A 405530-nucleotide genomic window follows, 5' to 3' on the forward strand; every position below is an offset into this window, starting at 1 on the left:
GGAAAAGCGGCCTCGTATTTCCAATAATCTACATATATTACACTTAAATCTACTCCGTTTAAGTTTATATTAAAATTATGGACAGGATTAATGGTTTGACTACTCAAATCACTCATTACGGCATTATCATTTATCACAAGGCCATTATAATTTGATGCGGTTGAACCATCTGTTGCGTTCTGCAAGGTTAGTATATTAGGATGGAATGATTTTGCAACGCCATTTTCAGTATACGAGATCGTTATACTATCACTTTTTGAAGTGACCATACTTTTACCGTCTTTGCCTATAATTTCCATATTTATTGGCAACGGTAAAGTTGTTTTGCTAATTATACATGATAGCAGAGCAAGCATGATAGTTATTTTTTTCATAAATACTAAATTATGGGTGAATATTATAAGTCATAGCTGCATTATATTGAAAAACTTCTGTTATATCACCGTTTTGAACTGTCCAATCGTTTATATTATACCAGCCGTCTACATCGGAAGGTTCGCCGGCTTCATTCCATCCCCAATTCATGTGTAATGTAACGAATGACTCACCGTATTCAGGGCCTGTAGGGCCATACATACAATAAGTAAATGATGATTCATTATATCCGTCACAAACCCATTCATGCCCATCATCACCCCAGTTCCAATATAAGAAGGGGTGATTATCTGTTGACGCGGACAGCAGTACGGGTTGACCGGCATTTAAGTTAACTTGAACTTTATTTTCATCATAACTACCTTCTGAAGATGAACTATAATGAAAAGTATTTTTTAATGCTGTTGTACATGAAATTGGCGGATCTAGAAATCCATCTACAGGATTTGATCCATTATCATTATATTGCATATCTACCGAATACCCTATATCAAGCATTAATTGTGCTACATCTTGATTACCAGGATAATTTATAGGTTCAAAATTAGAAACTATAGGCATGATATTCCAATTATAGTTAGATGGATATTTCCAGTAATACATTACCTGTGCCATAGCGGTAGCTACACATCCTGTGGGGGTATGCCCTGCAGAATACTGTCCAATCGGGCAAAGGTAATTGTATGGCTCTCCTTGTGCCCAGGCGGTTTGCAATAAAGGGCCTACAATATAATCAGAATTAGTTGGCTGGCAGGTAACAGCAGGTACATTATCCACGCTTTTACTATTAGTTGTGCTTGATGTTTTAACTTTTAGTTCGCTCCAATATTCCGCCACAGCTGGTGGTACCTTTAGCTTGGTATTATTACGTACTAACTGCATATTTTTATGATTTACAACAAGCCAGTTAGCTAACCCAACAGGTAATTTGCCTGTATGCGGAAATAACCATCATTTGAATAAGCTAAAACAGGTTCCACCCGTTTGTCTGCGGGCATCACCAAATAACCACCTCCAACATAGTTGAAAATATAATAAGAGGGGTTTATATTATCAGGTACGGCAAGGCTATCTAATACTTGTTTTTGAGAAAGGTCTGATATACTATTAACAGATTTTTTGGCGATAATATCACTTACCAAATGGCTATGATTAATTTGCCTGGCTGCAGTGCCTGCAGTTGTAAATGTCACCAGGTTACTATCTTGTTGCATCTGATTATTAACTATGAGTTTAACATTTGACTCTTTTTTACAAGAAAATGTAATTAGTGTTACAGAAAATAGAATGATTAATAAAATCGTTTTTTTTTAATTGGGTTAGAATTCATTAGTTGTTAAGGGTTAGGCTTAAACAAATATAGAATATTTATTAAGCAAACAAATATTCTATTTAATAAACTATATTAGAGATGGCAGTATTGGGCTGTTAATTGTAACTATTTTACCGTATTTTTGCACAAAATATAAGGTGCAGCATGATAACGGTATCCAATCTCTCTTTACGCTACGGCAAACGAACATTATTTGAAGAAGTTAACCTGAAATTTACCCAGGGGAACTGCTATGGTATTATCGGTGCTAATGGTGCAGGAAAATCAACGTTCTTAAAAATTCTTTCAGGCGATATTGATCCTACAAGCGGATCGGTAAGCTTTACCCCTGGTGAGCGCATGGCGGTGTTAAGTCAAAATCACTATGCTTTTGACGAGTTTCCGGTAATTGAAACCGTGATGATGGGCTACAAAGAGATGTATGCCATAATGAAGGAAAAAGATGCTATCTACCTAAAAGAAGATTTTACTGATGCTGATGGCGAACGTGCAGGCGAACTGGAAAACCTTTTTGCCGAAATGGATGGCTGGAATGCGGAAAATAACGCCGCAACCATGTTAAGCAACTTAGGCATTAAAGAAGATTTCCATTACAAACTGGTTAAGGAGTTGGATAATACGCAAAAAGTACGTGTATTATTAGCCCAGGCCCTTTTTGGTAAACCCGACATATTGCTACTGGATGAGCCTACCAACGATTTGGACATCCACACCGTTAGCTGGCTGGAAGATTTTCTATCTACCTACGAAGCGATTGTACTGGTAGTATCGCATGATAGGCACTTCTTAGATACTGTTTGTACCCACGTGGTAGATATTGATTTTGCCAAGATGACCATCTACACTGGTAATTACTCTTTCTGGTACGAATCAAGTCAATTGGCATTGAAACAACGTTCTGATCAAAATAAAAAGACAGAAGACCGTGTAAAAGAACTTCAGGAATTCATCAGGAGGTTCAGCGCGAATGCATCTAAATCTAAGCAAGCTACAAGTCGTAAAAAGGCTTTGGATAAGATCAATATTGAAGAGATTCAACCATCAAACCGTAAATATCCGGGAATCATCTTCAATAATCTTGGGCGTGAAGCAGGTGATCAGATTTTACAGGTTGAAAATTTAAGCAAAACATTAAATGGCGAAGTTTTATTCGCTAATATTAATTTCACGGTAAATAAAGGTGACAAAATTGCCATGCTGTCTCAAAACAGTTTAGCAACCACCGCTTTATACGATATTTTAACAGGCCGTGATACGGATTACAAAGGCACTTTTAAATGGGGTGTAACCATCAACATGGCTGATATCCCTATGGATAATACTGAATATTTCGCGGGAAAAAATGACAACTTGATAGATTGGTTGCGTGAGTACTCACCGGGCGAAAAAGATGATCAGTTTATCCGTGGATTTTTAGGCCGTATGTTATTTTCAGGCGAAGAAGTTTTGAAGAAAAGCAATGTACTTTCGGGTGGTGAAAAAATGCGCTGTATGTTTAGCCGCATGATGCTGCAACAAGCCAACCTATTGATTTTTGACGAGCCAACCAATCACCTCGATTTGGAATCAATTACCGCGCTTAATAACGGCATGAAGGATTTTAGAGGAACAATTATGTTCACCTCACGAGATCATGAATTAATAGAAACCGTGGCAAACCGCATTATTGAACTAACTCCGGCTGGTTATATTGATAAACTAATGGATTATGATGAATACATCAACAGCGATGTTGTACAAAAGCAAAAAGATGAGCTGTATGCTTTAGCATAAGCTTTTATTATGAATTATAATTTATGAATGAGTTTACTAAAAACCCTGGCCTGCAAGCCGGGGTTTTTAATTATTTATAAACTATCGTCATTACGAGGTACGAAGCAATCTCTATGCTATACAGAGAGATTTGCAAGATCGAACATCCTATGTAGAGATTGCTTCGTACCTCGCAGCAATGACGTTTTGTTTTGTGTTTATTCCTGTAAAAAATATCCCAACAAAAAAGGCGCTCAATTGAGCGCCTTTTTTGTTGGGATACAGGCTTGGGTTTAGTATATGCTAAACTCAACACGACGGTTGATTTGACGGCCTTTATCAGTTTTATTTGTAGCAATAGGATTTGCTTTACCATAACCTTCAGCTGTTATTTTTGAAGGATCAACACCTTGTTGTGCAAGGTAAGTTTTAACAGCTTCTGCACGGTCTTTTGATAATTTCAAGTTAGCAGCAACTGAACCTACGTTATCGGTATAACCAGCTAATTTCAAGTTAAAGCCTTTGTTAACTAAAAGTTGTGCTAATTTGTTTAAGCTTTCGTCAGAGTGATCGCGGATAGTTGATTTGCCAAAATCAAATTCAAGGTTTTTAACAGCTTCGTTAACCACTTCCTTGTCTTGTTGGGTTACGTAAACCTTAACATCTGGTTTTTTAACCGGTAGTGGGCATCCTGAGCCATCAACTGCTACACCTGCTGGTGTGTTAGGGCATTTGTCGAATACATCAGGTACACCATCGCCGTCAGAGTCAACAGTTAATTTAGCAAGATTAGCATTTGTAGTATTCAAATCACCTCTTAATCTTTCATTAGCTGCTCTTTCACGATCTAATTGAATTTGTAACCTTTGGTCACTCATTAAGTATTCATCGCGCATTGAATTAACGGGGTTATAGGTAGCCATTTGTGGTTTATGCTTGTTACCTAAAGCAAATTCCAAACCTACGTGGCCATATGAAAATCTGTCGTTATTATTACCTACAACAGTTCCATCAAAATCATCAGCATTAACAAAGTTAACCTGGTAACCTAAATCAATATTTACACCTGTGGCAACATTAATTTTAAAACCTGCACCTACAGGCAGATAAAAATCATGCTCTTTATTACCAGTAAATGTACCGTCGCTATTAGTAACAGTAGCAGTGTAGCCCATTTCGCCACCACCAACACTTACATAAGGTTGTATAAAGCTTTTCTTATTGGCCCAATCAATATTAGCAATATTGAAAGTCGCCATCAAATCAACTGCATAACGTAGCTTAGTACTAAAAGCACTATAAGTACCATTTTGCTGATCTGCTTGTGTTACAGCGCCACTAACCTTGCCTCCAAGGTAATCAGCCTGGATACCAAAATCAGGCAATATTTGGTCTTTAATGTAACCACTGTAACCAAATTCCTGGTGCGGTGATCTGTAATCTTGCTGACTTGGAGCAAAAATGGTGTATGGCGTTAACACGCCACCTTCAACACCAATTGACCATGTACGAAGGCCGCCATGTGAAAATGGTTGCACATAATTTTTATCAGTCATTGTGGTATCAGGAGTTTGTGCGAAAAGTTTACCTCCTACCATAATTCCTGTCAAGAGTAATGAGGCTTTTTTAAATTTTGATTTCATATCAATTGTTTTTAAGTGAGTTTCTTCCTTTTTATTTGCAGGAATCAACTCTTGCTTAAAGGCAATTGTAATGCCAGTGAATATTTTTATATAAATACCACACCCAACCAACTATTAAAACATAAGCTAATCGTTTGATTGATACAGCTTTTTTAGTTAAAAAGCTCGATTAATAACTGTTAAATAATGTTAAAATTGCGAGTATTACAAAGCAATATATTGATCCCAAAAGTGTACACTTTTGTATTCAAATTGCTAATTTCATCAGAATTTCATACTTAAATTACGATTCCGCTAACATTACCTCCAGTATTATATTATTAATTAATAATATAATAACTAAACTAATTGTATAGAAAATAAACGATAACCCCAGCAAGAAAAGTATTATACTGCCGGATGCACTAATACGGAATATTTGATCTCCGCTCCTGCCTTCTCCAATGTAGCAGCCACAGAGCAATATTTAGTAACAGAAAGATCAACTGCTTTTTGGGCTTTATCAGGGTCGATATCGCCATAAATATGAAACTCAATATTAATATCCTGCCATAATGATGGCTCTTTTCCAGCCTCACGATCGCCGTTTACAATCATTTTGTAATCCTTAACATCCTGGCGTTGCTTTTTTAATATGCCGATCACATCAATTGCAGAGCATCCCGCCAAACCCATCAATAGCATTTGCATTGGGCGTACGCCAAAATCCAGACCGCCACTTTGTGGATTGCTGTCCATTTTTACAATATGTCCGTTTTCATCTTTGGCTTCAAAGCCATAATCACCACTAACACGCGAAAGCTCTATTTTAGGCATAACAATATTTTATAATAATATACTAATGTAGGCATTACTACAGGTTTAACAATTTTATCAATTGATTTATGATATTATGCTGAGAAAACAATGTCTCAAACAACAAAAGCCCCTATTACTAAAGGCTTTTGTTAAATTCTATAATAAATAATGATTTATTCAATCGTTACTCACCAGTTCACTCAATATTAGTTTCCTAATTCCGACATGAATTTTATGCGCATCAGCTGTACTTCTTCGCGTGTATAATCATCGCTTCCCAGTTCAACCAAGGCATCATCTATTGAATCAATTTCTGCCGAGCGGAAATAATCAAATACCTCCTCCTGCTTATCCTCATCAATAACCTCATCAATATAATAGTTCAGGTTAAGCTTAGTCCCCGAATTTACAATGGTTTCCACCTCTTTCAATATCTCCTCATAGCTTAACCCTTTAGAAGCCGCGATGTCTTCCAAGTTCAAATGCCTGTCGATATTTTGGATGATGTATACTTTAAGTGCCGATTTATTAGCAGCACTTTTAATAACCATATCTACCGGGCGGTCAATGTCATTATCCTCCACATATTTCTTGATCAAATCAACAAACGGTGCACCAAATTTCATTGCCTTACCAGCTCCAACTCCCGAAATATGTTTCATCTCCTCGATATTGATCGGGTAATGCGTACACATTTCTTCTAAAGATGGATCCTGAAATACCACAAATGGTGGCAAACCTTTTTGTTTAGCGATCTTCTTACGCAGATCCTTAAGCATTTGCAGCAACTGGGCATCCAGGGCACCTCCGCCTCCTTTAGGGCCATCTTCTGAATCATCATCATCAACAGCCTCAATAGGGCTGTTTAATGTAAAGCGGATGGTGTATGGATTATCTAAAAACGAGTTGCCTGTGCGTGTTAAACGCAGCAAACCGTATTGATCAATATCCTTAGACAAAAAATTATTCAACAATGCCTGGCGCAAAAGGGAGTTCCAAAGATTTTCGCCTTGTTCCTTACCTGCACCAAAGGCATCCAATAAATGATGCTCGTAATTATGGATCTGCGCATTGTCCTGCCCCATCAAAATACTGATGATGTGGTGGTCATCAAACTTCTCGCCTATTTGCTTAATCAGGCTTAATGCGCGGTGCAAATGTTCTTCGCCGTCAAAATAAGTTTTTGGCGCGCAGCAGTTATCGCACATGCTATTGCAGCCTGCCTCGTTAAAGTTCTCGCCAAAATAATGCAACAACTGTTTGCGGCGGCATACTGATGCTTCAGCATAGTCAATAACTTCCTTCAATATCTGTGTACCTATCTCGCGTTCGGCAACAGGCTTATCCTTCATGAATTTTTGAAGCTTGTCAATATCTTTCTGTGAATAGAAAGCTACGCAAACACCTTCGCCACCATCTCTGCCAGCGCGGCCGGTTTCCTGATAATAACCTTCCATGCTTTTAGGCACATCATGATGTATCACGTAACGAACATCAGGTTTATCAATCCCCATCCCGAAGGCTATGGTTGCTACAATAACATCCACATCCTCCATCAAAAATTTATCCTGCGTATCTGCTCTTACCTTTGGATCAAGGCCTGCATGGTATGGCAGTGCTTTAATACCGTTTAAATTAAGTACTTCAGCAACCTCTTCCACCTTTTTACGGCTCAAGCAGTATATAATGCCCGATTTACCCTGATTTTGCTTAACAAACTTGCATATCTCTTTTATCACATTGCGTTTTGCACGCACTTCGTAAAAAAGGTTTGAACGGTTAAATGAAGATTTAAAGATAGTGGCATTGTTCATTTGCAGGTTTTTTTGAATATCCTGCTGAACTTTAGGAGTAGCGGTAGCGGTTAAAGCGATGATTGGGATATTATCGCCAATATTGCTGATAACTTGTCTTATCTTCCGGTATTCAGGGCGAAAATCGTGTCCCCACTCTGATATACAGTGCGCCTCATCAACCGCCACAAATGACACCTGATTTAAGCGTAAAAAATCAATATTTTCTTGTTTTGTTAATGATTCAGGCGCTACATATAACAATTTCGTTACGCCGCTTAAAACGTCATCCTTAACCCTTGCTATATCTGCCTTGGTTAATGATGAATTTAAAAAATGTGCAATGCTGTCCGATCCGCCAAAGGCACGAAGCTGGTCGACCTGGTTTTTCATCAATGCAATAAGTGGCGAGATCACAATCGCTGTTCCTTCGCTCATCAAAGCAGGCAGTTGATAACACATGGATTTGCCACCACCGGTAGGCATTATCACAAATGTATCATTACCCGCAAGTATGTTAGTTATAATCGCTTCCTGCTCCCCCTTAAAATTATCAAATCCAAAAAAGTTTTGGAGATTATCAAAAAGCGACTTCTTAGTCTCTATCATTTATTTACGTACTTCTATTGTGTGTTTTCCTTGAATAGGATTAAAAATAATAATATTTTATCAATAAACGATGAGATTCAACTAAAATTTTATATTGAAATGATTAATCTTTAAAAACAATTTGGCACCCTTAACCATTTTAAAATACGGCTATCAAGGCTTTTAATTTATTTAATTTCAATTAATATTATTTTTACAGAATATTGTACATTTTTGCGGCCTTGTATGCAATTAAAATTTTTCCCTACAAATGAATAAAAATTATTATGCCATCATCATGGCAGGAGGTATCGGGAGTCGTTTTTGGCCCATCAGCAGAACATCGCATCCAAAACAGTTTATTGATATACTGGGTACCGGCAAAACATTGATACAAAACACTTACGAGCGTTTTTTAAAGGTTTGCCCTAAAGAAAATATTTATGTTGTTACCAACGAAAATTATACCAGCCTTGTAAAAAAACAACTGCCCGATATGGGCGATGACCAGATTTTGACCGAGCCTGTAATGCGCAACACCGCGCCGTGCGTGGCTTATGGTTGCTTTAAAATTGAAAGCTTAAACCCCGATGCCGCTATTGTTGTAGCACCCTCAGATCATTTAATATTGGATGAGAATGCTTTTATCAGCGCTATTGAGAAGTCATTACAAACAGCCTCGGCTCATGATTGCCTGATAACGTTGGGCATTAAGCCATCTCGCCCTGATACGGGTTACGGTTATATCCAATATACGGATAATGCACTTAAAAACGACTTCTTCAAAGTAAAAACATTTACTGAGAAACCTACATTGGAAATTGCCAAAACCTTTTTACAAAGCGGCGATTTTTTATGGAACGCGGGTATATTTATCTGGTCGGGAAAAGCTATTGTTAAGGCTTTTGGCCAGTACCTGCCCGACATGAACGAGATTTTCGCAGATGCAAGAGCGGTTTATAACACTGCAGACGAAAAGAAACACATCCACAACGCTTACCAGCAATGCACCAACATATCAATTGATTATGGCATTATGGAAAAGGCTGATAACGTGTATGTACTACCATCAGAATTTGGATGGAGCGACCTGGGTACCTGGGCATCCATATACGACCTTGCCGACAAGGATTATGTAGGTAACGCCGTTATCCCGTCAGAAAAAGTGATCATGTACGATTCATCAAACTGTATGGTAAACGTACCCGGCGAAAAGCTGGTGATATTACAAGGATTGCATGATTTTATTGTAGTTGAATCAAACAACTCGCTACTTATCTGCCCCCGCGACCAGGAGCAAAACATTAAGCAGGTTGTTGCTGATGTGAAGCAGAAATTCGGAACGAAGTATATTTAAGGCTTAGATATTTCCCTTGTCATTCTGAGCGCAGCGAAGAATCTATCCGCGAGTTTACACCGTACAGATTCTTCGCTCCGATCAGAATGACATTTTTGTTAAAGTCAGCACATAAGGGCTTTTTTCACCTCTTTATCGCGCAGCGAAAGGTCGACCAGCGCAGCGTAGTCGGGTGAGTAGACTATGCGGTTTTACATTAGCGTGTTGACTCACCCGGTCATCGCTAAGCCGCTTGACCTTACCCTCTCTTCCGCAAGCGGTAAAGAGGGATTTGAGGAAATCTTTTTTCCCTTTCTAAAGAGAACCTAATCTCCAATCAACCAATCACTAATTAACCGTGGAGCGTTGTCTTATCGCCTCATAAACAATCACCGCTGTCGATACAGAAACATTTAACGATTCAATCTCCCCAAACATTGGGATCTTAGCCAAATGATCGGCAATCCTGATAATATCATTACGGATACCATCTTCTTCCGAACCCATTATAATAGCCGTTGGCGCGGTATAGTCAGGCGCATAAATATTCTCTTTAGTTTTTTCGGTACAACAAACCAGTTGCAAACCTGATTCCTGTAAAAACTTCACCGTTTGCATAAAATTATCGTGGCGACATACCGGTATCTTGTATAAAGCCCCTGCCGATGTTTTAATCGCATCAGGATTTATTTGCGCCGAACCTTTAGCAGGGATAACAATAGCATGCACACCCGCGCATTCTGCGGTACGGGCAATGGCACCCATGTTCCGTACATCGGTAATGGCATCTAGCACCAAAATCAAAGGCACCTCACCTTTTTCAAAAATCTGGGGGATAATATCCTCCACTTTTTGATAGATGATTGGCGAAATATAAGCAACAACGCCTTGATGATTTTTCATCGTCAGGCGGTTCAGTTTTTCAACCGGCACCAGTTGTGCTGTTATGTTGTACTCAACTGTTAATGCCCTCAATTCGTTAAGTAGCTCGCCGCCAATGCCTCTCTGGATATACAAAGATTCAATCTCTTTACCGGCACGTATGGCCTCAACCACCGCCCTTATACCAAAAACCATTTGATTGCTTTCGCGAACTTCCCTGCTATTATAAGCCATTATATATTTTTAAATAAGTCTGCAAAAATAGCCATATTAATTAACTTTGCACTGCGCAGGATGATGCTGTTTACATTTATCTATTTTTAGATAAATAAGCAAAACTATTTTATTAACACTATGCATAATTTACTGTATATTAGTTACTTAATAGGCTTAATAAATAATTATTAACATTCGACTGTTAATTAAATGTTTTGATTTTTTTGGTAACGGGGGCATTTAGCCCATCAAAATAAAAAGATTTAAACTATTGGTACATCCGCGTTTTTTTAGCATATTTTTGTTCTCCCATGATAACTGATAACGATAACCAAAATAAACAATTCGAACGCCGTACCCGGGTAACCAGCCCAACACCTTATGCTGGTTTGGGTAAATTACCGCCGCAGGCAACCGACCTTGAAGAAGCCGTATTGGGCGCTTTAATGTTGGAAAAAGATGCCCTTTCGTCTGTTATCGATATATTAAAAGGTGAGGTTTTTTATGATGCAAGGCACCAGAAAATATTTAAAGCCATCCACCTGTTATTTGAGAAATCATCACCTGTAGATATACTTACCGTAACAGCCCAGTTACGCCAGTTAGGCGAGCTGGAAATGATAGGCGGCGCTTATTACATTACCGAGCTAACTAATCGTGTGGCTTCGGCAGCAAACATCGAGTTCCACTCACGTATCATTATCCAAAAGTTCATCCAGCGCGAGCTGATCCGTATATCGACCGAAGTAATCAACAGTGCTTACGAGGATACCTCGGATGTATTGGATTTACTGGATAAAGCGGAAAAAAACCTCTTCGAGATCGCTCAGAATAACCTTCGTCGTGATTCGCGCAAGATGGATGATTTGATACACGAGTCGTTAAAAGAAATTGAAGCATTAAAAGATAAAAAAGACGGCTTAACAGGTGTGGCATCAGGATTTACGGATCTTGACCGCATGACCTCGGGCTGGCAAAAATCAGATTTAGTGATCATCGCTGCCCGCCCTGCAATGGGTAAAACAGCCTTCGTACTAACATGCGCCCGTAATGCCGCTGTTGAGTTTAACAAACCGGTTGTAGTATTTTCACTCGAAATGTCGTCTGTTCAATTGGTTAATCGTCTAATATCCGGTGAAACCGAAATTGAACAGGAAAAGATCCGTAAAGGAACTTTAGAAGAATGGGAATGGGCACAGATCCACTCCAAGATTGGCAGGCTTGAGCAAGCACCGCTGATTATTGATGATACCCCCGCACTAAATATATTTGAATTCAGGGCCAAATGCCGCCGTTTAAAATCACAACACGATATCCAGCTAATCATCATTGACTACTTGCAGTTGATGCAGGGTAAAGCCGATGGTAAAGGCGGAGGTAACCGTGAACAGGAGATCGGTAGTATATCCCGTGCACTGAAATCGGTTGCTAAGGAGTTAAACGTACCAGTGATCGCGCTATCGCAATTAAGTCGTGCAGTTGAAACCAGGCCAGGTGGCGCTAAAAGGCCAATGCTATCGGATTTGCGTGAGTCTGGTTCTATTGAACAGGATGCGGATATGGTGCTATTCTTATACCGCCCTGAATACTATGGTTTAACTGAAGACGAGGACGGTAACCCAACAAATGGTGTGGGTGAAGTTATTATAGCCAAGCACCGTAACGGTGAAACCGGTGTTGTGCGACTGAAATTTGTTGGTAAGTTTGTTAAGTTCACCGACCTTGACCAGGGAGGTGATGGCTTTGCACCACCAAATGCATTCGCTGGATTAAATCCTTCACAGGATTTTGAAAAACCAAGCAACTTCATCATACGCCCATCAAGAATGGATGATATGGATGATGAGCAATCGCCGTTTTAATGTAAGATTAGAAGCTGTCTAAAAATTATAAACTATCGTCATTGCTGTAAGCGAAGCGTGGCAATGACGCTTTGTTTATGTTAAAACACCAACCCCAATACTATCCCAATAATAATTACAACAGGTGTTTTTATTTTGGTGAAGTATAGCAGCAATGCCGTACCTATCATTAAAACATAGGCCAACCAATCGGTACCAAAAGGTTTAGCCAGCAGGATAAACGCTGTCGCCATAAACCCTACTGCTACAGCATTAATACCACTTAATGAGTTTTTTATGCGGGTTATCTTTTTCAGATCTTCCCAAAACGGAACAATAAAAAGTATCAATATCAAACCGGGTGTATTAATACCGATTACGGCTACAATGCTGCCAATGATTTGTCCGCCGATGCCATAGCCCTTATTGCCCATGGTAACCCCACCTAAAAACGAAGTAAAGGAAAACGTTGGCCCCGGCAACATCTGCTGTAAAGCATAACCTGATAAAAACTCGGAACTTCCCAGGTAGTGCTTCAATTCTACAAACTCTGTATACATCAACGGCACTAGCACTTGCCCCCCACCAAAGATTAATATCCCGTTTCGATAAAAATTCTCAAACAAACGTATCGGCAAGCTAAATGGCGAGGTTTGATTTATAATTGCCCCAAGCACAGCGAAAAACAACAATATACCAATAAAATAAGCCACTTTGTTAGGGTTAACATTGGCAAACAACTTTACCCGAAGTTCATTTTCCTGATGATGTGTTTCTTTGGCAGATGAAATAATACCGCCCATCAATATTAACAATGGGAAAGCATACGGATTTTGCAGTAACAACGTAACAATCAATGATCCTATAGCCAGCATCGTGCTCACCTTCGATGTTAAAAACTTATTGGCAAAAGTGTAGGTAGCATATGCCACAATCCCCACCGCAATTGGCTGAACGTAATGCAGGATATTGGTAAACTTAGCCTGCCCTGCAAACATCTTATAACTGATGGCAGCCATACACATAATAACTGCCGATGGTAATATCCAGATTAAAAAAGTAAGCAAAGCCAAACGCAGCCCTCCTACCTTCCAGGCGACACCCACCAGGGTTTGGGTTGATGATGGCCCCGGTAGCAATTGCGATAGCGCCACAAGCTCCATTAACTCCTCCTCGCTGATGTAATTACGCTTCTCTACAAACTCGCGCAGCAAAATAGCTACGTGTGCCTGCGGGCCGCCAAAAGAGGTAAAAGTATAAACAGTAGCATCGCGGATAAAAAGTAGCTGGCGTTTTTTCAAAGCTTGTCAGTAGATTAATTCATCATCATCATCATCATACAAGCCGGTCAGTTCGTTATAAACCGCCTGCAATTCCGAAAAAGCATGATTATCCCGTTTCTCACGGGCTATCTTCATACCTTTTTCATAAGTAGCTATCGCATCTGGTTTGCGGTTTAGCGCCTCGTACAATTTCCCTAAATGATAATAGGTACCCACATAGGTCGGATGGTTATTCACCAAATCCTCGTAATACTCCAGTGCCTTCGTGCTATCATTTAGCCTAAGGTATTCTGTTGCCAGTGCATATTTTAAAAACTCATCTTCCGGTTCGTTTTTTATAAACTCCAATAGCTTTTCTAATCTGCTTACCTGCATTTTAAACTCTCTCTATTTTAATTAAATTTGCACAAAAGTAAATTTAGTAATAACAACAAGCAATTGAATAATGCTATCAGGCCAAATTTGTATATTGCGGAAGTAATTTTGCTGCTACAATATAAGTTTTTAAAGCTCATATTGTTATAAACAAATAAGCCAAAGTGCGGTTTTAATCCGTAGTTGATGTAGTTTTAGGCAATACTAAAGTATTTGAGTATAAACTCCATAAAAATCTGGATCTGTTGTGATGGGTAATAACATGAAAAAAATAAAACTGGATATTGTAGGTTTATCATATAGTCAAACCCAGTCTGGTGCGTATGCTTTAGTTTTGGGCGAAGTTAGCGGCAGGCGCAGGTTACCCATCATCATTGGCAGTTTCGAGGCCCAGGCCATCGCTATCGAAATTGAAAAAATGACCCCTAGCCGCCCCCTAACCCACGATTTGTTCAAGAGCTTTGCTGATGCTTACCACATTGTCGTTCAGGAAATTATTATTTACAACCTGGTTGATGGTATATTTTACTCAAAACTAATCTGCTCCGACGGTAAAAAATCCATTGAAATTGATGCCCGTACATCTGATGCTATTGCAGTTGCCGTAAGGTTCGATTGCCCGATTTATACTTATGAATTCATCCTTTCAACCGCGGGTATCGTAATTGAAGGTAACGATTTTGTTTACCTTGAAAATATTAATGAAACCACTGAAGAAAAAACGGTAACCGCCTCATCTGGCGCTTCCCCTGCCGGATTTACCTCATTAAGCACCGACGAGTTAAAAACCAAACTACAGGAAGCCCTGGCCGAAGAAGCCTACGAAAAAGCAGCCAAAATAAGGGATGAACTTAACAAGCGCAAAGCATCCTAAACATCACCGTTTATTTTCTTATTAATTCCGCTTTTTATTTAATTTGCTTCTATCAATAGCTAATTCCGGCTATATGCTAAAGGTCTTTTTGATTTCGCATTAATTTCACTACTTTCAGCATTAAATTAACTGAATACTATTTATTAAAACCAGGTACTGTATGAATATTAAGTTTCGCTTAATACTGATGAATTTTATGCAATATTTTATATGGGGTGCCTGGCTACTCACAATAGGCGCTTACTGGTTTCAAAATAAAGGATGGTCTGGCGCGCAATTCGGCGCTATTTTTTCAACCATGGGTATTTCGGCCATATTTATGCCTGCCCTCACAGGTATCATAGCCGACAGGTTTATCAATGCAGAAAAGCTATATGGCACATTACATATTCTAGGTGCGGCAACCTTGTTTGCAATACCATTGGTAACCAACCCTACCACATTTTTTTGGGTGATATTGCTGAACATGATATTCTATATGCCAACACTGTCACTATCTATTACAGTCGCCTATTCAGCATTAAAAAGCGAGAATAAAGATGTGGTAAAAGATTACCCGCCAATACGCATTTGGGGCACCATAGGCTTTATTGCTGCGTTGTGGGTAGTAAGCCTTTCCCATAGCGAAACTACTGTTAATCAATTCTACATCGCGTCAACAGTTGCTTTGGCATTGGGCATATACTCATTCACACTACCTAAATGCCCACCGCTTCTATCCAAAATAACTAACAAATCGTTTGTTAATTCATTAGGCCTAAATGCGTTTTCGCTTTTCAAGACACCCAAATTCGCTATCTTTTTTGCTTTCTCGCTTCTTTTAGGCGCGGCTTTACAGCTTACTAATGCTTATGGCGATACTTACATTCACGATTTTAATAGTGTACCCGCATATAAAGATCTGATCGCGGTAAAATATCCTGCTATTATCATGTCTATATCCCAGGTATCCGAAACACTATTCATCCTGGCTATTCCTTTCTTTCTGCGTAAATTTGGGATTAAGTATGTAATGCTGTTCAGCATGTTAGCCTGGGTATTGCGCTTTGGCTTATTTGCCTATGGCAACCCGGCCGGTGGATTATGGATGATCATACTATCATGTATAGTGTATGGTATGGCCTTTGACTTTTTCAATATCTCGGGTTCGTTATTTGTTGAAACACAAACCACACCCGAGATACGGGGCAGCGCGCAAGGTTTATTTATGATGATGGTTAACGGGTTTGGTGCCTTGTTTGGCAGTTTTACCAGCGGCATCCTGATCGATAAGTTTTTCACCCTTCCCGATCACACCAAAAACTGGCATGGCATATGGCTTTGTTTTGCCAGCTATGCCTTGGTTATCGCTATCATTTTTCCTTTTGTATTCAGATATAAACACAATTTGGCTGTTGGACATGCCATCCAAAACGTTTAATTTGCATAATAATCTATTGCCTGTCATTCAATGAAAAAACACTACCGTAAAGAAAACGATTGCCTTAATTGCGGGACTATATTAGAAGGGAAATTTTGCCATAAATGCGGGCAGGAAAACCTGCAGATGAAGGAAAGCTTTGGCCACATGATGAACCATGCCATAAGCGATTATTTTCATTTCGACGATCAATTTTTTCATACCATAAAACCACTCTTTTTTAAACCAGGGTTTCTTTCAAACGAATACATGGCGGGGCGCCGCATACGATACCTGCACCCGGTTAAAATGTACATTTTTATAAGTTTGGTATACTTTGTACTATTATTTCAAACTGGTAATAAAACTAAGCAGGACACACCCGACAATAAAAAAAGCGCAAAAAAACAGTTGGAGAACAGCAGCAAGGAATTGGATAGCCTTAGCAAGGCGTCATATATGCCTGCTTATGCAAAAGCCGATTTAGTAGTTGCTAAAAAGAAGACTGATGACGCTTTAGCCAATGGCGATACCAGTGATGAAGACAGTGAGTTGATAGCTAATAAAGAAAAAGGGTACCGGATACCCGGAACAACACATGATACTACTTATACTCAATATTTAGCTGATCAGCAAAAGCTCGCCCCAAATAAACGGAATGGCTTTATAATGCGACTTATTAATAAAAAGGCTTTGAGTTACAGACAAAATTATGGTTCACGGGCGAAAGAGGTGTTTTTTGAGCAATTTCAGCATAATATACCCAAAATGATGTTTTTAATGCTGCCACTGTGTGCATTAATATTCCAGATAAGCTTTTGGCGAAATAAAAAATATTACGTTGAACATTTAATTTACACCTTCCATTTACATTGTTTCTTATTTCTTTTTCTGACGATTATAATGTTGTTAGAAATAATTATACCAACAGGCTGGCATATAAATAGTTGGATAGGCCTTATAGCTACAGGATGTATAATTTGGTATTTATATAAATCGTTAAGAGTATTTTATAAGCGCAGTGCGTTTCGTACCATTACTAAATTACTTGGCGCAACATTCATGTATCTTTTCGTATTTATATTCTGCCTGGTAGTGGTATTTGCAGTAACAGCTATAACTTTATAATAAAACTAGTTAGCAAAAAGCGTTAAGTTCAATGGTTGGCTTACCCGTGCCCAAACGATATTATTACTAGCTTCAACTCCCCAGTAAAATACGTCTAAATCCTGTTTATAATTGAATTATTGGGATGCATGCAATATAAGATTTGCACCTTACCCATTACTAATCAAAAGAATAAGAAGAAAATAAGCTATAAGAGATGGTTAAGCTAAACATATTCATGCTGGTGTGTTCATTTGTAGGGGGGCCATAACTTAACTTATTAATACCCGCTTCGTATCTAACATCTATCGCCACGTTATGCAAATCAACCCCTCCGCCTAGCTGCCACGCGTAATTCTGGTCTTCATAATTTATTCGGCCACCAAATCCAAATTGCTGATCATTCTGTAGCCTGAATATTAAAACAGGGCCCGTATAAAATCTGATTCCTAAATTTTCATTACCAACCTTGCCACCAAATAAAAGCGGAACATTAAATGTGGTAAAGTAAGATTTATTTATGCCTCCGTCTTCGTCCTGTTTATTGTTAAGGGTAACGGTTGTCTTTTCCAGGTACATTTCGGGCTGAAAATTAAATCCCAAACCACCAAACCTGGCGTAAACTCCAGCCAAATATCCGGGGTCACCGGTAGTTTTATAATCGGTTGTTGATGGAAATGATGATAATGTACCTCCGGCTTTAAGTCCGAAATCAAAAGTTGGCAAATATTGCGCGGATACCCATCCGCAACTAAACAAACAAATACATAAAGTAAATAATACTTTCTTCATATCAAGCATAAAAATGGGCAGGTTGGCTTATTTTACAAAACCAACCTAAATACCACATATAGAATGGTGACTAAAAGTATAAAAATTAATCAATATTAAAAGGATAATTTGCCCTGGTAGTAATCCAATATCTTGCTGTAAATAAAATAATCGTACCTGGCGCTAATTAAATTCAAGTTGGCAGCATCCACGTTGTTTTTAGATGTAATATAATCTACCGACGTTAACACGCCGTTTTCAAACCTGATCTTAGATATACGGAAACTTTCTGAATAGGCTTTTGATTCGTCTTTCAACGCCTGGTATCTATTGTAAGCGGCGGTCATGTTATAATAGGCTTGCTCAACATTTTGCCTCAGGGTTATTTTTGTATTTTCTTCAACATACTCATAGTTCAGCAAATTAATTTTTGCTAGCGCGATGTTGTTCTTTTTGATGTGATTAGTAAAAATTGGAATATTAAGCCCCAGTTGAATATAAGTACCATAATTATTTTGAAACTGGTCTGAATAACTATTCGAGTTTGAGTTACTGTAATTAGTACCAACCCCTCCGCCCAAAGATAACTGCGGATACAAAAGACCTTTATAATATTTAACGGCCTTTTCGGCGCTTTGGCGCATCAATGTGGCTGCTTTTACAACCGCCAGTTGCTGTAACGCTGTTTGGTAAACCTCATCGGGGGTAATATCCTTTGCGCCTTGCAACTCCTCAGCATTTAAGTGTTGTAATTGCACATCCTTATTATAAGGAATATTCATCAGTTGAAACAAGCTCAACATTGCCGAGTTCAATGAATTTTGCGCAATTACCAAGTTAACTTTACTTGCCTGTAATGATCCACGAAGATCATAAACATCAGATTCAGCCTTGTTTGCGCCCTCCTTCTCCAATATTTCCGAACGGTCCGAACCTTCTTTCGCTACCGCCAGTTGGCTTTTGCTTTGCTCCAATATTTCTTCCTGATCGAGTACCTGCAAATAATTGGTTATTACATTTACGGTAACCAAGTCTTTTGCTGCCTGGTAATTCATTTGGCCCGATTGGTAAGCTAACGAGGCTTGTTTAACAGCATTTTGATAAGCCAAACCGTTAAATAACACTACGCTGCTCTGCAAATTATAGTTATCAGAGGTTACCGATTGATTAATATAGGTATTGGTAACCGGGTTAATTGTACGCCCTGTAGTAAGCTCGCGACTCACACCACCCGAAACTGTTGGGAACAAGTTATCTTTTGCCTGAACAAAGGAAATCCGGTTTGTTTCAGCTGTTATATAACTTTGTTTAACCTGTAAGTTATGCTTAATAGCAGTATCAAGGCACTGTTGTAATGTAAACACATTACCTGCTTGCTGAGCATTTGCGTTAAACGCTGCAACAAATAAAAAACCAATAAGGGTATATTTATGAAAAGACATTTTTGAGATATATTATAACAATCAAAGTTGTTTTGATGATTCGATGCGGCCGTCTAACAAATTGATAATACGGCTACCGTACTCGGCATTTTTTTCGGAATGGGTTACCTGGATGATGGTAACACCATCCTCTTTATTCAATTTCTTAAATAACTGCATTATTTCCTCGCCCTGTTTGGAGTTTAGGTTGCCTGTAGGTTCATCAGCCAATAAGAGTTTAGGGCCTGCAATTAATGCACGGGCTATGCCAACCAATTGTTGCTGCCCGCCTGATAATTGTGCCGGGAATAAATCCTTCTTCCCCACTATCTGAAAACGATCCAGCATATCGGCAACCATAGCTTTGCGTTCGGTGCTTTTAAAATCCTGGTAAATAAGCGGGGTTTCGATGTTTTCATAAACGGTAAGTTCATCAATCAAGTGATAAGCTTGAAAAACGAAGCCGATATATTTTTTATATAATGCCGAGCGCTGTTTATCTTTAAGCTGATGAACAGTTTCGCCCACGAAATAATGATAGCCGCTTGATGGCTCATCAAGCATGCCAATAATATTTAGCAAGGTTGATTTACCCGAGCCCGACGGCCCCATTATAGAGATAAACTCGCCGGCCTCAACCTCAAGGCTGATGTCATTGATCACAAAATTGCGGGTGCCCCCCACCTGGTAAAACTTTGAAATATGTTGAAGTGATAACATTTTATAATTATTAATTTGATGATATAAGTATGAATAACATACCAATATTTTAATTTACTGATAATCAATACAATAAATCAAAATCACAAATACAAAACTGTTCGCTAATGCAACAGGATGCGTTCGGTTATGATACAGTTTACAATGTTAACTATTCGCTTCTTAGACTTTTAACCGGATTTGCAATTGCCGCTTTTACAGTTTGAAAACTCGATACAAAAACCGCGGTGATAATCATCCCAGCCCCGCTTAGCACAAATATCCACCAGCTTATGGTGGTGCGGTCGGCGAAGCTTTGCATCCATTTATTCATGGCCCACCAGGCGATTGGGGTTATTACCAGAAAAGCTATCAGGATAAGCGAAACTACCTCTGTCGACAGTAATGTTACTATCTGCGCCACCGAAGCGCCAAGCACCTTGCGCACGCCAATCTCCTTAGTACGTTGATTGGTAGTATATATAGCAAGCCCTAACAAACCAAGGCAACTAATAAATATAGATAAACCTGTGGCCCAGGCCAGCAATGTAGCAGTATGCTGTTCACTCGCATAAAATTTAGCTATGCTGTCATCAAAAAATCTATAATCGAAATCATCATCCGGGTAAATTTGTTTCCAGTAAGTACCCATACTTGCAATAGCTGTTTTCCATTCATTCCCACCTGCTATTTCGGGTTTTAATGCAATATGTATCCTGGCGTAATTGTATGTCTGATTGCCTTTTAGAATTGCTAATGGGGTAATACTTTCATGTAAAGACATTTGATTAAAATCTCCTACAACACCAATCACTTGCATAGTTTTGTCACCATTAAACTTTTCTATTTGCTTACCAACCGCCTCAAGCGGATATTGGGGATTTATTAAACGGGCATAAGTTTCATTAATTAAAAAACCACTCGTACTATCAGATGCTCTTAAATTTCGACCTGCAAGTAATTTAATATGGTAAACATTGATATAATTTTCATCACCATACTTTTCATCTAATTCAATTTTTACCTCTTTTTTACCATCCATGTAAGTACTTTCTGTTGAATTATTGCCATCTTCAGATGGGGGCGGCCCGCCTAAACCAGCTAATGATACTTGTGGTATTGAACGTATGTAATCAATTAGTAATCTATTTTTTTTAATGGTAAGGTTTTTCCAAGGAGCGCTTATAATTAATATAGCATCTTTTTTAAAACCCATATCCTTATGCATAACATAATATATCTGCTTGCTCACCAATATAGTAGCCATTATAAAAAACTGCGCTATAATAAATTGTGTAATGGTTAAAGATTTACGTAGGTAAGCATTATGGCTTTTACTGCTATTGGGCACCGATTGATTTTTGAGCACCATAATTGGCTTATAACCCGACAGTAATATAGCAGGGTAAAAACCCGACAGCAAGCTTACCATAACCGTTAATATAACTAAAAACAGGATAAGATTAGGCTGACCAAGTAAGTTGGCATTAATTCCAGGCGCAATAAAATCAGCAAATAGTTTTAAAATTAACGGGGTTAGGGCAATTGATATAATTACAGCTGCAAGTGTTATAAAAAACGTTTCGCTTAAAAACTGCAGTATAAGTTGTTTTCTGCTGCTGCCCATCGTTTTGCGGATGCCAATTTCTTTTGCGCGTTGGGTTGCTTGTGCGGTGGTTAAATTCACAAAGTTTATGCAGCCCAATAAAAGCAAAAATGAAGCTATTGTCAATAAGCCATATAATGTGGTTTTACTGGCAATCCTGTCATCAAAAAAGTTATAGTAATTCTCGTTAAAGTGCATATCACTTAGGGGCTGTAAGTGATAGGAATGCGATACACCAGCCCGTTCTTTGTAATTCTTATTAAATATTCCGTTTATCTGCTTTTCTATATGTGCTGTTTTTGTTTTGGGTGATAGCTTCACAAAAAGTTGTGATTCGGAGTTTGTAGCGCCCCATTTTGTGAGCTGCAACTGATCAGCAATTGTTTTATTAGTTTGGTTGGTGCTATATGATATAAAATCATGAAAATTAAAATCGGTGTTCTCTTTAATAGTTTGAACAATACCTGTAACTGTAGTTTTTAAAGTATCATAGGTCACTATTTTGCCAATCATTTGATCGTAAGATAATGTTGGAAAGTATTTTTTAGCCTGATCCGATGTTATCACTACCTGGTTAGGGGCATCCAAAGCATGCTGAGCTGAGCCTGCAAGCCATTTATATTCAAATATTTTAAAGTAGTTCCCATCGGCTAATATTATATTCTCCTGATTTTTAAACCGTACCGGTACGGCTGTATTTCCGGGAATAAATACATCCGGCTGTCCCAGTGTAAAAAATGGAGCGACAACCTCTATACCCGTTACCTGATTTTTTACTGCGCCACCCATTGGGCCGCAAACACCACTGTTAAAACCCGCATTGCCTGAATAGGTATAGTTGGTTACAATCCGGTATATTCTATCGCCATCTTTATGGAACTTATCAAAAGTAAAATCGAAGTGAACTATCAAGTAAATTACCACCGCCGCACTGATGCCTATTGAGAGGCCAACGACATTTATAAACGTGAACAACTTTTGCCGCCCAAAGCCTCGCATCGCGATTTTAAAATAGTTTCTAAACATTGTGATAAGGTTAAGATTAAATATTATTCCGAACGTAAAGTTTTTATTGGATTTGCAATTGCCGCCTTAATAGCTTGAAAACTGATGGTAATAAATGCAATTACAATTGCCAGTAACCCGGCAACTAAAAACATCCACCATTCAATAGTTATTCGATAGGCAAAATCCTGTAGCCATTTACTCATGGCATACCACGCTATGGGCGTAGCTATTATAATGGCAATAAGTACCAGTTTAACAAAATCGTATGACAACATGATGGTTACATTGCTAACACCCGCTCCTAATACTTTACGTATGCCAATTTCGCGGGTACGTACCTGTGCTGTATAGGCAGCCAGTCCTAACAAACCAAGGCAAGAAATACCTATGGCTATTGCAGCAAAATAATTAAACAGGGAACTTTCCTGCTGTTCTCCTTTATACAGATCATTAAATTTCTCATCTAAAAAAGTGTAACTAAAAGGGAATTCACCATTGTACTGTTTAAACAGCTTTTGTGCTGCCGCGATGGCTTTGGGCGCATCTTTGCCGGTTGTTCTTATATAAATATTGCCTAAATACGATGGATAATAGTAGAACACCGCCGGACTTATTTTCTCTTTCATAGACGCGAAATGAAAATCTTTCACCACGCCAATAATAGTCCCCTTCATGTGCCATGCCTGGAAACGCTTTCCTACAGGATCTTTTAAACCTATTTGTTTAACAGCCGCCTCATTTAATATTAAATGGCTGGTATCGTTTACAGCTCCGGTAAAGCCTTTGCCAGCGGCCATTTTCATCTTAAAAAACGACAGAAAGTCCTTATCTATGGTCATCAGATGTACAATAAAAGTTTGTCCGGGCAATTTACCGTCCCAATCGGTTTCACCAGAGATACCATTCATCTGGATGATGTTCTGATTTGAGCGCGTTATATCCAATACTCCCGGCTGTTTTAACAGTTCTGCTCGTACAGCATCATAATGATTTCCCATATCTCGCATCGGAAAAGAAAAAGTATTACTTCTATCGTACCCCAATTGTCTCGAACGGATATAGTTTAGCTGGCTTGTAATAACTATAGTGCCCACTATAAGCATTATTGAAAACACAAATTGGGTAACCACTAATATCTTCCTGAACATCACATCACCAATATTGGATGATATTTTACCTTTAAGCGCCTTTAGGGGCTCAAATGATGATAATAGTATTGCCGGATAGATGCTGGAAGCCAGTAACGTGCCCGATATGGTTAAAACAATAACCATCCACACATGATAGTCTGTTATATCAAAAATTAATTGCTTGCCTGATAATTGATTAAACACCGGCATTAAAAAATGTATCAGCACTAAAGCCAAAATCGCTGAAAGCAAAAACAACAATGCTGTTTCAACTATAAACTGCATAAACAGCTGGCTTTTTGCTGCGCCGATAATCTTACGCATACTGATCTCTTTAGAGCGAAGCATTGAACGGGCTGTTGAGAGGTTTACATAGTTGATACAAGCTATAATTAATATCAGTATAGCCACAATCAGGAAAACCCTTACCATTGTAATGCCCCTATCAGTAAGATCAGCATTGTATAAATGCATTTTTGTTATGGGCAATAGCAAATAAGCCACATCAGTGTCGGCAGAGTGGTGCTTTATATGAATATTAAACAATTTTGCCGATAGTGCTTTTAACGACGTGCCTGGTTTAAGTTTTAAATAAGTAAAGCAATCATACTCATCAAAATTATCGCTCAGATCTATTCTTTGCGCAAGCATGTGTTTAATATTAAAACTCATCGGCATCATCATATCATATTGCATGCTGGAGTTCTCCGGAAAATCAGTAACAACACCGCTTACGGTAAAGTTTTGCTTATTATCTGCTATAATTACTTTACCAATCGGGTTATCATTACCAAAATACTTTTGCGCTGTGCTTTTTGTTATAACTACCGAATTATCATCATTAAATGGTTTATTAGGATTGCCAGATACAATCGGGAAACTAAAAACAGAAAAAAATGACGGATCGGCATATGCTACGCGATCATTTGCAAAAACCTTGTCGTGGTATCTATAGGACGCAAAATCACCATTATAGCCAATGCGTACCACATCCTCCACTTCGGGCAATTGCTGTTTAGCTAAAACACCTATCGGGTAAACAGTGCTTTGCCATATTTGCCTGCTCGCCCCGGTTCCTCCCCAAAGCTCAAGGCGATAAATATTTTTGGCATCTTTATGAAAACTATCAAAGCTAAATTCATCCTGTACCCAAAACAATATTAATATGCCAATGGCCAAACCAGCGGTTAAGCCAACAATATTTATAATTGAATAAAACTTGTTCTTTATCAAGTTCCTCCAGGCTGTTTTAATGTAGTTCCTTATCATGGCTGATGAGTTTTTAGTAATTTATTACTATTCGCTTCGTAAACTTTTTACAGGGTTTGTTAATGCTGATTTTATGCCTTGATAGCTCACTGTAATAAGTGTAATTAATAAACCACCAATTGCAGTTATGGCAAATATCCACCACGACAATGTAGCCTGGTAATAATAATGCCTTATCCAGCCATGCATAAAATAATAGGATGTTGGGATTGCAATTAGTATAGAGATACTTACCAATACAACAAACTCCCGCGACATTAATTGCCATAAACTAAACACCGACGCACCCAGTACCTTTCGTATACCGATTTCTTTGGTACGCTGTTCTGCCATAAATGAAGCCATGCCAAACAAACCCAAACAGCTAATAAATATGGCTAACACAGTAAAGAAACCAGCTAATTTTCCTGTACGCTCTTCATCATCAAATTTTTTGGCGTATTCGCTATCAGTAAATTTGTAATCGAATGGACTATCAGGATCATATTGTTGAAAAACCGCGCTTATTTTGGCGATAGCATCATGAGTACTCATGTTAGGGTTGATCCTGACAGATACTATATTACCGGGATAATCAATAATAGAAAATATAGTAGGTGTAACCCGTTCATAAGGTGAACTCATTACCAGATCCTTAACTACACCTATAATTTTATAATCTCTTCCATCCTTTTTCACCGTTTCCCCAACAGGATGAGTGAAATTCATAAACCTTGCCGCGGATTCATTCAAGATTATCCCCGATGAATCTGTTAAAAATTCTTTTGAGAAATCGCGACCATCAATTATTTTCCAATTTACTGTTTTACCAAAATCAAAGCTTACGGGTATTATCCCAAAATCATCCTGCAATCCGGGTGGTTTATTGCGCCATGATAAGCCACTTTCGCGTTGCCATACACCCGTTAGCGGGCTGTTTGACTCAGCAATATTTATTATCGCACCTGATTTTAACAGATCATATTTTATTGCATCAAAGTGTTTATGAATAACCTCTGTTCTTAATTGGGCTTGAATTAGTCCCTCTCTGCCATAACCAACAGGCCTGTTCTTGGTAAATTCAACTTGCCGAAAAATGATAACAGTACCGATAATTAAGGTAATAGAAACCGTAAACTGAAGCACCACCAGCACTTTACGTGGTAACGTTGCATAAGGGCCGGCATTAAAAGCACCCTTTAACACTTTTACCGGTTTAAATGAGGAAAGGTATAATGCGGGATAACTACCTGCCATTATACCCGTTAGCAAACTAAAAGCTATAGCTATTATCCAAAATACAGGGGTACCCCACAAAATAACAAGTTGTTTATCAGCTATTTGATTAAACCATGGTAATGCAAGCTGTACAAGCATTAATGAAATAACAAACGCAAGGCTCGACATCAATAACGATTCAGTATAAAACTGGCCAATCAATTGTTTACGGTCTGACCCCAATGTTTTTCTGACACCTACCTCTTTAGCCCTCTTCTCTGATCTAGCGGTACTAAGGTTCATGAAATTAATACAGGCTAGTATCAGCACAAACAAACCAATAATACCAAACATCCAAACAAATTCTATCTTACCACCAACATTTACACCATTGCTATATGCAGAATATAAATGCCATCTGCTCATTGGATTTAGAAAAACAACAGGCTTAAATTCATTACCCACCTTATCCCCTTGCGCCAGGAGGGCTCTTTGTTTGATATATTTTATATCAGCAGATACTTTGTTTACATCAACGCCGGGATTTAATTGCGCGAATAATTGCCAACTATTATTACCCCATCGCGTTGCTGCAATTTTCAGATAAGGGTAAGTGGTCATAAACAAATCCCACGGTGCTATATATGCCATATCATTAAATGAAGTATTTTTTGGCATATCCTCATATACACCTGTAACTTTAACATTCAATGTATTGTCTATTTTCATTAGGTGATTCATAGGATCAGCATTACCAAAAATCGCTTTAGCCAATGATGCGGAAAGCATAATTGATGAGGGATCGGTTAATCCGGAACGGCTACCCTTTATCATTTTTAAGGTTAATAAATCCGGGGCCTGGGCTTGCATAAAGTTACCTAACTGATTCAGTTTCTTATCTCCGTGAGAAATAACATGTTGATCTGTATAAGTTGATAAAACCAGGTATTTGAAATTTTGACTATAATCCTGACGAAGTTTAGCACCCAATGGAATTGGAATATCCACTTGTGTTATTGTATTATGATTGATTGTTTGATGCTGCATTACCTGTACAATACGATCATAATTATGAAAGTATTTATCATATGATAGCTCATCATATATCCATAATGAAATCAACATAACTACCGCCATGCCTAACGATAGGCCAACCACATTAATAAAGGTATGTACCTTGTTTTTCACAAGGTTACGCCAAGCTATTTTCAGATAATTTTTTATCATGATATTATTTGTTATTCGCTTCTTAAACTAGTCACCGGGTTTGCAATTGCTGCTTTGATAGATTGAAAACTGATGGTAATAAAAGCGATAAATAATGCTGCAACACCTGCTATTGCAAACACCCACCACCCTATGCCTATTCTGTAGGCAAAATCCTGCAACCATTTTTGCATCAAATACCAGGCAATTGGTGAGGCAATAAGTATAGAAATACACACTAATTTTATAAAATCAAGCGATAACATGCCTGCAATGGTTGCTATGCTTGCGCCTAATACCTTTCGGATACCTATTTCCTTAGTACGTTGCTCGGCAGCGTAGGCGGCTAAGCCGAACAACCCTAAACAGGCTATAACAATAGCTAAAGTGGTAAATGCTATAAATATCGTCCCGATGCGCTGCTCGGAACGGTACATGGCATCAAAATCCTGATCCATGAAGGTGTATTGGAAGTGCACAGGTGTAAAATCTTTCCATTTAGCCTCTATCTGCGAAAGTAGCGCAGGGATGTTGGCGGTATTTACTTTGATGCTTAAACTACTATTGTCGGCATTAAGCTGCATCACTACCGGCGAAATATTATCGCGCAGTGAACTAAAATTAAAATCCTTAACCATACCAATAATGGTGTAGGGCTTATAAGTTGGATTAGGCCCACCTGATGACCGGAAAATGATCTTATTTACCGGATCAGTAAAACCCAGGAATTTCGCTGCGGCTTCATTGATCACAATCGCGTTGGAGTCTGATGGCATTTGAGCGGAGAAATCACGGCCCGATTTTATTTTCATCGCCAGCGTGCTGATATAATCTTCATCAACACTCCATATTTGCGGAAATAGTGATCTTTTAGGATCGACGGCAGCTTCTTTATAAAATATACCTGTACTCCTATTTGATGTAGTAGGCAAATAACCACTTAGTGTAGCATTGGTAACGCCGGGTAATTGTTTTATTTCTTGTTTAAATGTTTTAGCATGGTCGCCTAATTCAAAGGCATGTTCAATAATAAGTACCTGGTTACGGTTATAACCCAGGTCCCGGTTTTGAATGTAGTGAAGCTGGTTATAGATGACCAGCGTGCCGATGATCAGAAAAATAGAGATTGAAAACTGGAACACCACTAAAAAGCTACGTAAGGCGCCACCTTTAAAGCCTGCTGATATTTTACCTTTTAGTACCTGCATAGGGTTAAATGCCGATAAAAAGAAGGCCGGGTACAAACCCGCTAAAAAACCGATCAACAAAATTGCGATTAATGCCGATGGTGCCAGCCAAATCAATGTGTGACTGTTAACAACGATATTTTTACCTGCAAAGTGATTGAATGCCGGCAATACCAACATAGCGGCAGCCAAAGCAATAATTACAGCTATGAAAGTAACCATAGTTGATTCGGCTAAAAATTGAAACATGAGGTGTTTACGTGCCGAGCCTAATACTTTACGTACCCCTACCTCGCGTGCACGATTAGCCGACCTTGCAGTAGATAAATTCATGAAGTTTACACAGGCAATCAACAATATAAATATCGCGATAGCCGAAAAAATGTATACATACTCAATGTTCCCGTTTATTCCAAGTTCTCCTGTTACCGTTAGGTTGGAGTGCAGGTGTATATCTGTTAACGGCATCATATTCAACCTGAAAAAGCTGCCATTCTTTTCAAAGGTATCATAGCTCATGTTGAGCTCCTGCTGCATTTGGCCACCACTATATTTCCTTAAAAACTGTGGGAATTGTGCTTCCAGTTTTTTATAATCAGCGCCTTTGCGCATCAACACATAAGTATTATAATCGCTCCGCAACCATTCAGTCGAGCGACTATCGGGATAGGATGACATCGACAACAGAAAATCTGCATGAAAGTGCGACTGCTCAGGTATATTTTTAATTACAGCAGTAACCTTAATAGGTTTCTGCAAATTACCATCTATTATTAAATTTTCGCCAACCACATTCAACCTGCCGAAATACTTTTTGGCCATTGCTTCGGTAATAACCACCGTATTAGGTTCGATTAATGCTGTTTTTTTATCGCCATAAATTACGGGCAATGTGAATACATCAAAAACTGAAGGATCGGCAAATAAGACGTTGTCTTCTATAATACTTTCAGTGCCCTTGGTTACATGCATGCCGCTAATCCTTTTTAAACGGACAGCATTCTCCACATCCGGGAAATCATTCTTTAAGGTTTGCGCAAGTGGCGCCATGCAAACGGCGTATTGTACTTTGTTATCGCCCAGCTTGAGGTCTTCGTTTACACGGTAAATTCGGCTGGCATTTACGTTGTATTTATCATAGCTCAGTTCATCAACCACATAAAAAACTATAAGCAAACAGGTTGCAAGCCCTAAAGCAAGCCCCAGCACATTAATTGTTGTAAACCCTTTGTTTTTTTGAAGGGAACGAAAAGCCGTTTTTATATAATTCCTTATCATGGTGATGGTTGTGATTGATGTTAAACTAATTATTCGCTTCGTAAACTTTTAACGGGATTAGCTAGTGCTGCTTTTATAGCTTGGTAACTAACAGTAGCCATTGCTATAACAATGGTAATTATGCTTGCTGAAGTCATTATCCACCAGCTCAAGTCTATTCGAAACTCATAATTCTGAAGCCACTTATTTAATACCCATATAGATACCGGGACAGCAAATACTATAGCGATAAGCACGAGCTTTAAAAAATCCTTAGAAAGCAGCCCTGCCAAATTGCTTACAGTAGCGCCCAAAACTTTACGTACGCCAATTTCCTTTGTACGTTGTTCGGCAGCATAAGCAGCAAGCCCAAACAAACCGAGGCAGGATATTATGATCGCCAGGCCGCCAAACAGGTTAGCCAGCATCGCCAAAACTTTTTCATTCTCAAATTTCAATTCAAACTCACTATCAACAAAACTTATGGTTGACGGGTATGCCGGGTTAATAGCTTTTAAACTTTTATTTATCTGATCGATGTTGCTGCTTATACTATGTGCCTGATTTAATCGCATCGTTAATACAGAACCGCCATAACCATCACAAAAAGTAACCATAGGTGGTATTTTACTATATGGTGAGCCCCATACAAAATCTTTATAAACACCAACCACAGTTACCTGTTGATCACCATATTTAATTATTGAACCTACAGGCTGTTTCAATTTCATAATTTTGGCAGCCGTTTCATTGAGCATTACCGTAGGGGTTTTACTGTTGGTATCAATCGGATAATCGGGTGAAAATTCTCGTCCCGCTAATAATTTAACACCTGTGGTGTGCGTAAAATCATACCCTGCATAAAATATGTCAACCAATATTTGTTGTTTAGGATCTTTCCCCGGCCAACTAATGCCCCAGGTATTGCTACCATTTTCCGTTATACTTTGCGATGTACCAGTGGCGCCGGTTATTGCGCCATCTCTTTTTAACTCGTTTATCAAAACTTCGGCTTTTTTACCTAATTCACCCTCTATAGGTATTTCAACCAGATTGTTTTTATCATACCCGTTGCCCATGCCTTGTATAAAACGTATTTGTCGGTATACACAAATGGTGGCCGTTATTAAAAAAACAGCAAATGCAAATTGTACCACTACCAACACTTTACGTATAGGAAGTGCACTACCCCCGCCTTTAAACATCCCTTTTAACACCTTTATAGGCTGGAAAGATGATAGATAAAAGGCCGGGTAACTCCCCGAAAGTAGGCCGGTAACAAGAGCTATGGATAGTATTAATACCCAGGTAGACCAATCTCCAATAGGTAATGACAATTTGATTTTGAGTAATGTATTAAAAAACGGTAGGCATAAGACCAATATAATCACCGCCACTATAGTTGATACGAAAGATAATATTAGCGACTCGGTAATAAACTGCCATATTAACGACGCCCTGTTTGAGCCGATAGCTTTTCGTATGCCAACCTCCTTTGCTCTCTCTTCCGAACGGGCGGTAGAAAGGTTCATGAAATTAACGCATGCAATCAACAAAATGCATAATGCAAGTGCTTCGAATAAATGGATCTGACTGATGCTGCCGCCAACAGATTTGCCATTTTCAAATTTTTGATATAAATGCGTTTTTGAAAACGGGAATAGAAAAAACTGGTTAGTATTGCCGGTATTATGACGCGCAACAATAGATTTTAAAATTGAATTAGCCCTGTTTAATGATCCGGCATCTTTTAACTGAACATAGGTTTGGCAAAAATTATTTCTCCAATTTTGACCTTTGGCCCAGGCATTATCGTTCTCAAATTGCACATATGGCATCACAAAATCAAACTGGTATGATTCATTGGCGGGTATATTATCAATAACGCCGGTAACTATCATCGGCAGGTTATTATTGCGAGTCACCATTTTGTTCATAGGATCAGCATTACCAAAAAGCGTTTTTGCGAAGTCCGCAGTAATTACTATCGAGTTAGGTTGTGTTAAAGAAGTAAGCGGGTTACCCTTAATAAAATGATATGAAAACATTGAGAAGAAAGCAGAGTCCGCATACAGGCCTACCTTTTTAAAACTGTTATTTTTGTAGCTGATAAGGCTTCCCCCACCATAATTATCAACACGAACAGACTGCACAACACCTGGCACCTCAGCTTTTATAGCTGCTGCTGCCGCGCCCGGTGTCGACGCAAAGGTATATATCTGACCATCGCCGTGCTGATTATTTTCTACCACATAAATATTATCAAGATTTTTAAACTGATGATCGAAACTTAAATGGTACGATACATACAATAACAGCAGCAGGCAGCTTGCTATACCCAACGTTAGCCCTCCTCCATTGATAAATGAAAAAGCCTTATGCTTTTTTATATTTCGCCACGCTATTTTAAAATAGTTCTGTATCATGATGATTTAATGCTATAATTAATATTTTATTCGCTTCGTAAACTTTTAACCGGATTTGCTAACGCTGCAGAAACTGCTTTGTAGCCAACCGTTAACCATGCTATAACTATTGAAACCGCTATAGCCAATAAAAATATCCCTGGGCCTAATGTTATCCTATAAGTAATATCCATCAACCATTTATTCATAAAATACCAACCCAACGGTGCCGATATAGCAAATGATAAAAGGATAAGTACCGTGAACTCTTTAGAAAACAAATAAACAATACTGCTTACTGATGCGCCTAGTGTTTTTCGTATACCCACTTCGCGGGTACGCTGTAATGCCATAAACGATATTAGGCCATACAAGCCCAGGCAGGAGATAAATATGGCTATACCGGCGAAGATCTTACAAAGATCAGACTGCTGCTCTTCGCTTTTGTAATAGGCGGCGATCTTGGTATCCAAAAACTGGTATTCATACAAATTATTAGGGAATGTATTATTCCATAAATGTTCGATGGATGCCAGTGATTCCTTAATATTTGTTGGTTGTATTTTTATGTTGATAACCTGATAAGTGGATTTATACGCAGCCATTATAACAGGTGGTATATCGTGCTTCAATGATCTGACATTAAAATCTTTCACAACGCCTACAATACGGGCATTCTTAGTTTTATCGTTAAACAATTCCAGGTTCTTCCCAATAGCATCGTTAGGATTAGTAATGCCTAATTTTTTCAATAAAGCTTCATTTACTACATACTCGTGTACAGTATCAGTTTTAGCATAAATATGGCCCGCAACTAATTGTAATTTATACAGACTGAAATAATCTACATCGGCCCATTTTAAATCGGCATTAAAATCTGTTTGTTTAGATGAGTTGTTGTACTTGAAATCGGTAGACCATCCCATATTATCTGATGGACTTGCGGAGCTAAAACTCACTTTATTGATACCTGGTTGCTGCAAAAGCTGATCGCGCAGGGTGTTTATTCGGGTTAAACTTACGCTATCATTCTGGAAAGGAACGGTAACAACAGCATCTTTAGCAAAACCAAGTGGTTTATTCCTAAAATAATCTACCTGTTTAATAATTACCAAAGTACCAATTACCAATACCTGCGCAATACAAAACTGCAATATCACTAAGCCTCTGCGTAATGATACACCGCTTGATTTAGTTGAAACAAACTTATTTTTGAGCGCCGCGATAGGATTGAAACCGGATAATATCATTGCAGGATACAAGCCCGCCAAAAGCGTAACACCTGCTATTACTAAAACAAGGAATAATATTACTGGTGGTGCTAAAATAAAATCATTACTTAAGTGTATATCTAATAAATGGTTTAAATATGGCAGCACGGCTTCCGCTATTAAAATGGACAACAATACTGCAAAAACGGTAACTATTAGCGTTTCGCTGATAAACTGTATAACTAATTGCTCGCGGTTGCTACCTAAAACCTTACGTATCCCAACTTCTTTTGAGCGGTTTACCGCCTGTGCTGTAGCCAGGTTAATAAAGTTTACACACGCAATGATCAAAAGAAACAAACCAACTAAGCTGATGGAACGAATAAGGCTTTTACTAAAAGCATCTGTTCTAAAAAGTTGAACCTCGCTATCGTAATGCATATTGCCCAAAGCCTGTAATTGCATACCGTCCTTAGCATAATCAGCGGGTTTGTGCTTTTTAACAAAAGCAGTAAGCTGATTATTAAATTGGGCGATATTTTGACCTTCGGGTAATACAATAAAACAATTATTAGAACCATAAATACTCACCCAATCTTTAAAATTATCATAATAATCGCTCCCCTTGGCTCGTATGGAGGAATAAGACATAACTACCTTAAGCGGAAAATCAGTATTGGCAGGCATGTTTTTTAATATGCCGGTTACTTTGTAACCTTTCTTATCTCCTAACTTAATAACCTTGCCCATCGCATTATGCCAATCGCCAAAAAACTTATCGGCTTCATTCTGGGTTAAGGCAACAGTGTAAGGATCTGATAAAGCTGTTTTTTTATCACCCGCAAGCCATCCAAAATTAAATATGTCGAAGAATTGAGGCTCCACATAAAAAGTATCATCCTCTTTAAAAATTTTAGCTGTTTGTCCTTGGCTATTATCCCCTATGGTAAAATGAGCGCCAAATTCCAGCATTATAGCGGCAACCTGTTTAACTTGTGGAAAATCTAACCTTATACTTTCGGCTGTTGGCAGGGGAACACCACTACCAAGATTAATACCTTGAGGGGTATGTATAGCCGATATTATACGATATATCTGACCTTTATTTTTATGAAAGTTATCGAAACTGGTTTCAAAATTGACAATCAAAAATATAAGCAGGCACGCTGCTATGCCTATAGCCAAACCAACAATGTTAATTAACGCATAGCTTTTGTTACGTAACAAACTTCGCCAGGCGGTTTTTATGCTATTCTTTATCATAATGATTTAATGCTATAATTAATACTTATTCGCTTCGTAAACTTTTAACAGGATTTAATACCGCTGCTTTTATTGATTGAAAGCTAATGGTTACAAATGCTATAATTAGCGCTATAGTGCCGGTTATAACAAATACCCACCATTGTATTTGTATACGATATTCAAAACCTTGCAACCATTTATCCATTGCATACCAGGCAATTGGCGATGCGATACAGATTGAAATTAACACCAGTTTCAAAAAGTCTTTACTTATCAGGAACAAAATGTTGTTTACACTTGCCCCAAGCACTTTGCGTATGCCTATTTCTTTTGTGCGTTGCGTAATGATTAAAATAACTATGGCGAACAAGCCCATGCAAGAGATCACGATGGATATAATAGCCCCTGTAACGAATATTTTTGAGAGATCAGTCTCCTTATTGTATTGTCGCTCTGTATTTTCATCCAGGAAAGATGCCCCAACTTCGGTATGTGGATTTGTATCCTTCCATACTTTATTAATAAGTGCCATACTAGATGCCAGGTTGCCCGATTTCACTCTTACCAATATGTAATTAATGGGCCAGCCGGTGCGGATAACCATTGTTAAGGGAGCTATTTCATGATGCAACGATTTAAAATTGAAATCTTTTACGATACCTGCGACTTGCAGTTTAGCTCCATCTGTAGGCAATAAATCTCCGATTGGATTTTTCTCACCTAACTCTTCAGCCATTTTTTGATTGATAAGCACCATTGTGGAGTCAGCACCGAATGAACGGGAAAGATCGCGCCCATTGACAACTTGCAGCCCGAGTGTTTTTACATAATCATAATCAACCCTTAGCCAATTTGTGCTTACCGTTCTGCCTTTATAATTAAATGACATTATTGAGGTAGAGGAACTATTATCAAGCCCTTTACCCAAATTCATATCAGTGCCGGTAACACTTACTACTTGTGGATATGACGACAACTTCGACCTCATTTGCGTAAGTGCTTTTTCAGGATCGATATTACTGCCGATTGGGATACTTACAACCTCACTTTTGTTGTAACCAAGTGGCTTTGTACGCATATAATTAAGCTGTTGCCAGGTAATAGCAGTACAGATAATAAGCAAGCTTGATAACGCGAACTGCACCACCATTAAACTGTTGCGCAAACTACTCGACTGCCCGGCACCCACTTTGCCTTTAACGGTTTGAGCTGTTTTACCAACAGACATAAGCCATGCAGGATAGCCACCTGCTAACAGGCTTATTAAAACAAAACCTCCTAAAATGTAGCTTATAATTGCCGGAGAGGCTAAAATATTTAAGGAAACCTGCTGATTAAACGCTAATTTATATTGCGGCAAAAAGATACAGGCTGCTATTACACCTAATATTAACGATATGCCACAAATAACAAACGACTCACTGCAAAACTGAACGATTAACTGCGTTTTTGTTGCGCCGATCACTTTACGAACACCAATTTCTTTTGCCCGTGTAAAGGCACGCCCTAATGAAAGATTAATAAAATTAGTGCAGGCTATAAACATGATAAACAAGCTTATCAATAACACCAGATAAGGATAAAATTTACTTATCGCCCTTGATTGCGAACTGATAGCACTAAAGTGAATATCAGTCAATGGAATTAGATGCAGACTTAAAACCTGACCGTTATTATCCGGCTTGGCACCATCATGTATTAATTGTTTAATAGAAGCATCGTAATGTTTTTGAACAAATGTTTTTAGCTTTTGCTCAAATACTGCCTGCTTTTCGCCTGTCGGCAATTGCAAAAAAACATTATGCGACTGGCTGTTCCATTCATTTATATTTTGATCATAGCCGGGGAATTGCTCAAACCTGCAAAGCAACCCAAAATCGAAACTTGAGTTTTTGGGGGCATCGGCAGCAACAGCGGTTACATTCATGCTCTTCCAGCCGTTATCCACCTTTAACTCTATAAGTTTACCTATCGGGTTTTGATTGCCGAATATATTTTTGGCAACAGTTGCCGATAAAACAATATCATTTTTATCTGCTAAAGGATTTATAGTACTTCCGTTTACAATCGGGAACGTAAACATTTTAAAAAAGTCGGCATCAACACATCTAACATCATCGTTAAATATCTTATCGCCATAGCGTAATGCGCTACCGCCGAAATCACCATAACGAGTAATATGTACAACATCAGGAAACTCTGCTTTCAATGCCGGGGTCATGGGGATTGGCATTGTGGAGCCCTCATCAACACTGTTCGCGTGGTGCTGTTCTATGTATAGCTGGTATACATCATTTTTATTTTGGTGGAAAGTATCAAATGATAACTCAAAAAACGCGGTTAAGGTAAGTAACAGCGCTGCCCCGAAAGCAACAGCCATACCTGTGATATTGATAAATGTGAAAGTTTTATGTTTCCACATATTTCTTAGCGCGATTTTGAAGTAATTCTTGATCATAAGACTTTTCTTGTTTTCATTAATTTTCTCCACCATGCCCCTCCTTTTACAGAGGGGCGACGGAGACATTTATTAACTATATAAACTAAAAACCAATTAGTACTTTTTATATCATGATGTTTTCCATCACTGTCTGGCCATCCAGCAAGCGGATAATGCGGTGGCTGTAACGGGCATCATGCTCAGAGTGTGTTACCATGATAATGGTTGTACCTTGCTCATTCAGGTCGGTTAATAGTTCCATTACATCATTACCGTTGCTGCTATCCAGGTTACCGGTGGGCTCATCCGCAAGGATTAGTTTAGGTTTGTTTACCACTGCACGGGCAATAGCCACACGCTGTTGCTGACCACCTGATAGTTGCTGCGGATAGTGATTACGACGATGCATTATCTGCATTTTGTCCAACACTTCCTCTACCCTCTTTACACGTTCCGCTGATGGTACGCCCGTATAGATCAACGGCAACTCTACATTTTCAAACACAGTAAGCTCATCAATCAGGTTAAAACTTTGGAAAACGAAGCCGATGTTGTGCTTACGCAGATCGGCACGTTTACGCTCGGTAAAGTGCGCTACTTCAATGTCGTTAAAAACATAGCTGCCTTCATCCGGGTCATCCAGCATGCCTAAAATGTTAAGCAAGGTTGATTTGCCGCAACCCGATGGGCCCATAATGGCTACAAATTCGCCTGTATCCACATGCATGGATAGTTTGTTTAATGCAATGGTTTCTACCTCTTCGGTACGGTAAAATTTTTCAAGATTGGTAATTTTTATCATTTCCGTATTTTTTATATACCCAATGGGCGTGTGTTTTCTATATTTTCTTAATTCGTTTATTATTTACTTAATACCAGTTCCTGCATATCACCATAAGTATCATAGCTTGATGTTACTACTTTATCGCCGGGTTGTAAACCGTTGGTCACTTCGTAATAGTCAGGGTTTTGCCTGTTTAATTGTATATCAACCTTATAAGCGGTTTTACCGTCAGCACTTAGCTTGAATATCCAGTTTCCACCTGTAGTTTGATAGAAACCACCTTTAGGCACTAATATCGCCTGTGTTTCATCGCTCAAAGCAAGCCTTATCTGTAGCGTTTGGCCTCTCCTGATACCCGTAGGCACTGCCCCTATAAACTCCATATCCACCTGGAACTGGCCGTTGGTAACCTGTGTAAACACCTTCTTTATTTTCAGCTTATAAGTTTTATCAGCAAATGAAAAGTCCCCCATTAAACCATTATATACACGTGATATATAATGCTCATCAATATTCACCCTCACCTTGTATCCTGACATGACGTCAATTTCACCCAAACGTACCCCTTTGTCTATATTTTGCCCAACTTCAGCATCCATAGAGGTAAGTTGTCCGTCAACCGGCGCTTTTACGATCAGGTCACCAACTTTTTGTTTCATCAGGTCGAGCGTATTTTTCATATTGGTATATGATTCCTGCGACTGTTGGGACTGTGTTTTTACAGATACCGAATCCTGCTTTAATATCTGCGCGTTTAGCTTTCTTTTGCTTACCGCGTAATCATAAGCATTTAACGCGATCTGATATTCCTGAAAGCCGATAGCTTTTTGCGCATATAATTTTTTATCAAGCGTATACAAGCGGGTAGCTTCTTTTAAGGTATTATCAGCATCTTCCAGGTTTTGCAATTTGCCGATAGTATTTTGCTGCGCCTGGTCGCGTGATATTTGCATTTGTGTTAACACGTTAAATACCTGCGTTTGCTGGTTGGCAAGGCTTAACTCCAGGTCTAAATCAGATAACTTCATGATCGGGTCGCCTTTTTTCATATCTGTACCATCCTCTACATAAAGCTTTTCAACTCTACCGCCTTCAACGGCATCTAAATAAATAGTTGTTATTGGGAGCACCACACCGTTAACCGGGATAAACTCCTGGAAAGGGCCTTTAGTAACCTCGCTAATAGTGATGCGTTCAGGATCAACTGTTAATTTGCTTTTACCCGAACCAAAAACAATACATAAAGTGATTAATACAACAAGCGCCGTAATACCGGTTATAAGCATAATGCGCTTACTATTCCACTTCTTTTTTTCTATAATTCTATCCACGGTTATAATATATTTAACTATTGCTAATACAATCACATGCCACAAATTAAGACACTGTATTACAGCACCTTATAAGCTAAATATCAAAACAGACCGTACGCTATTGTTACAGCAAGTGTTCGGTTATGATACAGTGTAATTTAAGCAAAATATGTAAAAAAGCTGTTTTACAGGTATTTGGATTTGGTGCAGGCTTTTTGCTTGTTTGGCATAAGGTGATAAGCCCCTATATTTATAGCAATAGTTAACGGTACTTATTATTTGCATTTAAAAAAATGAAAAGCTAATTTGAGCATAAACTATTCATAAGAATACACAACCTAATATCTGCGAAGCAAACAAAAGAAAATGATTTTAAAAAAAGCTACCATATTAATTGTTGATGACGATACAGATGTGTTAACCGCTGTTAAACTGCTGCTCAAAACTGAAGCACAGGAAATCATCACTGAAAAAAATCCGGAAAACCTGAATTCGCTTTTACAGCGTAACCAGATTGATTTGGTTTTGCTGGATATGAATTTCAACAGCGCCATTAACACAGGTAATGAGGGTTTATATTGGCTTAAAAAGATTAAAGAATGGAAGCCAAATATTTGCGTAATTATGATCACCGCCTATGGCGATATTGACCTGGCGGTACGTTCATTAAAAGAAGGTGCGAATGATTTTGTGGTTAAGCCATGGCATAATGAAAAGCTGATTGAAACTATCAAAGATCTTCTTGACAAAAAAGAAGGATCAACTCCCAAAAAAGCGACGGGTAAAAGTTCAACAGGCGACACATCTATATTGGGTGAATCGGAACCAATGCAGGATATTTTTCACAAAGTAAATAAGATAGCCCCTACCGATGCGAATATTTTATTATTGGGCGAAAATGGTACTGGCAAGGACTTGATGGCAAAAGCGATACATGAGCGATCATTACGAGCTGATAAACCATTTGTTAAGGTTGATGTTGGCGCTTTAACGGATACCTTGTTTGAAAGTGAGCTGTTCGGCCACAAAAAAGGTGCTTTTACGGATGCACGTGAAGACAGGACCGGCCGTTTTGAAGATGCCCAGGGCGGAACTTTATTTTTGGATGAAATTGGTAATATTACCTTACAGCAACAAGCAAAACTGCTCACCGTACTACAAAACAGGCAGGTAACCCGTTTAGGGACTAACAAGGCTGTTGATATCGACATCCGGCTGATATGCGCCACTAACCTTCCATTAAGCGAACTGGCTAATGAAAACCGTTTCCGCAAGGATTTAATATATCGTATTAATACAGTGGAGATAAATATGCCGCCCTTACGTCGCAGAAGCGAGGATATTGTGATTTTGGCTAAGCACTTTGCCAAATTATATGCTACCAAATACCTGAAACCAGCAATGGATTTTGAGCCTGCAGCTTTGCAGAAGCTTAGAATGTATAACTACCCCGGCAATGTGCGCGAATTGCAATATACTATTGAACGTGCTGTAATTATGGCCGATGACCACATTATGCGTGCCGATGACCTGATATTTTCGATATTAGAAAGTCCTTCAGATAATTCTACCATCGATATGGATAACGTTCCTTTAAGTACGATGGAAAAGAATGCTATTTTAAAGGTGATTGAGAAACATAGCGGCAATATTACCCGTGCCGCCAAAGAACTTGGCTTAACGCGTACAGCGCTATACCGTAGATTAAGCAAATATGATATTTAAACGCTACGAATGGCGGCTGTTGCTGCGGGTACTTTTCTTGTTTGTTACCTTAATGGCTACATCGTTTATAGTTGTTAACGGTTCTACATGGTATTTGTACCTGGCTATAACTGTTCCCCTACTTGTTTACGAGGTATTGGATTTGATTCAATTTCAGAAAAAAGCCCAGGATGAAGTTAACCAATTTGTTGAATCTATACAGTACCGCGATTTTTCGCGCCATTTTGATGTGCGGAGAGCCCCTGCAGAACTGAAACCACTTCGTGAAGGATTTAATGATATTAACTCCACATTTAAAAATATCAGCCGTGAGCGGGAAACGCAATATCAATACCTGCAAAAGATATTGGAGCTGGTAGATACCGGCATCCTATCTTACGAAATAGAAACCGGGGAAACGGGTTGGATAAACGAAGCTTTTAAAAAACTGCTTGGCGTACCCTACCTAAAAAGCATTAATTCACTCGAAAAAAGGGAACCAGAACTATACCGTGAAATATCGACAATTAAACCCGGCGACAGCAAACTAGTCAGCATGACCCGTAACCAGCAATTGGTTAAAATACTCATCACCGCCAGCGTTTTGCGTAGCGATGGCAAAGTATCAAAACTGATAGCCTTTCAAAACGTAAGCGAGGCTTTGGACGAGACAGAATCAAAGGCCTGGCAAAAGCTATTGAATGTAATGACGCATGAGATTATGAACTCGGTAGCGCCGATCTCATCATTGGCCGATACTCTAAAGAACCGTTTACAAAGCCCGGAGATTGCTAATAGCCCGGTGAGTGCACATTTAGAGGATCTGGAATTAGGTATTGATACCATTAAACGCCGGAGCGAGGGTTTGCTTAAGTTTACAGAGAGCTATCGCAGCCTGAATAAAATCACCAAGCTTGATTTGACCAAAATATTGGTGCGCAACATGTTTGAAGATTTGAACAGCCTGATGCGCCCTACACTGGAGAAAAAGAAGATCGAATTAGAAATAATCCTACGCGACCCTACCCTCGCCATTGAAGCGGATATTAACCTGATTGAGCAAGTGCTGATAAACTTAGTAGTAAATGCTATTGAAGCAGTAAAAGATCGCGAAGCACCAAACATCATTCTTTCGGCAGAGATTCAGAATAATAAGACATTGGTTAAAGTAACCGATAACGGCCTAGGCATGCCACCGGAATTATTGGATAAGATATTTATCCCCTTCTTCAGTACCCGTAAAACAGGCAGTGGCATCGGCTTAAGCTTGTGTAAGCAGATCATGCTGTTGCACAAAGGAAATATACAGGTGCAAAGTTCTGAAGGCGTAGGGTCATCTTTTGTGATGCAGTTTCCAAATTAGGTTGCAAATCCATTTCTTTGTTTGATGTCAGGTAAAAACATATTCGCTATCTCTGGCAGTCTGAGATCAGGCTCATCCAATCATAATATTTTACGCTTTTTGGGCGGGTTAATGCCTGCTGAGATTAATTATAGTATTTATGAAGATTTAGCGCAAATACCGCCCTTTGACCCGGGACTGGATAACGAACACCCGCCACAACCTGTAGTTGATTTCCGCCATAAAATAAACAATGCCAATGTTGTAATTATCTGTACTCCTGAGTATGCTTTTGGTGTACCCGGTCAGCTAAAAAACGCATTAGATTGGACAGTATCAAACAGTACGTTGGTTGATAAACAGGTGGCGCTAATTACCGCTTCATCTGTAGGCGACAGCGCGCACGCGTCTTTATTAAAAACACTGGGAGCTTTATCTGCCGATGTGATTGCTGATCTGTTAGTGCCTTTTATCAGAGCCAAGATTGATAGCGATGGCAATATTATTGACAAAGATTTGAAGGTTGGTTTAGGTATAATAAGGGATACCATATTAAAATAATACAGGCAACAGCATATATCTGCGATTGCCTGTAAATCAACTTTAATAATTACCTCCTCGTATTCAGCATGGCAAAGGCATCGGCAGGCGATTTTAGGTAAGCCTCATGAAATTGCGCGGTAAAACCAACATGAATTTCAAAGGTATCAGCTTCAAAAGCCTGTAGAAATTCTTCGGCAACCTGTTGTGGCGGGATACCATTACTACCGCCAATTTCAGCAGAAAAATCGGTATCAACCAAAGGTGGCATCAACTCAAATACTTTAACATTTGATGCTTTTTCTAAACCATATCTCAGCGCCTGTGTATAAGAATGCAAGGCGGCCTTACTTGCCGAATAGGTAGGTACATCATGCGATGGTGCTATTGCCAAAACGGATGTAACGTTTACAATAACAGCCTCAGGCTGTGCTTTAAGCGCAGGCAATAATTTATCAATTAAACGAATAATGGATAAGTAGTTGGTATCTATCTCCGCACCGGCATTTTCAAAGGCTGGGGCATTATCCAACTCGTACATAAAAGCCTGGCCGGCATTGTTTATCACAACGTTCAAGTCAGGATGATTTTGTTGCAGATAAGCAACCAGTTTATTTACATCATCTGCTTTGGTAACGTCAGTAGCAAAATAGCTTACGTTCGTTAACTTGGCGGCAGCTTCTTTTAGCTTGGCTTCCGTCCTGCCGGTAATGATTACATGGTTGTTTTTTTCGCTTAATAATTTCGCGATAGCGAAACCAATACCCGATCCTCCGCCGGTTATTAGTATAGTTTTATTGGTGATATTCATTTTTATGTTGTTGTTAATATAACAGCACAATATTAAAATATAAAATATACCGATTGGTATATTTTATGTCAAATTTTTTAAATTTTCATTTCGCTTATTATTGATTCCACCGTAATCATTATCTTATCCAAGCAAGCCTGACTATTAGTTACTTTACTGATCATTATACCACCTTCAACCAAAGCTATTATAGATAAGGCAATGCGTGAATGATCCAACCCTTGTTTAAATTCACCTGCATCTACACCGCTTTGTATTAAGTCCTGCACACCTTTTTTCCATTTTAAAATGGCTTTAGCTGCGCGATCCTTTAATAAGTTATTGGTATCATCAGCCTCAACAGCGGTATTTAATATAGGACAGCCCCCTACTGGGAAACTACCACGGGTAAACTGGTCATATACCTGGGCATAAACCATTAATTTATCATGATAGGTTTTAGCGGATTGGATACGTTGCTGGATTAAGCCGCTAACCTTAGCGTAATTATGATCAAACACGGCAAGGGCCACATCTTCCTTATTACCAAAATTGCCATATATACTGCCTTTGGTTAAACCTGTGGCTTCTGTAAGATCGGACATGGATGTACCTGCATATCCTTTAGTATTAAATATGCCGGCAGTTGTTTCAATAATGAACTGGCGTGTGCGGTCGGCCTTTGACAGTTTATTTTCCATATACAAATATACCAATTGGTATTATAACATCAAGCATATAAATAGTTTATAAAACAAATACAAAGCCTCTTAATAAATTAAGAGGCTTTACGCTTATCTTTTTTTATGCTCCGGCTTATGAGTACTATTTCTGTTTGATGTTACATCAGAGCGTTGCCCACCCGAATTGCTAATACCCTGTTCTTTCAATCTTTCGTTTTGATTAGTAAACGCACGATCAGATGTCGGTTTACCCTGCTCATTTCTGTTGTTTTTTGAATCCTGTGCTTTCATAATAAATACATTTTAAGTGTATGCCAACTATAGCGCAACAATTGTACCGTAACATAAAAAAGGCCTCAGCAAAATGCTAAGGCCTCTCCTATTCTATTATAAACTTATTAATTACTGAGCCGGTGTATTCGGATCTTTACCAATCAATGTCATAAACTGGTCTAACTTAGGGGTAATAATAATTTCTGTACGCCTGTTTAATGATCTACCACCCGGAGTGCTGTTATCAGCAATTGGATTATATTCACCACGGCCACCGGCGGTTAATCGTTTAGGATCAACACCGTAGGTGTTTTGTAAGGCCTGTACTACTGATGATGCACGTAAATCACTTAAATCCCAATTATTACGAATGTTAGGTTGTGAAATAGGTACATTATCTGTATTACCTTCAACCAGCACATCATAGGTAGAATAATCATTGATAATCTTGGCTATTTTACTCAAAGTTTCGCCCGCCTGAGGTAAAATGTCATAGCTACCTGATTTATAAAGCATATTATCAGCCAATGAAATATAAACTACACCTTTAAGTACTTTTATATCTACATCTCTAGTTTCATCCGGCGTTAAGGAGCGGGTTAAGTTATTGGTAAGTACCATATTAAGCGAGTCGCTCTTATTTTTTAAATTAACTAAATGCTGAATGTATCTGCTTGATGCACTTATCTGATCAGCCAATTTTGCAATATTCACATTGCCCTGGTTGTTGCCTGCCAAACATTGGCTCAATGCGCTCTGCAAAGCGGCAGCATTTGCTTTTGCAGCCTCAATTTGCTCTTCTAAACTAGTAACCCGGGTTCTGGAACCTGAGAGTTCCTGTTGAGTAACCTGGTAGCTTTGCATCAGATTACGATTAGTATCCTGTAACCTGTTGTAGTTGGTTTGTAGTTCAGTATACTTTTTGTTGCTGACACACCCCTGGGTTAACGCTGCTACAACAAAAAGCAGTAACGGTAACATTATTTTAATTTTCATAATTGTAGTTATTAACGACTAACCATAAACCATTTATGATCAACACTGCTACAACAACTCAAAAATTGTAATGTTTATTATATTTATATAACCTATAATAACTGTTAAAATTCCCTTCAAATAATATATTTGCCTAAATTTTATATAAAACTAATGAGCGACTTAAACAACACCGTAAAACATAATAGTTATTTTGAAGGCACAGTACAAAGCCTTGGCTTGGATACCGATAAAGGAAATGCAACAGTAGGTGTAATGAAAAAAGGAACCTATCAATTCTCAACATCTACTGTTGAAACTATGATCGTGGTTTCGGGTATAATGAATATTAAACTGGCTGATGGCGAATGGACCAAATACGCTGAACAGGAAAAATTTGAGGTAGCTGCTAATTCAAAATTTGATATTGTATGCGATACAGATGTTGCTTACATCTGCTATTACGCCTAAGTATTAACTAAAATCAACATGGAAGATGTGTAATTCATTATCCATTGAATAACATATCTTCCATTTATAACGGCTGCAAATATTTTTAACAATAGCTAAACCCAAACCTGTACCTTCTGATTTATTACTTTTCTGGAAACGCTCAAAAATGGTATCGGTATTCATTATTTGAGGCGGGCCGTTGTTTTTAATTGCAAGCTGATCTTCGGTCAATGTAATAATTAGTTTACCGCCGAATACATTATGCCTTATCGCGTTACTAAGTAAGTTATTCAGTAATATATCAATCAGGTACTTACTTGCTGTAATTTCTTTAGGTGAAAGATTTACCTCCAATTCGATTTTTTTATTGGTAATGAGCTCGTTAAATTGCTTTATTTTATCCTCAACCAAGGTATTTAAGTTAAAGGTATCAATATCGTCAATTAAATTATTTTCAATTTTAACCAGTAATAACAATGATTGATTAAGCCTTGCTAATTTATTAGTAGCCGCGTAAATATCATTAATCTGCCCATACTGTTCCGGCTTTAACGTTTCATCCTGAATAAGCATATCCAGCTTTGAGGTAATTACAGCCAAAGGTGTTTGCATCTCGTGCGATGCATTATCAGTATATTGTTTAAGGTTTTGGAAATCACTTTTTACGTTTGATGACATGGTAAGCACCGCCGTATTTAACTCATTAAACTCATCAACTTTAGTGTCAATGAGTTCAAGGTTCTTATCATCTGAGATGTTAAATGATTTTATTTCAATCAGGGTTTTATAGAATGGTTTCCACAAACCGTTTAAAATAAAACGATTGGTTAAAAACAGTATAAATACCAGTACAACCATTAAGCCTATAGTAATTAAGCTGATGAATTGTATAAGGTACTCAGTCGCCTCTCTGGATTCAGTAATTACAACTTCATAATGCTGATTACCTAATGAAACAAGCCCCGATACCGCCCGGCCTGGTTGGCTCTCATCTTCTTTAGGATTAACATAAGTAGTATCAAAATACCTAACCGGCAACTCTATTTTATTGGTTTTTATAAATACAGTTATATCCTCATCAAAATCCAGTTGTTTGGGTAGATGATGATTGGTATTAATATAGGCTGTTACTTCTTCAATTTCCTCACCCAGATCATTATCAAGTTGCGTTCTGGCAATGTAATTTATCGTAAAAAAATAAATTATGCTACCTATAATCAACACAGTTACCGCGATGATTATACTGGCCCTAGTATACTGTTCAGAAAGCTTCATTCTGCTAAAAATTTGTACCCTATACCATAAACTGATTTTAGGTAATCTTTACAATCGGCATCTAAAAGCTTTTTTCTCAAATTTTTAACATGCGTATAAATAAAATCGAAGTTATTGTGCATGTCCATTTCATCTCCCCACAAATGTTCAGCAATGGCGTTTTTAGCAATTACTTTCCCTTTGTTCGCAATAAAATATAATAACATATCATATTCTTTGCGGGTCAAAACAATTGGTGATCCCTTTATAGATACCACCCTGCCCGGCAAATCAATGTTTATTTCGTTAAAAACCAGCATGTTGTTACCATTGGTGGTTTTTCGTCTGTAAACAGATGTTACCCTCGCTTTAAGTTCAGACAGGTGAAACGGTTTAGTCAGATAATCATCGGCGCCAATATTCAGGCCTCTGATTTTATCATCCAAAGAGTTACGTGCTGAGATAATCAATACGGCTTCGTCTTTCTTGTTCTTTTTCAGAAAATCCAACACCGCGAAACCATCCCCATCAGGTAAGCCTATATCTAACAGAACACAATCATAATCATAGTTAGATAGCTTATATATGGCGTCAGCCAGCGTGGCACAGCTTTCACAAACATTACCATCATTAAAATATGACATGATATTTTCACGAAGCCCCTGCTCGTCCTCTATTACAAGTAGTTTCAATTGTTTTTTTAAACAAATATAGCATTCGAAATCAGTAGAAATTCTGAAGTTTTTATTGGTTTCGATGGATTGATATTAATGCCCGGCAGCTTTTTTGTGCGTGATTAAGCTATGATCAATGTTTTTCCAGCAATAGTATCCAAAATAGGCTATGTATAGGTAGCATACTAAAGGTATTATCATTGCTTTTTGTATCCCTATCATATCAGCAAGGGCGCCCTGCAAAACCGGCACCAAGGCACCGCCAAGTATAGCCATTACCAATAATGATGAACCCTGGCTGGTATACTTGCCCAAACCTGATATAGAAAGCGTATAGATATTGGAATACATAATTGAGTTAAATATACCTACACCTATAATTGCCCACATGGCAATGTGCCCCATAAAGAAGATAGCGGCAGCAACAAGTATAATATTTATAATAGCGAAGATAAATAGCGTACGCGCCGCTGCTGATTTGCCCAATAAAAACCCGATAAGGTTAAGAAGCATAAAGATCAGGTAGGGATAAATATCGGCAAAGGTTAAATTAACGATGCTTAATATCAACGCAAAAACCAACACTGATGTAGCTACCATATAAAAACCTTTTTTCAGCGGCGGCAATCCTTGGCTTAAGGATATAGCGCCAATAAACCTACCAATCATAGCCCCTCCCCAATAAAGCGCCAGGAAGTTTTTACTGATTGATTCGGACAAGCCAGCAATATTATTTTGTTTTAGAAAGATAATGATGAAACTACCAATAGCTACTTCAGCTCCCACATAAAAAAATATTCCGAATATACCCCGTTTAAGCTGTGGAAACTTTAATGCACCTAAACCTTTTTCTGCTGTATCATCATTTGTAAAAACGGGTAGTTTTACTTTATAAATAATTAGCCCAAGCAATAAAAACAGCACCGCGAATATGAGGTAAGGGATTTTGGTTGAGTTTGCAGAGATGTGGCCTTTATCGGCAAAAAACTCCAGGATCATATATCCGCCCAAAACCGGGGCTATAGTGGTACCAAATGAGTTAAACCCTTGTGTTAAATTTAAGCGGCTTGATGCTGTTTCTTCGGAACCTAATAAGGAAACGTAAGCGTTAGCAGCAATTTGTAACAATGTAAAGCCTAAACCAAGCGTAAATAATGCCACAAGGAACACGCCATATACCGAAAGACTGGCCGCAGGGTAAAACAAGCCACAACCAATTGCCGAAATTAGCAAGCCTAACAAAATACCGTTTTTATACCCGATCTTATTTATCGGGTCGCCTTTAAAATAGGAGATTAAGAAGTAGATAACTGAACCAATGAAATATGCACCGAAGAAACAAAATTGCACCAGCATTGATTGGGTATAACTTAACTTAAACAGCGACCGAAGATGCGGGATCAGGATGTCGTTCATGCTGGTTATAAATCCCCACATAAAAAACAATGAGGTAAGGGTAATTAGAGGGATAAGATTGTTCTTTTGCTTTTCCATTTTTTATAATTGGCGGACTAAATTGCTATTTTTCTTACTTAAAACAATATTATTCTAAAATTATTTACGGTGCATATTGTAATTAGTACACTATAGTTACAATATGGCATTTAATACTTGCTTATTTTCGCATTGATTATCTACTCAACATCCGATTACTATGAGATATATTTATAAGGCTACCGTTTTATTGCTTTTTATATTTTGCGATATTAACTCGTATGCACAGGTAACGGAGCTTATAAACGAACTGCATCATCCCGACAATAAAAAAATTATGGTAGCCGCGCACCGTGGCGATTGGCGTAATGCACCCGAAAATTCACTCCAGGCATATAAACTGGCTATAGAAATGGGTGTTGATGTAATTGAAGTCGACCTGAATAAAACCAGTGATGGCGTAGTTGTGATTATGCATGATGGAACTATTGACAGGACAACCGACGGCACGGGAAAACCAAGTGACTATACCCTTAAAGAACTTAAAAGATTTCACCTTAAAAATGGTTTAGGTATAACTACAACGCATACCATACCAACATTGGAGGAAGTAATGAAGCTGGCAAAAGGCAAAGTACTCGTGAATCTGGATAAGAGTTATCCCTATTATAATGAAGCTTATAAGGTATTAAAAGAAACCGGTACGGTGAATCAAGCTATATTTAAGACTGACGAACATTATCAAACTGTAAGAAACAAGTATCATAAACTATTAGATAGCATCACTTTTATGCCGGTAATCTGGCTTAATGAGTCTGTAGCCAAACAAACTATTATTGATTATCAACAAGCAATAAAACCTGTAGCCTTTGAACTTATTTTTGATCAGGATACTTCAAAAATCCTTGCTGAAAATAGTTTCATAAAAGCACGTGGCGCAAAAATTTGGATAAATGCCATGTGGGCCAGCCTGAATGGTGGCCATACCGATGATATGGCCGTAGAGCAAAAAGACACAAAGGATAGCTGGGACTGGCTAATTGCTCACGGAGCAACTATTATTCAAACCGACAGGCCAAAAGAACTTTTAAATTATCTGCGTAAAAGATCATTACACAAATAGTTTAAGGCCGGAGGATCATCTAAGGCTTAATACCACGGGGGCAGTCTTTTTAAATCCTGGCTATATATCTGGGTAATATCCCTATCGGTGTATACAGTAATTCTCAATATGCAGTTTATATTAGTTTCGAGGCTGTCCGAAGTTAATTCGTGATCAAACCTGGGGTTCGTACCTGAAAGGAATCTCACCTCTTTAGTGTTATCAATAAAACTGAACATTATATTTACTATCCCCACAAAACGTCGATCAGTCCCGGCGATATAACGTAAATAAACCGGTGTTGGATCATATACATATTTGTATGTGTTGGCAGGATCAGGCATATCACGACCAAATTCTTTTTTCACAAATTCAATATCATGCGCCTTGATCTGTTCTATTGAGTCAAACTGTCTGAATGTTAAATATAAGTCTGAATCATAAAGTGGGTAAACAGATTTCCCCTCATCTTCTTCATCGTCGGTATACAGCCGCCGATATAGAATATAATGTGCACCCGCCTGTCTTTCATGATCGTAATTAAAAGTAATCTCAACAAACAGATGGTCGGTTTTTGTATAGACTTTCAGTGTTCTGTCCATAATTGTAATAAGGTTAAATAGAATAAATTATTCCTAAGATAATGGTTTATTTTATTTATTGCATCTGCCGGATGAATGAAACCGATAATATTTCCTTAAACCAAAAATACTTATCAGACCACATTAAAAGTAAAAACTATGACAAAAGAAATGGGAGAAAATATTTCTAAATATTTTCTCCCATTAAAAGCATTAATTCGTTTTGTATCAGCGGTTCATTTTTTTTCCATCAAGATCAGGAAGGAATGCAGTTAGTATACCAATTAAAGGTAAGAAAGCGCATATTTTAAAAACCAGGGTAATGCTGGTCATATCAGCTAGTTTACCCAAAACAGCAGACCCCAGCCCGCCCATACCAAAGGCAAGCCCAAAAAACAAACCGGATATCAGCCCGAGCTTCCCGGGTACTAATTCCGTGGCATAAACCAGGATTGCGGAGAATGCCGATGAAATAATCAAGCCAATTGTAACAGACAAAACACCCGTCCAGAATAAAGAGGCATAAGGCAATAATAAAGTGAATGGCGCCACCCCTAATATAGATATCCAGATGACATACTTACGGCCAAAACGATCGCCCAGTGGGCCACCGATAAGTGTACCCAGAGCCACTGCACCTAAAAATGCGAATAAGTAGACCTGTGATTGCTGAATAGAAACATGAAATTTATCGATCAAAAAGAAAGTATAATAGCTTGTAATACTGGCCAGATAAAAGTATTTGGAGAAAATAAGTACCATAAGAATACTCAGTGAAAGAATTACTTTTTTGCGGGAAAGATTATGATAAAACTCCTCTTTTGCCACTTTTTTATTCATTGCCGTACTGTTTAAATGCCCTTGGTACCACTGGGCTATCCGGAACAATACAGCTATTCCGATGAGTGCGATCAAGCAAAACCAAATGACATTAGATTGCCCGTAAGGAATAACGATTAACGCGGCGAGTAAAGGCCCAATGGCACTTCCCGCATTTCCGCCTAATTGGAAGATCGATTGTGCCAATCCTTTTTTACCACCGGATGCTAAATACGCCACCCTGGAAGATTCCGGGTGGAATATGGACGAACCTATCCCAATCAACCCCACAGATAACAAGATGTAAAAAAAACTTGATGCCTGTGAAGCCGCAAGCAATCCAATCAATGTAAAACCCATCCCTATAGCCAGCGAATAAGGGCGGGGTTTACGGTCGGTATAAAATCCGACAAACGGTTGTAAAATAGAAGCAGTGATTTGATAAGTAAACGTGATAAAGCCAATTTGAGTAAAACTTAAATGGTAGCGGTCCTTAATCAAAGGGTAGATAGATGGAATCACCGATTGCAGCATATCATTAATCAAATGCGCAAAGCTGATAGTGAAAAGAATTGAAAATACAGTGCGCTGCGCAAGCTGTTTGGATTCAGTGGTAAAAGTAGCAGATTTAGTTTCCATAATAGGTAAAATAAATAATAAACATCATAACATCAGATGAATTTGTTAATAAAAAAATTATTGATAAACACGGCCGATAATTTTGGCGGCAGTATTCCAAGCCTGCCTGGAATCACAAGCGACAATATCAGCCAGTAATCGCTCGTGTGAATCCTGGGTTTCTATAAAAATTTGCGTGTCAGGGTAAATACTGAGGAACCATTTTCGCAGGTGGATTGCCGTTGCTTTATACAAATCGAACAATATCTCACTTTTAGCAGCTTCCGCTATCGCGATATGGAATTGTATATCGGCCTCGATACAAGCTTCTATTAAATTGTCAATACCTGCTTGCTTCCGGGCAGCAAGATGCTTTTTGAGAACAACAATATCCATTTCCGAACGATTAATAGCAGCTTTCTCCGCTATTTTCATTTCTAATAGCTGCCGAACTTCATCCAATTCCTGAAAATTGGCACGATTAATCCGACGATCCAACGACTCACCAATACTCTCCGTTTGCTCAACAAATGTCCCTGCGCCCTGCTGAATACGTAACAAGCCCGACTGCACCAGTCGTTTAGTAGCTTCTCTGATAGTAGAACGCCCTACCCCAAAGTTTTTCATTAACTCCGGCTCAGTGGGCATTTTTTCACCAAGCTGGTAATAGCCGGAGGATATTTGTTCCTTCAGCTTATCCGCGATTACCTCCGCAAGTGATTGTTTTACTATTAAATTATTCATAATGATTATAACATCAGATGAATTCAAAAGTAGTATTTTTAATATTAAAAAAGAATTTATTTTAAATCATTTTCAGGTTCACACAATGTTTGAGGGTAATAATTCATATTTTTATTATAAATAGACATTCTGGTTAATAATAATTTCCTGGTTAATTTTTTGATAGTGGACAAACTTTTGAATGAGATAAGATCATGTGTGGTTTGTGCTAACTATTTGCCTAATCCGCCAAAGCCTGTAGTACGGGCCAGTCTCACGTCTAAAATTGTTATAATAGGTCAAGCACCGGGACAAAAAGTTCAGAATAGCGGGATCCCGTGGGATGATCAGAGTGGAAACGAATTGAGAAGGTGGCTTGGTGTTAATAAGGAACAGTTTTACAACGAGCGGTTATTTGCCTTGATCCCGATGGGTTTTTGTTACCCGGGCAAAGGCAAATCCGGAGATTTGCCACCACGTCCGGAATGTGCCCCGCTGTGGCATCTACAATTATTAAGCAATATGCCCGAAGTTAAATTAATCATACTTATTGGGCAGTACGCACAAAACTATTATCTAAAAGATTTAAAAAAGGCTACACTCACAGAAACGGTAAAAAATTTCAATGATTATTTACCAACCTACTTACCGCTTGTACACCCATCTCCGCGTAATAAAATATGGCAAAAAAGGAATCCCTGGTTTGAGTTAACAACGGTGCCTTTATTACAGCAAATAATAAATGAGATTATTGCAATGCCTTAAATTTAATGGGCATAAGTTCTACATACCCATGGCCTTAATTTTATAGTATGATTTGTAGGCGACAAGCCGTTTCAGCAAGTCGCTATTATCCTTTACTATTTTGGCCGCTTCTACCTCACCAGCGGGCATAATGATATACCCATAAGGTCCCTTCTTATCTCCCAAAACAGTATTATCCGGATTAGATACAAATGGGCCATTGTCTAAGTCACCACCAATATCGGTATTATTCATATAAGGAGCATAAAACATATAATGAGGCATGCTCATGGTCATTATCTTATTATTTGTCGGGTCGCCAGGATATCCACGCATAACAGGTTCCAGCATATAAGATATTCCGGGTCTTGATGGAGCCGTGTATATGCCTTTCCTGATTCGGCCTATCACTATATTTTTGATCTGCCTGGCTGTAAATTTTCCAGACGCGCGCATGGCTGCCACATCCTGATAAACAGGAAAAATTGCTTTGGCCCCGGCGGGATCGAAGCTAATGGGCATTGTATAGTCGTTCCTGAATTCTCCCCACTCCCATTCCATCCTTGAAATAAAACAAATAAACCCATTCGTTCCCTTTTTATTCATATAATAGCCTTTTGTCGGATCCAATAAATAAACAGTAGCCCCCTTACGCAGATGGGGAGGCAATGCGCTTAATGCATAGTCTCTCTCCAGGCTTACTGGTATTTTCTCAAGTTTCGAATCCGCCATTTTTTGACCAAAACCTTTGATGGGTAACAATAAACACTGGGAAGTCATCAATAAGACGACAAGGAGAAAGAATAATTTCCGATTTTTATTTGGGAGGTTGATTGAATTATTCATGATTATAGAATTACGATAACAGGCTGTTATACAGTAAAGTTATCATATTATAACCAAGAAAAAAAGACAATTTAAGGGATTGTTTGCGGCAGTTAGATAACAATATCAATGCGGTGTGGTACGCTGATCAACATTCAGCCTTGGGTGGATATTATAATCGCATCAATATAAACAAAAAACGTTCATCATTTTATGAGAGGCGTTTCGGGTAAATGATGGGGCTTAACACCTTCATATTTTACCGGTTTTAAGTACGAATTAAAGGCCTTTTTAGCTGGGTTTGGCATTGAAATAACTTTAAAAGTGTGTCCCGATTGTGTCCCGAAGTTATGCTTTATGATGGTTTTTAGATTCTATTTCATTTAACCTGAGCATCAGTTGCTGGTTCTCTTGCAATAACCTGTAGAGGGTTTTTTCCATGGAAGAAATTTTAGCGCTTTGCATCATTTGAATATCCTGAAGGCTGTTAATATCAACCAGCATGGATTTCTTTTCTGTGGCATTAACCGTTATTTTCCCTACACCATCAAAAAACCAACTATAATTCATGTTGTATTTTTTGTGCAAGTACCTTGGAACTTCATTTGGGATGTAATGCGTGCCGTTTTCATATTTACTTACCATAGCTATACTAATATTAAGTTCCTCGGCAAGGTCGGGCTGTGTTTTATCCAGACTTTTACGAAAAAACTTCAGGCGCTGGCCATGCTCATTATCATTTATCTTTCCCGGTACTCTGCTTGATTTCCATGGAGGGTTGCCTTGTGGTTTTGTTAATGCCATTTTATTCGTCATCATCTATTTTTAACTTTAGGCACTTCCATTGATCATCACCCATAATTTTTAACTTTATTCTATATTTACTACGAAGAAGTGCGCCGTAAGAATTTTCCGCATCTACATAAGAATTAACAACATAAGTGCTGTCTTTTATCCATTTAACATATCCACTATTGTAATCAGGAAATTGTGCAGATGCCGGAATTCTCAAATTTTGGTTTCGACTTATATTAATGTTTCGATTTTACTAAAAGGTAATACAGTTCGCACGCTCCATAATTCTTTGATAATATTCCGCGGGATCTCTTCTTCGTCATAAAATGTGTTGTGCGATACAATTTTTAGCATGTCGGGTGCTGCCCCCTGCTTGATATATTTTATAATTTGAGCCTGTTCGGTTTCTATAGCATAGATATAGCCCATAGGAAACCATTCGTTTAAATCCATGCGCTTAATTCCGATCCAGTCCCGGTCGTTAATTCGATCGGCCATGCTATCACCTTTGGCCCGGATAATAGCATCGCAACCGTTAACCTCTGGTATAGCCAAGTACCCCACCGGGAAATGATTATCCCGATTCTCAATTAAGCTTGTCATTATACCGGCTGAAAATTCCACATCGTAGATAGGTACCTGGTTAATTTTCACTTCTATCATTTTGTATTCAACATCCGGTTCATTCAAAATATTTTTCGATTTAAACATATTTCCTTCACCAGTTTCAAGCCACCCCTTATTAAGGTTTAACTTTAATTCCAATAGTTGAACTATACCATCAACAGCATTTCGCCCGCGTTCTATATCGGATATAGATCCTTGCTTTCGACCCAAAAGTTCTGCAAATTCAATTTGAGACATTTTCAAATGCTCTCTTAAAATTTTAATTCGTTGATTTTCAATAGGAAGTGATTTTAACATACTTTTTATAGTTTAACTATTGTTAATATAGTTTTACTATATTATATTTGTCGTAACAAGTTTGATATATCAAACATAATTAATCAGAATGGCAATCACAACTATAATTAAGTTAAAACCAGAGGTAATAGAGGCGGTTAAAAAAGGCCTTGATGTAAAGAATAGGCTTCAATTTGAATTGAAGATTAGCTATCTCACATTACAACGCTGGTTGAATACAAATGATGATAAGCTAACCCGTGCGCAGGTTTTACAGATCATCAGCGAAGAGCTTAGTATATCTAAAGAAGAACTTTTAACTGAGTAATGTAATGTCGATGCATATAGCCTACATATCAAGCTCTAACAATGCAGAGAAGCCAAAACGCTTAACCGCACAGCAAAAGCTACATATGAAAGCGATACAATATTGCCCGAAGCAACGGCTTTATGAGCAGAGAAAGGTTGATAAGATGTTCGCGCCGGAAATGGCAGAACTGGAAGCATTAGAGAAAAAGTATTTAAACAAATAATATAAATCCTTAACAATGATCATGCACACATTAAAACACATTTTAACAGGGATGGACGGTTTTCAGTTAGCCCTTACAGTTGCCGAACTGGTAGCTACGATTGTAATTGCTTCAATCGTCATCAAAAGAATGGTTTTGAATATAAGGTACTTTATTGGACTGGGCGCAAAACGCTTATTTAAAAAATAAGCTATGGAACGCAACCGCTTTAAATCTGAAATTTCAGCAGAACAAGCTGCTGAGAATAGGGCTAACCTGATGGATGCATTGGCATCATTTGGGGTACTGATCGGTTTTATAGCTTTTGTAATAAAGCTGCTTTGTTAAAATAAATACGCTAAGGGAAAGCAAAATTATCTCAAAACACCTAATTAATTATATATCAATGACCAATAATAAAGTATTGTACCCTGTTCATTTGAGCAGCGATGGATTTTTTAATTCTTCGTCCGGCTTACTCATCAGCTTACATGATCCGGAACCTCATATGTTCACTTTACCTGATATAGCAACCGGATTATCTAATATAGCACGATTTGGAGGGCAAACGTCAAACTTCCATTCTGTTGCATTGCATACTCTTTTGGTTTGGCATTTGGCACCTATACCTCTTAAGCCTGTTGCGCTTTTACACGATACCCCCGAAGCATATCTTGGAGATGTGATAAAGCCACTTAAAGTGATCCTTGCGCCTTTGTATGGCCCAATTGAAGAGAAATTCGGCAGGATCATCTTTAACAAATACGGAGTTGATTATAACCTGCTTGAACTAATTAAACCATATGACATGAATGCGCTTGCTATTGAACACTCGCATCATCATAAAAAGGCAAGCAAATTTTTAAAACTATTTCAGGAGATAAGGAATGAGCGTGGAGGTGCACCAATAAGAGAGATGCTGTTGACTTTACTTAAAGAAGAGTTTGGCCAATATGACTAATTATTTCGCCCCCAATATTAAGGCTCTACGCAAGCGGAAGGAATTGACCCAAGAAAAAGTTGCTGATGATCTTATGATTAAACGAGGCACATGGGGCTCATATGAGGAAGGCCGGGGTGAGCCGCATTATAATCGGCTAATAGCAATTGCCAGATATTTTGAGGTAACAACTGATGACCTGCTAACCCAAGAAATGCAATGAAAGGACTGATCCACCATTTAAAGGAAGATGTGCTTTGAAACAACAATAACAAAAGAATCAGGTGAGAGTAAAACCTGGTTTAAATTTAATTAAGATACAGCAGGGATAGGAGCATGATGACATGCGATAGCTTGAACTATCATCCGGGAGCAATGGCAAACCGGGAAGTGAAAAGTTAGCTAAAAGAAGGTGGTTCGATTCCGCTCTATTCTACAACCGGCCGATCTGGCTGGTAATTGTGATAAGGTTTAGGTTGACCCCGGTGGCACGCGATGTAAAGCCGGGTTTATTTAACAATTAAAACGCAAATGACAAACTTATTCGGAGAACAGGAACTAAGCAAAGTACTGCCGCTTAAAAACCGGTCGGGAAGTTTTAATATAAATCCATGTATCGCAGTATTTGGTGCGGGGCCGGATAATACCAGGTGCAAAGCTTGTAAGCATTTGGCATCAAAAGGTAACGGGGCAAAGAACTTTTTCAAATGCGATCTGCGAACCATCACCAACGGGCCTGCAACTGACCATAAAGCAAATTGGCCTACGTGCAGCAAGTTTGACAAGATTGCTACTGACGGTGGCTTGGAAGTGAATAACGATCACCTGAGCCAGATAAGACAACTGCTTTTAGATGGCAAGCGCCTTACTGTGCAAAGTGTATTAAAAATTGTAGGCACACAGGAATTAAGAACCTACATCCCTATCCTACGCAAACATCACAGTTTGGATATCGATACTGTTTGGGTGGTTAAAAATGAGAAACGGTTTAAAGAATATTTCATAAGACCCGTATAACGAAAAAGCTAATAAAATGAAATTTATTGTACAAAAGTCCGTGTTATTAGATGTCCTTACTATTACGGGTAAATGCATCAGTAAAAGCATGCTACCGATTATGGAATGCTACTTATTTAAAATTGACAATAATAAGCTGGTGATCATCGGCGGCAACCTGGAAGTTTACCTGGAGAAGCAGATCGATATTAAAAGCGAGATAAAAAAGGACATCGCGCTTCCATCTGCCCGTTTGTATGGTTTGATTAAGGATTTGACCGAACAACCTATCATGTTCACCATTGATACCAATACGATAAAGATTGAAGCATCATGCGGTAATTATACGATTCCTTTTTATGATGCTGTTGATTACCAATTGCAAACTAATAAGGAAGAGATCAAATTTGATATGCTTAGTGAGGATCTGTTAGCCGGAGTTGGTAAAACAACATTTGCTTGCATCGCTGATCATACTCGCCCAGCGATGACGAGAGTATCCGTATCGTTTTATAAAAACCAGGTAACCTACACCGGTACAAATGCCCATATTTTAGCGATTTATAGCTATGACGTGGATATTAAAAGCGAAAAAAGCTTTATAGTTCCTGTTAAAGTTCTTTCGATACTGCTTGGTTTGATCCCAAATACAAGGATTACTATAAAGCTGGATAATAAGAGTATTGTATTTGAGGTAAATCATTCTACGGTGCTTAAAAGCCGCCTGATTGATGAAAAATACCCGGATTATATTGCTGTGATCCAAAAGGATAATGATAAGGTGCTGAATGTGGGCCGCTATGAGTTATTGGGATCATTACAGCGAGTGGCGCAGTTTTGTGATGATAGCTTTAACACGGTTAAACTGAATATATCTGATAATAAGATAGCCATATCTGCCGAGAACTCAATTGGTGAATTTGCCAATGAAACCTTAAATATGCAATACACCGGTGAAGAGACATCCGCTAAGTTTAATGGCAAAATGCTGATCAGCTGTTTAAAGAACCTGACGGCTGAAATGATCAGTTTTTCCTTTAAATCTCCTCAACGTGCTTTTTTGGTCCGCAGTGATGAAGCTAGTGAGCAAGTTACTACCAATTTAATGTTGTTGATGCCTTTAGGTAAATAATTACATGGGCCCTTACAATACGATATGTGCGGATAATGAAAAGCTTTATGGCGAACTGGAAAGCCTAACATTGAAAATAAAGGCTTATAAGCAATCTGATTTAGAGACTGACGCAACAGAACTCAAAAATAAAAAAGAATGCGTTGGAGGCCTGATTAACATCAACCTGGACAACTTACAAGAGATATGGGACGCCAAGTCGCATATTTACCGCAATGCAACTTTAAAAAGGCATAGGAACAAGCCCAGTAAATTGGAGAGAAAGATTATTGACAGCTACTATCGCGATCCTGACCAAACACTGGACCGAATAGGAATAAAGTTTAACGTAAAAACGCCGACTGTGAGCAGCGTGATAACAAAACTGCTGAATAAGCAATTTATTGGCTATTAATAAACACAAATACATCTAATTAATTATACCAAATGCCGAGAAAGAGATATTTAAAACCTAGCTTTTTTAAGAATGAGGATCTGGCAGAATTGTCGCCACTGATCCGGTTATTCTTTCAAGGTTTATGGTGCTGGGCCGATCGGGAAGGGCGCCTGGAAGACCGCCCAAAGCGTTTAAAATCTGAGTTAATGCCTTACGATAATTTAAACATAGAGACTGCTTTAAATAAGTTAGTGAGCAAAAATTTTGTAGTTCGTTACAAAACACAAATAAATGGTGAACAGGTTGCAGCGATACAGATAATTAACTTCAAAAAGCATCAAGACGTACATGTTAATGAACAACAAAGTACCATACCGGCACCTGTTTTGCACAGTACAAGCACGGTGCAAGAACCGTGTGAAAACGGTGGTAGTACGCCTTTAAACTTAGAACTTAGAACTTCTACTTTAGACTTAGAAGATATTGATGTTAATACGCGTACCGCGAAAATTGAGGAAGCCGACCGGGACAAAACCGGAAATATAGCCTTCCCTGAACACACCCATCTTTCAGAAAAAGAAAAAAGTTCCGCGCAAAAAGAAAAGAAACCTGTTCCGAGCCTTGAAGAAGCGATAGTGCAGGTCAGTAAAGCGGCTAATTGGTGGAATGTGATCCGATTTCACCTATCCGCAGAACTGATTTCGAGAAACCCTGATACGAAGTGGGATAATATGCCGGAGGAGGATAAAAAGCCGCTATACGATCAGCGTGAAAAGCTTTTTGAGAAGTTTTATGCCACAAAAAAGGATAATTATTTGATCAGGATGCCACCATGGAAAGAAATAGCGCAAAACTTTTATTACTGGGTACCATCAGAATTAAATCGTGAAAAATTACAACAATTAAACAACCATGTCATCAGCAAAACCAAACATACCGGCTCCAACATTGCCAAGCCTAACGCTGCCAACGGTAGAATCGAAAGAAATAGCAGCGTTGAAAATCTCGCTCAAAAATCCGAAGACTTTTTACACAAATATTTCGACGAAGAGCATAACTGAAGCATTTGTAAGCAAAAGTTTAAACCTACGCAGCATGACCAGGGCGCTTGGTAATGACCTGGTGGGGCGTGCATTGGTCAACATCATGATATCAGACGTAACGCAGTTTGTGAACGTTGGCAAAACCATGAGTGATGCACAGGTTATTGAAACCGTAGGGTTGATTATGAAGCATTACAGCCACCTGAAGCCGGAAGATTTTAAATTATGCTTTGACGGGATTAAAACAGGCAAATATGGCCAACTGTACGATAGGTTTGATGGCCAAATCATCCTTCATTGCCTGAATGTGTATGATCAGGAACGTGATTTTGTAGCTGCCGAGATCAACTCAAACCAAAATGAAGCGTTTAAAATGTATAGCATGCAGCCATTATTGCCTGAGCGTATAGATGCTGATGATACGCGCTATGATGAATTGTTTAAAACCAATATAGCCATACTACGTGCCAGGTTAGCAAAACATAAAGAAGAGCGGGAAAAAGCCAAAGCCGCGCAAAAGAAGCCAATTGATAACCCAATTGCTACCATACACCAAAATTGGTTGCAACAGTTTAGCGATCTACACATGATACAGCAATTACCTGGTAAAGCACGCATGATAAGAAAATATGGATTGATGAAAAATCCATTTGCTAATAAACTGCCTAAAATGATTCCGCGCATACTGGATATAAATGCTTACCTGGAGCATAAGCAATGGCAGTATATACTTGCCCAGCTGTGTAAGAATGAACGAATGAATGAATACTTAACTAAATACCCAAAAAAATCATGTTGATACCAGAACTCTTAATCACAAAGGGTGTATGGTTTGGTTGCTAATGGCCCGCTTTTTCCATCAGGCCATTACGCGCATTTGGATTTATCGATAAATTTATTTTCGTTTTTGGATAGTTTGTATATAATATATTTTATATTTGATCAAAGTATATTTTTCCCTCCGTGTTATTTAGGTTTATAGTTAGTTGAGAGTCCCGCAGGTGCCAGCTTAGCGGGCTTTCTTTTTTTCGATTATTTTTCATTTTAAAGAATTTAATTTGCGTTTTTGGATAGTTTGCATATATAATTTTTATATTTGTTTTCATGTTTCTTTACCCGGAGTATATTATCGCAGATTATTTACGCAGCAAGACTGATTTGGTAGAGCTAAAAGAACTGCTATTGATGTGATTATTGCCAATTAGCTTGATTTGTTGGCTAATACCGTTTGTGGTGTTGGTAGGGTATTGAAAAGTATGAGCTGGATGACGGACAGGTGAAGATCCGCACGAATGCAACAACAATAGCATCTGCACTCATTGTATATATAAATGAATTGAATAAATAAACATATAATGCAAGTATCAGCGAAAATATTAAATAAGAGCCTTAATTGGAGCGCCTTGCTTAAGGTGAGGGTTGGCACGGTGGTTACTGGCCCGGATGGTAATACCTATATTAACACTTCGGGTGTTAATAGTGTGGTTACCATTACTACTAACTGGCAGTTTATTGCCGGTGTTGCGGGATTGCCACCTATTAATTTGACGGCTTCGGCAATATTGGGTGCTGATCCTAATTTTTATGTAAGTTTAAGTGCCTATTCGGTACCTGCTTTCCCTAAAAGTATTAGTGCCTATGTGGATAGTGCCGGAACTGGCGCTTACGTATTGGTGTCGCCATTGCAATATGATCCGGTGAATATGATATTGAGCGGGTTGGATAGTCCGACTGATTTTCCTAATCAGCAGATTATGATTGTAGTATCTTAAGAAGTAGCAAGGTAGTTAGTATCAAGTCAGAGCGATAAACACACCCCTACCCCTCTTTGTATAGGGGATTTTGATTTACTTAATTTAATTTTGATGGATATAGGTTTAGTTAATTCCTTGTATGAGGCCGGGGCTTTGTCGGCGATGTACCGGGCGGGGCTTGTTGGCATGAAGGTGTTTACTTATAGGGAAATTTATTTGTGGGTGCATGAACAAGTTGATACCAGGGGGATTACATTGAGTGAGGCTGTGATTGAGGCTAAAGAGAAATTTGATAAAAACGATCGCACCATATGGCGGGCTCTGAGTTCCTTTACTGTCAAATCCTTGACAGTATATGCATAATTTTTTGCGTTTTTAGATAGTTTGTATAATTAATATTTTAAGTTTGTTTACATGTATTATCCTTTATCGGGAGGCGTTTATGGAGTCAGGAATCAAGATAAAAAATAGCCCCTTAATTGAGGTAAAAACATAAATTATGAAGTATAAAGTATTGCCTACTGCCTTATTGTTAAAGAACAACGTTAAGGCTAAATCAGGAACTATTGTTACTGCTGACCAGTTAACGGATACCCCGGCGAATCTGATTGAAAATGGATTTATTGCTGAAGTACAAGAAACTACTGCTGATGATAACCAGAGTACTGAGCAGCAAGCTGCTGATGCACAAAAGGCGGTTGATGTAGCGACTGAAGAATTGAATACTGCACAGCGTACTTTAGAGGCTTTTAAAACGGCTAATCCTACGGCTACCGAGGTTGAATTACAGCCATTGGTTGAGGTGGTTGCAGCTGCTACCACTACTTTGACTGAAGCACAAACAGCTTTGGCAGCAATTTTACCGGCTAAAAAAGTTCCGGCTAAAAAATAATATCGGTAAGGGCACTTTTACAGGAAGCGCTATCTACGGCTTAATACCAAATAGCTAGTATTTAGTGAGCTACACTGAGTGTAGAACATACTCTTACCCCCCTCTCTGGAGCGGGGATTGGGATTGAAAATTAAAGATGGCGGCAGTAATAACAGAAATAATACCAGCATCAGGGTTTGAACAGGTGAGAGATGCGATTGGAGCGCTACTTGCAATAGAGCTTACCAATCAGCAAACTTTGCAACAGTTTACAGATCCGGTAAATGTTTACCAGGAGCGGTTAACGCCCTTTGATCCTACAACGGAAGTGGTAATTGTGAATGTGAATTTTGGGCGCGCTGAATATAGCCAATGGACGCAACAGGATAGACTGGGTAAAACGAATTTTTACATCCATGTATATTCAACAGCAGTATCGACCGAGGATATTCCAACGGGTAGTTTAGACTCAGGTAAACGGTTACATCACTTTTTGGCGATGTGTGCCTATATACTGAGCAGCCCTAAAACGAAAGATTTGGGTTTTGCGCCTGGTATAATTGGAGGCAGTTATGTTGAGAAGATAAATACGAATCACTTTGCGGGAAAACCAATTGTAAATTACGAGCGGCATGGTGTACTCACTTTTACGGTAAGAATACAGGAGAGCCAGCAATTGTTCCCGACCAGCAGTTTGTTTGGCATTGACACCAACGTTACGTTGGATGAAACGGATAAAGGGTATGTATATACGTTGAATACACCTCAATAGTTTAGAGGAGCGAAGAGCGGAAATAATTTAATAAAGATACCAGATTTCCATATGTCTACGGGTTAGACTGAGTGAAATTAATACGCAAGAAAGCGGGGTGGTACCCAGGGGTATTATTACTCCAATTAGGCTTAGTATGGCGATCGAGCCGGGAGCGATGGCCGAAGGCTAGTTCCCTTCGCGCCAGCCTCGCGGAGAAAAGTATAATTAAGATTCAAGAATCAAGATTCGAGGAATGAAGGAGGGAGAAGGAAGAAGGAAATTCAAAATTCAAAATTCAAGAATCTTGATTCTCGAATCAGGACTAGGTGTAGAACACACACCCAACCCTTCTCTAGAGAGGGGATTTAAAAAAAAATAAAAAATTAACATAAAAATATGAGTAGTATATCGACAGCCATTGGATTACAAAGGATGAGCCGCGTAAGCGGTTACCAGTTGAATAAAGGCTCTTTCAGCAATGAAACGCCTAATCTGCCGCAAATAGTGGCAATGTTTGGGGAGGCAAATGTTGCCAACCAGGGTAGTATTACTACGCAGGCATTGCAAATCACTTCGGCAGCGCAAGCGGGTCAAGTTTATGGCTATGGTAGCCCTATCCACCAGATGTCGCGGATACTATTCCCGATTAGCGGGAGCGGGATTGACGGTATACCTGTTTTTGTAATGCCGCAGCTAAGTGCCGAAGGTGCTTCGCAAACGGTAATTGAATGGACGATAACCGGTACAGCAACGGCTAATGCTACGCATACCTTTGTTATCAATGGCCGTTATAACCTGGATTACCAGACTTACAGTTTCGCGGTTGCCATTGGTGATACGCCGACGGCGATAGCTACGAAAGCAGCTAACGCTATAAATGCAGTATTGGGCGCGCCTGTCGCGGTTACTACCGCTGCCGGTGTTCTAACCTTTACCACTGTTTGGGCAGGTGCTACATCCGCCAATATTAATATTTCGGTTGACAATGGTGGTAGTGCTGCCGGTGTTACTTACGCCCAGACACTGAATACCGCAGGTGCGGGAGCAGTGGATCTGACTGCCACTTTAGCACAATTTGAAAGCACCTGGTATACGACTGTTTTAAACCCGTACGGTGATAACGGAACTTTAGCCGAGTTGGAAGAATTTAACGGTGTGCCAGATAATTTAAACCCTACCGGACAATATTCGGGTGATGTGTTTACGCCTTTTATGGCATTTTTTGGCAGTACAGTATCAGATGTTGCCAACTTCACTGCTATTACGAATGCTTCGGCAAGGATTAGCCAGGTAACGAATGTGTTATGCCCTGCACCAGGATCGGCAGGTATGAACTGGGAAGCAGCGGCCAATGTGGTTACTTTGTTTTGCCCTATAATGCAGAATACACCGCAGCTTGATGTTAACGCGCAGAGTTACCCGGATATGCCGGTGCCATCTACCAATACTATCGGTGATATGGCATCGTATAACAACCGCGATTTATTGGTACAGGCTGGCTGTTCTACAGTAACACTGGTTAACGGTGCTTACCAAATACAAGACCTGGTTACCACTTATCACCCGGCAGGCGAAGTTCCGTTGCAATTTAACTATTGCCGTAACCTAAACCTGGACTGGAATATTAAAGATGGCTACAGCATTTTACAGGCAATTTATGTGAACGATAAAGTGATTGTGGCTGATAACCAGGTTACAACCGCTGCGAATGCGATTAAGCCATCACAGTGGAAAGCTGTAGTTTATGATTACTTCGATAACCAAGCGCAGGCAGCATTGATCAATGACCCTGCATTTAGCAAGTCCTCATTAAATGTACAGGTGTCAAGTACCAATCCAAACAGGTTTGAAACCGCATTTAGCTATAAGCGTACAGGTATTGCAAGGATTGAGAGCACTACTGCAACAGCTGGGTTTTAATAAGAGCCAAGAATTAAGTATCAAGAATTTAAGATAAAAACGACATTAAAATTTAAAAACATGGGTTATATAGGCGGTGATTTTACAGAGGTGACTTGCATGCACCCACTTGGCAGCTTTCGTTATGCGCCAAAATCAAATGAGGCTTTTACGCCTGATAAAGGTGGTTTGCGTTCCAATGATGAAGCTAATAGCGTGACTGGCGGCGGGGTGAGTATTGTTATAATAAACAATAAGCGCTGGAGCATTGAAGGATCAATAGCGGTAGATTTTGTATCGGATAACGAGATGGGGTCTTTGAACGCTATGGCGGGAGATCCACACGATGGTGTATGGACGTTTAGCCATGTCTCAGGCGCCATATGGAAAGGAACCGGCAGACCGGTTGGTGAAATTACCCCAGACACCAATACAGCTTCAGTAAAACTGAAAGTATCCGGCGGTGGGGTACTGGAACTAATATCTTAATTAAAAAATCTAATAATTTATGAAAATAACAAGTGAAGTTAAGGTAGCCGAAGAGGTAGCCATTGAAGAGTTAAAAGTATTTGCTGAGTATCACCTGGAGAAGACCATTAACGATGAAAAACTTAACGAGGATTATCCGGATGTTTTAGAAGCGATAAAATTAGGCTTGTTAACTTTTAATGATGAACAGGTACCTACCTATACTTTAAAAAAATCTATTATGACCGATAACGGAAGTTTGGCCTTAGATAAAATTACGTTTGTGACCAGGATCCGCTCGAGTGAGAAAGAAAAACTTGCAAAGGGTATTGATTTAAAGAATGACAGCTTTAAATTGATTAATAAGCTTAAAGCCCATTTAACAGGGCAGCCCGTTGCTATGCTTGATAAGTTTCCGAGCAAATTTGATGAACGTGTCATCGATCAACTGAGTTCGGTTTTTATGTAGACTGGTTACAGGATTATGACGGCGTAATTAAAACACTTTGCCGATCATACCCGTGGGCCAGTCCGACCTATGTAGATCTCATGTATTGCGACAGCAAAGATCATTTTGGCCTGATATACTGGTACAATGATGTTTTGGAGCAACATGAAGAACAAAAAAACAATTATACCTAAAAAATAAATGGCTGCCACTTTAACTATTCCTCCCATATTTACCGCGTTCGACAAGTTTTCGGGCGTGCTAGATAAAATGGGTGACAGCCTGGATAAGTTTCAGAGTAAAATTCTGCCCATAGTTACCGCGTTCGACAATTTTTCGGGCGTGCTAGATAAAATGGGTAACAGCCTGGATAAGGTTCAGAGTAAAACTCAGAAATATTATGCTGACCTAAGCAAATCGGCAGGGAATGTAGGTCCGAATACGAAGCATATCGGGGCATCGGCATTAAGTGCCGGTAATACGATTGCAGAACCATTGATTCACGCTGCTAAAGCGGCAGGGAATGTACGTCCGAATGCGAAGCAGACCGGGGCATCGGCATTAAGTGCCGGTAATACGATTGCAGAACCATTGATTTATGCTGCAAAAGCGGCTGAAGACTTTGGGCTTCAGATGACTAAGGTTAGTACTATTACGGCTGCATTGAAGACTATTGGGGGGCCTGTATCGGAAGCTTATACTGAGATTACCGATTCTATTAACGCCTTGCTTAAACCAAGCAAGGATATGCAAAAGGTATTTCAACAGTTGAGTAGTAAGGATGGGAACGACCTGATCAAGAAACTTGTCGGGATGGTGCCAGCATTTGAAGGTGTAAGTAAAGCCACTACTAAATTAGGTTTAAGCGGCGCCAAGGCTTGGGGAGGAAAACAAGGATCTTCGGGCGCATCGGCTTTGACTGGCACAGCTAATAAAAAGTTCAAGCACTCACCTGTGCTGCAAGCTAATAATGGTGGTGGGCAAGCCATGTTGGGTACATCTAATTCGCAATTTAAATTATCGGGTAATAATGTCCAGGCTTTTGCTACAACGGTCGGTAATATATTGCCGCCGGTATTGTCAAAACTGAGTGGGGATTTAACGTCAATAGTTAATAAAATGCTCGATTGGACGAACGCAAATCCTCAACTAAGCTCATTTATTTCGAAAACAGCAACGTATGTTGGTAATTTTTCGAATATAATATCTACATTAACAGGTGTTGTGGACACTGTTAAAGATGCCATTCAGTTATGGGATGAAGCAATGGGGGCGTTGAATCTTATTATGGATGCGAACCCCGTTGGACTGATTATCATTGGTATAGTAGCCTTAATTGGTTTAGTATACGAAGTTACCAAACACTGGCATCAGTGGGGTGCAGCAGTGAGTGTACTTATGGGTCCATTGGGGCTGGTGATTTCGCTGGTTATGACTTTTATAAAATATTGGGACAAGATCAAGAATGCTTTTGCATCAGATGGAATTGTGGCCGGTATAAAAATGATTGGTGTTGCCATTGCCGACTCCGTACTTTATCCGCTGGAGCAGATGTTGCGCATCTTATCAAAAATACCAGGTTTAGGATTTTTAAACGGCGCAGCAAATGGCATATTAAAATTCAGGCAAAATATTGGCGCTGATGTTTCGGACGATCCGGCGACAAAAAAGCCTGCTCTGCCCCCCCCCCCACAGGTAAACCCAAAAGCAAATAGCGGAACTCACACAACCCAAGCGGGAACATTGGAGGTTATCATTAAAGACCCGGGAGGCCATGTTAAGGATATTAAGCAGAAAAATCTTAAACATAATAACGCTAAAGTAACGCATACTACCGGGCAACATTAATGCTTAAGAATAATATAAAAAACGATATAAAGAACGCTTTGGAGCGTGCAGATTTTGCCACTAATGGCAGCAATATAGAAATGGTTTACCAGATATACATGGGCAGTACGGAGAAGAAAAGCATTGGTGTGCTGATTGTGGAACTGGGTGGCGTATTGAAGAAATAACCCCCTCTAAATCGCCCCCGGTTGGGGAGACTTTAAAAAGAATATGGTAGGAAATGATCTTTCGATTTATGAGACTGGTAACGGTGGGGATCTTGCGGTTTTAAGCAATGACCTGGCGCTGGGCGATGTGCTTTTGCAAACGGCCTATGTTTCGATGTTCGGTGGTAATGTGGAAGCTGATACCCTGGGTAATGAGCCTACAGATGAGATCAGGTTGGATTGGTGGGGTAATAGCTTGCTTTTTCCGAATGGATCTCCCCAACAATTTAACAGTCAGACCGAAAGGGCTCTTAAAAATAACCCGCTGACCAGTAATGGCCGTGTGGCTATACAACTGGCTGCGCAGAATGACCTTGCGAACCTGAGCAATTTTGCAACTGTAAGCGTAACGGTAAACATTTTGAGCACGAACAGCGTGCAAATAGTGGTGCAGCTTACACAAAATGGTAGTATGCAATCGCAAACGTTGGCTGTACTTTGGGATAACCTGAAGCAGACGGCGATTATACAGGAAGTGATTTAGAATAGTACTTAGTAGCTATTATCAAGTAGCTATACATGTGCAGAATATACCCCTACTTCTGTGGAGAAGGGATTTGAAGATTTGGAGATAAAAAATAATGGCAAAACCAATACCAACGCTCGTAGAACTATATAGCCGGATATCGGCAGACCTGATTAATAAGTTGGGTTTGGTGTTGCCGGCCGGGCAATTAAAAACTGTTTTGGATGCGGTGGCCTCTAACCTTGCCGGGGAGTTAAAATTGCTTTACTTATACCAGGTTGATATACAGAATGAGCTTTTCCCCGATACAGCAACCCCTGCTTCGCAGGGAGGGCAATTGAACCGTTGGGGGCAATTATTTTTAAAGCGTCAGCCCTACCCTGCTACTGACGGTTATTATACCGCATCTGTTACAGGATCGGCAGGTGCAACATTACCCGCACAGTTGACTTTTAAATCAAACGCGGACAGTAATGCACCCGGTTTTTTGTATATATTGGATACAGGGTATACGCTTACCGGCAGTGGTGATATGATCACACTTAGGGCCTTAAATGCTGGTGAAGATTATTTACTGAATGTAAATGATAATCTTACAGCTACACAGCCTCTTTTAAATGCGAGTCAGCAGGTTACTATAACAGCAGTTACTACGCAGCCTACTGAGGCGGAAAGCATTCCGCTATATCAACAGCAAATTATCGCAGCAATAAGATTACAGGCACAGGGAGGCGCAGATACAGATTACCGGTTATGGTCGGCGGATGCGGCGGGTGTACAGCAAGTTTATCCGCAGGTAAAAAACGGTGATGCCGGAGTGGTGCAGGTTTTTGTGGAAGCGACGCCAGTAGACAGTACCGATGGCAATGGTACGCCTAGCGCGGCTTTACTGGCAGCTGTAGAGGCTGTGCTAATGTTTTCGCCGGATACTACTTTGGATACAAACTATCGTGGCAGACGACCTACTCAGGCTATTTTGGAGATTGACCCGGTAATTACCATCCCGGTTGATTTACAGATCACAGGCTTGCAAACTAGCAATGCCACGGTGCAGGGAACGATACAAACCAACCTGATAGCTTTTTTACAAACGGTGAGACCTTATATCCCCGCGTGTGATCTATCAACCGATCGTAATGATACATTGACGAACGTTAAGGCGCAGAGTGTGGTAAGTGATACAATTGGTAATGCTAATACATTTAACGCCTTCCAGCTATTAGTTGATGGTGTGGTGACTAACAGTTACCAATTTGCGGAGGGTAATATTCCTTATTTAAGAAATGTAACATATAATTAATGTACCAGGTAACAGACGATAGTACGGTTCATGGGTTGAATACCCCACATGGGTATAATACGCCGCATAAGTTTCCGTCGGTAACGAGTACTGAAGGTGATCTGCTGAAGTTAAACCTACAGCTTTACCCGACAGGGCGCGTATGGTATCTACCTGAGAATAGTAATTTCAGGGCATTGCATCAGGCTGTTAACCTATCGTTTTTACGGGCCATTAATGATTGCTATGGAATTGTTGACAGTACGCTGCCAGACAACGCCAATTTTGATGAGAGTGATTGTATTGTGGGCGAATATCGTTATGGTATTGTGCCCTCGGATGGGGAAAGTATAGCTATGCGGATGACTGCTATTGCGCAGGCCATGGCTTTCCCTGAAAATATTTTATACCGGCAGGGTCCTTTGTACCTGCAGGCGCAATTACAGGCTGCCGGGTTTAATGTGCAAGTAGTAGAGAATATCTTTTATAACACTGATGGCACCCATTATTATAAAACGCCTGCTGATATTTTAGGCGAGCAGCCAGACGCTACCGAGCATGGCGGCACAACGCAACATGGCGGTGGTACACAACACGGTGGTGGAAATTACCAGGTGATAGCTAATAGTGATCAACCGGAGAATTTTGATGTCGGCGGTAATTTATGGGCCACATTTTTTATTATGGGTACTACGGGCGGCAACGCATTGGTACCGGCAGCTAGGGAGCAACAGTTCAGGCAATTGGTGCTTAAACTAAAACCGGCGCATTTGGTGGCTTATATTTTTGTGCAGTATGCGTGATTTAGTAGTAAATATTTAGTAGCAAGACAGAATGAAAAGAAGATTTGTGACTAATTGTTTGGGCATTGGATTGAATATGTTCTTCCCGGAGTATGTTACGCGCTGGGTGAACCCGATGGAATTGGTGAATAAGAATTTGAGTTTAAAGAAAAAATAAGATATGGCCACGAATAAGCTTAACGCGCCGAATATTGATAGTTCCGATTTGATTAATTTTCCTGACGGAAGAATTAAAGATAATGATGGCACCGGTGATGGCACCGGTGTAAACCGGCTGATCTATAGTGATCTTCATGAGTTTTTCGCTTACCTGATGCGGGCAGCAGCTTTGCAGTATAATGGCTTGCCAGAGTCCGTTGGTAATGGTTACCAGCTAATACAGGCGCTGATGAACTTCGCGGTAAAGAATGATTATATCGCAGCCTTAAATGCCACAACTGTAATTATTGGCGGTGTTAATACCAATGTACTAAGCGTCGGGTTAAAGTTATCTACCTTAAATGTAAATGAGTCGGTGGTTTGTTTGGCTGCGGCTGATTTTAATAATGCCATTACACTGATCGCCGGTTCAGAGTCGGGAGTTTATCAAACTATTACTGTTCCGAGTAATTATAAAGCGGGTGATTATCTGCAATTGATTGTTACCAATAGTGGTATTACGCTGATCCGACTGGCGAATGCACTTAATCTGCAAGAAATATGCACCGAACTTGGATTTTTACAAGCGGCTACAGGGGCTGAGGAATTGGCTGGTACTATCGACACGGTTGGTACAACGCCTTATACCAACCAACTTGCGTTTACCAACAGGTTAAACGGTAGTGAAAGTGGGACCTATCTTGCAACGCCAACCAATAATGGCTTAATGTCGGCAGCTGATAAAACCACACTGAACAGTTTAAATAACCCGGTTAAAAATGTGGGTTGGTTTAGTGGCGTGGATGTGAATGGGGGTAATCCGGGATTATACTACCCTGTTCATGGCGATATAGCCTCGGCAGTATTGTTTAATAAAGGAACAAATTCTGATAGCATTATTATAGTAACATTTAATAATCCAATGCCCGGTAGTTACTTTGTAAGAAGTATGATCGAATCGCAAACAAATGTAAGTACGGATGATGGAATAAGATGCCCGGTGTTTGTACCTTTAGGTCCGACATCGTTTAAATGGATAATCTCTGAAGTTGCTCCCGGAACTCAGAGTTTGAAGATTCATATTGAGGTGGTAGCGATTTCATAATTATAGCGTATCAAGTAGCAGGACATGGTGTAGAAACACACCCCTACCCCTCTCGAGAGGGGATTTTGAAAAAGAGAATTTGAATAAAGATAAATAGATGAGAACCGTAAAGCAATTACCTGCGGGTACACCAATAGAGACCGATTTCACTAAGTTCCCGGACAGTACGGTTGTTAACGAAACTGATCTGCCGAATAGTGGCACCCCTGTTGTTAGGGAGATTTACGGCGATATATTGACCAATATTTATAAGCTGTTACGCATTACCGGCATTACCGCCAATGGTAATGAGGATAATGAGCTGAACGGTTATCAGCTGGTAACTGCGCTGCAAAATTTACCAAATGCGTTAAATGATATCGAGCAGCAGCTTAACTTGATAGGCACGCAGTTTACCGTTGGGCTTAATCTTTCAATATTGCCTGCCAATTATTTTTTGTTGTGCAGATCTGTAGAAAATTATGTTGCCGGGACTGTATATACTTTTGCCGGAAGTGATAATAATCCTTATGCTTTTACAGCGGTTACAGCGTTTAGCAGCGGAGATGAGGTATTACTGATCATTAATCCATCGGGTGTGCGTGCCTATAGTTTGAGCACCATCGGCGCCGAGACGGATGCAACAGAAACTTTTACACCATTCGGTACTCCGCTTGCTTTTAATGACAGCGCCAAAGTTTATTACCAGAGTGAAGGAACGTTGTTCAGCGACCTGCCGGAATCTTACGATCTGCAATCGCCTATACGTGTACTGGAAAGCAACGGGACCACTATCGTTTATGAAATGATGATCATCGGTGGTTTTGTGCTTTGCCTGGCATTTAACCCGACCGCAGTAAGTTATAAGATATATAAATATGCGTTAAACAATTTAACAACACCAATACTCATGACCTTATCCGGATCGGCATTTGCTGTCGGGACGGATTATCAGCCATTTATTTACACCGATGGCGTAAAGCTTTACATCAGCAATAATACCGGTAATAATACCGATGATTATGCCTTTGATATTTACACCATCAATTTAAGCGCCGGAACGCTGACTTATTCAGGAACAGTATCACTGGATACAGGATTTGTGAAGACCACTAATGCGGTGATCAATAACAATAACCTTTATAATTATGTAAATGGAGTTTTGAATAAGTATAGCCTGGCAAACGGAGCATTGACATATGTAAATACCTTTACCGCTTTTGTTGGAGTGCTGTTTAAATTAGATGGCAATATTTATTACAGCAATGGTGAGGTAGGGAAATTGTGGACGTTGAATTAGGCTTCGAATACTTCAAATTGACAAAAAAATGAGAAAACAACTTTCTCTTTTGGATAGTTTGTATTTATTATTTTATCTTTAAAAAATATAAGTGATAAGCCTTAATATCAACACTGACGCTATGGTTGTTTACAGCTGGAACAATTAAGCAGATCGGCATTGCCGGGTGCAGTGAGGCAAACGCTTAACAGCGCAGCTCTTGATGTTAAGTAGAAAACTGCTAACAAAAGCTTTATCCGCAGAAGTCCTGATTTTTTTTTAAAACTTTTAGCGGGGTAAACTAAGCAAGCTCAAAAACAGTTTATGAGAGCGCTGAAATAGATTCAAGAATAAAAATTAATCATAATAATAAATGACCTGGTTAGACCGCATACAAAACACTGTTTTTACTATCATCACCGGTGATGGTAAAAGCTATACACCGTTGTGGAAAGGCGGGGAAACATCTAAGGAGTTTAACGAGGCTACTTACGAGTTCAATGGTTTGGATGGTGGCCTAGTGGCACGCAGGCGCGTAAAGGCGAGGCAATTCCCTTTAACATTTTGGTTCACCGGCGCTGATAATATTGATCAGACGGACGCTTTTGATACTTCGGCCAATGATCAGCGTGCATGGACGGTAAGACATCCTTATTATGGCGATATTACGGGTCACCCTATCAGCATAAAAAGGAATGATAACAACTATAATGCCACAGAGGTTACTGTTGAGTTCAGGGAAACGATATCGGGCAATCCTCCTGCGCAGCAGATATCCATTGTGGATGAAGTTGCCGGAAACTATACGGCCTTAAGTTCAACATCTGCCGCCAATTACGCAGCAAAGGTAAATTTAAAACCGGCTGATGTTAATCAGGTAACTAGTCTTTCGCAAAAAATAGATGCGCAGGTATCGGCCGCGATGGATGCTGTTAATTACAATGTTTATGTGTTGGCTAAGAATGCGATGTTTGATGATATTACCAACCTGATATTAGATCCGGTTGACGCTATCTCGGCTATGTATGCTTTTTTATCGATACCGTCGCAACTGGTAGCTGATGTAAGTATCCGGCTTGAATTATTGAATGCTATTTATGGGAGTATAAAAGGGTTACTGGATATTTATTCAGCTAATAACAAAGCATTTTTTGAATCAGTAGGTGCAGCTTGTATTGGTTCTGTTTGTAATACGCTGGTTAACCCGGCAGCGGGTGATTATTTAACCCGTGGGGATATTGCAACGATTAGTGACTCGTTAACGAGTTTGTATAATGATTACCTGGCTACGCTTGACAATGCTTATGTAAATATTACCGATCCGATTAATAGTTTTTCGGCAAGCCAGGAAACGCAGACGGGCGTACAGGAACTGGTGATAGAGACTATAGCGAACTTAAATGCTTTGGCATTTACCGCTAAGCAGCAGCGCATCATTTATACCGATATTAACACTAATCTTATACTGCTTACCCATAAATATATGGGCTTAGATCCTGACGATGTTAATCTGGAGCAATTCAGACAATTAAATAATATCAGGAATAATTTATTATTCAATATTCCGAAAGGAACGCAGATTACCTATTTGGTATAGGTGCTAGGATCGGTTTATCTGCATGCTCATTAACACACCCCTCCCCTCCTCTAGAGAGGGGATTTTAAGATTTGGAGATAAAAGATGAAAGTAAAGGTTAACGGTTCATACTTCCTATATTTTAATGAATTTGCCATGACGTCGCACTTAGATGCGGTGGCATCTTCATTTACGATGCACGGATATTTTGACCCGACTAATCCTGCGCATAAGGTTTTATACAAACCACTCACCTACCCCATGGTGCAGTTTTACCATGATGATGATACGTTGTTTTTTACTGGCAAACTGGTTAACATGGATTTTACTTCGGACAGTGCGCCGCAGTTAGTTACCTTATCAGGTTATAGCTTAGGTGGTGTTTTAGAGGATTGTACTGTTCCATATGAAGCGTATCCCTTGCAAAGTGATAATCGTAGTTTAAGAGAAATTGCACAGCGCCTACTTAGTTTTTTCAACCTTAATTTAATAGTTTATGATAACGTTGCTGCGGTTTGTGACAAGGTCTATAAAAAAAGTGTAGCATCGCCTTCGGGCAGCGTAAAGGAGTATTTATCTAAACTTGCTGCACAACGAAACGTGATCATTTCGCATGATGTGAATGGCAACATTATCATGTTCAGGCCCGATGCCAAAGCCAAACCCAAAGGATGGTTTGACAACAGTAATATCACTGGTAGATCTACTTTAAAAGTAAATGGCCAGCAAATGCATAGTAGTGTTGGAAGCATTCGGCAACCCGGCAAAAAAGATGTTACAAAACCATCAAATGTTAATGCATTCGATGTTATTGATGATAATCTTGTAAAAGCTTATAGGCCTTATGTACATATTTTAACATCGGGTAATGAAACAGATACCGATGATGGTGCCAAGAACGCATTTGCTGCAGAGCTTAAAAATATACAGGTTGAATTTATGCTTGAGCATTGGGAAGATATTAACCCAGGTGATATTATCATGTTCAGCAATCCGGATCTGTATATAACGAAGAAAGCCAGAATGATGGTCATTAATACGACCAAGAGCGAAAGCAGTACTGCAAGAACGATGGCAATAACGGCTGTATTACCGGAAACTTTTACTGGAGACCAGCCCATAGATATATTTCAATGATCAGTTTTAGCATTATCAAGAACACTTTAATAGACGCTGGATTACGTATAGTTACTATACTGGAATTTGGCATGAAAAGCGCAAATGAATGTGCTCCTTTCGGAGATGACAGTTGCCCGTTACCTAATATGTCGGCCATATATGCCGACACATCAAATATTGACGACCCGATAATATTAGGTTATATGAATAACCAGCAGGAGGCGCAGCCAGGTGAAAAACGTTTATACAGCCTAATGTCTGATGGAACGCTTAGTTTTTACGCGTGGCTTAGAGCTGACGGCACGATGAGTTTAGGTGGTGAAGGAAACAACCTGGTTAGGTTTACACCACTACAATCCGGCATAAATGCAAAAGATCAGTTGATACAAACTGAATTGGAAAAGATAGCTACCGCAATTGGGAGCCTTGGAGCCGTTTATGTGCCGGGTACGATTGAAACGAATATTTCAGCAAGTGAAATAACAGAAATAAAATGTATATGAAAGATAGTATCAAGATCGGGTTCCTAATTTGCCTGTTTCTTTTAATTGGCGACGTTGCACATGCTCAGGGTACATGGCTGGGGGTTACTGGTGCTGCGCAGTATAATTCAACAACTAATGCTTATCGGTGGAATTTTGGAGCGAATGGCTTGTTTTCGCCTTATGATTTATTTTTAAAGAAGGTTGATAGCTTAAGTTATGTGCCTTTTTCTTATATACACCATCAAACCAATCAACGAATATTATTAGGAGATACTGTATCATATTCAGCCGAATTATATATGCGGCCTGATAGTAGTAGTTCTGGTTCCGGAGCACCCGCTACACAGCTGAGCGCAAGCGATATACTGGGAGAGGGTTTTGGTGCATTTGAAATACAGGGAGGCTCAGGGGGTTTTACTGATATTGCATTTCAAGATGGAACATATGCTCAACAAATAACCCTACCAGCAGGGGTAGCCCCTATTCAAGTTTTTAACAACAACAATAGAGGAATGGCTTACCAAAGTAATGTTGACTTTGGCAGTGCAACTGTGGGCACTATAATAGATAAAGGTTATGTTGATAGCTTGGTCACTACAAGTGTTTCTATTGCATACGGTAACGGCATACAAGAAGTAGATGGAGTTGTTGGTTTAGGGGGGTATGGATTGACAAGTACGATAGCTACCGGATTAAATGGTAATAGTTTCACTTTTGATGATAGATATAATAACTTCACTATAGGGAATAACCAATTTCAATTAACTTCCGGCAATGGTACTATAAGTAATTCAATAACCAGTAACCTAGGTGGCATACTAATATCAGGTAACGGGGGGGGATTCATATCATTGCCAAGTAGTGGAAGCGGGGCTATGATTCAATTTACAGATAGAAATGGAATTGGTGCTCAAAATACATCTGATTATTCGGCAAATTGGAGTACGGCAAGCACTCCAAATGCGCTTGCTTCCGTTAAATATGTAAATGCCCAAATTGCTGCAAGTAGTGGAGGAGGGAGTGGTAATTATGTACCTTATAGTTATATACATACTAATACGCACAATAAATCAATCCTCATAGGAGATACTACCAATGCTAATACAGCATTGATATATGCTCAACCCGATTCATCGGTTAATGGCAATCCAATCATTATGTTGAGCGCGACTAATGAGTCAAATATAGGAGCAAGTGATGTGGAAGTAGCTGGAGGTACTAATGGCTATACGAATATCGAATTTAATGATGGGACAGATCAAGAAATAAATCTTGGTGGTGGGATTAATCCTATATTAATTACAAATAATAATAACAGAGGGGCTGCGTATTTAGGTAATGTTGATTTTGGAAGCGCAATAGGTGGGACGCTTGTAGACAAAACATATGTGGATAGCTTAGTAACCGCAAGTTCAAACGGCGGAGGGGTAGGTTCTTATTTGCCTTTAACATTAACAATACCTACAGATGTAAATGTTGGTTCTTATGGTTTAGGTTTCAGTTCCATAGTGGGTACTCATATAATGGAAACAGGTTATCAAACCACTCCACAAACCTATCCAAGTATAGGACATCCAGTTGATTTTAGTGTGATTAACGTATTACAAGATTCATCGGCGAACGTATTCAACGTAATATATCCCGGAGGCATTTCTACACAAGTAGAAAATTTAGGAAGCGGCTTAGCACCAAACAGGAAAACAATCACCCAAATTATAGATACAACAGGTTACTATTACAAAGACTTTAAAGAAGATTTAGAGATTACTAACACCTTCAATATAGGAAATGCAACCATACCTGTAATTGGTCATGGAAGTAGCCCAATAGAAGGAACTACTTTAACTTCTTTTGATAATGGGAACGGAACTGTCGCTTTTTATGTGACTCCTGAATTGGGAGTTGTGTCGACCTACACTCCAGTATCGCCCAATACAGATACAGTGCAGATGAATATATCTAATAGTGGATTTAATGTATTTTTAACAAATGGTACTTCAAATCCAATTGGCACTCAATTTAATGTAAGCGATGATAATGATGGTGGTGTTGGCGGTTTAGTATATAGTAGTAGTGTCACCACATTACAAGCTAATAATAGTGGATTAGAATTCAATAACGCTAAAGATGACTTTAGAATAGGTTCGGGTATAAGCTCAAGTCAATTGTATTATCAAGGAAATGATAAATTTGAAATACTTGATAATCAATTAGAATGGTTAGGGTCAGCAGGTGCATCCATAAATGCGATTGGTACAGAATTAAGTTATCTCACTGATAAAGGAAGCTCGTTTGTATCAGGTGATGATACTGGATTAGGTTTATATTATGATGGAGTGGGTGGTTCCACCTTTCAATCTGATTCAGATAAATTATATTATAGCAATAATAATATAAAATTAGCTTTAGGAGGTCTTGGGGCCAATTCAGGTAAATTTATATTCGCAGGTGATGATCAATTTTTAATTGGAGATGATCAACTTAGTTGGCAAGGTTCTGCAGGTGCATCCATAAATGCGAATGGAACCTCTTTCAGTATTTCATCTGATACAGGCACTTTACTACAAATAGATGATACTGGGGTGTATGATGGCAGTAATAATTACTACACAAAACTTATGACTACTGTACCAACTTCATCTAATTCACCGGGAACTTCTCATGAGATTGCGGTTGATGCTACTTACATATATTGGTATACAGGTACTCAATGGCTGAGAGCAATTGGTAGTACATTCTAAAAATCAAATTAATTAATCATATATCAAACAACAATAAAAAAAGCAATTTTAATCATTGGCTTATTGGCCATCACAACATTTTCTTTTGCTCAAACTAAAAAAACGCAATCGTCAACACTGCAACCCAAGTTAACTGACACTGCAAAATCAACAATTCAGCAGGCGCATATCTTGATATAAGGCTCAATAATAGGCCGATGCAAAAGCAGTTTTGGAGGCGCTAACAGCCGGGGATGATTGGAACGAATATATCAGCAAGTGAAATAACAGAAATAAAATGTATATGAAAGATAGTATCAGGTATTTAGTAGCAAGTGGCAAGATCGCATTACTAGTTGGCATGTTGCTGTTATTTGGTGGTGCAGTGCATGCTCAGGGTACATGGCTTGGAGTTACCGGTGCTGCGCAGTATAATTCAACAACTAATGCCTATCGGTGGAATTTTGGAGCGAATGGCTTGTTTTCACCTTATGATTTGTTTTTAAAGAAAACGGATAGCTTAAGCACCGTACCCGGTGACTATGTAAAGCATAACTTTTTAAGCGCACAAAATTATTTAGATTCTGCAAATAATGGTCTAACTAGAAACGGGGCAATCATTGGGTTAGGTGGATTATTGACATCTGATGTTGCCATTAATAACAATCATCATAATTTATTGCTTGGCAACAATACGCTCTCAAGTATTGGTTTAGGGGATAGTTATATTGGTTTAACTTCACAAGATGGTTCGTCGGATGCCACGCAATTAGCTATTAGTCCTATTTATGCTCAGCTTACAGTCGGAACCAACGGACTTGGGGCTTCTGAGCTCACTATGTACAACAATAGCTTACAGTTAACAAGGAGTCTATTAACTGGTAGAGATCCTGCCGAAACACTTGTTTTAGGAGGTGGTACTCCTAATAATCAATATAACGACAATATAGTTATTGTAGATCAAATACACAATGTGGGCATATTAGAAGATGCTGATTATTCTACAAATATATTACTTGATTCACTTGCTTTAACTACAACTAAGGCAGTAAAATCATTATTAAGCGGTTATGCACCTGCAACTGGTGGAACCAATTATATTCAAAATGGCACTAGCATAAATACACCACAAACGGCTCAATTTACTATTACAGGCGAGGGTTTTTTTACTAATCCTTCTAATACCGATTACGGAGTTGCTATCGCTGGTAAAAACTCGAGCACAAGTCAGGCTGAAATTGATATTTATAACGATAATATAGTATCAGCATATATTAGAAATAAAACATTTGGCTTTGCTGACTTTTCGAATATAACACCCGGTATATATGGCTGGACTATGGGATATAACACGGCTACGGGTTCAACAGATATTAATGGCCGCACTCATTTTAAAGATAGTGTAACTACTAATCAAGTCCCGATTAATCCATACGATGTAGTAAATAAAGCTTATGCTGATGCAAATTATGTTGCGAACAATTCATTGGGTCTACAAAGTGTTATGGCTGTTGGAGACACCTCGAACATACCGATGTACTTAAAAAGCCCAGGTGGTACATCAACTCAACCAATCTCGTTATTTGCTGTAAATACGTTCGGTGATTCTATAACAGCAGGAACGGGGGCTAGTATTCCCGCGAACGATTATATTTCATTATTATCCGAATTTACAGGATGGTCATTTAAAAACAATGCGGTTGGTTATAGCATGGTGCCCGACCAAGCTCCTTATGTTTTTGCTACTAATATATATAGTAATAGTATTTCTACGTTGATGCTTGGCACAAATGACCAGTATCATTATGGAATAGATTCAACTCGACTAGCAGTTTATAAAACAGGGCATGAAGCATTACTTGCTTATCTCGCTATTCCAGCCTCTCAAAAGATTTTAGGGGGTAGTCCCTCAGTTACATATACAGGATCATGGGCACCCGCAAGTTGGATAGGGATGTATACTCAGGCAAACGGGGCTACAGCAACATTTACTGTAACCGGTACATCTGTATTGATAGGAACAAAGCAAGGAGCAGCCTATACAGGTACATATAGTATTACAATTGATGGTACTAATGAAGGTACATTTAGTTCTGTATGTCCATCACTTAACACTATTTTAGGTAATACTTTTGGGCCTAAACTTCAAATTTTCTCAGGGTTATCTGATGGTGCACATACAGTTGTATTAACTAAACTGGATGCAAATCCATACTTGTTTTTTGACTGGGCTGCAGGTGTTGGAGGAAGTGGAGTAGCTGGTAGTAGTGTAGTTTATGTGAGTAATATTTACCACATGAGTGCAGCTGCTTATGCTTCATTAGGAGGCAGTTCTGCAAATACAGATAGTTATAATGCAGCAATTGCATCTAACGTATCTACCCTATCAGCATTAGGCTTACATGTAATTCTAGCAGATTGTAGTACTCCAATGAATACTGCAACTGATTTAGCGCCTGAGGGATTACATCCAAATGATGCAGGTCACCAGGTAATAGCCACAGCATTTGAAGCTGTTATTAACACTTCGCTGGGGGGATTATTTGTACATAATGATAATCTAAATTCTTCATCTACTTATAATAATGGGTTACTAACTACCATTAAGAACACAAATTCAGGACCCGCGGCAGCTGTTGGGTTACAATTAGGCAATGACGCTAATCAAAGTGGATTCTTGCTTAGAACAAGTACCGGTTATACAAGTGGGTTAACTCCAAATACTTTTTATTTAATTAACTCAAATGATATAGCTTTCTCATTAAATGGCTCAGAGGCAATGCGTTTATCTGCATCTTCAGGTAATGCGACGATTGATAATAGTCTGAATGTTAATGGAACTTTTACTTCTCCTAATATATCAGGAATATTTAATACATCTAATAGTATTTATAATAATTCAGCTTTTATAGGCGTTTCAAAACCGCAAAACTTTACTGGTCGAGGTGTTTTTGTACTTGGTGCTGAAAATGGAGGTACTAACGGAGTAACAGCAGGAGCGCTTACTTCAAGTCAAGGAACTTTTATTACGGGTAGTGGGACTGCTATTACCCTAAGTTCAGGTTCTTTTGATGCTATAATTGGTGATTTAAATCTACCTAGTTATAATGGCAACTATACTGTATCTATAGGTTGGCATAATGGGTCAGGCCCAACACCAACAACATCAGGGGATTATAATACATTAATAGGCCCACAAATTTATACTCCTGCTACTGTAACGAACTCAACAGGGTTAGGTAATGGCGCTTTAATAACAGCTAGTAACCAAATGGTTTTTGGCAATACAAGTGTAACAGCTAATATTTTTAACGGAAGCATTACGACAACCGGTGCCGGTGTTTTTGGTTCACTTGGCTTAACTTCTACCCAAACTTCAGTAGCAGGAAGTACAAGTGGTACTGCAAAATTCAGCGAACCATTTGCAGGCACATCTTATAAAAAGGTGGTGATTTATTTATCTGCATTATCAGGTACAGCATCCTACACTTTTCCAACTGCTTTTGCCAATACTCCGGCAATAGTAACTACTAACAGCGTTGCATCAAGCGCGGTCACATCTCTATCAACAACTGCTATAACGGTAACAGGTGCTCCAACAACAGGCACAATATTATTAGAAGGCTATTAATAATTAACTAATCATATATCAAAAACAACAATGAAAAAAGCAATTTTAATCATCGGGCTAATGGCCATTACAACAATTTCATTTGCTCAAACTAAAAAAACGCAATTATCACCAACGCAAACCAAACTAACCGATACAGCAAAATCAGCTATTCAGCAAGTTCCATATCTTGATATAAGGCTCAATAATGAGGCTGATGCAAAAGCAGTTTTGGAGGCGCTAACCGCCGGTTATAAATCAATGGTTGAGAGCGAAAATATTAGTGCTAAAGATTTCACACATGCTCAGCAGGCATATACTTATCTGTCAACCATAATATATAAAAAATGGCCGGATCTGATTCCAGAGCAAACAAAACAACAATAGGCGGCACAAGCACATGGTATTAAACTGGATGTATTTATGTGCCGGGGATGATTGAAACTAATATATCAGTAAGTGAAATAACAGAAATAAAATGTATATGAAAGATAGTATCAAGTATTTAGTAGCAAGTAGCAAGATCGGGTTCCTAATTTGCCTGTTCCTTTTAATTGGCGAGGTGGCCCATGCGCAGGAAACCTGGCTTGGGGTTACTGGTATTGCGCAGTATAATTCAACAACTAATGCTTATCGGTGGAATTTTGGAACGAATGGCTTGTTTTCGCCCTATGATCTGTTTTTAAATAAGGCCGATAGCTTAACTACTGTTACAAGTGATTATGTAACACAAGGCCTTTTTAGAAATTTCTTGAACGGAAACGGGTTTATAGCGAATAACTCTAACATAAATACACCTCAAACTGCTAATTTTAATATTACTGGCGAGGGCTTATTCCTGGCTGGAAACGGTACAGGTGTGTCTGTTAAATCAGGCATAGGCGGAGGCAATTTGGCAGAGGTGGATATTTATAACTCGTCTGGTACAGTATCCTCGTATTATAGAAACGCATCATTGGGTTTTGCAGATTTTACCGAACATACGCCTGGAGTATTCGGATGGCAGATGACTTATAACACGACTACTGGCGCAACCGATTTTACAGGACGAACCCATTTTAAAGATAGTGTAACTACAAATCAGTTGCCTGTTAATCCTTATGATGTTGTAAATAAAGCTTACATAGATAGTTTATTTAACTCTAGTGGGCCATCTAGTACCTTAATTACAAGAGAAGCCCCAAGCGGGGTTCAGAACGGTATTAATGAGGTATTCACCTTAGTTAATATACCAATAATTGGTAGTGAGTCCGTATTTCTTAATGGGGTATTACAAGATGAAGGTGTAGGCGAAGATTACACAATTAGTGGAAGTACAATAACTTTCTTGAGCACTATTCAACCTACAGATAAAATAAGAGTTAATTATTCAATTATTTATTAAATAAGCTTATGAGCACCACACAACTTAATTTCAGCCAAATTCCGTCGAATGTAATTGATATTTTATATAGTAATTTAGTAGCTGCAATCAGTGCATCTACTTTAATTAAAGGTGAATATTATAGAATTACAGATTATCAGACTGTACATAACTTACCTAATGTTAGTCCAATTGTAGTTAATACAGGTCCAATTGAAGCTATAATAGTATTTGCACTGAATAATAATACTATATCTTGTGAAGCTAGATCTGAATCATTTCCTAGTGATATAATTTCTTATACTATAAATAATAGTTCTATCCCAGGTGCAACTAAAGGAGTTATTTATAGAAGAATTGATGCATACTATAATGTAGATGTACCTAATGACTTTAGAAATGTACATTATAGGAGATGGAAATTTAATCCACCAGCATTTAACTCAGCTTCAGCATATAATCAATTAGATCCAACTTTAGGCACTGATGGAGCTGTATACTACTGTTTAAAACCAGGTGGATTCACTGCAGGTACAGCTACTAATCCTACATCTACTGATGATAATTGGGTACAAGTATATCCAAATAATAATCACTATACTGCATATGAGAATACACCTAATCCAGGTGGTTTAGCTTTCATTTCTAACAATAGGAATGTCTCACCTAACATTAGTTACTGTCCTTTAACTAGTACTACAGATTTCTTAGATAGTACTTTATTTCAAAGTTATAATACTAATGGAGTAAGTTATACTAATATTAAATTTAAAGATTCAGGTAACCATACTCAAACTGCTCAGTTACTTGATCTTGTAGTATATGCTGACTCAGGTGCAGTAGGATTGTTTGACTGTGAATTTGGGTGGTTTAATAGCTCAGACTCAAATTATTCTATGGGTACTATAGTCTTAGCTTCAGGTGCATATATTAATCACATGAATTTACGTGATGGAATATATTACTCTGTTATTCAAGTAGCTCAAAATGGATTTATAGCTTTATTTGATAGTAATCAACAAATGTATGGTGTAAATATTAATACAAGTCTGATGCAGCAAGTAACTGGAAGTTTTCAATACTGTACTATAAGGAGTACATTTTCTCATTACTTCTCACAAAATTCAACATGTTTCTGTGTATTTCCTAACTATGTTAAAGAAATTTATGCACTAGGAGGGTTAGGTAATTTAATATTCAATACATCATCTGCTTTTTATAATAATTCATTTCTTCAGAATTTTGGTCAAGAATGGTATAGTGACGGTGCTTATGCTGGATCAGCTAGACAAGTCAATGTCACAGCCCCAATTATATATAAGACTGTATTAGGTAACTTCGCTGATCAGTATGGAGTATGGGCACCTTTATCACAGATGGTGGCTCAAATGAGTGGTAGACATATTTCTTATGCATATGAACCACCTGCAAGTAAAACTGTAATTGATATTACTACGGGTACTCCTACTGTAGTTACTTGGCAAGTTAATTTAGTAGGTATAAATCTAACTGATATGGGCGGTACAGGTACATCTGCATTTCCGTACCCTACTACTCTAGAGTATATGACTTACTTCACTGCTCATGGAAATGATTTTCAAGTGCAGCAGAAAGATTTAATATCAGGTGTATGGACTCCTAATAATAATCCAACATATACTATTGATTCAGTTGACGAAAATAATAATATAACTCAATGCACATTCCACCCTAATACTGCAACGGGGGTTACTGAAACTAGATTTATAATAGTATAGTTTATCAAATAAATAAAAAACAATAATATGAAAAATTGCAAAACCACGCTTTTCGGGATTGGCTCGGCATTCGTCCTGGTATTAGTAACATTTTTAGTAAAACGCTCTGTTGACCCTGAAACAATGGCTATTGCTATTGGCTTGGTTGGTGTTGGTTGGTCGGCTAAAGATGCACCGATAGTAATTCAGAGCCTAGCAGATACAGCGTCTGAAATACCATTGCTTAAAACATCCGCCGGACAGCAGATTGTGGGATTAGGAGATTCAGTAATTGATTTGACATCAGCCTCACATCCTACAAATATATTGTTAAGTGATATTAAAACAGGTATTGACACCTTAAATCAAAACATAAGTGCAGCACCAGCAGCGCCATCTGTTGTAACTATTACCGATACAAATGATGCACCGGCTGCCACTGAAGAAGTTGCTCCGGTTATAGCTGAGCCTACTAATCTTGAAAAAGCACAAATAGCATTACAGGCCGCTCAGGACTTGGTAAGCTCATTGACAATTGCTCCTCCTAAAGCATCCATTGCTGCATAATGGCTGACTTCGGCATCGCATTTAGAATAACTATCCTCGGGAATGAGGGTGGTTATAATCCCGGTATCGGCGAAAAGGAAACTTATCGAGGCATTGACCGTGGCGCTAACCCCGGATGGGCGGGCTGGAAAATTGTGGACGTGTACAAAAGGGATAACCCCGGCACATCAGAGGCTAAGCTGAATGTTTTGCTTTCGCAGAATAACGCGCTGCAACTTAATATTCAACAATTTTATAAAGAAGGATATTGGGATGTAGTAAATCTGGATAAAGCTATTGATCAGCAATTGGCCAACAACTTGTTTGATTGTTCGGTGAACCAGGGTGAAGGAATGGCGCGCAAGTTTATGCAGCTGGCTTGTAACCAGGTAATGACCTATACGCATTCGACTTTAAAGATGCTGGTTGTGGATAGGGTGATTGGCCCGGCTACGTTAGCGGCTTTTAACAGCTTGCCACCGGCAGATCTGATGCAGGAAATTAACGTTGAGCGCTTAAATAGCTATAAGCTTGATGCTGGCTGGAACGAATGGAACCACGTTTGGGAGAAACGATTATTGAATTACGTATAAAGCATACTTGAATGACTCAGATTGAGAATGAGCAGATTAAACAATTAACAAACCAGGTTGAAAATTTGAATTCATCGGTAGAACAGATAAAAACTGCTTTGTTGGGCAATGAATATAATAAGGATGGTGGGCTTGTTGACCGACAAAAAGTTATTGAAATTAAATTGGCTGAGCATGAGGGCTGGATTCAAAAATTTAAATGGATAGGCACTATAGGAATTGGCGCTGCTGCCTTAATTGAATTTATATATCAATTTACCAATATCTTCTCTGCTATTTTTCCGCATCTAAAAAAGTAAGTAATAAATTATTACACATTAAAAACAAAAATCATGAGTCTTTTTTCTTGTTTAAGTAAAGCTGAAAGTAATGTGCAAACTGCACTTGCGAAAGAGTGGGCAGCGGTACCGGCCACTGATCAGAATGTAATATTAGAAATATTACAAATGGCGAATGTTTTAAAAGCCAATAACACGCTTAATGGTGATGCTATTGTAGCTGCTATTACCAAATTATTGGGGCAATCTTTTGTTACCGGTTTCTTAGGTGTGGTAGACAAGGTAGCTGCAAACATTGGTATAGAAGTACCTGCTGCCAGTACCCCAGTACAAACCTTGCAATTGATCGCATCGTCATTAACACCTAAGAGCGGCACCAGTTGGGAGGATGAGGTGTTAAGTATCGCGGTTTATTCATTAACTAATTTAGTACCGGGTGGAGCAATAGTGCGTGCAATTGCAATTCCGTTGGTACAATGGGTTTTTGATAACGTGTTTAATGGGAGCGCTGCTGCCACAGCTTCATTAGCAGTAGCCGCATAAATATAATGCCCGGAGGAAAATAACCCGGTTTGATAGTTGGGAACAAAGTACGCTGACGTTTTCACAAACCAATCAAAATGAAAACAAGGAATTATATTTATATACTATTAGTATGGCTGTTGTTATGCTTAAATGCGGCATATTGTAATGCCCAGAAAACAACCAATGTTGAGGCGGGCACAAAGGCCCGGTTGCAGGATAGTGTGTATAATTCGGCTTATGTGAAGAAGCTTTATGCGCAATACCCTACGGTTAAAAGTGTTTTTTGCAGTGGATGCAGGTTATGGGTAAATCCTTATTTAACATCAATCGCGGATACCGTAAAAGGTTACCCGGTTTGTGAGCATGCAACTTTTACAGCTGCTGATGTGTCGGCTCAAGAAGCAGCCAATATCCCAAGAAGTGGCGTGTATGCGAATTGGAATATAACGCCCGGTGAACCCAACTATGATGAACTATACAGCTACATCAATAGGCTGATTAATAAACCAATGTCGCTTTTTGAAATAGTTTACGGCCATTGTGCCGCAGCATGGATACTGATGGCACATGATAAAAACGGCGCCATATTAAGCAATACAGAAATTTACTGCGAATTTGGTGAATATCAGAGGCAGAATATTGGAACTATGATTTCCAGTGAAGATACTACAAGATTACTTTTAGGCGCCACGCTGAACAAAGTAAAGCATCCCGTATTGGCTGATTCAGTTGAAATATGGGCGGGTTGTGTAAGCTCTGACACCTCGAAAGTTTATAGTTTTAAGGGCTGATCGATCACCATTCCTGACGCTGTTTGAAAAATTATCAAGTTTAACGGTGAGACGGTTTCTTACTGGATGCCGAATAAGGTTACGGAGGATGTAGCATTATTACCCCACAGACACATCAATTATGAGGATTTGGTTAAGAGAATTGGATTTGATCCGGAGCAGGTATTGAAATAGTTTTTTATTAGGGTGAGTTAAAATGAATGCCGGAAGATGCGAGATCGACCGGCATTCATTTTTAGATAACCTTTTACAGTCAAATGCCGTTATAATTATACCTTATCACTTTTTTATATTGAAGTGCAAAAAACATTGTACTTCTGCGAGTTGCCTGATCCGAAATTCTGAAAAAAATTAGCAACACAAAAGGTATCTGTACGCCCAAAATGGCGTAGCTGTGCTTTTGTGTAGCGTGTCCCCTCGGAACGCTTGATCAGGCAAAAGTTAATACTACGTCATTTTTTTTTTGCCTATCCTTGAAAAATTCACAATTACGCGTAAGCTTCAGCTCACGTATATTATCTTCACCTCTCACCGGTTCTGACGAAAGCTATAGTTATTTGCTTAAAATTTGGGATAAAGCATTAATTAATATTCAGGAACAGGTTTATTTGCTTTGCATAAATAACAGTAACGAGGTGATAGGCTGGCGTTGTATAAATACCGGGACTGGTAATGAGACATTATTTGATATCAAATTTGCGTTAAGCTGTTCGCTAAATTGCCTTGCGTCAAAAATAATTATCGCGCACAACCATCCTTCAGGCATATTAAAGCCATCGGGAGGGGATTTAAACATAACTGATCGACTAAGTAAAGCAGCTGAATTGATGGATATAAAGCTACTGGATCATATTATAGTTAACCGTAATAATTATTATTCGTTTAAGGATCATGGGTTGATGAGAGCTTAGAATGTAAGATCCTCCGGGCCGTATACATTCAGGAGCGTAATATCATAATCGCGCTGGTATTGTTTGGTTGATTTTGGGTCGGTATGCCTGGCTTTATGACTGATATCGTAACCATCGATGCCCTTCATTAATAAATGCACGATTCTGGTGTGTTTAAGGCCGTATATTGTAAAATCATCCGATAGCCCAAGTTCGGTGCGTATAGGGCGCCATCGATCAGCAAATAGATCCTTATGGCATTTAAATTCTGAAGGCTCTCCGCCCTTTCCAAAAATGTAAAAGTTGTTAGGTATGGTGTCAAAATTTATAATATCCAGTACTGCTTCAAACTCCGGTTCATAATCCCGGTAAGCCTCGGTGCCGGTTTTATCAAGGTCTGCGGAGAAATGAATGCGTTTTAATGTCCGGTCGATATCACCAACTTTTAATTTCATCAATTCTGTTTTACTCCGTATCATCGTCCAATAAGTGAATTCCATTACGTGGTAAACCAGGAACTCTTCTTTCTCAATTAATTTTGCTTTTACAAGCTCTAATGTCTCCCGATCATACCACCGGTGTTTATGCTTTTGCGTTTTTACCTTTTGAAGCTTACCCCGGATAGGGTTAACAGTAACATATTCTTCCAGCTCCAACCAGTTAAAGAGATTGGTGAGGGTATCCATCTCATTATTAAATGTAGTGGGCTCCCACCCTTTCGCCTTTTTAGCAGCCATGAGTGCCGAAGAGATATCCATGCGGGTTAACTGGCTTACCGGCGTACTGATGGTCTCTAAGTCTTCAAAATACTTTTTAAACCAGCTGGCGGTTACCCGGTAGGTAGATACAGAATTACGATTTCTGGTGCGCTCCATACGGCTTTCAACCCAAAGGTCACAAGCCTTATTGATTGGAGTGAGTTTGCGGCGTTCGGCTTCGGTGAGGGTTGCTTTGGCTGTAATTACAGCCGCTTTTTCTTTTATTATAGTTTCTACAGTTTCCTTACGTTCTGTTATCGCGTTTAACTTAGACAGCGCAAGCTCAAAAGGATTATAATTTAATTTTTCTAATCTATATTTCCACACCTGGCGACATTCTTCCGCGTAAATTTCACGTTCTTCCCCCTGATAACGATTAATATTATCTTTCTTTTTTATTCGTATGCGCCTCCGCGAGTATTTATGCCAAAGCACTTCAGGCACATCATGGTTCCAATAAATGAAATATTCTTTAGGATTTTGACGGTTTATCTGCGGATCACTTGGTGGTTGCATACGTCTGATTAACTTTAAAAGTGTGTCCCGATTGTGTCCCGATTGCAAAAAAACGGGCATTTCTGCCCGTTTTTGCATGTGGGGTAAATGATGGGGCTCGAACCCACGACCCTCGGTACCACAAACCGATGCTCTAACCAACTGAGCTACATCTACCGTTTTTCAGAGATGCAAAAGTATGAATCTTGCGGATAATTGCAAAGCTTTTTTAATATTACATTTAGCTTACGTGTTAAAATACTGATTTAGTTAGATTTGAGATTATGGCGGAGCAATTGATTGAGTTGAATGTAACGGGTATGCACTGTAATAACTGTGCTATATCCATACATAATTTACTGGCGAAAAAGGGCCTTCAAAATATACTGGTAGACTTTGCAGGTGAGGAAGTTAAGTTCTCTACCGAAAACGAAGCTACCGTTCCTGATATTATTAAAGGCATTGAACAATTAGGTTTTAAAGTGGTGGATGATCCCGCTTTGCACATGCCTAAGTTTTATGAAAAAATAGAAAATAAATTTATTTTTTGTCTTGTTTTCACTGCGCCCCTGCTCCTACACATGGTATTGCCATGGCATTTTTTGCAGATTCCTTTGCTTCAATTGTTTTTATGCCTGCCGGTTTTTATAGTTGGATGCCTGCATTTTGGTAAAAGTGCCTGGGGATCGGTTAAAAATGGCGTACCTAACATGGATGTGCTGATTTTTGTGGGGTCAACAGCCGCGTTTATTTACAGTTTGGTTGGTACCATTGAGCATTTAGGCGAACAATATGAGTTTTACGAAACCTGCGCTACTATTATAACTTTAGTGTTATTAGGTAACGTTTTTGAAAAACGCTCGGTTACACAAACTACATCAGCAGTAAAAGATTTGGTAAAAATTCAGCAAGTTACCGCTAATAGGGTAATTAAGGATGGTATAGAAGTGATCAGCGCTAAAGAAGTTGTTTCGGGCGATATATTGCTGGTTAACCAGGGCGATAAAATCCCCGTTGACGGCGATGTATTAAGTGGCGAAGCATCTGTTGATGAGTCGATGCTTACGGGCGAGAGTATACCTGTTGAAAAAGCTAAATACGATAAGGTTATCGGTGGTACCATCATTCAGCATGGTAATATCAAAATAATGGCCACTAAGGTTGGATCGAACACAGTACTGTCGCAAATCATCGACCTGATGAAAAAAGCACAGGCCGCAAAACCTCCGGTACAAAGGCTGGGTGATAAAGTGGCATCGATATTTGTGCCTGCGGTGATATTTATCTCACTTATCACTTTCACCATAACCTATTTCTCGGTGCATACAAGCATGCAAACCGCTTTGATGAACGCCATTGCCGTTTTAGTAATATCATGTCCCTGTGCTATGGGTTTAGCCACTCCTACCGCCGTTATGGTTGGTTTAGGCAGGGCAGCCAAAAATGGTATATTGATTAAGGGCGGAGATACCATTGAGGCCGTAGCCAATACCAAATTTGTGGTGTTTGATAAAACAGGAACGCTAACTACCGGTAAGTTCCGCATTAATGATATAAAGGTTGAAAGTGATGTTGATTTGGAAACCGTGCGCGGAATCATCATGGCTATTGAGGAACGCTCTAATCACCCAATCGCGAAATCCTTAGTTGCCGAACTTAAAACACTGCCTCAGCAAAAGCTAATACTCCTTAAAGCGGCAGAAGAAAAAGGCTTAGGCATGCGTGCCGAGGATGTGCAAGGCAATAATTACTTTTTGGGAACAGCAAAGGCCACTACCGATGGCGAGTTTAACTTAGTGCTATATAAAAACCAGGTTCTTTTAGCTCAGATAGCTATCGACGATGAAATAAAACCTGATGCTGCGACTTTGATAGCCCAACTTAAAACTTCAGGTATTGTTCCGGTACTGTTAAGTGGCGATAAGAAAAACCGCTGTTTAAAAGTGGCCAACGCTATCGGCATAAAAGAAGTACATGCGGAAAAACTGCCTGACGAAAAACTTTCTGTTATCGACATCTACAAGCAAAAGGGTAAAACCATTATGATAGGCGATGGCATTAATGATGCCCCTGCCCTAACCCAGGCTGATGTTGGTGTATCAATGAATGATGCCAGTCAGGTTGCTATACAATCGGCAAGGGTAATACTCTTAAATACCGATTTGCATTCTGTGGTTAAGTTTTTACAGATCAGCAAACACACTATGCTTACCATTAAGCAAAACCTATTTTGGGCCTTCGCTTATAACATTATTGCTATTCCTGTTGCCGCTTTGGGTTTCCTGAACCCGATGGTTGGCGCATTTGCGATGGCATTTTCGGATGTTGTAGTGATAGGGAATTCATTGAGACTGAAGGCGAAACGGCTTAGTTGATAGTTAATGGATCATAGTTGATAGAGTTTTTCTATTTTTGAAGGATGGCTATGAACTATCAACCATAGGCCATGAACTCAAAATATGATCGAAATTTTTACAGACGGAGCATCAAGTGGTAACCCGGGACCGGGTGGATATGGGGTAATTTTACGCTCGGGCAAGTATTATAAAGAACTTGCTGAAGGTTTCCGTAAAACCACCAACAACCGCATGGAGCTGCTGGCTGTAATAAAAGGATTAGAAGCCATCAAATTGCCCAATCAGGATGTCATAATTTTTTCCGACTCCAAATATGTAATCGATTCCATCGAAAAAAGATGGGTATATGGCTGGGTGCAAAAAGGTTTTAAGGATAAAAAGAACAAAGACCTTTGGCTGCGTTACCTGGAAGTAAGCAAATTACACAACATCAAATTCACTTGGGTACGCGGGCATAACGGCCACCCGGAGAATGAGCGTTGCGATGAACTAGCGGTCGCTGCCGGAAAGCAAAAGCCTTTACTAATTGACTCTGTTTTTGAAATGGAGAATGCTAAGGCGGGGTTGTTGTAAATTTTAAAGCACCTTGTCATTCTGAGTGCAACGAAGAATCTTCTTCGATAAACATGGCGGCTTTGCACATTCCAGAAGATTCTTCACTTCGTTCAGAATGACAGTTAGGACGAACCTACTTTGCTAATTCAATCACCTGCAAATCCTGTATTTTATCACCATCGATACTAAAACGCATTAGGGTGCGCACTTTTTGCCAACCTTGTTTACCTGCCGCGCCGGGGTTTAGATGCAGGCAGCTGATCTTTTTATCATAGATCACTTTTAGAATATGCGAGTGCCCGGTGATAAATAACTGCGGCGGATTAGTATAAATTTCTGGCTTAACTGCAGGATTGTACCTATCTGGATAGCCGCCAATGTGCGTCATCCACACATCTACCTGTTCGCATTTAAAGCGGAAGTTTAACGGATAGATTTGCCTGATGTCCTGACCATCTATATTGCCGTATACACCTTTTAGTGGTTTGAATGCAGCGAGTTGATCCGCCAGTTCGATGTTACCGAAATCGCCGGCATGCCATATTTCGTCGACGTTTTCAAAATGTTTGAATACGGCATCGTCGAGGTAGCTGTGGGTATCGGAGATGAGGCCTATTTTGGTCATACTAGAAGATAGTGAAAAAATCCTTTAATGCAGCAATATACATTTCGCTATACACTTTTGGTTCTTTATAAATCACAAACTTTGAATCATTTAGTTTGATATTATTTGTTCCCAATACTAATATTTCACGGTGTGGAATATCTTCTTCAAAAGAATGAATTGTGATTTTCCGCTGCAAAAACAGTCCATCAGATGCAGCTAATTCTTTCACTAATTCTGCTGTCGATATTGGCAATATCAACCAACACAAGCCACTTTCGGTTAGATGTTTAGTTATACCTGTTATCAAACCTTCAAAAAAATCTTTATCTGTATGTTTAGCTACCTTTTTATTGGCTTTTGGCGATTCAAGCGAGTTAATATGGAACGGCGGGTTAGATACAATTAAATCATATTTCCTTTCAGGATGTTCCTCAAAATATTTTTCAAAATCCTGATGAAATAACTTTAACCGATCAGCAAATGGCGAGTTTTTAAAATTCTTAGTCGCTGTTAGCGAGGCGGACTCATCAATTTCAACCGCATCTATTTTAGATGATGAAAATCTTTGGGCAAGCATTAGTGCAATTACTCCTGTGCCGGTGCCTATGTCTAATATATTTTGAGGACTTTTAGCTTCAGCCAATGCACCAAGCAATACGCCATCGGTATTAATCTTCATGGCGCAGCCTGTTTGGTCGACTGCGAATTGTTTGAATTGGAAAATGCCAGCCATAATTATAGCTCAACAAATTCAATCGGCAATCCATCCGGGTCAGCAAAGAAAGTATAGCGCTTGTCTGTAAATTCGTCTATACGGATAGGTTCGACAGCTATTCCATATTCTTTAATATGGAATACGGCTTCTTCAATATCATCAACCTCAAAAGCTAAATGTCGCAGACCAGCTGCTTCGGGCCTTGACGGCCTTGCGGGTGGGTCGGGGAATGAAAAAAGCTCGATCTGGTATTGTCCTGCAATTTCCAGATCGAGCTTGTATGAATCTCTTTGTTCGCGGTAAACTTCGCGGACTATTTTTAAACCGAGTATTTCTGTATAAAAATGTTTCGACTTATGGTAGTCGGTACAAATTATAGCGATGTGGTGTACCCGGTTTAGTTTTAGCATTATTCGCCTAAAATTTCGTGTAATACGTTATCGTAAACCATTTTCAGGTCGGTAATATGGCCGAATGGTTCTTCATCTATATTCAGGAAACCAGCGTTAACCGTACCTAGCAAGCTAAATTCAACTTCGCTAGTGGCCATCATTTCAATAAAGCGTTCCTGATCGTCAGGCGCGATACTTACTACTACCCTGCCCTGTGCTTCGCCGAATAAAAATGCATCCTTACGGATAGCGCTATCGGTCTCCACATCAAAACCTAATTTGTTTGGCAATGCAGATTCAACCAAAGCAACATATAAACCACCATCAGCCACATCATGTGCCGATTGGATTACTTTATGTTTGATGAGTTGTTTAATCACCTGGTGCATAGCATATTCCTTATCCAGATCAAAATATGGTGCCGGGGCAGCCAATATTTTATGCCATGAAGCTAAGTATTGTGATGAAGCGATATCGTTAACAGATTCACCGATCAGGTAAACTAAATCACCCGGTTGTTTAAAATCCGAGGTCATTAAATTCGATATATCATCCATTACCCCTAACATACCAATAGTTGGTGTAGGGAAAACAGAACCGCCATCGGCAGATTGGTTGTAGAAACTCACGTTACCACCAGTAACCGGAGTTTCAAATTTGAGACAAGCAGCGCTCATGCCTTGTATGGCACTTACAAATTGCCAGTAAACTTCAGGATTGTATGGGTTACCAAAGTTCAAGCAGTTAGTTATCGCAACGGGCTCACCACCGGCGCAGGTAATGTTACGTGCGGCTTCGGCTACCGCTATTTCGCAACCTTTCTTAGGATCGGCGTAAACGTAGCGGGAGTTACAATCAGTCGTAATAACGATTGCTTTATCAGTACCCATAACTGCTACCACAGCAGCATCGCTTGGGCGATTGGTGGTCATGGTTGACACACCTACCATTGAATCATACTGATCAGTTACCCAACGTTTTGAAGCAATGTTTGGATGTGATATTAAATGCTCGGCAACCGCTACTAAATCAGCAGGCTCCTTTACATCTTCTATTTTAAATTCCTGGTTCTTTTTAAAGTAAGCAGGTTCTTTGTATTCACGCTCATAAACCGGTGCACCTCCACCTAAAACTAAATCGTCAGCAGGTACATCAGCCACTAATTGGCCTTTAACATAATATTGCAGGCGTTGGGTGTCGGTAACCTCGCCAATAATGGCGCAGTTTAAATCCCATTTATCAAAAACAGCTTCTACTTCTGCTTCGCGGCCTTTGTGTACCACGATCAACATACGTTCCTGTGATTCAGAAAGCAGGATCTCGAAAGGTTTCATGTTTTCCTGGCGGGTTGGTACCTTATCTAAATCGATACGCATACCATGCTCGCCTTTGGCCGACATTTCGGAGTTTGAGCAGATGATACCAGCAGCGCCCATATCCTGCATACCTACAACCGCGCCTGTTTTAATTACTTCAAGTGTTGCTTCCAGCAATAGTTTTTCCTGGAATGGATCACCTACCTGTACAGCAGGCAGATCATTTACCGAATCTTCGGTTATATCTTTAGATGCGAAAGCCGCACCATGTATACCATCTTTACCGGTTGCTGAACCTACAATGTAAACCGGGTTACCCACACCATATGATGTTGCAGAAACAGTTTCGCCTGCTTTAACTATACCTGCCGAAAAAGCGTTTACTAAAGGATTAACATTATAGCACTCGTCAAAAAACAACTCGCCGCCTACAGTTGGGATACCAAAAGCATTGCCGTAATGACTGATACCTTTAACTACGCCTTTAACCAACCATTTGGTACGGTCCAATGCAAGATCGCCAAAACGCAATGAGTTTAATTGCGCAATTGGCCTTGCGCCCATGGTAAATATATCGCGGTTTATACCGCCTACACCTGTTGCTGCACCTTGATAAGGTTCTAACGCTGATGGGTGGTTATGTGATTCTATTTTAAAAGCACAGCCAATGCCATCGCCTAAATCAACAAGTCCGGCATTTTCTTCGCCTGCTTTAGCCAGCATACGTGGGCCGTCTTTAGGTAAGGTTTTTAGCCAGGTGATTGAGTTTTTATATGAGCAATGCTCGCTCCACATTACCGAGAAGATGGAAAGTTCGGTAAAATTGGGAACTCGGCCCATTATTTCAATTATACGATCGTATTCTTCGGGTAACAGGCCTAAATCTTTGGCGGTTTCAACGGTGGTTAATTCCAGGTGCTCCAATGTATTTTTATTTATTTGAAAGGATGCGCAAAGGTAGGGAAAAAGGCGGAAAAGGGAAAGAAAAGGTGAGGTAAAAGGTAAAAGGCGAAAGGTGAAAGGTTATTAAAAAATAAATAAGATAAAAAAGGTGAAAGAACCTGGTAAAACCTTTCGTCTTTTACCTTTATCCTTTCACCTTATATAATTGTCCCGGTGCTATTATTCGTCTGTTAGTTGGAAATTGATGGGGATAGTATATTGCACCCTTACCGGATGACCATTTTGAATGCCCGGTTTCCAGGCAGGTGCCAGTTTTAAAACGCGCAGGGCTTCTTCATCTAATCCGTAGCCAACCCCTCTTTCAACTTTAAAATTTGATAGCCTCCCATCTGCTTCGATGATAAAACTCACCCAAACTTTACCTTGAATATGTTGATCGATGGCCATATCGGGGTAACGCAGGTTTTTACTTAGAAATTTCGACCATGCAGATGCTCCACCGTATGGAACAGGCATCACCTCAAGAGATTTAAAATCTGTTACCGTTGCGTTTTCTACCCCAGGGACCGCAGGGCCTGTAGCAGGTCCGGCATTGGTTGCAGGTGCATTTGCAGAGCCTTTCATATCGATAGGGCCAATTGCACCGCTTTCCAGATCCTTATTTTTTGGAGGATCTATTGCCTTATGGTCTTCAACCACAACTAGCGGCGCCGATTGATGCATAGTGGTTGGCGTTGATATTACAGGCGCCACTGATGCTTTAATATGATTTAAAGGTTTGGGCGGAATAACTACCGGCGGTTTAATATATGTTGAAAGATGCACAGGCGTGTTTTTAAAAACTTCAACGGCTTTGGTTACCGCTGGCTTAATTAAAAACCCCAAAATTAACACGGCAGAAATAACACTTATAAAAGCAATTAGCATCGCCTTTACCATTGTCCGCCCGTTGTGTTGCCTTAATTCATAGGCGCCGTATTGTTTGTTACGGTTGTCGAATACAAGTTCGAGCCACTCAGACTTGTACAAATCAAATTTTGAGATAAGCATGGTTTGTGAAATTAAATTTTAAATAAAACGCTTTTTACCTACTACATATTTTACCATATGCATTAAATCCATCCTGGTTTAACACTTTTTAACATAGGATGATTTTATTAAGTTAATTCCATAAAAAAAGCCACATATTTTTTATGCAGCTTTGTTAAAAGTATGTTAAACTACTTATTACCAATCTTTTGTTGTAATAACTTTTTTCTTATCGCTCTTAATTGGCGCTGCCGAAACCATCAGCATATACTGTTTTAACTTGTCGCCAAATTGCTTGCTATAATTACTTATTTGAATAGAGTAATTATTTAATTGCCCTTTCTCTAATTTAGCTGCGCCGTTTTCTAAAGGAATATCAATACCCGGCTGCGGTACCGAATTACCATAACGATCGACATAATAAGGTGTAAAAACAAAATCTGTTAACCAGTACCTATACTTTTGATCCTTATATTCAATATTAAAGAAATATCTCACTTCGCCATCAATATGTTTGGCAGCGCTAATTCCGGTAAGCATCAATAATTTCCCTGTACCGGTAATGCTTTCAGTGGCTTCACTTTTATTTACCTTATTCTTGGGGTAATTTATCTTTAAAAAATATGCTGTTCTATTTTGAAAAGTATCCGCCGTTAATCCAGGCTGCTGTACAACCTGGTAATAAATATATTTATTGTGCTCATCAATTGATAACAGATCCTTTTGGGCCATTGCTGATTTAACTGCCAGCAAGCATAACAAAGCAATAAATAGTTTTTTCATGTCATAAAGATAAAAAGCCGCTCCGAATATCCGGGCGGCTTTTTCATTAAAAATATAACGAGGTCACGTTAAAATGCGTAAACAGCAGCTAATACAAATTGTGAAGCCGAGGTTGTAGGTGCTAAACTGCTATTGGTAAATGCAGAATATTCTTGTTTGTTAACTTTATCAAGCCTTACTTCAGGAATGAAAGTTAACGGACCAGCTTTAATGTTAGCAGTTAAGGTAGATCCGATTACTGAACCACCCGGAAGCGGGCCTGCAAGAACATAGGTTGATCCAGCATCTACGGTTTTAGCTTTGAAATATTCTTCTCTCAAACCAAGTGTTACTACTTTTGATACAGCTAGCTGCGGATATAATGCTACACCGCTGAAACCACCACCATAATGAGACGGAGAGAACGTAGCAGCATTTAAGCCTAATTTAAATGCAGTAGTTATTTGGTAAGCTGTGGTTAAATCAAGTTCAGTACCTGAGGTTGGGCCAGTTGCAACGTTTAAGTAAGCAGTCCAGTTTTTAACCGGTGTGATGGTTAACTGGACGCCAAATGTAGATACATCATGTTCTGATGTGTAAGCATTCCACTCATCATTAAATATACCTGCCATTAAGCTTACTTTATCGCTAAATGCATAAGTTAGTTTAAAGCCTGCATTTTGGAACGGGCCGTTAGTGAACAGGTAAGAAGTTGAATAGTTAAAGTTTCCTGTTGGAGAAATTACCTCATAACCAATAAATGTTGACATATAACCTGCTGTTGCACTCAATTTAGAGGTAAGGTTGTATGATACATATAAGTTTTGGATATGATAACCTGAAGTTGGGACAGACTGGTCGTTACGCGGGCCAAATGATAATTCGCCTACAAATGATGCATTGCCAACGGTTTTCTTTAAGCCCAAATCAATCATACCTATTGATATAGAGTTATTATCAGATGCAAAGCTGGTTGGAATATTATTACCATGGCCTGATAAATCATCTTTATAATAAGTATCAACAGATCCGTAAAGCACTAAAGGCGCATCGGCAGTGGTTTTAACCGTGTCCTGGGCTTTTGAGGCATAACTAAAGGCAGAAGCAGCAAGTAATAAAAGTAAAAATTTCTTTTTCATTTTTGGGGATAGTTAATAGGGTTAATATAAGTTGAAGGTTGATTTTTTGAATAGATAGTACATGGTTGTAGTTGATGGTGTTTTGCTGTACCAAACAAATGCCATAATTTTAAAATCCTTATCAAATAGCTCATTTTTAATCATTTATAATAAACAGGTTGAAATTTATAAAACAATAAGAAGCCTATCTTACCAAAATGGCAAGGTGTATGATAATTTTTTTAATAAGCTAAGAGGGCTGTAAGAACCCTGCGCGATTAACGCGCAGGGTATATAATAATGTGTTATGCAGATACAGTGGATTTTTCGAACAATCCGTTTATGCTGATCTCATCATCTTGTGCTGGGTAAACTTCCACACCGTGATCAAATATATCAAGGCCGCTTAATTCACCATGTTCTTCAACACGTAGTTTCCAAGGATGTGGTAATTTATTAATAACGTACATCATAACATAAGTTATAACAAACACCGCGATTGCTATTGTAAATGTACCTATAGCCTGCGCTTTAAGGACACTTGCATCGCCACCGTAAAACAAACCTTTTACAAGGTTAGGAGCAGTAGTATCAGCACCTGTTGGGCCGGTAACACCGTATTCGCCGGTTGCAAATAAACCTAGAGATAATGTACCCCAGATACCAGCTAAGCCGTGAACCGAAACTGCACCAACTGGATCGTCAATACGTAACCACTCTAACAAATACATACCGCCAAACACTACGAAACCTGCAATACCACCTAATAATAAGGCACCAAGCGGGCTAACCCAATAACAAGGGCAAGTGATAGCAACAAGGCCTGCTAAAGTGCCGTTCAAGGTGAAACCCAAATCGAATTTACCTTTAGTAGTACCCCACCATAAGCCAGCAAACATGGCAGTCATACCGCCACCGCAAGCTGCAAGTGTAGTATTAGTAGCAATACGGCCTATACCTTGAGCATCCATTGCTGAAAGTGAGCTTCCAGGGTTGAAACCGTACCAGCCAAACCACAGTATAAATGTACCTACAGCAGCCATAAGCATATTGTGCCCTGCTGGCATACCGCCTTTTTCTTTATCATCTCGTGCGAATATCCTGCCCAAGCGTGGGCCTAAGACTATAGCTCCTGCCAGCGAAGCAACCCCGCCAATAGTGTGTACTACGGTAGAACCTGCAAAATCGCGGAAACCTTGACCTAAAGCAGCGTAGAAATGTCCGGCTGAGCCCATTAAAGCTAACCATCCATCAGGACCCCAAGCCCAGTGACCGATAATTGGGTAGATAAAGCCTGTGATACCAATAGAGTAAAGAATATCTCCACGGAAACTGGTACGGCCAATCATCGCGCCTGAAACAATTGTTGAGCAAGTATCAGCAAAAGCATACTGGAATATCCAATGCGCAATTACAGGGATACCTGTACCTGAATAGGTTGCAGGGGTATTTTGTAAAAAGAACCATGATCCGTCAGCTTTCAATGAAGGATCTCCATGCCAGCCGATGAAGCCATTGCCCCAACCAAACATAAACGCGTAGCCAATAGCGTAAAATAAAATACCGCAAAGACAGGTGTCGAACATACACTCCATCAAAACGTTAACAGTTTCGCGTTTGCGGGCAAAACCAGCCTCAAGCATAACGAAACCAGCCTGCATACCAAATACAAGGAATGCTGCTACTAATGTCCATGCTGTGTTGATTGAATTCATCATTGATGTTTCCAGATCGGTAGGTTTTGGAGGTGCAGCGGCTGCGGCATGTGCTGTAGTACCAAGCAAGCCGGGCAATGTTACCATTGCAACCAAAACTGCCAGTAATCCCAACATTTTCCCTGTAAAAATGGTCGCACCCAGCGCCCATTTCTCCCGCGTCAGCTGCCTGAGCGAGCTGAGTAAGTTGTGCTTTGTAGAATTTACTTTCATCGTTTGTTTGTTTAATTTAGTTTGATTTGATTGTTTTTAGTTTAATTATATAAAAATGTAAGTGGGTTGCATTTTTTCATAAATATCAGAGTCTATTTTTGCGTTAATTTTATCAAAAGTATTAGTTAAACCATTCTTTCTTTAAAACTTTCATAAAACTATGCATGAAATTTAACAAAAACAAATTTTAACAGCAAAAAAATTGTTAAAATTTAAATATTTATCAATATTTTAAAAAACATGGTAATTTAAAGGTCGATTTTAAAAAGTTTTTATCTGTTAACAAAAAGTAATTATAAAATTAACAATCAAAATTCACTTAAAGTCAGCTTTTTTGGTAAACAGTGTCGTTTTTTTAATAAATTTATTAATTATCAGTGCATTTTAAGACAAAACAAGGACCACAAAACTTAAAATAGCATAAAAAACTGTTATAAATTTATAAAAAATTGAAAAATTGTATTTTTATCGAAAAAAAACGACGCTATTTAATTTAGATTAAAACACTCTATAAAATTTAAATGATAATTCTATTTTTGATGTAAACCGAATAATTTAAAAACCCTTACATGTCTAACATCCGATTTCAAGCGCTCAGGACCGTACAGAGCAGGACGATACCTGAAGTAAAAATACCTTTTCAAAAAATCTCAGATTTTTTTGGTGCCAATGTTTTCGATAAAAAGAAAATGAAGGAGTATCTTTCAACGGATGCTTACCAGGGAATTATCAATTCAATAGAAAAAGGCGAGCCCATCCCCCGGGATATGGCTGAGCAAGTAGCATCGGCTATGAAATCATGGGCATTAGGCAAGGGTGCTACACATTATACACACTGGTTTCAACCGCTTACCGGCACTACGGCCGAGAAGCATGACGCTTTTTTTGAACCATCAGAAGATGGTACCGGGATTGAAAAGTTTTCGGGCGATGCTTTGGCGCAACAAGAGCCGGATGCATCCAGCTTTCCAAGCGGAGGCATACGCAATACTTTTGAAGCACGTGGCTATACTGCCTGGGACCCATCGTCCCCGGCATTTATAATGGCGCGTACCTTATGTATACCAACTGTGTTTGTATCCTATACAGGTGAAGCGCTTGATTATAAGGTACCATTGCTAAAGGCATTAAGTGTTTTAGATAAAGCGGCTATTGATGTTTGCCATTATTTTGATAAAAGCATCGAAAAAGTAAATGCATCATTAGGTATTGAGCAGGAGTATTTTTTGGTTGATATAGCCTTATATAATGCACGCCCCGATCTGCATTTAACCGGCCGTACATTATTCGGGCATATGTCGGCTAAAAATCAGCAGTTGGAGGATCATTATTTTGGATCGATACCTGAGCGGGTGTATGCCTTTATGCAGGATATGGAAACCGAAGCCTTATTATTAGGTATCCCGCTTAAAACACGCCATAACGAGGTTGCGCCATCGCAGTTTGAATGCGCGCCTATATATGAGGAGATAAATTTAGCTATTGACCACAACCAACTATTAATGGATTTGATGGACAGGGTAGCTAAACGCCATAACTTTAAAGTACTACTACACGAGAAACCATATGCGGGCATCAACGGCTCGGGCAAGCATAATAACTGGTCGTTGATTACCAATACCGGTAAAAACTTGTTATCGCCGGGTAAAACGCCTAAAAACAACCTGATGTTCCTTACTTTCTTTGTAAACACCATCAGGGCTGTATATGAGCACGCGGATTTGCTAAGGGCATCCATCGCATCGGTTAATAATGACCATCGTTTAGGGGCGAGCGAAGCGCCACCAGCTATCATGTCGATATTTTTAGGCAGCCAACTGAGCGAAGTATTGGACGAGATAGAAACATCAAGGATCAGCAAAATAATTAAGGACGATGCTTTATTATGGCAGGGCATCCCTAAAATACCACAGATATTAAAGGATAATACTGATAGGAACCGTACATCGCCATTCGCATTTACGGGGAATAAGTTTGAGTTCCGCGCGGTGGGTTCATCGGCTAATTCGGCAGCACCTATGACCACGCTTAACCTTATCGTGGCCGATCAGCTTAAAAAGTTTAAGGTTGACGTTGATAAACTACTAAAGAAAGGCGAGAAAAAAGATGTGGCGATATTAACTATCATCAAACGCTACATTAAAGAATCAAAGAAGATTCGCTTTGAGGGCAATGGTTATAGCGACGATTGGGAAAAGCTTGCTGAAGAGAGAGGTTTATCAAACTTCAAAACTACGCCTAAAGCGCTTGATGTAATGATCTCGGAAAAATCAGAGATATTATTTAAAGAAACTGGTTTATTCACTTCCCGCGAAGCGCATGCCCGCCATGAAATTTTATTGGAAAGCTTCTACAAAAAATTACAGATAGAGGCCCGTGTGATGGGTGAGCTTGCCAACAATGTTATTTTACCGGCCGCCCTATCCTACCAAACCAAATTGATTGAAAATGTTAAGGGATTAAAAGAACTTGGCTTATCGGCAGAGTTATACAAAACCCAGCTGGATATTATCACCAGAATATCGGAACATATTAACGCTATCCGCACTGATGTAGACGCCATGGTGCAGGAACGTAAAAAAGCCAATAACATTGAGAATTTACGTAATAAGGCTATTGCTTATGATGAAAAGGTAAAAACCTATTTCGCGCCGATACGCTACCATGTAGATAAGCTGGAACAATTTGTTGATGACTCGGTATGGCCGCTGCCTAAGTTTAGGGAGTTGCTGTTTATATAAGTTGTCTGAACCGGGATTAAACGGATTTTTTGGATTCTCAGGATATTGATCTTCGATTTTCAGACAGTCCAGGGTTTCTTTCAGAAAACCCTGCGGAAACTATAATAAAGAAGCTGTCTAAAAAGAATGTCATTGCGAGGAACGAAGCAATCGCGAGCTATGCATATTCGCTTTGTCTATATGCGATTGCTTCGTTCCTCGCAATGACATATGTAATATCCTGCAAATCCAAAAAATCCGTTTAATCCTGGTTCAGACTAATTCAGACTATATCTTAGCGAAAAGATCTGTTTCCTTATGTTGCTTGATGATCAGATCACGGTATTTGGAAAGTAATGCTGATTTAGATATAAAACCTAAAAACACACCATCTTTAACTACCGGAAGCTGCCAGGCATCCAGTGCATCAAATACTTCCATAATACTGCTTACAGGCTGGTAATAATCAATTATAGTGGGCGGTGGGGTCATGATCTCTTCAATCGTCGCGGAAGACTCCCTTTGGTTAAACAATTGTTTCCGAACCTGATCCATCAAGATCACACCATCCATTTCCCCTTCATCATCCAAAACAGCAAAAATATTCGCATCGGTATTTGACAGGATATGATAAAAATCGCTGATTAACATCGATTTGTTTAACACGTTAGAGCTTTTATTAATAATGCTATCTAACCTAATGGCATCAAGCATATTAAAATCATGGTCGGGGTACAGTTTTTGTTCGTGGATCAACTCCTTCCAGTACATGTTGTATGGATTATATATGCGGGATATAACATAGGATATTGCCGAAACAATCATTAACGGAATAAACAATACATAACCGCCTGTTATTTCGGCAATAAGGAATATAGCCGTTAACGGTGCATGCATTACACCGCTTAAAGCGCCTGCCATGCCTACCGCTATAAAATTACTTACACTTAAATGCACTAAACCTGTTTGATTTACTGCAAAGGCTACAAATAATCCTAAAAAAGCCCCTGTAAACATTGTTGGGGCAAATGTACCACCATTCCCCCCGGAGCCGATTGTAATGCCTGCTGCCACAATTTTCATAAATACCAACCCTGCTATAAACAACAACATTACCAGTGGGTAATCTAACCACTTAGTAAATAATGTTTCATTTTTTAAGGCATCAATATTACCATTTAATATGCCTTGTAAGTGGCTATAGCCCTCGCCAAATAAAGCCGGGAATATCATAATGATAACCCCTAATATTAAACCGCCGAATAACGCTCTTTGATAGCGGTTATATTTTTTAAATATGCCATGCTCCAATATACCGGCCACCTTAGATATATATACCGAAATCCACCCGCTGAATAAACCAAGTATTACATAAAACGGTATCGCATTTAAAACCCAGCCACCTGTTACCAGATGAAAAAGCTGGCCTGAGTACAACAATTTGGATACCACCACACCTGTTGCCGAAGCTATTAATAAAGGAATAAACGTGGGGATAGTTATCTCGCCAATCAATATCTCTAATGAAAACAATACACCTGCAATGGGGCTGTTAAATACCGCGGCAATACCTGCCGAAGCGCCCGCAGCTATTAAAACTGTTTTTTCGTATGGGCTGAGATTGAAAAATTTGCCTGTATTTGAACCCAATGCCGCGCCCATTACTACAATTGGCGCTTCCAGACCTGACGAGCCTCCGAAACCAACCGTTAATGAGCTTGTAGCCAGGTGTGCATAGACATTATTAATCTTAATATTTGAGCGGTTGCGTTTTATGTTGATGATAACACGGCCAATACCTTTTTCAATATGATCGCGGTTGATGACATGCTGGTAAAAAACAGTAAGCAAGATACCTAGCGCCGGTAAAAATGCATAAGCTAAATGATAATACAAATGAGCGGCAATATCCTTGCTCAGCTCTTCCATTAAACCTACAACATACTTTAATAAAATAGCGGCTAAACCGCCTAAAAGCCCAACTACAACACTACAATAAATAAGAAAATTACGCTGTATGTTCCTTTTTAAACGCCACTTATTTATTTTGTTGGCGACTCTTTTTGCTAACCTAATGTACCCCGGATACTGCAAAGTAGTTGATTTGAGTTTGATAAAAGTTAATAAGCACTATATTTGCCCATGATTTCTTCGCAAAGATATGATCTCCGAGGCGTATCTGCATCAAAAGATGATGTACATAATGCAATTAAAAATATCGATAAGGGTATTTTTCCGAAAGCCTTTTGCAAAATAGTGCCTGATATATTAACCAACGACGACGCGTATTGCAATATTATGCATGCCGATGGCGCGGGTACAAAATCGTCACTGGCCTATACTTATTGGAAAGAGACAGGTGATATATCTGTATGGCGCGGCATAGCGCAGGATGCTATCATCATGAACCTTGACGACCTGCTTTGTGTGGGTGCTATTGATAATATTTTACTGTCATCAACCATCGGCAGAAACAAAAACCTTATTCCGGGTGATGTTATCGCAGCTATCATCAATGGCACAGAAGAGATTTTGGCTGAGTTGAGAGATGCGGGCATAGGTATTTACTCAACCGGTGGCGAAACGGCTGATGTGGGCGATTTGGTTCGCACTATTATTGTAGATTCCACCGTTACCTGCCGCATGAAACGTGATGAGGTAATATCAAACCATAATATTAAACCCGGGGATGTGATTGTTGGCCTTACCTCATACGGGCAGGCTACGTACGAAAAAGAATATAATGGCGGGATGGGCTCAAACGGCCTTACCTCGGCAAGGCATGATGTTTTTAATAAATCAATAGCTGAAAAATATCCGGAAAGCTATGACGCGGCTGTACCATTTGATCTGGTATTCTCGGGCAGTAAAAAATTAACCGATATGGTTGATATTGGCAACGGCCAATCTATAACCGCGGGTAAACTGGTATTATCTCCCACCCGTACCTACGCCCCTATCATCAAAAAAATGCTGGATGGTTATCGCAGCCAGATACATGGCATGGTGCATTGCAGTGGCGGCGCGCAAACCAAAGTATTACACTTTATTGATGACTTGCATATCATCAAAAACAACCTATTCCCGGTGCCTCCTTTGTTTAAACTGATACAGGAAGAGTCAAAAACCAACTGGCAGGAAATGTATAAGGTATTTAATATGGGCCACCGCATGGAATTATATGTGCCGCAGGAAATTGCACAAGACCTGATTGACATATCAAAAAGTTTTGGTGTAGATGCCCAGATCATTGGTCGTGTTGAGGCTGCTGATAAAAAACAGGTAACTATCCAATCGGAATTTGGGGAATTTATTTATAACTAACACCACATTTTATTATAAAACAGAAAAGCCCCGAAATTCGGGGCTTTTCTGTTTTATAAGGTTTGAGTAATGATAATTATTGTAATCCAGTCCACTTAGTACCATCCCATTGGAAAGTATAAGTAGTATTTACGTCAGATCCACCAACATAAGAAAGGAACACAACCTGATAATTAGTACCCACTACAGGTGCCGTGTAATCAGCTTTCAGAACTAATATAAATGCAGCATCAAGTTCTGCGGGTGTCCACGCTGATTCAAAATCTCCATATGATTTAAGATTAGCCAATATTGTGCTTGACGCAACATTTGAACTGGTGATAATAGCAATATCAGCCGTGGTTAAAGTGTGCGTAACAATAGGCTGTGGTTTCCATGTACCGTTTGATTTAACATATGTTCCTGTTGCTATTGTAGAATATGGTGCAACAAAGCTGGTACCATTCCATTGCAATGGTTGTACTCTTTGATAGTCTGCAGTTGCGCTTACATAATAGTTATAGCTAACATACACAATGTCATTTTTCTTGATCGTATCGGTTATACTTACATCAGCATTAACTAATGCAGCCATAGTTTGCGGTATATTGGTAAATGCTGAAGTAAACTGATCATATTTACCTACGCCTAAAGCTGTGTATTGCGCAGGTTGTACGGTATATATTGCACGCCATGCGCCATCAGTGTATAAGAATGTATATGGAACCGCGGGTGTAGCACCTGTTGGATAAATAGTCCAGCTTATAATTCTAACTGTATTGTTAGCTACGTTAGGGAATTTATAAGGCAACCAGGTAAGCATTTGCGCTACACTAAAGTCGGTATATTTGTTACCCGGTAATAACAGGTAATCTGCTGCTGTAAGTGCATAATAAGCATCCTTACCTGTATCAGTACCGGCCGTAGTTACTTTATAAATACTATCAGCGGCTTTAAAGTAAAGTGAAGTTTGATTATAAGTAACATTTGCTATTGAACCATTTGCTGCAGTCAAATATTCCGCGCTTAATATCTGCGGGATATAAGTATTCGCATCAGCAACATCATCAAATGAGAAAGCTGTTTTCGGGTAACCAGAAGTTAACTTCTGATAATCTGAAGTTTGCAATGTTATATTCAAAGTTTGCTTCGTACTTGGCGGTACCGAGTTTTGCAGTACCGGCTCTTTTTGACACGCGGATAAACCTAACGCCACGATAGCAAGTAAATAATATATTTTTTTCATATTTAATATTTTTTCTTGTTAAAACCTAACTTTTAATGTTGTAGTAAACGTTCTCTGATTTAACCAATAAGCGGTAATTTGATTCAAAACACCCTGGGCAGATGCATCTGTAACATCTGTCATTATCTTCGAATTCAACAGATTATTAACATTGCCTATCAGTTCTGCATTAAACCCGGCCATTTTGAATTTGTATACGGCATTCATACTCCATATCGCGTAGTTTGGAAGAACGTACGGATGATCGTTTGCCTGGGTATAATCCTGGAAAGGAACATAAGAGGTATAATCGGTGTAATAAGCTACACGTGCACCTATTTTTAATGCAGGTACAACCCAAACCTCAGCGAATGCAGTGAAAGTGTTTTGAGGCTGATCACCTATTTTTTGATTTTTAAGTTGAACTGAATGTATTGTATCAATTACTGCACCTTGACTGTTTTGAACATTTACCTGGCCTGAATTTGAAGTATAGTGGTAATCGCCTATTGTAGCTGTAGCACCAACTAAAACTTGTTGAACAGGTTTGTAGTTAAGCTCAACTTCAACACCCTGATGTAATTCGTTTACGCCTGATATATTGGTAGTATATAACTGATCAGTTGTTGCATCAGAGAAGGTTGAAGCAAATGCCCTATCCCTGTAGTTTTCTCTGAACAAGTTAACTTTTGCGCTGAATTGTGAAACTTTAAAGTTATAACCCAATTCGTAGCCTAACAATTTTTCGTCGATAGCTGAAGAGTTAATTTTATTGGTGTAATCAACAAACACGTTACCAAAATATGGTGGCTTAGTTAAGTAACCAACGTTTGCGAACACGTTCATTTCTGAGTTAATGTTGTAGTTTGCGCCGGCTTTTACCTGGAAAGTAGTAAAGTTTACCCAACGGCTTTTTTGATTAGGGTCGCTGTTCAAATAATCAAAAGGGTCTCTCCTTGAATCAGCATTTTCTGAACCTGATGCAGTAACGAATGCGCTAAAGTCATTTTTAGAATATTCAGCCTGTGCAAAGGCACCGCCCGATTCAACATAATCAATGTTATGATAATCAACAAGGCCATTAATACCTACTACACCGGCAGGGTCATTAATATTTCCACCTGTTTTACCTAAAGCCGGGTTACCTGTGTAAGGGAAAGCTACATAGCTACCACCTAACAAATCGGTTACCTGAGTGTAGTGATCGCCATGGTAATATCTAAAGTCTAAACCAGCTTGAAGGTCGATATATTTACCCAATAAGGTTTTGTAAGTACTTCTTAAACCATACCATTGTGTTTTATCATGCGCGTCATCAACATAAGTTAATGATGCTCCGGTTGGGTTAGCTGCGTTATATGCTTCGACAGCGCTGTAATTTATAGGCGTATAAATGTTACCTGAACGTGGTAATGAATTCGCACTATAATAAGCAGATGAGACACCATCGATACCGCCGCCGCCGCCATCACCTAATAAAGCGTACAATACAGTTGACAGGCTTGACTTGCTGTTTATAGACCATTCATGATTTATTGATAAAATCGGTTCAGAATAAAAATTGTTATAAGGGTTATATTCTTTGCCATCTTTAAAACCATACCAGGTATTCCAATTTACACCCTGTGGTGCAGCTGCATAATATGGTGAAGTTGGAGCATTTGAGTTATAAAATACTTGCTGCTCTGGCCTTTGACCGTGCGTTTGATTTGCACCGATCAATGTAAATGAAATGGTTTGTTTTGCGCTGAGTATTTTTGAAAGGTTAAAGAAATAATCATAACCTAAAAAGTTTGAACCCTGAAATGGATATGCGCCCTGTGTTCTGCTACCGGCAAATGTTGCAGCCCAACCGTTTGCATCTAATCCGGTTGAAATTAATATAGCCGTTTTATTATAGCCATCGCTTCCAATGCCTTCAGAAACAAACCCCCCTGCCTCTTGATCAGTAGTACGTGTTGTTACGTTAACTGTACCACCAAATGAAGGAACAATAATTTTTGAAGCTCCTAAACCACGTTGTACTTGTATTGAACGGGCAACATCGGTAATACCAGCAAAGTCTGACCAGTAAAGTGCACCTGTTTCCGGGTCGTTAATAGGGATACCATTAACTGTGTAAGCAACGTTACCATTTCCTGAGCGACTTGAGAAACCACGGATATTAACACGGCCATCGCCGTAACCACCATCACCTTGTGTAGTAAATACTCCCGGTACACTTGTTAACAGATCTGGAATTCCACCATTACTGATGTGCTCATCAATAAACTCCTGGCTAATTGTGGTAACAGCAACCGGAGTTTTTCTGTCGATAGCAACGTCAGCGGTGATTGTCACCTCTTTTATTGATGATGAATTAGGACTTAATAAGATAGTGCCTAAATTTTTGTCTGCATCACCAACGTGGAATGTTTGTGGCACATAACCAACAAAAGTAATTACTATTGTTTGGCCACCAGCCGGGGCTTTAAGTTTGAATGAGCCATCTAATGAGGCTGTAGTTGCGGTAGTAGTTCCTTTTACAACAATAGTGGCACCTACCAAAGGTTCACGTGTTATTGTATCAATTACTTTACCTGTAATGTGGACTTGAGCATTTGCAACTTGTGCCAATGCCGCGCACATTGTAAAAACGGAAATGAATAATGAAAGTAAATACTTCCTCATACTTTGCTTTGTTTTTATGAATTAATGATTCAGTTGATTAGCGGCAAAGATAATTGGCAGAACCTTAGCCAATATTAACTCAATATTAACAAACGTTGAATATTTATTAACATTAACAGTTTTTATTAAGTAAATTTTCAATCGAAAGTGCCTTTAAATGAAAGAATCGCACATTTGGTAGAAATTCTGAGTTTTCACTAACTAACATTGTAACAAAATTGTTACAAAACAATAAATTCCAATTAACTGTAATTGAACAGGTTAAACAAAATGAAAATATATCAAAAAAGCCGACTTAAGCCGGCTTTTTATATTACGAGTTAACAGTAGCTTAATTAAAAATATACCTTAAACCTAGTTGTGCTTGATAACGTGATAGTTGAGAAACATCGTTTACAAATGATGTTGTTACAGGCGTTTTGGTTGTTGTATTCAATAAAGGGAATGAATAAGTAGGTGCCCCGGCTGAGTTAAGACCTACGTAGTGAAGTATAGTGGTATTACCTGTTGATACCCCATTAAATGAATCCTGGTACAATCCCCAGTTTTTGTTTAATAAGTTACCTACGTTAATAATATCCAATGATACCTCAAGCGTGTTTTTAGTTTTACCTGCTCTAACATAAAAATCCTGAACAACCTTAAAATCGAACCTTTTGTAGTATGGTAATATTACGCCGTTTCTTTGAGCAAATTGCCCTCTGTGGCTTTTCAGATATTTATCCTGATTAATAAATGCATTTAACTGGCTCCATTGTGTCTGCGCAGTACCTGGGTTAGTTGATGGGTCAGGTACTAAAATAATGTCATTTTGAGTTTTGGGGATGTACATTAAATCATTTGTAGCACCATCATTATTAGGGTCGCCACTGGTGATGTATGATACCGCGCCATTATTAGCCATTTCAAATAATAAGCCTACAGATGTAGCACCATGGCCAAAATAGTCCTTTTTGTACATTAACGAACCTATTACACGGTTAGGCTGAACATATGTACTGTTTGAAAGGTTATCGCCATTCGGATTGCCTGCTACATCGCGCGAACTCCATATAGTACTTGCTGTTGAACCGCCGTCATTAACATCCAGTGAACCACTATGGGTATAGGCAACGTTAAAGTAGAAACCGCCAACAAATGTTTTTTGTAACTGACCGGTAACGAAGTAAGAATCGCCTTTATTAGTATTTGTCAGATAATACAAACCTGTGATTGATGGATTTGCCGCTGTAGCCGCAGATGCCGCAGGAGTTGTATTTTTTGATGTATAGCGAATTTGACCACCTGAGTTAGGTAAAGTAGCATATCCGTTAGACAGCACTAAGTTTTCTGTGTAGATAGCATTAATATCTTTGGTGTAAGCACCTTCAATTGTTGCAACAACACCCCAGCCTAATTTTTGGTCGATAGCTAAGTTAGACCTGAATACTTTAGGGTATTTTAGGTTTGGATCTGTAATATCCAGCTCATAAGAAGTATTTGCCGCTGCAGCACCTATAGGGTGATTTGCATTAACATTTGGGTTAAATACTAATTGGTTATTTTGAGCCGCTGTATTACCAGCCGCGCCTTTCACTACAGTATATGAGCCAAATAACACACCATTATTTGATGCCTGGTTTGATATCCAAACAAAAGGAACTGTACCTGAGAATAAACCAGTACCACCGCGAACCTGAGTTGAACCATCGCCATTTACATCCCAGTTAAAGCCAACTCGTGGCGATAATTGAACACGGTTTTTTGGCAATACTGATGGATTAACTTGTATACCTTGCTGGAAAGTAAGGCCGGTAACATTATTATTTTGCGGTAGTGATGTTGGGAAAGCATCATAATCTGCCCTGATACCGTAGGTTAACCTGATGTTATCTGTTATATGATATTTATCCTGTGCGTATACGCTATATATACCTGCGCTAATTTTAGCATAAGGTAAAGAACCACCAGCTGCAGAATAACGAACTGTATATGCTGCTGCAGGTAAACCATGCAAGAAATCATAAGCCGAGTTATAAGTATATAAACCATTATAATCGGGCGCGAAACCATTTTTGTAGCTCTGTATCTGGTCGCTGGTACCAAAAGTAAACTCGTGTTTACCTGCGTATAAAGTCAAGTCATCAGAAAACTGGCCGATGTTGGTGTATAATAAGTTACCGACAGTATAAAGCTCAGAACCAAAGCTTGTTTCAACAGCGGTTGATTTAACAACATCAGTAGCTGTACCTTGTGATGTACTGTTGCCAATATCAACAAATGGAATACTTTCGCCACCTAATGCTGCACGATAGTCTCTTAAAGCAGAGTAACCAATAGTAGCCCTGTTTGATAAGCTGCTGCTGATACGGCTATCCAACTCAATAATACCTATGTTAAAGTTATTATTTATGCGATACCCTGAACCATAAAAAGGTAAACTGTTTACACCTGCGTCGCGGGTAGTACCATAACCAACAGCTGTAGTGCCGTTTGAGTTAGTTATGCCGGAGTTGCTTGGTGGATGATCTCCGTAAGACTTCAGATAAAAGTATTTAGCACTTAAAGTGTTATTTTTATCAATATTCCAGTCGATTTTTACAGTTACCTTATTGCTATAGGTATCAAAACTATAACCCTGGTAAGGGCCTGCATTGTAACCGTAATGCTGGGCAAGATAGTTTTTAATCGAATCAAGGGTTGATGCTTTAGCTTGTGATACAGAACCACCGGCTCCTGAACCTGTAGCTACATAAGGTGTGGCTGGTTGGCTTATCCGTTCTTCTTCGCCGGAAACAAAATAAAACAATTTGTTTTTAATGATAGCCCCACCGAAGCTTGCACCTATCTGGTGATAGTTAAAAGGTGTTTTGGTAACGTTTGTATTACCTGCACTATAACCTGTTAGGCCTGTACTACGCAAATAATCATAAACAGTTGCTTTAAACTCGTTAGTACCTGATTTTACAACGGTATTAACACCAGCGCCTGTAAAGTTACCTTGACGAACGTCATAGGGCGCAATATCAACCTGAATCTGATCAATGGCATCTAATGAAATAGGTTGCGAGTTAGTTTGGCCACCAAGCGTACTTGCTAAACCAAAAGAGTTATTAAACAGCGCGCCATCAACAGTAATATTGTTAAACGTTGAACTACGGCCGCCAAAGTTTAATCCGTTTGCCGAGGGAGCAAGTTTTGTAAAATCGCTTAATGACCGGTTTAAGGTAGGTAAACCATCAATTTGTGAACGGCTTATTGTTTCGCGGGCACCGGTGCGCGATGAGTTGATCACTTTTCCACCAGTGCCTGAAATTTTTACTTCAGATAATGTGGTGCTGCTTTCGGCCAATTTAGCATCAATGTGTTGATCCTGACCAATTGATAAAGTAATATTTTCCTCTACAAAATCGGTGTAGCCTACAAATGATACTTTAAAAGTGTAAGGGCCGCCTACTCTTAAGTTAGGCAAGTTAAACCGGCCGTCGGCACGGCTTCCGGTAGAGTATACCGTTCCGGTTGGGATGTGTGTAACAGTAATTGTGGCTCCGGGTATCGGGCCTTTGCTATCGCTCACGATACCGTTGATTGATGCGGTTGTTACACCTTGCGCGCTGGCATTTTTCGAAGCGAAAAATGATACACACGTGACTAGTAGAAATAGAAGTAAATGCTTCCTCATACTTTGTTGTTTTGTGTTAATGATAAGTCAGTTAATTGCAACAAAAATAATACATCCCGGTATCAATAATGTTACATTAATATTAATACTGATTAAATATTTATTAACAATAAACACAAAACCAACATGATATGTTAAAAAATAGGTCAAATACCTATCAAACTAGTATTTATCTGTATTTTTAATATTTGCAAGTCAACCTCATTCATAGCGTCATTTTAATCTGAAAATCCTATTATTTAGTACGGCGGAGTAGCATTTTAGCATATCGGGCTATTTACTTAGCTTTGCGCTAATTATATACATCATAAATAAAAGCATGAACTACGATTTAATTGTTATAGGGTCGGGCCCGGGTGGTTACGTAGCTGCCATTCGCGCTTCCCAATTGGGTTTAAAAACAGCAATAATTGAAAAGGAATCCCTTGGCGGAATATGCCTTAACTGGGGTTGTATACCTACCAAAGCGTTATTAAAAAGCGCCCAGGTATTTGAATACCTAAACCATGCTGCCGATTACGGTATTACTGTAAATGGCGGTGAAGTTAATTTTGAATCTATCATAAAAAGAAGCCGCGGCGTTGCCGATGGCATGAGCAAAGGCGTTCAGTTTTTAATGAAGAAAAACAAAATTGACGTAATAAACGGCTTCGGTAAAATAAAAAGCAAAGGCGTTGTTGAAGTTAAAAGCAGCAATGGTACTACGCAAGAAGTTACCGGAACTAACATTATAATAGCCACAGGCGGCCGCTCACGTGAGTTGCCAAATATCAAACAAGATGGCGAAAAAGTAATAGGCTATCGCCAGGCGATGATATTACCTAAGCAACCAAAAAGCATGATTGTTGTGGGTTCAGGCGCTATTGGTATTGAATTCGCTTATTTTTATAACTCTATCGGTACATCAGTTACTGTAGTGGAGTATTTAGATAATATTGTGCCTTTAGAAGATGAAGAAGTTTCAAAACAACTGGGTCGTTTACTAAAGAAAACAGGCATCAATATATTAACAGGTTCAAATGTTGAGTCTGTTGACACCTCAGGCGTGGGCTGTAAAGTAACTGTAAAAACTGCAACCGGTACCGAAGTTTTGGAAGCTGATGTTGTTTTATCAGCAGTTGGCATATCAACCAACCTTGAAGGCATCGGACTTGAAGAAGTTGGCGTTAAAACCGACAAAGGAAAAGTATTAGTTGATGACTATTATAAAACCAACGTTGATGGCATTTTTGCCATTGGCGATATTGTAAAAGGACAGGCATTGGCTCACGTAGCATCAGCAGAAGGTATTATTTGTGTTGAAAAAATTGCCGGTCATCATCCTGAACCGTTGAACTATAACAACATCCCGGGTTGTACTTATTGTGCCCCTGAGATCGCATCTGTTGGTTATACCGAAAAAGCAGCCAAAGAAGCAGGCTATGAGTTGAAGATTGGTAAATTCCCATTCTCTGCATCGGGCAAGGCATCTGCCGCAGGCGCAAAAGATGGTTTTATTAAACTGATATTTGATGCTAAATACGGTGAAATCTTAGGCGCTCACATGTTGGGTCATAATGTTACCGAGCTAATTGCTGAAATAGTTACCGCACGTAAGCTGGAAGCAACCGGCCACGAGCTCATCAAATCTGTACATCCTCACCCAACAATGAGCGAGGCTGTTATGGAAGCTGCTGCCGAAGCATACGGCGAGTGTATACACTTGTAAAGTTTTAAGTTGAAAGTATAAAGTTAAAAGCTTTCAATTACTGATAATTTAAAGATCAATGATTAGAATCATTGATCTTTTTTGTTTTAGGAAAATCTTCAATGTTTTTTTCTGACTTTTGACTTTCAACTTTGTACTTTTAACTTACTATGAACCTGCATACCATTGATACCGGCTTTTTTAAATTAGATGGCGGCGCCATGTTTGGTGTAGTACCAAAAACCATCTGGAACAGAACCAACCCGGCTGATGAAAACAATCTTTGTACCTGGGCCATGCGTTGCCTATTGGTTGAGGATGGCGATCGTTTGATATTGATTGATACCGGTATTGGTAACAAGCAGGATGAAAAGTTTTTTAGTCACTACTATTTACATGGTGATGCAACTATTGATAAATCATTAGCGGCAAAAGGTTTCCATAGGGATGATATTACAGATGTATTTTTAACGCATCTGCATTTTGACCATGTGGGCGGCGCGGTTAAAAGAGAGGGTGATAAATTAAAACCTGCTTTTAAAAACGCATTTTACTGGAGCAATAAGGATCATTGGGATTGGGCCGTAAACCCGAACGAACGCGAAAAAGCATCGTTTTTAAAGGAAAATATATTGCCCATACAGGATAGCGGGCAACTGCGATTTATTGACAGTAAAGACGGTGTGCAATTCTCTGAAAACTTCCGGGTGAAATTCGCGCATGGCCATACAGAAGCGATGATGCTGCCACTACTCAATTACAAAGGACATGAAATTTTGTATATGGCTGATCTGCTGCCATCTGTGGGACATTTGCCTATGCCTTATGTAATGGCGTATGATATGTTCCCGCTGAAAACACTTACCGAAAAGAAGATTATTTTAACCGAAGCCTTGGAAAAACAATATATTTTGTATCTTGAACACGACGCTATTAACGAATGTTGTACGTTACAACAAACAGAAAAAGGCATCAGAATTAAAGAAACGTTTAACCTAAATATTGTATAAAAACAGGGAGCCTTATTACTACAAAAACCGTGCAATAAATTGCGTCAAATCAAATATAGACCCTCTTTTTTGAAAACTTTTTTTAGTTAAATTTTTTATAACAATTTTATAGCTTTACACGTTAATTTTTAGAAAATCCACTTAGAATCGAGGTTTTAAATAGATGAGACAACTCAAAATAACCCAATCCATAACCAACCGTGAATCTCAATCACTTGATAAATACCTTCACGAAATTGGAAAAGTTGACCTAATAACAGCCGAAGAAGAAGTAATATTAGCACAAAAAATACGGGAAGGCGACCAGGCTGCCCTGGAGCGTTTAACCAAAACTAACTTACGTTTTGTTGTATCTGTAGCAAAACAATACCAAAACCAGGGCCTAACCCTTGGCGACCTGATAAACGAAGGTAACTTAGGTTTGATCAAAGCCGCTAAACGTTTTGATGAAACCAAAGGATTCAAATTCATTTCCTACGCCGTTTGGTGGATCCGCCAGTCAATTTTGCAGGCCATTGCCGAGCAATCACGCATTGTACGTTTACCTTTGAACCAGGTAGGTTCATTAAGTAAAATAAGCAAAGCGTTCTCTAAGTTAGAGCAGGAATTTGAGCGTGAGCCATCGCCGGAAGAACTGGCTGATATATTAGAGACCACTGTCGACAAAATATCTGATACTTTAAGTAACTCGGGCCGCCATGTATCAATGGATGCGCCATTTGTTACCGGTGAAGAAAATACATTGTTAGATGTATTGGAAAACCATGAGCCGAATACTGATTCAAACTTAATTAATGAATCATTATCCGAAGAAATTAAACGTTCCCTATCCACACTTACTGAACGTGAACGCGAGATTGTGGTACTATTTTTTGGATTAGGTGCCAGTTCGCCATTGTCATTAGAAGAGATTGGCGAGAAATTTAACCTTACCCGTGAGCGTGTAAGGCAGATAAAGGACAAGGCGCTGCAACGCCTTCGCCATACTTCGAGAAGTAAGATTTTGAAATCGTATTTGGGGTAATCACCCTATCATAACAAGAAAAGCCTTGCTAAACGCGAGGCTTTTCTTGTTACACCTTTTGTCATTCTGAACGCAGTGAAGAATCTATCCGGCGTAAACTACCTCACAGATTCTTCACTGCGTTCAGAATGACAAAGTGGGAATATTACAAGCTTTTTAACACATCAACCGTATACTCAATTTGCTCAGGGTGTATATCCAAATGCAATACAAAGCGTATCCGGTGCCTATCAGTACTCATGGCTCTGATGCCTTTAGCAGCAAGCTTTTCTAATATTACAGCAGCAGGTTCAACGGTATCGAATAGAATAAGATTAGTTTCGGCAGGTAAAACGCCGCTTACCCATGGGCAATTGCTTAGGGTTTCGCTAAGTATCTGCGCATGTGCATGGTCTATTTTTAAACGATCTACATGATTATCCAGCGCGTAGATTCCCGCAGCGGCTAAAAAGCCAGCCTGACGCATGCCTCCGCCAAAAACCTTGCGGATACGGCGGGCATATTTGATGGTTTCCTTATCCGCCAAAAAAACAGAACCTATCGGAGCGCCTAGGCCTTTTGATAAACAAACTGATATACCATTAAAATATTTACCATAATCAACAGCTCTATCATCGGTATGGGCAAGGGCGTTGAAGATCCTCGCGCCATCTAAATGTAGCTTTAGGCTTTTATTTCGGCATAAATCGGCAATGGGTTTAATTTGAGCTAACGTATAACAACTGCCGCCGCCTTTATTTACGGTATTTTCTAAGGCGACCAAGCTGGTATGTGGATGATGGATATTATCGGCGTTAATTTCTGGCTCGATCATTTCGGCGGTGATGATACCGCGATAGCCATTTAATAAACGAGTTGATACTGCTGAATTGAACGCTATTCCCCCACCCTCGTAACGATAAATATGGGCGGTTTGATCGGCGATTAATTCATCTAAAGGTTGGGTGAAACATTTTATAGCGATCTGGTTGGTCATAGTTCCGGAGGGACAGAATATCCCGGCCCCCATGCCAAACATTGCCGCTGATTTTTCTTCGAGATGGTTTACCGTTTCATCTTCGCCAAAAACGTCGTCGCCAACTTTGGCATTCATCATGGCATCCAGCATGCCGGGGGTTGGTTTGGTAACCGTATCGCTGCGCAGATCGACAGTTAATTGCATAATTATTTTGATGTGGTTGGTTAAAAATTCAAAACTAATTGTTTTTGATAAACCGATGAAACACCGGCTTGTAAAGATGTTGAAACAAGTTAGCAATGAACATATAAAAAGTTATTTTTGTGGTAAGTAATTTTGCGATGAATACTACGTTTACCTACTATTATGTTTAAAATAACCACAATCTGCTTATCAATCTTTTGCCTTCTTTTCGTTTTTGAAAAATCACAGGCACAAACCTGGCAGTCGGGCTGCTATTACGATGTTAAAAACAACAAGTCGATAGGTTTGATTAAAATGAAAATGTCGGGTGCTCACCCCATCCCCGACGAAGCTTTTATTGAATATAAGCCTAATGATAAGGCAAATTCTATTAAAATCAGCGCAAGCGAACTAAGCTCATTTGTAATGGGCCGTGATAGCTTTATAGTTGCCGTAGCACCAAGAATGGGCGTATGGAGTAAATACGAACTGGATTTTGTAAAAGTTGTGGTTGATGCCGACCCGAAACTTTATATGTTCAGGGGTAAAGTAAACGGTGGTGGCGGCGTACAGCCTGATGTTGGTATAGGAGTTGGCGGCGGTTTTGGTACCGGCGGTGGCGGTTTCGGCATGGGTTTAGGAGGCGGTATCAGTATACCATTAGGCGGATCAACGGTAACTGGTTATTATTACGGTGCTAATACAGCGGTGATGAAGCAATTAACACCTGCTAATTTTATAGATGTAATGAGTGAAATTTTGGGTGATGAACCGGAAATTGTTGATCAGCTGCATCAGAACAAATATAATCTGCGCAATATTGATAAGCTGATAAACAATTATTACAAAGCGCAGGCTGCTCACGGAGTCCAATAATTCTTTAGAATCAAGATATAAGAGCCAAGAATCAAGATGTGAAACCGGCTTGATTTTTGGCTCTTTTTTATTTTATGTCATTGCGAGGAACGAAGCAATCGCGAACTATACAAGGCCGCTTTTCTCCGTGCGATTGCTTCGTTCCTCGCAATGACATGGTGGTTTAGATGGCGCCTAAGATCGCTCAAAACTTTGGTTTCTGTAGGCTTTTCGTGTGGGATGCTGAAACAAGTTCAGCATGACAATTTGTTAGTTTTAAATTATAAACCTTGGGCTATTACAAACCCACAGGCCCAGGCCCATTGGAAGTTGTAACCGCCGAGCCAGCCGGTTACGTCTACACATTCGCCGCCGTAATATAGGCCAGGTACTTTTTTAACTTCAAGGGTTTTGGATGATAGTTCATCGGTTGATACGCCGCCGCGCATTACTTCGGCTTTATCGTAGCCCTTATCCCCTGCCGGTTTTACTTTAAATTCGTGTATTAACGCGCTGATGTTTTCAATATCAGTTTTGGTTAATGATGCCAGATTCTTTTCAACCGGAAGTTTATCGCTTAAAGCTTCAGCAAATTTGCGGGTGTAGAGGCTGGCCAGATAAGCGAGCAGCATTTTCTTGCCATTTGCTTCTTTTTCCTGTTGAATCAGCTCAGCAATATTTTCGTTAGGCAGCAGATCGATATAAATAGATTCTCCCGGTCGCCAATAGGATGAAATTTGCAGGATAGCCGGGCCGCTTAATCCCCAATGAGTAAACAGAATATTTTCTTCAAAGCTGATCCTATCGTTCCAAACACGACAAAAGATACTATTGCCTGATAGCTGCTCGTACCATGGTTGATCTTTCCCGGTGATGGTTAACGGCACTAAGGCTGGCGCTGTTTCGGTAAGATTCAAGTCAAATTTGCGTGCCATGCGCAGGCCAAAATCGGTCGCTCCTATTTTTTGAATAGGTAATCCGCCGGAGGCGATAACTACTTTTGGCGTTTGCAGTTGATATTCTTTTTCGCCGATTTCATAGGTAACAATGAAACCATCGCTTGATTTATCAATATTTTTTACAGAGACATCGCACTTTATTTCCTGTCCAAGATCTCGGCATAAGCCGGTAAAAACTTCTACAACATCCTTCGCTTTATTGGTTGTGGGAAATAGCTGACCTAAGGTTTTCTCCTGGCCTTCAATGCCATAACTCTCAAAAAAGCTGATGGTATCGTCAACCGTCCACTGCGCGAAGGCCGATTTGCAGAAATGCTCGTTTACCGAGATAAATTGCTGTGCGGAGGAATATAGGTTTGTATAATTACAACGGCCGCCGCCGCTGATCAGTATTTTAGCGCCTACACGATCGTTCTTTTCGAGGATCAACGTTCGTTTGCCTAAAAAACCTGCTTGTACTGCGGTCATTAAGCCGCATGCGCCGCCGCCAATAATTATAGCGTCGAAATCTGTTTGTTTTATTAAATTTGTTGCCATGGGCGATGTTGCGCAAATATCAGAATTTGGGAAGATACTTATCTTTTTAATTACAGGAATAATAGTGGTATGCTTAATATTCTTTGTAAACCGTGTTTTCGCGCCTAATCATCCCAATTTTGAGAAGCAAACTTCTTATGAATGCGGTGAAGAACCTGTTGGTAGCGCTTGGTTACCTTTTAACTCCCGCTTTTATGTAATTGCATTAGTATTTCTACTTTTTGAGGTGGAGATGGTGTTTGTTTTTCCGTGGGCGACAGTGTTTGGGAGTCACGAGATTAATAAAATTGAACCACGCTGGGGAATATTATCCTTAGTGGAAATGTTCATTTTTTTGGGGATACTGATATTGGGATTAGTATATGTTTGGTGCAAAGGTGATTTGGATTGGATTAAACCAGCCGTAATTAAACCTACAACCGATGTACAAATACCAATATCGCTTTATGATAAATTGAATTTGGAGCAGAGTTCTCATACTGTACGAAAATTCAGCATGGAGCAACCTGTTTTAGCTATTGAGACCGCGAATGCTACACCAGCAATGCCGCAACCGATCAGGAAGCCGATGTTTAAACCAACTTTTAAAAAGCCCGAAAATGAGTAATGATATAACCAGTGAAAGTGGCGGTGTAGTAATCACCAAAATGGACGACCTGTTAAACTGGGCTCGTTTATCATCGTTATGGCCTTTAAGCTTTGGTATAGCCTGCTGCGCTATTGAGATGATGGGCTCATTTGCATCTACTTATGATTTGGACCGCTTTGGCGTTTTCCCGCGCCCGTCGGCACGCCATGCGGATGTGATTATCATTGCCGGCACGGTTACCTTTAAAATGGCCGAGCGCATTAAACGTTTATACGAGCAAATGCCCGAGCCTAAATATGTGATCTCGATGGGGTCCTGCTCTAATTGTGGCGGCCCTTACTGGCAATATGGCTATCATGTGGTTAAGGGTGTTGATCGGGTTATTCCTGTCGATGTTTATGTGCAGGGGTGTCCGCCACGCCCGGAATCGTTGATTGGAGCTATTTTGGAATTGCAGAAGAAGATTGAGGGGGAGAGTTTGGCGGGGAATCGGGCTGCTAAGGTGGAAGCTGTATAACTTGTATTGTTGCTTTTTCGCGCTTCGGTGACTCACCCCGACTTTGCTTCGCTTGTCGACCCTCTCTCCGCCTGCGGCGCATAGAGGGTGAGCTGCATTTTTATTCTTGCTCTTTACTTGCGCTCGTTTGCAACGAGTGCTTAATATCATTTTGCGATTACATAGTAAGATTTATATTTTAGCTAAAAATACTAAGTCCAACATCTTATCAATACCGTGTAAGAAATTCTGAAGAGATATATTTTGTGATGTTATAAATGCAAAACTATGTTATGCACTCATTACAAACGAGCGCAAGTTGTACCGAAGAGAATAAAATCTAAAATAAAAAATCATGAGAACAATTAATCCCTGGATCAACTTTAACGGCAATGCCGAGGAAGCATTCACTTTTTACAAATCAGTTTTTGGCGGAGAGTTTACAAAGATTGTTCGTTTCAAAGAGCTATCAAGCGAAGAATTCCCGATCGCGGAAAATGACGCAAACAAGATCATGTATATTGGTTTGCCTATTGGCAAACACAATGTATTGATAGCTAATGATGTTCCCGAGTTTATGGGCAAAGTAAACGAGAACGAAAACAGGTCAAAAATAGCTGTCAGTGTGGGAAGTCGTGAAGAAGCTGACAAAATATTTAACGGACTATCAGCAGGTGGAAATGTTGAAGGACCAATTGGCGATAGTCCCTGGGGTACATATGGTGCAATATTCAGGGATAAATATGGTATTGAATGGATAGTGGAGTTTGACCCCGATTATAAGGGATAATCCGAAGTTTGATATTTCGGCAGCAATATTTCAAAGAACTTATTTGGCTCTTTTCGCAAGAGCGGCCAACCGGTATATACAAATTTCGGGAAATGGGTTGGGATAAGTGCTGACAGTGTTTTGTCAGTTAGGTTGTCTGAACCTGAATTTATGGAATTTAAGAATGCGCAGAATAATTATGCACCATTCGATAAATTAGTTAATTCAATAAATTCGGGTTCAGACAATGACAAACTACACGCGATAGAAGTGGATACCCGCCTCAAGCGCAATGCCTGCAGGCGTATGAACGGATAGCGCGGCCCGCTTCTATCAGCGGGAACGCCCAAATCTTGTTCAAGACTTTTGCGCGCTCCGTTTACTCACCCCGACTACGCTACGCTGGTCGACCCTCTCTTTCGCTGCGCGACAAAGAGGGGAAAAGATAATTTTTTTGCCCTCTTTACCGCAAAGCGGAAGAGAGGGCAGGTTAAGCTGCCTAGCGAAAACCGGGTGAGTTAACACGCTATACTTTGTCCGCTTTGTAAACAGGTGAAACACCCCCTATTTTCTTTACATTTCGACAACTAATATGATCACCTTTTTGCTTTCAAAATCCAGTTCGAAAATCGTATCTTTGCGGAAATGATAGCTATAAATAACCTTACGTTTGAGATTGGTGCAAGAGCCTTATATGATGAAGCTAACTGGCATATTAAACCCGGAGAAAAGATAGGCCTTATTGGCGCTAACGGAACGGGTAAAACCACGTTGCTTAAAATTATTGTGGGCGATTACAAACCTACATCGGGTACCATATCTATGGCGAAAGACCTGACCATGGGTTATTTGAATCAGGATTTGCTATCCTACTCATCCGACAAAAACATTTTGCATGTGGCTATGGAGGCTTTTGAGCGCCAGAACCAGTTGCACGATGAGATTGAGATTTTGCTGCAAAAACTGGAAACAGATTATAGCGATGAACTGCTGAATAAGTTGAGTGACAAACAGCATGAGTTTGAATTACTGGATGGCTACAACATTGAATACAAAGCACACGAAATTTTAGCGGGTTTAGGTTTTAACGAAGCTGATACGCACCGCAAACTGAGCACCTTTTCGGGTGGATGGCGGATGCGTGTGATGCTGGCTAAGATACTTTTACAGGCACCGGATATTTTATTACTGGATGAGCCTACGAACCACCTTGACTTACCTTCTATCCAATGGTTAGAGGATTATTTGAAAGCTTTTGAAGGCGCGGTGATCATTGTATCGCACGATAGGTGGTTTTTGGATAAGGTGATCAACCGTACGGTTGAATCGCGCAAGGGGAAACTGACCGTTTACGCAGGCAACTATTCTTTTTACATAGATGAAAAAGCACAGCGTGAGGATATACAACGTGGTGAGTTTAAAAACCAGCAATCAAAAATAAAACAGGAAGAGCGTTTAATTGAGCGTTTCCGTGCTAAGGCATCTAAAGCTAAAATGGCGCAATCGCGTATTAAGGCCCTGGATAAATTAGAGCGTGTGGATGCGGTGGATGATGATAACCCATCGGTAAATTTCAGCTTCCGTTTTTCGAAGCAATCGGGCAGAAACCTGGTTACTTTGGAGAATGTTACCAAAAAATATCCTGCTATTGATATTTTGGATAAGGCTGATGCCATTATTGAGAAAGGCGATAAGATTGCTTTGATTGGTGCCAACGGTAAAGGTAAATCTACCCTGTTACGGATTGTTGCAAATGCCGATAATGAATTTGAAGGTAAAAAAGAGATAGGCCATAACGTAACCCAAACTTTCTTCGCGCAGCACCAGTTGGAATCACTGCATTTGGAGAGTCAGATTTTGCAGGAATTACAGGCTTTCGCGCCTAAGCATACTGAAACTGAATTGCGTTCGATATTAGGTTCGTTCCTGTTTACCGGGGATGATGTATTTAAGAAGATCAAAGTACTTTCGGGTGGTGAGAAATCACGTGTAGCTTTGGCTAAGGCTTTAACCGCGGATGCTAACTTTTTAGTACTGGATGAGCCTACCAACCACTTGGATATTGCGTCGGTTAATATATTGATACAGGCTTTGCAGCAGTTTGAGGGTACATTTATTGTGGTTTCTCACGATAGGTATTTCCTGGATAATGTGGCTAATAAGATCTGGTATATTGAAAACCAGAAAGTAAAAGTATACCCGGGCACATATGCGGAATACGAAGAGTGGAACGCTAAACGTAAGCTTGAGCAAAAAGGCTTACCTGTTGCAGCCGCACCGAAAGTTGAGAAGAAAGAAGAAAACCAGCCTGCCGGCAGGCATGGAAAACCTGAGCCTGTTAAACAGCCTCAATCTGACAATAAATTTCAGCAGCTAAAAAAGCTTAACCAGGATCTGGCTAAGATGGAAGAGCAAATGACAGAGCTTGAAAAACAAGTTAAGCAATTTGAAACCCAATTGGCTGATGAGAAACTGTACAGCGATGCCAATAAATCAAGGGAAGTTACACGCAACTACGATATTAAAAAATTAGAATTAAGCGCTGTACAACAACGTTGGGAGGCTTTGGCTGAACAGATAATGGAATTGGAAGCGTAATATACACTCTCCGCATGTCATTGCGAGGAACGAAGCAATCGCGAACTTTGCAGGGTGGCTCTTCTCCGTGCGATTGCTTCGTTCCTCGCAATGACATAGTTTTATAGCCGAAAAGTCAGGGATCACGTCGTTCCTCCTCGCAATAACAATTAATTTTGAAATACTTCGTTATGGTATCTGCAGTAAAAAGCCTATAATTACTTTTTATGAACAAATACCGTAACCTGCTTTTTTTATTATTCATTTCTATTAAAGGCCTTTCCCAAACAGCACCTTATGACAACAACGTTTATAATCCTGCTATAAAAACCGTTGAGTTTTATAATACCAAAAAGGAACCCTCCTTCCCTATTATCAACTTGAATAGTGGTGAGCAGGTGCAACTCGCCTTTGATGACCTGCGTGGCGGTGTGCGCAATTACTATTATTCTATTGAGCATTGTGATGGCGATTGGAACTCATCCAACCTATCACCTACCCAATATTTGCAGAATTTCACTGAAGATAAGATCATAGATTATACTTATTCATCGGCTACGTTTCAGAAGTATACGCATTATACCATTAAATTTCCGAATGAGTATATCAAACCTAAAATATCGGGCAACTATGTTTTGAGGGTTTATGAGGATGACGATCCAACCAAAACCATTCTTACCCGCAGGTTTTATGTATTGAACAACAAGGTTACAGTAAGCGGCGAGGTTGTGGCATCGAGTGACATGGATAACAGGGTCCATAATCAGAAAATCAACTTTCAGATTGATTATGGGACACTTAAAGTACAGAACCCGAATACCGACATCCGTGCCTGGGTAATGCAAAATCAGCGTAACGAAACAGGCTCATTTACTACCCAACCACAATATATTCGCGGCTCGCAATTAATTTACGGCGATTTGAGCACCAATGAGTTTCCAGGCGGGAATGAGTTTAGGCATTTTGATACAAGGAGTTTGAAGTTGAACTCCGACAGGGTTTCGCGTATTTACAGGGATACCGCAAATTCGGTTGTATTGTTAACTGATGTGAGTCGCAACATGCCTAACTATACTTTTTTGTATGATAATGATGGGCAGTTCTACCCGCTAAATCAGGACGGGACAGACCCAACTATTGATGCTGATTACGCGCATATGTTTTTTAGTTTGACTGCCGGAAAGACCGGAGCCGATGGTTCAGTTTATATAGTGGGCAAGTTTAACGACTACAAACTGGATGAGCACAGCAAGCTTGATTATGACGATAAAGGCAAATTCTATACCCACCTGTTTCTAAAACAGGGAGTTTATGACTACCAATATGTTTGGGTTGACAATGCCACTAAAAAGCCTGATTATACTTTTTTAGAAGGCAGCTATTTTGATACGGAGAACAAGTATCAGCTATTAGTTTATTACCATCCACCCGCAGCGCAATGGGAAGAATTGGTGGGGTATGTGGTTTTGAGTTCGGTGCAGAAATAAGAACCAGGATTAAACGGATTTTATGGATTTATATGATGCGATAAACATCTTGAAAATCCATAAAATCCGTTTAATCCTGGTTCATCACTTATTTACTGCTTATCATTCAAATTAGGCAGATCACAAACACCTTTTAAATAACGTTGTAAATAGTTAAAGTTTACTTCTGATATCAGAATGTAACTCTGCATATTGTATGCCGCGCCGTGTGCTCCCGGTGGGTATATGCGCAGGTCAACGTCTTTGCCGGCATTGGTGAGGGCGGTTAATAACTGCATGGTGTTAGCCGGGTGCACGTTATCATCGCTCATGGAGTGGACCAGCAGGAAATGATCTTTTAATCCTGTAGCATGCGTTATGTCTGAACTGTTTTTGTAGCCCTCCTGGTTGTTATCCGAAGTACCCATGTAACGTTCGGTATAGATATCATCATATAAACGCCAGTCGGTCACCGGTGAATTGGCCATACCTACGGTAAAGATGCCTGGGTGGGTTAATAATGTGTAGGTGGTAATGTAACCACCGTAACTACCGCCCATAATAGCTCTTTTTGTGCTATCAATAAATGGCATGGTACCCATATAATGCGCTGTTTCGGCGAAATCCTCACTTTCAAACTTGCCCAGTTGTTTGTAAACACCTTTCAGGAAAGCACTGCCGTAGTTGGCACTGCCCCTGTTGTTTACGTTTACTACAACGTAGCCATTTTGAGCCAGCCATTGTGCCCATGCACCATCGTTAAACTTGTTGAATACCTCATGCGATTCCGGGCCTCCGTAAACATCCATTACCATTGGATATTTTTTATTTGGATCGAAGTTGAATGGTTTTATCATGTAGCCATCCAGTTCAACACCATCGCGGGTTTTGAAGTGGAAGTTTTCCTGCGGCGAATAAGCATGAGTTGTTATGAAGTCGCTTACCGCTTTATTGTCTTCCAGTGTTTTAAGTACTTTGCCTTTATCATCACATAAATCAACGTGGGTTGGTACGTTTACGCTGCTGTATTTATCAATGTAGTATTTGGTATTAGGCGACATGTTGATGTCGTGATATCCCGGCTGCATGGATAGCCTAGTTTTCTTGCTGCCATCATATTTAATCGAGTAGAATTGCTGCTCTATCGGAGAAGTTTCTGCAGAGAGGTAATAAATGGTTTTTGAATCAGGGTTGATACCGATAACTTTTAGCATATCCCAGTCACCTTTGGTTACCTGGTTTAGCAATTTACCATCATAGCTGTAGCGGTAAATATGGTAATAGCCTGAACGATCTGACACCCAGAAGAAGTCTTTTGACTTTTCAGGGAAGTACAGCATATCGTTAATATTGGTGTAGAAGTTTGAGATTGCAACCCAAGTGGAGTTTTTCTCTTCTAAAACTACATGATGCTCGCCTGTTTTTACATTGAAGAAGTATAGCTTCATATCATTTTGCGCGCGGTTTAAGGTAACCATAGCTAAAACATCGGGGTTACTTGTCCAATAGATACGCGGGATATAGAAATCACCGGTTTCATCAGGGCTTAGCCATACCTTTTTGCCAGAGTTTACATCAATCACACCAATCTTTACCGAAGGGTTTGGATCGCCAACCAGTGGTATAGAGATGTGGATGTTATTCGGATGCTGACCTTCGTAGTTGGTCATCTGAAAATCGGGTACTTTGCTTTCATCAAATTGCCAGAAAGCCATGTACTTGTTATCAGGCGACCAGTTCCAGGCTTGTGACACTTCCAGTTCCTCTTCGTATACCCAATCGCCGTGACCGTTGAAGATGCCGTTTTCGCTGGTTGAATCGCTGGTCAGTTGTTTTTCCTGGCCTGTAGCGAAGTTGTATACGTACATATTGCCACCCCGCTCAATGCCTACCATTGAACCATCCGGAGATAGTTCGGCTGAACGGGCATCTTTAGCGGCAACTTTTAATTGTTTGTTTTGAATATCGTAGATGTAATAATCAGACACACCTGAACGGCGGTAGATCTTGCGGAAATTGGTTTGGAAAACCAGGTGTTTAAAATCGTGCGTCCAGTCGAATTTTTCGTATTCGAAAGCTTTGTCGGTGCCGGGATATTTCAGATCGGCGTTGTTGAAGATTGCGCTTTCCTTTAAGGTAGCGGGGTTCATTGAGCTAATGCCGTCCTTGCTTGCGAAGGAATACTGATCGCCGCCATTGATCCAGTCGACATTTTGAGGGCCTGATTTACCGCGAAGCATTCTGCCCGCCATTAAAGCATCGGTTAGGTTGGTGTATTGGGTTTTGGTTTGCGCGTTGGTATTTTGGGGTAATACACAGCCACACAGACAAAGGCACGCCAACATGCCTTGTAAGGATTTATTTTTCATGAATGAGGGAAATTAAAACTTGCTAAAACTAAACGTTTTTGGGGATGATTACAAGTGTAGCGAAAATGTTATGTTGGGAGTTTACTTTTACGCGCTCCGTTTACTCACCCGACTACGCTACACTGGTCGACCTCTATCGCTGCGCGACAAAGAGGTGAACTCACACAAGCTTATTTCCCTTTTTACCCCGCAGCGGAAGAGAGGGAAGGTTGAGCGGCTGAGCGATAACCGAGTGAGTTGTCTGCATGCGTAAACTACTTTACAGATTCTTCACTACGAATGACAAGAATGGTTTATTAAGGTAGAACCGCATTAATAAAGTCAAAAAGCGTTATTAATTTTATTTACTAGTATTGCCTACAAGCGCCGTTACATATAAAACGTAATGGTGCGGAGGTAACCGCCAATCGCCCTGGCTACTTGCCCTGTAAAAGCTTTTTGTTGAACCTACTACTTTTACGTTATAGTTAATCGGTTTATTAACGGGTTGGTTAGGAATAAATTCAATGGCTACAACAAAGTCACCTTTCATGTAAATGTTGTACTGTTTTAAGTCAAACGTTAACCATCCTTTTGTAATTGCATGTGTTTGTGTTATATTCTTATCGTAACTTCTTGTTGTAGGGTGCTTACCATCATAATTGTAGAAATTGATCCTGAATGTTCCGCTATCCGCTCGCGCAGCACTTATATAGAGATTAACCGAAGTGACCTTTGAAAGTGTTGTATCCAGACGGATCAATTGAGCTATCTCAAAAATATCTTTTTGGTTTGTACTCCCGTCAGTAAACTGAACTAATGCATGGTAATTTGACTCGCCAAATTTCTTCTCGACCAACAGAGGTGATTTGATTATTACTTCAGCCAATTGTTCTGTTTTTTGTTTAAGCTTAATGTTTACATTATTACCTAAATCCTGTATTGCCGATTTATAATCGTTATAGCCTACCATTGAAAATGTTAGCGTATCCGCCTTATCTTCAGCAGGAATGGTAAGGTTAAAACTACCATCACGTAGCGATATGGTCCCAAGGTTTTCATGTCGAATCCCAATGTTTACATAAGACAACTTTTCATTACTTACCGAATCACGAACAATTCCATGTATTGACACCTGACCATGAACTAAGGTAAAAGTTGTAGTGAATAATATTATTTGAATCAGGATTTCCCCCCTTAGTTTCATACTGTTTGCTTAGATTGGTTATACCAACAAACATAGCCAGAATAACTTAATATACTAATTAACAAGCCGTTAAAGAATGTTAAAACTTTAAGATGCTACTGTTAATGGTAATTCCATAACAAACTATGTTAAAACGGGTAAGGATTTTGTCATTACGAGGAATTAAGCAATTGCACGTAGAAAAGTGACCTTGCAAATTCGCGATTGCTTCGTTTCTCACAATGACATGGTTGCAATGGCCTTTGCCCTTATGCTTCGAGTGCCTCAGCAGGACAACACGCATATTCATAAATATTACCGTCATTGCAAGGAACGAAGCAATCTCTACATAGGTAAGTTGGCTTTGCAAGTTTCTCTGCACAGTATAGAGATTGCTTCGTTCCTCGCAATGACGTGCATTTTTAAGAGTTACCGGTTTTGCGTTAGTGATAGTAGCGGGTACCGGCCTTGTGGCTAAGGATCAATGTCATTAAGTTAAGCCCCACCTAAATCCTCCCCGGTAGGGAGGACTTAAAAAAACAAACGCGGGCGAAGCTAAAGTCTCCCCTTCCGGGGGAGATTTAGAGGGGGCTATATGCTTGGCGCCCCCTTAACTTAATGACATTGGGCTAAGGATTCGCGCAGTATATGGATAGCGTGGCCCGCTTCTACCAACGGCAACGCCCAAAGCATATTTAAGACTTTTGCGCGCTCCGTGGACTCACCCGGCTATGCTTCGCTCGCCGACCTCTCTTCGCCTGCGGCGGAAAGAGGTAAAAAAGAAACAGAGTATCCTTCCCACACCCTCTTTACCGCGCAGCGGAAGAGAGGGCAGGTTGAGCGGCTGAGCGAAAACCGGGTGAGTTGTATGCAAGCGTAAACTAATTTACAGATTCTTCGCTGCGCTCAGAATGACAGGGTGGTGAGTAATGCATTAGGGGAAATAACGAATTGGTTGTATATTTACAGCTAAAATCACTGACCCGATGCAAGGAAAAAAACCGAAGGAATCATACACTATAATGAATGAGCTGGTATTGCCCAATGATACGAATACGCTGAATAACCTGATGGGTGGGCGTTTGTTGCATTGGATGGATATCGCGTCGGCTATTTCGGCGCAGAAACATTGTAATAGGATTGTGGTTACTGCATCTGTGGATAATGTATCGTTTAAAGCCCCGATAAAATTGGGTGATGTAATTAGCATTGAGGCAAAGGTTAGCCGGGCATTTACTACTTCGGTTGAGGTACGAATGGATGTTTGGGCAGAGAATATACCCAGCGGAACGCGTGTAAAAAGCAATGAGGCTTATTATACTTTTGTGGCACTGGATAGTGACGGCAATACGGTAAAAGTACCTGAATTGATACCGGAAACGCCTGAAGAAATTTTGTTGTTTGAAGGCGCGCTTCGCCGCAGGCAATTACGTTTGATACTGGGCGGTAAGATGAGCCCGGATGATGCTACCGAATTGAAGGCTTTATTTTTCGCGGCGCAACAATAACAGCCTATGGCCAGTCTGAAGAAACTCCCCTCGCCTATTACCATACTTTTTATAGTGATTATTATAGCTGCGACGGCTACGTGGCTGCTGCCTGCAGGCGAATATGATACGCTGAGTTATAATAGCGGAGCGTTTACAATAAACACCGTTAAGGGTGATAAAACCGTTCCGGTTACGCAGCATACTTTAGATAGCCTTAAGATTTTAATATCGCTTGATAAATTTAAAAGCGGCGATATATTTAAACCGGTAGCCATACCGGGCACTTATCATCAGCTTAAAAGCAATAGACAAGGATTTTTGGAGGTGATACAAGCGCCTGTAAAGGGCTTGTATGATAGCAGCGACATTATATTCTTCCTGCTGTTTATCGGCGGGTTTATAGCCATATTTCAGCGGACGGGCGCTATGGAGGAAGGTGTTGCATGGCTGTCGCACAAAATGCGGGGACAGGAAGCCTGGCTGATCATTATCATTACCTTCTTTTTTGCTTTTTGTGGCGCTGCCGAGGGCATGGCAGAGGAAGGATTGGCTTTCTACCCTATTTTAGTGCCTTTATATTTAGTGGCTGGTTATGACTTGTTGGTGCCTGTAGCGGTAATTTTCGCGGGGACCAATATTGGGAATATGGCATCGTTCAGCAATCCGTTTTCTACGGTAATTGCTTCCAACGCGGCGGGAATTAACTGGACGGACGGCATTTACGAGCGTTTGTTATTCTTTGCGATTACTACCGCTATCACCATTTGGTACATAGTGCGTTATGCACAAAAGACTAAAAAGCACCCGGAAACATCATTGGTGTACCGGTTTGATGGCGCGGTAAAATCGAACTTTCCGGCTTTTGATACCGAGGATGGCAAGAAAATAAAACTGGAGCCGAGGAACGCTTTACAAATCATAATATTCCTGGGGACTATCGGCATCATGATCGGCGGGTTTATTGAGGGTTGGTCGATGGTTGGGGCTACGGCTTTATTTATTGTAGCTTCGGTACTGATCGCGGTGATTGCCCGGATGAAGGAAAAGGTGTTTATGGATACCTTTATTGAGGGGGTGAAATCGCTGGTATCGGTAACGTTAATTGTGGGCGTTGCGCGCGGGGTAACCATTGTGTTGAATGACGGGCACATTAGCGGTACGTTGTTGTTTTACTCAGCCATGATGGTGGGTAAAATGCACGCGGTATGGTTTATTTTAATGATGATGGTAATGTACATGGTGTTTACGCTATTCATCTCCTCGTCATCGGGCATGGCAGTATTGACTATGCCGATATTCGGATCGCTTGCTGTAATTGTGGGCGTGCCGGGTAAGGAGATTGTAAATGCTTACCTGTTTGGCATGGGGATAATGGGTTTAGTTACCCCTACCGGGATTATGCTGCCATCGTTGAATATTGCCAATGTAAGCGTAAAGGCCTGGCTAAAGTTTGTTTATCCGTTGATGGTGATATTGTTGCTTGTTTCGGCGGTATTTTTGGTAGTTGGGGTTTTGTAAGTGGCGATGCAATCGCAAGACCATGTTAAGGACTCGTGCAAACGAGCGCAATTGGCGGTTGGGCACTGTTTCAAACTAGTACAGATTTAGCACAATTTCAATTAAATTTCATGTAAAAACTGCTATTTTATGATGATTTTTTTGGTGTGAAAATGATGTTTTTTAGTCGAATTCAACCATTTTTCAAGCCAAAAAGCCCTGTTCTTTAACATAAAACAGGGCTTTTTTGTGCTTTTCTGATTGTAATATCCGCATTTTCAGTAGTAAAACGGGCTTTTTCGGGCTTTTTTTGTACCAACTGTACCAGATGTTTCACTTGTACCGTGGTACACTCAGACTGTCTCTTCTTTTAGTATGCTTAGCACATTATTGTTATCAATACCACCAAAAAAGGATATGCCATGGGCGCCGTTCTTCAATGCTAGCTGTATACCCTGACGGATCTCATCATCGTTTTTAAAGTTTGGCAAATATAGGCCTGCATACAGCGGGAACTTGCCTGCAAGGAAATGTGTGCCTTCTTTTACCGCATCACCTATCCAGCTTACCTGCTCGTTGTAGAAGCCGTGGTAGATCATAGGGCAAATGCCATCAAGGTTCCAGTTTGTCCAGTCCTGCCTTACGTTGCGGCGGGCAACTTCGGGGGTTGGGAATACAGCGGCGGTTATTACTTTATTCTTTTTGTGGGCGATGTCGGCCAGACTATTCACCACCCGGGTTATATTACCATAGCGAAATAAACGCCATGAAAGGCTTGCATCAGGGTATTGCAAGGTGGTAACATCAATACCATACTGATCCTTAAAGTGCGCCTGACAAACTTCGCAGTAGCAAAAATCATAGGCTGGTAGCTCCTTGGTTTGGTCGAGGTTGTAATGGCTCCACAGGTTTACGGGCAGTATTACATCACAATAGCGTACGTAATCCAGATGGACACCATCTATGTAGTCTTTGTTGATAATATCGGTTACCTGCTGCTCCAAATACTGCTGTACTTCGGGGCGAGATGGGCATAGCCAGCGGTAGTAATCCACATAAGGCGGATGGTCAACACAGGACTCGCCGTTACGGTTTTTACTGTACCATTCCGGGTGTATTTTAAGCAATTCGGCGCGGTTAAAGGTCCACATCCAGCGGTGGGCTTCCAGTCCGTTAGCTTTAGCCGTACGGAAGTGGATTTCGCTATCATTTTCAAAAAGTATAGCGCTAATGCCTGCGGCTTTATAGCCTGCATAGCGGGTATTTAACTCGTCCTGGGTGTCCTTTAGGTTCGGGTTAATCCAAACCCAGTTTTTCAGCTTGTGCTTTTTAGGGGCAGCTAAACTTACTTCGGCTTTGCCTTTTAATGATAAGCCGGTAGCGGCACCCGCCAATAATCCTGCTTTTATGAATTCCCGTTTATTCATTTTCTTTACTTATTTGATTGATCGCGCTTTGCTGATTGATAGTCCAGACCAGGTTACTTTCCTTGTCACTTATCAGCCCCATAAACTGGTGTTTGGTAGCTTCTAATTTCAATAAATTCGCTTTACCGTTTACTACTATTCTATTTTTAATCCCAAGTTGCTTTAACAATAAAGCATACCTGTGATGCTTTCTGAAATATAGATATTCGCGGTAATATATCAACCACAAATATCGTTTCTGCAGCTCAGAATAAGGCATCGTAAAAGCATTATTACCTGTAATACTTTTGCTAAACTGCAAATATCCCCAACGCTCCGGGAAATGCATATCAATTACCCCTTGCGCCGACCATACCCAATTATGCTCCGGCTTTAGCTCACCTGAAGCATTTGTTTGCTTTACATATTTGCCGTCATGCACATCGGTATCCCACTCCACACGCGAAAAATTGATACGCCACAAATCACCATCAGCCGGTATGTTTATATTGTTGCCCATGCTGATTGCTTTGAAAGGAATAGCGATCTCAACTGTCCAGCCTTTATCTGTATCCGCAGGATTATTTACGGTGCCTTGTACCTTTACCGCAGTTCGCAGGCCTTCCGCATTATAGTTTATCATGGCATCCCCCCTATCGCGGTATGGGTGATCAAGAAATAGATCAAAAATAGTATTCAGCGCATTCACCTCGAACTCGTAATATTGATGAATAGTGTTATTGGGGTTAATAAACACCTCAAAATCATTATCATGAAAAACAACAGCATCGTGCTTGGTTTCGTATGCCCAAACATTCGGCTCCTCTAGTTTCGCTGCAATGTAAATGCAACTATCGCCCCAAAGCATTTTTACCTGGGTGCGAAGAGCCGGATGTGGCTTTTTATCGCCCTCAATATCCTGAAATTCATCCGTCCACGCTGCCTGATTCCAGGTTGAATCATTGATATCACCATCAATTACAGGTGGTGTTTTTGTGTAGTGAATAATGTAATTACGGGGAGTAGTAAATAGATTTTCAAGCCCCTTAAAGGGCGATTGCGCATTAGCGTAGAATGCCAGAAATGAAAAAAATATGGTTACGAGTATTTTCCGATGGATGTTTGATCTCATGCTGTCTCTTAATGATCAGCTTCCCAACGCTACAATACGGTCAAATTCTTCGCGTTTTAAGCCCATTACCGATAATCTGCCCTGACGCACCAATCCAACATCCTTCAATTGCTCGTCGGCTTTTATGGTTTCGAGCGTTACCGGATTTTTGATGGTTTCAAACGGAACAAGGTCAACTACTACCCAGTTTTTATCGTCGGTTGTTGGGTCCTGGTAAAACTCTTTTACAACTTTGGCTATGCCTACTACCTCTTTGCCTTCGTTACTGTGGTAATATAATACCAGGTCACCCTCCTTCATCTCACGTAAATTATTGCGGGCCTGATAGTTGCGAACGCCATCCCAAAAGGTGCGGCCGTCCTCATTAAATTTTTCCCAGCTATATTTATGCGGTTCACTTTTTACAAGCCAATAATTCATCTGCGGTATAATGTTTATACCGTAAAGATGTTAAAAAGTACTGTAATTGTAAAGTTGAATAAGAGTGGAGGGCAGTAATAAGATGAACCTATTACTTATTGTGACCTTTTAATGTATTTTTTATACAAATGCTCAACGTAGCCTACGCTCACATAATCCAAAAATTTCCAGCTTTCCTGAAAATACGTACGCTGAATGTATTTAAGAATACTGAAAAGTATTACCAAGAAGATAAGCAATAGCCCCAGCGAGAATAAAATTATGCAAAAAATGATAAAAACGTTCATGGGTAATAAAATCTCATTTAAAGTAATAATGCTTATTACGAAATAATAAACCGTTTTGTTACCTTCAACTTAATCATTTTATTCCTTATAAGAATAAAATCATTATATTTCGAATTAAAAAATAGATAAAGAGTGCGTGCTACGATCAGTGCAATATTTTAAACATTAGTTCTTTAAGCAATGCGCCATCTTCGGCGTTGGAATCAACACCTTTGCTTTTCAAATCATATTCGCGCAGATAACTTATAATGTTCATGGTTTTGCCATAATCATAACTGCGGGCAGCCTGCTCATAGTCTTTTACAAAATAAGGGTTTACGCCAATTTCACTGGCAAGGTTCGATCTGTCTTTCACATAATGGCATGCCAGTACTTTACTAAAAAAATTATTCAGGTTGCCTAGCACCAAAACTATTGGGTTTGCTTTGGGGTTAGCCTCAAAATAATTGATGATCTGATTTACCTTGAAGGCATTTTTTTGACAAAGAGCGGTTTGTAACTCAAATACATTGTACTCCTTACTGATACCAATATTATTTTGGATGTGTTCTAAGGTAATTTCTTGTCCGGCTGATATATTCAGCATCAGCTTTTCCAACTCGTTGGCTATCTTGGAAAGATCGTTACCCAGATATTCGGACAGCATTGCCGAAGCCTGTTGATTGATGCGATACCCTTTACCGGTAATGTAACTTTCTATCCAACCGGGTACTTTGTTGTCATATAAGGTAGCTGATTCAAATATCAACCCATTCTTCTCAATGGCTTTGTAAGTCTTTTTGCGTTTATCAAACTTGCCATATTTGTAGCAAAAAACAAGAATGGTACTTGGTAGTGGGTTTTCAAGGTAAGCCAATAGCGGGTTGATGCTCTTTTTGTCCTCATCATCCTTCCCCCACTTCATATCCTGCGCCTCTTTTACCAACACAACCTGGTAATCAGCCATCATTGGGTAACGCTTTGAGGCATTAAGCACCGACATCAAATCGGTATCCTTACCATAAAACACTGTCTGATTAAATCCTTTTTCAGCATCAGGCAATAACTGATGCTCTACATAATTACTAACCTGGTCAATATAAAAAGGCTCTTCGCCATGCAGCAAGTACAGGGGTTTAAATTTGCGGTTTTTAAGATCTTTTAATATATCGGCAGCAGTCATTTCAATTCAAAAATCAAAAGTAAAAATTCAGAATCCAAAAGCATCATGCCAATCAACAATATATTATCACAATATAAATCCGCTTTGAATTTTTACTTTTGATTTTTGACTAACAATATGGAACAACTGCAGCCGCTTAACTTACCACCCTATCCATTTAAAATAAGCGATAGCAATGGGCAGTTAACTTTGTTTGATGAGATCAGGAAAAAACACCTGGTTATAACCCCTGAAGAGTGGGTACGGCAGCATTTTGTTCAATATTTGATCAATCAAAAAAAATATCCAAAAACACTAATCAAACTTGAGGGCGGTGTAAAACTTAATGGCATGGCCCGCCGAACAGATATTGTTGTATTTAACCCAACCGGCGAAAAAATTTTAATGGTAGAATGTAAAGCTCCATCTGTTGTCATAAATCAAAAGGTATTTGATCAGGTTGCCCGGTATAATATCACGCATAAGATAGGCTTGCTTGCGGTTACCAATGGCTTACAACATTACTATTGCACAGTTGATTTTAACAATCAGAATTACAAGTTCATTGAGGATCTGCCTGAATATAATATCTCGGCGAATAGTTAAATCTGAACAGTCAGCGTATGTATCTTTTCCAGCAATTCTTCCGGTTTAAATGGCTTGGATACATAATCATTCATACCTGAATTAAATACGCGTTCCCTGATGTCAAATAGTGCCGAAGCCGTTAGAGCGATGATAGGAACGTTTGCTTTTTTGGGGTCGGGTAGCTTTCTTATCTCAATAGCTGCGTCAAAACCATTCATAATAGGCATTTGCAGGTCCATTAAAATAATATCGAAGTTACCGTATTGAACGAGCTGAACTGCACGTTCTCCATTTTCAGCAATTGTTGGGGTGATATTCCATTTGGATAGCAGTTTTTTCATCAGCATCACGTTAACCACATTATCTTCTGCAATAAGCATCCTGATGTGGTTTAAGGTATCATTTGCCTGGAGCGGCAACTTATTATCAACCCTTGGAACATGTTGTTCTGTCGATACCGGGAACTCCATATTAAATGAGAACTCCGATCCATGCCCTACAACACTGTTAACGTTCATTTTTAAACCTTGCAACTCCAGCAGACGCTTAATAATTGCCAGACCTAAGCCGGTACCACCATACTGGCGGGTTGTGGTTATTGACTCCTGGGCAAAAGGCTCAAATATGGTATCTATATTATGCTGATCAATACCTATACCGGTATCCTTAACCGCAAAGTTTACGGTAATGGTATTATGCCTATCTTCAATTACGCTGCAGCTTACGCCAATATTTCCTTCTTTGGTAAATTTTATAGCGTTGCTGACGAGGTTAAAGATAATTTGTGTAATACGGGTCGGGTCACCAAATAAAACCTTAGTATTCAGGCTGTCATCAATATCAAGATTAAACAGTAAACCTTTTTCTGCTGCTTTAATTTTTTGACCGCCACAGATAGCCTGCATCAACTCGGTTAAATTAAAGCCTATATTTTCAAAAATCACCTTTCCTGATTCGATCTTATTAAAATCGAGCACATCATTTACAATAGCCAGCAGATTTGAGCCCGAGAATTTCAATATCTCCAGGTTTTCCCTTTGATCATGACGCGGGTTGCTCATCAGTAACAGGTTACTCATGCCTATAACCGCATTTAACGGGGTACGAATCTCATGCGACATGGTGGAAAGAAACTCTGATTTCGCCTGTGATGATTTTTCTGCTTTATCAATTGCTGAACCCAATTTCTCATTTAACACGGCCTGATCTTCGGATGTTTTTTTCAGTTCCTGTATGTTAAGGTAAAACGCTGTGTAAAAATGGCTGTGTATGTATATGAGTAATATAAAGTTAGCAAATACCGCTATAATTATTGTCGATTGATCTATTTGCTCTGGCTTAAATTGAATAAAATAGGCATGATTATATTGTACAACCAGGAAAATCAATACAGGTATCAGGTTCAGTATGGAATAAAAAATACCATAAGTTTGGCCCAGCATATAAAAACTGAATATGACGACTAGAATAACCATTTGGATGGTTACAATATTTACATTTTGGAACGTATAAAATACATCGAGTAAATTTACAGCTGTAGCCAATATAAGTAAGCCATGCGATATAACGCGCCAATTGCCATTATAGGTTAAAAACTTAAAAGATATTACCGTACACACCAGCATCGCGACAGCAGTGTAGGTAATTAGTGGCTGGTGCTGGTAATAAACATTGCTTAATAACGAAGCAAGGGCAATAAATACAATGCCTAAACCATAATATAATAAACGAATACGTGCCTGATCTAGAAATGATTGATCATCTGATAATATTTTATCAAGTGATAGGTTAAAAAAGCCAGCACTTTTGCTCATGCAATTATTGGGTATCTATAAATTAAAACTCAGGTTGTGAAGTTTATAACACCTACAACTACAGCCAATAGATTTGTTATAAACTTCACAACCTGATGCGATACCCTTTGCAATTAGCAAGCCAAAGCCGTCAGATTCTCCTCAATTATCTTCAACTTTGCTTCAGCGTCAGCCTTTTTCTTTAACTCGTTATCAATAATATCAGGTTTGGCGTTGCTCATAAAACGCTCATTACTAAGCTTGGTATTAACCGAACGTAAAAAACCGTCGAGATATTCTTTTTCTTTTTTCAGTCTTTCGCGCTCAACAGCAGGATCAATGGTTTCATCCATTGGTATGAAAAACTCATCTGTACCCACCATAAAGCTAATTGCACCACTAATTTTATCCTCAACAGTAGTAAGCTCAGTTACATTACCCAACTTTGAAATAATGGAACCATAAGTAGTATAATTGATACTACCACTTGGTTTTACAGCAAGCTGCAATGTTTCCTTTGGTGATATTTGTTTGCTGTTACGTACATTCCTTATTTGGGTAACCACTTGCTTAATGCTTTCAGTAGCAGCAAGCAAGTGAGTATTTATTTCCCCATTTTTCGGTAATTGCGCAACAATACAGCAATCCCTCTCGCTACGTTCGCCAAATAATTCGTCGTGCCATAATTCCTCAGTTATAAAAGGCATAAACGGATGAAGTATTCTGAGTATATTCTCAAAGAACGAAACGGTTACGATATAAGTTTCTTTATCTATAGGTTGCTGATAGACAGGCTTAATCATTTCCAGGTACCAGGCGCAATAGTCATCCCATACCAGTTTATAGGTGGCCATTAACGCTTCTGATAAACGGTATTGCTTAAAGTTGTCTTCAATCTCTGTTAAAGCCTGGTTAAAGCGACTATCAAACCATTCAATAGCTATTTTATTAGGATTAGATAGGTTTTCGTCGATCTCCCACCCTTTTATCAATTTAAAGGCATTCCAAATTTTGTTGGCGAAGTTTCTGCCCTGTTCACAATAACTTTCATCAAACATCAAATCATTCCCGGCAGGAGAGCATAGCAACATACCCACCCTAACACCATCAGCACCAAATTTTTCAATCAGCTCAATCGGATCGGGAGAATTACCTAACGATTTAGACATTTTACGGCCCAGCTTATCGCGAACAATACCCGTTAAATAAACATTCTGAAACGGCAATTTACCACGGAACTCATGCCCCGCCATAATCATCCTCGCCACCCAAAAAAACAGAATTTCAGGAGCGGTAACCAAATCATTTGTTGGGTAGTAATAATTGATGTCGGCATTCTCAGGATCTTTAAATCCGTCGAAAACTGATATAGGCCATAACCATGATGAGAACCAGGTATCTAAAACATCTTCATCCTGTATTAAATCAGCAGCTGTAAGATTTCCATTATCAGGAGATAACTTTTTGGCTTCTTCTAATGCTTCCTCATTTGTTTTGGCTATAACGTATTGCCCATTTGGTAAATACCAAGCAGGTATCTGCTGTCCCCACCATAACTGGCGACTAATACACCAATCCTTCACATTCTCCATCCAGTGGCGGTAGGTATTGGTGAATTTTTCGGGTATCAATTTAATATCACCATCCAATACATAATCCAACGCAGGCTTAGCCAACTGATCCATCTTGCAGAACCATTGCATAGACAGTTTCGGCTCGATAACCGCATCGGTACGTTCAGAGAAACCTATTTGTGACTTATAATCCTCAACTTTTTCTAATGAACCAGCCTCTTCCAAAAGCGGGGCGATTTTCTTACGTGCCACAAAACGATCTACACCAATTAAAATCTGTGCCTTTTCATTTAGCGTACCGTCATCATTCAAAATATCAATAACCGGTAAGTTATGTTTTATGCCGAGTTCGTAATCATTTAAATCATGGGCAGGTGTTACTTTCAAACAACCTGTACCAAAATCCATGGTTACGTATTCATCCAGAATAATTGGTATCTCCCTATTAATTAATGGGATGATTGCTTTTTTACCATGCAGATGAAAATAACGCTCATCATTTGGATTGATACAGATAGCCGCATCAGCCATTATGGTTTCAGGGCGTGTTGTAGCTACGGTTAAGTAACTTGATTCACCTGAAATCTGATATTTAATATAATATAACTTCTGATTAACCTCCTTACGAATAACTTCCTCATCAGATACCGCGGTTTTCCCTTGCGGATCCCAGTTTACCATTCTTACACCACGGTATATAGAGCCTTTTTTATATAGATGGATAAACGTTTCAATTACCGCGTCGGATAATTCCTCATCCATGGTAAAACGTGTACGATCCCAATCGCAGGATGCACCCAGTTTTTTAAGCTGATCTAAAATGATACCGCCGTATTTTTCTTTCCATTCCCAGGCGTAGCTTAAAAATTCTTCGCGGCTAAGGTCTTTTTTAGCGATGCCGCGCTCTTTAAGCATGGCAACAACCTTTGCTTCGGTAGCAATACTAGCGTGGTCGGTTCCCGGTACCCAGCAAGCATTTTTTCCTTGCATACGCGCACGGCGGATCAGCACATCCTGTATAGTATTATTCAACATATGGCCCATGTGCAAAACGCCGGTAACATTTGGCGGCGGCATCACTATGGTATAAGGCTCACGCTCATCAGGCACCGACCTGAAAAAGTTATGCTGTAACCAATAGCTGTACCATTTATCTTCTGCTTCTTTAGGCTGATATGTTTTAGAAATACTCATAGTTTGCAAAAATAATCAATTAGTTTATAGTTCATGGTTCATGATTGATAGTAATTAAAATTTATACACAGAATTAGCCGATCATACCAAATCACTAAATATTTCAGCTTATCAAAAGGTTCTTACCATATTTTATTACCTTTAATCTTTAATTTGATCTCATTATGGAATTTAAGTACTCGAATTTGGTACTTGCTGGAGTTTTATGCATTTCGGTAAGTGCTTTTGCAGTAGATGGTGGCAAAAAATCTAAAGCCCATCATCCTGCCCCTCCCGCACATCCCCAAAAATTTATTGATTCGGCTAATATGGACTTGTCCATTAAACCCGGTGATGATTTTTATGATTATGCCGATGGCAACTGGATAAAAAACAATCCTATACCGGCCAAAGAAACCCGCTGGGGCAGCTTTAACACCCTGATACAGGACAACACAACCAAATTATTAAACTTATTAAAAGAAGTTAGCGCTACATCTGCGCAGCAGCCAAAAGGCAGTTTAAAGCAACGCGTGGGCGATTTATATGCCAGCGGAATGGACAGCGTAGCTATTGAAAAACTAGGGTACACCCCCATCCAGCCGGATTTAAGACGTATTGATAGAATCACATCCACACAAGGTGTTATTAATGAAATAGTTTACCAACGCGTACATGCATTAGGTAGCCCATTATTCAGGTTTAGTGTTGGAGGTGATGACAAACACCCTAACGTAAATATTGTAGGGCTTGATCAGGGTGGCACCAGCTTGCCCGACCGTGATTACTATTTAAAAAGCGATCCGCGTACTTTAAAAATTCAGGCAGCTTATAAAAACTACCTGATAAGCTTATTCACACTGACCGGGACCAGTGCTGATGAAGCTGCAAAAAATGCCGCGATTGTTTTTGACATTGAAAAAGCATTGGCAAAAGCACAATTAAGCCGTGTTGCGCTGCGCGATCCAAACGTTACTTACAACAAATTTTCGGTTGTAGCATTCAGCAAAACCACCCCGCATTTAAACTGGGTACAATTGCTCCCTGAGATGAAAGCGCCAGGCCAGGATACCATATTGGTAAGCGAACCCGCGTTTTTCAAAACTGCTGATAGTTTAGTAGCTGCTAGGCCTGCGAGCGACTGGAAAGTTTACTTAAAATGGAATATCCTTAAAGGTTCAGCAGGATCATTAAGCTCTCCGTTTGTTGCTGCCAGCTTTAAATTTAGTCAGACTTTAAGCGGCCAAAAAGTTCAGGCACCACGCACCGAGCGCATGTCGGGTATGGTTGATGGCAGCCTTGGCGAATTGTTAGGCCAACTTTACGTAGAAAAATACTTTACGCCTGCGGCTAAGCAATATATGGTTAACCTGGTTAACAACTTAAAAAGCACTTTGGGTGATCGCATTCAACGCCTTGATTGGATGAGTGCCGAAACTAAAGCCCATGCGCTTAAAAAATTAGCCGCTTTCACTGTAAAAATCGGGTATCCTGATAAATGGGAAACTTATGATGGCGTTATTATAAACCGCGGTGATTATGTAAGCAATTTAAGGAGCATTGGTGTATGGCGTTATAATTACATGGTAAGCCAATTAGGCAAGCCTGTTGATAAAACCCGTTGGGGTATGACACCACCAACTGTTAATGCATATTACAACCCGTCAAATAACGAGATCGTTTTCCCGGCGGGTATATTACAGTTTCCTTTCTTTGATTTTGATGCTGATGATGCCGTAAATTATGGCGGTATTGGCGCTGTAATAGGCCACGAAATGACACACGGTTTTGATGATGAAGGTCGCCAGTATGATAGTGATGGCACTTTACGCGATTGGTGGACAAAAACTGATGCCGACAGGTTTAAAGTACGTACCGACAAAGTTGTTGCACAATTCAACGCCTTCACAGTGTTAGATACCATCCATGTAAATGGTAATTTAACTTTAGGTGAAAACCTTGCCGATTTAGGCGGTGTAAACATTGCTTACGAAGCATTTAAAAAGACCAAGGAAGGCCAATCAAATGACACTAAGATTGATGGCTTTACTCCTGATCAGCGTTTCTTCTTGTCATGGGCCCAAGTATGGAGAGGCTCACAAAGACCCGAAGCTGCTGCTCAGCGTATATTAACAGATCCGCACTCACCTGAGAAATACCGTTGTAATGCACCTATAAGCAATGTAGATGCATGGTATGCTGCATTTGATGTGCAACCGGGCGACAAAAATTACAAAGCTCCTGCAGACAGGATAAAAGTTTGGTAAGCCAATAGTTTTACCACATTAGTAAAAATAACAAAGCCCGGTAAAATCGGGCTTTGTTATTCAGTTTTATATCGATAAACTGAAACTCCCTATGTTTTTGATTACAAACTACTGACCCGTATTACTTACACCATCTAAAAGCAAACATATATCTTTGCGCCGAATATGATTATCCATCAATTTTACGATAAAGGCCTGGCGCATGCCTCCTATGCGATCATCAGGACAGGGAGAATGATTGTGATCGATCCATCACGCGATCCTCAACCATACTATGACTTTGCCACGCTGCACGAAGCCGATATTGTAGGTGTGATAGAAACCCATCCCCATGCTGATTTTGTAAGCTCGCATCTGGAAATACATCAAACTACGGGCGCTACAATCTATGTAAGCAAACTTACCGGCGCAGCATATCCGCATGAAGGTTTTGATGACGGTGATGTAATTGAACTGGATGACATTAAACTAAAGGCCATCAATACCCCCGGCCATTCACCCGATTCTATCTGTATTCTGTTACAAAATGAATACGGACACGATGCCGCTATTTTTACAGGCGATACTTTATTTGTTGGCGATGTTGGCCGCCCCGATTTACGCGAGGATATAGGTAATATCACCGCAAAAAAAGAAGAATTGGCCAAACAAATGTATCACTCTACAAGAGATAAATTGATGCGCCTGCCGAAGAATGTTGTGGTATACCCTGCACATGGCCCCGGCTCACTATGCGGTAAGAATATGAGTGCCGATTTGCAAAGCACTATCGGTCGCGAATTACGCGAAAACTATGCGTTGCAATTGATGAGTGAGTTGCAGTTCATTAAAACACTAACCACTGATCAGCCCTTTGTACCTAAATATTTCGGCCACGATGTGGAGTTAAATAAGTCTGGCGCAACGCAGCTTAAAAACAGTATTAGCGCAATAGATAAATCGGCATCAATATCGGACAAAAATACACTCATCATTGACACCCGCCCGAAAGCTGATTTCAGAAAAGGGCACATCAAAAGCGCTATCAATTTGCAAAATGGCGAAAAGTTTGAAACTTGGTTAGGTTCAATTATCGGCCCCGACGAGAAATTCTATCTGATTGCTAACACCGATAGTGATTTGGACATCATGATAAAGAAAGCCGCCAAAATTGGTTACGAAAGCAATATAAAAGCCGCTTTGTTAACACCAGATAATATAACTGAAAAATCACATGATCTTGACCTTGCAGATTTTCAAACCAACCCGAAAGACTACACCATTGTGGATGTACGCAACTGGGGAGAGGTTAATGATGGAACGTTGTTTATCAATCCCGTAGTTATCCCACTACCTGAACTACGTGAACGCATCAACGAGATTCCAACTAATAAACCCATCGTAGTACATTGCGCTGCTGGTTATCGCTCGGCTGCTGCATCAAGTATTATTGCCGCTCAGATAAAATCTGTCCCGGTTTATGATTTGGGCGAAGCGATTTTGGATATAACTAAAATCAACGCTTAACATGCTCGAAATTGTAAAAACATCCGATGGTTCAAACACCATTTTCAATAGTGAAGTAGGCGAAAATTATCACTCGCACCACGGCGCTTTACAAGAGAGCAAACACGTATTTGTAAAATCAGGCTTACAGTATTTTTTAGAAAATAAAAATGAAGTCTCCCCTACCGGGGGAGATTTAGAGGGGGCTAGCGTTTCAATTTTAGAAATAGGTTTTGGCACCGGCTTAAACTTTTTACTAAGCGCTGATTACTGCTCCGTTGAAAACATACAGCTTGATTATACCGGCATTGAGGCGTATTCGCTAACCGACGAAATGATAAGCCAGACTGGTTATGATGAATATGTTACCACAGACCTATGGCAGGAATTCATTAAACATTATCCCTCTGCACTTCAAAATCCAATCAAGCTTAATAAAAGTTGCCAGCTACAAATTGCAAACGTCAAACTGATGGACTTTCAATCAGATCAAAAATTTGATGTGATTTATTTTGATGCCTTTGCTGCCTCCTACCAACCCGAAATGTGGAATGAGGCCGCTATTACCCATACCCTCCAATTTTTAAAACCCGGCGGTGTATTTGTCACCTATGCCATTACTGGAAACCTGAAACGTATTGTTAAAAGTTTAGGTTTAAAAGTTGAGAAAGCACCGGGAGCGCCCGGGAAAAGAGAAATGCTAAGGGCTTATTAATGTGTTAATGTGCAGAGATGCGAATCATCACTCAATAATTCTTAGACGCTTTGTAAAAATGATTCAATATATAAAAAAATCGTCATTGCGAGGAACGAAGCAATCTCTGCATAGGCAAGGCGATTAGAAAGGTATTGAATCCGCAGAGCAGCTCTGTAAAGTATAGAGATTGCTTCGTTCCTCGCAATGACAATAGCTTTTTTCCAGACAGCTTCTTAGGTAAATATTATGTAAAATCTGCACATTTGCATATCCGCACATTTGCACATTAACAACACTATGCCACTAACTCCTCCCATTACATCCACCACTCCCGCAGGCGCTTTTGAAAGATTACTTACAATAATGGATGATCTGCGTTTAAATTGCCCTTGGGATAAAAAACAAACGCTGGAAAGCCTTCGCCATTTAACTATTGAGGAGGTTTATGAGCTATCGGATGCGATACTTAGTGGTGATATGCCTGAAATCAAAAAAGAACTGGGCGATGTAATGTTACATTTAGTATTCTATGCGAGGATCGGCTCAGAAACAAACGATTTCAATATTACCGATGTACTGAACGGCATATGCGATAAACTGGTTAACCGTCACCCTCATATTTATGCTGATGTGGATGTACAGGATGAAAACGATGTAAAGCGTAACTGGGAGCAGATCAAATTAAAAGAAGGTAATAAATCAGTATTGGGTGGCGTACCTGCATCTTTACCGGCATTGGTAAAAGCATCCCGTATACAGGAAAAAGCCCGTGGCATTGGTTTCGACTGGGAAGAAAAAAGCCAGGTTTGGGCAAAGGTTGAAGAAGAGCTGCAAGAATTTAAAGATGAATTTAATGTAGAGGACGAAACCACCATAGACCACGAACGTGCCGAAAGTGAATTTGGAGATCTGCTGTTTTCACTGATCAACTATGCCCGTTTCATCAATATTAATCCGGAAGATGCTTTGGAAAAAACCAACCGTAAGTTCATTAAACGTTTTCAATACTTAGAAACCAAAGCCGAAGAGAACGGCCAGCAACTCCAAAACATGAGCCTTGCCGAAATGGATGTGTATTGGAACGAAGCAAAAAAACTATAACTATTTAAACCGGATTGCTTTCACAGGCGATATTTTGCTCACCAGCATCGATGGGATCACCAATACAACAAGGCAAACTATTAATATGCCTAAATTAAGTTCAATAGCATCTAACCAGTTAAATTGGATAGGAACAAAAGGCATATAATACGATGCAGGGTCGAGTTTAAAAGTGTGCGTCAGGTTTTGAAAAAGCCCTAATCCAAAACCAAACAAATTCCCCAATACCATCCCTACTCCCACCAGATATAGAGCATTTATCAAAAATATTTGTTGAATACTCCAGTTAGTCGCCCCCATCGCCTTCAACATGCCGATCATGGAGGTACGCTCTAATATCATAATCAACAAAGCCGATATCATATTAATTACAGCAACAATTAACATCAGGGCCAGCATTACTACGGTATTGGTATCCAACAAGCTAAGCCATTCAAATATGGTTGGGTAAGTTTGTTCAACCGTGTAAGCCTTAAGCTTGGTTGGCAAAACATCGTTTATACTATTTTCAGAATACTTAAGCAAATCAAAATCCGTTACCCTTATTTCATAACCACCAATTTGGGTTGGCAACCAATCATTAAGGCGCTGAATTAATGACAACGAACCAACAACATAAGTTTTATCTACCTCATCAACCCCTGAGCTAAAAATACCTACAATTTTAAACGGGCGTTTGCGTAAAGGTTGTTGGATGAAATACATCAGCATATTATCGCCAACTTTTAATTTAAGGCGATCTGCTGTTTGTTGGGAGATCATAATCTCTTTTTGCGCCGCAACGGAATCAGAAAAATCCATCACCCTGCCGAAAATCAATATCTTCTTAAAAAAGGTCCAGTCATAATTTTTGTCAACGCCTTTTAAAACAACACCCTCAATTTCGTTATTAGCCTTTATAATACCCGGCTTGGTGGCAAAGGGCATTACCTTAGTGATTGTTTTTTTATTAAGGGCTTCTTTTACAAATTTAGGATCTGCTAAAAATGGAGAATTTTCGTAGGAGTTATTGAGGTCGTATTTTACTACCTGCATATCACCTGCAAAACCGCGCATCTTCTCACGGATTTCCTGTTTAAAGCCACGCACTACAGCTAATGATAATATCATGATGCCCAAACCGAGCATAATGCCTACAATAGCTATCCGCACGATGAGTTTTGAAAAAGTGCGTGTAGACTTAAATGTTATTCGACTGGCTATGAAAGATGCGAAACTCAATGCAGGGATGTTTTTGTACCTTCGCAAATATGCGCTTTTGCGGTTAAAAATGCAGTATGATTATGATAAGGATAAACACTTTTAGATTAATAACCCTTATTGCCTGTTTTAGTAGTGCGATAACTTTTGGGCAAGGCAGCTTACACCACCAATTTACAAAAAAAATCATCTCGGGTGCTGATCAAACCAACCTTTACCTCAATTACCTTAAAGGAAAAAACATTGGGATGGTGGTTAACCAAACCTCGGTAATAGGCGATAAACTTACACCCAGCGTTGACAGCTTATTAAAACTAGGCATCAATATAAAAAAGATATTTGGCCCCGAGCATGGTTTCAGAGGTAATGCCAGTAATGGCGCAACGGTTAATGATAGTACCGATCCCAAAACAAGCTTACCTGTAATCTCATTATACGGCAAGCATTATAAGCCAACACCTGCTGACTTAAACGGCATTAACCTGATGATATTTGACATACAGGATGTAGGCGCACGGTTTTACACCTATCTGTCAACCCTGCAATATGTAATGGAGGCTTGTGCCGAAAACAATATCGAATTATTGATTTTAGACCGACCAAACCCCAATGGCTTTTATGTAGATGGGCCGGTGCTAGATACCACTTACAGATCATTCGTCGGAATGGATGCCGTACCCATTGTTTACGGCATGACAATAGCTGAATACGCCCAAATGATTAACGGTGAAGGCTGGCTTAAAAACCACGTGCAGTGCAAACTGAAAATTATTAAGATTGCTAATTATAACCATAATTCGGCTTACAAATTGCCGGTTAACCCCTCACCAAACTTAAATACTGCACAATCGGTTTTATTGTATCCAAGTTTGTGTTTGTTTGAGGGAACTACTTTAAGTTTGGGCAGAGGCACCTATACGCCATTTGAAGTAGTTGGGCATCCTTTACTAAAAGGAAAATATGCTTACAATTTCACGCCGGTAAGCATTCCGGGAATGAGCGAAGATCCACCGCAAAAAAACCAGGTTTGTTATGGAATCGACCTAAAAAACTATGATACCGGCATTATACGCAGCAGCGGGAAATTAAATTTAACATGGCTGCTGGAATTATATAACGCCTTCCCGGATAAAACCCACTTTTATAACGCGTACTTTGTAAAACTTGCAGGAACAGATCAATTACGTAAGCAAATTGAAGCGGGCAAAACCGAACGCGAGATCCGCGAAAGTTGGGAACCGGCTTTAAGCAAATTTAAAATTATGCGCCGCAAATATTTATTGTACAACTAAGCATTTTTTTTGCTAAATTGTTGGCTATAACTGAACCTGTACTTCAATCAACAAAAAACACAATATTACACAACTAAAAAAGGAAGATATATAGCATGAGAATTGTATTTATGGGTACGCCCCAGTTTGCTGTAACATCGCTTGATGAATTATTAATGGCAGGTTGTGATATTGTTGGCGTAGTTACCGCGCCTGATAAACCAGCGGGCCGCGGTCAAAAACTAACCCAATCTGCAGTCAAGGAATATGCTGTTGCCAAGAGAATAAAGGTTCTACAACCTGAAAAGTTAAGAGACCAATCTTTTTTAGATGAATTAAAAGCTCTTGGAGCCGACTTATTCGTAGTAGTAGCTTTCCGTATGTTACCTGGCATAGTTTGGACTATGCCTATCCGTGGCACTATAAATTTACATGCTTCATTATTGCCTAAGTATCGTGGCGCAGCACCTATTAACTGGGTACTGATCAACGGTGAAAAAGAAACTGGTGTAACCACCTTTTTCCTGAAACAGGATATTGATACCGGAAATTTATTATTCACCGAGAAAATAACCTTAACCGGTACCGAAACTGCCGGCGAACTACATAACCGCTTAATGAATAAAGGCGCAGGTTTATTAGTTAAGACCGTAAAAGCTGTTGAAAGCCGCCGTTACAGCGAGCTGCCTCAGCATGAACTTGTTGATGGCATAGAGTTAAAGCATGCCCCCAAAATATTCAAAGAAGATTGCCTTATCGACTGGAATAATACTACAGAAACGGTATTTAACCTAATACGTGGCTTAAGCCCCATCCCTACGGCCTTTACCAAACTGAATGATAAAACATTCAAAATATATTATGGCCAGCAGGAAGTTACCGAAACTACTGAACAACCCGGAGTATTTTCAACCGATAATAAAACTTACCTGAAATTTGCTTGCACAGACGGTTATATCAGTGTTACCGATGTTCAATTAGAGGGTAAAAAACGAATGAGCATCGAAGAATTTCTACGTGGAGTGAAATTATAATCCCCTCTTCTTCTGTCATTTCGAACGTAGAGAGAAATCTTCTAGATCCTGCACGACGAACTTTGCATTTTGAAGAAGATTTCTCTCTACGTTCGAAATGACAATCCATCAAAAAACATCATCAAACAAAAGTCAAATAATCCTCAGGCATAACATTTTCTGTTTTATGTCGTTATTTTTACGCACTAATTAATTTACAGGCATGGTATTTTACACCGACAGGATAGAGCGATTAAAAGCAGGAATAGAACCACTTCGCAAACAACTTATAGAGCACCCACTATATAAACATATTAATTCCCTGCAAGACCTAAGTGTTTTTATGGAATATCATGTTTTCGCGGTGTGGGATTTTATGTCGTTGTTAAAATCGTTGCAACAAAAACTTACCTGCACTACCCTGCCATGGATGCCGGTTGGCAATGCCAATACCCGCTACCTGATAAATGAAATTGTAACCGGCGAAGAAAGTGATATTGATGAGCACGGTAACCGCACCAGTCACTTCGAGCTTTATTTAAAAGCGATGGAGCAGGCCGGCAGCCCGGCAAATGCCATTAACGATCTGTTCGACGAATTGAATTACGGCAAACTGATTGACGAAGCATTGATTATTGCTAATATCCCAAAACCTGCACGTAATTTTGTACAACATACTTTTGATGTAATAGACGCGGGTAAAGACCATGTAACCGCCGCGGTATTTACTTTTGGCCGTGAGGATCTGATCCCCGGCATGTTTATTAGCATAGTAAAAGAGCTTAATCAGCAATTACCTGGCAAAGTGGAAACACTACTATATTACTTGGAAAGACATATTGAAGTTGATGGCGATCATCACTCGCACCTGGCTTACCAAATGACTGCCGAACTTTGCGGCGATGATGACCAAAAATGGCAGGAAGCATTTATTGCCGTTGTTGAAGCCCTTACCTCGCGAATAGCACTTTGGGATGGTATTTTGGCAGCTATAAAAGCATCAGTAGTTTTGGAGATAAACTAATATTTCCCCCCACACATATTATTTAATTATAAAATCCTGTCATGCTGAGGAACGAAGCATCTGTACATGCATAAACTACTTTACAGATCCTTCGCTATCGCTCATAATGACAATTGGAAAAAGTTTATTACAACTTATTCAATTCGTCCATCAGCATTTTACTGAGCCTGTTAAAATAGCGTTTAACGCCATAGCCCATCACGCATTGAATACCACGGGTGGCATTGGTCAGGAAAACCTCATCAGCTTCGTATAATATATCCGGGTTTATTTGGGCTTCGGTTACGCCTATATTGTTTTCTTTAGCAATATTGATAATCACCTGACGCATTATGCCTTCTACACAGCCCTCGCTAAGTGCAGGTGTATATAAATGGTTATTATACCACACAAAAACATTTGAGCTACCAGCCTCACACAAAAAGCCATTCTGATTTAACAGGAAAACTTCATCAAGCTTATTTTGCTCTTTGAAAATCCCAGCCATTACATAAATAAGCGAATTGCAGGTTTTTATATTGGATAGATAATTAGTCGCCTTCGGCAGATCAGTAAAAATATCCATGATTAAACCCTTGCTGTTCAAAAAATAACGTGGCTCATCTACCGATTGCATTTCTATGCAATAGCCCATTTTGTTTAACGATGGTGTATATAAGCCCTCAGCATCGCGGTAAACCGTTAAGCGAATACGACCATGCTTTATTTTATTCCGGAGGGCAAGTTCTTCAACCTTATCCTTCAAAAACCAGGCATCCATTTGCGAGTAGCCATCAATTTTCAGCGCCTTCATGCCGCGCTGTAAACGGTCGGCATGTAGGTCGGCAAATTTGAGCTGGCCTTTCATCAGGCGCATACTTTCAAATAACCCATCACCATACCTAAAGGCCCTGTTAGCCGTGGTTAATAATTGTGTACTTGCAGGTACTATTTCGCCGTTAAAGTTTATGAAAGCCGATGTCATGGTGTTATCAACACAAAATTACCCTTTTTGATCTACGGTTGCAGCAATATATTTTCGCCATTTTTCTAAAACGGTTTCAAAATCCTGCGGCAGAGCGGATTCGAAATAAATATATTTTTTTTGAGTAGGATGTATAAAGCCTAGCGTTTGCGCATGCAAAGCCTGGCGCGGCATTATCTCGAAGCAATTATCAACAAACTGCTTGTATTTACTAAAAACAGTACCTTTTAATATTTTATCGCCACCATAAGTAGCGTCACTAAATAAAGGATGACCAATATGTTTCATATGAGCCCTGATTTGGTGTGTACGGCCTGTCTCCAATTGGCATTCTATCAGCGTAACATAATTCATACGCTCTAACACTCTATAATGGGTAACGCTCCATTTTCCTTTTTCAGGATCATCATAAATAGCCATTACACGCCTGTCATTCGCACTGCGACCAATATAACCCGTAACTGTTCCGTCCTGCTCCAGATCGCCCCAAACTAATGCTAAATATTTACGGGTTATGGTATGTTCAAAAAACTGACGAGCAAGCCAGGTCATAGCACGCTCGTTTTTACTAATTAATAATAATCCTGAAGTATCTTTATCAATTCGGTGAACCAATCCTGGTCTGCCATCATTACCTGGCAAAGTTGGCAATTGCTGAAAATGGTAAACTAAACCATTAACCAATGTACCCGTATAGTTATTATAACCGGGGTGCACTACCATACCGGCTGGCTTGTTTACAATAAGCACATCATCATCTTCATAAACAATATTCAGCGCGATGTTTTCAGGATAAACCTCAGTATCTCGCGGTGGATGTGGCAACACAACCGATATTACATCCAGCGGTTTAACCTTATAACTCGGTTTAATTGGCTTATCGTTTACCAGCACATTACCTAAATCTATAGCATTTTGTATGCGGTTACGGGATGCATTCTCAACCCGGTGCATCAAAAATTTATCAATACGCAACAGCGACTGCCCTTTATCAACAACTACACGTAAATGCTCATAAAGGTCTTGTTCGTCCTGCTCGTTTATTTCAACATCATCTGTCATTGCCGCAAAAGTACTCGTTTTAGGGTTTATTAATAAATGCTATTTTTACGCAACTGCTTTGTGAAAAACATACACTACAATAATCAGCTCAATGGTTGTGTTTGATTGAGCACCTAATCTGTTTTTTGATGAATATCGATCTCGAAATTTATAGCCCTGTTCATCAAATAAAAAACAAATTATTTAATGAACAGGGCTTATCTATTTTTATAAAACGGGATGACCTGATACATCCACTAATCTCAGGCAATAAGTGGCGTAAATTAAAATACATCTTAAAAAAAGCATCCGCAGAAAACAAAACCCATTTGGTAACATTTGGTGGAGCATATTCCAACCATTTATTGGCAACAGCGGCAGCAGCGGCTAAGTTTGGTCTTAAATCAACTGGGATTGTGCGTGGCGAAGATGTCACAAACGATACCCTATTTTTATGCAACCTGCATGGCATGAAATTGATATTTGTTGATAGAGAAAGCTATCGGCATAAAGAAGAATTATTCAACAAGTATTTTGGCGGCAATACCGATGCTTTTTTCATTGATGAAGGCGGCGCATCAGCCGAAGGAGCCCATGGTTGCGCTGAACTGGTAGATGAACTGACAGAAACCTACAATCATATTTTTTGCGCTTGCGGAACCGGTACAACAGCCGCGGGAATTATTAACGGCATTCAAAATCATAAACTCAGCACCGAATTTAATGCTATACCTGTATTTAAGAATGGTGATTTCATGAAAGGTGAAATAAATCAATACCTTATAAATCCGGCAACTTACAACCTATATACCGATTATCACTTTGGCGGATATGCTAAAACCAATGCTGAACTACTTAGTTTTATAAAAACCTTCGTAGCTGATACCGGAATTTTAATAGAACCTGTTTATACTGGTAAAATGCTATATGCGATTTATGATATGGCAGCTAAAGGCCACTTTAAATCCGGCAGCAAAATTTTGGCAATACATACCGGCGGATTAATCGGGCTATTAGGAATGAAAGATAAATTTCAATTATAGCATTTTACCATTTCAGGCAGAATTTCTATCATCAGCACATCCAAAATCTGCACATCTACACACCATATTCACCCGACCAAAATTATTTTCAGTCCAAAAACTAGGTTTAGTTAATTTAAAGTTACTTTTTGGTTGATCGGTTCAAAAAGTGCTTAAATTGTTATTTTTGGGCACTTTTTAGTAAATTTGATAAAACCGATTTACTATGTATAACCTGCTTGTATCCCCAGAAAATGTTCAGGCTGCTTTAAATAAGCATGTGCTGGCTGATGGCTTCGACTTAACTTTTGATATGGAAAAAAGTAAGGGCGTTTATATTTACGATGCGAAATATAACCGCACCCTGCTCGATTTTTTTACCTGCTTTGCATCGGTGCCTTTAGGATATAATCACCCTAAGATGGTGAACGACGAAGAATTCAAAAAGAACCTGATGTTGGCAGCTATGACCAACCCATCAAACTCAGATATATATACTACGCAATATGCACAGTTTGTTGATATGTTCGACAAGGTAGGTATTCCTGATTACTTGCCGCATGCATTCTTCATCTCAGGCGGCTCATTAGCCATTGAGAACGCTTTAAAAGTTGCGATGGACTGGAAGGTTCAGAAGAACTTCGCAAAGGGCTACACCAAGGAAAAAGGCTTCCAGGTGATTCACTTTGAGCATGCTTTTCATGGTCGCTCAGGTTACACCCTTAGCCTTACTAATACACAGCCAGTTAAAACCAAGTGGTTCGCCAAATTTGACTGGCCGCGGGTATCAACGCCTTACATGAATTTCCCTTATTCAGATAGCAATCATGAGGATTTGTTGAGGCGTGAGGAGTTATCCATCGCCCAAATAAAAAAAGCGTTTGAAGACAATAAAGATGACATATGCGCTATTATTATAGAACCGGTACAATCTGAAGGAGGTGATAACCACCTACGCAAAGAATTCATGGAAAAATTGAGGCAATTAGCTGATGAAAACGAAGCTTTGCTGATATACGATGAAGTACAAACCGGAGTTGGTTTAACCGGCAAATTCTGGTGTCATGAGCATTTCGGCGAAAATGCACGTCCTGATATAATTGCCTTTGGTAAAAAGATGCAAGTATGCGGCATATTAGCCAGCAGGCGTGTTGATGAAATAGAAAATAACGTATTTAAAATATCATCGCGCATTAATTCAACCTGGGGCGGTAGCTTGGTTGATATGGTACGGTCATCCAAAATAATGGAAATTATTGCAGAGGATAATCTATGCGATAATGCCGCAAAAATGGGTGATTATTTACAGGATCAGCTTGCAGATATTGCTGAAAAACATACTATTATCACCAACATCCGGGGCAAAGGGTTATTAACCGCTTTTGATTTTCCAAATAAGGCTATGCGCGATAAGTTTATTGATGCCGGGCTAGAACACAACGTAATGTTTTTAGGTTGTGGTGAAAAAAGTATCCGATTTAGGCCCGCACTTATTATTGAGAAAAAACATATTGATGAGGGGTTGGAAATACTTCAAAAAATAGTCCCCAATTTATAATATTGTAATAATATTGCTACAAGCACCTGTTTTTGACCCAAATAGGTGCTTTTTTATTTTTAAAAATACTATAATCGTTCGCAAACGTTAATCAGGGTATTAAAAGGCTTATCATTGATTTCTTACAGGGGTAATTATAAGCCATAAATAATAGCAACGGCAATTATTATGAGCAAACACATTGAAAAGTTAAAAAAGCAACTTACAGAAATCGCTGAAGTTGTTAACGCGTTTAAATCCGAAGCGGTACAATTAAAAATTGTTGACAGGTTATTAGATGTACTTGTTGATTTTGACAAAGCTGATACAGAAGGTGCCGACTTTTTAATCAAGAAAATCCACAAAAAAGCAGACGACACGGAGAATTATCCTTTTTCTCAAAACCGCAAAAAACCAGGCGCTACAAAAGTATTAAATCAACTTTTAGGCGGCGATTTTTTCCATACCGCACGATCCATATCTTCTATAGCCGAATTTTGTAAAGAGAATTTCGACTCGGACTTTAAGACCTCCGAATTATCAGGAATTTTATTGAAACTGGCTAATGAGCATAAACTCAGAAGAGAAAGAAGCAAGGATAATAATCGTTTTGAATACGTGGCCGTATAACCAGTACCAAGTTATCTTAGCGCAAACAAATTATCAACGCCTAACAACTTTCTTGAGGTAAAGCCTTCGCCATACTTGGCCTGAATGCTTTTACCAAACTCCATTGCACGGCTTTCAACTATTTTTATAAAATCGGGGGATGAAATATAGGTCTGTGGCTCATCTTCATTCCAATCCGGATTAAAGAATTGTGAGCCGTAAGCCAATACACTTTTAATCTTTTTATCCCAATATTCAGTAACGTCAATTATAATGTCGGGTTCAATATAGCGGTCTTGTATAAAATGCAGCACCATTTTTGGGCGCCATGCTTCCTGGGGTTTTCCGTCAAACCTTGTTTCTATCCTGCGTAAACCTGATAAAAATGCTGACGTTTCAACTAATTCATTGGCCCGGCCATGATCGGGGTGCCGGTCATGATAAGCATTGGTTATAATAATATCCGGTTGATGCTTACGGATAGCTTCAATTACTTTTAATTGATATTCAGGTGTATTCGTAAATAAACCATCAGGAATCCCTATGTTTTCCCTAACGGTTAATCCTAATATCTCAGCAGCTTTGGCAGCTTCCTGCTCGCGAATTTCCGCAGTCCCCCTTGTGCCCAGTTCACCTTTGGTTAAATCAGCAATACCAACTTTATGGCCCAGTGCAATATGTTTTAAAATAGTTCCGGCGCATCCTAATTCAGCATCATCAGGATGTACAGGCAGTACTAATATATCTAATTTCATGTTATTTGGTAACGGCTAATAAGCGTTGAATTTTCTTTTTAACCTTTGATGTATTTGGCTTGGTAAACGGATAGAAAAAATCCTGCACTACGCCATCCTTATCAATTAAAAACTTATGAAAGTTCCATCTTGGTACCGAACTGAATTTACCATTCTCTTTTTTATCGCTCAAAAACTTATACAGTGGATGAGCATATGGCCCCCTAACCCTTATCTTATCAAAAACAGGGAAATTTGAACCATAATTTTCGCAGAAGGTAGCTATAGCAGCGCCATCCAAAGGTTCCTGGCCGCCAAAATCATTGGATGGAAGGCCTAGTATTTCAAAATCCGCAGCCTTAAATTCATTCTTTAAGGCTGCCAAATCTTTCAGTTGTGGAGTAAATCCACATTGAGAGGCTGTATTAACTATTAAAAGTACTTTACCTTTATATTTCGATAGGTTTATCTCTTCGCCATCAATATTCTTGATATCGAACTGGTAGATGCTTTTATTATCCATTATTAATTTTTAGATGAATCATATCCTTGTTTTATCAGGATATTTTCAATGTCCCTATCCTCGTCGGCGTCATAGGTTTCTTTAAGATTATGGCCAAACACCCGTGCAACTGATTGAAGCATAAATGCATCAAGGCCACCCTTTAATTGTTTAACCAAATCGTAGCTGGTGCTACCGGTTTCGCGGTCAATCAGTTTTATCAACACCTCTCCCTGACTTATTGTCAGGTTTTCAACTTCTTTCTTGAAAAGATCTTTTATCTGGTTATTGCAAGCAGCAACTAATTCCTTCTGTTTATGTTTATCAGCAGTAAGTGCAAGGTCGCGTTGCAATTGACGGTATCTTGCACCGGCAAAGTGTGCATAAGGTATAACTTTGCGCACATTATACTCTAGCATGTTATAGGCAGCACGGTCGGCTTCGCTCTTAAAAATACGTGTATCTACTATTCTTATTTCACCATACATTATCCATGGCACGGGTTTGCCATCAAGCATAGTGACATAGGTTTTAATGGTATCATTTTTGTCCATCTTCATAGGCGCTGGCTTTGGTGCTTGAGCTACGGTAGAGCCAACCACACAACAAAACACCAACAAGAAACCAATAAATTTCATATTTTTACCTATACAAAAATAATGCAATTTATTTTGTATTTTGAAATATGGCCTGATTTATAATTTTTGTTACAATTTTTATACTTATTTTTTGTTAAAACTGCAGGATGAAAGACTTGGTGATAGATTTAGAAGCTGAAAAGAACGAGATATTAAAACGATACCGAGCTTTGCTGCGTGCCTGTAAATCAACCCTTGAAAAAGGTGATAAACGCATGATACGCAAGGCTTTCGATATGGCATTGGAGAGTCATTCTGATATGCGCCGCAAATCCGGCGAACCTTATATATACCACCCTATCGCGGTAGCTCAAATTGCCGCCGAGGAGATAGGCTTAGGTACTACATCCATCGTGTGTGCTTTGCTGCATGATGTGGTTGAGGATACTGATGTTACACTTGATGATATTGAAAGAGAATTTGGTAAGAAAGTAGCCAAAATAATTGATGGCTTAACTAAAATATCAGGCGTATTTGATACCAATAGCTCGTTACAGGCAGAAAACTTCCGTAAGATGTTGCTTACCCTGGCCGATGATGTTAGGGTTATACTGATAAAGCTTGCTGACCGCCTGCATAACATGCGTACCATGGAGTTTATGCCGCGCGATAAGCAGCTTAAATTATCATCAGAAACAGTTTACTTATATGCTCCTCTAGCCCACCGCCTGGGATTATATGCTATAAAGTCTGAGTTGGAAGATCTGTCCATGAAATACATGGAGCGCGAAACCTACCAATTCATTAAAAATAAGCTGAACGAGAAAAAGGCCGAACGTGAAAAGTTCATTCGTGATTTTAGCGAACCGGTGAAAAAGGTCGTTGAGGGACAAGGGTTGGTTGCTGATGTTTTTGGCAGGCCGAAATCTATCCATTCCATTTGGAATAAGATGAAGAAAAAGGCCATTCCTTTTGAAGAAGTATATGACCTTTTCGCCATCAGGATAATACTGGATAGCACACCCGAAAATGAAAAATCTGATTGCTGGAAAGCCTATTCCATAGTTACTGATCTATACAGGCCTAACCCTGACAGGTTACGCGACTGGATATCATCACCAAAGGCAAACGGCTATGAATCATTACATACTACAGTAATGGGGCCGCGCGGGCAATGGGTTGAAGTACAGATCCGTACCAAACGCATGAATGAAATTGCCGAAAAGGGTTTCGCCGCGCACTGGAAATACAAAGAATCTTCAACCGATAGCGGTTTAGATCTGTGGGTACAAAAGGTTAGGGATTTGCTTAAAAACCCTGAATCAAATGCACTCGACTTTTTGGATGATTTCAAGATGAACTTGTTCTCTGACGAGATATTCATTTTTACGCCAAAAGGCGCGCTTATACAACTGCCACTAAATGCAACAGCATTAGATTTTGCTTTCGAGATACATACCGATGTGGGTGCCAGCTGTATTGGCGCCAAAGTGAATCATAAATTGGTACCGCTTAGCTATAAATTGCAAAATGGCGATCAGGTTGAGATCATCACCTCCAGCAAGCAGGTACCTAAAGAAGATTGGCTGAATTTTGTGGTTACAGCAAAGGCTAAGGCCAAAATAAAATCATCCCTAAAAGAAGAAAAACGCCGCATTGCAGAAACCGGTAAGGAGATATTAGAGCGGAAATTAAAGTCATTAAAAATAACTTACAACTCCGAAAACATACATAAGCTTAGCTATTATTTCAAGCTGCCGTCAACACTCGATCTATTTTTCGAAGTAGCCAAAGGCACTATCGACATGAAGGACCTGAAGGAGTATCAGGCATCTGAAAAAGTAATAGAAAACAAGCCACAGGATAAGATAGAAGCAGAACAGGTACAAAGCCTGGTAAGAACGCTGAAAGCAAAAGATGCAGATATGCTTTTGATTGGCGAGGATATGCAGAAGATTGACTACAAACTGGCCAACTGCTGTAATCCTATCCCCGGTGATGATGTTTTTGGTTTTGTTACTGTTAGCGATGGTATAAAAATACACCGTACCAACTGCCCTAATGCTGCTAAACTGATGGCAAATTATGGTTATCGTGTGGTAAAAGCGAAATGGACTAATCAGCAGGAACTTGCATTTTTGACCGGCTTGCGTATTACGGGTATTGATGAGGTTGGTTTAATAAACCAGTTAACTACCGTAATATCACACGATTTTAAAGTGAACATACGCTCTATTACTGTTGATAGTGATAACGGTATTTTTGAAGGGACAGTAATGATTTATGTTAACGATACACATCATCTTGATAACCTGACCAAACGTTTAAAAATGATAAAAGGCATCAGTACCGTTACCCGGTTTGATTCAATAGAAAAAGCATCTTAAAAATTAGTTGAATAAGTGAGTAGTTAGTAAGTTGATTTGGTTTTTGTTAAGTCAAAAAAATATAAGCAACCTATTCACTTAATCAACTTAATCAACAAATTAACTACCTTTACAAGTTAATAATCCAATAATGTCGCAAGTAGAAACCATTGCATTGGTTAAGAAAATTTTTGAGGCTTACCTCGAAAATAAAAACCTCAGGAAAACCCCTGAGCGTTTTGCCATACTCGAAGAAATTTATTCCAGAAGTGATCATTTTGATGTGGAGTCGTTGTACATCCACATGAAAAATAAAAAATACCGTGTAAGCCGTGCCACGGTATACAATACTTTAGAGCTATTAGTATCGTGCGATTTGGTTACCAAACACCAGTTTGGTAAAAATATGGCACAGTTCGAAAAGTCGTACGGTTACAAACAACATGACCATATCATCTGCCTTGATTGTGGAAAAGTAGTAGAATTTTGTGATCCGCGCATCCAACAAATACAAAGTATGATGGGTGATCTGCTTAAATTCGAGATAAAACACCACTCTTTAAACCTTTATGGTAATTGTGAAAAACTTAAGGCGGGGTTTTGTGATAGAAAAATATAACTTTGCCACCTTTCATTAACAATCGAATAGATATTTAAATGGCTGTTGACGTATTATTAGGCCTCCAATGGGGCGATGAAGGTAAAGGAAAAATTGTCGACGTACTTAGCGCCGGTTACGATATGATCGCACGATTTCAGGGCGGGCCAAATGCTGGTCACACTTTGGAATTTGATGGCAAAAAATATGTACTGAATACAATCCCTTCAGGTATATTTTTTAATAACACGCTTAACCTTATAGGCAACGGTGTGGTTATTGATCCTATCACCCTTAAAAAAGAAATAGAAAAATTAAAAGATGCCGGGTATGATCTTTTAGCTAAGAAAAACCTGGTGATAGCCAAAAAGGCACATCTTATTTTACCTACCCACCAATTGCTTGATGCTGCATCTGAGAAAAAGATGGGCGAAGGTAAAATCGGATCGACTTTAAAAGGTATCGGCCCAACTTATATGGATAAAACCGGACGTAATGGTTTACGTATTGGTGATATTACACTACCTGATTTTAAAGAACGTTACCAGAAACTGGTTGATAAGCATGTATCTATGCTAAAATCACTTTATGGTGATGTTGCTGATTTCTCTGAGCGTGAAGCATTGTTTTTTGAAGCGGTTGATCTGCTTAAACAATTCCCACTAGTTGATTCTGAGCATTTGGTTAATGAGTATGTAAAACAAGGCAAAAAGGTATTGGCAGAAGGCGCGCAAGGCACTATGCTTGATATTGACTTTGGCTCATACCCATTTGTTACTTCATCAAACACTACTACTGCTGGTGCTTGTACCGGTTTAGGTATAGCGCCTAATAAAATCGGTGAAGTTATCGGCATATTTAAGGCTTATTGCACACGTGTTGGTGGCGGCCCATTCCCTACTGAATTAAACAACGAAACAGGCGAAGAATTACGCCGTATAGGCCATGAATTTGGCGCTGTAAGCGGAAGGCCTCGCCGTACCGGCTGGATCGATCTACCGGCTTTAAAATACGCCATAATGCTTAATGGCGTTACTCAATTGGTAATGACCAAAGCTGATGTTTTAAGCGGTTTTGACAAGATTTATGCTTGCACTCATTATAACTATTTAGGCGAAACAATAGATTACATGCCGTATGATATTTGCGCTGTTGAACCTACGCCTGTTTTAAAAGAAATTGATGGCTGGAACGAGGATTTGACAGGAATTACTGAATTATCAGAAATCCCTGAAAGGCTTAAATCATACATCAGCTTTTTAGAAAAAGAACTGGAAGTACCGGTAAAATATTTATCTGTAGGACCAGATAGGGTACAAACATTAGAATTGTACTAAAAAAAAAATAAATGTAGAGACGCAATATTTGCGTCTCTACTTATATAAAGTGATCACACAAATAAAAGACCCGCAAATCTTCAAACAAAAGGCCCTGCAATGGGCATCTACTTTTGATGCGGTTTGTTACCTCGATTCAAATAACTTTCCTGACCAATATTCCAAATTTGACGCGCTAATTGCAATCGGAGTAAAAAGCTCGATTACAGCTAATGCGGGAAACGCTTTTGAACAACTGGCAAAATTTCGCACCGAAAATGAAGGTTGGATTACCGGTTTTTTCGGCTACGATCTAAAAAATGAAGTAGAAAATTTAACATCATCAAATCCTGATGCTCTTGATTTTCCTGATCTTTATTTCTTTGCGTCTAAACATCTTATACTACTCAAAGGAAATCAAATCGAGATTATATCAGATGATGAGCAGTTTATTTTAGATAACATACAAAATCATCAGCCCCATCAAACCACAAAATCATCATCCATAAACATACAATACAGGTTTAGTAAAGCCGAATATTTGGATGCTGCCAATAAAATAAAAGAGCATATTAGTCGCGGCGATATATATGTAACCAATTTTTGTCAGGAGTTTTTTGCGGAGAATGCAGTGATTGATCCATTGGAAGTTTTTTCAAAGTTGAATACCATCTCCCCCAACCCTTTCGCCGGATTTTTTAAATGGGGAAGCAATTATATCTTGTCAGCTTCACCCGAACGCTTTTTGGCTAAACGTGATGAAAAACTCATCTCCCAACCCATAAAAGGGACAGCCAAACGAGGAAAAACTGCCGAAGAGGATGAGGCCATCAAACAACAACTACGCAGCCATACCAAGGAACTACAAGAAAACGTAATGATTGTTGACCTGGTACGCAACGACCTTACCCGCTCCGCGAAACAAGGCACCGTAAAAGCTGAAGAACTCTTTGAGATCCGTAGTTTCAACCAATTACATCAAATGGTCTCAACTGTTGTTTGTGAGATCGAGAATGATCTTACACCTATTGATGCTATCAGAAACACCTTTCCGATGGGCAGCATGACAGGCGCGCCTAAAATGAGCGCTATGCGTTTGATGGAAGAGTTTGAACGCAGCAAGCGCGGTGCTTATTCGGGTGCGATGGGCTATTTTAGTCCTGATGGCGATTTTGATTTTAATGTGGTGATACGCACCATTCTATATAACGCGACGAAGAAATACCTATCTTTCCAGGTTGGCAGTGCCATCACCTACCATGCCGATGCCGAACAAGAGTATGAAGAATGCTTACTTAAAGCAAAAGCTATTTTGCAAGTGCTGGGTCAGCAAATAATTTAGCGCCCATCCACACACTTATCGGTGACCCTTTTCCAAAAAAAGCAAGTTATTTTAGGCAGATTTCTTTTTGAAGAAGTTAACCTTGGATTCAGTTCCTTTTAAAAGGCGCTCAATATTCTTTTGGTGAGTAACCAATATGAGTAAACACATGCACATTCCGTAAATTATCACAGCTCGTATATACATTGGGAACACGAACGTAACACATATGGGGTATGCAAAACCTGCCATAATAGAGCCTAACGATACATATCGTGTAATTAACAAAACCGTAATAAATATACCTACGCAAAACAATGCTGCGGGTAGGTTAATTGCCAATATCATACCGAACAAAGTTGCTATACCTTTCCCTCCTCTAAAACCTGCAAATATTGGGAACAAATGGCCCATAACCGCGGCTATACCAAGTGCTAAAGCATAGTTCATATATTCAGGTGAGTTATAAGCACCTGTTGTTGAAACGCCAATAAAATAAGCTATGTTAGTGGCAGTCCACCCCTTTAAAATATCAATAAGCATAACAGGTATACCTGCTTTTTTGCCTAAAACCCTAAAAGTATTGGTTGCGCCTGCGTTTCCGCTGCCATATTCACGTACGTCTACATCAAAAAATGCCTGCCCTATCCAAACCGCAGTTGGGATAGATCCGCACAAGTAGGCCAGTATGAGCGCTGAAATCGAATAGATTGATATCATCTCTGTACAATATTACTAAATTGTAATCATACTTAAATAGTAAATGCTAATAAATAGTAAAATGAATTTCTTAATTAGAAATCACCAATCACTTTACTGCCTTTAAACTCAAATCAAGGCTTTTAACAGAATGTGTTAAGGCTCCTACTGATATGTAATCAACACCACAGGCCGCATACTCACGTATATTATCAATTGTAATACCTCCGGAAGCCTCTGTAATAAATCTTCCTTCGATCATATCAACGGCGCTCCTAAGGTCACTAAAATTAAAATTGTCCAGTAATATACGGTCAACACCACCAGTATGCACAACCTCTGTTAACTCTTCAATATTGCGCACTTCAATTTCAATAGCTAACTTTTTATGATTAGCTGCCAGGTAATTATGCGCGCCCTCAATTGCTTCACTTATACCGCCTGCATAGTCAACATGATTATCTTTTATCAATATCATATCATACAACCCAAAACGATGATTTACGCCTCCGCCAATACGTACTGCCCATTTTTCAAGATATCGCAGGCCTGGTGTAGTTTTGCGGGTATCTAAAACCTTAGTGTTATAACCTTTCAAAACATCAACAATCTCGTTAGTTTTAGTAGCTATACCACTCATATGCTGCATGCAGTTCAGCACCAGGCGCTCTGCTTTTAGTATGCTTTGGGCATCGCCCTCTACTTCAAAGGCAATATCGCCGTATTTTATATCGGCACCATCTTTTAAATAAGCGGTCATTTTTAAGCCTTCATCCACAACACGAAATATTTCAGCAGCAAGTTCAACCCCTGCTAAAACACCATTGTCTTTTACTAAAAGTTTTGCTTTGCCTATTGTACCGGCAGTGATGGTTGCCAACGAAGTGTGATCGCCATCACCAACATCTTCTTTTAAGGCACTTATTATAAACTGGTCAACGTATTCCTTATCCAAAATATTTACTTTTTAAGAAGCTCAAAAGTAAAAACAATTAGATTATTATTTAGTTTTTTCGACTTCAATCCTCATTTCAACAATTTTCATTTCTGCATCGTGCTTACTCAAAGTTAATGAGATGCGGTACAGGCCTTTATCGGTATTCAAAAAAACAACTCCGAACAAATAATTAGGATTTGAATCTATTTTATGAAAAAGCCGTACACTTTTAGGCTTGTTGTCTGCAAAAAATTTATCCAGCACAGGTATTGCCGTGGTTTTATCCAAACTGTTATCACCACCTAAAACAGTAACTTCTACATTATCTGAAAACTGTTTCGATAGTTCCTGTGTATTGCCTTGTCGTAGCATATGCATAATATTATCAATAGGATCAGCCTTAACCACAAGCGGCAATAAAAACAGCAATATAATTGCATGCGCGTAAATAATTTTCATGGTGATCAACAGGTTGGTTTCTAATAAGACCTCAATTTAAGAAAAAAAGTTGCATGATTGAATTATTATTGATGTTTATACCGCGTTGATTTTATATTTGCATTGTGGAAAAACAGAAAAAAGTTGCATTAATAATTTTAGACGGCTGGGGTTACGGCCGTAACGATCAGTCGAACGCTATATTAGCTGCTCACACTCCTTTCTTTGATTCTTTATTGGGGAAGTATCCTCACTCCAAACTAGAGGCATCAGGTATGGCTGTTGGTCTGCCCGACGGACAAATGGGAAATTCAGAAGTAGGCCATATGAATTTAGGTGCCGGCCGCACTGTTTACCAGGAGCTTGGTCGTATACACAAGGCAGTTTTAGATAATGAGCTGCCTACAAACCCGGTATTGAAAAATGCTTTTGAATACGCGAAGCAAAATAACCGCGATGTACATTTCATAGGCTTAGTATCTGATGGTGGCGTACACTCGCACATTAAACATGTAAAGGGTTTGTGCGATGCTGCTGGAGTATATGATCTGCAAAAAGTATTCATCCATGCATTTTTGGATGGACGTGATACTGATCCAAAATCTGGTATAAACTTTATGACTGAGTTGGAGGAGCATATCGCAAATACTCCGGTTAAAATAGCATCTGCAATCGGGCGCTATTATGCCATGGACCGTGACAACCGCTGGGAACGCGTAAAATTAGCTTACGATGTGATGGTTAACGGCGAAGGTGAAGCAACACAAGATATTAACCAGGCAATAAAAGAATCGTACCTGAAAGGTGTAACCGATGAGTTTATTAAACCTATTGTTAATGTTGGTGCTAATGGAAAACCATTAGCCGTTATAAAAGATGGCGATGTAGTGATCTGCTTTAACTTCAGGACTGACCGCGGGCGCGAAATAACATTGGCGTTAACACAAAAGTCTTTCCCGGAATATAATTTGCATCCGCTTAACCTGCATTATATCACCATGACTACCTATGATGATACATTTAAAAATGTACAGGTAGTATTTACAAAAGATGATTTAACAAAAACCCTTGGCGAAGTATTACAGGATGCTGGCAAAAACCAGATCCGTATTGCTGAAACTGAGAAATATCCACACGTAACGTTCTTTTTCTCGGGTGGCCGTGAAAAGGAATTTATAAATGAAAAACGTTTATTGGTGCCATCTCCAAAAGTAGCTACATATGATTTACAGCCTGAGATGAGTGCCGAAGGTATTCGTGATGCTATTATTCCTGAATTGGAAAGCGGCTGGCCTGATTTTATAGTATTAAACTTTGCCAATACCGACATGGTTGGCCATACTGGCGTGTTCAGTGCTGTAATAAAAGCTGCTGAAACTGCCGATGCTTGTACAAAAGCAGTAGTGGAAACTGGTTTGGCTAATGGTTACTCGTTTATAATTTTGGCAGACCACGGCAATGCTGATTATATGGTAAATGATGACGGCTCACCAAATACCGCGCATACAACCAACTTAGTACCTTGTATTATTATTGATAAGGATGTTAAACAGGTAAAAGATGGTAAACTCGGCGATATTGCCCCAACTGTACTTCAACTATTAGGTGTTACCATACCTGAAGAAATGAGCGGTAATGTATTGGTATAAATCCCAACTACTTATAACTGCTGGTTTCGGCTTATTCTTAATGTCAGGTTTGCAATCATGTAAACCTGACATTAAAGAAAACCGTACCAGCATGAAATACTTTGATATAAAAAGTTTTTTTAAAAGCGATTCGGCAAGACTCACCCAACTCAATCAGCCTATTTTAAAAACAGTTAAGCATAACGGCGTAAGTGAAAGCAAAACTGTACATATTGCAAACTGGGGTACTGAGTTAAGTTTATTTAGCGGGGCTGATATTAACAAACCCGCATGGAAGGATAGTTATAAAGTAACGGTTGATAGCAACCTCATCGTTTACCAGGCATTAACGCCCGATTTAAAAATGCGGGAAATCCGGATAAAATTAGTTGCAGGGAAGGTGAAATACATGATAATTTTGGACTCAACCAAAAACATTCTCTATAGCTCTCTTGAAAAATTATCATATTTCCCCGATTCGCTATACCTCATCCAAAAGACACAAACGGTCAAATTATTAGGAACAAATAAGTATGATATAAGCGGATATTTTAATCACCGATGATTATCAACACTGGCCAGTTTTTCTTTTGAGGCGTCCATTAATGTTGAAATATCTGTTCTGGAAGGATCGTTGTTTAAAACCTTTTCAAAATCGGCAATTGAGGCTTTTAAAGAGTTAATCCCCCTTGTTTTGTCATAAAAGCGGGAATTTGGTTGTAATTTAAAGCAACCATAATCGTGGTAAGCAATACCCCTGTTTTGGTAAAATTTAATATCGTTCGGATCAGGATTTATATCTATGGCTTTGGTAAAGTCATAAATAGCACCCAATAAATATTTTTCTTTATCTGACGGTGAAAGCGAATTATCTTTCCCTAAGTAACTTTTTGCTCTGGCCCGGTAATAATAGGCAGAAGCATCGGTTGGTTTAATAGAAATTACCCGGTTATATGCTATGATAGATTTTTTGTAGTTGTCGCTGTGATAATAAGAGTAACCCAGCATCCACAAAGCATTGGCATCTGTTGAATCAACACTGCATGCTTTTTCCAACTGCGATATGGCCGATTTAAAATCACCGTCCATAAAAGCCTGCTGCCCTAATTTAACATAAGCGTTTTGCGCGTAAGCTACATCAAGCGTTGAGAATATTAATAACGATACAATGACCGATAACTTCATCCGGAGTCTAATCTGTAACAAAATAATATAACATTAACTGAATTTGCAAGTAATTATTATTCAGGTATGTAGTTTAATTCAAAAAATAATAACAATCAATAATCACTATAGCTTTTAGCATGACTTTTTTTCACCTTTGTTAAGTATTATAAAGTTATTTGCAATTCATTCAAATCAATTTATAATAACCAAACAATCAACATATTACATCTTTACAATAAATAACAACGTATATTAAATTATCTTGGCATAGGTCTTGAATCATATGATATAGTTGTTAATCAACGTTATTTTATAACGCATTTATTAATCCTGCACATTTCAGGGTGACAAGATGACGTTTTATTTTTATATAAAAAACCATTTTGATGAGTTTTGATCCATACGATTTTAAGAGCGCTTTACCGATAATAAACGATGATTCTGAATTTTTTCCGCTGATGTCATCTGAAGATGAAGCGGAAATGAATAATGAGCAGGTGCCTGATGTATTGCCTATATTGCCTTTACGCAATACTGTTTTGTTCCCGGGTGTAGTTATTCCAATAACTGTAGGTCGTGATAAATCCATAAAATTAATACGCGATGCCAATAAGGGCGATCGTATGATAGGTGTTGTATCCCAACAAGATGTAGGCATTGAAGACCCTACATTTGATCAGCTTAACCGCGTAGGTACCGTTGCATTGATTATAAAAATGCTTCAAATGCCCGATGGCAATACTACCGTCATCATCCAAGGTAAAAAACGTTTTATTTTAAACGAAGAAGTACAAAGTGAGCCTTATATTAAGGCTACTATTAATCCGTTTAAAGAGACTAAAATAAAAGAGGATAAAGAATTCAAAGCCATGATCTCGTCAATAAAAGATATGGCAATGAATATCATCCAGCTTTCACCAAATATCCCGAGCGAAGCCGGTATAGCTATCCGCAACATTGAAAGCACTTCATTTTTGATCAATTTTATATCATCAAACATGAATGCCGAAATGACTGCCAAACAGCATTTGTTGGAAGTAGCCAATTTGCGCGAGCGTGCTAACCTTGTTTTAGAACACCTGACACTTGATTTGCAAATGCTGGAACTAAAAAACCAGATACAAACCAAAGTGCGTGTTGACCTGGACAAACAACAGCGGGATTATTTCCTGAATCAGCAATTAAAAACCATACAGGAAGAACTTGGCGGCAATTCACCCGATTTAGAAGTTGATGATCTGCGTCAGCGTGGTTCCAAAAAGAAATGGGCGAAAGATATTGGCGATCACTTTAATAAAGAGCTTGACAAACTGGCCCGTATTAATCCGGCTGCGGCTGATTACTCAGTACAAATAAATTATTTGGAGCTACTCCTAGATTTGCCATGGAACGAGTTTACTAAAGATAACTTCGACCTTAAACGAGCCCAAAAGGTATTAGATAAGGATCATTTTGGTTTAGATAAAGTAAAACAACGTATTATAGAATACCTGGCTGTGCTTAAATTAAAACGCGACATGAAAGCCCCTATTCTATGCCTTGTTGGCCCTCCGGGGGTTGGTAAAACATCTTTGGGCAAATCAATAGCTAAAGCTTTGGGGCGTAAATATGTAAGGATGGCATTAGGCGGCATACGTGATGAAGCCGAAATACGTGGCCACCGTAAAACGTACATCGGCGCTATGCCGGGCCGCATCATTACATCAATCAAAAAAGCAGGTGCAGCAAACCCCGTGTTTATACTGGATGAGATAGATAAAGTTGGCAATGATTTTAGGGGCGATCCCTCATCAGCGCTATTAGAGGTGCTTGACCCTGAACAAAACAGCACGTTTTATGATCATTATGTTGAGATGGATTTTGATCTGTCGAACGTAATGTTTATCGCCACAGCAAATTCATTAAGCAGCATACAGCCTGCATTATTGGATCGTATGGAGATCATCGAGGTAAGTGGTTACACTATTGAGGAAAAAATTGAAATAGCAAAACAGCATTTAGTACCCAAACAACGTGAGGCTCATGGCCTAAAAACAAAAGACATTACCCTAAAAGGTGATGTGTTGGAGAAAATTGTGGAAGATTATACCCGCGAATCCGGCGTACGTGCTTTAGAGAAAAAGATTGGCTCTGTTGTGCGTGGCATAGCTAAAAACATTGCTATGGAAGAAGAATATAATTCCACAGTAAGCAAAAAAGACGTTGAAAAAATATTAGGTGCACCTATCTACGATAAAGACCTTTATGAAGGTAACAATGTTGCCGGTGTGGTTACAGGTTTAGCCTGGACGTCAGTAGGTGGCGATATTTTGTTTATTGAAGCCAGCTTAAGCCCCGGTAAAGGACATCTGTCGCTAACAGGCAGCTTGGGCGATGTAATGAAAGAATCTGCTACTATAGCCATGGCTTACCTGCGTGCTCACGCATCATATTTTGACATTAACCCTAAATTGTTTGAGCAATGGGATGTGCATATACACGTACCTGCGGGCGCTACACCAAAAGATGGACCTTCGGCAGGTGTTACCATGTTAACGGCGCTTACATCAGCATTTACGCAACGTAAAATAAAGCCTCACTTAGCCATGACCGGCGAAATAACCCTTCGCGGTCGTGTTTTACCGGTAGGTGGTATTAAAGAAAAAATACTGGCGGCAAAACGCGCGAATATTAAAGAAATAATACTCTGCAAATCAAACCAAAAGGATATACAGGAAATCAGGGAAGACTATATTAAAGATCTTAAATTTAATTACGTTACTGATATGCGCGAAGTTATCAACCTTGCGCTTTTAAATGAAAAGGTTGATGACGCACTTGATCTAACCATAAAAGAGGATAAAAAACCAATATTGAATTAATTATTGGTTATCCGCATTTTAATTAAATGTTTCGCATTAATAACAAAAGTTAAGTCTAATGTTGTTAACACGAAACATTTTTTTGTTGGTTAACGTTTCATAGGATAATTAACATAGTTAATACTTGCTACCTATTTTATGAAAGGCCTTATTACGTTAAAAATTATTTTAACATTACTCATACTTACAACCTATAGCTATAGACTGAGTGCCCAAAATAGCGATGGCCAAAATGATACGATCAAAAGAGTAATAATTGTAGTTAGGCCCGGTTATAATGATCAATCTTCTACTTATACCAATCCTTCAAACAGCTCTACATCAAATAATAATTCAGGCGGTAATACATCTAATAGCCCAGCGTCAAATAACCAATCACCATCTTCCAATTCAAACCCGGCAACAGCGTCATCATATACACCATTAGCGCCTACAACGGCCGAAAGGTCAGGCACACCGGATTATATGAATCCAGTAGTGAAAAAACGTGTTACTACACAAATAATTCCGGTCACTCCTGTTACTGTAAAAAAACCAACAGCAACAACTGGTTCAGAAGCTACTGATACTACTTTATCAGTAACAAACATTAAAATAAAACGAGATACCGTTTTTATTACGAAAATAGATACCGTGCTCATAGCTACCCAAAAACATACCAGCAATAGAATTTTATTTCTTGAATTAGGCGGGCCTGGACTTGCTATATCATTAAATTACGATCAACGCCTTTCGGAAGGAAAAGAAGGATGGGGTTATCGTGTAGGTATGGGTTATTTTGGTGATGGCGGTAATACCGTATTTACCATACCATTACAAGTAAACTATTTGATTGGCTCAAACGGCAAGTATTTTGAATTAGGCGGCGGTACTACCTTTTTAAATACTACGGGCGATAACACCGGTAAAACATTCATATTCGACAGGATCACCGGGTTTATAGGCACCGCGACTATCGGCGTTCGCTACGAACCGGAAAAAAGCCTAAATTTTCGCCTGGGCTTCGTCCCAATATTCTCTAATGATGAAATAATATACGCTGGAGGCTTCAGCGTGGGGTATACTTTTTAATATTAATTGTCAAATTAATATTAAAATCAGTTTCTGTTCAGTGGTTTTGTTAATTTCGCCAACTAACTCCGCCGGATGAAACTTAAGTTACTCATTTTAATAGCTTTTCTATTTATTAGTACTCAATTATTTGCGCAAACTCACAGCAACGAAATTGGCGTAGAAACCGATAACGATTCTTACTTATTGCGAGGATCAGACAGGTATTACACCGATGGCATTTTCGTCTATTTCAGGCATGCTTTAGCGGTAGATAGCAGTTCCATGCTACAAAATAAAGTACTCGGGTTTGAGGCAGGGCAAAAAATATTCAACCCCCAATCCGGATCAATTGTATTAACTCCCGGCGGCCCGCCTGATCCCTCGGCTATTGATCGCCCGTTTGCTACTTATTTATATGTAGGTTCAACTTTAAACTTTCTTTATAGTGATGAAAGCAATCTAAAGTTAAGCGCCCAAATCGGCATGATTGGCCCAGATGCTTACGGAAAACAGGTGCAAACCTGGGTACATAAAACTTTTGGCTTCTACCCGCCATCAGGCTGGCAGTATCAAATAGATAATAACGCGGTTTTAAATCTATCAGCCGAGTACAACAGGCTGTTGGCAAGAACAACAGGATTTGATGTTTCCCTAACCAGCTACGGAAATTTAGGCAACGGTTTTAGCGGCGCGGGTTTAGGGCCATTATTCAGGTTCGGAAATTTCAACCAGTTGTTCAATTCTGTTAGCACACAAAGCAGTGCAATTAAAAAGAATAAAAAAGCGCCTTTGCATCAACACGAATTATTCTTCTACTATAAACCACAGATAAATTATGTGGCTTATGATGCGACAATACAAGGCGGTTTATTTACCACCAAAAGCCCTAACAGCATGGAAGTAACATCCGACAAAGAACCATTTGTTTTAAGCAATCAATTAGGAGTGGCTTTTACCACAACCCGCTTTGTATTTGATATAGCAGCCACATACCATACCAAGGATGATAAGGAAATGATACAATCTCATCAATGGGGAGCCATAACAGGCTTATATCGATTTAAATAAGCTACTTGCTAATCAAATTTGGCTCTTCGGCTTTCTTTTTTAGCTGAATTAATTCTTTTGTTTTCCAATCGGATCGCCTTGGCTGCCTTACTTATACCTTTTTTCTTCCTAATTTTTGGCTTATGAAGTGATATGGTAAGTAACCCTACCAACCGTTCCAACGCCTTTTGCTTATTCATGTATTGGCTTCGGTCTTCATCACAAATAACCTGTATTAAGCCATCTTTATTAAAACGGGATTGTAATTTATCGTTCAGCAACAGCTTTTCATCATCATTAAAAAGCACTGAATCATTTACCGAAAATAATAGCTCAACTTTAGTAGAAACCTTATTTACATTTTGCCCGCCCTTACCTCCGCTACGCGAAGTTTTGTAGAAAACTTCCTTTTGTAATATATCTCTATTGATGTTCATGGGATACGGCGGGTTGGCTATGCCGCAAATATAACTTTATCGTCCTATCAATAATTAACCAATCAACTAATTTTGTTATTTTAGTTGCTTCATGAGCAAGAATATTGTAGTTGCCATTGATGGCTATTCCTCGTGCGGTAAAAGCACCTTAGCTAAGGCATTAGCTAAAAAACTTCATTTTATTTATGTTGACAGCGGGGCTATGTACCGTGCGGTTACCTTGTATTTTTTACGTAATAATGTCGACCAGAGTGATATTTCGCAAGTTGCTGAAGCGCTTAAAAACATTCACCTGAACTTTCACTCACGTGATTACGAAACGCACATTACGTTAAATGACGAAGAAGTTTCTGAAGAAATAAGACAAATGCCTGTTTCTGATAATGTGAGCGCGGTATCAGCTATACACGACGTACGTGTAGAAATGGTTAAGCAGCAGCAACGCATGGGTAAATCAAAAAACATAGTGATGGATGGCCGCGATATAGGAACAGCGGTATTTCCTCATGCTGATGTTAAAATTTTCATGACTGCCGATCCGAAAGTGCGTGCCGAAAGACGTTATAAGGAGATGATAGGCAAGAACCCAGATATCACATTGGAAGAAGTTTTTAAAAATATCGCCAATCGTGATTATCAGGATACTACCCGCAAGGAAAGCCCGCTGGTTAGAGCTGATGATGCCATAATATTGGATAATACGGACTTAACGCCACAGCAACAGTTAGATTTCGCACTGGATAGGATTCATCCCTTAATAACTAATATATAGTCATAGTAATTACATCCACTATAAGTTAATCGTTAAATTTCTCGGTTAGTACTCCGAACTTATTTAAGAAATCAACACCTTCATCGCTCGCTAAACCCTTGTATTCGGCATAAGAGTGTTTGTAGTAAACATGTTTTATACCCGCTGAATAGATCAACCTCGCGCAAGCAATACAAGGCGATAAGGTTGTATACAATACCGATCCTTCCAGCTTTGCACCATTTTTAACGGCATATAGTATTGCATTCTCTTCGGCATGCAATGCCAATGAACAGCTACCTTTTGAATCACGCGGGCAACCTGTCTCAGGCCACTCTTCATCACAGTTATGTGTAGCCGCTGGTGGGCCATTATATCCTATTGATATAATACGGGTATCCCTGGTTAAAACTGCTCCCACATGTGCTTTAATGCAGTGTGAGCGCAATGCTAAATCTGTTGCCAGATTCATGAATATATGATTGAAACTCGGTTTCATCTTTGAATGTCATTTGGTCATTAACGTCATTGAGCCATTAGGTCACCTGTAATATACAGAATGGCCTAATGACTCAATGAATAATGACTAGAAATTATTAATATTATTAATGTCCGCCTTTGGCTTCCACATGATCTAAATCGATACCCTGGCTACGCAATTCGCGACTAACCTTCCAGGCGAAGTAAATAAGATAGGCAAAACCACATGCCGGAACTATGTATGAGAAGTGAATACCACTCATACCTTGTATTAAATTATTGCTACCATCAGCAATTTTACCTTGCAATGGTGGGATAATAGAGCCTCCTAATATCATCATAATTAAAAATGCGGAACCCTGACTGGTGTATTTACCCAAGCCTGTTATAGCTAAGGAGAATATTGAAGGCCACATAATTGAACAGCATAAACCACCGCTAATAAAAGCAAACGTAGCAACCCTGCCAGTTGTAAATAGCCCTACCAGTATAAAAATAACACCGAGAACACCTAATGTAGATAAAGTACGTACAGGTTTTTGGTTGCCTATAAAGAAAGCTACAACCAATATACCCACACAAACAGCATAAACATACAGATTGCTTACATCAACCCCTGCAAAGAATTTATTTACTGCCAAAACAAGCGCAAATGCAATAAATGGTACTAAAACATATAGAATATTTTTTGTTGTTTTTGCCAGATTAAAAGCACCTATTGAACCTGCAAAACGGCCTATCATTAAACTACCCCAATATAATGAAATGAAGGGTGCAATTTCTGATTCATTAAACGACCCAAATGCCGGGGTTTTTAATAATGACCCCATATTACTTTGAATAGTTACCTCAGTACCCACATAAGTGAATATAGCTATCATGCCTAAAATTAATTGAGGGTATTGCATAGCCCCCCAACCATGTGTACTTTTTTTAGCGGCAAATATGGTACCTACCAATGTAAAGATGATAATGGCAAGCGAAGCATAAACAAAATATTGGCTTGGTATTGATGTTTTAAGGCTGATAGGATCAGCAGCAAGAATCAATAAAAACGCTATAAAAATAATAAACAGCGGTGTGTTTGCTTTGGTACTTGATTCAAGTTCTTCGTCACTCGTAACCTTTGGCAGATTTGAGACCCAGAAAAATATTGCTACCGCTATAAACAAACCTGCGAGTATATAATATAGGTCATCTATTGATGATATTTTCACATCGGCGTCTGCTATTTTAGCTGATGCCGAGCCAAACAATACTAAACCCACAACAACAGGCCCTAACAAAGCGCCAATGTTGTTTACACTACCTGCAAAATTTAAACGGTTTGAACCTGTTTCTGGCGAACCAAGAGCAACAACAAAAGGATTTGCCGCGGTTTGCTGTAATGAAAACCCAATAGCGATTATAAAGAATACAGTTAAAATTAAGCCAAATGAACCTGATGCAACAGCAGGAACCATACCTAACGCTCCTGCAGCAGATATTACAAGACCAAGAATAATACCATTTTTATAGCCTAACTTATTTAATATATCCACTTTACTGGCTTGTGATGCAAAGTACAATATCAACGATCCGATAAAATACCCGCCATAAAAGGTGAAGTCAATTAATTGAGATTGAAATTGCGATAAATTAAAGTGTGATTTGCAGAATGGTATAAAAACCCCATTAGAAGCAGCTAGAAATCCCCAGAAGAAAAATACGGTTATGAGCGTATATAACGCAGAGCCGTAGCTTTTTTGTTTGTTTTGTTCCATTATTTAATTAGGTTGTACAGTAATTGATATGAAACCACTAACATAAATGATTTTTTAGAATTACAGCATTGTTTTTTTTAATTAATGGTGCCGAAACATTAAGTTTCTATTTTTAAGAGATAAAAATCGCATATTCGCATTGTTCAACTGAGCTTATAATTAATGATAGAAGCTGTTATTTCGGGACTGGGGTTTGGATTAGTGCTGACGTTCCTTACAGGCCCTGTTTTTTTCGCTTTAATTAAAACTAGTATTGCTAATGGCTTTCATGCCGGCGTTGCATTGGCGCTTGGTGTGGTTTGCAGCGATGTTGTGTTTGTAGGCGGCCTGCTATTCGGCTCGCAGTATATTAATATATCTGAGCAGCAAAAAACTATTGCCGGGGTAATTGGTAGTGCTATTTTGTTTGCGGTTGGGGTATATTATTTCTTTAAAAAAGCCGAAGTCACTTATAAAACCTCAGTGCCATCAAGTATTAACCGGGCTGGTTATTTTTTGAAAGGATTTGCCTTGTGTATATTCAATCCCAGCCTGTTATTTCATTGGGTTACGGTTATAGCTGCCGCAAGTACTCTGTTTAGAGTTGGCGCTCATCATCGTTCCTTAGATATTGGTATCATGTTTTTAACCATCCTGATTGTGCAATTTGGTATGGATACCACCAAAGCTTTTTATGCTGATAAATTGCGCGCACGAATCTCCGTTAAAATGATCCACCGCCTTAATGAAGTTGCCGGGATTGCATTAATTATAGCCTCACTGATAATATTAGATAAGCTGGTTACCCACTTTGTTTTCGCTGCCCCTTCTGCTTAAATCAAGACAGTTCCTTCATCAAATTATCAAAAGCTTCTTTCAATGTTGCCAACTCCTGCTCCAGTTTGCTAACCCGTACTTCTAATTCGCCTGAAGACCTTACTGGCTGCTCATCATTTAAATCTTCCGTCAAATCAGGTGTACCTGCTAATAAATGGGCATAACGAACTTCTTTTTGTCCCGCGCGGCGAGGTAATTGAATTACAAATGGTGTTTCTTCTTCTGATAATTTCTCCAGGGCAGCTTGCACATCCTCAATAGATTCAAACTCGTACAACCTGCCTGAGTTGGTATTCAGTTCACCTGGGGTTTGTGGCCCACGGAGTATTAACAAACAAATGATAGCTACTTCTGATGGCACAACCGGGAATACAATACCAAAATTATGCTTATATTTTACCGAGCGATCCGAGCCACCGGTAGCGGTTGATACCAATCCACGCCTTTTTAATGTATTTAAAGCTAATACTACCGTTTCCTCATCATAGTTTACCACCGGCTTACGGCTTGTTTTTTGATTACAGGCTGCTATCAAACTATTAACCGTCATGGGATAATAATCCGGTGTAGTTTTGCTTTTTTCCATTAGCACACCGAGTACACGTAGCTCAGAGGCATCAAGTACAGGTAAAGTTTTTGGTGAATCCATGCGCCAAATATAATCATCCGTTTTGTATTGAAATTTTAAGTTTTTTGATTAAAAAGCGAGTATTTTTGTGGCAGAAATGTCGCTATTTATTACATCACTAAATTCGGGGAGTAATGGCAACTGCTATTACATTGGAAATGAGCACGAAGCCGTACTGGTTGATGCCGGAATTTCATGTCGCGAAACAGAAAAACGCATGCTCAGGCTGGGATTATCTATCCAAAAAGTAAAGGCCATATTTATTTCTCACGAACATACCGATCATATCAGCGGTGTGCCCGTGTTGGCAAAAAAGCATAATATCCCGGTTTACATAACTCCCGGAACATTAAAATATCTCCGCGTTATTCCGGAAGACTATCAAATAGTTCATTTTATAGCCAATAATCCGGTTACTATCGGCGGGTTAACCATTACTGCATTCTCTAAATTTCATGATGCCATCGAGCCGCATAGCTTCATTATCTCCTGCAAGGAGATAACAGTAGGTGTATTTACAGATCTTGGTGTAGTTTGTGAAAATTTAATCACGCATTTCAGCAAATGCCACGCAGCATTTTTAGAAGCAAATTACGATGATGAGATGCTGGATAATGGTGGTTACCCCTATCACTTAAAAAGAAGGATTCGTGGCGGGCATGGCCATCTTTCAAACAAACAGGCATTGGAGCTTTTTGTAAATCACAAACCTGAGTTTATGAGCCATTTATTACTTGCCCATCTATCCAAAAACAATAACTCACCCGAATTGGTATATGAGCTTTTTAGCACTAACGCTAACGGAACTGAAGTTGTAGTGGCATCAAGACATGAAGAAACACCTGTTTATCACATTGGCGGGGTAAATGCAATTATCGGCAGGGCAAAACAATTGGCCTTTAATTTATAGTTATTTGCTATCTACTTGGTTTTTATACTCCCCTATCGCTTTGACAATCGAGCTAACAATTTCGCCTTGTCCGCTTGCTGAATTTAGATAGTCTTCTTCTTCCGGATTATTGATAAAACCGGTTTCTATCAACACATTTGGCATACCGCTGTGGGCTAATACCAGCACGCTTTGCTCTTTAACTCCTAAAGTAACCCTATCGCCAGTTGCCTTAAATTGATCCATTAGTAAGTCGCCAAACAAAATGCTTTGTTTGCGGTATTTTTGCATATAGGTATTTAAAACAATCTGATTTACCGGGTCGGTTTCATCATAGCTCTCGTAAGTTTCTTTATAATTTTTTTCCTGGTATATAGATGAGTTTTCACGTACAGCCTCTAACTGTTCCCCTTTTCGTTTATAACTATATACTAATACCATTACCCCTTTTTGTTTATGAGCGATACTTGCAGTACCCTCAGGCGATGAATTGCAATGTATTGAAATAAACAGGTTTGCATTATTATCATTAGCGATCTCAGAGCGATGATTTAACGGAATAAAGGTATTGTCAGCCCGAGTCATAATAACTTTGATGTCAGGATAATTTTCGTGTATCGCATCACGAAGTTTCAAGGCTATATTGAGTGCTACCGTTTTTTCAAGGGAATATGAGCCATGTGCCCCGGGGTCTTTTCCGCCATGTCCGGCATCTATAACAATCGTTCTTACTCTAAACACAGCTGTGGTGTCCTGTTGCGGAAGTGTAAAGGAAACAATTGCAGTATAGGTTGTAAAAAACAATATTGCTATCCCAGTAATTGTAGTTATTCTTATTAAATATTTTCTCATTAATTATATATCGTTTCTACCCACTCTCACCCATCAACCGCACTATTAACCAACCAGATTTAACTCGGTTTGGTTGTATTATTTTTAATTATTTTTTGTTGCATTGCGGACATGTGCCTGATGCATAAAGTGTGAATCCCTCGGCTTTAAAACCGGGTGGCAAGTTGAACGCCGGCAAACTTAAATCATTTAAACAATATACCTTATTACAAACGGTACAATTAAAATGCAAATGTTCGTCGTGATGATGGTGTTCCTGACAGTTAGAGGTACAAATGGCATAATTAGCAGTTCCATTTAAATCAAATATCTTATGGATAATGCCTTTTTCTTCAAACACATTTAATATACGATAAAGCGTAACACGGTCCACATCTTCCATTAAACCTTCCAAATCGGGTTGTGATGTTGCTGTATTTTTTGCAGACATCATAGCCAAAACTTTTAACCTTGGGCCGGTTTTTTTCAAATGATGCAAGTCAAGCAAATGCTCAAATCTATTATTGGTTATTTCTGTCATTTAATATGGCTATCAATGCGCCTCATGGTTACAAACTTTGCAGGCGCCAACATACCTATAATTTATAAAATGTGCCGTTGCTATGGTAAACCCACCCAAAGGTACAACAATACCTTCAAGCCAACCAGCAATAAAAAGATGGCCAAGTATAATTATTGTAAAACCTATACTTAATAATAATAACGGAACCAAACGCCTATGCATGCGAAAATACGAAGAACTGATAGATGATACACCAATTATAAAAGCTAAAATTATCATGCCCCACTCAAACCATGGGTTTGCTAAAAAGCCAAGGCCAATTAATGGCAAAACAGTTATAAAAATAGGTACAAGAGCACAATGGATAGCACACAATGTTGATGCAGTCATACCTATATTATCCAATTTAGCAGTTAGTTTGGTGAATTCCATGGTACAAATATAATCACAAATGCAACTATGATGCATTTAATTTATACTTTTTTTACTTTTTGATTATTTTATATTCGTTTAACATTAATTAAATATTGCTGGTAAATATTATTTTTGCAGCTGCTAATGTCTAAACTGTGTCTCAAAATATAAGTTTGTCAATAAAAGAGAGTTGGAAAGAAACCATCAGTAATACATCTGATAGGACTAAATTGATCATTGGTTCGGTGTTGATATTTATCATCATAGCGCTGATGCCTCAATTTTTTAATAAAATTGAACAACGTAATGGCGTTGTACTGCACGATTGGGTATTAGCCACCATCCCTCCTCATAACGTTTCCGTAGCTATATTTATCGTTATCTGGGGTATGGGGTTGCTCATTTTATACAGAGCATTATATAAACCGAGAATTTACATAATATATGTTTGGGCACTGATTGTAGTATGCCTTGTTCGTATGGCTACCATTAGCTTTGTGGCGCTAAACCCTCCTATCGGCCTGATACCATTGGCAGATCCGCTTACTGGTGTTTTTTATGGCGAAGCTAGTATTACTAAAGATCTTTTCTTTTCGGGCCATATAGCAACCCTTACGCTAATATTTTTATGCCTTGATAAAAAATCGGATAAGATGATAGCCCTGGGGGCCATCATCACCGTTGCCTGCCTTTTATTAGTGCAGCATATACATTATTCTATTGATATTTTGGCATCGCCTATTATCACTTATACCTGCTTCAGGTTAGCTAAATATTCCTTGTTTTAACCGGGCAATTCATCCGGAATATCTAAACGGGCTACGCCTATCCTGTCATCAGCCATTCCGTAGTAAATGTCAAACCTATTGGGCATGCCTATATCATCACGCCTGTCTATCCCCGTAGGGAAAACAACATCAGCAATTAATCCAACACGTTCCTCTGGCAGCTCAGGCTTTATTATTGGTTCAGTCGATCGGTATAATATGTTCGTAGGCTCCTCCCTATCTAATATCATTATTCCGGCTGAATAACATAGTTGTGTTTTCTCGCTGTTTGGTATGGGTATTTCACTTACACCGTGGTAAAGTATCATCCAACCTAAATCAGTCATAACAGGTGGTGTTCCACAGCCTATTTTTAATTTCTCCCAATCAGCCTCAGGCGCGGCCAACCGTTCGTGCGACGTAAAACTTGCCCCTTTCGCTGGCAGATGTGTAGCTGTATCAAACCTGCAATAAGAAATCCAAATGCTTTCACACTCGCGATCAGTTTCATGATGACCATGTTTTGCTTTAATCTCTTCAGGGCTAGTACCCGGAAATATCGGCCGATGTAAAAGTCCCATTTCATCATGATTGTTGGGATTTTTTATAAGCAGTGGAAATGTGCACGAGTCTTTATCATCAACGCCTTCAAACTTTATCTTTTCATAGTGTGTAAATCTTGCCAGTCCAATTCGTTCCCAGTTAATTAAATCATTTGAACGGGCAATGGCTATCCGTGGGCCGTTAGGTCCAAAAGCCACATAATTCATTACATAATGATTCAGCGGTTCAACAAATGTTATACGGGGATCTTCACACCCACCGCCGCCCGGCCTTAACTCATAGTCTGCTTCCGGCTGCAATGCGATACCTAAACGTTCAACATCAATGGGGTCGCCCGCATCATTAAATATTACCCTTGCAATACCTATACGCGAAAAGTTCCCTTTAGCCACCATACGCGGAAACAGATACAGATGGCCATCCTTACCGCGGATTGCCGCAGGATTGAGGACACCTTCTATCTCCATCGCATCGCCATCTTCAGGCTTCATAATTATACCTAAACGCTGTAATTTAAACTCACCCATTTTCTGTCTTCTTTGTTGGTTTTAATTTTACCGGTTTACCGCCCAGGCATGCTATAATAGCTTCAATTACACGCTTAGTTTCATCAGGATCACGCACTTGAATACAATCGGCACCAGTTGTGCGTGCCGGGTGATCATTACCACCCTCAAACAAAGCATCGCCTATAAAAAGCATCTCGCTTATTTTAATATCTAATACCGATTTTAATTTGCGGATGCCATAAGCCTTATCAATGCCTGGTTTTGTTATATCGATAGAAGTAGCACCGCCCATTTGTACTGAGAAACCAGAAAGCGTTTTATCCAGGATGGCTTTTATTTTTTTACGTTTTATAAACTTAGGATCCCAATTTTTTTTCGCGTCCAGTGGTGCCTTTTGCCCTAATGCCGAATAAGTAATCTGGCTACCTCTATCTTCAATTTGTTCACCCCAAGTTTTGGCAACTGTGGTTTTTGATTGTTTTATGGCCTCATTAAGCGCTGTTGTGATCTGCGTTTTTTCATCGGCAGTAAAATTTTCAGCGTAAAGCTCTTTCCAGCCATGTTTATAGCTGTAGAATTTAGTACCGCAGGTTGGCAGTATTGATAAATTTTTGAGGTGTTTTTCTTTAGTTAGGTGCAAGAGTACCTGTTTCTCAAATTGCGGCCAATCGCCGCCGGATATAATGGCAACTTTAACAGTATCAATCAGCCTGCTAAAAAGCGTAGCCATTTCCTCATCTAATGATGCTTTGCTTTGGGCAAGCGTACCGTCAAGATCAAATATTATTAATTTTTTCATATGATTTATATCCGTTAAAGGATAAGTAATTCTATTTACTGGTACTGGGTATCGCTATTTCTAATAGATTTATTTTTTCCTGCGGGATGCAATTAATCACACCGATTTCTGCCGGGAGTAAAACAACATCTCCTTTTTTTATGGGATATTTTGTCCCGTCGAAATCCAGTTCGCCTTTGCCTTCGGTACAAACGAGTATCCGTGGTTCGTCTTCTGCACCTACTGTAAATTGATCGGTAGTATTCATTCGCCACATAATAAAATGCTCGTTATTAAAATACTCCTCCCGGGTTACTTTACCATCAGCAATATTTTTAGGCTTAACAGGATCAATATCGGTTAAATTAAAATCGATACATGCTAATGCTTTATCAATCTGCAATTCGCGTGGTTTGCCGGTTTTGGCATCGGTTCTATCCCAATCATAAAGGCGATAAGTTGTATCACTATTTTCCTGCACTTCAAAAACCACCACATCAGCTAAGGTATGTACGGTACCGGAGTGGATAAATACGCCATCCCCAGGTTTAGGGATAAAGCTGTGGATGCAATCTGCCACTTTGTGGTCTGCCAGGCCTTTGCGTAAGTCCTGCTCGGTAGTGCCTGGTGTTAACCCTGCATAAATTTTTGCTTTAGGCCCGGATTCTATTACAAACCAGGCTTCTGTTTTACCTGTATCACCTTTAGGGATGTATTCCTTTTGATCATCAGATGGATGAACTTGTACAGATAATACCTCTTGTGCATCCAAAAATTTCAACAAAAGGGGAAAACGGTCAAATTGTCCGGCTAATCTGCCCATTATACTTTCGGGGTATTGTTCAAACAATTGCGTTAATGTGTACCCTTGGTATAAACCTGCGTTTACAACGCTTGTATGATCGTCGCGATCGCTTAATATCCAGGCTTCTCCAACAGGGCCTTCGGGCAATGGCTCCGTTAATAAATGGCTTAGTCTTCTACCGCCCCACAGCCTATATTGGTAAATTGGGGTAAAAAAAAGAGGATATAATGTGGACTCGTTCATAATTCTAATCGGTTAATACAACACAACAAATATTTGCCAATTATGTTGGTCACATGTTTGTTATAATGATGTTTAAATATTGGCTTGATACTTGTACTTAAATTATTAAGATTGTATTAAACCTTTTAAATTTTAATACGTCTATAAATCATCAGCACGATCGCTGAACAAATATTTAGATTATGAAAAGGGTATATAAAAATTTGATTTTCTTAAGCATAAGCGGACTATTATGTTTGTTTTTTGCTCTTCCTGCTAACGCTCAACACCGCGGTGGCGGAGGTGGCGGCGGTCACTTTGGTGGCGGCGGTGGTGGTCATTTTGGTGGTGGTGGCGGTGCACACTTTAGCGGTGGTGGCGGCGCTCGTTTCAGCGGCGCAAGTCGTTCAAACGCTGTTCGTAGCACATCTGCGGGCCGCTCATATTCATCAGCAGCAAGAGGTAGTTACGCAGGCAGAAGCTATGCAGGGCGCGCCGTAGGTGGCAGAAGCTATGCAGGACGTGCATATGCAGGCAGAGGTGGTTATGCTGGTAGAGGCTATGCCGGCCGTGGTTATGGTGGCAGGGGCTTTTATGGCCGTGGTTATGCTGGCTTTGGATATCATGGTTATTTTGGCCGCGGTGGCTTTTATTACCACGGAGGTTTTTACAACAGCTTATATTATCCACGCCTTGGTTTTAGTTTAGGTTTTCTTCCCTTCGGATATTATTCATTCTACTGGGGAGGCTTGCCATACTACTACAGCAATGGCTACTATTACGAATATAATGATGACCAATATACTGTAGTTGAACCACCTGTAGGTGCCGAAATAAGCACATTGCCGTCAAAAGCACAATCAATTGTGATCAATGGTCAGCAATACTATGAGTTAGACGGTGTTTATTATGTAGCTATTACTAAAGACGATGGATCATTGGCTTATGAAATAGCAGGTAAAGACGGAGAGTTAAATACAGATGGTGGTGATCAGGGTGCTCCTCCAGCAGGTAACGATCAGGGTTATAGTGCCCCTAATCAATCTGCAGCACCTCAGGATAATCAGGTTGCTCCGCCAAGAAATGGTTCAGCAGATTTGCAGATTGGTGATGTTGTACAATCATTACCGGTAGATTCAAGGGGTGTTACAGTGAACGGTCAACGTTTATTTGTATCTCCTGATGATGTTTACTACAAGAAAACACGTGATAACAATAACAATGTGGCTTATAAAATTGTAGGCCTACCATCAACAGATCCTAACAACTAATAGTAAATTAATATAGAATTTAAAAGGGTGAGCATTATTGTTCACCCTTTTTTGTTGAATTTCCTTAGAAACTATCTAAAAACGATTGAATATTGTTTTTAGATAAACACAAAAACAAAGCGTCATTGCAAGGTACGAAGCAATCTCTACATAGGCAAGGCATTTAGAGAGGTATGAACCTACAGAGCAGCTCTGTAAAGTATAGAGATTGCTTCGTACCTCGCAATGACGATAGTTTTATCATTTTTAGACAGCTTCTTAGAAAGGCATAGCTCTAGGGTACGCCTGCTTCTCTATTATTCGGGTATTACAAACCAAAAGGAAGAGCCTTTGCCCACAGCACTTTCGATAGCTATTTGACCATTATGCTGCCTTATTATTTCTGCCGATATGTAAAGGCCCAAACCTAAGCCTGCATAACGCTGCGAATCTTCATCAACACGATAGAAACGATCAAAAATTAGCGGCAGTTTATCTTCTGGTATACCTATACCGAAATCTTTTACGGATACTTTGACACCTTCATCAACCTTTTCAATTGAAACAATTACCTTATCAGCATCAGGTGAATATTTGATAGCATTTGAAATCAAATTAATTATTACCTGTTCCAGGCGGTTTTTATCGGCATGCACTTCAATATTACGATAACCTTCGATAGTGATTTTGTGTTTAACTGAGTCGTTTTGAATTTCTTCAACACATTCTTTCAGCAATTCGTCAAGCACAAAATCAGTTTTCCTTAATACCAATTTCCCTGATTGAATTTTGGTTACATCAAGCAAATCTTTTATTAGTTCAGTTAATTTATCAACCTGTTTAATGGCTTTTTGTATAAATACATCTACTGTTTTAATGCTATCACCTTTAAGCGAAGCCCGCTCCATAATTTGCAGTGCTGCTTTAAGGCTGGTTACCGGCGTTTTTAGCTCATGGCTGGCTATGCTTATAAACTCATCTTTTTTATTAAGTAATTCGCGGGTAGCTTCGTCTATTAATTTTTGAAAGGTAATATCAAGCAAAGTCCCTATAAAGCGGATAGCTTCACCATTTTCATTAAAATAAGCCCTGCCTTTACCTTTGAGCCACCTTATTTTTCCATTAATTGGTATGGTACGATACTCTGCATCAAACTGACCGGATTTTACATCGCCCAGAGCTTCTAATATTTTATCCTGAACTATTTTACGGTCATCGGGATGGATTACATTAGAAAATACTGCTGTATCAACTTCCTCGTTAGGAGAAACGTTATAAATTTCTCTACAGCGTTTATCCCATATCAATTCTTTAGTTTGAGGGTCATAATCCCAGGTGCCTAATCCTGCCGAATCAACTGCAAACTTTAGCCTTTCTTTACTTTCAATTAACAAGCGTTCAGCCTCAGCTAGTCCTGCTTCTACCTTGCGCTTATCACTAATATCCTCTATTGATAAAAGTATAAGCTGCTCACCATTTATATTTTCAATTTGCCTTGCATTAAGGCACATATCTTTTTTACCAATTACCGGGAACACGTGCGTTACCTCAAAATCTTCGGTAATTTTATTAGCTGGTAATATACTTTCTAATAAATTACGCAGTTTAGGAATGTCCCACTGTTGATTACCCAATTCATAAATATACAGGCCTTCGGTTTCTTTTTCGGTAGTTTTAAATTTATTGTAAAAACCGCCTGTAGCTCTTTTTATACGCAGATCCTTATCCAATATCAATAAAGGATCGCGTATGGTATTTACAATCCCTTCTGTATATAATCGGGAACTGTTTAATTGATCGTTTCTGCTTAACAGTTCCTTATTAACAATCATTATTTCCTCATTGGTACTTTGCAATTCTTCTTTAGAAGTTTCCAATTCTTCATTGAGGCTTTGCAGCTCTTCACTGCCTGATAGTAATTCTTCGTTAGCGCTTTGTAATTCTTCGTTAGCGGTTTCCTGCTCTTCAGTTATCGCGCGCATATCGGCACGTACCTGCATTAACTCTTTTTCAAGCTGCTCAATACGAATTTCACTTTCGTTGTAGTTTACATTTTCGGGATTGGTATTAAGCTCGATAGCGGCTTGTTGTATTCCTGTTGATGAAGCGTTTTGAAAAACAATAAGATAGTATGGTTCCGGAGTATCTTTTAATGGAAACGCATAAACATTTACGTAATGCTGTAAGCCGTTCAGCTTAAAAAACACCGCAAACTTTCGTGCCGGTAAGCCCGTCTTTTTAGCAAGATGAAGAATGTTACGTAGTTCAAATGAAAGGCCTTCGCGCGCCATCTTTAAAACGTTAAAACTTGGTTTACCTGTTGGTGGTACTAACCATGTTTCAGTTACGCCTCTAAATTGAACAATGTCAAACCTTTCATTCACCAATACAGAGGGTGGCATAAAGCTATTAAGCATGGCTTCATCAGCCATTTTAAAAATATCCTTGTTATCGTTTTCCCTTTGCGCCCCTTTATCTATCTCCCTAAATGTTTGTTCACGCCCATTAGTAGCCACACTCATAAAACGCCCCAACGGGCCTTTACGAATATATATTTTTTCATTACTGCTATAAGCGGTAAAAATATCAGTATTGCTACCTATACTTTCAGATTTACCAAGCATCAGGTATCCATCTGCAACTAACGAGTAGTGAAAAGTTGTTAACGCCCGCTTTTGCAAAACGGGTTCAAGATATATCATCACATTCCGGCAGCTAACCAAATCAATTTTGGAAAATGGAGGGTCTTTTAATAAATTATGATGGGCAAATACACACATATCACGTATGCTTTTACTTACCTGGTAATTTCCATCCAACTTAACAAAAAACTGCTGTAACCTTGAAGTAGATATACCATCCAGTTCGCTTTGCCTATAAATCCCTGTTCGTGCTTTAGCTATTGCCGTTTCAGATATATCGGTAGCGAATATCTGTATCTTCATCACACTGGCCTTATCGCCTAGCTGCTCTTGCAGGCATATAGCCATTGAATATGCTTCTTCACCGGTAGCACAACCTGCAATCCAAATCCTCAGTGGATCATTTATAGTTTTTTTATCTATAAGTGCCGGAAACAGGGTACTACATAACACATCAAAACTTTGCGTATCACGAAAAAAATTGGTTACCGAGATCAGCATGTCATTATATAAGGCATCCTGCTCGCTTTTATTCTCGCGTAAAAAGCTTAAATAATCATTAGGCTTTTCTATTTTACTTAAAGCCATACGCCTTATTATGCGTCGTTTAAGCGTACTTTGCTTATAATAGGCAAAATCAACACCACGGCGCACACGCAAAACTGTTAATATTTGCTTAAAGGTTTCCGCATCTTGCTGTGGCAGGGTATTATCAACCTCCGCCGATGAATAGTCAGCGTGAAAAGGATGATTTATAGTTATAAGTTTTTCAGCGATCCCCTCTGGCGGTAAAACAAAATCCACAGCACCGGAATCTATAGCACTTTTAGGCATACTATCAAATTCAGCGGTGCCTTCATCCTGGGCAAAGGTTAACCCTCCATATGATTTAATTACCTGTAAACCAAGCGTACCATCGTTAAGTGCACCTGATAAAATAACCCCTACAGCAAAACTTTGGTGCACTACTCCTAACGAAGAGAAGAACAGATCAATAGTGTTACTCTTTTTATGATTTTTATCTAACGGGGCCAATTTAAGTACGCCATCGGTAGTGGTAACCACCTTATTGCTGGGAATAATATATAAATTATCTGGCTCCAGATGAATATTATCTGTGATTTGCTGTACCGGGAACGGCGCAAACTTTTGCAGTATTTCAGGTAATATACTTGTATGATTCGGGCTTAAATGTTGAATAAAAACATAAGCCATACCCGACTTAGGTGGCAGAGCCTGTAAAAAGGCCTTAACGGCATCTAATCCGCCTGCAGAGGCCCCAATGCCAACAACGGGAAACGGCACAACTGAAGTATCGGAACTATTTAGCTTAGCCATTAAATTTGTACTGATTATTACTTATGCAATATGAGAAAAAAGGATCGTGTTAATGCAATATAAAAGTACAAGTAATAAACAGGCTATTTGTGTTGAAAGAAAAAAATAAACTATGTAATTAAGTAACTATAGCTTTACATTAACCATGTTGTTTTCAATATCAACAACCACGTTTTTAATTTTTTCATCTAAATTATTAACAGCCATTTCTAAATATGGCAAGTAATTGCCGGCCATTTCATAACCATCGTCTTTAATAAGGCTCATTAAGCCCATAATAGTAGTTAAAGGCGCACGAAACTCATGTGCCTGTACATGTGCTATACTTAATAATGATTCGTTTTGCTGTATAATTTTTTGCTCTCTAACCTTACGTTCGGTAACGTTGCGTATAAGGTACGACATGCCAATTATCTCATTGTTTTTATCCAGCGCGGGCTCAAATGTGGCATCCCACCATATAATGCCCAGCTTTTCGCCATAATCGGTCGATCCTTCTTCTATATGCCTCGTGCCTTTTATCGCCCGGTTATAACCATCAATGAACTTGCTAACAAATTCAGGTGCTATATAGGTTACAAACAGATCACCTCGTTGCACATCGGTTTTATGAGCGTTTTTGATGAAATTATAAGCTGTTTTATTAAAATCAATAACCTCCCCGCTTTTACCTAACAAAACCTGGAATGTATTCGAACTTTCGAAAAATGAGCGAAGCCTTATATCCGCATCCTGTACATACGCCTTTTGAGCTTCTACTTCCTTTAAGCTTTCTTCTAAATTTAACGCCCTGCACTTTAACTCTATAGTTTTCATAGTCTGGCGCGCTATTATTTTAAACATATGTACCTGATTTTCATCCAGGTTACCCGGCTTGGTATCCAGCACACATAATGTACCTACTTTTTGGCCGTCACAAGTACTAAGCGGCACTCCCGCATAAAAGCGCAAATTTGGATTACCTATAACCGACTCATTATTGGCGAACCGCTCATCGGCGAGAGTATCAGCAATGATGAAAACATCATCCTGCTTAATGGTGTACGAACAAAAAGTATCTTTACGGAGAAAAGTTTTTATTTCGCCAACTATATCTTTAGGGTCTTTCTTTACCTTAAAATATTGTGTATCGGCATCTAAAAAAGAAATTACTGCCGTAGATGCTTTGGTAATAGCGCACGCCAGATCGGTTATCTCCTGCAATTCTTTATCAAGCTCTAGGTCTAATCCAACAAAACGTAATATTGCTTCCAAATTCTTATTTAATTAAAAGGGGAAATGCTTTTTGTGTGATACCATTATTTAAGCCTTACCTACCAACCATTTTGTGTTGAACAAAACCTCGTGAATTTATTACGTTATCGGGCACATATTAGTTTTACAAGTATTGTCTTAGTTACAGTTTAATGCCAATTTAAACACAACAGTTGTGAGAAAAATGACGCTTTCCATGTCATCATTAATTTTTATATTTTTACGAAGCTTTCAGGAGCCTTACTTTATTGCTGATTCTCTAATTAATCTATATGAATCCATCCATTAAAAAATGGTCATTAAAAACCCTTAAAATTTGCGGAATAACATTTGGCGCATTACTACTTCTCATGGTTTTGCTGCCTTATCTTTTCCCGCAAACCATTACCAATAAAATTAAAACATGGGCAAATAGCAATATTAATGGTCATATTTCATTTTCAAACACCAGTCTGTCCTTTTTTAAACGCTTCCCATCGCTTACCCTTACTTTATATGATGTTACCGTAAAAGGAAGCGCACCATTTCAAAATGACACATTAGTTGCAGCCAAGGATCTTTCATTGGGGGTTGATCTATCATCTATATTTAAAAGCCGGATAAATATCAATAAAATATACCTTAACAATGCTTTAATAAATATACAGGTTGATAGTAGCGGTAAAGCGAATTATAACATTTACAAAGCATCAAAAGCTAATACCAGCGCTAATGCCGATACCAGCAGCGCATCGTTAGGTATTGATCAGATTTTGATAGAAAACAGTAAACTGGTTTACAACGATTTGTCTTTACCCATGAAAATTAACGCCCAGGGATTTAATTATACCGGAAGCGGAGACCTTACCAAAGATATTTTCGACCTGCATACACATACTAGTATTAAATCGCTTGATTTTAATTACGGGGGCCAGTCATATGTAGTTAATAAGAGTGTGAATGCGGATTTAATAACTAAAATTAACACAAAATCACTCGCTTTTATATTTCAAAAAAATGATTTGATGATAAACCAATTGCCTGTAAAATTTACGGGCAAATTCGGCTTTATAAAGGATGGTTATGATATGGATTTCGAAATAGAGTCGCACCAAAGCGATCTGAGTGATATTTTTAGCGCGTTACCCTCCTCCTATCAAAAAATGTTCGAAAAAACCGACGTTAATGGCACCGGTGTTATTCAGCTTGCTTTAAAAGGAAAATATATCGCCCAAACTAATACAAAACCAAATTTGAGTATGAAGTTTAGTATCAGGAACGGTTATATCGCTGATAATAAAACACCTTCTCCGGTTCGTAATTTATTTTTAAATATGGAGGCAAACGTACCCGGTTTAAACCCTGATAGCCTTTATGTAAATATTGATTCTATCTTTTTTAATATAGATAAAGATCATTTTAGTTCGGTGATAAGAGTTAAGGGATTAAAACGGCCTTATATATATGCTAAAATAAACACCGAAATAGATCTCGAAAAATGGAATAAAGCATTCGGTATAAAAACTGTCGACCTAAAAGGCAGGTACTCACTTCACTTATTGGCTGAAGGTAAATATGCTACAGGAATTGTTCATACAGGCACCATTAGAAAAAAGACAGATACTGTTATTACCAGTATCCCTAAATTCACTTTAACCTCATCATTTAGCAACGGATATATAAAGTACGCATCGTTGCCACAATCGGTTAACAACATTAGCTTTAACATGAGTGCGAATTGCCCTGATAATGATTATAAGCATATTACCTTAAGTATTGACAACATATATGCAGCAGCCTTAAACAATTACATAAAAGGTTATTTTAAGCTTGGTAATGCTGCCAACTTCCCGATTGATGCTGCTTTAAAGATTAAGTTTAATTTATTAGACATTAAACAATTCTACCCTATTACTGGCACAGATGTTACCGGGGACCTAAATGCCGACATCAAAACAAAAGGAGATTATATCCCTGCTAAAAAAATATTCCCGGTTACCGTGGCTAACATTAGCTTGCATAATGGTTCTGTTAAAACAAAATATTACCCACACCCTATACAAAACATTGAGGTTAATACCAGTATTGTAAATAATACGGGCACGTTAAAAGGCACCAAAGTATTGGTTAAACCAATATCATTTGTATTTGAGAACGAACCATTTACGTTAAAGGCCGATTTGCATAACTTTAATGATCTGCAATATAATATCACCTCGTACGGCACTATTAATATTGGCAAAATCTACCAGGTATTTGCAATTAAGGGTTACAATGTAAATGGCACTATTGCTGCTAATGTATCATTAAAAGGAAAACAAAGCGATGCCCAGGCCGGCAGATATAATAAACTATTTAACTCAGGCACGTTAAAGGTTCAAAACGTTTCGCTTACATCCGAGTTATTCCCAAAACCATTTATCATCAAAAATGGCGTTTTTAGCTTTGATCAGGACAAAATGAACTTTGATTCATTTACAGCACAGTATGGCAAATCGGTAATGGTTTTAAATGGAAACTTATCGAACGTTGTTGGTTATGCTACCAACTCTAAAGCGGTGCTAAATGGCAATTTCAGCCTAACAAGCAATATGCTTAATGCCGACGATTTTATGGCTTATTCGGGCACTCCACAACAGGCAACTAAAGGCACTTCCGGTGTTATACTTGTTCCGCATAATCTTAATCTAAATTTTACTGCTGATGTAAAGAAGGTTAAGTATAACGGCATAGTAATTAAAGATGCAAAAGGACAAATGACCATTAATAATGGCAGTATCAATTTAAAAAATACCGGGTTCAACATAATCGGTACACCTGTTACTATGGATGCAACATACATCAGCACAAACCCGCAGACTGCTTTTTTCAACTACCACCTAACCGCTACAGACTTTGATATAAAGAAGGCTTATAATAGCATTAAGCTATTTCATGATATGGTAACAACAGCAGCCTACACTGAAGGTCTTGTATCTTTAGACTACCAGTTAAGCGGCAGGTTGAACAGTAATATGCAGCCTGTTTATCCTTCATTAAAAGGCGGTGGTACATTATCGGCCAAACAATTAAAAATACACGGCTTTAAGTTGTTTAGCAAAATTGGGAGTAGTACTGGTAAGGATAGCATTACCAATAACTCCGATTTATCTAAAGTAGAGCTTAAAACTAAAATTGCCAATAATATAATTACCATTGAGCGTACAAAAATGCGCATGGCGGGCTTTAGAGCTAGGTTTGAAGGCCAGGTTAGTTTTGATAAACAAATGGATATTAAGTTTAGATTAGGTTTACCACCACTGGGTATAATCGGTATACCCTTAACTATTACAGGTACTCAAGATAAGCCTAAGATAAAATTGGGTAGCGGCACTAAAGCTGATGAGTTGAAGGAAACAGCCGACAATGATCAATAGTAAAAAACCGATCTAATCTAATAAAAAAGGGCTCCGATATCTCGGGGCCCTTTTAATTTCTTATCGTTGCTTGTGATCTAATTATTTCGCGATACGGCTGCTTTTAGCAGGTACTAACGGAACAAGGATAACTGCGATCAAGATGGCAACTTCTAATACTACTTGCATGGTTTTTGGATTTAAATTTTTAACAATGTGATTAATATCTTTTTTTTAGAAGAGATCACTCTTGCATTGATGACCCTTTTGCAGGGTGATTAATGTAAGAACGACCGTAATCTTCCGTGCAGGATATGTCACAAAACATGCCATTAAAAAAATAAAATTTGGGCGACCGAAAACGCCCATTTTTGAAATCAATTAAAAATAAAATTCACTTGATATTTTGAGTATTTCGGCACTTTTTATCAATATTTTCGGATACAGACATTTAAATTCCTATCAATCAGGCTAAAATAGAGCTCAAAAAAATTTTTCCTTCAAAAAAGAATCATAAAACCTCATTTTCAAAGAATTATTCTCAAAAATAAAACAAAACAAATTTCGCGTACTTCGCAGAGATGTGATAAGCAAAAAATTGTGTCATCTAAAGGTCTGCTAAACAATAAATTCCTCTCCAAGTAATAAATACTATAAATTTATCGCTTTAAAAATATTTTTGCCATTTTGACACACGAACTGACATGATCATAAAAACTGCCAAAAAGCCAGTTAAATACACTGCCAAAAACTGCCAAAGCTCTTATCCATGGGGTTTATAAGTAATCTAAAGTAAAAAACAGGCCCAATTTGCAGTATGCCAAAAACATTTAACATATAACCCAATTATAATTTTGTTACATAATACACTGACAAAAGAAATGGTAACTTTTGTACGGTTTAAATGAAATAATACGGGATAAGATTATTGCTCCTCGATAACCAGCATACTCCAGCCCTTACTGCCAGCGTTGCTAAGCTCTTTCTTTTTATTATCCATAAGCTTTTTTATACGGGTACTGTATGCCCAACAAGTACTTTGGCGTATAGCAACAATTTCGGATAACTTATGAGATGATATTTTGCCTTTGGTTGAGTACATCAAAAATATCATATAGAATGCCTTATTTATAGGGATACGTGTATTCTGTAGTATAGTGTAAGCTATAACCGACTCCTCATAACCACATTTTGAACATCGCCTACTATATGGTAGATGGCCATGACTATAATGATCATTATTACACTTACGGCAGTTATAACCTTTTTCCCATTTAAGGTCTGACAGAAATTTAAAACAGGTTTCCCTATCAGGATATATTCTGCTGAATTCTTCAAAATCCACTTGGGCCGACATTACCCTATCATGCGTTACCTTTTCTATATTGGTATGTAAGGTAATATTGTCGTTCTCCAGCAATACGTTTATTCTTGAAATTTCTTCAGCCTGATCCTTTAATAATATATTAACAGATTTCAACTCTTCATTTTGCTCCTCTATTACCGCTGACTTTTCGACTAACTCTTTTGTTCGTTCACGTACCTGGGCTTCTAACTGACGATTAAGATTATCCTTAAACTCCTCATTCTGCTTCATTTGCCTGATGATACGGCGTTGGGCATAATCCTTCTTCTTTTTGAGGATACGTACCTTTTCACCAATGGCAAACGAAATAAACAGCATTTCCATTATAAAGCAAAAGCTAAGGCTATAATGCGTAATCGGGCCAAATGGCAACCATGAAACATCAAAGGCTATCAGTATTTTAATCAGAAAGCCTATAAATAGGAAACTGTATCCTACCACAAAAAAGCGTGCTGGCCAGTATCCTTTATTTAAAATGTAATAGCCTGTATAACAAGCTAAAAGCAATGGAACAATTTCAACTATACGATAATTGAACCAATTATTATCAACGGTTAAGCATAGCACAAAAAACACTGTACGTAACCCTATTACCCACCATATAAGTGTATTTAGTTTTGGGGCTTTAACCTTTACATATAATAAACTACGTGTAAATAGCATACCAAATATGCTGGCAAAAAACAGCGCTACACCGTAAGCATACTGATTCCAGACTGGCGAGTTTGGCCACAGATATTGATAAGCTATACCATCGGCACACATTTCGTACAAACCAATACTAAGGTTGTACATGATGTAATACAGGTACTGTGTTTGCCTGATGGCAAAAAACATCATTAAATTATATAAGCTGAATACCAGCAGCATCCCGTAAAAAACGCCAAAGAAAAAATATTCATCTAACGCATAGTGCACAAACCAACTTACAGAACGCAGTACTACAATAACATTTGCCGGTTGATGTGATTTTAAGCGGATATAGTAAGTATGCTCGCCATATAAATTGCTGTTAATATTAAGGCTAAAATTTTTATGCTGAAACAACCGTTGTGAAAATGGCAGGCTACTACCCATGCGGGTTGATGAGTAAGTATTATCTGCATTGGGCGAAAATATTTCTATATCATCCGTAGTCTGATCAAAAAACTCTAATAGCCAATTATTTTTGGTTGCTTTATCGTGGTTGATCTTTATACGATACCAATAAGTGGTATTAAGATCGGTTACTTTAGGATTGAAAATTGGGCTGGGTTTGAATTTTGAGAATACAGCAGGATTGTTTCTTATCTGACCGAGCGTTAATTTTCCGCTCTTATCTTCAAGCGTTTCAATCTCGTTGAATGAAAAATAATGCTGGGTGATGGTATCATTTAATGTTACTATTTTTTGCGCACGTGCATTTTCAGCAACAAACAAAAAGAACAAAACATTAATAAATAATAATCTTAGTAGATATTTACCCATATTACCCAATCACATATAAAAATCATTTCGGCTGCACTGGTACTTTAAGAAAGTATAATTGGCATTGCAGACTAATACAAGTATACTTTTTTTTAGTATTAATTTATACTTAAAAATGTCATTTCTCGCTAACCAGGCCTAAAGCCTCGATATACCCTTTATTTGAGGTGCAATTTTCAAATCTGCAATTTTTAAGCATATCAAATAAAGCTTTCTTTAACTCTTCCCTATTTACCGGTGCCGCTTTGCGTATATCTTCGAAGCTAACGCGGAGTGATTCAGCATAAGCTACTACTTTGTCATAATTAGCCGGCATTTTAAAAGTAACTATGCCCGCTACATTTTCCATCTTTTTATAAGGCCAATAATGCCATCCTATATTATTTTGATCAAGCGTTACCCTGAAATCATGTACCCATTCATCTTTATTTTCGCCTGTTTCGCCGCAGTATATAGGCACATTATATTTATTTCTAAAATCAACATACTCTTGTATTACGTCGATGGTAGTAGTTTTTGTCCAATATTTGTGGAATGTGTATATAATCTTCGAGTCGAATGGTGGGCCAAACATATGCATATTACTATCCCACTGTGCACCTCCTAAAACCATGATATGATTTTTATCAACTGTGCGTATCGCCTTTGTGATCTCTTTATAAAAAGGTTCCAGATAATGATTTAAACTATCAGCTTTAAAATAATGTGCAATTGGTTCGTTCAATAAATCATAACCAAGAACCGCTGTTTCATTTTTGTAGTGTGCGGCTATTCTTGTCCATATTTGTATTGTTTGTTGCCTGCATGCCGCACTTTGAAACAAGAACGGATAGCCATAACCATCATCAATATTATCACCAGTTTGGCCGCCTGGCGCGCAATGCATATCTAAAATAACATAAATACCTTCCTGCTTGCACCAACCTATCACCCTATCTAATAACTCAAAACCACGGTTAGGGTTATTTTCGCCTAAATAATCTTCGTTAGTAAAAAGTTTATAATTAAATGGGATACGAATAGAATTCATCCCGGTAGATTTCAGGTAATGAATATCGGCACGGGTAATGTAATTATCTAAATATTTTTGCCAGAAAATTTTTGCATCCTCAGGTCCTATCAATTCGGTAATTGCCTGGTTAATTAGTTTTGGCGAATTGATTTTAGAGAATTTGAACATATAACCTTCCGGGATAAGCCAATTACCCAAATTAGTCCCCTTCATTAAAAATGGTTTTTTATCGGGGCCAATAACCTCTTTTCCACGGGTTGAAATAAAACCATTAGATTGTGCTTTTGCAATAAATGGCGCAATTGAAATCAACGTTAAAAATAATGAGATTAGGGTTTGTTTTTTAATGATCTTCATGGCTAAACAGGTTAAGACTCAAGCTTTATCGGTCTTTATTTAAATGTTAATTTGTTATTATTTTTAAGATAATTAATTATTTTCTGAGAAGCATCGGCATACACTGCTATATGGTGAGTGCGAACTAAATACGGCACCTTCTTACCTTTACCTTCGGTTTCAATGGTTATAATACTTGACGACCTTGCTGGCATATGGCAATCAATACAATTATTTTTTATAGCAGCCCCTAATTTTGGCGCCATAGGGCAAAAATTATGATTTGCCGTAGTATGGCAATTCATACATTTCTGCGAATACATAGCCAAGTTTCCCCTCTCATTTTGATGTACATTGTGGCAGGTGGCACAATCCATATTGCTATTTATGAAACATTTGCTACTAGCTAAAAGTTGGCTTTGGTTAGCATGCACATCAAGCTTGGCTGAATCTACAGGTTTTTGATATGGGGGATTTTCAACAAAGTTGCCAAGATCATCGCCCGGCTTAAATACAAATGTTGTTTTTAGGATCAGGTTTTTATTTCCTGAATGGCAAACCGCACACATACTTATTTTTTGCGCACGTGAGAGTGATGCATACGTAGCAATGTATTTGGCTTTCTTTTCCTCTGGATATGCAGTTTGATAATTCACATGGTTAGCTGATGGGCCATGGCAGCGTTCGCAATCAATACCTAATATCAGGGAGTTTTTATCAAAACTTTCAACGTCCAACGACTGCAAGCCTTGTGTTTCTACCGGCAGATCTTTTATATAAGAGCTATGGCATTCAAAGCATCGCCTGCCAATCATTCTGGTATAATTAGCATAAGTTGAATCAAATCCCGGGCTATTAGTCCACCCCAATGATCTGAAATATGACATAGGCAGCTGATACATTTGGTTGCCTTTCCAATACAAATAACTTTCGGCTTTTAAGCCGCCAAACGTTATATCAAAACGTTCGGCATTTATTTGCTTGCCCTTTGAATAGGTAACCTGGTATAAACCATCAGCACGTTTTTCCATCACTACTTTTAAATCTTTAGTAAAGTAAAAGGTATTATCGTGAGGGCTAAAACTGCCTCCTATGCTGTGTATATCAGCAAGGCGTGTAGTTGAAAAATGTGCCGTGTGAAGGTAATTATCATAAACATCCTTATGGCACTTTATACAGGTTGATGAACCCGCGAAGATGTCTCCCCGGGGATCTGGTTTATCCTTGTTTATTGTTAAACATTGCGAAAAAATAAAAACAAGCGGGACAATAAAAATTATTATTAAAAATAATTTGCGATTACTTTTCATCAGCGTTATACAAATAGCGTATCATTAACCATACTACATTAAGCAAAAACTGCTTATTGAACTATTAATGTTGTTATTGAATGTGGCAAACTGGTTGTATTGGCGGCCATACCTTTTATCCAAAGATGATATGGCACTTTTTCGTTGGTTAAATTTAACACAATTACTACCAATTTATTATCACTATTTACAAATGCTGTTGTCATTAATTCATCGCGGTTTGATGATGCGATTATACGTTTAGCTCCAGGCCTTACAAATTTTGAAAAATGACCAATGTAATAAAAAGAATTCATGTAGGTTAACTCTCCGGTTTTAACGTTTGCATGTATTGGCGCAAAGCAGAAGTTTCCAACATGATTAGGCCCACCGTTTTCATCTAACAAAACATTCCAGTCTGTCCAGCCCACAACACCATTGTTAAAATCGTTAACCATTGATTTTCCGTACAATTCACCGTATTTCCAATCATTAATTTTGCTCGCATCAAAGGTATCGCTGCAACCTTCGGTAAATAATAAGTTCTTAGCAGGGAAAGCTTCATGTACACGTTTCACATTTTCAAAATCATCATGCATATACCAATGGAATCCCGTACCCCAAACATATTTTGCGGCTTCAGGATCTTCTAAAACAGTACTTGCACGCTGATACATTAAGTCCCTGTTATGATCCCAGATAATTAATTTTTTATCAGCTAAGCCGCTTTTGTGCAATGTTGGGCCTAAATAATTCTTAACAAAATCGCGCTCATCTTCGGCACTATAAATACATGATTCCCATTTTTGATTAGCCATTGGTTCGTTTTGAACTGATAGCCCCCATATTGGAATACCTTCTTTTTCATAAGCTTTAATAAACTTAACATAAAAATTAGCCCACGCCTGGTCATACTCCGGTTTAAGCTTGCCACCATGTAACATATCGTCGTTAGTTTTCATGAATGCTGGCGGGCTCCACGGAGTTGCAAACAAGGTTAAGTTACCCCCTGTCGCTGCAATAACCTGTTTAATAAACGGGATACGATATTTACGGTCATGATCAATATTAAATGTTTTTAAAGTTTTGTCGCCATCAGCAACATAGCTATAAGTATCACTTGAAAAATCACAGCTTTGAATATTCGTACGACCTAATGTATAACCAATACCGGTTTTCTTATTATAATAAGCATTTAAAATTTCGTCCTGTTTTGCTTTTGGTAGCTTATAAAATGTTTCGGCAGATGCATCGGTTAATGCCCCCCCAATCCCCAAAACAGATTGAAACGTTTTTGAGGGATCAACAAAAATGCAAACATCTGTTTCAAGTGGTTGGCCAAATTGCTTAAATGTTAATGTAGCAGTTTTGGTTATACGATAATCGGTATTTTGTGCAGTTGTATAAACTGATACCGTTTTATTAACGGCTTGATATGCTTTTGCTGGAAGCGGAGCCTTAGCTTTATTAGTTTGTGCATTTACTAACGTGGTGCACGAACATACCAAGGCTAGTATTAAAGACTTTTTCATTTATATATGTATTTGGGTTGAAATCAATAAAATTTACAATTCAGCTTTACCATTTAGTCTGATGTCGCGTGATGAGCTGCCTACAATGAAATCAAAAACTCCGGGGTCCATTTCCCATTCGTTTTTCACATCATTAAAATATTTGAAGGCATCCTGATCAAGTGTTATAGTTACCGTTTTCTCTTCGCCAGCTTTTAAAAATACTTTTTCAAAACCTTTTAACTCTTTATCAGGACGGGGCAAGTTTAATTTTTCTTGTTTCACATATAATTGCGCTACTTCAGCACCATCAACAGCACCTGTATTTTTCAAGGTGAAGGTTACGGTAGCTTGTTTATTAGCAGCGCTTACTTGCAGATTGCTATATTTAAAGGTGGTGTATGATAAACCGTGACCGAACGCAAACTGCGGTTCAACGTTGAAAGTATCGTAATAACGATAACCAACATATATATCATCGAAATAATTTACGGTTGTTGAATCGCCGGGATATTGTCCGAGTTTGATTGCAGGGGCATCAGCTAATTTCTTAGGGAAGCTTACCGGTAATTTTCCTGAAGGATTAACCTGACCAAAGATGATTTTTGCTAATGCATTGCCACCTTCCATACCCGGATACCATGCTTGTATTATACCTTTAGCATCGCCAACCCATTGAGTTATATCCATTGGGCCACCACCCATCAATACCACTACTGTTTTTGGGTTAGCCGCAATTACAGCCTTAATTAGCTCGTTTTGACCAAAAGGCATGTCCATATTTGGTTTATCGGTCCCTTCTGCATCATAAGCATTATCATCCCAAACATTATAATCGTAACCGTGTGTCCAACCACCAACAACTATTACCATATTGGCTTTTTTAGCTGCCGCTATAGCTTGTTGAATTAAGGTTTGATCCGGGCCACCATTACGTACAATATTGTAACCTTTGCAATAGGTAATTTTCACCTTTTTACCGGCAATATTCTTTAAGCCTTGTAAAGGTGTCACTTCATAAAATGCTTTTACTTGTGAACTGCCACCACCAAAAGCTTGTTTTCTATCAGCATTGTAACCTATTACGGCAATCGACTTTACATTTGCAGCCAAAGGCAATATATTATCCTGATTTTTAAGTAATACTATCCCTTCCTCTGCAACCTTTTCTGCTGTTAGCTGATGTGCTTGGGTGTTGTATTCACCTTTCTGGCGTTTTTGTCCGCCAAGCATATTGGTTTTGTACATAACATACAATATGCGCCTTACTTTTTCATTGATAATATATTCAGGTATTTTACCTTCTTTCACTAAAGTAACAACAGTATCGCCCATAAAAAACTTACCATAATCAGGATGAGCACCTAAACTAAGGTCGGTACCCATTTCAAGATCAGTGCCGTTCCATAAAGCTTGAGTGGTGCTGTGAACAGCCCCCCAATCACTCATTACCAAACCTTTAAAGCCCCATTCCTTTTTCAGGATTTGATTTATAAGGTAGTTATTTTGAGTGGCCCATTGCCCTCTGAATTTATTGTATGAACCCATTAAAGTATTTACGCCGCCTTCCTGCACCGCTGCTTTAAAGCCAGGCAGGTAAATTTCGCGCAGGGCACGCTCGCTCATTTGCACATCAATGCTGCCACGTAAAGTTTCCTGGTTATTACCGGCAAAGTGTTTTACGCAGGCTGATATTCCCTGATCCTGTACACCTTTAATATAGCCTACTACCATTTTTGAAACTAAAAACGGGTCTTCGCTCTGGTACTCAAAGTTGCGGCCATTTAAAGGCGAACGCATTATATTAATGCCCGGGCCCAATATCACATCCTTACCTCTGAAATTTGCTTCGCTGCCTAATACTGAACCAAATGCATAACCTAGTTTTGGATTCCATGTTGATGCAAGACAAACCCCTGTTGGTAAATACGTTCCGGAATCGAGTACATTTTGTAGAACAGTCCAACCTCTGCCATGCTCCACACGAACTCCATGCGGACCATCAGATGTAACCAGCTCAGGTATACCTAAACGAGGCACACCACCAGAAGTAAAGGAAGAGCTGGCATGTATCATGGTAACCTTTTCCTGTAAAGTCATCAGTTTTATAAGACTATCGGATTTAAAGGCAATCTCAGCATCACTATACCGGGATTGTGCTTTTACAGAAAAAGGGGCTATTATGCAAAAGAGAAAAAGAAGTTTGAGTTTTGAATTCATTATTTATTAGGATGTATGTTATTTCCAGGTATAAGTTGCCACGGCGCCACCGTTAAGTGTTGTAGTTACTATTTTTGAGTTGTATTGTATGTTAAAACTTGCGACATTACTACTGTTGTTTAAGACAATAAGCACCTTAGAACCATCAGGGTTTTTAAAGGCTACATTCGGGAATACTGTTGAAGCATCAGATGCGATCCTTACCGCGCCTGCTTTTACAAATTTGGAAGCATGCGCTATGATATAGTAAGAAACATTACGTGTAAATGCTGAACCGCTTACAGTTACCGCGCCCTGGCATGTACTGCAGCCACCTACAGTATGTGGGCCATAATTAGGGTCAGAGGCTAAATTCCATTCTATAACGTTCCTACTCCAATTACGCGTTGCACCAACAATTAAATTGGTTACGTGCCAGTTTAGGTCGCCACTAAATGTTCCTGTTGAAAATGTGGCTTGCTCTGTAAAATAAATATTTTTACTAGGGAATGCATTGTGCACGGGGGTAAGTGCTGATATATTACCTGCATATAAGTGAAATGCAGATCCATCAACATACTGATTTGCGGTTTGATCATTTAGCACATAAACAGGATAATCCGGGCGGTCGCAATTATGATCATAGCAGATAATTTTAGTTTTTATACCCGCACTTTGAAAAGCAGGGCCTAAATAACTGCCTATAAACTTAGCTTCAGCAGTATCTTGCATAACCATTGCAGGGTTATTACTTGGATTTAGAGGTTCATTTTGAGGAGTAACGGCATCAATATTTATACCCTGTGCGCTCATTGCTTGTATATACTTCACAAAGTAATTTGCGTATACGCTATAATACTGCGGTAATAAGCTACCGCCTGAAAGGCTGTTGTTACTTTTCATCCATGCAGGTGCGCTCCATGGACAGGCCAATATTTTTATATTAGGATTTAAGGCGATTATCTTTTTTAATACAGGGATCAGATCAGTTTCCATTGCAATACTGAAATTCTGCAAATTAACATCAGGAGTGCTCGAATCGTCATAAGTAAATGGCGTCGCGCTCATATCTGAAGCACCAAGCGTAACTCTTATATAGCTGATATTAATACCAGTGCTATCTGTTACAAAAAGTTCTTTTATAAGCGCGTTACTTTGTGCAGCAGGCATGGCGTTTATTACCTGGGCGCTACCACCTGTAAGTGCAAACCCAAAACCATCAATAGTTTGATAAGTGGTGGTAGAATCAACATTAATTGTTGTATTTGAATTAGTGCCTGTGTTAAACAACAAACTAACATTTTGTTTAGCCAATAATTGTGATTGATCAGGCGTGGTTAGCCACATGCTAACATCTGTTTTTACAGGTACAGGGGGAGTAACAACTGTACCGCCCCCGACTGCGCTAGCTACTTTTTTACTACAGCCCACCAGCACTAAGGCCGTTAATCCGGTAAATAATATTGTAAGTATTGTTTTTTGTATCGTTTTCATAGGTTTTCTCAAGTACACTATATCCTTACAGCTAGGTATTATTGTGTTTTATGAATTATGTTAAAGAAATGAACGTACTCAACCTTCATTGATGTTGGAAAAGCGGTGGTGTCAATTCCATCTATCCCTCCCCAACTTCCGCCAACCGCAATGTTCATTAATATGTGAAATTTTTGATCATAAGGCCATGTAGCCGATCCTTGTCCAGCATTTACGTAGGTAAATACAAGGTTATTGTCATAATATCCTCTGATGGCATATGGTGTCCAGTCTTCCCGATACAAATGGTATGCGGTTGAAGCTGTGGGAATATTCATTGTACTTGTTTTTGCATTGCCTGCAAAATATGTTGAATTATGCGCACTAAAATGTACGTTGTTAGGATCATACCCAACCATTTCCATAATGTCAACTTCTCCTGATGCCGGCCATGGGCCATAGGCATAGGTATCGGGCAGCATCCATATTGCAGGCCATGTACCCCTGCCCGAAGGTAACATTGCCTTTACTTCAATACGACCATAGGTCATTGAAAATTTAGAAACCATTCTTGACGAAGTAAAGGCTTCGCCTCCAACACTTTGTTTTTTTGCTGTTATTGTTAATACATCATTGGCTACGCTTACATTACTTAATGAATCTGTATAAAATTCAGATTCGGCATTACCCCATCCACCTCCACCTAAATCATACTTCCATTTAGTTGTATCAGGTGTCCCTGTATTAGTAAATTCATCTGCCCATACCGGCGTTGTTTCAAAACTCCAGTTACTATCTATAGGAGCAGGAGGAGGTGTATAAACGTACGGCTTACTACTATTTTGACTGCTTTTTGAGCATGATATTATGTTAGCACTCAGCAATATTACTGCTAGTAACGATTTTGTTTTAAATCTCAACATATATTGCTTTTGCTAAAATAAAACTGCCGGCATTACCCGGCAGTTTTATAATCAATTATAAATCATTAATTAGCGTAACCTGGGTTTTGAACCAGTTTTGTTGCGGAAAGATCTGTAAGAGGTATAGGTAACAACTCATTCGTACCTGCTTTAAATCCTTTAAATCCAAGAACAGTCGGAGCATCCCCCCATCTAACCAAATCAAACCAACGATGTCCTTCGGTTGCAAGCTCTAAACGGCGTTCAGCTTTAATGTTTGCCAGTGTTGCAGCTACAGGGGCTAAACCAACTCTGTGACGTACTGCGTTAATTAACGCTGCAGCACGAGATGCATCACCGCCGCCTTGTATTAAAGCTTCAGCTTCCATCAGATAAGTATCGGCCAAACGAATTTCAATATAGTCATTAGGGAAGTTCAGAATATTAGTTCCCTGGGTTGACAGATATTTAGTTAATCCTATGTATTTTAATGCAAAGAACCCTGTATTCTGGTAACTTGCCTGATAGGTTGTTTTTTCCAATGCAGCAAGGCTATCCATATTTAATATGGTGTAACCATATCGTGGATCTTTTACACCACTACCATCGTAAGGAGTAACAAAGGCATCGTGCAACTGTTGAGTTACCGGATTTTGACCCCATCCACCAGCATAGATAGCATCACTAAAATTCCTTGGACCAACTTGTTCAGAGTAAACACTTCCTTTAAAAGCATCCCAGTTATTCCAGGTATAAGCCTGTCCAGGGGTGAAGTTAATTTCGAAGATAGATTCGCTATTAAATTTATTATCAGGGCTAAAAATAGCAGGGAAGCTAGTTTGCAAAGCATAACCGAAACCGGGGGTTGTACCACCTGGTGTACCATTTATAATTGCGAACTCCTGAGCTGCCTGTGTATATTTTTGCTCATATAAATAAACTTTACCTAATAATGCAATTGCAGCACCTTGTGTAACGCGGCCGCTTTCTGCTGTAACCACGGTTTGTGGCAAATTAGGAATAGCTGCTGTTAAATCTTTTTCAATTTGCGCGTACACATCAGCCGGTTTAGCTTGCGGTTGATTGTAAATATCAGTAGCGGATGCTAATGGTGTTAAAATTAATGGCACATTCTTAAATAATCTTTCCAGATCGAAATAATAATGAGCTCGTAAAAATTCAGCTTCAGCAGTATATCTGGTTGCCAATGCAGCGCTTAACCCTGGTACACCAGCAATTTTTGATAAAATTATATTAGTACGGGTTACACCCAAAAAGTTAATTGGCCAGTAACCGTTTTGCGGCCCTGCGGCAGATGTTAACTGGTAATCATTCCATAATTGCCAATCAGGGGTATCGCTTGAACCTCCACCACCTGCGTAGCAATCGTCAGACGCTGCATTAAGCGGCCCACGTACATCAGTATAAGTTTGATCAATACCACCTGTTTCAGTAAGCAACGGATCATAAGCCGCTACTAACCCTGCAAAAGCCTGATCAGGTGTTGAATAATAACTTGATTCTGAAAACTCCCCTTTGGGATTAAGTTGCAGGAATGATTTTTTGCAGGATACGAATACACTACTCATGCCCAGCAAGCTAACCGCCGTGTATTTAATATATCTTCTTTTCATGATATTAGAATATTTTTAAATTAAGTAATAATTACAAAGTAACATCAACACCAACCCTTACAGTACGAGCAGTTGGGTAAACACCTTGATCAACACCGCCAGTATTGTTATTACCGCCCCAAACTTCAGGATCAAATCCGTTGTATTTGGTAATGGTAAATAAGTTATCAGCACCCACATAAACGTGTACTCTGCTCATATCTAACTTTTTTATCAGATCTTTAGAAAGTGTGTACCCTAATTGTAAGGTTTTGATACGCAAATAAGCGCCGCTTTGTAATAATGCACTTGAAAGATTTTTGTAATCTCCGTTCGGATCCGCATCAGACAACCTTGCAACATTAGTATTGGTGTTGGTTGGAGTCCAAGCGTTTAATGCAGAAGTTGGATAATTTGCAGTTGCCAAATCTAACCGGCGATATTCCTGAAGTATTTTATTACCCCAAACACCCTGGCCAAATACGCTTAAATCAAATTGTTTGTAGTTAACTGCAAAGTTAAATCCATAAGTCCATGGTGGCAATGGGCTACCAAGGAACTGGCGGTCACTTGGGCCAATTGGGCCAACATCTGTAACGCTTTGATAAATATAATCACCCGGCTTAGCACTAGGTTGTAATAAGTTGCCATTCTTGTCTTTATATGCATTAACCTGAGCTTGTGACTGGAATATGCCAAGCACCTTATAACCATAGAATTCGGCATATGGGTGACCCACTTGTGAGCGTTGAATTTGTGGTGTAAGTGCTCCTTGCCAGCTAGTTGTTGGCACTAAAAATGGAAGTACATTTAAATTGGTAACGGTGTTTTTATTGTATGCTATGTTACCATTTAAGTTAATATGAAAATCGCCAACTTGTTTGTTGTAGCCTAATTGTATTTCAATACCCTTATTATCTATACCACCGGCATTTTCAAATGCCTGACCGGTAATACCTGCGTAAGCAGGAGGTGTTACTGATAATAATAATTGATCAGAAGCTTTATTATAGTAATCGATAGTTGCAGTAAAATCATGGAAGAAGGTTGCATCTATAGCTATATCAGTAGATTTATCTCTTTCCCATTTTAGATTAGGGTTAGGTAATGAATTTGGACCATAGCCAGTATTAAGTGTTTGGCCACTTCCTTGCCCGTATACATAGCTACCTATAGAACCAACAATTGGCGTGTATTGGAATGGAGATAATGCTAACTCATTACCTAAAATACCGTATGAAGCGCGTACTTTCAAATAATCAACAAAAGTATTTTTAGGGAACCAATCTTCTTTAGTTGCAACCCATCCAGCTGATATTGAGGGGAACGTACCATATACGTTGTCGCTACCGAATTTTGACGATCCATCACGACGGACGATAGCTTGTAAAAGATATTTTTGGTCGTAATCATATGTTGCACGTGCAAATAAAGATGCCAAAGTTTCCGGCTGCAAATCAAGTGGGTTGGTAGATGATCCGTTGCCCGCAAGCCTTGAGCCTTGCGGTAATTGAAAGTTAAAGGATGCATCCTTGTAAGATGAAATAGGCTCTCCTTCAAAGGTTACCTGGTCATTAAAACCACTCTCTTCTTCAGCACTTTCACCAACCAAAACACTAAAATTATTTTTACCTATTGAACGGGTATAAGTTGCTGTATTATCCCAATTCCATTCCAAATTCTGAGCCATTGAACGAGACTGGCTATTAGTAGCCGGAGGAAGGTTCATGTTATTGGCATTCAGATAATAAAGTGGGGTAAATGATTCCGTACCATAGAATGATTGTTTAGCAGCAATCTCCGTTTTAATAGTTAAGCCTTTTATAGGTTCAACCTGTAAGTAAACATCGCCCTGTAAATTATGAGACCAGTTGTAAAAACCATTTTGCAATTGCTCGGCCGCTATTGGGTTAACAATTTCATTGGCTACATAATTTGATATACCGTAGGGTTGACCTTGCGCATTTCTGAATATATAAGGAGCGTAATTTGGATTAGTGTAAGTTGAAGCATTGGGTTGTCCGCTTACATTAGTAACAACAACGGGGGTAAGTGGGTCAAGGTTAATTGCATCACTTAAAGGGCCGCCAAATACGCTATTGGTATTAAAATTGCCGGTACTCCTGATATAAGCATAGTTGAAATTTTCGCCATAGGTTAACCAGGTTTTAGGCTTAGAGGTTGTATTTACCCTAAAGTTCATTCTTTTATAGTCAGAATAAGCTGGAGTAACTATACCTCCCTGATTAATATAACCTAACGATGTAAAATAGTTAGATTTATCGGTACCGCCGCTTATTGCAAGGTTTTGTTGCATAATTGGCGCATTACCAAATATTTGATCTTGCCAGTTAGTACCTGTACCATATTGTGATGGATTGGCGAATGGTGCTGTGCCGCCATCATTAGTTACAGATTCATTTCTTAATTCAGCATATTGAGTTCCATCAGCTAAACCAACCTTTTTAGCTACTGATTGATTACCATAGTAAAAGTTGTAGGTGATTTTTGGGGTGCCGATAGCGCCTTTTTTAGTTGTGATTAAAACAACACCATTAGATGCGCGCGAACCATAAATTGCCGCAGAAGCATCCTTAAGTACTTGTAGTGATTCGATATCATTTGGATTGATAGATTCATAACCACCATTATCCCATATCTGACCATCAACAACATATAAAGGAGAACTATTTGTTAATGAGTTTTGACCCCTTATAATTACATTGGGAGCAGCACCCGGCGCACCTGAAGTTTGTGTTACAGTAACACCTGCAGCACGGCCTTCCAAGGCGTCATCAACACGCATTATTTGTTGATCCTTTAAATCGGCTGCGGTTACACTTGAAATTGCACCTGTAACAGTTGCTTTCTTTTGTGTACCGTAACCAATTACTACAACCTCATTTAAGTCGGTTGTATTTTCTTGTAAACTAACGTTAACTACCATTTGGTTATTTACAGCAACTTCTTTTGCATTATAACCAACAAATGTAAATCTTAATGTTCCGTCTACTGGTGCGCTAATACTGAAGTGACCGTTCACGTCAGTCTGAGTACCAATAGTAGTTGCTTTTAGTGTTACAGTAACACCTGGCAACGCAGCTCCTGTTTTATCAACAACTGTTCCTTTCACAGTGATGTTTTGAGCTAGGGCAACTGATATGCCCGATAACAGGAAAATGAATAAAATTGTAATTGTTTTTCTCATGAATAATAAATTAATAATTGGTTTATGATTGTGTTTTGGATTTATTCTTTTAATTGAAATAAAAGAACATACACCAGCGACTAGCCATAACTAGTTAAATAGTACAATTGGGTGTTCATATAATTGGTTAATTAATAAATAAAAATTGCACAGGTTTATTCCGTAGGTTATCCTGTATTGGTTGCATCAAACTTATGAAAGTTTGAAATAAAAAAACAAATTTATTTTTCATAAATAGTTGATTTTTAATGCTTTACGATAGTTTTGAAACGCTTCAATCACAATGATTTAAATCAATTTATGCTTGATAATCAGCGAAAAAGCTTGATTAGAGGATTTAATTCAAAAAAAATGATACGCTTTGTTCCAGCTCACTTTTTTTTTCACAATCTGCCTTTAAATGGTACTAAAGCAGATTTACCGACATATAACGGAAGAGAAATTAACTAAAATGATGCCGGAACAGGTACTTTAAAATGCATATTTTACTGAATATGCTTAACGGTTTAGCAGAAAAACCATGATAATATAATACGAATCTTAAATAAGATACTCCAAAATAAGGCACAAAAAAAGACCCCTTAACCAAGAAGGGGCCTTATTATATAAACAACCACCTGTAGTGGAAATATTAACTAGTTATTTATCTTTTAAATGCAAAGTAGCTATATGGCTGTAGTGTGTACTGTGTTGAAAATGTAATGTTACCGCCAGTGTAGCCATTACCCCACGTTGTGCCTTGTAATGCAGCTGGTATATTAAAGGTTTCAACAACATTTTTTGTATTTACTAAAACCAATACATCATCAGTACCCGATGTTTTTTCGAATGCCACAATGTTAGCATCATTATATTGAGTTAATGTGCCTGTTTTTATTGCCTCGTGGGCAGCCCTAAATGCAAGTATTTGCTTATAAGCAGCAACCATATCAGGGTTTGCGGTATAATCGACAGGCACATTGTTAAAAAAGTTTATCGCACTTGGATAGCCAACTTCCTGGCTGCTGTAGATCAACGGTATGCCGCCCATATATGATACTATAGCAAATGCAGCTAATGCGCCTTGTTTACCGCTATATTCAGTAATTGTGCTACCATCAGACGAAGCATCATCGTGATTAGTTATATATCTTAATTTAGTACCTGATGCAGGTATTGAACTAATTTCGGTAGCGTTAGTGGAGAACAATGAACCAGGCGTTGATGCACCTGCAAATAATGACTTAATTGAACCATAGTAGTCAAATGCATAATCAAGCTGAAAGCCTGATGATATTTCGGCACTGGTTGTGCCTTCTGCCAGGTAAATTAATTTGTGTGTTGTTATGTTGTTTAAAGTATCTAAAGCTTGTGTCCAAAAGTCACTTGGTGTGTTATCGGCAAAATCACAGCGGTAACCATCAACATTTGCCGTAAATACCCAATACTTCATAGCCTTAATTAATGCTAAGCGCATGCTTTGATTACTGAAGTTTAAGGCAGCCACATCGGTATATGTTGAAAGCTGCTGAATAGTGCCTCCACTCTGTATGTACCATGATGGGTTAGTGGTTATCCAGGAATTATCCCATGATGTACCGTTAGCTTCCCAATCCAAAATAACAGCCATGCCTAACGAGTGCGCATTTGCAACCAAAGTGCGCAGGTCATCCAATGTACCAAAAGCAGAATTTACACCTTCATAATCTTTAACAGAATAAGGTGAACCACTTGCTTTTAGTATGCCAATTGGATAAGTTGGCATCAGCCATATCACGTTCACGCCTAAAGCTTTTATCGAGTCGAGCCTGGATTCAACACCGGCAAAATTAGCGTTTGGAAAGGTTTTTATATTAACCTCATACATTACTATATCTTTAGTAGCAGGCACACTTGCATAAGGTGTGCCATATTGTGCAGGGTCGCCACTGTTCACCGGAGGTGGGGTTGGTGTAGGGGTAAACGGTGTTGATTTGCTACACCCTGCAAATACCAATATTGTTATCAGCAACAATATTGGGCTGTAGGTTTTCAATTTTAGTTTCTGGATATTCATATTCACGATTCCTCCTGGATTAATAATTAAGATTTATACTCTTTAGACTATTTTTTATTACTACACATTTTACAGCGCAAGACTCGGTAGCCGATGTACTACCCTGTGGATCGGTATTCGCCGCAGCGCTTAAAAAAGCATAGCTCCCGTTTTCAAGTTTTAACTGGACTTTTCCATTATTGATATTATCGATCTGGTTAAACCCATGCAGTATTAATTTTATATACTTAAAATGAGAAGTATAACTACCCTCTGATTCATTAAAAGCGATACTACGGGCTGCTGGATTAAATGTAATTAAACGTTTATAATATGATCCCTTTTCATATTGGAAACTTATACCATCATCTTCGTAATAGACAAAACTGTTTGTTTTATTGCCATTATAAATATGAATTGAAAGTGTATCTGTTGGCAATATTGCTGTTGATTGTACAAGCGATTGCATAGGAATAACGCTACTCCCTTTAACATAAACCGGTAATTTATTGATATTAAGCTGTATCACTTTATTTTCCATCCCGTTTTGAACAGAATCGGTATACAAATCATACCATGTACCTTCAGGAAAATATATCTTACCGTAATCTTTACCGCTTTCAAATGGTGCTACCATAAAGGCATCGCCAAACTCATATTGATTTTGATAATCAGGATATAATATTTTAGGATCAAATGTATAATTAATAGCCAATGAGCGCATTACCGGCAAGCCATTTTGAGTGGATTCATAAAAAGTTGAATACAAATATGGCATCAATTGGTAGCGCAGGCTGATGTAATTACGTGCTATATCAAGCACATCCTCTCCGTATGTCCATGGTTCCGAAGCTTTTGAATTCAGGCTTGTATGGTTTCTGAAATATGGAATAAAAGCACCTAATTGAATCCAACGGGTATACAACGCGATTGATGGATTACCGGTAAAGCCTCCAATATCCATAGCAGTGAATGATACGCCACTTAAGCCAAGGCTATTTAATAAACGTACTCCTTGTAACATGTGATCATCTTCGGCGCGATTATCACCTGTCCAGATAGCTGTGTATCGTTGCAAACCAGCATAGCCTGAACGAGAGAGAATAAATGGGCGCTCTTTAAATTGCTCAACAGCACCTTCATAACTTGACCGGGCCATTTGCATGCCATACACGTTATGGGCCTCCAGGTGAGTTGTTATTTTACCGTCGTAATTAAAAATCACATTATCAGGCATTTTTTGGCCCCAGGTTGATATTTCATTCATATCGTTCCAAATACCGCTAACCCCCGATTCGGCAAAAAACTTAACCTGTTTATGCCACCAATCACGGCCTTTCGGACTGGTAAAGTCGGTAAAATTGCACCAACCCGGCCAAACCTGACCAGTATAGGGTTCTCCATCAGAATATTTTATATATACATCATCTTTTAAACCGCTTTCATAAGCAGGTGCGCCTTTTTGCACTTTAATTCCGGGATCAACTATTACAGTTGTTCTAAAGCCCAACTTTTTCAGCGTATCATTCATCAATACCGGGTTAGGAAAACGGCTATGATTCCAGGTAAATAATTGATACTGATCCATGTAGTGAATATCAAGCGTGACACCATCGGCTGGTATACGTTTTTCGCGCAGGGTGCGTGCAATGCGCATCACCTCGGCCTGTGGATAATAACTATAGCGGTTTTGCTGATAACCTAATGACCATAGTGGCGGCATCGGCATACGACCTGTTAAGTAGGTATATGATGTAATAATATCTGCAAGGTGTTTGTGATATATGAAATAATAATTCATCTCCCCTCCCCTTGCACCAAAAGAAGAAAACCGATTATTGCTTGCGCCGAAGTTGAAGTCGGTTTGATAAGTGTTATCCAAGAATATACCGTAATTTATATTGTGATGAATGCCAATATAAAATGGTATTGTTGAATAAAGCGGATCCTGAGTAACACTATAACCATATACGTCCGAGTTCCAGTTGGTATAGCCACTGCCTCTCCGGTCAAGGTTTCCTGTTTTTTCACCAAGTCCTACAAAATGCTCATCATCCTGTAGTTTTTTATATGTTGTTACTGATGTGCCCACCCATGAAGTAGTTAAACCATGTTCATCTTCATTAATAAGGGTTCCATCTATTGTATAAAAAGCAATTGAAAATGGTTGTTTTTGGATGATTGCCTTAATTGAGTCGGTTACCAGTGTAATAGTCTCATTAGTTTGCGTAATAGTAGTTTTTGTTTGCTGGGGTTCGCCAACAACAGCATAGGAAAAATTCCCTTCTATTGGACTCTTGTCCAACCGTACACGAATAATTGAAGGAGAATAAACTGTAATCCTTCCGTAAGCATTGGTGCTTTTAAAAGATATATCCTGCTGACCAATTGTAACTGTTTCCAGATTACCAGGAGTTGAAACAGTAGACTGCGCCATTAGGCGAGGCATATTCAAAAGACACGCAAGCATAAATGTGATCTTAATAAATTTCATGAATTGTTTTAGAAATGAATTTAAACTGCGTTAGGCCCCGCATGGCGCTGTAATATTGCTTGTATGTAAAATTGTTTTGATTGCAAAAAGCCACATTGAGCGGCTGGTGTAACTTATTTACAATCATGATAAATGCAGTATTAAACTCATAATTTATGGGCAAATTAAAATAAGGCAGTGCCTAAGCACCGCCTTATTGGGAATTAATTTAAAACAGCTGTATAATAATAATCATTAGGATCACCAAGATATAATGTGATTGTGTAGCTACCATCAGCCGGAACAGTCATATTATTTATCGGGTTTGAACCAAATATTGGGTTATCAGCATACTGAATTCTGTTGGTTGTACCGTTGATACCAAAATCAATCACCCAGGCATTATTAGCCCTGAATTTGAATGATCCGGATTTAAGCATATTCAACTTAATTGTATAAGCCATTTTTGACGGAATAAAGGTCATTTCAGTTTCAGCATTCCAGCCATTAGGTGTGGCATCCCCAATTATTGCCCATGTGGTTAGTGTATAGGTCCACGCAAGCGTAACTGGATTGGCTGATACTTCATACAAGCCTGCACCTGGCAACGCCAAATTTGTAGTTGAAGTAGGTGAAAGCAAACCCGGTGTACCAGAATCACCATAAGTAATGTGGTTCCAATCAGGCGCATTGGTGAATTTAAACTGATAAGTACCACCGGATGGCTCATAAATATATCCTTCATATATACTTGCTGATGCTGCAGCGGGATAAACACCTGCTGTTGGTGCGGCGGCTGTTCCAAATGCTGATGGGACAATAGCGTTTGGTAACCAGCTCTGATAATCGCCAGGTAAATATAATATAGGATAACCGGCGTTAAAAGGAGGAACTACAACAGCTGGTTTATAAGTAATAACGCTAATTGTAATAGGTTTTGAGTTAGCATAACGATCTTGGTATGCTTGCACCCTTACAACCAGTTTACCGGTATCATTAGCTGCAATTCCTGCTGCAATGGCTAAAGTATTAAAATCGCTACCCTTGTAAGTTTTTGTTAAAACGTCACTTCCTATGGTAACACTTTGTGCATTTGCCCACGGACTTGCTCCAATTGTATCGGTTGATAAATCCACCTGCAATGTATAAGTAACATGTGATTTGTAAGGATACACTACAGCAGGCCAGTTGAATGTAATAACGTTTGATGCCGTATCAGCAGGTGTAATATCAACACTTGTAGTTGTTGACGTAAGCGGACCTGTGAATGCTACAGGTTGTAACTTGGTTAACGTAGCATCTTTATGGCAAGCAACGGCCAAACAGGCCATTGCTATTAATGTAAGATTTATTAATTTTTTCATAATGATTGTTAATTAGTATAACCAGGATTCTGTTTCAATGAAGGATCGATGGTAAGTTGCGCCGTAGGGATAGGGAATAATTCAATAAAAGCCCCACTTGCCGGCACAAAACCATGCGCATCAAGATAAGTTCCAAACCTGATCATATCCTGCCTGCGATGGCCCTCCATGTTTAATTCAAATCCTCTTTCATCATAAATATTAGTAAGTGTCGGAGCTGCAATATCAGCTAAACCTGCACGTTCCCTTACCTGATTTAAGAAAGGTGCAGCGGCTGGTACATTTCCTAAACGTACATTACATTCTGCCTCCATTAACAATACGTCGGCAAACCTGTACACAGGAAAATCATTTGATCCACCGCTGGCATCATGAATGCCTCCAAATTTGCCTGATGCATTATCTTCTAAATAGAATTTAACATCCCTGACACCTCCGTCAATCTCTGCGCTTGTAAGCGAGGAAACGGTAGGCGTAAATACAGCACCTCCGGGTTGTGAACCGATTAAAAACTGTTTTATCCTTATATCATTCGGATCGAATTTGTTATAAAATTCTTCAGGAATAATTGTACCGTTCCATCCTGCAAAGCCAAAAAGCGCAGTACCTGTTGGGGTGTCCATACTTCTGATAGTATAAATGTTACCGCTCTCAATATTCTCAGTTAAATACAATGCGAATATTGTTTCATCATTAGGGCATACATCACCAAAAAGGTCGTAATAAGTATTTCCCAACGGGCTTGCAGTACTCGCAGTTGCCGGGTGTAACGTGTAACCACCGGCAGTAACCTGTGCACAAGCATCAAGGCAAGCTTGCCATTGTGGTGTACCTGTATATACGCCTGCATTTAGGTAAAGCTTAGCCAAAACCATGTAGCCGGCATATTTATTAAAACGCCCATAAAAAGTACCTCCTCTTGTTGTTGGTAACAGGTCTACATTAGCTTTAAGATCATTTACTAAAAAATTATAGATAGTAGCCCTTGGTGTTTGCTTAATCGTTGATAGATTAGCATTAACATCAGTATAAAAAGGCACATCACCAAAATCATCTATCAACAAATAATAAGCCCAGTCACGGGCAACAGTAGCTTCTGCAATGGATGCAGGAGATGCTTTTGCCGCTGTTAAAGTACTAATTGCAAGGGTTGCAGCATGTACTGTTTGATACGCCCACAGCCATGTATTGTTTGTTATACCTAAACTTGGCTGCGCAGTACGGGTATACAATTGTTCAAAATCCAACTGCCAGGAACCATCAGAACGCTTTGGTATAACTTGTTCATCAGATGAGAACTCATTAAGGTCATACCAGCAGTTATCGCGACCGGCATAATTGCTACTCCATGTACCTGTTATTTGACCGTAGATACTTGCTAACGCATCCTGCTGGCCGGCAGGAGTCGCGTAAAAAGCGTTCGCGGCATATTTGTCGTAAACGGTTTCGTTTACCTTGGTGCAACTTTGAGCAGCAAGGCCAACTATTAAAATACCAAATAATATCTTTTTCATCACTCTAATTATTTTAATACTATACTCAAACCTGCTGAATAGGTTCTGGTTAGCGGATAAACGCCGGCATCGTTGCCTGAAGAATCCTGGTAAGTTGTGCTGCCTATTGCTTGCGCTCCACCAGTTGTATTAACCTCAGGATCAAGCCCGGTATATTTGGTTATAGTTAAAAGGTTTTGCCCTGTTATTGATACACGTAAGGAGCTTATGTATTTATTGTTAGCAACGTTAAACCTGTAACCAAATGATAAATTCTGGAACCTTAAATAGTTTCCGCTTTCTAACCACTCGTCAGAAGCGTAAGTACTTTGTTTTATCCCGTCAGTAATAGCACTTTGAAGCACATTTGATCTACCTATATTCCCCAACATACTTAAAGTTTGGCGTACAGAGTTATAGATTTTGTTACCACCAGCACCACGCCAAACCATTGATACATCAAAGTTTTTGTAGGTGAACGATGGTGTAAAGGCATAATCATATTTAGGCAATGCCTGTCCTTCATCAACCCTTGCTTTACTTTGAGCACTTTGATCAACCTGACCATTTACTTCACCTGCAACGGTTTCAGTACCGGTTGCATCTACACCTGTATGATGTAATATAAGATAGGTATCTATTGGTTTCCCTATAACTAAGTATGCATTTGGTGTATTCGTAGCAACATAGTTTGTATTTGCGGTCTGACCTTCAATTTCGCCACCAAGGCTTAATACCTTGTTTTGCATAAATGAGCCATTACCTGCAAGCGTTAACGACATGTTGGGTTTTCTGATCACGGCATAACTTAATGAAAGCTCTAAACCGCGGTTTTGTAAACTACCCAGGTTAGCAAGATAATTTGGATTCACAATATTACCCTCGACTAGTACTTGATAATCAAATAATAGATTATCAGTGGTAGCTGTATAAACATCAACTGTACCAGTAAGCCTGTCATTAAACAAACCAAAATCTAAACCTGCATCAGTTTGCTTTTTGGTTTCCCACTTTAAGTCAGGATTATTATTCTGTATTGCAGCATAATATGGTATAGTTTGGCCACCAAAATATGTAGTTCCAGCCAGCCCAACTAAGTAAAGGGAACCCTGAGGCTGAAGGCCTTGTTGATTACCTGTAACACCATAGCCAGCGCGCAGTTTTAACGAGCTTACAGTGCTTTGATCTTTCATGAAATCTTCCTGATCAATTTTCCAGGCAACACCTGCTGATGGGAAACTGGCAAATTTGTTATTTGCACCAAATACAGAAGAACCATCGCGCCTAAAGCTTGCGGTTAAATAGTATTTGTGATCATAATTATAATTAGCTAACCCGATGAATGAAACCAGCGTCCTGTCGTTTTTGTAAGACGATACATCGCCTGGCAGTGCATCAGCAAATGTTCCTGCTTGTAAAGCATTATAAGTAGCTATATCATTTATAAACCCCCTTGCTTGTGCAAAGTCACCAAAATAGGTTTGGCGTTGCCACTCATAAATGCCTTGTGCATCAAAATGGCTCTTTCCAAAATCATGGTTATATTTTAAATAGATATCCATTAATTTCTCATCCGTATGCTTGTTGTTAATGTTTGCTACACCATTATATTCAATAGCATTTGTAAGCGTAGATGATACCGGTGCGTAATAACCGGTATTTTCATCGGTTTTTCTCCAGCTGCCGAACCATCCTGCTGATAACCCTTTATAGATATCCAAATCGGCTCTTAAGCTTCCGAAAAGGTTATCAAAATTGTCATCATTTTTTACAGTTTTAGCAACTGCATAAGGGTTTACGTATTGAAATACGTTTGGATCGATATAATAACTTCCATCAGTATTATATACCGGATCCGTAGGCCTTGAGATGTAGGTCTGGCTTATCAAATTTGAACTATAAGATACAGGGCCCACACCTGTAGGGCTATAAGTAGTATTAGTAATACCGCTATTTAAATTCAGGCTTAAGGTAAGCTTATCATTTAAAGCTTTTTGTGTTGCCACAAGGGTACCAATGTATTTATGATAGTTTGAATTAATAACGATACCGGTTTGATCAACAGCGCTAATTGACGCACGGTAGTTAAACTCATCAGTAGCACCGCCAAAAGCAAGTGTATGGTTTTGAGTTACGCCATCTCTTGTTAATAAGTTAAACCAATCTGTATTTGAACCGTGATTAGCTGAAGCATCAACACCTAAAGCATTAGCTTCCTGTGTCCATTGTGCTGCATTTAGCTCATGTAAAGTTTTAGCGATCACATCAAGCGAAGTGTTTTCAGTAACTTCAACGCTTGTTTTACCTGCAGGGGTTCTTTTTGTAGTAACAATAAGTACACCTGCTGCACCGCGTGAACCGTATTGAGCTGTTGAAACAGCATCTTTCAATACCTGTATGTTTGCAATTTCACTTGGCGGCACCTGAGTTAACAAAGTCATATCACCTTGTACACCATCAAGAATCACCAAGGGATCGTTCCCGCCCTCCAGAGAAGTGATTCCACGAATACGAATTGTAGGTGGCACCCCTGGTTCGCTGCCTGTTGAAGTGATGTTAACACCAGCCGCTTTACCTGCTAATTGGTCTAAAGGATTGGTAGTTGGGCCAGGATTTAAATCCTTAGCCGAAACGCTTGATACAGAACCGATAAGATCTGTCTTTTTAACAGAACTGTAGCCAACAACCACTACTTCGTTTAATGATTTTTGATTAGGCACTAATTGAATAGTAGGTCTGGCATCTGTTGCCGCAATTGTTTTATCCATCTCATCGTAACCAACAAAAGTGATTGCAACAGCAATTGCCGATTGTCCGTTGTTAGGAAATGAGAATACACCTTTTGCATCAGTAGTAGTAGTTTGATCTGTACCTTTAATGTGAACAGTTGCGCCTGGAAGAGGCTGCGCTGCTTCATCAACTACTTTACCTGTAAAAGGCTTGTTTTGTGCAAACACACTTATTGCACAAATTAATAATAGCACGGTAAGACCATACTTAAATAAGTAAACTTGTTTCATTGATTTTGGGTTTAATAAATTGGTTAAAAACTATCCGCTGCTATAGCGATAGGATTGTCAAAGTAAATTAGGATTGGAGCGAAATACAACTAATCAAACATCCGATATTAAAAAAATCGAATAACATACATAATTAAGTAATTGACTATCAATTACTTAATTACTTAAATACAAAAAGAATATATAGATTATTATTAGGGATAATATGAATCAAAAACTAATTTCAAATATGAAATTATCGGATTATACTAATAGAGCTGACCTTTTTAAATCGCGCTTTATTCTATATAAACTGAATAATTGTATTTAAAACATTTTTTAATTAAATAAAAATCAATATTCGCCAACAGCTCAAACACGCACAATAAGCTATAAATCAAATTCTTATATACACAACCAATATATTAAATTCTATATAGGCCTTTTGCTGTATTGATTTTTGCGCCGATGAATAGTTCATTTGTATAGTGTTGCTTGTAAAATAGAAGCTAACAAATAAGCCAATTAAGTTTTTGTTGATGTTGATCTGAAAATAATATCAATTTATCATACCAATTATTTATCGCATATAATAAATGCAGCTATACATTAAGCATGAGGGTTATATAATTACGTCCTTTTAAAGATAAAATATAAGTCAACATAAAAAATGAAAAAAATAATAAGCTACATAGCTATTTCTACTATGCTTTCCGGAATCATTCCCGGTACTGCAATGGCGCAAACCACTCCAGATCATGATCCACCACAATATGGTAAACCATATATGAATGTACCTGACAGGCGCGATGTATCCATGTACCAGATAAATATGCGTTCGTTTAGTAAGGAAGGTAATTTTAAAGGCATTATAGCACGCCTAGATTCGATAAAAGCATTGGGTGTTAATGTGGTTTATATTTTACCTATCTACCCGGTAGGTGTACTAAAAGCTCAAGACTCTCCTTACTCAGTAAAGGATTATCGCCAAATAAACACCGAATTTGGAACACTTAATGACTTACGAGCATTAGTGGATGGTGTGCATAAAAGAAAAATGGCGATCATAATAGATTGGGTAGGTAACCATACATCATGGGATAACCCATGGATTGTGAATAAAGATTGGTACGAGCAAGATTCAACCGGCAACATTAAACATGCCCAAACCTGGCACGACGTTGCACAGTTGAATTTTAAAAATAACGACATGCGTTTAACCATGATAAAAGACATGAAATATTGGGTTTTAACTGCCAATGTTGATGGCTTCCGTTGTGATTACGCTGATGGCCCGCCCGCTGACTTTTGGAAACAGGCTATTGATACGCTTAGAAACATACCTGCACACAAGTTGCTATTTTTAGCTGAAGGTTCGCGAGGTGAAAACTTCAATGCCGGGTTTGATTATAATTTTGGATTTAGATTTTTTGAAAACCTGAAAGAGATCTATAAAGATGGAAAAACAGTAAAGTCTATCGATACTATCAACATAAAGGATTACACCAACGCAACCGATGGCCAGCAAATGGTTAGATATATTACCAATCACGATGTAAATAGTTCTGATGGTTCGCCAATACAATTATTTGGCGGTAAAAAAGGTTCAATGGCGGCTTTTGTGGTAGTTGCTTATATGAAAAGTGTGCCAATGATATATGACGGACAGGAAGTTGGCACCCCATATAGTTTGGTATTTCCTTTCACCAACTCAAAAATTGACTGGTCATTAAATCCGGATGTTACTGCCGAATACAAAAAAGTAATTGCTTTTAGAAACGGTAGCGAAGCGGTAAGAAGAGGTGAATTAACTTCATACAGCAGCGACGATGTATGTGCTTTTACCAAGCAATTGGGTGAGAAAGCGGTTTTTGTGTTATCTAACTTAAGAAATACGACTGTTAGCTATACCGTTCCATCTAATCTATTGGATTATAATTGGAAAGATGGTTTTACGGGAGATAAAAGCAAGCTAAATAACACCGTTACACTTGCTCCATACCAGTATATCGTACTAAAAAATTAAAAACTGTTGAATAATGCTACCCCAGGCATAGCTCCGAAGAGTATATCTTCGGGGCTTTTTGTTGTTTTAAAACATGGAATGTAATTGGTTAATCTACCTGGTTAAGCTGATCTGCATTTTCCTTAACTGCTTTTATCAGCATTATTTTGTCTTCGAACTCTTCGTTAGGGATCAGCGATTTATTTTTAACCTTTGTTTTATAGGTGTATATGGTATTAACTGAATAATTCAGGATCTTGCCGATGGTTTCGTTATCATGTATACCTAAACGTATTAAGGCAAAAATGCGCAGTTCGCTGTTAAGCAGCTGCCCGTCGGCTAAATGTATTTGATGATGGGCATCAAATAAAGCGTTAAAATCTTCTACAAATTTTGGGAAGATATTTAAAAACACCCTATCAAAGCTATGTGACAAGTTTTCGCGTTCGAAATTGGTATTTAAACGATTAAGAACCATTAAAACCTCTTCATAACGCTTTTCGCGCATGTTTTTTTCTATTGACCGCTTAAGCCTATCAAGTTTCTCAATATAATCTGAGTGCGTATTGAAAAAATAGCCAATGTATTCATCCTTAATCATATTGGCCTCATCAAGTTTTAAATTAAACTGCGAGAGGGTACGGTTGGCATTATCAAGCCGGGTATTTACTTTTATTAGGGATGCGTTAGCTACATTTAAATCATTGTTTTTATTTACGATGATCTGATCAGCAATGCGCAGCTTTTTAAGTTGTTTTAGCACAATTATCGAAAAAATAATTACCAAAAAAACCAACCCGGTTATTATGGATGCATAAATAATTAATGAACGCTTTTGCTTCTCTATCCCTCCTATCTGTTCACTTTCAATAATTGGCATAATATTGCTTATCTGCGCTTCGCGGTGCCGTGCACCATAAAAATTGGCATCATCAATAGCGTTATTTATATAACTGAAGGCGGTTTCAATATCGCCCCGCTGTAATATGTGGGTAGCAAGATTGGTTAATGCAACAGATTCTTTAGTTGAGTGTGTATTATCAACTATAGCAGATTTGATTAATAAAGGAAGCCCTTTATCGGCTTGCCCCATCTCGAAATAAAGAAAACTTAAACAGCTATAATTAATAGCGCTGTCCTGGTAGCTTTGTTTAAAGCGCAATAATTTTTCATAAGGGATTATTGCATTTTTATAATCCTGACTCCGGAGTAGTTTTAAACCTAATGCCGAAAGATATTCATATGAATCGGGTTTGTTTTGTTTTAGGATAGAATCGCAATAACTTAAACCTTTAAGGCTATATTTATTGTAGTAATCACTTATCTTATCAAAATCTGCCAGGTCAAAATTACTGCGCACCTGTAAAAAAAGATAATTGTACCGCTGCTCATTCGTAAGATACTTAACATTTACCTTATTCAGGGTATCTAAGCCCTCCTTAAACATACCTGCAGATACCAGGATGAACCCCATATTTAAACGGGAGTAGTTTATTTTATTTTCATCTTTAAGCAGATAAGCGCAGGTATTTAATTTTTTGCAATAAACATATGCAGAATCATGAATGAAGGATTTGTATTGCTCAAATAGTTGGTCATAAACATCGTATTTGGCGCTTTCGGATTTTGTAAATTTCAGGTGTTGCTTTATTTCAGCAATGGCCTCCTGTTTCTGTTTAACCAACACCTCTTTATTAGCCAATACACTATTAAGTTGGTTAAGCAGGCTATCAGTTGTTGATTGGGCTTGTGCAGCAATATTAAACAACAAAACAACCTGCACCAATATCAATAGCCGTATCAACTTCATCATATTATACTCGGAAATAACTGTAGTTTATAAAGTATTAAATTTATAAAATTTTTTAGTTTTATAAACCTAAATCTATAAATATTTATCTTTTTTCCGGGCAAAACAGCAGTAATATGTATTGATATATCAAAACACTAAGCCTGGTAAACATTAATATTTTAATGTCATAAATTTTACACCTATTAAATCTCTTTTAATAATAATTTATCACACCATAAAAATGATTTTCTACTGCGTTTCAATTGCAAACGCAATTATTAAAAGATGATACTTTTTTTGCACCAAGTATCATAAAATTACCTATTGGCTCATTGCAATTCTTGCTAAATCGAATAAACCAATCTCGAAATTTGAGAGAAAAACTACGCAAACGGACAGTTAATTGATTGTTTATAACAAATAAATGTTAAAATAATATCACCTATTGCATTGCTTATTAGTTTGCATACGCCTCGTATAAGCTTTTTACAGATAATTTTTAATTATAGAATGGTAAAAAAATATTATAATTCATGTCATTCCTAGGGTAATTTTGATATAATCAATTATAAAACTAATCATATTATGAGAAAAATTCTACAAATGGCGATGCTGTTTATGGCTCTGCTTGTGTATGCCCCGGCATTTTCACAAACAACAGGGAGCACAAACACCATCAAAGGAACCGTTAGTGACGGCCAAGATGTTACACTGCCAGGTGTAACGGTTTCGCTAAAAGGCAGCACTATTGCTGTAATAACTGATATAAACGGGCACTATTCCATTAACATACCGGCAAGTACAAACTCGGTATTGCATTTTAGTTTTGTGGGTATGGAATCTGCGGATGTTACTGTTGGTAGCAGGACAAATATCAACGTTACTCTTAAATCAGTAGCCAGCCAGTTAACCGATGTGGTTGTAATTGGTTATGGCTCGCAAAAAAGAGGCGATGTAAACGGGGCTATCTCATCTGTTACTGCTAAAGACATCCAAGATATTCCCCAGCCAAGTGTTGATCAGATGTTACAAGGTAAAGCTGCGGGTGTAACCGTAACATTAAACTCAGGTCAACCGGGCAGCGCAACTTCGGTGCACATTCGTGGTATTACATCTTTCGGTCAAAGTGAACCACTATATGTAATTGACGGTGTTGAAATACAGGGACAAGCTGGTAGCCAGCAATTAACACGCCCTGGAGGCGGACAAGAGGAAACCAGCGTAAGCCCTCTTGGAATGCTAAACCCAAATGATATCGCATCAATTGATATATTGAAAGATGCTTCCGCAACTGCTATTTATGGTAGCAGGGGTGCAAACGGTGTAATTATAGTTACTACCAAACGCGGCAAAAGCGGCAACGCACGTGTAACTTATGATGGCTGGGTAGGTTTACAACAACAAGGTAAGTTTTTGGATATGATGAACTTACAGCAATACGCTACTTTACAAAATAGCCTTGCTTCTGTTTACGGTACACAACCCAGGGCTGAATTTGCCGATCCTAGTGCTTTAGGCCCGGGTACCGACTGGCAAAAAGCAATATTCCGTACTGCTTTTGAGCAAAATCATGATATTTCTGTATCAGGCGGTTCTGATAAATCCGATTACTACGTATCAGCAGGATATTTTAAACAAGATGGTACCGTTTTAGGCTTTAATTTTGATCGTTACTCTATCAGAACAAACATAAATTCACAAGCAAAAGACTGGCTTAAAATAGGAACTACTCTTGGTGCCAGCCGCAGTGATGAAAATGTTGGACTTGGAAGTAATACAGGTATTATTTATAATGCGCTATTATCACCTCCAGACCAATCTGTTTATAACCCTGATGGCTCTTATGCAGGCCCCTATGTTACTCCTTCAGGTACATTAGAAGGTGGTGTTAACCCGGTACAACAGGCTTTAAACATCAGTAATACTTTAAACCGTAATGAAATAAACGGAAATTTATATGCTGAGATAAAATTCTTTAAAGATTTAACCTTAAGATCAGAGGTTGATGGTGACTTTAACTGGTCGGATGCACAAACATTTAATCCAACTTATAGCTATGGTGCTACAGGAACACCATCACAATACAATATATCAAATGCGACAGCTACATTGAGTCGCTTAACTACAAACAGCACATACTGGAGCTGGAAAGAATATTTTAATTATGGCCATACCTGGGGTAAAAGTAATTTAACCGCTATTGCAGGCCACGAAGTATGGGAATCTACTTATGATCAGTTACCTCTTTCCGGTTCAGGATTTGTTGCAGGTAATCAAATACAAAGTATAGCCCTTGCAAATTCAGTTGCGGCCTCTGTACCTGAATACAAACAAACCCAGGTAATGGAATCGTACCTGGCACGTGCCATTTATACTTTTGACAATAAATACAGCATTACTGCCAATATCCGTAGTGACCGTACTTCTAATTTTGCAGAAGGTCATCAAGTTGGTTACTTCCCTGGTGCTGCGGTTTCATGGAGATTATCTGATGAATCATTCATGGCTCCAATAAAACAAATTGCTGATAATATTAAAATAAGATTAGGTTACGGAACAACAGGTAACTCAAATGTACCTCCATATTCTTATGGTGCATCATTAACAGCTATACCTACTTCGTTTGGAACAGGTTTTATTATTCATAACGTAGCAAACCCCAACTTAACCTGGGAAACTGCAATCCAAAAGGATTTAGGTGTTGACTTCACGCTTTTTAACCGTATTGACGGAAGTGTTGATTACTATCAAAAAACATCTAAAAACTTCCTTTTCCAGGAGCCATTACCTTACTTTTTGGTTGGTGGGCCTAATGAATATGGCGACAACCCAGCAGGGATTCAGCCTCCGTACGTAAATGCAGGTCAAATTCAAAATAAAGGTATTGAGGTTACTATTAACAGTAAAAACATAGTAAGTAAAGACTTTAAGTGGACCACTACAGTTACGTTCTCACATTATTCAAATGTGGTAACTTCACTAGATGGCGCTCCTCCAATAATCGGAAAAGAAAACTTAAGCTTTAACAGCTTAACCCCTACCAAAACAATTGTAGGTTACCCAGTTGGTGAGTTTTTTGGATATAAAGTTTTAGGTGTTGTTAAAACTCAAGCCCAATTAAAATACCTGGCTACACACCCACAAAATGTTACTGGTAGTGTACAAGTAGTTACCAATGCTCCTAACCAGCCAAGCACTATTTGGCTTGGTGATTTAGAATATCAGGATACCAATCATGACGGTAAAGTTGATGCAAGCGACCAGGTTCCACTAGGTAACCCTAACCCTGATTTTACTTATGGTGTAACAAACACATTCGATTACAAAGATTTTGAACTTTCTATATTCTTCTACGGATCATATGGTGGTAAAATATTAGATGCATTGGAATATGAAACAGCAGGTTTATCAAGTTTATACCAAAACCAATTAGCTTCATCTGCAAACTACTGGTCGCCAAGCAATCCAAATTCAAACATCCCGGCACCACACATTGGCTCGCCAAACCCGAATTTAGTTATGTCTGACAGGTTCCTGGAGAGCGCTTCATTCCTTCGTTTACAAAATGTGCGCCTGGGTTATAATTTGCCATCACAATGGGCAAAAGCCATTGCAATGACCAGCTTAAAGGTATTTGTTAGCGGACAAAACTTATTTGTTATTACCAAATATCCAGGTCTTGATCCTGAAATAGGTTCATTTAACCAGAACCCTACTTTACAGAATATTGACTTAGGCAGGTATCCAAACCCACGCGTATTCACTTTAGGAGTAAACGCACAGTTTTAAATTTTAAAGAAATTAAAGATGAAAATACACATTAAATATATTGCAGGCATGGCGGCTATGGCAGGAATGCTTGCCACCGGTTGCAAAAAAGATTTTTTCAACCGTCCACCTGAATCAAGCGTAACTGTAGGCAATTATTATCAAACTGCCGACCAGGTAGCAGCCAGTACAAATGGCTTATATGGATCGCCATGGTTTGGCTGGAATAACAAAGTTGGCTGGGCTATTACAGAATTCGCAAGCGGTAACGGTCGCTCCTACTCGTCTGATGTTGGACCTTTTGGAACACCTCCTGTAGCCAATGACAATGCGGAACTACTTGCTGCATGGGATTCACCATTTACAGTAATTGCACAATGTAATGGCTTGTTGAATAACCTACCCGCAACTGTGCCAGCGTCGGTACCCACCAAAGTTGTAAACAATGCTTTAGGCGAAGCTCATTTATTAAGAGCGGCAGCTTATTTTTACCTAGTGCGCACCTTTGGGCCTGTGCCAATTGTTGAAAACCCGCTTCAGGATATAAACGATTTTGCAACCGTACCTACAAATAACATAAGCGATGTTTATCATCTTATGGTATTAGATTTACAATTTGCAGAAGCTAATTGTACCGCTGGTGTTGCCTCAACAGGCCACGGCTCTAGTGGCTCAGCATCTGCACTGCTTGCAAAGGTTTATTTATATATGCAGGATTATGTTGATGCCCAAAAAGAAGCCGAAAAGGTAATTAACAGCGGCGAATTTGCATTATTACCAAATTTTGGTGATCTGTTCCGTACCATCAACAACAATAATAAAGAATCAATACTGGCTATGCAATGGATTTACAATGCAGGTGTTGGTGGTTCCAATTATGACTATGGTAACTCTATACAAGCATCATGGGCTTTTAGCACTACTATAACTGGTGGCAGCGATGGTTACGGTGTATTCGGCCCGACAATTGATTTGCAAAACGCATTTTTAGCGGAAGGCGGAGATACTGTACGCAGGCACTTTACCATTATGCTACCGGGAAGCTATTATTCAGAGATTGATGTTAAAGATGGCGGCTATACGCTACCACTAAGTGCAAGCTCACAAGGCACACAGGCTGAACCTAAGAAGTATGTTGTAGGCCAGGCAGGTGACCCTGATAACAACGGCAAGGTGAACGCACAAGCCGCAGGCGACAATACTTATATTATGCGTTATGCAGATGTATTATTAATTGAGGCTGAAGCTATATTAGGCCAGGAGGCAAACCCTGCCGTTGGTACAGGTATCCCTTTAACAGCATCAACTACAAATGCAACAGCGTTACAATATTTTAACATGGTAAGAACCCGCGTAGGTGTACCGGCCGTTACATCTTTCACGTACAAGCAGTTGCTGAATGAAAGACGCCTGGAATTTGCCCTTGAGCAGGATTATTGGTTTGATTTAGGACGTATAGATGGTTATTTGAACACAGCGCACACAACTGCTATCAGCATCATCAGCGCGCAGGAACGTGGCACATACAATAACGCCTTCCCTGATCAAACATCTATCAATTCGATCCACTTTACACCAACACCTGCCGATTTCTTATTTAATATTCCGGCAGATGAAATTGCAGCGGATCCAAATCTGGCCAAACCTCCGGTTAAGTATACATTCAAATAATGAAAACCATCATGAAAAGAAATAAATTTCAACAATCGAAAAACTTAACCTGGGTACTATCAGCTTTGATGGTACTGGGTTTTGCATCCTGCAAAAAGCAGAATAGCGAAGGTTATACAGCCGGAACAGGAGCACCTGTTATTACACGTATACGTACTTTGGGTAAGGTGCTTACAGATTCTGTAACAAAAACTTATACCACATACGATACAACAGGAACCGCCAGTACAACAACTCAAACAAACCCACCAAATGGTTATTCGGCTCAAGATTCAACAACAGCCACCGGCAACCTAAACAACACCTATGAAATTATAGGTAAAAACTTAGGTTCGGCTACCAAATTGACGATCAATGGCGTAACTGTTTACTTTAACCGGGCCTTAGGTTCTGATAGTGAGCTTATATTTAACATACCAAGCACCATCCCTACTACGCAACCACAATCTAATAAAATAGTGGTTACCACATTGTATGGATCTGTTACTTATGCCTTCACCGTTTTACCACCGGCACCAACTGTTCTAACGTATTCAACTAATGATTTTACGGCTAATTCCCTAATCAGCTTAACCGGCCAAGGCTTTGCTTCTGTAACATCAGTTAAATTGAAAACAACGGGCGATGTGGCAATAATAGTGTCTCAGACTGATACCACCATGACTTTAAAAATGCCAACATCTACAGCTACCACCACTCCTCTTCAATTCATTTATACATCAGGAACGAATACCGGAGCTACTGCGGTTTCCTCAGCGCAATTTAATGATCTGGATAATTCATATCAGGTTTTTACTGATAATTATAGCAATGGATGGTACAGCAGCTCATGGGGCCCAACAGCAATTTCTACTACAGTAGCTAAAACTGGCACCAGCTCTTTTGCAGCAACATACGATAAAGGTGATTGGTCTGCAGATGGTTTTGGCACCGGTGGTACAGGCCTACCAACAGCAAGTTACAACTACTTATCTTTCTGGATAAAAGGTGGTCTTGAAAATTACACCCTTTATCTTACGGCTGATACTCGCGGAGGATTTGGAAACTCAGATACCAGCACTCCTATTACTGTTCCGGCTAACGTTTGGACGTATTTTAAAATGCCGTTATCGACACTTAATTTACAGGGCTCAAAACAATTCGGGTTCTATATACAAGGCCCTAATGATCAGAACGAAACATTCTATTTTGATGATGTTGTACTGTTAAAATAACAATACAAATTAACACCTGATGTTAACCAACACCGGGTGTTAATTATACAACATGAATATTGTTGTAATAACGAAATAAGAATTGGTTAATGTTTGGTTACAAATGTCATCACCTAGTATGGGTGATGGCATTTTTTTTAATAGATAATTTGAAACAAATCACATTCCGATTAATAATATGTTAAATTTGTATCAATATCTTAACCAATTAAGTACACCTCAAATTTATTGATATGACAAGTAACGTAATGCGCGAAATAACGCCGTTAACTCCCGGCGATTGCTTTACAATTTTTTCAAGGGTCAAAGAAAAATTCGACTTCCCATTGCACTATCATGATGAGTATGAACTCAACCTTATTATTAATGCAAAAGGGGCTAAACGGGTTGTTGGTGGCCACATTGAAGTAATTGACGACCTGGAGCTGGTACTTGTTGGCCCAAACGTATACCATGCATGGTTTACGCACCAATGCCAAAGCCAATCAATTACGGAAGTAACTATACAATTTCACAAGGACTTGTTTGATGATAAATTTTTGAGACGCAACCAGTTAAGCTTTGTTAAAAACATGATAGAGCGCTCGCAAAGAGGCATACTATTCTCACCTGAAACCATAGCGGCGTTAAAAGACCGCATATACTCATTAAACAAAAAAAGCGGGTTTGATTCGGTATTGGAACTACTTTCTATACTGCACGATCTTTCTATATCCCGCAACATGAAAACACTGTCGGATTCCAGCTTTTCAAACGAACAGTTCCATTACAACAGCAGGCGCATTGAAAAGGTTTTTGAGTATATGAACAGCCATTACAACATGCAGATCACACTGGCCGAGGTAGCCAAAATAGCCAATATGCCGGAGGCGTCTTTTAGCAGATTCATCAAAAAAAGAACCGGAAAAACGTTTATCGATAGTTTGAATGAAATTCGCCTGGGGCATGCCTCAAGAATGCTGATCGACACCACCAATACTGTTGCCGAAATTGCTTATAAATGCGGGTTTAATAACATATCAAACTTCAACCGGATATTTAAACGCAAGAAGTTTTGCATCCCTAAAGATTTCAGGGAAACCTATACCGGCAACCGGATATTTATATAGCCCAAAACACCAACTAATACCTTTAATAACAGTTTATGTATTTTAAATGGTTAAAATAGTATTAGTATACTGCAAGTAACCGTTTTAATTTAGCTACAGCCAATAAAACCAGTTTTACCCCCCTCTCAAAAAGGTTAATAAAGCTGTAGCGAGCCATATATTAATTTTATAAAACACACCCATGCATCTATCTTTTATAGATCTATCAATAATTGCGTTGTATTTACTTACAACCGTATTTATTGGTTTATGGTATCGCAAAAAGGCACGAAAAAATAAAGAAAGTTATATGCTTGGCGGCAAATCGCTGCCCTGGTATATGCTTGGCCTAAGCGATGCATCAGACATGTTCGACATAAGCGGCACCATGTGGATGGTAAGCCTTTGCTTCGCCTACGGAATGAAAAGCATTTGGATACCCTGGCTCTGGCCGGTATTTAACCAGGTATTTTTAATGATGTATTTATCACGCTGGCTGCGCCGTTCCAATGCCTCAACAGGCGCGGAATGGTTAAAAACCAGGTTTGGCGATAGTGGAAAAGCTGTTCGTGCATCGCACATAATAGTTATTGTATTTGCCCTGTTTTGTTGCTTTGGATACCTGGCCTATGGTTTTATTGGCCTTGGCAAATTCATCGAAATATTTGCCCCATGGAGCGCTGTAAAGGCATACGTACCATTCGATGTGCCGCTTAAATATGTACCCCAGTTTTACGGGATAATTTTCACGCTGTTCGCTATGTTCTACTCTATTTTAGGCGGGATGCATGGCATTGTTTTGGGGGATGTGATCAAATATATCGTAATGACTGCCGCCTGCATCTGGATCTCAGTTATAGCCGTAATGAAGTTGCAAGGACATACACTCAATGTACCTAACGGCTGGTATAGCCCGTTTTTTGGCTTGCACCTTAACCTGAACTGGACGAACATCATAACCGAAGTAAATCAAAAAATAAAGGAAGACGGCTATTCACTTTTCGGAGTGTTTTTTATGATGATGACCTTCAGGGGATTTTTCGCGGCGCTTGCCGGCCCTGCGCCGACTTATGATATGCAAAAAATACTATCTACCCGCACACCTGAAGAGGCAAGTAAAATGAGTGGTTTTGTAAATATCATACTGTTGCCAATCCGTTATGCGCTTATCATCAGTTTAACCTTACTGGGCTTGTTGTATTACCACCAAATGAATCTAAAGGATGCCACAGGAGCAATTGACTTTGAACGCATTTTACCTGCGGTGATAAATAACTTTCTACCGGTTGGCTTAGTTGGCTTATTGCTTGCAGGCTTACTTGGCGCTTTCATGAGCACTTTTAGCGGTACACTTAACGCGGCACAGGCTTATATTGTTAATGATATTTATGTAAAATACGTTGATCCTAAAGCATCAACCAAAAAAATAATGACCATGAATTACCTGATGGGTATTATTGTGGTAGCTATAGGTGTTTTATTAGGATTTTGTATAAAGAATATAAATGCAGCCTTACAATTTATCGTATCGGCACTGTATAGCGGCTATATTGTATCAAATGTTTTAAAATGGCATTGGTGGCGCTTTAATGCCAATGGCTTTTTTTGGGGGATGCTCAGTGGCATTGCAACAGCAATGGTGTTGGCAGTAACTGTTGATGCAGGGCATGTTTTATACTGGTTTCCCGTGTTATTTGTAGTATCAATTGCGGGTGCCATTATTGGCACTTATACAGCCCCACCTACTGACATAGCCGTTTTACGATCATTCTATATCAATGTACGCCCCTGGGGTGCGTGGGGCCATATTGAAGCCTTGGTACGGGCCGATGATCCTGACTTTCAATCAAACAAAAACTTTAAACTAAATATGTTCAATGTGGTAATTGGTACTATAGCACAGTTGTGCCTCACCATATTGCCCATGTACTTAATACTGATGCAAAAGTTACCGTTAATGGTGACTATAGCCCTACTGGCTGTCATCATTGCAATACTTAAAAAAACCTGGTGGAATAAATTAAAAGACTATTAATTACTGAAATGACAAGAGAATTTGAACAACGGTTATCAGCATTAGAAAATGCTTACGATAAGCTTATTACTACGCCAAACAAAATAGCAGGGCTTGGTAATGGCGTATATGACCGCTATATAAATCCTGTATTAACAGCAGCACATGCGCCGGTTTTTTGGAAATATGATCTAAATCCAAAAACGAATCCTTATTTAATGGAGCGCTTTGGTGTTAACGCGGCGTTTAACGCAGGCGCTATAAAATGGAAAGGCAAATACTTGCTGATGGCCCGTGTGGAAGGTGTCGACCGGAAATCATTTTTCGCGATCGCGGAGAGTCCTAACGGCATAGACAATTTCACATTTTGGGAAAAGCCGATTAATATGCCGGAGACGGACAAACCTGATACAAACATATATGATGCCCGTTTAACAGAACATGCTGATGGTTGGATATATGCCTTATTTTGTACCGAAAGACGTGACCCTGAAGCACCAGCTTACGACCAATCAATGGCGGTTGCCGCTTGCGGTATTGCCCGCACTCGCGATTTTATAAACTGGGAACGTTTACCCGACCTAAAAACGCCATCGGCCCAACAACGTAATGTTGTTTTGCATCCGGAATTTGTTAATGGCAAATATGCTTTTTACACACGCCCGCAGGATAGTTTTATTAATGCAGGTAAAGGTGGCGGTATAGGTTTTGCTGTGTGTGATGATATTGAACATGCGGTTATAGATCATGAAGACATCATCGACAATAAAATTTATCACACAGTTTACGAAGCTAAAAATGGCCAGGGTCCGGCACCAATTAAAACCGAACATGGCTGGCTGCATTTGGCCCATGGCGTGCGTCACACTGCTGCCGGTTTAAGATATGTGCTATATATGTTTATGACTGATTTGCATGATCTTACTAAGGTAATTCACAAACCGGGCGGTTATTTTATAGCACCTGCTGACGATGAATACACCGGTGATGTACCAAATGTTGTTTTCTGTAACGGGTGGATAATTGACGAGGATGGCACAGTTTATATTTACTACGCATCATCGGATACCCGAATGCATGTGGCTACCTCTACCCTGCCAAAACTATTAGACTATGTAATGAATAACCCGGCAGATGGTTTGCGTTCGGCAACATCAGTTGATACGTTAAACAAAATAATTACAGCTAATAACAACATATTGGCTCAGGAAAAAAAAGGATAAGTGCAAAAAATGGTACACAATCAGCCCGTTGAAGATCAGCTTGCAGTATTAAAAAATGAGCTTAGCGATGAGTTAAGCAACATTTTTAGCTATTGGATGAACAACACTACCGACGAGGTATATGGCGGATTTCTTGGTCGTATTGATGAGCAAAATAAGGTAATTGAAAATTCGCCCAAAGGCTCTGTTTTAAATGCAAGAATACTGTGGTCGTTCTCTGCTGCTTATAATCTCACTAAAAATCCTGATTACTTACAATATGCCGAAAGAGCATACCAATTCATAATTGACCATTTTATTGACAACGAATTTGGCGGCGTTTACTGGTCGGTAGATTATGAAGGCAAGCCACTGGATACCAAAAAGCAGGTGTATGCTAATGCGTTCACCATTTATGGGTTCAGCGAATATCACATTGCATCAGGTAATGAAGAAGCCAAAACATTAGCCATTGAACTTTATAACTTGTTAGTTAAAAACAGCTTCGACACTAAAAATACCGGTTATTTAGAAGCTTTTACGAGAGATTGGCAACCGCTTAATGATCTCCGGTTAAGTGCAAAGGATGCCAATGAGAAAAAGACAATGAACACGCATCTGCATGTTTTGGAGGCTTATACAACCTTATACCGTATTTGGCAACCTGAAGAGTTAAAACTGCAAATTGAAACCCTGATCCATAACTTCTTAGATCATTTTATCGACCCAAAAACACATCACTGTTTATTATTTTTTGATGAGGACTGGAACAACAAATCAGGATTAATATCATACGGCCATGATATAGAAACTACCTGGCTTTTACAGGAAGCGGCCGAAGTGATTAACAATGAATTATTACTCGAAAGAATCAAGACCATCAATATCCCAATAACCGAAGCTACCATAGCTGGCTTGGATGATGATGGCGGCCTTTGGTATGAATATGAACCTGCAGATCATCAGCTCATTAAACAAAAACACTGGTGGGTACAGGCTGAAGCTATGGTTGGGTTTTATAATACCTGGCAAATAACTGGCGATGAAAAATATCTTGCCATAGTTGAGAAAAACTGGCAATACATCAAAGCTAAAATATTAGACCCAAAATACGGCGAATGGCTATGGGGAATAGATGAAAATGGCGAAACGATGAAGGGTGAAGACAAAGCTGGTATTTGGAAATGCCCATATCATAATAGCCGGGCGTGCATAGAGATTATTAAACGGATAAGCAGATAAACCAATGAAGAATTTCAACAAAACGTGTTTGATTATAGCGGGATGCGGCATGATGCTACAGGCTTGTAAAAAAGGCGACTCATCAACAAATAGTGGTGGTGCTACAACAGATACAACCAACGCCCCTATTGTAGCACCAACCGAGCCTGCTATTGCCAGTACACAAGGCTTCTTTTTAAATAACTGGCAGGCAAAAACATGGGTTGCGCCATCTACAAAGGCGGCAACAAAACCCTCTGCAGATGGAGCGGTTATTGTTACGGTTGACGTAAGTAAGGAAATAACCAAGGTATCAAGTTTAGAGTATGGTAATAATACCAACCCTTTTATGGGCCCAATTTCAACCGTACCTGTATTAATTAATAACATTAGTAGTTTATCACCTAACATTCTCCGGTTTCCGGGTGGCAGTTTGTCGGATATTTATTTCTGGGATCAGTCAAATACCGCGCCTGCTGATGCGCCTGCACAACTGTTAGACGACAATGGCACTGCTTCGGCAGCCGGTTATTGGTTTGGCAACAGTTCATCCTCAACAACCATGACAGTTGATGATTACTATTCGGCTTTACAACAAACAAAAAGTACCGGGTTAATTACTGTTAACTATGGTTACGCGCGTTATGGAACGAGTGCCAACCCGGTAGCAACGGCTGCGCATTATGCCGCTAATTGGGTTAGATATGATAAAGGCCGCACAACTTATTGGGAAGTCGGCAACGAAATATATGGTGATTGGGAAGCCGGCTATCGAATTGATCAAACCCAAAACAAGGATGGACAGGTACAAATACAGGATGGTACCACCTATGGTAATCACTTTAAGGTTTTTGCCGATTCTATGCGTGCCGCCGCTGCTCAGGTTGGTAACACCAATATAAAAATTGGTGTAGTTTTAGACGGCGCCGCTGATCAAAACGGTGCCAGTGAAGGCCAGGTAAGTAACTGGAACAACAATGTTTTAACAGCCGAAGGCAATACTGCCGACTTCTTCGTACTCCATAATTACTATACCCCTTATGAGCAAAACTCACAACCGAGTGTTATATTAGGCACACCGGCACCGGGTACAAGCCAAATGATGGCATGGGTAAAAACATCGGTAGCAAATGCCGGGGTTACGCAAAAACCCGTTGCTATGGATGAATGGAATATTTTTTCGACCGGATCATCGCAAATGGTATCAAATATAGCAGGCTTACATGCGGTTATGACTTTGGGCGAAGCATTGAAAGACCAAATTAGTATGACAAGCCGCTGGGATTTGGCAAATTCATACGACAATGGGGATGATATGGGCATGTTCAATAACTCAGCGCCGTACCAGGGTGCCGAACCGGGTGCACCTGCATGGAACCCAAGACCTGCATTTTATTATATGTACTTTTTCCAAAATTATATCGGCGACCATTTGTTAACTACCGCGTCAAGCAATGGGAATATATCAGCCTATGGCTCATCCTATACCTCTGGGCAGGCGGGTGTTATTTTAGTGAATACAGGTATCGGGAACCGTGTTGTAACTGTTAACTTTAGAAACTTTGCAGCGGGTGCTAATTACTATTATTACACGCTAACAGGTGGTACTGATAATGCTCCATTTTCACACCAGGTTTACGTAAATGGTGCAGGGCCGACAACAAGTTCAGGCGGGCCATCAAATTACGCCACGATACCGGCAAGTACTGCCAGCATATCAGGCGGAATTACCGTGAGCATACCGTCGTATTCAGCTGTATTTTTAGTTGCAGATAAAAAATAAAGACTATGAGATCAACCCTTTATAAACTATTAATTGTTATTATTTGCTGTTTTAGCAGCAGTAATTTATTCGCGCAAAAGTTTGAAGAACTGGCACAAACCCCACCAATGGGCTGGAACACCTGGAACACATTCCAAACCAATATTAACGAGCAAATGCTGAGAGATATGGTGGATGCCTATGTATCGTCGGGCATGCGCGATGCCGGGTATACCTATTTTGTGCTGGATGATGGGTGGATGTCGATGCAAAGAGATAACAACGGCAGCTTAGTTGCTGATCCTAAGAAATTCCCAAGCGGAATGAAAGCATTTGCCGATTATGTACACTCCAAAGGATTAAAGTTTGGCATTTATAACTGTGCAGGTACACATACCTGTGGAGGCTATCCCGGCACACATGGTTATGAGTACCAGGATGCCCGTTTATATGCCTCATGGGGTGTTGACTATTTAAAATACGATTGGTGTAATACTGATAGTATAAATGCACGCGATGCTTATTTGACTATGAGCAGGGCCATTCGCACGGCGGGCAGGCCAATGGTTTTTAGTCTTTGTGAGTGGGGAAATCATGCGCCATGGCTTTGGGCAAAAAACGTAGGACAATTATGGCGTACGACCACTGATATTCATGCAGGATTCGCAGAGGATCAGAACAATGGCAGCTGGTCGTCGTTTGGTGTTTTGCATATTTTGGATTTACAGGACCATATCAGGCAATATGCGGGCCCCGGCCATTGGAATGACCCGGATATGCTGGAAGTTGGTAACGGAATGACTTATGCTGAGGATAAAGCTCACTTTTCATTATGGTGTATGCTTGCAGCACCATTAATATCTGGTAATGATCTGCGTAAAATGTCGTCTCAAACAACTGCTATCTTAACCAATAAGGAAGTTATAGCGGTAGATCAGGATTCATTAGGTGTCGAGTGTTTTAAATACTACTCTTTTGATGGCATGGAAATATTTGTAAAGGCATTAAAAGATAGTAGCCTGGCGGTTTGCTTTTTAAACCGTTTATCGCGCCAGCAAAATATTGATTTCGACTGGAAAGAACACATGATCACCGATACGGCATCAAAACTAAACATCGACTTTAATAAAAACACATATGCATTGCGTGACCTTTGGGCTAAAAAGAACATCGGCACAACCAATAAACCATTGAAGCAAACTATTGGCTCGCACGAGGTGCTTATGCTTAAATTGAGCAAAGTAAACTAAATGAAAAAGTGCCTCACCCTATTATCCGTACTGCTTTGCGGCTCTGCAAGCTTTGCACAGCAATTATATGCGCCAAGCGATAAACTGGCTACTCATGAAACAATACAGCTTTACAGTAGCATGCAGCGATTGGTAGGCGCGGGAACATTATTCGGCCACCATGACGATACCGCTTATGGTGTTGGATGGAAAGATGAAGATAACCGCTCGGATGTAAAAAGCGTTACCGGCTCCTACCCTGGTTTGTACGAATGGGATTTCGCAAAGATGGAACATAAACGCGACAGTGATATTAACGGCCATCCATTTAAGCGCCAGCGGAAGTTAGTGAGAGAGGCTTATGATCGCGGCGGCATTAATGAATTTTGCTGGCATATGGATAACCCATCCAACGGAAAATCTGCTTGGGATACTACGCATAATAGCGTAGCGGATATTATTCCGGGTGGCTCGCATCATGATGTTTATGTTAAGTATTTAGATAATATTGCTGAATATGCGCACACATTAAAAGGGCCGGATGGTGAAGCTATACCTTTCCTTTTCAGGCCATTTCATGAGCTTACAGGTAATTGGTTTTGGTGGGGCAGAAATGATTGCACATCTGATGAATTCAAAACCTTATGGCGCTTTACTATTGATTATTTGCGCAATACAAAAAAACTGCATAACCTGCTGATTGTATATTCTGTAGCAGATTTTGACACCAAAGAAGATTTTTTGGCCAGATATCCCGGCGATGATTATGTAGATGTGATAGGTTTTGACAACTACTGTTATAATAGCGTAAAAGACTATGCGTATAATTTAGATAAACGCATGGGTTTACAACTGGAAATAGCCAAAGAACACCATAAACTGGCATGTGTTGCCGAAACTGGATACGAGGGCATACCGCAAGCTGATTTTTGGACCAGTGTTTTATTACCCAAATTGCAGAAGTACCCGCAAACATCATTTGTGCTGGTTTGGCGTAACTGGAAAACAACACATTTTTACGCGCCATATCCCGGGCAGGTTAGTGCTGATGATTTTGTGAAGTTTGCTAAGGATGATCATACCCTATTTCAAAACCGTTTAACACCTTTGGCTGTGTATGGAAAATATATTCCGCCAATTCAATAATATTAGATGAAGTATCTTTTTTGCTTATCGATTGCCGCTTTCAGCACATTTTGCGCTATCGCGAAGCCATTAAAACATAAAGAATTAACATTTTTTAAAGCCGATAACCCCAACATCAAATATGTTGGCCGGGTTGATTTTGACAATCCTTTAGCCCCTCGTTTTTGGAACCCGGGTGTATACGTGCAGGCAAAATTTAAAGGACCGTCGTTAGAGATCACTGTTAATGATGAAACCCTGTACGGCGTAACTCATAATTATTTAGAGATCGCTATTGATAATAACCCTCCTATCAGGATACAGACTACCGGAAAAACCAGCCGGTTATTGGTTGCCAGCAATCTTTCTTCCGGTTCGCATACGGTTACTATTTGTAAGGATACTGAATCGGGAATAGGTTATATTGAGTTTGTGGGGATGAAATGCGAAGAGTTATTACCACTGCATCAACCTAAAAGGAAAATTGAATTTATAGGCGATTCGATAACCTGCGGCACCAGTATGGACCAATCGGTTGTTAAATGCGATAAAGGCTATTGGTACGATCAACATAATGCTTATATGAGCTATGGACCAAGTACGGCAAGGATGCTTGATGCGCAATGGCAAATAAGTGCCGTATCGGGTATTGGTTTAATACATAGCTGCTGCAACCTGGATATTACCATGCCAAAGGTATTTGACAAGGTTGATTTGCGTGCCGATAGTATCCAATGGAGTTTCAGCAAATATACTCCCGATGTTGTTACCATTTGCCTTGGGCAGAACGATGGCAAACAAGATTCTGTAGCTTTTTGCAGCGCTTATGTGAGTTTTATTAAACAAATCAGGGCTCATTATCCTAATGCAGATATTGTTTGCCTGAATAGCCCTATGGGTAATGTCGAGTTAACGGGAATGCTTAAAAATTATATATCTGGTATTGAGCAATACATGCATAATAGCGGGGATAAAAAAGTTTCTCATTTCCTTTTCCCGGGAGGGTATAATAATGGTTGTGGTAGTCACCCGGATATGGCGCAGCATCAGTTGATTGCTGAGCAGTTGGTGGGGTATTTGAGGGGGTTGGAGAATTGGTAAATTCTTAAATATGATTTGTCATTCTGAGGAACGAAAAATCTGTAAAGTAGTTTACACCGTACAGATTCTTCGCTGCGCTCAGAATGACAAAAGGAAAGTTTTATACTGTTTTAGCTTACAATACTGATATTACCTGCTCCTTCACATTCCATCCACTAACTAAAACACTTGGTTTTTCACTACCTAATTTCGCTGTCGGCGCGCTTACGGTTACTGTTGTACTTTCGCCCGGTGCAAGGCTGAAATAGTTTGCCGACCAGTATGATGGCATTACTTCCTCTCCTTTAACCATTAATTGCGGACGGACAAAGAATGCGATACGCTTGCTGCTATTGGTTATTTGCAGGGTGTATTTATCTTCTTTATAGCCTTTCTCTGTCTTAATTATCCTTGTGCTAACATTGGCATTATCCATATTGTTTAATGGCTTGTAGTCGTTATTTGGCGCCATCCAATAAGTGTTGCGTGATACGACTTTGCCTGATGCATCGGTTAACTTCAGCACTACAAAACAAAATTCCTTAGTATCGCCCAAAATTGGCTTTAACGGCATTGCTGAAGTTGTGCCGGTTGAGGATAAATTAACATTAGCCGAACGATGATATAGCGATTTACTGTTCAGCGAATAAACATCAGCTTGCGCGGTTAAATTACCTGTGCCTTTAAAGGTGCGATTGATCACCATTACGGTTGAATCATCCTGATTAAACTGGATGTGTATTGGCTCTACGGCATTTTGCATGGCGTAGTAACCGGCATTAGGTTCTAAATACCAATCGTAAATCTGCCATACTACACTTGGCAACGCTGAATTTAGTTTCCAAAGCATTACACCACCTGTTTCATTAAGTTTATGCCCATCAGCCTCAAAAATACCCTGATAACCTGTATAGTTCATCAGCTGCATTTTATCAGAGAAACCTACCATTGTTGTGGGTTGGCCGTAACGACTTACCATATCACTATAATACTCGTCATACTTAGCAGCACCTGTACAGGCATCATGGTAGCCCCAGGTATTGTTTAGCGGGAAAGGCAGTTTTGTATCCCAGGTTAAGTTAGTAACCACTTTTGCCAATGTGTTATATGGCGGTTGCGATGGGATGCCTGTTTCATCTTTAAATACCCAGTCTTTACCGGCATCTGCCAATTTGTAATATTCTTTAGGATCTTTCCATGCATAAGGGCCTCCGCTGTAAACGCCTGATGATTGGTTATCAGGGTATGCTCCTTCCCACCCTGCAGGCAGTTTGGCAAAGCCGGATGAACATGGAATAAACGGACGGGTACCATCCATCGCTATAACATTATCGCGCATAGCATAATATAATTCCTTACGGGCATGGCCTTCGTTGCCGCCTGTCCACACCAATAAACTTGGGTGGTTACGCACACGGTAAATAGTACTGATCACATTCTTCACAAACACATTTCCTTCAAGCGGCCAATCGGGAGAGCCTTTAAATTCACCTTGTGTATCGCCCGTAACCCAGAAGTCAGACCATACCATTAATCCATACCGATCTGCCGCATCCCAAAATGCATCCGGTGGCGTAACTCCTCCACCCCAAATGCGTACTAAGTTCACATTAGCATTTTTGCATAGATGCATCTCATAATCATATCGGGCGGAATCACGGTTCACCATCATATCAGGTACCCAGGCACCGCCAACTAAATGCACACGTTTGCCATTCACATAAAAATCACGGCGTACATAGCCGTTTACATCCGTTGCAGTAGAACCTACAGTGCGTATGCCGAATACAAAGGTAGTATCGTCACTTACGCCATTATTATCAGTATATTTTAGATTGATGCGGTACAAATTTGCCCTGCCATAACCATTAGGCCACCATAAACGTGGTTGGTGAATAATTAATTGGCTAACTTCATCGGCAGTAAAACCAACTTGTTTAAATGAATTTGAGCTAACACCTACGCCTTTACTGAACTGTACTGCAGCACCCACAAAGTTTTCGGGTTTGATGCTTACACTAAGCGTACCGTTTTTAGAAATATCTGTATGATTGGTTAGCGTTAAATTCAGCGCTAATTTGGCAATGCTTGTATCCGGCAAATTAGGCAGATCAGTTTTTAATTGGGGATGGCCGATGGTTACCGCGCCTGATGTACGCAGGTAAACCGGTTGCCAAATACCCATGTTACGATCGCGCACCGGCGGGATCCAATCCCATCCTACCGAACAAAGCATGGTAACATTTTTGCCAATATCCCCGGTAGGGCCACCGTTTAAATAAAACGGCCCCATGGCTTCCAACTGCTCTTTATCCGGGAATCCGGGTTCATCTAAAGGATATATTTTTACGGCCAAAGCATTCTCGCCACCGGCAATGATATGTTTACTTACATCAAGGCTGTACTCAGCAAACATGCCAACCATTTGTGTAGAATCGGTAATTTGTTTACCGTTAACCCATACGGCTGCACGGTAGTTTATCCCTTTAAATATTAATTGAAAGACTTTTCCCTTATCGCTTGCGGCTACTTTAAATGTTGTACGATACCAGTATGGCTTTTTCCATGGATTTGGCTGATTCGGGATAAAGCTGTATTGCTCCAGATTATATTCTTTATTGAATTTGTCGGATGCATCGGGTATCAGCATATTATTTAACCCTAAATATGGCGATGGATATATTTTGTTGGCAACCAAACCTGTAAGTACTGTTGATGGTACCTTAACCGGAAACCAGTAAACGCTGGATTTATAATTTGGTGTTGATATTATACTGCCGCCATCGTTCACCAGATATTCCGACTGAAGATCGAAATCGGTTAACTTAACCTGAGTGATACTATTTTTCTGCGCATACAGGTTTGAACAAAGGAAAAAGCAAAGAGCAATTGTTAGTACGGATATTATATTTTTTTTCATTGATATAAAGCTAATAGCCTATATTTAAGCAATATAGATGTTTAAAACAGACTGTTATTGTATGGTCGAAATATAGATTTAAACTTTTTTATAGACCGATATTTTTATCGCATTTGTTGACACTATTTTACCATTTTACTGATAATATTTATACATCGGCATATATTAGCAACCTGCTACAATAGCATTATAAACCCAGTTACACTTTACAAAACTTATGAAACGAATAGTATTGATTGCTGTCATTTTATTTTGCGCAATATACACCAATGCACAACGCAAAACTATCGAAAGCGATATCGACAAAAAAGTTGATGCCTTACTTGCCAAAATGACCATTGATGAAAAGATTGGTCAGATGACACAGGTAACCTTAGATGTTGTTTTACAAACCGCTAACGGCGCAGCTACTCAACCCACACAAATAGATGCAGATAAAATTAAAGAAGCGCTACAAAAATACCATGTAGGCTCTATATTAAATGTGAGCGGCGCGGCCTATACCCGCGAACATTGGTATAAGATCATCAGTGACATACAAAGCGCGGCAGCGCAAACCCGTTTAAAAATACCGGTGTTATATGGCATTGATGCTATGCACGGACAAAACTATGTACAAGGCAGCACACTTTTCCCGCAGGAAATTGGTATGGCGGCAACCTTTAACCCGGAACTTGCCAAGCGCGAAGGTGCTATTACCGCTTATGAAACCCGCGCAAGCTATATTCCATGGGATTTTTCGCCGGTATTGGATTTAGGTAGAAACCCGCTTTGGCCGCGTATTTATGAAACTTTTGGCGAAGACCCTTATCTCGCTAAAACCATGGGGGCATCGGTAGTTAGAGGTTATCAGGGTAATGACCCTGGTAGCAAATACAATGTAGCATCGTGCATGAAACATTATTTGGGTTATAGTTTCCCGTTAGATGGCAAAGACCGTACGCCTGCTTGGATACCAGACCGTTATATGCGCGAGTATTTTTTACCATCATTCAGAGCTGCTGTTAATGCTGGCGCTATGTCGGTTATGGTGAATTCGTCTGAAATAAATGGCGTTCCAGTACATTCAAGCCATTATTTGCTGACAGATGTTTTAAGAGGAGAATTAGGCTTTAAAGGCGTTATTGTTACCGATTGGATGGATATAAAATACCTGCATGACAGGCACCACATCGCGGCAACGCAAAAAGACGCGGTTTTAATAGCTATAAATGCCGGTATTGATATGAGCATGGTACCTTTGGATTATACTTTTTATGACTTGCTGAAACAATTGGTTAAAGAAGGCAAAGTACCCGTAAGCCGTATTGATGAATCGGTTAGAAGGATATTAAAAATGAAATACATGGTGGACATATTTGAGCGCCCGGTAGGTAACCCCGATGATTATCCAAAATTTGGCTCTTCTGAGTTTGCGGCGGTAAGTTTAAAATCGGCTGTTGAATCTATCACCTTATTAAAAAATAACAACAACGTATTGCCGCTTAAAAAGGATATAAAAGTGTTTGTTACCGGCCCGGCTGCAAACAGTATGCGTGCCATAAACGGTGGCTGGAGCTATACCTGGCAAGGCGATGTTACCAATCAATTCACCACAGATAAAAAAACCATTTTAAAAGCTATCGAACAAAAAATAGGCAAGGATAATGTTAGCTATGAGCCGGGTTCATCATACGAAGCCCCTGAAGATATTGATGCGGCAGTAAAAGCAGCTAAAAAATCGGATGTGATTGTATTGTGTTTGGGTGAAAACTCTTACGCGGAGAACCCCGGTAATATTGATAACCTCGATCTGCCATCGGCACAAATGGATTTGGCTAATGCCTTGGCAGCAACAGGTAAGCCTATTATATTGGTGATGACTGAAGGCCGCCCACGGATAATTACGCCAATTGAGGGTAAATCTGCCGCTACTATCATGGCTTATTTACCGGGCAACGAAGGTGGCAATGCACTGGCAGATATATTATTTGGCGATGCAAATCCATCGGGCAGGTTACCGTATACTTATCCACGAGATGCAAACGCATTGGTAAATTATTACCACAAAAACATTGAGAATGGCAATAGTGACGATAAGCATGGCTATAACCCATTATATGAGTTTGGCGATGGTTTAAGTTATACCACTTTCGCGTACAGTAATCTTAAAATTAGTCAGCCAACTTTAAAAGAGGGTGAAACATTAACCGTAACTGTTGATGTAAAAAACACCGGCGATCGTGAGGGAAAAGAGAGTGTGTTATTATACAGTCGGGAAGAATACGCCAGCATCACACCTGATACTAAACGTTTAAGGGCTTTTGATAAGATCGATCTTAAACCGGGCGAAACCCAAACGGTAACGTTCAAACTAACATCAAAAGATCTGGCATTTATTAATGATGTAAGCAAATCGGTTACCGAAGCAGGTGAATTTAAGGTGATGGTTGGCGGGTTGACGCAGAGCTTTAATTTTGTGACGAGTGTTGTGCCATCGAGGACAGGGAAGCTATAATATTCCTTAATTCCTCCTTTGCTAGTGTCCTCACTAGCAAATTGAAGGGGTGCGGTTTGTTAGTGAGGACACTAACAAAGGATAACATTGTAGTATTCCTTAATTGTCATTCTGAGCGCAGCGAAGAATCTTCTGCATCAAGCAAGTTCGCTATGCAAATCGAAGAAGATTCTTCGCTGCGCTCAGAATGACAAGGGGGGAAATCAGAATAACAAGGGAGTAAGGAAAATAAGATTTTAACTCCAGTCAAACTCTTTTACCTTACCATCTAACTTCCATTTTTTGGGCCATTGGTTGGTTAACCAATCTAAAGGTTCGCCTATTGGCTGTGGTTTTGCCGCCAATGCGAAACAATGTTTAATATGTTGTTTCTGCTCCGCGCCCAAAGCATTCGGCTGCGCCGATATAAATAGCGGTGCGCTGCTTTCGGCAAGTAAGCTCATCCATTGTTTGTTTTTGTCCCATGGTACTTTGGTGGTTAGGCCAACACAATCGCCATCAACTGCATAAAATTTGTTGTGCTGCACCATACGGAAGCCAAGCGTATTTACGCCCATTTTTCGGGTACGCGACCATTCGTTGCCGCTGGTATCATCACCAATCCTGTTCATCTCAAATATGCCTGCTGATAAATGGCTCATGGTATTGCAGCCTATCAGGTACATATCCCCTGCCGCTTCGCGGATGGATCGGTATAGGTTCAGAATAATTTCGGCGTTGGTTTTAGTATTATCATTAAACTGCCAACCGGGTACAGTTAAGCCATCGGCCATAGTAGCGCCCCATCTGCCAAAAATATCGTAGCTGCTAAAATCGTGCTTAACCAAATCATAACCCCATTGTTTATACAGCGTGATATTACTTTTAATATAATCCAGGTTCTCATCAATGGTGGGATCAAGTGTTGGCAGATTAACATCATCCCTACCTGGAATGGTGGGTGCAAGTAGTTTTTGATACGTATCCGGTTTGGTGCTTAAGGGCCTTGTCCACAAACCGGCACGCATGCCTAGCTGGTTAATATTGCCTGCAAGCTTGTGCATATCTTTAAACTTATCATTCGGCTGCGAATAATCGTTGCGGTAATTTTTTTCCTTATTCGTATACGCCGACCATCCATCATCTACAACTGAAAATGGTTTATTATTGGTATCGGTAGCCAAATCAGCTAGTAAGGTGGTATGCTGAATGATCAGATCATAGGAACTATTGCCATAAGCGAAATACCAATCATTAATACCATAAACCGGTTGCTTGGGTAGCCTCGGGTTCGGGCACATCATCCCGCAGAAACGCCTTGCTGTAGCAAATGTATTTTCATCAGACTTATTTTTAGTGGCGATAATATCGGCAGCATGCAAAACCCTATCGCCAAGTTTAACACCTGAGCCGCCGTTGGTGGTATCTAGGGTTAACTGCATTTTATCATCACCAACCTGCCAATAGCAAATAGTATTGCAGCCCGTTTTCACGCCAAAGCAAGTGGTAGCTGCGCCGTTATGCAGAACAAAGTACCAGGGCAGTTTCCTGCTGAATAAAGCCGGTTGGAAATGAACATCGCCATAAGTACGTTCCCAATGGTCGCCTAAAACAATGGAAGATGACGGGACTGCATAAGTCCATTGTAATTGCACATTATGCAATGCCATGGTTGGTGAGTGAACTGACGCACCTAAATCCGCATGGTTGTAGTGGAGTTTAACTGTTATATCTTTATAAGTCCATGTTTGTTTATCTGATGATTGCAGCTCTTGGATGCCATCATCCAATTTAACAAATACTTTTTGAGGTAAATGGACGAGTTGATGAACGGCAGTTAAGGCATTTACCTGTTTTACAAATAATAAACCCGCCAGCGAAGTACCGCCGAGGTATAAGAAATGTTTCCTGTTCATAATTGGTGGTAGATGGAATCGGTTAATCTAATATACGCATTAAATACCTGGTTGCAAAAATGGTTATATAACAATATTTACTTATTTGCCTATATTTGAATTTTACAATAGCAATGGAACCAACAACGCTCGCTGAGTTTTATAGGGAAACGGCTAATCTCATCCCCGAAGGGATAAATAAAGAGATTGGCCATTTTAATGTTTTTAATGTTGACGACATTGCTGCCAAGTTTCGCAAGAACCCGGCAACCCCCATGCCCTACAACCGGCGGGAGTATTATAAAATCAGCCTGATCAGCGGGCGTAATAAAGCGGAATATGCCGATAAGGTGATTGATATTGAAAAGAATGCTTTGTTATTCGCAACGCCAAAAATCCCTTATAACTGGTTACCGCAGGATCATAATCAGCATGGTTATTTCTGCATTTTTACACATGAGTTTTTAGTGCATTCCAAAAGTGGTGTAATGTTGGATGAGTTGCCGATTTTTCAACCGGGCGGCTACCCTATTTTTCAGCTTACTGATGAGGCCGCTCATGACATTAACTTCATTTTTAGTAAAATGTATAAGGAGTTATCATCGGACTATGCGCATAAATATGACCTGTTGCGTAATTATGTGATGGAACTAATCCACTACGGACAAAAGCTACAGCCCGAGACTGCGCTTTATCCATCGCACACGGCATCGGCAAGGGTATCGTCGTTATTTATTGAGTTATTGGAGCGGCAATTCCCGATTGATTCGCCACATCAAAAATTAACTTTGCGTACTGCAAAGGATTACGCCGATAGGTTAGCGGTACACGTAAACCATTTGAATAAAGTACTTAAAGAAAATACAGGCAAAACCACTACAGATATAATTACCAGTCGCGTAGTGCAGGAAGCTAAAATCTTGCTTAAACAAACCGACTGGAATATATCTGAAATAGCTTATTGCCTGGGTTTTGAACAGGTGGCGCATTTTTCGAATTTCTTTAGGAAACAAACTTCATTGGCACCGGTGGCTTTTAGGTCTTAAAAAACACCAGGTTTGAATTTTGCAAACATTGGATTGATGTTTGCAAACTCGTGCTCCATCTTCCACCCCATCTTTGTATCGTTAAATTAAACGACACAAAATGGAACTCACCAACAACACTATACTTATAACAGGCGGCACCAGCGGCTTCGGTTATGAATTTGCCTCGAGGCTGATTGATATGGGCAATACGGTAATAATTACCGGCAGGGATCAGGCAAAACTCGACCTGACAAAGAAAAAATTGCCGCTGGTTCATATATTCCAAAGTGATGTTAGTGATCCTATCGCCATAAAACAACTTTATGCCGATGTAACTACACAATTTCCATCGCTTAATATCATCATTAATAATGCGGGTGAGATGCGCAAGATCAATTTACAGGATGAATCTATTGATTTGGATAACATTGTAAGGGAAATCGACATCAATCTGTCTGGGCCTATTCGCATGGTGCAGGCATTTCTGCCACATTTAAAAACTGGATCGTCGGCAGCGATAATTAATGTAACGTCAGGTTTGGCTTTAACACCTTTTCCAATAGCGCCTGTTTATGGTGCTACCAAAGCAGGGTTACGTTCTTATACCAAATCATTGCGTGTGCAATTAAAAAATACAAATGTTAAAGTATTTGAACTTGTTGCACCGGGGGCGAATACGCCATTGAACGACCAATTTGCTGGGGAAGTGGATAGCAAATCATTTATGGAACCTGATAAATTGATTGATGTAGCCATCAAAGGCATCATCAAAGACAAATTTGAGATCTACCCGGGGTTGGCCCGCATTATGTACATTTTAAGTCGCCTGGCACCTGGGATCATTTTCGGGCAGTTGAGCAAGATCACCGAAAAATCATTGGCACAAACAAATTCTTAATTAAACAATTATCTAATACACAAAACAATACTATGAGCACAAACAAAATAGCACTGGTAACCGGCGGCAGCCGCGGACTAGGAAAAAACATGGCCTTAAGCCTGGCAACAAAAGGAATCAACGTAATTTTAACCTACAACAGCAAAAAAGATGAAGCGCTTGCCGTAGTTGCCGAGATTGAAAAAACTGGTCAGAAAGCTGCTGCACTGCAATTAAGCGCAGGTGATACCAAAACTTTTGACGCATTTTTCGCGCAGGTAAAAACCGTTTTGAAAGATACTTTTGGCGCTGATAAATTCGACTTTTTGATTAATAATGCGGGCATTGGTATCCATGCTTCATTTGCCGAAACTACCGAAGAGCAGTTTGATGAGTTGATGAACATTCATTTTAAAGGCGTTTTCTTTTTAACCCAAAAAGCATTGCCTTTAATTAATGATGGCGGCAGAATTGTGAACCTGTCATCAGGTTTGGCACGTTTCTCCAACCCTGGTTACGCAGCTTATGCATCAATGAAAGGCGGCATTGAAACACTGAGCAGGTACATGGCTAAAGAATTAGGCGCACGTGGCATAGCTGTAAATGTTGTTGCACCGGGGGCTATTGAAACCGACTTTGGTGGCGGCATGGTTCGCGATAATAAACAGGTGAACGATTATATAGCTGGTGTAACTGCGCTTGGCCGTGTTGGTTTGCCTGATGATATTGGCGGTGTAGTTGCGTTTTTATGTACAGAGGATGCGAAATGGGTGAATGCGCAGCGCATTGAGGTTTCGGGCGGAATGAATTTGTAAAGTCGCAGAGTTGACTCACCCGGTCTTGCTTCGCTCGACCACCCTCTGCCGCAAGCGGCAAAGAGGGGATTTAACCCCATTTTCAAGGCAAACCGACTTATCGGTTTGCCTTTTTGTTATTATGAGCGGAGCGAAGAAACCCTTTGTCATTCTGAACGTAGTGAAGAATCTATCGATAGACATTGCGCTATGTATAACGGATAGATTCTTCACTACGTTCAGAATGACAAATTTAAAAAGTGGAGTAACCGATATTATCCAATCATTTTATGATAATAGTTTGATATTTTCTTTGATAGATGTGACAAACGTATAAATTTGAAGCTACAAGCCTCCAATATTATCTCCTATGAAAAAATTAGCCATACTACTGCTGGTAGCTGTTTCAAATATCGCGTTAGCTCAAAATGATGGCCCTATTGTTAAAATAACCAACGGCACGCTACAGGGCGTTGTTGAAGCAAGTGGTATACATTCATTCAAGGGGATACCATTCGCTCAGCCGCCGGTTGGTGATTTGCGATGGAAGGAACCGCAGCCTCCTTTGGATTGGGACGGCGTTAGGCAGGCCGATCATTTCGGGCCGCAGGCTATGCAGGCATCAGTTTTTAGCGATATGCAATTTCGCAGCGCGGGTAAAAGTGAAGATTGCCTTTACCTGAATGTTTGGACGCCTGCTAAAACAGCAAAGGAAAAGTTGCCTGTACTGGTTTATTTTTATGGCGGAGGCTTTGTAGCGGGTGATGGATCTGAATATCGTTATGATGGTGAGAGCCTGGCTAAAAAAGGGATTGTTACCGTTACTATCAACTATAGATTGGGAATATTTGGCTTTTTCGCTCATCCGGAACTGACCAAGGAATCTGAACATCAATCATCAGGAAATTATGGATTGATGGATCAGCATGCGGCTTTACTTTGGGTACAAAAGAATATCGCGGCTTTTGGTGGCGATCCTAATCATGTGACTATCGCGGGTGAGTCTGCCGGCTCTATGTCGGTTTGCGCGCAGGTGGCTTCACCGCTTTCTAAAGGATTATTTGTGGGCGCTATTGCCGAAAGTGGTTCGGTATTAGGAACTTCCCTACCGGTACCATTAAATAAGGCTGAAGACATTGGTGTGAAATTCACCCAAAAAATAGGCGCGATCTCTTTGGAAGATATGCGCAAGATACCCGCGGATTCTTTATTAAAACTATCTGCCGGGTCACATTTTCCGGGGGATGTTGATGGTTATTTTTTACCGGAATCACCCAAAATCATATTTGATGAAGGACTGGAGATGCACGTACCATTATTAGTGGGCTGGAACTCTGCCGAAGTTGAATATCACAGCGTGATTGGTAATGATTCAGCTACTGTAAGCAATTACAAAATTGCCTTACACAGGCTTTACGGCCCGAATGCTGATGAGGCTTTTAAACATTACCCGGCAGCAACGGATGCTGATGTTAAAGCAGCTGCCACAAACCTTGCAGCCGATCGCTTTATCGTTTACAATACCTGGAAATTCGTCCAGATGCAAGCTAAGACCGGCGAGAAACCTGTATATCAATATTTATTCGCGCATATGCGCCCTCTTATGGTTGACGGTAAAAGAGACGGCAATACAATCGGTGCGGCACATGCTTCTGAAATTGAGTTTGCGTTAGGTAACCTGGCAACCAATAAAGTTTACGCCTGGACAGATGACGACTACAAAGTTTCGGCTACCATGGAAAACTATTTCGCTAACTTCATTAAGAACAGCAACCCTAACGGAAGCGGTTTAGCTCATTGGCCTACTTTGCAGCTAAACGCACCGAAGGTGATGTTGATTGATGTAGATAGTAATGCTGATGCTGTAAAGAATCAGGACAGGTATATTTGGATGGATAGTATCAATAAATAGTTTGTTGATGACAACATCAACACAGGCTTAAATTATTGCTGTTTGTGAGGACACAAACAGCGGGTCTAGAGTATTCAGAAAATCAAAAAGGTGCTGACCGTAATCGAAGCATGTGGGCAGGCCTATGCGCTCACCCTTCGACTACGCTCAGGATGACAGCCCTATACATAACGAATTGAGGTATAATTGCTAATGAAGCAGCATGTGTGTAAACGCTACACTATCACCCTTAAAGGCATTAAAATCAACTACATGATTAATGCCATCCACATGTGCTTTATCTGAATGCTGCCAAAAAAACCATTTGACGTTAGGATCAACATATAAGTCGGAATGATCATAATGCGCTATCCACAACGGATAATCATCAAAATAACTGGCCAGGTATGCGGCGTAGTAGCTGAGCGTGGTGTAGATGATGGGCTTGGTTTTGGTTCGCTGCTGTACATAGGTTAAAAAAGATTGCAATTGCAGGCGCATTTCGTCAGGCGAGGAGCCATCCAATGTCTCCACATCTATAACGGCGGGCAGGTCGCCTTTATCCATGCTAACCGTTTGCATAAAAAACCGCGCTTGCCATAGGCCGTTTTTATTCGCCCTTAAAAAATGATAAGCGCCGCAGGTAATGCCATTTTTAGGTGCTTCGCGCCAATTGCGCTTAAAATAGGGATCAACCTTAAGCAATCCTTCTGTAGCTTTAATAAAAGCGAAACTAATATGTACGCTATCTTCATTCATAGCCCTTACCTTTTGCCAATCTATCCTTCCCTGTGCATAAGAAACATCGATACCATGAATGGTGTATTGCGATGGAATATGAATATTGAAACTTTTATAAGTGCGGTAACGTGGATTTTCGCCCCGGTCTTTAATCCATTGCCAGCCGGATGTAAACACCTTTAACACATAGCCATAGTAAAATGGCGATAGCAAAACGAGCAGTAAAACCAGGATTAAAAACTTCCAATAGCCACCCTGTTTCCCGTTTTTTTTACGGACAGCAGGCTTTTTAGATGCAGGTTTCTTAGGGGTTGCCACACCGTAAAGATAATAAATTGCCCCTATTTGTGCTTATTTTTGATGCATCGAATTAGGAATAAACACATTTGGTGAGGTAAAACTGGCCGACGAAGTTGGTTTAGATGTATACACATTCCACGAAAATCACCGCCCTGATTTGTCATTCTGAGCGGAGCGAAGAATCTGCAAAGCAGTTTACTCCGTACAGATTCTTCGCTCCGCTCAGAATGACAGAAAGGCTTTAAAAACCTTAGGCTACTTTATTGAAGCGTAGATGACTCACCCAGCTTTGCTGCGCTTGCCGACCTCTCCCTGCGGCGGAAAGAGGTGAACTTCGGTTGATTATAATATGTCAAAGAACATTTGGCACGCTTTCACAAGCGGATAATTGAACTTATAAGAGATTGTTGTTTGCGGGATGCTCCGCCAAAGGATACTACTAATTTACGGAGAGTAAATTGCAAAAGTGCTGACACGAGTGTGTCAGCACCTGATAATTAATATTTTAATCAGCCTGTTTTTTGCTATCAAGGGTTTTTATAAATGCAATTACTTCATTACACTCCTTTTTGGTAAGGTTAAGCTTATCGGCAACAAGGGTTTGGTTATCTACCTTTAACCCTAAACCTGCGCCACCGCCTTTGTTGTAAAAATCCATTACTTGCTGTAGGGTAGTAAATACCCCGTTGTGCATGTACGGTGCCGTAAGCGCGGCATTGCGAACTGAGGGTATTTTAAAAGCATGCTTAAAAGCAGGGGTCTTTAATATATTGTACCTGCCCATATCAGTATCAATAGCGGTTTCGGCTATAGTTTGGGGAACGCCAATCACCTCGCTTTCAATTATCACATATCTTGGCGGGAATGCGCCGCTAAATAGTGGCATATAGTGGCAAGTGGCACACTTTGCTTTACCCATAAACAAATTAAAACCACCAATCTCTTCCTGGTTCATCGCGGCTTTATTACCACGCATATATTCGTCAAAACGGCTGTTAAGGGCAACAAGTGTACGTACATAAGCAGCAATTACATTCATCACCTCAAGCGTATCAATGCTTGTTCTGTTTTTTTGAGGAAAAGCGTCAGTAAATAATCTTCGGTAGGATTTGTTTTGCCAAAGCCGTTGTGCCGCCACTTTCATTGAACCATGCATCTCATCCTTGTTTTGCACTACGGCTAGCGCCTGGTCTTCTAAGGTAATGGCTCTCAGATCGTCAAACTGCGCGGGTTGCAGGGCCGCGTTTATCAGCGTAGGCGTATTTCTTCTTATCAGTTTATTGCTGCCAATAATAGTGTTTTTTACGAGCCCGTCTGTAAATGCCTTTTCGGGCTGATGGCATGACTGGCAACTTCTTGTATTAGTACCAGACAGAATAGGATCTGCAAAAAGCGCTTTCCCCAACGCTATCTTTTTAACAGTTGTAACAGCAGTTTGGCCAGGTTCAAAAGCATTTGGGTTAAAGGCATCTACATTGAATGCACCTTTATCAAACATTGTTTTTGTATCCATATTCAGCAAACGGTTATAAGTAGTTTCGCGAATGTTTAATTTTTTCCGCAGGCTGGTTATGTTAGTTGTTATAACATTACCATATCCTGTTATAAATGCGGCCCTGTCAAACGAATTAAAATTGGTATGCGCTTTAAGATATTTTATTGCCCCGTCAAATTCTGCCGACAAACTTTCTGTTCCTTCCCTATCCTCATATAAAGCCAAAACCGTTTTCATGCTTTCAAGGCTTGCAGCCGATTCCTGTGAACTTTTTAACGTGAGAGGGTTATCAAAACCGCTAATACCGAGGGATAATATCCTGAATACTTCAAGTTTGGTAGCATCAAATACCTGCCAGTCAAAAATACCGATATTGGCAAAGTGACTTTTATATTTATCGCAACCCTTTTGTAATAGCTTAAGCTGTGTTATTAATTCTTTTTTTGGGCTGATATCGTACTTCGGAAAAAGATAACCTTCTATAACCTGAAGGCCTGCAGGGGCAAATACCTGGCCGCTGGCCATTTCAATCTCCTGCACGGGCGGCCCGTTAAAGAATCGGGAGGTTGCAGGGTCAAAATACTCAGTGGCCCATTCAACTTTTTTATAACCCAGCCTTAGTTGCAAAAAAAGCTGCTGCAACTGATTTACATCAGCTTTACCACCCTCTACTGCCGCCAGGAGTTTATTTTTGCAAACAGTAAGGCTATCAATTTGTGCCACTAATGTTTGCGCTATTACCTTTTCAGGAGCATGGGTTGTTGGTTTACAAGAGTAGAGTGTGTATCCAGCAATTAAAATAAGCAATAGAGGTATAAAAATAAATTTCTTCATTAATGTAAAATCACTCTTTAGTCATTCGGAGTTGTTATTCAAAAAACGAATAAAGGAGTACCATTCGGCCACTCCTTTATTTGTGTCAATAAATTATTGCCTGCCGATTGCAGGTTACGAAAACGCTTAAAAATTAAAAGCATTGCTAAGTGGGTTAGCATTTTTATCGCGTGTTGATAACGGCGACAAACCCCATCTTTGTTCGATAAAAGAAAGGATACTAACTGTTTCATATTGCGTATGGTCAACAAAGCTCGTTTTTGCAAACGGTGAAATGATAATCGCGGGCACACGAGTTCCCGGGCCCCATGTATCAATTACCGGAGGTGCAACGTGATCCCAGAAACCACCATTTTCGTCATAAGTAACAATAATTACAACGTCCTTCCCATTTGGGCCATTTAGTACGTCATTTATTAAATCAAGCGCATGGCTTTCTCCTGCTGTTACGTCAGAATAACCCGGGTGCTCGTTATAGGTACCCAGTGGTTTTACAAAGGAAACAGCAGGCAAGGTACCTGCTCTGGCAGCAGCTATAAATACAGTTTCATCTTTCAGGTGTGCTGCTTTTAACGCTGTGCCGTCAGCATAGTTTTTATAATATATAAATGGCTGATGGTGAAATTGGAAATTTGGATCTGGGTTTCCGGCTAGCGCATCGTCCCAACCTCCCGAATACCAGGCCCATGATACCCCTTTATCATTTAACCTATCGCCGATGGTAGGGTTTGTTTGGTTAGGTATTAAATTTGCCACAGCGGTGCTTGCCGGATGCGGGGCATTTACCGAATAGCAGGTATTAACGGCAAACCCGCCACTTGTACCTACAGGAGAATTAGCAGGCGTTACAAATCCGTCTGCTGTAAGATTGCCATTAGCTAATAATGTAGGGTTTGCAATATCAGCGGCTGGCGCATTGGGGAATGTGGGGCTTGCAGCGGCAATTAACCACTGGTGGTTTAAAAACGATCCACCAAAAGCACTATGGAAAAAATTATCGCAAAGTGTATATTTTTCGGCCATGGCCAATAAAGGCAACTGGCTGGTTTGGTAATACCCTTGTGATAAACCGCCAGAACTGCCCGGAATATTATAAAAAGCATATTTATCCATTTTACCACCATCAATTTGTAATGGCTCCTGATAAAAACGGTGCGTAACATCTGGGGTAATCATATCATTAGGCACATATTGATCAATATTGAAAATATCGTTTGGTAAATTTGCCGGAAACAAGTCGCCATTCGGGACACCCACAACTCCAGGCAATACAGCATAAACCTTGCCTGTTCCGTCAACCTGTGTTGTATTGGCAGCGGTTGCATTTGATATACCATTGGCACCCGCGAATGAGCCGTACAGGTTATCAAAACTATGGTTCTCCATGTAGATAACTACCACATGGTTTACTTTGTTGATACCTGAAGTTGAAGAATTGTTGTTGTTATTCTTTTTGCAACTGTAAAAGGCACTGGTTATTATTACCAATGCAATGCCGGTGGCGGCCATTAACTTTGCCTGCAACGCAGTAAAATTCAATTTTCCGGTGTGGTAATGTTTATTCATGAGGCGGTTTTGTTTGAATGTAAAATTACCTTACGCGTTATAAACAGAACATTAACATTCAGTAATCATGTTATTAAAAATCAAAGCGAATTCCTAATAGTTAAAACTTAATTAACAATTAGTTTATTTTGATTTAAGAATTCTATCAGCTTATCAAAAAAATGCACAAAAAAAGCGGGCAACCTAATGGCTACCCGCTTATTCAGGGAAATCACTTTTAAAACTTGTCGCTTTACTTTGACCCTATCCTCCTCCTTTCCCTATTCTAGGGGAAGGTATCGCACAAGGCCCTACATTCAATATTGAGGAAATTAAAGCCATCCACAAAATGTTATAAATCTCTTTTACCTTGGTAATGGTGGACGCGGTGGCGGCGGTGGTAAGTGAATGTGTATACGTGTATGCCTCCTGTGGTGCCTGTAATAATGGTGTCTCCGAGCAAAAGGTAATGGTGGACGCGGTGGTGGAGGTGGTAAACGTTGTAATAGTGTTATTGGCGCAGTTAATACCACAGCTTTTGCCCTTGTAAGCTGTACGCTACCCATTAGCAGCATAACAACCAAAGCGATTTTTAAATACTTCATAAATTGAAATTCGTTAGGTGATAGTTTGTTAACATTATGATCTGAATAATGTTTTATGCGCTTTACTCAATCACGTTTTTATACAGGAAATCGGCGGAGAACTGTCCGGCTTCTAACCAACGTTCCTTAGTGCCTTTGCCGCCTGAAAATAAGGGATCAAAATGTTTTTGCAATTCGTGGGAGTAACCTTCAAAAACTTTTAATTCATTGGGGATACCCAATGAATCTGCCTTGGCATGAATATCCTCACCACCATATAAAGGCGCGCTTTTGTGTGTGGGCGATACCATACCATCCTCACTACCTAAACAGGTAACAATGGGCACTTTTGCGTTTTCAAGCCAGTCGAGGTTGTAAATAGCACCCCAGAAGTTTATAACTGCCGCAACATGCGCGCGATTATGCGGATAGTTAACCGCTGTGCTATCGCCAGTTATTTTGGCCATATCGGCCAGTTCGGCGTTGGTAGCATAAGCAGCTTGCAGGGCTATGATCCCTCCTGCCGAGTTTCCGGCCAGGATAATTTTATCAGGGTCGATACCATATTTTTTGGCATTCAGGGTGAAATAAGCAATAGCGGTTTTGGCATCCTGCACAGCGTAATAGCTGCTTTTTTGCAGTTCGTCAAAGTGGAATAAAGGATTTTTTTTGCTCAGGCGATAATTAATATCCGCGCAAACATAGCCGCGCTGAGCGAATGTTTTGCTCCATAATTCAACACCATCTGCCGACTTTGAACCGAACTTGAATCCGCCGCCATGCATCCAAATAATTAAGGGGCGATGTTTGGTATCATCACCTGTTGGGCGGTAGAGATCAAACAGATAGGCTTTTTCATCATCTTTTGATGCTGAAGGGTTATAGCTTTGATCTTTTTCGATGCTAACGCCCTGGTATATAATATCTTTATAACGATGTTTGGTTTGCGCTTGCGTAATTATCGCGAAGCAAAAAAGCGGTATATAAATGAAAATTCTTTTGAGCATTCTTATTATTTTTTAATATATACGTTACAAATTGCGGGTGTGGATGTTTCAACATGTAATCACTAACAGCAATTTTACTAAATTTGGAGTGATATGGGTTTGAATATTACGCCCTATCACACATAAATAATAGTACCAGCAGTAATTATTGAGAAATAATGACATTTATAGAGGAAAAAGATATAAAGACAGATAAGCAAACCGCAATGCAGGAGCAAAAATTACAGGAGCTATTAGTTTATCTATCTAAAAATTCACCTTTTTACAGGGAGCTTTTCGCGAAGCACCATATTGATATATCAGCTGTAAAAACGGTTACTGATCTGGCTTCTATTCCTACCACTACAAAAGATGATCTGCAACAACGCAATAACGATTTTTTATGTGTACCTGCTGAAGATGTTATTGAATATACCTCCACATCGGGCACATTGGGCAGCCCTGTAACCATCGCCCTTACAGAAAACGATTTACAGCGCTTAGCCTATAACGAGTATAGTTCCTTTAGCTGTGCCGATGGTTCAAAGGATGATACCTACCAGTTAATGCTAACGCTCGACAGGCAGTTTATGGCGGGGATTGCTTATTATCTGGGTATACGCAAATTGGGGGCGGGGATTATCCGACTGGGTCCGGGCGTGCCATCGTTGCAATGGGAAACCATTAAGCGGTTAAAACCGACGGCTATTGTGGCTGTACCATCATTTATTTTAAAACTGATACAGTATGCCAAAGATACCGGCATCGATATAAATGAAACATCAGTTAAAAAAGCGATTTGTATTGGAGAGAATATCCGCAATACAGATTTCTCGCTTAATATTTTAGGCAAGAAAATAACCGAGGCATGGGATATTAAATTGTACTCTACTTATGCCTCTACCGAAATGCAAACCGCATTTACCGAATGCGGCGAAGGCAAAGGCGGCCACTATCAACCCGAATTAGTTATTGTTGAGTTACTGGATGAAAATAACCAACAAGTTGCCCCCGGCACACCCGGTGAGGTAACTATTACAACGCTCGGTGTTGAGGGCATGCCATTACTACGCTACAAAACCGGCGATATGTGCATGTACTTTGATGAACCATGTGCTTGCGGCAGAACTAGTTTGCGCCTGTCATCCATTATGGGGCGTAAAAAGCAGATGATTAAGTTTAAGGGGACCACCTTATACCCTCCTGCCCTGTTTGATTTGCTGAATGAGCGGGAGGAAATATTGGATTTTGTGATTGAGGTTTCATCAAATGAAATCGGGTTAGATCAAGTATTGATCTACATCGTACCATCGGAAATAAGCGAGGAATGTGATCACCGCATCAGGGCTTATTTACAGGCGAGGTTAAGGGTTAGTCCGCATATTAAGTATGTGACTGCCGAGGCTATTCAAAAAATGCAGTTTAGCGAGGCCAGCCGTAAAGCAATTAAGTTTGTAGATAAGCGGAATTAATTTAATGGAGATACTTATCGAAACAGAACGCCTCGTTATACGCGAGGTCATTCCGGAGGATATTGATGGGATGTTTGAGCTTGAATCTGATGCGCTGGTACATCAATATTTAGGAAATCAACCCATAAAAACCCGGGAGGAAAGTCCGGGCAGAATCGAATTTATTCGCCTGCAATATATTGATCATGGTATTGGGAGATGGGCGATGATTGAAAAAGAAACGAACAACTTTATTGGTTGGACGGGTTTCAAATTCATTAATGAAACCGTTAACGGGCATATCAATTACTATGATCTTGGTTACCGGATGATCCCGAAATACTGGGGCAAAGGCTACGCCACAGAAGCAGCTAAAGCATGCCTGGATTATGGCATCAATCAGCTTAAACTAAACCCAATTTATGGTATTGCTGCTGATGATAATTCCAGCTCAAAAAATGTACTGGTAAAAGCAGGTTTTACTCCCGCAGAAACCTTTATGCACCACGGTATTTTGCACAGGTGGTTCAATTTTCAATAATAACGTATATGAATTACTTAAGACTTACGAAGTTTTGGAAACTTCGTAAGTCTGCTATTTAAACGGCAGATATTTTATACATTTACCCCTTAATAAATTTCGTTTTAAAAAAATATTTTGCCCGTGATACTTGTTGGACAAAGCACCCTTACTCTAGAAAATTTCGCTGAAATACTTTATAAACACCAGGAAGTAGCCCTTAATGAGGCCGCTTTAGAAAAGGTTAAGACCAATTTCGAATTCCTGCAACAATTCTCCTCTAACAAACTCATTTATGGCATCAATACCGGTTTTGGGCCGATGGCGCAGTACAAGGTAAACGAGGAAAATATACTGCAATTACAATATAACCTGATCCGCAGCCACTCATCCGGCAGCGGTAAATTAATGAGTGCCGAGCTATCTAAAGCCTTAATGGTTGCCCGCTTGAACAGCTTTATGCTGGCTTATTCGGGTGTGCATTTGGACTTGGTGGAGTTGTTGAAGGAACTCATTAATAAAAATATCAGTCCGTGTATATATGAGCATGGTGGCGTAGGCGCCAGCGGTGATTTGGTGCAGCTTGCTCATTTAGGCCTTGTTTTAATTGGCGAGGGTGAGGTAATTTTTGAAGGTGAGGTTCATCCAACTATCGACATATTTAACCGTTTTAATATAAAACCACTTTCTATTCATATCCGCGAAGGTTTGGCGGTTTTGAATGGCACTTCGGCTATGACGGGTATTGGTATGTTAAACATCATACAGGCGAGGAAATTGCTGAATTGGTCGCTGATGTTTTCATCGATGATTAATGAGATTGTTGAGGCATTTGATGACCATTATTCGCAGGAACTGAACGCGGTTAAACGCCATAAAGGTCAGAACAAGATCGCATCGCTGATGCGCGATATTTTGAAGGATAGTAAAATGATCCGCGATAGGTCGGAGCACTTATATAACCCGGACAACCTGGACCAGGAGGTTTTTGAAGATAAGGTACAGGAATATTATTCGCTACGTTGCGTAACACAGGTCTTAGGGCCGATATTCGATACCATAGTACAGGCTGAAGAGGTACTAGTGAATGAATTAAACTCTGTTAATGATAACCCGGTTATCGACCATTTAAACCATAATATTTTCCACGGTGGTAATTTCCATGGCGATTATGTTTCGCTGGAAATGGATAAGCTAAAAACGGCTATTACCAAACTGTCGATGTTATCAGAAAGACAATTGAACTATCTGCTTAACAGCAAATTGAACCAAAAACTACCTCCATTTGTAAACTTGGGCGTGCTAGGGTTTAATTTCGGGATGCAGGGCATGCAGTTCACCGCGACATCTACGGTTGCTGAGAACCAAACGCTATCATTCCCGATGTATGTACATAGCATACCGAACAATAATGATAACCAGGATATTGTGAGCATGGGCTGCAATGCCGCATTGATGACTAAACGGGTGGTTGATAACTCCTTTGAGGTATTAGCCATACAATTGATGACCATTTTGCAAGCGATAGATTATCTGGAATGCCAGGATAGGTTGTCCTCGTTATCTCGTTCATTATATGATACTGTGCGCGAGATCTTCCCTAAATTTATTGAGGATCAGCCTAAATATAAAGAAGCTAAAAAAATTAAAGAGTTTTTAGAAAGCACCAACCACATAAATGCTTTTGCCGGGTTATAATTTATAGACGCAATTGATTAGTGAATGAGCAATATAAATGAAATAAGCGAGCCCGAAGTTTTTGTTGTTGCCGATAATATTTTATCGCCATTAGGAAAAACTACTGCCGAAAATTTCGCGAAGCTAAGGCAGAATGAATCAGGTGTGAAACAACATACTGATGTTGCCATATCTCCCCTACCCTTTTTTGCTTCACTATTTGATAAAGGCGAAACTTTTGTCAAAGCCGACGAACATAATTATACCAAATTTGAGCAGTTGCTAATTGCTTCTATTGCCGATGCATTAAATGGCAGCGGGGTTGATGTTCGGGATAAAAAAACGGTGTTGATTATATCTTCAACCAAAGGAAATATCAGCTTGCTTGAGAATGAAGTTGTCACCGACGAGCTGAAAGAAAGAGTTTCACTATCCACCTCTGCAAAACTTGTAGCTGAACACTTTGGGTTTCAAAACCAGCCGATCGTGGTTTCAAACGCATGTATCTCGGGCGTTTTGGGTGTGGTGATTGCAGCAAGGTTATTACGTTCCCATCAATATGAAAATGCGGTGGTAGCCGGCGCGGATGTGATCTCAAAATTTATCATGTCGGGTTTCCAATCCTTCCAGGCATTGAGTGCGGGGCCATGCAAACCATTTGATAAGGAACACGATGGTTTAAACTTGGGTGAAGGCGCAGGCACTATTATTCTATCTACAAATCACAAATACGCGCAAAACATAAAAGTAAAAGGCGGTTCGGTGAGTAACGATGCCAACCATATTTCAGGTCCGTCACGTACCGGGCAGGAGTTGGCTGGGGCTATAAAGAATGCCTTACAAGAAGCTAATTTTACACCTGCTGACATTGATTTTATATCTGCACACGGTACAGCAACAGTTTATAACGACGAAATGGAGGCGAATGCGATAGCCATATCAGGCTTGCAAAAAGCTCCTGTAAATAGCCTGAAAGGATTCTATGGCCATACTTTAGGTGCGGCAGGGTTGATAGAATCCATTATATCAATCCAATCATTAAAACAAGCACTTGTAATTCCAACCATAGGTTTTACCGAAGCTGCCGACCCTGAAAAAGTTAATGTTTGCGCTGCTCCCCTACGCCTTAAAGCAAATAACTTTTTAAAAACCGCATCGGGTTTTGGCGGTTGTAATGCTGCGGTTATTTTTGGTAAATAATAATAAAAAACCATTGTCATTTCGACCGGAGAGAGAAATCTTCTAAAACAAGCATATTCGCCTTGAATATCGCAGAAGATTTCTCCCTCCGGTCGGAATGACAAATTGAATAAATAATATCTTTGGCATCTAACAATATCAAATTGCTCACCGAAAAATATATAACTGGTTTTTGTTCGATAAATAATGGCATCGTAGCTAAAGATGGTATTAATATTTTCGCTCATGAAAGTGATCTATCGGGTTTACTGTTGGCAGCCTATCAGCATTTGCAGTTAACTTATCCGAAGTTTTACAAAATGGATAATTTAAGCAAGCTTGGATGGTTAGCAGCTGAGTTTTTATTGAAAGACACTTTTAATAAGACTGAATATCAGCCCGAAGATATCGGGGTTATACTGGCAAATGCCAATAGCAGTTTAGATGATGATGTTAAATATTGGGAGAGTATAAAGGATGTAGCAAGTCCATCGCTATTTGTGTATACCTTGCCGAATATTGTGATTGGCGAAATTTGTATCCGCAATCATTTTAAAGGCGAACAGGCTTTTTACATTCAGCCTGAGTTTGATACCCAGTTCATAGCACAACAAGTAGGTTATTTACTGGATAAAAACATTATGCAAGCCTGTATTTGCGGCTGGGTGGATGTTTTTGAACAAGATTATAAAGCAGTTTTGTTTTTGGTTGAAAAGAAAAAGACGGATAAATCGGTTGTTTTTTCGGCTGAGAAAATGGATGAGATTTTTAATAAGGATTAATAATATATGATTTTGTAGTTCCCCAGTCCTCTTTCCCGCTTGCGGAAGAGAGGGCTGGTCGAGCGAAGCAAAGACCGGGTGAGTAATATTGGAGAGGCATTAGCGCCTAGTTTACTCACCCCGACTACGTTGCGCTTGTCGACCCTCTCTTCGCCTGCGGCGGAAAGAGGGTGAAGATGCAAATCATTGGTAGATTAGATAACAACAGATAAACAATATGAGTTCATCAGTTTACATAGCAGGTGTTGGCGTAATTTCGGCTATCGGCAATAATGTCGCCGAGAACCTGGCTTCGCTTAAAAGTGAGCATGCTGGCATGGGCGATATCACGATGATGGATACCATTTACCGCAAGCAATTACCTGTTGCCGAAGTAAAATTGAGTAATGATGAACTGGCTGCTCTTGCAGACTTACCCGCAAATATTAGTCGCACTACTTTACTAAGCGCGATTGCAGCGAAAGAGGCTTTAGATGATGCAAATATTCCTAATTTAAATAGCCTGCGCACTGGTTTTGTATCGGCAAACTCGGTTGGCGGGATGGACAAAAGCGAAGATTTTTTTGTTAAGTTTCTGGCTGATAATAGTAAAGGCAAACTACGGGATATATTCGATCACGAGTGCGGCAGTATGACAGAACTGGTTGCGGATAAATTAGGTATCAGCGATTTTATGACTACGGTTAGTACTGCTTGTTCATCATCGGCTAACGCGATATTTTACGGTGCCCGGTTGATAAAAAATGATATAGTAGATGTGGTAATTGCAGGCGGTACAGATTCACTAACTAAGTTTACCCTCAACGGCTTTAATACCTTAATGATACTGGATAAAGAGTTTTGCAAACCCTTTGATGAAAACCGCGAAGGATTAAATTTAGGCGAAGGATCGGGCTATTTGGTTTTGGTATCGGAAAAAGTAGCTAAAAAATTGGCTAAACAACCATATTGCACACTGAGTGGTTACAATAACAGTAACGATGCTTATCACCAAACGGCATCATCTCCGGATGGTACAGGTTCCTACCTGGCTATGCTGGGTGCTTTGAAAAAGAGCGGACTACAAACTACAGATATTGATTATATTAACCTGCACGGTACCGGAACACCCAATAATGATAGCGCCGAAGGAACAGCTATAAAACGTTTGTTCGGACCTGATTATCCGCCGATGAGCTCAACCAAATCATATACCGGGCATACCCTGGGGGCAAGTGGTGGTATTGAGGCTGTATTTTCAGTATTGGCTATCAAAAACAAACTCATCTACCCCAACCTACGATTTGAGACCCGCATGGATGAATTACCTTTTGAACCTGTAAAGGAATTATTAACCGATCAGGATATTAAACACGTTATGTCGAACTCATTTGGCTTTGGCGGCAATTGTACATCACTTATATTTTCGGCTATTTAATTATGAAAGTATATATCCGCTCGTCTGCCTGTGTATCGCCGCAAAATACGTTTAACTCTGTTGATTTTTTGACTGATATTATTGAATCAACAGGCACACGATTAAAGGCGATTGAACCTGACTATAAGGAGTTTATCGACCCGAAACAGATCAGACGCATGAGCCACGTGATTAAAATGGGGATAGCCGCTGCTAAAAGCTGTTTAACTCAGGCTGATGTTGAAATGCCCGGCGCTGTAATTACAGGCACGGCTTTAGGCTGTATAGCAGATACCGTTACCTTTTTAACCCGCATTGTTGAGCAGGAAGAAGAAATGCTGCCACCAACTGCGTTTATACAATCAACCCACAACACAGTTGCCGCGCAGATAGCTTTGATGCTGAAGTGCCATAATTACAATAACACTTTTGTACATAAAGGCATCTCGTTTGAAAGCGCCCTTTTTGATGCCGTGATGCTTTTAAACGAACAGGAAGCAGATAACATATTGGTGGGTGGAGTGGAAGAAATGGTAGATGCCAGCTTTGCCGTATTAACCCGCTTGGGATTATATAAAAGGTGGCCGCTATCAAACCTGTCGCTTTATAACACACCCACCAATGGCACTATAGGTGGCGAAGGCGCGGCTTTTTTTTTAGTATCTAGCGAAGAGTCGTCGGATAACCTGGCGCAGCTTACGGGGCTTAAATTGCTTTATAAGCCAACATCTATCGAGGAAGATATTATAACTTTTATAAAATCTCATGAATTGAGTATAGAGGACATCGATCTGGTAATAACCGGCAAAAATGGAGATACTAAAAATGATGAGATCTATAAAAGCTTAAGCGATTCGATTTTCAAAAACAAACCGCTCGCCAATTACAAACACCTTTGCGGTGAGTACCCAACTTCGTCGTCATTCGCCTTGTGGATGGCATCAAATATTGTTAAAGGTGGGGTGATTCCGGAGATTGCGAAAGAGGGTAAATTCGAGTTGGCATCTCCTAAAAAGGTTTTGATTTATAACCATTATCAAGGTAAGTATCATTCGTTGATGCTGATTTCGGCTACGTAAGCTTAATATTTTCTATCAAGGTGTCATGCTGATAGTCGAAGCATGTGGGTAGGCCTTTACGCTTATGCTTCGAGTACCTCAGCATGACAGCCCACATTTTTCATAAAAGATTTACACCCCTTGTCTGTGTCCTCACAGACAACTTTCAGAATAATTGCCTGTGAGGACACAGGAAACGGATACAAAATAACTTATTTCTTACCGTGCAGTTGGATATAATCAGCCATGGTGGCTACATCAACCAATGCCTTGCGACCTTCACGGGGGTCTTTAATATCGATACCGTATTCCTTTTTTAACAGAACGATCAGTTCCAGTGAATCAATAGAATCCAAACCCAAACCCTCACCAAATAACGGCTCGTTATCCGCTATATCCGCAGGAGTTAAATCAGTTAGATTTAAAAATTTTATGATTTGTACTTTAAGTTGTTCTTTTAGCTCGGTAGTTTCCATTTGCGGCAATTATATCAAATTTTTTCTTTTCAATCCCCAAAAAGTTATTAATTGGAGCACTACGGTTATAATAAATAAAGGGATAATATTGTTTACCACGTCTTTAAGTTTCCCTCCCTCAAGGAAAAGTGAGTAATATGCCTGCAAAGCCCAATGCATTGGCGAGAAGTTAGCCGCTGTTTTAGCAAAGCCTTCCATCGCAAAGCTTGGTACCATTAAGCCACCGATAGCGGCTAATATCACTATAGATACCGCACCAAATCCGTTGGCTTGCTCCTGCGTATCAGCAAAAACGCCAACACAAATGGAGTAACTTACCGCACACCAACCGCATACCACGGTTACTATAATTAAGGCTAATATATCCGATGGTAAGTTCAACGCGGGCAATCCCAAAAATGGGAACAACCATATCCCCATCGAGAATATAACCGCTGCCTGTAGCATGGTAACTGCCAGGTAAGTGATCTGCTTGGAGAATATCCCAACCAGATAATTAGTAGGCAACGTTTTCAGCCTGATGAAACTGCCGCTCACCTTTTCCCTCACTACACTGCCACCTAATGACATGATGACGAAGAACATCGCGAAGATAGTCCATGCCGGTACGTTATGCTGGGTTGCATTTGGCGTAGCCCGGGTACCATCCTTTGATACCGGGATCTCGTTAATGGCTGTGTTATTATTCAGCATCTCATTTTCCAGGCTCTCGGGTAATTGCTTTTCGTTAATTGAGAAGTATAGGCTTCTTAACGTTTCACGACTTTCTACCAACTGTAATGCGCTGCGGATGCCCCCCTGTACTGATAACCTTAACGATTCCTGTAAAATTGGATTATAATAAAGTGTAAGCGGATCAACATCTCCTACTTTTTTTGAACTATCACCGGCTAAACCAAAACTGGTTAGCGCTTTGCCTGCTATGCTTTTTGATTTTGCTTCTACCTTACGAGAAAAATCAGGTGGGATGATTACCCCCAGCATCGCATCATTATCATGCATGGCATCCGCCATTTGTTGCGCGCTTTTATCTGAAGGCATCAACGACACTTTGAACATGCCTATTTTGCTAATCGACTTTATCAGTTGCTTACTGGATTGCCCCGTATCGCTATTACAAATTAATATGGAGAGCTTGTTTTTATTAACGAGGTTAAAGGTGCTGTTCTGGATGCTGGTAACTACCACCACCAAAATAATCGGCATCACAAACATGAGCGATATGCCTACTATGTCGCGCAGCAATATTCTTACATCCTTTACAATTGTTGCCCAAAGTTTAAACATTAGTTTCGGTAATCCTTTCCGGTTAAGTTTAAAAACAAATGTTCCAGGCTTTCCTGTTTATGATCTTTCAGCATATTGCGTAAACTGTCCTGCGCTATTATTTTGCCGCCATCAATTAGCGCCACTTGCTGGCATAAATCTTCAGCTTCACTTAATTGGTGCGAGGTATAAACAAGCGTAGTACCATTCTTATTTAGTTCGAGCAGATAATTGATGATGGCATGGCCTGTTTGCACATCCACCCCAACAGTTGGTTCATCTAAAAATAGGATTTCCGGGTTATGGATTACGCCGATGGCCAAATTAACCCTCCGTTTCATCCCGCCCGAGAACTTTTGAACCTGCTTATCCCGCACCTCTTCCAACCCTAATATATGCAGCAACTCATCGGTTCTTCTTTTTATGGTTGATTTATTTAAACCCGACCATGCGCCAAAAAACTCCAAATTTTCAGCCGGACTTAATTCCTGATAAAACGAAAAATCCTGTGGTACAAAGCCAAATAAACGGTTGGTGGCATTATTATTTTGCTTACCCATTTCGTGCCCTAAAAGCTTTACATGGCCGCTATCGGCAGTCAGCAAACCTGTCATCAAACTAATGAGCGTGGTTTTGCCGGCCCCATTAGGTCCGAACAAACCAAAGCGCGCACCTTTCTCCACCTTTAAATTAAGGCCCGAAAAAGAAACCTCGGAATTCCCGGGGTAATGAAAGCCCATATTTTCAACTTCTATCGCTGATGGATTTACTGCCATTTTATATTTTTTAGCCTTTCAAAGGCATTTTTCTCTACTTCAGCAATTTCTACCAGGTAATCACCCATTTTATTAAAATCGTCCTGACTACCAATCCGGCCTTTGTATATACCCGCTGCATGTACCGCAGCAGTGCGCCACATGTCGCCTGCCTCTGTAAATAGTACCGATATTTCGGCCAATTGGTTGCCCGGCAAATAAGCATCTGCTTCCTGCAAAAACGCTGCGTAAATATACCGGAATCCGCCGCCGCCTGTGCCAATCTCCTCCTGCATTCGAACCATCTGCGCCAGGTAAAGTTTCGATTTTTCAATCCCCAGCTTATCCCGCCACTTTTTAATTTTTTTGCCTGTATTTCTGATGCCTGATATACCTGCAAAGCTGCCAGGTATATTCAGCATATTATATACGTTCTTTTTGATACCGCTCTTTATAGCCTGCTTAATGGTATCATCAGTAATTATAGCGCCTTGTTTAGGGTAATAGATATGCCCTTTAGGTGCCAACGCGCCCTTTGCAAAGCGTACACGCTCTAACTGGTAGCTATCCATCACATTGGTGGTTTCCATTATCGGGTCGCTCACTAAATAGTTATCGCCTTCTTTGCCATAAACAATCAGGTTATGGGCGTTGAAATGGAACCTATATTCTTTTGGGAAATAAGGCAAATAATATACCCCTACCTGGCAGCCCACCGGGTTACCGGCTTCTAAACATTCGTTTAGATAGGTTTCAGCTTTTTGTTTGGAGCTGAATCGTTTGCTAACAACAGGTATACCCAACGACTTGGCCGTACGGTTAAATATATACCCCGGCAGGGTGCGAAACGCAATCGCCGGGCCATTATTGATCTTAATTAAAGGGATATAAGCAAAAAATAAACCTGCGCCAATGCCAAAGGCAAGCGGCTCGGTTATTTTGCCGTTAGATGCAATGCTTAATAAATTACTGGTAACGCCCGATTCACAATGCGCGCCCTGACGGTGCTCGAAATCAGTCTTCATGAATAGTCATACTTTTAAGGTCTTCCACCTTTATATTAAATGCCTCGGCGTATTTTTCTAATTTTTGGGTTGATAATTTATCGAATACTTCGGGTTTTAAATGCCTTTTGATCTGCCATTTCCAAAATCCGCTATAGCCTGCTAAAATGCTGATGTCCATCAGCCGGTATTCCATAAAAAACAGCAACTGACTGGTTTCCTTATTCAACACTTTTTGTTTTGCTGATTCGATGCGTTTTTCAATATCGCCCCAGGCAACATCAAGCGCTGTTATTTTAACATCCCAGCCGCTGCTTAATGCCGCCACGTATTTGCCAGAACTATCTGTCGCATAACAAAGCTCCTTGGTTATTTTACCAAGCGAACTTAGATCCTGCGGTACTTCATCCTTTTTCATTTTTGTATAAACTTAGCTTAGAAGCTGTTTAAATAATAAAACTATCGTCATTGCGAGGAACGAAGCAATCTCTACATAGGCAGGTCGGACTTGCATGTTTGCTCTGTAAAGTATAGAGATTGCTTCGTTCCTCGCAATGACGCTTTGTTTTTGTGCTATACAACAGTAAGCATTGCATACATATACGAAAAACGGGCGCTTTCGGGTACAAGCAATAATATCTTTTCGCCTTTTTTAAGTCGACCGCTTTTGAAAAGCTCATCTATCATCAGGTAAACTGATGCCGCGCCCACGTTGCCTACGGTATACAAGTTGATAAACCATTTTTCGTAAGGGATACCGCCACCGTATTCCTCAATCATATCATATATCTTGCTCTTGAAAAAATTACTGGATATATGCGGCAAAAACCAATCAATGTCCTCAACGCCAAGTCCTTTTTTCTCAAATATCTCTTTGATCTTTCTACCGCCTAAAGGCACAATATTATCACTCAACAAAGTAATATCCTGCTTTACGCTAAAGATAGATTTAGTCATGATCTCTTCAGGCGTATAATCCATAAAGCCTTTTAACGAGCCATCTTCCTGTTTATCGCCACCCATGTACATACAGGTTTTCATTTCGTTAGCGTATGATACGCCCTCAATCCATTCAACCTTTAAGCTGAGACCTTCGGGATTGGGTTTATCAGTCAGCAAAAACGCCGAAGCGCCATCTGACAGCATCCACCTTAAAAAATCCTTTTGAAAAGCGATGTATGGGTTTTCGTCTAATTCAATTAGTTTTTGTGCTTCTTCTTCAAAAACATCTGAAACCAATAAACCTGAAAAACGCTCAGAACCTGTTGCAACTGCCGTTTTAACTTCGCCTGATTTAATGGCTAAATAAGCATATTTAAGAGCGTGCATTCCCGCACAGCAAACACCCGATGGTGATACCACCTCAATGCCACCCGCCTCGGGCAACCAGCCATGTGTCATTACGCCATGACTTGGTATCATTTGGTCGGGCGATGAAGTACCGCAAGAAAGTAGCTCAATATTTTTTAATTTTTCAGGATCATTATCAAACAATTCCCTAACAGCAAGCGCCGTCATCTGAGCGTTGGTATGCGTTGATTTATGATCTTTATTAAGTGCGTAATAGCGGTTGGTTATGCCGTTGTTGCGCAGTACAATTTTTTTTGATTTTGATGGCTTATTATTGATATACCCCAGGTATGATTCCATTTCATCATTTGAAACGGGCTCATTCGGAAAGTAAGCCGAGGTATGATTGATATAAACACTAGTATCAGACATATTATATAGTATCAGTTATTTACTTGTAAATATTTTAATTTTTTAGCCCTGATCCGTCCGCTCGAAAAAGGTTTCAGAAAAACAGCATCTAATGTAAGCAAAACAGGCGCACCTAAAAACAATGCGATAAAAAGATAATATTTAAACGCTGCTGCCCAGGGCAATTGATTTTTACGTTTTGAAATGATCTTTGCCCAAGCCGCAAAAATAGGCTTTGCCCTGGCTTCAGTAAACATCAGTGGGTATTTTATCACCACCGCTTTTTGCTTAATCAATTCATCCTGCAAGCTATCAAGGGTGTTATACTCCAAATGCTTCGCTACGGTTTCACCATAAATTTTGGTATTGTCAATATCTTCTTCAGCAACACCCGGTTTTGGGAATATGTTTAAATAACGCTCTTTTTTGCCGGAGAGCATCCAGTAAAAAATGGTTACAAAGCTTACCACATTCGGATGTTTATCAACCAAAGCCACATTACCTACCAGCTTTGCTCCTGCCTCTTTTAGTGAGTTACGAACCCGTACATAAGCATTTATCCACATATTACGTGCTGCGCTGATGGTAACCACAGGTGTATCTTTTAACAAAGCTCTAAAACCTTCATCCTGCAACAAAGAATTTGTTGGAATGCTTGGCGATAAAAACCAGGGTTGATAGCCCAAAATGATCAGATCGTATTTTTCTTCCTTAAAATTTAAAGGGTGCAGCGGCGTTGGTATACTCAACACACAGGATGGCATCACCGAAAAAAAGCTACTGCCTGTCCATGGGAAATTGTAGTCTGTAACCGTTTTTACCACCACTTTCTCCACCGAATTACCGGCGGTAACTAGCGGCGCAGTAAATGAATCAATGATCTCTCCCATCTGGCCCGACTGCGTGTAATATATAGCTAAGATCTTTTTATCCATTCTCAACAAAGTTAAAAAACTATCTTTTTAATGAATTAAAAATCTTCAGTGTGAAGTACCCTGGAATTCTTGCAGTAATCCAATATCGCATGCTGCACTACCGGCGACAAGTTTTTGAACTCCCGTTTTACAATTGCTTTATCAGCTTCAATATCTGCATGATACTTTACAATTTTAGGTGCATGTTCCTCAATAGCAAGCCTTAAAAAATGATTTTCTACATTATCAGGGTTATTAATTATTGCGGTTTCCAACTTTATACGGCCTGCTTTAAACAGGTCGAGCTTTTTCCTGGGGCCACTAATTAGGCTTGCTTTTTTCAAGAGCAATGCACCTTCATAACCTTCTTTATTAGTGGTTGCATAGCCTGTTACCACAATCAGTTCATTATCTATGGCATTTACATCACCATCCGCCATCACGTTGTAAAATGCTTCCTTATCAAATCTTAGTTTTTGCTGGGCCATGCCTTTCTGCATCAATCCGGGCAAAAGCAGTATGCCTAAAACTAATAATATCCTAAATTTTATTTTTCCCATTTTCTCAAACATAATAAATATAAACGCTTTGGCAATTATACCTGTATTATACAATTTTATATAATTAGCTTAACGGCTGTGTAACACAATATAACAAGTTTTGTTACATTATATATTTGCCATCTGTTAAATTTAATTTACTTTCACTTACTTTGGGGCTTCAATTTTTTATTTGTTGATGATTGGCCCCGGCATCAACATAGGACAGTTTATGACTACAATAGTTTAAAGGCGATTTGATGGATAAAAAACTACAATTCTCGGGTTTATGGGCAGTTATTTTGGGAGGATCGAGCGGATTTGGGTTTGCTGCTATTGAAAAACTGGCCAAACATGGCATGAATGTAGCCGTACTTTACCGCGAAATTGCCGGTGCCGAAAAAATACTCAAAACTAAATTTACACAAATAGCTGAAGAGAATGGGATAACCATTCTTCCACACAACATTAACGCGCTTGATACGGTAAGCCGGGCTTCGTTTGTACAACAATTTTCGGAGATCGCCCAAAAACATAGTGTAAAACTGTTATTACACAGTATTGCCCGGGGAAATTTAAAGCCCTTGACTATTGAAAACGGCACGGTAGAGGATGAGGCTTACAACGAACTTTCCATCGAAGATATACAAATGACCACCTACGCTATGTCGAATAGTTTACTGGATTGGACACGTGATTTATTAAAAGCCGAACTGTTTAACGCAGATGGACGTATAATTGGCCTTACCAGCGAAGGCGCGCATAAATATTGGGAAGGCTATGCAGCCGTTTCAATCGCGAAAGCATCATTAGAAAGCCTGGCGAAGTATATGGCAGTGGAATTTAGCGCTTACGGATTAAAAACAAATGTGATACAGGCTGGTGTAACCGAAACGGCGTCACTAAAAAAGATACCGGGCAGCGATAAATTAATTAAAGCCGGTATTAAGCGCAACCCGCTTGGCAGAATTACAAAACCGGAAGACGTTGCCGGTGTTATCTACCTGCTGTGTACTGATGAATCGTTTTGGATAAACGGTGCGATCATTCACGTAGATGGCGGAGAACACTGTCGTTAAAATTTAGAGAATATTACATGAATAACCATATATTAAGTCATTTACCCTATAAATCCTCATTCCGTTTTGTTGATAACATACTGTTATTGAGCGAGGATGAAGTTCGCGGCGAATACACTTTAAAAGAAGACGCTTTTTTTTACGAAGATCATTTCGCGGGTAACCCGGTTACTCCCGGCGTTATCGTTACCGAAATTATGGCGCAGATTGGGCTGGTTGTATTAGGTATATTTTTGGTATTGAAGGAAACCGAGTTTAATTTTATGGATGACGATTCCTTGTATCCACTGCTTACCTCTACCGATGTATCGTTCTACAAAATGGTGTTGCCGGGTGAAAAGGTTACGGTAATATCAAAAAAGCAATATTTTCGTTTTGGTAAATTGAAATGCCATGTTGAAATGCTGGATAGTGATAAAGAACTGATTGCCAGCGGCACATTCGCGGGCATTATAAAAAAGATAGCTGTTAAAAATGGGTAATCGTGTGGTGGTAACGGGTATGGGGGTGGTTTCGCCCAATGGTATAGGCATACCGGCTTTTCTGCATGCTATACAGAATGGCATATCAGGCATAAAGTTTATGCCCCATTACCATGAGCTTAAATTCAGCTGCCAGGTAGCAGGCATGCCCGATTTTAAATGGGACAGCCTCACCAATTACATATCCGAAGTTACTTTACACGGCTTAAAAGGCACTAATATAGCTTATGGCCTAATGGCTGCGCTTGACGCCTGGAAAGATTCAGGTATGGATTACGATACCGATGAGCCCCGCTGGGAAACCGGCTGCGTATTTGGCAACAGCATTGCCGATACCGAGGCCATGAGGAACGTAATAAACCGAGTTGATAATAAAGAAGTTAAAAAATTAGGCTCCCGAGTGGTTGAGCAAGCCATGAATAGCGGTGTAACCTCTTATATATCCGGTCGCTTAGGATTTGGAAATAAGGTGCTTACCAACTCTGCCGCTTGTGCAACGGGAACACAGGCTATTTTAATGGGTTACGAATACATTAAACACGGCTACGCCAAGCGCATGCTGGTAGGCAGCGCCGAGCATGTAGATACCTATGTTTTCGGAGCATTTGATTCCATGCGGGTACTATCACGTAAGTTTAATGATAGTCCTGAAAAGGCATCGAGGCCGATGAGCGCGACAGCAGGTGGTTTTATCCCCGGCTCAGGGGCTGGCGCTTTGGTTTTGGAGGATCTGGATTTTGCATTGGCACGCGGTGCTAAAATTTATGCCGAAGTTTTAGGTGGGTCGACCAACTCCGGCGGACAGCGTTTAGGCGGCACGATGACCGCCGCAAGCTCCGCAGGTGTGCTTAGATGTATCAATGAGTCATTGGTAAGTTCAAATATCAACCCAAATCAAATTGATCTAATTAGCGGCCATTTAACCGCTACCAACGCCGACAGGCAGGAAATACAATATTGGTGCGATGCGCTGGACAGACGGGGAGATAATTTCCCAACTACCAATTCCCTCAAATCAATGATCGGCCATAGCCTTAGCGCAGCCGGATCAATTGAAACTGTGGCATCTATATTGCAGATAGTACACAGCTTTGTTCATCCAAACATAAATTTGGATGACCCGAACCCTGAAATAACAAAATTGGTAAGCGTTGATAGTTTGCCTGTTAAAATGATAAAAAAAGAAGTTAATATTGTAGCGAAAGCGAATTTTGGCTTTGGGGATGTGAATTCCTGTTTAATACTTTCAAAATTTAACTAAATAATGACCAGACAAGAGATTTTAAATGAACTGAAAAAGGTGATATCGCCTTACACTACGAACAAAGAGATGCTGGCCCAAATCAATGAAGACACTGACCTGTTAAAAGACCTGAAGATAAACTCGGCCAACTTGGTTGATATTATTATAGATGCCGAAGCTAAATACGATATAGAGATTGATTATGATGAAGCCGATAAAATGATGAATGTTGGCTCATGCATCGATGTGATAAGTGAAAAAATAGGCCAAAAACAACAATAATGCTTAGTACGGGTAACGACATCGTATCGTTAAATACTATAAATGTTACCCGCACAAAACAACCAAACTTTTATTCAAAAATACTTACCCCTACCGAAACCGCGCTTTATAAACAGTCTCGTTTCGCAAATACTCCCTTTGAAGTTTTCGTTTGGCTATTATGGTCGATAAAAGAATCGGCATTTAAGTTTTTGCAAAGGATTGATACAGATATACTTTTTACGCCTGTAAAGTTTGAAGTGAGCGAGATACAAATTCCATTCGGATTTAACTTAACAGATTTTAAACCTATCGAGTTAACCGGCATTGGCTTTGATGGCATTCACACAATCAAATCTACTATCAAATTTGACGACCTTATACTTTATTCCAACTCATCAATTTATCAGGAGTTTATCTCCACCGTAGTTAATGGTGTTGAGGATTTCAGCAATACACATTGGGGTGTAAAGCAGATTGATAGCGACGAGGTTGCCTTTCAATCGGCAGAGGTAAGGGCTTTTTTGATAGATAATTTTAAAGATAATACCAGTATCAGCATAGGCAAAAATCCGTTTGGCATCCCTATAATATTGAAAGATAATATTGAACAGCCGATCCCTGTTTCGTTATCACATCACGAATATTATATCGCTTATTCTTTTCAACTCCCTGTTTAGTTAAATTAGAAGGTGTTTAAACTATCGTCATTTCGAGCGATAGCATGGAATCCTCCAAGTGTGCAATATTCTTTACTATTGCGTGGTGGCTGTCATCCTGAGCGTAGTCGAAGGGTGAGCGTAAAGGCCTGCCCACATACTTCGACTGCGCTCAGGATGACAGCCTTTGCGCACATTATACTCACCAAGCATCATTGCGAGGTACGAAGTTTTATTTTAAACAGTTTCTTAACATGGCGTGAGTATTATTATCAATTTGTACTTACTTTTACTCTACAAACCCTCATATAATAAACGTTAGTAGTTGATGCATACATTTGTAATACCCGTTTACAAACAATCCCCCTACCTGGAACAATGCATCCAAAGTTTGCTTAACCAAACGGTTAAAAGCACAATTATACTAACCACCTCTACCCCTGCTGATTTTTCAAAACAGATAGCAGAAAAATATGGCTTCGCTTATTTTGTGAGTGATAATGGTGGTATAGCAAACGACTGGAATTTCGGCTTATCAAAAGCATCAACCAAATGGGCAACTATCGCCCATCAGGATGATATTTATGAGCCTGATTTTACTAATGAATTGCTTAAATCAGCAAATAATGATACACTCATCGCATTTACGGATTATGAAGACTTAGTTGATGGCAAAGCAAGAAAATCAAACCTGAACAGCTTTGTTAAAAAAGCATTATTGTTTCCGTTCATCTTCAAGAAAAACATACGCAGTACTTCGTTAAAAAAATCAATTTTAATATTTGGCGATCCGATATGCTGCCCTTCAGTATCATTTAATTTAGATGCATTGGGTAACTTTAGATTCTCACCTGAGTTTACTGTAGCTTTGGATTGGTATGCCTGGTATCAGCTGGCTAAAAAACATGGCTCATTTTGTTTCATCAACCAAAAGCTGATGAAACACCGTATACATGCCGAATCGGAAACAACACTAAAATTATCCGAAGGAAAACGCAGGCAAGAGGAGTTACAAATGTTTAGAATGATTTGGGGCGATAAAATTGCCCGCATATTTTCGTGGATATACACATTAGGCTACGCCGATAACAAACTAAAAGCCGATCTGTGAAATACAAATTAACCAAACCCGATAAATCATCATCAAATATGATAGCTTTAACTTTTGCATTAGTAATAGTTTATTGCCTGGCCACCGCTTTTTCCATTGTTCTTTTGGGGCAACGAAGTTTAATATCAGGCAACCTGTTTCAGTTTAAAAACATCATTTCGTTGGTATTTAACTGGCGGTTTATCCTGTCCATGAGTTTGGCTATACTATCAAGAATTTCGTTTATTTTGATCAACAGCACGTTGCTTAAGATCCCTTATTTATCGGATATTGCTACTACGCTATCGGTCATTATTACACTAACCTCTATTATATTCATCTTAATAGCGAATCACTACTTTTTAAAGGAGAGCTTAAATATTAAACAGGCAATAGGCGCCTTTATAGTTTTGATGGGTATATTTATTATGCTGAATAAGTAAGCCCCCTCTAAATCTCCCCCGGCAGGGGAGACTTTTCATCATTAGTTTTAATAAAAAATTTCAAAGCCCTCCCTTCCGGGGAGGGTTGGGTGGGGCTGGTTCTATTCGGGTTTTATTTCTTCCTTCAGTTTCTCTATTTCAATTTTCATCAGCGCCATTTCCTGGGCAAGAAGTTTATTTTGTTTTTGCAGTTTTGATGCTACAACGCTTAAATGCAACAGGTAAACCAAAGCGATAAATATAGATATGGTAAAAACCAGGTTAGCTGGCAAATAAACACCGAAAAGGTTCGACACCAATAACAACCCCTTCTCCCAAAAAGAAAAAGTAACCAATATACCGGTAAATAATAACCAGATGATGGAATATTCTTCGCGCAGTCGCCCTTTAACAACCATGCGAAATACCAGGAACAAAAATGCCACACTGGCAATTATGGTAATGATTTGAATTCGTAACATAATATTATGGCTTACGGATAAACGAAAAAAACATAGCTAAAGTAACTTTCACGCAATAGTAAAAAGAGGTAAAGCTTCTGATGGATGATTGCCCACCGTTTCTATGCACCATCACAACCGGGGTTTCCTTTATAGCTAAACCCGCTTTAGAAAAGAACACCAGTGATTCCGGTTCAGGATAATCATCCGGGTAATAACGTGCACCTAATTGTATAGCTTTTTTATCAAACAGCCTGAACCCTGAGGTACTATCGTAAATACTTTTGCCGGTAAAAAATTTATTTAACCAATGGAAATAGGTAATGCCTAAACGGCGTAAAAATGATGACTGAAACCCTTCCTTTACAATAAAACGTGAACCAATTACTAAACTCGCTCCTGTTTCTTCGTAGCAGGCTATCATCTTTTGCAATTCTGCCGGTGGATGCTGCCCGTCGCCATCCATTTGTACTGCCAGGTCATAATTATTGAGTAGCGCATATTTAAGCCCACTTTGTACCGCGCCACCAATCCCCAGGTTAACCGGGAGATCGATCAATATAACATCCAGCTTTTTAGCTACTTGCCTGGTGTCATCGGTTGAGCAGTCGTTTACTACACACACGCTTACATTATATTTTTCGGGAAGCTTTAAGTTCCCCAGGTCTGATATTAACCCGGGTAATGATGCTTGTTCATTAAAACATGGGATAATAATGAGAATATTCATCATTAATATTATAGCCGTTAATTAGTTAAGGTTGGTAATTATTATTCAATATGCACACCTAAACTAACAATTAAATAGATAATTACAGCTATCTATCTTTATTTTTCGTGCATGTGTTAATTGATAAATAAATTAATTTGTACTATTACAAAATGCTTTTTAAATAAGACGCAGCATCTTTTTTAATGCATTTTTAATTATATGTAGAAAAACAAGATTTGTACATCCAATTTTGTAGCTTTATATAATTCAACTGTTTTATTAACCTCATTATAATTGTATACCGTTGACTGATAATTCAAAAGCTACAATGGGATCTGAAAAAATTAGACTTCTTTTCATTGACCATCTTAATCGTTTGTATTGTGCAAAGTCGCATCTTGCCGAGCGTTTACCTGAAATTTTTGATGAAGCGGCCTTTGCCGATTTAAAGCAGGCAATTAAAGAAACTATCCTCCATACCGAAAAACAACTCTCACGAATTGATCGGATTTTCGCGCTTATGAATATCGAGTATTCATTCGAAAAATGTCAGCCATTAATAACCTTTTTAGAAAACGCCTTTGAAGCCTTGCAACTTCATGCAACCGAAGCTGAGTTTCGTGATTTAATGATTGTAACGTACTTATACCATTTAGATTCTGTTGAGCTTGCTTCATCTAAAATATTGCAAATTGCCGCCCATAGTTTACATGACCAGCAAATTAAATTGCTAATAAATGAGAATTATTCAGAAGCCAAAGCTGAAAATGCATTATTACTCCTGCTATTAAAGAAAACCGCCCGCTAAGGGTGTATTGTCTCTTTTGCACGTATTAATACGTGTAAATCTTATTCATTCTATCCATTATTCATTTTTACACCTTTTAGGAATCTTTTATTAGCTTACATTACGTATAGCTAGTATATTTAACTAAGTAAAGTTTTAGTTTAGCGAAATTTCAATTTTCACTAAAGTAAAATTTGAAATATTATTTGGCTCTGGCACCTTAAATTACACCTTATGACAACACATTTATCACATCATAATTTTGATTTGCTCAAAAGTAAAGTTCAATTTTTGTCGGGATTAGAAAATGTAACCGCTGCTGATTGTAAAATCATTTCGTGCCTGATTTTAAAAAAGACCAAATATAATATCAGCGAAACCACGATAAAACGCATCTATGGTTTTGCTGAAAGTCGTTTTAATCCATCTCAATTTACACTGGAAGCGCTTTGTATATATTGTAATTATAATGGCTGGGATGATTTTTGCAATCAGCACATTTATAACGCAGCTTCAGCAAACGAAGAAGAAGTTAACTGGCTGGCTTTGCAACGTAATGCCAGTAAAACAACAAAATTCACTATCGAGGCTATAAAAAACCGGTCAGGAATACCTTATAATAAAACTATAAAAAGACAATTTATTAATGATTACATCAAAGCGCTGCGCGAATCGGATAACACGGGTACCGTTATTGCCGCGCCGGCAGGTTATGGCAAAAGCATTGGCTTAGGCCATTGGGTAGAAGAACAGGTTGAGCTTAATGAATCAAAGGCTAATAATGACATAATTTTATTTTTCAGCACATCTGCAATGGCCAATGTCATTCATTCCGGCCGGGATATTAACGATTGGCTGTTAGGGTTGCTTGGCTATACAACTGACAACGACATTAAAGCATTATGGGACGATAAACAACGCAAAGGCAGTAAATTTTACCTTGTGATTGATGGTTTTGATCCATATACATTTAAACCAGAAAGCTATGCGATGTTGATGAGGCAGATAATTGATCTGCTAGCACTTAACCAGCATACCCCCTGGATGAAAATTATTTTAAGCATGCGGAGAAGCACGTGGTTAAATTATAAACACGAGTTTGATGTTGTAGACAATATGTTACTGAACGGCTTTTTTGCAGATGAACCCGGCATTAACGTGCCTTTATTATCACCAGCTGATGTTAAAACCCTATGCATTAATTTAAATCAGCATTTAAACAGGCCCAATTATACTCATATAGCTTCCGATTTTAATAATCCATTATTTTTCCAGCTTTATTATAAAAAATATAAGGAAAACTTTATGCTTAGCAACGTTAACAACGGTACTATGTATGAGCTTATTTACTCCTATTTCCTTAGTAAAATAAGTATAGGGAGCCTAGCTGCCGATAAGCTTTCAGTAATACGCGAGATTGCATCACATACAGATATTGACAACCCGAACAAAGGAGCCGATAAATTTGCGCTATATAATTTTATAAAAAAGCACAACTCGGGGTATCAGGAGCTGCTTTTAAATGGTTTGATAGCCGAGATAAACAATACCGACAGCTTAAATGATTACCAAGTAACTATAAATTTCACTAACCAGCAATTTAGCAGCTTAAGCCTCGCGCTGTGCCTTTTAAATGATCACAATAACATTTTTGACTCATCACTTATAGAAGAAATTAACTTACGCTTTAGTCAAAGCAAACACAAACTCACTATTTTAAAATGGTGCATACTACATGCCATAAAAACCGGCCAACAAAACAACCTGCTAAACTTAACCGCATGTAGTTTTTCGCCTGCGGATAAGTTTGAACTGGCGAGCTACTTGGGCGATGCATTCTCAAAAGAATCATTGGCGCATGATAATGACATCCTGCTACAGTATTTTAAAACCGACGCAAACGACGAACTATTTGATTACTTTTTCGCACCTGAATTATTAAATAAAGACTATCAAAACACCTTAAAAAACTTATTAAGATTTGATATTCCCGACAATAAAAAAATATTGATTTATACAGCGCTAGGTATAATAGCCGCCACCAGCCTTGATATTGATGAGCTATATATATATATGGTAAAACTCAAAAGTTTTTCTACTATCGATATTATGTATTTTAATATAAACCCATCAGAGTGTATTGATACCATTTATCATTACTTAAAATATGGCATAATTAAAAAAGAAGCGCTTACAACATTAACACATTTATGCTTTTCGCCGCCGGCGGGTAGCCAGGAGTTGAAGGATTGTGCACAAAACGATATGCTGTATCTTTTAGGTATGTATACCATGTCGATAGGTAATAACCCTAAAAAAACACTCCGGTTTATAAATACAATTAAGAATACATATAAAAATGATGATTTGAGTGGCCAAAATACAGCCTATGATTTTTTCGTAAAAATGATAATGACTGATACCTATTTTCGGATGGGAGACCATCACATGGTAACGGCTTTGTATTATACCGTTTTAAATTCCAACCAAAAGCAAGGTAACAGTCTCTCTCTTTTTATGGAATCGTTTTTTCATAGCGCCAATATTAAATATCTTTTAATAACAGAGAGCCCTATTGTAAAGGAAATGGAACTACTCAAAGCAAGTACTGAAATATCAGGAAGCAAATTGGCATGGTTGGTGGTTTTAGCAGGAGTACTGAAAAAGGAAGAATCAGCCAACACAAATACCAGGCTTTATATACAAGCCTATAATGATTATAAAAAGGTATCATACCAATGCGGTGTAAATAGTGGCTTTCACAACATTCATTACCAATTAACAAAATAGAAAATTAGGCAAGGCTGGTTATATCCATTTTTATGCCTGCATTTAATACCAATTTTTTGATGTGGCTGGCCGCGAGTTCTAATTTAGTATACTCCCAATAAGGCCTGATTGGTGCTGAAGAGCCGTATTTTTTCAATAAATTATCCAATACAAAACCATGTGTTTCATTTTGTTGAATAACAGCCCGCATATATTCCTGTTGGTGTAGTTTATCGCCTAATATCGACAGGAAATGAACCTGTACATCGATTTTATCGGCAATACCCATACGTGGTATTTCTACTATCTTCATCCGCCTGTAGGCTATCAATTCGAGCCTTACAGCAAGGTCACCTTCAATATCTAAGGGATAACGCAGGCTAAATTTATCCAATATTAATATCATTGGGCTATAATCAGCCAGGTGAAGAACCGAGAATAGTTCTTTACGCTTTAAATCATAGTAATACTGTTCAAGGCAATAGCTGCATGGGGCCGTAATAGCCCTAAGTAACCAATATAGATTGAAACGTTCATTAACTGTCATAAGGCCTTTAAGTTTGCTTAGATAATTGGTGGTAACTTAATAGCTACCACCAACATCCATTAAACATAAATTTTTCATCTATCAAACAATTATGAATTTTCTAACATAAGCGATATCTGCCCGGCATCTAAAGCAAGAGCGCCTTTATTTTCAGGCCTCAATGCTATTGCTTCAAAATGAGCCGCATATGCATTTACTATATTTTCGCAACTGTATACATTGCGTATTTTAATAATGTTTGCTGCCAGCATACCATCATAAACACCAACCTTTTTATCAACCTGTTGCAGGTTATTTGCCACATCATCAACGGTTGAAAAATATAGCGCATTATCGCCTACCACCGTGCGGTTAAACTGATTATCATTGGCACATATAACACTTTGCGATGCCATAGCCTCCAGTAATGATGGATTAGTGCCCCCTACGGTATGCCCATGGAAATATAAATTGGAATAATACCTAAGGTTATTAAGTTTATCCATATCATATATCCCACCGCAAAACCTTATATTTTCATATCCTGAAAATTTCTCCTGCAAATATTCAGCGAATTTATTTTTAAGGCCGCCAACCACCAAAAACGGCCTTGTTAACCCGGCTTTTACAACGCCATCCAATATCATCTCAATACTATTTTCCGGCTCCATACGGGCTATAAGCATATCATAGCCATATTGCTCCACGCCATATTCGGCAAGTATGCCGAGGTTATTATTTTCAAATATCTCGGCTCCGTAAGGGATATACTCTGTATGCCTGTTATATTTTTCTTCCAGGTATTTTTTTATAGCGGTCGAATCAGCAATCAAATGGTCGCTAAATCTTACCGCCAGGCTTTCGGCCATCATCAAAAACTTCTGCACCTTTTTTGAATATTTAGTGCGTTTCCACTCCATTCCATCCATATTGGTGGTAACCACAGTATTGTGTGGCAAAAGCCAGCCCCATATTGAGCTACTGGTATAACCCAATTGCAGCACAATGTCGAACTTCTTTTTCCGCAAGTCGCGGATGCAGTTCAGATCGTAAAAAAACTGGCCGATGGTGCCCATCTTGTATTCAGGATCATAGCAGTGGCATATATTTACACCATTCCACTCATTCTGCTGGTAAGGATGGTTGTGTGAATTATATACCGTAACCTCATACCCTTTTTTTGCCAGCCCAGTGGCAAGGTATTCGGCACATTGTTCAAAGCCACCGTAATGGTTGGGGATACCTCTGGTTCCAATGATTGAGATGCGCATATTATTTTTATTTATTTTTAATAAAATAGATATTATAACATACTTATAATAATATATAACCGGCCACAGCTATTATATTAAGCATGACTAATATTACGCATATTTAAAGGCAAAAAGGCATGAATTGGGTATGTGAACAAAGTGTACGACAATAGAATTGTGAACAAAATAAACAATCAAAACATTCCTGATTTGTGTAAAAATAATATTATCATTATTGTAATATTAAAGCCTTGTTTATGAAAAAAGCACTAAAATTGCTGCTACGGCTTAATTTTAAAACCATTTATTTCAACCTTAAATACTTCCCGTTTAAGGTTGCGATAAAGTTACCGGTACTTATAGGCAGGAAGGTTTTTTTATCCAGAATGAACGGCAGGGTTATTATTAATGGACCAATAAGTACGGGGTTAATACAAATAGGCTATGGAAAGGTATGCATTACCGATTTTAAACGCTCGCGGGCAATTTTAGAAATAGATGGCGATCTGATTTTTAATGGCCGTGCATTTATTATGCAGGGTTGCAAAATAAATGTAATGCAAAACGCCCAGCTTATTATTGGTGATGATTTTAATATGAGCGTAGAGTGTGTGATTATTGCGCAAAAGAAAATACAGATTGGTAACAGCAGTGGCATTTCATGGGAAAGTTTGGTTATGGATACCGATTTCCACCATATTTATGATGAGGATGGGGTTGAGTTTAATCAGCCTAAAGAAATAATAATTGGTGATAAGGTTTGGGTGGGATGTAAATGCACTTTATTAAAGGGCGCCGAAATACCATCAGGAAGTATTGTTGCAGCCAACTCAATGGTTACTAAAAAGCTAAGCGGCGAAAAAAGTATTTTTGGCGGCAACCCGATCAGGACGCTCAAAAATAATATTACCTGGAAATATTAAATATTTCAGGTAATAATATCGCAGCTAGGACAAACTATTTTTGGGGTTCTTTAATAAATTCTCGATAATAATTGAAAATAGCAATTACAACATCGCTACCTATATCTTTTGGAAAAATAAATCTGTCAGTATAAATTAACTCAATTTTGAATTTATCAGATACTGCTATTATAAAATTTCTATCTGTTTCCGTCATAATATTAAAGTTAACAATAATTCGTAACTTTAAATACGTAAACCTAATGACCGAATGGAGCAAGAAGATAAGATAAGCCTCTTTGATAAATTATTAAGATTTTTAGGTAATACTTTTGAAAAAGTTTTCGATAACCCATTCGTAATAAAACATTGGAAAATAATAAGAATACCACTTTGGTTAGTGTTCTTCATATTATATTATCGATATATATATCACGGTTCAAACATTATAATAGGTTGGCTTATAATTTTATATTTTTTTATTTTGTTTTGTGCCGAGCTTTTAAAATTAAAAAATACTTAAAAATCGTTTGTCCCAACTCGTGTTATCTTATTTTATATTATTGGAATAATAGCATCGCCCAAATCATAATTTAATTCCTGGTTTCGTTTGGCGACAGGTTTCGCGGGCACACCAGCTACAACGGTGTAAGGTTCTACATCACGACTAACTACCGCACCTGCAGCAACAACTGCACCCTTACCAATGGTTACACCCGGCAAAATTATGGCTCTTGAACATAGCCATACATAATCCTCAATAATTACCGGTTTACCAATTTGAGCAAAGTCGGTGGAGTTATAATCATGGTGCAATGTCCATATCATCACCTCATTGCTTAGGTTAACGTTGCTGCCAATTGTTAATCCCATCCGGGCATCCAGTAAGGCACCATGACCTATAATTGTACTGTTGCCTATGTTTAGTTTCCACGGGGCGCGGACTTCAAATCCTCTATATAAACCTACCTTGTTACCTATTTTGGCTTTTAGTAACCGCATTAAAAAAATCCTGAGTGAATGAAAGGGCAGCCAGCTGATTATGCCGCAGCCAATATAAATACAGGATCCTTTAAACTTAGTTAAACTACTGCTCATAAACCGGTGGTTCCATATTTTAAATTGATAACTTTATCATACGCGGTTCCCCTCTTTTTAATAATACGACCCGGTATACCTGCAACAACCGAATTTGGCGCGACGGATTTAGTCACCACACAACCAGCCGCAATCACGCTACCCTCGCCAATGTTAACACCAGCCAATATGGTTGCACCGCCGCCTATCCAGCAGTTGTTACCTATTACAACGGTACTGCGGCATACATCCTGATTCTTTATGATAACATCAATATCTGAAAACAAATGATTTTCTGAAAACACCCTAACTCCCGGCCCAATCAGCACGTTATCCCCTATCTCAATCCCCCCTTGCCCGGCCAGGTATACCCCGGCATTTATACCGGTATTATTGCCAATAGTTATACCCACTCCCTTGTTAGCTATAACCCCTGTACCTATCAAATTGCATCCCCTGGCCAATGAAACATTGTTACCCAATGTAATACCATTGTTTGATAAAGCGTTGATGTGTACATTATCATCCAATATTAAATTTGATCCTGCTTTAAACAGATAAGCATGCCTTATGCTAACATTACGGCCAACAAAAACCAACCCTTTTGATGCTTTAAAAAACAACCTTTTGTAAGCACCACGCATTAATTGCCCAAACCTTGCCCATACTATCAAAGCCAGGTCACGGTTTGAATATTCACTTTGCCATTTATAATCAGGGTTGCCCTTAAGCTTCCGTATAACTTTTTCTATCAGCATAAGCGTTGGTAATTAATGTTAATATTTCATCGGCAGATTTTTTCCATGTAAACCCAGCGGCATGATCAATTCCCTGCATCATTTTTTCGTGATACAGGTGTTCGTCATACAATAAGTTATCAATCTCTTTAGCTATAGTCTTAGCGCTATCGGGGCTGGCATATATAGCCGCATTACCGCATATTTCGGGTATTGATGTCCGGTTAGATACTATTACTGGCACACCGCAGCACATGGCCTCAAGCGGCGGCAAGCCAAAACCTTCCGCATATGAGGGAAAGCAAAAAACTATAGCGGCCGCATATATTAAATATAGATCTTCCTCGGGCACATGGCCTGTAAAAATTATCCGATCGGCTAAATTAAGTTGGTCAATTAGTTCGTTTAATTTATTTTTTTGAGTTGAAAAACCACTACCGACTATTAACAGTTTCAGATCCTTATCATGCAATAATGCAAACGATTCGATCAATGTGGTTAAGTTTTTGCGGGCGTTTACCCTACCTACATATAGCACATACCGGTCAGGCAGGGCGTAGCTGTTTATCACCTTCCTGATAACATCACATGGCTGCGAAACTAATGGCTTAAAGCCCGGATTAATGCCATGATAAACTACTGTAATATTCTCCGGCGCTGAAAAATGATGTTTTACCATTCGTTCTTTTTCGGTGTTCGATATGGTAATTACCCGGTCGGCATTTCGGGCGAGCGTCTTCATCTGCCCAAAATGTAATCGCTCTAAAAAAGAATAATACTGGGGATAATCTAAAAACAACGCATCGTGTATATACACCACTTTAAAAACATTGCGCGAGCATAAAACATTAAAGTTTTGAAGCATCAAAATATCAAGCGAATACCTGCGGGCAATAACAGGCAATAGCAATGCATTGGTGATAAGGTTAGGCAGCTTAACCAAAAAGATGATTTTTGTACCGGCAGGGAAATGCGCCAAAGCACGCTGCTCATCCTTCCTGTTCATTAACAGGTATATATCAAAGCTATTATCGTTATTACGGATGATCTCATCAACCAGATTTTTCACCACCATGTGGCCGCTTGGCGGCCCTTCAAAAAACCACTTGGCATCAATACCCAACCGCAACTTTTTCTCCCTGTTATTATGCATCTTCCAAAATGATTAGGGGTGAAAAAACAACTTTGGTTGTGGCTTTATCTTTATAAACTTCAATAGCTGCATCGTAACAACTATTCAACAGTTTAAGGCGCCTACCCCATGCATGCGTCGTGGCACAGTTTAAGGTTTCAAGCGCCATATTTGCCAAAACTTCGGGATTACTTAATAAATACTCCAGGTGCTCGGCTATATTTTTTGTAATGCGATGGTGACTTTCTACCTTAATTTTTATAGCGCATTTTTCACAAAGCACGTCACCCATTCCACAATGATCAAGCGTTAGCGTAGGTACACCGGCGCTCATCGCCTCAAAAATCACCGCCGGGTTATCCTCAGCTATGCTAGTGATGATATGCAAATGCGATGAGCGCATAATTTGGATAGCCTTAGCCCGCGATAAATGACCATGCCAAATTACGGCACCTGATAAATTCAATTCTTTAGCTTTTTGCTTTAACTGATCGGTAAGAGGCCCGTTGCCTAATATGTGCAACATCCAATTGCGTTGTTTAACAAGGGCTAAAGCATTAAGGCATAACTGCAGGTTCTTCCGCTCGATATGTGTACCTGACCAAACCAATTTAACCGTGTGGTGAACATTGTTGAATTTTGCTTCATCCAAATCAATATCGCCTATAATGCCCTGTTCCGGCATCAGGTAACTTTGTCTGCCAAATTTTTCTTGTATAGTATGCTTAGCGTTTGTAGTTGCAGATAGCAAAACATCAGCCCTTTGAAAAGCCCCACTTATTCTTGGCGAATAGTTGAGTTGTATTTTATTGATGCTGTTTTTAACGCGAAACTTGAGCCGGGTTGAAAATGGTTTCCCTTTTAAAAGCACAGGGTTAACAATATTCATCCCACCAACCGGGCCCCAAATTAATGGCTTATCCAACGCTCCTAAAAAACCCGGTTCGCGAAAACCTATCGGGCCAAGCTGATGCACTACCTCTATATCAACAGTTTCCAACAAAACCCGGGCGGTATTTAATGCCTCTTTTTGCCATAGGTAATAAGCGAAATAAAAGAACCAGCCTAACCCAATTTTATTGAGCAAGTTGATGGCTTTTGCTAATAATGGCGCCTTAACCTCAATAAATGTGACCGATGGCAAAGGATTAGCTTCAATATAACTTTTAAGTGTTTGTGTATCGCCCATATGATCGTCGGACATGCCATACAATACCCATAGCTCATGTTCTTTGGCCAAATTGATCACCGTATTCCAGGCAGCCCCGTATTCAGACCCTTTGTTGGGCGATATGGCATAAGCAGATATGAGTATCTTTTTTTTCATAGGTTAATATCTTGTGTTTGCAAAAGGGTTTTGGTAAAAAAAACGCCAGCGCAACCGGTTGAGGTAATTAAAAGATGCAGAAATAGGGTATAATAAGTGATGCAGGTGCCTGCGCATTACAGCCAATTCCTCCTGATGCATTTGTACCACATTGCTGCTCGCGCCACCGGTACGCATAAAGGCGATCATCTCCTTTATGTACTTAATTTTAAGTCCGCGTTTTTTTATCCGCAGGAACATATCAAAATCAATAGCTATTCTTAATGAGGTATCATACAAACCGATGCGTTCATAAACTTCTTTTCGTACAAAACAGGTGGGATGCATAACGTACATGCCCAGGTTAAGCCACCTCACCTTGCTTTTTTTGCAAAGGGCGAATCCATTTTCACCAATCAGGGTTAAATTGCCGCAACATATCTCATCATTAGCCGAAACATTTAGCATTACCCGCTCAATGGCATTGTAAGCGTACCAGTCGTCGGCATTTATCATTCCTATCCAATCGCCGGTAGCCTGGGCTATACCCTTGTTAAAGGCATCAGCAATACCCTTATCGGGCCCGGTAATAACCTTACTAATGCTATCCTTGTATTGCTCAATAATTTGCAGTGTACCGTCCGTTGAGCCACCATCAATAATGATGTATTCAATATTAGGATAGGTTTGTTCAATAACACTTTGTATAGTATTTTCAATAGTATCAACCGCGTTGTATACTACCGTAATGACCGATACTTTCGACAAGGTATTTTTAGCGTTCATGATTATGATTTAATATTGCCGACAAATAATTGATGTAATAAAAGCTGTAACCAAGTGTTACCATTAGCACAGCCATTTCAACATTAAAAAAAGAGGTTACTATGTAATTGGTAATTAGCAGGCTTATTATGCACCCAATATTTAATGCTGCAAGTAGCCTGATGATTGGCCGGCCTGCCATATCAGTGTATTTGCGCCAGTTGTTTACTACCAGGCCAAAAAATATCAGTAAATAAGTAAGCACACCTGTTATGCCGGTTTTTACCAGCAGATACATCCAGCCATTATGTAAAACGGGGATGTATCTAAAATCGGCATCTTCTCCAAGACGTACGAATGTCTTCAGATCAACCAATTTGCCCAACCCGCCGAATAGCATCGCGGGTTCGGAACCTTCGGCATAGCTGTTAAGGGCCATAAAGGTTTCATACCCACGATACCGGAGGTTAATATCCTGTTCAGAATTATAATTACCGATTGTTATCTCGCCAAACGAGCCAATGATCTTATCGGTAAATGATGAAGATGAGTTGCTTTTAAACAGATCGGCAGGCAGTATCACATACAACATACCAACAACTGCAATAACAGGTATGATCCATGCTTTTTTAATCCTATCCGCTACCAGCAAAAATAAAAAACATATAGTAATGATAATGTAGCTGCGTGAAGCAAACATGTAAATACCCAAAGCGTTAATAGCAACAAATGCATTAAACCAAAACGTACCAAATAATCTTATATTGAACTTACGGGTAAGCAGCAGGCAGGCCAGAGCTACAGGCGGGCCGGGTGTACCAACTATTCCCATGGCATAATGCGCGGCATACGGATCAAACAATGCGCCGAAACCCATATAGCTAACCGAAATGGTAGTTACCATAATGGAGGTGACTACCCCGGCATAAACAAGCGTTTTAAGAAACTGGCTTATCTCCATGTGGCATGCCAGTAAAATACCCGACAGAATAATAAATACAGGCATGGAAAAGTAATATAGATCTTTAAGGATCAGGTAACTATCGTTGCTTAAACCGATAATCAAGCCCAGTAATACAGGGATCATCAATACAGCAAAAAGGCGTATTACCTTGATAGCAGCGAAGTGATTTTTAACCGGCATAAATATAATTACAGCCGCAAGTGCAAGCACAATAGCCTGTATATGGAAGTAAGAAGCCACAACCATTGCCAATAATATTATTGTATACAGCTGCTTATTCATTTACCACGCTTAGTTTTATGCTATAAGTGTCCTTTACATATTTCGCCGGGTTGCCTGCCCATATCTGCTCATCAGGTATGCTTTGAAACACCACCGACCCAGCCCCTACTACTGAATTTTTGCCAATAGTTACTCCTTTTAAAATGGTTGTATGGCCGCCGATAAATGCGCCATCGCAAATAGTTACCGGCTTGTTTTTTACGCCTTCGATGCTTTCAGGATATTGGTTGCGTATACTGGCATCAAGCGAATGGAAATCAGTATCATAGATCACGGTATTGATACCAATTTTTACATTATCGCCTATACTAATGCTGTCATGGCAAATAATGGCTGTCGAGGTCATTCCAACATTATCGCCTATAGTAATGCATGCGCCTTTTGCAGCAACAAAGTAGCATTGCTGCTGCCTGCCTCCCATAGCATGGTATTTACCACTGTTAAACCTGAACTTTTTGCCAATGATGAAACTCCCTTGTGGATTGATATCCAGTATTGGCACACCATAGCTTATAAAATCACGATGATATTTTACGTCATTCAGGAAAAATTTAAAAGAGGTGATCAGCCACGAGTACACCCGTGCCATGCGGTAATAAATAACCCTCAATCCTCTGTAAAATTTCCTTATCAGCTTCATTATTTATATGCTATTTAACTCAATAAATATTCAGGCGTTAAAAATTCCGGTGGCTGTTTTGTTAATTATTTTTTTGGTTTGGATAGAGTAAACTATCCCCATTATAAAAAAAAATATCGTGTTGGACCAGGTGACCCCTGCTAATCCTATTCGTCTACCTAAAAAAATGCACAGTGGGATATTTAACACCATCGCGAATATTCCCAGGTATAATTGCAGCCTTATTTTACCCGTGCCATTAATTAACTGTACGTGTATAGCCTGCCAGATAAAGGCCACACAATACACACACATGGCAATAGAAAGATTTAAGGGTACAGTAACTGTTTTGCCCACCCATAAATGGTATACCCAGGGCGAAAGCAACAGTAAAAACACAGCGCAAAGGCTAAGTGCGAACCACATTTTATTGGCATTGGCGATGGCGCTTTTAATCCAATCGAAATCGCCTTTTGTATAAGCCTCGGTAAATGCGCTCCAGAATGGGGTGATGATAATTACAAAGAACATCAGTATCACCGAGAAAAGTTTGTAGGCAATATTAAACGTGGTAACTTCTTTAGGCCCGAATAATCGTGTAATTACGATGTTATCACTCTCGTACATTACCAATGCCGCTATTTGAATGATAAAGAAAGTGCTACCGGTAGCCAGAAGCTGTTTTGCACTGCTTAGTTTAATTAGTTTAAAAGAAGGCATCACCGGCTTGTAGCTGTGGTTATAAAACCAGATGCTGCCGCAAAGTAAAACCAGCAAGGGTATCCCGGCAAATGCCCAAACCAGTAAATTTAATGATCCGGTAGTATATTTTGCCAATATCAAAATGGCTATGAAAGTAAAAAGTTGACCTATAAAATTTATAACACCCGTTTTGGCGGGCTCCTGATTCGCAGTTAGCACGGTATTAATAAGCTGTAACACAAACTGGATGCAAAAGAATCCGAATATGAGTAGTACAAGGTTATTAAGATCGTAATCCTTTGCCGACCCGGCATTTAGGATATGGTTCCAGTTGAGGTGAGCGTTTACTGGCCAAAACACGAGGAATAACAATACAGAAATCACAACTAATATGGCATAAGCCGAGCTTACATAACTGCGTGCCTGGGCCATATCATCAAGAGCGATAAATTCGGTAAGCTTATTTTTTAAGCCATTGCCCAGGCCCATATCAAACAAGGCGGCCCATGTTATTAATGAACTAAGGGTTAGCCAGATACCATACTGTGCAGGGTTTACATAATTAATGGTAAGCGGGATAAGCAAAAACGATATAATAACACTACCCCCTTTAATAAGCAGCGACATAACAATGTTACGCTTTGCTTTTAACGAGCGCTCGTGCCCCTTATTAAAAAACCTGAATATGTATAATTGTACAGCTTGTAACATAATACACTGGGTTTATCTGGTAACGGGTTTCAATCTTTTTAACAATGAGTTCAGCCCGGTGCTCTCTTCCTGCTCGGCCATGGCGTAACCGTAGCCACGGTATCCGTTACCATAACCGGTAAGCGCGTTCTTTTCAAGCTGAATGTCATTTACGACCAGGTAAAGTTGTTTTACTTTCTTGGTTTTGTAAAGGTCATTCACAATGCCTAATTGCGATTTATAGGTATAATTTTGCCTTAGTACAAAACATGTAATATCGGCGTGCTCTTCTATGATCAGTGCATCCGACACAAGGCCGACCGGCGCGGTATCAATAATCACATAATCAAACTTTACACGCAGATCATCTATCAATACCCCTAATCTATCATCCATCAATAGTTCGGCAGGATTTGGCGGGATCGGTCCGGATGAGATCAGGTAAAAATTCTCATTAATAGTAGATTGCTTAACCAGCAGTTCTGTATCAATCCTATCGGCAGAGATCATGTAATTGGTAAAACCGAATTCATTATCCATGCCTATGCTTTTCAATAAACGCGGTTTGCGCAAATCAAGCTCCAGCAAAACAACCTTTTTGCCCGATAACGCGATAGAATTGGCCAGGTTAAGCGATATGAATGATTTACCTTCACCACTCATGCTCGATGTAAACATGATCACATTTGATTTACCTTTATCGGTAACGTATTTCAAGTTGGTACGTATAGCCCTTATCTGCTCAGATACGATCGACATGGGGTCGCAATAGGTGAGCAATGCTTTGGTGTTAATACTGCGGCTTATTTCGCCCAATAAAGGCACGTTGGTATGTTTATCAATGTCGCCTTTATTTTGGATCTTAATATTGAGCATTTCTTTAATACTCAAACCTGTTATTGGTAATACCAAACCAGCAAGCGCCCCCATCAGCAATATCAGTGATTTTTTGGGAGCGAAGGGGCGTTCATCACTTTCGGCATCGTCCAATATGCGGCAGCTGGCAATGGTTGCTGTTTGCGAAATAGCTGTCTCTTCCCTTTTTTGCAACAGATACAAATAAAGGTCCTGTTTTAAAGTTTGCTGCCTTGAATAATCAAGGTATACACGTTCTTTAGAAGGAGCTTCGGCTATTTTGCCTGTGATAACATTGTTTTGCTTCTTTAACTGGCCTTGTGCGATCTCCAAGCTGTTGCGGTAATTCATCAGGCTGTTCTTCAATGCATCACGGGCTATTTTTATTTGTTGATCCAGGTCGGTAATTATAGTACTTGTTTCTACAAACGATGATTTTAGTTGCTCGCGATGTTGCAACATGGCGTTATATTCATTTATCGCGGAGCCAAAGGCCATATCCTTGGTAATAAGGGAGCTTGGTATCTGTTGTGGTTTATCGCTGCTGTTAACGTATTTATACATGCTGTTTACCACAGCCAGTTGCACCTCGTTATCATTAAGTTTGTTTTGATAATCATCAGCACCCTCAACAAGCGCTTTACCCTGGGCGGTAATATCTGATATTTGGTTATTTACCTTGTATTTTTCCAGATCCGTTTCAACATTATTCAGTTGGGAGCCGACAAGACTTAGTCGCCTGTCAATAAATTTCATGGTACTATCGGCCAGCCTAACCTTATTGGCCAGGTTATTTTGCAGATACAAATCCATTAACTTCTGCAGGATCACTTCACCACGTTGAGGGTCGTGATAGTTTAATTGCAGGTCTATCACGGTTGCCTGCTTATCATCCAGCGAAGCATTAAAATCATCGTTGAGCTCTTTTTCCGCTTCTTTTATTGGGGAAATTTTAACCTCATAATTACCATCAGCAACAAACGCATTTGTTTTATTTATGGTGAGGCTATCTTTATTGATCAATATTTGCTTACCAAATACAGCGGTAAGGGCAAGGTCGTTGCGGCTATCAACAATGCGATAATTATTGTTATCAATAATATTTAGCTTGTAAGTCGCCCCTTTTTCAACATCGCTTTTATTATTGATGGCTACCGCGAAAGGCGCATTACTAAACACTTCCTTTTTTCTTAAGCCATTGGCATCATAAATGTGCGCGTTAAGGTTAAGTGAGGTAATAACGCTTCTTATTAAGCTGCGCGATTTCAGGATTTTAACTTCATTATCGGCATTACTTTTCACTTCAAAAAGCGAGGCCAGGTCGGAATTTACACCATTTGTTAATGATTTGCTGGTATTGTCTTTATTGTCCTCAACAATAATTTTACTTGTGATAGCCCATTGGCTGGGTAAATACCCAAGGTAAATTAAAGCCCCGCCCAGGCAAATAATAATACTGATAACAAACAGGTACCAGTAACTTAAGTATTTGGCCAGGTAGCTTCTTAACTCGCTTAAGTTTTCTTCCTTTTTATAGGTAAAATCTAATTTGTCAGCAAAAATATCGTGGTTGTCCATATAGTCGCCATTGCTAATGTTTATGAAAGTTAAGGCTAAGATGGTGTATTCATACACCTTATGGCTATAATGAACACTTTGAATATAACAGCTACAATGAACAAAATAAACAGTGAAAAAAGATGGGCGAGTTTGTAGAAGGTGTTTTGAAATGATAAAACCAACGTCAATTGCGAGCGCAGCATAAAATTATGCTGAACTCGAATTTATTGAATTAAAGAATTTCACGAATTCTAAAAATTCAACAGATTCCCAAAATTCGAGTTCAGACAATTTAATACCGCATTCAGGAATGGCTATCAGGTATCGGGTGGTTTAAAATTAAATCTATAATTAAATTATATATCTTTTAACATCTTCCATAAATGGCAATGTTTGTTTATTTTTGTTTTTCAAACATCTGTCATGGTCAAATTATTTATTAGTGGCTTTCCACTGAACAGCACTGAATTAGAAATTGTTCAGTTGGTAGGGCCATATGCAACCGTAAGCACAATTAAGATAGTAAGGGACAAGATAAGTAAGAAGTGCAAAGGATATGCTTTCCTTGAAGTTACAGATCAAAAAGAAGCTGAAGCTGCCATTGATGCCCTTAGTGGCACGCCGCTCGGCGACCGTGAGCTTACCCTGAATATAGTTGAAGAAAAACCGGTTAAACCACAAGCGCCAAAACGTCCATTCGGTTCAAAACCATCATACAATAGTGGTAGCAGCAACAACTACGATCCTCAAAAAAAGAAACGCCCGAGAAGGACTACTTAACTGTTGAGTTTATTGTGTTATTAGATTAAATAGAAATCATTATTTTTTGTCATTTCGACCGGAGGGAGAAATCTTCTAAAACTTGCATAGCTGGCTATATTCCCTGCTCAAAATGACACAGGGTATTCTACGAGTGCATTGTTGACAATCCAAATCGTAGAAGATTTCTCCTTACCCCCACGTTTAATCCCACCTCTTGTTCGTCGAAATGACAATGGGTTTTATGAAAGAGATATGTTTTTCAATCGCACAACAGCTTAGTTTTATTGGATTAAGCTAAAATCAGCTGATTCATTTTTCACATCAGCCAGGTTTGATTTGATAATTGTTAAGTTTCCGTGGGCACCGTTCGAAATAAATAAGCCGTGTTTACCTTTTACCCCGATGCCGTAATTGGAGATATTTACATTTTGCAGTATGGCATTAGTTAATACACCAATTTTTCCATCGGCATTTTTAGCTATTACACTTAAGCCGCTTGATAGGCTATTCTGAATATTCAGATTTTTTATTTCGAGACCGGAAATGCCGCGTTTATCCAGGCAAATCTCTACGGCAGCACGCCAGTCCCATTCGTGATCAAAACCGCCGCTTGATTCTATGTCACAATCTTCAACTATTGTTGTGCCGCTAAAGTTGTTGTTGATGGTTTTGTCCTTGCTTTCAGTTGGGAAGGTAGTGCTGATCAATATAGCCGAGCCTTGAGAAATATCAGTAAATAAACAGCTTTTTATCGCATTGCTATCACCTCCATATATCGCTCCGCCGTTTGCAAGATAAGGCAGCTGGCCTGTACAATTCACTATCAAATTATGCCCGGGAGCGTATACTTGTTTCATAAAAACCGTGGGCCATATCGCGAAGCAATCATCGCCCGTCCCTCTTGCTGAACAGTTTTGTATGGTAGATTGCGCCATCCCTACACAAAAGTTAATCCCATCAGCCAAAGTATTTCGCATACGGCAACCGGTAACCTTTAGGTTTTTAGAGTTTTCGATCCACATCCCAACCTTAGTATGCTCTATCCAGATGTTTGAAATAGTTGAATTTTCACCATACGAACCAACAATGCCGTCGCTGCTTTCACGGTCGTTACGGTAAGTTAGTTTTCCGATTATAGCGAAATCTGATATGTGGATATTACTGCCACTACCCTTTATCCGAACCCTCCTATTCGGGTCATGATACAAGGCAGAATCGCCAACCAATTCAGAATACCACATACCTGCACCCTGAATAGTAATATTTGATGGCAGCAGAATATCACCGGTAATTTTAAATTCTCCAGCCGGAATCCATACACTTTTCCCGGTTTCTATCGCTTGGGTTATACAGTTTTTGAAGGCTGTGGTGTAGTCGCCCTTAAAATCACTTCCTAAAAAGCTTTTATCAGCGATAGATAAAGAGTTGGTGGGCTGTTGTAATGGCGGCGCGATATTTTCCAGATCCACCAAATCAATAATGGTATAATTTGCATCGTCGCCTATTTGGTCATCACGTTTAAGACGTACCATATCGCCTTTGGCTATTTTGATTCCCTTTATTCTTAGCTCATCATAAAAATGGCGTGGTACGCCTGCAGTGGGGTTATTGGTAAATGGATATTTCCCGTATAACCAGGCATAATGTGATGTGACTTTATAGTGTTTGATAAACTTTCCGTTTATATAGATACCAAATGTGGAATTAGTGCCATCGCCATCCTTACTATCCGGCAAACTGTATCTTATAATTAAACTATTGGCTTTTGCTTTCGCGGCAAATTCAACATACTGGCCTTTTGAACCAAGCTTTACGCATTGCTGACCCGATGATTCAGTTTCGACTTTGTAAGGATCATATGCAGGGCCCAATACCATTCCGGTGGTATGCATACGTTCAGCCTCATAGGTCGTCCATGGAATAGTAGCACCATATTTTTGCTGGGCAAAGCCAATAGCCCCAATAGCGAGAAGAACAACAAATATGAATGCGCGTTTAATATTCATTATTAATATTTACTGAACATTAATCATTTGTTTAATCCAAATGGGGATAAGTTTTTTACGTTCCTGCATCAACTTATCAAATTCGGCTGCATTGAAGTTTCCTGCTTTTAATTGTTGCGGACGGGTCAAAAACGGAAAAACGATCATACCTGATATATTCCATAATAAATTAACGGGATGAAAATTGATCGTACCATCAGCCTGTAAGGCATAAAGCTGTTTAGCAAAGTATGAATCGGCTAATGTTTTTATTTTACTGATCATTGGCAATGTGGTATTACCTGCCATCACCTCATTCACCATAAAAAATGGGAAATCCGGATTTTCAAGTACCTGATCAATGTAATATCCAACACAAATTTCAACCTTCTCAAACACGGTAGTGTCCTTATTATTTAAAACAGGCTCTATCTTATCAAATACCTTTTTTATGGTTTCATCCATAATATAAGCAAACAATTTTTCTTTACTGCGGAAGTAATAATTTATGGATGCCACATTGATATCTGCTTCGGTAGCAATATCTCTTATGGTAGTAGCCAAAAAACCCTTATTTGTAAATATCCTCCTGGCCGCGTCTAATATTTTTTCCTCTGTTGATGCTTCGGTTATTAGTGTCATTATCAAAAGTTAACTTTCAAATTTAACCAATGACAAACACATTATTGTATTTTTTGACCCTATCCTCCTCCTTTCACTATTTATAGCCCCACCCAACCCTCCCCGGAAGAGAGGGCTTTAAGAAAGAATGATTTAAAGTCTCCCCTACCGGGGGAGATTTAGAGGGGGCTAATTAATGCGAATCGGATACTGCTTTCTGGCCTTTTCTGAATGGTGCCAGGTATACTATTGGTATAGCGCAAAGCATCACCAAACCCACAATCCAATAGGCATCATCATAAGTTAATAGTAAACTCTGCCTGTTAACCATCCCGTCAATAGCGCCGTAAGCCATGCTTGTAGCATCGGATATTGATTTCCCTTTTGACACGAATAGCTGGATATATTGGTTAAATCTTTCGGTAAAATACGAGTTATAGGGGTTAATGTTATCTAAAAGGTTATTGCGGTGCATTGCCTGACGAACATGGATCATGGTTGTTAAACCAGCAATACCAAATGAACCACCTAACTGGCGCATCATGTTATTTAAGCCGGTACCCTGGCCTACCTCCGCCCCTTTTAAGCCGCCGATAGCCAACGTTGTTAAAGGCACAAAAAGCAGCGCTAAGCCCATACCCCGTATCGCCAAAGGCCAAAAGAAATCACTTGTGCCGGTTGACAAGGTGGAGTGACTTAACATAGATGAAAAAACATAGAACAAAACCATACCTACGGTAGCCATAAACTGTGCGGGTACCCCTTTGTTAAGCATAATACCAACAAAAGGCATCATAATTACTGTAAATAATCCCCCCGGAAATAAAATTTCACCTGTTTGCTGCGCCGAAAAACCTAACAAGCTTTGACAAAACACCGGGAATACAAATGTTGACCCATATAAACCAACACCTAACACAAACGAGGTAAACATGCCCGCTGAGAAGCTCCGGTGCCGCATGATCTTAAAGTTGACTATCGGGTATTCGGTACTTAATTCGCGCCATATAAAAAGCAATAGCCCAATTACAGCAGTACAGGTTAACACTATAATGTAGGTGGCTGAAAACCAATCGTCATCCTCGCCTTTTTCTAATATAGTTTGCAAACTACCTACTGATATTGCTAATAAAGCAATTCCCCACCAGTCGATAGGCTTACCCCTACCGTCACTTGGCGTAGCCCTCACAAACAAATAGGTACAGGTGGCTGCAAGGCAACCAACTGGGATATTTACGTAAAATATCCAGCGCCAGGCGGCATGGTCGGTAATATAGCCGCCGATTGTTGGGCCGATTGTTGGACCAACAATAGCACCTAAACCAAATAAAGCTGTTGCTGTACCCACCTGCTCGGGCGGCCAGGTTTCTAATAAAATAGCCTGTGCTGTTGAGATGAGGCCGCCCCCGGCAATGCCCTGCAGTACCCTAAAGCCGATGAGCTCATTAAGGCTATGGGCATTCCCGCATAAAAAAGAAGCGACAGTAAATAGAATTATAGAGGTTAAAAAATAATTCTTCCGCCCAAAAAAACTGCCCAACCAGCCCGACATAGGCAATATAATAACGTTTGCCACACTATAACCTGTAACTACCCACGCGGCATCAGTTAAGGTAGCACCCAAATTACCCTGAATTTGAGGGATTGATACGTTTACGATGGTTGTATCTATCAATTCCAGCAATGATGCTGTAATTACAGTAATGGTTATGATCCATTTTTTAAATCCTGTTTCGGCCATATAACAATTGTTTATTAATTCCGTATTTGACGATACAAAACTAATCAAACGATTGATTAAAACATATGTTTAAAACGATAAAACAGATTATGGCTTTTTCATGACCGATGTATTAAAAACTGAAGCAATTAGCCGAACAGAAAATCATCAAAAGATATATCGTACTTTATCGACAAATAATTGATTTAAATAACTTTAAAAAGTGTGTTTTTTGTAATTTTTTGATGAAAAAAGCTGCTTTTTAGGGCGATAATTGATCAATTATTGCCCTAAAAAAGGGTGATTTATCACCTTTTTTGTGTGAAAAAGTTATCTAAAAACGGCCTTTTTAGTGCTTTTAAGGCCGAAAAATGGACTAAAAGTGTATCAAATGTACCAGGTGTTTCACTTGTGCCATGGTACAGTTACACCAGATTTTCCCGGATGAAGAATTTTTGGATAGTATCGGGCTTGGTCATCAAGAAGGTTTGGAGTCCTAATTGTTTTGCGGTTTCAAGATGCTGTGGGCTATCGTCAATAAATAAGGTTTCGGATGGATTAAGGCTATTCTCGTTTAATACCTGCTCAAATATAGCGGCCTCTGGCTTACGTTTGCCGGTAAGGTGAGAGTAGTAGGTCTTCTCAAAAAATTGATCGTTGTTAGGCATGCCGAATTCACTTTTTAAGTATTCATGCACATAATCGTAATGAATAGCATTGATATTGCTTAGCAGGAATGTGCGGTATTGGGTTTTCAACTTTAGCAATAGTTCATGATTTCCGGCTGGTATCCCAACAAAAATGGCATTCCAGGCATCGTCGATTTGCCGATCGGTAAGGTCGGGCTTTTGCGCAAGCTCTCTGATACGGTCGCGAAATGTGGCATTGCTTATCTCGCCACGCTCTAATAAATTAAATACAGGATCTTGCTGGCGATGCCCGTAAAATTCATCTGCATTGTTGATACCCAGGTTTTTCCATGCTTGCTGCACCTTGGTAAAATCGATATTGAAGATGACGTTGCCATAGTCGAAGATTATATTTTTAATATTTTGCATAATAACTATTGGTAATTTAAGCGCAAATATGTAATATTGCGCCTCGAAAATAAACAAATATTTTCAGCGCCTATAGCTCAGTTGGTTAGAGTAGAAGACTCATAATCTTTTGGTCCCTGGTTCGAGCCCAGGTGGGCGCACTGGAAAACAGACAGCAATGGTCCTGTTTTTCCTCGGTAAAAAGGCCGTTTCTGTAACGGAAACGGCCTTTTTTTAATATCTTTGAGTCGGATTTTATTCCACGGCGCTGACACCGTAAAAACTACAAAACGTCAGGACTTGCATAATTATTTGTTGAACTTCACGTAAAACCGTCACTATTCCGTCATGACGTTTTTTATGTGGCCTAAAAAAAACAAGATTATGGCAACTGTAAATGCTGTGGTTTATGACCAATTTAAAAGGGAGGATGGAACCTTCCATGTACAAATCAAAGTCTTTCACAAAGATGTCCGCCGGTTTATCGAAACCAACCAATATGTAACGGCCCGGCAACTTGATGAGAACTTAAAAATTAAGGATAAACATATCCTTAAATCGTTAGACGAGACACTAACGGATTATCGAAAGACCATTGGCGACCTTGCTCCAAAATTGGACTTTTTTACCTGTGATGATTTAAAAGCCTATTTAATTAACAAAGACAAGGAGGTAGATTTTATTGCCTTTTGTGCGCAGCACATTGCTTCATTACGGAAAGCTAAAAGAGATGGGACCGCCGATAATCATCGGGCTGTCCGAAACAGCCTTATTGATTATTTTAAAAAGCAAAACGTATCAATTTTAGAGATTAATTCCGGAATGCTATTCGCCTACGAAAAATGGTTGCAGACCGACCGTACAATGGTGCGGGTTAACCAATTAGGTAAGGAAGTAACAACGACAGAAAAAGGTATGCAAACCGGAGGTATTTACTCTCATATGCGCGATTTGCGTACGCTCTTCAATGAGGCCAGAAAGATTTATAATAATGAGGATATTGGCGTTGTAAAAATTAAACACTACCCGTTTAAGGTTTATAAAATTGGCGCACCGCCAAAAACAAAAAAAAGAAACATTTCAGCTGAGCAAGTCAATAAAATAAAAAAATGTGTGGTAAATCCTGAAAGCCGTGCAGAGTTGGCCAGGGATTTATTTATGCTAAGCTTTTATATGTGTGGGATGAACGCTGTGGATTTCTACAACCTTAATAGCTACGATCCGGGAAGTACCAGGTTAGAATACAATCGCTCAAAGACAAGTGGTCTTCGAGATGACGGTGCTTTTATAAGCATAAAGATTGTTTCTGAAGCAAGGCCATTGCTTGAAAAATATATAGGTAAATTACAGAATAGATACAGCACCTATAATGGATTGGATACTGCGTTGAGCAAGGGAATGCAACAATTGCGTACGATTACCGGCGCTCCAGATATTACCTTTTATTGGGCGCGGCATACCTTTGCAACTATTGCAAGAAATAAATGCCAAATGGATAAAGATAGTATCGCAGAAGCCTTAAACCACGTAGACGGTGATCACAAAACCACGGACATTTATATCGAAAAAGACTGGAGTATCGTTGATAAAGTACAGGCAGCAGTAATGAAGTTTTTCAGAGGATTGAATAAACCGAAACCAGCCAAGCCACAAACAACTAAAATCAAGGAATTAAGTGACCCGATAGAACACCGTAAAACCATGCGTCTCGTAAGCGCATAATATTACTGATTATGAGAACATTCATTTTATTATGCCTTACCTGTATCATTGGTACAGGGGCATTTTTATCAGCCCTATCAGCGCAAAATAAATTACCGGCATTTTTGGTTGGCTTTGGTGTTTGGATATTGTTTCTTTACTACTTTGTCAAAAAAATAAGTAGATAGTTATGGCTATTAAAATCTCTCCGGCAACGATTGCCGGGGAGGTTTCAGCAATATCGTTGGCTATTTTAATAAACGTTTTTTTTAATTACTCCTCGTCAAGGAATATTTTGGTAATTGGCTGATAAGAATCAATACGACGATCCCTCAAAAACGGCCAGTGGGTACGATAATAATCAGACTTATCAAAATCCAATTCCTCTACAATAACCTCTTCCTGATCGTGAGTTGTTTGATGAATAATAACACCAAACGGATTTGCGAAGAACGAACCTCCCCAGAATTTTACACCGGCTTCATCGCCTACACGGTTAACGCTTACCACATGAATACCGTTTGCCACTGCGTGCGAACGCTGGATGATTTGCCATGCGCTGTACTGTTCAACATTGGTAGCTTCATCCTGTGTGATATCCCAGCCGATAGCAGTTGGGTAAAACAATATATCGGCGCCCATTAATGCAGTAATTCGAGCTGCTTCAGGGAACCATTGATCCCAGCATATCAGCACGCCAACACGGCCAAATTTAGTATTGAATACTTTGTAACCCAGGTCTCCTGGGGTAAAATAAAATTTTTCATAAAAGCCCGGATCATCGGGGATATGCATTTTGCGATATTTACCCAGATAGCTACCATCAGCATCAAGCACGGCAGCGGTGTTATGATAAACACCAGCTGCGCGTTTTTCAAACAATGAAGCAATAATCACTATGTTAAGCTCGCGAGCGACTTTTGATAACTCAGCGGTTGACGGACCGGGGATAGCTTCGGCCAGCTTAAAATTATCGTAGTTTTCTTCATCGCAAAAATAAAGGGTGGCAAAAAGTTCCTGTAAACAAACGACTTGCGCGCCTTTTCTTGCAGCTTCCCTTACTTTAGCAATTGCTTTTTGCAGGTTCTGCTGTTTATCAGCCGTACAAGTCATTTGCACTATACCCACCTTTACTTTACTCATTTCCTGATTTTGCCCAATTAAATAAGAACACATTAAATAGTATCTTCCCAGCGTTTTAATTGATGATCTTTTAGGAAATCTTCGATGAATTGAGGGACAACATTTCTAAATTTACCCTCATCGGAAGGGACAATCTTAATCATGGCATCAATCATTTCCTTTGGATCAAGCCTTCCCGAATCATTGCCAATCAAGAGATCAAGCTGGGCAGTAAGGTCCACACGTTTTGTGAAATTTTTCTCGTCATTCAACCAACGGAATGCAGTTTCGCCGACTCTTTCGTTGAATCCAGTGAAATAGCCTCCCGGATTAAACGTCTGCACCTGGATGCCAAACGGTTTAAGTTCTTGTTGAAGTGCTTCGGCAATCCCTTCGAGGGCAAACTTGGTGGTGCAATAAGGGGCGAGTCCAACAGGTGCAACTAAACCACCCATTGATGAGGTAAATATGATTTTGGCTTTTTTATTTGCAGCGATAAATTTAGCCACAAATTGTTGGGTCAACGCCAAGGGTGCAAATACATTTGTTTCAAAATTCTTTTTCAAAAGATCGACCGGTATTTCAGATACAGGCCCGGATTCACCGTATCCGGCATTATTGAATAAGATATCTATGTCCCAGTTAAGAGCTACTTTCACATCGTAGGAATCAAGGATATCCAGTTTCTCCACTCTTAGATTTTTTTCAATGCCCAGTTGTTGAGCTTTATTACGAAGCGCAGTTACCTGTGGTGAGATTTGTACGCCTGCAATTACATTATATCCGGCCTGAGCAAGTCCGATAGCAGCCCCTTCCCCAAATCCAGAGCCTGCACCTGTGATTAAAATAGTTTTATAAGTTGCCATTTTAGTTGACTTAAGATTAATTAAGAAATAAGACATGCTTCTGAAGCGACCGCAAAATCCATGGGAACAGGGCCGCCGGATACACCCACATATCCTACAATTTCATCACCATTTTTAATAGGAATACCACCGGCAAATCCCATCAATCCGCCACTGGAAGCCTCCATTCCGTAAGCACCAATTTCAGGTTTTAAAAATTCGCCTACTTTTTCGGAGTTCATCCTAAAAAGCATAGCCGTCTTTGCTTTCTTTATGGCGATGTCTATGGAGCCAAGAAAAGCATTGTCCATACGCAGAAACGCTTTTAGATGTCCGGCTGTATCAAGTATGGCGATATTCATCGGAATACCTATTTCCTCAGCTTTTGACTTTGCTCTATCGAGCAATTTTTCTGATTGCGATAATGTAATTTCCATTTTGTCTGTGTCTTGTGGTGAATGATATTTTTTATTGTTTTTTATTCGGTCAAACTCACTACTACTCAATTGATGCCATTGTAAATTTCAAAGGCATCAATACAAAAATCAACGTACACTTATTTTCAATGGCGTTCGACAGCCATTAGAGCCATAAAAATATAAAAAATTCATAAAAAACATACTAAGTAGTATTTTTTTATGAATTTGACTTTTTAGATATCCTGTTTTCCAACCAAGTCCATAACTTCCTCATTTAACGGCGGAAAAGTATCATCGAACCGCCTATTTCAACCTTTTGCGAGGAGGCATTATGATGCAATTTTGTCTTGCTAAAACGCTAAATAAAATGAATAGCAAAATTTTAAATCTCATAATAATGAAAACAATCAAAAATCTGTTTGCAATTTTAGGCTTAGTTGCAGGCATAACCTGTTTTTCAGTTCAGGCACAAACTGTTAAAAGTTTTAATGGTAAAGACTTAAAGCTTACTTATTACAATTCAGCCGAGGCCAATTTTGGTGTTAGCTCCGTACTTGTCAGTGGCAAAACGGATGCGATCCTGTTTGACGCACAATTTACGGTACCCGATGCGGAAAGGCTGACCGCCGAAATTAAAAAAAGTGGTAAACACCTAAAAGCGATTTTTATCAGTTATGGTGACCCCGATTTTTATTTCGGTCTTGAAGTCATAAAAAAGAGTTATCCTGATGTGCCTGTTTATTCAACAGCGCCGATCATCGAGCACATCAAAGCTACCTATAAAGGCAAATTAGCCTACTGGGGAAGCGTTTATAAAGATGCGGTACCCAAAACAGCCATTATTCCAACAGTCTATACCAAAGACGAATTGACCCTTGAAGGTAAAAAACTGGAGATCGTTAAAGTGCAAGGTGCGCCTGCCCGCAGCTTTATTTGGATTCCGTCAGAAAAAGCAGTGATCGGTGGTATCAACATATTTGGCAATGATTTTCATCTTTGGATCGCCGATGATGCTACGGAGGCTAAGCGCGCCCTTTGGATAAAAGCATTGGATCAAATAGCTGGTTATAAGCCGGTAATCGTCATTCCAGGACACTTTGGAAGCAAAGCTGAACTAAATTTAGCTTCGGTAAGTTTCACTAAGGCTTATTTGCAAACCTATAGTCAATTACTAAAATCAAATAAAACTTCACAATCATTGATTGCCGCACTTAAAGCGAAATACCCTAACCTGGCGTTTCAAAGCGCGCTGGAACTGAGCGCAAAGGTGAACACTGGCGAAATGGCGTGGAAATAACCGGATTGGTTAAGCCTTCTTTAGAATGAATTATTTATAATGATGTAAAAAAACATCCTGCCGGTTATCTTTGATAAAAGACTGAAAGGAATCCCGATCAATGCCGGCAACTATAAAAAAATATGAATTCAAGGAAGGCTTACCTCACGAATTTGAAATTCTTGATTTGGAAATGCTATTCAATTTTGCATCCGATAAATTAACCGCGCCGCACCGGACTGGTTTTTATCACATCATTTGGTTTGAAAGCGGCGAGGCTGATCATTTGGTTGATTTTAATCCGGTTCATGTTTCGGCTAATACAATTTTGTTTCTCAATAAGGACATTGTGCACCGCTTTGACCCGACAGGAAATTTTGCGGGAAAGATGATCCTATTTACTGATGGTTTTTATTGCAGAAACGAACAGGATGCAAGATTTTTAAAAAGTTCAATACTCTTTAATACCATTCATGGCACAACCCAGATCCATATTGAGGGCAAGCTTATTGAGGTGTTAAACGAGCTTATCGGTTTGATGAACGAAGAAGCTGAAAAAGGTAAAGACTCCAGGCAGTCGGAAATTATACAAAATTTTCTGCATAATTTCCTGCTGCTTGCTGAACGTGAGCAGAATAATCAACCTGCCAACGAAACTGCCAAAGGATCGGATTATGACCTCGTATTATTATTTAAGGATTTACTTGAACATGGATTTCTGCGGCGCAGATTGATTAGTGACTATGCCAGGGAAATGTTTGTAACGGAAAAACGGTTGAACCAGGCGACATCAAAGATATTGGGGAAAACTGCAAAAGATGTTACCGACGACCGGATGGTTTTGGAAGCAAAGCGCTTGTTATCGCACACATCTAAAAGCGTTAAAGAAATTAGTTATGAGCTTGGCTTTGAAGAACCTACGAATTTTATAAAGTATTTCCGGAAGCATAATGGTCTGACACCGATTGAATTCAGGGAGAAATATGCAATTGCATAATCAAACGCTGAATGGAAATTTCCAATTGGCAGTAAAATAAAAAACTGTAAAGTTTTATGATTGGCTCTCGGCAAAGCCCCGGCCCCCAGTTGACGAGGATCGCAATACGATGATCCCCGAATGCTCCGCCGCAATTTATTAACTCAAGTTTCAATTAATAAACAATTAAAAAAAATGAAAATAGCAATTATTGGTGTATCAGGAAATGTTGGCCAACGCTTATCAGCGGAAGCCCTAAATCGCGGTCACCAGGTGACCGGTATCGCAAGAAACGTAGACGTAGTTGAGGCAAAAGGCAACCTGAAACTCGTAAATGGAAATGCAGCCGATCCGGCAGCATTGGCCGAAATATTGAAAGGTCATGATGTTGTCATCAGTAGCCTTAAATTCGAAACCTCTGACCCGAACAAATTGATAGAGGCGGTGCGCCTGTCGGGTGTAAAACGTTACTTAATTGTAGGAGGTGCTTCCAGTCTTAATTTCAAACCTGGCGTAACTGTTTTAGAATCCGGCCATGTACCCGACTGGGCAATCGAGGAAGCGAAAGCCGGTGTTCGTTTCCTGGGCATACTTAACGATGTAAATGATGTGCAATGGACATTCCTTAGCCCATCGGCGTTATTCACTGAAGGAGAGCGTACCGGCAAATTCAGGTTAGGAAAAGATGATCTGCTCATTGCAGAAAACGGAAAAAGCTCGATTTCATACGAAGATTTCGCGATAGCGCTGATTGACGAAGTGGAAACTCCTAAACACCAGCAGGCTCGGTTTACAGTTGGATACTAATTTTCGGCGCTGGCCACGGAGTAAATCCTGAAATGAAAGTGCCAAACAAATGGCACCCTAATTAACTTAGAGCAGAAACTGGTTCAAAATCGAAGTCAGTTAAATTGCAATTTAACAGAGTATACTAATAGTCAAAAGCATACCACATAGTATGTTTTTGGCTATATTTGCTACTGACTCTTATAAACAAATAACACACGATGTACTCAAATCTGTTGGCCATCCATTCTTTAATTCGCTGGATGGTAGTTGGAAGCTTATTCTTTTCCATTTTTCGGGCCTATTATGGATGGTTGCTGCAAAGGCCATTTACACGCTATGATAATTTGGTAAGGCACTGGACGGCGACAATCGCGCATATTCAGCTTATTGTCGGCCTATGGCTCTACATCATTAGCCCAATAGTGGCGTATTTTCTGGGACACATCAAAACTGCTATGCAGGAAAGGGCGATCCGGTTTTTTGGCATCGAACATATTACCATGATGTTGATCGGCATCATATTAATAACGCTCGGCTCCGCCAGGGCCAAACGAGAAACGACCGACAAAGAAAAGTTTAAAACAATAGCCATTTGGTATACCATCGGGGCGCTTGTTATTTTAAGTTCAGTGCCCTGGTCTTTTTCACCTGTGGTTAGCCGTCCGAATTTCAGACCCTTCTAATTAATCAATCCATATAAAAATAAATAAATATGAAAATTGCAATCAACGGCTTTGGCCGCATCGGTAGAATGACACTTCGGGCCTTACAAAATCATACCGGAGTAGAAGTTGTCGCTGTTAATGATTTAACCGATGCTGCGACGCTCGCTCATCTGCTGAAATATGATACGGCTCATGGTAAATTCCCCGGTGAAGTTTCATCTGAAAAGGATGCTATCATTGTCAATGGAAAACGAATTGCGCTGCTAAGTGAACACGACCCACAAAAACTGCCATGGAAAGCCCTTGAAATTGACGTTGTAGTCGAATCCACCGGGAGGTTCACTGACAGGGAGACTGCCCATGCACATATTCATGCTGGCGCAAAAAGGGTGCTGATCACTGCCCCGGCATCAGGCGGCGTAAAAACAATCGTTCAAGGTGTGAACAATGAGCTGATCGGTGATGATGTAATCTATTGTACTGCATCATGTACTACAGGGGCTATAGCGCCGGTGCTTACCGTTTTGGAAAAAGAATTCGGCATCGTTTCAGGATACATGGTTACTGTTCATGCCTTTACCGCAGACCAGAACCTACAGGATGCTCCCCACAAAGACCTGCGCAGGGCGAGAGCGGCGGCTTATTCGATCATCCCTACTTCAACCGGCGCTGCCAAAGCGATTGGCGATGTTCTGCCGGAACTTAAAGGTAAACTTGACGGCTACGCCTACCGGGTTCCCGTTATCGATGGTTCAATAGTAGATCTTTCAATTAACTTAAAGCGTGATGTTACCATTGAAGAAGTAAATACTGTACTTAAACATTATGCTGAAAATTCGCTGAAAGGAGTGTTGGAATATACCGAAGAACCGTTAGTATCTTCAGACATTCTTGGTAATACGCATTCTTCAATCGTAGATGGCAGCCTCACCAAAAACATTGGCAATTTTGTTAAGGTCGTTGCCTGGTATGACAATGAGGTAGGTATCTCAAACCGAATTGCTGAATTGGTATCTCTAATATAAAAAGCACATAAGACAGTATTGATGCTGGTTCGACGTCAATTCATGCGCTTAGTTGCCCGTTACAGCACCAATACTTATTACAGGCCCGATTTGTAATAACACGCGTTCGTGTTTATGTTTGCAACATACTAACTGGTAGGTTATGGGAAAGGCGCAGGAAACACGTTTGGATATTTTACAAAAGGCATTCGAGTTGATCTATGCGAATGGATACAAAACGACAAGCATCGATCAAATTATAGCCACAACACAGGTTACTAAAGGTGCCTTTTTTTATAATTTCAAAACCAAAGATGAAATGGGGATTGCCATCATTAAAGAACTTATGATGCCCAGACTTACGCAGAACCTGGTTAAACCCCTGCAAACCGAAGTAAGCCCATTAGAAGCCATATACCGGCAAATGGATAACCTGCTGACTAAGAACGAATTTTTGAAACTTGAGTTCGGTTGCCCAATCGCAAACTTCACCCACGAAATGTCACAGTGGAACGCCGATTTCAATAAAGTACTTAAGGAATTGACCGGCCAATGGACCAAAGCCATGGCGGAGATCATAGAAAATGGAAAAGAGAAAGGATTTGTACGGAAAGATGTGGATGCTAAGCAGGCAACTGTATTTATTCTCTCCGGGTACTGGGGAATACGGAACCTCGGCAAACTTGAACACACAAAATCTGTCTACAAACTTTATCTGAAAGAATTAAAAAGTTATTTAAATACCTTGCAATAAATTCAAAATATACCAATCAGACTACGCTGGACACGAAATCCAATCCGGTAACCGTTTATCCGAATCTGGCTGTTTACACATCTTGTAACTTATTAATATGAAAGCGTTAACATTTTCCACTTTTGGCGATCCAGATGTTCTTCAATACATGGAGATCGCCCCACCTGTATTAAAGGCTGGAGAAATACTGATCGAGATGAAAGCTATCGGTCTTAACTTTTCCGATACCCAACGACGCAAGGGGAATTATCATCTATTGGGTAAACCTCCGTATATCGCCGGTTATGAAGGCGCCGGTATAGTTGCGGATAACAACGGCCACTCCGAGTTTAAACCTGGCGACAGGGTAAGCTTTGGCGATGTGCCCTTTGCCAATGCTGAACTGGTTGCCATTCCGGTAACGCATGCCATTCCTTTACCTGCCGATATAAGCTTTGATACCGCCGCTGCTGTACTCTTACAAGGTATGACTGCACATTACCTGGTAACAGATAGCTACCCGGTTAAGCCCGACGAAGCCGTATTATTGCATGCCGTAGCTGGTGGAGTTGGCCAGTTGCTTACACAAATATGTAAGCTGTTAGGCGCAAACGTTATAGGGCTTACATCATCCGACGTCAAAAGAACAACCGCCCTGGCAGCCGGAGCGGACACTGTTTTTTTATATCAGGAGGATTGGAAAAAACAGGTTTTGGATTATACCGGAGGTAAGGGGGTAGACGTCACCTATGATAGCGTGGCGAAGACCCTGAATGATAGCCTTGAGGTAACCCGCACACTGGGTACGGTAGTATTGTATGGCAAAGCCGGAGGATTACCGGAACCCCCACCATCTTTAGAGTTGCTGATGGATCGCTCACAAACCATTACAGGCGGTGACCTCTGGAGTTACTTGGATTCAAAAGAGGAGCGGATCAAACGATCCGGGGTATTATTTAACTGGATAACGTCGGGACAGCTGATATTGCAGACCCCCAAAGCTTTTAAACTTGCCGATGGAAAATCAGCCCATGCGTATATGGAAAGCAAGCAAAGTACCGGGAAGATCATTTTAATTCCCTGATCAATAAATTTTGGATTTCTAATGATAATAGTGCTAAATTGCGCTGAATGAAATCAATGATGACAACTATCAAGTATTCCAACAAGTTTGCCGCCAGCTTGCTGATTGTCATTATTATTCTATTTGAATCCAATCCGGGATTGAGCTGATACTGTATTATTACAAACCAGATATAAGCCTCCCGGATTTCCGGGGGGCTTTTTTTTTATACTATGAAAAGAGCCAAATCAACCCAAACACCGACAGTCTTCTCCATCTATGCAGAAGATAAAAATGGCCTTGTAGGCCAATTAATGATCTTTTTCAACAGGCCGAATTATCCTGTGATTTCAGTCAATGTAGCGCGGACAGATGTTAGCGATATTGTTCTCATTACGATAGAAGCAATCGTTCCAGATGGCGTTTTGATCCCTTTTACAGAGCGGTTAAAAAAGGTAATTGAAGTGTTTGATGTCAATATTTCCAATGAATCACTGAAAAAGATTGGGTTTTACCGGGTTAAGGTCGCAGGCGTAAAACCGGAATTTTGGTCATTGCTGACCAAATTTGGCGCTAATTTGAGCGGAGTTGGAAATGACTTTGTTACTATCTATAAGATAGGGAATGACAAAGATTTAGAAGACTTGTATGCCGCACTTGAAGGGCCGGGGTTATTGAACTTTTGTAAAAGCGCACTTATCAATGAAAACGTCATGCAACTGACTATAAATTAACGAACGTCTGAAATAATAACAAGTGTTTGAACTGGAAGACACTGTAAATTGTGAACCTCCGACGAATTAGCCAGCAAGCGGGAATTTATCACGAAATGCAGCGGGGGTAGTACCTTCTTGTTTTTTAAAGAATTTTGTAAAGTTTGTCGGTTCTTCAAACCCGAGATCAAATGCAATAGTCTTACTGGACACGTCAGAATAGATAAGCATCCTTTTTGCCTCAAGCATCAAACGTTCATTTATCAAAGCTTTTGTACTTCGACCGGTAGCCCTCGCAGTCAATCTGGAGAGGTACTTTTCAGTTACGGCCAATTTACACGCATAAAACTTAACATTTTGTTCTTCCCGAAAATGCTGTTCCAATAATTCCCTAAATTCGAATATTAGGTTGCCGCCGGATTTCACCGGCCCAATTACAGGTAATTCAGGCCAGGTCACGCGCTGGGCGAGAAAAATAAAGTTTGCAAGGTAATTTCTTAGAATATCTGATTGAAATTGCTCATCCCGCAGCAAGAACTCTTTCTCCATTTCCTGCCAAAGTTCCCGGAGCTGCTCAGACATTCGACCGACACCCTGTTGCCCGCTGGCTTTAAAATAACTGAAAAGTAGCGAATTCTGCAAAAAGGTAACGTCACCCTCGCTTTTGCAATAAAATCCTTCGGTAAACAAAAGGATGCGGAATTTATAAGTGTCGCTATGATTAAAATATTGCACAGCGTCTTTTCTTACAAATAGCAAGGAATCTTCAACAAGATGAATTGGTTTGAAATCCACAAGATGAGTTATAGCTCCTTCGATTAGCCATAAAATACAGTAAAAAGAGGCACGGTGAGGAACCTGCAGATACTTCATTTTAAGAGCATCATGGCTATCGATACTTAGAATCTCAAATCCTATTTTTTGAGGCCCTTCAAAAGCGATATTGGGTATCCTATTTATCTTGCTCAATCGAATTAGTTATAAAAACATACCGCTAAATTACACGATTTGGCCAACACATTCTTATTGACGGCCAAAAGACTTCCCATTTAAGGTAATAACACCGGGAAAACATTGGCATTTCGCTTGGGTTTGAAGAGCCACACATTTTGTAAAGTCTTTCTGGAAGCATATAGATTATACACCAATCGTTTTTCACGACCTGTACCTTTCCCTATCAAGGCAAAAAGTATCATCAAAAAGCGTTAATTTACCTTTCCCTGCCACCCAACTGTGGCGACATTTGACTTATTAAATCATTAAAGAAAATCAAATGTACTACACAGTAAACAACGTAAAACTTTACGTAAAGGACGAAGGTAAGGGAAGTCCCGCCTTGTTATTTTTGAACTTCTGGGGAGGATCAACAGAAACCTGGAATGGAGTAACAGCCAAACTAAAAGACAATTTCCGCTGCATCAACTATGATCATCGCGGCTGGGGACAGTCTGAAAAACCGGAAACGGGTTATGACATCGCTTCATTGGCTAAGGATGCACTCGCATTAATAGCATCTTTGAATCTTGACGATTATGTTATTGTAGGCCATTCAATGGGAGGCAAGGTGGCTCAATATATTGCAGCACGGAAACCTGCTGGTTTACGCAAACTAATTTTAGTTTCACCATCCCCATCAGTTCCAACCATAATGCCTCCGGAGAGGTATGAAGGCATGAAACTCGCCTACACCACCGTAGAGGGCATTAATGCAACCATTGACAATGTCTTTAAAGCATCCGATATCAAACCTGAAATCAGGGCCCAATTAGTGCATGATATGCAAAGCCACAATGAAAGCTCAAGAATAGGCTGGCCTACAATTGCTCTGATTGAGGATGTGTCTGCCGGAGTAGACGGGATTGAAGTCCCTACGCTGATCATTGCCGGAAAAAATGACATTGTCGATCCACCGGAAAGAATGGCGGCAGAAGTTCAAGCAATAATCGCCGGTTCTAAATTAGTAGTTGTCGAAGATGCGGGGCACCTGAGCATGCTACAACAACCTGATTGCGTTGCTGAACTCATAGGTCACTTTTCTAAAAACTAAACATCGGCAATAATGTGGAGGCGCTTTAGGTGGGCACCGATGATAGCAAATTGTGACAGAAGCTTCATGAATTTTAAATCAACATCGAAAATCTGGGAGGCTACCAGCAGGCCAGCTTTTCGATGTTCTCATTAGTCACAACGCAAGAACCAACCTCCTGAGTGGTCTTGTCAGGAAAATATCGTAAAGGACATGGGAATTGCCAGGTTTTGATATATCCGTTAATCATGCCTGGGCAGATCTATTTCTAACGGTGCAGTACCCAAAATGTTGGCCTTGCTTCGCCTTAAAGCCTTCCCTTGTACCTTCACTGCCAGCAACTTTGGCCGGGATTCGGAATAGGAAGACTCAACAATCTCGCTTTCTCTGATGCCTTAGTAAAATTATTATCTTTATAAAGAAGATACAAGTAGTCAATTTTTAATTTATAGGTATAATATTTTAGACCAATGCCAGATACGCGGAAAAACAAAGATTATAACCCCTACAATTGCCCGGTAACCCATTGTATGAATAAGATTGGCGGCAAGTGGAAGATACTGATTATCTACGCCGTAAGTAAGAATGTTAATCGTTTCGGTAAACTTCAAAAGGTTTTGCCCTTAATGAGCAAGCAGATGTTAGTTAATCAATTAAGGGAACTGGAGGTCGACAATATTTTGGACCGGCATATCTTCGCAGAAATGCCGCCCAGGGTGGAGTATCAGCTTACGGAACGCGGGAAATCGCTGATGCCTGTTATTAAAATAATGCAGGAATGGGGTGTTAAGGATTTAGAAATGGAGTCAACGTTAACCATTTGATTTCGCCGCCGGGCTTAGGCTTACATCAATATCCCGTCTTTCGAACCTATCGGTTTCAAAGTTTCCGTTACTCCAACCATTTGTAAAATATCAATCTCGATACCACGTGTAATGTTGGTAATTGGCACATCATATATCAAACCCTCAAATGGGTTTTCGCTGTAATCGCTATTGATTTCCATTATAAAAAAGACCCAGGATATTAAAGCTGAAAATGGTATCGTGAACCATATAAAAATTACGCCTTGTTTGCTCATTTCTCCCAATAAGCCGAGGGGCAGCAACCAGCAAAAGATTTTTACTGTTGCACTTACCATAAATGAAAACTGTAATGGATATGGAAAATTTTTAATCCGTTCATTGTTTCCCTGGTGGACAAAGAATTGTCTAATCTGATTTTGCAATTCGGTCAGACGAAGATCGTCAATAAAAGCCTCGTCCATTAGTTCTTTAATCTTTTTAGATTGATTGTTTAACAACTGGGCGGCAGGATTTGCTGAATGAATTACCTGATTCGTTTCTTCATCACTTATATACCTTTCTAATTCTTTCTCCAATTTATGATCAGCCTGATAGTCGTTTTGATATCGCTTTCTATATTCATTATTCAGTGTTTTCCGATGTTCCCATGGCTGAACTTTGTGTCTTAAATAAAATTTGTGCGCATAAAGCCAGGCAATATGGCGTTTAATAAGGTCCAATTTTATCTGCTGGATTTTATTAGCAGATACACCGGAACCAGATTTAACGGCTATATAGGTATTGAGCATCGCCGCAAAGGCCCTGCTATCGTTTTCAATACCGCCATAGTTTTTCCTTGCTTCCCAAAGCCGATCATAAGATGCATTGTTTTTAAAACCTAAATAAAATGATAGCGCCGTCCCAATAAGTGAAATTGGCAAAAACGGAATGGTAAGAAATTTGAGATCAAATACTTCATATCCCAATACAACCAAAGTGCTCCAGGCCAGGAACCAAAGGATTAATCGCTTGGTGAATATGACTAAACCGCCTATGGGATTTTTTACATCTACTAACATGAATTTTAAATTTCAAGAGCCAAAATATGACTATTTCGCCTTGTTTACTACCATTTCGGTTTCTAAATGCAATACCAATTAGAAACCGAAGGGATTAGGGTTTATAACAAAAAAGCAGGAAAGCTATTGGCCCCCCTGCTTTTCCTTTCCTCATTAGGATCAAATGTTTATTTCTTCCTAACCATTGGGATCTGCAAATTGTCAGGGTGATTTTCTTCTTTTTCAAAGCTGCGTCCATCGACATGTTTCGCGCCCCAAAACATCAGGTCGTGATCGATATACACCAAATCGTACTCGCCGTAAATTTGTCCGTCAGTGAGGCCAAATGGTGGAAAGACTTTCGCTAAAATATTTTGGGTCTCACCTACGACCCATTTATTAAATCCCGTACTTGCGGCATGGTTCATGGCATCAGCAAAACCTTGTATTAAAGGAGTAATTTCATAAGCCTCGTCGGCTATATAATGTATTTTTTGAGCACCCGGTGCAATTGGGTGCTCACCCTGCCATTCAGTATGTCCTTTTAACACAATTTTTACTAACGGCACTTTACCATACGGATCGGCAGTATTAATCATTTCAAGCGTAAATTTTCCGTCTGCCGAATAAGTAAAAGTCCTGGTCAGATAAAACGGCTTCGTGTTACCATTAGCATCTTTTGCAATACTTGGACGAACTTCTGGCGCAATGCTCACCCACTCACCAACACTTACTTTTTTTACTTGTTCGACTGTCATAATTCTTGAGTTTTGAGTTTTAGTTTTTTCTTGCTGCGCCGAGGCGTTGTGTATAATTCCAATGGACAATAACACCATGATTGACGCTAACTTTTTTCTTTTGAGCATGCTATCTTTTTTTAAAATAAAGATGAGGTCTTTACCCAAATGATACAAGTAGTCAATATTTTATTAGTAGGTACATAATTTCAGACTATTGATAAATTAGTTTAAATAACAACCTTTAATTATTGAAAAAAGATTCTGAATATAATCAGGATATTAAAATCTTGAGTCTTCTTAAAATGACAAAAGGCGGTATTAGATTATGCATTACGACTATTTTTAATGTCATTCATATTCTCAGCCGCCCAGGAAGTTAACGACTGCACATGAGGCAACAAAGATCTTCCCCTTTCCGAAAGGTTATATTCCACCTTAGGGGGAACTACTGGAAATATCCTCCTTTCCACCAGACCGTCATCTTCAAGTTTCCTTAGCGTTACCGCTAACATTTTATGTGATACATCTCCCAGAATCTTTTGAATTTCTGAGAAGCGCAATTTATCACATTCGCCAAGAACGGAAATAGTAAGCAAGGACCATTTGTCCCCGATCCTGCCCAATACTGTTCTTACAGGGCATTTATCGCAGTCCGAATATTTTTTAAATTTTTCTTCCATATAAAACATTGATTATCAACTAAGGTAACTTATAAGTTATTGACTAACAAAACGGTGCCTTCTTGCTGGGGTGCTGTTTCGCATCTACCTTTACTTACCAAAGGTAACTTAGAAACTTAATTTAACATAAAATGGACAACAAACAATTAGTATTAACGGCGATAACAGATGTATTTGTTAACCGTGACATTTCAGCTTTTGACAAATATTTCGGCCCGGATTATGTTCAGCATAATCCAATCTTCCCAAACGGGACAGATGGTGTAAAGCAATCTATTCCTTCTTTGCCCCCGGATTTCAGTTACGAACCAGGGGTGATTACCGAAAGCGGTGATATTGTGATGATCCACGGGAGGTATAAGAACTTTCTCGGTAAGACAATGATCGCTGTTGATATTTTCAGGGTTAAAAATGGTCGTCTGATTGAGCACTGGGACGTGCTGCAAGAGGAAGTGCCTGCCGAGAAATCCGCAAATGGCAATTCAATGTTCCCAATTACTCAATAATTTCGACATTAAAAGCCCGCCGCGTGTCGCGGCGGGCTTTTAATGTTTTTATGCAATACGGAAGAAATTAGGATAGGTATTAAGGAAAACTGTCCAATAGATGTCTTTTGGGTAAAAGCCTTATTGAATTAAAAAAAAGTTAAAATCAATAGTAAACCTAATGGCGGCAAATAGTATCACCTTTTGGCCGAAAGTTACCTTTACTCAAAAGGCCTAAATTTCCAACTTTGTTCCGTAATAATTCATATAATGTTCAGCAGGCAAACGTTGCAAGCCTAATATACAGTTACAGGCCCATGATTGATTAATTCACCTCTTAAAGTATTTATTGTATGAGCAAAGAAAGCAAAATAATGTTGGAGTCTGATAATATAGAAGTAGATGGTTTATCAATCCGCTTCATAAGTCATAAAAGGAATGACGGAATTCCAATTCTTTTCACGGCACCCTGGCCGGAAAGTATTTATTCGTTTTATCGTATACTTCCGCGCTTGGCAGATACTTATTCCTACGTCGCGGTAGACTTGCCCGGATACGGTCAATCGCAAAGCCGGGAAGAAGTGATGTCGCCCGAAGCAATGGGCGATTTTATTATAACTTTATTAAAAAAACTTGGTATCAACCGGACACATGTCGTTGCTCCTGATGTTGGCACTCCGGCGGTTTTGTTTGCCGCTGCAAAAAATCCCGAGTTGTTCGAAAGTTTAGTTCTTGGCAGTGCAGCAACAAGGGTGGATTTGGCTGGTGGTATATTAAAAGATGCGATAAACTCACCAAAGGGTGCATTCGCCGACGTTGGTGCAGAGGCAATAAAGGACTACCTGATCCATGCTGCGCAACTGACGCCGGGAGATATCATTGAAGACTTTCGGAAAGGATCTTCAGGCCGTCGGTTTGAGGAAGCCGTACAATATGTAAGGGCGTATAAAACTGACTTGCCAAAACTGGAGGTTCTGCTGGCGAAAATTGAAAGCCCGGTCCTGATTCTGGCTGGTAAAAATGATCCGATTGTTCCGCCTTCAAACGGGCAATTTTTATCAGAAAAACTTATCCGCAGTCGCTATGTATTGCTTGACGCATACCATAGAGTCTGGGAGGAAGCTTTTAGTTCATACACAGATGAGCTTGTTTCCTGGCTTGCAGGTGGATATCGCTCGATCTGAGTTCGTTTTTTAACACATGGTAAAGGCAAGATAGCCGTTTAAAGATTCCCCACAGCTTTGCTGCAGGGGAATCTTTACGTTTTACCTAATAATCTTAGGATCGTGCCGCCGACCAAGCGACGATCTTTTAATACATCAGCCTGCATTATAATGATACCGTTAACGTTGCTATGTCCGTAATAGATTAATCAATTGTCAAAATAATATTATAACCCCATTTCAAATAATGTTCCGTATGAAGAAAACACCCTGAACCTAACCATTTATTATGAAAACCAAAGAACCACTTCATACTATTAAAAATAAAGACCTCACCAAAAAGAAATTGGTATGGGCTGTTGGTGAAATTATCAAAATTGAGGGTTTTGCTTCGCTGAAAAGCGCCAGCAAAGTTGCAAGATTCGCCGGAGTAGACAGGAAGCTGATCGGCCGCTATTTTGGCGGACTCAACCAGCTGATAGAAGCTTATGTCGTTGAAAATGATTACTGGCTCTTATTTACAGACAAAATAAATGACCTGCTAAAATCGAATAATTACCCAGGAAGTAAAGAGTTAATTACCTCTATACTTCAAAATCAATACACTTTTTTTTTATCTGATAAAGATATGCAAAGATTGATTCTTTGGGAGTTAACAACAGATAGTCCGCTAATGAAAAGCATCCATAATGCAAGGGAAAGCATGGGACAAAAGTTACTCGAAACAACGGATGAACACTTTAAAGGCTCGAAAGTAAATTTTCGGGCCATTGGTGCACTACTGGTTGGAGGTATTTATTATACAGTTTTGCATACCATATATAATGGCGGTAAATTTAGCGATTTGGATGTCACTTCTAACGAGGGCCAGGAACAAATATTAAATGCTATAGAACAAATTGTCGGATGGGCTTATAACGAAGCTGAAAAACCTGAATAATTCTAATGAGCGTAGTAATTAACTAAGATTGTTTTGGCAAGGTAATTTCGATACAGACCGCAAATAAAAGTTCGGCAGGATCGGCCTCTATGGCTAAAGCGATAAGAAATAACTCATCAACACGCAACTGCGATTTTGGGTTGATCGATAATTGGCTTAATCTATAAGCACTCAATCCCGTCTTCCTGGCAACATCCGCCTTATTAATTGATTTTTTAGCTAAATAAAGTCCTAATTTTGTTAGTGTTTCCTTGTGCAAATCTGTATTTTTCTTAAAAATAAACTTGCACAACTGTCGCTTATAATATAAGTTTAAATGATTGTTTATTCTCTATTTTAATAGAGAAAGTCTCTATACTTGTAATAAATTAACAGTTTTTATTAAGAAAAGTAAAATGGAAGCGAAATTACCAGATGACGAATCACCGGATTTTAGCACACTGTCCGGCATTATGGAATATTTTAACAAAGTACCTTTTGAAACTTTTAAAAAGGTATTGACGGAGTGGTTTCTAAAGGAGTTACCCGATAAGCGCCCCGACTTAATAAATCCTAATGGCAACGCTAATCTGCCGCCGTCCATTGCTAATTTAATTGATGGAGTTTTTAAGCTGGCCGAGGAAAAAGATCTATCTAAGTTAAATTAATTTGTTTTCATATAGCAGGTATAGCGGTTTACTTGCCTTTTATTTTTTCATAAAGATCCTTAACCTCTTCGTCTTTAAGATTACTAAAGTCATACAATTCATCTATACTTTTAAGACCCAAGACTTTTGCCAAATCTTGGACAATGTCAGCTCTTGGATTTGCTCCTTCATTTTCATAACGATTAATAAATTGCTTATCCTTATTCAATTCTGCCGCTAAACTTGCTTGGTCAATTTTCTTAATAATTCGTAATTCTTTGATACGTAATCCGAATTTTATTCTGAACAGCAAGGTTTCATCTTTCATTCAGCGAAACTCTACGAGATTTAAATTTTTTGGTCAACAAATTTGTTTACTTTAGATTTTAATTTTGTATATTTGAGTTTAAAGTAAGTCAGTATAAATAAGAGTCTTGCAACTCTATTCTCAGGCCGTTGATGCAAGACAGCAGATTTATACCCATTTCTTATTTGAATGCGCTATATTAGCGTATTAAGTAAGAGTGGGTTTCTGCTGTAAATCCGTGTCAACATAAGGCCTGAGAACCAAATGGAGTAGCGGTATGCAGAAACCCACTTTTGTGTTTTTACTCACCGACAAGACTCGTATTTCAAACGAGCATGGGCAAAATACCGCGAACAACAATCTTTTTCCTTCGAATTCCATTTCTAAAAGTGGTGTTTGGCCATGCTTATTCCAATAATTTTTACTCAACTAAACTTCTCTTCAAAAACCTTATTAAGGCTCCGGTTTAAATTCTTGAAACGGCAGCCTTGGTCAGTTAATAGTTAATTAAGGCTGCCGTTTTTTTCTCTCCGTATTCATTTACGGTAGCATATAATCACAAACTCATTAACTGAATATACATGAAAAAAACTATACTTTTTATAGTACTGGCTACGCTTTGCTTAAATTTTCGAGCACAGGCGCAAAATACCATCCACCTTACGGGCCACATCATTGACTCTGCGAATAATAAACCCTTGCAAGGAGCTACCATTAAGATTAAGGCTACGCAATTATCAGTTTCAACCGACGAAAACGGAAACTTTTCGATTAACGCTGAAAAAAAGCCGGGAAAATTAATTGTCAGCTTTATAGGCTATAAACCGATTGAGGTCACTTTTTCTGTGACGAATTCTGGCCCATTTTTTATCGCCCTGGGTGGAGATTATAGCGCGCTTAAAGAAGTCAGTGTTGTTTCGACTGGCTATCAAACTATTCCAAAAGAAAGGGCTACTGGATCATTCGCTCAACCAATAACGGAAATGTATGATGCCAGAGTATCTACTGATGTTGTCTCAAAATTAGATGGAATAACCAGCGGGTTATTCTTCAATCGAAATACAAATACTACGCAGACAGGTCAGTTAGATATCAGTATAAGGGGGCGTAGCACAATATTCGCCAACGACCAGCCATTGATTGTAGTTGACAATTTCCCCTATAGCGGTGACATTGGTAATTTAAATCCGAATGATGTTGCAAGCATTACAGTCTTGAAGGACGCTGCCGCTGCGTCAATATGGGGAGTAAGAGCAGGCAATGGTGTCATTGTAATTACTACGAAGAAGGGCAAATTGAATCAACCCTTAAAGGTCACTTTAAATTCAAATGTTACGGTCATCCAAAAACCTGATATAAAATACAATCCAAATTATACGAGCTCTTCGGACTATATTAACGTAGAGGAATTCTTGTTTAAGAATGGATATTATGATGGAAACCTGACGAACAACACAAATTATCCATTTGTCTCACCCGTGGTTAACATTTTGGCCCAACAAAGGGCCGGAAATATATCTTCTACAGATGTGACCAATCAGATAAATAACCTAAGTAATAACAATTTATTAAATGATATTTCCAAATATCTTTACCAAAATGCTGTTAATCAACAATATTCGGTTAACCTGAATGGTGGCGATGAAAAAACCACGTACTTCTTTTCCGCTGGTTATGATAATAATCTTCAAAGCCCAAAAGATAACAATTATGATCGTTTAACCCTAAACTCAAATCTTGTTTTTACGCCGGTAAAAAATCTTCAATTATCTATTGGTATTAATTACATTCAATCGAATACTAAGACTGATAATACAATTTCCAATGTCCTATCGGGCAATATTTATCCTTATGCGCAGCTGGCCGATGCAAAAGGAAATCCTCAACAAGTTAATACACTGTTCCGTCCGGGTTTTATTCAGTCAGCCCAGTCTTTAGGGTACCTCGACTGGTCGTATTCTCCTTTAAAAGATCTCGGTCTTGATAATAACACTACAAAATATGGAGATATACGAATTTCACCGGGAATTAGGTACAACATATTGAAAGGGCTCAGTGTAGAGGGAAAATATCAATATGAACAATACACCAGCAATTACAGAGACTACGAAAGTGAGCAAACCTTTTATACAAGAAACCTTATAAACGAGTATTCCAATGTGGACAATAATGGCAATGTAGATGGTTATAACATTCCATTAGGCGGAATATTAAATCAATCACTTACAACGGTAACAGCCTACAATATTAGAGGCCAACTTAGCTACAACCAAACCTGGCATAGGAATTCAGTCAATGCTATCGCGGGAATAGAGCAAAGTCAAACCAAAACCGATGGAAATTCTGACGGAACTTTGTACGGTTATAATGATGGTACAGGTAACTACAGTAATGTTGATTTGCTTACAACGTTCGCGCTAAACCCGCAAACTGGTTATGCCAACATTCCTACTAATGCAGCTGAAACAGGGCTTATTAATAGAGTTCGTTCTTATTTTGGAAATGCAGCTTATACGTATGATAATAAATATACTTTTTCAGCAAGTGGACGAATTGATGGTTCTAACTACTTTGGAGTCTCGACAAATTTAAAATCTGTACCACTTTGGTCAACAGGATTAAAGTGGGCAATTGACAAGGAACCTTTTTATCGAATTGATTGGATTCCGGTTTTACGTTTACGAGCAACATACGGCTATAATGGAAATCTCAACCAAAATATAACCGGCATAACAACATTTATGTACAGGCCGGTAAATAGTTCATATACGGGGCTCACACAAGCGTATGTAGCTAATATCGGTGATCCGGAATTAACATGGGAGAAAGCGGGGATTGGAAATTTAGGTCTCGATTTTGCCCTAAAAAACAACATCTTAAGTGGAAGCCTCGAATATTTCAAGAAAAATGGTGAAGATATAATTGGAAACGAATCAGTCCCTCCAAGCACCGGCCTAACAACTTTTGCAGGCAACTATGCCAGCATGAAAGGAAATGGATTTGATATTCAGCTTACTTCCAAAAATATTGATAAAGGGGTAAAATGGTTTACTACATTATTGTTTAGTCACGCGACCGATAAAGTGACCCAATATAACGCCCCTATTATTCCTTCTGCATTAACAACAGCGGATGGTGCAGGTGGTTCAACTTATCCAGTCATCGGCTACCCTGTATACGGCGAATGGAGTTACCGTTGGGCTGGCTTAGATCCCACCAACGGTGACCCGCAGGGCTATATTAACGGAAAAATCAGTAAAGATTATTCCTCTTTAACCAACCCCGTTTCCCAAAGTGACTTGGTATACAGCGGCCCGGCAAGACCTCAGTATTACGGGGGAGTTAATAACAGAATTAAATATAAAAACTTATCCCTTGATTTTAATTTAAGCTATAAGTTCGATTATTATTTCAGAAGAAGTTCACTTAATTATTCAACCTTATTTAACAGTTGGTTAGGCGGAAACAAAGAATTCGCACAAAGATGGCAAAAACCAGGGGATGAAAAAGTGACCAACGTTCCTTCGATGGTTTATCCGGACTACCCAAGCCGGGATCAGTTCTATCAATATTCCACGGCGACAGTTGAAAAAGGTGATAACATTAGACTACAAGATATAAGCCTAAGTTATTCCTTCACTAAGAAACAATATAGACAATTACCGTTTGACAACGTCCAGATTTTTGTTTATGCCAATAACCTTGGGATCATCTGGCGGGCGAATAAATTAGGTCTCGACCCTGATAATCCAACAGGATACCCATCACCAAGATCTATTTCGTTCGGTTTTAAAACAAACTTTTAATCAAAAATTCATCATTATGAAATCTATATATAACAGGTATTTACACAATTTTATACCGGTAGTATTTTCAATCGTCGCTCTATTGCAAGTCTCTTGTAAAAAGTCGTGGTTGGATGCCAAACCAAATAAAGCTTTGGTAGTTCCGTCGTCCATAGCCGATTACCAGGCAATACTGGATAATAATACCGGAAACAGTTTATTTAATTTTGGTGCCCCAAGTTTGCCAGAAATCGGAGCGGGTGATTTTTATTTGCGTTATACATCCTGGCAATCATTAAGTAATACTCAGGAAAGAAATGCTTATATATGGAATGCTGATATATATGCAGGTGAAACTGGATTTGATTGGAACAATGCCTACAAAAGAATTTTAAACGAAAATATAGTTTTAGATGGTATAAAGAATGTTCCTTTACAACCAGGAGATCAAGCCAGCTGGAATAATGTTAAGGGTACTGCATTATTTTATCGTGCTTTCGACTTTTGGTGTCTTGCCCAGGAATACGCAAAACCTTATGATTCTAATACAGCTTCAACCGACCTGGGAATTCCAATTAGAACAAGTTCTGATATAAACGTAAGGTCTGTACGGGCCACAGTTTTGGCGACTTATAATCAAATCGTGAATGATTTAACAGGTGCCAAACCGCTGCTTCCTGATTCCGCTTTGTATCCCACAAGACCAGGAAAAGCAGCTGTATATGGATTACTTGCACGTGTGTTTTTGTCAGAAAGTAATTATTCTAATGCTGCATTGTATGCAGATTCTTGCTTGAGACTATCCAACCAGCTGCTTGACTTTAATACTTTATCAACATCTGCATCTACTCCCATTAAACGATTTAATGTAGAAGTCATTTATCATCACAATTTAAGTTCTTATTCGGCATTCAATAATTCGTCGCCAAATCTGATCATTGATTCAAATCTTTATAATTCTTATAAACCGAATGATCTCAGGAAACAGATATATTTTAAAATGGTAGCTGGTTTTCCAACATGGAAATCGACTTATACAGGAACATCATATTTTTTTGGAGGACTGGCGACTGATGAAATTTATCTGATAAGAGCAGAGTGTTTCGCGAGACAAAATAATACAACAGCTGCAATGAAAGGTTTAAACCAGCTCCTTGCTGCAAGGTCGGTAACAGGAACGTTTACTCCAAGTACCGCCGCCAGTGCGGACGATGCACTTTCACAAATTTTAACCGAAAGAAGGAAGGAGCTTGTTTTTCGAGGATTGCGATGGTCAGATTTGAAACGCATTAATAAGGAAACATCATTCGCAAAAACTTTAACAAGGATTTTGAACGGACAAACCTATTCGTTACAGCCAAATAGTAATCTATATGTCTTTCCAATCCCACCTGCAGAAATTCAGCTGAGCGGAATTCAGCAAAATCCAAGGTAACACTCACATATATCAAATCCTTATTTTCTTAAATTCTAAAATCATGAAAGCCATTTATAAGTTTTTCCTTTTCACATTGTTTAACAGCATTCTGGCAGTTAACGCTCAAAATACAACACTTACAACGGGTATGGAGGTTCCCGAAATTACTTTTTCCCAAACGATTAATTTTGGAACATCAACGACAAGCAAATTGTCGGACTTCAGAGGCAAAATGGTGATTTTAGACTTTTGGGCGACTTGGTGCAGCCCTTGTATCGCAGCTATTCCTAAAATTGACGCTATTCAAAATAAATTCAATGATTCTGTAGTCTTTCTCCCGGTAACTTATCAGGATAGAAAAATCGTTAAGCCCTTTCTGGAAAGACTATACCGAGACGAGAAAATACAAATGAAAAGTATAATAGAGGATACTGTTATTGGAAAAATGTTTCCTCATACCAGTATTCCATTTTTTGTTTGGATAAATCAAAAAGGCGAAATAATTGCGACTACTGATGCTTCTAAAATAACGTCAGAAAATATTCATGCAGCACTAAAAAACGGTTTTAACGCGAGTAACAAACCGTTGCGAAAATATCGTTTTATAAATGATCATCAATCAATTTTCCCAACCACTATAGCTTACACGGAGAAGTCCGGTGGTAATAATGATTTGATAGATGTAATAGACCCTAAAGATGTCCTGTATCAATCTACACTAACCAGGTACAATTCAAACTTAGCAGGCAAGACTCACTATGATTCCGCGCAATTTATTGCTATCAATACACCTATCATAAATTTTTACCGACTGTATTTCGGATGTGCTGTCTATAAAAAGTTTCCATTAATATTTTGGAGTACAGCCAGATGTAAAGTTGAAATAGCAGATTCAAGTTTATCAAACAAAATCAACACGAAAAAAAAGGGCACTGATTATCTTAATTGGGCTGAATCAAATGCCTACACCTATGAATTAAACTGGAAAAATTGCAAATCATGGGACGAAAAATTCGCTCTATTAAAAGGCGACCTTGACCGATATTTTGGTGAGCCATTAGGTATTGAAGCGGAAATTGAAAACCGGATGGTTCCAAGTGATGTTTTAGTTAGAATTTCAGGCTCCGAAACAATGAAAGAAAGTGATGACAATTCAGAAGAAGAACATGATGCATTTTTTTACAAGCAAAAGGGCGAACCCATAAGTGCTTTAATTAATAGATTGCAAGGATATTACTGGCAAACTTCCGATAGCCCTGTATTCGACGAAAGTGGGTTAAAAGGAAAGTATAATATTGATATTGAGTGCAACATGAATGATCTGGATTTAGTTAATGCACAACTTGCCAAATATGGGCTTAAATTTATTAAAGCTGACCGAAAGGCAGAGGTTTTAGTTATTCGAAAAAAGGAAAAAAAGGATGGTGCCCAATAGCCACCATCCTTTTTTTATTAATTACCCTGATAATCGCCTGGGTTAGTGTCTACTTCCGACGCGCTTGGAGATGGGTTTGAATTTTCGGTTGGCACGGTTGATTGGGACCAATCAGCCGTACAAATATTTGTGGATTCATCACAACCAGCAAGGTCACCACGGTATTTATAATCAGCTTTTGTATTACTGGTTGAATGAGCAATATGCGCAAATGTATAAGTCGTATTACGCTTCGCGTTAGTAAAAGAACTGAAGCCGATTGCCAAAGCACCCACTAACAGGCCCAAGGCGATTTTTTTGAAATTTTTCATTTTTTCAAGTTTTTAAAGATGTAATTGATTGCATGAGCCGGAGCGCTACAATGGCCATGAATATAAATGCGAGATTAAACCATGTATGTTGTCCCCAGCTTAATTTTTCGATGGCTCCTCCACAGTGGCATGGCAGCTTCTTTTCCAAAATCATCGCGCTGATAATATAGATCGTGAACGATGACATGACTGCGATAAAGCTGTAAAGCCCTATTCTGGTGCTTTTTGGTATAAGCAACAATAACGCGACGATGATTTCAATTGCAGGAACGGCATAGGAGATATATAAGGCTATGCCACTGATGAGATGTACTCTTGTCAGGCCTTTATAGAAACGGGCGTGATCAACTATTTTTGCGTAAGCGGTATATAAGAATAATGCCATGCATACCCAACAGATAGCTGTTATTATCTTTTCTTTTGCCGGATCTGACAGTTGAAATTTTGATTTAGCGTTTGTTATTGTACTCTCCATAAGACTTTAGGATTGTCCATCTTTTGTTAATAGGTAACTTCAGTTACCAGCAGGTGCGTAGCCCGCAATTTGATCTTTCTTCTTTGTCACGTACTCCTTTCTATTTTGTATTACCTAAATGCTATAGGCAAGGATTAATTAATAAGACAAACAGATTATTATTTTAGGGTTAGATAACGGGATAAAGCTACGAGGTGATTTTTTTTGAACGTGTGATTCAAATTGCTATTTACAAGTTGATTTCTTGCAATTTCAAATGAAAATTTCACCAGGAAGTGTGATTGGAATCACAATTGAAAAACGTTTTTTCTCAATTCTTAGTTACGACCGATGTATCGGGTAAGCGTTTCTCTGGTTAGGTGAAGGTATGAAGCAATTATCCTGGCAGGCGCTTTTTTGAAAATGTTTGGACTTTTTGTTCTAAGAGTTATATATCTCTCCTCCGGTGGTAGTGCTATCAATTTTTGTATTTCGTATTCTTCCTGCTGATAGCGTAACAGCATGTTTTTGATTAGCGTTGCAACTTCGGAGTATTTGCTATCCAATTCATGAAGTGCAACATAGCTGAGAGTGATTAAGGTAGACGCTTCCATGATCTCCGTATAAAAATAAGAAGGGACTGCGTAATAACCCTGATAGGAAAAAAACAAATCATCGGCTTCCCAAAACCTGACTGTGTGTTCATTGCCATGGTGATCGTAATAGTAATTTCTCATTAGACCTTTTTCCAGGAAATAGATACGGTTTTCTTGCTGGCCTGCAGCATGTAGGATCTGGTGGGTTTTATAATATTCTTCTTTTAACTTTTCTTCCAAATTAGTGATTAACTCCGTCGAAAGATCGGCTTGTGCAGCAAGTGATTTTATTAGTCTTTCTGTATTCATTTTCAGAATATTTTAGGGTTCAACTTCTTATCAATTCATTCTTTTACCTCGATAAATCGACTTTAAAAAGAAAGGTTGCAAAATTAAATGGCCAAAATCAGAAAAACTGGGACATCGTGAAATATTTCCCATTGGTTAAACAATTGTTAAAAAAAAGTAGCATGTCCCAGTTTTTGAATTTTATGACACCTATTTTTAACGCTACATCTATATTCTACACTTATGAAAACCATTGACTTTACGACCGCGAGTTTTAAAGATTTCGAGAATATTGCGGGACAGGACATCTATACCACGGCCAGGGAATTTGTTAAATACCTGAATTTTTTAAAAGAAAACGGGCATCTCAATTACCGGATTGAATCGCTCTCCCCGGTTGGCCCGGAAATGAATTTAATATTGCCAGGCGATAAGCATCCCACATGGTGTGTTTGCTTAGTTTCCAATGATTACCTCGGATTCAGTCAACATCCTTTGATTAAGGCTGCGGTGATAAAAGGCGTAGAACAATTTGGTACGGGTTCGGGCGCATCTCCAGCCATAGGTGGGCACTTTGTATATCATCAACAACTCGAAAAGAAAATAGCTGAATTCTATAAACGAACCGATGCCATTTTATACACAACGGGTTATACAGCAAACAGTGCCACGCTGCAATGTATCCTGCATAAGGATAATCGGGATAAAGACGCTGCAAAAAACGATTTGGCGATCCTCGATATGAATGTTCATGCCAGTGTCTATGAGGGGGTTTTAACAACAACCGTAAAAACCTTTCTACATAATGATCTGGTTATGCTGGAACAGGTGTTAAAGCATGCTCACGATAGCTACCGAACAAAAATGGTCATCATTGATGGCGTTTATAGCCAGGATGGTGATGTCGCACCCATTGATCAAATAGCTGAAGTAACGCATCGATACGGTGCCTATCTGGTTGTGGATGACGCGCATGGAATAGGTGTTGTCGGTGCTACCGGGCGGGGGGTAATTGAAATGTATAATGCCTTCGATAAAGTTGATATTATTACCGGCACATTTAGTAAAGCCCTTGGCAATATCGGTGGCTATGTTATTGCCAGTCCGGAGATTATTACCTACCTGAAGTATCAATCAAAACAACACTTATTTTCTACAACCGCCACACCTGCGTTAATGGGAATCCTTAAAGCCATAGACCTGATTGACGAAGAACCTGAGTGGAGATCCCGCCTTTGGGAAAATATTGAATACTTAAAAAACGGTTTAATCAAGTTAGGATTTGATGTGGGGTCGACATCTTCGGCGGTAATACCAGTCAAGGTGGGCGATATCATGAAGACATTGGAAGCGGGCCGGTTACTCCTGAAATTGGGGGTTTACACCAACCCAATCATGTACCCGGCAGTTTCTAAGAAAAACGCCCGAATCAGGATGAACGTGATGGCTACGCATACTAAAGCTCATTTGGACAAAGTTTTAAATGCGTTTAGCGAAATAGATGCACAATTGCACATCTCAAGTAAATACAACAACTAATTTTCTTAATTACATCATTCTATGTTAAAAGTAAATAATGCAAAAAGAGAATTGGCTATAGAGATTTTGACCAGCGCTTTCACAGATAATAAAAGCGTCAACTATATTGTACGGCAGGATAGCCGAAGGCTGTTACGGTTTAAAGCATTGATGGCCTATTCATTTGATATGTGTATGGAGTTTGGCGATGTGTTTTTCTCTGAAAATGGCGAGGCTTGCGCCTTAATTTTGTATCCCCATTTAAAAAAGTTCAGTTTTTACGCACTTTGGCTTGACATCAAACTGATTTTTAAAGCCATTACAATTTGGGGTATTGCCAAAACATTAAAACGCGAATCAAAAATAAAAGACATTCAGCCAAAAGAACCGATGGCTTATTTGTGGTTTATTGGGGTAAATTATTTATTTCAGCATGAAGGTATGGGAAGTAAACTGCTAAAAGAGGTTATTGAATTTGCACAGCAAAAGGATTTACCTGTTTTTTTGGAAACTTCCACCAATGAGAATTTACCCTGGTACAATCGCTTTGGGTTTCAGATTTACTGCGAATTGGAATTAGGTTATAAACTTTTCTTTCTCAAACGGCATTTGGACAAACACTAATATGCTCGTATTCGGCACCCAAATCCACATTGTAACTTTAATTTTTATTTTGCTGGAATCTGGAATGCTCTTTTTCCAGTTTTTCTACTATTTATTCCGACCCCAGGATCTGCCCCGCAAACTGTATTTAATTTTGCTGATCTTAATGTTGTTTTACAATATTACGGGAGGGCTTTTTCCTGATCCGAAAATTAATATCCCCCTTGACATTCAGGAAATGATAGCCTATGGCAGCGGCTTTTTAATGGCTTCTTATTTTCCCTATTACTTTTATAAGACTTTCGACTTAACATCCCTGCGATGGCATGCTTTATTTGGGGTACCTCTTTTTTTAGCTTGCCCTTACCTGATTTTCTTTGTCGTTGTTTATGCCATTAACGGCAACCTGGATGTCGATATAAAATATGGAATGATCGCGCCCTTTATATACGCACTCGTTTTGCTTTACGTGATGTTCCGGGCTATCCGTAAAAAACACAAATTTCAAAGAAACCAAAATCAATATATCGAAGAAATAGTCATGCACGCTGCTGTTACGCCATGGGCCTCATTGGCATTTTTTGGTATAGTGGAATCCAGTCAGCTAATTGAGGTGCTTTGTACGAATACCGGAATAATCGGCATTACCTTTCTTTTTATATGGCGTTCCGTTAAATCCGCAAGGGAGGAATATGAACGGCTACAAGAATTGGCAAGCCAGGGTAACGGCAGTTTGGTATTTGAGGAAATGTGCCGTTACTACAAATTGACCAACCGCGAAATTGAAATTGTATTATTAGTCCGCCAAGGAATGACTTACAAAGAGATATCAAATCGACTTTTTATTGCCGGTAAAACAGTGGAAAACCATGTCCAAAATATTTACGAAAAGACCAGCGTAAAAAACAAAGTGTCGCTGATCCAAAAACTCTTCCAAACCTCAAATTAAGCTATTTATTCATTATAGTGGATTATACCTATTTTATCAAATGAGGATAATACCCTATTGTCCCAGCCTCTCCTAACTTTCAATTTTGCTCTGTAATTAATTTATTTTCAAACGAATAATTCTTGGATTGAGGTTGATATGGAGAGATTTATAAAACAAGCGTACCCATACGCTTGGCTGGACGAAGTAGTTGAGATTACATTAAATCCCGAAAAAACGAAGGTTACAGAGTTGCAGTTTCAGCAGCTTGAAAGCATTGAAAGCAAATTTGACCAGGAATTACAAAGTGTGTTAAAAGATTTAAAAACGAGCACATTTTGCCTATTTTCCTCTAAGAAAATCAAGGCAGTCGTTACCCAATATCATGACTCGTTAATACTATTGGAAAGCCAGGCAATGCAAAACCTGGCTGCCTATCCGCAAGACCATCCTTTAGCAGCCACCGGTGAAAATATTATCTTCTACATCCAAAACATGGGAGTAGCCTTTAAAAAGAGATATGGCAAATACATTACTTCTTCCGTTTCGGAAACTGGTATAACACCAACGCAAAATACGGTCATTTCTAAATTATTATGTAAGCTTAGCGCTGATCAGATCGGCGTAATTCTCAAAGCTGCTGATGATACAAAAGTGTTATTGGCCAGTTCCCTCAGCGTGGTATTCCGTTCCATTGTGCCATTTCTATCAACCGATAAAATCAAGAATCTTTCCTGGGACAGTATGCGCAAACGCACTTATCATATCGAGCAGGTCGACAAGGATGTCGCCATTGCAACCCTTGAAAAACTGATCTTGAAAATCAGGGAATACTGAAGCATTAACTTAACTTATCATCCATTAAAAGCCTCCCGTTTTGGGTGGCTTTTTTTTGAGATTTTGAAAAATATTTAAAAATAATACTAAGTAATAGTCTGATAATCAATGAGGCGCAAGGGCGCAATTTAGGGCGCAGCTAAAAGTTGCGCTTTTTGGGCATTCCAAATCCGGTGTTCTTTGCTCCCATAATCACAAAAGGGATAATGATGAAACAGGCTGAACTGACACGTATTTTTCTTGAATCTGTTACTGGTGGCACCGCTAAAGCGCTATCAGAAACAAGCATTCAAACTGCGATGGTCAGTAAAGCGGAAGCCTACCGGCTGTATGGCCGTTCACAGGTTGACCGCTGGATTTCCGAAGGCTTATTCAAGCCCTTCAAGGGCCAAATCTACATCTCAAAATCGGGGATTGACCGCGAAAAACTGGAGGCTATTGCAGCGGCCAGTAATCGCGGAACCTATCTGCCAGTTTCGGATAGATAAACTTTCGCCCGCTTCGACGGGCAGGTTAACGAACGTTTTTTGACATCATGGGATGAAGCATTACCCGGCATTGAGCCGGGAATCAGGAAGCAGCTACAGCAACCCGTGCTATGCAAAAGCACAGGCGGGACTGGACAACAGCGAACCCTGGGCAGCCCGTTTGGGCATGGTCTGTACAGGCCAACGCATGTAATCCCGGATTTTTTATCAACCGGTAAAAGTGAATTGTTTGGGTTCGTTACCCATTTCCGGTTCCCACTTAGATAATAATATGATGAATACAACTAACCAGCAAAACAGAGATTATCGTAAAAGAAAAGCGCCTAAACTGCCTTATTACCATGTTCAACAAACGCTTCCATTAGGCGAAACACCAGCTGTTCGCGCAAGCCTGCGAACGGAGGGATTATGGGAATTAGTGACCGCTGACCTTCGGGAAGTTTACTATTATAGAGTAGACCAAAATAAAAAGCGTAGGGACTTTTGCGCTGTTGGCTGGCCAAACGAAAATGGTGGATGGGAAATCAGACATCCTAATTTCACAGGTTGTCTCGGCACCAAAGGAATGACCTTTATTCCCGGCGAAACCGACAACCTTATTATTTTCGAGGACTTTACCGCTTACCTCTACTGGCGGTATTTTCATAAGCAGTATTACCCCAACATCCTGATCCTGAATTACCCTGAATTTTTAAGCGCAGCCAAAATGAGAGCGCTCAAGTTCAACTCAGTAACGGTATGCTGTGACCAGGAACAAATAACACTCATTAAATCTTCTGGTGATGGATTTGACCCTATCAACGCAGCAGCTTAAACTTATTATCCGGGAAGCTGCCGAAATGGGCGCGATCCAGGCGCTAACCAAAGTAGGCAAACTGAAACCCTACCTTAAAAAGTCGGAAGCATTCCGAAAATACGGGCGGGCCAATATCGAAAACTGGGCTGAAAAAGGAATACTCACCATACGCAAAGACGGAGATCATTCCGCCGTTTGGCGCATTGATCGGCTGGAAGTAGCGGCGATAGCCAAATCCATTGAACTTCTACGCTATCTGTAGGATATGACCCATTTACAAATTGCAAATCAAATGAATACATTAATTAACTACAATGCGCAGGAAATCAGGGAACAGGTTTCCCCGGTTGACTTTTTAGCCCGGTTGGGCTATCACCCGGCCTACAAATCCGGCAAAGAACTTTTTTATTTGAGTATGCTGCGGGAAGAACGCACACCCTCTTTTTGTGTTGATGACAAGCTCGGTGTTTGGTACGATTGGGGTGGCGCTAATCCATCGGGTATTAAAGGCGGCAACGTGATTGACCTTGCGCTGGCTTATTGGTACCCACTCGGTTTCAGAGACGTATTGGAGAAAATAAATGAAACCTGTAATATTGAACCAGGAGCGGCACCCTCTACAAACCGCGAAAACTTTAGGCCAAGAAAAGCTACCAAAATACCTAATTATAAAATTTCAGAAGTTAAAGACCTCGGTAATAACCCAGCCATTGCAAACTACCTGCAATCCAGGGGCATATGGCCGGTCGCTCACCAGCATTTAAAGGAAGTATATTATTATATCGAGGACGAGAAAAAACTCCGCAAATACTTTTTTTCGGCAGGCTGGAAAAATGAAAATGGTGGTTGGGAGGTCAACAATCCTTACTTTAAAGGATGCCTCGGCCCGAAGGGATTAACCATAATTCCCGGTGACTCTGATCGGCTGGCCTTGTTTGAAGGAATGATCGATTACCTCAGCTGGAAGTTTGAACAGCAGGATGACGGTGAAACAGTCATTTTATTAAATGGGGTAACATTTATAGAAGCGGCCATCAAACGGGCTACAGATTTTAATGATAGAACCATCTTTTTTGACAATGATGAGGCCGGTGAAGATGCAAGCCGGACTTTTGTAAATGCCTACCCACTGACTCATAACAGCGCTCCAAATTATGCCGGTTTCAAGGATTATAATCAACGGCTGGTATCCGAACTGGATAATCTCTATCGCCTTCCCGCCACCGATACCAATAACCTGGTAAAGACCGGTCTGCGCAGGTAATTCCTTTATAGCTATATATACGAATATACCAATATACAGCTAACTGGATAGACAGCAAGTTATATAAACGCTCAACTGTTTATACAGCTATAGGAATATCTCTTTAGTTATATATCCACTTAGTTATTTATTCAACTATCCGAATATTTATATAAATAACTATTCAGCTAATCAGCTATAGGTATAAATCGCTAAACAGCTATGTGCTTATTTATATAGTCCGATAGACCTTTATTGGCATAGCTACATATACAGCTATCTGCATAGTTACCTGTTCATATATAAACATTAAAACTTATGGAAATCACCATCACCTGGACAAAAATCATTGTCGTTACACTCACTTATTTTTCCGGCCGATACCTTTATTATTCTTTTCTAAAATGGTATTCAGGTAGTTATGCGCCGTTTGACCCAACAGAATTTTATGAAACGTCCTCTTATTCGGAAGGCTGGAAGATGGGACACCTACACGGCAGTCACAAATTGCGGATCAAATGCGAAAAATACCGCAGGCAAATTGTGGAACTGAAGGAGAAGCATAGAATCTCGGATATAAAGGTCAAATCCTTAGAAGACAAACTACTTGATTGATATCCGCTAATGTTTTTCTTTTTGCAGGCCAGCTTTCCTTAACCATTTAGTTTTTTAAGTATGCAAAGGTATAGCATTTTGCCTTTTTGACCAGTCAAGGGTACATAAACCGCGATTGCATCACGGCCCTTGACAGGTCAGGCAAACGCTTTTCATACCTGCATAAAAAAACTAAATGTATGTTATGGAAAATCTGATTTTAAGCCCTCAATCGCAAAACGTAATTACGGATTACATCAACAAAAACTGCCTTGTACCTTATGAAAAACATCTTTTAAATGAGATGCTCGAAGCGGTAGAACAAAATAACCAAGCTAAACTGGACTGGTTTAATAGCTTTGGAAAGGATTTAAGGCACATGACCATGAATGTTTATGCCTATCGCAAAGGGCTGGAATTTGGCTTTACGGAAATAGGTTTTGATAAAAATGGGTGGTTTGTTCAACCAAAGTTCATGGAGCGGGAGGATATTATATTAGGAAATCCCGACAGGTTCAGCGAGCACAGTATCCTTTATTTAGGCCGGGGGCAAAATCCTATCTGGACTTACACCTTGGATTATAATTACGGTTTGGCTGGCGGCGGGTCGCATATCTCAGTATTTGATAAGCAATTTAACAGCCGTCAGGAGGCCTTAACCGCAGGCTTAAATGATCTAAAGGCTAAGATGACCGCCGTTATAGGCCATGCTGACACCACCAACTTTAAGCAAAGCGTTATCCTGTTAACCCTGAATGCGATTAAAGAGGCACAAATAAATTCGGTACAACTGGCCCTGTTTTAACAGGGCTTTTTTTGACAAAGCCTGAATATAGCCGCATATGCGTATAGCCGTTTATACAGCCCCCCGTTTGTTTTTCAAGCGGCAAGTTGTGTTTTTGTGTCACAAAAACTTACTTGCCCATTGCCGCAAAGCGCCATGGGATGGGAAAACCTGCGCAACTTGGTTTTCCTTTTAAAAAAATAAGCCGATGGATCAACCACGCAAGCCTTTTAAAAAACCGGGGCGACCGGAATTACAGCAAGGAAAAAAGGAACGCTTCATCCGGGCGAGGCTGACCGAGGATGAATACAACAAGCTTGTTGCTTTAGAAAAGGAACTCGGTATGAATCATACCGACCTAATCCGGCACCGCCTATTAGGCAGCCAGCATAAACAATTGGTTAATGCCCGTGAAGTTTTAAATCGCCTGGACGTAATGGGCGCTGAATTAGGCCGGGCAGGAAATAACATTAACCAGCTGGCCAGGCATGCAAATATCCTGAACAAGCGGGGAAGGCTTGATGAGATGGTGGTGAAGGAGTTTAACCTGCTTTTCCGGGAATATGCCCGAATCCGTAACGATACCGAAAAATCGCTCCGGCAAATTATACGTTTAATCCGGGGCTGATATGATCGTTAAGTTTTTAAGACCTGCATCTTCTTTTAAGGGTGTCGGCTACAGTTTTGCCAAAATGCTGCTGGATAAAGGTGAATTGATGGAGGTAAAAAATTTCGGTGCATTAGCAGGACTTTCTAACCCACGCGCAGAAGATTATGTCAATTACCTGGAGGCTGTAACCGATAAGAATAAACGTATAGTTTACCCGCAGCTGCATGTTACCATTTCAACGAAAGGCAGGGATCACACCAAATCAGAGTTAACTGCCATTTCAGAAAAATGGTTAGAGGGAATGGGTTATGGCAGCCATCCTTATTTGATTATTTTTCATAAAGACACTCAAAATAACCACGTACACCTGGTATCCACTCGCATAGGCAGAGATGGTAAAAAGGTAAAAGATAGTTACGAAAGGGTTAAGGGCTATCAGGTATTGAATGAGGTTATGGGCCTCGATGAAAATTTGCAGGTACAAAAAGATAAAAACCATGCTCTAACCTACAATTTCAGTTCAAGGGCGCAATTCATGATGCTGCTGGAACTAAAAGGATATACCCTGAATCTAAAAGATGGTGTTTATCAAATTTTCAAATTCGGTAAAAAACTGGATAGCCTGCCCGTTGAAAAAGTTGATGAACGCATTGCCGATCACCAGCAAAACAAAAAGCGATTAGAGCAATTGCGAGCTATCATTGAAAAATACCGACCTAATTTTAACCCTGCACTTTTTCCGGAAACCAGTAAACTGGCAGGAGGCGGCGAAGGAAAAACGACCGGCTATAATTCCGAATTGGCCGGAATGCTGCAAAGAGATTTTGGCCTTCAAATCTTCTTCCATGCCAAAGACGGTAAACAACCCTATGGATATACGGTAATTGACCATGCGAAAAAAGCCGTGTATAAAGGCGGTGACCTGATGCCATTAGCCGAGTTTATCAAACCGGCACCTGAACAAGCCAATCATACCACCATAAATAAACCTGTTGAGAAATCCGAATTTTTTGAATCCGAAGATTTTGAACCCCCTCAAATTAATAGCGACGAATCGGAGAATTGGTATGCCGATGACATGGAAAATTATCACACCGAATTTACAGGATTTCAAGCCCCAGGCATATACGTCCCTTCATTGCGAATTGATATATCCGATGATATTGACGACGAGCAGATCAATGGCCGGAACCGCAAAAGAAAACGCAAGGCGAGAACCAATACACGATAACCCTTAAAACTTATTTTATGATCATTCTTATAGGCAACCAAAAAGGTGGCGCAGGGAAAAGTACGCTCACGCTGCTGCTGGCGAATTACCTTACCACTATCCATCAGCATCCAGTTACTATATTGGACATGGATTACCAGCAATCTATCGCGGCCAAAGCAGAAAAAGCAAAAATACTGGAGAATGAACCACTTTATGACGTGGTGCCCACCGACCTGAAACAATTCCCGGATCTGCTACAGGTCATCAGCAAAAAGAAAAAGGATATCGCCATTTTAGACATGCCGGGCAAGATGGATGACGATGGCCTGATCCCTGCAATCGCCGCAGCCGACTTTATCATATGCCCTTTTGCTTATGACGAGTTTACGGTGGACTCAACCATCCTTTTTGCCATGGTGGTGCGCCGGATCAATAACCATGCTCCAATGATCTTTATTCCTAACCGGATCAAACAAACAGTTAAATATGAAACCCAAGCCGAGGTGGAAAAGGTGATACGTCAATTTGGCCCCATCATTCCAAGCCTTCCCGACAGGATTGACTTCCAGCGCATCAGCACTTTTCAAACCCCGTTGATCCTGTATCCGGTTGTATTGCCGACACTCAATTTTATCTATGAACAATACCTGTTTAAAAAGGAGGCCATATGACTAAAATACGATCATTAGCCGACGAACTGAGGGAAAAAATGCGCCAGCAACCCGGCATCGAAGAACCCGAAACGGAAAAGCAAAGTCAACCCAACGCTAACAATCAGGATAAACCCCTCAAGAAGAAAGCCGGTAAGCCGCCACCCGAAAAACCGCCAGTAGAGCTGGAAACCTTATTTGCCGAACTGACCGCCTACGAATTAACCGGAAATGAAAAACTATTGATCCGGTTGGATGGCCGCACGGTCTTTATGCTCAAGCAACTTAAAGTGACTAAAAGCATCGACATGAACAAATTGATCGCTTACAGCCTCGACAGCTTTTTTAAAGAGCGCCCCGAATTAATTAATTACATCAAAGCATCCCTGCAAACCATTGAATTATGAACTGGAACCATTTTATACTATTGCTCATTGGCATTTACCTGGGCTATTACGCCGTCAACATTTTAGCCGACCTATACCTGAAACAGAAAGCACCCGGCGGAGAAACTGATCAGGATATCCTGTTTTTTTCCGAAGAGTCCCAGCCCGAAATTATTGTCTATGATGACGAGCCTGAGCAGGTGGTAAACCCTGCTACGGCACTCCGACAGGGGGCAGAGGAAACTGCACCAACTTATCCTTCACCTGTATTAGAATCAACAGGTGCGGTCAGCCTAAAAGAACTGATCAAGGTCGCACAGGCAGGTCTGCTGCAATACACCAAGGCAATACCCTATTGACATGAAAAATCAATCATTGATTTTAAAGACAGCACTCGCTGTCTTTTTTTTTGCCTTCACTTTTAAGGCGTACGCCCAAGACCCGCCCGGTATCGATGATTTTAACCAGGCAACGCAGCAACTCCACAGTGTGTATTTCAGCCTTTCAGATTTGGTACTGGTAATCGGTGCGCTAACTGGTATCATCGGCGGTTTGCGGGTCTACACCAACTGGCAGATTAGAGGCCATCGGCACCATCATCCGATTGATGCCCAGGTTATCGGCTGGTTCGGTTCCTGCCTGTTTTTGATACTCGCAGGCATCTTCATCAAAGCCCTTTACGGGATTTAACAATCCATCATTTTTTTATTCACCCTTTTATTTTTTAAGTTTTATGACAGTAAAAAACAAGAAACTGTTAGCAGTAGCTGCGTCCGTAACTTTGGCAGCACAGGGCGCATTCGCGCAAACCGGAGGCGGTACGACTGGCATCAATGCCGCCACTTCATCCCTTACCAGTTATGTAGACCCCGTTTCGACACTTTGCCTCGCCATCGGTGCCGTAGTTGGTATTATCGGCGGCGTCCGGGTTTACATCAAGTGGAACTCAGGGGATCAGGACATCAACAAGGAAATCATGGGTTGGGGCGGATCTTGCCTTTTCCTGGTTTTGGTTTCTGTAGTCATCAAGGCCTTTTTCGGGGTATGATGCGCAAGTACGCAATTTATAAGGGGCTTCAAAAGCCCCTTATTTATCGAGGCTTCAAAGGCAAATTCATTGCCTGGGGAATCAGCTCGCTGGTTATTGGATTGGTTTCAGGTGGCTTAACTGGCGCACTAACCAGCATGTATTTAGGCGGTGCCGTTACTATCATCACCATTGCAGGCGGACTCTTTTACACTTTCCAAAAACAGAAAGGGGGCCTCCACTCCAAGTCACGCCATAAAGGCGTTTTTGTTCACCCCGTCAATTTTCAATTCCATGGCATCCCATCAGAAAAACTCCTTTGAACTGCCGTATGCGGGAATAGACCATCATAACGGGTTAAGCTTGTTATATGGTTTGCGCGGCGATTATTCAGTTATTTTTAAAATTCAAAATCCGGTACTGCAATATGCAGCCGACCCGGACGGCTACAACAGTTATCACGGGCTACTACTTAACCTGGTTAAGATTTTAGGCGAGGGTTATATTATACAGAAACAGGATGTTTTTTGCCGGAAACAATACCAAGGCAAACCCGCTGCGGAATTTTTGCAGGAGAAATATCACGAGCATTTCGAGGGACGGGAATATACCGCTATTTATACTTACATCATTATTACCCGACAGATCAAGCGCAATGCTTTTTATGTTTTCGATCACAAAGCACTTAATGAGTTTAAACAGGCGGTGCTTAAAACAAACGACTTGTTATCGGGCGCTGGCCTTCAGCCCATCTTATTAGAAGAAAAAGACATTCAACATTATGTCAAACGCATATTGGGTATGTCGTTTTCCAGTGACCTGATCACCCTTGACAATCTGCTTTCTCTTGACCAGGAACTCAAAATGGGTGGCCGCACAATTCGCAGTATCAGCCTGATCGATACCGACCTGATAGATTTGCCGGAGCAAGTCGCTACCTATACTGAAAAGCAGGAAGGCCAAACCAAAAGTACGCTGCCGGTGGACAATTTTAGTTTCCTGCACACCGTGCCCGGTTACGATTGCATCATCTTTAACCAGGTACTGGAAATTCCGCAGCAACGGGTAACGCTGAATAAGCTGGAATTGAAACGCAAGCGCCATTCAGGCGTACCTGACCCTGCGAATAATCTATGCGTCGAAGACATCGATCAGTTACTGGCCGATGTAGCCAGGGATAACCAGTTACTGGTAAACGCCCATTTCAATATTATGGTTTGCGCCCAGGATGACAAAATAAGCCGGGCGGCAAATTATATCGAGGCCGCCCTGTTTCAGCAAGGAATTATCCCATCCAAAAACGCTTATAATCAAATGGAACTTTACCGCTCCGTTTTACCGGGTAACGCGGTCGAATTGCAGAAGTATGACTGGTTCCTGACCACATCCGATGCTGCCCTTTGCTTTTTTTTCAAGGAAGCCCTGCTGACCGATGACCCCTCCGATTTTTTGGTAAGGTTCACTGACCGGCAGGGCATACCAGTAGCCATTGACCCCTCAGACCTGCCCATGCGGCAAAATAGGATCAGCGCAAGAAACCGCTTTTGTTTAGGTCCCAGCGGCTCGGGTAAATCGTACTTCATCAATTCCCTGACTGAGCAATACCTCCTGTATAACATGGACGTGGTGATCGTGGATACCGGGCATTCTTATTCAGGCTTATGCAATTATTACAACGGCAAATACATTACTTATACTGATAAAAAGCCCATTACGATGAACCCCTTCCAGATCACGGAAGCGGAATATAATATCGAGAAAAAGGACTTTTTGGTCACCCTTATCAGCCTGTTATGGAAAGGTGCCGAGGGTAGTATTTCTTCGGTGGAAAGGGATGTGATTTCCAACGTGATCAGTGCTTATTATAGCTATGGGTTTGGAGAAGTAGATTATCCGTTTTGTTTTAATACCTTTTATGATTTTGCCCTAAGCAAAATACCACAGATCAAGCAGGAAGAACGCATTCCGTTTGATGTGGATGAGTTTCGTTATGTGTTAAAGAAGTTTTCCAAAGGCGGCGAATTTCAAAGCATACTTAACGAGGCGGCAGACCAGTCCCTGTTTACCGAGCGGTTTATAGTCTTCGAAATAGATTCTATAAAGGAAAACCGCATTTTATTCCCCATTGTCACGCTCATTATTATGGATGTTTTCATCCAGAAAATGCGTTACCGTTCCGATCATCGCAAATGCCTGATCGTGGAGGAAGCATGGAAAGCCATTGCATCGCCATTAATGGCAGGTTATCTATTGTACTTGTACAAAACGGTTCGCAAGTTTTGGGGAGAGGCAATAGTGGTTACCCAGGAGCTCGGTGACATTTTAGGGAACGCGGTAGTAAAGGACAGTATATTAAGTAATTCAGACACTATTATGCTGCTGGATCAATCCCGGTTTAAGGACAACTACCAGGAGATCGCCAAATTGTTATCCCTGTCTGAAACAGAACAAAAGAAAATCTTCACCATCAACCAGTTGGATAACAAGGATGGCCGGGGAAAATTCAAAGAGGTCTATATCCGCAGGGGAAATACAGGCGAGGTTTATGGTGTAGAGGTATCCATCTTCCAGTATCTGACCTATACCACCGAAAAGCCGGAGAAAAGTGCGGTAGAAAAATACGTAGCGATTTTCCATGATTATCCCGCAGCATTAACCGCCTTTGTAAATGACCTGCAAACATCAGGTCTGAAGCTGGAAGCTTTTGTAAAACAAGTGAATAAGCACGGGCCGCTAACTCAAAATGCGGCTTAACCATTAAACTCAAAACTATGAAATCTTTATTTTTCGTAATCATCCTTGCGGCAATTAGCGCCGCGAAAGTTTCAGCCCAGGCAGTCTACGTCGACCCAACAACAGCGGCGGCAATGGCGGTGCATTCGGGCATCATCAACGGGCAGTTGAATACTACTACTAATAAATTAACGCTCATCCAAACCGGTCAGCTTGCCGTCACCGGCCAGTTAACCGCTGTTAATTCCTTACAAAAGGATATTTACAAAGGATTAAGTCAGGTGTCCTCCATCATGTCGAACCTATTGGCCATTAAGGATATTGCCGAGATCAGCAGCGACATTGTAACCGACGTCAATAAAGCGGCCACCCTTGCCCAAAGTGATCCGGTGTTATTGCTGTTTGCCCAACAAGGGGCTACGGAATTTAAGACCAGGGCGACCGCTCTTTCAGCCGAGGTAAGCACCTTCATATTACAAGGCGGGCAGAGCAATTTAATGGATAGCGGTGAAAGAGCAAAGCTCCTAAACCGCATAGTCAGCGAATTATCCATTATCAGGGGCGTGGCTTATGGCATGTACCGAACGATGTATTATGCCAAAATGCGCGGTATCCTGAAATCACTGAATCCATACTCCGGGTTTATCAATATAGACCGGCAGATCGGCGATAACATCATCCAAAACTCCAAAACCCTGAAGCAATGAAAAACCTGGTTTATTTAAGCCTCGGCCTGTTGCTGCTGGTAAAAATGGGTTATGCACAAACCAACGTGGAACTGATTGATCAGCTGGTTACCGAAAGCCAGTCAGAACACGACCGTCAAACAACCGCGCGAACGAACCAGGCAACCGTAACAGCCAACGAGGACGTGAACAAATCACAAATGACCACCCTGAAAACGACCTACCGCAATATCCAAAGCCGCTTTCATACACTCGGCTTGGTGATTGATGCAGGTGAGATCGGGCTGGAAGCCGCTCCATTGGTCAACGAAATTGTCAGCCAACAAAAACTAATTATAGCGCAATGTGAGGGCAATCCCATTTTGATCCTGCTTGCTGTTAATTCTGAAGCTGACCTTGCTGATCAGGCAACTCTTTTAACTGAATATTGCGCCGGGCTGATTTTAAGTATTGGCGACGTAAATCAAATGAAGGCCAGTGACCGCAAGATGCTTTTCAGCTATGTGGTCAGCGAATTGCGCCGCATCGACGGCGCATCGCGCGGTCTGCTAAACGCTATTATCAATTTTAACAATCAACTCCATTCCAAATCGGGCAACCCGTTCGGCAGTTTCATCAACCAGGATAAAAATCTGGTAGATGACATTATGCGGAACGCCAAAGCCCTTAAATGAAAAATCATGAAAAAACAATTATTGATCGGCCTAATCCTGTTCGTAACAGGCGGCCTGAAAACTTTCGCACAAACCATAATTTTTGATGCCCAGCATTTTGCCATCGTTAACGAGAACGGCCTGACGAGGGAAGCCGCAGAGAATACGCACCAAAATTCACTTAGTAAAATCAAGCAGGATTTGGACAATATTAATCTTAACGTTAGTTCAGTGGTACTGGTACAGGATATGATCCACCAGTCTCTCGCTACTGTTGATGGTACACTCAAAGACGGGCTGGCCGTTAAGCAGGTCGCCGAAATCATCAGTGACATCACGACGCAATGCACCCAGATCACAGACCTCGCCAAAGGCGATCCCTTACTCTTATTATTCGCCCAGCAAAATGCGGAGCAAATGAAAACGCGGGGCATCAACCTGGTATCCGAAGTGTCGTCCTTTATTTTAAAGGAGGGGGATAACGTATTGATGGATTATGAAAAACGCGATTTTTTATTGCGCAAGGTGATCCTTGATTTGCAGGTTATGCGGGCGCTTTCCTACAGTATTTACAAAACCATGTATTTTGCTAAACTGAATGGCGTAATCAAATCAGCCGATCCTTTCCAGGGATTTATCAATCAGGACACCCACCTGGCCGACCAGCTATTACTCCAGTATCAATTACTAAAACAATAAGCTTATGATTAAAAAAACAGCCATCATAGCCATGCTATTGCTATGCCTGGGCAAATTCACCCGTGCCCAAATGTATGTCAACGACCAATCAGTCCGTTACCAGCAGGAGCGCATGGTCTTTAAGCAATGGAATCAAAATGATTTTACCCCGACTCACGGTTTTCTTTGGCTCAACCCACTGTATTGGTTGACCTGGGCATGGTTCCCGGACTATCATAAAACCGATCTCCGTCCGCTCGGTCCGTCCGGCCCGCAGACCCAAAGACTGGCACTTGTTGCCGCCATGCAGAACACCGACAATGCTTATAAATTACAGGCCGATACGCTGCGTAATACTGCTGTATCTGAAGCCGTCAATTATTCAGGACTGGTATCCTCCGCCGATCCTTTGTGGCTTTTATATTACAGTAAGGAATTTAAGGATTTGCTCAACCAGCAGGATAGCCAGTTGCTTAGCGGCGTATCATCCAAAGTGCAAAGTTACCTTGTCAGCAGCGGAACTTACAGCTGGTACCTCGAACAATCTCACAGCCTTGCCGAAAGGCTCAACACGGCGCGAACGACGACACTTGACCGGGGTTCACGGATAGTAACCTATTACCGTTTGCTGGCGGAATACCGGCGGCTGAATACCGCCTGGGCGACTAAAAAGCAGCAGGCAGGTACTTTCCTCGCGTTGAGCGAAAAGGCTAATAGTTTAAAATCGCCTGCCACAACACCCGTCACCATCCCGTCCGGTTATAAATCAGACCAGCAGATCGCGGACGAAATATTAGCCAATTACAAACTTTAACTCTTCATTTATGCTCGGTATATTATTACAAGTCCAGCCGGTCAGCGTATCTGATTCGTTTAAGGACACCTTCAATTTTTTGCAAGGCAACGGGGTTTATGAAGACGGTATCATGCACTTTTTGCAGGCAATGAAAGCCAGCATTTGGGGGCAGTACGATACGTTCATCGCCGATGCCCAGGCGCTTGCTGCCATTTTTATTTTTTTTTTGTCGGGAGACAAGCAATTGGAGATCATGCCACTGCTACGGCCTTTCGGATTAGTCATGGTAATCCTTTGGTGGGGAACTTTCACGAAAGTAGTGGCCTTTCCAACGGACGTCATCGAAAGCAAAACCAACGCCCTGTTTAACGGCAGTGAAACCCAGTTAAACGACCTCCGGGTGCAACGGGCGCAATTAATGGTAACGGTAGCCGACTCGCTGATGAGTATGCAGGCCCAAACCGAAGTTGCCAGCAATGAGGCCACCACCTGGTACGGGAAAGCATGGGAATCCGTCACCTCCGCCGTCAAAGACGGATTTGCCCAAATATGGAACCCGATTATTGAATTAAGGAACCGGCTGCAGGTCGGGCTTCAGCTACTGGTCACGTCTCTGTTGGAAACATGTGCTATCTGGATATTACGAATATGTGTTTACATCATATTCTTTATACAGATCATATTTTCAACAATACTGATTATTCTCGGGCCATTTTCTGTCGCGGTCAGCATTATGCCCGCTTTTCGGGATTCGTTCACCACCTGGGTCGCCCGGTTTATATCGGTCAACCTGTACAGCGGAATAGCTTACCTCGTGCTCTATATCGCCACACAATTTCAGCAGTTTGCCATGGAAGCTGAAATTACCCGTTTCCAGCAATTACTGGATACTTCGGCGGGAAACTCAATGGAAAAGTTAGGCTGGTTTGCCTCCAACGGTATTTTATCCTTTGGAATGGTCATAGTAACCTTTTTGATAGGTGGCTTAACCATGTTGACAGTACCAAGCATATCCACCTGGATAGTGTCGACATCAGGTATTACCTCGGCAGCTTCTACAATGGGACGCGGTGCTTCCAGCCTCGGTGCGACAGTTACACGTATGATCGCCAAGATTTAATAACCTTTTTTTAACCATTAAAAAGCTGCCCCAACAAGGCGGCTTTTTTTATTTCCAAGCCCATTATGATTATAAAAAACATTGAATCCAAGATCAGGCTGGCTACCTTTTTATCCGCAGGAAGCTTTTTAAGCGCCCTGGCAATGGTGGGTATAGTCAGTTTTTTTGCCTATAAACAGGTAGCAATTGCCCGGAAAAGCGTGTATGTTTTGGATGCAAACAGTACCCCGGTACTGGCCAGGCAAACGGATGTGCAGATGAATCGTGCAGCCGAATACCGCTCCGACATTATCCGGTTTCACAGCCTATTTTTTACGCTGACTCCCGATGATAAATACATCGAATACCAAATGAAACAGGCGATGTATCTCGTCGATGAAAGCGGTGCCTTACAATATAATAACCTGAAGGAAAAAGGATTTTTCAATTCCATTTTGTCCTCAAGCGCCGTACTCACCATAACAATGGACTCGGTTTATTTAGACATGGCGCACAAATATTTCAGGTATTATGGCAAACAGAAGATTGACCGCAGAAGCAGCACCCTTACCCGTTCGCTGGTCACGGAGGGCTACCTCAAAGACCTCGACGTGCGTTCAGATAATAATCCCAACGCTGTCCTGATTACCCAATGGAAAACCCTTGAAAACAAAGACCTCGACAATGTTCAGAAAAATAACTTCCAACCGTGACCCCGATAAAATATTGGGGAGCGAACTGAAAAAGGAATTTGGGGTTTATTTCGAGCGCGCAGGTTCAAAAAGCCGCCAGCTATTGGAAAAATATCCCCGCCAGGTTTTTACCGCTATGGTTATCGCCATTCTATTTTCAGGCGTATTGGCTTTTACGGTCATGCGGGAGAAGCAAAGGCCAATCCTACAGGTAAAAACATCGGTTCAAAATACAGCTTCCGGGTTTGGCCAGATCATCAGCACGGCAAGCGCATTACAAAGTTTATGGGCTACACAGCAACAGGTTGATCTGCTGTTGAAAAAAGACACCCTTACCCATGCCGACAGCCTGACCCTGAATCAAGCGCTAATGCAAATGGAAAGCCTGCGCGCCTTGCTTAAAAAATCCAGGCCCAATCATTAATAACTAAATCATTAACTCATGAAAGTAAATTTTAAAAGCCCCAGGTACGTCCTGCCGCTTATCCTGCTGCCTTTCTTCCTGCTACTTTTCTATACTTATAAAAGCAGCTTCGGCAAGCCAAAAGCGGTTGCCAAAGGAAAGGATACCCTACAGGATAACGTGGCGGATGTTTCCGACCAGGTTAAGAAAAGCACCTTATCCGACAAGCTGGATGCTTACCGCGACCAGTATAAAAAAGCGGATGGCTACACTGCTATCAACCAGTTACAGGATGACACGACGACTGCCTCGACAGCGCCAAATCTCTATAACGATGCCGAGAAAAGGAAACTTGACTCCTTGAAAAAAGCAGTTGCCGCTAAGTATAAAGGCAACAGGTCGCGGTCGTCACCTCCTAATTATTCCGGTTTTCCTGATGCATCGGCAGGTTCAACCAAGCCAGCAAAACATAACCAATCAGATCAGGCATTGGCAGAGGCACTTAACCGAATGCGCAGCCAGCCCAGGCAAAACAGCAATAATGGCAACCCGCAGAATGCCGATCCTATGCAATTATTCCGCCAGCAAATGGCGCTCATAGATAGCATGGACAAATCACATGACCCAGACTATAAGGCGCAGCAGAAAAAAGCTTTAGCGGAAAAGCTGGTAGCGGCAACACCACAGGAAAAAACGCTGCCGGTAACTAAAGTCAGCAATTCAACTGCTGACTTTAATACCATCATGCCGGAACAGCATGACGGACTCATCCGCGCCATTGTCGATCAGAATATTACGGGTTATGCAGGATCACGTTTGCGCATCCGGCTATTGGAAGATATGATGGCCGGACATTTCCTGGTTAAACAGGGTACTTATCTCTATGCCGAAATATCCGGCTTTACCGGGCAAAGGGTATTATTAACCATTAAATCCATTATGGAGGACGATCAGTTGCTGCCTGTCAAATTATCCGTTTATGATAATGACGGTTTACCCGGTCTGTATGTTCCGGCATCCGCATTCCGGGATTTTACAAAAGATCTCGGCAGTGATGCCAGCCAGGGTCTGACCTTACAGCAATCCGCAGATAACAATAACCAAATGGTCATGAGCGTCGTTTCGCGCATGTTTGAATCGACAACCACCGCCGTAAGCAAGTTAATACGGCAGAATAAAGCCAAGCTTAAATACAATACGCTTGTCTACTTGATTGACCCCGAAACCCTTCGTAACCACTAATAAAAACTATAACATTTATGAAAAAAGTATTCTTGTTGTTAACCGCCCTGTTAGGCGCGGCAAACATTCTTTTTGCTCAAAGCCCTGGTAGAACCAATATTGATTCGCTGCCGCAAATTGAGATTAGCAGTCAGGCAGACATTCATTTTTTATCGCCTGAACCCATACAGTATGCAGACATTTCCAGCCATAGTATTATCGGCGATATGCCTGTCAAAACCTTGTTGCGTATAAAACTGGTGCCGGATTCCTTGCGGCACCTGCAAACTGATTGCACCAGCCTCGGTGTGATCACTATCGTAGGCGAAAGCTTTATTGCGCAATATCATTTGGTATTTACCAAATCAAACGGCGAGCAGTTACCCACAGCTATTGCGATACAGCCGGAGCAATGCCGGCCGCTTGACTTTCCGGGCATAACGCTGACTACTCCTGAAATGAAATCCTATGCCATGGATATTTTACATAGGGGTAAAAAATCTGATATTCGGAAAGCAAAGGCATACGGGCTGATTGCGATCCTTAATCATGTATATACGGTTGGCGACCACGTTTTTTTAGATGTGGCTTTTCAGAACAAAACCAACCTTGCCTATGACATTGACGAGCTACGGTTTAAGATCGAGGATAAAAAGATCACCAAGGCGACCAACGTACAATCTTTAGAGATAAAACCTGAATGGCAGCTTTACCAGCAGCCCTCCTTTAAAAAGGAGTACCATAATATTTATGTATTTAAAAAGGTCACGTTCCCGGATAATAAAATCCTGAACGTCGAACTATCTGAAAAGCAGGTGTCCGGTAGAACCTTAACGCTGCAAATCAAATATGGCGATCTGCTAAAGGCCGATAATTTATGAGGGTATGGAAGAACGGCGAAGCCCTCCTGACAACCTTAAAAAATCAAATTACTTATGGAAGAAAGCAAAGAGCAGCAAAGCCAGCATAGGTTTTTGCAGGCCGCCATCTATTTGTCCGTAGCACTCGAAATATTTTGCTTTATCTACGGCCCCCAATTATTACAAAGCCATGCCTACAAAGGCCTGGCTTTTTTTATTGACCGGCTGCACCGCCTGAAGATTTACCAGCAACCGCTATACAGCAAGCTTTTTACCCTGATCCTGATCTGCCTCGTATCCGTCGGCACACTTAGCAAAAAGCAGCAGGATTTTAATCCTAAAAATTCGGTCGCTTATCCTTTGGGTTCAGGTTTACTGTTGTTTTTCGGAGGCTTATGGTTTTACGGACATTCGGGTTTGCCTGTCTTTTATGGCTTAAACTGGTATGAAATTGCCTATATCGCTTTTGCATTTACGGGAACTGTTCTGATCCACACTTCAATGGATAACGTTTCCAAAATGATCAGCGCCAGGCTTGGCAAAGACCGCTGGAACGTGGAGGAAGAATCGTTTATGCAGCGCACCACGCCTTTGCTGGCGACTAATGCGATAAATATCCCGACCTTGTTTTATTTCAAAAAGAAAGTACACCGGGGTTTTTTGGTCTTAGAGAATTTATACCGCGGAATTTTGCTTTTAGGCGTTCCAGGATCGGGCAAAAGCTTTGGAATTGTGATGCCGGTGATCCGCCAAATGCTGGCTAATCAATTTACCCTTTGCGTATATGATCTGAAATTTCCGGACTTAGGTAAAGTAACCTATTATCATTACCTGCTTGCTAAACAAAATCAGAAATGCAAAGGCTACACCTTTCATGTAGTGAACCTGAACGACCCGGAGAAAAGCAGGCGGGTTAACCCTTTTAACAAGAAGTATCTCAAAACCCTTGCTGATGCCTCCGAAAATGCCGAAGCATTAGTAGAAGCATTAAAAAAAGGCGATAAGAGCGGTGGCAGCGACCAATTTTTTACGCAAAGTGCTGTCAATTTTTTAGCGGCCTGCATTTACTTCTTTAGTAAATATGAGGACGGTAAATATTCCACTTTACCTCATGTGCTGGCTTTTTTAAACCTGCCTTACGAGGAAGTGTTTACCACGCTCTTTTCAGAGCCAGAACTGGCCTCATTACTATCACCATTCGTAACTGCTTACCGGGCAAAAGCCTTTGAGCAGTTGGAGGGACAGGTCGGCACCTTGAAGATCTTTATTAGCCGTATGGCGACAAAAGAAACTTTTTGGGTATTCTCCGGTGATGATTTTGACCTAAAAATAAGCGACCCTAAACATCCCGGAATTTTGGTGCTGGCCAACGACCCAAGTACCCAAAGTATCAATTCCGCCTGCTATTCTGTAGTGATGAATTGCATCTTGCGCGAAGTCAATTCTAAAGGTAATATCCCAGTCGGGATTGTGGTCGACGAAAGCCCAAGTTTATACTGCCACCGGGTAGATGTATGCGTTTCCCAGGCACGAAGTAATCGCGTATCTGTCCTTTTGGGAATGCAGGAGTTACCAATGCTCAGGCAGCAATATGGTAAAGAAACCGCCGAAACAATTACCTCGGTCATGGGCAATGTATTGTCAGGATCAGTGCGGAATAAAGATACATTGGAATGGCTGGAGCGGTTGTTCGGCAAGGTTAAACAAACCGGCGAAAGCCTGAGTATTGACCGCAATAAAACATCGCTATCCTTAAATGAGAAACTCGAACCGCTGATCCCAGCCGGTAAAATAGCTTCCTTAAAAGCCGGGGAAATGGTAGGGCTTTTAGCATCGGATGCGGTAGAAAAATATACCGGAAAATACGAAACTTCCGCTATCAATTGCCGCATTAACCTCGACCTTAATGCCATAAAGGCCGAGGAAAAAGCTTATCAGGAATTACCGCTATTCTATGACTTCAAGGGAAAAAAGGACGACATACTGCGGAGCAATTACTTGAGGATCACGAATGAAGTGCAAGCCATGACCATGACCTTCCGGAAAATACCGCCACAACAACCAGCGGGTACAGCAAAAGGCACCATGAGGCCTGCTCACAAACATTGATTAGTTAACAAAAAATTAAGATTATGTATGAACTACTTGATAAAGTGGTCATGGTTCACCCAACCCTCACTCATGACCCAGTCCACATGCAAGGCCACATGGGCACCATATACAATTTGGATGTAGAAAAAGACGAGGTGCTGGTCAAATTTAAAAATCAGATGATTGGCCTGTATAGTACGGATGCCCTGCTAATGCTGGTGCCAGGCGCAGAAATACTTGACAAGTTACGCGCCCATCTACATGAGGAAATTGATGGACAGGATGTGATTGATATTTTAGGATTATATCTTTTGGATGCAACCGGAGAACTGAACCACCGAAAAGAGGCCTTGAATTTAGCTATGAGCAGGTCGAATTTGATGTTTGCTACCGTGGTCAGTGTACAAGATTATATTGATGTGCATCGCGACCTCGATCCGGACTTTGAACCCGGACGGGGGCGCTAATTGTAGGGCTAATGGTTTTGAAAAGATACACCTGCCTGATTTTTCTATTGCTTTTAACAGCAACAAAAGCATGGCCTCAAATGGATTATGACCAACAGAATTTTAGCTTACCACTAAAGAGTTTGCGCATGACCTCCCGGTTTGGCTGGCGGATACATCCCATAACCGGCAAAATTCAATTTCACCAGGGTGTTGACCTTGCCGCCCGCCACGATACAGTTTTCTGCATACTCAATGGTATTGTCAAGATTATTGGCTACAACGCCTACATCGGAAATTATATCATCATCACCCATAGCGGCGACTTGGAGAGCATTTATGGGCATCTATCTGTAATCTCCGTTTTGCCGAACGAAGAAATAGTGGCAGGTCAGGCTATCGGGATCACCGGGTCGACAGGCAGGGTTACCGGGGAACACCTGCATTTTTCCATTAAATATCACGGCCAGGAATTATCCCCACTGGCTTTTTTATGCGGCTTGTTTGCCAGGCCGCCTTAACCCATAAATAAATCACCATGAACTATGATTATCATAACAGGCACTTGGGGTCGCTGGAAAGAAAATTACAACTGATAGCTGAGGGCCAGGAACTGGAACTGACACCCGAAGAAGCATTGATCTACGGCGTTGACCACGCCGATGAATTTCCCGATGACGGGGACGAAAGAAAGGAGGCTGAATATGGCCGCTGAAAAAAAGGCGCTTCATGTGGAAGTAGCTGAAAAACTGATCGAAGCTTTAAAAGCCGGAACTGCGCCCTGGCAAAAGCCCTGGAACAGCAAGGGCCTGCCAGCTTTTCAATTGCCTTACAATGCCGTCACCGGTAACCGCTATCAGGGTATCAATACTTTATCCCTAATCATGAGCGGCAGGAGCGATCCCCGCTGGATGACCTATAAGCAAGCTGAAGATAACGGCTGGCAGGTAAGCAAAGGATCGAAATCAACTGCCATTCAGTATATTAAAATGTACGACGAACGAACCAAAAGGGACGAGCAGGGCAAAGTTGTTAAAGATGAAAAGGGAGAAACGGTTAAAGTCAGGGTCAAACTCGACCGGCCTATTATTACCAGTTTCGCCGTTTTTAATGCTGAGCAGGTCGACGGTATCCCCGAACTGGTCTTGCCTGATATTTCTTCGCTTGGTTGGGAACCGCTACAAAGAGCAGAACAACTCATCAAAAGTTCCGGTGCCGATATTCAGCATATTCCGGGGAATCGCGCTTTTTACAGTCCCTTTAAGGATAATATTACTTTACCCCTTAAACAACAGTTCGATGAGCCGGGCAAATATTATGCGACCGCACTTCACGAACTCGGACATTGGACTGGCCATGAAAGCCGCCTTGACCGCAGCCTGTTAAACAAGTTTGGGACTAAAGATTATGCACGGGAAGAATTACGGGCGGAGATTGCGTCCCTGCTAATCGGCGATGAATTGCGAATAGGCCATGACCCCAGCCAGCACACGGCTTACGTTGATAGCTGGATCAGTATTTTAACAGATCATCCTTTTGAAATACACAGTGCCGCAGCCGATGCAGAAAAGATATATACCTACCTGCTTGACCTCGAAAGAAAACGAAATATGGAATTAACTGCTTTTGCCGACGATAGAAAAGTGTCCAGTCACCTTTTAACCGAAAACGATCATATCAGTTATAACGGGACGATTTTCAAGGTGAATGAAAACCTAAAAAACGGTCGCCTGAAAATGGAAGATCTCGGCAGCGGGCAGCAATTTATTTTAAGCCGGGAGGATCTGTTGTACAAAAATCTGTTAGGAGCCAAACAGCAAAAACCTGAAGTATTAACCATTGAATCTCTAAACACGGTGAATTCTGAAATTTCAGAAATAGAGGTCAATAATAGTTATCAATTAAAACGCTAAAAATAGAATTATGAAAAATCCTTTTTATGTCAATGAACTACCCAAGCAGGAAATGGAAAGCCTCAGCCTGGTAGATAAGACCGGGAATTATATCCTAAGCCCGGAAGATGTTGAAGCTTTGCTTGCCGGTCGGCGAACGAATTTAATGAGCCTGAAAAACCTTGATGCAAGCGGCGTTCAGATCGAACAGCTTGATGCTAAATTGTCACTGGACAGAAACCCGGATGGCCAGGTAAGCTTTAAATTGCACCCTATTTATAAACAGCCACTAATTCCCCCACTACTGGACGAAGATGAAGCACAGGCATTGATTACTGGCAAAACCCTAAGTATTGACAAAATCATTCCTGGGCCAGGGAAAAAAGAAGTTGTTTTTGAATATGACCCTGATACGAGGGAATTTATCTCTTTTGATCCCAGCCTGGTTATTGCGCCTGACAAAATTAATGGGTACAAACTTAAAGACTGGCAAAAGGACGATTTTCAAAAAGGCTTTAATGTGCGATTGCCGGATGGAACCGAATTACAGCACCGGGCAACCGATCCGAAAGGCATCCGCGCCGACCGCGCAGCTTTAATATTATCCGTGTTGCTTGACGGCGGAATTTCTTATTTGTTGATCAGGGGACTAAGGCATCTATTAAACAGCGATAAAAAAGAACAAGCCGACGAGCAGACACCAGCTTTCAAAAAGGCTTATGCTGAAATGGAAAAACATTTTGCCAAAAAATTCAAAAATGCCGATCAGCAAACTGAGGAAACAAGGGGTTACAACAAAACCCGCGCGCGCTAATTAGCCATGTTTGGCCTAAAGCCGGAAGTGATAAAGCTTTTCACTCCATTTTTTCAATATACCGATGGCCGGTTAATATTTCATTATGGCAACCAAATGGTGGAAAGTTGGGCACCGGATTGGCATCGCATCCCGTCCACCTCGGAATTTTGGCTGGCAAATGCCGACCATCCAAATCTGATTAGCGACCTGTATGTCAGTTATTCAGCCGCTGAACTGGTTTGCTTTATTTCGCAGCGGGCATTTTTATTAAAATTTCCTGAACAACTTGCTTTTGCGGCAGTAGGGTTATTACCATCTACGGCGCAAGTGGAGGCTTTAAAATCAGCTTTTCCTTTGGCGCGCTGGCACCTGATTTTTGATGCCAACCTGATTGGCCTCATTGCAGATGCGGCAATAGCTACCTGGTTTAAGGGCCGTTCTGTTTCTTTCCAGATCATGAACGAGCAGGTAATGATTACCTACTGCAACAAGCCTTTTATTTTAGACAGCGGAGTTTTTTCACTAAGTCGATTTGAGCGGCTAACCGGATTGCGGGCAGGCATGCGAACGCATAAGCCGCTGCGTGGCCTGTCTTCATTTATCGAATTACAACTTGCCAACTATGATACCTGAACAGTTTAAACAAAACGTCGACCTGGAAATCAAGGTTTACGGGCAGGATGTACAGGTCGCTTACCGCTATTATTGGCTGGATAAGCATCCCGATCCGGAACATGAACCATTAGTCAGCCACATGGAGTTTCGCTCAGAAAGCCCAATTATCAGCGAAACAGGCTATCGCTCACATTTCTTTCATACTGAAGTTTTGGAGGATACAGCATACCGGGATATAGCGGAACTGGTAACAGAATTCGGCGAACACTTCGCGAGGGAAAATGGCTATGAACCTCCGGCCATCGGTCATCAATACAAACTTTTTTAATCACTAAAATTTAATTATTATGGTAAAGAATGAAAAAAACCTGGAATACCTTCAAAAACTGCAAACCAGTCTTGGTTTTGGCGAAAAGCTAAATGCAGTACTGGAATCGGCTATCAGCCGCGAATTGCCCAAATTTACCTTGGGTATTAGTAATATTCTAAGGCCCTTAGAAAGTAAGGATGTAAACGCGCCAAAAACCGATTACATTCAATATGGCCTTAACTTTAATAAGCAAAAAGATGGCGATGCCTATTTCTTAAACACTATTGATGTCACGCTGCATAAAACCGGTGAATTGGTACCGCGTGAGCAAACTTTCGACATCGAAAGGGATCATCGCATAACTGCTTTACAGGCTTATAAATTATTATCCGGCCAATCATTTGAAAAGGATATTTACGTAAGGCCACAAGGCGCAGAGGCTGATGCAAAGAAATCCGAAAAGATCAAGGCATGGTTTAAGTTGCAGCTGGATGTTAAGGATGCATATGGTAATCACCCGCTCAAGGTATTAAGGCCAGAATATGGCTACCAGTTTGAAAATGGCATAACTAAGTATCCTTTAAAGGGGCTGGATAAAGAAGCTACCAAATCAGAGGGGCTTCAAGCTATGCGCAACGGTAATTACTGGCAAACGGAACTAACCATGGGTAAAAAAACTATTCCAGTTTTGGTCGCTGCCAATCCGGTTATGAAATCTTTTGACATCTACGATAAAAACATGAAAGAGGTCAGGGATGAGGAAATATGGCCGGAAAAAGCAGCAGCGAGAAGTAATGGGGAACAAACTAAAACCACAACCGTGAAACGTCAGGAAGCCGCCGAAACTGATATCTCCAATTCTTTTGAACAGGCGGAAAGTGAGGCCAATAACGTAACAAGAGGACGATGAGCAGTCTTACTGGCCATTGTATGAATACTGTTGTGTTTGCTGGTGATAACGAACAAACAATCTTAGATCATTTCAACCAAATGGAGGAACATACACCGCCCTTTCTTTCGATCATGGTTTATGATAACGCACTTCATTTTGACTCACGCTGGATTCCCCCAATCAGGAGCTTGAGCGAAATAGCCGAGCAATTTGATGTCAGCTATAAGATAGACTTTCGTGTACCTTATGAGGATCGCGGCACCTATACCTATACTTGATTTACAGCAGCAGCCTTTGTCACCCCAGGCGGACCTGCTTCGGGCATTAATAAATGCAGCGGAAAATCCTGAACAACTTGCCGAAAAGGAAACCTATCTCACACGGCATATTCTTGCTCAAAGCTTAGACCTGCACGAACTGGAGGTTTTATCTTATCTCATCGGCAAGCGGTATAATGAATTCCGGTTAACTGAAATCCAGGATCGCAATGAGGGTAACCGTAAAATAGGCCGTTAGGCCAACTCCTTAAATTTTTTTCCCCTTGCCTTGCAGGAGTGCGGGCTAACCCTTTGCGCATACGTACCCGCTATCGCTGGAAACGCTTGCGCCGGGAACGCCCGCACACCTTCAGGCACCCGCGCCAGGACTAAGCCGCCCTTCACCAACCCCCGTTTTTCAAACGGGCTGGGCGGCTTAGACCTGGCTTTTTTCCAACCCACAAACTTTATTAAACGATGAAACACATTCTTGCTAAGGTCGACCGGATCAGGGCGAGTGGCACCGCTATGGTTCAGGTCCCGGAAGATTCGCCCTTTGCTATTCATAACGGCAAAATATTCAAAGTACAAAGCATGGGGACACCGGGCGTAAAATGCCGGGTGTCGCTGCTGATCAATGCACAAGTAGTCGACCTGACTTTAACTGATGTGCTATAAAGTTCAATACTGACAATTATACACCGATTTTCATGAGCAATATTCTTTATAAAACACCGATTAGTTACTATGGCGGTAAACAAAATCTTGCTGAAAAGATAATTACGCTGATACCGCCGCATGTTCTTTACGGAGAACCGTTTACAGGTGGTGCCGCTGTCTTTTTTGCCAAACGGCCCGCCGAAGTAGAGGTACTTAACGATACCAATGGTGAATTAATGAACTTTTACCGCGTCGTAAAACAAGATTATGCCATCCTGTTTGAGGAAATACGTGTTACACTTCACAGCCGCGACCTGCACCGGCAGGCAACAATCATTTACAATAACCCGGATATGTTTAATCCGGTTAAACGTGCCTGGGCGATTTGGGTGTTAAGCATTCAAAGTTTTGGCTCTATGCTGGACGGTGGCTGGGGCTATGATAAAATTGCTAATACGGTTCCGCAAACGCTGGCTAACAAAATAGAACAGTTTACCCTGCGTATTGCCAAACGTTTACAGAACTGCCAGATCGAAAGCGCGGATGCATTGTATATCATTAAAAGCAGAGACACTGAAAAAAGCTTTTTCTATTGCGACCCGCCTTATTTCAATTCCAACATGGGACATTATGATGGCTATTCCGAGCAGGATTTTGAGAATTTGCTGTCTTTACTGGCAAAAATAAAAGGGAAGTTTTTATTGTCGGCCTATCCGTCCAGCATATTAGCGCGGTATGTTAAGCAATACCAATGGGAGGAATATGCCATCGTGCAACCTATTGTTGTTAATGCCAAAAACCGCAAGCAGAAACTAAAAACCGAGATGCTGGTCGCTAATTACCCTTTTCATCTGGCACAGAACTATAGTCAATTATTATTCTAAGTTCAATACAAACTTCCGGTTTAGAGCGGAAACACCCCGATCCATCATGGGTTGGGGTGTTTTTTAATGGCGTTAATCCAGATATTTTAGCATGTAAATAATAACCCGCTTATCCGTTACCTGGTTTATACTACCACTCGGTTTTCCTCAACTTGTCTTAATAGTATTTCCAGACCTTCATCCCGGCTCATGATATTGCCCAGTTCCTTTAAGGATTGTTTATCCTCATAAATACCATTGGGATCATTCCAGGCCAGCCATTCAATGATATCATTTCTGTCCATTCCATTAACCAGTAACAGAAATTTATCCTCCGGAATTCCGGTGAGGGATTGATAAGTATAGCCACTATTTTTCCAGAAATTCATACTTAAAGTTAATAAAAAATCGTTATATTCAAGGAAGAAATTACTAAAAAAAACGAGATGATTACCGAAATATCAACCATTCCAGATGTGGAAGACTTTATGAGGCAACTGGTTCAGGAAGGCACCAATGCTCATCCTGACGAAGATTTCAATAATTATGTTCATATGGAAACCGGGATACCGGCTTATACGCATGAAGAAGCGGCGGAAAGGAACCGGTTAATGGGTAAGTGTATTACGGTTTGTGAAGCCGCCGGACAGGATGTATATAGTGTCATGCAGGAAATTTTTCTGATCGAAACAGGTCTGGATAAATATATTCCACTGCCATCCAGTATATATATTTGATTTGTTTATTAAAATATCTACATTTAAAGGGTCAACGCATTTTCTAACCAAGCCCTTTACAATTAATGGATTTAACTCCTTATTCCCGTTCCGACGGATTTATAGCGCTTGAAAAGGCGACGGTTGCAAACGGCTTTATGGGTAAATTTGTTGTTGATTCTGAGTTGACAGATACCCATAAAACAAACTTCCTGGACCATCTGCAAGTCTTCGATATCTCCGGGATTTTGAAAATTGAAGATTATTGTTGCGGATTTTTCAGGCAAAACAAATACTTGGGTAAAAGTGCCACCGACCCTTCAAAGCCTTTTGTCAGAATTCTACCCTATGAAAAGTTTGTTGAATGGATAAATAAGATCACCCTTCTAAATCTCGAAGCATTAATTGAAACTGTTTTCGATTCAGGTATTGACGAGAGTTTAAGAATTTTCGCCTTCGAACAGTTGATAAACGCCGATATCAAACCAAGCATCCTAAGTGATCCGGATGAATGTATTAAGTTTTTTTCAGTACCTAAACTTCCACTCTCGGTTGCACCTGAACTAAAAGAAGCATTGACAAGTCAGTGGGGTATGTGGAGTTTTCCCTTTCCCGAAGATGAAAGTGATATTTTTGCACCCTCTAAACTTAATAGTTTGGATTGCCGCGCCGGCCTTACAGAGGGGATTAATTTAGATAAGGTTGTATACACACATTCAGTACAAGAATGTAACAAAGTCAAGAAGCCAACCGTATATGATGCAGAGTTTTATGATCAATTCATGCCCGGAGGTAAAACAGTTCCGTTAGCTGCGTGTAATACTTTGGACGGTTTTGACGAATATTTCCATGTGCCTAATAAATTTAAGCATATTTTAGATAAGTTCGCGTTAATTATTAAGTAAATATGCAGGATACCTTGTTAAACACCCGCGCTTTAGATCTTAAAAATCTTATTTTAAATCCAGGGGAACCCGACAGAGAAGGGTTTACTTTGCTTGATTTTCGGATTGAGAAAAACAAAAAGCTGGAACCGGGTTCAAAAAAACAAGAAGAGGAACAGAACATTGTAATATCTCTGTACAATGAACTTTTTGAATTTGCACCCCAGGATATTTCACAACTAATAAGCTATATCAATAGATCAAAGCTGGATACGGATGATATTATTGACCAGTTATTATCTTTTCTGAATCTGCCTGATGGCAAGAATCTTAAGGTTTTTCAAAAAGCTGAACTGGTTAAATTTTTAGTTTCCAAGAAACCCGAACTTGTCGATCCTGAACTTATTAATACAGATCTTGCCGAACTACAAATATCCAGTCCTTGGTTATACGTTAGTCTTCTTTCTGAAAAATCAAAAGAAGCGGCAGTGGAGTTAATTAAATTCCTTATAGCAGATAACCGTTTTGAAAAGACAGCATTTCTCAATCTTTTTATGAAATGGCTGGGAACTCCTGACACTTTTTTTCTTAAAAAAGTTTATAAAGAATTACTTCCGTTGATTGGCGATCTGAATTTCACCAAATTGATGAAAGCGAAATTGGGTGCTGATATGGTTAAAGAGATTGACTCCAGAAAGGAAGAAATTACTAAGATCGTGGGTCAACTGAATCAGATAAAAAATCCCGAGTTGATTTCAAGAGCGGAAATATACAAAGTTGTTAAAATACGAGAAGCTAATCATCCCAAAGTAAAGACAGGATCCTCAAAGATTTTAGGGCGAAAGGGGGCTTTTATCTCCGGACGCTTGAGGCGAAGATACTATGGAAAAAAATCTAAAGATTATGACAGGGAGACTATTCAAATTTTAACGAATACTATTGCTTATCCATCGAAACCCCAGGTAATTGAATTTAAGCCGTTATTAGTAAAATCCGACGCTTATATTGGGTTTAAAAGAAATGTTTTGAGGCAAATGAAATAAAATGGTTAAACCAGAATTTAAGATGAAGGGGATATATCATTATATGTTTCCAATACTTTGGGATTGTATTTCCCAAGCTTTGGAATTATGTATAAGTTATAGTTCACCTGAAAAAAGAGATTTATTGGTTGAAACAAATCCAGAGTTAATCAAGTGCTTTGCCGATGTCTTAAAAATTACCCCCAAGGCGGATAAGCATATTGTTGAGGGATTGTATGAGTCACATCAGGATCGACAAAAACAATATCCCCGTGTTTTAAAACTTACTTTAAGGGCGTTTGATGATGCCCAGCAAATTGGTTCCAGAAAAGACAAATATTTAATCCCATCACCTCTTTATATAATTTATCAGCTACTTACTGTTCCTGATAATTCGTTTACTGCGGCCTATTCGATTACAGCCTGCAAGTCTTTTTTATACTATATACTAAACATCCACCCCCAAAGACATAAATCTGAATCTAATAATCCGGAATCCCGATTGTTTACAGAAAGTCAGGTAATGGACGCATTAGCAGATTTTGAGGGGTTTGATATTCAGAGCGGTCGTTGGCCAAAAGAGTTCCTTAATGTTGAAATGGACTATTCAGGTTCGGTCAAAATGCCTATTATTAAATCGTTTGTTGGTCATTTTCTCGCTGCAAAAGGGATCGCCCACTTATGGTTTCCAGATAAAGATAAAGCACTTGAGTTTTTAACTAAAGATAAAGCAAATACTTTTATTGACAGTTTGAGAAAAAAAATCGCTCGTGTTAAATTCCGTAAGTCTGCTCATTACCGTGAATTGCCGGAATGGGGAGAAGTCATTAACCAGATATTTGGCTTTCCAATTCCTATTAAAGGAGCTGAGGTGGTTTTCTTTGGTGGGCTAAAACCAGCATCTGACGGCGGATTGGTGATAAGTGTAAGCGGAAGAGCGGGGGTTGGTAAAACTTCATTTGCTTTGGCTCTGGCGAATTCGTTTTCGCCCTTTGGCACGTCCTGTTTTTACATATCTCTTGAAGAAAATGTAGATGATATTGAAAAAAGGATATTGACAATTAAACCCCAAGTTGAAAAGGAGCTTAATTTTTTTAATGGGAAGATGAATTGGTTTTTCGGCATAGATTTTCCAGGACGAGTTGCTATCGACGCGTTGTCGGCCGAAATAAATGCAATTGCAGATGACCTGCACACAAAAAAAAACAAATCTATAAAAGATGAGAAGGTAATCGCCTGTCCATACATATTTGTAATTGATAATATAAACGAGTCTGTTATTGATTTCGATAATAACTATTATCAACAAATTGAATACTTCATAGAAACCTGTAGAAAACTTAATTCTATTATTCTGATTTTAACTCCCGAAAGCATCCCTGAAAAGCTTAAAATAGAATACCTTGTAGACATCGGAATTGAATTGAAGCACAAAGGTGTCGATATAGACGATGATAAACCAATTCGGATTTTCAATCTGTTTAAAACAAGACATCAGTTGTCCAGGCAAGGAGCACACATTTTTCACATGACAGGCAAAGAGGGATTTAGAATATCCCCTCAGATCCCCTCTCAAATAGATCGAAAGGAGCGAATTCAGCAAAATTTGCATGACGAAACAAAAAGTATCCACACACTTAATTTTCTATATGAGAAAGAGCACGATAAGATTACTTCGACCGCCGAAAAGCTGGATATAAAAAGAAACGCAGTAAAAAGCAGCAAAAAGATTGATGCTGACGAAGGAATGTTTTTAAATCTATATTCCCGGTCAAATATATTAATTCATGGATTTGGAAGTGCAGGGAAAGCTGGTTTCGCTATGTCCTTGCTCTTATCCCCGCCTGTTGAATCGACAATTGAAATTAACACAATTCAGAATTTAAGTTTTGGGCATTTAAAGTTTAGAAGAAATATTTTAATAATATCATTTTTATATCCGGAGCAATATTATCGTGAACTTGCATTCGAGAAGAAGAATATACAGTCACGAATTAAGCAATTATATAAGGATATTCCAGATCCCCTGATAGAGTACATTGTTCTTTATCCTGGGTATCTCTCTCCGCAAGACTTTTTAAATAAAGTTACCAGAAAGCTCGATGAAGCCATACTAAGGGGGCAACCATTTACTGGTGTGCTGGTTGACGGCCTTCATAATGTTTTTCTTCAGTTTGAAAAACTTCAGGAAAGTAACATGGTATGGCCTATGTTATATAACATCCTGTCGCGGTACGAACTAATGGTTGTAAGTACTTTCACCAATTTCTCTTTAAACGATAAGCTACTGGAAATTGATTCCTATAAAGTCAATGATGCTAACCACTCTTCGTCAGACCACTTGTTATTACAAAAAGGAATGGCTCCTTTTCTTCATGCATTAGTTAAAGGCTCTGATTATTATTTCTTTATGGAACAGCACATATCCGAAGCTGATGGCAGTAAACGATATCTTATCGCGGTTAAGGGTGCCATAAATAAAGTCCCAACAGAATTGCTGGAATGGGATCGTCAGAAGAACACTTTGAGAGATGTATATCCTTTATCATCGTTGAAGCAGGGAACTATCTCGAAATAGGAACAAATTTTATTCTGAAGCGTATTAATTCAATGGCGGATGTTCACAACAAAGAAACCAGGAGTTTTAATATGTCCCGTATCCGGAGCAAAAATACCAAACCGGAGATGCTTGTTCGAAAATTTCTTTTTTCTAAAGGGCTCAGGTATCGGATACATGTTTCAAATTTGCCCGGAAAACCCGATCTGGTTCTTCCAAAGTACAGAACGGTAATCTTTATCCACGGCTGTTACTGGCACGGTCACGAAAATTGCAGATATTTTATAATTCCGAAAACTAATACAGAATGGTGGCTGAATAAAATAACAACAAATGCCGACAATGATAGGAAAGCAAACAGGTGTCTGACTGAGATGGGTTGGAAAATAGTTACGATCTGGGAATGTGAATTAAAAAAAAGCACTGTAAATAATACTTTAAAAAATTTGTTGGCAAATTTCAAAACCGAATAGCTGACCATATTAAGGTAATATTATTGCCGTGTATATAAATCTTCCTATCTTAGAGCCTGTTTAAAAATAGATAAATAAAATTGTTATGTGTTGAGAAGTGGATAAAAAGGCCATCGCTAGTCGGTCAAATAAGTACTAATTGTGAGTAACGACAAACACATTTAGCATGAAAACTTATCCAACCGATTTAAGCGATAACCAGTGGCAATTTATAAAAAAGACCTTACAGTTAGACGAACGTAAGCGAAAACATGATTTACGGTCGATTTGGAATTCGATCCAGTATCTGTTGAAAACAGGATGTCAGTGGCGAATGTTGCCGAAAGACTTCGCCAAATGGCAGTTGGTTTATTACTACTATAAGAAATGGTCTGATTTAGAACAGTTTGACCTTTTGCTATCAAAACTTAGGGAACATGTCCGGGTAAAAATGGGGCAAAATGCTGAGGCTAGTTTAGGTATACTGGATAGCCAAAGTGTAAGATGGGGGAACAACAAGGCTCTCAATAGTTTCGATGGCAACAAGAAAGTAAAAGGTATCAAACGCCATGTCATCGTAGATAAGAATGGTTTTTTAGTTGCTGTAATGGTAACCGTAGCTAACATTCATGACAGTAAAGCCGTCACATTGATGATGCGGGTATTGAAAGAAATGCTATGTAGTATAAAAGTGATCATAGCTGACGGAGGATACCGAGGCGAGATCATTGAACAGGTAACGAAGAGTTTCGGCTATATTATTCAGGTGGTTATGCGTTCTGATGATAAGAAAACCGGATTTAAACCGGTCCACAAAAGATGGGTGGTCGAAAGAACTTTTTCTTGGTTCGACAACGACAGAAGATTATGCAGAAACTATGAACTCCTGCTCGAAACTTCTGAAAACATGGCCAAACTCGGCGCTATAAAATTATTATTGAACAAAATTTAAACAGGCTCTTAGTAAATTACAATTCTTTTTTTATTCATGCCATATCCAATTATTGATTTGTTTGCCGGTCCGGGTGGTTTGGCTGAAGGATTTAGTACGCTGGCGGACGATGCCGGAGAGCGTATATTTAAAATAAAACTTTCCATTGAAAAGGAAAAGCGGGAACATGAAACGCTTACACTGCGCTCATTTATCAGACAGTTTCCACTAAGAAAATTACCGGATGAATATTACGAATTTTTAAAAGGCGATATCAATATTGCCGAACTTTATAATTTTTATCCAACTGAATATGAGGAAGCTCGTAACGAAGCATGGCAGGTGACGTTAGGCTTAACGCCCGTCGACGAAATAGATGCGCGGATTGAAAGTTGTTTGGACGGTAACAAGGAATGGGTGTTGATTGGAGGCCCGCCATGTCAGGCCTATTCACTTGCCGGCCGCTCCCGCGTAGGAGGGGTTCATCAGGATGACCATAGGGTTCATCTTTACAAAGAATATTTACGGATTATAGCCTACCACCAGCCAGCAGTTTTTGTGATGGAAAATGTTAAAGGGTTACTTTCGGCGGAACTGGACGGTGAAAAGATTTTCCATAAGATAATGGATGACCTGCAAAATCCATCGGCCGTTTTTCCAGAGTACACATCTTCAAAATACCGGATTTTTTCGCTTGTTAAGGAACACGTAAAAAAAGATTCCGATTACCTGATAAAAGCCGAAGAGTACGGATTGCCTCAAAAAAGGCATCGGGTTATTTTACTTGGGGTCAGAAACGATATTGATGTGAAGCCAGGCATACTGCATCCGATGAAAAAAGTTGATTTAAAATCGGTCATCAGCATGCTTCCCGTCGTTCGTAGTGGTATTTACAGGGAATTTTCTCACAGTGAAAATATAGTTAAAGATGGCCAGCTAAAAAAGAAAAGGGAATATAACGTCCTTAAAGACTCCTATGAATCCTGGATCAAACTCATTGAGGTATACAAACGGGAGCTTAAGGAAACCTTTAATAAATTTAATTATGATGTTTCGGTCGGCAATAGCCACCCTGAAACAATCGGAAAGGAATATACCGCTTTTAACGGCGACACCATTCCAGACAATCATCCCCTGAAAGCCTGGTACACAGATGAACGGCTTAATGCTATTTTGCATCATGAATCGCGGTCGCATCTGACTCAGGATCTGAAGCGGTATATGTTTGCAAGTTTATACACTAAAACTCACCATAAGTTTCCCCGCATGGAAGATTACCGCAAATACGGGGAGGATCTGATTCCCGATCATGAAAACGCGGAATCAGGAAAATTTAATGACCGGTTCAGAGTGCAGGTCCCGGATGAGCCTGCCACAACAATTACCAGCCACATTTCAAAAGACGGACATTATTTTATTCATTTTGATCCTTCTCAATGCAGGAGCCTGACTGTAAGGGAAGCTGCGCGGATACAAACATTTCCCGACAACTATTTCTTTTGCGGAAGCCGAACGCAGCAATTTCATCAGGTCGGTAATGCCGTACCGCCGCTGCTTGCTTTCAAAATTGCTAAGGTAGTAAACGATATATTTTCAAGCGCCCAGAATGAAAACCAGCTGGAATTATGGAATTCTGATAACGAAAACAAAAAGTGATTAAAAAAAACAACCTGACTGAATAAAAAAACTAAACCGGTAACCATATCACAATGGACTACTCCAAATACGAAAAAGAACCCGCTATTCCAGAAGCATCATCAATGATTGAAACCTTTCGGGCGATTGGTTACAGCATTGAAGCAGCGGTAGCTGATGTTATAGATAATTCTATCTCTGCCGACGCTAAAAATATCTGGGTATCATTTGAGTGGAAAGGTGAGGCAACATGGTTGTCGATTAAAGACGACGGAAACGGGATGAACAGTAAAGAACTTGTTCAGGCGATGAGGCCCGGTAGCAAAAATCCGCTTGCGGAGCGGGGAGTTAAAGATCTGGGGCGATTTGGCCTGGGTCTTAAAACGGCCAGCTTTTCTCAATGCCGGGTGCTGTCCGCTATAAGCAAAAAAACTGATTCTGACCCAGCGTACTGGACCTGGGACCTCGATTTTGTAAAGGACACCGGAAACTGGGATTTACTCAAGTATATACCTGAAACTCACGATACCGAAATTTTGTCCGATGTAGCATCGGGAACAATCATCGTCTGGAACGATATTGACCGGCTGGTACAGCATTTCCATAAGGATGATACCAAGGCACTTGACAAGTTCCTTGTTATCATGGAACAGATCAAGAAGCATCTTTCAATGGTTTTTCACCGTTTTATAGAATCCGGAAAGGTCAAAATATGGTTTCAGGACAGGCCGGTTTTGCCCTGGAATCCATTCTTGACAGGACACGGTTCTACTCAACCCCAATCGGCGGAGCATTTGCAGAATGGCAAAGTTTTTATTAAAGGATTTGTTTTACCTCACAAATCGAAATTAACGGAAGATGAATTCAGGAATGCTGAGGGGCCCAGAGGCTGGAATGAGCAGCAGGGATTTTATATATACCGAAATGAGCGATTACTTCTTGCCGGAGACTGGCTCGGCATGTATCGGAAGGAAGAGCATTATAAACTGGCAAGAATTCAGGTTGACCTTCCCAATAGTCTGGATGCCCAATGGCAGATCGATATAAAAAAATCTGTAGCCCGGCCTCCGTTGGTATTAAGGGATCAGCTTAAAGCGTATGCCGGCCGTATCAGAAATCTGGCAGTAGAGGTTTACCGGCACAAAGGCAGAACGATTACCCAGATACCCGGTCAGAAATTTGTACCGTTATGGGTCGATCATAAAAGGGGCGATAAGTGGTACTACAAAATTAACCGGGAACACCCCTTGGTAAAAAAGACAGAGGAAGATGCCCGGCTTAATCCTGGAAAAGCCATCGACCTGATGTTGCGTTTTATTGAGGAAACCATCCCGACAAAGTCAATTTTTATAAAAGAGTCAGAGGAACCCGAACAACAGGGAAAACCTTTTGCTACGCTTACAGGAGACCCCGTAAAAGAAACACTGGATCAGTTTTTTGCAGGACTGTTAAACGCCGGAAAATCTTCGGATGAGGCCAAGCGAATCTTAATAAATATAGAACCATTTAATTACTATCCGCACCTAATCGAACTTTTATAAAACCTAAATGATAAAACAGGCAACACAAATGACATTGGTACTGCTATCGCGCGTACCCCGGCCTATACCGGTCAGTCATATCAATGAAGCTATCGATAAGGTCTTAAATATTTTTCAGGTTAACAAATCTGAACTTTTCGACTATATTGTTGATAATCTCAGCAAACCTCATAACTTGGATGACGCTGTCAAAACAGCACGTACCGAGCTTCCAAGGAATGTTTCTGTAAATGAAGAGCAGATTGAAACCGTAATAGATAACCTGCTGGCCAATATTAATTACGCCGGTCTTGACCGGGTAGCCATCAAGCGTGAACTTCAGGCGAATTATAATGTCAGAATAGATGACTTCACAGCAATTGAAAGAAAGCCGGATCCCTGGATCTATAAGCGAAACGCCTCTATCCAGTGGAATTTCTGGAACAGGTACAGCGATTATTTACAGTTCGGGCAAAACTATTCTACAACGGTTGTTGAACAGATCGGAAGATTAACGAATAAAACGCTTGACGGAATATTTGATCCGACAGTTGGTGGTTCAGTTTCGAAATATGGCCTCGTTGTAGGACAGGTACAGTCAGGCAAAACCTCAAATTATACCGGTTTAATATGCAAGGCTGTGGATAGCGGTTTCAATCTGGTAATAGTTTTGGCCGGAACTCAGAACAGTCTTCGGACACAAACCCAGTTGAGGATCGATGAAGGTTTTCTGGGATTTGACACACAGTTTCAACGGGCTTTTAACACAGGGCAGCACAGCATAGGCGTAGGTATAGGCCGAAGCCCGTTACCTGCTCATTCCGTTACCTCCAGTGCAAGCGGCGGAGACATCAGTAACCGCACAACGCTTACCTTCCACACGAATGAACCTATAATCGCTGTTGTTAAAAAAACCAAGCCAAGACTTGAAAAACTGGTTCAATGGCTTTCAGCGCAGGCAATTCCTGACCGGGATGGCAACAAAAAGATCACTATAAAAAATTTATTGCTGATTGATGATGAAGCCGACCACGCCTCTATTAATACCAGTAAGGAAGATGATCCGGCAAGTACAACAAACCGCCTGATTAGAGAGGTTATTGCACTATTCGACAAGGTTGGTTATGTTGGATATACTGCAACACCGTTTGCGAATATTTTCATACCCATAGACGAAGACCAGTTGTTCCCCAAAGATTTTATCATTAACCTGCCTGCGCCATCAAATTATATAGGCCCCGACAAAGTTTTTGGTTTTTCATTACTTGAGGATGATCTGGATTCTGAAACCGTCTTACCAGTAGTCAGAAGGATCAGCGACTACACCGCTTTTGTCCCGGACAAGCATAAGAAATCTGAATTAAAAGACTGGAAAACGAAGGAACTGGTTGAACAGGATGTAGTTAATCAGTTCAGGGAGCAGTTCCCCGATTCACTGAAAACGGCAATTAAGTCTTTTATTATTACCTGTGCGGTAAGGCAACTCAGAGGGCAGATCAATGTCCATAATTCGATGCTGATCCATATTACCAGATTTCAGAACTGGCAAAAGGTAATTTTCCGTGTGGTGGAAGAAGTGATGGGTTACTATAAACGGGGTATTGAAATGAAGACGCCATCCATTCTGAGAGAACTTCAGGATGTTTTTGAAGTTGACCAGCTTCATGGAAAGTCCTATGTCACAACGACCAAAGCAATTCTTAAAAACGGCTTTGATAAACTTGATCATAAAATTCAGATTCATACCTGGAACGATGTACTTGATTTTCTTCATGACGCAGCTTCCCGTATCCAGATCAGGGAGGTAAACGGGGGATCAAAAGATGTTCTTAATTATTTTGATCACAAGGATGGCCTTTCGGTAATCGCTATCGGTGGAGATAAACTTTCAAGAGGGCTCACTCTGGAGGGCCTTTCGGTAAGTTATTATCTGCGGGCATCCAAAATGTACGATACCCTGATGCAGATGGGAAGATGGTTTGGCTACCGAGGCGGTTATACAGACTTGTGCCGGCTTTTTACAAGCCGTGAAATCAATGAATGGTTTTGTCATATCACTCATGCGTCCGAAGAATTAAGGAATGAATTTGATTATATGTCTGATGTTGCCGGTGCAACGCCGGAAAAATATGCGCTCAAGGTCAGAACCCACCCTGGCGTATTGCAAATATCAGCGTCGAATAAAATCAGAAAAGCCGTAGATATCAGTATTTCCTGGGCGGGCAGGCTGATAGAGTCCTATGAACTATCAAAAGATCATAGTACAGTCCGAAAGAATCTGGATGCTACCGTAGAACTGATAAACGCTTTGGGAAATCAATATGAGATTAAGCGGGATAATTATTTATGGAAGGACGTGTCTCCCCAGACGATTACCCAGTTTATGCGTGGATTTGCGCTGTCAGAAAATTTGAAAGCAGCAGATCCATCTAATCTTTTGCGTTTTATTAATGTTCAGCTTCGTAACAATGAACTTACCAGCTGGGGTGTTGCATTAATATCAAAGAAAGCAGCAGCCAAGCAATATACGATCCGGATAGCAAACGGAGACTTAAAAGCGGGCTATTATCTTCGAAATTATGATGAAAGTAATTCAAGCAAAGAAATTTATTATCTGAGAAAATCTCACCTGATCAGTCCCAAAGATGAATTTGTTGATTTATCCAAGGAGCAGTATGACCTGGCTCTGGACAAAACAAAATCGATGTGGGCGAAGCGAAAGAAAGAGGGCGAACCCGGATATCCTAACGGTGAGATTGTAAGGAATGAAATACGTGACCCGCAAAAGCCCTTGCTGCTGATTTACTTCCTTGATCCAGATGGCGCTAACAGACCGGAAGACCCGGAGCCACTGACCGATCCGGTTGTCGCCTATGCGATAAGTTTTCCCGGAAGCCGGTTTAATGCGGCTGTGTCCTATCTGATCCCGGAACAACTCCTGCCATTTTTCGATCAGGAATTCGAACTTGAAGACGAAGAGGAGGATGACGATGAAGATTAAGGATATATGGCTGGAGCAGGAAAGCGACCCTGTTTTTTCCGCAGGACTTATGCTGAAAGGTTTCGGCGGGACATTTTTACCACAAGTTTTTATAGGACTTATTTCGCCTGGTAGGTGCCGCTGCATTGCTGCATCAATTAGCATGGCCATCTCTATCGACCTCAATCATTATCTTGGTCTGCAGGATCTTGAGATCGAACTTAAAGCGGACACCAAAAATACCGACAGAAATTACCTGATTTTTAAACTCACCAATCCGGTACACAATGATATTTTTTCAGTGCTCTGCGAAGACCTGATATCCAGTATAGCAAATGTATCAAATGAAAGGACACTGGTTAAAGAACTGTTTAACCGTTTCGAAAACTGGAATACACTATTTAAAAGAGCACCCGGTGATTGGCTTACTCCGGAAAGCCAGCGGGGGCTTTACGGAGAACTTCATTTTCTCCGGGAGTTTTTAAATGCCAACAGTGAGCATTATAAAACGGTAAACTCATGGGTAGGCTGTGAAATGCAGGTGCGGGATTTCCAGACCGGTGGCTGGGCTGTTGAAGTTAAAACAACTAAAGGAAATAACCATCAGAAAGTTCATATAAACGGGGAAAGGCAGTTGGATACAACAAACCTTGACCAGCTTTTTTTATATCATTTATCCCTTGAAGTATTACAGCAGTCGGGGGAAACCCTAAATGCTATTATACTCTCCATCTGTGAATTACTTTCTGCTGATTTGGTGGCATTTAACCGGTTTAAAACTAAATTGATGTTCAGCGGATATCGGGAAGAAGACAGCCATCATTACGACGATTCGGGCTACCTTATCAGAGATCAGTCGTTTTACAAGGTCGAGGGGAGTTTTCCGCGCATTCAGGAAAGCGACCTTCGCAAAGGGCTTGGAGACATACATTATTCAATTATACTGTCTAACTGTACCGACTATATTACAGATTCGACAACTGTATTTAACACAACCACCTTTTCATGAGTAATGACTTTGAAAACCGCGAAATAAATAACTTCTATCAGGCCTTACAGCAAGATATAAGATCAACCCAGCTAACCGAGGAAGAAGGTGGCACATTGGAGCAGATTTTTACGCAATGGGGAATTGACCTTCTGGCGGAAGCCGGAGAAACTGAAAATGCACGGCCCGCATATGATGAAAAGGCTCTTGGCACCAAAAACCAGCATAAAATAAACGGCTATGCGATTTCTGAAAATTACGAGACTCTCGATCTGATTATTACTATCTATAAGGGCTTTGACCAGCCCGAAAAGGTTTCAAAAGAGGAAATTGATACAGCGGCAAAAAGGATTGTTAATTTTTTTCGTAAAGCTGTTTACAAGGAATATGCAAATGATCTCGAAGAAGCGTCCGAAATTTTTCAGTTTGCACAAACACTAAATCAGTCGCAGGATCTGAAAAATAATCTGGTCAGAATTAACGCCATAATTATTTCGGATGGCATTTATACAGGTGCAGCGCCAACCAGTGAGAACATTTCAGGCTACCCGGTCTATTTCAGAATAATTGACCTCAATTACCTTTATAATATTATCGAGAAGTCTCACGTGCCAATTGAAATTGACTTTAAGAGTGAAGGATTTAATATACCCTGTATTCTTTCGCCAACCTATAATGAAGAATACCAATCTTTCCTGGCTATAATTTCCGGCAGCGCACTTGCTGTAATTTATGAACGTTTTGGTGCACGGTTGCTGGAACAGAATGTAAGGTCTTTTTTGCAGTTTACCGGCAAAATAAATAACGGTATCAGAAAAACAATTATATCTGAGCCACATATGTTCCTGGCTTTTAATAATGGAATAGCCGCAACAGCTGACGATATTGTTGTAGAAAAGGCAGAAAACGGAGATGGCTATGTTATTTCGAGCGTAAAGGATTTACAGATCGTCAACGGAGGCCAAACAACAGCTTCAATTTACCACACCTGGAAAAAGGACAAGGCTGATATTTCCGGTATACAGGTCCAGTTGAAACTCTCCGTTATCAAGAAAAAAGACAATCTCGGCGTGATTGTTTCCAGAATTGCGGAATATGCCAATACGCAGAACAAAGTGTCTATATCCGATCTGAGTTCAAATAAGCCGTTTCATATCGAGCTTGAAAAAATTTCAAGAACTACGGTCACTCCGCATAATGACAGCCAGCCCACGCAGACCAAATGGTTTTATGAACGGGCACGCGGCCAGTATAAGAATGCAAGGCTTAAAGATGGTTTTACACCGGCTAAACAAAAAGCATTTGATATTAAAAACCCCAAGTCCCAGGTATTTAGTAAAGAAGATCTGGCAAAGTTTGAGAATTCATACGGTGAAAAAAGCGAAGGAAAAAAGCTTGCTATTGGTCCTTATATCGTTGTTCGCGGAAATCAGAAGAATTATGTTCAGTTTATCAATTATGTAAAGGACAATCCCGATACGATATATTTCGAAGATGCCGTTGCAAAAGGAATCTTATTCAAAACTGCTGAAAAGCTATATGGCATAAAACCTAATGCCATTGGCGATATGCGGTATATAACAGTACCCTACGCTATATCCTACCTGAACTATAAAACGCATAACAAACTTGACCTTTACAAAATTTGGAAAGCTCAGGCACTTTCCGAGAATCTGAGGACGATTTTATATGAGTTAATGGTGGAGGTTGAAAGCATTATTAAACAATACGCTCCCGGATCACTTTACGGGGAGTATGCTAAAAAAGAGGAATGCTGGACCACACTTAAAAAAGTTGATACGCTGGTCGATTATTCATTACTGGAGTCTGATTTCGTTAGTAAGTCCTCTGCGTTGCGAAAGAGGTTATCGTCCGAAGATGCAGACCTCATTATTATTAATGAGGAAACGGAAAGAATCAGATCGGTACCTCCGAAGACTTGGCAGAAAATTGAAGAATGGGGCAGCGCTGCTGGCCTCCTTTCTGACCAGCAAAAAAACTATTGTTTTAATCTTGCCGGAAGAATAAGAAATAATACGCCGCTCACTGAATATGAACGGATAGCTGGCGTCAAAATAATCGATATCCTGATTACGCAGGCACCGGAGATCTTATTTTCTGACGATGCGGAGGAACCTGACAATAAAGAAACAAATGCGGTAGCCGTAACACCCGAACTTATTCAAAAGGTAGTCGACTGGGACAGGAAGAATAAAAAACTCAAAGGATATGAGTACCAGTTCATGGCAGAGCTTTCTAACGGATCGAAGCAGTTAACAGACCATAATAAAAAAATTGCCCAGCTGAACATTAACAAAGCTTTCAAATACGGTTTTTTAGATAACTGACCATGACTTGGGAACAGCTTAAAACGACCTATCCTGCGGGAACTATTCTGGATGCCCCGATATTATCAAAAATTGAGGAAAAAGAACTGGTAATCGTTAAAATAACAGATTCATTTAATGGGAAACTCAGGATTGGCGACCTATCCGAAAATCGCCGCGTTTCCTATAACTTATTTGAATCCGCTGAGCCTGGGGATATTATAAGGGTTTGTGTTACTGGATTTGAAGAAAAGGTAATTAGCGAAACTCGTATTAACAGGAGTGTGCGTTTGAGTGTTAGGGTACTGGAGCAATTAGAATCAAAGAATAAAATAGATAAATCAGAGACCGAGTTGCTAACCGACCTAAAGCAGCTTTGGAATATTGCCTTTAATGAAGAACTTGTATTTGTTGGCAGATATTTCCACGATCCTGCACGAAGTACTCACGCCGGTTTTTTTAATCAGGCAACATTAAAAGATCAGTTAGTGTTTTACCCCGATGGTAATCCGGTCGAATACTTTTTCTGCCCGCACAACAATAATCTGATTAGCGGAAGTTATTATGAATTTCATGTAAAGTTAGCTCCGCTACAATTCCGGTCAGAAAAAGAACTGCCGTACGAACTGAGGGTTGATAATAAGTTACCGATAGCTTTTCTGCCGGATTATACAGATCACAGAGGATTTATTAAAGACCTTTTCGTCAGGCGAGGATTTACCCCAGAGGATGCACAGGTAATTGCAGCGCAGTTGAAAGGAAATGAGTTGGCTCTGTATACGTCCACTGAGCGCTTTATCTTTGAGCTGATACAAAATGCCGATGATATGCCCTTCGATAACTCCGGAGTTTCGGTGCAGTTTATACTCGAACAGGATTATTTGATATTTCTCCATAACGGTCAGCCGTTCAGACGCGGCGATGTACAGGCGATCTCAAGCAACGGCATGAGTAATAAGCGAAACGATACCCAGAAAACCGGATATAAAGGTATCGGATTTAAGTCCGTTTTCACAGATTCGGAAAAGGTATATATTTTGTCGGGCGGCTTTTCTTTCATGTATGATAAGCAGTTTCCTGACTACCGTAATTTTAATAAATTATACAAAGGATATTTTGATAAACTCCGGCCGGAAGAAGCTACCAAGGAAGCAAACAGGTTCAGGGGCAAGGAGGACGAATTTATCCATATCGAAAATATTCCGTGGCAGATCAAACCGGTTTGGGTTGACCCTTTGAGGATTGGTGACAGTCTTCCGCAGCATCAACAACTCCGGGCTTATCCTCAAATCGAAAATAGCAGAGTTGGTATTGCTTTGTATATTGGCCGGGTTAAAATTGAAAGCCGGAATTACCGATCAGTTCTGCAAAACCTTTTCAATGATCCGCGTTTTCTGCTTTTTCTTAGGGAGGTTAAAAGCATAAGGCTAAAACTGGATTCTCACTCGGTAAAGATATCAAGAAAAGAAACCGGAAACATTCTTACCGTAGAAAAGACCGATCCGAAAGCAACAGTAAAAGCACAATATTTGAAATCCGGAGACAATTTCCGGATACCCATTGATGACATTGGATTCAGAAAGTCCGGAACTGGTATGACTAAGAAAATAGTGAAGGAAGCCTCTGAAAACAATCCTGCGGAATATAACTTTCTTGATAAGTTTCAACAGAAAATAGAGGATATTCCAGCGAAACTCGCTAAACTGGATGAAACAATTTTAACGTTTGCCGTCCCATACTCCCGAGATGAAATTAAAAAGATCAGACCTGAAGAAGCCATTATCTTCAGCTACCTGCCTACTGAAGATGTATCCTTTGCGCTGCCTTTTCTTGTAAATGGCGATTTCGTTCTTACCCAGAACAGGGAAAACGTAATACCTGCAAATCTCTGGAACCAGCATCTTTTTTATTTTATCGCTTACTTTCATTTCAAATGGTTGTCACAGCTTGCCAAAGAAGAAAACCTACGGACAACATACTTGAATGCTCTTGTTCGAAATAGATTTTCCGCAAGTGAATTGTCCGGCGAACGGAAAAATATTTGCGATGCATTCGACAGAGGGTTTACTGACGGGTTGAACGAGTTTCCATTTATTGTCTCCCGATCGGGGGAGATTGTAAAGGCGTCAGAGTGCATTATTGACAGAACAGGGTTTGCAGGGCTGCTCAGCACGGATGTTTTCAAACAAATAGCCGGAACCGTAAAATCTGTTGTAGCTGCTGATACCGACTGGCGAAAGTTATTTTCGGCGGATCTGGATATTGATGTTTTCAGCGCAAAAGACCTTGTAACATCATTGAACGAGCCGGAGAACCTTGTTTTTTTTAACAATTATTTGCAATCACTTTCTGACACCGAATATTTAAAAGTCCTGGGGATATTTGACAAGACCTATTTCAATCCGACGGATCCGGAAAAGCAATATCTGTTCGCTTACCCTGATTCGGGAGCAGTTCTCGAAAATATCCGGCTTTTCCGGCATTCAGATGGCGTTAATTACTCGATGAATGAGATCCAGGTTGATGATAGCCTTCTCGTTCATAAAAAGCTTACATTTCATGCTGGATTGATTTTTAACGAACTTGGCTTTGTTGCGTCCCTTTTTAATATTGCGAATTATCCTGCTATTCATTCTGCGTATTCGGAGTTCCTGCCAACGGATGCAACCCTATTCAAAAAAATTAAGGAATTATCTGCCAACAACACGCTGGATCCGGCCCAGCGGAAAACATTGTTTGAACTATGCGAAGAGTTCAAGGATATTGGCAGGGAAGCCCTGCGGGGCTGGGAACTTTTCCCGTGCGCAAGTGATGTCATTGGCGGAACCGTACAACTGGGAATGCTTACCCGTCAAATGGATGATACGCCGTTGTGGTTACACGGTAATTGTATATCGGAAAAATTCTATTTCCCTAAACTCGATAAATATTTGATAAAGCAAACAGACCTTTACGAAGATCTTATTTTGCCGAATATCGAATCTTTTAACAGTGAAATAGTGGATGCCGCGTCTTATTACAGGGAGGTTTCCAATTATTTTGATCACGAGACCAACACGCCTTTTACTATACAAAAAGTTTTTTTTACCGGAACGCACTTTAAACAACGGGATGAAATTTATTTTAATAAATCTTTAGCGTCGTTTAAAAACGCTGGCATGTTTGCTGATACCATCAAGCAGTTGACAGGCCTTGATATGCCCGCGTTGGAAGTTATTCCCTTCCTGACCGATAAAGAATCACCATTTTATTTGTCCGACAGTGCTCAGATGTCTTCGTGTTTCACTTTTGAAGATGCTAATCCTGTCACACTAAGTCGGGACGCTATTGTCAACCTGATCGATTATTCTATACTTACAAGGGACCGATTATTTGAAAACTGGACCATTGTGAAAACTGGTGACACCAGCTTTCAAATTCTAAAAGGAGGATCAGTTCAATATTTTTCAAAACAGCCATTGCTCAATGAAATGTTATCTGAAACTAATTTCAGATTACTTTCAGAACAGCTATTTACTGATGGTCTCACAGAGATCGGTCTGATGGTTGAAGGTGCGCCTTTTCTGAGTAAAATTAATTCGGCACTCGGATTTAAGAAAGAATTAGCGCCGCTCTACTGGAATGAAAACCGGGAGATAAAAAAGCAGTATCTGGAGAACCTGAACTCTTTGCATATCGATAATTCTGTTATTTACGATAAGAAATCACTTGAATATTTTATTTTGCGGCTCGTTGCCGATGTTTTGCTCGATGAGGATTTCGACATTAACTTGCTGAAAGATAAAATATTTATAGACCAGCAACAACTAAGCAAACTCGTCTATTCGGATCATATCAGAATTAAGCGCAAGGATGGATCTTTTACTTCTTTTTCATTGGCGGAGCTTTTGCCTGTCTATGCAGGCAGCAGTCGTACAATTAGCGACTTTTCGGATCAGTTAACAATACTCGGGCTGAAAACACTTGAAAGCAGTCTTTTTAGTTCAAAGGAAATGAAGTCCGATGCAGCTTACGATGAAATCAGTAATCTGACCGAATTGAAGCATCCCGCCCAGATTGTGTTTGTGGCAATTTATGAACCGGAAGAAATAGGTTTATTTTCTTTCCAAAGCGTAGCGAAATCAGTAATACTGGATTTTTTGGCTGATAATGCCGTTTCCGGGTCCAATGAGATTATTGCTGCTCTGCTGGACACAAATTTATCCGAAAAAGTTTATCCGCCGGAGTTTGCGCTAAAAGACAGCGATGAAAATTTACCTGATTGGATGCTAATCTGGCTGGCGGGGCCGGACATAGCGAGAAAATTAGAGTATCTCACAGCATGCGGGCTGAATGCAGAAAAATCAGGAATCGTTAAACTTCGAAGTTTCTTTACCGAAGGCGAAACTGAACCTGACGACCTGACGTTTGCAGCGCTAAAAGCAAGTGAAAAACTGCTTGCAAATACAATCAGCTGGCTCGCGCAGGAAAAATTACGTGTGCGCAAAGGTGGCGAAAATTATAAATGGTTAAAGAAGATTTATGACTCGGTAACCCCGGAAATAGATTTGCCTGTTCCTGTAGTAGATTCCATTTCAGATATAGCTGAAATATTCGGCCTGCATGTTCCGTCCGACTGTTTTATCTGTTCTGATGATGGTCTGCGATCACTTGTTTTCCCGGTTTTAAAGAATCTTAAATATCAGCTTCTGGCAGGTGATTTTTTTAACACACCCTGGCTTGATTTACTGGAACCGGACGAGTCGGAGGTTGAGGATGTGCTTGATCTCGATTTATTAAAGGACGCTTTTGAATGGGATACTGAATTTTACAAGAAATTCACCGAAGACAGTGCATGGAGGATATATCTATACGATGGCCCTATTCCCTATAATACTATATTTCTTGGACGAAAGATAAAATCTTTCACAAGGGACTTGCCAGATGTTGATGGCAATAACATTTTCCTGAATAAAAATTCAGGTGATATTTTGGAAATTATTGAAAAACATTCGATTTTAACAATCGCTGAGTTGAAGGAAATTTACCGATATAAATCGGGCGATTTTGCGATAAGCCCGGATGACCGGGAATTGCTGGAAAAAATAAAAACCCTTTCTCCTGATACCGATGAATTGCTCAGGCTTGCTGAACTGGGCAAGCGTGTCGAAAATTATTCAAAAAAGGGGCATCAGGAACCAAGAGGAAATAATTTTGGCTCAGACATTAATCCGGGACTGATCGGCGAACAAAAAGTATATGAAAAACTAAAAGCGATATACGGGGACAAAAGGGTCAAATGGATCAGCGAAAAGAATCCTGTGAATAATCTGACTTATGGCACCAGCCATGATTTTGAAATAATGACCGAGAGTTTAAAGGAAGTAATGCTGTACGTTGATGCTAAATCTACTGTTACCGGTAAGTATGACGCTGATAAAATTCCTATCGAAATCAGAAATGACGAATGGCGTTTTTTTGAACAAACTACCAAGGATAATTATATAATCGCAAGAGTATTTAATGTGAACAGCCCGAACGCGGAAATTAAATTTCTTAAAATGGGTCTTTACAAGCACTGATGACCCGGATGCTATTACTTGTTATTCCATGAATTAATATAAGATTCCAGATGCTCAGCAACCACTGTGAGTTCACCTTTTATTATAGCGATCTGCGGAGCGAACAATGGCTTGGCAATGTTGCGCTGAAGATCTTTGAGGTTCGTTACATAAATCGTGTCGTCATTGTCGAATAGCGCAGGATCCTCTGAAACGATATAAACGTCTTCAGGGTCTTCGTCACTGAGTGGGTGGACAATCCTGCATATCTGACCTGGTTTCGAAGGGAGTATAATTTCTTGTTCCATAGTCAAATTTAATAAATAAAGTAAAAAATGTCCGTAGACTATAAGTGTCATTTAACCTTCTTCCTCCAATTCCGATAGAGTATTTTAAACAGTCGCCGCTATTTACTATCAAAAAAGAAAGTGAGGCGATCTAAAGTTGAGATAACAAGACTGTTTTAACTTTACCTTTATAAAAGTATGGAAAAAGGAAGATGTGTTATTACCGTTTCTACCCTGACTTTTGAAGAATTTTTAAAGTTGGAAACTGACCCAGTTTATAGAATTCAACAGCGAGTTGCACCATTTAATAAATAGATTTACATTAAATCCCAATATGGACGAAGCGATAATAATCAGTTGGCCAAGTGATATCGAGGATGTCGATGCAAACGAGATAGTAGGTCTAAGTACAGATAATATAATTATAAAGAGTGTTCGGACGGAAACCGAGTTATGGGCCGCTAACGAATGGATTATCCCAACAACTTTTGTAGTAACTGTTACCAGTTTATTTTTTAAGTCTTTTTTAGAAGAAGCCGGAAAAGATGCTTATCAAATGGTAAAAGCACATTTAAAAGAATATTTGGCCAAACGTCGTGAAATTAAAACCACCTTGATCGCTGCCAATTCCTCACCGGATAAACTGTCAAAAAATTATGATCAGTCGTTGTCTGTTTCGTTAAAGGCACGATTACATACAAGGTTATTAGTTAATGTAATGATCAGCGAAAAAGTACATGAAGTTGAAATAGATCAAATGTTGGAGGGTATGTTCCAAGTGCTTGAATTGTTATATAAGGATTTACAGGATCAAGTGCCGGAAGAAAAAATTGATAAGGAAAGCAGACCGGAGGAAGTTTATTTGATAGCAAATCCTGAAACAAGACAATGGGATATTTTAACAGCGAAACAAATGTCTGAGCGATATAAAAATTCATAAATAAATGCCAGGATTGACAAAAGAACAGGGAATTAATCAGGTAATGGGTGGCAGGCATATTGTTATACTTGGTGCGGGGGCAAGCATTGCAGCAACACTAAGGAATTCTGAACGCAGTGGTAGATCCTTACCATCAATGCTCAACTTTATTGAAATTGTAGGTTTGCAGGATATTGTAGCCGAAATACCGGTTAAATTGCAGAGTAAAAATTTTGAAACGCTCTACGGTAACTTATACGCAACTGATCCGACTTCACCCTTATTGGGTGAGATACAGGAGCGAATACAAGACTATTTTGGTAGTATGAAATTACCTGATGAGCCAACGATATATGATTATTTAATTTTGTCTTTAAGATCAAAGGATCATATTGCAACTTTTAATTGGGATCCTTTTTTATATCAAGCGTGGTGTCGCAATCGGGATTTCACTAAAAATTTACCGTTCATGTCGTTTCTGCATGGAACTGTGGCTTTAGGATACAGTAAAGAGGATAAACGCTCCGGCCCAATCGGGTATCAATGCCGCCAGGAGGGTGGTGTTTTTGAACCAGTGCCGTTGCTATACCCAATTAATCAAAAAAATTATAACGACAATGAATTTATAGTCGAGGCATGGGAGTCGCTCAAGGCAATGCTTCACAAGGACAGCAAATCAGTTCGCGCCTCTATATTTGGTTACGGAGCGCCTGTATCCGATATAGAAGCAGTAAATTTATTGAGTGAAGCATGGGGAACTCCTGATGAAAGAGCAATGGAGCAATTTGAGGTTATCGATGTTGTACCGGAAGAAGAACTTAGGAAACGTTGGAGTAGCTTTATTCACAGCCATCATTATGATGTTAGTAATTCTTATTTCGGATCGTCGCTCGCAAATAATCCACGGCGTACCTGCGAAAGCTATTTTAGCCATTATCAAGCCATGACCATTGACGAAGCTTTTCGCAGTAATAATCCTGTGCCGCAAAATTTCCAAACACTCGAAGAATTGTGGGCATGGCACCAGCCGTTAATTGATGCGGAACTAAGAGCAAGCAGAAATAAATAGTCAAATTTTTGTTTCGAACCAACGACTTTTACTCGCTAAAAGAAATAATTGCAGCTATTATGCGCAGGAATGCGGCAGTGTCCGGTTTATCTAAGTCTTCGCATTCAAATATTTGTCAAGATATGCTTGAAGGGTTTCATCACCACCATGAGACCGAAGCATTTCTATCCTGATTTGACTGTTGCTCAATTCATTGTCTTCAAAGTCTACATCGGTGTAGCCTTTTGGAAAACCGATAAATTCTTCCAGGTCTTCGATTGTCCAGTTGAATTTCTCCAAAGCCCTTTCTGTAAACAAAACTCTGGGGTCGATATAAATGTCAAAATCCTTATAGCATTCCGCAACAACTGAAAGAACTTCTATCAAACATTTCTCGGAAAGATCAACAACATTTCCGTCGGGCACCTCCTTAAATTCTGAATTGGTCGGAATATAAAACTGTGTTGTTTCATAAAATATGCCTTCGAACAGGCTGTGCTCGGGTGCTATCGGAATAATACCGGTTTTTTGGGCCTGATTTCTGAACTCAACAAACGCCCGTGCCAGCTTACTGCTTCTTAATTTTTCCTGCCGGATTTTATACCACCCGTCAAAATCGGGATACTTTGTCATCACATATTGCAACGAAAAGGTAATGCTTCTCAATGCAGAAACAAATGCGCTGAAAATGTAATTAAATTTTTCATCGTAAGGATGAGTTTCTTTTAATTCCTCTAAAAAATAGTCTGCTTCGCCGACCTTTTGTGCTACAATATGGATACCGGCATTAGGGAATTTAAATTTTTCGGCCATTTCTTAATATTTGCTCAAGTAAAGTTAGTTAATTCAAAACCGTAGCAAATTAAGAGTAAATAGTCCGAAATACGCCTGGAAAGATTTTGTTATTATTCAAAAAAATGCTTAAACCAATTCCTATAACCTGATAAACACAGTTTTTATCCCAAGCTGAAAGCGGCAATCCAATAGACCCATAACCGTCCAATTACTGGCAATGAATTCTGAAATGCAGCATTTTTTGCTGAATTAAACGAAAAACCGTCACTATTCCGTCATTGGATTACTTGCAAAAACAAAACTATTGTCGTAAATTAGCCCTAAGCAAGTCAAAAACGCAGTTTTTGCTCAAGATATTCCGAACCCACTCGACCACTCATAATCTTTTGGTCCCTGGTTCGAGCCCAGGTGGGCGCACTTTTTACCCTCTCAACGAGGATTAAAACCCTGTAAATTGTCTGATTTACAGGGTTTTCTGTTTTCAGACTATCTCTATCAATCCCAAAATATCGCAATCTTTCTGATCCCAATTCGGTTACCAAAATCCGCTCTGTAGATTTGTGGTAACCTTTTAAGGGTTAATTAATTGAAAAACAATTAATTACGATAGTAAAAATGGTGACAGTTTGACTCATTTTTACCCCTTTTTGGTCAAAAAAAATGACCGTTTTGATGCAAACAGTACCAAAGTAACGCATTCAAAATCAGTCTATTAAAAATCAGAAAAAAAATGAGAACTAAAAACACCTTCGGAATCAACTTTTTTGCACGTACAGAACGCGAAAAAGATGGCAAATTGCCCGTAATTGCAAGAATTACGGTAGACACCCAACGCGCACATATCTCCCTGAAATATTGGGTTGATGCAGAAATTTGGGATAACAAAAAGGGCGGTGCTAAAAGTAACCGTGACGGCGGCAGGGAAATTATGCACTACCTGGAACAAGTGCGCACCGAGATTGGCGACTGTTACCGGGAATTGCAGGTTAACAGGGAGATCATCACTGCCGAAGCCGTTAAAGATGTTTTCCTGCGCACAGATGAAGAAATCCATACGCTCAACGGTTTGATTATCTACCACCGTGAACACGGCACAGAGCGGCTAAAAGCCAGTACCCTGATCCATTACCGCGTTACTGAGCGTTACCTTGAAAGGTTCCTGCAAGCCAAATTCAAGGCTAAGGACATCAACCTCCATGACATTAATTACAAGTTCGTAGTGGACTTTGAAACTTTCCTGCGTACCTATAAATCTAAGGATCACCCGCAGCCGCTCAAAAACAACGGCATCATGAAGCATATTATCCGCCTGCGTAAAATGGTCAACCTGGCGCTGAAACTGGAATGGATGGCAAAAGATCCTTTCGCTAACTACAAAATGAAATTCGACAAGGTAGAAAAAGAATGCCTGAACAAACACGAATTGGAGCGGTTGGAGAAAAAGACTTTTGTTATCGAGCGCCTCGACTTTGTACGTGATTTGTTTGTTTTCTCCTGTTATACCGGCCTGGCTTATGTTGATGTGGCTAACCTGACCGCAGACCATATCGTTACCGGCAATGATAATGAAAGCTGGCTCAAATTAAACAGGCAGAAAACCACGACGCCCGTACAACTGCCTTTATTACCGCAAGCTGTCAAAATTATTAAGAAGTATAAAAACGACATTCGCGCTAATGCAATGGAGCGTGTATTTCCGATACTCTCCAATCAAAAGGTAAACAGCTACCTGGGTGAGATCGCAGACTTATGTAGCATCAAAAAAAGGCTGACCTTTCACATTGCCCGGCACACTTTCGCCACAACCGTAACATTGGCCAATGGCGTACCGATTGAAACAGTTAGCCGGATGCTCGGCCATACCAAAATTGTGACCACCCAAATTTACGCACACATTCACCAGGAAAGGATCAGCGCGGATATGGCGGAGCTAAAAAAACGACTAAACGGAAACCGGCCCCCTGCCAGGAAAAGAAAAACCGTTTGCACACCCTCACCAATGACCATTACAAGATTTAACAGTTAAAAATCACTATTATGAAAATCACAGGAATTGTGCTGATCGTAATCAGCCTCATACTTAAATACATCATTAACGAACGGCGCTTTAAACGGCGCAACTTTGCAGGGATGCAAAAATTTAGCTCTTATGGTAAAGCAGTCCGTGTAAAACTAATAGAAAATACAATTTATTTTATAGCCAGACTACTACTACCGTTAGGAGGCGTTTTATTAATCATCAGTTTTTTTAAATAACTTTGTATATCCAATTATAAATTATGCCTAAATCATTTTATGACCTCGACTATATCATTGAAATCAATGAAGATCGTGTTGAACAATATACCTCTGCATACCAACAGGTATTGTCTAAACTGACAAATATCATATTAATCTATTCTGCAATAGCAATATTTTTAGTACCCATTATTCAGGAGGTTTTTATGCCTGGTAAAAGCGTTGTATTATACATTTGTTTCGCCGCTTTCGCAGGCTTGTTTATTACATCTCTGGTATTTACCGTAAAACTTGTCTTTCCAATACAGGTTGCTTATTTAATAGAGCCTGGAAAATATTACAAAGATTACCGGTTAGATTATGAAAAAACGATGACGGTACAAAACGACATTGATAATGCGCTAAAAGCATCATATATTGGGGAATTGGAAGCGGCCGTTGCCGTTAACGATAAAGTATTCAAAAGGAAAAGCTCTTTTTATTATAATGCTTTAATTTTCGCACTTACTTCAACCATTCCTTTTCTGCTATGTTTAGGTTATCATATATTTCAAAAGGATGACAAAATTCAAAAGATAGAAATCGTAAAATCAAAAATTAATTGTAACTTAGATAAAAAATTAAACAATGCCAAGTCAAAATACACAGACACAACCTGCCACTACCACCAGTAGTACCACTACTACAACTACGCAGTTGCCAGGAATGAATAATGTGCAGGTGATTGTTTCGGCACCACAGTTGGTGAAGGAAAATTCGCAATATTCATCCACAGATAAAAAGAAATAAATTATTTAAAATATCAAGATGAAAGGCTGTTTGTTTCGACAAGCAGCCTTTTTTTGTATCAGCCTTATGTTCGTCAATGTATAACGATCCCTAGCTGATAATAAAAAATTCTTCCATTCAGGAGAATTATATTTATAATTCAAATTACTGAATACCAAGTGTATATTTACATATTATCTAAGCCTCTCTTTTTTAATGGATATAATTGCCCGAATAAAACCACTTTATGATGACCTTATTGCCATTGGGTTTCCAGCCTTGATGGAGAATAATGAATTTATTCGGATTGCCAATGATACCGGCTTCACCAATGAATATGCAGAGGCAGTAAATGAAGCCACGTCCAAACAACAAACAAACTGGCTCGGATTAATAGATGGTATTTCATATCAGGATGTTTTAGCTATTTTTTTAAACCGGCTCTATAATGCAGATGCCACAAAATTAACCGAATTGTTGACCCCGGCAATTTGTAAATGCATTGACTTTAGTTATTTTATTACCTCGATTAATGATCTGAAACGAGATATCCAGCTTTTGGGTGCGACCAAAGAACAATTAGATAAGGTAGTGGTCGCGTGGGACGAGGTATCCAAAAACTATTATAAAAAGGTTATGGTCTTAAAAAGCCTGCTCACATCGCGAGCAACCGGTGGTGATGGAAACGAGGAGTATTTTCAGGTTATTCGCAAAGATTTGCTAGCGCACCCGAAGCTAAAAGTTCATGTTCCTGAATATGTTCAAAAAAGCAATAATTTATATGAATACTGGCAATTTATTAAACACCACCTACCATATTATGCAGAGCGCCGGTTTTTTATTAAAGACACTTTTGAGGGATTGGTCGTTGCTTCATTGGAATTAAACGGCCACGCGCCACACGAAACCCATGTCAATGAGGTTGTCCAAACCGTTAACGAGCAATACATTTCAGAAACATGGAATAAGGCTTTGCAGCGAATGCAAGATGATCCTGAAGCCGCCATTACATCTGCAAGGGCCTTAGTTGAAGTGGTTTGCAAACATATTCTTGACTCACAAAATCAGGTTTACGATGATGGTTTGGAGCTACCCAAACTGTACAAACAAGTCGCAAGTATATTAAATTTGGCACCAGATCAACACACTGAATCCATATTTAAACAAATACTTGGTGGTTGCCAAACTGTGGTTGAAGGATTGGGAGCACTTAGAAACAAATTAGGAGATGCTCATGGAAAAAGTAGAAATAAAGTAAAACCTTCAGCGCGGCATGCGGCATTGGCCGTCAATCTTGCCGGCTCTATGTGCAGTTTTCTTTTACAAACCTACGATCACATACAAGAAACTAGCCCTGAAACAAATTGATATACCGAATTTTTTGCCATCTATGAAGAATTACGATGACGCGGATGTCGTTATAAAGCCTTTTGCATAATGTTAACTTATGGGTGATTTAAAATATACAAACCTCGTCATTCCTAATCTTGATACGTTGATCGATGAATTGCTGGAAACGGCCCGTGTAGCCCAGGGGTTGACTTTCGAGCAAATGGAAAAGGTGTTGGCAGATGGTAAAATATTCGAAATGATCGAAGATACCTTGCCAGATTTTATTATCAATCAACATGATCATAAGTATCTTGACAATTGGCTGGATATTTTCGGACGCAACCAAAAAAAAATTATTGAAGAATATCCGGCCATGTTCCTGAATTACAATTTATTCGTTCATTCGGCACATAATCTGTTTGACCGTCTGAAAGAATTAATGAATAAAAAAACCATAGGAATAGCTGATTTGGTACGGATGACCTTGCTCGGAACGCTTTGCCGAATGGCGGATGAAGTGGGTGTTTTACTCTCACATGGCTCGACACGCACAGCTTTGGCTGTTTATCGTTCCGTGTATGAACATGCGGTGGTTGGCGTTTTTCTTATGAAACAAAGCAATGCGGTGCTGTATAAGAAATTTGCTGATTATGGCCATAAAGATGCGAGAAAGAAAGCGGACTCGTTAGATAACCATTTTGAAGCACTTAAATTCCCGCCTCTTGAAGCTGAACGCCGACGTGACATTGATAATCGCACAGCTGAGTTAAAACAATTATACGGTAAGGGCTTTTTTGATGACTATGGCTGGGCGAAAGATCATTTGTCTGAACGTCCTAGTTTTTGGGCTATTGAAAAAGCGGCTGGCTTGGAAAAATATCGGCCATTTTATATTTGGGCCAGTCAATTTACGCACCCCAGCTTTCAAACATTAGCTAACATTAAGAACGAAAAAGGGCAAATGATATTGGATAAGCTCACGCAACAGACAACGGAGCGAAGTAGCTTTATCGACCCTATGCAGTTAACGACGACAGCCCTATATATTTTCATTGATTTTTTATTATACGAGTATTCAGTTGAACAACAGTATCCCGCTAATATTCTAATGTTTCGAAAAATGCTTGAGCGGCTGATGAAGAGCTTTGACGATGCGAATAATGAAAAAGGAAAATAGTTGCGTGTTATTAACCTCAACCCATTGATGCTAAAAAGCCTATAACATTATTTAAAACCTAAACTCATAAACTAATGGAACACCCCGATTTATCAAGACCCGAATTTTATGCCAGCTCCGCTTGGGGTACTTATTATCCAAATAGATACTATTTTACCATTGCAGTACATAAGACACGCGAAGCTGCAGGTTTGTCGGATACGAAATACGATCTGACTGTTGCTGAACAGCGCCAACTACAATGGGAAAATTATCCGGCAATGCTTCATGAGTTTTTACACTACATGCAAGATTTGAGTACAATGGTTGGACAGGCATGTTTATTTAACCAGGTGTTAATGAAATCAATATTCACCAAATACACTACACCTGGAATGTCTTCTGCCGCTTCATTAGGGAATAAAAAGGACACTTCTTTTGATAATGATTTCTACAATGCATTTATGTTTAACAGAACACTCGAAGGTGGTGGCGTCTTGATCACCAAAATGCACCAGATATCCAAAATTGAAAATAGTGACGAAGCGATTACCGCCAGGGCTGGCACTAAATTAGTGACACGAATGTTCTCCATTCCGGAAATCCACTATGTGGAAAAGACAGGTAGCGGGGATATTTCCGCATCTGTAAAATTGGGAAGTTTCTATCTTTTCGAATGTATCGCCCATGAAATCGATCAGTCGGTCAGTAAACGACAAAATCATTTCACAGCAGGTAGCAATTCCCATAAGGCTACAGAGTACACGGTAGGTCGCATGGTGGCACAATTTTTTTACCCGCATATCGAAATCGAAAACATTGTCCGTTTGGCCGTCATGGCCCTGCAATCTATGAATTGCGGCGATGCCTTTATACAAATGGTCAACGAGTTGAAGGAAAATGAATTGAACGGCATTAGCCAAGAACAGTCTGTAGTCTTGATTAAGAAAAAAATACAACAACAACTGAGGCAAAATGAAGTCAATTTTGTTGCCCAGTTGAAGGAATATGTAAGGATATTTCAAGGCCGAACACAGCTTGAAAAAGCTTTCACATACCTGACTGAAGTAAGTATCGAACTGTACCGGGAACGGATTAAAGACCCTTGCTTTGATATAGAATGGATCTACGATGATAAGATCAATGAATTACTGGATAAAATTCAGTTGTGCGATTTTCTATATATATTCGATGACACCCTACCACTTTCTTTAGATCCGGGTTTCAATCGCGACTATATTGGTACTGCATTGCAAGATATGGATACTAGCGTTGCGCTTAAGGCTATGGTTGCTTTTGATCATTATTTTTCCATGCACTATGCCCAAGCAACTGTATTAGTAGAGCAGAAAATAAAAGACAGCTATTGTTGCCCATTTTATAATTGTTGCCCATTGCACTACAGAAAGGATCATGCGGATATTTGCCTGACTAAACCCTGGCGTATTTTTGAATTGCAATATGCTGCTGATCAGGAATATTGTTGGTATGGTAGTGGTGTTTTGGAAACGAAGGGTCTAAGCATACCGAAAAAAAAGCAGCCTTAATTGCCTTTAATATTTATAGTTTTGGAATTTAACCTTATTGTATAGACCAAGCCTTATGAAAGTTTTTAATACTGGATTAAACACATTTTACCGGAAATACCTGTTCACAAATCCTAACGAAAATCAGGCTTTAATTGCAGCAACTTTCGAAACAGAATACAATAAAACACTTTCTGAACTAATTGAACAGCTATTATTCTTTGATAAAATTTCTATAAAAATTTACGGTGAAAATCTTGCGCTCACCGTTTTAATTAATGACCTTGGATTAAAGCAAACTCTGGAATTGGTCGATGATGGAGTAATCGAATTTATACTATGGACACCGATGCTGGCAACGCTGGTTGAGGACGATCCTAACTTGATGGGTAAAGTAAATCCCATAGTTTCCGGCAATGTAAATTCAGCTATCCATTCACAGCCGGATTTGTCTATCAAAGCAGGTTTGCAGGCTTTACGGAAACAACCAGATCGGGGTACTCGAAGAGACATTGAACGAAAAGTCATCAAGGCTTATCGTATTCCCAAAGCAGATTTTGTACACAATGCAGCTGCAATTGTGAGCAGCGCCTATTCCTCAAATAAGTTAACAGGTGTAGGTATGCCTAAGACTAAAGAAATCGCCTGGCTGGATAAAGAAGAACGCTTTAAATTACTGGGTCTTGGAGACGATATATTAGAAACAACTATTTTGCTGACTTACATTGTGTAAGTCTTGAGAATTATCGTTACTACAATATTTCACGCGAGTGTTTCAAAGAACTTAAGAAAGCCGACAATGTTCTTAAAGGTATGCAAGAGCTCTATAAGGTGGAACATTTACCGGATGTCAAGGCATTGATAGCAGCTGGAAAAATCAGTATAAAATCTATAATTCAATTAAGGCGAAAATCTGTCGCAAGTAAGTTTCGCACCTGGCTCGTAACGCATACAGAAGATGATACTGAATACATTGTCAAGCAATACATAGAAGAAATTGCAGGACACAAAGGCCTACTCGAAAAAGGAACGGGGAAATTTATAAAAATGATCGGCGTGTATGGTATAGGCATTGGTGTTGGCGCAGCCATAGGCGATATTCCGGGCAGCATAGTTGGTGCAGGTACGAGTAAATTATTGGAAGATACAGTATCACTTGGAATAAGTATGATCGATAGTTATTTATTAGATGGCATACTGAAAGGCTGGCAGCCAAGATTTTTTATCAGTGAATATCAAAAAGTGATTTCCCAACCTGAGCAAGGGTAATGTTTATTTAAACACAAATAGGCACCCATCTAAAAACGCCAAGTTTCATCTAATGAAAGTTGGCGTTTTTTGACCTTTATCAATAAACAAAATAGCCATTCCCCCCGGCTTCAAAATAATCTGGTTCTGAAAGCGTCATTATCTCAATTTTTGGGGTATATGGCCAATCTTTAAAATGGTGGAGCAAACCAGTTTTTGCTTTTTCCAACTTTTTGTTTTCATCTTTGCTGCAAGTCAACAGAATAACATCGGGATAAACTTGTTTAGCAATTTCTGCCAGCGAAGCAAGGGATTTTGCTTTATTTTCCATAAACCCTTTGCTACTGTATTTTGCTTCGCCGATGATCAACTTGCCATTTTCAAGACAAAGAATATCCAAGTCTCCGCAAGGTTTATTAGAATGGTAATCATCGTATAGGTTAACTTGGGAACTGTACTGGAATGCATCACTCGAATTGAACCGAAAGGTGCCTAATGTTCTGATCACGGTTAAATTACCGTCGCGCGTTGTCCTTGTCTGGAAAATATTGTTGCGAATTAAGTCATTGAGTTTGTAAGCAAATTCCGGTTCAATAGGTAACGTATAGTCTTGCAAACATCCCTTGCAGTTAATTACTTCCCTAACTTCATTAATATGGTACCAAAATTCGGATGAACACATAGGACATTTAAGGTTAAAACCCTTGAAAAAAACCTGATAGCTGCAAAGTCGGATTACCATTCGTTTTAAACCAAGCTGCAAATTTTCGGCATTGAACCAACTTTGACCTTTGGGCATCAACTGCTTGCCGAGTTCAGCATACATCGCTTCTGCCCGTTGAAAAATCTCCGAAAAAGTAATTGCATCCCCCGCTACTTTTTCATTTGTGGACAAATATTCCAATATGTCCACCCAAAATTTGTCGGAGAAGAAATCGTTGATCGAGGAAAAATTATACTTAAATGCTTTAATAAATGCATTTAACCGATTACTGGCGTCATGAGGCCCGATATCAATGATTTTCGTTTCTGTACTTTCTCCATGCACAACCGGCCGAATGATCAGTTGTCTGGCAAGGTCATTGAAGGAGGGCACGTTTAATTTGAATGTATCGGCTATGGTCCGTTGGTTATTGATAATTATCGAGATATTGCGAGTTAAATTAATTCTACCCGTCATTTCCTTAGCGATGTGCCAAACTTGCGTAGTCAACGGAAATAATCTACGTTGCTGTTCATGTGCTGAATCCGCCTTAATCTCCAGATCAACCGCCCATTCCTGGCTGTAATAAGAAACTGCGTTAGTGAAACTTAATTTGGGAAGATGTACCAAGCCGGTCTCTGAAACAAGTGTCTGAGTATTTACCTGCTCTCCGTAATTTCTTTCATATAAACCATTACCATCAGTAATTTCAAAAGGGAACATGCTAATATCCTTATAAAAGAAATTAGTGTTAAAACCTATAGGTCTGAGCGTTTCTTTAATGAGCGCTTCTATTTCTTCTTTCGATAAGGTCATGGAAACAACATGCACTGATTTATCACCTTTTAAATCATGGAGCACACCACCAAAAAACTTATCCTTACAAAGTTCTTTTAGTTCATCAAGCGTAACATACATTAAATTCTTATGCTGATAAAGCCCGCGGTTCCAATAATATAACAGATCTACTGTCCCCATGTGATCTTTTGCGACTATGATCTCAAAATCGTCGTATTGCGCGTACTTTAGGCTACGCAAAACAATGGTATTTAGGTTGATTTTTGATAAGGCAGCGACATTGACCGGCTTATCATGATGGATAATTTTGTTAATTTCCTTCAGCTTTTCTCCGTCAATAATAACTTGTTGGTATTTTTTGCTTATCTCATAATCGCTGACAACAGCAGTATTATTAAGACCGAAATTAATTCGATAAAAATTCAACAAAGTATTTTTCGTATTGTGAAATCCCTGAGCTAACATAACTTTTGCGTTACTGTCAAAAAAGGATAGCAGGTAAAATACATCAACGCCGGTAATATCCCTGCTGGAAGGCTTTTTGCCAAGTTCAAAATATCCTATTGGATTAAACAACCTTAATTGCTTAACAACCTCTATATCAATTGATGAACTGTAGAATACAATATCTGGGTCGTAATAGGCTATGATCTGCTCATAACCAGGCAAGATTTTATTATCCTTAACAGGTATTATAGGGTTATACCGACCACCCCAATAGTGTTGATTTTGAAAAACAAGTTTTAGAAACGTCTCATTAGGAAGGCTTTCATCTATGAAGTAGATATACCTTAAATGTCTTGGCCTGGTATTGATCTGGTATATATTCATAAATCGTCAATTAAGCATTCTTACTTTCCCCATAATCAATTTATTAATCAAGAATAAAGGTTTTAGGAATAAACATCTGCAATTTCAGTTATATTATAATCAACGGGCTCACTGCCGTCAATATATAACGATACCGTAGCATTAACAGTGCCATCCGAAGCAACGGAAAAATTGGCGTTTTTTAATCTTCCCGACTGTCTATAATTGTCTTTTAATGCTAATGTGATCCAAGCTTTGCCAGCGTTTGAATGGTCAATAATTTTCAAGTATTGCTTATATACTTTTTCTGATTCTGTATTTTCTGTACTCATTTCTATTGAGGTTTTATATCTAAAGATAGATATTATGAAATACCAAATTACATATTCTTTCGCGAGTGCCGATAAATCGATAAACAAAAGACAATATGGATATTCCGCTGAAATTGACCAGTGATTCATAGGTAAAGGGTAAAGTGATTCCGCTGGAAATTGACCAGGCATTCCGGGGCAAACTGACC

359 protein-coding genes and 2 tRNA genes are annotated in these 405530 nt (G+C 39.8%); 216 read left to right on the plus strand and 145 right to left on the minus strand.

The genetic code is table 11. The features are described 5' to 3' along the window. The 3 genes from GSQ74_RS11405 to GSQ74_RS11415 form a co-directional block, all read right to left on the minus strand. Positions 1–374, minus strand: a 374-nt coding sequence (locus GSQ74_RS11405; RefSeq protein WP_158993325.1) for a hypothetical protein, incomplete at its 3' end; no start/stop codon positions are given. A gap of 10 nt (positions 375–384) precedes the next feature. Next, positions 385–1257: a C10 family peptidase gene (locus GSQ74_RS11410; RefSeq protein WP_158993327.1), complete on the minus strand. Its 873-nt coding sequence runs from the start codon at positions 1255–1257 to the stop codon at positions 385–387. A gap of 29 nt (positions 1258–1286) precedes the next feature. After that, positions 1287–1589, minus strand: coding sequence for a Spi family protease inhibitor (locus tag GSQ74_RS11415; protein ID WP_158993329.1), 303 nt, complete (start codon positions 1587–1589; stop codon positions 1287–1289). Between the two features lie 263 nt (positions 1590–1852). Here GSQ74_RS11415 and GSQ74_RS11420 point away from each other — a divergent pair, with 263 nt between their 5' ends. Beyond that, on the plus strand, positions 1853–3481 hold the full coding sequence (locus tag GSQ74_RS11420) for an ABC-F family ATP-binding cassette domain-containing protein (protein ID WP_158993331.1): 1629 nt from the start codon (positions 1853–1855) through the stop codon (positions 3479–3481). 272 nt (positions 3482–3753) lie between these two features. Here the strand turns inward: GSQ74_RS11420 and GSQ74_RS11425 are convergent, their stop codons facing one another. The 3 genes from GSQ74_RS11425 to recQ all read right to left on the minus strand — a co-directional run bounded on the left by GSQ74_RS11425 (position 3754) and on the right by recQ (position 8300). Continuing rightward, on the minus strand, positions 3754–5103 hold the full coding sequence (locus tag GSQ74_RS11425) for an OmpA family protein (RefSeq protein ID WP_158993333.1): 1350 nt from the start codon (positions 5101–5103) through the stop codon (positions 3754–3756). Between the two features lie 387 nt (positions 5104–5490). Beyond that, complete coding sequence (locus GSQ74_RS11430) at positions 5491–5919, minus strand: OsmC family protein (protein WP_158993335.1); 429 nt, start codon at positions 5917–5919, stop codon at positions 5491–5493. Positions 5920–6107: 188 nt separating this feature from the next. Further along, a complete protein-coding gene (recQ, locus tag GSQ74_RS11435; protein WP_158995163.1) occupies positions 6108–8300 on the minus strand; it encodes a DNA helicase RecQ in 2193 nt (730 codons plus the stop codon). A 253-nt stretch (positions 8301–8553) separates the two neighbouring features. Here recQ and GSQ74_RS11440 point away from each other — a divergent pair, with 253 nt between their 5' ends. Continuing rightward, entirely contained in the window at positions 8554–9639 is a 1086-nt protein-coding gene (locus GSQ74_RS11440; RefSeq protein WP_158993337.1) for a mannose-1-phosphate guanylyltransferase, read from the plus strand. A gap of 327 nt (positions 9640–9966) precedes the next feature. On the opposite strand, the gene rlmB is transcribed toward GSQ74_RS11440, so the two are convergent. Continuing rightward, complete coding sequence (gene rlmB, locus GSQ74_RS11445; RefSeq protein WP_254060868.1) at positions 9967–10734, minus strand: 23S rRNA (guanosine(2251)-2'-O)-methyltransferase RlmB; 768 nt, start codon at positions 10732–10734, stop codon at positions 9967–9969. 293 nt (positions 10735–11027) lie between these two features. Here rlmB and dnaB point away from each other — a divergent pair, with 293 nt between their 5' ends. Continuing rightward, complete coding sequence (gene dnaB, locus GSQ74_RS11450) at positions 11028–12578, plus strand: replicative DNA helicase (protein ID WP_158993339.1); 1551 nt, start codon at positions 11028–11030, stop codon at positions 12576–12578. An 80-nt stretch (positions 12579–12658) separates the two neighbouring features. On the opposite strand, the gene chrA is transcribed toward dnaB, so the two are convergent. Together chrA and GSQ74_RS11460 are read right to left on the minus strand one after the other, a co-directional pair. Then, entirely contained in the window at positions 12659–13858 is a 1200-nt protein-coding gene (gene chrA / locus GSQ74_RS11455) for a chromate efflux transporter (protein WP_254060869.1), read from the minus strand. Between the two features lie 6 nt (positions 13859–13864). Then, positions 13865–14215: a tetratricopeptide repeat protein gene (locus GSQ74_RS11460; RefSeq protein ID WP_158993341.1), complete on the minus strand. Its 351-nt coding sequence runs from the start codon at positions 14213–14215 to the stop codon at positions 13865–13867. A gap of 262 nt (positions 14216–14477) precedes the next feature. On the opposite strand from GSQ74_RS11460, the gene GSQ74_RS11465 reads away from it, so the two are divergent. From GSQ74_RS11465 to GSQ74_RS11475, 3 genes are all read left to right on the plus strand, one after another. Further along, entirely contained in the window at positions 14478–15089 is a 612-nt protein-coding gene (locus GSQ74_RS11465; protein WP_158993343.1) for a bifunctional nuclease family protein, read from the plus strand. Positions 15090–15249: 160 nt separating this feature from the next. Then, entirely contained in the window at positions 15250–16509 is a 1260-nt protein-coding gene (locus GSQ74_RS11470) for a nucleoside permease (protein WP_158993345.1), read from the plus strand. Positions 16510–16539: 30 nt separating this feature from the next. After that, complete coding sequence (locus GSQ74_RS11475; protein ID WP_158993347.1) at positions 16540–17616, plus strand: DUF3667 domain-containing protein; 1077 nt, start codon at positions 16540–16542, stop codon at positions 17614–17616. Between the two features lie 159 nt (positions 17617–17775). Here the strand turns inward: GSQ74_RS11475 and GSQ74_RS11480 are convergent, their stop codons facing one another. The 12 genes from GSQ74_RS11480 to GSQ74_RS11535 form a co-directional block, all read right to left on the minus strand. Then, a complete protein-coding gene (locus GSQ74_RS11480; RefSeq protein WP_158993349.1) occupies positions 17776–18387 on the minus strand; it encodes an outer membrane beta-barrel protein in 612 nt (203 codons plus the stop codon). Positions 18388–18482: 95 nt separating this feature from the next. Further along, a complete protein-coding gene (locus tag GSQ74_RS11485; protein ID WP_158993351.1) occupies positions 18483–19808 on the minus strand; it encodes a TolC family protein in 1326 nt (441 codons plus the stop codon). A 21-nt stretch (positions 19809–19829) separates the two neighbouring features. Further along, positions 19830–20507 carry an ABC transporter ATP-binding protein gene (locus tag GSQ74_RS11490; protein ID WP_158993353.1) on the minus strand — a complete coding sequence of 226 codons (678 nt, stop codon included), beginning with the start codon at positions 20505–20507 and terminating at the stop codon, positions 19830–19832. Positions 20508–20658: 151 nt separating this feature from the next. Continuing rightward, positions 20659–23118: an ABC transporter permease gene (locus GSQ74_RS11495; protein WP_158993355.1), complete on the minus strand. Its 2460-nt coding sequence runs from the start codon at positions 23116–23118 to the stop codon at positions 20659–20661. A gap of 23 nt (positions 23119–23141) precedes the next feature. Then, a complete protein-coding gene (locus GSQ74_RS11500) occupies positions 23142–25499 on the minus strand; it encodes an ABC transporter permease (RefSeq protein WP_158993357.1) in 2358 nt (785 codons plus the stop codon). A gap of 27 nt (positions 25500–25526) precedes the next feature. Continuing rightward, a complete protein-coding gene (locus GSQ74_RS11505) occupies positions 25527–27923 on the minus strand; it encodes an ABC transporter permease (protein ID WP_158993359.1) in 2397 nt (798 codons plus the stop codon). A gap of 11 nt (positions 27924–27934) precedes the next feature. After that, the gene (locus GSQ74_RS11510) at positions 27935–30367 is read right to left on the minus strand and encodes an ABC transporter permease (RefSeq protein WP_158993361.1); all 2433 of its coding nucleotides are present in this window, start codon (positions 30365–30367) and stop codon (positions 27935–27937) included. 29 nt (positions 30368–30396) lie between these two features. Continuing rightward, entirely contained in the window at positions 30397–32772 is a 2376-nt protein-coding gene (locus tag GSQ74_RS11515; protein ID WP_158993363.1) for an ABC transporter permease, read from the minus strand. 26 nt (positions 32773–32798) lie between these two features. Then, positions 32799–35225 (minus strand): ABC transporter permease, encoded by a 2427-nt coding sequence (locus tag GSQ74_RS11520; RefSeq protein ID WP_158993365.1) that lies wholly within the window; start codon positions 35223–35225, stop codon positions 32799–32801. A 25-nt stretch (positions 35226–35250) separates the two neighbouring features. Then, positions 35251–37629, minus strand: a complete 2379-nt coding sequence (locus GSQ74_RS11525) for an ABC transporter permease (RefSeq protein WP_254060870.1) — start codon at positions 37627–37629, stop codon at positions 35251–35253. Positions 37630–37771: 142 nt separating this feature from the next. After that, the gene (locus GSQ74_RS11530; protein WP_158993369.1) at positions 37772–38449 is read right to left on the minus strand and encodes an ABC transporter ATP-binding protein; all 678 of its coding nucleotides are present in this window, start codon (positions 38447–38449) and stop codon (positions 37772–37774) included. A 59-nt stretch (positions 38450–38508) separates the two neighbouring features. Further along, complete coding sequence (locus GSQ74_RS11535; RefSeq protein WP_158993371.1) at positions 38509–39762, minus strand: efflux RND transporter periplasmic adaptor subunit; 1254 nt, start codon at positions 39760–39762, stop codon at positions 38509–38511. Positions 39763–40110: 348 nt separating this feature from the next. Between GSQ74_RS11535 and GSQ74_RS11540 the strand changes: the two genes are divergently transcribed. From GSQ74_RS11540 to GSQ74_RS11550, 3 genes are read left to right on the plus strand one after another with little or no spacing between them, the layout of a single operon-like run. Continuing rightward, complete coding sequence (locus GSQ74_RS11540; RefSeq protein ID WP_158993373.1) at positions 40111–41469, plus strand: sigma-54 dependent transcriptional regulator; 1359 nt, start codon at positions 40111–40113, stop codon at positions 41467–41469. Next, a complete protein-coding gene (locus GSQ74_RS11545) occupies positions 41459–42811 on the plus strand; it encodes a PAS domain-containing sensor histidine kinase (RefSeq protein WP_158993375.1) in 1353 nt (450 codons plus the stop codon). Before GSQ74_RS11540 ends, GSQ74_RS11545 begins: the two co-directional genes overlap by 11 nt. Positions 42812–42835: 24 nt before the next feature. After that, positions 42836–43351 (plus strand): NADPH-dependent FMN reductase, encoded by a 516-nt coding sequence (locus GSQ74_RS11550; RefSeq protein WP_158993377.1) that lies wholly within the window; start codon positions 42836–42838, stop codon positions 43349–43351. A gap of 49 nt (positions 43352–43400) precedes the next feature. Here GSQ74_RS11550 and GSQ74_RS11555 read toward each other — a convergent pair whose 3' ends face one another. The 4 genes from GSQ74_RS11555 to GSQ74_RS11570 all read right to left on the minus strand — a co-directional run bounded on the left by GSQ74_RS11555 (position 43401) and on the right by GSQ74_RS11570 (position 46072). Beyond that, positions 43401–44141 carry an SDR family oxidoreductase gene (locus GSQ74_RS11555; protein WP_158993379.1) on the minus strand — a complete coding sequence of 247 codons (741 nt, stop codon included), beginning with the start codon at positions 44139–44141 and terminating at the stop codon, positions 43401–43403. 77 nt (positions 44142–44218) lie between these two features. Further along, positions 44219–44821 (minus strand): TetR/AcrR family transcriptional regulator, encoded by a 603-nt coding sequence (locus GSQ74_RS11560; protein WP_158993381.1) that lies wholly within the window; start codon positions 44819–44821, stop codon positions 44219–44221. A gap of 93 nt (positions 44822–44914) precedes the next feature. Continuing rightward, positions 44915–45094 (minus strand): hypothetical protein, encoded by a 180-nt coding sequence (locus GSQ74_RS11565; RefSeq protein ID WP_158993383.1) that lies wholly within the window; start codon positions 45092–45094, stop codon positions 44915–44917. Between the two features lie 111 nt (positions 45095–45205). Continuing rightward, the gene (locus GSQ74_RS11570) at positions 45206–46072 is read right to left on the minus strand and encodes a flagellar motor protein MotB (RefSeq protein WP_158993385.1); all 867 of its coding nucleotides are present in this window, start codon (positions 46070–46072) and stop codon (positions 45206–45208) included. Between the two features lie 153 nt (positions 46073–46225). On the opposite strand from GSQ74_RS11570, the gene GSQ74_RS11575 reads away from it, so the two are divergent. Beyond that, on the plus strand, positions 46226–46522 hold the full coding sequence (locus GSQ74_RS11575; RefSeq protein ID WP_158993387.1) for a pyrimidine/purine nucleoside phosphorylase: 297 nt from the start codon (positions 46226–46228) through the stop codon (positions 46520–46522). A 3-nt stretch (positions 46523–46525) separates the two neighbouring features. Here GSQ74_RS11575 and GSQ74_RS11580 read toward each other — a convergent pair whose 3' ends face one another. The 3 genes from GSQ74_RS11580 to GSQ74_RS11590 all read right to left on the minus strand — a co-directional run bounded on the left by GSQ74_RS11580 (position 46526) and on the right by GSQ74_RS11590 (position 49926). Further along, positions 46526–47779, minus strand: coding sequence for a HAMP domain-containing sensor histidine kinase (locus GSQ74_RS11580; RefSeq protein WP_158993389.1), 1254 nt, complete (start codon positions 47777–47779; stop codon positions 46526–46528). Continuing rightward, the gene (locus GSQ74_RS11585) at positions 47776–48450 is read right to left on the minus strand and encodes a response regulator transcription factor (RefSeq protein ID WP_158993391.1); all 675 of its coding nucleotides are present in this window, start codon (positions 48448–48450) and stop codon (positions 47776–47778) included. The genes GSQ74_RS11580 and GSQ74_RS11585 overlap by 4 nt, the downstream gene beginning before the upstream one ends. A gap of 75 nt (positions 48451–48525) precedes the next feature. Next, entirely contained in the window at positions 48526–49926 is a 1401-nt protein-coding gene (locus tag GSQ74_RS11590; RefSeq protein WP_158993393.1) for a sugar MFS transporter, read from the minus strand. 160 nt (positions 49927–50086) lie between these two features. Here GSQ74_RS11590 and GSQ74_RS11595 point away from each other — a divergent pair, with 160 nt between their 5' ends. Continuing rightward, on the plus strand, positions 50087–50989 hold the full coding sequence (locus tag GSQ74_RS11595; protein WP_158993395.1) for a glycerophosphodiester phosphodiesterase family protein: 903 nt from the start codon (positions 50087–50089) through the stop codon (positions 50987–50989). 26 nt (positions 50990–51015) lie between these two features. On the opposite strand, the gene GSQ74_RS11600 is transcribed toward GSQ74_RS11595, so the two are convergent. The 3 genes from GSQ74_RS11600 to GSQ74_RS22925 all read right to left on the minus strand — a co-directional run bounded on the left by GSQ74_RS11600 (position 51016) and on the right by GSQ74_RS22925 (position 53730). Continuing rightward, positions 51016–51570 carry a hypothetical protein gene (locus GSQ74_RS11600; protein WP_158993397.1) on the minus strand — a complete coding sequence of 185 codons (555 nt, stop codon included), beginning with the start codon at positions 51568–51570 and terminating at the stop codon, positions 51016–51018. 207 nt (positions 51571–51777) lie between these two features. After that, positions 51778–53007: an MFS transporter gene (locus tag GSQ74_RS11605; RefSeq protein WP_158993399.1), complete on the minus strand. Its 1230-nt coding sequence runs from the start codon at positions 53005–53007 to the stop codon at positions 51778–51780. 57 nt (positions 53008–53064) lie between these two features. Next, complete coding sequence (locus GSQ74_RS22925) at positions 53065–53730, minus strand: FadR/GntR family transcriptional regulator (RefSeq protein ID WP_158993401.1); 666 nt, start codon at positions 53728–53730, stop codon at positions 53065–53067. A gap of 165 nt (positions 53731–53895) precedes the next feature. On the opposite strand from GSQ74_RS22925, the gene GSQ74_RS11615 reads away from it, so the two are divergent. Then, positions 53896–54474 carry a uracil-DNA glycosylase family protein gene (locus GSQ74_RS11615; RefSeq protein WP_158993403.1) on the plus strand — a complete coding sequence of 193 codons (579 nt, stop codon included), beginning with the start codon at positions 53896–53898 and terminating at the stop codon, positions 54472–54474. Positions 54475–54492: 18 nt separating this feature from the next. On the opposite strand, the gene GSQ74_RS11620 is transcribed toward GSQ74_RS11615, so the two are convergent. The 3 genes from GSQ74_RS11620 to GSQ74_RS11630 all read right to left on the minus strand — a co-directional run bounded on the left by GSQ74_RS11620 (position 54493) and on the right by GSQ74_RS11630 (position 56997). Then, positions 54493–55185 (minus strand): hypothetical protein, encoded by a 693-nt coding sequence (locus GSQ74_RS11620; protein WP_158993405.1) that lies wholly within the window; start codon positions 55183–55185, stop codon positions 54493–54495. Between the two features lie 441 nt (positions 55186–55626). Further along, positions 55627–56097, minus strand: a complete 471-nt coding sequence (locus GSQ74_RS11625; RefSeq protein WP_158993407.1) for a helix-turn-helix domain-containing protein — start codon at positions 56095–56097, stop codon at positions 55627–55629. Positions 56098–56304: 207 nt separating this feature from the next. After that, positions 56305–56997, minus strand: a complete 693-nt coding sequence (locus GSQ74_RS11630) for an XRE family transcriptional regulator (protein WP_158993409.1) — start codon at positions 56995–56997, stop codon at positions 56305–56307. 88 nt (positions 56998–57085) lie between these two features. Between GSQ74_RS11630 and GSQ74_RS11635 the strand changes: the two genes are divergently transcribed. The 40 genes from GSQ74_RS11635 (at position 57086) to GSQ74_RS11820 (ending at position 91525) form a co-directional block, all read left to right on the plus strand. Next, entirely contained in the window at positions 57086–57304 is a 219-nt protein-coding gene (locus GSQ74_RS11635; RefSeq protein ID WP_158993411.1) for a hypothetical protein, read from the plus strand. Between the two features lie 4 nt (positions 57305–57308). Next, on the plus strand, positions 57309–57509 hold the full coding sequence (locus GSQ74_RS11640; RefSeq protein WP_158993413.1) for a hypothetical protein: 201 nt from the start codon (positions 57309–57311) through the stop codon (positions 57507–57509). Between the two features lie 21 nt (positions 57510–57530). Continuing rightward, positions 57531–57698 carry a hypothetical protein gene (locus GSQ74_RS11645; protein ID WP_158993415.1) on the plus strand — a complete coding sequence of 56 codons (168 nt, stop codon included), beginning with the start codon at positions 57531–57533 and terminating at the stop codon, positions 57696–57698. Between the two features lie 3 nt (positions 57699–57701). After that, entirely contained in the window at positions 57702–57836 is a 135-nt protein-coding gene (locus tag GSQ74_RS22875) for a hypothetical protein (protein WP_256366294.1), read from the plus strand. A 58-nt stretch (positions 57837–57894) separates the two neighbouring features. Further along, positions 57895–58449, plus strand: coding sequence for a hypothetical protein (locus GSQ74_RS11650; protein WP_158993417.1), 555 nt, complete (start codon positions 57895–57897; stop codon positions 58447–58449). Continuing rightward, complete coding sequence (locus GSQ74_RS22980) at positions 58442–58651, plus strand: helix-turn-helix transcriptional regulator (protein ID WP_158993419.1); 210 nt, start codon at positions 58442–58444, stop codon at positions 58649–58651. Before GSQ74_RS11650 ends, GSQ74_RS22980 begins: the two co-directional genes overlap by 8 nt. Before the next feature lie 308 nt (positions 58652–58959). Beyond that, positions 58960–59445 (plus strand): hypothetical protein, encoded by a 486-nt coding sequence (locus GSQ74_RS11660; RefSeq protein WP_158993421.1) that lies wholly within the window; start codon positions 58960–58962, stop codon positions 59443–59445. Positions 59446–59461: 16 nt separating this feature from the next. Beyond that, positions 59462–60556, plus strand: coding sequence for a DNA polymerase III subunit beta (gene dnaN / locus GSQ74_RS11665; protein ID WP_158993422.1), 1095 nt, complete (start codon positions 59462–59464; stop codon positions 60554–60556). A gap of 4 nt (positions 60557–60560) precedes the next feature. After that, on the plus strand, positions 60561–60950 hold the full coding sequence (locus GSQ74_RS11670; protein ID WP_158993424.1) for a hypothetical protein: 390 nt from the start codon (positions 60561–60563) through the stop codon (positions 60948–60950). Between the two features lie 32 nt (positions 60951–60982). Continuing rightward, the gene (locus GSQ74_RS11675; protein WP_158993426.1) at positions 60983–61993 is read left to right on the plus strand and encodes a hypothetical protein; all 1011 of its coding nucleotides are present in this window, start codon (positions 60983–60985) and stop codon (positions 61991–61993) included. A gap of 34 nt (positions 61994–62027) precedes the next feature. After that, positions 62028–62774, plus strand: a complete 747-nt coding sequence (locus GSQ74_RS11680; RefSeq protein ID WP_158993428.1) for a hypothetical protein — start codon at positions 62028–62030, stop codon at positions 62772–62774. 556 nt (positions 62775–63330) lie between these two features. Then, positions 63331–63747, plus strand: a complete 417-nt coding sequence (locus GSQ74_RS11685; RefSeq protein ID WP_158993430.1) for a hypothetical protein — start codon at positions 63331–63333, stop codon at positions 63745–63747. 93 nt (positions 63748–63840) lie between these two features. Beyond that, positions 63841–64092, plus strand: a complete 252-nt coding sequence (locus tag GSQ74_RS11690) for a hypothetical protein (RefSeq protein ID WP_158993432.1) — start codon at positions 63841–63843, stop codon at positions 64090–64092. 136 nt (positions 64093–64228) lie between these two features. After that, a complete protein-coding gene (locus GSQ74_RS11695; protein WP_158993434.1) occupies positions 64229–64621 on the plus strand; it encodes a hypothetical protein in 393 nt (130 codons plus the stop codon). A 136-nt stretch (positions 64622–64757) separates the two neighbouring features. Continuing rightward, complete coding sequence (locus GSQ74_RS11700) at positions 64758–65372, plus strand: hypothetical protein (protein WP_158993436.1); 615 nt, start codon at positions 64758–64760, stop codon at positions 65370–65372. Positions 65373–65750: 378 nt separating this feature from the next. Next, positions 65751–67274, plus strand: a complete 1524-nt coding sequence (locus GSQ74_RS11705) for a hypothetical protein (RefSeq protein ID WP_158993438.1) — start codon at positions 65751–65753, stop codon at positions 67272–67274. Positions 67275–67334: 60 nt separating this feature from the next. After that, a complete protein-coding gene (locus GSQ74_RS11710; RefSeq protein ID WP_158993440.1) occupies positions 67335–67742 on the plus strand; it encodes a hypothetical protein in 408 nt (135 codons plus the stop codon). Positions 67743–67761: 19 nt separating this feature from the next. Then, a complete protein-coding gene (locus GSQ74_RS11715; protein ID WP_158993442.1) occupies positions 67762–68190 on the plus strand; it encodes a hypothetical protein in 429 nt (142 codons plus the stop codon). Between the two features lie 180 nt (positions 68191–68370). Then, a complete protein-coding gene (locus tag GSQ74_RS11720; RefSeq protein WP_158993444.1) occupies positions 68371–70017 on the plus strand; it encodes a phage tail tape measure protein in 1647 nt (548 codons plus the stop codon). Further along, on the plus strand, positions 70017–70184 hold the full coding sequence (locus GSQ74_RS11725; protein WP_158993446.1) for a hypothetical protein: 168 nt from the start codon (positions 70017–70019) through the stop codon (positions 70182–70184). Before GSQ74_RS11720 ends, GSQ74_RS11725 begins: the two co-directional genes overlap by 1 nt. 43 nt (positions 70185–70227) lie before the next feature. Beyond that, the gene (locus GSQ74_RS11730; protein ID WP_158993448.1) at positions 70228–70707 is read left to right on the plus strand and encodes a hypothetical protein; all 480 of its coding nucleotides are present in this window, start codon (positions 70228–70230) and stop codon (positions 70705–70707) included. Positions 70708–70804: 97 nt separating this feature from the next. After that, positions 70805–71989 carry a baseplate J/gp47 family protein gene (locus GSQ74_RS11735; protein ID WP_158993450.1) on the plus strand — a complete coding sequence of 395 codons (1185 nt, stop codon included), beginning with the start codon at positions 70805–70807 and terminating at the stop codon, positions 71987–71989. Beyond that, positions 71989–72771: a hypothetical protein gene (locus tag GSQ74_RS11740; protein WP_158993452.1), complete on the plus strand. Its 783-nt coding sequence runs from the start codon at positions 71989–71991 to the stop codon at positions 72769–72771. The genes GSQ74_RS11735 and GSQ74_RS11740 overlap by 1 nt, the downstream gene beginning before the upstream one ends. 31 nt (positions 72772–72802) lie before the next feature. Then, on the plus strand, positions 72803–72928 hold the full coding sequence (locus GSQ74_RS22880) for a hypothetical protein (protein WP_256366295.1): 126 nt from the start codon (positions 72803–72805) through the stop codon (positions 72926–72928). 3 nt (positions 72929–72931) lie between these two features. Further along, positions 72932–74014 (plus strand): hypothetical protein, encoded by a 1083-nt coding sequence (locus GSQ74_RS11745; RefSeq protein ID WP_158993454.1) that lies wholly within the window; start codon positions 72932–72934, stop codon positions 74012–74014. 97 nt (positions 74015–74111) lie between these two features. Beyond that, entirely contained in the window at positions 74112–75293 is a 1182-nt protein-coding gene (locus GSQ74_RS11750) for a hypothetical protein (protein ID WP_158993456.1), read from the plus strand. Positions 75294–75645: 352 nt separating this feature from the next. After that, positions 75646–76869, plus strand: a complete 1224-nt coding sequence (locus tag GSQ74_RS11755; RefSeq protein ID WP_158993458.1) for a hypothetical protein — start codon at positions 75646–75648, stop codon at positions 76867–76869. 84 nt (positions 76870–76953) lie between these two features. Then, the gene (locus tag GSQ74_RS11760; RefSeq protein WP_158993460.1) at positions 76954–77985 is read left to right on the plus strand and encodes a hypothetical protein; all 1032 of its coding nucleotides are present in this window, start codon (positions 76954–76956) and stop codon (positions 77983–77985) included. Then, the gene (locus GSQ74_RS11765) at positions 77982–78470 is read left to right on the plus strand and encodes a hypothetical protein (protein WP_158993462.1); all 489 of its coding nucleotides are present in this window, start codon (positions 77982–77984) and stop codon (positions 78468–78470) included. Before GSQ74_RS11760 ends, GSQ74_RS11765 begins: the two co-directional genes overlap by 4 nt. After that, positions 78467–81193 carry a hypothetical protein gene (locus GSQ74_RS11770; protein WP_158993464.1) on the plus strand — a complete coding sequence of 909 codons (2727 nt, stop codon included), beginning with the start codon at positions 78467–78469 and terminating at the stop codon, positions 81191–81193. The genes GSQ74_RS11765 and GSQ74_RS11770 overlap by 4 nt, the downstream gene beginning before the upstream one ends. A gap of 283 nt (positions 81194–81476) precedes the next feature. Further along, positions 81477–84803 (plus strand): SGNH/GDSL hydrolase family protein, encoded by a 3327-nt coding sequence (locus tag GSQ74_RS11775; protein WP_158993466.1) that lies wholly within the window; start codon positions 81477–81479, stop codon positions 84801–84803. A gap of 30 nt (positions 84804–84833) precedes the next feature. Next, positions 84834–85169, plus strand: a complete 336-nt coding sequence (locus GSQ74_RS11780) for a hypothetical protein (protein ID WP_158993468.1) — start codon at positions 84834–84836, stop codon at positions 85167–85169. Positions 85170–85266: 97 nt separating this feature from the next. Next, the gene (locus GSQ74_RS11785) at positions 85267–86166 is read left to right on the plus strand and encodes a hypothetical protein (RefSeq protein WP_158993470.1); all 900 of its coding nucleotides are present in this window, start codon (positions 85267–85269) and stop codon (positions 86164–86166) included. A gap of 8 nt (positions 86167–86174) precedes the next feature. After that, positions 86175–87902, plus strand: a complete 1728-nt coding sequence (locus tag GSQ74_RS11790) for a hypothetical protein (RefSeq protein WP_158993472.1) — start codon at positions 86175–86177, stop codon at positions 87900–87902. A gap of 27 nt (positions 87903–87929) precedes the next feature. Further along, the gene (locus GSQ74_RS11795) at positions 87930–88448 is read left to right on the plus strand and encodes a hypothetical protein (protein WP_158993474.1); all 519 of its coding nucleotides are present in this window, start codon (positions 87930–87932) and stop codon (positions 88446–88448) included. Continuing rightward, on the plus strand, positions 88448–89020 hold the full coding sequence (locus GSQ74_RS11800; protein ID WP_158993476.1) for a glycosyl hydrolase 108 family protein: 573 nt from the start codon (positions 88448–88450) through the stop codon (positions 89018–89020). The genes GSQ74_RS11795 and GSQ74_RS11800 overlap by 1 nt, the downstream gene beginning before the upstream one ends. An 11-nt stretch (positions 89021–89031) precedes the next feature. Further along, entirely contained in the window at positions 89032–89319 is a 288-nt protein-coding gene (locus GSQ74_RS11805; RefSeq protein WP_158993478.1) for a hypothetical protein, read from the plus strand. A 33-nt stretch (positions 89320–89352) separates the two neighbouring features. Next, positions 89353–89841, plus strand: a complete 489-nt coding sequence (locus GSQ74_RS11810; protein ID WP_158993480.1) for a hypothetical protein — start codon at positions 89353–89355, stop codon at positions 89839–89841. A gap of 77 nt (positions 89842–89918) precedes the next feature. Then, positions 89919–90614, plus strand: coding sequence for a hypothetical protein (locus GSQ74_RS11815; protein WP_158993482.1), 696 nt, complete (start codon positions 89919–89921; stop codon positions 90612–90614). Between the two features lie 473 nt (positions 90615–91087). Next, positions 91088–91525 (plus strand): JAB domain-containing protein, encoded by a 438-nt coding sequence (locus tag GSQ74_RS11820; RefSeq protein WP_158993484.1) that lies wholly within the window; start codon positions 91088–91090, stop codon positions 91523–91525. Here GSQ74_RS11820 and GSQ74_RS11825 read toward each other — a convergent pair. Continuing rightward, entirely contained in the window at positions 91522–92778 is a 1257-nt protein-coding gene (locus tag GSQ74_RS11825; RefSeq protein ID WP_158993486.1) for a hypothetical protein, read from the minus strand. The two genes, GSQ74_RS11820 and GSQ74_RS11825, sit on opposite strands and share 4 nt — an antisense overlap. A gap of 79 nt (positions 92779–92857) precedes the next feature. Further along, positions 92858–92934: transfer RNA gene (locus GSQ74_RS11830), tRNA-His, on the minus strand. A gap of 107 nt (positions 92935–93041) precedes the next feature. On the opposite strand from GSQ74_RS11830, the gene GSQ74_RS11835 reads away from it, so the two are divergent. Together GSQ74_RS11835 and rnhA are read left to right on the plus strand one after the other, a co-directional pair. Next, positions 93042–95132 carry a cation-translocating P-type ATPase gene (locus tag GSQ74_RS11835; RefSeq protein ID WP_158993488.1) on the plus strand — a complete coding sequence of 697 codons (2091 nt, stop codon included), beginning with the start codon at positions 93042–93044 and terminating at the stop codon, positions 95130–95132. Positions 95133–95216: 84 nt separating this feature from the next. Continuing rightward, positions 95217–95687 (plus strand): ribonuclease HI, encoded by a 471-nt coding sequence (rnhA, locus tag GSQ74_RS11840; protein WP_158993490.1) that lies wholly within the window; start codon positions 95217–95219, stop codon positions 95685–95687. A 115-nt stretch (positions 95688–95802) separates the two neighbouring features. Here rnhA and GSQ74_RS11845 read toward each other — a convergent pair whose 3' ends face one another. The 9 genes from GSQ74_RS11845 to GSQ74_RS11880 all read right to left on the minus strand — a co-directional run bounded on the left by GSQ74_RS11845 (position 95803) and on the right by GSQ74_RS11880 (position 104439). Further along, complete coding sequence (locus GSQ74_RS11845) at positions 95803–96294, minus strand: metallophosphoesterase (RefSeq protein ID WP_158993492.1); 492 nt, start codon at positions 96292–96294, stop codon at positions 95803–95805. 1 nt (position 96295) lies between these two features. After that, a complete protein-coding gene (locus tag GSQ74_RS11850) occupies positions 96296–97009 on the minus strand; it encodes a tRNA1(Val) (adenine(37)-N6)-methyltransferase (protein ID WP_158993494.1) in 714 nt (237 codons plus the stop codon). Between the two features lie 2 nt (positions 97010–97011). Beyond that, positions 97012–97401 carry a VOC family protein gene (locus GSQ74_RS11855; protein ID WP_158993496.1) on the minus strand — a complete coding sequence of 130 codons (390 nt, stop codon included), beginning with the start codon at positions 97399–97401 and terminating at the stop codon, positions 97012–97014. Next, entirely contained in the window at positions 97401–99623 is a 2223-nt protein-coding gene (gene purL, locus GSQ74_RS11860) for a phosphoribosylformylglycinamidine synthase subunit PurL (RefSeq protein WP_158993498.1), read from the minus strand. Before purL ends, GSQ74_RS11855 begins: the two co-directional genes overlap by 1 nt. 198 nt (positions 99624–99821) lie before the next feature. Further along, positions 99822–100652 carry an energy transducer TonB gene (locus GSQ74_RS11865; RefSeq protein ID WP_158993500.1) on the minus strand — a complete coding sequence of 277 codons (831 nt, stop codon included), beginning with the start codon at positions 100650–100652 and terminating at the stop codon, positions 99822–99824. 177 nt (positions 100653–100829) lie between these two features. Next, positions 100830–101414 carry a DUF4468 domain-containing protein gene (locus GSQ74_RS11870; RefSeq protein ID WP_158993502.1) on the minus strand — a complete coding sequence of 195 codons (585 nt, stop codon included), beginning with the start codon at positions 101412–101414 and terminating at the stop codon, positions 100830–100832. A 68-nt stretch (positions 101415–101482) separates the two neighbouring features. Next, positions 101483–102532, minus strand: a complete 1050-nt coding sequence (locus GSQ74_RS11875; RefSeq protein WP_158993504.1) for a porin — start codon at positions 102530–102532, stop codon at positions 101483–101485. 21 nt (positions 102533–102553) lie between these two features. After that, on the minus strand, positions 102554–102676 hold the full coding sequence (locus tag GSQ74_RS22885) for a hypothetical protein (RefSeq protein WP_256366296.1): 123 nt from the start codon (positions 102674–102676) through the stop codon (positions 102554–102556). Between the two features lie 140 nt (positions 102677–102816). Beyond that, on the minus strand, positions 102817–104439 hold the full coding sequence (locus GSQ74_RS11880; protein ID WP_158993506.1) for an ammonium transporter: 1623 nt from the start codon (positions 104437–104439) through the stop codon (positions 102817–102819). A gap of 569 nt (positions 104440–105008) precedes the next feature. Here GSQ74_RS11880 and GSQ74_RS11885 point away from each other — a divergent pair. After that, positions 105009–107180, plus strand: coding sequence for a glutamine synthetase III (locus GSQ74_RS11885; RefSeq protein WP_158993508.1), 2172 nt, complete (start codon positions 105009–105011; stop codon positions 107178–107180). Positions 107181–107447: 267 nt separating this feature from the next. Here the strand turns inward: GSQ74_RS11885 and GSQ74_RS11890 are convergent, their stop codons facing one another. Then, the gene (locus tag GSQ74_RS11890) at positions 107448–109253 is read right to left on the minus strand and encodes a chloride channel protein (RefSeq protein WP_158993510.1); all 1806 of its coding nucleotides are present in this window, start codon (positions 109251–109253) and stop codon (positions 107448–107450) included. Positions 109254–109301: 48 nt separating this feature from the next. Between GSQ74_RS11890 and GSQ74_RS11895 the strand changes: the two genes are divergently transcribed. Next, entirely contained in the window at positions 109302–110483 is a 1182-nt protein-coding gene (locus tag GSQ74_RS11895; RefSeq protein ID WP_216846725.1) for an AIR synthase related protein, read from the plus strand. Positions 110484–110559: 76 nt separating this feature from the next. Here GSQ74_RS11895 and GSQ74_RS11900 read toward each other — a convergent pair whose 3' ends face one another. The 3 genes from GSQ74_RS11900 to GSQ74_RS11910 all read right to left on the minus strand — a co-directional run bounded on the left by GSQ74_RS11900 (position 110560) and on the right by GSQ74_RS11910 (position 118018). Beyond that, a complete protein-coding gene (locus tag GSQ74_RS11900) occupies positions 110560–111708 on the minus strand; it encodes a hypothetical protein (protein WP_158993512.1) in 1149 nt (382 codons plus the stop codon). A gap of 18 nt (positions 111709–111726) precedes the next feature. Next, positions 111727–114357, minus strand: coding sequence for a TonB-dependent receptor domain-containing protein (locus GSQ74_RS11905; RefSeq protein ID WP_158993514.1), 2631 nt, complete (start codon positions 114355–114357; stop codon positions 111727–111729). A 331-nt stretch (positions 114358–114688) separates the two neighbouring features. Beyond that, positions 114689–118018: a TonB-dependent receptor gene (locus GSQ74_RS11910; RefSeq protein ID WP_158993516.1), complete on the minus strand. Its 3330-nt coding sequence runs from the start codon at positions 118016–118018 to the stop codon at positions 114689–114691. Positions 118019–118337: 319 nt separating this feature from the next. Between GSQ74_RS11910 and lpdA the strand changes: the two genes are divergently transcribed. From lpdA to GSQ74_RS11925, 3 genes are all read left to right on the plus strand, one after another. Beyond that, the gene (gene lpdA, locus GSQ74_RS11915) at positions 118338–119726 is read left to right on the plus strand and encodes a dihydrolipoyl dehydrogenase (protein ID WP_158993518.1); all 1389 of its coding nucleotides are present in this window, start codon (positions 118338–118340) and stop codon (positions 119724–119726) included. Between the two features lie 149 nt (positions 119727–119875). Beyond that, the gene (locus tag GSQ74_RS11920) at positions 119876–120715 is read left to right on the plus strand and encodes an MBL fold metallo-hydrolase (protein WP_158993520.1); all 840 of its coding nucleotides are present in this window, start codon (positions 119876–119878) and stop codon (positions 120713–120715) included. Positions 120716–120878: 163 nt separating this feature from the next. Beyond that, positions 120879–121739 (plus strand): RNA polymerase sigma factor RpoD/SigA, encoded by an 861-nt coding sequence (locus GSQ74_RS11925; RefSeq protein WP_158993522.1) that lies wholly within the window; start codon positions 120879–120881, stop codon positions 121737–121739. A 145-nt stretch (positions 121740–121884) separates the two neighbouring features. Here the strand turns inward: GSQ74_RS11925 and GSQ74_RS11930 are convergent, their stop codons facing one another. Next, on the minus strand, positions 121885–122901 hold the full coding sequence (locus GSQ74_RS11930; RefSeq protein WP_158993524.1) for a low specificity L-threonine aldolase: 1017 nt from the start codon (positions 122899–122901) through the stop codon (positions 121885–121887). Between the two features lie 162 nt (positions 122902–123063). Here GSQ74_RS11930 and GSQ74_RS11935 point away from each other — a divergent pair, with 162 nt between their 5' ends. Continuing rightward, entirely contained in the window at positions 123064–123756 is a 693-nt protein-coding gene (locus GSQ74_RS11935) for a hypothetical protein (protein ID WP_158993526.1), read from the plus strand. A gap of 260 nt (positions 123757–124016) precedes the next feature. Here the strand turns inward: GSQ74_RS11935 and GSQ74_RS11940 are convergent, their stop codons facing one another. Next, positions 124017–125231: an NAD(P)/FAD-dependent oxidoreductase gene (locus tag GSQ74_RS11940; protein WP_158993528.1), complete on the minus strand. Its 1215-nt coding sequence runs from the start codon at positions 125229–125231 to the stop codon at positions 124017–124019. On the opposite strand from GSQ74_RS11940, the gene GSQ74_RS11945 reads away from it, so the two are divergent. The 6 genes from GSQ74_RS11945 to GSQ74_RS11970 all read left to right on the plus strand — a co-directional run bounded on the left by GSQ74_RS11945 (position 125230) and on the right by GSQ74_RS11970 (position 131149). Continuing rightward, complete coding sequence (locus GSQ74_RS11945) at positions 125230–125838, plus strand: NADH-quinone oxidoreductase subunit A (protein ID WP_158993530.1); 609 nt, start codon at positions 125230–125232, stop codon at positions 125836–125838. The genes GSQ74_RS11940 and GSQ74_RS11945 overlap by 2 nt on opposite strands. Next, entirely contained in the window at positions 125831–126337 is a 507-nt protein-coding gene (locus tag GSQ74_RS11950) for an NADH-quinone oxidoreductase subunit B (protein ID WP_158993532.1), read from the plus strand. Before GSQ74_RS11945 ends, GSQ74_RS11950 begins: the two co-directional genes overlap by 8 nt. A gap of 334 nt (positions 126338–126671) precedes the next feature. Then, positions 126672–127106 (plus strand): VOC family protein, encoded by a 435-nt coding sequence (locus GSQ74_RS11955; protein ID WP_158993534.1) that lies wholly within the window; start codon positions 126672–126674, stop codon positions 127104–127106. A gap of 150 nt (positions 127107–127256) precedes the next feature. After that, positions 127257–127403 carry a hypothetical protein gene (locus GSQ74_RS11960; RefSeq protein ID WP_158993537.1) on the plus strand — a complete coding sequence of 49 codons (147 nt, stop codon included), beginning with the start codon at positions 127257–127259 and terminating at the stop codon, positions 127401–127403. 327 nt (positions 127404–127730) lie between these two features. Further along, complete coding sequence (locus GSQ74_RS11965; RefSeq protein ID WP_158993539.1) at positions 127731–129683, plus strand: ABC-F family ATP-binding cassette domain-containing protein; 1953 nt, start codon at positions 127731–127733, stop codon at positions 129681–129683. Positions 129684–129889: 206 nt separating this feature from the next. Continuing rightward, entirely contained in the window at positions 129890–131149 is a 1260-nt protein-coding gene (locus GSQ74_RS11970) for a type IX secretion system plug protein domain-containing protein (protein WP_158993541.1), read from the plus strand. A gap of 92 nt (positions 131150–131241) precedes the next feature. Here the strand turns inward: GSQ74_RS11970 and GSQ74_RS11975 are convergent, their stop codons facing one another. Next, the gene (locus GSQ74_RS11975; protein ID WP_158993543.1) at positions 131242–133497 is read right to left on the minus strand and encodes a S9 family peptidase; all 2256 of its coding nucleotides are present in this window, start codon (positions 133495–133497) and stop codon (positions 131242–131244) included. 340 nt (positions 133498–133837) lie between these two features. Beyond that, the gene (locus tag GSQ74_RS11980; RefSeq protein ID WP_158993545.1) at positions 133838–134683 is read right to left on the minus strand and encodes a carboxypeptidase-like regulatory domain-containing protein; all 846 of its coding nucleotides are present in this window, start codon (positions 134681–134683) and stop codon (positions 133838–133840) included. A gap of 965 nt (positions 134684–135648) precedes the next feature. On the opposite strand from GSQ74_RS11980, the gene GSQ74_RS11985 reads away from it, so the two are divergent. Both GSQ74_RS11985 and GSQ74_RS11990 read left to right on the plus strand, forming a co-directional pair. Further along, on the plus strand, positions 135649–136170 hold the full coding sequence (locus GSQ74_RS11985) for an acyl-CoA thioesterase (RefSeq protein ID WP_158993547.1): 522 nt from the start codon (positions 135649–135651) through the stop codon (positions 136168–136170). Between the two features lie 6 nt (positions 136171–136176). Next, complete coding sequence (locus GSQ74_RS11990) at positions 136177–137670, plus strand: YfcC family protein (RefSeq protein WP_158993549.1); 1494 nt, start codon at positions 136177–136179, stop codon at positions 137668–137670. 332 nt (positions 137671–138002) lie between these two features. On the opposite strand, the gene GSQ74_RS11995 is transcribed toward GSQ74_RS11990, so the two are convergent. The 4 genes from GSQ74_RS11995 to holA form a co-directional block, all read right to left on the minus strand. Next, positions 138003–139076 (minus strand): family 10 glycosylhydrolase, encoded by a 1074-nt coding sequence (locus GSQ74_RS11995; protein WP_158993551.1) that lies wholly within the window; start codon positions 139074–139076, stop codon positions 138003–138005. Beyond that, on the minus strand, positions 139069–140187 hold the full coding sequence (locus tag GSQ74_RS12000; protein WP_158993553.1) for a carbohydrate-binding family 9-like protein: 1119 nt from the start codon (positions 140185–140187) through the stop codon (positions 139069–139071). The genes GSQ74_RS11995 and GSQ74_RS12000 overlap by 8 nt, the downstream gene beginning before the upstream one ends. A 15-nt stretch (positions 140188–140202) precedes the next feature. After that, positions 140203–140607 (minus strand): EVE domain-containing protein, encoded by a 405-nt coding sequence (locus GSQ74_RS12005; protein WP_158993555.1) that lies wholly within the window; start codon positions 140605–140607, stop codon positions 140203–140205. A 432-nt stretch (positions 140608–141039) separates the two neighbouring features. Continuing rightward, the gene (gene holA, locus GSQ74_RS12010; protein WP_158993557.1) at positions 141040–142056 is read right to left on the minus strand and encodes a DNA polymerase III subunit delta; all 1017 of its coding nucleotides are present in this window, start codon (positions 142054–142056) and stop codon (positions 141040–141042) included. Between the two features lie 117 nt (positions 142057–142173). On the opposite strand from holA, the gene GSQ74_RS12015 reads away from it, so the two are divergent. Beyond that, complete coding sequence (locus tag GSQ74_RS12015; RefSeq protein ID WP_158993559.1) at positions 142174–142641, plus strand: type I restriction enzyme HsdR N-terminal domain-containing protein; 468 nt, start codon at positions 142174–142176, stop codon at positions 142639–142641. On the opposite strand, the gene GSQ74_RS12020 is transcribed toward GSQ74_RS12015, so the two are convergent. Both GSQ74_RS12020 and GSQ74_RS12025 read right to left on the minus strand, forming a co-directional pair. Beyond that, a complete protein-coding gene (locus GSQ74_RS12020; RefSeq protein ID WP_158993561.1) occupies positions 142638–144437 on the minus strand; it encodes a response regulator in 1800 nt (599 codons plus the stop codon). The genes GSQ74_RS12015 and GSQ74_RS12020 overlap by 4 nt on opposite strands. Positions 144438–144550: 113 nt before the next feature. Then, positions 144551–147184 carry a valine--tRNA ligase gene (locus GSQ74_RS12025; protein ID WP_158993563.1) on the minus strand — a complete coding sequence of 878 codons (2634 nt, stop codon included), beginning with the start codon at positions 147182–147184 and terminating at the stop codon, positions 144551–144553. Positions 147185–147348: 164 nt separating this feature from the next. Between GSQ74_RS12025 and GSQ74_RS12030 the strand changes: the two genes are divergently transcribed. The 4 genes from GSQ74_RS12030 (at position 147349) to mazG (ending at position 152713) form a co-directional block, all read left to right on the plus strand. Then, positions 147349–149430, plus strand: coding sequence for a M13 family metallopeptidase (locus tag GSQ74_RS12030; RefSeq protein ID WP_158993565.1), 2082 nt, complete (start codon positions 147349–147351; stop codon positions 149428–149430). Between the two features lie 165 nt (positions 149431–149595). Then, positions 149596–150936 (plus strand): rhodanese-like domain-containing protein, encoded by a 1341-nt coding sequence (locus GSQ74_RS12035; protein WP_158993567.1) that lies wholly within the window; start codon positions 149596–149598, stop codon positions 150934–150936. A 1-nt stretch (position 150937) separates the two neighbouring features. After that, a complete protein-coding gene (gene mnmD, locus GSQ74_RS12040) occupies positions 150938–151630 on the plus strand; it encodes a tRNA (5-methylaminomethyl-2-thiouridine)(34)-methyltransferase MnmD (protein WP_158993569.1) in 693 nt (230 codons plus the stop codon). A gap of 279 nt (positions 151631–151909) precedes the next feature. Continuing rightward, positions 151910–152713, plus strand: coding sequence for a nucleoside triphosphate pyrophosphohydrolase (gene mazG, locus GSQ74_RS12045; RefSeq protein WP_158993572.1), 804 nt, complete (start codon positions 151910–151912; stop codon positions 152711–152713). Here the strand turns inward: mazG and GSQ74_RS12050 are convergent, their stop codons facing one another. Continuing rightward, positions 152714–153823 carry an FtsX-like permease family protein gene (locus GSQ74_RS12050; protein WP_254060871.1) on the minus strand — a complete coding sequence of 370 codons (1110 nt, stop codon included), beginning with the start codon at positions 153821–153823 and terminating at the stop codon, positions 152714–152716. It abuts the gene before it with no gap. On the opposite strand from GSQ74_RS12050, the gene GSQ74_RS22770 reads away from it, so the two are divergent. The 4 genes from GSQ74_RS22770 to GSQ74_RS12065 all read left to right on the plus strand — a co-directional run bounded on the left by GSQ74_RS22770 (position 153822) and on the right by GSQ74_RS12065 (position 157221). Then, positions 153822–154019, plus strand: coding sequence for a hypothetical protein (locus tag GSQ74_RS22770; protein WP_254060872.1), 198 nt, complete (start codon positions 153822–153824; stop codon positions 154017–154019). The genes GSQ74_RS12050 and GSQ74_RS22770 overlap by 2 nt on opposite strands. Then, the gene (locus GSQ74_RS12055) at positions 153997–155205 is read left to right on the plus strand and encodes an exo-beta-N-acetylmuramidase NamZ domain-containing protein (RefSeq protein WP_158993575.1); all 1209 of its coding nucleotides are present in this window, start codon (positions 153997–153999) and stop codon (positions 155203–155205) included. Before GSQ74_RS22770 ends, GSQ74_RS12055 begins: the two co-directional genes overlap by 23 nt. A gap of 95 nt (positions 155206–155300) precedes the next feature. After that, complete coding sequence (fmt, locus tag GSQ74_RS12060; protein WP_158993577.1) at positions 155301–156218, plus strand: methionyl-tRNA formyltransferase; 918 nt, start codon at positions 155301–155303, stop codon at positions 156216–156218. A gap of 202 nt (positions 156219–156420) precedes the next feature. Then, the gene (locus GSQ74_RS12065) at positions 156421–157221 is read left to right on the plus strand and encodes a DUF3050 domain-containing protein (RefSeq protein ID WP_158993579.1); all 801 of its coding nucleotides are present in this window, start codon (positions 156421–156423) and stop codon (positions 157219–157221) included. A 127-nt stretch (positions 157222–157348) separates the two neighbouring features. Here the strand turns inward: GSQ74_RS12065 and GSQ74_RS12070 are convergent, their stop codons facing one another. Together GSQ74_RS12070 and GSQ74_RS12075 are read right to left on the minus strand one after the other, a co-directional pair. Further along, positions 157349–158185: an aminotransferase class IV gene (locus GSQ74_RS12070; protein ID WP_158993581.1), complete on the minus strand. Its 837-nt coding sequence runs from the start codon at positions 158183–158185 to the stop codon at positions 157349–157351. Positions 158186–158203: 18 nt separating this feature from the next. Further along, entirely contained in the window at positions 158204–159247 is a 1044-nt protein-coding gene (locus GSQ74_RS12075) for an RluA family pseudouridine synthase (protein WP_158993583.1), read from the minus strand. Positions 159248–159375: 128 nt separating this feature from the next. On the opposite strand from GSQ74_RS12075, the gene GSQ74_RS12080 reads away from it, so the two are divergent. The 3 genes from GSQ74_RS12080 to GSQ74_RS12090 all read left to right on the plus strand — a co-directional run bounded on the left by GSQ74_RS12080 (position 159376) and on the right by GSQ74_RS12090 (position 162415). Beyond that, complete coding sequence (locus GSQ74_RS12080) at positions 159376–160269, plus strand: 1-aminocyclopropane-1-carboxylate deaminase/D-cysteine desulfhydrase (RefSeq protein ID WP_158993585.1); 894 nt, start codon at positions 159376–159378, stop codon at positions 160267–160269. A 205-nt stretch (positions 160270–160474) separates the two neighbouring features. Beyond that, on the plus strand, positions 160475–161806 hold the full coding sequence (gene lat, locus GSQ74_RS12085; RefSeq protein WP_158993587.1) for an L-lysine 6-transaminase: 1332 nt from the start codon (positions 160475–160477) through the stop codon (positions 161804–161806). Positions 161807–161974: 168 nt separating this feature from the next. Next, the gene (locus GSQ74_RS12090; protein ID WP_158993589.1) at positions 161975–162415 is read left to right on the plus strand and encodes a hypothetical protein; all 441 of its coding nucleotides are present in this window, start codon (positions 161975–161977) and stop codon (positions 162413–162415) included. An 11-nt stretch (positions 162416–162426) separates the two neighbouring features. On the opposite strand, the gene bshB1 is transcribed toward GSQ74_RS12090, so the two are convergent. The 3 genes from bshB1 to GSQ74_RS12105 are packed head-to-tail and all read right to left on the minus strand — an operon-like array spanning position 162427 to position 164268. Then, on the minus strand, positions 162427–163149 hold the full coding sequence (gene bshB1 / locus GSQ74_RS12095) for a bacillithiol biosynthesis deacetylase BshB1 (RefSeq protein WP_158993591.1): 723 nt from the start codon (positions 163147–163149) through the stop codon (positions 162427–162429). A 1-nt stretch (position 163150) separates the two neighbouring features. Then, the gene (locus GSQ74_RS12100; protein WP_158993593.1) at positions 163151–163651 is read right to left on the minus strand and encodes a glutathione peroxidase; all 501 of its coding nucleotides are present in this window, start codon (positions 163649–163651) and stop codon (positions 163151–163153) included. Between the two features lie 2 nt (positions 163652–163653). Then, positions 163654–164268: a DUF4294 domain-containing protein gene (locus GSQ74_RS12105; RefSeq protein ID WP_158993595.1), complete on the minus strand. Its 615-nt coding sequence runs from the start codon at positions 164266–164268 to the stop codon at positions 163654–163656. Positions 164269–164375: 107 nt separating this feature from the next. Here GSQ74_RS12105 and GSQ74_RS12110 point away from each other — a divergent pair, with 107 nt between their 5' ends. The 4 genes from GSQ74_RS12110 to GSQ74_RS12125 all read left to right on the plus strand — a co-directional run bounded on the left by GSQ74_RS12110 (position 164376) and on the right by GSQ74_RS12125 (position 169830). Then, complete coding sequence (locus GSQ74_RS12110; RefSeq protein WP_158993597.1) at positions 164376–166595, plus strand: bifunctional (p)ppGpp synthetase/guanosine-3',5'-bis(diphosphate) 3'-pyrophosphohydrolase; 2220 nt, start codon at positions 164376–164378, stop codon at positions 166593–166595. Between the two features lie 130 nt (positions 166596–166725). Beyond that, the gene (locus GSQ74_RS12115) at positions 166726–167193 is read left to right on the plus strand and encodes a Fur family transcriptional regulator (RefSeq protein ID WP_158993599.1); all 468 of its coding nucleotides are present in this window, start codon (positions 166726–166728) and stop codon (positions 167191–167193) included. A 38-nt stretch (positions 167194–167231) separates the two neighbouring features. After that, on the plus strand, positions 167232–168509 hold the full coding sequence (locus GSQ74_RS12120) for an adenylosuccinate synthase (RefSeq protein ID WP_158993601.1): 1278 nt from the start codon (positions 167232–167234) through the stop codon (positions 168507–168509). Positions 168510–168558: 49 nt separating this feature from the next. Then, positions 168559–169830: an anthranilate synthase component I family protein gene (locus GSQ74_RS12125; RefSeq protein WP_158993603.1), complete on the plus strand. Its 1272-nt coding sequence runs from the start codon at positions 168559–168561 to the stop codon at positions 169828–169830. A gap of 51 nt (positions 169831–169881) precedes the next feature. Here the strand turns inward: GSQ74_RS12125 and plsY are convergent, their stop codons facing one another. From plsY to GSQ74_RS12140, 3 genes are all read right to left on the minus strand, one after another. Beyond that, positions 169882–170529, minus strand: a complete 648-nt coding sequence (gene plsY / locus GSQ74_RS12130; protein ID WP_158993605.1) for a glycerol-3-phosphate 1-O-acyltransferase PlsY — start codon at positions 170527–170529, stop codon at positions 169882–169884. An 88-nt stretch (positions 170530–170617) separates the two neighbouring features. Next, the gene (gene nadC / locus GSQ74_RS12135) at positions 170618–171463 is read right to left on the minus strand and encodes a carboxylating nicotinate-nucleotide diphosphorylase (RefSeq protein ID WP_158993607.1); all 846 of its coding nucleotides are present in this window, start codon (positions 171461–171463) and stop codon (positions 170618–170620) included. A 45-nt stretch (positions 171464–171508) separates the two neighbouring features. Beyond that, on the minus strand, positions 171509–171904 hold the full coding sequence (locus GSQ74_RS12140) for a DUF4783 domain-containing protein (protein WP_158993609.1): 396 nt from the start codon (positions 171902–171904) through the stop codon (positions 171509–171511). A 104-nt stretch (positions 171905–172008) separates the two neighbouring features. Between GSQ74_RS12140 and gpmI the strand changes: the two genes are divergently transcribed. Further along, entirely contained in the window at positions 172009–173532 is a 1524-nt protein-coding gene (gene gpmI, locus GSQ74_RS12145) for a 2,3-bisphosphoglycerate-independent phosphoglycerate mutase (protein ID WP_158993611.1), read from the plus strand. A 91-nt stretch (positions 173533–173623) separates the two neighbouring features. Then, the gene (locus GSQ74_RS12150; RefSeq protein WP_158993613.1) at positions 173624–174076 is read left to right on the plus strand and encodes a hypothetical protein; all 453 of its coding nucleotides are present in this window, start codon (positions 173624–173626) and stop codon (positions 174074–174076) included. On the opposite strand, the gene GSQ74_RS12155 is transcribed toward GSQ74_RS12150, so the two are convergent. Next, positions 174067–174696, minus strand: a complete 630-nt coding sequence (locus GSQ74_RS12155; protein ID WP_158993615.1) for a tetratricopeptide repeat protein — start codon at positions 174694–174696, stop codon at positions 174067–174069. The genes GSQ74_RS12150 and GSQ74_RS12155 overlap by 10 nt on opposite strands. Before the next feature lie 368 nt (positions 174697–175064). Between GSQ74_RS12155 and lon the strand changes: the two genes are divergently transcribed. The 3 genes from lon (at position 175065) to GSQ74_RS12170 (ending at position 179660) form a co-directional block, all read left to right on the plus strand. Further along, entirely contained in the window at positions 175065–177539 is a 2475-nt protein-coding gene (lon, locus tag GSQ74_RS12160) for an endopeptidase La (RefSeq protein ID WP_371724322.1), read from the plus strand. A 138-nt stretch (positions 177540–177677) separates the two neighbouring features. Next, entirely contained in the window at positions 177678–178610 is a 933-nt protein-coding gene (locus GSQ74_RS12165; protein ID WP_158993619.1) for a hypothetical protein, read from the plus strand. A 75-nt stretch (positions 178611–178685) separates the two neighbouring features. Further along, a complete protein-coding gene (locus GSQ74_RS12170) occupies positions 178686–179660 on the plus strand; it encodes a lipid A deacylase LpxR family protein (RefSeq protein ID WP_158993621.1) in 975 nt (324 codons plus the stop codon). 8 nt (positions 179661–179668) lie between these two features. Here the strand turns inward: GSQ74_RS12170 and arfB are convergent, their stop codons facing one another. Next, entirely contained in the window at positions 179669–180076 is a 408-nt protein-coding gene (gene arfB, locus GSQ74_RS12175) for an alternative ribosome rescue aminoacyl-tRNA hydrolase ArfB (protein WP_158993623.1), read from the minus strand. Between the two features lie 91 nt (positions 180077–180167). Between arfB and cmk the strand changes: the two genes are divergently transcribed. Further along, positions 180168–180848, plus strand: coding sequence for a (d)CMP kinase (cmk, locus tag GSQ74_RS12180; RefSeq protein WP_158993625.1), 681 nt, complete (start codon positions 180168–180170; stop codon positions 180846–180848). Positions 180849–180873: 25 nt separating this feature from the next. Here the strand turns inward: cmk and GSQ74_RS12185 are convergent, their stop codons facing one another. Next, a complete protein-coding gene (locus GSQ74_RS12185; RefSeq protein ID WP_158993626.1) occupies positions 180874–181299 on the minus strand; it encodes a dCMP deaminase family protein in 426 nt (141 codons plus the stop codon). Positions 181300–181432: 133 nt separating this feature from the next. Further along, on the minus strand, positions 181433–183070 hold the full coding sequence (locus GSQ74_RS12190; RefSeq protein WP_158993627.1) for an MFS transporter: 1638 nt from the start codon (positions 183068–183070) through the stop codon (positions 181433–181435). A gap of 162 nt (positions 183071–183232) precedes the next feature. Here GSQ74_RS12190 and GSQ74_RS12195 point away from each other — a divergent pair, with 162 nt between their 5' ends. Further along, a complete protein-coding gene (locus tag GSQ74_RS12195) occupies positions 183233–183886 on the plus strand; it encodes a LysE family translocator (protein ID WP_158993628.1) in 654 nt (217 codons plus the stop codon). A gap of 1 nt (position 183887) precedes the next feature. Here GSQ74_RS12195 and GSQ74_RS12200 read toward each other — a convergent pair whose 3' ends face one another. Further along, the gene (locus GSQ74_RS12200; RefSeq protein WP_158993629.1) at positions 183888–184535 is read right to left on the minus strand and encodes a YceH family protein; all 648 of its coding nucleotides are present in this window, start codon (positions 184533–184535) and stop codon (positions 183888–183890) included. A gap of 76 nt (positions 184536–184611) precedes the next feature. Between GSQ74_RS12200 and GSQ74_RS12205 the strand changes: the two genes are divergently transcribed. Beyond that, positions 184612–185424 (plus strand): MBL fold metallo-hydrolase, encoded by an 813-nt coding sequence (locus GSQ74_RS12205; protein ID WP_158993630.1) that lies wholly within the window; start codon positions 184612–184614, stop codon positions 185422–185424. Here the strand turns inward: GSQ74_RS12205 and GSQ74_RS12210 are convergent, their stop codons facing one another. The 3 genes from GSQ74_RS12210 to GSQ74_RS12220 form a co-directional block, all read right to left on the minus strand. Next, positions 185425–186255, minus strand: a complete 831-nt coding sequence (locus GSQ74_RS12210) for an N-acetylmuramoyl-L-alanine amidase (RefSeq protein ID WP_158993631.1) — start codon at positions 186253–186255, stop codon at positions 185425–185427. Positions 186256–186343: 88 nt separating this feature from the next. Further along, positions 186344–186775 (minus strand): Fur family transcriptional regulator, encoded by a 432-nt coding sequence (locus GSQ74_RS12215; RefSeq protein WP_158993632.1) that lies wholly within the window; start codon positions 186773–186775, stop codon positions 186344–186346. A 12-nt stretch (positions 186776–186787) separates the two neighbouring features. After that, positions 186788–187225: a MerC domain-containing protein gene (locus tag GSQ74_RS12220; protein ID WP_371724327.1), complete on the minus strand. Its 438-nt coding sequence runs from the start codon at positions 187223–187225 to the stop codon at positions 186788–186790. A 119-nt stretch (positions 187226–187344) separates the two neighbouring features. Between GSQ74_RS12220 and GSQ74_RS12225 the strand changes: the two genes are divergently transcribed. Further along, a complete protein-coding gene (locus GSQ74_RS12225; RefSeq protein ID WP_158993636.1) occupies positions 187345–187959 on the plus strand; it encodes a phosphatase PAP2-related protein in 615 nt (204 codons plus the stop codon). Here GSQ74_RS12225 and GSQ74_RS12230 read toward each other — a convergent pair. The 3 genes from GSQ74_RS12230 to GSQ74_RS12240 are packed head-to-tail and all read right to left on the minus strand — an operon-like array spanning position 187956 to position 190837. Next, on the minus strand, positions 187956–189029 hold the full coding sequence (locus tag GSQ74_RS12230; RefSeq protein WP_158993638.1) for a glycosidase: 1074 nt from the start codon (positions 189027–189029) through the stop codon (positions 187956–187958). The two genes, GSQ74_RS12225 and GSQ74_RS12230, sit on opposite strands and share 4 nt — an antisense overlap. Next, positions 189022–189810 carry an HAD-IIB family hydrolase gene (locus GSQ74_RS12235; protein ID WP_158993640.1) on the minus strand — a complete coding sequence of 263 codons (789 nt, stop codon included), beginning with the start codon at positions 189808–189810 and terminating at the stop codon, positions 189022–189024. Before GSQ74_RS12235 ends, GSQ74_RS12230 begins: the two co-directional genes overlap by 8 nt. A 31-nt stretch (positions 189811–189841) precedes the next feature. Beyond that, positions 189842–190837: a type I phosphomannose isomerase catalytic subunit gene (locus tag GSQ74_RS12240; RefSeq protein WP_158993642.1), complete on the minus strand. Its 996-nt coding sequence runs from the start codon at positions 190835–190837 to the stop codon at positions 189842–189844. A gap of 182 nt (positions 190838–191019) precedes the next feature. On the opposite strand from GSQ74_RS12240, the gene GSQ74_RS12245 reads away from it, so the two are divergent. Next, positions 191020–192087 (plus strand): DUF6515 family protein, encoded by a 1068-nt coding sequence (locus GSQ74_RS12245; RefSeq protein ID WP_158993644.1) that lies wholly within the window; start codon positions 191020–191022, stop codon positions 192085–192087. A gap of 296 nt (positions 192088–192383) precedes the next feature. On the opposite strand, the gene GSQ74_RS12250 is transcribed toward GSQ74_RS12245, so the two are convergent. Further along, positions 192384–196046, minus strand: a complete 3663-nt coding sequence (locus GSQ74_RS12250; RefSeq protein WP_158993646.1) for a CheR family methyltransferase — start codon at positions 196044–196046, stop codon at positions 192384–192386. A gap of 126 nt (positions 196047–196172) precedes the next feature. Beyond that, complete coding sequence (locus GSQ74_RS12255; RefSeq protein WP_158993648.1) at positions 196173–197300, minus strand: GAF domain-containing protein; 1128 nt, start codon at positions 197298–197300, stop codon at positions 196173–196175. Between the two features lie 272 nt (positions 197301–197572). Between GSQ74_RS12255 and GSQ74_RS12260 the strand changes: the two genes are divergently transcribed. Then, the gene (locus GSQ74_RS12260) at positions 197573–200695 is read left to right on the plus strand and encodes an AsmA family protein (protein WP_158993650.1); all 3123 of its coding nucleotides are present in this window, start codon (positions 197573–197575) and stop codon (positions 200693–200695) included. A gap of 904 nt (positions 200696–201599) precedes the next feature. Here the strand turns inward: GSQ74_RS12260 and GSQ74_RS12265 are convergent. The 14 genes from GSQ74_RS12265 to GSQ74_RS12330 form a co-directional block, all read right to left on the minus strand. Further along, positions 201600–203507: a 7TM diverse intracellular signaling domain-containing protein gene (locus tag GSQ74_RS12265; RefSeq protein WP_158993652.1), complete on the minus strand. Its 1908-nt coding sequence runs from the start codon at positions 203505–203507 to the stop codon at positions 201600–201602. Positions 203508–203625: 118 nt separating this feature from the next. After that, positions 203626–204876 (minus strand): glycoside hydrolase family 5 protein, encoded by a 1251-nt coding sequence (locus GSQ74_RS12270; RefSeq protein WP_158993654.1) that lies wholly within the window; start codon positions 204874–204876, stop codon positions 203626–203628. Between the two features lie 35 nt (positions 204877–204911). Continuing rightward, on the minus strand, positions 204912–206165 hold the full coding sequence (locus GSQ74_RS12275; protein WP_158993656.1) for a cytochrome c3 family protein: 1254 nt from the start codon (positions 206163–206165) through the stop codon (positions 204912–204914). 53 nt (positions 206166–206218) lie between these two features. Continuing rightward, positions 206219–207676, minus strand: coding sequence for a glycoside hydrolase family 30 beta sandwich domain-containing protein (locus tag GSQ74_RS12280; RefSeq protein ID WP_158993658.1), 1458 nt, complete (start codon positions 207674–207676; stop codon positions 206219–206221). A gap of 33 nt (positions 207677–207709) precedes the next feature. Then, the gene (locus GSQ74_RS12285) at positions 207710–209875 is read right to left on the minus strand and encodes a glycoside hydrolase family 3 C-terminal domain-containing protein (RefSeq protein ID WP_158993660.1); all 2166 of its coding nucleotides are present in this window, start codon (positions 209873–209875) and stop codon (positions 207710–207712) included. Between the two features lie 18 nt (positions 209876–209893). Beyond that, the gene (locus tag GSQ74_RS12290) at positions 209894–211348 is read right to left on the minus strand and encodes a glycoside hydrolase family 30 beta sandwich domain-containing protein (RefSeq protein ID WP_158993662.1); all 1455 of its coding nucleotides are present in this window, start codon (positions 211346–211348) and stop codon (positions 209894–209896) included. Between the two features lie 38 nt (positions 211349–211386). Beyond that, complete coding sequence (locus tag GSQ74_RS12295; protein ID WP_158993664.1) at positions 211387–212250, minus strand: family 16 glycosylhydrolase; 864 nt, start codon at positions 212248–212250, stop codon at positions 211387–211389. A gap of 65 nt (positions 212251–212315) precedes the next feature. Further along, a complete protein-coding gene (locus GSQ74_RS12300) occupies positions 212316–213863 on the minus strand; it encodes a RagB/SusD family nutrient uptake outer membrane protein (RefSeq protein ID WP_158993666.1) in 1548 nt (515 codons plus the stop codon). Positions 213864–213894: 31 nt separating this feature from the next. Next, positions 213895–217050: a TonB-dependent receptor gene (locus GSQ74_RS12305; RefSeq protein WP_158993668.1), complete on the minus strand. Its 3156-nt coding sequence runs from the start codon at positions 217048–217050 to the stop codon at positions 213895–213897. Positions 217051–217693: 643 nt separating this feature from the next. Then, positions 217694–219085 (minus strand): alpha-amylase family glycosyl hydrolase, encoded by a 1392-nt coding sequence (locus GSQ74_RS12310; RefSeq protein WP_158993670.1) that lies wholly within the window; start codon positions 219083–219085, stop codon positions 217694–217696. Positions 219086–219104: 19 nt separating this feature from the next. Continuing rightward, entirely contained in the window at positions 219105–221558 is a 2454-nt protein-coding gene (locus GSQ74_RS12315; RefSeq protein ID WP_216846726.1) for a TIM-barrel domain-containing protein, read from the minus strand. A gap of 203 nt (positions 221559–221761) precedes the next feature. Continuing rightward, positions 221762–222901: a SusE domain-containing protein gene (locus GSQ74_RS12320; RefSeq protein WP_158993672.1), complete on the minus strand. Its 1140-nt coding sequence runs from the start codon at positions 222899–222901 to the stop codon at positions 221762–221764. Positions 222902–222909: 8 nt separating this feature from the next. Continuing rightward, positions 222910–224415, minus strand: coding sequence for a RagB/SusD family nutrient uptake outer membrane protein (locus GSQ74_RS12325; RefSeq protein ID WP_158993674.1), 1506 nt, complete (start codon positions 224413–224415; stop codon positions 222910–222912). Between the two features lie 8 nt (positions 224416–224423). Next, positions 224424–227414 (minus strand): SusC/RagA family TonB-linked outer membrane protein, encoded by a 2991-nt coding sequence (locus GSQ74_RS12330; protein ID WP_158993676.1) that lies wholly within the window; start codon positions 227412–227414, stop codon positions 224424–224426. A gap of 649 nt (positions 227415–228063) precedes the next feature. On the opposite strand from GSQ74_RS12330, the gene GSQ74_RS12335 reads away from it, so the two are divergent. Further along, positions 228064–229419 carry an alpha-amylase family glycosyl hydrolase gene (locus tag GSQ74_RS12335; protein WP_158993678.1) on the plus strand — a complete coding sequence of 452 codons (1356 nt, stop codon included), beginning with the start codon at positions 228064–228066 and terminating at the stop codon, positions 229417–229419. A gap of 88 nt (positions 229420–229507) precedes the next feature. On the opposite strand, the gene GSQ74_RS12340 is transcribed toward GSQ74_RS12335, so the two are convergent. Then, positions 229508–231211, minus strand: a complete 1704-nt coding sequence (locus GSQ74_RS12340; protein WP_158993680.1) for a DUF6377 domain-containing protein — start codon at positions 231209–231211, stop codon at positions 229508–229510. 564 nt (positions 231212–231775) lie between these two features. Here GSQ74_RS12340 and GSQ74_RS12345 point away from each other — a divergent pair. The 11 genes from GSQ74_RS12345 to GSQ74_RS12395 all read left to right on the plus strand — a co-directional run bounded on the left by GSQ74_RS12345 (position 231776) and on the right by GSQ74_RS12395 (position 248585). Beyond that, positions 231776–234979 carry a TonB-dependent receptor gene (locus GSQ74_RS12345; protein WP_158993682.1) on the plus strand — a complete coding sequence of 1068 codons (3204 nt, stop codon included), beginning with the start codon at positions 231776–231778 and terminating at the stop codon, positions 234977–234979. An 18-nt stretch (positions 234980–234997) separates the two neighbouring features. After that, entirely contained in the window at positions 234998–236629 is a 1632-nt protein-coding gene (locus tag GSQ74_RS12350) for a RagB/SusD family nutrient uptake outer membrane protein (RefSeq protein ID WP_158993684.1), read from the plus strand. Positions 236630–236640: 11 nt separating this feature from the next. Then, the gene (locus tag GSQ74_RS12355; RefSeq protein WP_158993686.1) at positions 236641–237843 is read left to right on the plus strand and encodes a cell shape determination protein CcmA; all 1203 of its coding nucleotides are present in this window, start codon (positions 236641–236643) and stop codon (positions 237841–237843) included. 233 nt (positions 237844–238076) lie between these two features. Further along, complete coding sequence (locus GSQ74_RS12360; RefSeq protein WP_158993688.1) at positions 238077–238952, plus strand: AraC family transcriptional regulator; 876 nt, start codon at positions 238077–238079, stop codon at positions 238950–238952. A 181-nt stretch (positions 238953–239133) separates the two neighbouring features. Next, positions 239134–240966, plus strand: coding sequence for a sodium:solute symporter family protein (locus tag GSQ74_RS12365; protein ID WP_158993690.1), 1833 nt, complete (start codon positions 239134–239136; stop codon positions 240964–240966). Between the two features lie 8 nt (positions 240967–240974). After that, on the plus strand, positions 240975–242168 hold the full coding sequence (locus GSQ74_RS12370) for a glycosidase (protein WP_158993692.1): 1194 nt from the start codon (positions 240975–240977) through the stop codon (positions 242166–242168). Between the two features lie 9 nt (positions 242169–242177). After that, positions 242178–243389, plus strand: coding sequence for an AGE family epimerase/isomerase (locus GSQ74_RS12375; RefSeq protein ID WP_158993694.1), 1212 nt, complete (start codon positions 242178–242180; stop codon positions 243387–243389). A 4-nt stretch (positions 243390–243393) separates the two neighbouring features. Beyond that, positions 243394–245151 carry an alpha-L-arabinofuranosidase gene (locus GSQ74_RS12380; RefSeq protein ID WP_158993696.1) on the plus strand — a complete coding sequence of 586 codons (1758 nt, stop codon included), beginning with the start codon at positions 243394–243396 and terminating at the stop codon, positions 245149–245151. A gap of 5 nt (positions 245152–245156) precedes the next feature. Continuing rightward, a complete protein-coding gene (locus GSQ74_RS12385; protein WP_158993698.1) occupies positions 245157–246380 on the plus strand; it encodes a glycoside hydrolase family 27 protein in 1224 nt (407 codons plus the stop codon). After that, positions 246381–247505, plus strand: coding sequence for a glycoside hydrolase family 26 protein (locus GSQ74_RS12390; protein ID WP_158993700.1), 1125 nt, complete (start codon positions 246381–246383; stop codon positions 247503–247505). Positions 247506–247511: 6 nt separating this feature from the next. Next, entirely contained in the window at positions 247512–248585 is a 1074-nt protein-coding gene (locus GSQ74_RS12395; RefSeq protein ID WP_158993702.1) for an SGNH/GDSL hydrolase family protein, read from the plus strand. Positions 248586–248700: 115 nt separating this feature from the next. Here GSQ74_RS12395 and GSQ74_RS12400 read toward each other — a convergent pair whose 3' ends face one another. Further along, on the minus strand, positions 248701–251484 hold the full coding sequence (locus GSQ74_RS12400; protein WP_158993704.1) for a sugar-binding domain-containing protein: 2784 nt from the start codon (positions 251482–251484) through the stop codon (positions 248701–248703). Between the two features lie 217 nt (positions 251485–251701). Between GSQ74_RS12400 and GSQ74_RS12405 the strand changes: the two genes are divergently transcribed. After that, the gene (locus tag GSQ74_RS12405; RefSeq protein ID WP_158993706.1) at positions 251702–253981 is read left to right on the plus strand and encodes a glycoside hydrolase family 3 N-terminal domain-containing protein; all 2280 of its coding nucleotides are present in this window, start codon (positions 251702–251704) and stop codon (positions 253979–253981) included. A gap of 236 nt (positions 253982–254217) precedes the next feature. Here the strand turns inward: GSQ74_RS12405 and GSQ74_RS12410 are convergent, their stop codons facing one another. Continuing rightward, complete coding sequence (locus GSQ74_RS12410; protein WP_158993708.1) at positions 254218–255876, minus strand: alpha-galactosidase; 1659 nt, start codon at positions 255874–255876, stop codon at positions 254218–254220. 113 nt (positions 255877–255989) lie between these two features. Here GSQ74_RS12410 and GSQ74_RS12415 point away from each other — a divergent pair, with 113 nt between their 5' ends. From GSQ74_RS12415 to GSQ74_RS12430, 4 genes are all read left to right on the plus strand, one after another. Beyond that, the gene (locus GSQ74_RS12415) at positions 255990–256901 is read left to right on the plus strand and encodes an AraC family transcriptional regulator (RefSeq protein WP_158993710.1); all 912 of its coding nucleotides are present in this window, start codon (positions 255990–255992) and stop codon (positions 256899–256901) included. A gap of 100 nt (positions 256902–257001) precedes the next feature. Beyond that, on the plus strand, positions 257002–257781 hold the full coding sequence (locus GSQ74_RS12420; protein ID WP_158993712.1) for an SDR family oxidoreductase: 780 nt from the start codon (positions 257002–257004) through the stop codon (positions 257779–257781). A gap of 32 nt (positions 257782–257813) precedes the next feature. Next, positions 257814–258575, plus strand: a complete 762-nt coding sequence (locus GSQ74_RS12425; protein ID WP_158993714.1) for an SDR family NAD(P)-dependent oxidoreductase — start codon at positions 257814–257816, stop codon at positions 258573–258575. A 349-nt stretch (positions 258576–258924) separates the two neighbouring features. Beyond that, positions 258925–260466: a carboxylesterase/lipase family protein gene (locus GSQ74_RS12430; RefSeq protein ID WP_158993716.1), complete on the plus strand. Its 1542-nt coding sequence runs from the start codon at positions 258925–258927 to the stop codon at positions 260464–260466. Positions 260467–260655: 189 nt separating this feature from the next. On the opposite strand, the gene GSQ74_RS12435 is transcribed toward GSQ74_RS12430, so the two are convergent. From GSQ74_RS12435 to GSQ74_RS12445, 3 genes are all read right to left on the minus strand, one after another. Next, complete coding sequence (locus tag GSQ74_RS12435) at positions 260656–261504, minus strand: glycoside hydrolase family 25 protein (RefSeq protein WP_254060873.1); 849 nt, start codon at positions 261502–261504, stop codon at positions 260656–260658. Between the two features lie 487 nt (positions 261505–261991). Next, positions 261992–263815, minus strand: a complete 1824-nt coding sequence (locus tag GSQ74_RS12440; protein WP_158993718.1) for a cytochrome-c peroxidase — start codon at positions 263813–263815, stop codon at positions 261992–261994. A 126-nt stretch (positions 263816–263941) separates the two neighbouring features. Continuing rightward, entirely contained in the window at positions 263942–265381 is a 1440-nt protein-coding gene (locus GSQ74_RS12445; protein ID WP_254060874.1) for an alkaline phosphatase family protein, read from the minus strand. Between the two features lie 355 nt (positions 265382–265736). On the opposite strand from GSQ74_RS12445, the gene GSQ74_RS12450 reads away from it, so the two are divergent. Next, complete coding sequence (locus tag GSQ74_RS12450; RefSeq protein ID WP_158993720.1) at positions 265737–265910, plus strand: hypothetical protein; 174 nt, start codon at positions 265737–265739, stop codon at positions 265908–265910. A 117-nt stretch (positions 265911–266027) separates the two neighbouring features. On the opposite strand, the gene GSQ74_RS12455 is transcribed toward GSQ74_RS12450, so the two are convergent. Then, positions 266028–266951, minus strand: coding sequence for an alpha/beta hydrolase (locus tag GSQ74_RS12455; protein WP_158993722.1), 924 nt, complete (start codon positions 266949–266951; stop codon positions 266028–266030). Between the two features lie 158 nt (positions 266952–267109). Between GSQ74_RS12455 and GSQ74_RS12460 the strand changes: the two genes are divergently transcribed. The 7 genes from GSQ74_RS12460 to GSQ74_RS12490 all read left to right on the plus strand — a co-directional run bounded on the left by GSQ74_RS12460 (position 267110) and on the right by GSQ74_RS12490 (position 275014). Further along, positions 267110–268402: a phenylacetate--CoA ligase family protein gene (locus GSQ74_RS12460; protein ID WP_158993724.1), complete on the plus strand. Its 1293-nt coding sequence runs from the start codon at positions 267110–267112 to the stop codon at positions 268400–268402. A gap of 4 nt (positions 268403–268406) precedes the next feature. After that, positions 268407–268922, plus strand: a complete 516-nt coding sequence (locus GSQ74_RS12465) for a GNAT family N-acetyltransferase (protein WP_158993726.1) — start codon at positions 268407–268409, stop codon at positions 268920–268922. Positions 268923–269045: 123 nt separating this feature from the next. After that, entirely contained in the window at positions 269046–270599 is a 1554-nt protein-coding gene (gene hutH / locus GSQ74_RS12470; protein WP_158993728.1) for a histidine ammonia-lyase, read from the plus strand. Positions 270600–270623: 24 nt separating this feature from the next. After that, positions 270624–271778 (plus strand): beta-ketoacyl synthase, encoded by a 1155-nt coding sequence (locus tag GSQ74_RS12475; RefSeq protein WP_158993730.1) that lies wholly within the window; start codon positions 270624–270626, stop codon positions 271776–271778. A gap of 122 nt (positions 271779–271900) precedes the next feature. After that, positions 271901–272539 (plus strand): hypothetical protein, encoded by a 639-nt coding sequence (locus GSQ74_RS12480; RefSeq protein WP_158993732.1) that lies wholly within the window; start codon positions 271901–271903, stop codon positions 272537–272539. Between the two features lie 217 nt (positions 272540–272756). Then, positions 272757–273956 (plus strand): beta-ketoacyl synthase, encoded by a 1200-nt coding sequence (locus GSQ74_RS12485; RefSeq protein WP_158993734.1) that lies wholly within the window; start codon positions 272757–272759, stop codon positions 273954–273956. Positions 273957–273958: 2 nt separating this feature from the next. Then, positions 273959–275014 (plus strand): beta-ketoacyl synthase chain length factor, encoded by a 1056-nt coding sequence (locus GSQ74_RS12490; protein WP_158993736.1) that lies wholly within the window; start codon positions 273959–273961, stop codon positions 275012–275014. A 191-nt stretch (positions 275015–275205) separates the two neighbouring features. On the opposite strand, the gene GSQ74_RS12495 is transcribed toward GSQ74_RS12490, so the two are convergent. The 8 genes from GSQ74_RS12495 to GSQ74_RS12530 form a co-directional block, all read right to left on the minus strand. After that, the gene (locus GSQ74_RS12495) at positions 275206–275469 is read right to left on the minus strand and encodes a phosphopantetheine-binding protein (protein ID WP_158993738.1); all 264 of its coding nucleotides are present in this window, start codon (positions 275467–275469) and stop codon (positions 275206–275208) included. Between the two features lie 9 nt (positions 275470–275478). After that, positions 275479–276756 (minus strand): ABC transporter permease, encoded by a 1278-nt coding sequence (locus GSQ74_RS12500; RefSeq protein ID WP_158993740.1) that lies wholly within the window; start codon positions 276754–276756, stop codon positions 275479–275481. Then, a complete protein-coding gene (locus tag GSQ74_RS12505) occupies positions 276756–277511 on the minus strand; it encodes an ABC transporter ATP-binding protein (protein ID WP_158993742.1) in 756 nt (251 codons plus the stop codon). The genes GSQ74_RS12500 and GSQ74_RS12505 overlap by 1 nt, the downstream gene beginning before the upstream one ends. Continuing rightward, positions 277502–278515 carry a BtrH N-terminal domain-containing protein gene (locus tag GSQ74_RS12510; protein WP_158993744.1) on the minus strand — a complete coding sequence of 338 codons (1014 nt, stop codon included), beginning with the start codon at positions 278513–278515 and terminating at the stop codon, positions 277502–277504. The genes GSQ74_RS12505 and GSQ74_RS12510 overlap by 10 nt, the downstream gene beginning before the upstream one ends. Next, on the minus strand, positions 278505–278912 hold the full coding sequence (locus tag GSQ74_RS12515; RefSeq protein ID WP_158993746.1) for a hypothetical protein: 408 nt from the start codon (positions 278910–278912) through the stop codon (positions 278505–278507). The genes GSQ74_RS12510 and GSQ74_RS12515 overlap by 11 nt, the downstream gene beginning before the upstream one ends. Positions 278913–279067: 155 nt before the next feature. Then, positions 279068–280216, minus strand: coding sequence for a beta-ketoacyl-ACP synthase III (locus GSQ74_RS12520; RefSeq protein WP_158993747.1), 1149 nt, complete (start codon positions 280214–280216; stop codon positions 279068–279070). Positions 280217–280227: 11 nt separating this feature from the next. Continuing rightward, a complete protein-coding gene (locus GSQ74_RS12525; protein WP_158993749.1) occupies positions 280228–281130 on the minus strand; it encodes a hypothetical protein in 903 nt (300 codons plus the stop codon). A gap of 35 nt (positions 281131–281165) precedes the next feature. Further along, positions 281166–281669, minus strand: coding sequence for a hypothetical protein (locus GSQ74_RS12530; protein WP_158993751.1), 504 nt, complete (start codon positions 281667–281669; stop codon positions 281166–281168). A 239-nt stretch (positions 281670–281908) separates the two neighbouring features. Between GSQ74_RS12530 and GSQ74_RS12535 the strand changes: the two genes are divergently transcribed. The 7 genes from GSQ74_RS12535 (at position 281909) to GSQ74_RS12565 (ending at position 286905) form a co-directional block, all read left to right on the plus strand. Then, the gene (locus GSQ74_RS12535) at positions 281909–282727 is read left to right on the plus strand and encodes an SDR family oxidoreductase (RefSeq protein ID WP_158993752.1); all 819 of its coding nucleotides are present in this window, start codon (positions 281909–281911) and stop codon (positions 282725–282727) included. Between the two features lie 17 nt (positions 282728–282744). Next, positions 282745–283209, plus strand: coding sequence for a 3-hydroxyacyl-ACP dehydratase FabZ family protein (locus GSQ74_RS12540; RefSeq protein WP_158993754.1), 465 nt, complete (start codon positions 282745–282747; stop codon positions 283207–283209). Beyond that, entirely contained in the window at positions 283202–284470 is a 1269-nt protein-coding gene (locus tag GSQ74_RS12545; RefSeq protein ID WP_158993756.1) for a beta-ketoacyl synthase, read from the plus strand. The genes GSQ74_RS12540 and GSQ74_RS12545 overlap by 8 nt, the downstream gene beginning before the upstream one ends. 3 nt (positions 284471–284473) lie before the next feature. Then, a complete protein-coding gene (locus GSQ74_RS12550; protein ID WP_158993758.1) occupies positions 284474–284734 on the plus strand; it encodes an acyl carrier protein in 261 nt (86 codons plus the stop codon). Next, entirely contained in the window at positions 284734–285393 is a 660-nt protein-coding gene (locus tag GSQ74_RS12555) for a 4'-phosphopantetheinyl transferase superfamily protein (RefSeq protein WP_158993760.1), read from the plus strand. Before GSQ74_RS12550 ends, GSQ74_RS12555 begins: the two co-directional genes overlap by 1 nt. A 307-nt stretch (positions 285394–285700) precedes the next feature. Then, positions 285701–286483, plus strand: a complete 783-nt coding sequence (locus tag GSQ74_RS12560) for a glycosyltransferase (protein ID WP_158993762.1) — start codon at positions 285701–285703, stop codon at positions 286481–286483. Continuing rightward, entirely contained in the window at positions 286480–286905 is a 426-nt protein-coding gene (locus tag GSQ74_RS12565) for a hypothetical protein (RefSeq protein ID WP_158993764.1), read from the plus strand. The genes GSQ74_RS12560 and GSQ74_RS12565 overlap by 4 nt, the downstream gene beginning before the upstream one ends. A 101-nt stretch (positions 286906–287006) precedes the next feature. Here GSQ74_RS12565 and GSQ74_RS12570 read toward each other — a convergent pair whose 3' ends face one another. Next, positions 287007–287366: a DUF2304 domain-containing protein gene (locus tag GSQ74_RS12570; RefSeq protein ID WP_158993766.1), complete on the minus strand. Its 360-nt coding sequence runs from the start codon at positions 287364–287366 to the stop codon at positions 287007–287009. 4 nt (positions 287367–287370) lie between these two features. Then, positions 287371–288078, minus strand: coding sequence for a glycosyltransferase family 2 protein (locus GSQ74_RS12575; RefSeq protein WP_216846727.1), 708 nt, complete (start codon positions 288076–288078; stop codon positions 287371–287373). Between the two features lie 283 nt (positions 288079–288361). Between GSQ74_RS12575 and GSQ74_RS12580 the strand changes: the two genes are divergently transcribed. After that, positions 288362–288865 (plus strand): DUF892 family protein, encoded by a 504-nt coding sequence (locus tag GSQ74_RS12580; protein WP_158993768.1) that lies wholly within the window; start codon positions 288362–288364, stop codon positions 288863–288865. A gap of 213 nt (positions 288866–289078) precedes the next feature. Continuing rightward, complete coding sequence (locus GSQ74_RS12585; RefSeq protein ID WP_158993770.1) at positions 289079–291634, plus strand: hypothetical protein; 2556 nt, start codon at positions 289079–289081, stop codon at positions 291632–291634. A 4-nt stretch (positions 291635–291638) separates the two neighbouring features. Here the strand turns inward: GSQ74_RS12585 and GSQ74_RS12590 are convergent, their stop codons facing one another. Together GSQ74_RS12590 and GSQ74_RS12595 are read right to left on the minus strand one after the other, a co-directional pair. After that, positions 291639–292160: a hypothetical protein gene (locus tag GSQ74_RS12590; protein WP_158993772.1), complete on the minus strand. Its 522-nt coding sequence runs from the start codon at positions 292158–292160 to the stop codon at positions 291639–291641. 89 nt (positions 292161–292249) lie between these two features. Next, positions 292250–293410: a DUF1972 domain-containing protein gene (locus tag GSQ74_RS12595; protein WP_158993774.1), complete on the minus strand. Its 1161-nt coding sequence runs from the start codon at positions 293408–293410 to the stop codon at positions 292250–292252. A gap of 239 nt (positions 293411–293649) precedes the next feature. Between GSQ74_RS12595 and GSQ74_RS12600 the strand changes: the two genes are divergently transcribed. Beyond that, entirely contained in the window at positions 293650–294315 is a 666-nt protein-coding gene (locus GSQ74_RS12600; RefSeq protein WP_158993776.1) for an acyltransferase, read from the plus strand. A gap of 34 nt (positions 294316–294349) precedes the next feature. Here GSQ74_RS12600 and GSQ74_RS12605 read toward each other — a convergent pair whose 3' ends face one another. From GSQ74_RS12605 to GSQ74_RS12650, 10 genes are all read right to left on the minus strand, one after another. Beyond that, positions 294350–294511: a hypothetical protein gene (locus GSQ74_RS12605; protein WP_158993778.1), complete on the minus strand. Its 162-nt coding sequence runs from the start codon at positions 294509–294511 to the stop codon at positions 294350–294352. 338 nt (positions 294512–294849) lie between these two features. Continuing rightward, positions 294850–295296: a DapH/DapD/GlmU-related protein gene (locus GSQ74_RS12610; protein ID WP_216846728.1), complete on the minus strand. Its 447-nt coding sequence runs from the start codon at positions 295294–295296 to the stop codon at positions 294850–294852. A 92-nt stretch (positions 295297–295388) separates the two neighbouring features. Then, positions 295389–296129, minus strand: a complete 741-nt coding sequence (locus GSQ74_RS12615) for a DapH/DapD/GlmU-related protein (RefSeq protein WP_158993782.1) — start codon at positions 296127–296129, stop codon at positions 295389–295391. Beyond that, entirely contained in the window at positions 296098–297261 is a 1164-nt protein-coding gene (locus GSQ74_RS12620; RefSeq protein ID WP_158993784.1) for a glycosyltransferase family 1 protein, read from the minus strand. The genes GSQ74_RS12615 and GSQ74_RS12620 overlap by 32 nt, the downstream gene beginning before the upstream one ends. Further along, positions 297254–298567: a glycosyltransferase gene (locus GSQ74_RS12625; RefSeq protein WP_158993786.1), complete on the minus strand. Its 1314-nt coding sequence runs from the start codon at positions 298565–298567 to the stop codon at positions 297254–297256. The genes GSQ74_RS12620 and GSQ74_RS12625 overlap by 8 nt, the downstream gene beginning before the upstream one ends. Before the next feature lie 3 nt (positions 298568–298570). Then, positions 298571–299332 carry a glycosyltransferase family 2 protein gene (locus GSQ74_RS12630; RefSeq protein ID WP_158993788.1) on the minus strand — a complete coding sequence of 254 codons (762 nt, stop codon included), beginning with the start codon at positions 299330–299332 and terminating at the stop codon, positions 298571–298573. Next, a complete protein-coding gene (locus GSQ74_RS12635) occupies positions 299322–300557 on the minus strand; it encodes a hypothetical protein (protein WP_158993790.1) in 1236 nt (411 codons plus the stop codon). Before GSQ74_RS12635 ends, GSQ74_RS12630 begins: the two co-directional genes overlap by 11 nt. Further along, positions 300550–301197, minus strand: a complete 648-nt coding sequence (locus GSQ74_RS12640; protein ID WP_158993792.1) for a DapH/DapD/GlmU-related protein — start codon at positions 301195–301197, stop codon at positions 300550–300552. Before GSQ74_RS12640 ends, GSQ74_RS12635 begins: the two co-directional genes overlap by 8 nt. Before the next feature lie 30 nt (positions 301198–301227). Continuing rightward, complete coding sequence (locus GSQ74_RS12645; protein ID WP_158993794.1) at positions 301228–302589, minus strand: lipopolysaccharide biosynthesis protein; 1362 nt, start codon at positions 302587–302589, stop codon at positions 301228–301230. Between the two features lie 12 nt (positions 302590–302601). Further along, positions 302602–305058 (minus strand): polysaccharide biosynthesis tyrosine autokinase, encoded by a 2457-nt coding sequence (locus GSQ74_RS12650; RefSeq protein WP_216846729.1) that lies wholly within the window; start codon positions 305056–305058, stop codon positions 302602–302604. A 348-nt stretch (positions 305059–305406) separates the two neighbouring features. Between GSQ74_RS12650 and GSQ74_RS12655 the strand changes: the two genes are divergently transcribed. Then, entirely contained in the window at positions 305407–305763 is a 357-nt protein-coding gene (locus GSQ74_RS12655; protein ID WP_158993798.1) for an RNA-binding protein, read from the plus strand. Between the two features lie 263 nt (positions 305764–306026). Here GSQ74_RS12655 and GSQ74_RS12660 read toward each other — a convergent pair whose 3' ends face one another. The 4 genes from GSQ74_RS12660 to GSQ74_RS12675 form a co-directional block, all read right to left on the minus strand. Next, a complete protein-coding gene (locus GSQ74_RS12660) occupies positions 306027–307751 on the minus strand; it encodes a right-handed parallel beta-helix repeat-containing protein (protein ID WP_158993800.1) in 1725 nt (574 codons plus the stop codon). A gap of 9 nt (positions 307752–307760) precedes the next feature. After that, positions 307761–308372 carry a TetR/AcrR family transcriptional regulator gene (locus GSQ74_RS12665; protein ID WP_158993802.1) on the minus strand — a complete coding sequence of 204 codons (612 nt, stop codon included), beginning with the start codon at positions 308370–308372 and terminating at the stop codon, positions 307761–307763. Positions 308373–308544: 172 nt separating this feature from the next. Beyond that, on the minus strand, positions 308545–310092 hold the full coding sequence (locus GSQ74_RS12670; protein WP_158993804.1) for a DHA2 family efflux MFS transporter permease subunit: 1548 nt from the start codon (positions 310090–310092) through the stop codon (positions 308545–308547). A gap of 404 nt (positions 310093–310496) precedes the next feature. Beyond that, entirely contained in the window at positions 310497–311129 is a 633-nt protein-coding gene (locus GSQ74_RS12675; RefSeq protein ID WP_158993806.1) for an HAD family phosphatase, read from the minus strand. 66 nt (positions 311130–311195) lie between these two features. Between GSQ74_RS12675 and GSQ74_RS12680 the strand changes: the two genes are divergently transcribed. The 3 genes from GSQ74_RS12680 (at position 311196) to GSQ74_RS12690 (ending at position 312997) form a co-directional block, all read left to right on the plus strand. Further along, positions 311196–311269 (plus strand) — tRNA-Ile (locus GSQ74_RS12680). Between the two features lie 223 nt (positions 311270–311492). Beyond that, positions 311493–312830 (plus strand): site-specific integrase, encoded by a 1338-nt coding sequence (locus tag GSQ74_RS12685; protein ID WP_158993808.1) that lies wholly within the window; start codon positions 311493–311495, stop codon positions 312828–312830. Between the two features lie 11 nt (positions 312831–312841). Next, on the plus strand, positions 312842–312997 hold the full coding sequence (locus GSQ74_RS12690; protein ID WP_158993810.1) for a hypothetical protein: 156 nt from the start codon (positions 312842–312844) through the stop codon (positions 312995–312997). An 85-nt stretch (positions 312998–313082) separates the two neighbouring features. Here GSQ74_RS12690 and GSQ74_RS12695 read toward each other — a convergent pair whose 3' ends face one another. Genes GSQ74_RS12695 through GSQ74_RS12705 form a run of 3 tightly spaced genes read right to left on the minus strand, consistent with a single transcriptional unit; the run spans position 313083 to position 315213 of the window. Beyond that, positions 313083–313952: a carbon-nitrogen hydrolase gene (locus tag GSQ74_RS12695; RefSeq protein ID WP_158993812.1), complete on the minus strand. Its 870-nt coding sequence runs from the start codon at positions 313950–313952 to the stop codon at positions 313083–313085. Positions 313953–313984: 32 nt separating this feature from the next. After that, a complete protein-coding gene (locus GSQ74_RS12700) occupies positions 313985–314797 on the minus strand; it encodes an SDR family oxidoreductase (RefSeq protein WP_158993814.1) in 813 nt (270 codons plus the stop codon). A 20-nt stretch (positions 314798–314817) separates the two neighbouring features. Continuing rightward, positions 314818–315213 (minus strand): heme-binding protein, encoded by a 396-nt coding sequence (locus GSQ74_RS12705; RefSeq protein WP_158993816.1) that lies wholly within the window; start codon positions 315211–315213, stop codon positions 314818–314820. 379 nt (positions 315214–315592) lie between these two features. Here GSQ74_RS12705 and GSQ74_RS12710 point away from each other — a divergent pair, with 379 nt between their 5' ends. The 8 genes from GSQ74_RS12710 (at position 315593) to GSQ74_RS12745 (ending at position 322435) form a co-directional block, all read left to right on the plus strand. Beyond that, positions 315593–316492, plus strand: a complete 900-nt coding sequence (locus GSQ74_RS12710) for an MBL fold metallo-hydrolase (protein ID WP_158993818.1) — start codon at positions 315593–315595, stop codon at positions 316490–316492. A gap of 100 nt (positions 316493–316592) precedes the next feature. Next, positions 316593–317468, plus strand: coding sequence for a helix-turn-helix transcriptional regulator (locus tag GSQ74_RS12715; RefSeq protein ID WP_158993820.1), 876 nt, complete (start codon positions 316593–316595; stop codon positions 317466–317468). Positions 317469–317642: 174 nt separating this feature from the next. Next, positions 317643–318254: an NAD(P)-dependent oxidoreductase gene (locus GSQ74_RS12720; protein ID WP_158993822.1), complete on the plus strand. Its 612-nt coding sequence runs from the start codon at positions 317643–317645 to the stop codon at positions 318252–318254. A 200-nt stretch (positions 318255–318454) separates the two neighbouring features. Further along, positions 318455–318919, plus strand: coding sequence for a hypothetical protein (locus tag GSQ74_RS12725; RefSeq protein ID WP_158993824.1), 465 nt, complete (start codon positions 318455–318457; stop codon positions 318917–318919). A gap of 23 nt (positions 318920–318942) precedes the next feature. Then, entirely contained in the window at positions 318943–319926 is a 984-nt protein-coding gene (gap, locus tag GSQ74_RS12730; RefSeq protein WP_216846766.1) for a type I glyceraldehyde-3-phosphate dehydrogenase, read from the plus strand. Positions 319927–320068: 142 nt separating this feature from the next. Next, complete coding sequence (locus tag GSQ74_RS12735) at positions 320069–320659, plus strand: TetR/AcrR family transcriptional regulator (protein ID WP_158993828.1); 591 nt, start codon at positions 320069–320071, stop codon at positions 320657–320659. A gap of 97 nt (positions 320660–320756) precedes the next feature. Then, the gene (locus GSQ74_RS12740) at positions 320757–321722 is read left to right on the plus strand and encodes a quinone oxidoreductase (RefSeq protein ID WP_158993830.1); all 966 of its coding nucleotides are present in this window, start codon (positions 320757–320759) and stop codon (positions 321720–321722) included. A gap of 212 nt (positions 321723–321934) precedes the next feature. Beyond that, positions 321935–322435: a hypothetical protein gene (locus tag GSQ74_RS12745; protein ID WP_158993832.1), complete on the plus strand. Its 501-nt coding sequence runs from the start codon at positions 321935–321937 to the stop codon at positions 322433–322435. A gap of 66 nt (positions 322436–322501) precedes the next feature. Here GSQ74_RS12745 and GSQ74_RS12750 read toward each other — a convergent pair whose 3' ends face one another. Further along, complete coding sequence (locus tag GSQ74_RS12750; protein WP_158993834.1) at positions 322502–323383, minus strand: AraC family transcriptional regulator; 882 nt, start codon at positions 323381–323383, stop codon at positions 322502–322504. Positions 323384–323687: 304 nt separating this feature from the next. On the opposite strand from GSQ74_RS12750, the gene GSQ74_RS12755 reads away from it, so the two are divergent. Together GSQ74_RS12755 and GSQ74_RS12760 are read left to right on the plus strand one after the other, a co-directional pair. Then, positions 323688–324461: an alpha/beta fold hydrolase gene (locus GSQ74_RS12755; RefSeq protein WP_158993836.1), complete on the plus strand. Its 774-nt coding sequence runs from the start codon at positions 323688–323690 to the stop codon at positions 324459–324461. A gap of 449 nt (positions 324462–324910) precedes the next feature. Beyond that, positions 324911–325264: a helix-turn-helix domain-containing protein gene (locus GSQ74_RS12760; protein ID WP_158993838.1), complete on the plus strand. Its 354-nt coding sequence runs from the start codon at positions 324911–324913 to the stop codon at positions 325262–325264. A 20-nt stretch (positions 325265–325284) separates the two neighbouring features. Here the strand turns inward: GSQ74_RS12760 and GSQ74_RS12765 are convergent, their stop codons facing one another. From GSQ74_RS12765 to GSQ74_RS12775, 3 genes are all read right to left on the minus strand, one after another. Further along, positions 325285–326304, minus strand: coding sequence for a bestrophin family protein (locus tag GSQ74_RS12765; RefSeq protein WP_158993840.1), 1020 nt, complete (start codon positions 326302–326304; stop codon positions 325285–325287). Between the two features lie 167 nt (positions 326305–326471). Then, positions 326472–327188, minus strand: a complete 717-nt coding sequence (locus GSQ74_RS12770) for a hypothetical protein (protein WP_216846730.1) — start codon at positions 327186–327188, stop codon at positions 326472–326474. Between the two features lie 158 nt (positions 327189–327346). Continuing rightward, positions 327347–327703, minus strand: a complete 357-nt coding sequence (locus GSQ74_RS12775) for a helix-turn-helix domain-containing protein (protein ID WP_216846731.1) — start codon at positions 327701–327703, stop codon at positions 327347–327349. 131 nt (positions 327704–327834) lie between these two features. Here GSQ74_RS12775 and GSQ74_RS12780 point away from each other — a divergent pair, with 131 nt between their 5' ends. The 3 genes from GSQ74_RS12780 to GSQ74_RS12790 all read left to right on the plus strand — a co-directional run bounded on the left by GSQ74_RS12780 (position 327835) and on the right by GSQ74_RS12790 (position 330291). Beyond that, positions 327835–328209 (plus strand): nuclear transport factor 2 family protein, encoded by a 375-nt coding sequence (locus GSQ74_RS12780; RefSeq protein ID WP_158993844.1) that lies wholly within the window; start codon positions 327835–327837, stop codon positions 328207–328209. A gap of 332 nt (positions 328210–328541) precedes the next feature. Further along, the gene (locus GSQ74_RS12785; RefSeq protein ID WP_158993846.1) at positions 328542–329372 is read left to right on the plus strand and encodes an alpha/beta fold hydrolase; all 831 of its coding nucleotides are present in this window, start codon (positions 328542–328544) and stop codon (positions 329370–329372) included. 268 nt (positions 329373–329640) lie between these two features. Continuing rightward, positions 329641–330291: a TetR/AcrR family transcriptional regulator gene (locus GSQ74_RS12790; RefSeq protein WP_158993848.1), complete on the plus strand. Its 651-nt coding sequence runs from the start codon at positions 329641–329643 to the stop codon at positions 330289–330291. Positions 330292–330313: 22 nt separating this feature from the next. On the opposite strand, the gene GSQ74_RS12795 is transcribed toward GSQ74_RS12790, so the two are convergent. Beyond that, positions 330314–330550: a helix-turn-helix transcriptional regulator gene (locus tag GSQ74_RS12795; protein WP_158993850.1), complete on the minus strand. Its 237-nt coding sequence runs from the start codon at positions 330548–330550 to the stop codon at positions 330314–330316. A gap of 136 nt (positions 330551–330686) precedes the next feature. On the opposite strand from GSQ74_RS12795, the gene GSQ74_RS12800 reads away from it, so the two are divergent. After that, on the plus strand, positions 330687–330938 hold the full coding sequence (locus GSQ74_RS12800; protein WP_158993852.1) for a hypothetical protein: 252 nt from the start codon (positions 330687–330689) through the stop codon (positions 330936–330938). Between the two features lie 28 nt (positions 330939–330966). On the opposite strand, the gene GSQ74_RS12805 is transcribed toward GSQ74_RS12800, so the two are convergent. Continuing rightward, positions 330967–331245 (minus strand): helix-turn-helix domain-containing protein, encoded by a 279-nt coding sequence (locus tag GSQ74_RS12805; RefSeq protein ID WP_158993854.1) that lies wholly within the window; start codon positions 331243–331245, stop codon positions 330967–330969. A 560-nt stretch (positions 331246–331805) separates the two neighbouring features. Between GSQ74_RS12805 and GSQ74_RS12810 the strand changes: the two genes are divergently transcribed. The 3 genes from GSQ74_RS12810 to GSQ74_RS12820 are packed head-to-tail and all read left to right on the plus strand — an operon-like array spanning position 331806 to position 337861. After that, positions 331806–335030: a SusC/RagA family TonB-linked outer membrane protein gene (locus GSQ74_RS12810; RefSeq protein ID WP_158993856.1), complete on the plus strand. Its 3225-nt coding sequence runs from the start codon at positions 331806–331808 to the stop codon at positions 335028–335030. Positions 335031–335046: 16 nt separating this feature from the next. Then, positions 335047–336444, plus strand: coding sequence for a RagB/SusD family nutrient uptake outer membrane protein (locus tag GSQ74_RS12815; protein ID WP_158993858.1), 1398 nt, complete (start codon positions 335047–335049; stop codon positions 336442–336444). Positions 336445–336487: 43 nt separating this feature from the next. Further along, on the plus strand, positions 336488–337861 hold the full coding sequence (locus tag GSQ74_RS12820) for a redoxin family protein (protein ID WP_158993860.1): 1374 nt from the start codon (positions 336488–336490) through the stop codon (positions 337859–337861). Positions 337862–337878: 17 nt separating this feature from the next. Here the strand turns inward: GSQ74_RS12820 and GSQ74_RS12825 are convergent, their stop codons facing one another. The 3 genes from GSQ74_RS12825 to GSQ74_RS12835 form a co-directional block, all read right to left on the minus strand. Next, positions 337879–338172, minus strand: coding sequence for a hypothetical protein (locus GSQ74_RS12825; RefSeq protein WP_158993862.1), 294 nt, complete (start codon positions 338170–338172; stop codon positions 337879–337881). Positions 338173–338176: 4 nt separating this feature from the next. Next, positions 338177–338647, minus strand: a complete 471-nt coding sequence (locus GSQ74_RS12830) for a MauE/DoxX family redox-associated membrane protein (RefSeq protein ID WP_158993864.1) — start codon at positions 338645–338647, stop codon at positions 338177–338179. A 317-nt stretch (positions 338648–338964) separates the two neighbouring features. Further along, positions 338965–339531 carry a Crp/Fnr family transcriptional regulator gene (locus tag GSQ74_RS12835; protein WP_158993866.1) on the minus strand — a complete coding sequence of 189 codons (567 nt, stop codon included), beginning with the start codon at positions 339529–339531 and terminating at the stop codon, positions 338965–338967. Positions 339532–339753: 222 nt separating this feature from the next. Here GSQ74_RS12835 and GSQ74_RS12840 point away from each other — a divergent pair, with 222 nt between their 5' ends. From GSQ74_RS12840 to GSQ74_RS13045, 42 genes are all read left to right on the plus strand, one after another. After that, complete coding sequence (locus GSQ74_RS12840) at positions 339754–341049, plus strand: aminotransferase class I/II-fold pyridoxal phosphate-dependent enzyme (RefSeq protein WP_158993868.1); 1296 nt, start codon at positions 339754–339756, stop codon at positions 341047–341049. Between the two features lie 21 nt (positions 341050–341070). Further along, positions 341071–341652: a GNAT family N-acetyltransferase gene (locus GSQ74_RS12845; RefSeq protein WP_158993870.1), complete on the plus strand. Its 582-nt coding sequence runs from the start codon at positions 341071–341073 to the stop codon at positions 341650–341652. Positions 341653–341797: 145 nt separating this feature from the next. Further along, positions 341798–342580 (plus strand): helix-turn-helix transcriptional regulator, encoded by a 783-nt coding sequence (locus GSQ74_RS12850; RefSeq protein WP_254060875.1) that lies wholly within the window; start codon positions 341798–341800, stop codon positions 342578–342580. A gap of 138 nt (positions 342581–342718) precedes the next feature. Next, the gene (locus GSQ74_RS12855; protein WP_158993874.1) at positions 342719–343396 is read left to right on the plus strand and encodes a hypothetical protein; all 678 of its coding nucleotides are present in this window, start codon (positions 342719–342721) and stop codon (positions 343394–343396) included. Positions 343397–343602: 206 nt separating this feature from the next. Continuing rightward, positions 343603–343884: a hypothetical protein gene (locus GSQ74_RS12860; protein WP_158993876.1), complete on the plus strand. Its 282-nt coding sequence runs from the start codon at positions 343603–343605 to the stop codon at positions 343882–343884. A 39-nt stretch (positions 343885–343923) separates the two neighbouring features. Then, positions 343924–344151, plus strand: a complete 228-nt coding sequence (locus GSQ74_RS12865; protein WP_158993878.1) for a hypothetical protein — start codon at positions 343924–343926, stop codon at positions 344149–344151. Positions 344152–344155: 4 nt separating this feature from the next. Further along, on the plus strand, positions 344156–344698 hold the full coding sequence (locus tag GSQ74_RS12870; RefSeq protein ID WP_158993880.1) for a hypothetical protein: 543 nt from the start codon (positions 344156–344158) through the stop codon (positions 344696–344698). Continuing rightward, entirely contained in the window at positions 344667–344942 is a 276-nt protein-coding gene (locus GSQ74_RS12875) for a hypothetical protein (protein WP_158993882.1), read from the plus strand. Before GSQ74_RS12870 ends, GSQ74_RS12875 begins: the two co-directional genes overlap by 32 nt. Before the next feature lie 30 nt (positions 344943–344972). Then, a complete protein-coding gene (locus tag GSQ74_RS12880) occupies positions 344973–345944 on the plus strand; it encodes a toprim domain-containing protein (protein WP_158993884.1) in 972 nt (323 codons plus the stop codon). A 297-nt stretch (positions 345945–346241) separates the two neighbouring features. Continuing rightward, positions 346242–346538, plus strand: a complete 297-nt coding sequence (locus GSQ74_RS12885) for a hypothetical protein (RefSeq protein WP_158993886.1) — start codon at positions 346242–346244, stop codon at positions 346536–346538. 184 nt (positions 346539–346722) lie between these two features. Beyond that, positions 346723–347322, plus strand: coding sequence for a hypothetical protein (locus tag GSQ74_RS12890; protein WP_158993888.1), 600 nt, complete (start codon positions 346723–346725; stop codon positions 347320–347322). 187 nt (positions 347323–347509) lie between these two features. Continuing rightward, the gene (gene mobC, locus GSQ74_RS12895; RefSeq protein ID WP_158993890.1) at positions 347510–347929 is read left to right on the plus strand and encodes a plasmid mobilization relaxosome protein MobC; all 420 of its coding nucleotides are present in this window, start codon (positions 347510–347512) and stop codon (positions 347927–347929) included. A gap of 1 nt (position 347930) precedes the next feature. After that, positions 347931–349142: a relaxase/mobilization nuclease domain-containing protein gene (locus tag GSQ74_RS12900; protein ID WP_158993892.1), complete on the plus strand. Its 1212-nt coding sequence runs from the start codon at positions 347931–347933 to the stop codon at positions 349140–349142. 17 nt (positions 349143–349159) lie between these two features. Then, positions 349160–349795, plus strand: a complete 636-nt coding sequence (locus GSQ74_RS12905) for a ParA family protein (RefSeq protein WP_158993894.1) — start codon at positions 349160–349162, stop codon at positions 349793–349795. After that, complete coding sequence (locus tag GSQ74_RS12910) at positions 349792–350181, plus strand: hypothetical protein (protein WP_158993896.1); 390 nt, start codon at positions 349792–349794, stop codon at positions 350179–350181. Before GSQ74_RS12905 ends, GSQ74_RS12910 begins: the two co-directional genes overlap by 4 nt. Beyond that, positions 350178–350519: a hypothetical protein gene (locus GSQ74_RS12915; protein WP_158993898.1), complete on the plus strand. Its 342-nt coding sequence runs from the start codon at positions 350178–350180 to the stop codon at positions 350517–350519. The genes GSQ74_RS12910 and GSQ74_RS12915 overlap by 4 nt, the downstream gene beginning before the upstream one ends. 1 nt (position 350520) lies before the next feature. Beyond that, positions 350521–350850 (plus strand): DUF4134 family protein, encoded by a 330-nt coding sequence (locus GSQ74_RS12920; protein WP_158993900.1) that lies wholly within the window; start codon positions 350521–350523, stop codon positions 350848–350850. 43 nt (positions 350851–350893) lie between these two features. Next, entirely contained in the window at positions 350894–351208 is a 315-nt protein-coding gene (locus GSQ74_RS12925; RefSeq protein ID WP_158993902.1) for a DUF4134 domain-containing protein, read from the plus strand. Next, a complete protein-coding gene (locus tag GSQ74_RS12930) occupies positions 351205–351510 on the plus strand; it encodes a DUF4133 domain-containing protein (protein WP_158993904.1) in 306 nt (101 codons plus the stop codon). Before GSQ74_RS12925 ends, GSQ74_RS12930 begins: the two co-directional genes overlap by 4 nt. Then, positions 351482–353941 (plus strand): TraG family conjugative transposon ATPase, encoded by a 2460-nt coding sequence (locus tag GSQ74_RS12935; protein WP_158993906.1) that lies wholly within the window; start codon positions 351482–351484, stop codon positions 353939–353941. Before GSQ74_RS12930 ends, GSQ74_RS12935 begins: the two co-directional genes overlap by 29 nt. Positions 353942–353958: 17 nt before the next feature. Next, positions 353959–354627, plus strand: a complete 669-nt coding sequence (locus GSQ74_RS12940; protein WP_158993908.1) for a hypothetical protein — start codon at positions 353959–353961, stop codon at positions 354625–354627. Further along, complete coding sequence (locus GSQ74_RS12945) at positions 354624–355280, plus strand: hypothetical protein (protein ID WP_158993910.1); 657 nt, start codon at positions 354624–354626, stop codon at positions 355278–355280. Before GSQ74_RS12940 ends, GSQ74_RS12945 begins: the two co-directional genes overlap by 4 nt. A 6-nt stretch (positions 355281–355286) precedes the next feature. Further along, positions 355287–355958: a hypothetical protein gene (locus GSQ74_RS12950; RefSeq protein ID WP_158993912.1), complete on the plus strand. Its 672-nt coding sequence runs from the start codon at positions 355287–355289 to the stop codon at positions 355956–355958. A gap of 4 nt (positions 355959–355962) precedes the next feature. Further along, complete coding sequence (locus tag GSQ74_RS12955) at positions 355963–356751, plus strand: hypothetical protein (RefSeq protein ID WP_158993914.1); 789 nt, start codon at positions 355963–355965, stop codon at positions 356749–356751. 10 nt (positions 356752–356761) lie between these two features. After that, positions 356762–357853 carry a plasmid transfer protein gene (locus GSQ74_RS12960; protein ID WP_158993916.1) on the plus strand — a complete coding sequence of 364 codons (1092 nt, stop codon included), beginning with the start codon at positions 356762–356764 and terminating at the stop codon, positions 357851–357853. 65 nt (positions 357854–357918) lie between these two features. Further along, positions 357919–358545, plus strand: a complete 627-nt coding sequence (traK, locus tag GSQ74_RS12965) for a conjugative transposon protein TraK (RefSeq protein ID WP_158993918.1) — start codon at positions 357919–357921, stop codon at positions 358543–358545. Continuing rightward, on the plus strand, positions 358517–358948 hold the full coding sequence (locus GSQ74_RS12970; RefSeq protein WP_158993920.1) for a hypothetical protein: 432 nt from the start codon (positions 358517–358519) through the stop codon (positions 358946–358948). The genes traK and GSQ74_RS12970 overlap by 29 nt, the downstream gene beginning before the upstream one ends. Before the next feature lie 18 nt (positions 358949–358966). Beyond that, positions 358967–360169: a conjugative transposon protein TraM gene (traM, locus tag GSQ74_RS12975; protein ID WP_158993922.1), complete on the plus strand. Its 1203-nt coding sequence runs from the start codon at positions 358967–358969 to the stop codon at positions 360167–360169. Positions 360170–360186: 17 nt separating this feature from the next. Beyond that, positions 360187–361029, plus strand: coding sequence for a conjugative transposon protein TraN (traN, locus tag GSQ74_RS12980; protein WP_158993924.1), 843 nt, complete (start codon positions 360187–360189; stop codon positions 361027–361029). A 54-nt stretch (positions 361030–361083) separates the two neighbouring features. Continuing rightward, complete coding sequence (locus GSQ74_RS12985; protein WP_158993926.1) at positions 361084–363117, plus strand: TraM recognition domain-containing protein; 2034 nt, start codon at positions 361084–361086, stop codon at positions 363115–363117. A gap of 86 nt (positions 363118–363203) precedes the next feature. Continuing rightward, entirely contained in the window at positions 363204–363566 is a 363-nt protein-coding gene (locus tag GSQ74_RS12990; RefSeq protein WP_216846732.1) for a hypothetical protein, read from the plus strand. Positions 363567–363577: 11 nt separating this feature from the next. Next, the gene (locus GSQ74_RS12995; protein ID WP_158993930.1) at positions 363578–364066 is read left to right on the plus strand and encodes a M23 family metallopeptidase; all 489 of its coding nucleotides are present in this window, start codon (positions 363578–363580) and stop codon (positions 364064–364066) included. A 17-nt stretch (positions 364067–364083) separates the two neighbouring features. Further along, on the plus strand, positions 364084–364260 hold the full coding sequence (locus GSQ74_RS13000; protein WP_158993932.1) for a hypothetical protein: 177 nt from the start codon (positions 364084–364086) through the stop codon (positions 364258–364260). After that, positions 364250–365458 carry an ArdC family protein gene (locus GSQ74_RS13005; RefSeq protein ID WP_158993934.1) on the plus strand — a complete coding sequence of 403 codons (1209 nt, stop codon included), beginning with the start codon at positions 364250–364252 and terminating at the stop codon, positions 365456–365458. The genes GSQ74_RS13000 and GSQ74_RS13005 overlap by 11 nt, the downstream gene beginning before the upstream one ends. A 10-nt stretch (positions 365459–365468) precedes the next feature. After that, a complete protein-coding gene (locus GSQ74_RS13010; RefSeq protein ID WP_158993936.1) occupies positions 365469–366251 on the plus strand; it encodes a DUF4099 domain-containing protein in 783 nt (260 codons plus the stop codon). A 6-nt stretch (positions 366252–366257) separates the two neighbouring features. Next, on the plus strand, positions 366258–366866 hold the full coding sequence (locus GSQ74_RS13015; protein WP_158993938.1) for a hypothetical protein: 609 nt from the start codon (positions 366258–366260) through the stop codon (positions 366864–366866). After that, entirely contained in the window at positions 366856–367176 is a 321-nt protein-coding gene (locus GSQ74_RS13020) for a hypothetical protein (protein WP_158993940.1), read from the plus strand. Before GSQ74_RS13015 ends, GSQ74_RS13020 begins: the two co-directional genes overlap by 11 nt. 19 nt (positions 367177–367195) lie before the next feature. Continuing rightward, positions 367196–368068 carry a hypothetical protein gene (locus GSQ74_RS13025; protein ID WP_158993942.1) on the plus strand — a complete coding sequence of 291 codons (873 nt, stop codon included), beginning with the start codon at positions 367196–367198 and terminating at the stop codon, positions 368066–368068. Next, on the plus strand, positions 368065–368328 hold the full coding sequence (locus GSQ74_RS13030; RefSeq protein WP_158993944.1) for a hypothetical protein: 264 nt from the start codon (positions 368065–368067) through the stop codon (positions 368326–368328). Before GSQ74_RS13025 ends, GSQ74_RS13030 begins: the two co-directional genes overlap by 4 nt. Further along, complete coding sequence (locus GSQ74_RS13035; protein ID WP_158993946.1) at positions 368297–368566, plus strand: hypothetical protein; 270 nt, start codon at positions 368297–368299, stop codon at positions 368564–368566. Before GSQ74_RS13030 ends, GSQ74_RS13035 begins: the two co-directional genes overlap by 32 nt. Positions 368567–368784: 218 nt before the next feature. Beyond that, positions 368785–368985, plus strand: coding sequence for a hypothetical protein (locus tag GSQ74_RS13040; RefSeq protein WP_158993948.1), 201 nt, complete (start codon positions 368785–368787; stop codon positions 368983–368985). 32 nt (positions 368986–369017) lie between these two features. Continuing rightward, positions 369018–369851, plus strand: coding sequence for a DNA adenine methylase (locus GSQ74_RS13045; RefSeq protein ID WP_158993950.1), 834 nt, complete (start codon positions 369018–369020; stop codon positions 369849–369851). A 125-nt stretch (positions 369852–369976) separates the two neighbouring features. Here GSQ74_RS13045 and GSQ74_RS13050 read toward each other — a convergent pair whose 3' ends face one another. Continuing rightward, positions 369977–370219 (minus strand): hypothetical protein, encoded by a 243-nt coding sequence (locus GSQ74_RS13050; RefSeq protein ID WP_158993952.1) that lies wholly within the window; start codon positions 370217–370219, stop codon positions 369977–369979. 57 nt (positions 370220–370276) lie between these two features. Between GSQ74_RS13050 and GSQ74_RS13055 the strand changes: the two genes are divergently transcribed. From GSQ74_RS13055 to GSQ74_RS13110, 12 genes are all read left to right on the plus strand, one after another. Then, positions 370277–370567 (plus strand): hypothetical protein, encoded by a 291-nt coding sequence (locus GSQ74_RS13055; protein WP_158993954.1) that lies wholly within the window; start codon positions 370277–370279, stop codon positions 370565–370567. Between the two features lie 65 nt (positions 370568–370632). After that, a complete protein-coding gene (locus GSQ74_RS13060; RefSeq protein ID WP_158993956.1) occupies positions 370633–371451 on the plus strand; it encodes a hypothetical protein in 819 nt (272 codons plus the stop codon). A gap of 2 nt (positions 371452–371453) precedes the next feature. Then, complete coding sequence (locus tag GSQ74_RS13065) at positions 371454–372473, plus strand: hypothetical protein (RefSeq protein WP_158993958.1); 1020 nt, start codon at positions 371454–371456, stop codon at positions 372471–372473. A gap of 1 nt (position 372474) precedes the next feature. Beyond that, complete coding sequence (locus GSQ74_RS13070) at positions 372475–375030, plus strand: ATPase domain-containing protein (RefSeq protein ID WP_158993960.1); 2556 nt, start codon at positions 372475–372477, stop codon at positions 375028–375030. Positions 375031–375062: 32 nt separating this feature from the next. Then, positions 375063–375482 carry a DNA mismatch endonuclease Vsr gene (locus GSQ74_RS13075; RefSeq protein ID WP_158995183.1) on the plus strand — a complete coding sequence of 140 codons (420 nt, stop codon included), beginning with the start codon at positions 375063–375065 and terminating at the stop codon, positions 375480–375482. A gap of 166 nt (positions 375483–375648) precedes the next feature. Beyond that, positions 375649–376413 (plus strand): IS5 family transposase, encoded by a 765-nt coding sequence (locus GSQ74_RS13080; RefSeq protein WP_158993962.1) that lies wholly within the window; start codon positions 375649–375651, stop codon positions 376411–376413. A gap of 36 nt (positions 376414–376449) precedes the next feature. Next, positions 376450–378048 carry a DNA cytosine methyltransferase gene (locus tag GSQ74_RS13085; protein WP_158993964.1) on the plus strand — a complete coding sequence of 533 codons (1599 nt, stop codon included), beginning with the start codon at positions 376450–376452 and terminating at the stop codon, positions 378046–378048. A gap of 53 nt (positions 378049–378101) precedes the next feature. Beyond that, positions 378102–379568 carry an ATP-binding protein gene (locus GSQ74_RS13090; RefSeq protein WP_174236927.1) on the plus strand — a complete coding sequence of 489 codons (1467 nt, stop codon included), beginning with the start codon at positions 378102–378104 and terminating at the stop codon, positions 379566–379568. Between the two features lie 7 nt (positions 379569–379575). Further along, the gene (locus tag GSQ74_RS13095) at positions 379576–382548 is read left to right on the plus strand and encodes a Z1 domain-containing protein (protein ID WP_158993966.1); all 2973 of its coding nucleotides are present in this window, start codon (positions 379576–379578) and stop codon (positions 382546–382548) included. Then, complete coding sequence (locus GSQ74_RS13100; RefSeq protein WP_158993968.1) at positions 382538–383536, plus strand: PD-(D/E)XK motif protein; 999 nt, start codon at positions 382538–382540, stop codon at positions 383534–383536. The genes GSQ74_RS13095 and GSQ74_RS13100 overlap by 11 nt, the downstream gene beginning before the upstream one ends. Continuing rightward, on the plus strand, positions 383533–385863 hold the full coding sequence (locus tag GSQ74_RS13105; RefSeq protein WP_158993970.1) for an AIPR family protein: 2331 nt from the start codon (positions 383533–383535) through the stop codon (positions 385861–385863). The genes GSQ74_RS13100 and GSQ74_RS13105 overlap by 4 nt, the downstream gene beginning before the upstream one ends. Before the next feature lie 2 nt (positions 385864–385865). Beyond that, positions 385866–391403, plus strand: a complete 5538-nt coding sequence (locus GSQ74_RS13110; protein WP_158993972.1) for a sacsin N-terminal ATP-binding-like domain-containing protein — start codon at positions 385866–385868, stop codon at positions 391401–391403. A 14-nt stretch (positions 391404–391417) separates the two neighbouring features. Here GSQ74_RS13110 and GSQ74_RS13115 read toward each other — a convergent pair whose 3' ends face one another. Further along, positions 391418–391690: a hypothetical protein gene (locus tag GSQ74_RS13115; RefSeq protein ID WP_158993974.1), complete on the minus strand. Its 273-nt coding sequence runs from the start codon at positions 391688–391690 to the stop codon at positions 391418–391420. 313 nt (positions 391691–392003) lie between these two features. On the opposite strand from GSQ74_RS13115, the gene GSQ74_RS13120 reads away from it, so the two are divergent. Next, the gene (locus tag GSQ74_RS13120; RefSeq protein ID WP_158993976.1) at positions 392004–392609 is read left to right on the plus strand and encodes a hypothetical protein; all 606 of its coding nucleotides are present in this window, start codon (positions 392004–392006) and stop codon (positions 392607–392609) included. Between the two features lie 4 nt (positions 392610–392613). After that, positions 392614–393657 carry a hypothetical protein gene (locus tag GSQ74_RS13125; protein ID WP_158993978.1) on the plus strand — a complete coding sequence of 348 codons (1044 nt, stop codon included), beginning with the start codon at positions 392614–392616 and terminating at the stop codon, positions 393655–393657. 90 nt (positions 393658–393747) lie between these two features. On the opposite strand, the gene GSQ74_RS13130 is transcribed toward GSQ74_RS13125, so the two are convergent. After that, on the minus strand, positions 393748–394449 hold the full coding sequence (locus GSQ74_RS13130) for a hypothetical protein (protein ID WP_158993980.1): 702 nt from the start codon (positions 394447–394449) through the stop codon (positions 393748–393750). Between the two features lie 712 nt (positions 394450–395161). Here GSQ74_RS13130 and GSQ74_RS13135 point away from each other — a divergent pair. The 9 genes from GSQ74_RS13135 (at position 395162) to GSQ74_RS13175 (ending at position 402720) form a co-directional block, all read left to right on the plus strand. Continuing rightward, positions 395162–396457, plus strand: coding sequence for a site-specific integrase (locus GSQ74_RS13135; protein ID WP_158993982.1), 1296 nt, complete (start codon positions 395162–395164; stop codon positions 396455–396457). An 11-nt stretch (positions 396458–396468) separates the two neighbouring features. Further along, positions 396469–396687: a hypothetical protein gene (locus GSQ74_RS13140; RefSeq protein WP_158993984.1), complete on the plus strand. Its 219-nt coding sequence runs from the start codon at positions 396469–396471 to the stop codon at positions 396685–396687. Between the two features lie 23 nt (positions 396688–396710). After that, positions 396711–397343 carry a hypothetical protein gene (locus GSQ74_RS13145; protein WP_158993986.1) on the plus strand — a complete coding sequence of 211 codons (633 nt, stop codon included), beginning with the start codon at positions 396711–396713 and terminating at the stop codon, positions 397341–397343. Beyond that, positions 397297–397458, plus strand: a complete 162-nt coding sequence (locus GSQ74_RS13150) for a hypothetical protein (RefSeq protein ID WP_158993988.1) — start codon at positions 397297–397299, stop codon at positions 397456–397458. Before GSQ74_RS13145 ends, GSQ74_RS13150 begins: the two co-directional genes overlap by 47 nt. 195 nt (positions 397459–397653) lie before the next feature. Continuing rightward, entirely contained in the window at positions 397654–398805 is a 1152-nt protein-coding gene (locus GSQ74_RS22670) for an abortive infection family protein (RefSeq protein WP_216846733.1), read from the plus strand. A 79-nt stretch (positions 398806–398884) separates the two neighbouring features. Continuing rightward, the gene (locus GSQ74_RS13160; protein WP_158993990.1) at positions 398885–399946 is read left to right on the plus strand and encodes a DUF5677 domain-containing protein; all 1062 of its coding nucleotides are present in this window, start codon (positions 398885–398887) and stop codon (positions 399944–399946) included. Positions 399947–400020: 74 nt separating this feature from the next. Further along, positions 400021–401472 (plus strand): hypothetical protein, encoded by a 1452-nt coding sequence (locus GSQ74_RS13165; RefSeq protein WP_158993992.1) that lies wholly within the window; start codon positions 400021–400023, stop codon positions 401470–401472. A 55-nt stretch (positions 401473–401527) separates the two neighbouring features. Beyond that, positions 401528–402184, plus strand: coding sequence for a hypothetical protein (locus GSQ74_RS13170; protein WP_158993994.1), 657 nt, complete (start codon positions 401528–401530; stop codon positions 402182–402184). An 80-nt stretch (positions 402185–402264) separates the two neighbouring features. Beyond that, entirely contained in the window at positions 402265–402720 is a 456-nt protein-coding gene (locus GSQ74_RS13175) for a hypothetical protein (RefSeq protein ID WP_158993996.1), read from the plus strand. 79 nt (positions 402721–402799) lie between these two features. On the opposite strand, the gene GSQ74_RS13180 is transcribed toward GSQ74_RS13175, so the two are convergent. Both GSQ74_RS13180 and GSQ74_RS22675 read right to left on the minus strand, forming a co-directional pair. Next, positions 402800–404869, minus strand: coding sequence for a hypothetical protein (locus GSQ74_RS13180; protein ID WP_158993998.1), 2070 nt, complete (start codon positions 404867–404869; stop codon positions 402800–402802). A gap of 224 nt (positions 404870–405093) precedes the next feature. Further along, the coding region (locus GSQ74_RS22675; protein ID WP_216846734.1) for a hypothetical protein at positions 405094–405530 on the minus strand (437 nt) is incomplete at its 5' end.

This window comes from Mucilaginibacter sp. L196 (assembly GCF_009765905.1).
Lineage (GTDB): Bacteria > Bacteroidota > Bacteroidia > Sphingobacteriales > Sphingobacteriaceae > Mucilaginibacter.

Coding starts and splice junctions, on each gene's coding strand:
- GSQ74_RS11410 (WP_158993327.1), bottom strand. CDS start 1,257: ATGCAGTTAGTACGTAATAATACCAAGCTAAAGGTACCACCAGCTGTG.
- GSQ74_RS11415 (WP_158993329.1), bottom strand. CDS start 1,589: ATGCAACAAGATAGTAACCTGGTGACATTTACAACTGCAGGCACTGCA.
- GSQ74_RS11420 (WP_158993331.1), top strand. CDS start 1,853: ATGATAACGGTATCCAATCTCTCTTTACGCTACGGCAAACGAACATTA.
- GSQ74_RS11425 (WP_158993333.1), bottom strand. CDS start 5,103: ATGAAATCAAAATTTAAAAAAGCCTCATTACTCTTGACAGGAATTATG.
- GSQ74_RS11430 (WP_158993335.1), bottom strand. CDS start 5,919: ATGCCTAAAATAGAGCTTTCGCGTGTTAGTGGTGATTATGGCTTTGAA.
- GSQ74_RS11440 (WP_158993337.1), top strand. CDS start 8,554: ATGAATAAAAATTATTATGCCATCATCATGGCAGGAGGTATCGGGAGT.
- rlmB (WP_254060868.1), bottom strand. CDS start 10,734: ATGGCTTATAATAGCAGGGAAGTTCGCGAAAGCAATCAAATGGTTTTT.
- dnaB (WP_158993339.1), top strand. CDS start 11,028: ATGATAACTGATAACGATAACCAAAATAAACAATTCGAACGCCGTACC.
- GSQ74_RS11460 (WP_158993341.1), bottom strand. CDS start 14,215: ATGCAGGTAAGCAGATTAGAAAAGCTATTGGAGTTTATAAAAAACGAA.
- GSQ74_RS11465 (WP_158993343.1), top strand. CDS start 14,478: ATGAAAAAAATAAAACTGGATATTGTAGGTTTATCATATAGTCAAACC.
- GSQ74_RS11470 (WP_158993345.1), top strand. CDS start 15,250: ATGAATATTAAGTTTCGCTTAATACTGATGAATTTTATGCAATATTTT.
- GSQ74_RS11475 (WP_158993347.1), top strand. CDS start 16,540: ATGAAAAAACACTACCGTAAAGAAAACGATTGCCTTAATTGCGGGACT.
- GSQ74_RS11480 (WP_158993349.1), bottom strand. CDS start 18,387: ATGAAGAAAGTATTATTTACTTTATGTATTTGTTTGTTTAGTTGCGGA.
- GSQ74_RS11485 (WP_158993351.1), bottom strand. CDS start 19,808: ATGTCTTTTCATAAATATACCCTTATTGGTTTTTTATTTGTTGCAGCG.
- GSQ74_RS11490 (WP_158993353.1), bottom strand. CDS start 20,507: ATGTTATCACTTCAACATATTTCAAAGTTTTACCAGGTGGGGGGCACC.
- GSQ74_RS11495 (WP_158993355.1), bottom strand. CDS start 23,118: ATGTTTAGAAACTATTTTAAAATCGCGATGCGAGGCTTTGGGCGGCAA.
- GSQ74_RS11500 (WP_158993357.1), bottom strand. CDS start 25,499: ATGATAAGGAACTACATTAAAACAGCCTGGAGGAACTTGATAAAGAAC.
- GSQ74_RS11505 (WP_158993359.1), bottom strand. CDS start 27,923: ATGATAAAAAATTATCTGAAAATAGCTTGGCGTAACCTTGTGAAAAAC.
- GSQ74_RS11510 (WP_158993361.1), bottom strand. CDS start 30,367: ATGATAAGGAATTATATAAAAACGGCTTTTCGTTCCCTTCAAAAAAAC.
- GSQ74_RS11515 (WP_158993363.1), bottom strand. CDS start 32,772: ATGATACAGAACTATTTTAAAATAGCGTGGCGAAATATAAAAAAGCAT.
- GSQ74_RS11520 (WP_158993365.1), bottom strand. CDS start 35,225: ATGATAAAGAATAGCATAAAAACCGCCTGGCGAAGTTTGTTACGTAAC.
- GSQ74_RS11525 (WP_254060870.1), bottom strand. CDS start 37,629: ATGTGGAAACATAAAACTTTCACATTTATCAATATCACAGGTATGGCT.
- GSQ74_RS11530 (WP_158993369.1), bottom strand. CDS start 38,449: ATGATAAAAATTACCAATCTTGAAAAATTTTACCGTACCGAAGAGGTA.
- GSQ74_RS11540 (WP_158993373.1), top strand. CDS start 40,111: ATGATTTTAAAAAAAGCTACCATATTAATTGTTGATGACGATACAGAT.
- GSQ74_RS11545 (WP_158993375.1), top strand. CDS start 41,459: ATGATATTTAAACGCTACGAATGGCGGCTGTTGCTGCGGGTACTTTTC.
- GSQ74_RS11550 (WP_158993377.1), top strand. CDS start 42,836: ATGTCAGGTAAAAACATATTCGCTATCTCTGGCAGTCTGAGATCAGGC.
- GSQ74_RS11555 (WP_158993379.1), bottom strand. CDS start 44,141: ATGAATATCACCAATAAAACTATACTAATAACCGGCGGAGGATCGGGT.
- GSQ74_RS11560 (WP_158993381.1), bottom strand. CDS start 44,821: ATGGAAAATAAACTGTCAAAGGCCGACCGCACACGCCAGTTCATTATT.
- GSQ74_RS11565 (WP_158993383.1), bottom strand. CDS start 45,094: ATGAAAGCACAGGATTCAAAAAACAACAGAAATGAGCAGGGTAAACCG.
- GSQ74_RS11570 (WP_158993385.1), bottom strand. CDS start 46,072: ATGAAAATTAAAATAATGTTACCGTTACTGCTTTTTGTTGTAGCAGCG.
- GSQ74_RS11575 (WP_158993387.1), top strand. CDS start 46,226: ATGAGCGACTTAAACAACACCGTAAAACATAATAGTTATTTTGAAGGC.
- GSQ74_RS11580 (WP_158993389.1), bottom strand. CDS start 47,779: ATGAAGCTTTCTGAACAGTATACTAGGGCCAGTATAATCATCGCGGTA.
- GSQ74_RS11590 (WP_158993393.1), bottom strand. CDS start 49,926: ATGGAAAAGCAAAAGAACAATCTTATCCCTCTAATTACCCTTACCTCA.
- GSQ74_RS11595 (WP_158993395.1), top strand. CDS start 50,087: ATGAGATATATTTATAAGGCTACCGTTTTATTGCTTTTTATATTTTGC.
- GSQ74_RS11600 (WP_158993397.1), bottom strand. CDS start 51,570: ATGGACAGAACACTGAAAGTCTATACAAAAACCGACCATCTGTTTGTT.
- GSQ74_RS11605 (WP_158993399.1), bottom strand. CDS start 53,007: ATGGAAACTAAATCTGCTACTTTTACCACTGAATCCAAACAGCTTGCG.
- GSQ74_RS22925 (WP_158993401.1), bottom strand. CDS start 53,730: ATGAATAATTTAATAGTAAAACAATCACTTGCGGAGGTAATCGCGGAT.
- GSQ74_RS11620 (WP_158993405.1), bottom strand. CDS start 55,185: ATGGCGGATTCGAAACTTGAGAAAATACCAGTAAGCCTGGAGAGAGAC.
- GSQ74_RS11625 (WP_158993407.1), bottom strand. CDS start 56,097: ATGATGACGAATAAAATGGCATTAACAAAACCACAAGGCAACCCTCCA.
- GSQ74_RS11630 (WP_158993409.1), bottom strand. CDS start 56,997: ATGTTAAAATCACTTCCTATTGAAAATCAACGAATTAAAATTTTAAGA.
- GSQ74_RS11635 (WP_158993411.1), top strand. CDS start 57,086: ATGGCAATCACAACTATAATTAAGTTAAAACCAGAGGTAATAGAGGCG.
- GSQ74_RS11640 (WP_158993413.1), top strand. CDS start 57,309: ATGTCGATGCATATAGCCTACATATCAAGCTCTAACAATGCAGAGAAG.
- GSQ74_RS11645 (WP_158993415.1), top strand. CDS start 57,531: ATGCACACATTAAAACACATTTTAACAGGGATGGACGGTTTTCAGTTA.
- GSQ74_RS22875 (WP_256366294.1), top strand. CDS start 57,702: ATGGAACGCAACCGCTTTAAATCTGAAATTTCAGCAGAACAAGCTGCT.
- GSQ74_RS11650 (WP_158993417.1), top strand. CDS start 57,895: ATGACCAATAATAAAGTATTGTACCCTGTTCATTTGAGCAGCGATGGA.
- GSQ74_RS22980 (WP_158993419.1), top strand. CDS start 58,442: ATGACTAATTATTTCGCCCCCAATATTAAGGCTCTACGCAAGCGGAAG.
- GSQ74_RS11660 (WP_158993421.1), top strand. CDS start 58,960: ATGACAAACTTATTCGGAGAACAGGAACTAAGCAAAGTACTGCCGCTT.
- dnaN (WP_158993422.1), top strand. CDS start 59,462: ATGAAATTTATTGTACAAAAGTCCGTGTTATTAGATGTCCTTACTATT.
- GSQ74_RS11670 (WP_158993424.1), top strand. CDS start 60,561: ATGGGCCCTTACAATACGATATGTGCGGATAATGAAAAGCTTTATGGC.
- GSQ74_RS11675 (WP_158993426.1), top strand. CDS start 60,983: ATGCCGAGAAAGAGATATTTAAAACCTAGCTTTTTTAAGAATGAGGAT.
- GSQ74_RS11680 (WP_158993428.1), top strand. CDS start 62,028: ATGACCAGGGCGCTTGGTAATGACCTGGTGGGGCGTGCATTGGTCAAC.
- GSQ74_RS11685 (WP_158993430.1), top strand. CDS start 63,331: ATGCAAGTATCAGCGAAAATATTAAATAAGAGCCTTAATTGGAGCGCC.
- GSQ74_RS11690 (WP_158993432.1), top strand. CDS start 63,841: ATGGATATAGGTTTAGTTAATTCCTTGTATGAGGCCGGGGCTTTGTCG.
- GSQ74_RS11695 (WP_158993434.1), top strand. CDS start 64,229: ATGAAGTATAAAGTATTGCCTACTGCCTTATTGTTAAAGAACAACGTT.
- GSQ74_RS11700 (WP_158993436.1), top strand. CDS start 64,758: ATGGCGGCAGTAATAACAGAAATAATACCAGCATCAGGGTTTGAACAG.
- GSQ74_RS11705 (WP_158993438.1), top strand. CDS start 65,751: ATGAGTAGTATATCGACAGCCATTGGATTACAAAGGATGAGCCGCGTA.
- GSQ74_RS11710 (WP_158993440.1), top strand. CDS start 67,335: ATGGGTTATATAGGCGGTGATTTTACAGAGGTGACTTGCATGCACCCA.
- GSQ74_RS11715 (WP_158993442.1), top strand. CDS start 67,762: ATGAAAATAACAAGTGAAGTTAAGGTAGCCGAAGAGGTAGCCATTGAA.
- GSQ74_RS11720 (WP_158993444.1), top strand. CDS start 68,371: ATGGCTGCCACTTTAACTATTCCTCCCATATTTACCGCGTTCGACAAG.
- GSQ74_RS11725 (WP_158993446.1), top strand. CDS start 70,017: ATGCTTAAGAATAATATAAAAAACGATATAAAGAACGCTTTGGAGCGT.
- GSQ74_RS11730 (WP_158993448.1), top strand. CDS start 70,228: ATGGTAGGAAATGATCTTTCGATTTATGAGACTGGTAACGGTGGGGAT.
- GSQ74_RS11735 (WP_158993450.1), top strand. CDS start 70,805: ATGGCAAAACCAATACCAACGCTCGTAGAACTATATAGCCGGATATCG.
- GSQ74_RS11740 (WP_158993452.1), top strand. CDS start 71,989: ATGTACCAGGTAACAGACGATAGTACGGTTCATGGGTTGAATACCCCA.
- GSQ74_RS22880 (WP_256366295.1), top strand. CDS start 72,803: ATGAAAAGAAGATTTGTGACTAATTGTTTGGGCATTGGATTGAATATG.
- GSQ74_RS11745 (WP_158993454.1), top strand. CDS start 72,932: ATGGCCACGAATAAGCTTAACGCGCCGAATATTGATAGTTCCGATTTG.
- GSQ74_RS11750 (WP_158993456.1), top strand. CDS start 74,112: ATGAGAACCGTAAAGCAATTACCTGCGGGTACACCAATAGAGACCGAT.
- GSQ74_RS11755 (WP_158993458.1), top strand. CDS start 75,646: ATGACCTGGTTAGACCGCATACAAAACACTGTTTTTACTATCATCACC.
- GSQ74_RS11760 (WP_158993460.1), top strand. CDS start 76,954: ATGAAAGTAAAGGTTAACGGTTCATACTTCCTATATTTTAATGAATTT.
- GSQ74_RS11765 (WP_158993462.1), top strand. CDS start 77,982: ATGATCAGTTTTAGCATTATCAAGAACACTTTAATAGACGCTGGATTA.
- GSQ74_RS11770 (WP_158993464.1), top strand. CDS start 78,467: ATGAAAGATAGTATCAAGATCGGGTTCCTAATTTGCCTGTTTCTTTTA.
- GSQ74_RS11775 (WP_158993466.1), top strand. CDS start 81,477: ATGAAAGATAGTATCAGGTATTTAGTAGCAAGTGGCAAGATCGCATTA.
- GSQ74_RS11780 (WP_158993468.1), top strand. CDS start 84,834: ATGAAAAAAGCAATTTTAATCATCGGGCTAATGGCCATTACAACAATT.
- GSQ74_RS11785 (WP_158993470.1), top strand. CDS start 85,267: ATGAAAGATAGTATCAAGTATTTAGTAGCAAGTAGCAAGATCGGGTTC.
- GSQ74_RS11790 (WP_158993472.1), top strand. CDS start 86,175: ATGAGCACCACACAACTTAATTTCAGCCAAATTCCGTCGAATGTAATT.
- GSQ74_RS11795 (WP_158993474.1), top strand. CDS start 87,930: ATGAAAAATTGCAAAACCACGCTTTTCGGGATTGGCTCGGCATTCGTC.
- GSQ74_RS11800 (WP_158993476.1), top strand. CDS start 88,448: ATGGCTGACTTCGGCATCGCATTTAGAATAACTATCCTCGGGAATGAG.
- GSQ74_RS11805 (WP_158993478.1), top strand. CDS start 89,032: ATGACTCAGATTGAGAATGAGCAGATTAAACAATTAACAAACCAGGTT.
- GSQ74_RS11810 (WP_158993480.1), top strand. CDS start 89,353: ATGAGTCTTTTTTCTTGTTTAAGTAAAGCTGAAAGTAATGTGCAAACT.
- GSQ74_RS11815 (WP_158993482.1), top strand. CDS start 89,919: ATGAAAACAAGGAATTATATTTATATACTATTAGTATGGCTGTTGTTA.
- GSQ74_RS11825 (WP_158993486.1), bottom strand. CDS start 92,778: ATGCAACCACCAAGTGATCCGCAGATAAACCGTCAAAATCCTAAAGAA.
- GSQ74_RS11835 (WP_158993488.1), top strand. CDS start 93,042: ATGGCGGAGCAATTGATTGAGTTGAATGTAACGGGTATGCACTGTAAT.
- rnhA (WP_158993490.1), top strand. CDS start 95,217: ATGATCGAAATTTTTACAGACGGAGCATCAAGTGGTAACCCGGGACCG.
- GSQ74_RS11845 (WP_158993492.1), bottom strand. CDS start 96,294: ATGACCAAAATAGGCCTCATCTCCGATACCCACAGCTACCTCGACGAT.
- GSQ74_RS11850 (WP_158993494.1), bottom strand. CDS start 97,009: ATGGCTGGCATTTTCCAATTCAAACAATTCGCAGTCGACCAAACAGGC.
- GSQ74_RS11855 (WP_158993496.1), bottom strand. CDS start 97,401: ATGCTAAAACTAAACCGGGTACACCACATCGCTATAATTTGTACCGAC.
- GSQ74_RS11865 (WP_158993500.1), bottom strand. CDS start 100,652: ATGCTTATCTCAAAATTTGATTTGTACAAGTCTGAGTGGCTCGAACTT.
- GSQ74_RS11870 (WP_158993502.1), bottom strand. CDS start 101,414: ATGAAAAAACTATTTATTGCTTTGTTATGCTTGCTGGCAGTTAAATCA.
- GSQ74_RS11875 (WP_158993504.1), bottom strand. CDS start 102,532: ATGAAAAAGAAATTTTTACTTTTATTACTTGCTGCTTCTGCCTTTAGT.
- GSQ74_RS22885 (WP_256366296.1), bottom strand. CDS start 102,676: ATGATTAAAAATGAGCTATTTGATAAGGATTTTAAAATTATGGCATTT.
- GSQ74_RS11880 (WP_158993506.1), bottom strand. CDS start 104,439: ATGAAAGTAAATTCTACAAAGCACAACTTACTCAGCTCGCTCAGGCAG.
- GSQ74_RS11885 (WP_158993508.1), top strand. CDS start 105,009: ATGTCTAACATCCGATTTCAAGCGCTCAGGACCGTACAGAGCAGGACG.
- GSQ74_RS11895 (WP_216846725.1), top strand. CDS start 109,302: ATGATTTCTTCGCAAAGATATGATCTCCGAGGCGTATCTGCATCAAAA.
- GSQ74_RS11900 (WP_158993512.1), bottom strand. CDS start 111,708: ATGAAAAAAATATATTATTTACTTGCTATCGTGGCGTTAGGTTTATCC.
- GSQ74_RS11905 (WP_158993514.1), bottom strand. CDS start 114,357: ATGAGGAAGTATTTACTTTCATTATTCATTTCCGTTTTTACAATGTGC.
- GSQ74_RS11910 (WP_158993516.1), bottom strand. CDS start 118,018: ATGAGGAAGCATTTACTTCTATTTCTACTAGTCACGTGTGTATCATTT.
- lpdA (WP_158993518.1), top strand. CDS start 118,338: ATGAACTACGATTTAATTGTTATAGGGTCGGGCCCGGGTGGTTACGTA.
- GSQ74_RS11920 (WP_158993520.1), top strand. CDS start 119,876: ATGAACCTGCATACCATTGATACCGGCTTTTTTAAATTAGATGGCGGC.
- GSQ74_RS11925 (WP_158993522.1), top strand. CDS start 120,879: ATGAGACAACTCAAAATAACCCAATCCATAACCAACCGTGAATCTCAA.
- GSQ74_RS11930 (WP_158993524.1), bottom strand. CDS start 122,901: ATGCAATTAACTGTCGATCTGCGCAGCGATACGGTTACCAAACCAACC.
- GSQ74_RS11935 (WP_158993526.1), top strand. CDS start 123,064: ATGTTTAAAATAACCACAATCTGCTTATCAATCTTTTGCCTTCTTTTC.
- GSQ74_RS11945 (WP_158993530.1), top strand. CDS start 125,230: ATGGGCGATGTTGCGCAAATATCAGAATTTGGGAAGATACTTATCTTT.
- GSQ74_RS11940 (WP_158993528.1), bottom strand. CDS start 125,231: ATGGCAACAAATTTAATAAAACAAACAGATTTCGACGCTATAATTATT.
- GSQ74_RS11950 (WP_158993532.1), top strand. CDS start 125,831: ATGAGTAATGATATAACCAGTGAAAGTGGCGGTGTAGTAATCACCAAA.
- GSQ74_RS11955 (WP_158993534.1), top strand. CDS start 126,672: ATGAGAACAATTAATCCCTGGATCAACTTTAACGGCAATGCCGAGGAA.
- GSQ74_RS11960 (WP_158993537.1), top strand. CDS start 127,257: ATGGAATTTAAGAATGCGCAGAATAATTATGCACCATTCGATAAATTA.
- GSQ74_RS11965 (WP_158993539.1), top strand. CDS start 127,731: ATGATAGCTATAAATAACCTTACGTTTGAGATTGGTGCAAGAGCCTTA.
- GSQ74_RS11970 (WP_158993541.1), top strand. CDS start 129,890: ATGAACAAATACCGTAACCTGCTTTTTTTATTATTCATTTCTATTAAA.
- GSQ74_RS11975 (WP_158993543.1), bottom strand. CDS start 133,497: ATGAAAAATAAATCCTTACAAGGCATGTTGGCGTGCCTTTGTCTGTGT.
- GSQ74_RS11980 (WP_158993545.1), bottom strand. CDS start 134,683: ATGAAACTAAGGGGGGAAATCCTGATTCAAATAATATTATTCACTACA.
- GSQ74_RS11985 (WP_158993547.1), top strand. CDS start 135,649: ATGCAAGGAAAAAAACCGAAGGAATCATACACTATAATGAATGAGCTG.
- GSQ74_RS11990 (WP_158993549.1), top strand. CDS start 136,177: ATGGCCAGTCTGAAGAAACTCCCCTCGCCTATTACCATACTTTTTATA.
- GSQ74_RS11995 (WP_158993551.1), bottom strand. CDS start 139,076: ATGAATAAACGGGAATTCATAAAAGCAGGATTATTGGCGGGTGCCGCT.
- GSQ74_RS12000 (WP_158993553.1), bottom strand. CDS start 140,187: ATGAGATCAAACATCCATCGGAAAATACTCGTAACCATATTTTTTTCA.
- GSQ74_RS12005 (WP_158993555.1), bottom strand. CDS start 140,607: ATGAATTATTGGCTTGTAAAAAGTGAACCGCATAAATATAGCTGGGAA.
- holA (WP_158993557.1), bottom strand. CDS start 142,056: ATGACTGCTGCCGATATATTAAAAGATCTTAAAAACCGCAAATTTAAA.
- GSQ74_RS12015 (WP_158993559.1), top strand. CDS start 142,174: ATGGAACAACTGCAGCCGCTTAACTTACCACCCTATCCATTTAAAATA.
- GSQ74_RS12020 (WP_158993561.1), bottom strand. CDS start 144,437: ATGAGCAAAAGTGCTGGCTTTTTTAACCTATCACTTGATAAAATATTA.
- GSQ74_RS12025 (WP_158993563.1), bottom strand. CDS start 147,184: ATGAGTATTTCTAAAACATATCAGCCTAAAGAAGCAGAAGATAAATGG.
- GSQ74_RS12030 (WP_158993565.1), top strand. CDS start 147,349: ATGGAATTTAAGTACTCGAATTTGGTACTTGCTGGAGTTTTATGCATT.
- GSQ74_RS12035 (WP_158993567.1), top strand. CDS start 149,596: ATGATTATCCATCAATTTTACGATAAAGGCCTGGCGCATGCCTCCTAT.
- mnmD (WP_158993569.1), top strand. CDS start 150,938: ATGCTCGAAATTGTAAAAACATCCGATGGTTCAAACACCATTTTCAAT.
- mazG (WP_158993572.1), top strand. CDS start 151,910: ATGCCACTAACTCCTCCCATTACATCCACCACTCCCGCAGGCGCTTTT.
- GSQ74_RS22770 (WP_254060872.1), top strand. CDS start 153,822: ATGATGCCCAAACCGAGCATAATGCCTACAATAGCTATCCGCACGATG.
- GSQ74_RS12050 (WP_254060871.1), bottom strand. CDS start 153,823: ATGATATTATCATTAGCTGTAGTGCGTGGCTTTAAACAGGAAATCCGT.
- GSQ74_RS12055 (WP_158993575.1), top strand. CDS start 153,997: ATGATAAGGATAAACACTTTTAGATTAATAACCCTTATTGCCTGTTTT.
- fmt (WP_158993577.1), top strand. CDS start 155,301: ATGAGAATTGTATTTATGGGTACGCCCCAGTTTGCTGTAACATCGCTT.
- GSQ74_RS12065 (WP_158993579.1), top strand. CDS start 156,421: ATGGTATTTTACACCGACAGGATAGAGCGATTAAAAGCAGGAATAGAA.
- GSQ74_RS12070 (WP_158993581.1), bottom strand. CDS start 158,185: ATGACATCGGCTTTCATAAACTTTAACGGCGAAATAGTACCTGCAAGT.
- GSQ74_RS12075 (WP_158993583.1), bottom strand. CDS start 159,247: ATGACAGATGATGTTGAAATAAACGAGCAGGACGAACAAGACCTTTAT.
- GSQ74_RS12080 (WP_158993585.1), top strand. CDS start 159,376: ATGAATATCGATCTCGAAATTTATAGCCCTGTTCATCAAATAAAAAAC.
- lat (WP_158993587.1), top strand. CDS start 160,475: ATGTATAACCTGCTTGTATCCCCAGAAAATGTTCAGGCTGCTTTAAAT.
- GSQ74_RS12090 (WP_158993589.1), top strand. CDS start 161,975: ATGAGCAAACACATTGAAAAGTTAAAAAAGCAACTTACAGAAATCGCT.
- bshB1 (WP_158993591.1), bottom strand. CDS start 163,149: ATGAAATTAGATATATTAGTACTGCCTGTACATCCTGATGATGCTGAA.
- GSQ74_RS12100 (WP_158993593.1), bottom strand. CDS start 163,651: ATGGATAATAAAAGCATCTACCAGTTCGATATCAAGAATATTGATGGC.
- GSQ74_RS12105 (WP_158993595.1), bottom strand. CDS start 164,268: ATGAAATTTATTGGTTTCTTGTTGGTGTTTTGTTGTGTGGTTGGCTCT.
- GSQ74_RS12110 (WP_158993597.1), top strand. CDS start 164,376: ATGAAAGACTTGGTGATAGATTTAGAAGCTGAAAAGAACGAGATATTA.
- GSQ74_RS12115 (WP_158993599.1), top strand. CDS start 166,726: ATGTCGCAAGTAGAAACCATTGCATTGGTTAAGAAAATTTTTGAGGCT.
- GSQ74_RS12120 (WP_158993601.1), top strand. CDS start 167,232: ATGGCTGTTGACGTATTATTAGGCCTCCAATGGGGCGATGAAGGTAAA.
- plsY (WP_158993605.1), bottom strand. CDS start 170,529: ATGATATCAATCTATTCGATTTCAGCGCTCATACTGGCCTACTTGTGC.
- GSQ74_RS12140 (WP_158993609.1), bottom strand. CDS start 171,904: ATGAAAATTATTTACGCGCATGCAATTATATTGCTGTTTTTATTGCCG.
- GSQ74_RS12150 (WP_158993613.1), top strand. CDS start 173,624: ATGAAATACTTTGATATAAAAAGTTTTTTTAAAAGCGATTCGGCAAGA.
- GSQ74_RS12155 (WP_158993615.1), bottom strand. CDS start 174,696: ATGAAGTTATCGGTCATTGTATCGTTATTAATATTCTCAACGCTTGAT.
- lon (WP_371724322.1), top strand. CDS start 175,065: ATGAGTTTTGATCCATACGATTTTAAGAGCGCTTTACCGATAATAAAC.
- GSQ74_RS12165 (WP_158993619.1), top strand. CDS start 177,678: ATGAAAGGCCTTATTACGTTAAAAATTATTTTAACATTACTCATACTT.
- GSQ74_RS12170 (WP_158993621.1), top strand. CDS start 178,686: ATGAAACTTAAGTTACTCATTTTAATAGCTTTTCTATTTATTAGTACT.
- arfB (WP_158993623.1), bottom strand. CDS start 180,076: ATGAACATCAATAGAGATATATTACAAAAGGAAGTTTTCTACAAAACT.
- cmk (WP_158993625.1), top strand. CDS start 180,168: ATGAGCAAGAATATTGTAGTTGCCATTGATGGCTATTCCTCGTGCGGT.
- GSQ74_RS12185 (WP_158993626.1), bottom strand. CDS start 181,299: ATGAATCTGGCAACAGATTTAGCATTGCGCTCACACTGCATTAAAGCA.
- GSQ74_RS12190 (WP_158993627.1), bottom strand. CDS start 183,070: ATGGAACAAAACAAACAAAAAAGCTACGGCTCTGCGTTATATACGCTC.
- GSQ74_RS12195 (WP_158993628.1), top strand. CDS start 183,233: ATGATAGAAGCTGTTATTTCGGGACTGGGGTTTGGATTAGTGCTGACG.
- GSQ74_RS12200 (WP_158993629.1), bottom strand. CDS start 184,535: ATGGATTCACCAAAAACTTTACCTGTACTTGATGCCTCTGAGCTACGT.
- GSQ74_RS12205 (WP_158993630.1), top strand. CDS start 184,612: ATGTCGCTATTTATTACATCACTAAATTCGGGGAGTAATGGCAACTGC.
- GSQ74_RS12210 (WP_158993631.1), bottom strand. CDS start 186,255: ATGAGAAAATATTTAATAAGAATAACTACAATTACTGGGATAGCAATA.
- GSQ74_RS12215 (WP_158993632.1), bottom strand. CDS start 186,775: ATGACAGAAATAACCAATAATAGATTTGAGCATTTGCTTGACTTGCAT.
- GSQ74_RS12220 (WP_371724327.1), bottom strand. CDS start 187,225: ATGCATCATAGTTGCATTTGTGATTATATTTGTACCATGGAATTCACC.
- GSQ74_RS12230 (WP_158993638.1), bottom strand. CDS start 189,029: ATGGGTGAGTTTAAATTACAGCGTTTAGGTATAATTATGAAGCCTGAA.
- GSQ74_RS12235 (WP_158993640.1), bottom strand. CDS start 189,810: ATGAAAAAATTAATAATATTTGATCTTGACGGTACGCTTGCCCAAAGC.
- GSQ74_RS12240 (WP_158993642.1), bottom strand. CDS start 190,837: ATGAACGAGTCCACATTATATCCTCTTTTTTTTACCCCAATTTACCAA.
- GSQ74_RS12245 (WP_158993644.1), top strand. CDS start 191,020: ATGAAAAGGGTATATAAAAATTTGATTTTCTTAAGCATAAGCGGACTA.
- GSQ74_RS12250 (WP_158993646.1), bottom strand. CDS start 196,046: ATGGCTAAGCTAAATAGTTCCGATACTTCAGTTGTGCCGTTTCCCGTT.
- GSQ74_RS12260 (WP_158993650.1), top strand. CDS start 197,573: ATGAATCCATCCATTAAAAAATGGTCATTAAAAACCCTTAAAATTTGC.
- GSQ74_RS12265 (WP_158993652.1), bottom strand. CDS start 203,507: ATGGGTAAATATCTACTAAGATTATTATTTATTAATGTTTTGTTCTTT.
- GSQ74_RS12270 (WP_158993654.1), bottom strand. CDS start 204,876: ATGAAGATCATTAAAAAACAAACCCTAATCTCATTATTTTTAACGTTG.
- GSQ74_RS12275 (WP_158993656.1), bottom strand. CDS start 206,165: ATGAAAAGTAATCGCAAATTATTTTTAATAATAATTTTTATTGTCCCG.
- GSQ74_RS12280 (WP_158993658.1), bottom strand. CDS start 207,676: ATGAAAAAGTCTTTAATACTAGCCTTGGTATGTTCGTGCACCACGTTA.
- GSQ74_RS12285 (WP_158993660.1), bottom strand. CDS start 209,875: ATGAATTCAAAACTCAAACTTCTTTTTCTCTTTTGCATAATAGCCCCT.
- GSQ74_RS12290 (WP_158993662.1), bottom strand. CDS start 211,348: ATGAAAACGATACAAAAAACAATACTTACAATATTATTTACCGGATTA.
- GSQ74_RS12295 (WP_158993664.1), bottom strand. CDS start 212,250: ATGTTGAGATTTAAAACAAAATCGTTACTAGCAGTAATATTGCTGAGT.
- GSQ74_RS12300 (WP_158993666.1), bottom strand. CDS start 213,863: ATGAAAAGAAGATATATTAAATACACGGCGGTTAGCTTGCTGGGCATG.
- GSQ74_RS12305 (WP_158993668.1), bottom strand. CDS start 217,050: ATGAGAAAAACAATTACAATTTTATTCATTTTCCTGTTATCGGGCATA.
- GSQ74_RS12310 (WP_158993670.1), bottom strand. CDS start 219,085: ATGAATATCCAGAAACTAAAATTGAAAACCTACAGCCCAATATTGTTG.
- GSQ74_RS12315 (WP_216846726.1), bottom strand. CDS start 221,558: ATGAAATTTATTAAGATCACATTTATGCTTGCGTGTCTTTTGAATATG.
- GSQ74_RS12320 (WP_158993672.1), bottom strand. CDS start 222,901: ATGAAAAAATTAATAAATCTTACATTAATAGCAATGGCCTGTTTGGCC.
- GSQ74_RS12325 (WP_158993674.1), bottom strand. CDS start 224,415: ATGAAAAAGATATTATTTGGTATTTTAATAGTTGGCCTTGCTGCTCAA.
- GSQ74_RS12330 (WP_158993676.1), bottom strand. CDS start 227,414: ATGAAACAAGTTTACTTATTTAAGTATGGTCTTACCGTGCTATTATTA.
- GSQ74_RS12335 (WP_158993678.1), top strand. CDS start 228,064: ATGAAAAAAATAATAAGCTACATAGCTATTTCTACTATGCTTTCCGGA.
- GSQ74_RS12340 (WP_158993680.1), bottom strand. CDS start 231,211: ATGATGAAGTTGATACGGCTATTGATATTGGTGCAGGTTGTTTTGTTG.
- GSQ74_RS12345 (WP_158993682.1), top strand. CDS start 231,776: ATGAGAAAAATTCTACAAATGGCGATGCTGTTTATGGCTCTGCTTGTG.
- GSQ74_RS12350 (WP_158993684.1), top strand. CDS start 234,998: ATGAAAATACACATTAAATATATTGCAGGCATGGCGGCTATGGCAGGA.
- GSQ74_RS12355 (WP_158993686.1), top strand. CDS start 236,641: ATGAAAAGAAATAAATTTCAACAATCGAAAAACTTAACCTGGGTACTA.
- GSQ74_RS12360 (WP_158993688.1), top strand. CDS start 238,077: ATGACAAGTAACGTAATGCGCGAAATAACGCCGTTAACTCCCGGCGAT.
- GSQ74_RS12365 (WP_158993690.1), top strand. CDS start 239,134: ATGCATCTATCTTTTATAGATCTATCAATAATTGCGTTGTATTTACTT.
- GSQ74_RS12370 (WP_158993692.1), top strand. CDS start 240,975: ATGACAAGAGAATTTGAACAACGGTTATCAGCATTAGAAAATGCTTAC.
- GSQ74_RS12375 (WP_158993694.1), top strand. CDS start 242,178: ATGGTACACAATCAGCCCGTTGAAGATCAGCTTGCAGTATTAAAAAAT.
- GSQ74_RS12380 (WP_158993696.1), top strand. CDS start 243,394: ATGAAGAATTTCAACAAAACGTGTTTGATTATAGCGGGATGCGGCATG.
- GSQ74_RS12385 (WP_158993698.1), top strand. CDS start 245,157: ATGAGATCAACCCTTTATAAACTATTAATTGTTATTATTTGCTGTTTT.
- GSQ74_RS12390 (WP_158993700.1), top strand. CDS start 246,381: ATGAAAAAGTGCCTCACCCTATTATCCGTACTGCTTTGCGGCTCTGCA.
- GSQ74_RS12395 (WP_158993702.1), top strand. CDS start 247,512: ATGAAGTATCTTTTTTGCTTATCGATTGCCGCTTTCAGCACATTTTGC.
- GSQ74_RS12400 (WP_158993704.1), bottom strand. CDS start 251,484: ATGAAAAAAAATATAATATCCGTACTAACAATTGCTCTTTGCTTTTTC.
- GSQ74_RS12405 (WP_158993706.1), top strand. CDS start 251,702: ATGAAACGAATAGTATTGATTGCTGTCATTTTATTTTGCGCAATATAC.
- GSQ74_RS12410 (WP_158993708.1), bottom strand. CDS start 255,876: ATGAACAGGAAACATTTCTTATACCTCGGCGGTACTTCGCTGGCGGGT.
- GSQ74_RS12415 (WP_158993710.1), top strand. CDS start 255,990: ATGGAACCAACAACGCTCGCTGAGTTTTATAGGGAAACGGCTAATCTC.
- GSQ74_RS12420 (WP_158993712.1), top strand. CDS start 257,002: ATGGAACTCACCAACAACACTATACTTATAACAGGCGGCACCAGCGGC.
- GSQ74_RS12425 (WP_158993714.1), top strand. CDS start 257,814: ATGAGCACAAACAAAATAGCACTGGTAACCGGCGGCAGCCGCGGACTA.
- GSQ74_RS12430 (WP_158993716.1), top strand. CDS start 258,925: ATGAAAAAATTAGCCATACTACTGCTGGTAGCTGTTTCAAATATCGCG.
- GSQ74_RS12440 (WP_158993718.1), bottom strand. CDS start 263,815: ATGAAGAAATTTATTTTTATACCTCTATTGCTTATTTTAATTGCTGGA.
- GSQ74_RS12445 (WP_254060874.1), bottom strand. CDS start 265,381: ATGAATAAACATTACCACACCGGAAAATTGAATTTTACTGCGTTGCAG.
- GSQ74_RS12450 (WP_158993720.1), top strand. CDS start 265,737: ATGGTGGACGCGGTGGCGGCGGTGGTAAGTGAATGTGTATACGTGTAT.
- GSQ74_RS12455 (WP_158993722.1), bottom strand. CDS start 266,951: ATGCTCAAAAGAATTTTCATTTATATACCGCTTTTTTGCTTCGCGATA.
- GSQ74_RS12460 (WP_158993724.1), top strand. CDS start 267,110: ATGACATTTATAGAGGAAAAAGATATAAAGACAGATAAGCAAACCGCA.
- GSQ74_RS12465 (WP_158993726.1), top strand. CDS start 268,407: ATGGAGATACTTATCGAAACAGAACGCCTCGTTATACGCGAGGTCATT.
- GSQ74_RS12475 (WP_158993730.1), top strand. CDS start 270,624: ATGAGCAATATAAATGAAATAAGCGAGCCCGAAGTTTTTGTTGTTGCC.
- GSQ74_RS12485 (WP_158993734.1), top strand. CDS start 272,757: ATGAGTTCATCAGTTTACATAGCAGGTGTTGGCGTAATTTCGGCTATC.
- GSQ74_RS12490 (WP_158993736.1), top strand. CDS start 273,959: ATGAAAGTATATATCCGCTCGTCTGCCTGTGTATCGCCGCAAAATACG.
- GSQ74_RS12495 (WP_158993738.1), bottom strand. CDS start 275,469: ATGGAAACTACCGAGCTAAAAGAACAACTTAAAGTACAAATCATAAAA.
- GSQ74_RS12500 (WP_158993740.1), bottom strand. CDS start 276,756: ATGTTTAAACTTTGGGCAACAATTGTAAAGGATGTAAGAATATTGCTG.
- GSQ74_RS12505 (WP_158993742.1), bottom strand. CDS start 277,511: ATGGCAGTAAATCCATCAGCGATAGAAGTTGAAAATATGGGCTTTCAT.
- GSQ74_RS12510 (WP_158993744.1), bottom strand. CDS start 278,515: ATGAAGACTGATTTCGAGCACCGTCAGGGCGCGCATTGTGAATCGGGC.
- GSQ74_RS12515 (WP_158993746.1), bottom strand. CDS start 278,912: ATGAAAAAGGATGAAGTACCGCAGGATCTAAGTTCGCTTGGTAAAATA.
- GSQ74_RS12520 (WP_158993747.1), bottom strand. CDS start 280,216: ATGTCTGATACTAGTGTTTATATCAATCATACCTCGGCTTACTTTCCG.
- GSQ74_RS12525 (WP_158993749.1), bottom strand. CDS start 281,130: ATGGATAAAAAGATCTTAGCTATATATTACACGCAGTCGGGCCAGATG.
- GSQ74_RS12530 (WP_158993751.1), bottom strand. CDS start 281,669: ATGGGAAAAATAAAATTTAGGATATTATTAGTTTTAGGCATACTGCTT.
- GSQ74_RS12535 (WP_158993752.1), top strand. CDS start 281,909: ATGGATAAAAAACTACAATTCTCGGGTTTATGGGCAGTTATTTTGGGA.
- GSQ74_RS12540 (WP_158993754.1), top strand. CDS start 282,745: ATGAATAACCATATATTAAGTCATTTACCCTATAAATCCTCATTCCGT.
- GSQ74_RS12545 (WP_158993756.1), top strand. CDS start 283,202: ATGGGTAATCGTGTGGTGGTAACGGGTATGGGGGTGGTTTCGCCCAAT.
- GSQ74_RS12550 (WP_158993758.1), top strand. CDS start 284,474: ATGACCAGACAAGAGATTTTAAATGAACTGAAAAAGGTGATATCGCCT.
- GSQ74_RS12555 (WP_158993760.1), top strand. CDS start 284,734: ATGCTTAGTACGGGTAACGACATCGTATCGTTAAATACTATAAATGTT.
- GSQ74_RS12560 (WP_158993762.1), top strand. CDS start 285,701: ATGCATACATTTGTAATACCCGTTTACAAACAATCCCCCTACCTGGAA.
- GSQ74_RS12570 (WP_158993766.1), bottom strand. CDS start 287,366: ATGTTACGAATTCAAATCATTACCATAATTGCCAGTGTGGCATTTTTG.
- GSQ74_RS12575 (WP_216846727.1), bottom strand. CDS start 288,078: ATGATGAATATTCTCATTATTATCCCATGTTTTAATGAACAAGCATCA.
- GSQ74_RS12585 (WP_158993770.1), top strand. CDS start 289,079: ATGACAACACATTTATCACATCATAATTTTGATTTGCTCAAAAGTAAA.
- GSQ74_RS12590 (WP_158993772.1), bottom strand. CDS start 292,160: ATGACAGTTAATGAACGTTTCAATCTATATTGGTTACTTAGGGCTATT.
- GSQ74_RS12595 (WP_158993774.1), bottom strand. CDS start 293,410: ATGCGCATCTCAATCATTGGAACCAGAGGTATCCCCAACCATTACGGT.
- GSQ74_RS12600 (WP_158993776.1), top strand. CDS start 293,650: ATGAAAAAAGCACTAAAATTGCTGCTACGGCTTAATTTTAAAACCATT.
- GSQ74_RS12605 (WP_158993778.1), bottom strand. CDS start 294,511: ATGACGGAAACAGATAGAAATTTTATAATAGCAGTATCTGATAAATTC.
- GSQ74_RS12610 (WP_216846728.1), bottom strand. CDS start 295,296: ATGCGGTTACTAAAAGCCAAAATAGGTAACAAGGTAGGTTTATATAGA.
- GSQ74_RS12615 (WP_158993782.1), bottom strand. CDS start 296,129: ATGCTGATAGAAAAAGTTATACGGAAGCTTAAGGGCAACCCTGATTAT.
- GSQ74_RS12620 (WP_158993784.1), bottom strand. CDS start 297,261: ATGCATAATAACAGGGAGAAAAAGTTGCGGTTGGGTATTGATGCCAAG.
- GSQ74_RS12625 (WP_158993786.1), bottom strand. CDS start 298,567: ATGAAAAAAAAGATACTCATATCTGCTTATGCCATATCGCCCAACAAA.
- GSQ74_RS12630 (WP_158993788.1), bottom strand. CDS start 299,332: ATGAACGCTAAAAATACCTTGTCGAAAGTATCGGTCATTACGGTAGTA.
- GSQ74_RS12635 (WP_158993790.1), bottom strand. CDS start 300,557: ATGAATAAGCAGCTGTATACAATAATATTATTGGCAATGGTTGTGGCT.
- GSQ74_RS12640 (WP_158993792.1), bottom strand. CDS start 301,197: ATGAAGCTGATAAGGAAATTTTACAGAGGATTGAGGGTTATTTATTAC.
- GSQ74_RS12645 (WP_158993794.1), bottom strand. CDS start 302,589: ATGTTACAAGCTGTACAATTATACATATTCAGGTTTTTTAATAAGGGG.
- GSQ74_RS12655 (WP_158993798.1), top strand. CDS start 305,407: ATGGTCAAATTATTTATTAGTGGCTTTCCACTGAACAGCACTGAATTA.
- GSQ74_RS12660 (WP_158993800.1), bottom strand. CDS start 307,751: ATGAATATTAAACGCGCATTCATATTTGTTGTTCTTCTCGCTATTGGG.
- GSQ74_RS12665 (WP_158993802.1), bottom strand. CDS start 308,372: ATGACACTAATAACCGAAGCATCAACAGAGGAAAAAATATTAGACGCG.
- GSQ74_RS12670 (WP_158993804.1), bottom strand. CDS start 310,092: ATGGCCGAAACAGGATTTAAAAAATGGATCATAACCATTACTGTAATT.
- GSQ74_RS12675 (WP_158993806.1), bottom strand. CDS start 311,129: ATGCAAAATATTAAAAATATAATCTTCGACTATGGCAACGTCATCTTC.
- GSQ74_RS12685 (WP_158993808.1), top strand. CDS start 311,493: ATGGCAACTGTAAATGCTGTGGTTTATGACCAATTTAAAAGGGAGGAT.
- GSQ74_RS12690 (WP_158993810.1), top strand. CDS start 312,842: ATGAGAACATTCATTTTATTATGCCTTACCTGTATCATTGGTACAGGG.
- GSQ74_RS12695 (WP_158993812.1), bottom strand. CDS start 313,952: ATGAGTAAAGTAAAGGTGGGTATAGTGCAAATGACTTGTACGGCTGAT.
- GSQ74_RS12700 (WP_158993814.1), bottom strand. CDS start 314,797: ATGGCAACTTATAAAACTATTTTAATCACAGGTGCAGGCTCTGGATTT.
- GSQ74_RS12705 (WP_158993816.1), bottom strand. CDS start 315,213: ATGGAAATTACATTATCGCAATCAGAAAAATTGCTCGATAGAGCAAAG.
- GSQ74_RS12710 (WP_158993818.1), top strand. CDS start 315,593: ATGAAAACAATCAAAAATCTGTTTGCAATTTTAGGCTTAGTTGCAGGC.
- GSQ74_RS12715 (WP_158993820.1), top strand. CDS start 316,593: ATGCCGGCAACTATAAAAAAATATGAATTCAAGGAAGGCTTACCTCAC.
- GSQ74_RS12720 (WP_158993822.1), top strand. CDS start 317,643: ATGAAAATAGCAATTATTGGTGTATCAGGAAATGTTGGCCAACGCTTA.
- GSQ74_RS12725 (WP_158993824.1), top strand. CDS start 318,455: ATGTACTCAAATCTGTTGGCCATCCATTCTTTAATTCGCTGGATGGTA.
- GSQ74_RS12735 (WP_158993828.1), top strand. CDS start 320,069: ATGGGAAAGGCGCAGGAAACACGTTTGGATATTTTACAAAAGGCATTC.
- GSQ74_RS12740 (WP_158993830.1), top strand. CDS start 320,757: ATGAAAGCGTTAACATTTTCCACTTTTGGCGATCCAGATGTTCTTCAA.
- GSQ74_RS12745 (WP_158993832.1), top strand. CDS start 321,935: ATGAAAAGAGCCAAATCAACCCAAACACCGACAGTCTTCTCCATCTAT.
- GSQ74_RS12755 (WP_158993836.1), top strand. CDS start 323,688: ATGTACTACACAGTAAACAACGTAAAACTTTACGTAAAGGACGAAGGT.
- GSQ74_RS12760 (WP_158993838.1), top strand. CDS start 324,911: ATGCCAGATACGCGGAAAAACAAAGATTATAACCCCTACAATTGCCCG.
- GSQ74_RS12765 (WP_158993840.1), bottom strand. CDS start 326,304: ATGTTAGTAGATGTAAAAAATCCCATAGGCGGTTTAGTCATATTCACC.
- GSQ74_RS12775 (WP_216846731.1), bottom strand. CDS start 327,703: ATGGAAGAAAAATTTAAAAAATATTCGGACTGCGATAAATGCCCTGTA.
- GSQ74_RS12780 (WP_158993844.1), top strand. CDS start 327,835: ATGGACAACAAACAATTAGTATTAACGGCGATAACAGATGTATTTGTT.
- GSQ74_RS12785 (WP_158993846.1), top strand. CDS start 328,542: ATGAGCAAAGAAAGCAAAATAATGTTGGAGTCTGATAATATAGAAGTA.
- GSQ74_RS12790 (WP_158993848.1), top strand. CDS start 329,641: ATGAAAACCAAAGAACCACTTCATACTATTAAAAATAAAGACCTCACC.
- GSQ74_RS12800 (WP_158993852.1), top strand. CDS start 330,687: ATGGAAGCGAAATTACCAGATGACGAATCACCGGATTTTAGCACACTG.
- GSQ74_RS12805 (WP_158993854.1), bottom strand. CDS start 331,245: ATGAAAGATGAAACCTTGCTGTTCAGAATAAAATTCGGATTACGTATC.
- GSQ74_RS12810 (WP_158993856.1), top strand. CDS start 331,806: ATGAAAAAAACTATACTTTTTATAGTACTGGCTACGCTTTGCTTAAAT.
- GSQ74_RS12815 (WP_158993858.1), top strand. CDS start 335,047: ATGAAATCTATATATAACAGGTATTTACACAATTTTATACCGGTAGTA.
- GSQ74_RS12820 (WP_158993860.1), top strand. CDS start 336,488: ATGAAAGCCATTTATAAGTTTTTCCTTTTCACATTGTTTAACAGCATT.
- GSQ74_RS12825 (WP_158993862.1), bottom strand. CDS start 338,172: ATGAAAAATTTCAAAAAAATCGCCTTGGGCCTGTTAGTGGGTGCTTTG.
- GSQ74_RS12830 (WP_158993864.1), bottom strand. CDS start 338,647: ATGGAGAGTACAATAACAAACGCTAAATCAAAATTTCAACTGTCAGAT.
- GSQ74_RS12835 (WP_158993866.1), bottom strand. CDS start 339,531: ATGAATACAGAAAGACTAATAAAATCACTTGCTGCACAAGCCGATCTT.
- GSQ74_RS12840 (WP_158993868.1), top strand. CDS start 339,754: ATGAAAACCATTGACTTTACGACCGCGAGTTTTAAAGATTTCGAGAAT.
- GSQ74_RS12845 (WP_158993870.1), top strand. CDS start 341,071: ATGTTAAAAGTAAATAATGCAAAAAGAGAATTGGCTATAGAGATTTTG.
- GSQ74_RS12850 (WP_254060875.1), top strand. CDS start 341,798: ATGTTGTTTTACAATATTACGGGAGGGCTTTTTCCTGATCCGAAAATT.
- GSQ74_RS12855 (WP_158993874.1), top strand. CDS start 342,719: ATGGAGAGATTTATAAAACAAGCGTACCCATACGCTTGGCTGGACGAA.
- GSQ74_RS12860 (WP_158993876.1), top strand. CDS start 343,603: ATGATGAAACAGGCTGAACTGACACGTATTTTTCTTGAATCTGTTACT.
- GSQ74_RS12870 (WP_158993880.1), top strand. CDS start 344,156: ATGATGAATACAACTAACCAGCAAAACAGAGATTATCGTAAAAGAAAA.
- GSQ74_RS12875 (WP_158993882.1), top strand. CDS start 344,667: ATGGATTTGACCCTATCAACGCAGCAGCTTAAACTTATTATCCGGGAA.
- GSQ74_RS12880 (WP_158993884.1), top strand. CDS start 344,973: ATGAATACATTAATTAACTACAATGCGCAGGAAATCAGGGAACAGGTT.
- GSQ74_RS12885 (WP_158993886.1), top strand. CDS start 346,242: ATGGAAATCACCATCACCTGGACAAAAATCATTGTCGTTACACTCACT.
- GSQ74_RS12890 (WP_158993888.1), top strand. CDS start 346,723: ATGGAAAATCTGATTTTAAGCCCTCAATCGCAAAACGTAATTACGGAT.
- mobC (WP_158993890.1), top strand. CDS start 347,510: ATGGATCAACCACGCAAGCCTTTTAAAAAACCGGGGCGACCGGAATTA.
- GSQ74_RS12900 (WP_158993892.1), top strand. CDS start 347,931: ATGATCGTTAAGTTTTTAAGACCTGCATCTTCTTTTAAGGGTGTCGGC.
- GSQ74_RS12905 (WP_158993894.1), top strand. CDS start 349,160: ATGATCATTCTTATAGGCAACCAAAAAGGTGGCGCAGGGAAAAGTACG.
- GSQ74_RS12910 (WP_158993896.1), top strand. CDS start 349,792: ATGACTAAAATACGATCATTAGCCGACGAACTGAGGGAAAAAATGCGC.
- GSQ74_RS12915 (WP_158993898.1), top strand. CDS start 350,178: ATGAACTGGAACCATTTTATACTATTGCTCATTGGCATTTACCTGGGC.
- GSQ74_RS12920 (WP_158993900.1), top strand. CDS start 350,521: ATGAAAAATCAATCATTGATTTTAAAGACAGCACTCGCTGTCTTTTTT.
- GSQ74_RS12925 (WP_158993902.1), top strand. CDS start 350,894: ATGACAGTAAAAAACAAGAAACTGTTAGCAGTAGCTGCGTCCGTAACT.
- GSQ74_RS12930 (WP_158993904.1), top strand. CDS start 351,205: ATGATGCGCAAGTACGCAATTTATAAGGGGCTTCAAAAGCCCCTTATT.
- GSQ74_RS12935 (WP_158993906.1), top strand. CDS start 351,482: ATGGCATCCCATCAGAAAAACTCCTTTGAACTGCCGTATGCGGGAATA.
- GSQ74_RS12940 (WP_158993908.1), top strand. CDS start 353,959: ATGAAATCTTTATTTTTCGTAATCATCCTTGCGGCAATTAGCGCCGCG.
- GSQ74_RS12945 (WP_158993910.1), top strand. CDS start 354,624: ATGAAAAACCTGGTTTATTTAAGCCTCGGCCTGTTGCTGCTGGTAAAA.
- GSQ74_RS12950 (WP_158993912.1), top strand. CDS start 355,287: ATGAAAAAACAATTATTGATCGGCCTAATCCTGTTCGTAACAGGCGGC.
- GSQ74_RS12955 (WP_158993914.1), top strand. CDS start 355,963: ATGATTAAAAAAACAGCCATCATAGCCATGCTATTGCTATGCCTGGGC.
- GSQ74_RS12960 (WP_158993916.1), top strand. CDS start 356,762: ATGCTCGGTATATTATTACAAGTCCAGCCGGTCAGCGTATCTGATTCG.
- traK (WP_158993918.1), top strand. CDS start 357,919: ATGATTATAAAAAACATTGAATCCAAGATCAGGCTGGCTACCTTTTTA.
- GSQ74_RS12970 (WP_158993920.1), top strand. CDS start 358,517: ATGTTCAGAAAAATAACTTCCAACCGTGACCCCGATAAAATATTGGGG.
- traM (WP_158993922.1), top strand. CDS start 358,967: ATGAAAGTAAATTTTAAAAGCCCCAGGTACGTCCTGCCGCTTATCCTG.
- traN (WP_158993924.1), top strand. CDS start 360,187: ATGAAAAAAGTATTCTTGTTGTTAACCGCCCTGTTAGGCGCGGCAAAC.
- GSQ74_RS12985 (WP_158993926.1), top strand. CDS start 361,084: ATGGAAGAAAGCAAAGAGCAGCAAAGCCAGCATAGGTTTTTGCAGGCC.
- GSQ74_RS12990 (WP_216846732.1), top strand. CDS start 363,204: ATGCAAGGCCACATGGGCACCATATACAATTTGGATGTAGAAAAAGAC.
- GSQ74_RS12995 (WP_158993930.1), top strand. CDS start 363,578: ATGGTTTTGAAAAGATACACCTGCCTGATTTTTCTATTGCTTTTAACA.
- GSQ74_RS13000 (WP_158993932.1), top strand. CDS start 364,084: ATGAACTATGATTATCATAACAGGCACTTGGGGTCGCTGGAAAGAAAA.
- GSQ74_RS13005 (WP_158993934.1), top strand. CDS start 364,250: ATGGCCGCTGAAAAAAAGGCGCTTCATGTGGAAGTAGCTGAAAAACTG.
- GSQ74_RS13010 (WP_158993936.1), top strand. CDS start 365,469: ATGAAAAATCCTTTTTATGTCAATGAACTACCCAAGCAGGAAATGGAA.
- GSQ74_RS13015 (WP_158993938.1), top strand. CDS start 366,258: ATGTTTGGCCTAAAGCCGGAAGTGATAAAGCTTTTCACTCCATTTTTT.
- GSQ74_RS13020 (WP_158993940.1), top strand. CDS start 366,856: ATGATACCTGAACAGTTTAAACAAAACGTCGACCTGGAAATCAAGGTT.
- GSQ74_RS13025 (WP_158993942.1), top strand. CDS start 367,196: ATGGTAAAGAATGAAAAAAACCTGGAATACCTTCAAAAACTGCAAACC.
- GSQ74_RS13030 (WP_158993944.1), top strand. CDS start 368,065: ATGAGCAGTCTTACTGGCCATTGTATGAATACTGTTGTGTTTGCTGGT.
- GSQ74_RS13035 (WP_158993946.1), top strand. CDS start 368,297: ATGAGGATCGCGGCACCTATACCTATACTTGATTTACAGCAGCAGCCT.
- GSQ74_RS13040 (WP_158993948.1), top strand. CDS start 368,785: ATGAAACACATTCTTGCTAAGGTCGACCGGATCAGGGCGAGTGGCACC.
- GSQ74_RS13045 (WP_158993950.1), top strand. CDS start 369,018: ATGAGCAATATTCTTTATAAAACACCGATTAGTTACTATGGCGGTAAA.
- GSQ74_RS13050 (WP_158993952.1), bottom strand. CDS start 370,219: ATGAATTTCTGGAAAAATAGTGGCTATACTTATCAATCCCTCACCGGA.
- GSQ74_RS13055 (WP_158993954.1), top strand. CDS start 370,277: ATGATTACCGAAATATCAACCATTCCAGATGTGGAAGACTTTATGAGG.
- GSQ74_RS13060 (WP_158993956.1), top strand. CDS start 370,633: ATGGATTTAACTCCTTATTCCCGTTCCGACGGATTTATAGCGCTTGAA.
- GSQ74_RS13065 (WP_158993958.1), top strand. CDS start 371,454: ATGCAGGATACCTTGTTAAACACCCGCGCTTTAGATCTTAAAAATCTT.
- GSQ74_RS13070 (WP_158993960.1), top strand. CDS start 372,475: ATGGTTAAACCAGAATTTAAGATGAAGGGGATATATCATTATATGTTT.
- GSQ74_RS13075 (WP_158995183.1), top strand. CDS start 375,063: ATGGCGGATGTTCACAACAAAGAAACCAGGAGTTTTAATATGTCCCGT.
- GSQ74_RS13080 (WP_158993962.1), top strand. CDS start 375,649: ATGAAAACTTATCCAACCGATTTAAGCGATAACCAGTGGCAATTTATA.
- GSQ74_RS13085 (WP_158993964.1), top strand. CDS start 376,450: ATGCCATATCCAATTATTGATTTGTTTGCCGGTCCGGGTGGTTTGGCT.
- GSQ74_RS13090 (WP_174236927.1), top strand. CDS start 378,102: ATGGACTACTCCAAATACGAAAAAGAACCCGCTATTCCAGAAGCATCA.
- GSQ74_RS13095 (WP_158993966.1), top strand. CDS start 379,576: ATGATAAAACAGGCAACACAAATGACATTGGTACTGCTATCGCGCGTA.
- GSQ74_RS13100 (WP_158993968.1), top strand. CDS start 382,538: ATGAAGATTAAGGATATATGGCTGGAGCAGGAAAGCGACCCTGTTTTT.
- GSQ74_RS13105 (WP_158993970.1), top strand. CDS start 383,533: ATGAGTAATGACTTTGAAAACCGCGAAATAAATAACTTCTATCAGGCC.
- GSQ74_RS13110 (WP_158993972.1), top strand. CDS start 385,866: ATGACTTGGGAACAGCTTAAAACGACCTATCCTGCGGGAACTATTCTG.
- GSQ74_RS13115 (WP_158993974.1), bottom strand. CDS start 391,690: ATGGAACAAGAAATTATACTCCCTTCGAAACCAGGTCAGATATGCAGG.
- GSQ74_RS13120 (WP_158993976.1), top strand. CDS start 392,004: ATGGACGAAGCGATAATAATCAGTTGGCCAAGTGATATCGAGGATGTC.
- GSQ74_RS13125 (WP_158993978.1), top strand. CDS start 392,614: ATGCCAGGATTGACAAAAGAACAGGGAATTAATCAGGTAATGGGTGGC.
- GSQ74_RS13130 (WP_158993980.1), bottom strand. CDS start 394,449: ATGGCCGAAAAATTTAAATTCCCTAATGCCGGTATCCATATTGTAGCA.
- GSQ74_RS13135 (WP_158993982.1), top strand. CDS start 395,162: ATGAGAACTAAAAACACCTTCGGAATCAACTTTTTTGCACGTACAGAA.
- GSQ74_RS13140 (WP_158993984.1), top strand. CDS start 396,469: ATGAAAATCACAGGAATTGTGCTGATCGTAATCAGCCTCATACTTAAA.
- GSQ74_RS13145 (WP_158993986.1), top strand. CDS start 396,711: ATGCCTAAATCATTTTATGACCTCGACTATATCATTGAAATCAATGAA.
- GSQ74_RS13150 (WP_158993988.1), top strand. CDS start 397,297: ATGCCAAGTCAAAATACACAGACACAACCTGCCACTACCACCAGTAGT.
- GSQ74_RS22670 (WP_216846733.1), top strand. CDS start 397,654: ATGGATATAATTGCCCGAATAAAACCACTTTATGATGACCTTATTGCC.
- GSQ74_RS13160 (WP_158993990.1), top strand. CDS start 398,885: ATGGGTGATTTAAAATATACAAACCTCGTCATTCCTAATCTTGATACG.
- GSQ74_RS13165 (WP_158993992.1), top strand. CDS start 400,021: ATGGAACACCCCGATTTATCAAGACCCGAATTTTATGCCAGCTCCGCT.
- GSQ74_RS13170 (WP_158993994.1), top strand. CDS start 401,528: ATGAAAGTTTTTAATACTGGATTAAACACATTTTACCGGAAATACCTG.
- GSQ74_RS13175 (WP_158993996.1), top strand. CDS start 402,265: ATGCAAGAGCTCTATAAGGTGGAACATTTACCGGATGTCAAGGCATTG.